Here is a 444,744-nt window from a genome sequence, read left to right as displayed (position 1 = left end):
CGACGGTGATCCTCGCGACCGGAACTGACCAGTTCACGATGCCGGTCGCGATCGAACGGTTCATCGGGCGGCGGCTCGGACCCGCAACCGCAATGGGCGTCGTTCTGCTCGCCGTCACGAGCGTCAGTTTCGTCGTGATCGACCGCCTCGGAGGTGAGAGCGTTGGCATCTGAGAGCGCGAGCGATCGCGAACGCGAGCGGCGGGAAGGCGACCTTGAGCCGGACGCGCCGATCGCCCTCGAACTCGAGGGCGTCACCAAACGCTACGCCGAGACGACGGCCGTCGACGACGTCTCCCTGGCAGTCCGCGAGGGTGAGTTTTTCACCCTCGTCGGCCCTTCCGGCTGCGGGAAGACGACGACGCTGCGACTGATCGCCGGCTTCGAGTCCCCCACGACAGGCACCGTCCGGTTCGGCGGCGAGGACGTCACCGGCGTCCCCCCGGAGGACCGCGACGTCGGCGTCGTCTTCCAGAACTACGCGCTGTTTCCGCACATGACCGTCGGCGAGAACGTCGCCTACGGGCTCAACTTCGCCGACGCGCCCGGCGGCGTCCCCGACGAACGGCGGGTGCAGGAACTGCTCGAGCTGGTCGACCTCGGTGGCATGGCGGACCGCGAGCCGGATCAGCTCTCGGGCGGCCAGCAACAGCGGGTCGCGATCGCTCGTGCGCTCGCGCCCGGCCCGGACGTCCTCCTGCTCGACGAGCCGATGAGCGCGCTGGACGCCCAACTGCGCGAACGGCTGCGCCTCCAGGTCAGGGAGATCCAGCGGGAACTGGGGATCACGACGATCTACGTCACCCACGACCAGGAGGAGGCGCTTGCCATCTCCGATCGCCTCGCAGTGATGCGCGCGGGTACGCCGGAGCAGGTCGCCCGTCCTCGGGAGATCTACCGCCGACCCAACACCCGGTTCGTCGCGGAGTTCGTCGGCGACAACAACGTCTTCTCGGGCACTGTTACGGCCATCGACGAAACGGGAGCACGACTCGAGGTCGGTCCCGAGACGCTGACGGTCGCTCACGAGGGCGACCTCGCGGTCGGCGACGAAGTCGTCTTCTGCGTCCGCCCGGAGGAGTTACGGATCGACGGTGACGCGAACGCGATCACCGCGACCGTCGTCAGCGCGGAGTTCCTCGGCGAGACGACCCGCGTCCATCTCGAGTGGCACGGCTGCGAACGGGAACGGGAACGGGAACGAGAACGGAAACGCGAACTCCTGGTCCGGACACGGGATCCGCTCTCGGGCCACGTCGTCGTCGGATTCGATCCCGAGGATGCCCACGTGGTCGACGTCCTCGAGCGATAGCGACCGTTCATCGCCGGACTCTCCACGGACAACCCGAGCAGCCGGATCGACGCAACGACGAGCCACAGGTGACTGTCGCCAACCGCCGAACGTAATGGACGGCCACGTTCGGGAGAGACGCGCAGCCGATGTTGGGTTCATATACTACTCGAGCGTAGTACTACTGTGAGCCGGACTACACTGTTGGTACCGATTCGGTACCCGCCGCAAGAAGCGAGCGTGGAAACGATCTCCCACGCCATCGACGTTGCCGACGAACTCGACGACAGCCACCTGTACATCCTGCACGTGAACGTGTTGCACAAAGGGGACGACATCGATCGAACGGAGTTCCGGCGTACCGTCGAGGAGCGGATCGAGACACCGCCGTACGCGAGTTGCCACGTCCGGGATGCGTACCTGCTCGAGAAAGCGATCCTCGAAGAGGCAGCCGAACAGGACGCCGACTACGTCGTGATCGGCCAGTCGATGCGGGCTCGATGGCGGCAGTTACTGACCGATCACCTCGGCGTCGGCGTCGATCTGGAGGGGTTCCTCGACCAACAACTGAACGCCGAACTCGTGGTCAACTAGCCCCTCGGGAGCACGCTGTCCGTATCGGCCCGCTTCGCCGGCGGACCGGCCACGACGAGCATCGAGTACTGCAGCACACATCGTTCGCGCTATCGCGCTGGCAAGCGGGAACACCCTCCCGCGGCCGACCTACTCCTCGGCGATCCGGCTCCCGCCCGGCGGCATGAAGTGCTGAATGCGGTCCGGGCTCGCGATCTTGCGGACGAACGACTCGTCCTCGAACCGCTCGCGGAACCGGCGATACATCCGCTTTGCGGCGTCGGCCTGTGCGTACCGGCCCGGCTCGAGTTCGATGGTCGTCTCGGCCTGTCCCTCGATGGCCGACGGCGGACCGCCGATCACCCGCGTGTAGGGCTCACACTGGATGCCGACGGCGACGCCGACCGGCGTGTCGCGGTAGTAAGTGCGATCGCCCCGGATCGCGAACCCGCCTTTCTCGAGGTATTCGCCGCTCTCGGGGGTCTTGGTCACCTGATCGGAGTCGACGGCGTAGACGTCGCCAGCGTAGCGGCCGTCCTTCCAGACCGAGGAGTAGGAGACGGCGAACTGGGCGGCCTCCTCGATGCTCGACTCCGGGAGTTCGATGTCGTGGGAGGACGCCTCGCTCGGGTCCGTGGCCTTCAGGACCGTGACCGGACCGCCGTGGGCCTGGGTGTGAAGTACCTCGTCGCCCGGCTCGAGGTACTTTTTCACTAACTCCTCGTTCTGGTCGGCATTGCGGCCGCCGATCACGAGGTAGCCGTCGCTCGTGTGGAACCAGCGGAACCGGTCGTACCAGGGTTCGTTCTCGCGGATCGGAACCGACGGCATCGAGAGCCAGTTCCGTTCTTCCTCGTCCTCGTCGTCGTCATCTTCGTCGTCTTCTGCGGCGTCTTCGGCCTCCCACTGGTCGCGGCGGCGCTTGGCGTCCTCGAGATCCTCGCGGGTGTCCTCGATGGCCGCGAGCGCGCCCTCCTTCTTCTCCTCGACGCGTTTCGCTTCGGTGTAGAGGCGGTCGGCATTCTGTTCGACGCCGTCGTCGACGACCAGGTCGATCCGCTCGCCGTCGACCTCGACCGTCACGGTGCCCTCGCTGCCGTCGAGGTCGACGACGGTCTCGGCGGCCTCGATGCCGCGTTCCTTCCCCTCCTCGAAGCGCTGTTCGATCTCGTCCCACGGACGGTCTTGCTTGCGGGCCTGCCGAATCGTCGAGAGCACCTCGTCGACGAGGCCGTACTCGGCGTACAGCGACTCGGCCTGTTCGCGCAGTTCGTCGGCCTGCTGCTCGAACCCCTCGATCGCCCCCTCCTGCTGTTCGATGATCCGCTGGTGTTTGGCGATCTCCTCCTCGAAGTCGGGCCGTTGCTCGGTCGGGTCGGGTTCCTCCTCCTCGTCGAGTTCCAGCCGGAAGAAGTAGTCGTCGAGCGCCGTCAGGAAGGAGTCGTACGCCTCCGCGGAGAGCCCCTCGGCTTCGTGTTCCTCGAGCGGGAAGGGGGTGACGTCGACGACGCGTGCGGGGCTCGCGTCCTCGTCTTCGCTGTCGTCCTCATCGTCACCGTCCTCGAGGTACAGTCGCGGATCGAAGTTCCGGTTCCGGACGTCGATCGCCAGCCGCTCGATCGCCTCGTAGAGGCGGTCGTAGACCGCCTCGTCGGCCTCGGTGATGTCCATAGCCTTCTCGACGCCGGCGCGGGTACAGATCTCCTCGGCGTAGAGGCCGCCGAAGTTGAGTTGTGTCGCGAGGGTGCGGACGACGTCCGTGTCGGAGTCGTCCATCTCCCGGTAGAAGGCCTCCCGCGAGACGGTGAGCGGGTTCGTCCGCGTGTCGGGGAACTCGTAGCGCGAGCCCGGGACCACGGTACGGGATTTCAGCCGGACCGTCTCGAGGCAGTCGATCACTTCGTACTCGCCGTCGGTGACGGCGACGTTGCCCTGGCCGAACAGTTCGACGATGATCCGGGTGGTGCCGTCGTCGCGCTCGAAGACGAACTCGAGGATACGGTCGAACTCGTACTGTTCGACGCCGGCGAAGTCCGCGCCCGAGAGCCGGTTGCGCAGCATCATCGCGAACTGCGGCGGTCGGCCCGGCGCGTCGGGGACGCGTTCGGGGGCGACGGTGTGGGCGCGTTTGACCTCGCCGACCTCGAGCAGGAGTTCGACGCGGCCGCGGTCGAAGTCCCGCATCTTCAGGCGGACGAGGTCGTCGCCGTAGAGGTAGGCTTTGTCGACCTTCGCTCCCTCGTAGGTCCCGAGTTCCCCGACGAGGGCGGCGAGGTCGACGCTTGTGAATTCCCGCTTTGGATCCATACCACAACCTGCCCGGCGCTGTCAAAAAGGCGTGTCGCTCCGTGTCGGCGGCGTTCGCCGCGCGACCCGGGACGACGTCGGGGCCGCCGCGAGGCCGCCCGCTTCGGAAAGCTAATCCGAATCGGGCCGTTTCGAACGCATATGCACACCGTCGTCACGGGTCCCGGATCCGCTTTCGTCACCGGAACGGAGACCGGCACCAGCACCGCACGTCGCGGGACGTCCACACCGACATCGACTCGCCGCCTCGAGCCGCGGCCCCGAACCCACTCGACCCGTCGAAACGGAGGGCGACGCGACCCATGAGCGCACCCGGACCCGGTCCCGGCCCCGGCCCCGACGACGGCGAACGGCCCCGCCCCTGGTCGGAGGTCCACCACGTCTCCTCGTTCTTCGAACGCCTCGAGGACACCGGCGGCATCCCGATCCTGGACTTCGTCGAGGGGCTGACCGCCCGGAGCGATATCGAGACGCCGTCGAACGGCGTCGTCTACCACGACCGGGGCATCCGCGTGCCCGCGTACGACGCCACGTTCGTCCACGAGCCAACGGGCTCGCGCGGCCGGCCCGCGTTCAGCGTCCAGCTCGACGCGGTCGGCCCGCGCAACGCCTGGGCGATCTTCGACGCGACGCTGTCCTGGGACCTCTACTTCCTGCGTACGCAGGGGCTGTCGGCGCTGGCCTGGATGACCGACGAGGAGTACCGCGTCGACGAGGCCGACGCGTTCGACACCAAGGAGGACGCGCTGGCCGGCGGACGGTTCTCGTTCGGGATCTTCCTCTACGACGACGAGGCCTGGCAGGAACGCGCCGACCGGCTCGAGGCGACGGATTCGCCCGCGTACCTGCGCGGGGAAGACGGCACGATGATGGTTCCCTCGACCCAGCCGGAGTTCTACCAGTACGTCGACTCGACGCCGACGGAGTTCCGGACCAGTGGCGGCAACGCCCCCTCGTATCTCGGGCTGCTCGAACTCGAGTTGACGCTCGATTGAGACGGGTTACTGTTCGTCAGTTCCCGCGCAACCCCGACCCGGGCGGCGGGTGCGCCGGTCCGTCGGGACAGCAATCCGTATGAGGTGCCCGCGACGGCCTCGTTTTCGATCCGTGTATCGCGTTCTACCGCAGTCGCTATAGTAACAACTGAAACGATTTACACACCGATCGTACAGCTGTCGTGCGATCGGGTTGCATTGACTTTCAGTGGCTACTATACGTCTCACAACGTCGACCCGTGGGGAAGTGGGGAGAGGGGGAACAGGGGGGTGACGGCGCGTGCGCCGTCGGTGGGGATAGGGTGGGGGAGCCCACCGACTAGTACTGTGTTGCCATAGGTTATAGCTTTTGGGGTGGGTCGGTTGTCGACTCTCACCGGTCTGAAACTGCCACCGCGCTTATCAATCAGGTGTTCGAACTGGTCAGTATGAGTAGGGGGACGCCGCCGAGCCAGCTCGTCGTGACGAAGATCGCCGAGGCGGACGACGTCGAGCCGGCGACGCTCGACCCGCCGCTGTACAGCACGATCGATCCCGACGCCCTCGACACGCTCGTCGAGTCGTCGGACGCGGACACGACGGTCTCGTTCGCCTATCACGGGTACGAGGTTCGCGTCGACGGAACTGGTGAGGTGACGCTGACCGAGACGGACACGGAAACGGGAACAGGAACGGGAACCGGAACCGGCTCCCCGGACGAGCGAGCCAACGAGCCGAACGACGACTCCCGGCAGGGCGCGTACAACGACGATTGAAGATCGCCCCGAGGAGCCGACGTTCGAACGCAGCCCGGACGCCAGGCCTTTCCTCGAGCACCGCGAACCGGCACGCATGAGCGACGATCCGACGTATCGAGCCGAGACGTCGACCGGCAGCGCCCGTCCGACCCGGAGGTGGCCTCGAGGATGACGGTCCCCCTCGAGCGGGCACTGCTGGACGCGCACGCGTCCGCCACCGAGTCGCCGACCGTCCTCGCCGTCGTCGGCGCCGGCGGGAAGAAATCGACGCTGTACGCGCTCGCGGAGCGACTCGAGCGAGCGATCGTGACGACGACGGTCCGTATCCCCCCGTTCGACGACCGAGTAGCGACGCTGACGGTGGCCGACGATCCGATCGCGGCGGCGCGTGAAACCGACTCGCGGCCGCTGGGCCTCGCCGCGGCCCGCGAGGGCGACCGGTATCTCGGCTACGACCCGGCCGACGTCGACGCGCTTGCGAACGCCCTCGAGGGGCCGGAAACCGTGCTGGTGAAAGCCGACGGCGCGCGCACCCGCTGGCTCAAAGCGCCCGACGAGGACGAACCGCAGTTGCCCGCGGGGACGGACGTGGTCGTCCCGATCGCGAGCGCCCGCGTCGTCGGCAAACGACTCGACGAGGAGCACGTCCACCGGCCCGAACGGGTCGCCAACGTCGCCGACCTCGAGCCGGGCGACCGGATCTCCGCAGTCGACGTCGCGACCGTTCTCGCGAGCGACGCGGGCGGCTGGAAGGACGTTCCCGAGGGCGCGACGGTCGTTCCCCTGGTCAACATGGCCGATACCCCCGAACTCGAGGCGACGGCCCGCGAGATCGCGGCCGAACTGCGCGAGCACCGGGACGTGCCGCGGGTGGTCGTGACGCGACTGCTCGAGGAGGAGCCGGTGGTCGACGTCCTGTGAGCGTTTGCGGCGATTTTCAGTTTCGCGAGCGCTGCGGAACGCGCGCCACTGCTGTTGGCCGCGAGTTATAGCAACGCGCCCACAGCCAGCACGACCGCGACCGCGAACGCGGGCGCGTCCAACCGCGTAAACGACAGCCTCGGCAGCGTCGGGTTCCAGGCGAAACAGCGAGCGCGCAGGGCGAGCGAGAGTCGATCGGCCCGCTCGAACGCACGCGTCAGCCCGAGGAGTCCGATACGACTCGCGCGGTCGATCGCGCCGCGTTCGGTCCCGAGCCGGGCGGCCGACGCCTGGCGGATCCGCCGGACGTCCGCCTGCAGCACCGGGAAGAACCGGAAGACGAGCGCGATGCCGACGCCAAGCAACTGGCCGGGTTTGCCTGGAATCGTCCGCTGGACGGCCGCCCGCGAGTCCCGAATCCGCGTCGAGCGGACGTAAGCGGCGCTGACGAGCAACACGAGTACCACCCGGTAGCCGGCCCGGGCGGACTCGAGCCCGTCGGCCACGTCGATCCACGGCGGGCCGAGCGTCGCGGCCGAGACCAGCGGCGCGATGGCGACGATCACCAGCGCGAACCGGTAGGCGGACAGCGTCCGGAGGATCGAGACGCCCGCGACGGCCAGAAAGAGCGCCGTGACGCCCGTCAGCGCGATCAGTGCCCGAACGCTCGTGTGTGAGAGGGCGGTCGCCGCGAACGCGATCTGGACCGCCAGCTTCGAGCGCGGATCGAGCCGGTGGGCGATCGTGTCGTCGTGTTCGTAGCTCAACATCGCGGCACCCGAACGGCGAGTCCATCCCCCTCGAGTTCCCGGACAGCCCGCTCGGGCGACGCGTCGACGACCACCTCGCCGTCGTGCATGGCGATCACCCGGTCCGCCAGCCCGAGCACGTCCCGGAGATCGTGGGTTGCCAGCAACACGCCCGTCCCGTCGGCCGACAGCGCCTCGAGTCGCTTGAGCACGGATCGCCGGGCCGGATCGTCCAGCCCGGTAAACGGCTCGTCGAGGACGAGGTGGGTCGGCTCCATCGCCAGCGCGCCCGCGATGGCTACGCGGGCCTGTTCCCCGCCGGAGAGTTCCGCGATCCGCTCGTCGGCCCGACCGGAGAGGTTGACCGCCTCGAGGGCGTCCTCGACGCGCTCGTCGATCACAGCGCGCTCGAGACCGAGATTCTCGGGGCCGAAGGCGACGTCGTCGCCGATCGTCGCCGCGACGAACTGGTCCCGCGGGTTCTGGAAGACCATGCCGACCCGCGAGCGTGCCCGGATCGGGTTCTCGGCGACGGGCGTGCCGTCGACGAGCACCTCCCCGGAGTCGGGAGTCAGGAGCCCGTTACAGTGACGCAACAGGGTCGTCTTCCCACTGCCGTTCGCACCGGCGAAGAGGACGAACTCGCCGTCGTCGATCTCGAGGGAGCACTCCTCGAGGACGGGAACTGCGTCGAACGCGTAGGTGACGGAGCGAAACTCGATCATCGGTATCGGTTGCCGACGGTGTGCGTCCTCGATCGATCGGTCGCCGTTCGTCTCACGTTCCGACCGGTTGGAGTCGGCCGCTCTTGACGATCGCGATCGCCGCGACCATCTTGAGCAGTTCGACGGGGACGAACGGGACCGCGCCGACCAGCAGCGCCTCCACGATAGTCATGTCGAGAAGCCAGGCCATGTAGCCGGACCCCATCCCGTAGATGACGGCGGTCCCCGCCACGAGCGCGCCGACGAGTACGGGGAGCGAGACGTCGGCGGGATCGCGGAGATCCGTGCCCCGGTGGGCGAGCAGGCCGATCAGGCCTGCGGCGACCGGGTACGCCCAGAGGTAGCCGCCGCTCCGGCCGAACAGGACGCCGGGGCCGGCGCTGAATCCGGCGAAGACGGGAATCCCGACTGCCCCCGCAGCCAGGTACAGCGTCAGCGAGACGGTCCCCCAGACCGGCCCGAGGACGAGCCCGGCCAGGAAGACGAACAACACCTGGAGCGTGATCGGTGCCGGCGAAAACGGGATCGGAATCGAGACCGGGGCGACGGCTCCGATCAGCGCCGCGAGCAGCGCAGCCCGCGCGAACTGTCGTACGACCACGTCTCCGACCGGCTCTACCGAGCCATGTTCGGTTGCCATGCTCGCCTCTCTCTCGTAAACCCAATTCAAAACTTCGGTTTCCGAGATCTCGCTTTTCGTCGTCGGCCCGATCATGGCCCACCTCACGGACCGAGCGAATCCCACCGAAACCCGGTACTTCCTGTCGGACGCGACGAACGTCGCCCCGTTCGCGTTCTGCCAGAGTGATCGCGGTCGCCTGCGGACTCGAGTGTCGCTCCGAGCCGACCGTTCCGCGGCGGTAATCGGCTCTTGTGTCACGTGGCGTGACGGAACGACCGGCGTGCTTATGCCCCGATTCGGTCCGCTCGAAGGAGAGACGAATGGGTTTCGATCGGTCTCACGCCAGGTTCGAACTGCGGGGGTATCGACGGGTCACAACGGGATCGAAACGGCACGCTCGAGCGCGCGGCCGCGATCGGTGCACGCGGCCGTTCGGAGTACTCGCCGGTCGGGGAGGTAGCCGACGATGACCGGAAAAACAGCGGCGGCGATCGCGGTATTCCTCGCCGTCGTCGCGACGACGAGCGTCCTCGCACTGCCGTTCGTCGGGGTCGGCTTCGGGCCGATCGGCGACGGAGAGGCAGACGAGGGTGGTGTCGACGGCGCGTCGGACCTCGAGGCGACGCCCGAGGGATCGACAGCCGATACGGGCGACGAACCCCTCTCGATGCCGTCGCCCGCGACCGACGGCGATGGAGACGGCGACGACGCGAACTCGGCGAGTCAGCCCCAGTTGCAGGATGACCGTGAGGACGTCGTCGAGGCCGGCGTCGACGCGGGGATCGAACTCGCCGAGGAGCAAGGCGTCGAGGTGACCCAGGAACAGCGCGAGGCGGCCCTCGAGGGCGCGGCCGAGTTCGCGGCCCGGCACGGGGACGCCGACGACGAGCAGGTCCGGGAGGCGACGAAGGGCGCGGTCCACGGCTCGCTGGTGGCGAGCCAGGAGGTCAACGTCACGGCGATCCAGTACGCCGTCGGCGGGGCGGTCGACGGCGCACTCGCCCAGTACACGCGAGTCGAGGCGAACCAGATGCAGAGCGCGGCCTGGGGCGCGACCCACGGCGCGATCGCCCAGGAGCAGCGCGTGACCGTCGAACAGATCCAGGTCGCGACCCGCGGGGCGGCGGCCGGGGCGGCGAGCGGAGCTGCCACGTCCGGCGTCGAGCACGGGCCGACGATCCGGGAGGCCGGCCAGGGCGCGGCCTACGGCGTCCTCTCGCAGTATCAGAAGCTCACGGTCGAACAGCGCCAGCAGGTCTCCCTCGAGCACGTCCAGCACGCGGCTGCGGGCGCGAGCGCCGGCGTCCTCGAGGGGGCGACCGAGACGCTCGCCGTCGAAGCCGAGCAGTACCAGCGAATCGACGTCAAACAGGTCCAGAAGGCGGCGATAGGCGCGTCGAAGGGAGCGCTCGTCCAGCGCCAGCGGGTGACCGTCGAGCAGACACAGTCCGCGGCCCGGGGTGCGAGCAAAGGGGCCGCCAAGGCTGCCCGATCGGTGACCGTCCAGCAGGTCCAGCGGATCACGATCACCGCGATCCAGGAGGCGTCGTTCGGGGCGGCGAAGGGCGCGATCCAGCGCCAGGAGGCGACGGTCGAGCAGATCCAGGCCGCCGCGGACGGGGGCGCCCGCGGGACGCTCGTCCAGCGTCAGGAGGTGTCGATCACGCAGATCCAATCCGCCGCGACGGGGGCCGCGAAAGGGGCCGTCGAGTCGGCGGTCCAGTATCAGGTCGTCGAGGTCGAGGCGATCCAGGCCGCCGCGGCCGGCGCCGGCGAGGGCGCGGTGCTCCAGAAACAGGTCGTCGACGTCGTGCAGGTGCAGCGACTCGCCAGCGGAAGCGCGACCGGCGCGCTCTCTCAGTACCAGGAGGCGACCGTCGAACAGATCCAGGTCGCCGCGACGAGCGCGAGCCAGGAGACCGCCCGCGCGGTGCAGTCCCAGCGCATCAGCGTCTCGCAACTCCAGCGGGTGACGGCCGAGACCGCGGCCGACGCGACCGCCTACGCGGTCGACGAGGGAACCGCCGATCCGACCGTGCTCGTCCAGTACGTCGAAGTGGAGGTCGTCCAGCGCATCGAGCGAATCGACGAACGCGAGGGCGAGGCGACGATCTCGTTCGACGACCAGGAGTCCGACGGCGACAGCGTCGTGATCGACTCGGTCGAACTCTCCGAGGGCGGCTTCGTCGCGGTCTACGACGGGGTCACGGTCGACGCCGATCCCGACGCCGTGCTTGGCGCGTCGGCGTACCTCGAGCCCGGAGGTCACGAGAACGTGACCGTGGAGTTCGACGAACCGCTCGAGGAGAGCCGTCCGCTCGTCGCCGTCGTCCACCACGACACGACCGACGACGAGACGTTCCGCTACGTCGAGAGCGACGGCGAGGACGACGAACCGTACGTCTCCGACGGTGGCGGACCGGTCCTCGATGGGGCGTTCGTGACGGTCGAAGCGGACGAACCGGAACCCGAACCCGAGCCGGAAGCCACCCTTTCCGTCACCGACCAGGCCGGCGACGGCGAGACGCTGACCGTCGACGAGGCCAACGCCACCGTCGACTACCTCGTCAGCGCCCAGTACAACGGCGAGCGCGTCGACAGCGACGTCTTCGCGGCCGGCGAACCGGTCGAGGACCTCTCGCTCGCGCTCGAGCCGCCGCTCGAGGAGAACGCGACGGTGGACGTCTCTGTCCGGGACGCCGCGGACGACGAGGCGCTGGCGACCGAGTCGATCGAGTACACCGTCGAAGACGACACCGAGCCCGAACCCGAACCCGAACCCGAACCGCCGGAACCCGCGCCGGACGCGAACCTCACGGTCACCGATCAGCGCGGTGACGGCGAGACCGTGACGATAGAGGCCGCGAACGCCACCGTCGACTACGCGCTCACGGTCGCCGAGGCGGACGCTGCCGGTGACGACCCACTCGTCGAAACCGACCCCTTCCCGGCCGACGAATCCCTCGAGAACGAGACGATCGACCTCGACGACCCCCTCGAGGCGGACGCGACGCTCGAGGCGGCGGTGATCGACGCGACCGACGGTGACGTCCTCGCCAACGAGACGTTCGAGTACACCCTCGACGAGGGGTTCGAGGTCGAATTCGTCGACTGTCGCCGCGCCGAGGTCAGCGACTCTTTCGAGGAGGGCGACTCCATCGCGGCCAGCACCGGGTTCTACACGCTCGGCGGGTTCGGCAACACGATCGCCGAGGACTTCGTGACGGTCGGTGAGGACGTCGAGGCGCCGTTCACGGGAACGATCGTCTTCGAGGTCGACGGGGAAGCCGACGACCGGATCACACGTACCGCCGACGACGAGGTGATGGTGGCCGTCGGCGACTACGGCAGTTACGGGACCGCCATCACGGGCATCACCTCGCCCGAAGCGTTCCCGGTCGCGGGGATCGACCACCCCAACCCGGAGGGCGAGGAGTGTATCGAGGAGACCCGCCCGGAGCTCCCGTCGACGTTCGTGGCGGAGACGACCGTCGTCGACGACGGCGAGGGCGACGAGCCGCCGACGATCGACGTGACCTTCGGCTACGAGAACCCCAACGACGCGCCCGTGCTCGTCCGGAGCGAACTCGAGGGCGCGACCGAGGACGAGCCGCTCGAGGAACTCGCGCCCGGCGAGGGGACGTTCACGGTCGAGTGGACGCCCGAGACGGAGGACGAGCGACTCGTCTGGACCGCCGATATGAGCATCTACGACTACGACGAGGTGTTCGTCGCCGAGACCGACCCCGCAGGGGAGATCGCCGACTTCGACGAGGAACCCGAGCAGTTCGTTTTCGAAATGCTCGCGACGAACGCGCCGGTCGAACAGGGGGAAGACCTCCTGTTCGAGGCGACGGTCGCCAACGTCGGCGAGCGAGCCGGCGCGCAGACGGTCGAACTGGCCCTCGACGGAACCGTCGTCGACGCGACGGAGCCGCCGCTCGAACTCGAGGCCGGCAACGCGGCGACGGTGTCGCTGACAGCCGAGACGGCGGACCTGGAACCGGGTGCGTACACGGCGACGATCTCGACGGACAACGAGACCGTCGAGACGACGGTAACGCTCGAGGCGCCGACCGATACGGGCGATGCGGGGATCGGAACGGACGACGGCGGCGGAACCGACGGGAACGGTATCGGTGCGGGAGTCGGCGGTGACGGCGGTAACGACGGCGACGAGTTCGTCGGCGACGAAAACGGAATACAGATCGGAGACGACCCCGGCGCGGGGATCGAATCGACCGGCACGGCACCGTAGCTCTCCCCCTCGGTCAGTCGAAAAGGATCAGGTCGAACCGCAACTCCGTTAGCGGGGTTCAGTCCGGCAGTTCAGTTCGGCAGTTCAGTGCTGGTGCCCGGTCGCTTCGCCGAACGTCACGCCGAAGCGCTCCTCGAACAGCTCCATGACGCGTTCTTCCTGGGCCTCGAGTTCCTCGTCGCTGCCCTCGCCGTGGTGGACGACGTGGTGGGCGCGGCTGGCGAACGACAGCAGGGCGACGTCGCCGATCGTCTCGGCGGTGGTCTGGTCGCCCTCCGCGACGAGGTCGAGGAGTCCGGCGGGGATGGTGACTTCGTCAGTGGAGTCGTCGGCTTCGATCGAAACGGTAACCGTGTTTACGTCGGTCATACACTGACGGTCGGGAACCGTGCCTAAAGGTGCTGTGACTTGCAGTCGTAAGGGTGAGCGGTCAGACACGGACGGCGTCGCGTTCATCCCCGATCGTCGCCCGTCGGGACGGCCCCTGAAATCCCCGTGGCGCTTTTGCCCATCGCCGTCGAACTCTCACGTATGCCGACCGTCGAACTCGAGGAGGAGACCATCGAGCGGCTGGACGCACTGCGCGTCGAGGACGAGTCCTACGACGAGCTGGTCAACGAACTGATCAACATCTACGAGACCAGCGAGTACACCCTGTTTCGGGCCGGCGACTGACGTCGGTTCCCGTCGCCCGTCGTTCACACGGAGTCGGAACCTGGCCCGACCTAACCTGACCTGGAGCCGGCAGCGGCCGCTATTCGCTCTCGGCCGCGGCCTCCCGAACCGACTCCCAGCGGCCGTTGTCCTCGAGGTGTGACTGGAGTTCGTCTGCGTACTCCTGGGTGAGCCGTTCTGCCGCCGCCAGTTTCTCGTCGTGATCGCCGCCGGAGCCGGGTCCGGAACCGCGACCGCCGAGTCCGAGCGCGCCCTTGATCGAGTCGACGAGGCCGCCGGAGGAATCGCCACCGCCCGCTCCCGGGCCGGCGCCTCCGCCTCCCCCGGGACCACCCATCGCACCCATCCCGGACTGGACGTTCTCGAGTTCGGGGATGATCTGTTCGACCTGCTCGGTGTCCGCGACGAGTCGCGCGTTTTCGGGGTCGTCTGCGCGCTCGATCTCGAACTCCGTGGCCGTCATGATCAGGCTCCACTGCTGGTTCGAGAACTGCGAGTCCCGAACCCGGGAGGAGAACTCCTGATCGACGGTCATCCGCTCGCCGACGATCCGGTCGGTCCACGGCTTGTCGCTCATGACCGTCGATTCGGCCGGCCGCTGTATCAGCGTTTCCCATCCTCGACTCGTCTCCGACCGATCCCCGACTCCGCGGGGACCGCCAAGCCACGAGCCCGCCAGTCCGACCGGAGCGGCTATCCGTCCAGCCGTTCGGACCCCTCCTCGTGGCGCGTCGCCAGTTCGACGTACCGATCGGCCGTCGCCTCGAGCCGCGGGTCGTCGACTTCGCCTTTCGGTTCCGCGGGCGAGCCCGCGACCAGCGTCGACGGCGGCACCTCGGTCCCCTCGGTGACGACGCTTCCAGCCGCGACGACCGCCCCCTCACCGACGCGGGCACCGTCGAGGACGACCGCGTTCATGCCGACGAGCGCGCGCTCTCCGACCGTGGCGTCGTGGGCGATCGCGCTGTGTCCGACCGTCGCCGAGGACTCGAGTTCGGCGTCCTCGTGGAGCACGGCGTTGTCCTGGACGTTCGCACCCTCGCCGACCACGATCCGGCCGTGATCGCCGCGCAGCGTCGCGTTGGGCCAGACGCTCGCGTCCGCCTCGAGGACGACGTCGCCGATGACGACGGCCGTCTCGTCGACGTGGGCGGTGTCGGCGACGTCCGGCTCGGAACCTTCGAAGGATCGTAACATGTCAGGTCCTGTCTCGAGCAGTTCCTTGAACCTGCCTCTCGGTCCCGCGCCGCGCGCTCGAACCCACCAACGTATTTTGGCATCACCGATATTATGGGAGCCGTTGGATACACGAATGCAGCGGGCGTTTCGGTTCATCCCCAGCCGAACGTTCCGCTGAACCACCTTCCGCTGAGTTCACCCCACTCCACCCCACCCCAGACCGACGGGACCGACGGGACCGACGGGACCGACGGCCGGACCGTCGCCACCGGTCGGCGTCGGCTGGCTTCCGCGGCCCCGTGGTTCCCTCCCCGGGCTTTCGACTGTGCGAGCCAGGATCGAGCGATACGGTCGACCCGATCGAGTTCCGACAGCCGAGAGCCGCCGCTTACGGAGTCGGACAGTCGAAAACTGGGCGAACTCGAGCACGCGACGATAGAACCAAACCGAAACGACGAGTCGAACCGAACCCCGGGACCCGTAAACAACCTCGGGCGCGGTGGCCCGAGGCTTTTGTAATTCCCTCAGCCGTACGCTAGTACTCCCTGCTCGGCAAGCGAGCGGGATGAGGTTGGGCGGTTTACACGCCCCGACCCGGACAGACGCACCAACCGCACTTGCGGCTGGGTTTTGTGAGTCCGGTAATTCGTCGTGTTACCGTCGAGTTTCACCTTCTCGCGCCACGCGATGTTCACCGATGCATTCCGGTCGGCGTGGTCTTGCACCACGTCACACCCATCATTCGTACAGCGGAACCGCCGTCCCTGTCGATACCCACGCTCGCCACAGCACGAACACGTCTTCGAGTTGTAATAGGCATCAACCGTGTCCGTGGGAATCTCCCGCCACGTTGCCTTGTACGACACGAACGTCTCGAACTTGTGGAACGGGAGTTTGTGCAATCGGCGGTTCATATACGTCCCGTACTTGATTTCATCGCGGATACCGCTCATATCCTCGAACACGATAACCGGGTTCGAGAACTGTTCCGCGAACTCCACGACAGCACGGGAGAGACGGTGCAACACCCACTCGGTGAAGCGTTCTTCCTTGTCACCGAGTTTCTGGTGGATGCTTGTCTTGCCATGTTCCTGACAGCGAGTGGTGATGGTATGGTAGCGTTGGCGTTCCTGCTTAACCCGTCCGTAGTCGAGAACGAGTGTTCCCTTCGTCCGCATCGTCTCGCGGTCGAGGGCGGTGAGAGCGACGTTTCGCTCGTTGATGTCCACGCCGACCACAGTATCAGCGGTGCCGGGTTCGGGCACGTCGAACTCGCGTGTGACCGTGACGTGTAGGTAGTACACGCCATCGCGGTACAGGAGTTCAGCCTGCCCCACATCCACCCCATCCGACGTGATGGCGTCTCGAAGTTCGTCCATCGCATCCGGTTCACCGCGCAGGTGACCAGTGACCTTCTTGTATGGTTTCGGGCTGATTCGGACTTGGACGCGGTTCGTATCGTCGTCCACGGTGAGGCGGTAGCCTTCCGTGTGCGCCATCACGAGCGGGTACGCACCAGATTTGTCCGTACTCGGTGGTGTCGGCTTGCCTCCATCTGAATCGTCGTGGTTCTCCCACCAGTCAAGGAGTGACTGGTAGGAGTCCCACGTTTGGAGGGCTTTGCCGACGACCGCGCACTTGTTGTTTCGCAAGAAGTCGTCGCGGTCAACTTCCTGCTGTATCTCGGTGCGCGTGTGCCCTTGTTGTGTGAGGCGGATGGTTTGGTTGAATATCTCGCGTGATGCGAGGCGGGCGTCGTGAAGCCACGACCGTTCACCAGACGCTATGTGAAGGCGCATCTGAATCGTCTTCGTGGCTTCTTCACCCATATTTTGACAATCGTTCTAACACATCATAAATACAGGGATTAGGGATAGAAGAGTATCGGAGTCACGCACATTCGGTTAGTTCCTGCAAGTATCACTTCGTGTGGTGTCCGAAGTCAAGCAAAGCGAAGCTTTGCGTACCTCGCGGGATCTCCGATCCCGCTCAGTATCGACACTCGGTTCTCGATGTAGTGGAAGACGACGTTCAAGAGTTGTTTGGTGAGACTGCTGATCACTTCGGTCACGAGATTCTGGCGTTGGAGATTGCGGATGACCACGTTCACCTGTTCGTGAAAACAGACCCGAAGTACAGCCCTGCGAACATCGCTCGGCAATTCAAGTCGTACTCTGGAAAGCACTTGCTGGAGCGGTATCCCGAGATTCGGGAGTCGTATTTCTGGGGAGGCGGGTTCTGGAAGGTCGGATACTACGTTGGGACGACGGGAGCAGTGTCGGAAGAAGTGGTTGAACGGTATATCGAAGAGACGGAACACGCGCCGGAGTGACGCGCTTCACCCCCGCCCACGGTGGGGCGGGGAACTCGCGCTGCTTTTCATTTAGAACGCGTCGCCCTCGAAGGTCGTCTCCGCGTGGAGGCTCTCTTTCAGCGCGTCGTGGACCTTGCAGAGTTCGAACGCGCGCTCGATGATCTCCTCGCCGGTCTCGTCGTCGACGTCGGCCTCGACACGGATGTCGAAGTGGACCGACTCGAGTTTGTCGTCGTCGTTGAGTTCGCCCGTCGACTCGATCTCGATCTTCCCGAGGTCCTCCTCGCCGCGCTGTTGCCCGCCGACCCGGAGCGCGGGGACGTAACAGGAACCGTAGGCCGCGAGCAGCGCCTCGAGTGTGTCGGGCGCGTCCTCGCCGTTGGCGTCGATGGTCGTCTCGAAGTCGCGGATCTCGTTCGTCGCGCTGTAGCCTTCCTCGGAGACGGTGGTGACGTCTTTCGACATGGCAGTCGTGACGTCTACGGCCGCCCGTGTAAACGTTGTTCTCCCGGAGGATACCGTCCAGCTAGCTGAGAAACACCGACCGGACGTTACGTCGAGGGGGCTCGATCGTCGATGCGTTTCCTCGGATCACCCTCGAGGGGTTCGACGCCGATCAAGATCGGATCGCATCGGATCGCATCGGATCGCATTGGATCGCATTGGATCGGCTCCACCCCCGAAACGAACTCGTCTCGAAAACGCTCAGAAACGATTCGCGGACTATCCGTTCCGGCCCGGGCCGCGTCGACGTCGCCTCAACTCTCGAGTTCGATCGACTCGTCGCCCTCGAGGATGTGGACCTCGGCGTCGTCGACGTACTCGGCGAACTCCTCGGGGTCGGTCTCGATCGGCGGGAACGTGTCGTAGTGCTGCGGGAGCGCGTGGTCGACGTCGAGCCAGTCGACCGCGACCGCGGCCTGCTGAGTTCCCATGGTGAAGTGATCGCCGATCGGAACGATCGCCGCGTCGGGTTCGAGGTAGTCGCCGATCACGTCGCGCATCTCGCTCATCAGCGCCGTGTCGCCGGCGTTGTACAGGGTCGTGGCGTCGGGGCCGGCGTCGTGGGGATGTTCGTCCGAGATGACGAACCCGGCTGGCATCCCGGCGTCGACGTCGTACTCGGTCATGATCCCGTTGGTGTGGTCCGCCCGGACCATGGTGACGTAGGCGTCGCCGCACTCGACGGTGCCGCCGAGGTTCATCCCCATGCCGCCGACGGCATCCTCGAAACCGAACTCGTCCTCGCAGTACGAGACCAGTTCCGGCGTCGCGACCAGCGTCGCGTCGGAGAACTCGCCGGCGTGGGCGATGTGGTCCGCGTGCCCGTGGGTCAACAGGACGCAGTCGGGCGTCTCGACGTCCGACGGCTCGAGATCGGTCTTCGGGTTGTCGAAGAACGGGTCGATCAGCAAATCCGTGTCGCCGACCGTAACGTGCCACGTCGAGTGACCGTGCCAGGTGAGTTCCATAGCGTCCGAACTGTTGGTTCGAAGATACCTTAAATGTATACGGGCGCGACTCGCTCGCCCTCACGCAACCGTCCCGGGTCGGCACGAAAACCGCCGTCGCGTCGCCGTCACTGGAATGTACGGTCACCAACACTTATGGGTTCGCCGCTCACATCGATAGCCGGCCGCAGGCGCCCTGACACACCACGCGTGCGGTCCGGTCGCGAACGCGATCGAACTCGAGCCGAGCGAGGGCGAGAAGTCGGCGCACGTCCCCCGAAGGGCTCGTCGCGCCGCTTCGCTCGGTGAGCGGTACGACGGCAGCGATCGCCGGCTCCGGGCGTAGTATCGTACTCCCGTCCCATCGGACCAGCACTCCGGCGACCATCGTCGTCGATGCCGTGCCGTTTTTTACCCCGGGTCCGTACTCCGACTATGCTCGCACTGACCCTCGAGGACTTCATGGTCGAGCTCAACGACGGATCGATCAAGAACGTCGGCCCCAAGAACAAGTCGGCAACCGCGAAGCTGTTCGACGTCGACGACGTCGAGGCACGGGAGTTCGGCGACAAGCGGGTCAAACTCGTTTTCGAGGACGACGACGGCAACGAGATCCAGGTCTCGCTGTTCCCCGAGGACGTCCGGAAACTCACCGACGACATCGACGAACTCGAGGAGGACTCGTCGGTGTTCGACTGAATCCGGTGTCGGTCCGCCGGGCCGAGAGGACGAACGCATTTCGACAACCGTTTTAGGGCGAACCTGCTTCAATCGAGTAGATGGGTAACTGTATCATCTGTGGCACAGCTGTCGACGGAGAAATCTGCGAGAGTCACGAGGAGGACGCCGTTTTCGAATTTCGCGGAACGTCCGCCTCGGAACTCACCCCCGGCCGCTACTACCGGGGTACCGTCGACGGCTACGCCGACTTCGGCGTCTTCGTCGACGTCGGCGACCACGTCACTGGCCTGTTGCACAGAAGCGAACTCGACCAACGACTCGAAAGCCTCGACTGGGAGCCCGGCGACGAGGTCTTCGTCCAGGTGCTCGACGTCCGCGACAACGGCAACGTCGACCTCGGCTGGTCGATCCGCCAGCGCGAACGCGAGTTCCGCGGGAAGCTGATCGACACGGGCGACGACGAGGTACGTCCGGAAGCGGTCGAGGACGAGAGCGATGCCTCGGACGCCTCCGACGCCTCCGACACCTCCGATGCCGAAGACGGAGCTGACGCGAGCGAATCCGAACCCACCGAAGCGGCGGAACCGGACGAACCCACCGCCGGCGACCTCCAGACTGCGGCCGACGACACCGGCCCGAGCGACGAGGAGGTCCCGTCCGGCGCGAGCACGACCGACGCGGTCGCCGCCGGATCGGGCGGCACCGTCACGGCCGAAGCGAGCGCGAGCGGGTCGACCGCGGCGACCGACGACGCGGCCGACGCCGAGCCGACCGCCGACACCGACGCCGCGCTCAAGCGGACCACCGTCGACACGATCGACGGCCAGGTCGGTACCGTCGTCCGACTCGAGGGCGAGATCACCGGGGTCCGACAGACCAGCGGCCCGACGGTCTTCGAACTGAGCGACGAGGCCGGGAGCGTCGAGTGTGCCGCCTTCGAGGAGGCCGGCGTCCGCGCCTACCCGAGCGTCGAGGTCGGCGACGTCGTGGCCCTCGAGGGCGAGGTCGAACGCCATCACGGCGAACTCCAGATCGAGACCGAGGCGCTCGAGGTGCTCACCGACGAGGAACGCGAAACCGTCGTCGACCGCCTCGAGACCGCGATCGAGCGCGAGGCTCGACCCGCCGAGATCGACCTGCTTGCCGATCACGACGCCGTCGCCGCCGTCTCCGACGAAGTCGGCGACGCCGCGACCGCGATCCGGCGTGCGGTCATGGAGGCCCGACCGATCGTCGTCCGCCACAGCGCGACCGCGGACGGCTACGTCGCCGGCGCCGCCATCGAGCGCGCGGTCCTCCCGCTGATCCGCGAGAAGCACACCCGCGAGGACGCCGAGTACCACTACTTCGAGCGCCGGCCGCTCGACGGTCGCGTCTACGACATGGACGCCGCGACCGACGACGTCACCTCGATGCTCGAGGCCCGCGAGCGCCACGGCGAGCAGTTCCCCCTGATCGTGCTCGTCGACGCCGGCTCCACCGAGGAGTCGGTCGACGGCTACGAACTGCTCTCGCTGTACGACGCCAACGCGGTCGTCGTCGACGACAGCCGTGCGGACGACGCCGTCGCCGAGGCCGTCTCGGTCGCCGTCGCGCCGTCGCTCACCGGCGTGGACGTGACCGACCTCACCTCGACGGCGCTCGCCGCCAACGTCGGCGCCCACGTCAACGACGAGGTCCGGGCCGACCTCGAGCACCTCCCGGCGGTCAGCTACTGGGAGGACGCCCCCGAGGCCTACCTCGACCTCGCCGCCGACGCCGGCTTCGACGAGACCGGCCTCTCCGAGCGCCGCGAGGCCGTCGCGCTCGAGGCCTACTACCAGTCGTACAAGGACAAGCGCGAACTGGTCGCCGACCTGCTGTTCGGCGACGGCGCCGCGGGCGACGACGGCCGGGACGCCGACGGCGAACTCGCCGCCCACGTCTCCGAGCAGTTCCGCGCGAAACTCGAGACGGAACTCGAGACCGCACGGGAGAACCTGACGACCGAACGGGTCGGTGACGTCACCGTCGCCGTACTCGACACGACGGCGTTTACTCACCGCTTCGACTTCCCGACGACGACGCTGCTGCTGGACGCGCTGTACCGCCGTCGCGACGCGGCGGAGCCGTTCGCCGTCTTCGGTCTGGCCGACGACGAACTGCACGTCCGCCCCATCGACTCGATCGACGTCCGCGAGTTCGGCGACGCCATCGCCGACGCGGCGACCGACGCCGGCGTCCGCGTCGTCGGCGGTCAGGACGGTCACATCGAGTTCCTCCCCGGCGAACGGGAGGCCGTCCGCGAGGCTGCGCTCGAGGCACTCGAGTCGACGCTCGCGTAAGACGCGCACTTCTCCGCCACCTGCTCACCTGCCCACCTGCTCCCCCACCGCCCACACAGCACCCGCCGTAGCGATCCGTCGACGCTCGGCGGCGACAAGCTATATTCATCTACGTTCCGACACGATCGGTATGGGACTCGGCGAGGAAACCGACAGACGCGACCGCGAACACGACCGCGGCCGAACGGCCGATCTCCGCGAAAACGCGACGGGAATCGCATCGATGCTCGTGACAGGCCTGTGGCTCGGCGCCATGTTTACGGGACAGAGCTGGTGGCTCGCCGCCTTGCTCGTCGGCTACATCGTCGTCGTGCCGACGGTTGCGATCCTCTTTGGCGACGAAGCCGATCGCGAGGAGTGGGTCGACGACTGGACGAGCGGTGAACGCCAGGGCGAGTCCGAGCGCCAGCGCGACCGACGTCGATCGGGGGACGCCCCCTCCGGATTCGAAGCCGATTCTCGAGAGGCGCTCGAAACCCTCCGGGAGCGCTACGCGGCCGGCGAGTTGACCGACGAGGGGTTCGAGCGCAAACTCGAGCGACTGCTGGAGACGGAGACGCTCGAGGACGCGGAGGCGTGGGCACGCGACCGGGATCACAATCGCGACCACGACCACGACCACGACCGCGACGGCGAACGGGAGCGAACCGACCGGGAACTCGAGACGGAGTAACCACGAGTCGGTATCGAAGCGTCGAAGGACCTCGTTCTCGAGAGGGGCGTCAGCCCTCGTCGGCGGCCGGATCGGGGCCGGGACCCGCTTCGGGCTGCCGTTCGGCATCCGTCTCGGCACCGCGTTCCGCGTCCGCTCGCAGTTCTTCCTCGCGAGCCAACTGCGAGGCGTCGGGCCAGGTGACGCTTCCCAGGAACGGCACCCCGATGCGCTCGGCCGCGCGGGCGATCATGTGTGCGCCGGTGGGGACGGTCAGAAACAGGAAGACGGCACCGACAAGCGCCGTCAGTCCCTCGCCGCCGGGGCCGAACTGGACGAATCCCGCGAGGAAAATCGCGGCAGTTCCCAGAGTCGTGGGCTTGCTCGTGGCGTGCATCCGGTTGTAGACGTTCGGCAGTCGGAGCAGGCCGATCGTGCCGACCGTCAGGAAGAAGACCCCGACGAGGACGAGCGCGATCACGAGGCTAGCTCGGATCATTGGATCACCTCCCCTTCCGTGACGAACTTGGCGACAGCCACGGTCGCGATGAAGGCGATGATCGCGAGCACCAGGCTAACGGTGAGGAAGAGTCCGCGGTCGGTCTGGATCGCGAACAGCACCGCGATCGCAACCACGTTCGTCGCGATGGCATCGAGCGCGACCACCCGGTCCGGATCCGTCGGGCCGCGGATCACCCGGTAGCTGCAAAAGACACAGAGCGCGCTGACGACGACGATCGCGGCCCGGATCGTCGTCTCGAGGACGGCCGGATCGGTGGCCTCACTCATCGTACCCACCTGCGCGTTCGTCGGCCTCCGGTTTGTCCCTTTCCCCGCCCGAGACGACGAACTCCCGGGCCGGATCTTCGGGCGTGGCGTCCTCGTCGAAGATCTCGAGGGCGTAGTCCTCCCACCGTCGGATCGGGGCGACGATCGCCGCGGGGTCGCGGCCGTCGACCGCGTGGACGTACAGGGCGTTTACGTCTTCGTCGTAGTCCAGCGCGACGGTTCCGGGCGTGAGGGTGACGCTGTTTGCAAGCAGCGTGATCGCGAGGTCGGTCTCGGCCCGCAGCGGGACGAGGACGACCTCGGGCTCGATCGGCATACTGGGTGCGACCACTCGATAGACCATGTCGACGTTCGCCCGGAGGACCTCCCACCCGAACGCCAGCAGATAGAGCACGGCGGGTTTCACGCGTCGTCCGCGCGAGACGGTGATCCGCTTCGCGTAGAGCCGGCGGAAGACGAACGCGATCGGTAAGCCGACGACGAGCCCCTCGAGGAACTGACCGAGCAGCGTCATCGACTCGAGTTCGATCCCACGGACGAAGATCCACAGGACGGCGAAGACGACCCCGGCGACGGGCCAGGTTCGGACCTTCATTCGTGCTCACCTCCGGTCTCGCCGCCTTCGCCCCCTGCCTCGAGGTCGACGTCGCTCGCGTCGGCCGGATCGACGGCGTCGACGTAGGCGTCGGCATCCAGCGCGGCCTCCGCTGCAGCGTCGGCGAACTCGTAGACCGGCTCGAAGCCGACCCCGACCGCGATGATGGCGGCCGCGAGGACGCCCAGAACTGCCAACTGGACACTGTCGGTCGTCGCCTCCTCGACGGCGGCCGTGCGAGCGCCCCAGAAGCTCCGGTTCCAGGTCCGGGTCGCGTACGCGATCGTCAACAGCGAGCCGGCAAGCAGGAGCGCGAGGACGGACGGCGCCTCGGCGCGGGCGGCCGCGTCGAAAACGAGGAACTTGCCGAAAAAGCCCGATAGCGGCGGGATACCGACGAGCGCGAGCGCGCCGACGAAAAACGAGATCGCCAGCGGGGGCGACCGCCCCGCAAGGCCGCCGAGGTCGGACAGACTGCTCGTCCCGGTCGCGGACCTGACCGCGCCGACCGCCAGGAAGAGCAGCCCCTTCGCGAGCGTGTGGTTGAGCGCGTACACGAGCGCGGCGACGATCGCGAACTGGCGCAACTCGGCGCTCGTCGTCGTCGCGGCGATAGCGACCGGGACGGCGATGAAGCCGACCTGGCCGATGCTCGAGTACGCGAGCACGCCCTCGATCGACTCCCGGCCGACCGCCCCGAGGCCGCCGACGAGGATGCTCGCGGCGGCCATGACGAACAGGACGGCCCCGACGAAGGGAAGCGGGGAGTCGCCGGCGATGGCGAGGCCCGTCCCCGGCACCGTGAGGTCGACGGCGACCGGTGCGTCCGCGAAGACGGTAAAGGAGAGCCGGATGATCGCGTAGATCCCGACCTTCTTCGTCGCGCCGGCCAGCAGCGCGGTGATCTGGGGCGGCGCGGCCCGGTAGGCCGTCGGGATCCAGAACTGGAAGGGAACGAGTCCGGCCTTGATCGCGAACACCGACAGGAGCAGCCCGTAGAGGCCGAGCACCGAGCGGGGATCGATCCCGTAGGCCGCGGGGTCGGCCAGCCGCCTCGAGAGGTCGGCCATGTTGAGCGTGCCCGTCGTCGCGTAGATCCCGCCGACGGCGAGCAGGAAGACCGCACTGGCGAGCAGGTTGAGCGCGACGTACCAGAACGCGGCGCGGGTGTGCTGGGGGCCGCCGTAGTAGGCCACGAAGATGTAACTCGCCATCAACATCACCTCGAACCAGACGAACAGGTTGAACAGGTCGCCGGTGAGAAAGGCCCCGGTGACGCCGAGCGCCAGGAAGTGAAAGAGCGGGAAATAGTAGCTACGCCGGTCGATTTCGGGCAGTACACGCGTCGAGAAGACGAGCGACGCGACTCCCAGGATGGCGACCATCGTCAGCATGAACGCCGACAGGCCGTCCGCGACGAGCGTGATGCCGAACGGAGCGGGCCAGTCGCCGACCTGGTAGGTCGCGGCCCCCGGCGCGTCCGGCGCGAGGACGATGTACCAGTCGATCGCGGCGACCGCGGCCGCGTAGGCCGCGCCGCCGAGGAGGCTGACGCCGATCCGTGCGCGCGTCCAGCGCCCGAACAGCAGGCTCCCGACGGCCGCCACGAGGACGATCAAAAGCGGTGCGATCACGAGTTGCGATTCGGCGACGGGCGGCGACGCCGCAAGCGCCGTCGCGGACACCGATCCGATCATTCCCGATCACCCAGTTTCGAGACGTCGAGCGTGCCGTGTTCCTCGTACACCCGGTAGGAGAGCACGAGCGCGAACGCGGTCATCCCGAACCCGATGACGATGGCGGTCAACACGAGCGCCTGGACGAGCGGGTCGGCCACGGCCATCGGCACGTGGACCTCGTGGCCGTGGCCCTCGAGCACGGGGACCGTCTCGGCGGTCCCCTCGGCGACCCCGCCCATTGCGAGTAGGTAGACGTTTGCCGCCTGGCTGATGATCGCCAGCCCCCAGACGACCCGGATCAGATCCCGGCGCAGGAGCAGGAACGTCCCGAGGGCAAACAGCGCGCCGATCACCCCGGCGAGGATGACGCCCGTCATTCGGCACCCACCACCGAGAGGATCGTCAGGAGGCCGCCGACGACGACGCAGTAGACCCCCAGATCGAACGCGACCGCGCTCGCCAGTTCGACGTGGTCGTAGATCGGCACGCCCTCGAACTCGACGAACGTCTGTGTGAGGAAGGGCCGATCGAACAGCAGCGGCACGAGGCCGCTGAGGACGGCGATCGCGAGGCCGTACTCGAACAGCCGGCGGTAGGCAACGACGACGCGGTCCCGCGAGGGTTCCTTGCCGGGTTCGACGTCGCGTCCGAGGACGCCCCGCTCGAGGAAGTCCAGCCCGAAGGCGAGATAGATGACGGCGAAGGCCGTCGTCGTGAGCACGCCGCCGATGAACCCGCCGCCGGGGAGGTTGTGTCCCTCCACGAACAGCGTGACGGCGACCACGAGGATGATCGGAACGATCACGCGCGCGGTCGTGCGCATGATGACGGTGGTCATCGGCGATCACCTCGGGTTCTCGTTCCCTCGAGTATGGTCGGGGCGCGGACTCGAGCGAGCAGCGTCGGGATTCGTCCCTTTCGCGTCGATACGAGCGTGGCGTGTGCGTGGCGTCGGTAGCGGCTCATTCGTCGTCACCTCCGTCGGTGGCTTCGGTTTCGGGTCCGGATTCGGTCCCCGGTTCGATACCGCGACTGGATCGCATGACGATCAGCGTCAGGATCGAGATGGCAGCAAGCGCGACGACCGCCAGTTCGCCGAGCGTGTCGAACCCCCGGAAGTCCACGAGCGTGACGTTGACGATGTTGGTCCCGCCGCCCTCGGGGACGGCCCGGGTGGCGTAGTAGCGGGCGACGTCAGTGGTGCCGCCGGGCCTCGAGTCGGTCGCGACCAGCACCGTGACGAAGACGGTCGCGCCGACGGCGACCGAGAGGACGGCGTCGCGGGCGGTCCTGCCGAGACTCTCGTCGAACTCGGGGATCTCCTCGATGACGAGCAGGAAGATCAGCAGGACGAGCGTCTCGACGACCAGTTGTGTCAGCGCGAGGTCTGGCGCGCTCGCGAGGATGTAAAAGATGGCGACCATAAAGCCCAGGATCGAGAGGGTGAGCACGCCGGCGACGTGGGTTTCCGAGGTCGCGACCGCAAGGCCCGCGGCGACCGCGACGACCAGTACGAGCGCGACCGCGATGGGGATCTCGAACCCCAGTCCGGTCGCCGAGATCATTCCCGTCGCGGCGAACCCGGCAAGTGCGAACGCGGCGGTGGCGGCGAGCGTCCACGTCGCGTAGGTCCGCAACAGCCCGTTGTGGACGCGAGCGGCGAGCCCCGCGCCGGCCCGCGGCAGGACGTCGACGAGCGACCCGTACCACCAGGACGGGCTCGCGGGCGGGACCGCACGCGGGATCGTTTGGATCCCCGTGTGAAGCCGGTCGTAGAAGGGGTACGCGACCAGGCCGCCGACGATAGCGACGGCGCTCATCCCGACGGGCGTCGAGTACTCGGTCGGGAGGCCGACGTGCATCTCGTGGGGATCGACCGCGGTCGCGTCGACGCCGGACTGGACGGCGGCGCGAACCGCGAGTTCGGGGTCGACGCTGACGACGGCCGCGAGCACCGTCAGGACGGCCGGCGCCGCCACCAGCGGGATCGCGGGCCGGTGGATCTCGCCGAGTTCCTCGGGCCGCTCGCCGAAGAACAGCGAGAGGAATCGCAACGAATACAGCACAGTGAAGATGCTCCCGAAGACCGCGACGGCCGGGTAGATCCAGCCGAGCGCGCCGATGTCGTGGTAGTGGCTCGCCTCGAGGGCGGCCTCGAACAGGAGTTCCTTCGAGTAGAAGCCGTTGAACGGCGGAATCCCGCCCATCGAGAGCGCGACGACGACGGTCATCGCCGCGGTGATCGGCAGGTCTCGCCGGAGCCCGCCCAGTTCCGAGAGTTTCCGGGAGCCGGCCTCGTGGGCGACGATCCCGGCGATCAGGAAGAGGGCGGCCTTGAACAGCGCGTGGTTCAGCAGGTGGAAGACGCCCGTCTCGGCCCCGTAAATCGAGGTGAAGCCGAAGCCGGCGACCATCAGGCCGAGGTGGCTCGCCGTCGAGTACGCGAGCAGTTCCTTGATGTCGGTCGCGGCGACCGCGAGCAGCGCACAGACGGTCATCGTCGCTAGCCCGACCGTCGCGAACAGGAGGAGCCACTCGACGCCGACCAGCAGCGGCCGGACGCGACCGAGGAAGTAGACGCCGACTTTCACCATCGTCGCCGAGTGGAGGAACGCGGAGACGGGCGTCGGCGCGGCCATCGCGTTCGGCAGCCAGAAGTGGACCGGCACCTGCGCGGACTTGGTGCCCGCGCCGATAGCCAGCAGGCCCAGCACCGGCAGGAAGAACCCCCGATCGCGCAGCCCTGACTCCATCGCGTCGGGGTTCTCGAGCATCGCGGTCAGGTCGAACGCGGCCGCCGGGCCCAGGACGTCCCCGGCGACGATCGACAGCAGGAGGAAGCCGACAAGCAAGAAGAGGCCGCCGCCGACGGTGACGAACATGGCCATCCGGGCGGCGTACTGAGAGTCTTCGTCCCCGGTGTGGTGGCCGATCAGCACGAACGAACAGAGGCTAGTGAGTTCCCAGAAGACGAAAATCGCGATCAGGTTCGCCGCCAGGGCGACGCCGACGATCGATCCCATGAAAGCGAGCAACGCGGTGTAGAACCTGGCCAGGCCCGTCTCGCCGTGCATATACGACGGGGAGTAGAGGAAGATCAGCGTCCCGATGCCGGACGCAAGCGAGGCGAACAGAAGTCCCCAGCCGTCGACGTAGAACTGTAATGCGATCTCGAGCGACGGGATCCAGGCGACTTCGACGATCCCCTCGGTTCCGTACTGCGTGGCCAGCAGACCGAAACAGAGGGCCGCGACCGCGGCGCCCGCGTACCCGACGCGTTCGCCGAGAGCTCGGTACAACAGGGGCGTCAGCCCCGCGACTAGGAACGGCAACACGACGGCCGCGAGGACGATCGACGACTCCGGTGTCACGTCTTTTTTCCTACACACGGGCGTGATTTAACTCTTGTAGGAGAGCTTTCAAGCCGCGCGTCGCTGGCCCGCCGCCATCCCCCGATCGGCGTCGCTCGAGCGAGCGGTCCGGGAACGGTTATGTGTCGCCGGTCGCTACGTCCGTCCATGGACGGCTCACTGACGCGTCGTCGGCTGTGCTCGCTCGGCGCGGCGGCCGCGTTCGTCGGGGCGAGCGGCTGTATCGGCGGCGGAAACGGTGACGGCGACAGTGACGGCGACAGTGACGGCGACGAACCCGGAACCGTCTCGGCCGCTCCGGTCGGCGACGACTGGTCGTGGGATGGATCGGTCCCGGTCGACGAGGTCGTCCAGCATCACGACCCGTCCTGTGGCTGCTGTTCCGAGTACGTCGCCTACCTCGAGGACAACGGGTTCGACGTCCGCGTCGAGACGACCGACGAACTCGGAGCCGTCAAGACCGATCTCTCGGTCCCCGCGGAGGCCCGGAGCTGTCACACCGTCGAGTTCGGCGACTACCTCGTGGAGGGACACGTCCCGCTCCAGGCGGTCGAGGCGCTGTTCGCGGCGGAGCCGGCGGTCGCCGGGATCACGATTCCCGGCATGCCACGGCACGCGCCGGGTATGGGGCTGCCGGGTGACGATCCCCTGACGGTCTACACGTTCGAGGACGCGGAGTCCGGAAGCGACGACCTCTCCGAGTTCGTCGCCGTCTGAGGTCGACCCGAGTCTCGCTGTCACCGCAGTCCGTACGATCGTCGGACGATCGGCGCACGCAGCGTACGCGTCCGACACGCTTATTCGCCGCGGGCGACCAGAATCCTGTAGTGAGCACCGAGACGCCCGAATCCGACACCGACCCGACGGAAACCGAAGCGTTTCAGCAGGTCTGTGAGACGCTAGTCGACCGGATCCTCGCGGGCGAGATCGAGCGCGACGAGGTCGAGAAAGCCAAGCTCGAGGCTTGCTCGGAACACTCGGCACCCAAGGTGCCGAAAAACTCCGAACTGCTCGACTACGCGCCCAAAGAGCACCGCGAGGACCTCGAGGCGGTGCTCCAGCGCAAACCCGTCCGTACCGCCTCGGGCGTCTCCCCGGTCGCGATCATGACCTCCCCCGAACGGTGTCCCCACGGGAAGTGTCTGTACTGTCCCGGCGGACCCGACTCCGAATTCTCCTCCTCGCAGAGCTACACCGGCGAGGAGCCGGCGGCCGCCCGCGGGGTCCAGAACGATTACGACCCCTACGGGCAGGTCACGCTCCGGCTGGAGCAACTGCGCGAGATCGGCCACCCCGTCGACAAGGTCGAACTGATCCTGATGGGCGGGACGATGACCGCCCGGAGCCACGACTACCAGGAGTGGTTCGTCAAGCGCGCCCTCGAGGCGATGAACGACTACGACGTCGACAAGGAACCCGAACCAGCCGAGGGCGAGAGCTTCGCGCAGGATCCCGAGGAGTACGAGTTCCGGTATCTGGAAGACGTGATCGCGGAAAACGAGACCGCGGACGTCCGCAACATCGGAACCACGTTCGAGACCAAGCCCGACTGGTGTGACCCCGAACAGATCGACCGGATGCTCGATCTGGGCGGGACGAAAGTCGAGGTCGGCGTCCAGACCACCTACGAGCGTATCAACCGCGAGATGCACCGCGGACACGGCGTCCAGGCCTCGATAGACGCCAACCAGCGGCTGCGCGACGCCGCGTTCAAGGTCGGCTTCCACATGATGCCTGGTCAGCCCGGGATGTCCAAGGAGATGTGTCTCGAGGACTTCCGCCGGCTGTTCGAGGAGGAACAGTGGAAGCCCGACTACCTGAAGATCTACCCGACGCTGATCGTCCGGGGAACGGCGACCTACGACTGGTGGCACAAAGGCGAGTTCGAACCGCTTGGCAACGAGGAGGCCGCGGAGCTGATCGCCGAGATCAAGGACATGATCCCCCGGTACACCCGGCTCCAGCGCGTCCAGCGGGACATCCCCGCGGACTTCATCGACGCGGGCGTCTGGAAGTCGAACCTCCGGCAACTCGCCCGCCAGCGGATGGAAGACCACGGCTGGTCCTGTGACTGCATCCGCTGTCGCGAGGCCGGGATGAACGACGAGGAGCCCGAGGACGTGGAACTCGACGTGATGACCTACGACTCCTGTGGCGGCACGGAACACTTCATCTCCTTCGAGGACTTCGATCGGGACCTCCTGATCGGCTTCTGTCGGCTGCGGTTCCCGTCGGACCCCGTGCGTCCGGAACTCGAGAACGCCGCCCTGGTGCGCGAACTCCACGTGTACGGGAGCGAGGTCGCGGTGGACGACGGCGAACCCGGCTCCGGCCAGCACCAGCACAAGGGGTACGGCCGGCGCCTGATGGAGCGAGCGGAGGCGCTCGCCGCCGACGCCGGCTACGACAAGTTGAGCGTCATCTCGGGCATCGGCGCCCGCGAGTACTACCGCGAGAAGCTGGGCTACCACCAGGACGGCCCGTACGTGAGCAAGCGGCTCTGAGGCAGTCCCCGATCCGGGCGTACTTTTCTACCGATTCGATCGCCGAGCACCGCCAGCGTCCAGTCGGGCGATTTCTTTACTCGAGCCGCTACCGTTAGACTCGCGAGACTGTTCCAAAATAATTAAATAATGGATTGTTGGGTTATCAGTATTGCGTGATGGTATACCATCACGCGGTACGTCACATATGATGGAACGAAGAACGTTCATCCGACAGGCCGCTGCGGGAACGCTAGCACTGGGGGCGATCAGTACGGTTTCGGCGACGGACGACGGGTTGCACCTCGTCGCAAGCGAGAGCGACGTTCGGAGCCGACTGGAGGGATCGGGGTACGAAATCAAAACCGAAATCGTCGACGGACGACTCTACTCGGTACTCGGGGCGACAGACGCCGCCGACCTCGAGGAGATCGACGGCGTCACACACGCGGTTCCGAACGCCAGGATCGAACTCGAGGAACCCGAACTCGTCGAATCCGAAGTCGATGCGGATGGGCCGGAGTTCTACGAGCTCCAGTGGGACAAGCAGGTCACGGACGTCCTGCCTGCACACAAGCACGCGACGGGAGAGGATCGGACCATCGCGATCATCGACACGGGGGTCGCCGAGCATCCGGACCTCGAGAACCTCGACACGGAGAAGAGTAAGAAATTCAAGTTCGGGGAGATCGAGGGGTACGACGGTGATCCCTACGGCCACGGGACTCACGTCGCCGGCATCGCAGCCGGGACGGGTGAGAACGGCATCGTCGGCACGGCACCGGACGCCGAACTCGTCTCCTTGCAGGTGTTCTACTACGTCGAGCCCGAGGACCCGGACGAGGACCCGGTGCTGACGACGACGACTGAAGACATCCTGAACGCGGTCACCTACGCGGCCGAGATGGGTGCGGACGTCGCGAACCTGAGCCTCGGGACGCCGCCGCTCCCGCCCCAGTACAACGCGGGCGGCTACCGCGGCGTGCTGACGCCGGTCTACCAGAACGCCGTCGCCCAGGGGACAGTCGTCACCGCCAGCGCCGGTAACGACGCGTACGACCTCCAGGGCGGTCACTTCTCGACGCCCAACGGGGTTCCGGGGACGATGAGCATCAGCGCGACCGGACCGAACGACGAACTGGTCTTCTACTCGAACTACGGCACTGGACAAGTCGACGTCGGCGCACCCGGCGGCGGGTATGAGACGCTCGAGAAGACCCTGTCCGACGACACCGAGTGGCCGTACCCGACGAACCTCGTGCTCTCGTCGGTTCCCGAGGACGTGTACGGGACCCAGTACGCCTACTTCGCCGGCACGTCGATGGCCGCACCGCAGGTCGCCGGGCTGGCCGCCCTCGTGCGCGAACTCGAGCCCGAAACGACCGCCCAACAGGTCGAAACCGCGATCAAAGCCGGTGCGGAGTACGCCGACGGCCAGAGCGACGCGGAACTCGGTGCTGGTCGCATCAACGCGGAATACACGGTCGAAAACCTCGAGTAGCTACCGCGTTTCGACCGCTTCCTCGAACGCGTTCTTCGCGTCTCGACCGCCGGAGAGCACGTAGTCGACGTCGACGCCGGCCACCACGGCGTCGAACCCCTGCTCGAGCCACCGCCCCACGTCTGCGGGCTCGAGGGCGATCGTCGCCACGGGTTTGTCGACCGCGTGGCCGGCCTCGAGGACGCGGTCGACGGCCTCCTGGAACGCCTCGTCCTCGAACTCCCCGAAGTTCCCGAGCGCGGCCGACAGATCCGCGGGACCGACGAACAGCGCGTCGAGGCCGTCGACCGCCGCGATCTCCTCGACGTTTGTGAGGCCGTCGCGGGTCTCGATCTGGGCGATGGTGACGATTTCGTCGTTCGCGTCCGCGACGGCCTCGGAAACCGCGTCGCCGTAGCCCGTCCCCCGGGCGATGCCGACGCCGCGGACGCCCTCGGGCGGGTAGCGCGTCGCGGCGACGAGTTCACGGGCTTGCTCGGGGGTGTCGATCATCGGTGCCATGACGCCGGCGACTCCCGCGTCGAGGACGCGCTTGATTTCGGTCGGATCGTTCTCGGAGACCCGGACGAACGCCTCGGTGTCGGTTCCGGCGGCGTCTATCGCGCGGGCCATCTCGGTCACCGTCTCGAGCGAGAGCGCGGTGTGTTCGCGGTCGATCACGGCGACGTCGAACTCGAGGCGGGCGCTGGCCTCGGCGACGGCGGGAGCAGCCAGCGTGAGCCAGGTGCCGACGATCGGCTCGCGGTCCCGGAGGTCAGTGACGACGGTCATGCTCGAGCGTTGCCCGATCTCCGGGAAAAAGCCACCGTGACGGCCCCGGCTGCGAGCCGTTCGTCCGCCACCGAACACTCAGACCGCGAGCACCGTATCCACCACGAGCATGACCGCGAAGCCGGCGACGAACGTCGCCGTCGCCGTGTCGGCGTAGCCGTGCCCGTGGCTCGAGGGGATCAACTCGCGGAAGACGACGGCGATCATCGCGCCCGCGGCGAACCCGGCCGCGACGGGGAAGAGCCCGGTGACGACCGCGACCAGCGAGAATCCGACGGCGGCAGCGATCGGTTCCGGGACGCCGCCCGAGAGGGTCGTATAGAGGAGCGTCTTCGCGTCGGAGATGCCCGCACGGGAGGCCGGAACGGCCATCGCGAACCCGTCGGGGACGTTCTGGACCGCGATCGCGGTCGCGATGGCGAACCCCAGTCCGGCCTCACCGCTCCCGAAGGCGATGCCGACGGCCAGCCCCTCGGGGACGTTGTGGATCGTGACCGCGCTCCCCACGAGCAGTGCACGACGCATGTCGTCCTCCACCGCGAGCCGTTGCCCGTTCACGCCGTCGGTCCGGAGCAGCCCCGTCCCCTCGAGCGGCTGGTTCGGCTCGTCGGGATCGTCGAGATGCAGGTGCGGAAGCCACGCGTTGACGACGAGCAGGAAAAGCGTTCCCAGCGCGAGTCCGACGACGATCTCTATCGGCGACCCGTACTCGAGGCCAGGGACGATCAGGGCGAAGACCGCCGCGCCGATCATGATCCCGGCGGCGAAGCCGACCGCGCTGTCGTAGACGCGGTGACTCACGCGGTCCGCGTACAGCGTGGGGATCGCGCCGATTCCCGTGGCACACCCTGCAAGCAGCGCGACGCCGACGACGACTGCGATCTCGGAAGTCGACACGGTGAACTGTTATCGCGAGCGAACAAAAGCGCCACTTTCGACGCCCCACCAGCTCGCTCCTAAAATAAGCTTATACCATCCAGTTATAATACGGAGCGGGCCGTCCGTGCGAGTACAGATGGCGTTTAGTGACCGCCTCCTCGAAGAGGGCGAACACGTCTGGAAGGCACAGAAGGATCACCCGTTCGTCCGAGAACTCGCCGCCGGCACCCTCGACGAGGCGGCGTTCGAACACTGGGTGAAACAGGACTACCGGTACTTGCTCGACTACGCGCGGCTGTTCTCGATTGCGGGGACGAAAGCCCGCGACGAGGAGACGATGACCCACCTGCTGGGCGTCGCCCACGAGGTGCTGGATCACGAGATGGATCTGCACCGCGAGTTCGCCGCCGACTACGGGATCAGCCGCGAGGAACTCGAGGCAGTCGAGAAAGCTCCGACCTGCGTCGCCTACACGAACTTCCTCGTGCGGACGGCCCACGAGGGATCGCTCGCGGAGATCGCCGGCGCGCTCTATCCGTGTATGCAGGGGTATCTCGACGTCGCCGAACACATGACCGATCTCGCCGACGACCTCGAGGAAAACCCGTACGCCCCCTTCATCGAGATGTACACGAGCGAGGAGTTCCGTGAGGCGACGGCGTGGTGTCGCGAGTTCGTCGACGACTGTGGAGCGCGGTTCCCCGGCGAGCACGACGCGATGCGGGAGGCGTTCCTCACGAGCGCCAAACTCGAGTACCGATTCTGGGAGATGGCGTACACGCTCGAGGGGTGGGACCTGTGACGACGGACGAAACGGACGAAGAGAGGGACGTCCCCGACGCGTACGAGGCGTACGCCACCGACGCCGATACCGACGATCCGCGGTTCACCGACTGGCTGCGCGACCGTGCGGAACCGACCTGGTCCGCCGCCGTCGAGCATCCGTTCACCGACGAACTCGGCGCGGGGACCCTCTCCGAGGACGCCTACGCTGCCTACCTCGTCCAGGACTACGCGTTCGTCGACGAACTCGTCGGGACGTTCGGCCACGCCGTCGGGCAAGCCCCCGATATGGGATCGAAACGGCCGCTGATCGAGTTCCTCGACACGATCACCGACGACGAGGACGACTACTTCCGGCGGTCGTTCGACGCGCTCGAGGTTCCCGACTCGGAGTGGACCGATCCAGAACGCACCGAGACGACGGCCGCCTTCGTCGACCTGCTCGGCCGTGCGGCCCACGAGGGCGGCTACGCGGAGACGCTCGCGGTGCTCGTCCCCGCCGAGTGGATCTACGAGGAGTGGGCGACGACCGTCGCCACGACCGACGGCGACCCCGAAAGTGAGCCGCCGAGCGCGGGAGCCGATCTGCCGTTCTACTACGCCGAGTGGATCGACCTCCACGCCGTCGCGGGGTTCCGGGAGTTCGTCGACTGGCTCCGGGGCGAACTCGACGCTGTCGGTCCCGCCCTCTCGCCGCGTCGACAGCGTCGCGTCGAGCGACTGTTCCGGCGAACCGTCGCCCTTGAGGTCGCGTTCTTCGACGAAGCGTACGAACACGGTACCGCGGAAAACGCGGACGCATCGTCGAGCGGATAACGCCTCCGAGATCCGATCGGCGACTCGAGGGAAGTCGCCATTCGACTCCGATCCCCGCCACCTCGACTCGAGACCCTCGTGTGCGTACGGTCGTCCATGTCCGGCCGCGACACCGTTACCGAACTCCACGTCGACGGAACACTGTGCGTCGACGTCCCCGTCGACCGCGGCGACGAACTGGCCGTCGGCGCGGCGGACGCGCTCGAGTCGATCGACGTCGTCCGCTTCGCCGACGTGCTCGAACTCGGCGAGGTCGACGCCGGCGACGAAGGGTTGGCGGTCGCCGTCGACTGTCGGCTGACGCTCCACCTCGACGAACCGCTTGGGGAGGAGAAAGAGGAAGGATTCGGGAGTCGCGTTCGAGAACGCCTCACCAGTGCTCGCGGGACCGACAGCTGCTGCACCTTCGACGTCGATCGATTCGAGGTGGTCGACGGGCCGTACGTCGTCGGGACGTGGTAATCGGCTTCTCGAGAAAGGGACCGACTCCCCCCGCTCTCGAGGTGCATATATTATATCGCCCCGGTCGGGGAGAAACCGGACACGCAGTTTCGTCGGAAACGTGTAAGACGTCGTGCTCGAGCACTGTCGCCAAGCGACTGTTCGGTACGAAACGGTTGGAAAACGAGTCCGCCCTCCCCGATTTGAACGGAGTGAGACGTTCCGGGCATGCGGCGCAAAGCGCCGTTCCGGGGCTGCGACTCACAAGCTCAAATCGTGTCGGTCGGATTTTCGGAGAAAATCCGCCCTCCCCGATTTGAACGGGGGGCAAGTCGATCTACAGTCGACTGCTCTACCAGTCTGAGCTAAGGGCGGTCGCACTCACACGTAACCGCCGAGGACAATATAAGGGTTATCATTCGAATCGGCCGCCTGCCCGCCATCCGGCCGACTAGCAGCATGATTGATATAGGGGGAGTGTCAACACGGTACCATACGGGAATGAGTAAGATCACGTTCCGCGCCGAGGACGAGCTCGTCGACGAGCTCGAGGACCTCGAACTCTCCAAGAGCGAAGCGATGCGGGAGGCGCTCCGGTCGTATCTCGACTCGAGCGACTCGGCCGCTTCGGACACCCCAGACAGCTCGGAGAACGCGGAACGCGACGGCGCGGCGATCGACGACCTCGTGCGCGAGCGCGTAGACGAGGTACTGGCCGAGCGGTTCGAGCGTCTTACACCGTCCGGGGAACGGGACCGCGAGCCGGCTCCACGCGGTCGGGGCCCGCGGTTCGGCTTCCATCCCAGCGGTTGGGGCGGAGGACACGCCACGCCGCACCGCTCGAGGGCTCCAGCGCCGGAGTCGGACGCTCGCGACGTCAACATCACCATCTCGCTCGAGGGGGATGGGGTTCGGACGGCGTCCGGTTCGTCGGAGGGAGACGGCGATCGGGTCGCAGAACCGAATTCGGAGCCGAGCCGGGAAACGGACGGGCGAACGCGGGCGCCCGGCCGCGATCCGGACCGCAGCCGGGACGACGCCGGCACGACCTGTGGACAGTGTGGGGAATCCGTCGACGACGACCACGTTTACTGTCCCAATTGCGGGGAGAAGGCTTCCCGGCGGCTGTTCTGCGACTGTGGCGACGAACTCCGATCGGACTGGGCGTTCTGCCCGAGCTGCGGCCGTCGGACGCCGTCCGCGGACGTCCTCGAGTCCGGCTAGTCATACATCCGAACAGTCGTAAGACACTGACCGTTCGGATCGCCGGAACTTTTATTACGTTGGGCAGTTATCGCTTTATTCGCGTAAGACGGTCGTCTTACAGCGGACACGAAACGGAGAAATTCGCCCGCTCGCGGGCGTTTCCGGTGTAAGACACGCGCGTCAGACAGGGTCGCGCCGCCGTCTTACCTCAACGGGGAATACAACCATGGAGCGTGTGACACTGCGAATTCCGAAACAGCAGATCGAAGAGGTCGAGCAACTGGTCGACTCGGGAGAGTTCCCGAACCGGAGCGAGGCGATCCGGTCGGCCGTGCGCGAAATGATTAACGAGGAGTACGACGGGCAGACCGATCAAGCCCGCAAACGCAACTGGGCGAAGGTGTAACGATGCAGGATATCGTTCAGGACGCCCTCGACAACGCCGAGCAGGAGGCCCGCGAGATGGACGTCGATCTCGACGACGACGAGTTCGGCGATCCGCGCATCGTCATCGTCGGCTGCGGCGGTGCGGGCAACAACACCATCAACCGGCTGTACAACATCGGCGTCGACGGTGCGGACACGGTCGCGATCAACACGGACAAACAGCACCTGAAGATGATCGAGGCCGACACGAAGATCCTCGTCGGCAAATCCCTGACCAACGGGCTCGGCGCCGGGGGCGACCCGTCGATGGGCGAGCGCGCCACCGAGATGGCCCAGGGAACGATCAAGGAAGTGCTGGGGGATGCGGACCTCGTGTTCGTCACTGCCGGCATGGGTGGCGGTACCGGGACGGGTGCCGCTCCCGTCGTGTCGGAGATCGCCAAGGAACAGGGAGCGATCGTCGTGGGGATGGTCTCGACGCCGTTCAACGTCGAGCGTGCCCGCACCGTAAAGGCAGAGGAGGGCCTGGAGAAGCTTCGCGAACAGGCCGACTCGATCATCGTACTGGACAACAACCGGCTGCTCGACTACGTCCCGAACCTGCCGATCGGGAAGGCGTTCTCGGTGATGGACCAGATCATCGCCGAGACCGTCAAGGGCATCTCGGAGACGATCACCCAGCCGTCCCTGATCAACCTGGACTACGCCGACATGTCCACGATCATGAACCAGGGCGGCGTCGCCGTCATGCTGGTCGGCGAGACCCAGGACAAGAACAAGACCGACGAGGTCGTCAAGGACGCGATGAACCACCCGCTGCTGGACGTCGACTACCGCGGCGCGTCCGGCGGGCTGGTCCACATCACGGGCGGCCCCGACCTCACGCTGAAGGAGGCCGAGGGTATCGCCGACAACATCACCGAGCGCCTCGAGGCCTCGGCGAACGTCATCTGGGGCGCGCGTATCCAGGAGGACTACAAGGGTAAGGTCCGCGTGATGGCGATCATGACCGGCGTCCAGTCGGCACAGGTCCTGGGTCCCACGACCCAGAAGCAGGCCGATAAGTCGCGTGCGAGCATCGAAGGGCTCGACGAGGCCGACTTCGACGCGAGCAACAACGTCGAGGAGGTCGGTGCGACCGGCGGTTCCGGAGGCTCGAGTTCGCGTTCCGGCTCCCGATCCGGATCCGGATCCGGATCCCGATCCCGATCCCGCTCGAGTTCGAAGACCGGCTTCGGTGCCCAGAGCGACGGTGGTCGCGAGGAGATCGAACAGCAAAACGGCGTCGACGTGATCCGGTAACCGGACCGCGGTCGGCGCTTTCTGCGTTCGATCCGTGTTCCGATTCTCGAAGCGAATTCGATCCGAACGTTCGTAACCGCGGAGACCGGTCTTTCACTCGGACTCGAGAATGCACGCGTTCGTCTTCGCAGCCGGTCGCGGAACTCGTTTACGGCCGTATACGGACGAGACGCCGAAGCCGCTGCTCGAGGTCGGCGGCGAGCCGATGCTCGAGCGGTCGCTTCGGCGACTCGTCGACGCTGGCGTCGACCGGTTCGTCGTCGTGGTCGGATACCGTCGCGAGGCGATCGTCAACCGCGTCGGCGAGTCGATCGCGGGCGTGCCGATCACGTACGCGGTGCAACGCGAACGGCAGGGGCTCGCCCACGCGGTTCGCCGGGCGGTCGTCGACGGGTACGACGCGACGTTGCCCCCGATGGGGGCCGGGTGGGGGAGCGACCCCGGTGCGATCTCGCTTCCGCCGTCCGTTCCCGAAGACGTCGTCCTCGTCAACGGCGACAACGTCTTCGCCGACGACTGCGACCTCTCGCGGCTGGTCGACCGTCACCGCGAGTCGGGCGTCGACGGCGTTCTTCTGCTCGATCGCGTCTCGAGGAACGAAGCCGAGGCGACGGCTTACTGCGACCTCGCGAGCGATGGTACCGTCCGGGCGATCGACGCGTCGGTCGGCGAGTCGACTGGGGGAGAAGACGACGCCGCTTACGTCGCCGCGGGCGTCCAGATCCACGACACTGCAGCGTTGCTCGAGGCCTTTCTCGGCGTCTCCCGGGCCGACAGCGACGGCGACGAGTACGAACTCGCCGACGCCCTCGAGTCGCTGGTCGACCGACGGCGGTACGTCGGCGTCGAACTCGAGGGGTGGCACCTGAACGTCAACACGCCGGCGGACCTCGAGGTGGCGCGACGGCGGTTGGGGAGCGAGTAGGACGTCGGACGGAGCCGACGCTCCCGACGCTTGCTGCGTACGACGCGTTCTACGTACGGCGGAGAAGCGAGCGAAACGGATACCGTCTCAGGCGAGCGACTCGAGCAGCGAGCACTTCCGACAGACCTCGCGGGTCGTCGTCGACCCGCACTCGGAACACTCCCGCAGGTCGGCGCCGTCGTCCCCGCCGTAGCGCTCGGCGGCGATGCCTGCCAGTTCCTCGTACCCCGAGAGGATCGAGTGTCGCGTTCCGGGATGGTTCTCCTCGAGATCGTACAACAACTGCTGGATTTCCGCCCGATAGGCCTCACTCGAGTGGGGACACTCGGTGATGTGTGCAGGGAGATCCTCGAGGTGGGCATAGAGGGCGACCTCCTTCTCGGGGACGTCCCGCAGCGGCTTCGCCCGCGGGACGAACTCCTCCTGGTCCTCGCGCTCGGAGAGGGGACCGAGGCTCGCATCGAAGTGTTTGGCGATCTGTTCGACGTCGCCCTCGAGGAAGTTCATCAGGGCAGTCTGGGCCTCGTCGTCGAGGTTGTGGCCCGTCAACAGGAGGTCGGCCTCGAGGTCGTCGGCGTACCGCGAGAGGACGTCCCGCCGGAAGACGCCGCAGTAGGCGCAGGCGGCCATGTTCTCGGGGTCGTCCTCGACGACGTCGTCCATCTCGATGCCGAACTCCTCGGCGTAGGAGACGAGTTCGTGCCGGATGCCCAGGTCCCGGGAGAGATCGACGCAGGCGTCGACCGACTTGTCGCGGTAGCCCTCGATCCCCTCGTGGATGGTCAGCCCGACGAGTTCGATTCGGGGGTCCTCGGCGAACGTGTCGTGGAGAATTTTTGTGAGAACGACGCTGTCCTTGCCGCCGGAGAGCCCGATCACCCACGTCTCCGGGTCCTCGGGGGTCGCGTCCTGCGGGACGAGGTCGTCGCGGCGGACCCGACGGCGTACCCGCTTCTCGACCGACTCGCGGAAGTGGTCCGCACAGAGGTGCTGACCCGAGTAGGCGGCGTGCATGACCGCCTCCTCGTCACACCGGTTACAATCCATCACCGGGTCGTTGTCGACGGGCACCCATGACGGTTTCGTCTGGATTCCAGCGGCGGGATCAGGCGGGCACGCGCGGCCGGTCCTCGACGGCCGGTGCGCCCTCCTCGAGCGCCTCGAGCAGGAGGTCGACGTACCGCTCGCGGGTCGCCGAGGAGAACAGTTCGTGCCCGCCATCGTAGAGGACGACGTGCTCGGCGGGAACGCGCTCGCCGATCGGCGCCAGGTCGATGACCGGGTCCCGGAGCGAACAGAAGACGACCGCATCGTGGTCGATCGTCAGCAGGTCCTCCTGTGCGTGGCGAGTTTCGCGGACGAACGCGGGAGAGACCCACCGCGGGAGCGTCGAGAGCTGGTGGTCGGTCGCCCGCTCCCCCAGTTCCTCCCGCCCCATTTCGGCGACCGGGAGGAACGGGAACGCCGTCGGGAGTTGCGAGACGGCCTCGAGGAAGAGGTCGGGATAGGCGTCGCCGTACCCCCACCAGGGGCTCAGGTAGACGTGGTTGTCCGCGCCGTCGAGCGCCTGGGCGACGAGCGCGCCCGCGCTGTGGGCGAGCAACTGATACTCGTCCAGGTCGAGGACGTACTCGGCGATCGGCTCGAGCCAATCGGTCTTGAAGTCCTCGACGTTCGTCGGGAGTTCGAAGGCGTGGACCCGGTAGCCGGCGTCGGTGAGTTCGCCGATGAGCCAGCCGACGTTCTCGTGGGTCCAGCGGTTTCCCCAGCCCATGACGAAGACGAGCTCCTCGTCGCCGTCCTCGTTGAAGACGCGGTGTCTCATACGCCGATGTTCGACGGGGACCGACAAAAACCTGCTCTCTTGACAGGAAGTGACACACCGGACCGAGTACGGCCAACGATCGACCACGGACCCGGCGTTTGGCAACCGTTTTCACCCGTCGAGCGCGACTCGAGGCATGTTCGATGCGCTGCGCGCGCGGCTCTACCGGCTCGGGTTCAACCTCTTTCCCGCCTACCGGGGGACCGGAGGCCGCGTCACGTACATCGCGCCCGACTGGCAGGAGATTCGGGTCAAACTCCCTCACACCTGGCGGACGCGGAACTACGTCGGGACGACCTTCGGCGGCAGCATGTACGCCGCGGTCGACCCCTTCTACATGATGATGTTGCTGAAGACGCTCGGCGACGGCTACGTCGTCTGGGACAAGGAAGCCGAGATCCGGTTCAAGAAGCCCGGGAGGGACACGCTGTACGCGACTTTCCGGCTCACCGACGAGGAGATCGACGCGATCCGGGCGGAACTGGCGGCCGACGGGACCGACGCGATCGACCGCCACTTCACCGTCGACCTCGTCGACGACGAGGGTACGGTCCACGCGACGGTGCGAAAGACCGTTTACGTGACGACGGATCGGGAGAAAGCGGTCTGAGCCACTGCCCCGCTCGCCGAGCCACGTCGCGCACGAGTCGGCGAGTTCCGGACGAAGAAACCGTTTTGCGCCTCGAGACCCCACACCCGGCAATGAATGGATTCGACCGCGCGGAAGCGGTCGACCGGCTCGAGGAGCTGGTCGACACCGTCGAACGCGACCGTATGCCGGTCCCGGTCCGGGAGGTGTGGGCCTTCGGGGACGTCGCGCTGGGGCTCGATCCGGTGGAGCGACTGGACGTCTACCTGACCAAGGACATCCTGATGCGGGACGACAGCCCCGGACCGGCGGGAACCGCGGGGGCAGACGGCGACGAAGAAGACCCCGAAACACGCTTCCGGAACTCCCACGGTATCGAGGGCGTCGGCAAATCCGTCCGGGCCGACTGGGCCGAGGAGTACCCCGAATATCTCCGGGCCAACGCCGCCGGCCACGCCGCCCCCGAGAAGTGCCTGGCCGCCCACCTGCTCCAGGACGACGAGTCCGACCCGATCCACCTCGAGGTCTGCAACGCCTCCTTCGAGGACAACGTCACCCAGCGCCTGCGCGGTGCACAACTGCGGGACGACTACACCCAACTGCTGGATCCCCGGGGCGTCTGTCTGTGGGCCGACGGCGTCCGCAGCGACGAGGCGTTCCGCAAACTCCGGGAGAGCGAACTCGCGCTCCCGACGCTGTCGGCGGCCCTCGAGATGCTCGGCATGGAGGAAGCCGAGGCGACCGAAGCGGCCCGGGAACTCCACGCCTGGCGCGAAAAGCAGGAGGGCGTGACGGTTCGGGGCGACGTGGTGTAGGCGCTTTACTCGGCCGCGGCGCCGGTGTCGGGGTCGGCGGCCCCGTCGTCGACGCCTTCGGTCACGGTCTCGAGGACGTCGAACAGCGCCCCGACCCGGCGGTCGTTCGCGACGAGTCGTCCCGCCGTCGGATCGTATTCGATGACGCCGGCGTCGTCCAGTTTCGGGAGGTGAACGTGTCGCAGGTTCCGCTCGAGGGTCGCGACGCCGGCCGATCGGGGCTTCCCCTCACTCCCCTCACTCCCCTCACTCCCCTCACTCCCCTCGCTCCCCGAGAGTTGCTCGGCCAGCTCCGAAGCGGTAAACTCCGATCGGTCGGTCGTGTACAGGTACTGGCAGAGCTCCCGTCGGCGGCGATCCGCGAGCAAGTCCAGTCGTCGACCGATCGTGTCCGCCCCACCCGTATCGTTTGGATACCCCATATTCAATAGTTAGGTGTCGGACAAATAGCAGGACGGCCTCGATATTCACGCCTTTATAATCCCCGGCGACCGCGGCCACAAGATGCGTAGGCCGACCGGCCCTACTGCCGGCAGGGAGTTACCGTGTTGCTCGCCACGTTCGTGATCGACTATCCGATCCTGGAGGAGACGCTGTCACAGTCGCCGGCCGAACTCGAGTGGGTCCAGTCCGACCTCACGGAAGAGGGCATCCACCAGATGCTCGTCTGGTTCGAGACAGACGATTTCGAACCCCTCGAGACACGACTCGAGAACGATCGGACCGTCACGGAGGCGTCCCGAATGACGTCGCTCGACCGGCGCCGTCTCTACCGGATCGAACTGACGGAGGCCGGACACCGCTCGAGCGTCTACCCGATCATCGTCGATCGGGCGATCGTGCTGGAGGACGTAACGGCGGATCGTGACGGCTGGAAGTTCCGCGTTTCATTTCCGGATTACGATGCGCTCGAGGAGTTCCGAGCCTTCTGTACGCGACGGGACATCGAGGTCGAACTCGAGCGACTGTACGAGCGACGCGAGGGGGCCGCTCGCTCACAGTACGGCACGACGGAGCGCCAGCGCGAACTTCTCGAGGCGGCCGTCGAAACCGGCTATCTCGACGTTCCGCGGTCGTGTACGCTCGCGGAACTCGGCGAACGGGTGGGTATCTCGTCGAACGCGGCTTCGGAACGGTTTCGCCGCGGCGTGTCGACGTTGATCGAGAACACGTTGCTCGCGGAGTCCAGGGACTAGATGTCGGCCCGTTTGAACCAGAGGTAACTCGCGAGGACGAGGACGAGCCCCATCGCGAACAGGACCGCCACGTTTCCGAGATCGTAGGTCCCCTCGAGCAGGATCTCTCCGGGGTCGTAGTACCGGGTCGGCGAGATCGCGCCGAATCGCTCGTAGTCGGTGTCGACGACCATCGACTCGATCAGGAACAGCCCGAACGTGGCACCGATGGCGATCCGCTGTGCGATCCCGACCCGGTCGGCGGCCACCGACGCCGCCAGCCCGATCGCGCCACAGACGAACAGGTAGGGGATCGACAGCAGGTGAACCGCGAGCACGTCCACCGCGGGGATCGGTTCGTCGATCAACTGACCGCCGACGTAGACGACGATCGGGGTGAGGACGTTGACCGCGACGATCGGGACCGCGAGCACCGTGTATCGCTCGAGGAGGACCCGGGCTCGCGAGAGTGGCATCGAGAGGACGATGTCCATACGACCCCGCTCGACGTCGTCGGCGATCGTCCCCGCGCCGAGGTACGCGAGATAGAGGCCGAGCAGGATGATCCAGCCGAAGACGTAGAGTTCGAACACCAGGAACCCCTCGAGGCTGGTGAACGTCTGGATGTCGAACATCCGGATCATCACCTCCGGCATGGCCTCGAGGATCTGCTCGTCGCCGCCGAACGCGTCGCTGTAGGACGGGAACACCCAGACCATCAGCGCCGCGAGCGCCGCCATGGCGATCGAGAGGTAGATGCTTCCCCGCAAGCGGTTTCGGCCGTCGAACCGGGCCAGTTCAAGCATCCGTCCCACCCCCGTCACCGTCGCCGTCGCCGTCGCTGTCTCCGTCACCGTCACCATCGCCCTCGCCGTAGAACCGCAGGAACACGTCCTCGAGGGGCGCCTCCTCGATCGTGAGGTCGAGCAACCGGTACTCGCGCACGCGCTCGAGCAGGGCGTTGACGTCACCGGTGAAGGTGAACGTACACTCGGTGAACGCGGCCGCTGACTCGGCCGTCGTCTCCGACCCGGACCGGCGCTCTCCCTCGACGGTCGCTTCGGTGGTGACCCCTGAATCGCTGGGGCCGTCGCCCGCTCGACCCGGTTCCGCCCCCGACCGTGGCCCACTGGAGGCGTCTCCGCCCCCCGACAGGCTCGTCTCGAGGTCGTAGACCCCCTCGAGGTCCAGGGCCGACCGCGGGATCGGCTCCGCGGCCCGCAGCCGTACCACCTTGCCGCTCCTGTCGAGCAGGGCCTCGACCGGCTCGACGGTGACGAGTCGGCCGTTCCGGATGATCCCCACCCGGTCGCAGAGCCGTCGTACCTCCCCCAGGATGTGCGAGGAGAGAAACACCGTCACACCCCGCGCTTTCTCGTCCCGAAGGAATTCGGCGAAGCGCTGTTTCATCAGCGGGTCGAGCCCGCCCGTCGGTTCGTCCAGAATCACCAGGTCGGGATCGTGCATGAACGCCGTCACCAGCCCGAGCTTCTTGACGTTCCCGTGGGAGTAGTCCCGGATCTTCCGGGAGAGCGGCGGCTCGAACAACTCGAGGAGTTCCTCGCTGCGTTCGTCGCCTTTGATCCGGGCGTGGAGGTCGACGATTTCCCTTCCCGTCACCGATTCGTCGAACGCCGGACTGTCCGGCAGGTAGCCGATCCGTCGCTTGGCTTCGATCAGGGCGCGCTCGTCGGTTACCTCGCGCCCGAGCACCCGGGCCGTCCCCGCGGTCGGTGAGATGAGGCCCAGCAGCGCGCGGATCGTCGTCGTCTTGCCGGCACCGTTCGGCCCGAGGTAGCCGAAGATTTCCCCCTCCTCGACGTCGAAGCTGACATCGTCGACGGCGAGGACCTCCCCGTAGTCCTTCGAAACCCCTTCGAGTTCGATCGCAGCCATATCGAACTGTTCGTTCGGAGTACATATAGAACGCGCGGCCGGTTCGATCCAGGTTGCCCCGCCGTCCCTCGGGACTGGAGACGACCCGTTCCGCTGTTGGACATAGCGAGGGATACGAAGAACTTTGATCCCGCCGTCGGTGGGTATCCGTATGCCACTGCTGACGGTTTCCACCGCGGCCATCCTCGAGCGACTCCGTTCGCCCCGGCTCGCGCTGCTCGCGAACGTCGCGCTGGTGATGACCGGATCGGCGCTCGCGCTCGCCGGGTCCCTGGATCTCGTGACGGGCCTGATCGTCGTCACCGCCGGCCTGATCGGCATCTACGTCTCCCTGCTCGGGAAGGACGCGGAGGATGGTGACGGCGACGATACCGATAACGGCGACGGCGGTGGACCCGACCGAAGCGACTCGGCGGATTAGACGCGTCCGACGGTGACGAAGAACGGAACGGTCTCCTCGCGTTCGTACTCGCGGGCCTCCATCTGGGCGACGACGTTTCGGCCCATCCGGCGCCACTCGCTCCGGAGTTGGTCGTACTCGCGTTCGGTCAGTCCCCCGGAGAGCATCGTCTTCCGGTCGTCGGCCAACCCGGCTCCCGTCGCCTTCCGGCGCGCAGCGACGACCGCCCCCTCGTCGTATGGCGGTTCAACCCGGCGAACGTGGTCGTAGCGACGGGTCTCGAGGACCTCGAGCCCGGCGGCCTCGAAGGCCTCGCGGGCGTCGGCCCCGAGCGTGACGTCGGTCTCGACGCCGTCCAGGTAGGCCCGACGGGCCCGCCGTTCGAGGGCGCCCTCGGCGTCGACGCTCGAGTCGATCGAGACGGCGGCGTTGTCGGGTTCGACGGCCGCGACCAGGTCCGAGGAGACCCGCGAAAACTCCGTGATCGCCGCCGCGGGCTCGGGCAGGTTGATCAACAGCGCCTGGCAGACCACCAGGTCGAAGGCGTCGTCGGGGAACGGCAACTGATAGGCGTCGCCGGCCACGACGGCCACCCGCTCGCCGGCGACCTCGAGCAGGGCCGGATCGGCGTCGCAGCCGATCACCTCGGCGTCGGCTGGCGATTCGGCCGCGAGCACGCGGCTCAACTCGCCGGTGCCACAGCCGACGTCGAGGATCCGGTCGCGGGACTCGAGGTCGAGCGACTCGAGGGCCTCGCGGGAGTCGTCCCACATCCCCCGACGGGTCCGCCGGAGGTAGTCTTCCGAGAACTCGCGCACGCGCTGTCGTTGGACGGTCTCGAGTAAAAACGGGTCGGTTCTTCGCCTTCGTGCCGGTCGTCGCGCCCCTCGAGCACGACCACGACCACGAGTGCGAGTGCGAGAACGAGCACGAGCACGAACGCGACGTGTCGCCGCGAACAGCCGGAACTCCGGCCCTACGCAGAAACTATATCAGTCGATCCGTCCTTGCGACGATGTAGTTCGCTCGGAATGACCGACGACGCGGACGGCAGGATCACGGAGGCGGGATACGAACAACTCGCGGCCGACGCCGACGGCCTCGAGCGGTGGGAGAGTCCGTGGGCGGACAGCCACTACCAGCGACACTACGTCTGGCCCGCCGTCCGACCCCTGCTGCCGGAGGTCGACGGTCGAACGGTCCTCGACGCGGGCTGTGGCGTCGGCCACTACGCGGCGTGGTTCGCCGAACGCGGCGCGTCCGTCGTCGGGGTCGACGCGAGCACCGAGGCCCTCGAGGCCGCCCGGGAACGCTGTGGAGACGAGGTGACGTTCCATCGGGGCGACCTGACGGAGCGACTCGAGTTCGCGGCCGACGGGAGCGTCGACCTCGTCTTCAGCAATCTCGTCCTCGATCACGTCGAGGAGTGGCGGCCGGTCTTCTCGGAATTTGAACGGGTGCTGCGGCCCGACGGAATACTGGTGTTCAGCACCGTCCATCCGCTCCGGCGCTACCTGAATCACCGGGAGGACCTCGAGAGTTACTACGAAACGGAGGGGTACGTCGTCGAGTGGGGGTCGACCGACGCCCGCATCGAATCCTACTACCGTCCCGTGGGGGAGGTCGTCAACGCACTCGCCGAAAGCGGGTTCGCCGTCTCCGAGTTCCGGGAGGCTCGACCGCAGGAGGAGTACGAAGCCCACCAGCCGGACCGGTACGAGCAGGCGATGAGCCGGCCCGATACCCTCTGTGTTCGCGCTCGACCGGTCTAGTGTCCGCCGAGCCGATCAGACGTCGTCGCGCAGTTCTTTGACCTTCTCGATGTTCCAGGCGAAGCCGCGGCCGTCCTCGGTCGGCGTCTCGAGCGCGAACGGCAGGTCCCGCAGATCGGGATGGTTGACGATCGCCTGCATGCCGTCTTCGCCGATGTAGCCCTCGCCGATGTGGGCGTGTTCGTCCTTGTGCGTGCCGACGTCGTGTTTCGAGTCGTTGAGGTGGATGTACTCGAGGTACTCCAGCCCGACCTCGTCGTCGAACCGCCCGACCGTCTCGTCGACGGCTTCGGGCGTCGTCAGGTCGTTGCCCGCGACGAGCGTGTGAGCCGTGTCGATGCAGATGCCGATATCGGTCTCGGTGCGGTCGATGATCCCCGCGAGGTGTTCGAACTCGCCGCCGAGTTTCGTGCCGCTGCCGGCGTCGGACTCGATGAGGATCTGGACGCCCTCCGGCACGTCGAGGTCGTCGATGACGCCCGCGGCGTTGTCCAGGCCGCCCTCGACGCCAGCCCCGGTGTGGGCACCGAGGTGGACGTTGACGTAGGGAATCCCCAGTTTGTCCGCGGCGTCGAGTTCAGCCTGCATGCTCTCTTTCGATTTCCGGCGTAGATCCTCCTTCGGCGTACAGAGATTGACCAGATACGAGGAGTGGATTACCCACGGCCCCTCGAGCAGTTCGTCGCTCTCCTCGCGGAACCCGTCGGCGGCCTCGGCGCTGATCTCGGGCTGGGCCCAGACCTGCGGCGAGGTGGTGAAGATCTGTCCGCAGTTGCCGCCGAAGGCCCGCTGGCGGTGGACCGCGTTGCGGATATCGTCGTACGGCGGCGTTTCGTCGTCCGAAGAGACGCGCGACCCGGAGATCGAGACGTGTGCTCCGACGTTCATGGCCCGGTATCAGTACCGAGCGATGAAAGGTACTTCGAAGGCGGCGGACGGGGCCCCGATCCCCGTACAGGACCGAGATCTGCCGTAGAGCCGTGCCTGCCGACTCGCCCGAGTATGTCCAGGGTGGCGGGAGCGGATGACAAACACACCAGCGAGTACGGTCACCGGACGGACCGCTCTCGAGCGCATTGGCGTTCGCGAGTCGACGCTCTAACGCTGGCTTCGGGGGCGCTACCGTTCCCTGCCGGCCGCCTCGAGAACCTCGCGGTCACGAACCCACGCGTCGGTTCCATACTTGCGCTCCGCGAGGTCGTCGGCCCGCTCGAGTTCGTCCGCGCGCCACTCGCCCTCGTGGGCGTCACACCAGTCGGCCAGCGCGTCCCCGAGGGTCTCGACCGCCTCCTCCCGGTCGATCCCGGCCTGCTCGCTGATGCTCGTGACGCGGTCGACGAACGTCTCCGGTTCGAGGTCGTCTTCGGGGTCGAAGACGCCGACGTGGCGTTCGGGCTCGAGGTCGTAGCTCAACGATCCGTGCTGGATGACGACGTCGCGCTGGCGGTACTGGGCGTTGCCGCTGATCTTGCCCGCTTCGCCTTCTACGCTCGCCGGGGCGACGACGTCGTGGGCCGGGTTGATGTCCCGCAGGTAGCACGAGGGGTAGTAGATCGACGCCTGCTCGGCCCCCGCGAAGTCCGCGTCGACGCCCATTCGGTCGAACGCCTCGAGGATCGGTTCGCAAAACAGGGCGTAACAGTCCATCAGGTCGCCGGGCACCTCGTCCGCGGGCGCGACGATCGTATAGGAGATGTCGGCGTACCGATCGTGGTAGATGCCGCCGCCGCCGGTCTGTCGCCGGGTGACGTCGATCCCCTCGCGATCGCAGTACTCCCAGTCGACCGAGGCGGCATCCTGGCGGTAGCCGAGCGAGAGCGTACTCGGCTCCCACGAGTAGACCCGGACCGTCCGGACGTCGTCCTCGAGGGCGCGCTCGGCGGCGATCTCCTCGAGCGCCATCTGGGTGGCCCCATCACGGGGGTCGTCCCGGATCAATCGCCACTCGCGGTCGGCGAGTTCCGTCATGGTCGACCTCATGCGAGCAACGTGGAAATCGATTCCGATGGGATCCCGACCTCGTAACTCCCGACCGCAGGCGGTCGAAGGTGGCTGGACTCCCACCCTCGGGAATTCTCCGTGTTCACTCGTCGTGTGACCGGTCGATCCGACGACCCGGTCCTCGAGGGGTTTCACTCCCTTTCGCACAGTTTATCAGCTCATAACGATAACGGTTCTTAATTGAGGACTAGGGGTTCGGATACGTTCACGATCGGTCAGTACGGGAGGTGTAGTTCGCAACCGGTTGGAGCGGCTCCTTACTCCGTTACACGTGATGTCAGCGTTGAGAACAATGGCGGGGAATAAGTCCGATCAGTCTGAACCTCGAGGAGTACGATGAAGCGTCGTTCCCTGCTTGCCGGACTCGGTATCGCTGCCGGCGCTGGACTGGCTGGCTGCACCACCCTTTCCAGCGATGGTCCTCGCCATTACACCGTCGGATTCCATTGGTCGTCTATCACAGACCGCCTGCATGTCCAGGGAACATCTCCGCCCGATGTGGATCCCATATTCTCTACACGTGAACCCGAAGCGTACTTGTTGGTCGATGGAGAGCGCAGAAACGGGAAAGACGTCTCGCGTGGTCAAACGGTCGAATACATCTACGATACGGATAACTGGCTCGAATCGCCGATATCCGTAGGTGAATATACTGTCCCAGAAGACAAGCGTGTAAAAGAGGAGATAGCCACCGAGAAAGCCCACGTTCGCCGGTACGAGGATACCCACTGGGTGATCGACCCGTTTCCAAGCGGGGATCGTGAAGACGTTCTTTCTACGGATGAAGACGAAGCGTTGGTGGTGGTCCGAAATCCGCCGGAATCCGATCACCGGTGGTGGTGGGCGTGGACGGAAACGGAGTCGATGACGAGGGACCTACGATGGGTAGCTGAGGAACGTGGCAATACAACGCTGGTAGCGGTTTCTGGCGACGAAACTGCATCGTTTACGACTGAAACCGTTGATTTCGGGTTACTCTCATTTCTGCACGTCACGTCGGTACCGGATCGTCCGGGTCGGCGACAAGCGATTTTCAGTGAGAATTCGCACACGACGTTCGGGCAGAGCCATCGTATCCCAATTCCGTTCGAGACGGGGTTAGAGGTCACTGCGACGTGGAAGCCCGAGCATCCGAACGATCCGTGGTTACATCTCCGGCTCGACGCAGACGTGACGTACAGAAATTACGCACTGACGAGCGACGAGTTCGAGGAGATTCGTGTGCTCGTGAACGGCGAAGAGAAGTTGATTTGGGCGACCGGCAACGGGAACGGCGAGGTTGAATTCCCGATCACGGACGATGGGAATGCGAATAGTGTCAGCGTTCGATCTGCGTACCCGGGGGATGAGGTCGCAGTGGTCGTGGAAGCTTCCGATGGACGATCGCGGACGGTGTTCGAGTCGACGATGCCCGTCGAAGAGTGTCGGTGGGACGAATGCATGCCGTAATGAACGGCCTCGTGGCTTCCCGGTCGTCCGCACGCCGAACACGCCAACGGTTGCATATGCGGTGCTCGGTCCCCGCACGCGGTCGGTTGATACGGGACCGGAGTGATTCTGCCCCGGAAGTACTCTCCGGGTAGTTTCCTCGTCAAACTAGTCTTCGACGGGGGCACGAAAAGATATAGCTCTAATTAGTTTATTCGTCTCCTGGCTGTCGAGGCGAGTTCCCGACGGCCGCTCGAAACACAGCACTCGAGAGAGCAAGAGAGAGAGAGAGAGCGACAGCCACAGCGGGGGCCGAGAAGGACCGTCGAAAGCCGGCGCCGGACCCGTCACGAAGCAAACGGAGCCCCCAACCCCGGGACCCGTTTCCCGGCTCATCCACCAGACGTGTACCACGGTACTTCCCGGGAGGGGACGCTCTCGTATCGGGACGAACATCGGTCCGGACCTCGAGCGGCACCGTAACGGCGACCAAGGGTGAGATCTCTCCCCGTCCTCGACTCCAGGAACGGAAATCGCCCTATACGGAGTCGGGCAACGGTGCGAACGGAACTCGGGACGAAACGAACTCCGTCTTTGTGTCCGACGAGTTACTGGTGGGCGGTCGAACCTCATCCGGCCGAGGAGGCTCCTGTGATCCACGAACGGGCACCGAAAGCCCCTGGGCCGCTCCGACGACGTCGTGATCGTCAACGATGGACGGAATTTCGAGCTGTCCATCTCGACCGCGTTTCCGTTCGGCCGTACCGATGGAACGGCCCCACCGGTTCGAGTAGTCGCTCGAGACGAAATCGTGCTTTGATTACTCCGACGACGCGGGCGGACGTCCGACGGAAAGCGACAATTCCCAGCCTTCCACCGTCGACCGGCCGGTCTTGACGGCCTCTCCGTAGACCGACCGACGCACGCTTTCGCAACGAGCCGTTGCCGATCCGCCAGTGGCCTCGACGTCTCCGAACCCCCCCGAGGTATCGGTCCGCAACGATCTCGAGCCGTTTCTCGAAGCCCACCGGCCGATACCACGCGTTAGCACAGTTCGCACCAGCACGTCCGACCTCTGCCGTTCGAGGGGGCGACTGTAGTCACCCTTTCCGTCGGTACCTCATCGATTGTCCCCGCGTACCCGGGCATCGCGGACACCGCGCTTGCTCGAGGCGATTCCCGACCGACCTCGGGTGACCCGCGTGCCGGTGCCGACGTCGGTGGTGGCGACCGTTCCGTCCCCCAGCAAATTGGATATCTGCTGGAGTGCTCCTGCCGCTCACGCTCTCGACCGCCTGTGACGACCGGCACCACTGACTGCAAGTGGCGAAGGAAATCCCGACGACCCGTCACTCGACCCAGGATCACCAACCACCAATATTCCAGAAATCGGGCCCTACAGACCCCAATAGAGGTATTTTGCCTTTTTCTCAGAACTGCTGCTTGAGTCGTTTGTCCACTACACGACAACCGATTAAGCAGTAGTTTTACGTGACTGTCATAGCTACGAGAGGGTAGGAGATGACGAGCAACGAATCAGTCCGGGTCGAAGAACCGGCGTCAGAAGTCGTCGAATACGGACACGACCCCTGGGGTCGAACCGGTGAAAACGGCCATCCAATTTCGGTCCGGCGACCCGGATCCATGGGGGATCGGGCCACGCTGCCGAGAGAGCGAGCACCGATCAGCAAACTCCTCGAGACGGCCGTCGGTGAGAGGTACCGATGAGCGGCGGCCAAACGATCCGCTGGTCACGGATGTCCCTAGAAGAACTCCAGTCGTTCTGGGCCGAGAAGATCGAACCCGACCTCGAGCGTTCCGGGGTCGACCTCACGGAACGGCCCTCCTACCGGCAGGTCGCCGACGCCGGTTACTCCGGGATTGCCTACGCCCTGCGGGAACACCACGACATGACGCTGACCGATTTCCTGGCAACGGTCGGCTACGAGGAACCCGAGTCGTCGGCGTCCTACCAGTGGGGGATCGAAGACGAGTCCACCATCGACGAGCTCGAGTCGTACCTGGAAACGCTCGAGCGACGGCGGCAACTCGCTACCTCGACCGTCCAGACCAAACAGTCCCGGCTCGCGACCTACGCCCGGATCTACCGGGAGGTCCACGAGGAGGCGAATCTCGTCGACCGTGCCGCCGATCCGGCCAACGAGAGCGACGAGATCCGGCGTGCACTGGTCGTCTTCGACGAACTCAACTACGAACTCGGGACCGACGCCTCGAAGCTCCGGTATCTCAGCGACGTGGGCCAGTTCTACGAACACCTCGAGCGGCGGGCCAAAGCCGCGTTCAACCCCGTCGAACGAATCGACGAGGAGTACAACTGGTCCCGCGAGGAGCCGGACAACGCCGCGCTCACGGGCCGACAGGTAAGTCGACTGGACGACGCCGCCGACTCCCAGAGCGAGGAACTGGTCGTCCTCGCGCTCTGTGCCTGGGGGTTGCGTCGAAACGAGGTCGCCGCGTTACACACCTCGCAACTGGTCCTCGAGGGCGACGACCCCCATATCGCGTTCGGGGACGAACGAAAGAACGGGCCGGGAACGGTCGCGTTGATCTACGGCACGTCGAAGCTAGCCGCCCGGATCGAGCAACTCGACGAAGACTCCGGGTGGTCGGGATACCTGTTCCCCTCGAGTCGCTCCGCGAGCGGCCACATTACGGGCGAGACGGTCCAGGCGCGGTTCCAGCGACTCGCCGAGGACGCCGGCGTCCGCGTGCAGGGCGACCTTCCGACCTCGAAGATGGGGCGGCGGTTCTGGTACACTACCTACAACCAGGCGATGAAGAACCTCCGGGAAAACCTGGACGTGATCGCCGCCGAACAGGGCAGTTCCGACTCCTCGGTCGTCATGAAGAACTACCTCTCGGAGGAGGAACGGCGCCAGTACCGCCGGGAGTTCATGCGAGAGCAACTGGCGGAGGTTTTCGAGGGCTGATCGCCGTCTCGAGAGCGAATTCGGAGGGCCGCTCGAGGTCCCCCGCGGGTCACGACGTTTTTACGTACCGGACGGCTACTCCGCGTCATGGTGCGGAACGTCGCCGAGCTTCTCCCCGAACTCGAGGAAGCCGACTTCTATCTCCTTTCGGGGGTCGAACAGGGGATGCGGTTCTCCGAGTGGGTGCAGCGGGAGAAGCTCCCGAAATTCGCCGACATGACGGACGAAGAGGTCGAGTACCGGCTCGAGCGCTGTCTCAAGCGCGGGCTCGTCGAGAAGAAAACGATCCAGTACGAGGGCTATACCCTCCAGTTCGAGGGGTACGACGCCCTGGCGCTGCGAGCGCTGGTCCAGCGTGATACGATCGGCGAGTTCGGCTCGCCGCTGGGCGTTGGCAAAGAGAGCGACGTCTACGAGGTTCGCTCCTACAAACCGCTGGCGCTGAAGTATCACCGCGAGGGCTATACGAACTTCCGAGAGGTCCACAAGGAACGCGATTACGCATCGGACAAGGAACACGTCTCCTGGATGTACACCGCCCGGAAGGCCGCCGAGCGCGAGTACGAGATCCTAGAGGAGCTATACCCAGACGTCTCGGTCCCGCAGCCGATCGACCAGAACCGCCACGCCATCGTCATGGAGAAGATGGACGGCGTCGAGCTCTCGCGGACGAAACTCGAGTCAGAGCAGGTGGTAGACGTCCTCGATCTGCTCCTTTCCGAGATCGCACGTGCCTACGAGGGTGGCTACGTTCACGCGGACATGAGCGAGTACAACGTCTTCGTCGACGAATCAGGCGTGACGGTCTTCGACTGGCCTCAGGCCGTCCCGACAGACCACGAGAACGCCGACGAATTCCTCGCCCGGGACGTCGGCAACGCGATCGGCTACTTCCGCAGGAAATACCCCAGGGAAGTGCCGGCTTCTGAGGATCTCTCGAGCGACGAGGTCGCCGACGCGATCGCCTCGGGGACGTTCGAGACCGTCGCGGAGTTCGCGTAACGACCGCCGTTCAGATCGTCGCGATCGAGCCAGGACGCCGACTCGAGAGGGAGGCCCCGACGCCCGCACGTTTTTGCATCCCCGGAGCGGACGATACCTCATGAGCGACGCGACGGATTCCGGGGCGAATCGTCTGCCTGCACCGACCGCGGAGGAGGCCTTACACACCACGCTGGAGATGGACTTCGAGGACGCGGTGCCGTTCGTCCAGTTGGAACACGAACTGGCCGATTTCGAGACGGTCCAGGTGACCCATCTCGACCGGATGATCGAGGGAATGCTCGGCGAGGAGGTCGAACGGACGGCCCTGCTCGTGATGTGTCATCCGGAGATCGCCCGCGACGCGATCGCGATCGATCAGTCGCTGGCCGGCATGCTCCCCTGTACGACCGCGGTTTACGAGACCGACGCCGACGACGGGGTACACGTCTATCACGTCTCGGCGACGAAGGCGATCCGTGACCTCGGATGTGCGCCCGCAGACGCCGATGGCGAGGTCGACGAACTCGTCGCCAAGACGGGCGAACTCATGGAGGAGGTCTGGGCCAATATCGAGGCCCACGCGGACCAGGCAGCCGACTGTTAACCGGTTTTTCGGACCTGATCTCTCGCTCGGCGGGATTTCGGTGGAGAGACGTCCAACCCATGCGATACTCTCCAGCAGTGTTCCGTATTCGGGGAGCGCCATTCGAAACGATAAATCATATATAGCTATACGAAATTTGCGGTCAGGGTCTGCTCCGATGGGGGACCGAAACGGCGGCTTCCGGCTTCGTATCCGGGCTGAACCGCCGGATCGAGAACGAACGTCATGTGCTCGAACCGAGACTCGAGTATCGGGCCAGTGGAGGGAACCGAAACAGGTCGAGCCGGGAGGGTGCTCACCCGGCCGTTCGAGAGGGCGAGACAGGGTCAGGGCGGTTCGAAGCGCTTATACACCGCCGCTGAGTACGTTTCGACGACTCGCTGGGTCGCGGGCGCCAGCGGGCACCTGTTCGGCACCGACGCCGCCACAGGTCGGGATGTGATCCCCTTCGGGATTGAACCAGGAAACGCCCGCGGGTGATAACCATGGCAAAAAGCTTCTACTCTCACATCAAGGACGCCTGGAAGGACCCCGACGAGGGCAAACTCGGGGAACTGCAGTGGCAGCGAAAACAGGAATGGCGCGAACAGGGCGCGATCGAGCGGATCGAACGCCCGACGCGACTCGACAAGGCCCGCGAACTCGGCTACAAGGCCAAGCAGGGCATCGTCGTGACCCGGGTCTCGGTCCGCAAGGGGACCGCCCGGAAGGAACGGTTCACCGCCGGCCGCCGATCGAAGCGCCAGGGTGTCAACCGCATCGGGCGGCGCAAGAACATCCAGCGCATCGGCGAGGAGCGCGTCTCCCGGAAGTACCCCAACCTGCGGGTGCTCAACAGCTACTGGGTCGGCGAAGACGGCTCCCAGAAGTGGTTCGAAGTGATCCTCGTGGATCCGAACCACCCGGCGATCGAGAACGACGACGACCTCAACTGGATCTGCGACGACGCCCACCGGAACCGTGCCTTCCGCGGGCTGACCAACGCGGGCAAGGACAACCGCGGTCTGAACAACCGCGGCAAAGGTGCCGAGAAGGTCCGACCGTCCAACACGGGCGGTCAGGGTCGAGCGAAGTAACGTCGGCTCACCGGCGTCGCTATACATCGCGTTTTTTATCGGAGTTCCCGGCAAGCAGTAGTTACACCCGATACTTAAGCGGCAACGTGGAGTACAGTCGAGTATGACCGATCACGTCCTCGTTCCTGTCGACGAATCGGAACGGTCGACTCAGGCCCTCGAGTTCGCTTGCACGGAGTATCCGGACGCCGAGATCACTGCGATTCACGTCCTCGATCCCGGCGACTTCTACGCAGCGACGGGGATCGAAGGCGGTGCGATGGCCAACTACGACGAGATCCGCAAACATCACGAGACCCAGGCCGACAACATCCTCGAGCAGGCCCGCCGGGAGGCCGCTGAGTACGACCGGGAGATCGAGACGGACCAAGTCGTGGGCGGCGTCTCCCAGTCGATCGTCGATTACGCGGGCGAACACGACGTCGGCCACATCGTCATCGGGAGTCACGGTCGGACGGGTGCGAGTCGGATTCTGCTCGGCAGCGTCGCGGAGACGGTCGCCCGACGGTCGCCGGTGCCGGTAACGATCGTCCGGTAACTCCGTCTCCGGGTCCTCGAACCGGATCGAGTCGCCACTCGCTCCGACAGTGAGAAACCCGTGCGTACGTATCCCACAGTATCACACATACGAACCGTTAGGTAAGCGACGGCCGTCCTCTCGCATATGGACACCGAATCGGACTCCGGTCGACGAATCGCCTTCGTCTGTGTCCGGAACGCGGGACGAAGCCAGATGGCAACTGCCTACGCCGAGCGCGAGAAAGCGGATCGCGGCCTCGAGGACCTCGAGATCGTCACCGGCGGAACCCACCCGGCCGACGACGTACACGAGGTAGTCGCGGAGGCGATGGCCGAAGAGGGATTCGATCTCTCGGACCGCACGCCCCAGGAAGTCTCGACCGAGACGCTCGAGACCTGCGATCGCGTCGCGACGATGGGGTGTTCGACGCTGGAACTCGACGCCGGGGTGGACGTTCGGGACTGGGACCTCCCGGACCCGGGTGAAGAGAACCTCGAGCGCGTCCGGGAGATCCGCGAGGAGGTACGCGAGCGGGTGTCGGCGCTGTTCGACGAACTCGAGTCGGAGGGGACGGTCGAAGCCGAACACGAGGGGTGACTGTCCCTGGAAACGTCGAAACGGGGTCGCTCGCTCGTGGAGAAGACGGGTATCGAGGCGGCGGCGTGGTTTCAGACGGTCGTCAGCGAGCCGACCGGCGCGTCGGTACGTTCACGGGCGCGTTCGATTCCGTCGTTACCGGCGGCGATGAGAGCGAACACGCCGGCGACCTCGGCGTCGGCGGCGTCGACGATATCGAGCAGGAGTTCCTGCGTCTCGCCCGAGCGAATGAGGTCGTCGACGACGAGGACGGATTCACCGGCGTCGATGGCTCCCGCTGGAAGATAGTAGGTGAGTTCGATCCCCGACTGGAGCCGTTCGCGGGCCTCGATGAACTCCTCGACGGCGGTCTCCTTGCTCTTTTTCGCGTAAGCACAGCGAGTCCCGTAGTAACTGGCCAGCGAAGCGGCGAGGGTGATTCCGTCGGTCGCCGCGGTGAGCACGACGTCCGGGCGGCCGAAGTCGAAGCCGTTGGCGACGACGGGCGCGACGAGATCAAGGAAGGACTGGTCGAAGACGGTCTCGGAGTTATCGACGTACCCCTCGTCGTCGACCCGGATGCGGGCGTCGAGTTCGCCGGCCAGCGCCTCGCGGCCGAGTTCCTCGACGACCTCGCGGGCACGATCCGTGCCCGGGAGGACGTGGCCGTTGACATAGCGGTTGAGGTCGCCCGCAGGGAGCCCCGTCGTCTCGGCGAGTTCCTCGTACGTCCGGGTCTCCTTGAGCATTCGCAACACGTCGACCGCCCGCAACTGGAGGGCGGCCTTCTCGGCGCGGTTCATATAGGTATGCACGATTCCGCAAGTATGGGTATTTCGATCACCGGGCGTGGTTTGGTATCCACAAACGTGGTTCGAAACGGAGCCGGTGAGCTCCCGCCGTCAGTCCTGCAGGAAGTCGGGCTGGGACCGTTGCTCGTCGCGTTCGGCCTCGAGATGCTCCTTGAACGCCTCGATCTCGACGTCGTACTCCTGGTCCTCGAAGCGGTCACGCACCGAGATGTTGCCGGCCTCCTCCTCGTTGTCGCCGACGATGATCTGGTAGGGGACCCGATCGTCGTGGGCCGCGCGGATCTTGCGCTCTAAGGTGGAGTCGCGGTCGTCGACCTCGACGCGGAAGTCGTCGAACTCCACCGCGACCTCGCGGGCGTACTCGAGGTTCTCGTCGGAAATCGGCAGCACGCGGACCTGTTCGGGCGCGAGCCAGAGCGGGAACTTCCCTTCGAAGTGCTCGATAAGCATCATGAAGAACCGCTCGTAGCTGCCGTACAGCGCGCGGTGGATCATCACGGGGCGGTGTTCCTCGTTGTCCTCGCCCACGTAGGAGAGGTCGAACCGCTCGGGCATGTTGAAGTCGAGTTGGACCGTGGGGCCGTCCCACGAGCGGCCGATCGCGTCCTCGAACGCGAAGTCGATCTTCGGCCCGTAGAAGGCGCCGTCACCCTCCTCGATCTCGTACTCGTGGCCGTGGTCCTCGAGAACGCTCCGGAGCTGGTCCTCCGCTTTCTCCCAGATCTCGTCGCTCCCGACGGACTTCTCGGGGCGGGTGGCAAGCGCCATCTCGTACTCGAGGTCGAACGTCTCGAGGACGTCCGTGATCATCCCCATGATTTGCTCGACCTCCTGTTCGATCTGGTCGGGGCGGACGAACAGGTGGCCGTCGTCGATGGTGAAGGCCCAGACGCGGGAGAGGCCGGACAGTTCGCCGCGCTGTTCCTTCCGATACACCTTGCCGTTCTCGGCGTACCGAATGGGGAGATCGCGGTAGCTCCAGGACTGGTCCTGGAAGATGGCGGCGTGGCCCGGACAGTTCATCGGCTTCAGGCCGAACTCGTCGTCGCCGACGTCGAAGATGAACATGTCGTCGGCGTAGTTCTCGTAGTGGCCCGAGCGGTGCCAGAGGTCGGTCTTGAAGACGTGGGGCGTCTCGACGTAGTCGTAGCCCGCCTCTTTGTTCAGATCTTCGACGAAGTCCTCGAGTTCCTTGAGGACGGTCTTGCCCGGCGGGTGATACAGCGGGAGGCCGGGGCCGGTGACGTCCTGGATCGAGAAGAGGTTCATTTCGTTGCCGATCCGCCGGTGGTCGCGCTTCTCGGCCTCCCGTTTCCGCTCGAGGAACTCCTCGAGATCGCTCTCGTCCTCGAACGCGGTGCCGTAGATACGGGTCTGCATCTCGTTTTCCTCGTCGCCGCGCCAGTAGGCGCCGGCGATCTCGAGCAGTTCGACTGCGCCGATCTCGCCCGTCGAGTCGACGTGCGGGCCGGCACAGAGGTCCTCCCACTCGCCCTGCTTGTAGAACGAGACCTGATCGTTCTCGTCGGCGAACTCGGAGAGTAGTTCGAGTTTGTAGGGTTCGTCCGAGAGCCGTTCTTCGGCCTCCTCGATCGAGACGTCCTCGCGTTCGATCTCGTAGTCGGCCTCGACGATCTCCTCCATCTCGGCCTCGATCTCCTCGAGGTCGTCCTCGTCGACGTCCAGGTTGTCGAAGTCGTAGTAGAAGCCCTCGTCCGTCGGCGGACCGATCGCGAGTTTGACCTCCTCGGCGTCGTACAGCCGCTCGACGGCCTGGGCGAGACAGTGCGAGGCGGAGTGGCGCATCACGCGGAGGTACTCCTCGCCGCCGTCGTCGGTGATGATCTCGAGTTCCGCGCCGTCGTAGACGGGTTCCTCCTTGGCGACGAGGTCGCCGTCGAGTTTGCCGGCGACGGTGTCGCTGCCGAGACCGGGCCCGATCTCGTAGGCGCAGTCCTCGACGGTCGCGTCGGCGTCGACCTCGAGTTCGGAGCCGTCGGGCAGTACTACTGCGATCCGTTCCTGTGAGTCTGCTTCTGGTTCTGCTTCTGGTTCTGGTTCTGGTTCTGACATAGCTGTAGCTAGGTTGGGAACTTCGGTGAGAAGTTCGGTCGGGCGTCCGCGCTCGCCGCCGCGCTGTGTGCGGTCGCGATCGCAAACACAGCGAGCGGTAGGTGTGAGTGGTTAGAAGCGGGCGAAAGCCCCTGTAAAGCGGACACCTACCATCGTGGCTACGCGTAGTCTCGAGCGGAATAAAAGCGTTGTGATGGAACGCGGTCCCGACGGCCCGGGCCTGTTGGCCCAACGGGTTTCTCCACGGGCCGAGAAACTCCACCGTGCTCCTGGACCCATCGGACGACGATCCGTTCGAAGACCCGTTCGAGGATCCCTTCGCCGGCGACCCGCTCGAGGATCCGTTCGACGGGTCCGGAAACGAAGGCCCGGGCGGCGACGACGACCTCGAGGCGGCAATGTCGTCGATCGATCGGGCGACCCTGCTCGCGTTCGTCACCGTCGGTGTCCTCGTCCATGCCGGGGTGTTCGCCGCGGCCCTCGGCCCGATGCTGATCGGCTTTCGGGGCCAGTGGGTCGTCGGCGGAGCGCTGACCGCCGGCGGGGTTCTGGTGCTCGTACTCTCGGTAGCCGTCTACCGCCGGTACAGGGCCCGGCAGTGACCGCTGGCGGCGATCAGTCCCGATCGGCCAGCAACTCGCTCGCGGTCACCAGCGACTCCATCTCGACGTCGGCGTCCTCGACGTTCTCGCGGCCGCCCTCCTCCCGGTCGACGACGACGAGCGCGCGGTCTACCGTCGCGCCGGCCTCGCGCAGCGCCTCGATGGCCTCGACCAGGCTCGTCCCCGTCGTCACGATGTCCTCTAAGACGACGACCTCCTCGCCCTCCTCGAGTCGACCCTCGATCAGGTTTCCGGTGCCGTACTCCTTGCGCTGCTTGCGCGCGATGACGTAAGGAACGTCGGCCGCGACGCTCGTCGCCGCCGCGAGCGGAACCGCACCCAGCGCGACGCCGGCGAGTTTGTCGTCGTCGCCCACGCGGTCGGCGAAGGCCTCGGCGACGGCCTCGAGACAGGTCGGGTCCGTCTCGAAGAGGTACTTGTCGACGTAGTACTCGCTCGTGCCGCCGTGGGAGAGTTCGAACTCGCCGAACTGGACGGCGTCGGCGTTCCGGAGCGCGTCGATGAGGTCCTGGGTGTCCTGGGTCGTCATCGCTCGAAGGGGCGCGCGCCACCGAAATAAGCGGTGTGGAACGGCCCGACCGTCGCTGCCGGCAACCCTACCTTTTTGCGCCGGCGACGAAACCATTCGTTCGATGACACTCCCGCGCGCCGACGAACCCCACCCCGACGTGCAGTCGTTTCTCCGCATGTACGAGTCGGTCGACGTCCCCGACTTCGAGGAGGTCTCGCCCGCGGAGGCCCGAGAGCTGTTCGAACAGCTCCAGGTCGGGGCCGGGGCGGAGATCGGCCTCGAGAGCGTCGAGGACCGGACGATCGACGGCCCGGACGGCGACCTGCCGATCCGGTACTACGAGCCGCGAGCAGAGCCCGCGGACGAACCGCTCGTCCTCTACTTCCACGGCGGGGGCTGGGTGATCGGAGGCCTCGAGACCCACGACGTGACCTGCCGGAAACTCGCCGACGAGTCGGGCTACCCCGTCGTCAGCGTTGACTACCGGCTCGCACCCGAACACCCCTTCCCCGCGGCGCTACGGGACTGCTACGCCGCCCTCGAGTGGGCGGCCGAGGCCGCGCCCGACCTCGAGGCCGATCCGGATCGGATCGCCCTCGCGGGCGACAGCGCGGGCGGGAACCTCGCGGCCGCGACGGCGCTTTTCGCGCGCGATCACGGCGATCCCGAGCCGGCATACCAGTTGCTGATCTACCCGAGCACGGGCGACGTCACCGCAACCGCGGCCTACGAGGAAAACGCCGAGGGGTACTTCCTGACCGCCGACGAGGTCGACTGGTTCGGCGAGCAGTACTTCGCCGACGAGGTCGACCGGGGGAACGTCTACGCGCTCCCTCGTCGCGCCTACGACCTGTCGGACCTGCCGCCCGCGACGGTCGTCACCGCGGGGTTCGACCCCCTGCGTGACGACGGCGGGGCCTACGCCGACCGCCTCGAGGACGCGGGCGTTCCGGTCGCGCATCACCACTACGACGACGTCGTCCACGGGTTCTTCTCGATGGTCGGCGGCCCGATCGACCTGGAGCGCGCCCACGAGGCCTACGACGACGCCGTGACGGATCTCCGGGACGCGCTCGAGTAGCAAAAACGGAGAGGCGACGGCCGGACTACCAGGGTTCGTCCTTCAGCCCGAGATTGTACGCGACCACGTTCGTCGTCACGTGCAACACGGGCGTGAGCACGACGACGACGAGGATCACGTCCCAGGTGAACCACTCGAGGAACCACTCGGTCGCCAGCAGCGCCGTGAGCGGCAGCGAGACGACCACGAAGTCAAGCTGGTCGAGGCCGGGGAACATTGCCCCGCGCTGGCGACCCGTGCGGCGCTTGAGGAACGACGCGAGGATGTCGCCGAGCATCGCCCCGGCGGCCAGTCCCAGCGCGGCCAGCGGTTCGAACGCCGGGACCGCGAACCCGAGCGCCGCGCCGACGTCGTCGGCCAGCAGCGTCAACACGCCCGCAAGCGCCAGTCCGGCGGCGATCCCCGCCGCGGTGCCGCGCCAGGTCTTCCCGTCGCCGAGGACGCGCTCGTCACCCCACGTTCGTCCGCCGTCGATGGGCTGGCCGCCCCCCGCGAGAACCGCGGCGTTGTTCGGCACGTAGGCGGGCAACATCGCCCAGAACGCGATCACGACCGTCTCGAGTAGTGTCATATCCGCGGGGACGAACCCGCGGGTCTTAATCGCCGGTGGTTCGGAATCCGACGCCGGCCCCGACTCGCGTTAGCTCGAGTCGGGCGCGACGACGACGTTCCGGAACGCCTCGGTCCCGTCGCCCGCCTCGAGCGCGTCGACATTGTGCGCGACGATGTCGGCCATTCGATCCCAGTGTTTCGGCGTGTGACCGCCCGTGTGGGGCGTGATGAGACAGTTCTCGAGGTCCCACAGCGGGTGATCGTTGGGCAGCGGCTCGGGATCGGTGACGTCGAGCGCGGCCCCACGGATCTTGTTCTTCTGTAAGGCCGCGACCAGGGCGTCGGTGTCGACGATTCCCCCGCGGGCGACGTTGACGAGGACGGCTTCCGGCGGCAGCGTCGCGAGTTCGGCCTCGCCGATCAGCCCGCGGGTCGTGTCGGTCAGCGGGCAGGCGACGACGACGTACTCGCTGCGGGCGAGGGCGTCGTGGATCGCCGCCTCGTCGAAGCCGACGACCTCGTCGGTCGGGCCGCCCTTCTCGGGGGTGTAGCGGACGCCGATCGTCTCGACGTCGAACCCCTCGAGCCGCTGGACGAGCGCCTGCCCGATCGAGCCCAACCCCAGGACGGTGACGGTGCTGCCGGTAAACTCGCCCGACTGGAAGTGGCGCCACTCGCCGTTTCGTTTGCGTCGCCAGCCCTCGTGGAGTCGGCGGGCGAAGACCAGCATGTTGCCGAGCGCCTGTTCGGCGAGCCCCGGCGCGTGGATCCCGCCCGCGTTGGTGACGGTGACACCGCGGGCCGCGAGCGCGTCCTTGGGGAGGTGCTCGGTCCCCGCCGAGGTGGCGGCGAACAACTCGAGTTCGTCGGCGGCCTCGAGCAGGTCCTCGTCGATCCCGATGCCGGTGACGACCGGGGCCTCGGCGACGAGTTCGCGCTCTTCGCGGGGCGTCCGGGCGAGCGCGACGTCGCTGCCGGGCAGTCGTTCGCGTAGCCGTTCGGCGTAGGCGTCCATCGACAGTCCCTCGGTCCCCTCGCGGAGGACGACGACGTCCGGATCGCTGTCCATGGTCATGTCCATGCAGTGGCCGTGTCGCCCGACGGGGCTTTGGCTTACCGGTCGCGTCCGTCCGGTTCCGTTCCTGCCCTCGAGCCCGAAACCGCCCCACCTGTCCCCGGCAGCGACAGTCAGGACCGCCGTCACTCGAGCGCGGAGCCGCCCGTGAACGCGCGGGTCCGTCCGTCGACGCACGACGCCGCTATACCAAATTCCATATAACTGGCGACCGACGTATCGAGTATGATCCCGCCGATCGCAAGCCGGTTCGTCGCCGGGGAATCCGCCGCGGAGGCGCTCGACCACGTCCGGTCGATCAACGGGCGAGACGTCGGAGCGATCGTCAACCTGCTGGGCGAACACTACGACGAACGCCCGCCGGTCCGGTCGGACGCGGCGGAGTATCGCTCGCTCGTCGCCGACATCGCCCGTTCGGACCTCGATGCTTGCATCTCGGTCAAACCCTCCCAACTGGGTCTCGACATCGGGGAGGACGTCTTCCGCGAGGAACTCGAGTCGATCGTCGACGCCGCCCGGGACCACGGCGTCTTCGTCTGGATCGACATGGAGGATCACACGACGACCGACGCAACGTTGGACGCTTACGAGGAACTCGCCCGCGAACACGACGGCGGCGTCGGCGTCTGCGTCCAGGCCAACCTCGAGCGCACCCGCGAGGACGTCGAACGGCTCGCCGACGTCCCCGGCAAGGTCCGGTTCGTGAAGGGGGCCTACGACGAACCCGCGGACGTCGCCTACACCGACACCGAGCGCGTCGACCGCGAACTGAAGGCCCTGCTCGAGTACGCGTTCGAACACTTCGACGGCGGCATCGGGGTCGGCAGCCACGATCCGGCGATCATCGAGCACGCGATCGACCTCCACGAGGAACACGGCACGGACTTCGAGATTCAGATGCTCATGGGGGTCAGGACCGACGCCCAGTTCGACCTCGCCGCGGAGTACGACGTCTACCAGTACGTCCCCTACGGCGGCCGGTGGCTGTCGTACTTCTACAGGCGCATGATGGAACGGAAGGGGAACATCCGGTTCGCGCTCCGGGCCGTCTTCGGGAGTTGAAAGCAAAGGAAAGGGCTCTTTATCCCCTGGTGAGAGGACTCCTACATGGCTTCGTGGAAGCGGGACTTCGCGAGCGGGTTGATCGTTCTCGGCCCGATCCTCGTGACCCTCTACGTCATCTACTGGCTCTACGGACTCGTGGCCGGGGTTACGCCCGGCCTCATTCTCGAGGCCGATTCGCTCTATCCGCTCATCGAGAGCCAGCAGACCCGCGAGGAACTCGCCCAGTTGCTCCGGGTGCTCGTCGTACTGACCGTCGTGACGATCCTCACCTTCTCGGTCGGCTATCTCATGCGGACGACCATCGGCGGCCTCGTCGAACGCCTCGTCGACAACGTCGTCAACCGGGTCCCCGTGATGCGGGTGATCTACAACGCGTCCAAGATGGCCGCCGAAACGGCACTGGGGGAACAGGAATCGCTCCAGAAACCGGTCAAACTCGAGGTGTGGGACGGCCTCCGAATGACCGCGTTCAAGACCGGGAAGACGACGGACGACGGCCGACACATCCTGTTCCTGCCGACCTCGCCGAACATCACGACGGGCTTTGTCATCGAAGTCCACCCCGACCGGTTCACCGAACTCGACGAGGACGTCGAGGACGCGCTGACGCGCGTGCTGAGCGCAGGGTTCGGCGACGCGGACCGGCGCGGCATGGACGCCGGCGTCCCGATCGACGTCGTCGACGAGCGAACGGCGAAGGGAACTGACGACGACGATTAGCTCCCGACGTCCTCGATCGGTTCGGTAACCTATATGTTCGTCCTCCAACGACTGTGGTTGTCAGAGCGACATGTCTGCCGCCGATCCTCCCACCACGAACTCGAGGACCGCCCCGCCGGAAACCGATGACGAGGAGCGAACCGGGGACCGCGGACCGACCGACCCCGACGACCGCATCCTGAGTCTCGACGTCCTCAGGGGGTTCGCCCTGCTGGGCATCCTCGCGGTCAACATCTGGCTCTTTGCCCTGCCGGTTATCGGAACGGTCAACCCGACGCTGTACGGCGACCTCTCCGGCGGGAACTACGCGGCCTGGTTCGTCAGTCACGTCTTCTTCGAGCGGAAGTTCGTCACGCTGTTTACCTTCCTCTTCGGGGCCGGCGTCGTCCTCTTTACCGAGTCGAAGGAGCGAAAGGGTCAGCCGGCGCGTCGGCTGCACTTCCGTCGGATTTTCTGGCTGCTCGCGATCGGGCTCGGCCACGCCTACTTGCTGTGGTACGGCGACGTCCTCGTCGCGTACGCGGTGTGTGGCCTGCTGGTCGTGTTCGTGCGCAACTGGCGGCCGACGCGGCTGCTCCTCCTCGGACTGATCCTGTTCTCGATCCCGTCGCTGCTGTACCTGGCGAGCGGCGCCGCGTACGTGACGGCGGATCCGGCGACACAGGCCGAAATCGAACAGGGGATGATCGCCGGGTACGGGGCAGAGGGCACTGTCGACGAGGAGATCACCGCCTACCGCGGTGGCTGGCTCGAGCAGATGGACCACCGGGTTCCGACCGCCGTCTCGTTGCAGACGGCCGGGTTCCTCTTCGAGTCACTGTGGATCTACAGCGGCCTGATGATCGCCGGGATGGCCCTCTACAAATGGGGCATCCTCTCGAACGAGCGGAGTACGCGGTTCTACCGGCGGCTGTTCGTCGGCGGCGGCACCCTCGGACTAGCGCTGATCCTCGCCGGCGTCGGCTACCGTGGGCTGATCGGCTGGGAGACGGTCCGAGTGCTCCTGTTCGCCCACCAGTTCAACTACTGGGGGTCGGTGCTGCTGGCACTGGCGTACGTGTCGGGGATCATGCTGCTCTGTCGAGCCGCGGCGGACGGGGTCGCAACCACGGCGCTGTCTGCCGTCGGCCGCACTGCGTTCTCGAACTACTTGCTCCAGACCGTCCTCGCGACGACGATCTTCTACGGCCACGGTCTGGGGCTGTTCGCTCAGTTGAGCAGGCTCGAGTTGCTGGGCGTCGTCGTGGCGATCTGGGCGATCCAGGTGCCGCTGTCGGTCGCCTGGCTGAACCGATTCCGGTTCGGACCCGTCGAGTGGGTCTGGCGGACGCTCACCTACGGGGAGCGACAGCCGCTGCGACTCGAATGAGCGGGAGCGAGAGCGGGACCGGAACCGTTTACTCCGAGACGCCGTCCCGGTCACCGACCGGGAGCGTAATGGTCCGGTCGCTGGCGAACAGCGCGTAGAGCGCGGGCTCGTTCGTCCAGACTCCGACGACGCCGAGGATACCGAGGACGCCGAGACGGTCGACCGGAATCTCCATACTATATTGTCACACAGTTGACAGAATAAACGTATCGCTCGAGCCGACGGAAACGCTCAACTCAGACGTACTGGAACCACTCGTCGTAGGCGTCGGTCTCGCGCTCGACGACCTCGAAGAACCGCGACTGGATCTCCTCGGTCACCGGACCGCGCGAGCCGTCGCCGACGACGACGTTGTCGACCTTCCGGATGGGGGTGACCTCGGCCGCGGAGCCGGTGAAGAACAGCTCGTCGGCCGTGTTGAGTTCGCCACGCGAAATGGACGCGTCGTCGTGGACGGTATACCCCAGGTCCTCCGCGATCTCGATGACGGTGTCGCGAGTGATGCCGTCGAGGATCGACTCCGAGAGCCCGGGCGTGTAGATCTCGCCGTCACGAACCAGGAAGATGTTCTCGCCGGGACCTTCGGCGACGTCGCCTTCCTTGTTGAGGACGATCGCCTCCGCGTAGCCGTTCCGGCGGGCCTCCTCGCCCGCGAGCATGCTGTTGACGTACAGCCCCGTCGTCTTGGCGTTGGTCGGGATCTGGCTCGAGGCGTGTTTCCGCCACGAGGAGACCATCACGTCGATCCCGTTCTCGAGGGCGTCCTCGCCGAGGTAGGTGCCCCAGGGCCAGACGGCGATGGCGGTCTTCGTCGGACAGTCGCCCGGGCTGACGCCAAGCGACTCGTAGCCGTAGAAGGCGATCGGTCGGATGTAACAGGAGGCCAGATCCTGGCGGCGAATGAGTTCGAGAGTTGCCTCGGTGAGTTCCGCTTTGGTGAAGCCGATATCCATCTCGTATGGCTTGGCCGACTGGAAGAACCGCTCGAGGTGTTCCTCCCAGCGGAAGATGGCCGGCCCCTCGGCGGTGTCGTAACAGCGTGCACCCTCGAAGATGCCGCTGCCGTAGTGAAGTCCGTGGGTGAGCACGTGGACCTGCGCGTCGTCCCAGTCGACGAACTCCCCGTCCATCCAGATCGTGTCGACGTCCATCTCGTCGAATCCCATGGTGGTGTGTGTTGAAAGCCACCGTACTAAGTGTTCGCGATTTTCCCAAGACGAGTGGGGGTGGGGATTCCGGCCGACCCCTCGAGGACTCGAACGGGTCGGGACGAAAGGCGAAAACGGGAGAACGAGAAACGGGAGAACGGGTACCGGATGCGATTCGAGCCCTGATACCTCGCCTACTCGACCGTCGACGGACCCTCGAGCAACTCGTCGACGAGCCGGGTAAACCGGTCGATCAGCCGGTCCGGCACCGTCGGCTCCACCTCGGTCAGCAACCGGCCCGTCCGTTCGGGGTTCGCCAGCGCCAGCGTGACACGGTTGCTGTCGTCGTAGCGTTTCGTGACGATCTCGTGATCGACGAGTCGGTCGAGGTGGTACTCGAGCGTGCTTCGGGCGATCCCGACGTCCGCAGCGACCGCACTCGGGGCTGCGGGTTCGTTTTCGATCAGGTAGACGACGATCTCGCGAGTCGTCTCGCGGCGAAACAGCGCCAGCGCGGCGCGTTCCCACTCGTCGTACTCCGGGGGGTAGTAGTGAGTGCGCCCGTAGAACTGCTCGCGGACGAGGTCGCCCCGGTCGATCAGCCGTCGGACGTGGTACTGGATCTGTCCCGGCGCGAACTCGGATTCCCTGACGAGTTCGTTGAAGTGGATGCCGGCGTTTGCGTGCACTTGCGTTCTGATCTGTCGTCGCGTGTTGGTCATTGGAATCGCACCCGTGAGTTACGTCCTGCTAGCCGGGGTACACTGATAACGGGTTTTGCTCGTTCCCGATGGCTGGGAACGGGTCATATGACCCGAATACAAGATCCCGTGGGCGGAGTCCGTTCCCCGGCCGATGAGGGGCTGATCGCCGCGGCTGGTCCCCGGTCGTCGACGACGACAGTGCTCTCACTCCGCCGGTCCGACAACCACATCAGGGTTCAAACACGGCACGCAGCACACATAATGTAACCACCAGTGGTTTACAGGTCGGCGTAGGAACACATACTGTTATAGGGCATCCTCCTGTTGGCAGCGGTACAGCGTGGCCGCCCGATGAGGGCCCTCGATGCGTGTCCGCTGTTGAGAACCCATGGCAATAGACGAACGCTATCACCTGTTTATCGGCGGTGAATCCGTCGAGGCCTCGACCGACGAATCGATCACAACGACCGACCCCGCGACGGGCGAGTCGCTGGCGCGGGTCCCGGCAGGGACCGCCGCGGACATCGACCGCGCGGTATCGGCCGCACGGGACGCCGCTCCCTCATGGCGATCGAAAGCCCCCGCCGAGCGGGCACGGATCGGTCGCCGGATCGCGAAACAGATTCGGGAGCACGCAGACGAACTCGCACGCCTCGAGAGCCGAGACCAGGGGAAACCGTTGACACAGGCCCACCACGATGTCGACGGTGCAGCACGGTTCTTCGAGTACTATGCTGGAGCGGCCGACAAGATCGAAGGAAAAAGCATTCCGCTCGAGGACGAGCAGTTCACGTTCACGGTTCGGGAACCGTACGGTGTCAGCGGGCAGATCGTTCCCTGGAACTTTCCGCTCAACCTGACTGCTCGCGGACTCGCGCCGGCGCTGGTGGCGGGGAACACGGCTGTTATCAAGCCGGCACCGACGACACCGCTTTCCGCGTTACACCTCGCGGAGCTCTGCCGGGACGCCGGTGTCCCCGACGGCGTCGTAAACGTGGTTACCGGTGGCACGGAACCCGGTGCTGCACTGTCATCACACGAGGAGGTCGACGTGCTCACCTTCACGGGCAGCGTCCCGACCGGGCAGGCCGTCATGGAGTCCGCGGCGGAACACATCACGCCGGTGACGCTCGAGTTGGGTGGCAAGAACCCGGCGATCGTGCTCCCGGACGCCGATCTCGACGACGCCGTGTTCTGGATCGCAGTCGGTATTTTCACGAACGCCGGGCAGGTGTGTTCCGCCGCGGACCGCGCGATCGTTCACGAGTCGATCTACGACGAATTCGTCGAGCGAATCGTCGATCGGGCGGAATCTTACCCCCTCGGACACGGGCCGGAAGATCCCGGAATGGGGCCGATCAACAACGCTGACCAGTACGAAACCGTCCTCGAGTACATCGACATCGGCATAAGCGAGGGAGCGACGCTCAAGACCGGCGGAGAGCCGGGAGACGACGACGGGTATTTCGTTCGGCCGACGGTGTTCTCCGACGTCGATCCGGAGATGCGAATCGCCCAGGAGGAGATCTTCGGCCCGGTTTTGACGGTGATCCCGTTTTCGGACCGGGACGAGGCGATCGAGATCGCAAACGACGTCGAGTTCGGCCTCACTGGCGGCGTCTTTTCCCGAGACATCAAACGGGCTCTCGGGGTCGCCCGCGATATCGACGCAGGAAGCATCTACGTGAACGAGTGGTTCGGCGGTTCCGAGGAGACGCCGTTCGGCGGAATGAAAAAGAGTGGCATCGGTCGAGAGAAGGGGTTAGAAGCGCTCGATTCGTATCTACAGACCAAAGCGCTCTCGATAAACCTCTCGGAGTGACGGCCCCAGCACGATGCCGTTCTCGTAGCGGCTGTCGTCGGTTGCGACACAATCCCTTCTCGTTGCGAATCGACTCGTTTCGGTACCCCAGGCAGTCAATGACGAGCTACCCGGCCGATTTCTCCATCCCGAACGGGCCCCAGCAGTGGCATCTCCACCTCGAGACAGTGGCACGACCGAAGCACATACGTAACTCTCCGCCCGATGTACGGTAGCGGCAATGGCCCACACGAACCCGCTCGAGATCGGATGGCTGGACCCTCAGCTCGCACCCGTGTTACTCGGGGTCATCGTGCTGGCAGCCGTCGGGACGACGGTCCTCTTCTGTTGTGGCGTCGTCGCCTACTCCCGCCGGCGATCGACCCGGTACCTGCTCATTACAGTCGTCCTCGGGCTGCTCGTAGTCCGATCGCTCGTCGGTCTCGGAACGGTATTCGGGCTCGTACCGATGACGATCCACCATCTCGTCGAGCACGGCTTCGACTTCTCGATCGCGGTGTTGGTGCTGTATGCGGTGTATCGAAGCGGATCCGGCTCCGAAACGGAAGAAAACACCGACAGGCAGTCGGCCGATCGAATCGAAGCCGACGACTGACGGCTACCGACCGCCGATCTCAGCCCAACCGCTCGAGGATGTTCCGACCCTCGAGATAGGTGAAGCCGTGGCGCTCGGCGTAGGCTCGGGCGTCGGCGGAGGAGAGGGCCTCCCCGGTTTCGTCGTCCAGCATCTCACAGACCACGACGGCCGGCGGGAGGGCCGCTGCCTCGGCGAGCGCGACCCCGAGTTCGGTGTGGCCCTCGCGTTGCTCGAGCAGGTCCGGCGCGGCCTTCAGCAGGTGGACGTGTCCGGGGACACGGAACTCGTCGGCGAAGGCCGTCTCCTCCGGCGTTGCGGCGGCCGACCCCAGCGCACGGATCGTCCGCGAGCGGTCGTTGTCCGTGATCCCGGTGTAGGTGTCGCGGTGGTTGACCGTCAGCGAGAACGACGACCGCTCGTCGTAGCCGAGGTCGTGGCTCCCGGTCGCGGGGTGGTCGACCTCCTCGGTGTAGAACGGCAACTCGAAGGATTCCGCGACCTCGTGGCCGAGCGCGACACAGACCAGGCCGCCGGCATCGTTTCGCAGGCGCGCGACCGCCTCGGGGGAGACGGCGTCGGCGTGGTAAATCAGGTCCGTCTCGCCCTCGCGGTCGGCCGCGTCGTGGACGAGCACGGGATCACCGGCATCGAGCGACTCGAATGCGCGATCGACGGTGTCGGTCGTCGATGTCTGCGGGTTCGACCCGCTGGACCCCGCGTGGCGGTCGGTGCCGGTCATCGGCGATCACCCACCGAGACCGTGACGTGATCCCCGTCCTCGAGGCCGAGTTCGTCCCGGAGCCTGTCGGGTGCGATGACCTCGAGCTGGTCCTCGTCGTGGTGGGTGCGTTCGGGCGCGATGGTGTGTGCCCCCTCGTAGCTCTCGCCGTCGGCAGTTTCGATCGTCGCCGGATAGCAGACCGCAGGGCCGTAGGTCCGGTCCTCGTCCTCCCAGCCGTCGATGGGGACCGGCTCGAGCGAGGAGACGGCGCTGCGACGCCGGACGCTGTCGTCGCGTAGCTCGACGTTCAGCGTTCCGGGAAACGGCTCGTACCCCAGCCGGTCCTCGAACTGGCGCTGGTAGCCCGACAGCGAGATGTAATGGCGACCTTCGCCCATGCCGCTCGTGATCGTTCCCTCGAGGTCGACCTCCGAGTCTGCCTCGAACACCCGGCGGTAGTCCTCGTACTCGGCGCGAAGCGCACGCTCACCGTCGTCGGTGATCGCGACCCACTGGCCATCGCTGACGGTGTCGCGCTCGAGGAGGTCGCCCGACTCGAGGCGCTGGAGCCGACGGGAGGCAGTCTGGTTCGACGCATCCAGGCGATCCGCAAGCTGGGAACAGGAAATCTTGACGTCGCCTGCGAGTCCGCCTTCGAGCGCGAGGAGTTTCAGCACGGCGATTTCGTCGGGGCCGACGGCGGACTCCGTTATCGTTGACATACCCGAGATTTTGGGCCACCCACCCAAAAGCGTATCGGATGTGGTATGCATCACAAAACCGTGATGCTGTTCACGGGAGTTTACTTCCTCCTGAATGGTTCGTCGAGCGAAGCAAAAACCCACCGGTGTCGGCAGGGATAGCTCAGAGCTCCGTCGCGACGTAGTCGTCGATCGCAGCCACCCGTTCGCGGTCGAAGGTCCAGAACCCGTCCCAGATCCGTGGTTCTGCCTCGTAACAGACGAGCGCGGCCGGTGTCGCGTCGGGCGCGGTCGGATCCGCCGGCCGGTGAACGACGAACCAGCCCTTCCGATACTCCGGGTCCTCTCCCGTGTGGACCGCCACGTCGAGGTCCGGCCGCTTGCCGTCCGCGACCCCGTAGACGTGGACCTCGACCGGCGCGTCCTCGAGTCGTTCGTACACCTTGCGCGTCCCGACCTCGTCGTTGAGTCGGGTGAGCGTCTGAAACGACGACCGCAGCGTACCGCTATCGGCCGCCCAGGCCTGTCGCTCGACGTACCGCGAGATGACGATCAACAGGAGCTTCTCCTTGTGCGCCAGCGGATACCCCCGAAGCCGGAGCCGCGTCTCGTCGAGGTTCGCGAGCAGGTCGGGGAGGTCGACCTCCTCGAGGCCGCGCGCGCCGGTGACGAACAGGTCGGAGTTGATCGCGAGGATCGACTCGTACAGCTCCGGCATCGGCGAGGCCGCGACCGGCGACCCGTCCTCGAGGAGGACGGCGACGTCGGCGTCCGTGTCGTCGATCGTCTCGGGATCGAGGAGGTCCGACCTGCTCTCCGGTTCGACGGCGATAGAGCTCTCGTCGAACGTCTCGGCGAGCATGCCCGTAAGTGGATCAGCCGACCCGTCGCCGACGATGGCGATGGCGTGATCCGGGGAGCCCGCCGATTCGATGAACGATCGAAGACTCACTCGGTTGGGACTAGGAACGATCCCGTCTTAAAAATACTCGCCGAGTGACTGGTTCGGGTCGATTTCGGGGACGGCGGACCGACGGTCGGACGACTCGAGCGGAGTCCGAAGGGGCTCATACGGTTTCCTGTCCGCCAGTCCCGACGCAACCGTCGCCCGGGTCGCGGTTGCGCCGGAACATGGGGAGAGCAATCCGTATCAGTCGCCGGCAGTTCCGGTCACCGGGTCTCGCTCCCAGAACTCGCTGTCCTTCTTCAGTTTGGGGACCCAGGTGTCGCTGGTCTTCGAGAGCAAGGCGACTCGAGAGGCCGGCACCTCCTTGCACTCCGTGAACTCGGGCATGTACTCGCCGACCTCGCGGGCGAACTCGGCGACTTCCTCGTGGTCGGGCATCGAGGAGCGGTCGAGTCGCCCCTGCGAGTGGCCGACGTGCATGTACGCCTTGAGTTCGATGAAGTCGGGGTCGGCCTGCCCGTAGAAGCCCGCGTACCAGTCTGGGTGGTGCATGTTCTCGCCCTTGACGAGCGTCGTCCGCAGCACCGTTCGAGTGTCGTCTTTCTCGGCGAGGACGTCCATCGTCTCGAGCAGCCGTTCCCAGGCGTCGTCCTCGACGGCCTTGACCACCTGGTCGAACGTGTGGCGCTCGGGGGCGTCGACGCTGACGTACAGTTGCGTCGGCTCACAGTCCCGCAGGACGTCGGGGTTCGTCCCGTTCGAGACGAGGAAGGTGGTGATGTCGCGGTCGTGAAACGCCTCGAGGAGTTCCGGCAGGTAGGGGTAGAGCGTCGGTTCGCCGTCCAGCGAAATCGCGACGTGGCGGGGTTCCATCGCCTCCTCGAAGACCTCTCGAGGGACCTCGTCGTTGCCGCCGAAGCCGGACAGCAGCTTCTTCTGCAGTTCGATCGAGGCGTCGACGACGGCTTCGGGGTCGTCCCACTCGACATCGTCCAGTTCGTAGGCGTGACCCCGGTGGTCGCGCCAGCAGAAGACGCAGCGTTCGTTGCACTTGACAACGGGCGTCATCTGGATACAGCGGTGGGACTCGATGCCGTACCAGATGTTCTTGTAACACTTCCCCTCGCCGCGCAGGGCGTTCGCCGTCCAGCCGCAGGTCTGGGCCGCCGTGTGGTTCTCGCTGTGGTAGTCCGGACTCGAGACCTGTGCCGGACCGCCGTCGTCACCGTCGGTTGCGTCGGTCCCCGGGCCGACGCCGGAATCGGCGGAGTCGCTCATGTTGCTCGCGCTTGGACGGGCGCGGACAAAAGACGTGTGGTCCGCGACAGGCCCTTACTCCCGCTCCGGAAGGGCCCCCGGTTCGGCCGGTTCGTCGTCCTCGGTCGTCACCTCGCGTTCGAATCCGTAGAGGACGAGCCCCGTATTCGACGTCATGATGACTCCCGGAATCGGCGCGTCGGTAAAGAGGTACAGACAGACGCCGACCGCGACCGCTCCCGCCACGGCCGCGGCCCACAGCAACGGCCTCGAGACGCCGACGCGAGTGGCGTCCCGGTAGGTCCAGGCGAACAACCCGACCGACGTCGGGAATCCGAAGACCGTGACGAGCGTGTAGACTACCATACCTCGACGTTCGTCGGACGAACAAAAAGCGTTCTGAGGAAGACGTTCCGAAGCCGTTCGAATCTCACTCGACCGACCCACTCGTCGCACCGACGCCCACGACGGACGGCGGCGATCGGTTCAGGGGTAGACGCTGAGATCGAACTCGTACCACTGACCTCCGTACTCCGCGACGGCGTTGTAGAAGTGCATCGAATCGTCGATCGCGTCGTGGGGCTCGAGGTACTCGGCGATGGTGAGATGCTCCAGCACCTCCTCCAGTTCTGACGAGAGCGGCGGTTTCTCCTTGTAGACACTCTCGTCGGGAGGAGTGAGGTTGACACGGGTCGCCTCGTCCAGTACCTCAGCCGCCCCTTCGGAGAGGTCGACGTTCGAGAACCGCACGTCTGGATACGTGTCCTCGGCGTACTGGCGGTACTCCGTGTACGATTCGGCGACGGGTTCGACGGTGAACGTCTGTTCCGTCTTTTCGACGGATCCTCGCTCGCTCACCGCCCGGAAGTACTCACCGTCGTGCTCGAGGTAATCGAACGGCGGGTCCGGCACTAGATTGCTCGAGTCTGCGTCGAGTTCTTCGTGGAAAACGACGGTAAACCGGTTCGGACGATCGGGATCGAAGTCCCGTCGGTCCCGGTAGGGGATCATCCCCTGCGCTGCCTCGAGGATCATTCGATCCTGCTTCGAGAGCGAGTTATCGGACAGCGAGATAATCGTCGCGTCCTCGCCCGGATTCTGATCGTCCCAGTCGAGGTAGAACACCCATCGTTCGCGTTCGACCGCCGCTTGCGATTCGATCCGGACGCGATAGTACGTGCCGTCGTACGCGAAGGCTGTCCGCTGGTCGCGCCAGGTCGGCCCCCACTTCGATCGAGAGGACAGTTCCCACCCTCTCGTCGAGACGGTCCCGGTGTCGACGAGTTCGTCGATTTTGGTCCGCTTGTACTCGTCCGACAGTTCGACGCTGTACGCCGAGTCGACGTCGAATGGATCGATCAGGTACTGTCGGATCGATTTCGACGGACCTGTAGCGATGTTGTCGATGTGGAGCCCCTTCAATCGAAATTGAGAATCAGGACTAGGAACAGAATCGGAGACCGAGACAGAGATACACCCTGCCGTGAGCGCTCCCGTTGCTGCGGCCGCCGTGGTGAGGAATCTTCTTCTGGAATGTCTTTGATTCATAATCTTAATTGGTTGAGAATTGAGTACATTTAGTACTCATGTTTGATTGGTTCTCTTACATAAATACAATGCCGAGTCAAAATGTGGTGCTCACGACCCTTGGGGGCACCGTGGCGGACAAGGAGTAGGTTCCGGCTCCTCTCCAAAACCTTGGTCAAGCAAGAGCTGCCGACAGTACCTGCCACAGCGGCTGAAGCAGTTTGCGAGATACATGGTTACTTCAGATATTGTTTCATCAGTCCATTCGTTTAGTGGATCCTCAGGTTGAACTGCCGGTTCATTCTCGAGGATAGTGTGGAATACACTGTCCGAGTAATCACTGCTTAATTCTGCTATCTCCTTTACAGCCGACTCTGGACTATCAATTGAGAGAGTCGTATGCCCTGTAAAATACTGCTGGAACTCGTCCTCGTACGAGTCTCTTATCAGCTGTTCGTATCCGTAGTGTAACCAGTTCTTTGGCGAGGAAATTGAGATGTCAAAAGTCACGTACGTGTTCGGAACGCCACTGGAATCTACTCCCACCTCAATATCCCATACAATACCAGCCTGTTCAATACCACATCCGGTGTGTAGCGGTTGCGCCATGTCGTGGAGGTAATGTGAAGCCCACGCAGTGTACTTCCGTGTATAATAATCGCTACTAGCCGACAAAGCTTCATCATAGAAATGGGCAAAGACTTGCGGTGCCGCCCCAATACTTCCTATCTCAATGTCGGAAGTTAGAGGGACTGGAATTGTGATGGCAGTGGGCTCATAGTATTGAGAATAGTTATCGAACCACACTTCGTTTGCCTTTTCAGTGAGAAGATATCTAACTTTGTCTGCGATCCAGTCCGCAGACGTAATCCCCGGATGCTGAATGACGTCTATTACATCAACATCTGGATCAACACGATCGTTAGCCCATTCACTGAAATCGTCGGGGTCTCTCGCCCAATTAGAGAAATCGGCAGAGGAACTGACATCATCTTTGGTATCCTCAAGTAATTCGGGATGATGTACTGGCTCCCATTGCGGAGTAATATTGGAATCGGAGTAGCCGGAACGCTCAGATCCGAAAGCACTGATTGAAGATTTGAGCGCTATGAAATCCTGATCGGTCTGCACAGCCGGGATACCACCCTCTGATGGTGCCGGCCGACTCCGCCCTTCATCGTCGGATTCAAGAATTGGTCTAGCACTCCGCCGTTCACTGTTCAAATTCTTTTGGGCTTGATCGCTGAGCTGAAATCGTTTCTCGTTGCCGTCCTGAACGACCTCCACTGGATATCGTGCACGCAAGTTCTCGACATAACGTCGAGCGGACTCGTATTCACGACCCTCAAGCGACGACGCAGTAAAGTGGCGATCAATTGCGTCATCCGACAATGCGAGTAGATACGGATGAGAGGTTATCTCGTATAGGGAGTCGCTATACTTTATAACTTCCACATTTGGGAAGGGAAGCCTTTCCACTTCTGGTTCCACATCAGGATTCGAAGAAGCGCTTGTCACGCCACTACTGAAAGTCAGTCCGATACCTGCTGATGACAGGAGTTTCAGCGTCGATCGTCGATCAATGCTTCTTCCGCCATCTCTTTGTCTTTGCATTGCAGCTATAGCTATAACTAATTACTTAATAAAACTACTGTTCTAGATTAATTATAGAAATTTCCATAATAGAGGTTATTATAAACAATGTATGTGTTTAGCCCGGGCTGATTTCGGTACTCTCTCGTAGGAAGCGTTCAACGGACGCGATATGAACAGGCAGCAGACCTCGGATACGATTCTCAGGGATGGGCTCCGCACCGGAGCCCATCCCGTTACTTCTGCTGTCACTACTGGTTGGTGGAGTCTGTGAACGCAGACGATTTCACCAAAGAAGAGCTCCTTTCTCGGCTTCTCCAACTTGAGCAACGAGTCGAAGAACTCGAACGGGAGAACAAGCGAAAGGACAAGAAAATCGATCAGAAGGACGAGCGGATAGAAGAACTCGAAACACGCCTTCGCAAATACGAAAATCCGCATACACCGCCCAGTAAGCGACGGTCGGGGACTGACGAGTCCCCGACCTCGCAGGACGACGAAGACGAGAATGTTCGAACCGATGGCGGTACTCCCGGACGGAAGGACGGTCACGACCCTGAGTGGCGTGCAACAGCAGATCCCGACAAAGAGATCGATGTCACCTGTGACTGTTGTCCCGAGTGTGGCGAACACTTCGACGAGTCGGTGGGCGTCAGCCCCCGACTCGTCGAGGAGGTTCCCGATCCACAGCCACCAGAAATCACCCGGTACAACCGTCACTACTACCAGTGCAGCTCTTGTGGAACAGAAACCGTTGCTACACACCCCGACTGCCCCGATGAGGGGCAGTTCGGGGTGAACGTCATCTCTCAAGCAGCACTTTCTCGGTACGATCACCGCCTCCCCTACCGGAAAATCGCTGACCGGTTCGAGCAACTGCATGGATTAGAACTCTCGGGCGCGTCCGCGTGGCACGCGACCGAGCGCGCTGCGCGCGCCGGTCGCTGCGAATACGAACAGATTCGAAGACAGATTCAGCAAGCAGAGATCGTTCACGTTGACGAAACCGGTATCAAACGCGAGGGTGAGCAGGCGTGGATTTGGACGTTTCGGACGAGCGAGCACACGCTATACGCCGTAAGGGAGAGTCGTGGAAGTGATGTTCCCGCGGAAGTCCTCGGCGAGGACTTCCCGGGAACGGTCATCTGCGATGGGTGGACGGCGTATCCAGCGTTCAGCAGTAACCTTCAGCGGTGCTGGGCACATCTTCTCCGAGAAGCTGAAGACGCTGCTAGTGACCACGAGGAGGCAGAACCCGTTTACCGGTATCTCAAGCAGATGTTCGTCGGTCTCCAGTCGTGGCTGGAGACCGACCCGAGTCTTCGTGAGAGAGCACAGATGCACCGCTCATGCCAGAACGGGCTTAGATCGCTCGTGGGGCGGTCAGTAACCGACGAACCAGTGGCAACACTACTCGGGAAAATCGAAGGAGGGATCGACCACTGGCTCACCTTCGTCGGTGAGCCAGCGGTCTCCCCGACGAACAACGCAGCTGAGAACGCACTTCGTGAACCAGTCGTTCTCCGGAAAATCATCGGGACACTCCGTAACGATCGAGGTATGTTCGTTCACGAGACGATCTTGTCCCTGCTGGCGACATGGCGCCAGCAGGGACGCAATCCCTACGAAGAACTTCGCCGAGTCGTCAACAACAATGAGATGATATCACGGGCTCACACTGAACCGGCTGTTGAGACTTCGGGGTAAACACGTACTAAACAATTTTCGGAATCCACCGGAGAGAGGATATATGGATGACTCACAGCAGCGCGTGTCCATGGTATGAGCGGGAGTGAGAAGCACCGACTGTACTCCCGATCGGTGGCAGACAACATCCAAACACGACCGCCACATCCTGCGAGAACGAGTACGACCTAGCGCATCCCGCGAACCCGCTCGAGCACTGCCAGCGTCCCGTCGGCGTGGACCGCCTCGAGCACCTCGTCGGCGGCCCCCTTCGCCGCCTCGTCGGCGTTCGCTACCGCGAACCCCCGACCGACCGCCTCGAACGTCGAGACGTCGTTGATCGAGTCCCCGACCGCGACCGCCGCCTCGAGATCGAACCCGACCGCGTCGGCGATCCGTTCGATCCCGTCGCCCTTGTTCGGCTCGGCGTCTTTCACGTGGTAGGCGTAGCCGGTGTCGATCACCTCGAGGCCGTAGTCGGCCGCGATCTCCCGCAGGGGGTCGACGGGCTGCTCGAGGTTGACGGCGATCTCCGTCTCGCGCCAGCGGTTGACCGTATCCTCTTCGCCCCACCCGGGGTCGTAGCCGGCCGCACGGTACTCCTCGACGACGGCCCGCGCGGCCGCCCGGTCGGCAGTGAAGAAGACGTCGTCGCCGGTGTAGACGACGCCGCCGTTCTCGGCGACGACGAGTTCCGGAATCCCAACGAAGTGACAGAGGGCGACGGGGTAGGGGAACGCTTTCCCGGTCGCGAGGACGACGGGGGCGTCCCATTCCCGGAGCGGATCGAAGACGCGGGGGTCGATGCCCCAACCCTCCGGTCGGGTGAGCGTCCCGTCGATGTCGAGCACCAGCGGCGGATCAGCGGTCATACCCCCACGTGAGGGACCTGTCGCCTAAACGGTTACTCGCGGAAGCAGGTCGACCGCATTGCAGTCCCCGGTCAACTGAGTATGTCTCTGGTCCTCACAGTACGACTGAGTATCGCTCACAGCGACATGTTCCACTCGGCAGCGATACGGTTAGTTCCTAGTAATGTTCATTACCGCGCTGTCGAACCGAACACGCGTGACCCGAAACTCACGACGATCGGTGCTTCGGCGCGGTGCCGTGGCACTTACCGCCGGCGCTGCAACGGCCGGCTGCCTAGACGGCGTCCTCGGCACGGAAGAGACGGACGCCGAACTCGAGTCCGAGCCGGACGAAGATGCGATCACGGTCTGGCACGCGATGGGCGGCAGCAACGGCGAGACGATGGCGGAACTGGGGGATCAGTTCCGCGAAGAGACCGGTATCGACGTCGAGATGGTCTATCAGGGGAGCTACGAGGACACCCTGAACCAGTCGTTCGCGGCGATTGAGGCCGACACGATGCCGGAGGTCGTCCAGATCGACAGCCTCCACGCCAGGCAGATCCTCGACACCGACGCCTTCCAGTCGGTCGAGGGAATTCTGCCCGACGACTATCCAGTCAACGACTTCCTCGATCCCATCACGGACTTCTTTACGATCGACGGCGAGCTCTACTCGCTCCCGTTCAACAACTCGAACGCGATCCTCTACTACAACAAAGACGTCTTCGCGGAGGCCGGCCTCGATCCCGAGTCGCCGCCCGAAACGTTAGAGGAGGTGACGGAGTACTCCCGCGAGATCGTCGAGTCGGGGGCGGCGGAGTACGGCATCACCTGGCCGAACCACGTCTGGTTCGTCGAGCACTGGTACTCGCTGGCCGGCCAGACGCTCGTCGACAACGAGAACGGCTGGGCGGACGATCCGACCACCGTCCACACTGAAACCGACGTCGGCGAACGGCTCTGGTCGTGGTGGCGCGACATGGCCCAGGAGGACCTCTACACGAACCCCGGCATGGAAGCCTGGGGCGAGGCGACCGACCTCTTCTACGGCCAGAACGTCGGCATGCTGCTCACCTCGACGGCCTCCGTCGCCGGAGCTATCGTCCAAAGCGAGGAGCAGGGCTTCGAACTCGGCACCGGTTTCTACCCAGCCATCGACGGCCGCGAGGGAGTCGTCATCGGCGGCGCGTCGCTGTGGGTGCCCGAGGACATGTCCGACCAGCGTGCCGAGGAGGTCGGCCAGTTCCTCGAGTTCATGAGCCAACCCGAGAACCAGATCACCTGGCACAAGGAGACCGGCTACTACCCCGTTCGCGGTGAGGCCGTCGACCAACTCGAGGAGGACGGCTGGTTCGAGGAGAGCCCCCACCACGGGACGGCCTTCGACCAGTTGCTGGCCAGCGAGCAAACGACCGCCACCAAGCGCATGCTCGTCGGGCCCGCACGGCAGGTGGCCGTCCAACTGCAGGAGGGCTCCGTCGAGATATTCGAGGAGCGGACCGACCTCGAGGACGGGCTCGCGAGCATGAAAGAGGGAATCGAGGCCGAGATGGAGCGCTACGTCGAGGCCCGCGGTTCGTAACGATGGGGACGCGAGACACGAGAGAAATCTACGGCGGCTCCCTCGGCGTCGGTCGGTTCCTGCGCGAGCGAGGGCTTCGCGGAACGATCGCGTACCTGCGCGAGCACGGCGTCCGCGGCGCCGTCGAGACCGCCCGCGAGGACGGCCGGTCGCTGTTGGGCGAGCTTCGGGGAATCTCCGTCGCGTACCTCCTGCTGGCCCCGACGCTGCTCGTCTCGGCGGTGTTCCTCTACTACCCGGCGCTCGAGGCGCTGGAACTGAGCTTCCACCAGACGCTGTTTTTCGGCGGCGAGCGGACGTGGGTCGGCCTCGGAAATTACGAGACCCTGCTGTCCTCGTCGTCGTACCACCGGAGCGTCGCGATCACGGTCGCGTTCGCGGCGGCAGTCGTCGGCGGCGTGATGACGATTTCGCTGATCGTCTCGTTCCTGCTGTACGAGGTCGACTGGGGCCAGTCGGGCTACCTGATCGCCGCGATCTGGCCCTACGCGTTGCCGCCCGCGGTGGCCGGCATCGTCTTCCTGTTCCTGATTCACCCCTCGATCGGGACGCTGACGGCGGTGCTCGAGGGCTATACCGGACTCGAGGTCGACTGGTTCAGCAACGGCCGGCAGGCGTTCGTCGTGGTCGCGATCGCGGCGATCTGGAAGCAACTCGGCTACAACGTCATCTTCACCGTCGCGGCGCTGAACAACGTGCCAGCAACGCTCAAGGAGGCCGCCGAACTCGACGGGATCGGGCGCTGGAGCCGGCTGGTCAGGATATACGTGCCGCTGATTTCGCCGACTCTGCTCTTTCTGGTCGTGATGAACACGATCTATGCGTTTTTCGGGACGTTCGCGTTCATCGACCTGATGACCCAGGGCGGCCCCGGCGGTGCGACCAACATCATGATCTTCGACCTCTACCGCAACGCCTTCGAGTTCAACAACCACGGCCTCGCGTCGGCCCAGTCGGTCGTCCTGTTCGTCGTCGTGAGCGTCCTGATGTACGTACAGCTTCGCTTCTCGGACGAACGCGTCCACTACGGAGCCTGAGACCATGTCACGACACTCGAACACCGACACGAACGCGTCCACCGTTGGCGAGTCCCGACGGCTTCCGCTCGCCCTCGAGCGTGGGTTGCCCGCCCTCGACGGCGCGACGTTGCGAGCCCACGTTGGCCTGCTACTGGTGGTCTGTCTGATGGCACTGCCGCTGGTGATCGCAGCGCTCATCAGCTTCGGCACGCGGGCGACGTTCACCAGCGTCTCGGAGCTATCGCTCGAGACGGCAGCCCGGAACTACCACGAGGTGCTGTTCCGATACGATATGGGCCAGTACATGCTCAACTCGCTGCTCATGTCGGTCATCGTCGTGGTCGGCAAACTGGCCGTCTCGCTGCTGGCGGCGCTGGCGATCGTCTACTACCGGTTCCCGTTCAAGAACGCCGTCTTCGCGGTCGTCCTGCTGACGCTAATGCTGCCGGTTCCGGTCCGGATCGTCCCGCTGTTCCAGCTTGCGGCCGATCTCGGCTGGGCGAACTCGTTCGCGGCGTTGACGATTCCCTACCTCGCGAGCGCGACGACCGTCTTCTTGTTGCGCCAGCACTTCCTGTCGATTCCGGTTTCGCTCGTCGAGTCGGCGAAACTCGACGGCGTCGGTCCCCTCCGGTTCCTCGCGTTCGTCCTGATTCCGATGTCGAAGGGCATGATCGCAGGCGTTTCCGTGATCATGTTTATCTACTCGTGGAATCAGTACCTCTGGCCGCTGCTGATCGTCGACGACCAGTCGATGCAGGTCGCGCAGGTCGGTATCCGCCTCCTGCAAGGGGTCGTCGAGTCCGGCGACATCGCCTGGCCGCTGCTGATGGCCGGCTCGATCGTCACGCTGCTGCCGCCGCTTGCCGTCCTGATCATCTTCCGGAAACCGCTGCTCGAGACCTTCGGGGTGGAATAATCATGGCATCGATCGAACTCACGGATCTGACGAAACGCTTCGACGACGTCACCGCCGTCGACGGGATCGACCTCGAGGTACGCGACGGGGAGTTCCTCGTCGTCGTCGGTCCCTCGGGCTGTGGCAAGTCGACGACGCTGCGGTGTATCGCCGGCCTCGAGTCGCCGACCGACGGACGGATCCACATCGGCGACGAGGACGTAACCGCGCAGGAACCCCACGAGCGAGACATCGCGATGGTGTTCCAGAACTACGCGCTGTACCCGCACATGACCGCCGAGCGGAACATGACCTTCGGGATGCAGTCGGCGACCGACTTCTCGAGCGCAGAGATCGACCAGCGAGTGGCGGAAGCGGCCGCAACGCTCGGCATCGACGACCTGCTCGATCGGACGCCCTCGGCGCTGTCCGGCGGGGAACAACAGCGGGTCGCGCTCGGCCGCGCCATCGTCCGCGATCCGGCCGTGTTCCTGATGGACGAACCGCTCAGCAATCTCGACGCGAAGCTGCGCGTCCAGATGCGGACCGAACTGTCCCGACTCCACGAGGAACTGGGGACGACGACGGTCTACGTCACCCACGATCAGACCGAGGCAATGACGCTTGGCGATCGGGTCGTCGTCATGAACGACGGGCACGTTCAGCAGGTCGATACGCCCCAGGAACTCTACGACTACCCGTCGAACCGGTTCGTCGCCGAGTTCATCGGCGACCCCGCGATGAACATGCTCGAGGTGACCGTCGACGAGGCCCCGTCCGGTCCGATCGTCCGCCACGAGGCGTTTACGATCGAACTGCCGGGCACGCCGGAACTCGAGGAGTTGGACGGCGACAGGGCGGTCCTCGGCTTCCGGCCGGAGGACGCCTCGATCGCGGATCGCGGTGCGTCGCCGGCCGGTAGTGCTCCGGATCGGCGGCAGACGGGACGCGGCGACTCCGAGCGAACCACTGGACCGATCGAAGCGACGGTACAGGTAACCGAACCGCTCGGAGATACGCTGCTGTGTTACTGTCGCGCGGGCGACGACGAGTTCAAAGTCCAGACCGCGCCCCGAACCGGTCGCGCCGCGGGCGACGCCGTCACGCTCACCCTCGACGCCGACCGGCTCCACCTGTTCGATCTCGAGACCGGAAAGGCGATCTACCACTCCGACTCCGACTCCGACTCCGACACCGACCGCGAGCGTCGCGCGGCGACCCCCGAGCCGTAATGGCGCTCCGCTCGCACCTGTCGCGGCGGCGGATAATGGCCGGCGGTGTCGTCGGCAGCGCCTCGCTGCTGTTCGCCACCGCTGCCCGCGTCCGCTCGGTCGACGTCATCGCACACCGGGGGTTCGCCGCCGAGCGACCCGAGAACACCCTCGAGGCCGTCCGCTACGCCGTCTCGCTCGCCGACGGGATCGAGGTCGACGTGCGTCGCTGCGGTTCGGGCGAACTCGTCTGTGTCCACGACGAGACGCTCGAGCGGCTCACCGGCGGCGCGGTGGCCGACAGGGTCGGACGGCTCGACTGGGAGGAGCTACGGCACGTGTCGATCGGTTCGTCGGACGCTCGCGTTCCTCGACTCGCGGAGGTTCTCGAAGCGGTCCCGCCCGACGTACGGTTGAATATCGAACTGAAAGAACGTGGACTCGCCCCGGACCTGCTGGGGCTCCTCGAGGACTTCGACGGCGCGGTGGTCGTCTCGTCGTTCGATCCGACCGCGCTGTGGCAGGTGGGGTCGCTGACCGACAACGTGCCCCTCGCGTACATCTTCAGTGAGGCCCCCGGTCGTGGGCTCGAGACGGCTGCAGACCTCGAGTGTGTCGCCGTCCACCCGTCGACGGGACTGTGCTACGAGACGGATATCGTCGACCGCGCACACGAGCGGGGGTTCGCCGTGAACGCGTGGACAGTCGATTCGGGTCTCGAGGCTGCGCGGCTGGCGCTTACCGACGTCGACGGCGTCTTTTCGGACGTGTCGTTGCCGGGGCTGTAACGCCGTCACCGTCGCAACAGCGCGATCGATTCCGAGCCCTCGGCTCTCGTCACCGGAGCGTCCGACTTCCGTCAATCGCGACGCCGCCACCGACGGCCCCGAACACCCCGGCGCTCGGGGACCGATCCGTCGGACCGTTCGAGGACAACGATTTCGAACCCTCGAGCGGCACGTAGACCTCTTCCTCGGTCATCGCCAGCGGACGGAACTCGACGATGGGAGTGTGGGGTCCGTATCACCGTCGGTTCCCGCTCATCGCATCGAGCACGGCGACGGACGACCTGCCTCCCGATCCGACCCATAGACGGGCGAGAGTCGGTACTAGTACTCCGGCTTGAAGACGTTGATGACCGCTGTCACGATCAGGAAGACGACGCCGCTCACTGCGCCGACGATCAGCCCGGCGACGACTCGCACGAGGATCGTCCCCTCGACTTGCACGGCGACGAGCAGCGCCACGATCGCCACGACGATCGCGAGGTTGCGGCGATCCCGCCGTTCGATTCCGAACCGCTCGAGCATAGCTACGCCGACTCGGCGGAGTCATATCGGTGTATCGGTGGGACCGTCACGAGGGGAGGAGAGAGCGAAGCGCGAAAAAGGAGACCACCCCGACGCCGGCGCCCGCGACGAGCGACCGCGTGGAATCCGGCTCGAGCGTCATGGCGACGAGCGCGGCGATCGCGGCGACCGTAACGGCGGCCCCCACCGCGCCCTGGTGGTAGTTGCCGGTTCCCTCGTACGCCTGGATCGGCTCGTGATCGGGGTCGCCGGTCGTGATACTGGCGTGGTAAGGGACGTAGATGCGGACGCCGATCCCGACGAACGCTGCGACGATCATGTTGAACTGGACGTCGCCCGTCATCCGCGCGGCGACCAGAAACGTCCCGATGGCGGCGAACAGGGCGATCACCTTGCTCAACCGGTCGGCCCTGATCACCGACTCGTCGACCTGCCGATCGGACATATCGGGGGAGAGTGGCCGAACTCGAATAAAGCCACCCCTCTGGCGGGTCTGGCAGGGTCGAACGGACCGCTCGTAGCCCCGAGCGACACCGGCCTGTCCGTGTTCGGCGACGGACCCGCTCAGCCCGCGCTCCCGTCCGGCACCGCCAGGACTGGGACATCGGCCATCCGGATCATTTTCTCGGCCACGCTCCCGATCAGATAGCGCTCGAGGCCGGTCCGTCCGTGGGTTCCCATCACCACGAGGTCCGCGTCGTGCTCGTCGGCGTACTGGAGGATCGTCTCGACCGGTTCGCCGCTGTCGACTGCAGCCTCCGTGTCGACGCCCCGCAGTCGATCCGTGGCATCGTCGATGGCCTCCGTGCCGTACTCTCGCGCCTCCTGTCGGATCTCCCGGGACAGGTCGCGCTCGCCGCTCATCGGGGTATCGGCCCCCTGGGGATCGCCCACCATGCCGGGACTGCTCTCGGTGTTCGGATCGCCGCCGATCCCGAGTGCGGGATGGGACGTATCGACCACGTACAGGACGTGGACGGTCGCCTCGTGTGTCTCCGCCAGGTCACGGGCGGCCTCGAGCGCGGCCCCCGCCCCGTCGCTGCCGTCGGTCGGAACGAGTATAGTTTCGTATTCTGACATTTAGTGATCTACCCGGAGCTACCACCAGGATCGACTTAGCTGTTGGCCCGAACGGGGTTCGTCGGCGGTTCGACGGCTCGTTACGGGCGTAAACGCAGCGCCGTCGCGCTCGAGGGGGGTCGATCGCGGGACCTGTCGACGTCCATCTACTTCGACCGACCGACGCCCAGCGGTCGCTTGCACGACTTACAGAGGAAGAGGTCGCGGTTCTCGAAGAGGGAGAACGAGCCGTCCTCCTCGACCTCGACTTCGGGGACGTCGGAACTCGTCTCGAGGTTGTCGGCCGATTCGATCTCCGTCTCACAGTCCGGACAGTGAAGCGTGTCTGTCATGCTATCGCACACGGCGAGCGGGCACATAACGCTGTTTCGAGCGTGCGCCGGACACTCACGCGCGTCGATAAAAAACGAACCGCGGGTCGGTTTGCTGGCGGAACCCCGGCCGATCAGCCGGCGAAGCCGGGCACCCAGACCGCGGTCTGGAAGATTCCCAGGGCCACCAGCAGGCAGATCAGCGAGTGTGTGATGAAGATCGACGCCGCCGGCGGGTCCACGTGCGTGTCGCCGTGGGCGTAGAAGATCCGCTGGAAGGCCTCGCCGATGAGTGCCCCCAACAGCCCGAAAACGCCGGCGATGGCGACCGCCGCGCCGGGACTCATGCCGGCAAGGACCGCCCCGCCGGGAGCGACCGCCGCGAGGTATACCGTCCCCGCGGGCAGGGTCATGTGGTGAGTCACCGGGATCTTCTCGACGCCGAGGTTCAGGAACAGCAGCGTCGCGGCGCTGAACCCGAAGCCGATGAACGGACTTCCCGTCTGGAGCGTCGCGTACGCGGACGCGAGCCCGGCGAAGAGTCCGATCGTGGCCACGTGGGACCACTGGTACATGTTCGGCAGCCACGGCTCGACTGCCAGCCGCTCCTCGACGGCCATGCCGCCGTCGGCGATGGCCTGTCCGGGTTCCCGGCGGTCCTCGCGCTCGAACGGGCTCATGTCGAAGTAGCCGTCGGCCTTGCTGCTGACCACGCCGATCACGCTGTAGCCGAACACCAGCCGGTGGAGGAGGGCGCTGGCGACGACCGTGAACGCGATCGGGTCCGTCGGCACCGCGAGGTGCCGCAACGTCTGCTCGAGGGCGATCCCGAACAGCCCGAACGCCGCGCCGACGGCCAGGATATCGGGCCGGCTGCCGAGCGCGTACGTGATGTCCTTCCCGTTGTGGTAGTCGAATCCGGACTGCAGGATCCCCTTCTTCGCGGCATAGGCGGCGGCAGCCGCGCCCGCGGCGAAAGAGATGTGCGGGCCGAAGACGGGTCCGAACCCGAGGCCGACGCCGACGCCGGCGGCCGCGTCCCCGCCGAAGACGCCGGCGAGGACGAGGAAGCCGGTGAAGATGAACGCCGGCAGCGCGCCTAGCGCCGCCCCGAAGGCACCGCCCGCGGCGGCGCCGAGCCAGATTTCCGGCGCGCTGAGGGCGTCGATAACGTCACCGATCGAGCCCGGTTCGTAGCCGACCTGGAGCGGCACGTCCGCGAGCAGGACCGCGTCGGAAGCGAGTTCGACGGCCATCCTCAGTCACCGCCTTCCCGTGCCCAGTCGAGGGAGCGCTCGATCGCGTCGTTCCACCGGTCGTAACGGCTGTCCGCCACTTCGGGGTCCATCTCCGGTTCGAACTCGCGGTCGACCTGCCAGTTGTCCCGGAGTTCGTCCACGTCGGACCAGTAGCCGACTGCCAGCCCCGCCGCGTATGCCGAGCCCAGCGCCGTCGTCTCGTCGACGACCGGCCGGACGATCTCCGATGCGATGATGTCCGACTGGAGCTGACAGAGGTAGTTGTTCTTGACCGCGCCGCCGTCGACCTTCAGCGAGGTCATCTCGATGCCGGAGTCGGCCTCCATCGCCTCGGCGACGTCGCGGGTCTGGTAGGCGATCGACTCGAGCGTCGCTCGCACGATGTGCTCCTTTCGCGTCCCGCGGGTCATCCCGACGATGGTGCCGCGGGCGCGCTGATCCCAGTGGGGCGCGCCAAGCCCCGTGAACGCGGGGACGACGTAGACCCCGTCGGTCGAGTCGACGCTGCGGGCCAGTTCGGCGGTCTCGGCGGGGTCGTCGATCAGGTCGACGTCCTCGAGCCACTCGACCGCGGCGCCGGTGACGAAGATCGCTCCCTCGAGGGCGTACTGGACGTCCTCTCCCGAACGCTGGAAGGCGATCGTCGTCAGCAGGCCGTGATCGCTCCCGACGGCCTCGTTGCCGGTGTTCATCAGGAAGAACGAGCCCGTACCGTAGGTGTTCTTCGCGTTTCCGGCGTCGAAACAGGTCTGGCCGAACAGGGCCGCCTGCTGGTCACCCAGCGCCCCCGCGACGGGGACCTCGGCCTCGAGGAACCCCTCGGGGTCGGTCGACCCGTAAGTGGCGTCGTCGCTCGAGGGCCGGACCTCGGGGAGCATCTCCCGCGGGACCGAAAACTCCGCGAGGAGGTCGTCGTCCCACTCGAGGTCGTGGATGTTGTACAGCATCGTCCGCGATGCGTTCGTAACCTCGGTGATGTGTTGACCCGTGAGGTTATAGATCAGCCAGGTGTCGATCGTGCCGAACAGGACCTCGCCGCGTTCGGCCCGATCGCGTACGTCGGCCGGCCGCGAGCGTTCCATCTTGATCGGGTCGCCCTCCTCGAGGAGCCACTCGGCCTTCGTCGCCGAGAAGTACGCGTCGGGCTCGAGGCCCGTCTTCGCGCGGATCTCCTCGGTCTTGCCGTCCTCCTCGAGTTCCTCGACCCGTTCGGTGGTACGTCGATCCTGCCAGACGATCGCGTTGTGGACCGGCCGGCCGGAGTCGGCGTCCCAGAGGACCGTCGTCTCCCGCTGGTTCGTGACGCCGATCGCCTCGAGTTGGTCGGGCGAGATTCCGGCCTGCCCCAGTGCTTGCGTAATTACGGATTTGGTGTTCTCCCAGATCTCCATCGGGTCGTGCTCGACCCAGCCGGGTTCCGGGTATATCTGTTCGTGGGTCTCGTACGCGTTCGAGACGACTTGCCCCTCGTGATCGAACACGATGAACCGAGTCCCAGTCGTTCCCTGGTCGACCGCGCCGACGTATGTGCGTGCTGCCATTGGTGGTCACCTTGCCATGTCGCGCCCCATGTTTATCGATGGTCGCGGGCTGATAGTAAACATCTACAACGATCATCATAAACCTTACTACTACCACGAGGAGTTGTAGACGGATCGGAACAGACGGTCGAACAGACGCAATATCCAGCCGTTCTGAAGGTCCGAATTCCTGATATCGACGTCTAACCGAACGTCCGTCGTATCGACTGATTTTATGATATCGATGGCCCACCGTCGATAAAGTAAAGGTCCAGGCGGTCTAGCTTCCATCGAAGGAATGGCACGGGACACCGAGGTCCTCGTTCTCGGGGGCGGCTCGACGGGTTGTGGCATCGCTCGGGACCTGGCGATGCGCGGCCTCGAGGTCACCCTCGTCGAACGGGGCAATCTGACGGAGGGGACGACGGGCCGGATGCACGGTCTGCTCCACAGCGGGGGCCGGTACGCAGTCTCCGACCGGGCGAGCGCGCGGGAGTGTATCGAGGAGAACCGCGTCCTGCGCGAGATCGCCGGCCACTGCGTCGAGGAGACCGGCGGACTGTTCGTCAAACGGCCCGAGGACTCGGACGACTACTTCCGGAAGAAACTCGAGGGCTGTCGCGACTGCGACATCCCGGCGCGGGTCCTCTCCGGACGGGAGGCCCGCGAGGTCGAACCCTACCTCGCGAAGGACATCGAGCGCGCGATCGAGGTGCCCGACGGCGCGGTCGACCCCTTCCGGCTCTGCGTGGCCAACGCCGTCGATGCCGAGCGCCACGGCGCGCGCATCGAGACCCACGCGGAGGTGATCGACCTGTTGCGCGAGGGCGACGACGTCTACGGGGTCGAGGTGCGCCACGACTCCGGCCCCGGAAAGCGGAGCCACCGTACGCCCGGCACGACTGAGGAGATCACCGCCGACTACGTCGTCAACGCGACCGGCGCGTGGGCCGGCCAGATCGGTGCGATGGCCGACCTCGAGATCGAGGTCCGGCCCTCGAAGGGCGTGATGACCATCATGAACGTCCGGCAGGTCGACACCGTCGTCAACCGCTGCCGGCCCAAGGGTGACGCGGACATCGTCGTCCCCCACGAGACGACGGCGATCCTCGGCACGACGGACGAGGAAGTCGAGGACCCGGACGATTACCCGGAGGAACAGTGGGAAGTCGACCAGATGATCGACACGCTCGCGGAACTCGTCCCGATCCTCGAGGAGGCGCGGACGATTCGCTCCTTCTGGGGCGTCCGGCCCCTCTACGAGCCCCCGGGGACCGGTACCCAGGACCCGACGGACATCACGCGGGACTTCTTCCTGCTCGATCACGACGAGCGCGACGGCGTCGCCGGCATCGCGAGCATCGTCGGCGGCAAGTTCACGACCTATCGCGCGATGGCCGAGGAGATCGCAGACCACGTCTGTGCCGAGTTGGGCGTCGACGCCCGCTGTCGGACCGCCGACGAGGCGCTGCCCGGCAGCGAAAATCTCGCCGACCTCGAGAACGCGATGGACGACTTCGGCCTGCGGTCGCCGATCGCCCGGCGCAGCAAGCAACGGCTGGGCAGCCGTGCCCGGGAGGTTCTCGAGACCGACGAGCCGAACCCGGTGATCTGTGGCTGTGAAGGGGTCACACGGGCAGAGATGCAAGACGCCATCGAGCAGTCCGGCTCGGACTTGAACGCCGTCCGCATCCGCACGCGGGCGTCGATGGGCAACTGCCAGGGCGGGTTCTGCACGCAGGAGATGGCCCACGAACTCCACCCCGAGTACGACGAGCCGACGGTCAGGGACGCGCTGGACGAACTCTACCAGGAGCGCTGGAAAGGCCAGCGCCACGCGCTGTGGGGCGAACAGCTCTCGCAGGCGATGCTCTCCTACGCGTTGCACGCGACGACGCTGAACCGCGATTCGGATCCGGCGGGTCGGGACGAGGACCTCGAGTACGGGGCCTTCGACGCGGGCCCTGACGTGGGACCTGACGCGACCGACCGAACCCCCGTCGACCGCCGCGCCGACGGCGGGGAGGATCGGTAAGATGGCGATCGAAGACGACGTGCTCGTGATCGGCGGCGGCATCGCCGGGGCGACGGCGGCGCTGTCTGCCGCCGACGAGGGCGCGGACGTCCGGCTGGTGACCCACAAGGAGAGCACGCTCCGGAACGCCAGCGGGTTGATCGACGTGCTGGGGTACCTGCCGAGCGACGACGCGGACGGCGCGTCCGAAGGCCCGCTCGTCGACCCCTTCGCCGCGATCCCCGACCTCCCGGAGACTCACCCCTACCGCACCGTCGGCGTCGAGGCCGTCCGCGAGGCGCTGTCCTTCTTCGACGGAATCCTCGGCGACGCCTATCACGGGGCCCACACCGACGACAACGCCCTGGTACCGACCCAGGGGGGCTCGGTCAAACCGACCGCCCGCTACCCGAGATCGTCCGCGGCGGGACTGGCCAGCGATCCGCGGGACGCCCTGCTCGTCGGCTTCGAGACCCTGCCGACGTTCGAGGGCCCCCTCGCGGCCGCCCACCTCGAGGCCGCGGGCGTTCCCTTCCAGGCCCGCGGCGTGACGCTGTCGTTCCCCGGGATCGTCCGGGACGACGCGAAGGTGACACGCTACGCACACCTGCTGGATCAGGACGAGGCGGTATCACGGGACGGAACGGGCGCTCGCGAGGCCCTCGCCGCGGCGGTCCAGCCCCACCTCGAGGGCGAAGAGCGGGTCGGCTTCCCCGCCGTCCTGGGCGACGAACACCCGGACGAGGTGCGGGCCGCTCTCGAGGCCCATCTGGGCGTCGACGTCTTCGAGGTGCCGATGGGGCCGCCGAGCCTTCCGGGACTGCGCCTCGAGGACCGGCTGTACGCCGCGCTCGAGGCCGCGGGCGTCGAGGTGCGCTCGGGCGTCCCGGTGGTCGATTACGAGAGCGACGGCGACGACGGGCGGATCGACCGCGTCGTCGTCGACCGCAACGGGGCCGAGATCCCTCACCGGGCCGACCAGTACGTCCTCGCGACGGGCGGGCTGGTGGGCAAGGGCGTCGAGTCGAACCGCGAGCGAGTGATCGAACCGATCTTCGACTGTCACGTCCCGCACGCGACGGACCGGTACGACTGGTTCAGCGAGGACGCCTTCGGCGAACACCCGTTCGCGCGGTTCGGGGTCGTCCCCGACGGGGAGTTGCGGCCCCGCGACGGCAGCGGGAACGTGGAGTTCGAGAACCTGCGGGCGGCCGGCGCGGTACTGGGCGGCTACGACTACGCGGCCGAGAAATCCGGTGCCGGCGTGTCGATCGCGACGGGGTACGTCGCGGGCCGACACGCGGCCGCGCGGTCGACGGACGCACGAGCACGAGTGGCGACCAACGACGAGGTGACACCCCAATGAGCGACGCGGACCGATCGATCGACGACCGTGGTACAGACGCGGGAGATAAAACCGAACTCGAGCGCGCGGGCGACGTCGAGACCGCCGGCCCGGGCAACGACTTCGACCCCGTGCAGGTCTTCCCCGAGAGCGAGGAGATGGACCTCCGACCGGGCGCCGACGACTGTTACAAGTGCTCGACCTGCGACACGAGCTGTCCCGTCGCCGAAGTCGACGACGAGTTCCCCGGTCCGAAGTTCCAGGGGCCCGAGCAGTGGCGGCTCAAGCGCCAGGAGGACCACGACATCGACGAGACGGTGATGAAGTGCTCGAACTGCATGCGCTGTGACGGGGCCTGTCCCTCCGACGTTCCCCTCTCCCAGATGCACAACACCGCTCGCGGGGAGTACGTCCAGAAGGAGATGAGCAAGCTCTCCGTGGAGTACTGGCGCAACCGAACCCTCGCGAACTACCGGCGGCTCGCGCCGCTTGCGGCCACCTTCCCCCGTACGTCGAACTTCGTGATGGGACTCGGTCCCGTCCGCTGGCTCGGCGAGAAACTGTTCGGGGTCACGAGCGAGCGCGAGTTCCCCGAGTTCGCCACTGAGACGTTCCGCGCGTGGTGGGCCAAGCGCGGCGGTACGGAGACCTCGAGACGGCGCGCGAAAGCGGCCCGAGCGGAACGTGGCGAGGAAGGGAGCGAAAAGCGGATCGCCTACTTCCACGGCTGCTACGCCAACTACAACACCCCCGAGGTCGCGAAGGCGCTCGTCCGGGTGTACGAACACTTCGGCTACGAAGTCATGGTCCCCGAACAGCGCTGTTCGGGGACGCCGATGTTCGCCAACGGTATGCTCGAGGACGCGCGTCGGGCCGCCGAGACCAACGTCGACGAACTCGCGACCGCCATCGAGGAGGGGGCCGACGTCGTCGCCTCCTGTAGCTCGTGTTCGATGTCGCTGCGCCAGGAGTACCCCGAACTGTTCGACCTCGAGGGCGTCGACGACGTGGCCGCGAACACCTGGGACGCCGTCGAGTACCTGCAGGTCCACGAGGACCTGACGGGCGAACTCGAGGAGACGAGCGTCGAGGGCGTAGCGGGCATGGAGGACTTCGCCTACCACGCCCCCTGTCACGCGCGCAACCAGGGCCTGGCCGGCCAGACCCGCGAGGTGCTCGAACCGATCGACGGTGTCGAGGTCCACGACGTCGGCGACTCCTGTTCGGGCATCTCCGGTACCTACGGCTGGAAGGAGGAACATTACGATACTTCCATGAAGATCGGCGAGGAGATGTTCGAACACATGGAAGCCGCGGACGCGGAGGCCGGACTCACGGAGTGTCCGACCTGCTCGATGCAGATGGGGCACGGAACGGGCTACGAGATCACCCACACGCTCGAGGTGCTCGAGGCAGCGCTGGTGGGTGACGGGAGCGACGGCGGAGGTGCACGACCTGACAGATGAACCTCCGGAACCGGATCGATCGCCGGCGCAGCGCCCGCGGCGATCGGCAACTGGTCGTCGATCGAGAACATCTCAGCCCGACCGTCCACCGCAGCGAGCCCGTCGGACGCGGACCCGCATTAGAGCAGTTGCTCGACGTCCTCGAGCCGGTGTTCGACGGCCAACTGCCGCCGCCGGTGGCGGTCGTCGGCCCGCAGGGATCGGGCACCTCGGCGCTGGTGTTTGCCCTGTTCGGAGCATTGAACGACCGCCTCGGCGACGTCGACCGCTCGTTCGGGACGACGACGCGGGCGAGTCCGTCCGAGCACGTCACCTGGTTCGCCCACGTCGACGGCCGGCGCGTCGACAGTGAGTTCGCCTTCTATCGGGCCGTTCTCTCGGTGCTCTCTCGGGAGCCGGTCCCCGAGAGCGGGATCGGGACCGACGACCTCCGGGAGCGCGTCGAGCGCCGGCTTCGAGGCGGACGACGCGCGGTGGTCGCGATCGACCACCACGACGAACCCGAGACACTCACGTACGGACGCGTTCGCGACCTCCTGGAGTCGGCCGGGGTCGCCGACCGCGTCACGGCAGTTCCCGTCGGGCGGCAGGTCCCCGACGACTGGGACGGTGCGACCGTCTCGTTGCCGGCCTACCGGAGCCACGAACTCGTCGACGTCATTACCGACCGCGCGTCGACGGGGATGGCCGCCGGCGGCATCGATCACGAATCCGTCCGCGACCTCGCCGAGTGGGCCGATGGCAACGCACACGACGCGCTCGCCGCGCTGTTCGTCGCCGCGGTCGCCGCGGAGGCCGACGGAGCCGACCGGATCGCCGACCGCCACGTCGATCGAGGCCGGGCGGACGTCCCCCCCGACGGCGTCCACCTCGATCGGGCGCTGGCCCTCTCGGAGAACCGCCAGCGGGTGCTCGCCCACCTCGTCGCACTCGACGAGAAGCGCTCGACGGCAGGAACCCCGATCGGCGACCTCGCGGCCGAAATCGCCGCCCGATCGTCGCTGACGACGGGGACCGTCAAGCGGTTCCTCTACGAACTCGCCGAACGCGGCGTCCTCGAACGGATCCGCATCGAGTCCAACGGCAGCGGCCGAAACCCGAGCGCGGTCGCCCCCCTGGTGCCCGCGACGGCGTTCCGGCAACTCACTGACGCGTCGCTCGAGGAGTCGCCGAGATCGAACGATACGGACGGATCGACTGAACCCCGCGGCTCGACCGACACGGCCGGATCGTGACGGCCGACCGACGGCGAATCGACCGGGTGAACGGCCCGGTCCAGGACGGCGATCCGGTGAAGAACCCTTTTTGGTAGTGCAACCGAATGATCCCTCCAGCGACGACGGGGCAATCGTATGATCGAGTTCGACGCAACGGCGGACCCGCCGGGAATCGAGGTGTACGATTCGATCGAACAGCGACGGCTCCGGCTCCGGACGGACGCGACGGCGCCGTCCGCAGAGCCGCCGACTGGATTCCCGTTTCCCGTCGACACGAAGTGTACGATCGAGACGGACGAGATCGTCTTCGAACAGCCCTACGCTGTGAAAATCCACGACGAGCAGGGCGTGACGAGCGATAGTCCCGAAATCGGCGAGACGGTGACCCTCGAGGAGCGGACCCAGTTCGTCGGTATGAGCGGCCCGATAAAGCTGTACTTCCGGGTCGACGCCGGCGGGGTCATCGAGCGACGGGTGACGTCGCTTCGGATCGGACTCGAAGCGGAGACGACGGTCGCCATCGGCGCGCGGTCGCTGCACGACCGGCCCGCCGGGACCATCACGACGCCGCCGGACCTCGAGTCGATGTTGACGGCCGTCTCGGCCACCTCCTCCGCCCTGAAGACCCCCTCGCCCGAGCGGACGTGGCCCACGCTGCGCGGGCATCCGCCGTTGATCGAACTCGGCGACGAACTCGATATCCCGGCCGAGATCGACGATGAACGCCCCGACACCGAGGTGACGCTGACGCTGCCGCCGACCCGCTCGGCGCTGTTTGCGGCGGCACCGCTTGCCTTCTTCCTCGGTACGGATCTCCGGACCGGCGACGCGCCTGCGCTCGCGACCGACGGCGTCGAGCACCCGCTGCAGACCGGGAGAGCATTCGAGGACGGGGTCGCGCGCCTCCTCAAGCAGTTTTTCTTCCTCGATTGTCTCACCCGGACCGAGGGACTCTTCCAGTACGACCTGCACGAACGAACCGTCCTCGAGAACGACCTGCCGTTCGACTTCGGGACGATCTACGACGCTTCCCTGGCCGAGCGGATCGAACGGTACCTCGAGGTGCCCTACGACCGGATCGAACCCCACGTCCCGCGGTGGCCGCTGACGGCCCACGTGCCGGCGGAGGCCGACACCGTCGAACTGGTCCCGTTTCTCGTCAACGAACTCGGCGTGATCCGGACCGCTCGCGTGATCGATCGGTCGGAGCCCGAGGTCGACGCCCCGTCGACGGCAACGGTGGGAGGGCCGGATTCGCAACTCGTCCGCGCCGCGAGCAGGGGCGAAACCGAACTCGGCCGCGCGCCGTCACCCGACCCGGACGGCCCCACGCTCGTCGAACCCGACGTCACGACCGAATCCGTCGAGCATGCCTGGTTCGGCGACGCCATCCCGCGGGGTGCCTCGAAGGCGACCGTCGAAGCCTACCGTAACCAGTTGAACCGGGACGCGCGTAAGGAGTCGATCGACATCCTGCTGGTCTGTAACGACGCCCGGATGCTCGAGGAACACGACCTGCTCGACGACACCTACGGCAGTCACGAACGGGTGCCGTTCGACGTCGACTCCGAGTTCGGCGTCAGCACCGATCGACTGGCCGCGTTGCTGACGGAGGGCGGGTACGACTTCTTCCACTACGTCGGCCACGCGACCCCGGACGGCCTGCGGTGTTCCGACGGCGAACTCGACGTCCGCGACCTCGAGTCCGTCGACGTCAGCGTCTTCTTCCTGAACGCCTGTCGCTCTTACGAACAGGGGCTGGCGCTGACCCGTCGCGGCGCCTACGGCGGCGTTAGCACCTACAGCGACGTTGCGAACGAACTGGCCGTCGAGGCCGGCGAAACGATGGCCCGCCTGCTCAACCAGGGGTTCCCGCTCCGGGGGGCGGTCGACATCGCCCGCGAGAACGCCTCGCTGGGCGACCAGTACCTCATCATCGGCGACGGGTCGACTGACATCGCCCAGTCCGACGGCGGTGCACCGGTGCTGATCGAACTCGAGCACCGCGACGAGAGCTTCGGATTCGCGCTCCAGTCCTACTCGACCAAGGAGTACAAGCTCGGAACGACGACGGAATCGACGCTGCCGACGGTCGCGGACCGTCATCTCGGCCCGTCACACACCGTCTTTACCGAGGTCGAACCTGACGTCCTTCGAGAGTACTTCACCTGGAACGAACCGCCCGTGCGACTCGACGGAGAACTGCGCTGGTACCACGGGATCGGATCGACGCCGCTGGACTAAAATAGCGCTCGTTTCTACGGCCCGACCTCGGACGCGCTCGAGGCAGCCGCGGCTCCAACCTGACTCAGGAGAACGAACAGCGTGAACAGGACGCCGATCATTCGGGGGTGCTGTGCGAGGTAGTCGGACATGCCGTCTGCGTCGGACATTGCATTCCATTGGTTGTTGCCATAGGAAATCAAATTATCTTATAGTTCCGGATATCATGGAGTAAAAACCATTAGTTATGTCCGAGTATTTAATTACTTCAGGTCTGCTATCCGGAAGAATAGAGGGATAACCCATGCTAACGCCCCACGTATATCAGGATCGGAGAGTGTACGGGCAGGCGAGTGTTCGACGAGGGCGCGCTATAGTAGCCGCTGAAGGTCAATACATGCCACTCGCAGGACTGCCGTCCGGTTCGAAACGAACGAAGTGATGGGAACCACGGCTACTGCGATCGGTGCGGTAATCGATTCGGGCGTTCCCATAACTCAGCAGTGCCTATAGCTCGGCAGAAAACACGATAGGGGTGCTATTCCAGCCGATTCCGACCCCCTGTGTGATCGCTACCGGGTACGTCGACTACGCTAGCAAATACAGCGGGAAAATCATCCGAAATCGCCGAGCGAGTCGTGACCGCGCAGTTCGGTCCCCTATCGAGGCCTACGAGTCGGTATCGGTTTCCTCGTCAGCGGACTCGCCGTCTTCGCCGTCGGCATCGGTATCGCTACCCTCCTCGTCTTCACTGCCTTCCTCGTCTTCACCCGCTTCTTCCGGCGGCGATTCGAGTTCGACTTCCTCGAGATCGACGTCGATCGTGTCACCGTTTACGACCGCGGTCTCCGGGACGGACGTCTGTCCCTGGTAGAACTCGAGTTCGTTACCGTCGGATGCGTCGACGGTGACGTTGTACTCGCCGAGCGCTTCGACGCTGCTGTTCGTGTAGCCGTCCTCGACGCCGAGTTCGTCGTTCGTCGCGTACGGGACGGTGAGTTCGAAGCTCCCGTCCGACGCGAGCTCTCCGTCCTGGACGTACGTGAAGGAGTCGCGCTGACCGGGTGACTCGAGTTCGACCGACGCGGCGACCGTCGCGTTCTCGGTGTCGACGCCGTCGGCGTCGATGCTACCGGTAATCGTCGCACCCTCGACACGCTCGTAGGTCTTCACTGCCGATCCCTGGCGCTGGTCGAAGATCTCATAGTCGAGTTGCGGGTGCAGGTCGATCTGCTGGAGTCGCTGCTGGGTGTCCGAGTCGACCCGCTGGTTGAGGAATACCTGCGGGTCCCCGTCGTCGCCCATGACGACCTCGTCGGTCTGTTGATCGATCAGGGCATAGCTGACGAACTGCGACGTGTAGATGTCGTTCTCGTGGACCAGCCGGTAGTTCTCCATTCCGCTCGCGTCGTCGAAGTACAACTGCGAGACCGTCGTGTTATCGTACGGAACGTCGTCGAAACGATCCTCGAGTTCGTCCCGTTCGATGCGTTCGCCCGGCTCGAGGTCGGTCGGCGTCGTGTAGTACCGGTAGTCCGGTCCGCTCCACGTGGAGATGGCCGCGAACTTGCCGCCCGCCATCTGGTCGTCGATCATCACATAGCGGATCTCCTCGTCGAGTGCTTCGCCCTCGGTCATCGACTCGAGTTCCGCGATGCTCTCGTTCTCCGGCGACTCGCCGGCAGCGATCGCATCGAGGATCAGTTCCGACCGCTCCTCCGACTCGGCAGTCAGGAACGCCGAGGACGAGGTCGCTCCGGACTGGAACGGGTTCGAGTGGGGGATCCGTTCGCCCTGTACGGTTATCAGGTGGCCGTAGTCCCACCACGAAATGACGCCGTAGGTGCCGTCCGGATAGTCGAAGTCACCGTCTTCGGGCTGTTCGTACGTCCCGTAGAGCTCGAGTTCGTCGGCGCGTTCGTGCTCGCCCCAGTTTCCGGGCTCCGGCGTGTTCTCGTTCAGCCACTGGTTCGAGTCCTCCCAGATGATCGAATCGGGATGGGGGCCGGTGTTGTCCGACCGGTTCCAGGCCGTGTCAGTATCGGCGGCAACGGGAGGCAACAGGGGCGCAAAGAGCAGCATGACGACGAGCAGGACGGCGATGATCTGATACGTCTCGATTTCCCTGAGGGAGTCGACCCCCGACTGGAGATCCAGGTCGAACAGCCGGACGATGTCCGCGATGAACACCGCGTTGACGACCGCGACAGCCAGCGCGAGGTAGTACGCGAACCTGATCTGGGTCGCGGACATGCTGATCAGGAACAGCGACCAGACGACGACGAGCGTGTACTCGGACCGCCACTCTCGACCGAGGTACGGACGAAGGGTCAGGAGAGCGAGCCCGGCGAGCATCGTGTAGAAGGCCGTTCCGAACTCACCGAAGACGTGGTCGGTGTAGTCGGCCGGCGGCTGGGCCTCCTGAATCGTGAGGTCCGTGGCGGCCTCGCCGAACGGGAGGACACGCCGTGTCGCGTTGTCGACGATCGTTCCGAAGAGATCGGGAAGCACGAGCCACAGCACGAGCGAGGAAGCTCCGATCAGACCGGCGATCGCAGCGGGGTAGTACCGCCGGTCGACGTCGTAGCCGTTCCACTGGCGCGCGAACCAAGCCATAAACACACAGCCGGCCGCGACGAGCACGGCACTGAACGGCTGGATGTAACTGAAGCTCGTCACGCTCGTTCCCGGGTCTTCGATCAGCAGGGCCGTGAGCAGCGCAGTCACGCCGAGACTCACCGCACCGACGAACGCGACGTGGTCCGGGGAGATCCCGCGGACGTAGTCGAGACAGAGCTGCACCGTGAAGAAGATCGCGAAGATACCGACCAGAACGACCGCCGGCGGCCACACCCAGACGTACAGCGAAAGTGCGACGCCTGCCAGAGCGCTGTAGATCGTCGGCTTGCGAAGCGTCTCCCAGTCTTGGTCGACGACGAGTTCGTAGATCGGCTGTTCGCGCTCGGCAACCCGCAGCGCGACCATCATCGCCAATACGGCGATCGCCATGAACAGTACCTCGGCGACGTGGTGCTGGAGTTGGCCCGCCGTCGTTCTCGAGAGGAACTGACCGCGCGCAAGCGCGAGCACGATAACTGCCACGATACCACCCATCGTGCCGCCGAGGCGGCGACCCATGTAGAAGACGGGAATCGCAACGAGGGCGGCCATCACGGGGACTGCAAGGAGGGACACTGTGTACAGCGTCTCCGGGGACGGATCCCCGAGACCGACGATCATCGCCGCGGTGACGATCAGTTGGTCGAACAGCGTGCCGAACTGCCCGACGTACCGTCCGGACGGGAAACTCGTCCAGACCTCGTAGGGCATCGTGTTGGGGTAGTTCTCCGCCGTCCACCGGACAGTACGCCAGTGATACCAGGAGTCGATCCCACCGAGTGCGGGGAGACCGTCTTCCATGGTAAACGCGTCCAGTGGCCGGGTCCGAACCCAGATCATGAACGCCATCAGGGCGCCGATAACGGGGACGTGGTACCAGTCTTCCCACCTGTCGAGGACGGAGGTTTCCGTTCCCTCCTCGAGGTGTTCGGTGTCGGTACTCATTAGGTTGCACCAGACCCAAGTCAAGAATAAGCCTTGTCATCTCCCTGCGGTATTCCGTTCGAGCGCCGTCACCGATATCTCGAGCGGGACGACAGAGCTGCTACGCGAACGAAAAAGCTTATTCTCCGCTCACGGAAATGACGCGTCAATGACTGGCATCGGTACCGGATCCGGCTCCGACTCTGACTCGGACTCCGACCCCGACTCCGGCTCTACTCCCCTCTCGGTCTCCGTCGTCGTCTGCACCTACGCGATGGAACGCTACGACGTCTTCTCGGAGTGCGTCGACAGCGTGCTCGATCAGACCTACGACCCCCTCGAGATCGTCCTCGTCGTCGACGGTAACGAGGAAGTGTTTGAGCGGGTCCAAGAAGATTACGGCGGACACGAAGACGTCGTGGTACACTGCAACGACGAAAATCAGGGGATCTCCTACAGCCGTACTCGAGGAGCCGAACTCGCAACCGGCGACGTCGTCGCTTTCATCGACGACGACGCCGTCGCCGAGACCGATTGGGTAGCCGAACTCGCTCGCGTGTACGAGGAAACGGACGCGCTCGCCGTCGGGGGACACGTCGCCCCCGACTGGATCACCGAGAAACCGGATTTCTTCCCGGAGGAATTCTACTGGTTGGTCGGCTGTGACGAACGAGGGATGGGCGAGCACATGGAAGAGCTTCGCAACACCTACGGATCGAACATTTCCTATCGACGAGATGTCTTCCTCGAAGTTGGCGGATACGACGAGAATACGGGACGGAAAGGTGATCGTCACATCCAGGCCCACGAAGCGCCGGTCTGTATCCGGATGGCCAACAAGTACGGCAAGGGCGTAATATACAACACGGATGCGGTGGTCCACCACAAATTGTTCGATTATCGTGGAGACTTCCGCTGGCTTGTTGGTCGGTCGTTCTGGCAAGGGTACTCGAAACGGATTATGGACCTGCTGTTGCCCGAGGCGAAAGGTGATAAGAACGAATATTTGGGGCAGTTGCTCCTCGAATTCGTCCCCGATCGATTACGAGGACTCGCCCAGGAGCCGTCGTCCGCGAAGGCGAAACAGCTCGTCGCGATTTTCGTCTTTACGGCTGCGGTCGGGTTCGGGTATCTGTACGGGTTGGTCCAATCGAACGATTCCCTCGTAAGTGATCCAGCGAAAGCGTGACTGGGACCCAATTGCGCTTCACTCTCACCCCCGATCGATGACTGCCACTTCCAACATCCAGGTGTTACATCTCGTCACATCCGAAGAGATCTTTTTCACCCAGCAGATCGACACTCTCGAGCGGAAAGGCGTCGATACGACCGTCCTCGTCGTCCCTGGTGCCGATCAGATCGACGGCGATATGGGAAGCGGCCGAGGCGTCGCGGAGTATCTCCAGTTCCTTCCAAAAGTTCGCCAGGAGCTCCGGTCCGGCGACTACGATCTGATCCACGCGAACTACGGACTCACCGCTCCCTACGCGATCACCCAGTTTCGTCTTCCCGTCGTTCTCACGCTGTGGGGATCGGATGTCGTCGGGTTCGACGGCGCGGTCACGAAAGCCTGTGCCTGGCGTTGCGACGCAATAACTGTCCGAAGCGAGGAAATGCGAGACCTGCTCGGACGAGACGCCCACATCCTCCCCAGCGGGATCGACCTCGAGCGGTTCGAACCGATGGATCGTCGCGAGGCCTGTGAACGGGTCGGTTGGGACCCGGACCGGAAACACGTCCTCTTCCCGTATTCACCGGACTACGAGCGGAAAAACTACCCGCTGGCGAAACGCGTTACCGAGCGGACTCGGGATCGGTTGGAAGCCACTGATGACGAAATCGAACTACAGACCATCTCCGGAGTCCCTCACGAACGCGTTCCCATCTTCATGAACGCTGCTGACGCCCTTCTACTGACTTCGAGACACGAAGGGTCGCCGAACACGGTCAAAGAGGCGATGGCGTGCAACCTGCCAGTGGTTTCGACCGACGTCGGCGATGTCCGGACACGGCTTCGAGACGTCTCTCCTTCAGGCGTCGGAACAACTGAAGACGAACTGGTCGACGAACTCGTAGCCGTTCTCGAGTCGGAATCACGATCGAACGGTCGTGACGCAGTCCGAGAGGTCAGCTGGGATCGTATCGGGGATCGAATCCTCGATATTTACGAGTCAGTACTGTCCGCTGACGAATCCGAGGTCGCCGGTTGAACTACGGTTCGACAAGCACTGGGAGGTCGATCGGGACGTTATTCCGGACGACGTTGCGAAACCGCGGTGACATCGCCAGCAAACTCATTACGTAGATTGTAGCTCCTATCCCGACGATCCCGACGGTAACGATTGCGGCGCGGGCACTCTCCGAGGTCGGCCCGGCCAATTGAGTGAGTGGATATACGGCGACAGCCATTACGATAGCAGCAGCCACTTGCCGGGAGATTTCGCCGAGCGGTGGCTCGAAGTCGATCTGTGTTCGAACCATAACGTAAGCGGCGGTAAGACTCACACCCGCCGAAAGTGCGGTTCCGAACGCAGCACCGACCCATCCGAATACAGAGACCAGCGCAACGTTCGCGATGATATTAGCCCCAACGAATAGTCCGTTGACACGAAACGTGATGTCGGGTCTATCGATCCCGCTGAGCGTATTCAAGAATTGTTCAAGATACGAATACAGCAGAGCGCCCACGAGGAGAATTGGCAAGACCGTCTCTCCCCGTACGAACTCCCCGCCGTAGATGGCGAGGACTCTATCACCGACGAGTACTCCACCAACTATTCCGGGAATCAACACGAAACCTGCGAAAGCGACTGCATCGTTGGTCAGTGACGCAACGCTGTCTCGTTTCCCTTTCGCATCCAGTTTGCTGATCTCGGGAAACATCGCCGAACTAATTGCCTGCGTAAAGATAAGGAAGAATGAACAGAGTGCCCACGCGATCGAATAGACACCGACTAATCCGCTCGAGACAAGTGCCCCAAGGATGAGAATATCGGCTTCACTGAACGTCTTCCCTTGCACGCGACCAAGCCAGGAGTATTTCGCGAACTCGATAAGCCGACGGAAATGTCGCCGTGATGGTCGCCTAAAATGGGGAGTCAGAACCACGAAGGCGATACCGGCGGCCAGCACCCATCCGCTCGTGTAGCCGATTAAGAGGCCGGTGAGTCCAAAACCGACGAACACGAGCGTGGTCTGAACAACCGCCCGACCAGCGATCTTGAGGGGCTTGAGGACTGCATAGATGTGGACGAGATAACGGCCCTGTAATGCGGCGTTTCCGAGACTGTTACACAACAATCCAAAGACCATCACTACGATGAGCAGGTGGACCTCCGCCCCGACATAGGCGTCAATCTGTTCGCCGAAGACGAATACCCCGGTCGCGATGACGAGAAAAATCGAACCGACAAGCATGACGCCCGCCCAGAAGTATGCGAACGGTTCGTCTCCTTCACTCATCCGCTTGATGACCGCGTTGCTGATTCCGATTCGACCGGCGACGGCAAGCCACGTCACGACCGCAAGCGCAACCGAATAGTAACCGAGAACTTCCGCGCCGAGGACGCGAGCGAAATAAATCGTCGCGAAAAAACCGATCGCTGAGGCAGAAATCTCGGCGATGAACTGGAGGAATGAAGTCTGTCCGATCCTCATGAAAGACGTTGTATACTCCGTAATCGTCCGGTGATAAACTTCCTTCGCTGTCTGTTTCGAACCGCCCCATTCGAGGTGTGATACGGTGAAGCGAGGTTTATTCCCGTCAGGCTACGTTTCCATGGCTAAGTGACACGAAGAGCAAGTCGTATTTACGGCACTCGTTCGTACCCCCGCATAATGTCACTCGTCGCGAGAGCACGGTCAGTGTTCGACGCTGGAGGACTATACGGACTGATATCGTCGACGCGGGCATATCTGACGCATCATCCTGCGCTCGTTCGCTCGCTCATTTTTGCTCGCCATACCTATTATCGGTGTCTTAAAGGATACAACGCTCTCGCGGACCCGTTCGAGTTAATCGAGATCGATCCGAATAACATCACGATGGCAAATCGTGAAATTGACAAATACCTCGCATCGGGAGCCATCAGGGGGGGCAACTGGGACCGACAAACCCAGCCGTACGAACGCTCGCTCAAGTATCGGTCCGTCGAACAACGGTTTTGCCATGAGAAAGAATGGGAGGAAACCGACATCCACGACGAGTTGTGCCGTCGGATCGAAACGGAGGGTGAAGCAGATGGTTGCTATTCGATCTCAGACCTCGAGCGTCGATACGAGCGTATCGATCAACTCTACAAGAGTATCAAAGAACACGGTTACGATCCATCCCAAAACTACGACGGAGCCGATACCCGGATCGAAACGTCGCTCGATCAAATCTGTGTGAGTATCGGACGAGATGGTGAGCTAATCTTTTGTGGGGGAGGAAACCATCGGTTCTCCATTGCAAAAATACTTGACCTCGACGCGATTCCCGTTCGGGTCGTCGTACGCCACCGAAAATGGCAGCGAAAGCGTGAGAAGATCGCTAATGGGGCTCATGAAATCGATGCGACTGTCCATCCCGATTTTCAGGATATCATTTCGCAATCTTATCCATGAAGTGATCGGAAATGACAAAGAAGTCAGTGTTCTCCCAGTTGGTGCTCAACACATCGGCGAACGGATGTCGGATCGGCTCGGAGATCAGATCTCATTGGATCGCAGCGAAGGAACTCGTAGTCGAGATCGAGCGCCGCCGAGAGCATTCGATACGTCGGCTTTATTTTCTCCCCAAACAGTTCAAGTACGGAACAATCGTCCGCAAAAACGAGGTTCGCTAACCCGGCACCATGGGGAGCAACGACAGCCTCCGCTTCGAAGAAGAGTCGAACCTGCTCAGCAAAGGAGAGATCCGTCAAGGAGTACGACTCGAAGCCGAGCTCGGATAGCGACTCCACGAGTTTCGTTTCATTGGTCACTCTTCGGCGATCGGCGTCGCTTCTGGAGATATAGATCCGCCGTCTCCTGCTCGTCGATAACTGTTCGTCCGTCACTGCTTGTACGTCTCGGGCCACAGAACGGAGCCAACGACAGGCAGATGGGGCTGGTATTTTGTACCCGAGATCGTAGGTGAACCGGTGTACGTACGCTGACCGCGGTTGTTCTGGAGAGCGAATGGATGGAACGATCAGGCCATCGACCGTCGCCCGATTGCCCTGCCACATTGCGACTTGCTTGCCATATCCAAAATACTCGAGAGATTCGAGAACCCAACTGGGCGGATTCCCCGAGAGAAGAATCGTTGCACGGCGTCCTGTCTGACGTTCCCACTTGGCAACGCCTTCGAGGCGCGGTAATCCTTTCAAGATCCAGTGCGAATAGCCCCCGAGACAGCCGTCGACGAACGAGCAGACGTTTGCTAACCGGTCGTCATCCGCGCGAGCGACTCCCGGGGCCGTCGGATCACGTATTGTTCGCGCCAGGAGCTCGGGTTCGGCAAGCAACGATCGCTCGAGTTGGTCACGTCGACCCAGAGATGTTTCGAGTAGTAGCGCGCCGTTTGGCGCGGCGACGAGAGCATCGGCTCCAAGGAGCCGCGCGGTCGATAGTTGACAGACGAATGGTCGATCGAACCGGTAGGTGCCGCTCATTCGGTTGAGATCCTCCGGCGCGTCCGGAAGTGATGGAACAGTGACCGACTCAGCACGTCCAAAGGATAGACGATCAGCACCAGCCGAACGACGGAGCGCCACTCGATCGAGGTATCGGACTCGCGTATCCAGTGCCAGTTTTGCAAGGAGGAGTCTGGGTGCGACGGCAGTATCGAATCCGCGGCGAACCAGATCGAGAGGACCGAGATCCCGAATTTTCTGCTGTACTCGAGTGAGGACCATACGGAGAGTTTTCGATGGATATTGAAGCCAGTAATGAAAGTAGCTGACGGCCAGACAACAAGGACCCGCAGAACGCACGATCGTGATACCGGTACGAGACGTGGTATTTTAATCCGTTGCTCGAGTAAGGTCGAACAATGAATATCCTCGTCGTCGTCGTTGATGCGCTTCGCGTCGACCGCGTCGGGAGTTACGGCGGGCGATCGGTCACACCGACTATTGACGAACTCGCTGCTGACGGAACAATCTTCGAGAATGCTTACAGTACGACGAATGCGACCGACCCGGCCTTAACATCACTTCAGACGGGTCAGTATCCGCGAACACATGGCGTACTCAACCACGGATCCCATGTGAGCGAGATGGAAAAAAAGCGTGTTGAAGACACATCGACGCTACCGTCAGTCCTTAATAAACGTGGATTCGCGACCGGTGCGTTCGGGCGACCACTCGGACGGTGGCACCGTCGCGGTTTCGATCGCTATCCGGAGTTGACTTCTGCTCACTGGCGGCTCAAGTCCTTGGAAAAGGCGGTTAGTGACATCCTTTATTCGGTCCATCCATCGATCGGAGACGTTATTTCCGGCGTATATAACAGTCTCACTGATCGAACTGGAAGCGACGACGAAAACGAAATCGTCGAAGCGTTCGATTCGTTTCTCGAAGACGCAGACCGGTTTTATTCACTGGTCCACCTGATGGATACGCATACACCGTATGACGTCGACGAAAACCTCGTCGAGCGATACTTGGAACGATTCGAATACGAGAATACGCCGCTAACTGAGATTGCCGAACGGTTTCCGACGGGATCGATCACCTATAACAGTCTGCAACCCGGTGGCGTAGTCAATCAGAACAACGACCAGTGGCGAGGCCACGAGGTTGGTATCGGTACAGCGCTCGCGCGAGCCCAGTATGACGCGGCGGCCACCGAAGCCGACCGGAAAATCGACTCACTTCTCTCCGTTCTCCGCGATCGGGGGATGCTTGAGGAAACGCTGGTCCTCATAGTAGCCGACCACGGCGAGTCGCTGGGCGAGCACGACATTTATTTCGAGCACCACGGCCTCTACGAGGCGACGGTTCGCGTCCCGCTGATCGTTCGTCCACCGTTCGATGCGGTCGATCGCGTCTCCGAACTTGTCAATATTACGGATATCGCACCGACCGTACTCGATGTATTAGACGACAGTAAGGGATCTCCAACTGAATTCGACGCAGATGGTCGATCGCTTCTCCCTCTCCTTGAGGGATCAGATAGTGACGATACGTGGGACTCCCGGGAAGCAATTTTGCTTGAAGAGGCGAACACACAGCGATTCCGCGGTATCAGAACCCAGAATTGGAAGTATCTGCGCGCAGTCGGTGATCCAGCGTGTCGATACTGTGAGCGTCCTCATGGTGCAGCCGAGCAATTGTACGATTTGACCACGGATCCAAACGAGACGGAGAATCTCGTCGAGGACCGGTCCGAACAGGCGGCCAAACTCCGGGCACAACTGGAAGAACTGCTCTCGCGGTACACTCACTCCGAAAACGACCCCAACGCCTCAGATAATAGACGTGTCGAATACGACGACGAAGAAGAGGTGCTCGACCGTCTCGAGTCTCTTGGTTATCGATAATTGGATTGATTAGCCGTTAAGTGCCTATTATTAACGAGAATTACGATTCAAGAGTATATTTTCGGAAATAACACCGCTCTAACAAGAAGCAAACGTAAAGAACGGAATCGAGAACTTGCTCCACATATAGCAAGAGATTTTCGACATCGATTATCGAATATACCCCAAATCCTTCAAGTGATCTTCTAGTTCGTCGGTGAGTCCAACTGAATCATTGTCCTCACCTATTCCCGCAGGGTGCAAGGCATCATATATTTCGTTGACTGGTCTTGGCGTATGTTCTTCAACGACTTCCTGTTCAAATGGAGACTCAATAGATACCGTGACCGATTGGCCTTTGTGCTGAGCATACTTTTTTACACCATTTTTATTATTTTCATAAACTGCTCGCCAGGGACCAGTGAAATTATTTATATTATCAATTGTTGGGAACTTATTCGTATTTCTATCTAACATTCTATATGTTGATGACAGAACAAGGTCGTCCTTTGTGAATTGATCTTTCTCACTCGAAGAAGACAGTACGGCCCGAATCACGTCCGGAATATTCGTGAGTGATGCCGTTTCAGAGACGGATTTTCCGTCCTTCTGACCAGGATATTTAACAATAAGCGGAACATGAGTAAGGACCTCATGGATCCCCCAATTATGGCCCGGGATCTTGATTTCGGGAGTAAGTCTGCTTCTTTCACCAAAACCCTCACCGTGGTCGCTCGTTACAATCACGAGCGTGTTCTCCAGTTCACCATCTTCTGATAATTGGTTGAAAAGTGTTTTTAATTGTTGGTCAACCTGAAAGATAGATCCATCGTACAACGCTTCCAATGCCCGCAATTCATCCCAACTACGAACCCCTGTTAACAGATCACCACTCGGGATCGTCTTTCCGTTCTGCATCTTGAGCGTTGACTTGTCCCCCCAGCGATTATATTGCGGGTCGGGAAGGTATGGACTGTGAGTGTCCATAAGATTCAAACAGGCAGCCCATTGTCCGGACTGGTCCTTTTCCCACTCCAAGAAACGCTCGATAAACCGGTCACCAGAAATCGTTTTGTTGTCGTCTATCCGTTTTACTTTTGTTTCCAGTTTGCGAAATCCTTCCCACCCGCAGTTACAAAGAGATCGAAGTGGTTGGTCATTTTTTAAACTCCGCTGAAAATTACCAAAAACCGAAAGATGGGCTTTGGTGTCCCGTGGTCCGTACGCGTCCTGGAAGAGTTTTTTACGACGCTTATGCGAAGTCTGAACGTCAGCTATCTCGGTGAACTCGAACGCCTCCGCTAAGTTAGACGCATGCGAGATTATGCGATTCGGTGTGAACAGTCCGGTACTGTAATCGTGGTCGCCGCTTAATTCTCTCCAGATGGTCTCCTCTAAATCAATTTGCGAATCGTGGTGTATCGCCCGATGTTCCTCTACGTGATATCCAGTAAACATACTCACGTGGCTCGCGATGCTGTGAATGCTCGGGGAACGTGCTTGCTGATAGAGAGTCGCCGCTTCCGCAAATCCGTCCAAAAACGGAGTCGTCTCACGGTCATAACCGTACACCCCCATGTTCTTGGCTCGAGCGCTATCTAAAATCACCAAGAGAACGTTCGGCAAATCACTCATATCATGCTTTTTTCGCTGAGGAACAAAAACCTTGAGAAACGACTGATGGAGGCGTTGCTATAGTCGTTAGTCCGAATCCAGGTTGATCACATAGACCCAAGATGGCCTTCCAAACATCACATGATAAGGATGTGCTATCTGTATCCAAGGGCTTCCAATTTTTCATCCAGCTCTTCCTGCCGCATCGAATCATATCGTTCAGGGGGTTCTGGATTGACATATTTTCTTTCGTCCCCCTCTATCACTAACCAAGGAACAATACATAGTTCCGGAACGTGGAGATAAGTCGGGTGTTCATATCGTTTCCGATACAGGGGAAACACACGTTCTCCTAGTAACTCTCCATGGTCCGCACTAATCACTGTCTTTCCAGTTAGTTGGGGTAATAATTCTTTCACGTGGGACAGAACCACATTTAGGTTTTCTGTGTATGCCTCTCTTATTTCAGTATCAGAAACATCCAACCCGTCGACTGTAGGGGCTTCTATCGTTTGGACAGTCCGGGGCGAGTTCTCTGTCTCTGTACGGGAGTCTTTTTGAGCCCGCTCTAGTGTCATCCCTGTTATGTTTATTTGACGGCTCAATCGTTCCCGCAATTCTCGCCCCTTTTCACCGATGTACGGAGCGTGTGGCTGCATGAAGTGTATGATCAAACGCTTTTGGGGATATTGCTCGTGAGCCTTGAGCGCTGTTTCCACGACACCACCGGGAGGGACAGTCATCAATTCCTCATCCCAGTGATCAAAGCAGGTTATTACGGCGTGGAAAACATCATCATCAAGGACATCGTAATACGTATTAGCAGTTACATACACCGTGTCGTGGAGATCCTCATTCGCGAAGTTCCCCTCAATAAATTCAAGGCTTGAGGAGCCATGAGAAATAACCGACTGAAGATCTCCGTCAATATTATTTTCATCGGAAAATATATCATATCGACATGCGTCCAACAGTAATAGATTGTCCCAGTCTTTTGCCATAACATCCGTTCCTTCGCCGTACCGCAACCGAAACGCCAAGTTTGTGATGGCGTGGTGTAAGTAGTGGGGATGTGATCGAACAAATGATGTCGATTTTTCTACCGTATTTAGAAGGCCGTTTTCTCGATAGGTATGTATTCCTTTTTTAACTAGTCCCATACGGCACCAATACGATTTGAACGGGATAAAGTATTGGCATTATTACGAGATACTAGCTGGCGGCTACCTCCCGTATTTGATATGTATTGGTAGGATTATATCTCGAAAGCATGTGATTTCCCAGTTTCGCCGTATTTACCATGATACCCACTCTGCCCCCACCGAAACAAACCCAAAGTACTCCTCGAGGTCGACGGCCACCCGTCATCGGGAACGTCTCCAGCAACATGCTCGAGATCGGTGCCTCTGCTTCCACCGTCGCGTATCGGAAGGAACGGATCATCGAGTGATACGACGACGAGGGCGAGGACGTACCGATCACGTATGTTCGCCAGTGCGAACAACTCGAGCTCGCCCAGGTGGTTCTGCAGGCCGAACCCGACGTGGACGACTGCATGCTGATTCGAGGGATAAGTCGTCCGGGCGATTTGCGTGACGTGACAAACCCCACCGAAAAGAGCGTGCTGACGCCGCGTTCCTCGTCGAAGAAGTCCCGCACGAGGAAGCGTTACGGTACGGCGTCCTCACCAACGAATACGGCAAAATCCTCGCAGTAAGGCAGAAACCGGACAGCCCGACTTTCGCCCTCGAGATGACTGGCTGCTACACATTCGCGCCAGCGAGATTCCACGCCAGTCGCCTGGTCAAACCCAGCAGCTGCGGCGAGTACGAACTCTCGGATGCAATTGACCTGCTGATCCAGTCCAGCCGGACAATCGACGCGATCCGGAGGTGGCTAACGGCTCGACATCTCGGCTACCCCGAAGATCGAGATCGAAGAAAACGACTCGAGAAGCAAACAGAAAGGGAAGAGCGAGGAGAACTCGAGACCGCCATCCGACAGGTTTGACCTGCGGCGAAACGGTGGGTACCAACCAAAAACGACTAACGCCGACCGCTCCTCGCATCCCGTATGAACGTCTCCATCGTCGGCAGCGGGTACGTCGGAACCACCGTCGCCGCCTGTCTCGCCGACCTCGACCACGACGTCGTCAACGTCGAGATCGACGAAGAAATCGTCGAAACGATCAACGCGGGGGAGGCCCCGATCCACGAGTCGGGCCTCGAGCCCCGCATCGCCGAGCACGCGAGCGACTCGCTGCGCGCGACGACGGACTACGCCGAAGTCCGGGAGACGGACGTCACGCTCCTCTGTCTCCCGACGCCCCAGAGCGAGGACGGCAGTCTCGATCTCGCGCCGATGCGGGCCGGTGCGGAGATGCTCGGCGAGGCCCTCACCGAAAAAGACGACGACCACCTCGTCGTGGTCAAGAGTACGGTCCTCCCCGGCACCACGGAGGAGGTCGTCGCACCGATCCTCGCCGACGAATCGGGCACCCCGATCGGCGAGGGGATCGAGGTCGCGATGAACCCCGAGTTCCTCCGGATGGGGACCGCGGTGGGCGACTTCCTCGAGCCGGACAAGGTCGTGCTCGGAACCCGAACGGACGAGGCGGCCGAAACCCTCCGGGAGCTTTACGCGCCCATTCTCGCAAACGACGACACCCACCTCGTCGAGACAGCCGTCCGCGAGGCGGAGCTCATCAAGTACGCGAACAACGCGTTCCTCGCGTCGAAGGTCTCGCTGGTCAACGAACTCGGGAACATCGCGAAGGAGTACGGCGCCGACGCCTACGAGGTGCTCGAGGCGGTCGGCCTCGACGACCGGATCTCCGAGCGGTTCATGCGCTCGGGGCTGGGCTGGGGCGGGTCCTGCTTCCCGAAGGACGTCGCGGCGCTGCGGGCGGGCGCTCGCGAGCAGGGGTACGAGCCCGAACTGCTGGACGCCGCCGTCGCGGTCAACGACGAGCAGCCGACTCGGCTCGTCTCCCTGCTGGCCGACCACGTCGACCTCGAGGGTGCCCGCATCGCCGTCCTCGGCCTCTCGTTCAAGCCGGGGACGGACGACGTCCGGAAGTCCCGCGCACTCGACGTCCTCGAGCACCTCGAGAACCGAGGCGCGTCGGTCGTCGCTTACGATCCCGTCGCCACGGACAACGTCCGCGAGAAGTATCCCGACGCCGACCTCGAGTTCGCCGGGTCCCCCGAAGCCGCCCTCGAGGGGGCCGACGGGGCCGTCGTCGCGACCGACTGGCCGGAGTTCGACGACCTCGATCGCGAGTTCGAGGGGATGGCCCAGCGGGTCCTGGTCGACGGGCGCCGGATCGACGTCGATCGGGACGCCCTCGAGGTGTACGAGGGGCTGACCTGGTAGCCCTCGTCCTCGTCTCGAGCGGCGTCCGGACGCCGACTTTCAGTAACCTTTTGCGGTCCGACGAGAGAGTGATTGCCGATGGAGAATGACGGGACGCTCGCGCACGCGGATCGCGACGGCGGTGGGGAGGTCATCGCCATGAGCGATACCGGGACGACGCGCGAGATCGCGTCCGACGAGGTGTGCGTCCTCATTCCGACCCTCGACGAGGCGGCGACGATCGGCGACGTGATCGACGGCTTCCACGAGGAGGGCTACGGGAACGTCGTCGTCGTCGACGGCGGCTCCGAGGACGACACCCAGGAGATCGCCCGCGACCGCGGCGCACAGGTACTCGTCCAGTCAGGCGACGGGAAGGGACAGGCCGTCCGCGAGGCCGTCGAGTACATCGACGTCCCCTACGTCCTGATGCTCGACGGCGACGGTACCTACGACCCGGCGGACGCCGAGCGGATGCTCGAGCCGCTGTCCCGCGGCTACGAGCACGTGATCGGCAACCGGTTCGCAGATATGGACGACGACGCGATGAAGGCGCTGAACGGCGTCGGGAACCGGCTGATCAATCGCTCGTTCCGGTTCATCCACGGGGCCGACTACGAGGACATCCTCTCGGGCTACCGGGCGTTTACGGTCGACTCTTTCGAACGTCTCTCGCTCGATTCTGACGGCTTTACGATCGAGACCGAACTTGCCGTCGAGTGTGTGAAACACGGCATCGACACGACGGTCGTCCCGATCAGCTACAGTGCCCGACCGGAGGACTCCGAGACGAACCTTCACCCCGTGAAAGACGGCGGAACGATTATCCTGGCGCTGTACTCGCTGGCCAAGACCAACAACCCGCTCTTTTATTTCGGCAGCCTCGGGGTCACGGGCATCGTTACTGGCGCGCTCATCGCGACCTACGTCGTCTGGGAGTGGGTGCAGTACGGGATCGGCCACGAGATCCTGGCGCTCGTCTCCGCGGCCGGCATCCTGCTCGGCGTCCAGTTGCTAATGTTCGGCGTGCTCTCGGACCTGCTCGTCACCTTACACCGCGAACAGCGCCGTCGCCTCGAGCGGATCACGAGAAAGTCGACGGCAAGCGATAGCGATGGTCGGCAGGACCGCGAGGCGGAAGAAGGTCGAACCGACCCCGAAATCGAGACGGAGACCGAAGCCGACGGCGGCCGCGGGACCGACCGATAGTTCATACTGCCGGGCAGAACTATGTAACGCCGGTCGCATACGTGCGGCCGTTCCAGGCCGGACGGCCGCGAATTCGCGACCGACTTCGAGTTGACTTCTGTCCGGTAGTATCAGAACGGAAGCATCGAGCGCATCTGCTGAAAGACGCCGCCGGAGTGTTGCCGACGGTATTCCTCGAACGGCTCGTGGAGTTCGTTCAGCAATTGCTGGCGCGAGCGGAACTCTTCGGAGTCGACTTCCGAAAGCATTTCGCCCAGCGAGACGTCGTTGCCGTGGACATCGTAGGGGATGCGCGCGGTGCCGAGTTCGGCGGCGACGTCGTCCCTGGTGGCTGGAAAAGAGAGATCAGCGTCCTTGAGCCGGGCGTCGACTGCGGCGATGCCGAACTCGACGCTCTCGGGTTCGTCGTCGTCTCCGTTCGATGGTGGCCGGACTCCCATAGACACCATTTGACAGGCCGCTATAAAAACCGCTACGAAGCCGGCCGAACGGTCGCGCGACTGTCACCGGTTTCAGTTCGTGCGTCGTCGCCGACACGTCTTTGAGGGCTGGGACGGACCATCCACTATGACCGAGTACACCACGGTTTCGATCCCGAAGGAACTCGCCGACCGCGTCGAGGACACGATCGAGGGGACCAGCTTCCAGAGCACGAGCGACCTCGTCCGGTTTCTGCTGCGAAGTATCGTCATCCAGCACCAGAAGGAGGGTGAACTTACGGAAGCGGAGTTCGAGGAGATCGCGGAACAGCTCCGGGGGTTGGGCTATCTCGAGTGAGCCGTATCGGTAATACGTTCCGGGCGGCAAGTCTCCCGCTCCTGCGGAGGGGCCGGCGTGACTCCCCGCGGCTTCCCGTCGCTGTTCGGCGGCGTAGCCCCAAGAACGGCCGACGGTGGTGACCGCACTCAGGGTCCAACCCGGATTTTATTCTCCTCGAGGGCGTATTTTCGACTGGAGGTCGAAGGCACGTGCCACACATCCCGGACTTCCCGTCTCCGTCGGGTGACGACGAGAAGGACAGCGAAGACCGGCATCGTGGCGGCATCATCGACCGAATCATCGACGACGGGTTCCCGACCGCGGTACCGACGCCGGTTCCGGTTCCGGTACCGGCCCCGGCCCCGGCCCCGGCACCGGAGCCGGAACGGGAACCGCGGTGACCCGTCGTCGCCTCCTGACGAACTTCTTCGTCCCGGAATCGACGCGAAGTCGGTAGTTTCAGTTGCGTTCCGTATCGGCGTCTTCGTCCGTCGAGAGTCGCCAGAGTCCCCGGTACAACCACCACATATCACAATCGAACCGGTCAGCCAGCGACCGACAGCGGTCGAGATACGTCCGGTAGTCCGCGAGCGACGGCGACTCCGGATAGGGACGCTCGAGGTGGCCGTGGGTCCGCAACGTTTCCCACTCGCGGTCGCCGACGACGATGCAGCACTCCGGCGCCCCGAAAAACAGGAACGCGGAGGCGACCGGAACGTCGACGCCCTCGAGCGCGGTCAGTCGTTCGACCGGTTCTGCGACGGGGGGTGAGCGATCGCCCCGATCGATCGCGGTCGCGGCGGCCACGATCGCGTCGTGAACGTCGTCGAACGGATTCCGTTCGAAAGCGTCCTCGTGCCGGCGCCGCTCGGCGTTCGGGATCGCGCCGAGCAACCGCCGGTAGTACCAGCGAACGACCCACGTGGCGTCTCGCCGTCCGAACTCGCCGGACCGGAACGCGCTGGGGAGTGTCTCGATCCCCTCGCGCTCGACCGGATAGAAGGGTTCCTCCTCGCGGTAGTCGGCGACGGCAGCCTCGAGGGCGGACCGGGTAAGCGCCATCGATCGGCCGTTAGTCCACTATCGTGGTATACGTTTCCCCGTGTCACCTGAGGTTCGGCGATGCGCTCGAGGGAGCGGCCGCCGGCGACCGGACGGGATCGAAGTCGTGTGTCAGCAAGACTCATTCCGGTGGACGGTGATAGACAACGTGTCGATCGCCCGCGACGCGCGGCGACCGAGGAGATCACACTATGTCAAGCGATCAATCAGACCCGGTCAAGACGATCTGTCCGTACTGTGGCGTCGGCTGTGGCATCCAGCTTTCGGGGGCTGAGGAGCCGGCGGACGTGCAGTTCATGCCGTGGGGCGACGCGCCCGTCAACGAGGGCCGCGTCTGCATCAAGGGCGGCGCGGCGACGGAGGTCGTCGACCACGAAGATCGGCTCACCGACCCGCAGATCAAGGAGGACGGCGAGTTCCGCGAGGCCACCTGGGAGGAGGCCTACGCGTACGTCGTCGACGAACTCGAGCGCATCCGCGAGGAGTACGGCCCCGACGCCGTGGGCTTTTTCGGCTCCTCGAAGACGATGAACGAGGAGAACTACCTCCTCCAGAAGCTCGCACGCCGGTACGGGACGAACAACGTCGACAACTGTACGCGGATGTGTCACGCTTCGACCGTCTGGGCGCTGCGGACGAGCCTCGGCGCGGGGGCGATGACCAACAGCATGCGGGACCTCCGCGAGGAGTGTGACCTGTTCTGGATCCAGGGGGCGAACCCGGGCGAACAACACCCGATCGCGAACAGCCAGTACTTCCGACAGGCCGTCCTCGACGGCGCGACCGTCATCCAGGTCGATCCCCACGCGAACAAGACGACGCGGTCGTTCAAGATCGACGAGACCGACCGCCACCAGCACCTCCAGCTGAACCCCGGCACCGACATCCCGCTGCTGAACATCGTTCTCAAGACGATCCTCGAGCACCACGAGGACCAGCCCGAGGACGGCTGGATCGACGAGGAGTTCGTCGCCGAGCGCACCGAGGGGTTCGACCACCTGAAAGAGACGCTCGCGGACTTCGACGAGGAGGCAGCGGCCGAGGAGTGTGGCGTCCCGCTCGAGGAGATCGAACTGGCCGCCGAGAAGTACGCAACGGTGGATAACGCGGCCATCTTCACGGGGATGGGGATGAGCCAGCACGCCTGCGGCGTCGACAACGTGCAAAACGAGATCAACCTGGCGCTGATCACGGGCAACGTTGGCCGGCCCGGAACCGGCGTCAACCCGCTGCGCGGGCAGAACAACGTCCAGGGGACCTGCGACGTCGGCGCGATGCCGAACGTCCTGCCGGGCTACCAGCTCGTCGACGACGACGCGGCCCGCGAGGCGGTCGAGGACGAGTGGGGGTTCGAGATCCCGGCCGAGCCGGGCCTCACGAACGTCGAGATCTCCCACGAGTTCGGCGAGTCGGTCAAGGGCCTGTACGTCATGGGTGAGAACCCCGTAATGAGCGAGCCCGACGCCAACCGGGTCGCCGAACGCATCCAGGACCTCGAGTTCGTCGTCGTCCAGGACATTTTCCCGACCGAGACCGCCCAGTACGCCGACGTGCTCCTGCCGGCGACGACGTGGGCCGAACGCGGCGGGACCGTCACGAACACCGACCGGCGCGTCCAGCGGATGCGCGGCGTCGGGAAAGTCCACGAGAACACGAAACACGACCTCGAGATCCTCTCGGCGGTCGGGTCTCGACTCTTCGACGCCGACGAGTTCGAGTTCGACGGCCCCGAGGAGGTCTTCGAGGAACTCCGCCGGGTGTGTCCCATCTACCACGGGATGAGCTACGATCGGCTGGGCGAGGAGGGGCTGCACTGGCCCTGTTACCAGCCCGGTGACGAGGGCGACCCCTACCTCTACGAGGAGGAGTTCGACACCGAGAGCGGACGCGGGCGGATCGAAGGGGTCAGCCACCAGCCACCGGCCGAAACGCCGGACGACGAGTACCCGCTGATCCTCACGACCGCACGCCTCGAGGAACACTACAACACCGGAACGATGAGCACCCGCTCGCCGACGCTGAACCGCCAGACCCCCGAGAACTTCGTCGACGTCCACCCCGCGGACGCGGAGCGGTACGGGATCGAGGACGGCGACGAGGTCGTCCTCGAGTCCCGGCGGGGCGAGATCACGGTCGAGGCGCGGGTCACCGAGGACATCAAGGAGGGCGTCGTCTGGACGACGCCACACTTCGCAGCCGCTTCGGCCAATCGGCTCACGAACGACGTGCTCGACGAGCGAGCGAAGATTCCTGAGTACAAGGCTGCGGCCGCGGAAATCGCGGTGACGCTCGAGCCGTCAGCCGACGACTGACCCCCCTCTCGAACCCCTGTCAGGAACGCATCGCCGACGGCTCAGGCCGGAAACGACTGCTCCGGTGGCTGCGCGTCGATGATCTCGAGGGGCTGTCGGTTCCCCGCCCGGTCGAACGCCGCGAACGAGTCCTCGGCGTCGGTCCAGGGCGGGACGGCCACGAAGATCACTTCCGCGAGGTCGTCGCGTCGGGTTACCTCGAGTTCCCGCAGCGGGTGCGAGACGAACTGTCCCTGCGCCTGGCGGGCGGGCGTCGAGAGGTCGACGCCGAAGACGGCGTTGACGGCGTTGCCCGGATCGGGGAGGAAGAAGTCCGTGAACACGGGCGTCTCCGGGGCGACGGCGTCGGCTTCCGGCCCCTGGAGTTCGCGGGCGGGAGTGACCGACGTCCCGGTCGTCACGCGGTCGGGATCGGCATCGCTGGCCAGATCGAGGAGGACGTCGACGAGCGCCCGCGTGATGTAGACCACGCCCGCCCCTATGTCGGGCGAGTAGTTAGATGTATTCCCCGCGAATGCACCCGTTATCCGTTATCCACTATTCGCCATTCGCTATCCCCTAGAACGGGAGCAACGACCGCGCCGTCTTCGCGTACAGCAGCGGCGCCCGGCGACGCGCCCCCTCGAGCGCGTCGGCGAGGGTGCCGGTCGCTCCGGAGAGCACGCCCGGGCCGTGGGCGACGAGGACCCGGTCCGGGCGGAGTCCGCCGAGGGTCTCGCGGGGCGGCACCGCCCGCCGCATCGGGTGGACGCCGAGCCGTTCGCCCCGGACCCGGAAGTAGTCGGCAGTCCCGACGGACTCGGGAACCACGAGCGTACCCGCCTCGCGGTCGTAGAGTGCGGCCTCTTGCCAGAACCGGTTGTTGACCACCGTGAGCGCCTCGATACCGGTGTCAGCGAGTTCGTCGCCGAAGCGGGCAATTGGCGTCTCGGACGGGAGTTCCTCGGCGACTCCTTCGAAGAACTCCGGGAGGTAGACCGGGACGTCGTGGCGGTCCGCGATCGCCGCGGCGTCGCGCTTGTGGCGATCCAGCAGGACGACGACGCCGGCGACCTCGCCGAACTCCGCGAGCAGGTCGTCGAGACCGTCGGCGTCGAGGGGATCGATCAGCCAGACCTCGCCGTCGACCTCGAGGGCGTGGCTGGCGCGTTGCATGCGTTCCTCGGGGTGGGCGATCCAGCCGACACCGTGGTCGAAGCGGTCGATCTCGCGGAAGTCCGTGGCGCGTTCGTCGATGCGGAAACTCATTATCGTGCGTTTCTCTAGGGCCGTCGACACCATAAACGGGGGAGAAGCGGCGAACGGGACGGTCCGACCGCGGTCCGGATGCGCTCCGGGCGTCGGCGACGGTTCTTTCACCGGTCCTCAAGTAGGTGGACACATGCTCACTCGGTTGGCCTGGCTCGCGCTCGAGGCCAAGTACCTCGAGCCCGCACGGGCGTTCTACGCGGAGACGCTCGAGATGTCGGTTCGCGCGGACCGCGATGAGCCGTCCGAACTCGCCCTCGCCGCCGGCGACACCGACCTCGTGCTCCGCCGGCCGAGCGGCGTCCCCCGCGGTGGCCTCCACACCCACTTCGCGCTCTCGATCCCCGCCGACGAGTACGACGACTGGTGGGACCGCCTCGAGGAACAGGGCTACGACCTCGAGGAGGCCCAGTTCGGCCCCGCGAAGTCGCTGTACCTGTACGACCCGGACGGCAACTGCGTCGAACTCGGCCAGCGGGACGTCGCGGGGCCGGGGATCGACGGCCTCTTCGAGGTCGTCCTCGAGGTCGAGGACCTCGAGCGCGCGGAGGCGTTCTACACCCAACTGGGGTTCGAGACCGTCGACGCGGGCGACGACCGCACGCGGGTCCGGATGGACGGCCCGATGGCCCTGGAGCTGTGGGAACCCCACCTCGGGCTCGCCGATGCCCGCGGGGGCGTCCACGTCGACCTGGGGTTCGAGACGAGCGAACCGACCGCAGCGCTCGAGGCAGTCGCCGACCGGGTGGGCCGAGTCGACGAGGTCGACGACGAACGGGTCGTCCTCCGGGATCCGGACGGGCACGTGTTGACGTTCGCGACGGATCCGTAGCGGCGGCCGCGCCGGTCTCCCCGCGACGGTTCGGGTCCGCTCACCTGCAGGCCGACGACGTATCGATCACAACGGCGCACGCTCAGACGATCACCCATGACGATCGATACCACGGAAAACCTCTTCGTATCCGGACTGAAACACGCCTCCCACACCGAACAGCGCCTCATCGAGGCTCTCGAGGAACTCGAGGAGACCACCTCGAACGAGGAGGTCAAATCGGGCTTTGCGGAACACCGCGAGGAGACCGAGATCCACGTCGACAGGATCGAACAGGTGTTCGAGCAACTCGACGCGGAGGCCGAGCCGGAGGAGGACCCGGTCGTCGAGGGGATGATCGAGGCCCACGAGGAGTTCATGAGCACGGATCCGAGCGACGAGGCGATCGACCGGTTCAACATCGCTGCCGGCCAGAAAGCCGAACACTACGAAGTCGCCACCTACGGGAATCTGATCCCGATGGCAGATAACTGGGCATGGACGACGCGGCCGACACCTTAGAGGAGACGCTCCGGGAGGAACAGGACGAACTCGACACGCTCTCGGAGATGGGCGAGGCGTTCGACTACGGCGAGTTGTCGGTATCGCAGTGAGATCGCGTCCTATAGCCGGTCGGTGTTCACGTCCACACCCGGCGGCGTCACGATCAGGAATCCGCGGAAGTGCACCAGGTTTCCGCCGGCCTCTTTTACGTCGCGGGCGAATCCTGAGGCGAGTTCGTTGACCTCTCCCTCGACGTTGAGGACCAGCACGTTGCCGTTCGAGACGGCTTCGATCCACTGCTCCGCCGGCGTCGACCCGTCCAGGACGCCGAGCACGATGCTTCCCTCGAGATCGAGCTCTTCGTCGATGTGTTCCTCGACCGCCCGCAGATCGAGGTCGAAGTCGCTCATGTGACCCCCCTCGAAGCCCGACGAGAAAAACGTTCCTCTCGAGGAACTCCCCGGTCAGCAGTCGGTCCTTAGTCCATCGGGAACTCCTTCTGGAACCCGCGGAACTCCGTCCGATGGGCCTCCTCGTCCGCCAGCAGCGTCACCGCCACGTCCTCCGTCACGGGGTCGTTGGCGTCGTCGGCAGCGGCCGCCAGCGACCGGTAGGTCTCGATGGCGTCCTCCTCGGCCTCGAGCACGCCGTCGATGACCGATTGCACGTCGGTGGTGTCCGCGGGCGGCTGGAGGTTCGACTGCTGGGCGTCGAACGACTCCGACCCCGGGGGCGACTCGTCGAGTTGCTTTAGCCGTTCGCCGATCATCCGGGCGTGGTCGAGTTCCTCCTGGATGTCCGCTTCGAGGCTCGCCTTGACCTCCTCGGCGTGGATACCGTCGAGGACGATGGCGTTCGAGAGGTAGTTCATCACGGTCTCGAGTTCGTCGAGGTACGCTTCGGTCAGCAGGTCGGTGATTTCGTCGGTCGTCATCGCGGGGGCACGTACCACGACCGGGGGTAAAGTACCCATACGCGCGACGGCCGCCCGCTCCCCTCGCGCCGAGCCTCGAGACGCGCGTCGGACCGGCGGCGACGGCACACTCTTTTCGCTCCCGGTCGAACGTCGCCGCATGCGCGACCTCGACGAGACCGACATCGAGATCCTCGAACTCCTCAGCGAAAACGCCCGCCGGCCGTACAAGGAGATCGCCGACCACGTCGGGCTGACCCCGCCGGCGGTCTCCGACCGCATCTCCCGGCTCGAGGAACAGGGGATCATCGAGGGCTTTACGATCGACGTCGACCGCGAGAAGCTCCGCGGCGAGACGGCCGCCCTGATCGAACTCGAGCCCGCGCCGGCGGCCGTCGCCGACGTCTACGCCGCGGCGGCCGACCTCGAGGGCGTCGAGGGGATCTACGAGGGGATGGACGGCCGCGTGCTCGTCCACGCGACCCTGCCCTCCGAGGGAGTTCGCTCGTGGCTCGAGACCGAACTCGACCTTTCGGAGCTCGGCGGCTACGACGTGACGCTGCTCTCGCGGTCCGATCGCCTGGTCGGCGTCTCGGCCGCCGGATTCGCCCTCGAGTGCGTCGTCTGCGGGAAGGAGGTCACCGGCGACGGCGTGACGGCGACGGTCGGGGGCGAGGTCAAGACGTTCTGCTGTCCCTCCTGTGAGGATCGGTACGTCAGCCGCTACGAATCCCATCAGGACGCCCTCGAGTGACGGATCGGTGGACGATCGGAATCGATATCCGAAACTAGTGGATGAATAGTCAGATATCTCGACTCAACATCCTCAGCGGTGACCGTCCGTCAACCGGCGGGCGCGCGCCAGCGAGAGCGCCCCCGGAACGCCACCGATTACGGGGTAATAGTTGCCGGTGTTGGCGAACCTCGGCCGACGGCGACCATATGATACCATTCAGTATTAAGAATATTAGGCCATTGGTTGCTTGCGATTTTTAGCCACTCGCGTATCGTGTTCCGTGGTAACACGTCAGGTGATTTCGATCTCGGCACCAGATTTATATAGGTCCTCCCGCCTGGGATTCGACTACAATGTCTTCACAAGACGAGCCGTCCTCTGACACCAGTCAGGGGGGTCGAGTTCTTCCAGGGCACGTTAGATTCCACTGACGAAATAGAGTCAGCACGTGTCTTCGACACCACCCTGCGGGATGGTGAACAGTCGCCCGGCACTTCCTTCTCGTACGAGGACAAGCGAGGGATCGCCTCGATCCTGGACGAGATGGGGACCCACGTCATCGAAGCTGGATTCCCCGTCAACTCCGACGCCGAGTTCGAGGCCGTCCGTGACATCGCATCGTCGACGTCGACGACGACCTGCGGGTTAGCCCGCGTCGTCGACAAGGACGTCGAAGCGGCGCTCGATTCGGGCGTCGAGATGGTGCACACGTTCGTGTCCACCAGCGACGTCCAGATCGAGGATTCGATGCACGCCACGCGAGCGGAGGTCCGGGAACGCGCAGTCGAATCGGTCGAACGCGTCAAAGAGGCGGGGGCTACCTGCATGTTCTCGCCGATGGACGCGACGCGAACTGACGAGGATTTCCTGATCGACGTCGTCGAAGCGGTCTCCGAGGTCGGCGTCGACTGGATCAACGTTCCCGACACCTGTGGCGTCGCCACGCCGGGTCGGTTCCGCGAGCTGATCGCGAAGGTCGGCGAGCACACCGACGCCCGGATCGACGTCCACACCCACGACGACTTCGGCCTGGCCACCGCGAACGCGCTGGCGGGGATCGAAGCGGGGGCCGACCAGGCCCAGGTGTCGGTCAACTCCATCGGCGAGCGGGCCGGCAACGCCGCCTACGAGGAGTTCGTGATGTCCGTCGAGTCCCTCTACCAGACCGACACGGGGATCGACACGACCCGCATCACGGAGCTCTCGGAGGTCGTCGCCGAGAAGAGCGGCATGGACACGCCCGGCAACAAGCCGATCGTCGGCGACAACGCCTTCTCTCACGAGAGCGGCATCCACGCCGCCGGCGTCATCGAGAACTCCGACACCTTCGAGCCCGGCGTGATGACCCCCGAGATGGTCGGCGCGGAACGCCGGCTGGTCATGGGCAAACACACCGGCACCCACTCGGTACGCGAGCGTCTCGAGGACCGCGGGTTCGCCCCCTCCGACGAGGAGGTACGGGCGGTCACCCGTCGCGTCAAGGACTACGGCGCGGAGAAGCGCCGGGTCACCGTCGGCGACCTGGAGCGGTTCGCCGAGGAGGCCGACGTCCCGCGGCGTACCGACGACGAGAGCGAACGCGAGCAGGAGGAGGTGCGCGCCTGAGCGATGACGGCGTCCACCCCGGTTTCCACGGATCGCGAGCGGCTGCTGTCGCGAACGCGAACGGGACCGCGTACACACCCAACCCGCCGCCGCGAACGTTGCCCCGCTCGCAACAGTTATGTCCCTCGAGGTGCCTATCGGATCAGTAATGACGGGACGCGCATCCCTGTCGGCTCGCACTCGGGGCGACAGCAGCGCGTTCGCCGCGATCCGTATTCGTATTGTAGGGGCGTACTAGCCCCTCTATTACTCCGCACCCACGATTCCGGTTTCGCCGTCGCATCGATTTTCGAGCGAGCAGTTTCCACGCAGATGAACCAGCCACACACAGCACGGACCGCGCGACGCGCGTCATCGTCGTCGCCGTCGTCCGCGGAGTACGATACGGATCGCCAGCCCACGGCGGGTGAGTTCCGATGAGCGAACGCGCTGCAACGGTTTCGCCACCGGAAGAACACACTGAGGAAGACGCACAGGACGAGCAAGAACCCGACGCGCCGTCGGGATCGGAGGACCCGACGCCGGAGCCGGTTACGTCCGGCGCACAGGCAGTCGTCCGGGCCCTCGAGAACGCGGGCGTCAAGTACGCCTTCGGCGTCCAGGGCGGGGCGATCATGCCCGTCTACGACGCCCTGTACGACTCCGACATCAGGCACGTGACGATGGCCCACGAGCAGGGCGCGGCCCACGCGGCCGACGCCTACGGCATCGTCTCGGGCGAGCCGGGCGTCTGCCTGGCCACGTCGGGCCCGGGCGCGACGAACCTGGTCACGGGCATCGCGGACGCCGACATGGACTCGGATCCGCTGATCGCGCTGACCGGCCAGGTGCCGACGGAGTTCGTCGGCAACGATGCGTTCCAGGAGACCGACACCACCGGCGTCACGACGCCGATCACGAAGGAGAACACCTTCGCGGCCGACCCCGACCGGGTCGGCGACGACGTCGGCGAGGCCTTCGCCCTCGCGAACGAGGGACGGCCCGGCCCGACGCTGGTCGACCTGCCGAAGGACGTCACGAACGCCGACACCGAGACCGAGCCCGGCGAACCCGAAACGCCGGACACCTACGAGGTCCAGGAGCGAGCCGACCCGGAGATCGTCGCAGAGGCGGCCGAGCGCCTCGAGAACGCCGACCGGCCCGCGATGCTGCTGGGCGGCGGCGTCATCAAGGGCGAGGCCAGCGAGACCTGCCGGGAGTTCGCGATCGAGCACGAGATCCCGGTCATCACGACGATGCCCGGCCTGGGCTCGTTCCCCGAGGATCACGAGCTATCGATGGAGATGGCGGGCATGCACGGCACCGGCTACGCCAACATGGCGATCACCCACTGTGACACGCTGCTTGCCGTCGGCACTCGGTTCGACGACCGCCTGACCGGCGGCATCGAGACCTTCGCGCCCGACGCGGAGGTCATCCACGTCGACATCGATCCCGCCGAAATCTCGAAGAACATCCACGCGGACTACCCGCTGATCGGGGACGCCGACACCGTCGTCTCGCAGCTGGCCGAGGCCGTCGAGTCCTCGCCCGAGGCGACGAAGTGGCGCGCCCAGTGCCAGCAGTGGAAGTCCGACTACTCGATGGCCTACGACGCCCCCAAGGACGAGCCGGTCCGGCCGGAGTTCGTCGTCGAGGCCTTAGACGAGGCCACGAGCGACAGCGCGATCGTCACCACCGGCGTCGGCCAACACCAGATGTGGGCCTGCCAGTACTGGACGTTCACCGAGCCCCGGACGTGGGTCTCGAGTCACGGCCTGGGGACGATGGGGTACGGCCTGCCGGCGGCGATCGGCGCGCGCCTGGCGGCCGACGACGACCAGGAGGTCGTCTGCGTCGACGGCGACGGCTCCTTCCTGATGACGATGCAGGGACTATCCGTCGCGGTCCGCGAGGACCTGGACATCACGGTTGCCGTTCTCAACAACGAGTACATCGGCATGGTCCGGCAGTGGCAGGACGCCTTCTTCGAGGGCCGTCACGCCGCCTCGGACTACAACTGGATGCCGGAGTTCGACAAGCTCGCCGAGGCCTTCGGCGCACGCGGGTTCCGGATCGACGACTACGACGAGGTCGCCGACACCATCGCCGAGGCCGTCGCCTACGACGGTCCCTCGGTGATCGACGTCCACATCGACCCCGAGGCGAACGTCTACCCGATGGTGCCAAGCGGCGGCGACAACGGCCAGTTCGCCCTGGCGGAGGACCAACTATGAGCGGCGGACTGGACGGCCCGGCCCCGGAGGAACGGCCGACGCCGGACGGCCGGCGCAACGAGCAGGGGATCCGTATCGATCCCGAGGTCGAGGTGACCCACGATCCCCGCCGGACCGTCATCTCCGCGCTGGTCAAACACGAGCCCGGCGTCCTGGCGGAGGTCTCGGGCCTGTTCTCGAGACGGCAGTTCAACATCGAGAGCCTGACCGTCGGGCCGACGACCGACGAGGACCGCGCGCGGATCACCCTCGTCGTCGAGGAGTCCGACCCGGGGATCGACCAGATCAAGAAACAGTTGCGGAAGCTGGTCCCGGTCGCCTCGGTGCGGGAACTCGAGCCCGACGCCATGCAGCGGGAACTGGCGCTGGTGAAAGTCGACGCCGAGGATCCGGCGCAGGTGGCGGCCGTCGCCGACATGTACGACGCCACGGCCGTCGACTCGAGCCCCGAGACGGCGACCTACGAGGTCACGGGCTCGCGCCAGAAGATCGAGGCCGCGATCGAGACGTTCGGCCAGTTCGGCATCCGGGAGGTCGATCGCACCGGAACGACCGCGCTGGCCCGGGGCACGGACGAAACGACCGGGCCGACGCCCGCGGAAGCGAGCGTCTCGGCCGCCGAAGAAGCGAAGCAGACGAAATACACTGCGGACGACGATTAACATGACTGACGAGTTCACTACCGAGATCTACTACGACGACGACGCGGACGTATCGACGCTCGAGGACGACACCGTTGCCGTGCTGGGCTACGGCAGCCAGGGCCACGCCCACGCGCTGAACCTGGACGACAGCGGCGTGGACGTGGTCGTCGGCCTGCGCGAGGACTCCTCGTCGCGGTCGGCGGCCGAGGCCGACGGCCTCGAGGTGACGACCCCAGCGGAGGCCGTCGCGCAAGCGACCTACGTCTCCGTGCTCGTGCCCGACACGGTCCAGCCGGCGGTCTACGAGAACGCCATCGCGCCGAACCTCGAGGCGGGCGACACGCTGCAATTCGCCCACGGGCTGAACATCCACTACAACCAGATCACCCCGCCCGAGGACGTCGACGTGACGATGATCGCGCCCAAGAGCCCGGGCCACCTCGTCCGGCGCAACTACGAGAACGACGAGGGGACCCCCGGCCTGCTGGCGGTCTACCAGGACACGACGGGCGACGCCCACGAGCGCGCACTCGCTTACGGGAAGGCGATCGGCTGTACCCGCGCCGGCGTCGTCGAGACGACGTTCCGCGAGGAGACCGAGACCGACCTGTTCGGCGAGCAGGCCGTCCTCTGTGGCGGCATCGCCTCGCTGATCAAGACCGGCTACGAGACGCTGGTCGACGCCGGCTACAGCCCGGAGATGGCCTACTTCGAGTGCATGAACGAGATGAAACTCATCGTCGATCTCATGTACGAAGGCGGGCTCGGCGCGATGTGGGACTCCGTCTCCGACACGGCCGAGTACGGCGGGCTGACCCGCGGCGACGACGTCGTCGACGAGGCCGTCCGCGAGAACATGGAGGAGGTCCTCGAGGAGGTCCAGAACGGCGAGTTCACCCGCGAGTGGGTGCTCGAGAACCAGGCGGGCCGGCCGAGCTACAACCAGCTCCGCGAGGCCGAGAAGAGCCACGAGATCGAGGAGGTCGGCGAGCGCCTGCGCGAGCTGTTCGCGTGGGAGGAAGCCGAGGCCGAAACGGAAGACTCCGAAGAGGAGGACGAGGACGAGGACGAGCAGAAAGTCCGGGCCGACGACTGAGCACGGTATCGACGCGCAACCACCACATCACACCACCATCCAACGATGAGCGAACACGACTCCGACCGATCGAACGCGACGCGGAACCGAGAACGGAACACGAACGACACCATGGCGGGCGTGAGCCACACCAACCCCTACACGGGCGAGACCGCCGGCCACCTGTTCAGCCGCGGCCCGATCGTCGCGACCGACGGCGGCGAACCGGCTGCCACGGACCCGAACGGGAACGGTGAGCGGACGAGCGCCGACGCCGAACCGACGTCGAAGACGATGAAAGACGTCGAGCACACACCGCCACACGACGCCGACGACGCCAACGACGTCTTCGAGCGGGGCGGCGAGCACGAGTATGGGTCCGAGTATCCCGACGTAGAGGCCGAGGAATGAGCGAGGGGACGCTGTACGACAAGGTCTGGGATCGACACACGGTCACGACGCTGCCGACCGGCCAGGACCAGCTGTTCGTCGGGCTCCACCTCATTCACGAGGTGACCAGCCCCCAGGCATTCGGCATGCTGCGCGAGCGGGACCTCGAGGTCGCCTACCCCGAACTCACTCACGCGACGGTCGACCACATCGTCCCGACGGCCGACCAGTCCCGCCCCTACGAGGAGGACGCCGCCGAGGAGATGATGGCCGAACTCGAGGAGAACGTCCGCGAGGCGGGCATCGAGTTCTCGGACCCCGATTCGGGCGATCAGGGCATCGTCCACGTCATCGGGCCGGAGCAGGGGCTGACGCAGCCCGGGAAGACGATCGTCTGTGGCGACTCCCACACCTCGACCCACGGCGCGTTCGGCGCGCTCGCGTTCGGGATCGGCACCAGCCAGATCCGGGACGTGCTCGCGACGGGCACCGTCGCCATGGAGAAACAGAAAGTGCGGAAGATCCAGGTCGACGGCGAACTCGGCGAGGGCGTCGAGGCGAAAGACGTCATCCTCGAGATCATCCGTCGCCTGGGTACCGAGGGCGGCGTCGGCTACGTCTACGAGTACGCCGGTTCCGCGATCGAGTCGCTGGGCATGGAAGGACGGATGTCGATCTGCAACATGTCCATCGAGGGCGGGGCCCGCGCGGGCTACGTCAACCCCGACGAGACCACCTACGAGTGGCTCGAGGAGACCGACTACTTCCAGGAGAACCCGGAGAAGTTCGACGAACTCAAACCCTACTGGGAGTCAATTAAGTCGGACGAGGGCGCTGACTACGACGATACTGTTCACATCGACGCGGACGACCTCGAGCCGGTCGTCACCTGGGGGACCACGCCGGGCCAGGGCGTCGGCATCACCGAGGAGATTCCCTCCCCGGAGGACCTGCCCGCGGACAAACAGGACACCGCCCGACGCGCGCAGGAGCACATGCGCGTCGAACCCGGCGAGACGATGGCGGGCTATCCCATAGACGTCGCCTTCCTGGGATCGTGTACGAACGCCCGGCTGCCGGACCTGCGCCGCGCGGCGCGGATCGTCGAGGGCCGCGAGGTCCACGACGACGTCCGCGCGATGGTCGTCCCCGGCAGCCAGCGCGTCCAGCGGGCCGCCGAGGAGGAAGGGCTCAAGGACGTCTTCGAGGCGGCCGGCTTCGAGTGGCGAAACGCCGGCTGTTCGATGTGTCTCGGCATGAACGAGGACCAACTCGAGGGCGACGAGGCCTGTGCCTCCTCCTCGAACCGGAACTTCGTCGGCCGCCAGGGGTCGAAGGACGGTCGGACCGTCCTGATGAACCCGCGGATGGTCGCCGCGGCGGCGCTCGAGGGCGAAGTGACGGACGTTCGCGAACTGCCGGAGACGGAGGTGACGGCATGAGCCGCGAGGACGAACGAAGTGAGTCCTCGAAAAAGGCGAGCGGGGAGGACGGACCCGCGAGCGCCGCCGAGGTTCGGGAGGTTCGAACCGACGGTGGCGACGAGGTCGAGATTCCCGCAGTCGACTACGTCTCGGGATCGGGCGTCCCGATCCGGGGCAACGACATCGACACGGACCAGATCATCCCCGCCCGGTTCATGAAGGTCGTCACCTTCGACGGCCTCGGGGAGTTCGCCTTTTTCGACCAGCGGTTCACCGAGGACGACGACCTCAAGGACCACCCGATGAACGAGGACCGGTTCCAGGACTCCTCGGTGATGGTGGTCAACTCCAACTTCGGCTGTGGCTCCTCGCGCGAGCACGCGCCCCAGGCGCTGATGCGCTGGGGGATCGACGCCCTGATCGGCGAGAGCTTCGCCGAGATCTTCGCGGGCAACTGCCTCGCACTCGGCATCCCGACCGTGACGGCCGACGCCGAGACGATCGAGGAACTCCAGGCGTGGGTCGACGAGAACCCGGATGGCGAGATCGAAATCGACGTCGAAGCCGAGACGGTCACCTACGGGGACCGGACCGTCGACGTCACCGTCGACGACGCCCAGCGCAAGGCCCTCGTCGAGGGCGTCTGGGACACCACGGCGCTGATGAAATCCAACGCGAACGCGGTTCGCGAAACGGCCGCTGAACTGCCCTACGTCGAAGACGCCGCGATCCCCGAAGCCGAGTAGGGCCCGAGTAGGGCCGCTTTCCCGATTCTGTTCTCGAGTTCGACGCGACTCGATGCGACTCCAGCCCCGATGACGAGTTCGCGATTTCGGTGACGACTGAGCGCCGGGAGACAGCGACGATGCACGGACACCGTCCGTTCGGGATACGCGACAGTCTTAACCAGCCTGACTGTCTCGAGTCGCATAATGTCTCGCCTGCCGATCAATTTCCGTCCGATCGGTCTCCGTACGGTCGGACGACGGACGGCCCCAGCGACGATTGCGTTCGTCCTCGTCCTCGTTCTTGCGGTCGCAGTCACGCTCGCGCTCGGCGGCGCACACGCCGCTGCTGCGGCCGGGCCGGCGTCCCCCTCACCCTCCCCCGCCGACGGATCGACGCTCGAGAACGCCGCCGAACCGACCGTCGAGGCGGCGTCCGGCGATGCGACCGCACCGATCGATCCCGCCCTTGCAGAGGCCGACGGGACGGTGCGGGTCGTCGTCGGGTTCGAGCCGTTCGATCCCGAAACCGTTCCCGACGACGTTGTCGCGGCACGACAGGCCCACGCGACGACGGCGCAGGAACCGCTCGAGAGCTACGTAACCGAGACCGATGGCGTCGACCTCGAGCGCGGGTTCTGGATTACGAACGTCGCGGTCGTGACCGTCGACACGGACCGGGCTTCCCTCGAGGACGTGGCGGCGCTCGAGAACGTGACCGCCGTCCGGACCGATGACGCGGTTGCCACGGTCGTGCGTCCGAACGCCGACTCGAGCGGCGACGGCGCGGCGACCGTAACGACCGACGAGGACGAGGACGAGGACGAGGACGCCGCCGGCCTCGATGACATGCGGGTCCCGCGGCTCTGGGACGAGTTCGACACCCGTGGCGACGGAACGACGGTCGCCGTCCTCGACTCCGGGGTCGACGCCGATCACCCGGACCTCGAGATCGACGGCTGGAAGGACTTCGCCGACGATCCATCCCCGAAACCGGTCGACTACGACGGTCACGGGACTCACGTCACGGGTATCGTCGGCGCGGGTGACGGGAGCGGGACCCACCTGGGGGTCGCTCCGGACGTCGAACTCCTCCACGGCGCGGTCATCACGGACTGCGAGGAACGCTGTGTCGGCAAAGAGTCGCGAATTCTCGCCGGGATCGAGTGGGCGATCGAGGAGGACGCCGACGTCGTGACGATGAGCTTCGGCTGGTCGGAGTACCGCCCGAGCGTGATCCGGGCGGTCGAGAACGCCAACGGCGCGGGAACGGTCGTCGTCGCAGGTGCCGGAAACGGCGGCGAAGGGACGTCGATCTCGCCCGCGAACGTCTACGATTCGATCGCCGTCGGCGCGAGCGCGACCCCCGACCGGATCGCCGGCTTTTCGGCGGGCGAGGAGATCGACACCGACGACGCCTGGGGATATCACGCGCCACCGCGGTGGCCCGACTCCTACGTCGTCCCGGACGTCGTCGCGCCCGGCATCGGGATCGAGAGCACGGCTCCCGGCGGCAAGTACGACTCCCGCAGCGGGACCAGCAAGGCCGCGCCCCACGTCGCGGGCACGGTCGCGCTGATACAGTCCGCGACGGACGACGACCTCGCGCCCGCGGAACTCGAGGCCGCGCTCGAGGGGACGGCCCGGAAGCCGGACGGCGAACCGGACGAACCCGACACCCGGTTCGGATCGGGGTTCGTCGACGCGCTCGCGGCGGTCGACGCGGCCGGCGACCACGCCCGCGTTTCCGGGACCGTCGCGGACGCGACCACGGGCGACGCCCTCGAGGGCGCGACCGTCGAACTCGTCGCCGCGGATGGAACGACCGTCGAGACGACTACGGACGCCGAGGGGCGCTTCGAACGGTACGGCCTCGAGCCAGGCGAGTACGAGATCGCGGTCGAGAAGCCCGGATACGAGACTGCGCGGCGGTCGCTCACCCTCGAGGCCGACGAGCGGGCCGACCTCGAGATCGTTCCGACGGGCGCGGGGGAGATCGACGTGCGCATCGCGGACGCCCACTTCGAGACCGGGGTCGGGAACGCGACGGTTCGCGCGAACGGGAGTCGCGGGGAGTATCCGGGCACCCACCTCGAGAACGGCAACGGCACCTACCGGATCGCGGACGTGCCGGCGGGCGAGTCCTACGCGGTCGACCTCCGCGCGGAGGGGTACGAGGACGCGACGCTGACGGTCCCGGTTCCCGAGAGCACGGCCGGGAAGGTGACGACGGTCGAGGAATCCGTGACCCTGCAGGGCGACGCGACCCTCGAGGTGACCGTCGAACGGGAAGACGGTGAACCGATCCCGAACGCCACGGTCGTCCTCGAGCGCGACGGCGCGACGTTCGAACTCGACGAGCGGACCGACGGGGACGGCACGGTGGCGACGCCGGTCCCGGGCACGGGCGACGCCTACACCGTCGAGGCCGCCGCGGACGGGTTCACGACGAACGCCGTCGAGACCGCTCCCCTCGAGGGCGGCGCGAGTGCGTCCGCCACCGTGACGCTCTCCGAGTCATTGCTCGCGGTTCCCGGGTTCGGTTGGGCTACAGCGACGGTCGCGCTCGCGGTCGCGACGGTCGCCCTTCTGGCGAGGGGCCACCTCGGGCGGGAATAGCGCCGCGCGTGCACGCAAAGATGACGCGACCGATACCCTCTTTTCAGCGCCGCGTCGATGGGTGGGTATGACTCACGACATCGCCGTCATCCCGGGTGACGGGATCGGCAAAGAGGTGACGCCCGCGGCCGTCGAGGTACTCGAGGCCCTCGAGATCGACTTCGAGTTCCACGAGGCCGAGGCTGGCGACGCGGTGCAGGCGGAGACCGGCGAGGCGCTGCCGGAGGAAACCTACGACCTCGCGGCGTCGGCCGACGCGACGCTGTTCGGCGCGGCCGGGGACACCGCCGCGGACGTGATCCTCCCGCTGCGGGAGGCCGTCGACTCGTTCGTCAACGTGCGCCCGGCGACGGCGTACCCCGGCGTCGACGCGGTGCGACCCGAGACCGACCTGGTTTTCCTCCGGGAGAACACGGAGGGCGTCTACGCTGGCCACGAGGATCGGTTGAGCGACGACGTGTCGACGCTGACCCGCGTCGTCACGGAGTCGGCCTCGCGACGGCTCGCCGAGTTCGCCTGCGACTTCGTCACGGATCGTGACGCCGACGGGTTCACCGTCGTCCACAAGGCCAACGTCATGCGGGAGACGGACGGCCGTTTCCGGGACGCCGTCGCGGACGTCGCCGACGAATACGGCGTCGAAACCGACGAGGTGCTGATGGACGCCTTCGCGACGCGGGTCTGTCTGGACCCCGATCAGTTCGATGTCGTCGTCTGTCCCAACCTCGCGGGCGACGTGCTCTCGGACCTCGCAGCCGGTCTGGTCGGCGGTCTCGGGCTGTTGCCCTCGGCCAATATCGGGCCCGAGCGTGCACTGTTCGAACCCGTCCACGGTACCGCACCCGACATCGCCGGCGAGGGGGTCGCCAACCCGGCCGCAACCATCCTCTCCGCGGCGATGCTCGTCGAGTACCTCGGCTACGACGAAGAGGGTGCGGCCATCCGCGAGGCCGTCGAGACGACGCTTGAGGACGGTCCCAGAACCCCCGACCTGGGTGGCGACGCCTCGACCGAAGACGTGACGGCGGCGATCGTCGACCGGCTATAGGAGCGGCAGTCGACGAGCGAGGGTGGCGTCTCACCCGGTTCGACGCCGGTCTCACTGGCAGGGGTCGCGCCCGAACGTTATCACCGGTGACGTCGTATCGGCGGCCACGCCATGACTCGAGACGACACCCTCGCCGGCGTCCAGTCGCGGACGATCGAGACCGACCGACTCGAGACGCACGTCCTCGAGTCGGGAGGGGCGAGCGCGGACGGTGACGGAAACGGAAGCGAACCCCGAGACGCCGGCGACGAACCGGTCGTCTTCCTGCACGGCAACGTCTCTTCCTCCCGCTTTTTCGAGGACGTGCTGGCCGACCTGCCGAACCGCTACTACGCCGTCGCACCAGACCTGCGCGGCTACGGCGACACCGAGACGAAACCGGTCGACGCGACGAACGGGCTAGGAGACTTCGAGGCCGACCTGCGGGCGCTGTTGCCGGAACTCGACCTCGAACCCCCGGTGACGCTCGTCGGCTGGTCGAACGGCGGCGGGGTCGCGATGCGGTACGCGATCGACAACCCCGAGGCGGTCCGACGGCTCGTCCTCGTCAACCCGCTGTCGCCGTACGGGTTCGGCGGCACGAAGGATCTCGAGGGGACGCCCTGTTTCGACGACTACGCGGGCTCGGGTGGGGGGATCGGCAACGACGAGTTCGTGGCCGGCCTCGCGGACCGCGACCGCGGGGAGGAAGGCGAGGCCAGCCCGCGGAAGATCCTCCGGACGTACTACGTCGACCCGACCCACGAGTTCGACGAGGAACGCGAGGAGTCGTACCTGACGGGGATGCTCGACACGGCCACCGGTGAGGCGAACTACCCGGGATCGGCCGTTCAGAGCGACAACTGGCCGGGGGTTGCCCCCGGCGAGACGGGCGTGAACAACGCGATCTCGCCGAAGTACTGCGACCTCTCGACGATCACGGAGATCGATCCCGAGGAGAAACCGCCCGTGCTGTGGATCCGCGGCGACTCGGACCAGATCGTCTCCAACGAGTCGCTGTTCGACCTCGGAACGCTCGGTCGGATGGGACAGATCCCCGACTGGCCCGGCGAGGACGTCTTCCCGCCACAGCCGATGGTCGACCAGACCCGCGCGGTCCTCGAGGAGTACGCGGACGCCGGCGGTGAGTTCGAGGAGGTCGTCTTCGACAACACCGGCCACGCTCCGCACGTCGAGGTCCCCACCGAGTTCATGAGCGAACTCGAGGGAAAACTCGAGTGAGGTCGGGCGTCCCCTAGCGTGCAACTCCCTCGACCTGGGGACCTGCTGTGGCTGTTCGAACGTCTTCTTTGTTGAACCTCGTACTACTATATACGCGAATAATATATATTTACATATATTATAAATTTACTAATATAATGTCGGGGACGGTAAACTCGATGCGCGACAGACTCGACGAACGGACGCGCCGAGCATTTCTCGCTGGAGTAGCCGGTACCACAGCCATTGCGCTACCCGGGTGTCTCGGGGGTGAAAACGACGGTGGCGACACCGAGAATGGAGGACATACGGGGTCCACAAACGGTGGAAACGGGTCCGAAACCGTCGAAGTCGGATACGGGGAGTCCCAGACTACCGTCAGCAGCGAAGATTTCCCCGAGGAATTATTCATCTACGCCGTCCAGACCGGCTGGTCGAACTGGGACGCCGTGATGGACGCCTTCGAGAGTGAATACGGGATACCCCTCCACGACGATCAGCGGACTTCCGGCGAGGCTCTCGCGGACATCCGGGCGAACGCAGGCAACCAGGAATACTCGGCGTACAACGGGTTCTATCCCGTCGGCCTCCAGGCGTGGGAGGACGGCTTCACCACGGGATACAAACCCGCCGGATGGGATCGGGTGCCGGACGATTTCAAGACCGATGACGGCCACGTGACGGCGACCCGACAAATGACCGTCGCGATCAACTACCGGAAAGACGTCTACGAGGAACGCGGCCTCGACGAGCCCGAGACCTGGGACGATCTCAAACATCCGGACATCGCGAAGGACCTCGCGATCAACGTTCCCGGTGCAGGAGCAGGGATGAACGCAATGCTGTCGATCAACCACGCCTACGGCGGCGACCTCGACGACCTCGATCCGCTCATCGAGTACCTCGAGGAGCTCGAAGAACACGGTGCGCGCCACCAGCGGAACCTCGACCGACAGTTCACCGCCGGCGAGATATCGACGTACGTCGAGTTCGACTTCGGGGGCCTCTCGACGAAGTACAACGACGACGATATCGACGAAGAAGACGTCGGTGTCGTCATCCCACAGGCCCCCGGTGGCGGCGAGGGGGCGGTCGCCGCACCCTACGGCTACGCGATGCTCGAGGATGCGCCGAACCCCGCTGCCGCGAAGCTATTCATGGACTTCGTCCTCTCGCTCGAGGTTCAGGAGCTGTTCTTCGAGGGATTCGTTCGCCCGATCCGTGCGGACGAACTCGACGCGCCGGACGAATTCCCGCCGGACGAGCAATACGAAGCGGCGACGTTCGAGATCGATCAGGTCGAACTCCTGGAAAAACAGGACGCTATCGTCGAGGAAATCCTCGACCGGAGTCCGCTACCGGGTGTCGAAGCGTAACCCGATGACTCACGCTCTCAATCGTCATTGAAAACTATGCCGCAGGGTACTGTCGATTCACACGCTCCAAACAGAGTGGCCCGTCTTCGGGCGAGCCTTCGACGGTCGGCAGCCGGCGGGCGAGCAGTGCTGTTCCCACGGACTGAAGCCGACCGGGAGCGGCGACGCATCGTCGTTATGTGTCTGCCGTACTTCGTGTTGGCGACGTTCGGCGCGTTCGCTCCGCTCGCGATGCTCGCCAGGATGAGCGTCTCGGAGAGCCAGTTCCGAAACGAGGGATTCAGTCTGGCTGCCTGGAAGGTGCTCGTGACCGACCCGGTCTACCGGGAGATTGCCTGGAACACCCTCTGGTTCGCTGCCGCCGCGACGATTTTCAGTGTCGCTATCGGGGTGGCGATCTCACACGCACTCGAGAAGTATTCCCTGCCGTTCGAGCGCCTGCTCGTCGCACTGATCTCGTTCCCGATCGCGCTGCCGGGGATCGTCGTCGGATTCATGATCGTCGTCCTGCTCGGCCGAACGGGGCTGCTCACGAACGCCGTTGCCTTCTTTACCGGCGGTGACCCGATCGACCTCGCGACGGCGATGAGCGTCGGGGGACTCTTCCTGGGCTACGCATTCTCGCTGATTCCGCGGTCGACGATGGTGCTTCGAGGCACCTTCGCCGAAATCAACGAGGACGCCGAGGAAGCCGCTCGAGCGCTCGGTGCGAGTTCTCTCGTGACGTTTTACCACGTAACGCTGCCGCAGGTGTGGCCGGGAATCGTCGCTGCACTGATTCTGACGTTCCGGACGGCGCTTGCCGTTTTCGGGACGGTACTCGTCCTGCCGGCACTGAACGTCGCCACGCTACGGATCAATCTCGAGATTCACGACCTCGGGTTCAACCTGGCGACCGCGTCAGCGATAGGATTGCTCTACTTCGCGTTCATTTTCGCGTTCACGCTGGTCGGGGTCAAACTGATCGATAACGAGAACCTGAAAATATGACCCGGAAGACCGATACGACCGATCGCCGGACGGATTCGACCTCGAGCGGGGAACAGTTCACCGCAAGAGAACGGAACTGGATCCGCCGGCTCGACGTTAGCTCACATATCGGAACACGAGTCGTCACGCTGGTGCTCGCCGCGACACTCGCGTTCCTGCTGGTCCCGATCGTGCTGACGGTGGTCGCGTCGTTCGCGACGTCGTGGACCGGTGTCCTGCCGCGGGGGTTCGTTACCGTCGACAACTGGCTGACCGTCCTCGGACTCGCAGACGGGGCCGGCGTTCGGCAGGGAGTCATCGGCGGCCTGGTTTTCAGTGCTGGGCTCGCCACTGCTGGAATGGCAATCAACGTCGTTGTCGGCGTGCCGATCGCGTATGCCCTCGTTCGCTACGACTTCTACGCGAAGGACTGGATCAACACCCTTGCGATTCTGCCGATCGTTCCCGGGATCGTCCTCGCCGTCGCCTTCCTTCGGACGTATCCGGAGTACGGCGGTTCGGCGTTTGGACTCATCGTCGGCTACGCGCTATTGAAATCGCCGTACATGGTGCTGACCGTTCAGAGTTCGTTCCAGTCGATGAACCTCCAGCGGATCGAGGAAAGCGCCCGCTCGCTGGGTGCGTCCTGGCCGCGAACGTTCTCGACGGTGGTCGTCCCGAACGCGAAAGACGGCATCGTCGCCGGCTCGATTATCACCTGGACGCTCGCTGCGGCGGAGTTCAACTTCACCTACATGGTACACGCCCGGGGCCCACAGCCGTTCTCACTGTTCCTGTTCGAAAACATCACCCGATCGCCGGTGCTTCAGGGTGCCGCGGCAGTTTCGGTCTACTTCCTGATCGTCTCGGCAGTGATCGTCCTCCTCCAGGTGCTCGGCAAGGCCGGCTTTACGACGGTCGAACGATGACTCGGTTTGACTCGTCACACTTTCGACCCTCGAACGGTCCCCGTATGGTTCACTTTGACAACCACCAACAGTACAGTCTCCCCTCGTCAGGTCACAACCCTGGTGAGGACGAGCGAACGCCGTTCCCGACTACTGGCGACTAACTGACAACCCATGGCAGACGTCACACTCGAGTCGATCACGAAACGCTACGGTGAGGAACTGGCAGTCGACGGCATCGACCTGAGCGTCGAAGATGGCGAAATCCTCGGGATCATCGGCCCCTCGGGCTGTGGAAAGACGACCACGCTCCGTACCGTCGCGGGCTTCGAAACGCCGACCGACGGCCGTATCCTGTTCGATGGAGAGAACGTCACGCACGTCCCGCCCGAGAATCGGAACGTCGGGCTGGTCTTCCAGTCTTACGCGCTGTTCGACACCAAGACTGTCCTCGAGAACGTCACCTTCGGGCTCAAGATGCAAGGCGTCGGACGGAAACGCAGGCGAGAACGTGCTCACGAATTGCTCGATCTCGTCGGTATCGCGGATCACGCGGACAAAAACCCACGGCACCTCTCGGGGGGACAGCAACAACGGGTCGGTCTTGCACGCGCTCTCGCCATCGAACCCCGCATTCTGCTGCTGGACGAACCGATGACGGGGCTCGACGCAAAACTCAAGGAACGGCTCCAGCAGGAGATCGGCTCGCTGCTCGAGGAAGTAGGCGTCACTGCCCTGTACGTGACCCACGACCAGGAAGAGGCGATGGTCATGTGCGATCGGCTCGCCGTGTTAAACGACGGAACGGTCGAACAGATCGGCACACCGACCGAGATCTACGAACAGCCGGCCAACCGGTTCGTCGCCGACTTCGTCGGTACCTCGAACGCGCTATCCGTGTCCGTTGAAGGAGGTCGCATCGATTTCGGGTTCGCGACGGTCGACTGTAACGGCCAGTCCGACGTAAGCGAGGGAACGGCGATAATCCGCCCGGAAGATTTCACCCTCACGGCCGACGGCTCGATCGAGGCGACCGTCCGTGATCGCTTCTACCTCGGCGAAGACGTCCGGGTCAGGGCGGAACTTCCGAACGGCGAACTCGTTACGGTCGGTCTCGACCGCGGCATCGACGGCGTCGGGGTCGGCGATTCGATCCGACTGGACCTCGAGGGCGAACGCGTTCACGTCCTCTAGACCACACGGAATCTCGATACCGTCGTCCTCAGACGATCTCGAGGTCCTCGCGGTCCGCGCCGGCGAGTTCGACCAGCGCGTCGGCCTCGAGCGGGTGGCAGTCGCCGGGAACGACGAGCAGATGCAGCGGGTCGCCGAACTCCCGATCGGCGAGTTCGGTCATCGTGCCGGCCTCGACGAGCGGATCGGGGCTGCCCGCGCGGGCGACGACGACGCCGACCATGTCGGGGTACTCCTCGGCGAGCAGGTCCGCGCCGACGTCGGCAGTCATGTACTCGTCGTCCTCGGTGAGTTCGTGGCCGACCTTGATATCGAGGTAGACCACCGTATGGAGGCCGTCCTCGCGGTTCGCCTCGAGCGTGTCCGTGACGCTCCCGGGGAGGCCGTCGGCCCCGTGGGCGTACGGGAAGGGGAGCGTCGTCGCCTTGCCGAACCGGTAGTTCTGTAACCCCGTGAGCGAACTGGCGGCCGTCTGGGCGGTGATCCCGTGAATGACGCGGGTCTCGATCCCGCGGTCGCGGGCCCGCAGGCGAAGATCGACGTGCGTCGTCGAGATCATCGTATCGCCCGCCGTGAGGAAGGCGACGTCCTCGCTCGCGGCCGCCTCGAGCATGTCGTCGGGCTCCTGCTCGACGCCCGCGCGGTCCCGGACCTCGATTTCGACGCCGTGGTGGGCCTCGAGGTCCTCGATCGTCGTGCCGATCAGCTCGCTGGTGTAGAACTCGGCGTAGACGCGGTCTGCGTTTCGCAGCGCCTCCCGGCCCTCGACGGTGATCGATCGCTCGTCGTAGAGGCCGAGGCCGATGAACGTGAGCATACCGGTGACTGGGGGCCGCGGTACTTCAGGTGACGGATTCGGTCCGTCGCCGGCCGGTCAAAACGAGATGTGGGAGGTCGAGTCCGGCCCGTCGTTCCCGTCTTCGCCGTCCTCGTCGGTCCCGCCCCCGCCCTCGCGGAGGTAATCGAAGTCGTCGTCGGTCAGGTAGACCGTCCCGTCCTCGACCTCGACGTCGACGGAGGGCAGCGTCGTGTCCGCTGCAGGGCCGTTGTCGCAGTCGCCCGAACAGGTATCGAACATCGAGCCGTGGCGGGGACAGATGAGTTCGCCGTTCCGGATCGGCGCGCCCCGCCCGATGTCGAACGGCTGTGCCTCGTGGGTACAGCGGTTAATCCAGGCCGCCACGCCGTCCTCGCAGGGGACCAGAATGACCTCCTCGTCTTCGCCGTTCCGATCGCGCGCCGTGAACAGCCACGACCCCTCCTCGTGGACCGTCTCCACCGACGTGAGTCGCATCCGAGCGCCCATAGCGGTAGCTTCCGCTCGAGGCAAGAAAACGTTCCGCCGAGGGGTTCTCTCGGGTCGGGACCGCGGTGTGTAGCGAACCCGACGAAGGGAATCGGCCGAAACGTCACCGTTACGGCGTCCCGCCGGCGACTACGGGTATGGAAGTCCCGTGCGTCCGCGTGCCCCGCAAGGAGGGCGAGGAGACGCGTCACCGGCTCGCCGAGGAGGACCTGATCGACGACGACTACGAGATCGATGTCGAGGACGTCTCGCTGTACATTCCGGTCACCGATCCGGAAGCGGTCGACGACGACCTCGAGATCGTTGCCCGTCCGGTCGAGGAACGTGACGATCAGGTCATGCCCGCCGACCTCCTCGAGTTCGATCCATCCTACGAGCGTCTGGGGAAAGCCGTCCTGCTGGACGAGGACGACCCCGACCGCGCCGAGGTGATCGCGGACGCCGTCCTCGAGTCCGACCTGCCGGTCGAGACGGTGGTGAACAAGGCCTCGAAGGTCAAAGGCGAGACCCGCGTCCGGGACTGGGAGCTGCTGGCCGGCGAGGACACCGAAGTCGTCCACCGCGAGTACGGTTGCGAGTTCGTCCTCGACCTCGCGGAGGTCTACTTCTCGCCGCGGCTGGCGACGGAACGGCACCGCGTCGTCGAGCAAGTCGTCGCGGGCGAGCACGCGTTCGACATGTTCGCCGGCGTCGGCCCCTTCGTCGTGCCGTTCGCGAAACGCGGCGCGGAGGTCGTCGGCGTCGACGTCAACCCCGACGCGATCGAGTACTTAGAGGAGAACGCGCGGCGCAACGGGGTCGCGGACCGCGTGACCGCGATCAACGGCGACGTCCGCGAGGTGGCCGCCGACGGGGAGTACGAGTACGCGGACTGGGCCGACCGGATCGTCATGAACCTCCCCCACAGCGCCGACGAGTTCCTTGAGTCGGCAGTCCGGCTCGCGGGCGACGAGTGCGTCCTCCACTACTACGACATCCAGCACGAGGACGACCCCTTCGGCCCGGGCGAGCGAGCGATCCGCGAGGCCGCCGGGCCGGAGTACGACGTGACCGTCGAAACCCGGCATACGGTCCGTTCGTACGCGCCACACGAACTGAACGTCTGTCTGGACGTGCGACTCGAGCGGTAGTCGCCGCCCACGTAACGACGTCCCACGACGGATTCGATTCGCAACCCTTATTGCCCGTATCGGTCCTACGAATGAGTGCACGCGCCGGTGTAGCTCAGACTGGCAGAGCGAATCCTTCGTAAGGATTAGGTCGAGGGTTCAAATCCCTCCACCGGCTTCGATCACATTCCTTTCAATCCCACAGCTCAAGAGCAGGGACCCCGTCGCTTGCTGTGGGTTTCCACAATCCTCGAATACTGCTAAGAGTCATCACGAACCTATTTCGCAATGGACGACGGGTGTCGCGGCTGGATGTGGGACGCCCTGGTCGGCGGCGATGGCTACAGGTCTCACTCGAGTCAGGTTTTCGGGATACGACGTTTTGCGAGCGGACGTTTCATTCGAACGACATCGCGCGCATAGAGTACAACAGGCACCCGACTCCGAACAGCCACACGCGCAGCTGTGTTTCGACTGCACGACCGCCAGTGCTGGCGGTGAGATCACCTCGCGTCGTCGCAATCTTCCATTCGCAGGGGATGGTCGGCGTGATGGGGCGTCGAACACAAACAGTTCGGGGAACGGAACACTGCTCACTGCTGGAGTGACGCGGACGGTGGACAATGGTCAGGCCATCGGGAGTGAGTCTGCGAAAGAGATGTTGCCAATGGTAGCAAGGAACTTCTGAACCTGAATACGCTGATAGTGTTTTACGTTCGCTGCGACGGATAGTCCACCCAAGAGAGGGTAGAGGATGGAAGAAGCGACCCACGAAGACGTCAAGCAAGCGATCCAGCAACTCGAGCGGGAGAAAGAAAGCGAAGAGACGGGCTTCGATTACGCTGACGATATCATCGTTGCGGACGGGTAGTGACTCCGACCGCGAATAGCCGATCGAACCCATAGCCGAGGGAGATAACCACAGGGCCCGCTTGGTGGCCTTCCGATGACCGGGGCAACGTAGTCCTGCTCGAGGAGCAAGCCGAGAGAGTCACCGTTCGTCACTCGTCCCCGCGACGGTTGGCCTCTCTTGACTATTCGGAGTTGCAAGGGGTGTTTAAGCTACTTCCGTTCCACTCTCCAGTTGTCATGTCGACATCCAACCACCGCCGAATCGACATCGACCTCGAGAGCGACCTCGAGATGGACGTTCCCCCGGGGGAGCCAGCCCGAGCGAGTCTGGAACTCGCGTACGAGAAGGACGGCGGCCGAACGGTCACGCTCGAGCACGGCGAAGACGAGTGGATCCTCGAGTTCGACGAGAACGGTCGGTGTGTCGATCGTGACCCGCCTGCCCGTCAGATGCCCGGCTGGGTGTCGGAAGCCGTCGAACTGGTCAAAGGCGAGCTTCGGTGACCACGATCTCATTCCTCGACGTTCGCGATAGCCTCGAGTTCACCCGCGTCGAGTGTTTCGTCGAGGAGTGCTCTCCGCTGTCGGTGATCTCGAGTCGCTCGTACACGCTCGAGGACCCGGTATTCGCCGTTGCTCGAGTCGACTCAGGAAAGGGGTGCCCGTAATGGAGTGGGTGATCGGGAAGTGTGGTGGTGGACGGGCACGTGATGGCAGGGAGTCACGTAGCGGACGGCATCAATCGCGAAACGAGTGATACCCCCAATCCCTGCCTGTTCGGCAATTGCTCTGCCGTTGTAGTAAGTTTATTGGCCATCTGAGGCCGTTCGCGACGACTGTCGACGGTGAATCGCGGCTGAACCGTACGCTCGAGTACCGTCGCGTGTTCGGAAGGAAAGCCGCCGGCCGAATCCGGCGGCCGGTTGAACGATCTCGAACGTCGTCACAGGGTGACGAGGAACCCGTGGTGGGCGTGTGACGGGTGTGGGCAGGGGTGGTCACGTCACGTGTCGGACGGATCGGTCGCGCTGACTGAACCCCCAATCTCCCTGCCGGTTGTTGGTTGGAACCATCCGGTGGTAAAGCTACTGGCCAACGTCTACGAACGCGTCCGGGGAATCACCGTGCGTGGCGTTTGTGGCTCGAAAAATCGGACCGACACAGTGGTCGACCGCGAACCGACGGTTTACTCGTCGTCCATGAGGGTGACCACGGGGCAGTCGGCGTTCAACAGCACCTGCTGTGTCGTGTTTCCGAACAGCGCTTTGCCCGTCGGCGAGAGTCGGCGACCGCCGATGACCAGATACCGGGGCTCGAGCGAGTCCGCCCGGGAGAGGATACTTTCGGTAACGTCCCCGACGCGTCCCTCCGGCTGGATCCTGTCGAGGTCGACGTCGTCGACGCTCTCGAGGACGATCTTCCTCGCGAACTCCTTGGCGCTGTCTTCCTCCTGGCTGATAGAGAGATCCTGCATACCGGGAATTCCCTCCAGTGACGCTTTGTGTGCGCTATATTCCTCGTTCGGGATCGCGTGGAACGGGACGAGCGTGTCGTCGTAGGCCGCAGCGAGGTCGTAGGCGGTTTCGGCGACGTCTTTCGCGCGTTCGCTTTCGTCTACAGCAGCAAGTATTACCATATCGAGATACTGTCTTGCCTCCTACAAGTAGCTGTACCCTGTTCTCGTCGCCCTGGAAGCGACCGGAAGCGTGATCGGACGAGTACGGGCGGTCGCAGGGCTGAGACATGGCAGCGCCGCTCTCGAACGACCGGAGCGACCCTGGAAAAGAGGTAGCCGTCGGGCAACGCGCCACCTACCAGGGTCGGTGTTCAGTTGGTACTCCGGACACATAAACTGTCGCTGGACAGTGTGCAAGCCAGTCAAAGGTGTGGGGACGGATCACGGGCTGACGCGGCGCGATCGGCCCTCGAGTCCGGCTGTCGACTCCCGTAGCCGCGCTGGACGTACCTGCGTTCCCGCTCGAGAACGCGGGAGAAACGATGCCAGCGGTAGCTGGTAGGGGGGTGGTGATGGTGATGGTGATGGTGTGGTGGTTACGCTACCGCCAGCAGCCGTATATCCCCGTCCGTCAGGATAAGTCGGTGGACGGGGGCAAACGACGGATCCGACGCTTCGAGGTCGAAGGCCGACAGGCGACCGATGTCGGCGACTCCCGGCAAGCGCCAGCCAGTTCCTTTTCCGCCGGGTCAGGGAACTCACCCCCATGAGCGGTAACGATTCAGGTCGCGAGCGGGACCGGGACCGAGACCGAGCACAGGACAGTGCCGAGCAGCGGAAATCGGCCCGTGCCGAACAGACCGAATCGATCCTCGAGGAGGTCGAGTCCCACCTCGGCGAACTCGAGTATCCGATCACCAGCGAGGAGATCGCCGCCGAGTACGGCAACGAGCCGATCGACATGCCGAACGAGACGGAGTCGCTGGGCAGCGTCTTCGACCGGCTCGTCGGCGAACAGTACGACTCGCCCGAAGAGGTGCGAGAGGCAGTCTACGGCGAGATCACGGGCGAGGCCGGCGACCGCCACGAGGCGAACCCCGAACGCGATCTCGGAGAACTCGACGAGGAAAAGCAGGGGTCGCTGGGCGAGAGCGGCAGCAGTACGTACTGACCGTTCGAACGAAGGGCGGTTTCCGCCCTCGAGTCCGTATTCCCCCCTCGAGCGGACGGGCCACAACCGCTCGCGGGCGGGCGGACAGTGATAGCAGAACCGATTTACGTTCCCATCGTCTTCGTTCGCGTATGGATTACGAATCGAGTCTCGACCGAGCGATGGAAGACGTCCCCGACATCGGGGGCGACGAACAGCGGTTACAGATCCCGGACGCCGAGGTCCAGAAGGACGGTGCGTTTACCCGGTTCAAGAACGTCGACGATATCGCCGACGTCCTTTCGCGTGAGACGGAGCACGTCCACCGGTTCATCCAGCGCGAACTCGGGACCAGCGGCAAACTCGACGACGGCCGTGCCCGGTACAACGGGACCTTCTCCCAGCAGGACTTCGATGCCGCCGTCGACGCCTACGTCGACGAGTACGTCCTGTGTTCGGAGTGTGGCCTCCCGGACACCCGCCTCGTCCGCGAGGACCGTACTCCGATGCTGCGCTGTGATGCCTGTGGGGCCTTCCGCCCGGTCACGAAACGCTCGACGAGCAGCGGGCAGGAACAGCAGGCAGAAGCCGTCGAAGAGGGCGAAACGTACACCGTCGAGATCACCGGCACCGGCCGCAAGGGCGACGGCGTCGCCGAGAAAGGCGAGTACACGATCTTCGTCCCCGGCGCGGAGGAGGGGGACGTGGTCGACATCTACATCAAGAACATCTCGGGCAACCTGGCGTTCGCGCGCCTGGACTGATCGGCCGAAGACGGACGGCGCCCCGCGCCGTCGATCGGATCGCGGGTCCGGAATCGCGATCACGGCTCGGTTCCTTTTTTCTCCACGGGTCGACCGCCGATCCGCGACCGGCGACTCCCGGGACCGCCGCCGACTCACTGACCCCGCTCGTACGACGGCAGTTCGACCGCCGGGAGACAGACGATCTTTCGTCGGACACGTTCGTACCGAGAGATTACGCCCTCCTCTTCCAGATCCGAGAGGAGTCGACCGATCGTCGACGGCGACCAGCCGTAGGTCTCGACGAACCGCCGCTGAGGTACCCAGCCGTCGTTCGCCTCGAGGACGAGGCGAACGTACTCGGCCGGCGAGAGGCCGTACTCGAGGATTTCGCCGCGGCTGGTGGGAGCGCTCTCGGGGTCGAGCACGGCAGCGGTCCTGGCCGGGGCTTCGGCGTCGTCGGTAGAATCGTCGGAGTTCGGGTCAGGGTCGAGGTCCGTATTGGTCTCATCCGAGGATTCGGCCGTGTCGGTCCGAGTGTCGTCGGTCCACCCACCAGCATCGAGATAGTCCCCGAGACCGAGCCGTTTCACTAGCCGCTCGAGGACGGACGCGACTCCCACGGAACGGGGCAACCTCGGTCGCAGTACGGTCGAGCGGGCGGGGAGCGGTAGTCGATCGAACATACGGGGTTCCTCCGGTGGAGTCCGGAAAGGGCTATGCACAACTCCGTCCAAAGGGGGCGAAGATCCGGCGGTCGCGAACGGATCGAGAACCGGCAGCGCCCGGCACCCTCCTGAACGCTTTTGGTGCCCGTCCGTCCTCGTTACTCGTATGTCTACACAGCTTCCGGCCGAGGAGTTCCGAACGCGCCTCGCCGCAGTCCGCGACCGACTCGTCGAGACCGATGCCGCCGCCGACGCGGGCGTCTGGTTCGGCGCGACGAGCATCGAGTATCTCACCGGCTTCGACCACATCCAGACCGAACGGCCCGTCGTCCTTGCGGTCACCGACGGGCGAGTCGAGATCACGGTCCCGCGGCTCGAGGTCGAGCGGGTCGAGCCGAACCCGCGGATCGACGCCGTCCACCACTACCGGGACTACCCCGGCGGCGAGCCGATCCGGACTGCAGTCGGGATGCTCGAGGACCTCGGCGCGGAAAGCGTCGCGGCCGACGCCGACGGCGCACCGGGGACGATGGGCTACCAGGGGCCGGCGCTGTCGGAGTTCTTCGAGGTCGAGACTCAGAACTGGGTGAGCCGGATGCGCTGGGAGAAGTCCGACGCCGAACTCGACCTGATCCGCGAGTCCGCCAAGTGGGCGAACCTCGGACACCGCTATCTCGCGGACCACACCGAACCCGGGGCTCACCCGGCGACGGTGAGCCAGCGTGCGTCGATGGAGGCCTCGCGGGCGATGCTCGACACCCTGGGAGACCAGTACGTCGCGCGCACCCGTGGCGACGGGCCGGTCCACGCGGGCTACATCACGGGCGAGCAAACCCGACTCCCGCACGGCCACACCGCGAACCGGCGACTCGAGGAGGGCGACGTCCTCGTGACGGGCGCGAGCGCGAACGTCGACGGCTACTACTCCGAACTCGAGCGCACGATGTTCGTCGGCGAGCCGAGCGACGAGCAGGTCCACTACTTCGAACTCATGAAGGAAGCCCAGGAGATCGCGATCGACGAACTCGGGCCGGGCGTGCCGATCGCGGCCGTCGACCGGGCAGTCGAGGCGTACTTCGAGGAACAGGGCGTCGCCGACCTCGCCCAGCACCACGTCGGACACAACATCGGCATGGGCGGCCACGAGCCGCCGTACATCGACGAGGGCTGGGGCGACCACTGCGAGAGCGAACACACGGAGTACGACGAGGAGGACGCCCTGATGCAACCCGGTCACGTCTGGACGATCGAACCGGGCATCTACACGGAGACCTACGGCTACCGCCACTCCGATACGATCGCCGTCACCGAGGACGGGATCGAGTGGCTCACCTACTATCCGCGCGACCTCGAGTCGAACGTCGTTCGCCTCGAGTAACGCGAATCGACCCTCGCAGTTCGCCGGCGGCGGACCGGGGCGAACCGCGAACCTAAAGTTCAGTTGCGCTAGTCACACGTACGTGGCAGTTTCGTTCGATCTCTTCGGCACGCTCGTGTCCGCCGACACTCCCGACGATCCCGCCGCGACCGTCGCCGACGCCCTGGCGGACCGCGGCGTCGACGTCCCGGACGACTGGAGCGACGCCTACCGCGAACCCCACGTCGACGCGCCCGAGGGTGCCGAGGTGCCGCTGCACGCCCACGTCGCCCGCGCGCTCGCGAGCCGCGGTGTTCACCCTTCCGGCAACGTCCCGCGGCGGGCGGTCGTCTCGGCGTTCGACCCCGCCGTCGAAACCCGGGACGGCGCGCGGGAGGCTCTCGAGGCCGCCCGGGAGCACGGCCCCGTCGCCCTCTGTTCGAACTGCAGCGTGCCAGAACTCGTCGGCCGGACGCTCGTGAGGTCCGACTTCTCGCGCGACGACTTCGACGCCGTCGTCTCGAGCGTCGCCTGTGGCTGGCGCAAACCGTCTCCGGAGATCTTCGAGCAGACGGCGGACGAACTCGGCGTCGCCCCCGAGGAATTGATCCACGTCGGCGACGACCCGCGAACCGACGGCGGGATCGAGGGAGTCGGCGGCCGGGCGATCGTCCTGGAGGAGACGCCGCTCGCGGCGGTTCCCGACCGACTCGCGGAGCTGCTCGAGGATGACTCGAGCGGGGGGGCGGGGTGACGCGGCCGTGACGGTGACGACGGTCGTGGTCGCGTTCGCGCTCGCGTTCGTCCTCGATCCGCTGGTCGGGGAGCCGCCGACCGCCGCCCATCCGGTCGCCTGGTTCGGGAAGCTCGTGGGTGCGCTCGACCGGGAGTGGACCGACTCGCCGACCGGCCAGCGACTGGTCGGCGTCGGGATCGCGCTATTCGCGCCGCTGGTTCCCGCGGCCGTCGCCGCCGGTGTCGTCCTGGGGGCGAGCTACCTCCACCCGCTCGCCGGCGCGGCCGTCGCCGGCCTCGTCCTCTTTACCGCGACCAGCCTGCGCTCGCTGCTCGAGTTGACCGGGGAAGTCCTCGCGGCCACGGAGGGCGGGGCCGAGGCCGAGGGTGACCTCGATACCGCGCGGGAACGCGTTCGCGGACTGGTCGGCCGGGACACGTCGGCGCTCTCGCCGGCGGAACTCCGGAGCGCCGCGGTCGAGAGCGCCGCGGAGAACCTCTCCGACGGCCTGATCGCGACCCTGCTCCCCTTCGCCGTCCTCGCGCCGCTGTCGCTGCCCGCGGCGGCCGCGGCAGCCGCGTGGGTCAAGGGCGTCAACACGCTCGACTCGATGCTCGGCTACCCGTCGAAGCCGATCGGCACGGCGAGCGCCCGCCTCGACGACCTCGTCATGTGGGTCCCGGCCCGGGTTACCGCGGCCGCGATCGCCGTCGCCGGGGCCGACCCGCTCGCCGTCGCTCGCGCTCGAGCGGACGCCCGCCGGCCGGCCTCGCCCAACTCCGGGTGGCCGATGGCAACCCTCGCTCACGTCCTCGAGGTTCGGCTGCGAAAACGCGACGCGTACGACCTGCACGCCGAGGCCGATCTGCCGACGCTCGAGGACGGCCGGCGGGCCGTCGCGCTCGTCCGGCGGGCAGCGCTCGTCGCGGTGGTGGTCGCCGTCGCCCTCGCCATCGCCCTCGCCGTCGCGGTCGGTGTGGCGCTCGTGGCCGGCCTGGAGCCGGGAGCGTCGCTGCCGGAGGTGGGTCGCCCATGATCCGGCGCTGGACCGGCGCGATCCGGGGCGCGATAGGCTTTCTGACGCGCCTGCCGGTCTCCCACCGGGACGGGGACTGGGAGGCCTTCCGGACGACGCCCGCAGCCTTCCCCGTCGTCGGCCTCGCGGCCGGCGTGCTCGCGGCAGTCCCCCTGCTCGCCGCCGGATGGCTCGCCGGACCGACCGTCGCGCTTGGTTACCTGCTTGCCGTCTACGCCGTAACGGGGGTCCACCACCTCGACGGCGTTGCGGACCTGGGCGACGCCGCGGTCGTCCACGGCGGCCTCGAGCGCCGCTGCGAGGTGCTGAAAGACACGACGACCGGCGTCGGGGCCGCTCTCGCCGTTGCGCTGGTCGTCGTCGCGCTCGGCCTCGGCGCGCTCGGCCTCGCGGACCTCCCGACGACGGCCGCCGTCGGCGTCGCGATCGGCGCCGAGGTCGGCACGAAACTCGGGATGGCCGCGATGGCCTGTTTCGGCGCGGCGAGCTACGAGGGGATGGGCCGGCAGTTCACGGACGGCTCGAGTCCCAGTGCGTTCGTCCTTCCGGCGGGCGTCGTCCTCGCGGCCGCGGCGCTTAGCTGGCCGCGGCCCGGCGCGATCGCCGTCCCCGCCGCGGTCGCCGGCATCGCTCTCCCCTGGTACTGGGCGAACCGGAACCTGGGGGGTATCAACGGCGACATCTTCGGCGCGGCCAACGAAATCGGACGCGTCGCCGGCGTCCACGCGGGGGTGATCGCGTGGACGCTCTTGTGATGTGTGGTGGGAAGGGGAGCCGCCTCGAGAGCCGCCACGAGAAGCCTCTGCACCCGATCGCGGGGGACCCGATGATCGACCGCGTCGTCGCCGCGCTGGCCGAAAGCGAGATCGAGACGATCCACGCCGCGGTCTCGCCGAACGCCCCCGGGACGCGGGCCCACCTCGAGGACGACGATTGCGTCCGGACGGTAGAGACGCCCGGCGACGGCTACGTCGCGGACCTCCTCGCGGCCCTCGAGGCGCCAGTCATCTCGCCACCGATACTGTCGGTCGCGGCCGACCTGCCGCTGCTCGCGCCCGAGGTCGTCGATCGCGTCCTCGCGGTCCACGAGGGTGACGGCTCGCTGACGGTCTCCGTGCCCGTAGCGCTCAAGCGCCGGCTCGGCGTCGGCGTCGATTCGCGACTCGAGGCGGCTCCCCACCTCGCGCCGACCGGAGCCAACGTGGTCGGCGATGCCGATTCGGACTCGAACTCGACTTCGAACCCGAACACGAACACGAATTCGAACACGAATTCCAACCAGAACGATACCATGCACGTCAGCTACGACCCCCGACTCGCGGTCAACGTGAACCGGCTCGAAGACGCCCGCGTCGCCGAATCCCTCCTCGAGGAGGGGTTCGACCGGGAGGTGTGCTGAGATGCGCGTCCTCCTCGTCGCCGGGACGACCGAGACGGCCCTGATCGACGGCATCAGCGCCGCCGGCGCGTCGCCGGAGCTGATGGCCCACACGCCGCCCGCCGACGCCGAGATCCTCGAGTACGGCCGGCCGACGGCCGCGCCCGTGACGCCCGTGAGCCCGAGCGGCTGTCCGACGCCGGCCGCGATCACACGGGCCGTCCGCGAGGTCGTCGGCTTCGACGCGACCGTGATCGACGCCGGCCTCGCCGAACCGACCGGCGCGGCGACCGTCGACCTCGGCGTCGATCCGGGAGCCGACATCCGCGAACCGTCGGCCGTACCGGACGCTGCGGCGATCTACGACCGCGCACACGGCTTCGGATCGAGCCTGCCGGACGACGAACTCGTGATCGGCGAGACCGTTCCCGGCGGGACGACGACCGCCCTCGGCGTCCTCACGGCCCTCGGCGAGCCCGCGACCGTCTCCTCCTCGCTCCCCGAGAACCCGATCGACCGGAAACGGCGGGTCGTCGACGAGGCGCTGTCCGCCAGCGACCTGACGCCCGGCGATTGCGAGGGCGATCCGCTCGCGGCGATCCGAGCCGTCGGCGACCCCGTCCAGCCGACGGTCGCCGGGATCGCCGCCGGTGCCGCCGAATCCGGTGCCGACGTGACGCTTGCCGGCGGCACGCAGATGGTCGCCGTCGCGGCGCTGCTCCGGCACGCGGGCGTCGGTGCGACGCTTACGATCGCGACGACCTCGTTCGTCTCCGAGTCGGCCGACGGCCTCGAGGAGACCTGCAAGCGCCTCGACTGTGACCTGACGGTGACCGATCCCGGCTTCGACCGGCGCGAGCACACGGCGATGGAACGGTACTGCGCCGGCGAGGCCAAGGAGGGCGTGGCGATGGGTGGCGCGCTCTCGCTGGTCCCGGAAGGGCGGATGCCGGCGGTTCGAGACCAGGTCGAGACGGTGTGCTCGCGGCTAGGGATCGGTGACGACGAAGGCAAAAACGGAGACGAGGAGAGTGATGGAAACGAGGTGAACGGCCGTACCGGCCATGGCGACCGACTCGAGCGAGATGACCGGTTCGAACGTGATGACCGACTCGAGCGAGATGACCGGTTCGAGCGTGACGGCCGATTCGAACGTGACGGCCGATTCGAACGTGATGACCGGTTCGAACGCGACAGTCCCACCCGGAACGATCCGGAGGAACGATCGTGAACCCCGACGCAATGCGCCGTGTCGAGCGGGCCCCCCACGGCGGCGAACCCGACCGTGACCTGCTCGACTTCTCGGCCAACACCAATCCCCGAACGCCGGACGGCGTCCGGGACGTCTACACGGACGCCTTCGAGGACGCGCGTCGCTACCCCGACGACGACTACCCGGACTTCCGCGCGGCCGCGGCGGCGTTCGTCGGCTGCGAGCCCGAGCACGTGATCCCGACGGCGGGCGGGCTGGCGGCGATCCGGCTGGCCCTCGAGTGCGAACTCGAGGCCGGCGACGCGGCGCTGGTCCCCTACCCCAGTTTCGGCGAGTACGCCCGCGAGGTCCAGTTGCAGGGAGCCAGCCCGCAGTTCGTCCGCTCCGACGACCTGCTCGAGGTCCGCACTCCCCTGCTCGAGGAGGTCGACCTCGCGGTCGTCTGTACGCCGAACAACCCGACCGGGGAAGCGGCCGACCCGGACGCGCTGGCGGCGCTTTCCGATCGCTGTGCGGATGCCGGAACGACGCTGCTGGTCGACGAGGCCTTTCTCGGGTTCACCGAGTTGCCGTCGGCCGCGACGGTCACCGGCGAGCACGTCATCGTCGCTCGCTCGCTCACCAAACTGTTCGGGCTGCCCGGGCTGCGGGCCGGCTTCGCCGTCGCCTGCGGCGAGCGCCGCGATGCCCTCGAGACGGCCAGGCGTGCGTGGTCGCTGGGGACGCCCTCGGCCCGGGTCGGCGCACACTGCCTGCGTCAGGCGGATTTCGTCGCCGAGACGCGCGAGCGGGTCGCCCGCGAGCGCGACCGACTGGCCCGCGCCCTGGGGGGGCGGTTCGACGTCACCCCCTCAGACGCGCCGTATCTGCTGTGTGACGTCGGGGACGAGTCGGTCGACGACGTGCTCGCGTCGGCTCGCGAGGACGGAGTCGCCGTCCGGGACGCGCGGACGTTCCGCGGCCTGGACTCGCATATCCGGGTCGCGGTCAAGGATCGAGAAGCGAACGATCGGCTGCTCGAGGCGCTCGGCGTCGGCGACGGCGCAGATGAGGGGGAGAACCGATGACCGGGGAACCGGACCCCGACGCGCTCGAGGCCGACTACGAGGCGATCCGGCGCGACGGCGTGTTGCGGGTTACCCGGTCCGGAACGGACGCGCCGACCGAGTGGCTCTCGACCGGGTGGCACGGCGGCCGGAAACGCGCCGACTGCGCGTACAACGTCTCCGTTCCCGAGGGATGGGAGCGGACCGACCTCGAGCGCTACGTCGGCGAACGGCTGGACCGTGCGGGGATCCACCCGCCCGAGTCCGCGGATCGCGGTCCCGTCTTGCTCACCGGCGTCGACATGGCGGACGCCCGCGGGGCCCGCTGTGGACCGGTCACCGCCTACGCGACCGCCGGCATCTCGAACCCGGCGGCGCTGCCCATCGGCGAGGCCCTCGAGGCGAGCGAGCCGGATCCCGACGGGGAGTCGCTGCCCGACCCGCTCCAGTCCCGCACCGAGTCGCCGGAGCCGGGAACGGTCAACGTCCTCGTCGGGACCACGCGAACGCTCGCCCCCGGCGCGCTGGCGAACCTGGTCGCGGTCGCCGCGGAGGCGAAGGCCGCGACGTTGCTCGCCGAAGCCGGGTTCCCGGGGACGACGACCGACGCGGTCGTCGTCGGTCACGACCCGACCGGCGACCCACGGTCGTTCTCCGGCAGCGCCACCGAGGTCGGCGCGGCGACGCGGGCCTGCGTCCGGGACGCCGTCAGCGCCTCGCTCGAGGCCCACTACGCGGACCGGGACGAGACGCTTCCGGACTCGAGCGAGGACGCGACCTACGGCGTCTCGACGGACGCCCGGGCGGCCGTGTTCCGACCGCCCGCGGAAGAGCAGCCGGGAGCGGAGCCCGGCCCCTCGAGCGATCGAGCGTGAGCGTAGCTCCGCCGTTCCGGCACCGGCCGTGCGCGCCAATTATACCGATCCAACCACAACCCTCGAGCGATGGCCGACGACGACCCGTCCGTGATCCAGTCGATCGCTATCTCCCCCGACGACGCCGTCGACGCCTACGTCTACACGCGCGAGAACCCCGGCGAAGCCGTCCTCCGGATCACCCCGCCGTTCCACGGCCGGATGCGGGCCCGGATCCACGTTTACCGGGTCGACGACGCACACGTCACCGGCGCGGTCCACGTGTCGGCGGCCGAGGTGATCGAGGACGACGTCCTCGAGGAGTACCCCGAACTCGAGGGGGAACTTGAGGCGGTCGACGACGCGGAGGCCGAGCGGATCCGCAAGCGCCACGCGGAGGCCGTCGAGGAGTGGCAGGAGCGGGCGGCCGACGCGATCGTCGACGCCGTCGCGCTCGAGGTCGACGGCGAGCGCCGCGAGGTCGAGGTCAAGCCGCTCGGCTGACTCGTTACACTCCTGGCGACCCGTCCACGGGGTCGCCAGTCGAGACCCGACGCGTTCGCGCACTTTCACTTTCACTCCGGACGGATCGGTTTGACGTACTGTCCGCCGAATCGAACGGTATGGCACTCATCGTAGACGCGACCGGCGATCCGAACGCGGCCGACGACCGACCCGCGGACGTCGACGGGAACGTCGACCCGGACCGGCGACGGATCGACGTCACCGATCTCCGCGCCGACGGCATCGAGGAGTTCGTCGCGGAGAGCGTCGACACCGACCGCGTCTCGCTCGAGCACCGCGGCCACCGGACGTACCTGGTTCTCGAGGAGACGGGCCGATAGCGGTCAGCGCCACCCGCGAACCCGCTCGAGGAGTCGCTCCGGCAGCGCGTCGCGGGTCCCGGGCTCGACCGCGAACGTCTCGACGTCCGGGCGGGACTTGACCTCGCCGAGCGGTCCCGCGGTCCCGTCCGCGACCGCGGCGACGGTCGGGACCGACGCGTCGAGCGCCCGTTCCGTCGCCGTTCGAAAGCGGTCGCTCTCGAGTTGCATCGGCGCGATCTCGTCGATCACGATGCAGTCGGCACCCCCGCTCTCGATCGCCGCCTCGAGCGTTCCCGCAAGTCGATCGATCGCCGCGACGTCGACCCCGTACTTGCCGACCCGGGGCTCGTCGTACTCGACGTGGGCCATCACCGCCCGCGGGTCCCCGCCGATCGCGACGACCTCAAACCCGACTCGGTCGCCCTCCTCGCGGATCTCGGGGGCAGCCAGGCCGCGGACGCGGAGGCCGCGGTCGCGGAGTCGTTCGACCGTTCGCTCGAGCGCGGTCGTCTTGCCGCTGCGAGGCGGACCCGTCACGAGCGCGTTGTTGGGCACGGCCGGCGCTACGGTCGACGCGGTCCTCAGTACTTCGGCCCGCCGATCGGTCGGAACGGCGACCGGTCCCCCCGTCGACTTTCACCCGGCGCGTGGGACGGATCGGTATGGTTCGTCCGCCGGACGGAGATCGTTCGCCCTCGGTCGATCGCTCGAGTCCGACCCGACGGCGGTTTCTCGCCGGAACCGCAGCCGGGACTGCAGGAAGCTTCGGACCCGTCGGGTGGATCGGTACGGCCGGTTTCGGGGCGTCCTCCGGTCGAGAACCGGCAGCGTCGCCCGGAGAGTCAGAGGCCGGGACCGACGACGGCGAAGACCTGCCGCTCATCGACGCCCACACCCACCTGACCCCGGTAGAGACGCTTGACAGGTCCCCCCTCTCGGCCGACGACCTCGTCGAGTGGCTGGACGAGAACGGGGTCGACCGCGCGGTCGTCCTCGCGCTGGACTCGCCCGAGAGCTACCCCGTCCAGGCCCCGAGCTGGTGGGTACTCGAGGAGGTCACGGCCCACCCTGATCGCCTGATTCCGTTCTGTACGGTCGATCCGCGTACGCTCGTCTACGAGGACAATTTCGGGGCCGTTACGAGCCTGCTCGACCGATACATCGACCGCGGAGCCCGCGGCTTCGGCGAACTCAAGGCCGGCTTGCCGATCGACGACGACCGCCTGGCGGCCATCTACGAGCGCTGTGCCGACCGGGGGCTGCCGATCCTCTTTCACACCGACGAGAAGGCGATGACCGACGAGGTCGGACTACCTCGCCTCGAGGACGTGCTGGCCTCGTACCCGGGGCTGGACTTCCTCGCCCACGCTCACGGCTGGTGGGCCCACATCTCGGCGGACGTCGGGGCGGACGACCTGAGCGAGTACCCGACGGGAGCGATCGAGCCCGGGGGCCGCGTGCCGGAACTGCTCGCCGAGTACGACAACCTCTACGGCGATCTGTCGGGGTTCTCGGGCTGGAACGCGCTCACGCGCGACGAAGAGTACGCCCAGTCGTTCCTCGAGGACCACCACGAGCAACTGGTCTTCGGGACCGACTACCTCGCGCCCGGACAGGAGGTGCCGCAGGTCGACCTCTTCGAGCGGTTCGACCTCGGCCGCGAGGCCTGGGCGAACCTCCGCTACCGTAACCTCGAGAGCGTGTTGCGGTGAGACGGGCCGCTGTCGGTCGGTTCCGGTACCATGTAACGCGAACTCGACGGCGATCAGCGGAGCCGTCGGGAGAGCCGAATCAGGACCGAGACCGCGGTCCCCAGGCCGGGAATCCGCGAGGAGAGCGCGGCCGCTCCGAGCAGCGCCGCGCCGCTCTTGCGCCGTCCCTTCGACAACTCCATCGACGCGTCCAGTACCGTCGTGGCGAGGCTCAGGTGTTCCAGCAGATCTGCCCAGCCGTCGGGGTTCGTCACCATACTCGAGGGAAGGGGAACGGACGGAAAACGCCCGTGGCTTGCGCTGGCCGGCGGACGCGGATCAGTCGAGTCGGCCCGTTCCCCTTCTCGTATGGCGTTTTTCGGGAGACGCGATCGTTTCACTCGGTCGGCCCCGCCTCGCTCACGGCTTCCCCCGTTCGCCGTTCGCCTCCGGGTTTCGCTTCCTCTCGCACGGCTTCATCCAGCGATGGCTGCGAGACCCGACTGTCGCACCGCTCACTCCCCCTTCTCGATCGGCGCGCGGATCAGATTCCCCCACTCCGTCCACGAGCCGTCGTAGTTGTGTACGTCCTCGTAGCCGAGCAGCTCGTGGAGCGTGAACCAGGCGATCGCCGACCGCTCGCCGACCCGACAGTAGGTGACGACGGATTCGTCGCCGTCGATCCCCGCGTCGGCGTACAGCTCCTCGAGTTCGTCGGGATCCTTGAACCGGCCGTCGTCGCGCAGGTTCGTCTTGACCGGCACGTTCGACGCGCCGGGGATGTGCCCGCCCCGCTGGGCGGTCTCCTGCAGTCCCTCGGGGGCGATGATCTCGCCGGAGAACTCCTCTGGCGAGCGGACGTCGACCATCGGGATGCCGGCCTCGCGGGCCTGATCGACGTCGTCCTTGTACGCACGGATGCTCTCGAAGGGACCCCTCGCGGTGTACTCATGGGAGGGGAAATCAGGCGCCTCGTCGGTCAGCGGATACTCCTCGTTCACCCAGTAGTCTTTCCCGCCGTCGAGGACGCGGGCGTCGTCGTGGCCGTAGTACTTGAACTCCCAGTAGGCGAACAGCGCGAACCAGTTGGGGATCCAGCCGTCGCCGTAGAAGACGACCGTCGAGTCCTCGCTGATGCCGTGCTCGCCGACGACTTCCTCGAAGTCGTCCTTCCTGAGGATGTCGCGTTGCTCCTGATCCGAGAGGTCCTCGTCCCACTGGAGTCCGATCGCGCCCGGGGCATGACCTTCCTCGTACCGCGACGGGAAATCGCCCTCCTCGGGCGATTCGGGGCTGTTGACCTCGACGATCCGATAGTCGGGGTCGTCCGACTGGAACTCCTCGAGGTGGTCTTCGACCCAGTCCGCCGAAACCAGGACGTCGCTGTCGTGGTCCGTCATGCGTTCGGTCGGGCCACGAGAGGGCACAAATAGCTAACAGTCCACATGGGTTGGCGTCGCCGGCCGGGACCGGCACCGATAACAGCCTCGAGCGACGACCGACTCGCCAATGCGACTCGCGCGACTCCTGACCCCCGACGGACCGGTTTCGGGACGCTACGAGGACGGCGTCGTCCACGCCGACGACGGTACCTACGAGGTCGGCGCCGACGGCCGACTCCTCCCGCCCTGCGAGCCATCGGCGCTGTACTGCGTCGGCCGCAACTTCGCCGAGACCCTAGAGCAGATGGAGTACGAACGGCCCGAGGAACCGGACTTCTTCATCAAGCCGCCGGCGTCGTTGCTGGGCCACGAGCAGCCGATCCCCTACCCCGCGTTCACCGACGAACTGACGTACGCAGGCGAACTCGCCGCGGTGATCGACGAACGCTGTCGCGACGTCGCCGAGGACGAAGTCCCCGAGGTCGTTCGGGGCTACACCATCATGAACGACGTCGACGCGCTCGACCAGCAGGGCCGGACCGCGCGCAAGGCCTTCGACGGCTCCGGCCCGCTCGGCCCCTGGCTCGAGACCGACCTCGATCCACGGGAGATCGATATGCACACCGACGTCGCGGGCGAGCGCCGCCAGGAGGCCAACACCGAACTGATGCTGTTCGATCCCTACGAGATCGTCTCCTACCTTTCGCGGCGATTCATCCTCCGACCGGGCGACGTCGTCGCTTTCGGCAGCCCTGCCAACCCGGGGCTGGTCGAACCCGGCGACACCGTCGAGATCACCTACGAGGGCGTGGGAACGCTCCGGAATACTGTGGTCGACGGGAACGGGAGCGACTGACGGCGAGGGGTCGGATGGCTGGATCGAACTCGGCCCGACGGTCGGGGAAACGTATCGGGGCCGGCTACTCGAGCCAGTCGATGAACGGGCCCTTCGCGTCGGCCCGGCGGAAATATTCCCGCTGCGTCTCTTCGATCGCGGTTGCGATATCGGCACCCTCGTCGATTCGGGCCCGGGTCCGGCGACGCTTCCACGTACTGGGTACCGCACCCGTTTCCCAGCGTGCTTCGATCGGTTCGAGCAGGTCGTCGATCCGGGCGTTCCCGAACCCCCGGTCGCGAAGCCCTCGGCGTGCGAGGGAAAACACCTCGTCGTAGACCACGGCGGGATCGGAAACCCGGGTTCCGTCGGAATCGACCCAGGCCGGGTCAGCGTCGAAACCGTCGCGCGCCGCGGCGTATAGCGACTCCCTGGCGGCAGTCCAGGGCAGTTCCTCGAGCGGGTGATCCGTTACGACGATCCCGTGAACGAGACCGACGACCAGTGCATGCAAGCCGATCACGTCGGCGACGGCGGGTTGTGCGGGCAGAGGACGGTATTCGATCCGCGGTCCCTCGGACCCCAGGATCGGGCGGACCCACCGCCAGCAGGTCCCCTGCTTGTGCAACAGTTCCCAGTGTTCCTCGACGAACCCGTCACGGGGTCCGGTTTCCGTCCACTCGCGGAGGTACGGTGCACACCGCCGGTCGGCGACCAACCGGTCGATCACGTCGACCGGCCGTTCGATATCTCGGGGGAGTCGAACTTTCCCAGGTTCGGTGACGTTCATCGCCTCGAAGACCGGAATCCGTAATTCCTCGAGGCCCTCGAGAACGGTCTCGGCATCGACGTCGTCGTAGAGTCCGGGCGGAAGGAACGGTGCGTTCGTCGAGAGCGCAAGGACCGGGCCGGCCGTTCGCAGTGCGGCGTTGAAATACTGTGGGAACGCATCGGTCGGGACCTGGAGGTGAACCTGCATCGAGGTGCCGAGCGACTCGACGAGGATCGTCGGAAACTCCCGCCGACAGCCGGGAACGTCGAGTTCGACCGGTCCGTGTTCGGTGATGTCGGCGTCGAGCGCGTAGTACCGTGCCCTGGGGGCCATGTTCGCCGGACGCACCACGCCGCCGTCTTCGATACGTGCCGTCAGGTACGAAACCGCACCATCGGGCGGCGGAATCGTCCACATACCGTCGGTAACGAACCGTTGTTCGGCTTCCGCGAAGGCTCGCTGTACCTCGGTTAACTGCGTCCTGAGTGCCCCCCGCTGTTCGTCGAGTCCACCGGGGTCGAATTTCGTCGCTGGCGTGTTCAGTTCGGCGTTGTGTCGTCCGAGTTCGCGCTCACAGACGCCATCGAATGCCGACTCTGGAGCCTCGGCGAGTCGGCCCTCCTCGTCGACGGCGTATCCCTCCAACTCGAGTCCGACGCGGAACTCCCCCTCGAACCGACCGTTCGCGAACGCCGTGCGAAGCGACGCCGCCTGGACCGCGACCCGCCGCTCGAACGTTTCGTGAGTTTTCGTCCGTCGTGTCGCCTGGACGATGTCTGCGGCGTCCATCGTGTTGTCATGCTGTTTACTAACACATACCTCTTCCTTACGTTACGGTACCGGACTGTTCAGTCGAGACGAACCGACGGATGCGGCGGTGGAATCGCTACTTCGAGAGAGGTGAGTGGAGACCAGGGCCTTCGACGTCCGGTTTTCGTCCGGTACAGTCCACTCGAGAAGGGTATCGGCCAGCGGTCGTCTCCCACCTTCGCGTCGATGACCTCGTGGCCGAACGTCGTCGAGCACGTACTCGTCACGTCGTCGGAGGACGCACCCGGGATGAGGAACGCCGGAAGATCCGACGTTTCGAAGCGTTTGGGCCCCGGTTCGTTCGTCGTATTCGTCGCTACGGCGAGCGTACCGCTCACGACGCCGAACGGACATCGACCGTTCCTTATATGTTAAGAGGTACCTAGGACTAGTTCCGGAAAGGCATATATGAGTGTAGTTGCCAAGGTTGGCTATGACACGGACGATGAAAGACGTTTCGCACACACCGCCGTACGGAAAAGCACCGACTGACGTTTGGAAACGAGGGATAGAGGAGGAAGAATAGGAACCGCTGGAGGGTACTGGCCCGCAGGCAGTGAAATCGGGCAGCAGTGCTGACAGCTTCTCGAGACGAGTCGGGATACTAATCGAGGGCCCCGGAACTCCTCGGAGACGATCGGTGGTCGGTCTTTTAGTGTGCGGACGTGGTTCGGGAAACCGGTCGTCCCGCATGGATCGACGACGGTTCGCGGACGCGGCGTGCGGAGAGACCGAGGGCGACGACGATACCGGCCCCGAGATGCCGACCCGCCGGAACCCGTTCGAGGACGGCCTGAACCGCCGTCGCTTCGTGCGTTCGTCGGCCGCCGTCGGTTCGACTACCGTGCTTGCCGGCTGTTTCGGCGCCGAGGAGGGCAGCGGCGGCGACGGCGAACCGACGGTCTACGTCTTCAACAACGGGGATCGGACGGTCACCGTGATCGACGCCGAGCGAGACGAGGCAGTCGCCACGCACCACATCGATACGACCGCCTCGTTTCCGGCCAACCAGTACGGCACCAGCGCGGAGTCGGGGTACGACGTGCTCTGGCTCAACGTCACCGGCGGCGTGCGGGCGCTCGAGGCCCGCTCGCTCGAGGACGTCGCCGCGGTCGGGACCGGGGCCGGACCGAACTACCCCAACCTGACCCCTGACGAGCAGCACCTGATCGTCGCCGCCGGCGGGTCGACGTCGATCGATCCGGAGCCCGACCCCGACGAGCCCGAAACCCACGGGGTCTTCCGGATCGACGCCGACCGCGAGAGCGAGACCTTCGGCGAGGTGACCGGCCGGATCGAGACCGGGTACACCGGCCCCTGCGACGTCTCCCTCGAGCCGTCGGGCGAGTACGCCTACGTTCCCGAGATCGCCGACGAGACCCTCCGGGTGGTCCGGACGGAGCCGTTCGAGACCGTCGCGGAAATCGACGTCGGCGATCCGGTCGGCGACGGACAGGTACTGCCGTTCATGTGTACGGCGTCGTTCGCCGGCGACGTATTGCTGGTCGAAAACGGCGAGGGCACCCTGGGTTCCGACCCGGAGGTCCCCCGGGAGGGGTCCGAGAGTATCTGGGACGTTTCGACGCCTGACGAACCGAAGGAGGTCGCGCGGATCACCCGTGCCGACGGTCTGCCGGCGATGCCGATCACGAGCGAGATCGCTCCTGACGGCGAGGCCGGCTACCTGTTCACGCCCGACGCCGGGAGCGTGACGGTGATCGACCTCGAGGAGCGGGCGGTCGACCGGGAACTCGACGTCGGCGGCGAGGCGATATCGGGTGCGTGGGGTCCCTTCCGGGAGAAACTGTACGTGCCGGTCCAGACGGCGAATCAGGTCGCCGTCGTCGATCACGAGCGCCGCGAGGTCGTGGCCACGATCGAGGCCGGCGAAGCGCCAACCGGGGCCGTGGGCGGAACGGTTCGCCCCGAGGTGACGCCCCAATCGCGACTCCGGGCCTCGCTCGCCGCGCTCGGCCTCGAGTTCGGGCGACGGGAGGCGACGTACTGTCCCGAATCGAACTGTTACTGCGGGTGACGGCGGCCCGCTGGAGGCCCGGACTCGGCTGCGACCGTCCCGGTGAGAAAGGCACTTCCGGACGCGGCGCGTTCCGGTGGACGTGAGCACCGAGGTCCCCCACCGCGTCGAAGTCTACCCCGACCGCGAGGTCGTCGTCGAGTTCGATCCGGACCTCACCTTCGAGTGCGTCGACGACTGTACCTGGTGCTGTCACCACGGCGTCCTCCTGTACGACCGGGACCTCCTCGAACTCGCCCAGCGGGCCAACCTCGCCGAGAACACGACCGACTTCCGCGGCGAGAAGTTCGTCACCCGCGAGGCGAAGGACCGCGAGGACCACGTCGCCGAGGACGGCTGTGCCTGCGCCTTCCTGCGGGAGGACGGGCTCTGTTCGCTGCACCTCGAGGAGGACTGGAAACCCACGCGGTGTTCGGTCTTCCCGCTCGCCGTCTGGCGCGAGGACGGCGACCTCCACGTCGACATTCGGGACTCGGCCCACGATCACTGCGACGGGCTGAACGTCAGCGAGCGGAAAGTGGTGGACAACCTCGAGGCGTTCCTCCCGGAACTCCTCTGGGACCTGGAAAACCCGGATTCGGACCGCGAGCTGTGACCGGCGGCCCTCGGCCGTCGTCCAATGGGTCGTGCTACCACGGCTCTCCAACCATTTAAACGTCCTCCGCTCGTAGGTAGACTGTGACAGAAGACTCCGGGCGACGGAACCTCCGTATGCCCAACAGCGACGAAGTATTCGCCGTCGTAACCGAACACCTCGGCGGGAACCACGTGCAACTGCGCTGCGAAGACGGCGAGGAACGACTCGGCCGCATTCCGGGGCGCATGAAATACCGGACCTGGATCGAGCAGGACGACATCGTCGTCGCCGAACCCTGGGACTGGCAGGACGAGAAAGCCACCATCGAGTGGCGCTACACCAGCCAGGACGCCGATCAGCTCCGCCGCGAAGGCCACATCGACTGATATTCTCGAGCCCGCGGTAGATTGATGCGGGAGTTCTTTCCTCGACTGGAGACGCCAGTCCGTGCGCAAGCAGTCGCGGGCGTCGCCGACGAGTCGTTACCGAGCGAGCAACTGCACCCCCTGATTTATGTTACGAGCGTGAGACGACTCACGCAGCATGGCCGACGACGAGGACCTCCGTCGCGAGGTCCGCCGACTCCGCGAGGACGTCGACTCGCTGCGTCGCCGCCTCGAGTCCCTCGAGCGGGCGGTCGAGCGGGACGCGACCGACCCGTCGGGCGAGAGTGAACCGATCGGCTCGATCGAACGGGACGAAACGGTCGAGTCCGACGCGATCACGCCCTCCGACGCCGAGTCGGCGGCCGTAAGCGAAGGCGGGCGCGAGGAACCCGCCGATCCGTCGGGACGGGAGTCGACGACCGATTCCGCCGACTCGACGTCGACTCGAGACTGGGAACTCGCCGTCGGCGTTCGCTGGCTCGGGCTCGCGGGCGCCGCGGCGCTCGTGATCGGCGTCGCCTTCTTCGTCCAGTTGGCGATCGAGATCGGACTGCTCGGCCCGCTCGGCCGCGTCGCCGTCGGCGCGGCCGGCGGGCTCGCGCTGTTCGCGGGCGGCCGCTACGCCGCGACCCGGAAGGGATACGTCCGGTGGGGCCGGATCGCCGCCGGCGCTGGCCTCGCGGTCGCATACTTCAGCATCTACGCGTCGTACGGCTTCGAGAGCTACCGCGAGGCGATCGGGACGCCGCTGTGGGTCGTCCTCGCCGCGCTGACGGCGCTGGTCGGTGCGACCGCCGTCGTGTCGGTCCGGGACCGCGCGCCGCTGGTCGTCGGCGAGGCGTTCCTGCTGGGGTACGTCACCGCGGCGATAAGCACCGACGCCGCGACGCTCGTTGCGACGCCCGCGTACGTCCTGTTGCTCGCCGGCGGCCTGGTCGCCGTCGCGAGCGTCACCCGCTGGAGTCGTCCCGTCCTCTCGAGTACGTTCGCCTCCTACGGCGTCCTCCTGCTGTGGCTCGCCGACGTCGATCCGCCGGCCGCTGCCATCGCGGTCGTCTCCGTCGCGACCCTCGTCGTCTACCTCGCCGGGAGCTACGTCCTCCGGGGCGCGAGCGCCGACCGCCTCGAGACGCGACGATACCGCGCCCAACTGGTCGCGATCACGGCCGTCGCCGCGGGCTTCGGCGTCGTGTTGCTCGAGATCGCCGTCCGCGACTGGAACGCCGACGCCGCCGGACTTGGCCCTGCCGTCGTCGCCGTCCTGCTCGCGGGGACCTACGCCGTCACCGACCGGCGACCGGTGCGACCCGACGGCACCGCAGCGGCCGGAACGGTCGTCTTCCTCGCGCTCGGCGTCGCAATGGCGGTGGGGACGTTCGCGACGACGGTCGGCGCGCTTGCGCTCGTCTGCCTCGGGGTCGCAGCAGCGAAGACGCTCGAGGAGCCCGGATTCCGGTTCGGGAGCCACGTCGTGGCCGGGGCGACGACTCTCAAACTGCTCGCCGTCGACGCGAGCGAGTTGCCGGCCTTCGACGCGGCCGAGCCGGTCGCGACGCTGACCGGCCGCCCGGTCGCGTTCGCGCTCGCCGTCGCGGTCTTCTACGGGCTGGCGTGGTGGGTCGCGTCCCGGCCGACTGTCGGAGACGACAGCCGGTACGTCCCGCCGCTCGAGGGGGTGTACGCGACCGTCGCCACCGGACTGGCCGTCGTCGTTCTTGCCCTCGAGTTCTCCGGCGTGGGAGTGTCGATCGCCTGGATCCTGCTGGGACTGGCCCTCCTCGCGGTCGGCTTCGTCCTCGAGGTTCGCGGCCTCCGGGCGCTGGCTATCGGCGTCTTCGGCCTCGCTACGACGAAGGTGTTCCTGCTGGACACGCGAGACCTGGATACCGTCGCCAGGACGCTGTCGTTTCTCGTCCTCGGAGTCGTCCTGCTGATCGCCTCCTACGCCTACGCGCGGTCCCGGTCGGACGTGAGCGTAACGCCGAACGCGGTGAGCGACGCCCTCGGGATCGGGAGCGACGGGCCGACCCCAGAGGGCGATCCCGGCGGAAGCGACGACGAGAACTGATCGACTTGCGACCCCGTCACCGCGTCGCGCGTTTCCACTCGGCGAGGCCGAGCACGTTCCCGTCCAGGACGTCCCGGTCCGCGTCGGTCGCCCCCCAGACGAACATCCCGGCGACGTCCTCGGGGTCGCGGCCGCCACCGCCCGAGAGGGCCGTCGCGACCTGTCCCGGGTCCAGACAGCCGACCGTGTACTGGGTGTCGGCGGCGAACCCCCGGGCGACCGCCTCCGCGGTCGCCTTCGAGATCGCGTAGGAACCGTATCCGGGCTTGGGGTCGCGGGCGATCGCTCCCGTCGGGACGAGCACCCGTGCTCCGTCGTTCAAGTGCGGCAGAGACTCGCGGATCGTCGCGAACACGCCGCGCCCGTTGATCTGCCAGTGGTCGTCGAGCGCGGTGTAGGACTCCTCGTCGGTCGGCGTTTCGCCCGCATCGCCGTGGTAGACGCCCGCCGCGGCGACCACGACGTCGATCCCGCTCGAGTCACCCGTCCGCGAGGCGGTCTCGACGAGTCGCTCGACGTCGTACTCGTCGCGGACGTCCGTCCGGAGCCCCGCGGCGGCCGCGCCGGATCGGTCGGCCGATTCCAGTCGATCCTCGAGCGCCGCAACCGTCTCTGAGACGTCGGCTCCGTCCCGAGCGCCGATCACGACCGTCGCGCCCGCCTCGGCGAATGCGAGGGCGACGGCGCGGCCGATTCCGCGGGTGCCGCCGGTGACGACGGCCGTCGTTTCTTGGAGTTCCATACAGCCCCTACGCGGGCGAGCGACAGGAAGGCATCGGCTCGAGCGTCGAGCCGAGACCACCTCGAGAGTCAGAGCGAACCATCGATCGCGACGAATCGGGAGAAAACCGAGAGAGCGGCGCCGTCGAAAACCGGAAACGCCGTTATCGGCCGAACAATCGCCTGATGATGCTGCGGCCCGTCGGTCGCTCCGCGAGCATCACCGAGCAGTCGACGTCGTTGATGACGTCGAAGTGCAGCGAACTGGTGACGAGTCGCGAGAGCAGTCCCCGCTCGGTCGCGCCGATCAGGATCAGGGTCTCGTCGTCGGCCTCGCGACAGATCGCCTCTTCGACGTTGCCGGAGTCGTCGACGATCAGGTTCGCCCCGTGCAGATCGTGCTCGGCGGCCCACTCCTCGATGAACTTTTCGCCCATCTCGCGGGACGCGGGATCGCCGACGACGTGCAACAGCGAGACCTCGGTGCCGACGGTCTCGGTGAGCGTCCGCGCGACTTCGGCGCTGAGATCGGAGTCCGGGCCGCCCGCGGTCGGCAGGAGAACCCGCGAGATGTCGGTCCCACGGTCCTTGAACACGAGCAGGTCGCTTGGGAACTCCTTGGTCAGTTCGCTGAGCGGCCGGTCGAGACGTGCGCTGTCCCACGGCGTCTCGGACCCCCAGCCCATCAGGACGAGGTCCGCGTGTTGTCGCTGTGCCGTGTCGAAGATCTCCTCGACCGAGCGGTGGGTAACGATCGTCGACGTATCGTACTCGATGTCGGTGTAGGCGAACGAGTCCGTGAGGTCCTCGAGTCGGCGCTCCGATTCGGAGACGATCCGGGCACGCTGTCTGTCGGTACCGGTCGCCGACGGTTTGTCCGGCGTCTGGACGACGTGAACCAGATGGACCGTCGCGGAGTCGCGGGACGCCGCGAACATGGAGGCGAGTTCGACGAGTTTCCCTTCGGTCCGTGGGTTCGCGATGGGGACCATGATCCGGTAGGTCTCCTCGTCCTCTGCCCGCTCTTCGGCGGTATCGATCACCGGGACGTACGACCGTCCGGCCCACCCGCCGAAGGCCCACTCGCGGACCGAGAGCCGGCGCTCGATCCCCTCGAAACGGGCGGACTCGAGGCGCTGCTCGCTGGTCTGGTAGTAGTTGACGATCGTGACGAGCACGATACCGCCGAGGGTGTTCCCCAGCAGAACCGGGAGGACGAAGTCAGTCATCCCGGCGAGGAAGGCGAGTTCGCCCGCGAAGACGAGATAGAGCATCTCGGTGAAGGAGACGACGACGTGGAACAGGTTTCCGAGCGGGATCGCGAGGAACGCGAGATAGACCACGACGAGCCGGGAGATCGTGTCCCGGGAGGCGAAGGTGACCCAGACGACGCCGGCGACGATCAGGCCGGCGAAGGCGGCCTTGAAGAACAGGTCCCACCAGGGTGTCTCGATGCCGTGCTGGGCGATGCTCATCGCCGCGGCAGCGGCGTCGTCGTCGAACACGCCGCCCCAGGTCAGCGCGGCCGCGCCGAAGGCACCACCGGCGAAGTTACCGGCCAGGACGATGACCCAATGACGAAGCAGCGCCGGCAGACTGGCCAGTCGCTCGATCGTCAGCGCGACGGGCGGAAGCGTATTCTCCGTGTAGAGCTGGTAGCCGCCGATGATGATGTAGATGAACCCGAGCGGGTAAAGCAACGAACTGACGATCGGATCGCCGCCGGTCGCGCCGTACATCGAGGCGTACAGCAGGAACGTGATCGTGATCGCGAACCCGGCGGCGAGGCCGCTGAAGAACAGTTCGCGGTTGCCGGAGGTGATCTCCTCGTCGGCCGCCGCGACGATCCGCTGGAAGACCTCGTCCGAGGAGAAGCGATCGCGAACGACCGACCCGACTGCGGGCGCACCACTCCGGGCCCGCTCGACCGCATCACGGACCTCTTCCGGTTCGTCGCTCGGCTCCGGCTTCCCGGGGCGTTCCGCGGGCGGCCCCGAGTCGCGTCCCCGTTCTCGCTCTTCGGATTCGGGATTGGCCATTAGTGGGGTACAGTCAGTAGACGAACTAATGGTTTGGTATCTTCGTCGGTCGATTCCTCGGCGTACTCCCTCGAGTAGATGCGTACGAGCGTGGTCTTCTGTCTTGGCCCTGCCCTTGCTACCGTCTCCCGAGACCGCCGGCTGCCCATCCCTACGCAAATATGCCGTACGTTTATCCCTACGCCGACAGTCACGACGAGACATGCAAGCGCTGGCCGGTGAATCAGTCGTCGTGATCGGCGGCGGGATCGGGGGACTCTCGACCGCCTGTTACCTCGCCGACGCGGGTGCCGACGTGCACGTCATCGAAAAGAACGAGCAACTCGGCGGGCGGGCGAGCCGACTCGAGATCGACGGATTCGAGTTCGACATGGGTCCCTCCTGGTACCTGATGCCCGACGTATTCGAGCGGTTCTTCGGGGACTTCGATCGAACGCCGTCGGACTACTACCGGCTCACGCAACTGGATCCCCACTACCGGATCTTCTTCAAGGATAGCGCGGAACGGAGTTCCGCGGACGATACGAGCGAGCGAAGCTCGCGAGCACACGGGGATCGGGTCGACGTGACGCCGGACCTCGAGCGGACGAAGGAGGTCTTCGAGGAGTACGAGGACGGAGCGGGTGAGACGTTAGAGCGGTACCTCGAGAAGTCCAGGGAGAACTACGAGGTGGGGATGAAACACTTCGTCTACGAGGACCGGTCCCGGCTTCGGGACTACCTCGACCTCGACGTGGCCCGGCAAGCCCGCGGGCTCACGCTGCTGGGGTCGATGCAGGACCACGTCGAGAACTACTTCGAGCACCCGAAGCTCCAGCAGATCATGCAGTACACGCTGGTGTTCCTCGGTGGGTCGCCGAAGAACACGCCGGCGCTGTACAACCTGATGAGCCACGTCGACTTCAACCTCGGCGTCTGGTACCCCGAGGGCGGGATGAAAAGCGTCGTCGACGGCATCGCCGAACTGGGCCGAGAACTGGGCGTCGAGTACGACACCGGGCGGCCGGCGACGGCGATCAAGGGCCGCGAGGGGGCGTTCCTCGTCGAGACGCCCGAGGGACAGCTCCGTCCGGACCTGGTCGTCAGCAACACCGACTACGCCCACACCGAACAGGACCTGCTCAAACCCGAACAGCGCGGCTACGACGCCGACTACTGGGAGTCCCGGACGTACGCGCCCTCCGCGTTCCTGCTGTATCTCGGCGTCGAGGGCGACGTCGACGAGTTGGCCCACCACACGCTCGTCCTGCCGACCGACTGGGAGGACCACTTCGACAGCATCTTCGAGGAGCCCGCCTGGCCCGACGATCCGGCTTACTACCTCTGTGTCCCCTCGGAAACCGACGACGACGTCGCCCCGGACGGCCACAGCAACCTGTTCGTCCTCGTCCCGATCGCGCCGGGCCTCGAGGACACCCCCGAGATCCGCGACCAGTATCGAGACGAGATCCTGGCCGACATCGCGGAACACACCGGGACGGACGTCCGCGACCGGATCGTCGTCGAAGAACAGTTCTGTATCGACGACTTCGCCAGCCGGTACAACAGCTACGATGGGACGGCGCTCGGGCTGGCTCACACGCTCCGCCAGACAGCGCTGTTCCGGCCGCCACACCGCTCGAAGGAGGTCGACGGACTCTACTTCGTCGGCGGTGACACGACGCCGGGGATCGGCGTTCCGATGTGTCTCATCAGCGGCGAACTGACGGCGGAAAAGATTCTCGAGGATCGGGGGTGACAACGACACTAGCGATGGGCGAGAACGCGTCGACGCGAGGGGGCGATGGAGACGGAACCGGAGCTGGAGCCGAAGCCGAGGGCAAGTCCGACCAGCGGGGCGGGCTCGCCCACCGACTCCGTTACCTGCTGGTCCTCTCGCGGCCGCGATTCTGGCTCTACCTCGCCGGTCCCGTGCTGGTCGGGGTCGCCTACGCGGCCGAGGCACGCGGCGACCTGTTCGCGCCGGCGGCGGTCGTCCTGTTCGCGTACTTCCTGCTCCCGGCGAACGTCTTCCTCTACGGGATCAACGACGTCTACGACCGCGAGATAGACGCTGAGAACCCGAAAAAGGAGGACAAGGAGGCCCGGTACCGGGGACAGGGGTACGTCCCCGCCGCGGTCGGCCTCTGTGCCGCCCTGCCGTTGCTGTTCGTTCTCGTCGTTCCGGCGCCGGCCTGGCCCTGGATCGTCGTCTTCCTCGTACTGGGTGCGGCCTACAGCGCGCCGCCGGTCCGGTTCAAGACGACGCCGCTGCTCGACTCGGTCTCGAACGGACTCTACGTCGCGCCCGGCGCGGCAGCCTACGCGGCCGTCGCCGGCACCCAGCCGCCCGCACTCGCCGTCGCCGGCGGCTGGCTGTGGGCCATGGGGATGCACACCTTCTCGGCGATCCCCGACATCGAGCCCGACCGTGCGGCCGGGATCCGGACCACCGCGACGACCCTCGGCGAACGTCGCACGTACGCCTACTGCGGCGCGTGCTGGCTGGCCAGCGCCCTCGCGTTCGGCGCGATCGACTACCGACTGGGGGCCGTCATGGCCGTCTACCCCGCGCTCGTCGCCGTGGTGGCCGGCTCGAGCGTCGCCGTCGACCGGGCCTACTGGTGGTTTCCGGCGATCAACACCGTCGTCGGCACCGCCCTGACGATGGGTGCCCTCTGGAGGCTCGTCAATGGATAGGTCGAACGCCCGGACTCGAGAGTACGAGGGGAGCCGGGACCGTGAACGCGAACGGGAGCGGGAACGGGAGCGGGAACGGGAGCGGAAGCGGGAACAGGACCGGGCGGACCGACGAGCAACCGTCCAGCGACGCCTCGAGGCGCTCATCCGCGAGAACCGGTTCACGATCGCGGTCGTCTTCCCCGTCGTCGGCGCGCTGTCGCTCGTCGCGAGCGCCGAGGGCCTTCTGCCCGAGCCGCTGGCGTACAACCCGCTGTTGTTACTCTTTGGAACCGCCGTCATGCGCTCGCCGCTGCTGGTCGGCATTCTGCCGCGGATCGATCGTCGCGCGCTGGCCGCACTCGGCCTCCTGACGGCGTACACGTACGCGATCGAGATCGTCGGCGTGGCGACCGACTGGCCGTACGGCGCCTTCGAGTACGCGATACAGCTGGGACCGATGCTGTTCGATACGGTCCCGGTCGCACTCCCGCTGTTTTTCATCCCGCTCGTTTTGAACGGCTACCTGCTGGCGCTGCTGGTGCTCGGCGACCGGAGCGGAAACCCCCTCGTACGGGTTCCGGCCGCGATCCTCGCCGTCGTCGCCATCGACGTCGTCCTCGATCCGGCCGCCGTCGCGATCGGATTCTGGAGCTTCGAGTCCGGCGGCTTCTACGGCGTCCCGCTCTCGAACTACGGGGGCTGGGTGCTCTCGGGCACCGTCGCCGTCGCGCTCGTCGACCTCGCGTTCGACCGGACGGCGCTGCTCGCCCGGGTTCGCGAGTGCGAGTTCATGCTGGACGACCTGGTGAGCTTCGTGTTGCTCTGGGGGTCGATCAATCTCCTCTATGGCAACTGGATCGCTGCGGGGGTCGCCGGCCTGTTCTGTCTCGGCCTGTTCAAGACGGATCGATACGACCGGGAGATGGTGCTGGCGGCGCTTCCGTCCCGGTACGGCACCTGAAAACGACGGTCAATGTCGACGACGGACTCGAGTACGGCGATCGGAAGCGACGCTACCGCGTCGGGACCCCGTCCCCGGGCTCCGGTCCGCGGTGATCGGGTCCGGGATCGGCCGTCGGCACCGCAGACACCCGCTGAAACACTGCTTCGGGGTCGCGGTTCCAGTGCCAGTGCCAGCGGGTCTTCGCGAGACACCACAGCTTCCGGGCCGTCGACAGCGACGGTTCTTCGGTAAGGACGTCGTAGTCGCGTGCCCGGATGAGCGAGTGGTGTTCGGCGTACAACACGGCCGCCAGCAACACCGGGAGCTGGCAGTCCTGGGGGAGATACCGGATCCCGGCGACGCCCTCGCGGTACAGTTCCTCAGTCCGCTCGAGTTCGTCCTCCATCGCCGCGGCGAACGCCGGGGAGTACTCGAAGTTCTCGATTTCCTCGGGAGACACCCCGTGCTCGCGAAGCGTCTCGAGGGGGAGATAGATGCGGTCGCGCTCGACGATGTCCTCCCGGACGTCCCGGAGGAAATTGGTCAGCTGGAAGGCCTCGCCGAGCTTGATCGCGTGCGGGAGCGCAGCCTCCTCCATCTCGGGGTCGAGGTCCATGATCGCGGTCATCATCACGCCAACCGCCGCGGCCGACCCCCGCATGTACGCTTCGAGGTCGTCGTAGGTCTCGTATCGGCTCCGGGTGATGTCGGTAACCATCGCGTCGACGAACTCCTCGACCTCCTCGTCGGCGATGTCGTGGCGCTCCCGGAGTTCACAGAAGGCTTCCAGAACCGGATCGTCCGCTGGCTCGTCGCCCAGCGACTGGGCGCGCAACTTCTCGAGTTCGGCTCGTTGCTCTTCCTGAGGGGTATCCGCAGCGTCGTCGACGACCTCGTCCGCGATCCGGAAAAACGCGTAGAGAACGTGAGTCGAGTGACGAACGCGCTCGGGGAGGAACCGCGTCGCGAGGTAGAACGTTTTTCCGGTCCGTCTCTGTATCGCCTTCCCTCTCTCGATGTGTTCCTGTCTCATTTATAATGGGTAGCGTCCGGTGACTGCGTGGTGTTTTCTGTACGACAGGAACGTATAAAATACCTAGCCCTCACTAGTGGGGTCCACGGCGAACAGTTCCTCGAGCAATTTTCGCTGTGCGGCGCGGAGGTGCTGGTGATACGTCGACCGGGACACACCCATGGATTCCGCCAGTTCTTCGCCCGAGACCCCCCGTGGCCACTCGAAGTAGTCGGCGTAGAAGGCCTTTCTGAGGGCCATCTCCTGGCGATCGGTGAGTTTCGAGTCGAGTTCCGCCGCGACGTCCCGCAGCGTTCGCGTCGGGCGGTCGGACTCGTGGTAGCTGATCAGTTCCGTCCGGTCGTACCGCTCCTCGAGGAGGTCGTAGACGGACCGGGCCGACTGGCCGTTAGGCAGTTGTAGCGCCAGGTCGGCGACCCTGTCGTCGGGTACGGCATCGAACCGCTGGATGACGCCCCCGTGGTCGGCGAGCGCGGTGACGATGCCGTCGGACAGCGCCAGTTCCAGCAGGGTGCCGTCCTCGTACTCCGAGAGGACCGTCGCGTCCTCGACCCCGTCCAGGTCGGCAGCGACCGCTTCGACCCCTCCGGTACAGTCGACGTAGAAGACCGCGAGCGCGGTCCCCTCCTTGTCGTAGGTCAATCCGCGGTAGGTCACCGACGCCCCGAGTTCGGTCGCAAGCGCCGTCACGAACAGCGACGGATCCTCGATTGTCGCCTCGAGTTCGACGATCGTCTCGGTAGTGAGCATCCGCCGGGCCTCGATCGCGTTCATCGCCGTCGAGACGGTCCCGGCAAGCGACTCGAGGACGAGCAGTTCCCGCTCGTCGAAGGCGTCGGCGTCCTCGGCGAACACTACGAGCACGCCGTAGGTGACGTCGCCGTACTCGAGCGGGATCGCGGCGACCGATCGGAACAGATCGCCCGCGCCGGTCGGCCACCAGTGATCGGCGTGATCGAACTCGGCGACGTCCTGGATGGCCCGCGGTTCGCCCTCCCTGAGCGCCTGCACCGCGGGATGGCTCTCGTCGGAGGAGAGGACGAGTTCGTCGTTCTCCAGTGGCACCTCCCTGTGGCCGGCCCACTCGCGGGGCGAGACGCGCCTGGTGGTGACGTCGACGCGGCCGATCCAGGCGAGCACGTACGGATCGGTGTCCGCGAGTTCCCGACAGACGCCGTGTTCGATCTCACTGCGACTCCCCGCGCCCACGGCGGCGTCGGTGACGTCGCGGACGAGGCCGTCGATTCGCTCGAGGACGTGCTCGAGGTTGCGCTGTTGCTCGCGCAGGCGCTCGAGGGCCGCCTCGGCGTCGAGTTCCGCGAGTTTTCGGTCGGTGATGTCGAGGTGGACGACCGAGACCCGCACGTCGCCGTCGACGGTGAACCGGCTGGCTCGCATCAGGAACCACTGTTTCTCCTCGGGCGTGTGGCAGGGGTACTCCATGGAGAACGTCTCCCGTTCGCCCTCCAGAACCGCTTCGAGCCCCTCGACTGCCCGGCGGGCGTGTTCGTCGTCCCCCTCCTCGTCGCCCATCTCGGCGGTCGCGACGTAATTGACGCCGACGTGGTCGTCGTCGTCGGGGTTGAACTCCCGCCACGACCGGTTCGTCAACAGGATCCGGCCCGTCGAGTCGAGGACGGCCACCGTGAGCGGGAGCGTCTCGAGCGTAGCTTCGGCGAGGTCGTCCCGGGTTCCCATCATTCGACTCGTAGAACGTAGACGACAATAACAGGTAGGGACGTTCGGGTGCCGACCATCCGCCGTCGGCCGCCGACCGACGAGCGCTGCCGTCCTCTGTTGCTGAAAATCGATGCGTGTTTCTTGGTGTCACGACCCGTGTTCCGAGACGGCCGCCCGTATCGCATCGCTCGCGTCGGGAGGTCACTCGCGAGCGGACCGCTCGCGGAGGATGAGGATTACCGCCATGAACGGACTCAACGACGGAGTCGCCATCGTCACCGGCGGCGGCTCCGGTATCGGACGGGCAACGGCAGCACGATTCGCAACCGAGGGAGCGAGCGTCGTCGTCGCCGACGTCGACGCGGAGGGAGGCGAGGAGACCGTCTCCCACATCGACGCCGACGGCGGCGAGGCGACGTTCGTCGAGTGCGACGTGACGGACGGCGACGAGGTCGCCGCCGCGGTCGAGACGGCCGTCGACAGCTACGGCGGCCTCGACTTCGCGTTCAACAACGCCGGCATCGAAGGCGAGAGCGCCCCCTCGAGCGAACAGTCGCTGTCGAACTGGAATCGTGTGATAGAGATCAACCTCTCCGGCGTCTTTCACGGGCTCCGTGAGGAGATCCCGGCGATGCTCGAGGACGGGGGCGGCGCGATCGTCAACACGGCGTCGATCGCCGGCATCCTCGGGTTCCCGAACCTCACTCCGTACGTCGCGAGCAAGCACGGGGTCGTCGGGCTGACGAAGACGGCAGCGATCGAGTTCGGCGCCGAGGACCTTCGGGTGAACGCGGTGTGTCCGGGCGTCATCGAGACGCCGATGGTCGAGCGTTCACAGGAGGAGGACCCGGAGAGCATGGAGCAAACGATCGCCGCGACGCCGATGGATCGGCTCGGACAACCCGAGGAGATCGCCGGCGCGGTCGCGTGGCTGTGTTCCGACGACGCCTCGTTCGTCACCGGCGAATCACTGGTCGTCGACGGCGGCTTCTCCGTCCAGTGACCGCCCAGGGGGCTCGAGCCCCCGTCAGGTCGATCGCTTCTCCGACTATTCGGACTCGAGCAGTTCGTCGCGCAGCATCGGGATAAACGCGCCGATGTCGGTGACCATCCCGATCGCCTGCGCGCTGCCCCGGTCGATCAACTGGGTGACGGTCGCGGGGTTGATGTCGACGCAGACGGTCTTGGTCGTCGACGGGAGGCAGTTCCCGACCGCCACGGAGTGCAACAGCGTCGAGAGCATCAAGACGAGGTCGGCCTCGTGGGCCTGCTCGCGGATCGCGTTCTGGGCCTCGATCGCGTCGGTGATCGTGTCGGGCAGCGGGCCGTCGTCGCGGATCGACCCCGCCAGCACGAACGGGACGTCGTTGTCGACACACTCGTACATCACGCCCTCGTCGACGATCCCCTCCGCGACGGCCTCCTCGATGCCGCCGGCGCGGACGATCTCGCTGATCGTGTAGATGTGGTGTTTGTGTCCCTCGCGGGGGTGTTCCAGGCTCTCGGTGTCGACACCCAGCGAGGTGCCGTAGAGGTCCCGCTCCAGGTCGTGGACGGCGAAGCCGTTCCCCGCGCTGATGCCGTCGACGTACCCTTCCCGGACCAGTTCCGCGAGCGCATCACGGCCGCCCGAATGAACGATCGCCGGGCCACAGACCGCGAGCACGTTGCCGCCGTCCTCGCGGACCGAGCGCATCTCGTCGGCGATCTCCTCGATGAGCGACTCGGAGGGACGCTCGCTCGAGATGCCGCCCTGCATGAACCCGAACGAGCCGCCGCCGTCGCGGGGGCGCTCTGGCGGTTCGACCCTGATCCCGGTGTCACCGGTGACGACGAGGTCGCCCTCCTCGACGGCGTTGAGGACGACGGTCCGGACGCGGGGGTCGTCGGCCGGTCCCTCGACGACCAGTGCACAGTCCATCTCCGGGTCCTCGACCGCGAGCCACTCGCCGTCGACCCGGACGTAGGTCGGGTGGTTCGTCGTCGAGTAGAATCCCGGCGGGACGACCCCGTCGGCCGGCGCGGCCTCGAGCGTCGCGTCCCGCGGGTCCGCGACGGTCGCGCCGTTCTGATTGAGTTCGTGGAGGATCGCCTTCAGGTCGGCCTCGTTCTCGGCCATCACCCGCATCCGGCAGTAGCTCTCGTCGTGTTTGCGGCGGCCGACCTCGAACTCCTCGACCTCGAACTCGCCGCCCATGTCCATTACGATCCCGAAACTGGTCCCCATCGTTCCCGAGTCGATGATGTGTCCCTCGAGTTCGACGGTACGCGCAACTGTCATTGATCGTCGTTGGCGACGGGGGACCGTCAATGTGTGCGTCTCGATCCCGGCCCGTCACCCGCGCCGGGAGCCTCGCGGGTTCGGCCGGCGGTATCGGCATTCCTTACCGGATTCCTCCCGCCACCGGAACGGCGGAACCGCAAGCGGGCACAGGGACACGTTTCACCTCCGTGGACTGATACGCTGGACAATACTTTTGTGCGGGGTCGTTGACTCCCTCCACGGAGATCAGCCGTGGCACCACCCAGATCCGGTCCGACGACCGTCGAGTTGTGGATCCGTTCGTTCGCGCCGGTTTCGACCGGTCCCACGCAGGAACGTGCGATCGAGCGCGTCGACGCGATCGAACGGGATTCCGACCGTGAGATCGAGACGGCCGTTCGCGTCTGGGGGAAAGAGATCGAGCGCGGTCCCGAGACCAGTGCCGGCCCCGGAACCGATGGCGTCCGCATCCCGCAACTCGAGCGTATCGATCGACGGCTCGATGCGTTCGAGGAGTGGGCAAACCGGACCGATCGGCGGCTAAAGCCGTTCTTCCGGCCTCGAACCGTCGAATCGACGATCACCGGAGAGTCCCGGGAAGTCTGGCGACTGCCGACGATCGCGCTCGCCGAGTTCGTGGACGGCGATCTGATCCACGTCGCCCCCTGTACGGACGGCCGGCGAACGATCGACGTATTCGATCGTCTCGAGGCGCTCGAGGCCACCGGCGAGACGGACGCGGATCCGGACGACTCGGTGCTACGGTACGACGATGCGGCGACGAACGCGGCGGCCGAGACCGACGGATCGATCTCCGAGCGACCGCCGGACGGCGACGGATCGGTCGATCGGCAACTCGAGCCGTCCTCGTCCGGCCGACGATAAGACCCTGTCACACGCTCGTCGTTGTCGGACGGCCGCGACTCGCGGCCGCCCGTACCCGCTCCCCGGGAGACGGGAACCGGGACCAACCTATATGATAGTCAATGACATAACGTCACGTATGGCCAACGAACCAGCTCACGTCAAGCGGACGCGATCGCGCTGTCGCAACTGCGGGTTCGAGGCGCCCAGCGGGGACGACGAGTGGCTCCGCCTCGAGGTCCCGAAACTGGGACGGATGACCCAGTGTCCCAAGTGCGAGAGTACCGACGTCATCACGGGACGCTGAGGCGTCGGTCCGACCGCCGATCGCGGACGAGCGCCGCGCCGCCGAGGTTCGGATGCTTCGTTTTCGAGCGACAGTAACCGCCCTCCAGATCGATCCTCCGTCGACTCGAGCGCGGACAGACTCTTTAGCGTGTCGCCCGTAGCCGGTATCATGGATCGAGACACGTCCGAGACCGGCCGCACCGGCGGCCGGGACGACGACCTCCCCGAAAGCGACGCCGAGTGGCGCGAGGAACTCAGCGAGGAGGAGTACCGCGTTCTCCGGGAGGCCGGCACCGAACAGCCCTTCAGCGGCGAGTACGTCGATCACAAGGACGACGGGAGCTACGCCTGCGCCGGCTGTGGCGCGGAACTGTTCGACTCGGAGACGAAGTTCGACTCCGGCTGTGGGTGGCCCAGTTTCTACGACGCCGACGACGACCGCATCGAGACCCGCCTCGACACCAGCCACGGCATGCGCCGGACCGAGGTCCTCTGTGCCGAGTGCGGCGGCCACCTCGGCCACGTCTTCGAGGACGGCCCCGAACCGACGGGCAAGCGCTACTGCATCAACTCGGTCGCCCTCGAGTTCGAAGACGAGTAGGCCCGCCGGAGCCGGGACGCGACTGCAGGCACCACGCTTTTCGACGCTACCGGCGGACCGCCGGACATGTCCAACGAACGACCGACCGCCGAGGAGCTACGCCAGGGGATCACCGTCGAGGTCGTCCAGGGCGACCAGGACGTCGAGTCCGAGGACCGCGAACCCGTCGTCGGCGAGGTCGGGACGGTCTACGAGGACACGCCCGAGGGGCCCGAGGTCGAACTGAAAAACGGCGTCGTCGGCCACGTCCAGTCGATCGTTCACGAGGAGTAGGACCTCCTTTTCGCGCCGAGTCGGACCGCCGCTGCCGGCCAAAGCTACTTCCTTCGCGTTGTCGAGGACGTCATACGCGATGTCCGCGCCGGACTCGAGCCCGCGTCTCCGGACCCTCCTGCGTGACGTCACCGCCGTCGCCCGCGAGCGGGGGATCAGCGTCAAATCCGCCGGCCTCGCCTACCACGCGTTCAACACCCTCGTCCCGCTTGTCATCCTGGTACTCGTCGGGGTCAGCCTCGTCGACGCCCTCGAGCCGCTGGTCGACCTGCTCGAGAGGGCGACGGGGCTCGAGGGTGCGGTGACCGACGGCGAGGTCGGCGAGGTGGCGGGAGCCGACGTCGCCCGGTTACGGGCGGGGCTGCTCGCGTTCGTGGTCCTGGTCTGGAGCGCCGCGCGGCTGTTCCAGGCGGTCAACAGCGCCTTCACCGACGTCTACGGCTCGCGGAAAAAGGCGTCCTACGTGGACAACGCGGCGAGGGTGACGCTCGTAACGGCGCTGAACGCCGTCCTCCTCGCGGCGACGGTCGCCGTCGGGGTCACGCTCGTGGGCGTCCTCGGCGTAAGCGTCTCCGTGATCGTCGGCGGGTTCGCGGCGACGGCCCTCACCAGCGTTACCCTGTTCGGACTGCTCGTTGCGCTTTTCCTCCCGATGTACTACCTCTTTCCCGTGCCGGACGTCTCGATCGGCGAGGTGTTGCCGGGGACGGTCTTCGCCGCGGGCTCGTGGACCGCGCTCGCGCTCGGGTTTCGACTCTACGTCACAGCCTCCGAGACCGTGGCCCTGTTCGGTATCGCCGGGGCCATCCTGCTGATCCTGACCTGGGTCTACCTGGGCGGACTCTGTCTCCTGCTAGGGGCCGTTCTCAACGCCGTACTGGCCGGTCACGTCGATCCCGAGGACGAGTGGGTGCCGATGCGGGAGACGTGGTCGAAGTACGCGTGACGCCGACCTGACGTGACTCAGAGATCGGCGTTGCCGAAGCGGTAGTAGCCGACGAGAAACGGGACGACCAGCCAGAGCGCCAGGACGACGATCCCGATTTCGGGCGACGCGTAGAGCGGTTCGGCCGCCGCGGGGTCCGCCTCGACGCCGACGCCGGCACCCCCGGGATCCGCGTTCGCGGCGTCGGCCAGATCCGGCAACAGGGCGACGACCGTCGTGAAGTACGCCGACGACGGCGACACCTGCATGAGCGGGAAGACCCAGTCGGGAATCGTCTCCGGGATCGAGAACCCCTCGATGACGTAGAGGATCGCCATCGGGATGGCGTCCCACAGCAGTTCGAAGATCACGAAGAAGCCGAGCGCGTACGTCGTCGCCCGGGACGTCGACCCCGTCGTCCCCGAGATGCCGACCACGATACTCGCGTAGATCGCGGCGAACGCCAGCGTCGCGACCACGAACGTCGACAGCGCCGGGACGTCGACCTCACCGAGCAGGGCCGCCCCGACGCCGAGTCCGACCACGAGTCCGATCGCCAGCCCGAACGCGAGGACGGCCGCGCGGCCGACGACTTGGTCGTGTCCCAAACTCGTCTAGAGTCGTAACTGACTCCTGTGGAAACGGGGTCACCTCTGGTACCTACCCCGAAGTGACCCATGCACGCCACAATCGACGCGCAATTCACAGTTAGTCTCGACCCAGACAAAACGCTACCGCTTGCCACGCTCGCTGAATCTCTTACCGAGATTCAGCTTGAGGCCACTATCCTCGAGGAGATCGTCAGAAGCCTCGACGAGCGTCTCGTCGAGGCGTATTGCGGGGAGAAACACGCGCGCGGAAACGGCGACCGCCGTTTCCAGCGCGCTGGCACCACGACACGTACAGCCGTTACAACTGCTGGAGAACACGAATTCACGCTCCACCACGTCAAAGATACCGCTGCCACTGAGGACGATCCAACCTACTTCCGGCCACTCGAGGACCTCGTCGAATTCGACGGACAACGCATCTATCAAGAGGATGTTTCGCTCCAGAGTACCGACCTCGCTACGTCGCTCAGCTTTCGTGATGCCGTCGCCCACGGCGACGGCTTCACTCCGATGCCTTCGAAAACGACGATCAACCGGCGAGTCCGCGAGTACGGCAGCAAACTCGGTGACTTCGTTCGTGGTCGGCTTCCTGGGACGAACGCAGACACTGTCGTTCCTGACGGAACGAAGTGTCATAGCCAGGACGATCACTGCACGTACCACGACGTCAACGTCACCCTCGGACAGACCACCGAGGAAGACACGGAAACGACGCTTCTAGACGTCAATCTCAACGATTCTTGGGATGAGACAGCAGCGACTCTCGAGGAGACCGAGGCGATCACTGACGACGCGACGGTCGTCAGTGACGCCGAGAATGCGCTCGTCGATGCGTTCGAGAATGGTGACCGATCTCACCAGCTCGATCTCGTTCACGTCGGTCGAACGCTCGGGTACAAGCTCTGGAAAGACGATGCGTTTTCGCTCTCCGAGCGGAAAGCGATCGTCTCTGGCGTTACGAATGATCTGTTCCATCTGAAGAACTCTGTCGCACTTCATGCACCGAGGAATGAGCGTTTGGCGATCCGCGAGCGGATCGACCAAACGCTCGAGAACCTTCGGAAAGAATCCTGGAGGTTAGAGCGTCAAGACTCCCCGAAAGCAGCGGCGTACCTCCGGGAATGGGCGGACGCAACCGTGACGTTCGCGAAACTCGCGCTTGACCAACAGCAGGTTCCGTGGACGTCAAACGTGGTTGAACGAGCCATGGGTGAAATCTCGAAGCGGTGTAAGAATCAATGGATGCGGTGGTCAGAAGCGGGGCTAGAGTCGCTTCTCTGGCTGAATCTAGTGCAGTATGCCGATCCCGAGCAGTTCGCGGCGTTCGCCGACGAACTGCTCGAGCGCTCAGCCAAAACAGCCATCACAATGGAGGTGTCAACTGAAGCTACCAGAGGCAAACTCTAGACGGCTTTGGGACCGGACCGACGACTTTCCCGACGAAGACGTCCAGGCGCGTCGTCGGCAGCGATAGCAGGAGCTTGATGCTGCCGAGTTCCCGCTCGCCGGCGAGCGATTTGTAGCACACGACGATCGCCGCCAGCGGGACGAACAGGCCGACCAGCCCGATCGTGAAGAAGATCAGCCCGCCGAGGGTCGCTCCGCCGGGGGAACCGAGCAGTTCGGGTGCCTCGACGTAGGCGTACGTCGAGAGCACCGAGGCCAGTACGAACACCGCGACCAGCGCCCACAGCGCCCGCGACTGGACGGCGTCCCGGAAATCCTTCTTCGCGATGGTCGACCAGGTCATGTCTCCACCTCCTGCTCCCGTCCCCGGCGTTCGTTCGTGTACCGGACGAACAGGTCCTCGAGCGAGGACTCGACCACCGAGAAGTCCTGGACCGGGACCACGTCGGCGTCGATCGCATGGAGGACGGCGAACTTGGAGACTCCGTCGACGGTCACCCGGAGCCGATCCTCGTCGATCGAGGCCGTTCCGACGCCCTCGAGTCCGGCGACCTCCTCGACGATCCCCTCGTCGAGCGACTGGGTGTAGACGTACAGCGTCTCGCCCGTCTCGGAGGCGTCCCGAAGCCCGTCGATCGTATCGACGGCGACGAGTCGGCCGTCGTCGATGATGGCAACGCGGTCGCAGACGGCCTCGACCTGTTCCATGACGTGGCTCGAGAAGAAGACGGTCGTCCCGCGGGCGTTCTCCTCGCGGATGATCTCGCGCATCTCGCGGGCGCCGTTCGGGTCCAGGCCCGTCGAAGGTTCGTCGAGGATCAACAGGTCGGGTTCGCCCACGAGCGCCATCGCGAGGACGAGTCGCTGGGTCATCCCCTTCGAGTAGCCGCCGGCCTTCCGGTCGGCGGCGTCGGCGATGCGAACCCGCTCGAGCAGCGCCGCCGGATCGTCGTCGGCGCCTTTCATCTCGATGGCGAACTCGAGGTGTTGCCGGCCGGTGAGCCGGTCGTAGACGTGGAACGCGTCCGGGAGGACGCCAGTCCGGCGGCGGACGGCCTCGCCCTCCCGCTGGGCGTCGTGGCCCAGCACGGTCACGGTCCCGTCGGTCGGCCGGATGAAATCGAGCAGGACGTCGATCGTCGTCGACTTGCCGGCGCCGTTCGGGCCGAGAAAGCCGAAGATCTCCTCCTCCTCGACGACCAGGTCGAGGTCGTCGACGGCGAGTACGTCGCCGAACCGCTTGGTCAGCCCGTCGATCTCAATCGCTGGCACGGTCGTTCACCCGGTACGTCGGTCGCTCGAGTACGCTCGCCTCGGAGTATCGCATACCCCTCGTACGTCGAGATCGGCGATAAGTATTGTCACCAACCTCACATTCCGGGATCGAACTCAGGGCGATCCCGGTTCGGAGTCGATCCCCCGAACCGCCGCATAGATCGTCCGCGCCCGCGTCTCGCCGATTCCATCGATCTCCGTGAGGTCGGCGAGGTCGGCCTCGAGCAGCGCCTCGACGGTCGGATACCGCTCGTACAGCGTCGCCGCGAGCTGCGGCCCGATCCCCTCGATGCAGCCGTACATTCGTTTCGGCGTCGGCTCGCGGCTGCTCGAGACGGCACCCGTCGGAAGCGGCCGGCTCGAGGGGTCCTCCACGTGCTTGCGACCGAGCCGAACCGCGAAATCGACGAGCCCGTCCAGGTCGCCACAGGGGACGACCGGTACCCCGTGGCGGGCCGTGATCGAAGCCATCGACCCCCGGATCGAAGCGGGCGAGACGCCCGTTCGCAGCGTCTCGAAGTCGCGGAACTCACCCTCGACCAGGACGTAGGCGTGATCGTAGGCGGCCGCGAGCCGTTCGACCTGGTCCTCGAGGGCGGGCCCGGAGCGGCCCATCGCGGTCGAGACGTAGTCCCGGGGAGTCTTGCGCTCGACGCCGACGGAGCCGATCGCGAGGTCGCCGGCCGAGAGCCGATCGACGGCGACCTCGGTGACGTCGGGGTGGTCGCGGACCGCGGCGGCGACCCCCGCGGGTTCGCGGTCGTCGACGGTGGTGGCGACGCGCATGCGCTCGACGGGGGTACGGTCTCGAGCGGGGTACGGATGTCGGTCGTCGGGGGGCGAACCGATGGGTTCTATCACCGCGAGATAGTATTGGGGACGAATGGCTACCGAACGGTCGGACGGCGTCGTGGTGGTCGTCGACCCCGGCGACTCGAGCGCGTTCCCCACGGAGTTCGGTGCCGGGGACGAAATTCCGGGCGAACCGATCGTCGTTCGAACGGCCGACGAGGCGCTCGCGGCCGTCGCCGAGCGACGCGTCGACTGCGCCCTGACGCCACAGGCGTTGCCGGACGGGAGCGGCCTCGCGTTGCTCGACCGGATCCGCGACGCGGACCCGAACTGCCCCGTGGTCCTCGCGCCCGAGGACGGCGACGAGGCGCTCGCGAGCGCGGCGATCGCCGCCGGTGTCGAGGAGTACGTCCCCCGAAGCGGCGGCGAAGGCGGGAACCGCCAGGCGCTCCTCGCGGCCCTCGAGCGCGCGATCGATACCGCCCGCGAGCGGCGGCGACGAACCGAGGACGCCCGCGGGTTCCGGGCAGTGTTCGACGACCCCGACACCGCCGCCTGGCTCCTCGAGCCCGACGGACGGGTTCGACGTGCCAACGAGGCCGCGCTCGCGTCGACGGAGAGTGCTGACGGCGTATGCGGGCGACGCTTCCGCGACCTCGAACGGTGGCAACCCGTCGAGGACGGCTCGGTCGCGGTCGAAAACGCCGTCGAGCGGGCCGCCGCTGGCGAGATCGTAACGCGCGAACTGACGCTTGAAGCGGCCGACGACGGTCCGCAGCGGCTCGAGATCACGATCCGGCCCGTCCGGGACGGCTCCGGGGTCGTTACTTCACTGCTCGCGCGAGCGACCGACGTCACCGAACGCGCCCGCCTCGAGGCGGAGTTGCGCGAGTCCGAGGAGCTCCACCGGGTGACGCTGAACAACATGACCGACACCGTCCTCATCACGGACGACGACGGGGCGTTCACCTACGTCTGCCCCAACGTCAACTTCATCTTCGGCTACACCGACGAGGAGATCTACGAGATGGGGACGATCGAGGAACTGCTCGGCCCCGACCTCTTCGACCGCGAGGAACTCGTCGAGGAGGGGGTGCTCACGAACCTCGAGTGTACCGCGACCGACAGGGCCGGTCGCGAGCACACGCTGCTGGTCAACGTCCGCGAGGTCTCGATCCAGGGCGGGACGACCCTCTACAGCTGTCGCGACGTCACCGAGCGCAAGCGCCGCGAGGAGGCGCTCACGGCACTGCACCGGACCGCCCGGGAACTGCTGTACGCGGAGACCGAACGAGAGATCGCGAACGTCGTCGTCGAGGACGCGACGGACGTCCTCGACTGCGAGGCGACGGGAGCCTACCTCTTCGACACCGACGAGAACCGCCTGCAGCCGGTCGCCGGTTCGCCGGCCCTCGAGTCGCTGCACGGGCCGTTGCCGACCCGGCGGGCGACCGACGACAGCGTCGCGGGCGCGGTCTTCCTCGACGGCGAGAGCCGGTTCTACGACGACCTCCACGACGCGCCCGAACTCTCGGACCCGACGACGGGCCTCCGTAGCGCCGCCTTCGTCCCGCTGGGCGATCACGGCCTCTTCCTCGCGGGCTCGTCGGCCGTCGGCGCGTTCGACGCCGTCTCGCGGGAGCTGACCGACCTGCTGGCCGCGACGGCCGAGGCCGCGCTCGACCGCGTCGAACGCGAGCGGACCCTGCGGGAGCGCGACCGGGAGCTCAAGCGGCGGAACCGCCAGCTCAGCCGGCTCAACCGGATCAACGAGATCATCCGCGAGATCGACGCCGCGCTGGTCGAGGCCGAGACCCGCGAGGAGATCGAACGCGCAGTCTGCGAGCGGCTCACGGCCGCTGACCGCTTCTCGTTCGCCTGGATCGCAGCCACGGACGGCGACTCGCTCGAGGCCCGCGCTCACGGGGGCACCGACCGGGGCCGGGATTACCTGGACAGCGTCTCGCTGTCGCCGTCCGAGGGGACGACCGAGCCGGCCGTGCGGACGGCCCGAACCGGCGAGGTGACCGTCGTCCCCAACGTCGCCGACGACCTGCGGGACCATCCCTGGCGCTCCGAGGCGCTGACCCGGGACTACCAGTCGGCCGTCGGCGTTCCGATCGCCTACGACGAGTTCGCCTACGGCGTGTTGACCGTCTACGCCGACCGGCCCGACGCGTTCGACGACGTCACCCGGACCGTCCTCGAGGAGCTCGGCGAGACGATCGCCTCCGCCATCGCGGCCGTCGAACGCAAGCGGGCGCTGCTGTCGAACGCGAGCACCCGCCTCGAGTTCGACGTCCGCGACGAGAGCTTCGTCCTCCTGCGGCTCGCCCGGCAAGCGGACTGTACGCTGTCGTTCGACGGTGGACTCCGACAGCGGGAGAACGGGGTCGCGGTCTTTGCGACCGTCGAGGACGCGGCCGCCGAAGCGGTGGCGACTGTCGCTGCGGACCTCGTCGCCGTCGACCGGGTGCAGGTGATCGGCGATGGAGCCGACGAGGCGGGTGACGGCGGAACGGTGCTCCTCGAACTCTCCCCGCCGTTCCTCGCCCTGCAACTGGCCGATCACGGAGCCGTGTTGCGCCGCGTCGAGGCGACCCCCGACAGCGCCCACGTCGTTGTCGACGTCCCCGACAGTGTCGACGCGAAGGGGAGCGCAGACGTCGTCTCGTCGGCGTTCGACGACGTCGAGTTGCGATCGAAGCGGACCGTCGACCGGTCGACGCCACGGGACCTGCGGTCGGAACTGCTCGAGCGGCTGACCGACCGACAACTCGAGGTCGTCCAGCTCGCGTACTACGGCGGCTACTTCGAGTCGCCGCGCGAGCGGTCCGGCGAGGAAATCGCGGACGCGCTCGACATCTCCCCGGCGGCGTTCTACCGCCACAACCGGACCGTCCAGCGGAAGCTCTTCTCGATGCTGTTCGAGGAACTCGGCGTTCCCGCGACGGCGCAAGGGGTTGAATAGTGAACCCCTCTCCCTCCGTGGGGGCTAGTTATGTGACGAACACGCTATTCTTAATATCCCTATTATTCCTAAATCGTCCGTCGCCGGCCCCCCCGATCCACTATGAAAGACGTGCAACTCGATCCGACCGAGGAATCGACCTACGAGTGTTTCAACTGCGGCACAGTCGTCACTGCGGTCGCGCCGGGAGAGTGCCCGGACTGCGGAACGGAAATGCGGAACCGCGGTACCCCGATCGAATAATCGCCGTCTCGAGCGGGTCCGTTCGCGTCCGACGCCTGCCTCGGCGACCATCGCGTCTCCTCTTCCTCCTCGACCGCTCGAGCGACGCCGCTAGCCGTCGCCCTCGAGGTACCCGATCGCCTCCTGGTCGGTCACCTGGCCGAAGTCCCGGTAGAACTGACCGACGGCCCGGAAGTTCTCCGGGGTCCTGAGCGCGATCACCTCGTCCGCTTCGTCCTCGAGTTCGGCGATCGAGCGCGGCGATCCGACGGGGACGGCCAGTGCGACGAACGCGGCACCTGCTTCACGGACCTGCCGGAGGCAGGCGTTCGCCGTCGCTCCGGTCGCGACCCCGTCGTCGACGACCACCACGCGCTCGTCCTCGAGGTCCGGCAGCTCCTCGCTGTCGCGGTACCGGTCGGCTTTCTTGCGTGCGTTCTCGGCCTCCTCCTCGCGGATCTCCTCGAGGTACGTCTCGGAGACGTCCAGCCGATCGACGAGGTCGTCGTTGTACCAGACGCTGCCGTCGCTGGCGACGGCCCCGAGGGCGAGTTCGGGGTTGTTCGGCGCGCCCATCTTCCGGGCGACCACGACGTCCAGGTCGGCCTCGAGCGCGTCCGCGACGGGGCGCGCTACGGGTAACGCGCCACGGGGGATGCCGAGGACGACCTCCACCTCGAGTCCGCGACGCTCGAGTTCCGCTGCGAGTCGTTCGCCGGCGTCGGTTCTGTCGTCGAAGGCGGTCATGGACGTTCCTACGACGGCCATGTACTATGTTTTGTCGTGGCATGCGACGGTACGGTCGCCGGAACACGCCTGCCGAACCCCTACACGGCCCGCCTCTGGACGGGACGTATGGGACGCCTCCAGCGAACGCTGTCGAACGTGTCCGACGACTCGGGGGCCGACAGCGGCCGCGTCGCCGTCGTCGGCGGCAGCATCGACTACCCGAACCAGCCCGCGCTCGTCGGGCGGGCCGCGCTTCGTACCGGCTCGGATCACGTCCGGGCGCTCGTCGCGGAACCGATCTACGACGTCGTCGCGGGCCACTCGCCGAACCTGCTCGCGAGTTACTACCCCGGCGAACGGTTCGGATCGGAGGCCCACGAACGCAGCCGCGAGGTCGCCGCGTGGGCCGACGCGCTGGTCATCGGGCCGGGGCTGGTCGACGCGGAGCCCGGGGCCGTCTGCGAGACGATCGACGCGGTCGACCTCCCCGTCGTCGTCGACGCGCTCGCGATCGAACCCGCCCTCGAGGCCGACCTCTCGAACGCCGTCCTCACGCCCAGCGGTTCGGAGGACGATCCGCTCGAAGAAACCTACGGCTCGCTCGAGGCCGTCACTGAGGAGACGGGCGCAGTTGTGACGCTGACCGGTGACGTCGACGAGATCGTCGCGAACGGCGAGCGCCAGCACAACGAGACGGGAACGTCGGCGCTGACCGTGGCGGGGACGGGCGACACGCTCGCCGGCATCATCGCCTCCCTGCTGGGCCAGGGGATGGACCGTGAGGAGGCGGCGGAGCTGGGAGCCTGGATCCTCGGCAAGAGCGGCGAACTCGCGACGGCCGAGTACGGGCCGGGCGTCGTCGCGACGGACGTCATCGACCGGATCCCGGACACCATCCGGTAGGGGAAGTACGGACGACGGGGCCACCGGTGTCGTGGATTTATGCCGCCACGGAACCCGGATACCGCTATGAGCGACTACCGCGACCGATTCCGGATGACCCCCGGTCCGACCGAGGTCCCCGACGCCGTCCGCGAGCGGATGGCGGAACCCATGCCGAACCCCGACGTCGAACCGGAGTTCGTCGACTTCTACCGCGAGTTGACCGAGAAACTCGAGACCGTCTACGGCGCGGGCCGGGACGGTGCCGACGGCCGAGTCGAGTCGGACGCGGCCGTCCTGGCCGGCGAGGGTATCCTCGGGCTCGAGGCCGCGGTCGCCTCGCTCGTCGAGGAGGGCGATGGGGTCCTCTGTCTCTCGAACGGCCTCTACGGCGACGGGTTCGCCGACTTCGTCGACGCCCACGGCGGCGAGCCGGTCACCTGCGAGGGGCCGTGGCGGGAGACGCTCGACCGGGACGCGGTCGCGGCCGCAATCGAGCGCGCGGCCGATGCTGGCGTCGAGTTCGACGTCGCGACGATGGTCCACTGCGAGACGCCGACGGGAACGCTCAACGACCTCGAGCCGATCCTGGACCTGCTGGCGGAACACGACATCGTCTCCGTCGTCGACGCCGTCTCTTCGCTCGGCGGGACGCCCGTGCCGACCGACCGGATCGACGTCTGCCTCGGCGCGAGCCAGAAGTGTTTCAGCGCGCCGCCGGGGCTGACGACCTGTGCGATCAGCGACCGGGCCTGGGAGCGCATCGAGGCCGTCGAAACCGCGGAGTACTACCTGGATCTCGAGCCCTGGCGGACCGCCGTCGACGACGGGCGATTTCCGTACTCGCACGCCACCGCGAACCTCTACGGGCTCGATGCCGCCCTCGACCTGCTGCTCGAGGAAGGCCTCGATTCGGTCTTCGACCGCCACGAGGAGGCCGCACGGGTCTGTCGAGAGCGCGCCGCCGAACTGGGCCTCGAGACCTACCCCGAGAGCACCGCGGACTGCTCGCCGACGGTCACCGCCCTCGAGGTCGACGGGAACGCCGTCGAGTTGCAGGAAGCGCTGCGGGAGGATCACGACGTCGTGCTCGCAACGAGTCTGGCCGACCTCGAGGACGACGTTCTCCGGATCGGGCACATGGGCCACAACGCACGTGTCGATCGCGTCGAACGGACGATGGACGCGCTCGCCGACGTCCGCGCGTAACCGGGAGGACGTGACCGCCGAGGCCGTGCCCGGCCGCGGCCGGAACCTGCAGGTGGAACCGTTTCCCCCGCGACGGCGATACGTGTGGGTATGTCCAGTCCCGACGAGGAACCGACGCAGAAGCCGACGACCGACAGAACGGAGGCCGAACGGGGGAACAAATGGATGGGACGCAACTGGCTCGGCATCGCCGCCGTCTCCATCCTCGGGCTGGTGTTGCTCGTCGTCGGGATGTTACAGGCCACCGGCCTCGTCGGCGTGTTCGCACCGGTCGCCGAGAGCGAAACCCAGCAGTGGGTGGCCTTCGGCGTGCTGGTGCTGATCTGGGTCGCGCTCGCGGGCTGGAGTTGGACCGGAATCTCCAAGTCGAATCAGTAACCGTTCCGTCGTCCCGTCGTCGGACCCGTCCCGGCGATTCGAACGGCCGGGGACCGTTTCTTCGAGCCGTGGATCGTACTGCGTACCGCAGGCGAACTTCCGCCACCCCCGACCCTCACTTCGTCGGATCACCGGTCGCAGGCAATCCGGACGAGATCAGGCGACGGAGGAGGACGACGACCCCGTTCTCGAGCCCGGTGGCGTAGACCGCCTGCTCGCTCTTCGTGCTGTCGGCACTGTCCGGATAGTACGAGCCGATCAGCAGCGTCTCCCGGTCGACGAGCAGGATCCGGCTGATCGCCACTTCGTGGTCGGCCCACGGTCCAGTGAGCCAGTCCAGTCCGGTCTCGAACGTCGTGACGTTCGGGAGTTCCGCCCCGAGTCGCGACGTGATCTCCTCCGTCTGCCCGCCGAGTACGATCGAGATCTCCTCTTCGACCGCGTCGTGGAGTCGGTCGAACAGCGCGTCCGACAGGAGCGCTTCGTCCACGACGAGCAGCGCGACCTCAGACTCCGCGTCGTCGATGAGATCGAGCGTTCGAGAATCGATCGCCTCGTTGCCCGCCAGCGACCACACTTCCTGGACCTGGTCGTTGTCCGACTCGGATTCGCGGTGCTCGATCGTCTCGAGATACGTCTCGAGCGTTTCGATCCGGTCGGAGTACTTCTGGCGAAGGGTCCGGGTAGCCTCGGTGATACTGACCGCACGGTACTGCTGGGGGCTCGAGTGCTGGACTTCGACGAGCCCCTGCGATTCCAGGACCCGAATGGCGTCGTACACTCGCGTCCGCGGCACTTCGGAGATTTCGTGAACCTCCTTGGCCGTCCCGCTCGAAAGCTGCGTTAACGCCAGAAAGCATCGTGCTTCGTACTCCTGTAGTCCGAGTTCTTGCAACAGACTCACCGCCTCGCTGGTAGTCGTATCCTGTGTCATGGCCCAACCACGTGTCCGGCGATCCGAACGTACCAGCTATCACCCGTGAAGGGGAAAAGGTTCCTGTTTTCCGGTTTCGATGGATTGAATTCACCGGGTTCAGCCCGGAGAGAGTTTTCACTCGGATTATCACACAAACTACTTGAGTCTGGGACGGGTCCGTCAGAGTGGTGTGCCCCATTACGGCCCAACCACGGTGGGGCATGCCCTTCTCTATGACGACGAAGCGATGTCACTACTGTGGAACCATATTTATTCCGTAGTATCCGGGTAAGAAGGGAACTCCTATCCGCCGGACCCGACCGCCGTCATTCGGCGCGTTCGTTCAAAAACTCGAGCAGCGGCCGGATCTCGTCGAACTGCGGCCCCTTCGTGATGACCCCGGCCTCCTGCTTCCACTCGATGTAGCCGTAATCGACCAGTTTGGGGAGATGAACGTGGCGTTTTTCGATCATTTCCTCGTCCCCTTCGGGGATGTCCCACGGGACGTTGGACAGATTCGATGGATCCTGTGGGTTGTGATCTAGCAGGGAAATCAATATCTCGCGTCTCTGTCGGTGTGCCAACGCGTCAAAAACGGTTTCATTCATCTGTCATTCTCTGTAGAATTGTTTGGGCGGCAACACAGTTAAAAAGGTGATATTTTCACGCACCGCTGTTGTAGTGATTAACCGAGTGAATCCTCTGGAGGCAGAGATCTGCCGTTACAATCGCCCGAGAAGGACGACCGCCATCGCTACGGGCCCGGCTCACCGCGCGACGGCCCAGAAGCGAACGCTCTGTGGAACCTTCCACAGGACCTCCGGGAGGTCGAGATCTTCCGGATCGTTCGCCTCGAACTTTCCATGCCGATGTTCGACGAGCCGTCGAACGTCGAACCCGGCGTCGACGAGGGCGTTGTGGAGGTCGGCGACGGTGCGGTCGAAGACGACCAGGTCCGATTCGTACTCCTCGTCGATCGTGATCTCCCGGCGGCCGGTATCGAAGTAGCTCCGCTCGAGGGTGCCCGCCTCGGAATCGAGGATTTCGTGGAGCGGATGGGGGACGCTGAGCACGAGGACGCCGCCCTCGCACAGGACGCGACGCGCCTCGTGGAGCGCCTCCTCGAGGTCTTCCATCATCTGGAACACCGCTTCGGAGGAGGCGACGTCGAAGCGGTCGTCCGGCAGCGGCAGGTTCGTGACGTCGCCCTGGACGAACCGGGCGTCGACGCCGTAGAACTCCCGTAGGTGCCTCGCGTGTCGCAGTTGTTCGCCGGAGAAATCGACCCCGACGACGGTCTCGGCCCCGAGTTCGGCGGTTCCGACGCTCCCCTGACCGCCGCCACATCCCAGTTCGACGTAGTCTTTCCCCTCGACGGTCTCGAGAATTTCGGGCTGTGGACCGCCCGGGGCGTCCGGCGCGAACGGGGACGGGGCCGGCGGTAGCTCCCCGTCGGCCGTGTCGGCGTTCCACCGGGCCTGAAAATCGTCGCTCCACTCGTTCCACAGCCGTCGGTTCTCCCGCCGGTTGTCGGACATGATAGGGAATCAGTTAGTGCCCCTCGTTGATATGTATCGGTGTGACAGTCTTTCCCTCGCCGCGAGGGTACGGGGTCGACGGGAGCCGCTAGTCTCGAGCGAGTCGGCCCCGTGACCGTCGCCGTCGGATCCGACCGCTCTCCGTTCAGGTTTTCGACTCCAAGATACGGTTTCTCATGGCACTCCCGCGCGGGAAGGAAACCGGTTTAATCGAATCGCTCCTGCAACGACCAATGAGTACGAGTTACCGGATCGGACTCGTCGGCAAACCTTCCGTCGGCAAGTCCTCCTTCTTCAATGCAGCGACGATGAACGACGTGCCCGAAGGGGCCTACCCGTTCACGACCATCGACCCCAGCGTGGGCGAAGCCTACGTCCGCGTCGACTGTGCGGCCCCCGAGTTCGACGAAGAGTGTACCCCATCGGTCGGCTACTGCGACCACGGCACGCGGTTCGTCCCGACCAAACTCGTCGACGTGGCCGGCCTCATCCCGGGCGCACACGAGGGCGCAGGCCTGGGCAACCAGTTCCTGACCGACCTGAACGAGACCGACGTGCTCGTCCACGTCGTCGACTTCTCGGGCAAGACGGACCTCGAGGGCGAACCGACCGAGGGCCACGACCCCCGCAAGGATATCGACTTCCTCGAGGAGGAACTCGACCAGTGGTACCTCGACGTCTTAGAGAAGGGGATCGAGCGCTACGAGTCGGGCTATACGACCGCGGACGACGATATCGAGGAGGAACTCGCCGAACAGATGAGCGCGTTCCGGACGAACGAAGACGAGATCAAGCGCCTGATCCGCCGGGTCGACGTCGGGTTCGACCCCGGCGAGTGGGACGACGAGGACGAACTCGAACTCGCCCGCGAGATCCGCACGGAGACCAAGCCGATCGTCATCGCGGCGAACAAGATGGATCTCCCCGAGGCCCAGGACAACTACGAGGAGATCACGGCCGATCCCGACTACGATCACCTCACGTTCGTCCCCTGCAGCGCCCACGCCGAGAAGGCGCTCAAATCCGCCGACAAGGCCGGCGTCGTCGACTACCGTCCCGGCGACGCCGACTTCGAGATCGTCGGCGACGTCTCGGACGACCAGGAACAGGGCCTCGAGCAGATCCGCGAGTTTCTGGGCGAGTACGGCGCGACCGGCGTCCAGGCGGCGCTCGAGACCGCGCTGTTCGACGTGCTTGGCGTGACACCCGTCTTCCCGGGCGGCGCAAACGGGCTCGGGAACGAACGCGGCGAGGTGCTGCCAGACTGCTACCTGATTCCGCCGGAATCGACCGCGGAGGACTTCGCGTACAGCCTCCACTCCGATATCGGCGACGGCTTCCTTCACGCGATCGACTGTCGGACGAACCGCCAGCTCGGGAAAGACTACACGGTCGAACCCCGGGACGTGATCGAAGTCGTCACGACGAACTGACGCCGGGCGCGGCTCCGGGGACGCGATTCCGGGCTCGAGGCCGGTTACCGAGGACTCGCTCCTCGAGTGCCGATCGCTATCGGCCCCACGTGAACCGATCGATGGCGTCGTTGAGCCGACTCGAGACCCCTGACAGCCACGTGCCGGGCGAGAGCGTCCGGAGTTCGTCGGCGTCGACCTCGATCCGGGCCTCGCCGAACGGGTCCCGCTCGGCGTCGTCCGCCTCGCGGCCGGAACGTGCCACGTCGACCGCCGTCGACATGGAACAGCGGCCGCAGGCCTCCCGTTCCTCTTCCATGGTGGTGTCTCGCACGGAGCTACGGGGCCGAGTCCCTTAACGGTCCCGCCGACCGGGCCGATGGTCGGAGTAGCCGGTTCCTCGAGTCCCGGTTCGCCGGGCCGTGTGGCCGCGGCTGACCGGTTCGAGGTTCAGGAACCCACCCGAAAGCGGCTCGAGAGAGCGGTGGCGGCGACTCCCCGCTACTCCGTCGACCGATCGGACTCGAGTTCCAGCCCGAAGTCGCTGGGCGTGGCCGCGTCGACCGGGGGAAGCCGTCGAAGTCGTGGCCGCGAGAGGACGTAGACGGCTGTAAAGCCGAAGCCGCTCGCGGCCAGGGCCATGGTCGTCGTCGTGCCCAACGACTCGGCGATGAGGCCGCCGACGAGCGAGCCCAGCGGGAGCGTCGCCCCGGACGCGGTCCCCTTCGTCGCGGAGACCCGCCCGAGCAGGTCGGACGGGAACACGCGCTGGTTCAGCGTCGCCGTGAGCACGCCCGAGGCGCCGGCGGGCACCCACGCGAGACCGAACAGGACGACCGTAGCCGCTGGGGAGGGCGCGAACACCGCTGCGAGCCAGCACCCCGCACCTACCCCCTGGGAGACGAGCACCGTTCCGTAGGGGACGCCTTCGACGTAGGGAGCGACGATCGAACCCACCAGGCGGCCGATACCGAGCGCCCCGAGTAGCAGACCGTAGACAGCGGGCCCGCCGAGACCGTCGCCGAACGCCGGGAGGATCGCCAGCGCGACGCCGGTCGTGAAGTTCGCGACGGCGGTCGTCAGTATCAGTTCGACGAAGAGGGTCCCCCGGAGGACGTCGACACCCGCCCGCAAATCCGACCGGTACGACCGGAGGACGGATCCGACGGACGGTGCGGAGTCGTCGGCGTCTTCCGTCCCCTCCCGGTCGGCGGGGGTCCCGATCGTGATGCCGGCGAACAGCAGTGCAGCGACGGCGAACGTGATCGAGTCGGTCAGGAACAGCGTCGTCGCCCCGAACAGAGCGATGAAGCCGCCCCCGAGGGCATCGAACACCATGTCCAGTCCGAGCGTCACCGTCGCCAGGGCCGAATTGGCGTCGGAGAGCCGTTCCTCGGTGACGATCCGCGGGAGGAGGGCGGACTCCATCGGGGCCATCAGCAGCGTCGCGAGCATGAGGATCGGTGCGACGGCGAACAACACGCCGACGCTTAGATGACCGGTTACCGCCGTAACCGGCAGGGCGAGCACGACGAGCCCCTGAACTACCTGCGATCCGACGAGGACGGACCTGAGCGGCAGCCGATCGACGAGCGGCCCGGCGAGTATCTGCAACAGCCACGGAAGCAGCAGTATGGCGTTCAGCGCGCCGGTGACGAGACTCGAGCCGCTCAGTTCGAACGCGAGCCAGAGGACGGCTACCGTGTAGAGGCTGTCCCCGGCGTTCGTGACGAACTGCCCGGCGAAGAACCGCCGGAAGTCACGATTGTGCCACAGCGAGCGCTCGCCGGCGATCATCGCGGCTCACCCCCGTCGAGCGCCGAATTCTCGAGCGGTGCGTGCGAGTGGTTCGATTCCGGTTCCGATTCGAGTGCGAGTACGTGGATGTGGTCGTGGTCGTACGAGCCCCGGCGAGACACCGGAGACTCGGCGAATGTCGGCATGTGCGTGTGCGTATGCGTTGTCGAGAGGAACTGCAGCTACCGAGGAGGTAGCGAAACGGACCCGAATGCTGCTGCTATCGGGTCCGCTCGGCCGCCGGCGGCGAACGGGGATCGAACACCGGACGAACCGTAATCCGGCAAATCATAGAACCACTCGTCAGTACGAACTGATGGATGGATTATATATGTGTTGATTCGTGAGATCGCCTCACTGCTCGGTCCGAGACACAGAGACAGGGCTGGGAGACGCCGTCCAAAGAGCGATTTTACCTTGCACCGCGCTTTATGGCGGTCCGAATACTCGATTCAGGCGATGAAACGGAGAAGGTTACTCGGTGCCCTCGGAACGGTCCCTGTCGCGGCTGCAGGCTGTGTGGCCTCCCCCGCCAACAGCTCGGAGCAGGACGATACCAGTTCGAAGACGAACGGCACGGACGAAAAGACGGTTGTGGAGCCCGTTGCCACTGGAGTCACCGGACCGGGCTGTGCGAAAAAATCGAAAACTGTCGAAATCGAGAGAAGCGGTGACGCCGAAGTGTTCGAGACCGCAGAAACCGTCCCGTACCCCGATCGACCTACCACGTTCGCTCGCGACGAAATCCTCGCCTACGTCCGGACGTTCGAAGAGGCGTACGTACGAAAGGACGTGTTGTGCGGCCGCGACGGGCCCGGACACGTTTTCGGTATCTCCTACAGCGTGCTGGAACGCGAGACGTTCGATCGGGACGACGACATCGTCGTCGTGTTTCTCCTCAGGATCGGAGCAGCGACCTCGGGAAGCGACGGGACCGGGACCGGGACCCTCTGGCAATCGGACGTTGCGCCCGGCGGTGTCGTGTACGCAGTCGACGAGAGCGGGGTCGCTCGAGCCTCCTTCCCCGAAGCGGACCGGCGGAACCGGGACGAGTTCGAATCGAACGCCCCCGATCCGCTCGAGAGCGGAACGCTCGTCGCTGCTTTTGACTGAGAGGCCGGTCCGAGAGGAGCAAAGTGTGTCGGCGATCGGGGTCAGGGATGTCCCGCCCGACCCCGAACGGGCCGTCCGACGGACTTTTGATCTGGCCGTGGTATTCATCCACACGAGCGACCGCGAGGACGGGGAGACGGGACGACCGCTCCCATCGGAACGGACGAAAACTCGAGACTATGGCACACGGGAACGACGAGATCGACACCGGGGAGGCGACAGGGACCAGGAACGACGCGGCCGGGACGGCAACCCGGCCGGACGGCGATCGAACCGGTGATAGCGGGGACGGCGGGGACGATCTCCCCGACCTCCCGCCCGAGGTTCGGGAAGCCGTCCCCGACTGGGACGACGAGTACTTCGACCGGGTCGCCGACCGACTCATGCACGCGTACGACCTCGAGAAGGACGTCCACGTGGATCCCACCGCGGGCGGAGGCGGACCCCGTGGGCACGAGGACCGGTTCGCCATGCGCGGCGAACTCCGCGTCGAGAGCAGCAAACACATGTTCCACCCGTCGGTCCAGTACGCGAACCACCACATGCGGGAGTTCCTCTACGCCGACCGTCGGGCGAGCGTCTCGGTCGCCGACCTCGAGGAACTGGTCGAACTGGGCCACGAACTGGCGGACCAGCGGGTCGAACCGAACGACGAGCACCGGGCGACCGAGTTTACCTTCGTGCTCGTCGTTCCCGAGATACCCGCGGACGTCCGCTCCTTTGTCGACGGCTTCAAAGAACGGACCCTACTCCGCTTTGGCTTCCACGGCCACTACGAGATCCACTGTTGTGTCGTCGCGCCGGACCGCGAGGAGATCGTCGCGAGCGACCGGACCGAGATCGACGGGGCGTTCGCCCTGTGGGAGGACCTCGAGGACGGTGACGATGGGCTGCTCGCCCGCGTTCGCGGGCTCGTCTCCTTGTAGCTGTAACGCGGCGAAAAAACCGAATCGGGTCGGCGCTGTCAGTCGTCGTCCGTTCCGACCGCCGGTTCGTCGGTCGTCAGCAGGTTATCACGCGCCGACTGGACGTTGTCGTAGCCCATCTTGATGATCGACAGCGCGAGCCAGACCAGCACTAGCGCGAGCACCAGTCGCATCGCGCTCGAGCCCATCTCGAGGGCCGAAGCCTCGGCCATCCACTCGCTGCTGAGGAACGTCCGCTGGAGGTTCTCGACGAACGCCAGCCACAGCAGGCCACAGATCGTGATGAACGTCATCACGATGACCGGTACGCCCGTGGTCAGCAGCTGTTTCGTGTCCTTCCAGTTGGCCAGCCAGACCGTCGCAGCCAGCAGGGCGAGTGCGGCCAGCAGCTGGTTCGCACCGCCGAACAGGGGCCACAGCTGTTCCCACTGTCCGCTCGAGACCAGCAGGAACGCCGCGAACGTCGCGATCCCGGTGTTGACGTACTTGTTCGCCGCGGTCTCCTCGACCGGGGTTTCGGGCGTTCCGACCAGTTCCTCGACCATGTACCGGCCCAGCCGCAGGGCAGTGTCGAGACTCGTCAGCAGGAAACTGACGAACACCAGCGCCATGAACACCTCGCCGGTGAGCAGCGGGATTCCGAAGCTCGTGAGGATGAGGCCGCCGCCCTCCGCGAAGTTCGGCAGCGCCGCGCCGATGCCGCTGACGCCGCCTTCGGTGACCGCGATCACCGAGACGGCAGAGAGCGCGGTCGCCGCGAGCAGGCCCTCGGCGAGCATCCCGCCGTAGCCGATCGTTCGTGCGTCGCTTTCCTTGTTGAGCTGTTTCGCGGTCGTCCCGGAGGAGACCAGCGAGTGGAACCCGCTGATCGTCCCGCAGGCGATCGTGATGAAAAGCAGCGGGAAAAGCGGCATCGCGACGTCGACCAGTGGGCCGCCCATGAAGCTCGTGTAGGCGGGCACCTCGATCTGGAGCGCGCTCGCGCCACCCTCGGTCGTCCCCAGGATCGTGCCGACGACGATCGCGAGTAGGGTCCCGCCGACCCCCGTATAGAGGAGGAACGACGAGAGATAGTCCCGGGGCTGGAGCAACACCCACACCGGGAGGACGCTCGCGAGCGCGGCGTAGACGAGCGATACGAGGATCCACATTGCCGTGTTCGCGCCGAACAGGCCCGCTCCGGGCACCCACTCGCCGCTGCCCGACAGCAACACGAACGCCTCGTCGGCGAAGCCGCTCGGCTCGTACAGCGCCACGGGGAACTGCAGGCCCGCCCAGACGCTACCGAAGATCCCGGCGACGAAGAGGAGGGTCCCGACCGACAGCGGCAGGTCCAGTTGGTAGAGCCAGACCCCGAAGACCACCGCCAGCCCGATGTAGATCAGGCTCGCGGTCGCCGCCTGGGGGTAGGCGTCCAGAATGATCGCCACCAGCAGGGCGAACACCGCCACCACGAGGATGATCACGAGGAAGGCAAACAGGAGGAACATGTTCTTCCCCCGCCTGCCGATGTACTCCCCGATGATGAACCCGATCGACTTGCCCTCGTGGCGAATACTCGAGGACAGCGCCATGAAGTCGTGAACGGCACCCATCAGCGGGTTGCCGATGGCGACCCACAGCACCGCCGGGACCCAGCCCCAGATGAACGCCGCCGTGATCGGGCCGGCGATCGGCGCGCCGCCCGCGATACTCGAGAAGTGATGCCCCAACAACACCGGTTTCTTCGCCGGTACGTACTCCTGTCCGTCTTGATACTTGTGAGCCGGCGTGTCCCGCGAGTCGTCGAGTTCGACGAACCGTGAGAGGTATCGTCCGTACCCGACGTACCCGGCGGAGAACAACCCGACCACCAGAACCACGATCCATATTACCCCTGTCATGGATTTCCACTCGAGGGATCAGCATATAGGTACATAAATCATGTGGGATGTGTCCGACCAACACGGTTGAGAGAGAATAACGTAGTGGACGGGAACGACGGGACGACCGAATCCCGAGCGGGTTACGCCTCGGTCGAAACCTCGATTGCGAGGTCCTCGGCGACCTCGTCCAGCCGATCTATGCGGATTTCCTCAACGCGGCTCTCGATTTCCGCGACGACGGGCGGCTCGAGTTCCGTTCGCGCGGTCTCGAGGCGCTCGCGTTCGGTCTCGACGCGCGCACGGAGGTATCGGGCGCCCCGCCCCTCCTCGTCGGGGTCGGGGGACGGCGTGAGCCTGTTGGCGACCAGTCCCCGCACCTGGAGGTCCTGTTCGGCCAGTCGATCGATGGCGCGGCCGGTCTCCCGGATCGACAGCGAATCCGGGTTGAACACTAGGAAGAACGACGCCTCCTCGCGCAGCGTCTCGCCGGCGTACTCGAAGAACTCCTTGCGCTCCTGGAGGTGGGCGAGGACGGGGTCGCCCTCGAGGACCCGTCGGGGTTCCCGATCGCCGAGGGCGGCGCGCTCGTAGAGGTCGATGCTCTGGCGGCGCTTGGCCATCAGCCGGTCGATCCACCCCTCGAGGTAGTCCGGCAGCGAGAGCAGTCGCAGGGTGCCGCCCGTCGGCGAGGTGTCGAAGACGATCCGGTCGTACCCGTCGTTCTCGCGCATCACCTCGACGAACCGGTCGAACAGCGCGGCCTCGTACGCGCCGGGCGTGCCGTGGGCCATCTCGATCTGTCTGTCGACCTCGTTGACCATCGCCGCAGACACCTGGTCCGAGAGTTTCCGCTTGACGTCGGTGAGGTGGCGCGAGACCTCCTCCTCGGGATCGATCTCCATCGCCGACAGGCCCTCGACGTCGGCCACCGATCGCGGTTCGTCGGCGAACGACTGGTCGAAGAGGTCGCTCAGGGAGTGGGCCGGATCGGTCGACACAACGAGCGTCTCGAGGCCGGACTCCGCACACTTGTAGGCGTAGGTCGCCGAGACGGTCGTCTTGCCGACGCCGCCTTTCCCCCCGAAGAAGACGTGTCGGTCCATCAGAAGTGGTACTGGCGACCCTTGCTCTCGACGATCGTGCTCCGGTCCCACAGCCGCCGCTCCCAGGCCTCGAACTCGTCCTCGAGGTACGGCAGCAGTTCCGACGTGTAGTAGGAGACGGGCGACGGAACCCCGAAGGCGTCGGGGAAACACGCGAGCATGAACGCGTCCTCGAGGTCTTCGGCTTCCGACTCGATCTTCTCGTAGGCCGGGTGGGTGATCATCCCGTGGTAGAGCCCCCGGAGCCACTCCTCGAGCGCGGTGCGGAACGCGTCGATCCGCTCGGCAAGTGTCATCAGTCATCATGCTCGTCGGCGGGGACAAAAAGATGTCGCGTCCCGCGGCCATCTCCGAACGCGGGCGGCGACGAGCCGCCGGGCCGCACTCCCGGAATGTCGGCAATAATAGTTTTGTACGGCCGTTCGGGTGCTAGAGATACGAAGGGGGCAGTGCGGCTGCCGCGGAGCCGGGTCGACAGGACGACTCGGCGACCGAACGGCCGCGCCGCATCGCTTTCGGGAGACAGGAGGACACGATGATCGACGACCCGCGACACGAACGGCTGCATCGGACGGGCGATCGAACGACGCGGAGACGGGGGCCGCGATCGACGGCCAACGCGAGCGCCGAACTCCCCGACCGGGGTGATGGACAGTGATCTCACACGCGACGATCTACCTCGTCTCGAGTGCACTGCTCGGCCTCGGCGCGGTCGGCCTGCTGGTTGCGACGCGACGCCTCGAGCCGTCGATCCGCCGGTACGGCTACGCGACCGTGCTCGCCTGCGGAGCCATGAGCGTGACCTACCTGCTCATGCGGGCGGAGATCGGTACCGTCACCACGAACGAAGAATCGGTCGTCAGGTTCGTCGGCTACACGGTTGCCTGGGCGGGGATCAGCTACGTACTCGGGGCCGTCGCCGACGCGGGGCCGAAACGAACGGTCGCCGTCTTCGCGTGTAGCATGGGCACCCTCTGGGCCACGTTCGCGAGCTGGATCCTGAGCGGGACGGCGGGGTCGATCGCCTCGCTGGTGATCGTCGCCTCGTTCGTCGGCCTCGTTTCCCTGCTCGTCGGCCCAGTCGCGCAGTCGGCCGCGGGCGTCGACGAGCGCCGGACGCTGCTCTACCGGAAACTCGAGTACCTCGTGTTGCTCGCCTGGGCGGGGCTGATCGTCCTCGGCATCGTCTCGGAGCAGAACCTCGCGCTGACCGACAGTTTCGTCGGGCAAATCGGCGCGACGTACGTCGACCTGGTGCTGTTGCTCGGGTTCGGCGGACTCGTGCTCCGGAACGTCGCCGCGCTCGAGAAGACCGCGGCTTCGACGACGGTGTTCCCGTTCTTCGGTGGCGGAAGCGGCGGGGATGGTGACGAATCCGAGACCGCCAACAGGAACCCGGGCGAAGCGGCCGACTGACCTCGCCGCGACGCAACGCTTCTTACCCCTCGAGCGACAACCCGTTCGGTATGTCACCGACGAGCACGACTCCCGTCACCGTCCTCTCGGGCGGGCTCGGAGCCGGCAAGACGACGCTGCTCAACCACCTGCTGTCGAACGCCGGGGACCGGGACATCGCCGTCCTCGTCAACGACATGGGCGCGGTCAACGTCGACGCGGAACTCGTCGCCGAGGGCTCGGACCTCGAGGTCGAAGGGGGCGTGGCCGAACTCTCGAACGGCTGTATCTGCTGTGAACTCCAGGACGACCTCGAGACCGCGGTCGTCCGACTGGCCCGCGACCGCGAGTTCGACCACCTGATCGTCGAGTCCTCCGGCATCTCGGAGCCGGAGCCCGTGGCCCGGCTGTTCACGACGACCTCGCGCGTGGCCGCGCTCTACGAGGTCGACGCCCTCGTGACAGTCCTCGATACCCGGCGGTTCCTGGACGCGTTTGCGGGCGAGGGGACGCCCGAACGCCGCGGGGAGGGGGAAGGAGCGGCCGACCGTCCCCTCTCGGACCTGTGGATCGAACAGGTCGAGGTCGCGAACGTCGTCCTGCTGAACAAGGCCGATCTCTGCGACGAGGCGGAACTCGAGGAGGCCGAGGCGCTGGTCGAGGCGCTCCAGCCGTCCGCGGAGATCCGTCGAACGGAGTTTTCGGCGGTCGATCCCGACGACCTCCTCGGCGTGGACCTGTTCGACCCGGACCGACTGGGCGAGTTGGCGGGCTGGCATCGGGAACTCGAGGCCGACGACGGCGGTCACTACGATCACGGTGACGGTGGACACGACCACGACCACGATCACGATCACGATCACGATCACGAGCACCGCCATCCCGACGCGGTCTACGGCGTCGACTCCTTCGTCTTCCGGCAGCGCCGTCCCTTCCACCCCGGGCGGTTCGCCGCCTTCCTCCGGGACCTGCCCGCGGGTGTCGTCCGATCGAAGGGGCTCGTCTGGCTCGCCGGCAGCGACGTGCGGGTCGACGTCTCACAGGCCGGCCCCTCCGTACGGGCGACGGTCCGTGGCCCGTGGATCGCGGCCCTCCCGGAACTCGACCGGGAACTGTACCGGTCGAACCGACCCGACCTCGAGTGGCACGACGAGCACGGTGACCGGCGGACCGAATTCGTCGTCATCGGCAGCGAGTACGACGAGGAACGGCTCCGGGAACGCATGGAGGAGTGTCTGGTGACCGACGAGGAGTGGTCCCGCGCGACCGACCTCGAGGCCGAACCGTTCCCGACCGAGGAGGGCGAGGAGGCGACGATCAGGGCACCGTAGCGCCGTCCCGTCCGGTCGCGTGTTCTTCCTACCGCCGGCAGCTACGAGAACGCCTCTTCTGCCGCCTCGAGCGCACGGTTCAGCTCCCCTTTCCGCTTCCAGGCTGCGATGCGGTCACCGAACGGCAGCGGTGCGGCGAGCGAGACCGACGAGCGGATCCGCAGTTCCGTTCGTCTCCCGTCCGTCGTCGGCTCGAGTTCGATCCACGTCTCCATGTGGTCGAACGGGCCGCGCTCGCCCTCCTGGGTGTAGTAGATCGTCCCGCCCCGGTCTTCGAAGCGCAACGGAAGTTGCATTCCGGGGCCGCTGGCGACGACGATCGTCGAGTCCGTGTCTGCCTCTCCGGTCACGTTCACGTCACCATCCACGTCCCGCTCGTCTGCCGGCTCCACCGCCGCGACGTCGAAACTCCCCTCGGCCTCGACGATCCTGGCCGGTTCGAGCCACGCCCGGAGTTCCCGCTCGGTCGCGTCGATCGTCCGTGCTACCGAAACCTCCCGCATACCGTCACGTTCGCGCGGTTCGACGTAAAGATCGGGGCCATCCGGGACTACGGGCACGGAACTGCAGGCACGGAAATCCCTAAGTGCTCACCGCACGCGTATCGACGCATGGCCGGCTCCGACCGTGGAAGAGATCGACGCCAGGATCGGGAGGGGTTCCGGGAGGGGCTCGAGTCCTCGAGCGGCGATCCACGCGTCGTGCTCGTGCTCAACGCAGTACTATCGGCGACGTTCGCCTGGTTGCTCGTCTGGGCAGGCGATCTGATCGGTGCGGTTGCACTGACGACGAGGAACGTGGCCGTCGTCGCCATCGGACTGTTCGTGCTCGCGCTCGTGATCGCCGAGAGCTGATTCGCCGGCTCGCCGACCCGACCCGATCCCGTGACCCGGTGACGGAAGCGAGGCGACAGGTACTCACGGACGGACGCCGTCGATTCCGCTGATGGACGGGCGAACGATCCGATCGTATCGGCCGAGCAAACCCGAACTGGCGGTCTTCGTCTCCGGCGTCGCCAGCATGGGACTGGAGATTCTGGCCGTCCGGATCGTCGCACCCCAGTTCGGCAGCCACATCTACACCGTCGGGGGAATTCTGACGGTCTTCCTCGTCGCGTTGAGCCTGGGGTACTGGCAGGGTGGCAAGCGGGCGGCGACGGCGACCAATCGCGAGATGGCCTGGATCCTGCTCGGGACCGCGGTCTACGTCGCCGTCGTGGTCTACGCCAGCGACCTCCTGTTGACCTACACGTCGACGCTCGCGCTCCCGCCGCGGTACGCCTCGTTACCTGCAGTGATCCTCCTCTTCGGCCCGCCGACCTACCTGCTCGGGTTCATCAGCCCCTACGCCGCCGAACTCTCGGCGAAGGTCGGCACCGGCGAGGCGTCGGGCCACGTCTACGCGCTCGGCACTATCGGGAGCATCGTCGGCTCGGCCGCAACCACGTTCGTCCTCATTCCCGCCCTGACCGTCGACCGGATCGGGATCCTGTTCGGGCTGGCCCTCGTCGCCACCGCGCTCGCGATCTCGCTCCCGCGTCCTTCGCGCCGGACCCTGGCCGCGATCGGCGTCGTCTCCTTGTTGCTCGTCGCCGCCGTCGGCGGCCCAGCCGTCTACGACTACCGTGGCGACGTCGTCCACGAAACGGAGACGCCCTACCAGCACCTCGAGATCGTCGACGACGGCGACGTCCGGACGATGTACCTCGACGGCGCGCGACACAGCGCGACGGACCTGAACGACCCCGACCGGCACGTCTTCACCTACACGCGGTACTTCCATCTCCCGATGTTGCTTGCCGACGATCCCGACGACGTGGACAAGGTGTTGTTCATCGGCGGCGGCGGCTACACCGGCCCACAGGACTTCGAGCGGCGGTACGACGTCACCGTCGACGTCGTCGAGATCGATCCCGACGTGACCGACGCCGCGAGCGAGTACTTCGGCCTCGAGCACGAGACGAACGACGACCTCGAGGTCCACACGGGGGACGGCCGGCAGTACCTCCAGCGGACAGACGAGACCTACGACGTGATCGTACTGGACGCCTACAAGCAGGAGCAGGTCCCGTTCCACCTGACGACGGTCGAGTTCATGGAACTCGTCTCGGATCGGCTTGCCGACGACGGAATCCTCCACGCGAACGTCATCGCCTCGCCCAGCGGCGCGGGCTCTACGTTCTACCACGCCCAGCACAAGACCATCGCGGAGGTCTTCCCGGAGACGTACGCGTTCCGCACTTCCGACACGGACGCCATCCAGAACGTCCAGCTGGTGGCAACGAACGGGGAGGGGGTCGTCTCGACGGCGGAACTCGAGCAGCGTGAGCAGCGGCGTGATCTCGGCGTCGACCTCGAGGACGCGGTCGCCAACCGCCTGTCGGAGCCGGAGACGGACGATGCGCCGGTGTTGCGCGACGACCGTGGCGGCGTCGAGGGCCTGCTGGACCCGATGCTGGGCCAGCGGTACGTCATCGAGGAGTCGAGCGAGTCCGGCGGGCCGGGCGAGCAACGGGAGCGCGTCGAGCACGTCGATCCGGGGCCGGGTGAACCCGCCGTGGCCGCCGGACCGGTCGAAGCCGCGCGATCGAGCGCGGCCGCCGAACGAGCGAGTCCCTAGCGGTAGACGTCCCGGCACTCTTCGGCGGACTCCCGGAGTGCGATTCTGGCTGCGCGCCTCGAGCGGAAGCCGAACCCGAGCGTCTCGCAATCCTCGCGGTCGCACTCCCAGCGGAACGTCTCCGAAGACGGGTCCCGCGTGACGGTCGTCTCGGCGTTACAGCGCGGACAGGTCCACCCCCACCGGACGTCGCCGGCGTAGCGTCGAGCCATGCTGGTCGCGTCGTTCGGCCTCACTGCGGAAGTGAACCGGACTTCACGCGTGATCGCTTTAAGACCCGGCGCGAACCCGCCACCTCACTCCGACTCGCTCCCGGTGACGACCACTGGTCGGTCGGTGTTGAGCACGACCGACTGCGTGACGCTCCCGAACAGCGCCTTCCCGACCGGCGACCGTTTCCGACCGCCGAGGACGATCGAATCGACGTCGTGGGCCTCGGCCGCGTCCAGGATGTCCGAGGCGGCGTCGCCGCTGTCCTCGAACAGCGTCGTCTCGACGTCGGCCTCCTCGAGGCGGTCGCGGGCGGTCCGGATCGAAGCGATCCGGGAGACCGACTTGGCCCCGTCGAACTCCGCGGGGACGTCGCCGGTCTCCTCGTCGAAGACGAAAAGCAGGTATGCCTCGACGCGCTCGGCGGCGCCGGGAAGCGACGCGACGTAGTCGGCCTGGGCGAGGGCCCGTTCTTCGCTGGTGTCGATCGGCATCAGTACGCGATACATGTCCGATAGTTCGCGTAGCGTGACAATAAAATCGACTCCCGGTTTCGCCGGTATTGTGCGTTTGTTCCCGCTACCACCGGTATCAGACCCGGGTCGAGTGGTCGGGACCCGCCGTCCTCGAGCGAGCCGAATCGAACGGCCTCGAATCGGAATCTCGATCTCGAGTGAAGGTTGCGACGAGCGTATAAAGCGTCCAATCGGACAGGCCAACCGCTATCCCTCCGTCGTAGCGAGTGACCGTCGAGATGCAACTCGAGGAGTCAGCCGAACGGGCACGCGACTGGAGCGGGACGGTTCCGACGGCGTTCGACGCCAGGGTAATCGGACTCGTCCTCGCGACGGCTGCGCTCGCCGCGTCGGTGAACGTACCCTACGGCGGGGTTTCGATGGCCGCGGTCGCGTTCGCGGTGCTGACCGCCGGTGGGATCGGTGTCCACCTGCTTGGCGAACGCAAGCTACGGCGACTCACGCACGGACTCGTCGAGCGCTGGACTGCGGCCGGCGGAACGGTGGAGGGCGTCACCCGCACGGGTGACGGGATGCGAACGGAGTGGATCGTCCACACCCCCAACGGCGACGTGACCGTCGGTGGGATTCCGCTCGTCCCGATGGCGCGTCTCTCCGTAGAGTGGCAGGGCGTCGGCGACACGATGGACGCCGACGAGGCCGCGGAGAACGTGGATCGACTCGCGGCGACGCTGTACGAGGAGATCTTCGAGATCGGCGCGTCGGCGGAGCAGACCCGCTGAGACCCGCTCCTCAGTCGTGTCGACCGCCGGTCTCCCGGCCACTCCCGTCGCCGCTTCTCCCGCCTTCGCCGTCGAACAGTTCGCCGTGTCGCTGCGCCAGGTTCGTGTACTCGCCCGAGGAGTACTCCTCGAACACCGTCTCGGGGTCGATGCCGGTTTCCTCGAGCGGCGTGACTTCCGCCGGGACGCCCCGGACGAACGACTCCGGCGGGACCTCGTACCCGTCCGGAACGACGGTACCCGAGGCGACGATGCTACCGGCCCCGATCGTCGCGTCGGCGTTTACCGTCGCGTTGAATCCCACGAGCGCCCCCTCCTCGACGGTCGCCTCGTTGAGTACCGCGCCGTGGCCGATCATCACCCGATCCGCGACGGCGCTCGCGTGCAGGGTCGCGTTGTCGCCGACGTGGGTTCCCCGACCGATCCGGACGGGTTCGACGTCGCCCCTGAGCACGACGCCGGGCCAGACGCTCGCGTCCGCCGCGACCTCGACGTCGCCGACGACGACCGCGTCGCGACTGACCGACGCATCCGCGTGGATTTCGGGCCTCGATTCCTCGAACGCGTAGGTTCTGCTGTCGACCATGTCAGAACGAACCACGATCAGCCTAATAAGTCTCGCTCGCCGTTCGCCGCCGTCGGGATCCACCGATCGCTACAACTCCGGAAGCACCGACTCACCGAAGTCCTCGATGAACCGCCGTTGCTCCCGGTTGACGTCGTGCAACAGGAGCCGATCGACCCCGAGTTCGAGGTCCCGCTCGAGCCACCGGCGGTGCTCCTCGAGGTCCGCGGAGACGCGGACGTTGTCCGCCACCTGCTCTCGGCTTATCTCCTCGCCGAGTTCGTCGAACGCCGCGGGCGTCCGCAGTTCCTGGGTGACCGGCCCCGGCACGCAGTTCGTCCGCCACTGGTCGTAGGCACCCTCGAGCGCGGCCTCCTCGTCGGCGTCGTAGGAGAGTTGCACCTTCAGGTAGACGTCGCCGTCCGGCGACCCCTCCCGGAACGCCTCGATGCGGTCCTCGAGAGCGTCCCGATCCGGCGTCCCGATGGTGATCATACCGTCGGTCCAGTCGCGGCGGCCGAGCCAGCGGGCGGTCTCCTCGGACAGCGCCGCGCCGATCAGCGGCGGGGGCGTCTCGGGCCGCGTGTGGAGGCGTGCGCGTTCGACGGTGATCCGGCCGTGGTGGGTAACCTCCTCGCCATCCCAGAGCCGGCGCATGACCTCGGCCGACTCCTCGAGACGGGCGTTGCGCTCGTCCTTGACGGGCCAGTCGGTGCCCGTGATCCCCTCGTTGAGCAACTGGCCGCTGCCGATCGTCAGCCAGAAGCGACCGGGGTAGCTCTCCCGCAGCGTCGCGGCCGCCTGGGCGACGATCGCCGGGTGGTACCGGTAGCCCGGCGCGTTGACCGTGCCGAAAGACAGCGAGGTCCGTTCCATCGCCGATCCGAGCCACGACCAGACGAAGCCGGACTCGCCCTGTCGCTCGCTCCAGGGATGGAAGTGGTCCGACGCCAGTGCGTGGTCGAAGCCGTTCTCCTCGGCGAGTTCGACCAGATCCAGCAGTTCGGAGGGCGCGAACTGTTCGTGGGATGCGTGGTAGCCGATTGCCGTCATTGTGATCTCCGGGAGCGTCCTCGCTGCTCTCGAGTCCTGTTCTCTCTCCCCGCACTTCGGCGCTCGCCCGGAATGCGTAAGCAGCGATCAGTCGACTGCGGTCCGGTCGAAGGGACGGCCCGCGCTACCGGTCCCGAGTGTCCCTGTCTTCCACCTATATGACAACATATCTATAGTGTATCTTGGATATCGTGTTTTCTCGGGACGAATCGACACTCGAGTCGAGTCCCTCCGTATGAGACTATTTCTCCCGTAATTCCCAATTATACTCGATAGCCCCGACAGCAGTCACTTATCAGTTGTTGGTAATACGATTTCTTTATTCAGCCGCACCGCTGTATTTTTCTCGCCCGATTCATCCTGATTCTGGTGTTGCATTGGTGGCCAGTTAGTCGTTACTTCTCTGATTCTTGATACTGTTCGCCGAGGGGCTTCAGCCGCAGTTCTCCGAAGCCGTATCGGGAGTGAGACCCGACCCGCTGGAGGCCGTTCTTCGCGGTCTCCACCGGGCGGTCACCGAGGTACTTCACGACCTGTCCGTGATCAACCGTCTCCAGCCGGAACACCTCGCGTTGTTCGAGGATCTTCTCCTGGCGGAGCCGGAGATCGTCGCGGTTCTCCGCCCACCACCACGGGATAGTACGGTCGTTCGCCTCTGGATACTCCGACGCCAGGACGAACGGCGTCACGAGTTCGATGAGGTACGTCTCCGCGCCTTCGAGCCGCGAGTAGTCCAGTTCATCGAGGTCCACCATCTGCGTGTCCTTCAGCTGAACCTCGCCGTAGCCGTAGTTGCGCTTGCCGCCGAACTGGAGGCCCTCCAGCACATCCTCGCCGAGCGGGAGCACCGCCGGGTCATCAGCATGGAGGTAGGCGTGGACGTACCACTTCGTGGTCTGCTGCTGTTTTCGCTGGTCTTCCCGGCGGCCCATGATGGTCTCGTGAGCGAGCGCCGGGTGGCCGCCCTGGACGCGGAGATCGTGCGTGTTCAGTGCGTCCCGGGCGCGAGTATCCAGCAGCCACGGATGCATCGCCTCCCTCTGAAGGAAGAGGTCGTCGTACGCCTCCACGTCGGGGAGACCGCTCCCGAGGTACGGGCGGATGCCCGACTGCGTGTGCTCCTCCGGGAAAGTCCCGAACTGGCCGGGGACGAAGACGCCGTGACTGGCCGACACCGCCGCGTGCGTCTCGGGATCGAGGTGCTGGCCGAGGGCGTGCAGGATGGCGTTCCCCGAGACGTAGTACGGGTGGCCGATGTAGTCCATCCGCAGCTCCCACAGGACTTGCTGAATCGCCGTCATCGGTCGGGCCTCCATTCAGCGTAGTCCTCGATGTACTGGAGCGCCGCGCTCCACGACTGCATCCGCCGAAGGTTGGCATCGAGCGTCATGTCGTACTTGTCGTGGTCGGTATCGAGCGGGTGCGCCGTCAGGCGATTCCACGCCGACGCCCACGACCGCCACGGGCGACTCCCGAGCCTGGCCGACGGATTCCCGTCCGCGCTCTCGTCGATTCGGAGCGCGAAGCGGTCGCCGTCGAAGACGGTGCGGAACGGGACGATGTCGCCCGCCGAATCGACGATGAGCCGGAGACCGGCGAACTCGTGACCGGCACGGTAGTTGTCCAGCAGCGCCGCCACGAGGAGCGTGTGGTACTTCAGCGAGGTGTAGGGGTGATACACCGACTCGTTGAACGCGGCGGCCACGTCGCTTGTGAGCCAGCGCTCGTGGGCCGTCTGTGCGTCCTCGATGCCGATGAGGTCTGACACCTTGCTCTCGGTGGTCGCCCGGGAGAACTCACCCGGGTCGTAGGCGGTCTCACCGGTCAGCAGCGAGAGCCGGTAGTGATCATCGTGGGTCGGGACGGTCTGCTCTTGCTTCTGCTGAGGCCGCGAGAGCGCCGCCGCATCGCCGTCCGCGCCCTCGGGCACCGACTGGTTCACGGGAACACCAGAGAACTCCTCACGGGCGTCCTCGTGGCTCTCGCCGGTGAACTTGTGGACGTCGTGCCGGAAGGCAGTGAGCATCTCGCCGCTCATACTTCCTCCACGCGCTCTGCGAGCGCCGTCTGGAACTCCGGCAGGTACTCGTCCTCCCACTTCTCGTCTTTGTCGTCCATCTTGTTCGTGTTGCCCTTCCCGCGGTCGAAGACGCGGCGGAGTTCGGTCTCGTTGTAGAGCGGGTTCACGAGTTCGCAGTCCACGATCCCGCCGCCGAAGTTCCGAGCGCCGCCGAGCTGGTGCATGAAGTCGGTCTTGTGCGCGTCCAGGTAGTCGATGGCCTCAGCGAGCAGCGCGACGAACTCGGGCTTGGTCTCCCGGAAGGAGAGGTGCCAGCAGCCGTCAAGGTTCCCGACGGCGTCCAGTTCGGCGTTCCGCAGCGGCTCACGGTTGTCTTCCTCGTTCCGCGAGACGACGTTCCGGTTGAGTCGGCGATAGTGGCCTTCGGCCTGTCCGCGCGTGTAGTCCACGCTGGAGCGGACGGGCGAGAACTTGATGGGCCGCCGCATCACCTTGCCGGGGCGATTCCCGAAGCCTCCGAAGAGGTCGAGAATCACGCACCCGTTGCCGTCTTCGTCTTCGAGGCAGTCGCCTTTCGGGTGGTACCCGGCGTCGAGGTCGCGGTTGTAGACGCCGTCTTTCCGGAAGTTCGCGTTGGCCTCGCCGGGGTGACAGGCGGTGCCGCCGCGCTCTTGGATGGCCTTCTCCATCCCGTGGCGGAGCCAGCCCGAGAGGCTGAACGCCGGGATGATGCCGCCGATCTGGTTCTGCGGATCGTTGTCCTCGTAGTTGCCGTTCGACGCGTGGTGTCTGTCGGTCATGATGCTATCGCCGACCACCAGCAGGTCGGTCTGGATTCGCACGAACACGTCGCGGTCGATGTCTTCAATCATCTGCATAGTAGGTCAGTTCAGTTGGTTCAGCGAGATTCGCGCGCTGTGCGATACTGAGGGCGGCGCTCTCGTCCCGGGAGACCGTGCCGACGGGACAGTCCTCGGTAGTGCACTCCACGGCGTCCTGGCTGACGGAACCGAGTTCGCCGCAGACGTGGCACTGCTGCGTCGTGTACTTCGGATCGACGTGCTTCACCGGGATACCCGCGTCGCGGGCCTTCACCGCGATGGCGTGCTGGAGTGCCGGGAGCAACCACGTCCCGACGTCGTCGGCTGTCCGCCGCTCCCACAACGACGCCCCACAGAACGACAGGTCTTCGAGCACCAGCATCGGCCCGGCGAACTCCTGAGCGTACCGAACAACGCGGACAGCCGCGTCGTAGACCTGCGGGCGGATCTGGTGCCAGAGCGCCGCGAACAGTTGGATCTGTCCCTCGGTGCTGTCGAACTTCGCACCCTGGAGCGCCCGCATCGCTTCCACGAGCGCCTCGTGGCGCGTCCGGATGTGGCCGCCCTCGATGGTGAACGCCGACTCCACGTCGCCGTCCGCCGGGGCCGCCGCGATGAGGTTCTTCACGCCGACGTCCACGCCGACCGGCGTGACGCCGACCGAGTGGCGCTGGCCGACCGTCGTCGGGAGTGGGGTGCTGCTCATCGGCTACTCACCCACTCGTCGCGGTCGGTCGGGTCGTAGGCCACTATCTCGTCAAGGAACTGTTCGACCTCGGTGATCGTCCGGAAGGCGTTGAGGTTGACCGTTTCGACGTAGTTCTCGTCTGCGGTGTAGACGTCGTAGACGCGGACGCCGTTCTCGTACTGGCACCGGCTGTACAGCTTCAGGCCGTGGTAGTCCAGGACGACGCCGTCCGGGTACGCGCCCTCCATCATCTCCTGGAGGAAGTCGGAGGTCTCGTAGGGGAGATCGTCGCCACGCGGCGCGATCACGTCGGTCGGGTCGGGGAGCGTCATTCCGACTCCTCCAGTTCGTTCATCCGCCGCGTCTCTTCGTCGATGATGGTGGTCAGCTGGTCGCTGGCGTCTTCGTCGGCATCGATGCCGTTGTAGTTGATGTCAGTCGCCAGCCAACCAGCACAGTCACCACACAACTGCCCCGCGAGCATGCCGGGGAGGCCGGCGGCCCCGAGCGGAAACTCTACCTCGAAGTAGAAGCCAGGCGACACCTCGTCACCGCACTGCATGCACTGCCCGTCGCCGTTGTCGTGGTTCTGGACGTGCTGGCACGCCCGGCAGATGTCAGCTTCGAGCGGGGCGATGGTTTCGACGGTCGTCCGTTCGACCATCTCGGCGGGCTTTTCGGCGTCACAGATGTCACACACCTGCGTGTCCAGGGCTTCGTCGTCGGTGCTGGCCGCTTCGACCGTCGGGAGCGTCGTGAGCGCCGCCGCAGCGCCGAGGAACGTTCGTCGGTGCATCACTCCCACCCGCCGTTGCACTTGCACCCGCCGTCGCGGAGGTCGCGGCGGCGCATCGCTTCGATGCCGCAGCCGGTACACCGGAAGTAGTCGTAGCCGGTGTAGTCGCCGTACTTGTCGAACTCCGGGATCGGGCCTTCGATGGTCGGTTCGTCATTCGATTCGTCCGTCGTGCCGGAAGTCTGAAGTCCGGCGGATGTCTTCATTGACATGCTTCCTTCCGGAAGCGCGGTCGGGCGTGGTCCAAACACGCCCCGGCCAGTTTCTGACCGGCGTCCCGCGCTTCTTACTACCCTCTACGAAGGGGTACTACTTAGTCTTTATGCTAAGCAAAATGCTTAGCGTTATGTTGGGAAAAGCATTAGGCGTATGGCTGAGAATTATGCCCTGTGACGTAGAATGCAAGAACAACAGATGGTCAACGAGAACTACGAACCGAACGAGCGGGAAGAAACCGTTCTGGAGCTGTTCAAAGAAGGGAAGGAATCCGGAGAGCCGTGGGGGCGTGTGAACCCGCTGTATCTCCGCGAGAACTCCGATTTGGACAAGGGGCAGGTGGAGTACGCGCTTCGGAATCTGAAAAATGCAGGGTGGGTCAAACAACTGAATCGCGGCGGTCTCTACGAACTGGTTGACGATCCGCGGGACGACTGAGCGACAGTTCTTTGAGTACCACCCGCGTACCACGGCGTATGAGCACGGACGCGGGCGACAACGGTGACGGGGACATGGTGAAGTTGAACGTGAAGGTCCCGAAGCGGCTTCTGGAGGAGATCGACGAACTGGCGGAGGAACTGGAGTACACCAACCGGTCGGAGTTCATCCGTGAGGTGCTGCGCGACACCACGGAACCGATTCTGACGCCCGGCGCGCAGGAGGGTGTCTCGGAGGGCTACGCGGACGTTGCAGCGGGGCGAACGATGTCCACGGACGAGGCCCGCGAACGCCTCGGTATCGACGACTGAGGGCTGAACGGTGGCTCACGAGGTCGTTCTGACGGAGACGTTGGTCGAAACGCTGGAACAGTTCGAGACCGATGATGCCGAGCGGATCATCAACAAGCTGGAGGACATCGGCGACTTCCCGGACCACTTTCTCGACCGGTTGAAGAACCATCCCGGCTACAAGCTTCGCGTCGGCGACTTTCGCGTACTGATCGATTGGGACAAGGACAACGAGGTGATCTACGCCATCGACGCCTTCGAGCGGAAGAAGGAGTACCGCGAACTCGGCAAGTACCGAGAAGTGTGGGGGAGCTGGAGAGACGACGAGTAGGAGGTGACACGACGTGGCAAAGGAGAAAGACGAAGACGCTGACCGTGATCCCGAGTCGAAGGGCGAGATCCACGAGCGGTGGGAGAGGAAGGGAGAGATTTCAAGCCGGTACACCGAGGCCAAGAGCAAACTGCCGGACGACCCGCGGACTGATCCTTGGGCGTACACGGGTCTCCTGAGCCGGAATCCGGCCAAGAACATCACGCCGCCGCTGTGGGAAGCCATCAAATCAGAGGCCTACCGCGTCTACCGTTGGTCGGTGGAACGTGATCGGTACGACGGCCTGGAGTCTCCCGAGCATCGACTCGCAAAGGCACTCGGGAAGGTCCAGCTTCGGCACTACTACTGGTCGAAAGGGACGAACGAGAACCTCACGGAGAATCTGGACGGAGAGGACGCGACGCGGCTGTATCTGTTCTTCGACCTCTCGGCACTCAACCAGTCGGGCGTCGCTCGTGCGATCAAGAATCCTGACATCCGGGAGGCGTTGGGCATCGAGAACTCGGTGAGTCAGCCGACACTGAACCGAATGCCGGGGCGGATGGACGAAGAAACGCGGCACTACTACGCGAGCGAGACTGAAACGCTGGTTCGGCAGTTGCAGGACACGAAGCTCGAACACTGGTTCCGTGACCCGACGCCGGACACGATAGTCACAGACGGTGAGGGATTCCCGCCAGTCCAGGTCATCGCCCGAGAACTGCGCTCGAAGACGTTCAAGTACCTCCGACTGAAGCGCGACAGCAGTACCGAAGTGACGAAGGACGCGGCGCTTCGGGTGCTCATCGCTGCCGCGAACGGCAACGGCTTCGTCAACGACGCCGCAAAGAATCTCAAGTACAAGGGGTTCTACGACGATGGAGATATTCCGACTGGCCAGAACCTCACTCACCACCTTCGGAAGTCCTCGCGGGAGAATGTCGTACAGATGTTCCGTGAGGCGAACGAGCGACTGTTCGAGATCGCCGCCAGACACGGCTACTTTCCCGACAATGCGGAGGTCGCTATTGACATCACGGACTGGCCGTTCTACGGTGATTCAGAGAGCAGCGAGTTCATTCGCGGGACGAAGCCGGGGCGGAACTACTCGTGGGCATGGAAGTACATCACGCTCGCTCTTGTCGGGACTGACACACCACTCATCTTGGTGATCCTACCGGTCCATGACAAGACGAAGACGCCGAAGTACATCCGTCGGATGCTCCGTCTGAGCCGACAACACCTGAATATCGGCCGCGTCTACCTTGACGCAGGGACGGAGTTCTACAACTCGGACACGATTTCGACCATCACCGAGCAGGGGCTGGAACTGGTGATGCAGGGCCGCAAGTCGGTGAAGACGATCAAGCACTTCCTGAACGGGATGGCGCGCGCCGATCTGCGGTCGTCGTACTACCCCTACGGCGTCGGCTCCCTCGACGAAGACAGCTACTACGCGGTCGGGCTGAAGTCGGACAAGACGGTGAAACTGCGGAAGTCAGACGCTGATGAGCCGATGGACGACTACACGTACTTCTACACGAACCTGCATCCCGAAGAGGTCCCGCCGGAAGAGTTGGGTGAGGCGTACCGCCGTCGGTGGGGCATCGAAACGGACTTCCGCGTGATCAAGGAGGAGTTCCTCGCCAAGTGTGGGTCTCGAAACCCGGCGCTTCGGGCGTTCTATTTCAACTTCGCGGCGCACCTCTTCAACATCTGGACGGTGGCGAACATCCTCCGTGCTGAGGAGACGGGTGAATCCTTGAGCGAGGGGAAGCAACTGACTGCTGGTGAGCTGATGCAGGCCATCGAACTGCTGGTGAGCTGATGCAGGCCATCGAGGACGACCCGCGCGACCTCCGAATCCCAACCGAACCACCAGAAACCCGACAGGTCTTTGGCGACGTTCTTGGGGCCGGTTGGAGCACCTCAGACGCCGACTGATTCTCGGGGGCCGTTGCTGAATAGAATCGCCGTGTTTTCAACTACTGTTATTATTCCCGAGCGCCTCCATCATGCTTCTCCATCCCTTTGAACGGGAAACAGTCGTTCTCCCGGGGTGCTTCCTCTGTTGTATCGGCTCGACTATGGTTCGTCAGTAACGTCACCTTGATAATATATTCAGGCTCGGCTATCCGGCGACGAACCTCGAGGGGACCGAGAACGGCAGCAGTCGACGAACCCGTCTGCAGCGACGGTCGCCGGTTAGTCGGTGATCGCCGCGAGTTCGTCCTCGAGGTCCTCGAGAGCGATCGTCCGTGCGCGAGAGTCGACGTCGACGTCGTACCGTTCCTTGTATCCGGAACCGGTCAGCACGGTGACCACGTCGTCGTCGGGGGCCAACTCGCCCGATTCCGAGAGCTGACGGACGCCGGCCACCGCGACCGCGCTCGAGGGTTCGACGGAGACGCCCGCGGTCTCGGCCAGCCGCGCCATCGCCTCGCGGGTCGCGTCGTCGGGAACCGAGACGACCCCGCCGCCGGTCTCGCGGGCCGCCCGCAGTGCGCGGGTGCCGCTCGGCGGATCGCTGTTGGCGATCGAGACGGCGATCGTCTCCCCGGAGTCGACCGCGGTCACCTCGTCGCGGTCCGCCCGGTAGGCCGTCGCGACCGGATCGCAGGGGCCAGCCTGGACGAAGTAGAGCTGGGGCACGGTCTCGAGTAGCCCCGCCGCCTCGAGTTCGCGGACGGCTTTCCAGACGCCGCTGGCGTGCCCGCCGCTGCTGAGCGGAAGGACGATCGCGTCCGGCCCGTCGGGTCCGTACTGTTCGACGATTTCGTACGCCACCGTCTTCTGGCCGGCCACCCGAAGCGGGGTATCGGAGTTGACGAACGTCACGTCGAGGTCGCTCTCGCGCTCTATGGCGAGCGTATCGTGGTAGAGCGCGCCGTAGTCCCCCTCGACACGGAAGACGTGTGGGTCGTGGCGCGCGATCAACGCGAGGCGTTCGGGCGGGGTGTCCGCGGGTACGAAGACGGCACACTCGAGGCCGGCCGCCGCGGCGTAGGCGCTCGTGCTCAGGGCCATGTTCCCGTGGGAGACGGTCCCGATCCAGTCGTGGCCGGCCGCCGCGGCGTAACCGACGCCGACGGCCGTCCCGCGATCCTTGAAGCTCCCGGTGGGATTCTGCCCTTCGGGTTTCAGCGAGAGGCGACAGCCGGCGAACTCGTCGAGGCCCTCGGCGCGGAACAGGGGCGTCGTCCCCGGGATCGGGCCCGGGCCGCTCGAGGGCGGGTCGGACACCGGGAGGGCGTCCGCGTATCGCCACATGCCGGCGGTCCAGTCCTCGTCGGGCCAGTCGAATTCGAAGCCGTTCGTATCTTCACCGTCGTCCGCGCCGGTTTCGCCGAGCGTGTCGAACCACAGCGGTTCCCCACACTCACAACGCTTCCGTTCCACGATCGAGTACGTCCGCCCACAGCCGTAACAACGCAGCCGTCGGGTCATTGGCATGCTCGTCTCGCCGGAGCGGCAAAACCTTTGGCGATACGAGCGGTCCGCTCATCCCCGCGAACGGACGGACGTATTAAGTAGTGTGGCGAGCGATAGGGAAACGAGAATGTCCCGGATACTGCTTCCAGTCGGGCTGGACGAACAGCGAACGGAACGGGCGGCCGAGGTCCTCTCGTCGCTTCCCGGCGATCCGGCCGACCTCGAGGTCGTCGCCCTGGACGTCGTCAGGGAGTTCGACGTAACCGGCGAGGGCGAATTCAGTTCCGACGAGGTCTTCGAGAAACGCGAGTTCCCGGAAAGCGCCGAGGCGATCATCGCCGACCTCGAGGCCGAGGGGACGACCGTGGAGAAGCGACGCGAACACGGCGACCCCGCCGAGACGATCCTCGAGGTGGCCGACGAGATCGACGCCGATTTCATCGTCATGAGCGGCCGCGAGCGGAGTCCGACCGGGAAGGCGCTGTTCGGGAGCGTGATGCAGTCGGTACTGCTTTCGGCGGACTGTCCGGTCGTGTCCGCGATCGACTGACGGCCTCGGAACCCCTTCTCGCACGGTCGGCGGTGTCGCGCGTCAGGTGAAATAGAACACGTAGATCATGATGGCGAGGCCGAAGGCGATACCGCCGACGACGGCGGCGACGAGCCCGAACGTCTGATCGAGACTGAGCAGATAGACGATCGCGAGCGTGAAGGTGGCGTACAGGAACGCGAGGTAGATCCCGAACCGGAACCAGTTTTCGTTCCCCCGGCCAGCGAACCCGAGCCCGGTTCGGTCCCCGCCGTTTGCGGTCATACGGGGACATTACCGTTTCCAGGTAGTTTAGTGTATCTGCAACCGAAGACCGGCCACCTCGAGCCGGTCAGCGGACGACCGGCGCGTCGACCGACCCGATCCCCTCGACCTCGGCCCGGACGTGGTCGCCCGGATCGATCGGCTCCGCGCCGGGCGTCCCCGTGCTGAACAGGTCACCCGGTTCGAGTGTCTTCACGCGGGAGTGAAACGAGACGATCTCGCGGGGTGGGAACAGCATGTTCCGGATCTCGTTTTCGGCCGCGACCTCGTCGTCGACGATCGTCCGGACCGTCAACTCCTCGAGGTCGAGCGGCTCCTCGGGGACGGCGATCGCCGGCCCGACGACGAGGAACGAATCGAAGCTCTTGGCCCGCGTCAGGAACCGCGGGTTGCGCTGGAGGATGTCCTCCGCGGTCATGTCGATGACCGGCAGGTACCCCGCGATGACGTCGTCGACCGCCTCGGAGCCGTCCTCGAGATCGGTGCATTCGCGGCCGACGACCACCGCGAGTTCGGCCTCGGCCGTGACGCCGTCGGTCCGGTCGGCCGGCGGGAGCCGGATCGGCCCGCCGGGGCCGGTCACCGCGGTCGAGGGTTTCATGAAACTGGCCGGCTCCTCCGGGCGGTCCTCGCCCAGGTCGCCGGCGTGGTCCTCGTAGTTCAGCCCGATCCCCCAGAGCGTTCCGAACTCGGCCAGCGGCGGGCCGAACTGGACGTGGTCGGGGTCGATCCGGTCGGCCGGCGCGTCCCCGACGTCGGGGAGGTCGCCGGCCGCGGCGAGCGGGAGCGCGTCCGCGACCGTCTCGAGGTCCGGTGCGGCCGCCGAGAGCGGGACGTATCCCTCGTCGTCGCCCAGCAGCGCCCGGCCGTCGGCGGTGCGTGCGAGGTACTGCATATCAGTCTCAGTCCTCCCGATCGGTCCAGAAGTCGAACGAGCGGCCGGGGGCGAACACGTCGAGGCCGACCGCGCGCTCGTCGCCGGTGTTCTCGACCTTGTGCGGTTCGTCGGACTCGAGCCACACCGAGTCGTACTGCTCGAGGGTGACGGCGTCGCCGTCCTCGGTGGTGACGGTCAACTCGCCCTCGAGGCAGAGACAGACCTGCTCGTTCTCGTGGTGGTGCATCGGCGAACTGTGGCCCGGCGGCTTCTCGAACCACTCGAAGCTGAACTCGTCGCTGCCGGCCAGCGCGCGGCGCTGCCAGCCCTCGTCGGGCTCGTAGGTCTCGGCGTCGTCGAACTCGACCGGCTTCATAGGTTCGCACCCGTGGATCCGCCGTCGATGAGGATGCTCTCGCCGTTGATGTACCCCGACAGCGGCGAGGAGAGGAACGCGACCGTGTTGCCAAGCTCCATCGGGTCGCCGACGCGCTCGAGGGGGTTGTTCGCCCAGTCGGCGAGGCCCTCCTCGTAGGAGTCGTAGTCGCCGCGGTCGATGGCCTGGTTCACCAGGTTCTCGATGCGCTCGGTCTCGTGGGGGCCGGGCAGGACGGCGTTCGCGCGCACGTCGGGCGCGAACTCCTTCGAGAGCGTCTTCTCGAGGCCGATGACGCTCATCCGGACGGAGTTCGACAGGACGAGCGAGTCGATGGCCTCCTTGACGCTGCGGGAGGTGATGTTGACGATCGTCCCGTGGTCGCTCTCGGTGAGGTACGGTTCCGCTTCGCGGGCGAGCCGGACGACGCTCATGACGAGCAGATCGTAGGCCTCGTACCAGTCCTCGTCGTCGGTCTCGAGGAACGGGCCGGACGGCGGGCCGCCCGCGCTGGTCACGAGGTGGTCGATGCCGCCGAACTCGTCGACGGTCGCCTCGATCAGCGCCTCGATGTCGTCTTTCTCCGTGAGGTCCCCCTGCTGGGCGAGGACGCTCCCGGAACCGACCTCCTCGAGTTCCTCGCGTGTCTCCTCGAGTCGGTCCTCGTCCCGGCCGTTGATGACGACGTTCGCGCCCTCTCGAGCGAGCGCCTTCGCCGAGGCCTTGCCGAGGCCGCTCGAGGAAGCCGTTACCACCGCGGTGTTGCCTTCGATCTGGAGATCCATATCGTTCGTATGCCCAGAGGTAAGGACGAAAAAGGTTGCCGTACCGGTAAGGTTGTGTGACACTCGACACCGGACTCGGCCCGCGGTCGATAGATCGGTTTCGTTCCGCTGTACGGAACCAGGCCCGCGCTCGTCCCAGGATCGATTTCTCCCTACGTACAGCCCATTACGGGCCGTTCTCCGCGTGCGAAGCGAACAACGGGGGCCATCAAATTACAGAAGTACTTCTGTAATACGACACGAACAGCTATGCGATTCGACTCCCCATCGACGAGTCGAGTTCCAGCGAGTGGAATGGAATCGGTTACCAAACCGGGTTCGAAATTCGACGGAATCACGAGTGAGCCACCCGTCGACGGCCATAGGAGGTTCTACCGGGCGGAGAAACGGAAAGAACTGCGCGAGCAGTTGTTCCGCAGAACGGAATCCATAAGTAGGGTGCGTTCGAGAAGGCGCGTATGGGGGAACCGAACGACGAGACGATCCAGACCACGAAAACGAGCCTCGAAGTGGTCCATACGCTCCAGGAGATCGGTCCCGCCCGACTCTCGGAGATCGCGGACCGACTCGACATGGCCGAGAGCACCACTCACCGCCACCTCCAGACGCTGCGGGACCTCCGGTACGTCTCGCGGGACGGGGACCGGTACCAGCTCGGACTCCGGTTTACCCGACTTGGCCGGGCCGCCCGAACCAGGGATCCCGCCTACGAGATGACCCAGTCCCACGTCCAGGAGTTGGCCGAGGAAACGGGCGAACGGTCCCAGTTCGTCGTCGAGGACCACGGACTCGGCATCTACGTCCACGTCGAGACCGGGAGCCGGGCCGTCCGGGCCGGCTTCGGCGTCGGGCGACAGATCCACCTGCACAGTTCCTCCGCGGGGAAAGCCATCCTCGCGAACTATCCGCGGGAGCGCGTCGACGGGATCATCGACCGATGGGGGCTGCCGGCCCTGACCGACCACACGATCACCGACCGCGAGGAACTCTACGACGAACTCGAGGCGGTCCGGGAACGCGGCGTCGCGTTCAACCGCAAGGAACACGTCGACGGGATCAACGGTACCGCCGTCCCCGTCAGACGCGACGGCGAGGTGCTGGGTGCGCTCGCAGTCGCCGGGCCATCTCACCGGCTGACCGGCGACGAGTTCGAACAGGAGGTACCGGACATGATGCTCGCGGCCGCCAACGAACTCGAGTTGAACGTGACCTACGCCACCCCGGAGAGCGCCGACGACCACATCGTGGAGTAACCGGCTACTCCGAGACCGGTTCGAACCGCGCGGTGCCGTCCTCGTAGACGAGTTCTTCCCGCTCGAGGACCGTGACGACGTCGTCCAGTTCCTCGAGCAACGCCTCGGAAATCCGGAACTCCTCGAGTTGCTCTGTGTTCTCGATCCAGGCGATCCGGACGGTCTCGGGGTCGTAGCCACCGAGGCCGTTCAGCGCGACCCGCATGGCGAGTTCGTCGTCGGGCGCGACCGGCGGGAGTTTCGCCTTGGCGAGCGAGCCGCTCGTGAGGGCGTTGGCGTACACCTTCTGCAGGTCGAGTTGCTCGACTGCCGCCCGGCGAGTGACGTCGGCCAGCCCGATCCCGTTGCCGTTGCCCTTCGTCTTCTTCGTGAGTCCACGGACGTAGATGAGTTTGACCTCGGGAGTCTCCGGATCCGGCGCGTTGACGACCCGGTACCGGCCGATGACGTTGGTGTCCATCCCCGCACCGGAGATCTCCTTGCCGATCTCGTCGACGACCAACAGGTCGAGTTCGTCGGTCGGCAGCGTCGCCATCTCGTCGTAGGCCCGCTCGAGCAGCGGGGGTTCCCGTTCCTCGAGGTCGTCCGCGGGGATCGCCTCGAGGTGACCGATCTCCTCGTGGAAGTTCTCGACGAGGGCGATCCCGCCGAGCAACGGGACCGAATCGCGGATGGCCGCGGTCAGCGACTCGATGGTGGGGACGTATCCCTCCTTGAGCGCCGTCGAGTGGAACGCCTGCGCGCCACGCTGTTTGCCCAGGCCGACGGTGAGCATCTTGCAGAGGCCGCTCTCGAGCCGTCCCGAGAAGTTCGTGTGGGGCTTGACCCGGTTGATCACCAGCACGGCGTCGGCCTCGAGCGCGGCCGCCGAGAAGTAGACCGGCGTCTCCGTCCCGCCGATCTCGACCTCGTCCAGTCGCTCGACGTCCATCGTCGCCTCGATCGGCGCGCCCATCCGCTCCTCGGTGATGCCGAGCGCTTCGAGGATCTCGAGTTGGCCCTCGGGGGTCGCCCCGCCGTGGCTCCCCATCGCCGGGACCAGCACCGGTTCGAACCCACGGTCCTCGAGCGCGGTGACTGCCTCGGCCGTGATCTCGTCGATCATGTGGATGCCGCGGCTGCCGACGCCGACGGCGACGGTGGCCCCGTCGTCGAGTTCCTCGAGCGGGAGAACGTCCAGTTCGGATCGGGTCTCCGCCAGGGGATCGGCCAGCGTTTCGGTCGGCGGGTCGTACTCGACGCGCGCGAACGTCGGGGCCGGCTGGGGCCCGATGAGATCCTCGACCTCGGTTCGGTCGGGAAAGTGCATGGACGTGTGTACCGAGCCCTATCATATATAGGGTCGCGTTCCAGGGATCGTCTCGACTCACCGGCCACCGGATAGCGGTCCCCCGGCGGGGACTCGTCCGGGGGATATTGCCCCGTAGTGAACCCTTTTTACTGTCGTTCGTCGTGGTAGCGCTGTGGAGATCACAGACGTCGAGAGCGTGCCGATAGCGATTCCCCTGGAGGAACCGGTCTCGTTCTCGAACCGAACCCTGACGTACCGCGATCACGCGATCACCTACGTCCGAACGTCGGACGGGCACGAGGGTGTCGGCTACTCGCTGGGCTACGAGGGCGCGGAGTTGATCTCCGAGGCCGTCGAGTCGCTGCTCGAGCCGACCCTCGTCGGCGAAGACCCCCGCGACACCGAACGGCTGTGGCGCGAGATGTTCGACGGAACGGTCCAGATCGGCCGCTCCGGACTACTCCTGCGGGCGATTTCGTCCGTCGATATCGCGCTGTGGGACCTCAAGGCGAAAGCCGCCGACCAGCCGCTGTACAAGTTGCTCGGCGGCTACGCCGAGGACGTTCCGGCCTACGCGAGCGGGGGCTACTACCGCGACGACAAGGGCCACGACGCCCTGCGGGGCGAGATGAGTCGCTACCTCGAGGAAGGCCACGACGTGGTCAAGATGAAGGTCGGCCGACTGCCGGTCGAGGAAGAGGTCGAGCGCGTCGCCGCCGTCCGCGACGAGATCGGGGACGAGCGTACCCTGCTGCTCGACGCCAACGGCGCGTGGGACAGCGGGACCGAGGCGATCAGAGCCTGTCGCGCGTTCGAACCCTACGACCCGTACTTCATCGAGGAACCCGTCATGATCGACAGCGTCGGGGCGATGCGCGAGGTGAACGAGGCCATCTCGTACCCGGTCGCGACGGGCGAACTCGAGGGGCCGCGCTACGACTTCGAGCGGCTCTACAGCGACGGGGCGGCGACGGTTTTGCAGCCGGACGCGACCGTCTGTGGCGGAATTACGGAGTGGCTCAAGATCGCCCACCACGCGGCCGCGCTGGACGTTCGGATCGCACCGCACTACAACTGGAACCTCCACGCGTCGCTGGTGGGCTCGATCGAGAACGCCCTCTGGGTCGAGTACTTCTACCGCGACATGGACGTCAAGGTCTTCGACGACGTCGTCGCGGATCCGCTCGAGCCGGACGACGACGGCCGGATTCCGCTGCCCGATGATCCGGGCCACGGCGTCGAACTGGACGAGGACGCGGTACAGGAGTTCGCGATCGAGAACTAACGGGCACGAAACTACCAACCACACAATCATGAAGGACTTTTCCAACCAAATCACGAACCGCGACGAGCATCGAGACGTCGAAATAACCGACATCGAGACCTGCGTGGTCGACGGGAACTTCGAGTGGAACCTGATCAAGATCGAGACGGACGCCGGCGTCACCGGGATCGGCGAGTCCTACCGGGGCGGCGGTGTCCCCGAACTCGTCGAGTACACCAAACGTTTCCTGATCGGCGAGAACCCGCTAGACGTCGAGCGCCTGTTCCGCCGGATCATCCAGGAGATGTCCGGCCACGGCGGGACGACCGGCAAGGTCGTTACCGCCGCCTCCGGCATCGAGATCGCGCTCTGGGACGCCGCCGGGAAGATCCTCGACGTCCCCGTCTACCAGTTGCTGAGCGGCAAGTTCCGCGACGAGGTCCGCATCTACTGCGACTGCCACGCCGGCGAGGCCTACGCCGTCGACGACGGTTATACCGAGTACGCCGACGCCGAGGCCTACTCGCCCGAGGCCTACGCCAACGAAGCCCGCCGCGTCGTCGACATGGGCTTTACCGCGCTCAAGTTCGACCTCGATCTCGAGATGGACAACGACCCCGATCCGTTCAACGGTCGGCTGAGCAACGAGGCCGTCCGGTACAAGCGGGAGATCGTCGAAGCGGTTCGCGACGAAATCGGCTACGACATCGACCTCGCGTTCGACTGCCACTGGGACTACAGCGTCGAGAGCGCGAAGCGCCTGGCCGACGAACTCCGGGAGTACGACCTGATGTGGCTCGAGGATCTGATCCCGCCCGAGAATATGGACGCCCAGAAGGAAGTCACCTCGGCGACGAAGACGCCCGTCGCCACCGGCGAGAACCGGTTCCGCGTCCACGAACTCTCCGACCTGATCTACGACCACGGCGTCGACATCGTCACTCCCGATCCGACGACCGTCGGCGGCCTCAAGGAGACGATGCGCATCGCCGACCGCGCCGAGGAGAACTACATGCCGATCTCGCCGCACAACGTCTGTAGCCCGATCGGGACGATGGCCTGTGTCCATCTGGGGGCCGCGATCCCGAACTTCGACGTCCTCGAGTACCACGCTCTCGAGGTCGACTGGTGGGACGACCTCCTCGAGCGCGACGAACCGCTCATCCAGGACGGCTACATCGAGGTCCCCGAGAAGCCGGGCATCGGCGTCGAACTCGACGAGAGCGTCGCCGAAGAGCACCGACTCGAGGGAACGTCCGGGTTCTGATATCCGTTCCGTCGTCTCCGGCACCGCCAGTCCCGGTAGCGCCGTGCTCCGGCCGAACACCGGCGCTACGTAGTGCTCGAGGTCGTCGACCGAGGGATGCGATCGGACTCGAGAAGACGAAGCTATTTAACGACCTTGGCACGATATGTCACGTATGTCCTCGGAACAACGAACGTTCGGACGGCGAGTCCTCGATGCGATCGAGCGCGTTCACCAGCGATACAATCGAGCAGCGGGAACCGTCGGGGCGTACACGCCACGGGTCGTCAAGGCGGCCGAAGCGATACTCGCCGTGGCCCTTTTCGCGATGACGGCGTACTGGTTCGTCCTGTACCTGTAATCGGCCGGACGGTTCTCGAGTGCGGTTTGTGACCACCCCCGACTAGCGGTTTTAGGTTCCCGCAGCCGAGAGTGCCCGTACGATGACACCGACCGGATCGACGACCACCGCTTCGTCCTCAACGCCGCTCTCGGGCGTCCGGGTGATCGACTGCACGCAGATGCTGTCCGGCCCGTTCGCGACGCAGTTGCTCGCCGACCTCGGCGCCGAGATCGTCAAGATCGAACGACCTGACCGGGGCGACATCACCCGGAGCGTCGGTCCCGAGATCGGCGACTCGGGGCTTACCGCCTACTTCGCGTCGCTGAACCGCGGCAAACGAAGCGTGGAACTCGACATGTCCATCGAGGACGGGGCCGCCGCGCTCGAGGCGCTGGTCGAAACCGCGGACGTACTCGTCGAGAACTACCGCCCCGGAACGATGGAGAAGTGGGGGCTGGGGTACGAGGACCTCCGGCGGGTCAACGAAGACCTCGTCTACTGTTCGATCTCTGGGTTCCTCGAGGGACCCTACCGCGACCTGCCGGCGTTCGACATGGTCGTCCAGGCCCTGGGCGGCAGCATGAGTATCACCGGGCAGGCCGACGGCCCGCCGGCCCGGCCGGGGATCCCCATCGGCGACATCTGCGCCGGGATGTACGCCGTCATCGGGATCACGACGGCGCTGTACGCCGACGAAGGGCAGTACATCGACGTGCCGATGTTCGAGGGCCTGGTCTCCTGGCTCACCGAACGCGCCGGGCGGACGTTCGTCACCGAGGAACCCTACCCCCGGCAGGGGACCGTCCACCCCTCGCTCGCCCCGTACCGGGCGTTCGAGACCGCCGACGGCTGGTTCGCCGTCGCCATCGGGAGCGAGGACACCTGGCAGGGCTTCTGCGAGGCCATCGATCGACCCGATCTCGCCGACGACAAACGCTTCGCCCGGAACGACGACCGGGTCGCCAACCGGGACGCGCTGGCGGCCGAACTCGTGCCGATCCTCGAGCGACGGACGAACGAGGAGTGGTTCGACCTGTTCCGCGAACACGGGATCCCGGGCGCACCCGTCCAGGACACGGTCGAGGTCTTCGAGGACGAGCACCTCCGGGAGAGCGGCACACTCGAGGACCTCACGATCGACGGCGTCGAGTTGCCGTTCCCGGTCTGCCCGATCGACTTCTCCGCCGCCGGGACGCGGTCGGGTCACGAACCGCCCCAGCTCGGAGAACACTCCGAGGACGTCCTCGGGGAAGTGCTGCCCGAGGATGCTCTCTTGCGGGTTCTCGAGGGCGAGTGAGCGCGCGGTTTCGGGACGGTGAATTCGCTGGTGGGGGAACCCGATACCGCGGGGAGAGCGAACGTATAACTCAGGACTCACGAACTGGATGTCGGGTGTCGAACGGAAATCACCGATACCACCGAATACCCGTCCGAAACCACCGCTCGAGTGAGTTCATTCACTTGATATTCATCATCTCCAAAGAGTATATATAGTAAAAGTTCATTGGTGAGTCTACCATGGCTGCTGATAACATCAGCCGACGCCGTGTGCTCCAGAGCGGTGCAGCCCTCGGGGCGCTCGGGTTGGCGGGATGTACTGGCAACGAAGGGGGTCCGTTCCGTATGGGCACCTCAACGGGCGGAACGATGGACGTCGGCCTCGCGTTCGAACAGGCCGTCTCCGAACACAGCGACGACGTCGAGTACTCCACGATCGAGAGTCCGGGCTACGTCGGGACTGCTCGTCGCCTGGATGCGGGCGAGATGGACGGCGGGATCGTCGATACCAACACGATGGCCAAGGCGATGAACGGCGAAGACATGTTCGCCGACGACCCGATCGATACGGTCCCGTGGCAGGGCTTCCTCGGGTTCCCGTACAGTATCTACCTCGTCGCCCGCGAGGACACGGACATCGAGACGTTCGACGACCTCGCCGGTGCGAGCGTCTACCCGGCCGAACCCGGCTTCTCCACCCGCGCGACGACGCTCGACGTCTGGTCGATGCCCCAGGTCGAAGACGTCTACGAGGAGATGGACATCGTCGACGCGGAGGTCGACGACGCCCCCGGCCTGATGGAGGAAGGAGAGATCGACGCCGCGATCGCCTACGGGACGCCCGGCGTGGGACACACCGGCTTCGTCGTCGAGTACGACGCACGAACCGACGTCCGCTACGTCGAGCACACCGACGACCTCGTCGAGGCGATCCAGGAGTACAACGGGGCCGGCTACACCGAGTACGACGACGTCGGCGACGACTTCGGCTGGCAACAGGACATCGGCACCGACGAGGTCGTGGCCTGGGACCTCGAGGTCACGTTCACGTTCCACCACGACGCCCCCAAGGACGAAGTCTACGAACTCACCAGAATCGCCCACGAACACGGCGACACCGTTCGCGACGCCGAACCGCGGTTCACACCCGACACGCTCGAGGATCTCACGTCCTCGGCGATCGCGGATTACCCGTTCCACCCCGGCGCGGCCGAGTACTACCAGGACCAGGGTGCCTGGAACGACGACTGGGTCATCGGTGACCCCGACGAAGCAGGCGACTACAACTAACGAACCGAACCCTCACGGGTTTTTAGAGACATCTACGGAGTTAAAAAATGAGTACACGATCGGCAACCGATTTGCAAGGATTTAGAACGCGGTTACTCGACAACGCCGTGACCGTGGGAGCGCTGTTGCTGTGGGCCCTCGTCCTCGCCTGGTCTTCCACGCGCTGGGTCGGACGAACGCAGTACGCGATCCTGTTTCTCGGCGGCATCCTCATCGTCTATCTGCTCAACGAGGCTGTCGAGTCGATGGCAGCGGAGGATTACGTCGACCTCCTCCTGTTGGTCGCCTGTGGGGTGGTGATGGTCCTCGCGACGGTCTACATATTCACGAACTTCGAGGATATGTACATCCAGCGCCAGGGCTGGGCCCTCGAGCACGAGTACCACCTGGCGTGGATGGTCGTCGCGGTGATCCTCTATCTCACCTGGCGCTCCTACGGCAAGGTGTTCCTCGCGCTCGTCGGCGGCGCGATGCTGTACGCGCTGTACGGCTTCATGGTTCCCGGGATCTTCAGCCACGCGGGGATCGGGACGAACTACATGCTGCAGATGCTGATCACGGACCTGGCCGGTTTCTATGGCTCGTTGACCGGGCTGACTGCGGCGTGGATCGCGCCGTTCTTGCTGTATGCAGGGCTCCTGTTCGCCTACGGCGCGTTCGATCTCATCCTCCGACTGGCCATCGTCAGTGCGAAGTACATCGAGTCCGGCGTCGCCCAGACCGCGGTGCTGTCGAGTGCGATCATCGGCTCGATCAACGGAAGCTACGCCGCCAACGCCGGGATGACCGGCTCGTTCACCATCCCGACGATGATAGACAGCGGCCTCCGACCGCGGACCGCGGCCGCGATCGAGGGGACTGCCTCGACGTCCGGCCAGGTGCTTCCGCCGGTTATGGGTGCCTCGGCGTTCGTCATGGCCTCGTTCCTCCAGACGGAGTACATCAACATCATTATCGCGGGGCTGTTGCCCGCTGCAATCCTCGTCCTGAGCATCATCGTAGCCGTCCACTACACCTCGATCAAGGAGGTCAGCAGCCAGGAGATGCACTTCGAGGACTTCTTCGACGAGGAACTGACTCGAGCGGACAAGATCGTCGAAGGGACCCGCTTCGGGGTGCCGTTCGTCGTGTTGATCGTCACTCTGGGGGTCTACCAGTGGACAGTTCCGACGGCTGCTCTCTGGACCGTCGCCGTGATGGTCACGCTCGGTATCACGACGCCCGTACTCCAGTCGGTCTACGCGACTGCCACCGGCAAGCGCCCGAGCCACGTCGAGCTCGGCGAGTCGTGGGAAAGCGGCGTCCGGTCGACGTTCAGACCGGTACGTCGTCACGCGGTCGTCGACACGCTGATCGGGGAAATCGGTAACACGATCGGCGGGTTCCGGCGCGGTGCGGTGATCCTCGCGCCGATCGCGATCATCCTCGCAGCGGTCAACGGCGTCGTCGACCTCCTGATGACGACCGGCGTTCCCTCGAAAATCGCCCTGATGCTGATGGACATCTCGGGCGGCGTGCTGTTGATCGCCGCGATCCTGGGGATGGGCGTCTGCATCGTCATGGGCATCGGGATGCCGACGGTCGCGGCGTACGTCATCACCTCGACGCTCGTGGCACAGGCGTTCGTCACGGACTTCGGCGTTCCCGAGGTCGCTGCCCACTACATGGTGTTCTACGCGGCGGTGATGGCCGGCGTCACGCCGCCGGTCGCCATCGCCGTGGTGGTCGCCTCGGGCATCGCGGAGTCCAACTTCTGGGAGACCTGCGCGACCGCAATCACGATCGCCGCGCCGCTTTTCGTCCTCCCGCTGTCGTTCATCTACCACCCCGAGATCGTCTCGACCTCCATCGGGACCGATTCACTGATCTCGGCCGGAATTATCCTGCTGGGCGCGTTCACGATCATCTACGGCCTCAACTACCCGTTCGAGTTCAAGCGTAAGTACCGGATTCCGGTACGATTCGTGCTGTTCTGGCTCGGTGCCTTCGTGATGGTCTACCCCGGCTGGACCGCACAACTCGCCGGCGCGGCGATCTTCGCCCTCGTCTTCTTCACCGAGAAGGTCGTGACGAAAGGCTGGCGTAGCCCCGTGAGAACCGGCACGAACTAACGGCCGTTCGCCCTTTCTTCGTCCCTTCTCGCCGACTTCCGCTCATCGGCTACGGTAGTGTTCGACGGTACCACTATCCAAGATACTATAACCGAGACGCCGTCTGTTTAGGATATGTCCGATACCACGTGGGAGCTTCTCCTCCCCGCAGAGATCGATCCGGCCGGACCGGAACGGGTCTCGGAGTTCACTGCGACCACGAGCATCGACGAATACGAGGACCGTGACGCGCTCCTCGAGGACGTCGACCGTTTCGACGCGATCATTACGCGTACCGAACGGATCGACCGGGAACTGATCGAGCGGGCCTCGAGCCTCGAGATCGTTTCCAAACACGGCGTCGGCGTCGACAACATCGACGTCGAGGCGGCGACCGAACGCGGCGTGATCGTCAGCAACACGCCCGGCGTCAACTCGCGCGCGGTCGCCGAGCACGCGATCACGCTGTTGCTCGCGGTCAGGCGACGGCTCCGGGAAGCCGACGCGGCCGTTCGCGGGGGCGGATGGGACGATCACGACGTCGCGACCGACCAACTGCTCGGCGACGTACTCGGGCTGTTCGGCTGCGGTGACATCGGCCTCGAGGTCGCCGACCTGGCGACGGGACTGGGGATGGACCCTCTGACGTACGATCCGTACGTCGACGAAGGTACCCTTCCCGCGGGCGTCTCGACCGTCCAGGATCCCGGGGAACTGTTCGAACGGGCCGACGCCGTCTCCGTCCACACGCCGCTGACGCCCGAAACCCGCGGCGCGGTCGGCGAGAACGAACTCGCGGCGCTCGGTCCCGACGGTCTCCTGATCAACACGGCCCGGGCCGAGATCGTTGATCGGGACGCACTCGGCGCGGCCCTCGAGGACGGGACGCTCGCGGGGGCCGGCCTCGACGTATTCTCGCCCGAACCTCCCGGGCGGGACCACCCGCTGCTGCCCTTCGACAATGTCGTCGCCACCCCGCACGTGGGGGCACAGACGACCGAGGCGCTGCGTGACGCCAGTCTCGAGGCGGCGGCGAACGTCCGGACCGTCTACGAGGGCGGCGTGCCCGAGTCGGCGATCAACGGGGACGCGTTCTGACGGCGCGACCGCGTCGACCCTCGTGTCTCGTTTTCGACGGGAACGACCGAACGCGCAAAGAACGCATCGCGTCTCGCTTTCCGACCGGATTCAGCAGATCACGTTAGTTTCAAAATATAGTATCGAATTTGATAGTAGATGATTATTTCTCCAAGCCATAACTTCGGCTGGCCTGAACTCCCAGCGGACCGAACGGCTATACAGCACGGATGTAGGTCGAATCGTATCGGAAGGGATCGTCTGACCACCTACTAACGGTATTAATCGACGAATAAACTCCACGGAAGTAATAGTGTTAGAATATTAGTATCAGAAACCGATGCGAGTCTAAGTCCGCTGCAAACACAGAATACCAATCAAATTTATTATGATACAGGTGAATTATACGGTTTCGTGAACAGTTACCGCTCGAATAGGCGACGCGAACTCGAGGGAGGACACCGCATCTGCACGGATCCGGTCGAGTACTGGAACGGGATCCCGCATTACGGATGGGACGGCAATCGGCGACTCGAAGGAGACGACGAAAGGGCGGACGAACCCTGCGTCACCGTTCGATCGCCGAGGGCAGCGGGAGCGCGTGCCCGTTGGCGACGTACTTCTCACCGACGAAGACGACGGCGAAGACGGCGATACCGGCCAGTTGGAGCATCCATCCCGGGTAGACCATGATGAAGGCCCCGAGCCAGAACAGGCCGAACCGAAGCGGGAACGCGAACCGACGCCGGATCCCGAAGGCGTAGTTGAGGCCGTAGATGATCGCGAACGCGCCGAAGAGGATCCGTACACCGCTGAACATGGACTGCGGATCGATCGCCGTCGAGACGATCTCGGGGTGGTAGATGAACGAGATCGGCAACACGAAGAGGGGTGCGGCGATCGTGATCGCCGTCCCACAGGAGCGCCAGAAGTTCGAGCCCGCGATCCCCGAGGCGACGACGACGGCGATCGCGACCGGCGGCGTCACGCCGGCCATCACCGCGGCGTAGAACACCATGAAGTGCGCCGCCAGTTCGGGCACCTCGAAGACGTTGACGAACGTCGGTGCGACCAGCGTCGAGACGATGACGTACGCCGCGACCGTCGGCATCCCGACCCCCATGATGATACAGACGCCCATTCCGAACAGCACTGCGATGAGCAGAATCCCCCCCGACAGCTGCATCAACATGATCGCGATCCGCGAAGGGACCCCGGTCGTCATCAGGAGGTCGACGACGCCGTTGACCGCCGCGAGGATGATCGCGATCGGCGCGAGGATCACCGCGCCGCGACGGAAGCCGTGGACCGCGTTCCGGACCTCGTCGAGGAAGGTATCGACGGGACGGAACCGCCGGATCGATCGTCCGACCCCGACAACCGCGCCGATCGGCCCGCGACCTCCAACGGATCGGAGGACCGGTCGGACGCGTCCTCGAGTCCACCACTGGGAGGACCAGAGGCCGCCGACATCGTCGACGTAGGTCGGTCGGTCCGATCGAGCGACGACCTCGTACCCCGATCGAACCACCGGCATTCCGATCCCGAGCGTGACCATCATAACGATCGTATACAGGGCCGACGTCATGACCGTGTACTGAAGGTATCCCAGGGTGAAGAGGAGAACGGCGAAGGGAACGCCGAACCGGACCCCCTGTACGAGTTTGTCGTTTCGGGTCATCTCCTCGTCGAAGTAGTCCTGGAAGTCCATCTCCTGTTCGCCGATCTCGTTGATCGACGTGTAGTGGACCGCCACGAGGATGCTCGCGACGAGGATGCCGGCCGGAATGAGTCCGGCCACGATGATGTTCCAGTACGGAATTCCGAGCATCGACGCCATGACGAACGCCGACGCGCCCATGACCGGCGGAAGCACCTGGCCGGACGTCGAGGCGGTGCCTTCGATCCCCGCGGCGGTGCGGCCGGAGAGTCCAGCGTCCATCATGGTCGGGATGGTGAACGACCCGGTCATCCCGGCGTTCGCGGCATAACTCCCGTTGATCGAGCCGATGATCGCGCTCGATAGCACCGCGGTCTGGGCGACGCCGGACTCGATGTACCTCGCACTGACGATGGCCAACCGCAGTATCAGGTCGAACGCTCCGAACGCGAACAGGAGTCCCGCATACAGCAGGAACGGTGCGATCCACGCTGCCGTAAGTTGTGTCAAGGAGCCGTAGAAGCCGGCAAGATCCGTGATCAGCATCTGCAGCATGTGGATCGTGTCCAGCCCACTGTGGCCGAACAGACCAGGGACGTAGTAGCCGTACATCGCGTACAGCATCGCGCCGCCGATGAGCGCGAGGAAGACGTTACCGTAGGAGCGCCAGGTGAGATAGAGGATCACCGCGATCACGAGCCAGGCGAGACGGTACTCGTGATCGGGTGCCCACCCCTGGCGGCGGATGTAGAACGCGTCGAAGTCCGTGTAGATGTAGACGGTCGCGACGACCATCACGGCCCCGCAGGCGACGAGTATCAACAGGTCGACGTAGTCTTCCTTCTCGACCGACTCTTTGATTTCCTCGATGACGTATACCGACAGGACGGCGCCGAGGAACAACACTCCGTACTGGGCGCGACTGATCCCCTGGGTCCAGGCCCACCAGAGAACGATCGCCCAGAGCACGAGTGCACCCGCCGTGACGGCGTAGTCGAGTGCGGTAACGCTCAATCGATCCCGCCCGGTGCTCGGTTCGTGGCTCGCCGTTTCGGTGCTCATCGTTGCATGATCTCGTTTCGTTCTCGTAAGACGGCGGTCGCCGGGGCCGTCTAGCCGAAGTACTCCCCGACCTGGTCCCGGTCGCCGACGACCCAGTTCTCGTCGTCCCAGACGCCCTCATCCTGGTAGTACTGGGCCGCACCGGGATGGAACGGATACTCCTCGAGCGCTCCCTGAACGAGGTCCTCGGGGCCCTCGGGAGTGAACCGTTCCTCTGCACCACGGATAGTGTCGCCGTGTTCGCCGCCGACGCGACACAGTTCGTAGGCTGCCTCGTCCGGGGTTTCCGGATGGAACGCGACGGTAACCGTGAGGTCCCAGGCGGCGATCTCGTCGGTATCGATATCCTGGTCCCAGGCGAACGTCTCTGCCGGATCGTCGTCGTAGATCGACAGGCCGGCCCCGGGGAACCCCTCGATCGCCTCGATCAGTGCATCCGTATGCTGGACGTAGTGGACGTCGACCCGGGCGTCGTACTCGACGACCCAGCCGGTGTTCCCGACGCCGGGCGTCCCGTAGGCGATCGCCGCGTCGATCTGCTCTTCCTCCATCAGGCCCGGCGCGTCGGCGACGTCGGCGTCCACGATCTCCATCTCGTCGTAGACGTCGGCGATCGGATCCTGTTCGAAGACGTCGAGCGTCGTCGCACGGGTCGAGTACCCCGGTTCCGCCGGGTAAACGCTCGCACCGGCGAGGTCGTCGAACGTCTCGATCCCCGTTCCGTCGCGGGCCATCATGTAGATACTGTAGGGGAACGCCGTCATCCCCTGCCAGGGGAGCTGGTCGACCGGGTCCTCGGCGAACATGTCCACCTCCTGCTGGGCCTTGTTCATCGTGTTGGTGTCGATGTACGCGGCGTCGAAGGCGTCCTCGTTCATCCGGTACGTCGAGCCGACGTACCCAGGGCTCTCGACCGTCGAGTAGCTGAGCATGTCGCTCTCTTCGGCGACGCCCTGTTCGACCGCGAGGCCGACGTCCATCGTCCCACCGGCCGACGTCCCGACGTCGATGTGATGCTCGCGATCCTCGTCCGTATCGCCGCCGCCGGCACCGTCGTCGTCGTCCTCGTCGAGCGGATCCTCCTCTTCCGGGTCGACTTCTTCGTCGCCAATACACCCTGCTACCCCCATGGTCCCCGTAACGGCCACGACCGTCAGGAACCGTCGTCGGTCCGAACTACCATATGACATGGTAACAATATCCACTCCAATGGTACACCATATATATTCTTTGAAGGTGAGGTGTCATATCGGAATCGGTGTACGTAGAGACCTTTTTTGATATATGATATTCAATAATTCGTGAACGACGGGCCGCTCGAGGCGATCGATCGACGACTCCCCGTGTCGGGAAGACGCGGCCGATCCGGGCTCAGGGACCCGCGATGTACACCCAGTAGAGCCAGTGTGCCAGGCCCGCGAGCAGTCCGATCGCCACCACGACCTCGATCACCCGAACGACGTACGGCGTATACCGGCGTACCGTCGCCTCGGCACTGTTGTACCTGCCGTGCAGCCCCGACAACAGGTCGACGACCCGATCCCCCAGCGAGCGGTCCGGAGCGTTCTCCGAGGACATACCGCGAGTTCATCACGAATAATATTAAACTTCGTGCTCGATCCGTATCGTTCCCCGTGAATGTATTTTTTCTTAGTATTAACACTATATTTGTAATTAAATTGAGCCAAGAACGATTACGTATCGGCCGACTGTACTACTCGTCGAGACTGGCTTCGAGTACGAATGGTGGATCGAATCCGTCCCTGGCAGTCGAGACACCGTGATCGTCGTTTCGTCTGTTCGATACGTCTCCCGTCTTCCGCCACGACTAGAATTTAATCGTGAATCGATCGTCAGGCGAAGTTGACAGTCCGCGTCGGGAGAACGCCACCGTCGAATCCGCTGAGCTACGGTACTGGTCCGGGAACGACCGCTCGGCCGAAATCTCGAGAATGCGAAACGTGACTGGACGACAGGAGTCAGACCGGGCTCAGTTCCTCCCGGTACGCGCCGTGGTAGTCCTCGAAGACCTGCATGATCTCACCCATCGTCGCGTAGGCTTTCACGGCGTCGACCACGTACGGCATTACGTTCTCGTCCGCTTCGATCGCGTCCGACAGCGCCTCGAGCGTCGCGTCGACCTCCTCGTCGTCGCGTTCCTCCTTGACCTCCTCGAGGCGCTCGAGCTGGCGGTCGCGAGTGGTCTCATCGATGTGGAGGATCTCGGGCGAGGTGTCCTCCTCGATCGTGTACTCGTTGACGCCGACGACGACTTCCTCGCCGCGTTCGACGCGTTGCTGGTACTCGTAGCTCGATTCCTGGATCTCGCGCTGGAAGTACCCCTGGTCGATCCCGTCGAGGACGCCGTCGCGGACGGAGCCGTCGCCGTTCTCCTTGATCTCCTCGATGTAGGCCATGATCTCGGCCTCCATCTCGTTGGTGAGTTTCTCGATGGCGAAGCTCCCGCCCATCGGGTCGACGATGTCGGCCGCGCCGGACTCCTCGGCGATGATCTGCTGCGTGCGAAGCGCGACGCGGACCGCCTTCTCGCTGGGGAGCGCGAGCGCCTCGTCGAAGCTGTTGGTGTGAAGCGACTGGGTGCCGCCGAGGACGCCGGCAAGCGCCTGGATGGTCACGCGGACGATGTTGTTCAGCGGCTGCTGGGCCGTCAGCGACTGGCCCGCGGTCTGGGTGTGGAACTTCATCCGCTTTGACTCGGCCTTCTCGGCGCCGTACCAGTCCTCCATGACGCGGGCGTAGATGCGACGGGCGGCGCGGAACTTCGCGATCTCCTCGAAGATGGAGTTGTGGGAGTTGAAGAAGAACGAAAGCAGCGGCGCGAACTCGTCGACGTCGAGGCCGCGCTCGAGACAGTCTTCGACGTAGGCGAACCCGTCAGCGAGGGTGAACGCGGCCTCCTGTGCGGCCGTCGACCCGGCCTCGCGGATGTGGTAGCCCGAGATCGAGACGGGGTGGAACTTCGGCGTCTCCTCGACGGCGAACTCGATCGTGTCGGTGACGATGTCCAGCGAGGGCCGGGGCGGAATCACCCACTCCTTCTGAGCGATGAACTCCTTGAGCATGTCGTTCTGGAGGGTTCCCCGGACCTCCTCGCGGGGGACGCCCTGCTGGTCGGCCAGCGCGATGTACATCGCGTAGATGACCGGCGCGGAGGGGTTGATGGTGAAGGAGGTCGACACCTCGCCGATGTCGATCCCGTCGAACAGGATCTCCATGTCGCGCAGGGTGTCGACGGCAACCCCTTCCTTGCCGACCTCGCCCTCGCTCATCGGGTGGTCGGAGTCGATCCCCATCAGCGACGGCATGTCGAACGCCGTCGAGAGCCCGGTCTGGCCCTCGTCGATCAGGTAGTGGAACCGCTCGTTGGTTTCCTCGGCGGTCCCGAACCCGGCGAACTGCCGCATCGTCCACGTTCGACCGCGGTACATCGTCGGGTACGGTCCCCGCGTGTACGGCGGTTCGCCCGGGAATCCCAGATCCTCCTCGAAGTCCAGGTCCGCGATGTCCGCCGGCGTGTAGAGGCGGTCTACCTCGTGATTCGATACGGTCGCGAACCGATCCTGGCGCTCCCCGTGGGCCTCGAGGACGGGCTCCAGCGTCTCCGCTTCCCACCGTTCCCGTTCCTCGCGGATTCCTTCGAGGTCTCCTTGATCGAACATTGGTAAATACGTGTACGCCGGGTTTCTAAAGTCTTGTGTGGTTACGGGAGAATCCGGGGAAAGACCGACCGACCGTCGAACCTGGCTTTCGAGACAGCCCAGTCTAGCGACTTCCGCCCGATTCGCGGACGTGTCGCGCGATAATCTCTTTCTGGATCTCGGTGGTCCCCTCGTATATCGTCGTGATCTTGGCGTCCCGGTAGTAGCGTTCGACATCGAAGTCGGTCGTGTAGCCGTAGCCGCCGTGGATCTGGACGGCCTCGTTGGCGACTTCGACGGCGGCCTCGCTCGCGAAGTACTTCGCCATGCTGGCGGCCATCGGATCGACCCCGTCCTCGTTCTTCCGGGCGGCGTCGCGGGCAAGCAGCCGCGAGGCCTGGACCTTCGTCTGCATGTCCGCAAGCTTGTGACCGATCGTCTGGTGGTCCGCGATCGGCTGCCCGAACTGCTCGCGCTGTTCGCTGTAGGCGACGGCGTCGTCAAGCGCCGCCTGGGCCAGCCCGACGGCCTGGCTCGCGATGGCGATCCGACCGACCGTCAGGATGGAGAAGGCAGCCTTGAGTCCCCTACCGACCTCTGTCAGGCGGTTCTCCTCCGGAATCCGCACGTCGTCGAAAATCAGCGTCGTCGTGTCGCTGGCTCGCAGGCCGAGTTTGTCCTCCTTCTTGCCGACCTCGAGGCCCTCGGCGTCCTTCGGGACGAGGAACTGGGTGACGGTGTCGGGGTCGTCGCGGTCCGTCTTGGCGAACAGGATCACGACGCCGGCCCGTTTCCCGTTCGTGATCCACTGCTTCTTGCCGTTGATGACGTACTCGCCGTTTTCCTCGTCGAGTCGGGCCTGGGTGCTCATCTCCGCCGGGTTCGACCCGGCCTCGGGCTCCGAGAGGGCGAACGCCCCGACGGGGCGGCCGTCCACCATCTGGGGCAGCCACTCCTCGCGGTGTTGCTCGGAGCCGAACTCGCGGATGCACGACGCCGCCATGCAATGGACCGACAGCGCGGTGGCCAGCGAAAGATCGCCGTACGCCACTTCCTCGTTGGCGATGCTGTAGGTCAGCCGATCGGCATCGAAACCGCCGTACTCCTCGGGGACCGTGAGTCCGGTGAGACCGAGTTCAGCGAGGCCGTCCCAGACCTCCTCGGGGAACTCCTGGTTTTCGTCGGCCTCGTCGACCACGGGGGTGACCTCCTCCGCGACGAACTCCCGGATGCTCTCCCGGACGAGTTCCTGTTCGTCTGAAAGTTCCATACCGGGGTTTCCGGGAGGAGGATAGTAAAGTTGCCGACGGCGTCCGACGCCCTACACGTAGTCGAGGTTGACTTGCGTCACGTTCGCTGCCCGTTCGACGACCTCGCCGATCTCGGCCCGCCGCGACTCGTCGAGTCGACTCTCCGGTCCGCAGAGGCAGATCGCCCCGCGCAGTCGGTCGTCCTTGTCCAGCACCGGCGCGGCGACACAGACCATTCCCGCGATGCGCTCGCCCTCGTCGACCGCGTACCCGCGCTCGCGGACGGCCTCGAGTTGTTCGCGCAGCCGGTCGGGGTCGGTAACGGTCTGGGAGGTCACCGACACGAGGTCACCCTCGAGGAGCGACTCGACCCGCTCCTCGGGCATGTGTGCGAGCATCGCTTTTCCCGGTGCGGTAACGTGTAAGGGCATCCGTGCCCCGGGATACGCGAACAGATTGATGGCGTCGGGTCCCTCTTCGACGGCGAGGATGACGGCCTGGTCGTCCTCCTCGATCAGCAGCGTCGCGTGCTCGCCGGTTTCGGCGGCGACCGTCTCGAGTTGGTCCCGGACGGCCTTGTAGATCTCCAGCCGGTGGCGGTGACGGTGCCCGACCTCGAGAAACCGGGTCGTCGTCCGATACTCCTTGCCCTCCCTGGTCACGTAGCCAGTCGCGACCAGCGTCCGCAGGTAGTCGTGGACGGTACTGACCGGCATCTCGAGGCGTTCGGCCAGTTCGGAAACCCGCCCGCCACCGTTTTCGGCGAGCTCGTCGACGATGGCGAACCCGCGCTCGACCGACCGGTTCGGTGCGTCCGTCATGAAAACGACACGCGTCCACGGGCTAAGAAGTGTTTCGGCTTTGCCGGAAATTTTTCCGATAAAGTCGACTACTCGCGCTTCGAATTCAGGCGGGTGAGAATCGAACCGATCGTCGTTACGGTACAAAGACGCCGAAATCAGCGGTTGGATCGGGACCGAGTCGATTCCGAGCTCGAGCAGTACCGCGTCGCTCGAGTCGGTTCCACGTAATGTTTCCGGACAGGTCGGAGACGCCGATATCGGATATCTCAGTGTATTTGCTGCTCGAAACACTATCGAAGCGCTGGTTATGACTCGAAATCGTATCCGGCATACTCGGATTTCGCTGATCGCACGCGGATTACAACCGTACCTACGTAAGAAAATCACGGTTCATTACCGGTGTAACGAACGAGATCGAGGATCCAGAACGTTTCACTGTTCGTAGCCGATCCAGAACTAACACGAATTAGTTATGTAGTTCTCTTCCGCTTTGTCGGTCGAATACTCCTTTGGAAGCCATTCCCCGTTTCTGATATAGTATATCCCACAATATCAGATAGAGAGTAGATCGTCGGTGTTTTCAGGACGCCAACTATCCCCCTCGAGCGAGTCCATCCAGCCGTGGGCCCAGTAGATACATGATCGTCGTCGCCGCACCCCCAGACATGCTCGAGATCGACCGCCCGGAACGAATCCCGACGGACGACCCCGACGCCTACGACACTGCCCTCGAGTGTCTGCGGCGAGGCATCGAAGCCGCTCGACCCGAAACCCTCGTGAAACGCCGACTCTCGGTCTCGGCGGGGACCCTCTCGGTCACGGACGTCGAGGGCCGTTGCACCGAACACGACCTCGAGGCGTACGACGACGTCGTCCTCGTGGGTGCCGGGAACGCCGCTGGCCACTTCGCCGCGGCGCTCGAGGAGGCGTTCGGCGATCGACTGACGGGCGGTGCGGTGGTCACCGACGACCCGGTCGAGACTTCCGTCGTCGACGTGCTCGAGGGGGACCACCCGGTTCCGAGCCCGACAGGCGTCGAGAGTGCCCGGACGGTCCTCGAGCACGCCCGAAACGCGGGAGCGAACGACCTGGTCGTCGCCGCCATCACCGGCGGCGGCAGCGCGCTGCTTGCGGCTCCGGCCGAGCCGCTGTCGATCGACGACCTCCGTATGGTGACAGAGGAACTGCTCGCCTGCGGTGCCTCGATCGACGAGATCAACGCCGTCCGCAAACACTGCTCGGCGATCAAGGGCGGCCGCCTCGCACGCGTCGCCGCACCGGCGACCGTCCTCACCCTGCCGATCAGCGACGTCGTCGGTGACGATCCGAGCGTGATCGCCAGCGGCCCGACCGTCCCCGATCCTTCGACCTACGCCGACGCGCTCGCGGTCCTCGATCGCTACGACCTCGAGGTCCCCGATTCGGTACGTAAATACCTCGATGGGGGATCGGACGGCGACCACCCCGAGACGCCGACCGCGGACGACTCAGCCTTCGATCGGACGGACGTCAGGATCCTCGGCAACGGTCGGACTGCACTCGAGGCGGCCGCCGACGTCGCGGCCGAACGAGGTTACGAGCCGTTGGTGCTCGCCTCGGGCGTCCGCGGCGAGGCCCGAGAGGCCGCGCTCACCCACGTCGCGATCGCCGAGGAGTGTCGGGAACACGGCTCGCCGGTCGAACCGCCCGCGGTACTTCTCTCGGGAGGCGAAACGACGGTGACCCTCGCCGACGACCACGGCCGGGGCGGCCCCAATCAGGAGTTCGTCCTCGCCGGCGCGCTCGCACTCGATCGTGACGACGGGGGGGTCGTAGTCTCGGCGGTCGACACGGACGGGATCGACGGCGCCACCGACGTCGCGGGGGCGATCGCCGACGCGACGGCGGTCCCCGAGCGGACGGGGAGATCCGCTCTCGAGGGCAACGACGCGCTTTCCGTGCTCGAGGAGGCCGAGGCCGTCGTCCGAACTGGACCGACGGGAACGAACGTCAACGATCTGCGGGCGATCGTGGTCGCCTCCCCGGCCGACTCCGGTCGCAATCGAAAGGGGTGAAAGCGCCTGATTCGACCGCAGCCCCACACATAACCGTTCAAATCTTTCTGCGAAACTATCCGATAGTGTATGAATCTGTCGTCCACACCACCGTCCTGGACGACCGCCGGCCCGTTACGAACGTATCACTGTAAACCCCGAACCTTTTTACTGGCGAGCGACGACCCTCGAGGGTGAGCCAATCCGACGAGGGGTCGAGCGAGACGTGCGGATGCAAGGTCGGGCGCGTCGCAGACCGGTACGGGCTCGCCGACCTCGACGCCGACCTCGTTCGCCGCTGGACCGACGAGACCGACGAGCGATACAGCACCCGCGACCTCGCGGAACACGTGAACAAGCGGGTGCTCGCCGCCGCGCTCGACGATGCCGGACTGGGCTACAAGGACGGCGAAGTGGAGAACACGTACCGGCTGCTGACGGACGACGAGGTCAGCAGCGGGACTCGAGTCCAGACCCGCAAGGAACTCGAGCGCGATGCCGTCCCCGTGGAGGACGTCGAGAGCGACTTCGTCTCCCACCAGACGGTCTACAACCACCTGACGGACTGCCTCGAGGCGTCGCTCGAGAGTCCGAGCGACGAGGAACGGCTCGAGCGAAGCAGGGACAAACTCGGGGCACTGCGGAACCGAACCGCCGCGGTCACCGAGGACACGGTCGAACAGCTCGAGCGCAGCGGCGTGCTCGAGGTCGGCGAGTTCAACGTCCTCGTCAACGTCACGATCACCTGTGAAGATTGCAAGACCCAGTACACGATCAGGGACCTGCTCGACCAGGGCGGGTGCGACTGTCAGTCGACCGGCGAGTGATTCGACGACCGACGTTCGAGTCGTAGCCCTCGAGCCGATCGTCCGTTCCGGATGGATCTGTTCTATTCCAATTATACTAACGAAAGTGGTACTACTGGTAGATCGAGTGAGTACCCGGTCGCGAAACACGACAGCGAACCGATCCCGTCCAAGGACTCGACGACCCGGGTCCCCCGGGACGTCGTCCGAAGGGACGGCCGCCGAGTCATCTCGATCGATGGTCCAGTCACGAACTGCTGGATACGATCGCGATCGCGATCGCCCTCGAGGACAACACCGTCTCACCGCGTTGTACTCGAGGGCGACGACGGGCGACTCGAGGAGGGTGCGTATCGAGTCGAGTCCCTTCGGCGGAGTCGGTCCCGACTGGTCGGCGAGGGAATCCGATCGGGCCGTTCGTGGCGGACGTGGCTACGGGACAGGTCTCGAGCGCAGCCATCGCTCGAGTCGGCGGCGCGTCGTCGGGTACGAAGAGGACGGGATCGCGCGGTCGGGGGCGTATTCGGACGAAGGCGGGCTCCGACGACCGCACGCGCTGGGACCCGCGAGCGGCCGGTCAGGACGGCGATCCGGCGCGATCCTCGAGCCCCTCGCCGGAAGCGGTTCCGTCCCTCATAAACGGGTTCAGGTCGCCGGACGCGGCGGTCGCTGCGAGGGCGCGGCCGCTCCGGACGACGATGCCGCCGAAGCCGACGAGCAGTACAGCCTCGATGTACGTCGAAGCGACTATGGCGACGAAATCCGTCGTGAGTCCGAACGCCTCGCCGAGGAGGCCAGTCACGACGAGCGCCAGCCAGCCCAGCACGACCAAGTTTCGGAGTTTCGCGTACAGCAACTGTCGCTCCCCGCTGGTCGATGAGACCGCTCGCATGAACGGGCCGAACAGCAGGTAGATAGCGACGAGGAGGAGCGCGAACGGGACGATCGCTAGCGCCGAACCGACCGTCCCCTCGACCTGCCAGCTTCCGTAAGTGATCCAGAGGCGCACGACGACGACCGCCAGCAGCGCGGCTGCGAGACGCCGACCGACGCCAGCGACACCCGCCACGACGGTACAGATCACCGACCAGATGACCGTGTAGCCGACGAACCTGGCGAAGTCGGTCCCGGCGCCGGCTGCCATCGATTCGGTGGCCGTCATCGCGACGTACGTGGCCGCCATCGCTCCGGCTGCGACGGCGGCAGCATAGCCATACGAACGACCGGCGGCGGGCAGCCGCCGCGCGGCGAACAAAAAGGCGACCGCTGCGAGCGCGAGGACCGACGTTCCGACGACCAGCGTCTGGATTGCTTCGAACACGCTCAATCACCCCCCGACGGGGCGGCCGTTCGCGCGCCGGATCGGCTGCCGCCGATGGTGAACGAACCGATCAGTTCACGGAGTTCCCGGGCATCGTCCTCGAGGTCCGTCGCGGTCGTCGACACTTCGTCGATCGTCGCGGTCGTCTCCTCGGCTGCGGCGGCGGCCCCTTCGGCCTCGTCGCTCGTCTCCATCGAGACGTCGGCAACGGTGTCGACGATCGTCGCCAGTTCTTCGGCGGCGGTCGCCTGATCGTCGGCTGTCGAGGCGATCTCCTGGATACTGCCGTCGACCTGACCGATCCCGTCGGCGATCGTCTCCTGTTTGGACTCGAGGTCGTCGACCAGCGTCGCCGTGGTTTTCATCTCTTCGTCGACGGTCGCGATCTCGTCGGCCGTCGTCGCTGTCCGCTCGCGGATCGACTCGAGGGTCGCCTCGATGTCGTCGACGGCGTCCATCGTCTCCTCCGCGAGGGACTTGATCTCGTTGGCGACGACGCTGAACCCGTCACCGTCGGCGTTCGCCGTCGCAGCCTCGATCGAGGCGTTCAGTGCCAGCAAGTTCGTCTGGTCCGCGATATCGTCGATCAGGGCGATGATCTCGCCGATCTGTTCGGTCTCGCGCTCGAGTTGCTCGGCCGTCTGCGCGACGGTCTCGGTAGTATCGACCAGCGAGCCGATGTTGTGCGCTGCCTCGGAGGCCATCGCCTGCCCCTCGTCGGCCAGGGTGGCGACCTCCTCGGACTGCTCGGCGATCTCGGAGGTCGTCGCCGCAACCTCCTCGGTCGCCGCCGAGAGGTCACTGACCTCGCTTGCCGCCGCGTCGAGGTCGTCGGTCTGTTCGGCCGCGCCGTCGGCGATCCCCTGGACCGACTCCGCGACGTCCTGGCTCGCGGTCCGGATCTGCTCGCTCGAGGTCTGGAGGTCGGTCGCGACGTCCTCGACGGTCTCGGCCGAGGTCTGGACTTCGGCGACGAGGTCGCCGATCCGGTCGAGCATCTCGTTGAACGAGTCCGCGATCGCCTCGAGCGCTTCGTCCTCGATCTCCGGCTCGAGTCGGCGGTCGAGTTCGCCGTCGGCACAGGCGTCCATCACCTCGGAGAACCGTTCGGCCTCCGCGACGAGCCGTTCGTTCTTGTGCTCGACCTCGCGGCGGGCCTCCTGGACGCGCTGTCGTTCCTCCTCGAGTTCGTCGGCACGGCGTTCGGCCTCCCGCTGGGCCTCCTGGGCGCGTTCCTGTTCGACCTCGAGTTCCTCGAGCGACTCCTCGAGGGAATCCCGCATGTCCGCGACGGAGTCGTAGAGTTGCCCCACTTCGTCGATCCGGCCGGTCTCGAGGTCGACGTCGAACTCGCCGTCCCCGATCCGCTCGGCCCGACCGCCGAGTCGATCGAGGGCGAGTGCGGTGTTGCCCCCGATGACGATCCCGAACAGGCCGAGGTTCATGAAGAAGACGACCAGAAGCCCGGTCACCGCGGCAGTCGCCCGATCGGCAGCCTCGGCCTCCGGCCCCGCGTGAATGTACGTTCCAAAGAGCAGACCAAAGGCAAGCGTCACGACGACGACACAGCCGAGTGCCGCGGCGATTTTCGCGCTGTACCGTCGTCGGACCCTGTTCGGGACGACACTAGCTATGTTCATGCACCTGCACCCCGACCGTTCCCCTATCGGTTACACACATACGATCTGATAATAAGATCGTCATTCCGCCTAAATAACCCTTATTGCCGCTCGAGGGCCGATTCTCTCCCCCGTAATATAGACCCGTCACAGGGGAGCGATAAACTATTGTTTCTGACAACATCGTTCAACGATCCCGGCTCGAGACCACCATGCTCGATCCGGGCCGAACGTCGATCCGGTCGAGTCCCGCCGAGTACGATCGGCTGGGTCCGGTTACAGTCCCGTCGGGACCTCGAAGTACGTCGTCTCGAGGTCGGCGTCCCACCCCTCGACCAGATCCTGCAGCGCCCGGACGCCGAACGTCTCCGTCGCGTAGTGGCCCGCCAGGAAGACGTGGATGCCGGCCTCCCGGGCCTCGTGGTAGACCTTCCCCTTGCCTTCGCCCGTCACCAGCGCGTCGACGCCCGCGTCGACGGCGTCGTCGAGCCAGTCGGTGCCGCTCCCGGTGACGATCGCCACGTCCTCGATCCGTTCGGGGCCGAAGTCGAGCACCTGAACCGACTCGCCGCCGGTCTCGAGTTCGGACTCGAGGCGATCCTGGAGTTTCCCGGGCGAGTAGGCCTCGACTGCGGTTCCGCGCTGGCCGACGTACTCGGGGCCGAGTTCGCCGAACGGGGCACGGTTCTCGAGGCCGAGGACGTCGGCGACCCCCGCGGCGTTGCCCAGGTCCTGGTGGCCGTCCAGCGGGAGGTGAGAGACGTACAGCGCGACGTCGTTCTCGATCAGCGGCGCGAGCCGGTCGTAGGTGCGGCCGGTGACGCGGTCGAAGCCGCCCCACGAGAGCCCGTGATGGACGACGAGGACGTCAGCGTCGGCCTCGATCGCCCGTTCGAACGTCGCCTCGACGCCGTCGACGGCGAAGGCGACGCGGTCGACCTCGAGGTCGTCGGGGCCGACCTGGAGCCCGTTCGCGCTGGCGTCGAGGTCGGCGTAGTCGTCGGTTCGCAGTTCCTCGTCGAGCCGGTCGACGAGTTCGGTGAGTCGGACGGTCATGGGTAGGGAGCACTTGCGGGGCCGGCGGCTTGTAAGCTTGCGATCCGCACCGACACGCAGGCCCTACGAATCGGCCGGCGGCCGAAAACGGAAGTACCACCCGCGACACATCGATTTACTTCCCATCGCGACGAACCCTCGCGCATGCCACGCCGAACGGTCTCCCACGAGGACGGAGCGATCTACGAGTTCACCCCCGATCTCGAGCCGATCGAAACGGTCGAGTCGGGCGCCGAGTTGACGATCGACACCCGCGACAGCCTGGACGGCGCGGTCCAGTCCGAGTCGGACGTCATCGACGCCGTCCCGGACGAGGTCAACGCCGCGACCGGCCCGATCGCCGTCGAAGGGGCCGAACCCGGCGACGTCCTGCGCGTCGAGATCGAAGACGTCCGGGTCACGGAGGACCGCGGCCGCGCGGTCACCATCGACGGCTTCGGCCTGCTCGACGAGTACGACGAGATCGAAGCCCCGCGAACGCGGATCACGCCGGTCGAGGACGGCTCGATCACCTTCGATACTCCCGAGGGGGAACTCGAGGTCCCGATCGAACCCGTCGTCGGGACCATCGGCGTCGCACCCGCCGAGGAGTCGTACACGACGCTGTTCCCACACGACCACGGGGGCAACCTCGACACGACGGAGGTCACCGGCGGAAACACGATCTACTTCCCGGTGTTCCAGGAGGGTGCGATGCTCGCGATGGGCGACTCCAAGGCCGCCATGGCCGACGGCGAGATGTGCGGGACGGGAGCCGAAATCGCGACCGATATCGACGTCACCGTCGAGGTGATCGACGACCCCGCCGTCGAGCTCGAGCGCCCGCTGCTGGAGACCGACGACGCCTGGAAGCCGGTCGCCAGCGCCGACACCCTCGAGGAGGCCTGCCAGCTGGCGAACCGCGACGCGATCGACCTCCTGGCGGCCGAGCACGGCGTCGACGAAACCGACGCCTACATTTTCTCGAGCCTGGTCGGCGGCCTCGAGATCAGCCAGGTGGTCGATCCGCTCGTAACTGTCAAGAACGCGGTTCCCAAGGCGTACCTCTCCGACCCGTTCTGACAGTCGTCAGGTGTTCACGTAGTATGGTAGGAAATCAAACAGCAACGCGTCAATAGCTACTCCAAGGTCGAAGAGGGATTTGAGCTACCCAGTTCGATGACGACCCCTGTCGAACGACCACCCCACGCGTCGCTCCGGACCGCGTTGCGCCGTTAGAGGTCCCGAGCGACCATCTCGCCCCAGCCCTCGAACCCGTGGCGGTCGTAGAACGCCTGTGCGCGGTCGTTCTCCCGGTCGACGTCGAGGACGAGGCGCTCGAGCGGGAGGTTCTGGTCCCGGGCCGCGGCGACGGCGGCGTCCATCAGGTCGTCGGCGACGCCCGTTCCCCTGACCCTCTCGCGGACGTAGATCTCGTTCAGGACGGCCGCGTCCCAGATGTAGGCGTGGGAGTCCGGCAAGAGAAAGACGTAGCCGACCAGGTCGCCCGACCCGTGGTCGTCCGAGTCGTCGACTGCCACCTGGACGCTGCGCTCGTCGCGGTCGACGCAGCGATCGACCCACTCGAGGTAGCCCTCGCGGTAGTCGTCGGTGAGTTTCGCGGTGTACTTTTCGGCCTTCTCCTCGCCGCCGGTTCCGGTTCCGAGCCCGGTCTCGAAGGCCCGCTTCAGGTCCCAGAGGGCGTCGGCATCCGACTCGCGATCGTACGGTCTGACGATCATCAGTATCAGTTAGGTGTGGGTCGCCCGGTAGTGAATAACACTGTCGTTTCGGTCCGTGAGGACGTCCCCCTCGTCCGTCACACGGTGTTTATGTTCGTCGACCGTCGATTTCGGCCTCGATTTCGGCCTCGAGAAAGTGAATTACCGGCGCGTCCGTACAGAGATTACCACCGTGAGAGGAGCGTATCGCGTACCGTTCGACCCGATCGGCAACTGCGATCATCGTCGCCGATCGTTCACTCCGACCGCCACCTCCCGGTCGAATTGCAGATCGTACTCGAGCAGGCAGGGTTGGGGTGTGACGCGTTTCGCCTGCGGATCGTAGTCGACGGCACCGGCGTTCGCCATCGCGGGAAGGTGGACGTGGTGAAGCGAAATCGCGATGGTCTCTACCGTCTCCTCGTCCCTCCCCTCGAGCCCGCACTCGCGGGCCGCGATCGCCGAGGCGAGGGGCTCGAGGTCGACTGCCTCCCGGCGGCCGGCCAGCAGGTCGAGCGTCATTCTGCGGCGTCGCGGGGCGAGCAAGTAGTGATACTCCCGTTCGGAGAGGGCTTCCGATTCGGCGTCGGCGTCCGTCGGCGGGCGGTGGTGCGTGGACTCGGACATGAGTGGATGTCGCGAACGCGGTCGCGTGTCGCTGCCAGTACAGAGACTCCGTGGAAGCGTAAGCAGAAGGTGACACAAATTAGGTCCAGCCACCGCTCCGGTGGGGACTGACCGTGAGAATGCCCCACGGTATCCCGGTCTAAAGGCCGATTCAGGCACTCTCCGCCGATATTTCCGCCGGCGGAGTCTTCATGCGTCTGGAGCACGTTCGACGGGTATGACCGGCGGAACAGAATCGCTGACCGCCCCCCTGAGCGAGACGCTCGCCGTGTTCGATGGCAGCGGCGTGCCCCACACGACGACGGAAGTGGCCGACCGACTGGACCTCGGCCGGCGTAGCACTTACAGTCGGCTCGAGCGCCTGGTCGATCGCGGCGAACTCGAGACGAAGAAAGTCGGCGCGAGCGCGCGGGTGTGGTGGCGACCGCGGGCGACGGCGGACGAGGCGAACCGTGGAGGTGAGCGCGGACGGGAGCGGGAAGGGGACCGAGAGCGACGCCTCGAACGCCACCGCGAGCAACTGGTCGCGCTCAACAACCTCAACGGCATCGTGCAAGACGTCACGGAAGCGGTCATCGAGCGACCGACCCGGGAGGAGATCGAGCGGATCCTCTGTGAACGGCTCGCCGCGGCGGAGTCCTACGAATTCGCCTGGGTCGGCGACGTCGACGTCGGCACGCAGACCGTGAATATGCGAGCCGAGGCCGACACGGACGGCTACCTCGAGGAGGTCTCCATTTCGGTCGATCCGGACGACGAACACGGCGAAGGTCCGACGGGACGGGCGCTCCGAACCGAAGAACCCCAGACGACACAGGACATCCAGAACGACCCCCGCTACGAACCCTGGCGCGACGTCGCCGAAGCGTACGGCTTCCGCTCGTCGGCGGCGATCCCCATCGTCCACGAGGACACGGTCTACGGGGTGTTGAACGTCTATGCCGATCGCCCACGTGCCTTCGAGGGCGACGAAGGCGCGGTGATCAGCCAGCTAGGCGAGATCGTCGGCCACGCGATCGTCGCCGCCGAACGCAAGCAAGCGCTGATGGCCGACGAGGTCGTCGAACTCGAGTTCCGCATCCACGACGTGTACGAAACACTCGCGGTCGGCGCCGCCGATGAAGCGGACCGATCGGACGGGTTCGTCGCACTCGAGCATACGCTTCCCATCGAGGACGAGGAGTACCTCGTCTACGGGACCGCTGCCACGGAGTCGACCGAGCGGCTACGAGGGCTCGTCGCGGAGCTGCCCCACTGGACGGACGTGACGTTCCGGGCCGAGGACGACGGACCGGTCCCGTTCGAACTCCGGCTCTCCGAGCCGCCGGTGCTGTCGGCGGTCGCCTCGGTCGGGGGATCCGTCGAACGCGCGGTCTTCGAAAACGGGGACTTCCGGATGACGCTTCACCTCTCGCCCAGCGTCGAGGTCAGGACCGTCATCGACGCCGTTCAGTCGACGTATCCCACCGCGGAGATGGTCGCACGCCGACAGATCACGCGGAACGAGGACGAACCCGAGCAGGTCCGACAGACGGTGACGACGGAACTTACCGAGCGCCAGCGGACGGTCCTCGAGGCCGCGTATCATGCGGGCCTGTTCGAGTGGCCCCGGAACGCGACCGGCGAGGAGGTCGCCGACTCGCTCGAGATCGCCGCGCCGACGTTCCACCAGCACCTCCGGAAAGCCCAGGGGAAGGTGTTCGACGCGCTGCTGTAGCTCGGGTCGAGAAAGTCGCGAAAGGGTCGAGAACGTACTGCGCTGGATCGGACCCGCCTTACTCGTCGTCCGAAGCCCCAGCAGCGGCCGCGTTCGCGTAGACGTACTCCCGGAGGAGCTTGCCCGCGAGCGATGCGGCCTGTCCCTCGTCGCGGTCGTTGACCTCCACGACGTCGAACCCGGTCGCCCGGGGTGCGACCTCGCGAACCACGTCGCGCATCTCGCGGGGTTCGAGCCCGAACGGCTCCATCGTCCCGGTGCCGGGCGCGTAGGCCGGGTCCGCGCCGTCGATATCGACGCTCAGGTAGACCTCGCGGTCCTCGAGTCGGTCGCCGAACGTGAAGTCAGCGACGTCTTCGGGCGGGACCACGGTAACGTCGTCGGCGTCGGCCCGGTCCCACTCGGCTTCGCTGCCCGTCCGTGCGCCCAGCACGATCGCTTCCTCGACGGACTCCTCCTCGAGGATCCGGCGGGTCACGCAGGCATGCGAGAGGTCGTTCCCGTCGTAGTCGTCGCGCAGGTCGAGGTGGGCGTCGAGACAGACGAACACCTCGGGTTCGACCGCGCGAACGCCCGCCAGCGAGACGGTGTGTTCGCCGCCCAAAAGCAGGGGGACGGCGTCGTCCCAGACGATATCGCGCAGGGTTCCCTCGAGCCACTCGAGGTAGTCGGAAACGTCGTCCCACGCACGGACGTCGCCGTGATCGGCGACGCCGAGGTCGGAAAAGTACTGGTCCGTTCGCCGGTCGTAATCGTCGAACGTCTCCGCGAACGTGCGGATGCGTCGGGGACCGAAGCGGGTCCCCGGCTGAAAGGTCGTCGTGGCGTCCAGGGGCGCACCGACGACCACGAAGTTCACGTCTCCACGGTCGGCAGCGTCGCCTGCCGTGTCGCTCCCCCCGCGTTCGTCAGTCGCCCCGGGAAACATTAGACGATCTTTCGCTGGTCTTCCATCTCGAGGTACTCGATGTTCTCGTCCGGCGAGGGGTCGGCGTCCTCGGGAACGCGCATCGTGATCGTCTCGTAGGTCTCGAGGTCCATGATCTGCATGTCGTCGCCGTCGACGGAGACGACCTGGCCCTGTTTGCGCTCGATGATCGGGACCCAGATCTTCGCGTCGACGGGCTGGGAGAGCGAGCGCTTCTTCCCGTCGAAGACGCCTTCGGCCTCGATACGGGCCTTGGCACTGCCGTGTTTGCCGGGCTTTGCCGTGGAGTAGGAGTTGATCTTACATGGCGCGTCGTCGATCATCACGTAGCTGCCTTCCTGGAGATCGCGAACTTCGGTTTGCTGTTTCGCCATGTCCCGGGGTAATCAACCGACGGTCATAAACCGTTTGGAATACGCTCCCGCCGGATTCAGCCCGTTAACAGGTCACTCGGCCGGACGGAGGCTCGGGGGCGAGGAGCGGAAACGAAATCGTCACGCCCGTTCGTGACGAACGCTCACGGGAGATGGTCGACGGCGGAATAGAGGCTGGTACGCTCGTACTCACCGGAATCGCGGCGGTCGTCCTGCTCGGAACGGCCGCCTGGTACTGGGGACGGTCGGCCCCGTTCGGCGAACTCGAGGCTGTCCTCGAGTCCCGGCTCACGGAGACCCTTCCGGCGGGCCGGGGAACCCACCTCGAGCGCCCGCCGCGAGTTCGGCGGATCGATGTGCTCGACCGGGACGAACACGGCGAACGATCGGTCGCAGTCGCACCCGTCGTCCAGGTCGACCTCGAAACGACCGACACGCCGGGGATGGAACTGGTCTTCGACTACGTCGCGGCCGTCCTCGAGGCGATCCACCCGGAACTCGAGGACCACGAGGCCCCCGTCGCCCGCTACGACGTCGAGTTCTCCGTCGGCCCCGACGGCCTGCTCGTCGATGGCGAGCGTCGCCGGGTGACCGTCCCGCCCGCATTCGCGGACCGCCTGCTCGAAGAGGAGACGTATCGCGCGTTCGACTTGCGGCGGGAGCTGGAGCGAAACGACGAGGCCAACGGTACCGCGACGGTCTGGGGAGAGCCCCGACAGTAGCCTCCACGGTTCGCCGTACCCACGGGCGAATTCGACGGGGACACCGGACATGTCCCTCGAGAAGACTTATCCTGCGACCGTCCGAACGCACCCGACGATGCCCTCCAGACGTGCCCTGCTGGCGACCTGCGCGAGCACCGGTGCGAGCGCGGTCCTCGCCGGCTGTAGCGACCTCCGCGGCGGATCGGAGCCGGACGTCGACGCCGCGTGGCCCCAGCGTGGCCGGGACGGCACACGAACCGGCACTCGGTCGAGCGGTCCCGCACCGCCGCTTACCGACGCGTGGACCTACGACGGCGACGCGGGCTTCGGCGGTATCGACTGTTCGCCGGTCCTCGCCGACGGGCGCGTGTACCTCGCTTACACGGCGGATAGAAGCGACGAGCGCGCCGCCGTCGTCGACGCGATCGACGCGGCGACCGGCGAGCGCCGGTGGTCGACGACCGCCGCCACGACCGCCGAACCGATCCAGCGAACCCACGCCTACGCGGACTCGCTTGCGGTCGCCGGCGACGCCGTCTTGCTCCAGACCGCGACCGGGCTCGTCGCCCTCGAGGTCGAGGACGGAAGCGAGCGCTGGCACGTCGACAACGTCGGCGACGGACAGCTCGGCTCGACGCCCGTCCACCCCGGCGTCGGCGACGGGGTCGTCTTCGCCGGCTACTACCGCCACGGGCGATCCGAGAGCCGGCCCCTGATCTACGCGATCGACCTCGAGGAGGGGGCCGAACGCTTCCGCTTCGAAATCGACTGGGACGAACGGCTCGTCTACGCGCCTGCCGTCCGGGACGGAGTCGTCTACGCGGCAGTCGCCGGCGGCGGAGTGAAAGCGATCGACGCCGCCGACGGGACCGAACGCTGGAGCGAGCGTCTTCCCGTCTACGGCGTCCCCGCGGTCACCGGGGAGTCCGTATTCGTCGGCGTGGACGGCGATCCGAGCGGCGTCGTCGCCCTGTCGACCGACACGGGCGAGCGCCGGTGGTCGCGGACGGACGGCTCGGAATCGACCGTCCCGTTCGGGGTCGCCGTCGCCGACGGGACGGTCTACTACGCGGCGATGGATCGGCTCGTCGCTCGAGACGCGGCAACCGGCGAGCGACGCTGGACGACCGGCGGCCAGGGGTCGGAACGAATCTTCTACGGGGCACCGGTCGTCGGCGGCGATTACCTGTACGGGACCGGCAGTTCCCTGTTCGCCGCCGACAGGGCGACGGGCGAACTCCAGTGGCAGGGACCGGACGGCTGGACGGTCGGTTCGCCGGCGCTCGCGGACGACCTGCTCTACGTCTCGCTCGAGCACGGCACGCTCGCGGCGCTTTCCGAGTGCCGGACCGAACTGTTCGGCCGCTGTCTCCGCTGATCGCCGCGAGAGGAGCTACCCGTCCGAGAGCACGCGCTCGACTCGCTCGAGTCCCTCCTCGAGTTCGTCGGTGGGAAGACCGAACCCGATCCGGAACCGATCGGGGTGGCCGAAGAACTCGCCGGGCGCGAGGACGACGCTCTCCTCCTCGAGGACGGTCCGACAGAACGCCTTGCCGTTCTCGAAGCCGTCCGGCACCGTCACGAACCCGTTGACGCCGACGGGGTCGTACCACTCGAGACCGTGACGCTCGAGGAACTCGGCCGTGATCTCGTGGTTCCGCGCGACGAGTTCGCGGTTCTCCGCGAGGATCGCGTCGCTCTCCGCTATGGCCTGTCTCGCGACGTGCTGGCCGAAGAGCCCGGGCGAGATGGTCGTGTAGTCCTTCCACCGACAGGCGGCGTCGACGACCGCCCGATCACCGGCGAGCCAGCCGAAGCGCAGCCCCGCCAGACCGTACGATTTCGAGAGACTGGCCGTCGAGAGCCCGTGAGGACCCATGCTCGCGACCGGCGGCAGGGGATCCTCGGCGAGGAGACGATACACCTCGTCACAGAGCAGGTACGCGTCGTTGTCCGCGGCGAGGTCGTACAGCGCCTCGACCGTCTCGAGCGGGTGGTACCGTCCCGTCGGGTTGTTCGGGTTGTTCAGGACGATCAGCCGCGTTTCGGGCCGGATAGCGTCGGCGACCGCATCGGGGTCGAGCTCCCAGGTCGGCGGCTCGAGCGGGACCCGCGTCACGTCCCCGAGGGAGTCGGGAACGGCGTGTAGTGCCTGGTAGGTCGGGGTGACGACGACCGCGTGGGCGTCGCTCCCGGGCGCACTCGAGGTCTCGAGGCCGGGCGGCGACTCGCCGCCGAGCACGGAGAAGAAGGCGAGGAAGTTCGCCTCCTGGGCGCCGCTGGTACAGACGACCTCCTCGGTCCCGCGGTCGTACCGCCGGCCGATTTCGGCCCGGAGATCCGGGTCGCCGTCCGTCGGGATCACGTACCCCAGTTTGCCGGGATCGGTGTCGAACCGATCCGCGGGGAGGCTACGAACGCCGCTCTCGGCCAGCATGATGTCGGCCTCGTGTTCGTACTCCGCGAACCACCGCTCGAGGTCGAACTCGTCGATCTGCATGCCTCACGGTTCGGGTGCAAGTACCTAAACCTCGTCCGATGGGAGCCCCGGGTGGAGCCGTGTGTGCTTCGGTGGTCACGGACGTCACGGACGTTGCTCGTGAGTCGATCCGACGGCCGGGTAGGGAGTGGGTTCGAGGTCGCGTCGGGCGGGGAACCCGACGACGTCCCGATCAAGCCGTGGTTTTCGATGCCGGTAAAAGCGGAGCGGGCGCCCGGGCCGACGGCAGTTCTCGGGGGCGACCGGTCGACCGACCGACGGCGAGCGCGCCGCCGCCGGCGTTGGGGCACAGGTTCTTATCGGCGTCCGTTGACACGGGATACCATGACGCGAATTCCGGTGACGGTGGTCAGCGGTACCCTGGGGGCGGGGAAGACGACGCTCGTCAACCACCTGCTGTCGAACGAACGGGGACTCGAGGTCGCGGTGATCGTCAACGACATGGGCGAGGTGAACGTCGACGCGGATCTCATCGCCCGCGAGAACGAGGCGGAGGGGATCGTCGACCTCTCGAACGGCTGTATCTGCTGTCGGCTGCAGGGGGACCTCCTCTCCGAGGCCGACCGCCTCGCGCGGGTACGTGACTTCGACTACCTGCTGGTCGAGGCCTCGGGGATCAGCGAACCGATCCCGATCGCGCGGGTGTTCACGGAGGGGACCGAGGAGTCGTCGATCGACCCGACGGAGCGGTTCCGACTGGACACGATGGTGACCGTCCTCGACACCTACGGCTTCTGGAAGGAGTTCGACGCGGGGGAGTCGCTTCCGGGGGACGCCGACTCCGATCCCGAACGTCCGCTCGGCGAGGTGCTCGTCGAGGGAATCGAGTTCTGCGACGTGTTGCTGCTGAACAAGTGCGACATGGTGCCCGACGACGTCCTCGAGGAGATCGAGGCGGTCGTGGCCGAACTCCAGCCGACCGCCGAGCGGATCCGCACGACGTACTCGGCCGTCGACCCCGAGCGCGTGCTGGATACGGGGCGGTTCGACTTCGAGGCGGCGAAGCGTTCGCCGGGCTGGAAGCGCCGCCTCGCGGGGCATGCTCACGGTGAGGGACGTGATCACGACCACGACCACGACCACGAACCGTCCCCCGCGGAACGCCACGGCGTGACCTCGTTCGTCTACACCGCCGACCGGCCCTTCCACCCCGAGCGAGTCGGTGCCTGGCTCGAGGAGTGGAACGGCTCGATCGTCCGCGCGAAGGGGGTCTGCGACGTCGCCGGGCGGGACGAGGTGATCGGGCTCAGCCAGGCCGGCCCGTCGGTGCAGGCCGGCCCGATCGGCGAGTGGGCGCCGGAGGACGACCGCCGGACGCGGCTGGTCTTCATCGGTCGCGGCATGGATGAGGACGGGATCCGCGAGGAACTGGACACGTGCCTGACCGAGCCCGACGGGGTACCGGCGGACGCGGCCGACCCGTTCCCAATCTGAGACGGCGACGCCAGCCGGCACGGCCCGCCGGTTTTCCCTCGAGTCGGGCGCTGACGAGGGTACCCGGCCTGCCCCTCACAGCGCCAGTTCGTCCTTGAGATCGTCCCACGAGTCGTGGAAACCGTGGGTCGACTCGGTGGTCGCGTCGGCGGCCATCGCCTCCTGGTAGACGTCGTCGTACTCGAGGAGGGTGGCCCAGCCGTCGCGCTCTCGGTAGGTACAGTAGATGCACATCAGCGCACGGTTACTTCGACGGCCCGGCGCTAAGCGTTTGCGATCGTTCTACGGGGGCAAGCCGTCCATTCAAGTCCGCTACCCGCCTAGGGCGGCCATGGATCGACCCCTGAACGGTGGGTACGTCCGCAGTCCGAACGATTCCGTCGCCCGCGGCTGCACGCACTGCGACTGGTACGCCGTCGATGATTCCTACCCTGCACTGATCCGACGTTACCAGGACCACCTCCGCGCCGAACACCCCCGGGCGTGGCTCCGAACCTGACTCCCGGTCGCGTCGACCGAAAAAACGAGGGATCGCCGCTTACGGCTCGAGCAGGACTTTCGTCACGCCCTCCTCGCGCTCGTCGAACTTCTCGTACATCTCCGGGGCCTCCTCGAGACTGACCCGGTGGGAGACGACCCAGCTCGGGTCCGCACGGCCCTCGATGATCATGTCGCGGAGGTACCGATTGTACGACTTGACGTTACACTGGCCGGTGCCGAGCTTCTGGCCCTTCTCGAAGAGTTTCCCGAAGTCGATGCCCAGTCGACCCTGGGCGGCCATCTCGTCCGGCGCGCCGGGGTCCTCGGGGACGTACAGCCCAGGGATCCCGAGTTCGCCGGTCGGCCGGACCACGCGGATGAGGTTGTTGATGACCACCGCCGGATTCTCCTTGGCGGGGTCGTACGCGTAGTCTTCGGTGTCCTCGTCGACGTCCTTCGGGTCGGTCGCCTGGTAGCCGACCGCGTCGACCCCCTTGTCGACCTCGCCGCCGTGTTCGTCGATGATCTGCTCGACGGGGTCGCCCTCCCGGAAGTCGATCGTTCGCGCGTCGCAGTGTTTCTGGGCCAGCTCGAGTCGCGACGGTACCTGGTCGACGACGTAGATCTCCGAGGCGCCCTGGAGCTTCGCGCTGTAGGCCGCCATCAGCCCTACTGGACCGCCGCCGAAGACGGCGATCGATTCGCCGGGCTGGAGGTTCGCCAGCCGGGTCCCGTGCCAGCCCGTCGGGAAGATGTCCGCCAGCAGCGAGAATGCGTCCTCGTGGGTCCGTCCCTCCGGGAGTTTCAGTGCGTTGTGGTCGGCGTACGGGACGCGCAGTTTCTCGGCCTGTCCACCCGGGTACGGTCCCATCGCAACGTAGCCGTAGGCGCCGCCGGCGAACCCCGGGTTGACGTTGGTACAGAAGCCGGTGTATCCCTCTTCACAGTTCTGACAGAACCCGCAGGAGACGTTGAACGGCATGACGACGCGGTCGCCCTCCTCGAGCGTCGAGACCGCGTCGCCGGTCTCTGAGACGACCCCCATGTTCTCGTGGCCGAAGACGATCCCCGGCTCGGCGGCCGTCCGCCCCTCGTACATGTGCAGGTCCGACCCACAGATACACGACGTCGTGATGTCGACGATCACGTCGTTCGGGTGTTCGATCTCCGGTTCGTCTACTTCCTCGACGGCGACGTCGTACTCGCCTTGGTATACCACTGCTTTCATTGACATATGTGGTCACCACCCAGGGCATTGCATACCAAGGCGAAATATAAACCTATTTCACGGCGAACTACCAGTCAAAACCGAGAAACGGGGTGACCCCGGGTCCATCGCGGGACCCCCGTGAACCGGTGGGAGTCCCCGCAGTCGCCGCGGCCGCTCGACTCTCACTCCCAGCGGAACCCAGTTGGGTCGGCCGGCGTCGCGAGCGGGCTCGTCGGCAGGTCGTCCGCGACCGCGGGGTCGTTGTAGACGCCGGGTGCGACGTCGTTGGGTCCGTCGGGGTAGAACAGCGCGGCCAGTGTCTGGATCTGGCCGCGACCGACGCCGAGTTCGAACTGGCCGCCGCCGTACAGGGAGACGTCCCGATCCCGGCAGTATTCGATCGTCTCGAGCAACGACTCGAGCGAGCCGAACCGCGAGGGTTTGACGTTTAGCCACTCGGGCTCCCACGGCAGGTTCCGGACGTCCTCGAGGCCGTGGATCGGCGCGTCCCAGGAGACCCGCTCGCGGACGCCGGGGTCTTCGAACAGCGGTTCCGTCTCCCCGGTCAGCGCCGGGTCCTCGACGACGGCGTTCGGGAACGCCTCGAGGACGAGTTCGTACAGATCGGGGTCGGCCGGTACGTCGACGTCGGTCCCCTCGTACTGTCCCTTCAGATCGAGGATACGGACGTTCTCGGCCCCGACGGCGTCGTCGATCGCCGCGACGAGGTCTCGATCCCACTCCGGCGTCGGGTCGAGTTTGAACTGGAGGTCCGGTACCCGCTCGCGCAACCGCTCGAGCCGGTCGGTCGTCGGCGGGTCGCCGAGCCTGGTGCTCGCGACGAACGACACCGGCTCGAGCGATCGGTCCAGCACGGTCGCGACGTCGGTTCCGGCCTGCCGACAGGCCAGGTCCAGGGCCGCGCTCTCGACGGCCCACCGCCGGTAGTTCCGGAACACCTCGCGGTCGGGCGCCTTCCCGGGAAAGAGATCGAGGTCGGCGACGGTTTCGGAAAAGGACGCGAGAGTGTACTCCCCGCACAGTTCGCTCTCCGGGAGTCCGGTCTCGGCGAGTCGGTCGTGATCCGCCGTCTCGTAGGTAACGTCCTCGCCGATTCCCGTCGCCTGCACCCCGTCAGACGGTCCTTCGAGATGTACTTCCGTCGTTGCCCGCGTGAAGTCACTCGAGGTGTCGCGCTCGAGTCGCTCCGTCGAGACGGCGTCGATCTCGACCGGGAGTTCCGCGAGTCGATCGTCGGTCATAGGTGAACGTCTATTGCCAGTGATAAGAGGGTTCTCACGGGCCGGACTTCAGTGGGGACCACGGTCGGGCTCCGGGAATCACTCCTCACGGCGTCGCTGCCGGAGGTTCTGGCGCGTGAACTGCGGACGGGCGGCGAGCGCGCGCTGGGTCCGGAACGACCGGTAGAGCTGGATCAACACGACGGCCGAGAACGCGGCCGCCACGATCGAGCCCTCCGGGGCCTCGAGGGCGTACAGCACGCCGGTCGAGAACAGCCCCATGGTGAGCAACATCCCGTAGATGAGCCGTTTCGCCAGGTTCTCGAAGACGTTTTTCGAGTCCTCGACGCCGATTCGGACGTAGAGGTCGTCCCGATCGAGTCGGTCGAGCGCGCGTTCGGTCTTCGGGGCGATCCGGGTCAGCGATTCGGCCGACCGCCGGACCTGCTGGCCGGACTCCGAGAGGTACTGCCGGATCGACTCCTCGCGGTACCCCTGCTCGACCAGGTAGTCGGTCGCCGTCGAGATGAAGTCGAACTCGGGATCGAGCGTCACGCAGACGCCCTCGACGACCGTCGCGACCCGCAACACGAGCGCGAGGTTCTTCGGCAGTCGCAGGGGGAACTCGTAGATCGAGTCCTCAACCTGCCCGATGATCTGCTGGACGCGGTACTGCTCGATGTCCTCGCCGCGGGCGTCCTGAATCGCCAGTTCCATCACTTCGGCCATCACCGCCCGGTCGGCCTCCGGCGAGAGCGTCCCGATCTCGATGAGGGCGTCGAGGATGGCGTCGATGTCCTGGTTCGCGACCGCGATGTAGAACTCGACGATCTTGTCCTGGACGAACTCGTCGACCCGGCCCGACATCCCGAAGTCGTAGAAGACGATCTGCCCCTCGTCGGTCACGGCCAGGTTCCCGGGGTGGGGATCGGCGTGGAAGACGCCATCGTCGATGATCATCCGCATGTAGGCCCACTGGAGGTCCTCCGCGATTCGGCTGCGGTCGATCCCTTTGCGGTCGAGTTCCTCGACGTCGTTGATCTTGGTGCCCCCGACGTACTCCATCGTGAGCACGCGCGGCCCGGAATGGCCCTCGACCACGTCCGGAATGACGTAGCGGTCGTCGGTCCCGATGCTGGCCTGGATCTCCCGGAGCATCTCCGCCTCGCGCTCGTAGTCCATCTCCTCACGGATCGTCTTCGAGAACTCGTCCGCGAGGTTCTCGAGCGAGAACGAACGGGCGTCGTCGACGAAGTACAGCAGGACCGGCAGCGACCAGTGGATCACCCGCAGGTCCGCCTGCACCAGTTCCTCGACGCCGGGACGGCGGATCTTGACGGCGACGTCACGGGTTCCGTCATCGTCGTCGATCCGGGCCCGGTAGACCTGTCCGAGACTCGCGCCGCTGATCGGGTCCGTATCGAAGGCGGCGAACCGTTCGTCGACCGGCCCGATTTCGGCCTCGAGGACGCGTTTCGCACCGTCCCAGCCGGCCGGCGGGACGTCGTCCTGCAGCGACGAGAGGACGTCGATGTACTCGGGCGGCAGGACGTCGGGCCGGGTCGACAGGAGCTGGCCGAGTTTGATGAACGTCGGCCCGAGCGTGAGCAGGGACTCGAGCAACACCTCCGCCCGGTGACGATGCGTCTCGGAACTGACCCGCCTGGGCCGTCCGAACAGGAGGAACCGACGACGGTCGCGGGCGTAGGCGAGCAACAGGGGCAGGAACTGCCAGGCGACGAGGACGAAGCGTTTGTACGCTCGGAGGGAGGCCAGTCTCGGTCACCTCGGTTCGGCGTCGTCGGTCGTCTCGTCGGAGTTGTCCGTCTCCGTCCCCCCGTCGGCGTCCATATCCGCGTCCTGCGTCGCGCCTCCGTTCCCCTCGTCGCCCCCCTCGTCACGGGCACCTGTCGCCGACGAATCGACGTCGGCATCGTCGACCACTTCGATCTTCGTCTCTCCGCCGCCGCGTTTCGGCAGCGTCAACTCGAGGACGCCCCGCTCGACTGCCGTCTCCGCGTTCCCCGGAATCGCGTCCTTGGGGATCGGAAGGGTGACGTCGAAAAACAGCGACCGGTTCTCCTCGATGTACTGGTACTCGTCGGGGACGTCCCGGTCTTTCACGCGCCTGGCGTCGATCGACAGGGTCCCATCCTCGATGGTGAGGTCGATCGATTCGGCGGTCACTCCCGGCACGTCCACGACGAGCAGATAGGCGTCGTCGCTCTCGAGCAGATCGAAGAAAACGTCCTCGGAGAGGTCCCGCAACGCGTCGCGGAGCGCTGACATAGCTACTGGTTCGAACGCCGATACGAAAAAGGCCGCGGTAGCGGTCGATTCGTCCCCTCGCCGGGCGGATGCCCCGACGCTTTTTCCCTTCGGACGACCCGAGTGAGAGTATGAAAGGTGCCGATAGCGAACGAACCGACGCCGGGTTCAAGGTACGGACGCCGGTCGACGAGGCCCGGCGAGAACTCCGGGAGACGCTCGAGGAACGCCTGGACGCGGACGAATCCCCGCCGACGGGCTTCGAGACGGTCGACGTGGCGAGTGCGGACGGACGCGTGCTCACCGCACCCGTCGAGTCGACCCGGAACGTTCCTCACTACCGGCGGGCGGCGATGGACGGCTACGCCGTCCGGGCGGAGGACACCTTCGGGGCGAGCGACCGATCGCCGGAACGACTCCGGGTTACCGGCAGCGCCGAGGACGACGTCGACGTCCCGCCCGGCGCGGCCGCGCGGGTCCACACGGGCAGCGCGCTCCCGGAGGGAACGAACGCCGTCGTGATGATCGAACGGGTCGAGGAACTCGGGGACGGCGACGGCGACGCCGTCGAGGTCGAGGACGCCGTCGCCGAGGGCGAGAACGTCGCCCCGATCGGCGAGGACGTCGCGGAGGGTCAGCAGCTCTACGACGCCGGCCACCGGCTCCGGCCGTCGGACCTGGGGCTGTTGCGCTCCGCCGGCTACGGACGGGTCGACGTCGCGAAGCGTCCGACGGTCGGCGTAATCCCGACCGGCGAAGAACTGGTCGACGCCGATCCGGAGCCGGGCGAAGTGGTCGAGACCAACGGGCTCACCGTCTCACGGCTGGCCGAGCGATGGGGCGCGCGGGCGACCTACCGCGACGTCGTCACCGACGACCCCGAGTCGCTCCGGGTCGCCATCCAGCGCGATTTGACGAAAGACGTCGTCGTCACCACCGGCGGCTCCTCGGTCGGCGAGCGCGACCTCCTCCCCGAGGTGATCGACGACCTCGGCGAGGTGCTCGTCCACGGCGTCGGCCTCAAACCCGGCCACCCGGTCTGTCTCGGGATCGTCGAGGAGACGCCGGTGCTCGCCCTGCCCGGCTACCCCGTCGCCTGTATCGTCAACGCGGTCCAGTTCCTCCGGCCGACGCTGCGCTGGCTCGAGGGAACGACTCCGGACCCCCATCCGACGACGCCGGCGGTCCTCGATCGCAAGATCCCGAGCGAGCCCGGAACGCGAACGTTCGCGCGGGTGCGACTCGAGGAGCGAGACGGCGAAGAAGGGCCCGATTACCGTGCGATCCCGACCAGAGCGAGCGGTTCGGGTGTGCTCTCGAGCGTCGCCCTGGCCGACGGCTGGGTGGTCGTCGACGACGACCGTGAGGGGATTCCCGAAGGAGAGACGGTCGCGGTACAGGACTGGGAGGTCAATCCCTGATACGGACTACTGTAAGTCGTTGCCGGCGCAACCGCGACCGTCCTGCGGTTGCACCGGTAAACAGTTGCAGCAATCCGTATGAGTCGGGATCGGACTGGCGTTAGCCTTCCAGATCGCGTTCACGCTCCCGTTCTGGGCCCCGCTCCCGCTCCCCCTCCCCGCTCCGGTCGCGCGTCCCCTTCCGTCGCTCCCGCTCGCCGTCCCCCTCTCCTCGACGGTCGGGGAACACCGTCTCGAGCGCTTCCTCGACTCCGACGAGGCGCTCGAGGCGCCGTTCGAACTCCGCATCGTCGATCTCGCCCTCGGCGTATCGGCGTTTGAGTTCGGCGATCGCGTCGTCCTCGTCCGTCCCGTGGTCGGTGTTCCGGGATCGCGTCTCCCGTTGTCGGCCCCCACTGCGGTCCGCGTCGAACAGCAGGGCGGCGATCTCGTCGCCCCAGAACAGGAAAACCGGTGTCAGGAGGAACCAGCCCACGACCGCGACGAATCCCGTAACCGAATCGAGGCCGAGCATTCCCAGCAGCGAGATCGCCGCGAACGTGACGATCCCGATCAGGAGCCAGAGGTCGTCGGCCACGAACTCCCGAAGATCGGTGGCCATACGGACTCTTCGGACGGCGGGTACAAAGTGTCATCGGACGGTCGAGTCTCCCCGCCGGCGAACCGCCCTCGCGTAGCGATACAGGGTCGCGGCCGTCAGCGCGTTCGTCGAGAGACTCGAGAGCAACAGGAAGCGGTTGCGCCGCTCGGTCCACTCGATACGTTCACGCTGTGTGTTCGCTCGCAGGACGACGAGTTGCGAGAGCGCCGTCCCCGTCCAGCCGACGAGCGCGAGGACCACGAGGGTCCGACGGAGTCGAGCCATGTCGGTGCTACGGCGCGGACGACCGTGACTGTTTCCGCCGACTCGGTATCTCGAGGTCTCGAGGATTAGCGATCTCGATGACTCGAGGTCTCGATGACTCGGGGTCTCGAAGGCGACGACGTCGGTCACCGCAGCGCGAGCCGGACAGCGTCCGCCAGTTCCCGCACGCGGGTGACGTGTTCGAACGACCCCTCGCGGACGCCGTTGGTCACGTAGGCGAAGGCGACGTTCGTCTCGGGGTCGGCCCAGCCGACGCTCGAGCCCAGCCCCGCGTGGCCGAACACCCGCGGGGGCGTCAGCGAGCCGAACGGGTCGGCCGGCGTATCGCCCTTCCAGACCCCCAGCGCGAACCGGGACGGCCGCGAGAGGGTCCCGTCCTCGTCCGTCTCGGCCTCGAGGGTCGTCAGCGCGTCGACGGTCTCCGCCGAGAGGATACGGGTCCCCTCGAGTTCGCCGCCGTTCGCGAGGCAGGCGTAGAACCGGGCCATGTCGCGTGCGGTGCCGATCCCGTTCGCGGCCGGGACGACCGACCGGTGCACGGATTCCTCGTTGAACGGCTCCGCGACCAGTCGGTGGTCGCCCAGCCCCTCGCCGGGGTCGCGATAGCGGTCGAAGGCCTCGAACCCGACCAGCGTTGCGACGTCGTCGGGTTCGTCCTCGCGGAGCCCGATCCCCGTCTCGGTCATCCCGAGCGGCTCGAACACTCGCTTCGCAGCGGCCTCCTCGATAGGCTCGCCCGAGACCCGGCGGACGAGTTCGCCGACCAGCCAGCCGAACGTCAGCGAGTGGTACGCCGCCCGCTCGCCCGGCGGGAACGTCGGCTCCATGTCCTCGATCGCCTCGATACAGTCCTCCCAGTCGGGCCACCGGTCCGGGCGGGCGTCGAGGGGACTCCGCGGGAGGCCGGCGGTGTGGCTGAGCACCTGTCGAACGGTGATCTCGGCTTTCTCCGTCCCCTCGTCGGCGAACGCCGGCCAGTGGTCGACCACGCGGTCGTCGTAGGCCAGTTTCCCCTCGTCGACAAGCGTGTGCAGCGTGACGGCGGTGTACGGTTTCGTACAGGAAAAGAGGACGTGGCGCTGGCTCGAGGTGGTCGGCTCCGGATCCCCGTCGGCGTCGCCATCGCCGTCGGACGGCCCCGTCACCCCGCCGGCGAGGTCGATCGCGAGTTCCCCGTCCACGAACACCGCGAGTTGTGCCCCGTGGTGGAGTCCGACCTCGAGGTGGCGATCGAACCGCGCCGCGATCCGTTCCCGATCGGTCTCGGAGAGGCGAGACATACGACAATCGACTGGCGTTCGGTTGGTAAGCGTTCCCGTTTCCGTCGCGGTCTCGGCGCGGTTCCGCTCGAGGGTTACGCCCGTTCGGATTCGTCGCCCCCGGCATCGATCCGCGTCGCCCGCGCGGCCGTCGCCTTGAACGAGGCGACCACCTCCCGGCCGGGCTCGAGCGCGAGCCTGTCCGTGCTGGCCCGGGTGATCAGGGCCTGGAGTTCCACGGGGTCAGAGTCGGGGTCGGGGTCGGGGTCGGGGTCGGGATCGTCGCTGGCGTCGTCCCCCTCGAGTGCGAGCGCGAGCGTCACTCGGACGATCGCGTCCCCGGACTCGATCCGCTCGACGGTTCCGCGAAACCGGTTCCGGAGACTGGTCCGATCGGGGTCCGGCGCTTCCGAGGGGTCGGTGAGGACGACCGCATCGGAGCGGATCCCGACCTGAACCCGTTCGGCCCCCTCGGGGACGAGGGCCATCACCGGGCCGACTGACGTGTCGACCGTGGCGAGTTCACCCGTCCGGTCCCCGACGGTGCCGGTGACGACCGATTCCGTGGCCCGCGCGACGCCGTCCAGTTCCGCGTCGTGGCGTTCGAACCGCCGGCGGAGCTCCCGCCCGGTGTCGGTCAACACCGTTCCGCCGCCGCCGCTCCCGCCGCGTTTGCGCTCGGTGATCGTCCCGACGGCGTCCTCGATCTCGACGACGCGGTTCTGGAGGCGGGCGTAGGAGCGCCCGAGGGCGTCCGCCGCGGCGTGCATCGAGCCGTGTTCGTCGATCGCCTCGAGCATCTCGATGTCCCGCCGGTCGACGGTTACGCCGTCGACCGAGAGCTTCGGACTGTAGGTTTTCTCGACTCTCACGCGTGTCCTCTCCGGGCGGATCGTCACGCCCGTCGCTTTCCTCAGTATATCAGTTCTCCATCGATAAACTTCCGGGTCCGTTCGTCCTCGGGATCGTCGAACACGCGGTCGGCGTCGCCGACCTCGATGACGCCGTTACCGAGCAAAACGGCTACCCGGTCGGCGACACGTTCGGCCTGGTGCATGTCGTGGGTCGCGACCGCCACGCCGATGCCCCGGTCGCGAGCCTCGAGGACGGCGTCCTCGATGACGGCCGTGTTCCGGGGATCGAGGTCGGACGTGGGTTCGTCGAGCAGGAGGACGTCGGGGTCGTACGCGAGCGCCCGGGCGAACGCGACCCGCTGGGCCTCGCCGCCAGACAGCGAGCCGACGTTCCGATCGGCCTCTTCCCGGAGCCCGACCGTCTCGAGGGCGTCCATCGCTTTCGCCGATCGACTCGCGGTCCCGATCCCGACGAGTCGCCCGACAGCGCCGCGGATCCGATCGCGCCAGGAGCGCCGGACTCGCAGCCCGTACGCCGCGTTGCGACGAACGCTCGCGTCGAAGAGGCTCGGCTCCTGGAACACCATCCCGATCCGCCGGCGGTAGGCGAGTCGTCGTCGCTTGGACGCGGCCCAGACGTCGTCGCCGTCGTAGGCGACCGTGCCGCCATCGGGGGCGTCGAACAGCGCCAGCAGCCGCAGGAGCGTCGACTTCCCGACGCCCGAGGGACCGATGATCGCGAGTACCTCGCCCCGGCCGACCGACAGTGAGACGTCCTCGAAGACCGTCTCGTCGCCGTAGCCGTGGTGGACGTCGACGGCCTCGAGCACCGGCGTCGTCGATCCCTGGTCCGGCGTCCACTCGAGGGTCGTCCCGGCGTGTCCGTCGATCATCGGTACCGTCCTCCGTCGTTTCCGTTTCCGTTCCCGTTCCCGCTCCCGTAGCGGAGCACGATAGCGTTGACGAGCAACACCAGGGCGAGCAGGACCGCACCCAGGAACAGCGCCGTCTCGAACCGCCCCTGGCGCGCCTCGAGCTGGATCGCAGTCGTGAGCGTCCGCGTCTTCGAGTGGCCCTCGGGACCGACGATGTTGCCGCCCACGATGAGGACGGAGCCGACCTCGCTGATCGCGCGGCCGAACCCCGCGAGCACGGCCGTCGCGATACCGTAGCGCGCCTCCTTGATCGTCACGAGCGCCACGTCGACCCTGGTTCCGCCCATCGCGAACGCAGCGTCCCGGACGTTCTCCTCGACGGCGTCGACCGCGGCGAGGCTGACGCCGGTGATGACCGGCGTCGCGAGCACGAACTGGGACATGATCATCGCCTCGCGGGTGAACACGAGGTTCAGTTCCCCGAGTGGCCCCTGGTTGGAGACCGCAAACAGCACGAGGAGGCCGACGACGACGCTCGGGAACCCCATGCTGGTGTTGATCAACGAAGTGAGTACCCCCTTGCCCGGGAACTCCTTGACGCCGACCAGCAACGCGACGGGGAGGCTACACAGCGTGCTCAGCGCGACCGCGACGAGGCTCACGTACAGCGAGACCTCAATGATACTGCGGACGTAGATCCACTCGAAAGGGGCGTCGGCGATCGGGAGGAGCGCGGGCTCGAGCGGCATATCCGGTTACTCGTTGGCCGACTCGTTCCAGTCCCATTCTTCCGGAACGTACTGTCGGAAATTCGGGTTCTCCGACAGGGCTTCCGGGAAGAACAGCTGTTCGCCGTTGGACGTGTAGCTCTCGATGATCGCCTGGCCCTCGGGGCTCGTCACGTAGCCGATGTATGCCATCGCGAGGTCGTAGTTGACGTGGTCGTGGACCGCCGGGTTGACCGCGACGATCCCGTAGGGGTTCATCAGGAGTGCCGGCCCGCCCTCGATCGGTCCCTCGAGGAGGATCTCGAGGCCGAGTTCGTCCCGCATCGAGAGGTAGGTCCCCCGGTCGGCGAGCGTGTACGCGCCCTGCTGGTCGGCCTGGACCAGGACTTCGCCCATCCCCTGGCCGGCTTCCGTGTACCACTCGCCGAAGTCCTCGGGGCCCAGTCCCGCTGCGTCCCAGATCGCGAGTTCTTTCGTGTGCGTCCCGGAGTTGTCGCCGCGGGAGACGAACGCCGCCTCCGACTCCGCAATAGCGCTGACTGCGGTGGTCGCCTCGTCGCTGCCGTCGATCCCGGCGGGGTCGTCCGGACTCCCCACGAGGACGAAGTCGTTGAACATGAGGTCGCGCCGGTTGACCCCGTAGCCGTTCTCCATGAACTCGTCCTCGAGCGAACGGGCGTGAACCATCACGACGTCCGAATCGCCGTTCCGTGCGGTCTCGAGGGCGGCTCCAGTCCCCTGTGCGACGGCGTCGACGGTGACGCCGTACCGGTCCTGGAAGGGCGCGTTGAGTTCGTCGAGAAGTCCGGTGTCGTAGGTGCTCGTCGTCGTGGTCAGCGTCAGCGTCTCGCCTTCGATTTCCGGACCCGCTTCCTCGTCGTCGTCACTGCTGAGTGCCGTACACCCGGCGAGCGCGGCGGTCGCCCCACCCCCGATGGCGGCGAGGAACCCGCGGCGTTGTATCGTCATAGATACTACGACGAACGGTGGAGAGAAATAGCTTTGGATAGCACGTAACCGGATCACGTTTCTCGATCCGGACAGTTGGACGTTCAACAGCCGAGGGTAACCGAAACGAGTTATTAGCGGTGCGGGAAAGAGCAGCCGATCGTGGGTCGAACCGCCGTCAATCCGTCGGATCGAGCAGTTTCGACTCCGCCTTGCGGAGGTGCTCGAGCAGTGTCGTCTTCGAGATGTCCGCCTCGTCGGCGAGTTCACGCGTCGTCACCTCGCGCGGCCACGAGTAGTACCCCTGTTCGCAGGCGAGATCGAAGATCTCGCGCTGGCGCTGCGAGAGCGAGTCGGTCCGATGGGAGACGTTGATCGCGCTCCTGTTGTCGGAGTGAACCCGACGGACGGTGATCTCCGCGTCGTACTCGTCCCGGAGGGCGTCGAGGCGGTCGGCCAGCAACTCTCGGTCGTCCGTTTCGAAGAACAGCGGCCAGTACTCCCGTCCGCCCTGGATCCGGACGGGCGCCTCCTGATAGAACCCGCCCGCGAGGAGGGCGTCGCTGATGGTGTTGCGCGAGTCGTACTCGACGAACAGTTCGGTAGTCGGCTTGCCTCGCACTGGCCCGCGGCGGTCACCCCCGTGCCGGCGCTCCATCACCGAGACGGAGTCGGTGAGGGCGGAGGCCCGCGTGGCCGCCACGAGGTCGTCGATCGACGCCTCGGTCTCCCCGTAGGCGGTGAAGTGCCCTTTGACCACGTGTCCATTCTCGTTGTACACCGTGTGTGCGATCAGGCTGGCATCGGTCGCTTCGGTTACCTCGAGCGTCCAGCAGTCGGGATGCCAGACCTCGAGGGTAAACCTGATCCCCGAACCCCGGCCGTGGTCGTCGTCCGATTCTGGGGGCGCATTCTGGGTCATCGTCGTCCCATAATTGAAGGGGCGTGACGGGCTTAAGCATATGGTATATAGTCACACCCCAGGCACTCGCCCATGTGAGGGACGTGGTATATGTGTACTGGGAGCAAGGCCCCGGATAGACGGATGAACGACGAGCCACGATTCGGACGGAATCGCCGCCAGACGGCCACAGAAATCGAGAAGTACGGACCGACTGCCAAGCGAACGGAGGAGCGCCCATGAGCGACGAAGACGCCGCCACGCTGCCGGACAGCACGGACGTTGCCGTCGTCGGCGGTGGGGTCATGGGGACGAGCATCGCGTACTTCCTCGCCCGGGAGTCGGACCGATCGGTGACACTCCTGGAGCGGGACGGGCTCGCGGCGGGCTCGACGGGTGACTCCTCGGCGATTCTCAGACACCACTACGGCGACGAGGAGATTTACACTGACATGGCGTGGTGGAGCCACGAGTTCTTCCGCTCGTTCGACGACGAGGTCGGCGCGCGAATCGCCTACGAAGGGAGCCCGCTCGTCAGGTTCGCCGACGAGGGAACGCCCGGCGGCGAGTACGCCCGCGACGGGTACGAGGCGCTCTCGAACCGGGACATCCCCGTGTCGGTCCACCGGGGCGAGGCCATCGTCGAGGAGTACCCGATGTACCGTGGGGCAAGCGAGTTCGACATTGCCGTCAGCGACGACTCGGCCGCTTACTCCGACGGGTCGGACGTCGCCCTCGGATTCGCCCGCGGGGCGAGCGAGCACGGTGTCGACGTCGTCACCGGGGTCGCAGTCACCGAGTTCCGAACCGAAGACGGCGAGGTCACCGGTCTCCGAACGGAAGCGGGGACCGTCGACTGCGACGACGTCGTGGTCGCGGCCGGCCCGTGGACGCCGCGACTCGCCGAGACCGTCGGCGTCGACGTTCCGATCAGGCCCGTTCGCGAACAGATCGTGTTGCTCGATCCGCCGACCGACTACGCGGAGACGTACCCCTCGCTAACCCCGACGACCAGCCTCCCCGACGGCGAGTGGTACATCCGCCCAGACTTCGGCGACGGCGTGCTGGTCGCGACCCATCGATACGCGGAGGAAGTCGACCCGGACGACTACGACGACGAGCCCGACGAGGAGACGATGCTCGAGCTCGTCGAGAACCTCGAGGAGGTGATCCCGGAACTCGCCGACGCCGGGATCAAGGGGACCTACTGCGGCGTCTACTCGACGACGCCGGACCACGACTTCGTAATCGACGAGGCTGGACCCGAGGGCTGTTACTGGGCTTGCGGGTTCTCCGGCCACGGATTCAAGCACGCGCCAGCGGTGGGCTCGCTCGTCTCGGGGCTCGTCCGCGGGGAGGAGCCGACCCTCGGCGACGTCGAAATAGATCTCGAGTACTTCTCGCTCGACCGGTTTGCGGACGATCCGGCGGGGAACGGGCTGCCGGACGACTACATCTGACCGGGGCTACGCGTCCGACAGCGTGAACCCGTTCAGTTCGTCCCGGCCGTCGGCGAGGAACGTGTGCCGCCCGGTGATGTAGGCCGACCCGGTCACCTCGGGGGTCGTCACCGCCACGCCGTCCCGGTGCTCGACCTCGAGCAGGCGGCCGGTAAACTCGCTCCCGATCACGCTCTCGTAGCGGTACCGCTCGCCGACCTCGAGGTCGCCCCGCGCGTGCAACAGCGTCATCTTCGCACAGGTTCCGGTCCCGCAGGGCGAGCGATCGACCTGGCCGTCGCCGAAGACGACCACGTTCCGGTCGGCGGTCTCCCCGGACTCGTAGAACTCGACGATCGACACGCGCCGCCGCGTTCCCGCGAGCGGGTCGACGATCTCGCCGTTCTCGTTCAGCCGCCGCCGGATCTCGAGCCCGAGGTCGACGAACGTATCGGCATCCTCGGGCGATACCTCGAGGTCGAGATCGAGGTCCGCGACGTCGACGAGTGCGAAGGCGTTACCGGCGGAGACGACGTCGACGGAGAGCGACCGGGGCTCGTCCGCGTCACCCGTCGTCACCGTGTGTTCGCACTGGTCCGCGACGTACGACCGAACGTTCCTGACAGTGACGTCCTCGACGCGCCCGTCCGTCACCGTCGGCGACGTCGCGACGAGTCCGGCCGGGGTTTCGACGACGATGCGGTCGGCGGGCTCGAGCCGTCCGGTCTCGATCAGCGCCGTGACGGCACCCATCGTCCCGTGGCCGCACATGTCCAGGTACCCCTGCCCGTCCATGAAAAAGAGGCCGAGGTCGGCCTCCGGTGCGTCAGGGAGGGTCGGCACCGCGCCGAACATGTCGGCGTGACCGCGCGGTTCGCACATCAGCAGTTCGCGCAACCAGTCGTAGTGGGTCGCGAACCGATCCCGTTGCTCGCCGACGTCGCCGCCCCGGATCCGTGTCCTGTCGATGCCGTCCGTGAGGATCCGGGTCGGTTCGCCGGCCGTGTGCGTGTCGATCGTCTCGACCGCGATGTCGCTTTGCATGGCTCGTCCGGGGAGTTACAGGCGTTCCAGCGACCGGATCTCCTCCTCGCTCCAGTCGTAGAACTGCCTGTCGGTCTCCTCGAGGGCATCGACACACTCGTTGTACTGCTCGCGGGCCCGATCGACGAGCGGATCGTTCGGGTTCGACCGGATCCACTCGCGGAGTTGTTCGAGCGCCCGCGGCGAGTAGGTGTCCATCCGGTCCTGGTGCTCGAGGATCTCGACTTTTCGGCTCTCCTGGCGCAGGGTTCTGACGAGCGCCCAGGAGGCGACCCCCCAGAACGCCAGCAGGGTGAACGCGAGCATGCCGACGACCTCTGCCGTCAGCGCCATCAGTCGTCACCCCCCGTGACGTCGGCGGGTTCGGACTGGCCGCCACCACCCCGCTCTCGCTGCTCGGTCACCGACATGACGACGTAGCCGATGATCGGCAGGGCGACGACAACCGCGACGCCGCCGTACATCTCGGCGGTGCCGAACGAGTCGTAGGCCGAGTAGCCCATGATGAACAGCATCACCGCGGGCACGACGAACTTGATAACTGGGTTCCACCAGCGACCCACGAAGATCCCGGCGTTGCGGTTCACCGCCAGGAGTCGTAGCCGTTCCGGCCCCATCACCCAGCCGATGACGCCGATGATCGCGAGCGTCGCCAGCGGCAGTCCCCAGTTGCCGAAGACGAAGTCGAGGTAGTCGAGGGTGTCGACGGAGTAGGCGCTCGGCAGCCCGATCAACCAGATCGTACCACAGAGCCCGAGAACGGTCTGGTTCCGGGAGAGTCTGGTTTCCTCGGCCAGCGTCGTGACGCCCACCTCGGTGATGATTACCCCCGACGTGAAGGTGGCGAGGAAGAACCCGACGAAAAAGAGGATTGCGACGATCCCGCCGAGCGGAATCTCCGGGAAGACCTGCACCAGTGACACGAACGCGAGCCCCGCGCCCGCGTCCGGCTCGAGACCGACGGCGAAGACGACGGGGAAGATCGCCAGCGCGGCGAGGATGCCGATACTGGACTCGCCGATAGCGGTGAAGACGCCCCCGCCAAGCGGCACGTCGTCGTACTCCCGCAGGTAGCTCCCGACCGTCAGTGCGATCCCCCAGCCGAGGCCCGTCGAGAACAGCGCCTGGCCGAGCGCGGCGATCCACGTGTCGCTGTAGGTGAGGTACTCCCACTGGATGCCGAAGGTGAAGGCGATACCCTCCGCCGCGCCGTCGAGGGTCAGCCCGCGGATCGTCATGATGACCAGCGAGATCACCAGCGCCGGCACCGCGTAGACGACGAGTCGTTCGACGCCACGCCGGATGCCCAGCAGGAGGACGGCCGCGATCGACCCCATCACGACGGTGTGGAGGCCGATCATCAGCGCCGAGTTCGCGAAGAAGTCGTTCATGAACGTCGCGGGTTCGAAGCCCGACGCGGTGAACGAGAACAGCATCGAGTGAACCGCGTAGTACAGCGTCCACCCGATCAGCGGCGAGTAATACGACATCAACGCGACGTTGACCAGTAACACGACGACCCCGAACCCGACCAGCCCGCCGGGCCCGAGCACCTCTCGGAACGCACCGATGACGCCTTTCTGGGAGTACCGTCCGAGCGCCACTTCGGCCATCAGGCCAGGCACCGCGAGGACGAACAGGAGGGAGAGAAACGCCAGCACGAACGCGCCGCCGCCGTTCTCCCCCATCACGTACGGGAACCGCCAGATGTTTCCAGCGCCGACCATGGCGCCGATCATCGCCATCAGGAAGCCGAACCGAGTGCCCCACTCGGCTCGAGCGGTCTTTGCATCATTGGACGTCATGTGTGACCATACCGTACTGAACTAACAGAGGCTGATAGCTGGGGTGTCTCCCATGGTCGGGGCCGGGCCCGGCTCCGGCCCGGAAACGAACTTCGCGGCCAGAGAGCGAGCGGGAAGTGACGTCCCCTCGAGGGTGCCGACGGCGGCGTCGAACGACGTTTTTAGCCCCCCGTCCCGAAGGGGACGGTATGGACCGCAAGGAGTTTCGCGACCTCGCCTCCCCCGCACAAGCGCGGGAGGCAATCGACTCGCTGTCGCTCGAGGGCGGCGTCGAACGGGTGTCGCTCGCCGACGCCCGCGGGCGGGTGCTCACCGCCCGCCTCGACGCAGAACTGGACGTTCCGGGGTTCGATCGGGCGAGCCTCGACGGCTACGCGCTGCGAGCGCGGGACACGTTCGGGGCCGACGAGGCCGACCCCGCGCGCCTCGAGGTGGTCGGCGAGGTACACGCCGGCGAAGAACCCGACGCCGACCTCGAGGAGGGACAGGCCGTCGAAATCTCGACGGGAGCGGTAATGCCCGCGGGTGCGGATGCGATGGTGCCCGTCGAGCGGACCGACACGGAGGGGTCGGACGTACTGGTGCGGACGTCGGTCGCCCCCGGGGACAACGTCATGTTCGCCGGTGCGGACGTGGCCGCAGGCGAGCGCGCGCTGGGGCCCGGAACGAGGATTACGCCCCGCGACATCGGCCTGCTGTCGGCGCTCGGGATTGACGAGGTTCCCGTCCGGGCACGGCCGCGGGTCGGAATCGTCTCCACGGGTGACGAACTCGTCCGCCCCGGCGACGACGTGAACAGCGCCCGCGGCGAGATCTACGACGTCAACAGCTACACGATCGCCGCGGGCGTCGAGGACGCCGGCGGCGAGGCCGTCCTCTACCCCCACGCCGGCGACGACCGCGAGGAGATGGAGCGCGTCCTCCGGGAGGCCGCCCGGGAGTGTGACCTCGTGCTCTCCTCCGGGTCGACCAGCGCCAGCGCGGTCGACGTCATCTACGACGTGATCGAGGAGGGCGGCGAACTCCTGCTTCACGGGGTCGCCGTCAAACCCGGCAAGCCGATGCTGGTCGGTCGCCTCGAGGACTCCGCCTACGTCGGCCTCCCGGGCTACCCCGTCTCCGCGATGATGGTGTTCCGGACCTTCGTCGCGCCGGCGATCCGCGCGGCCGCGGGGCTTCCGGAGCCCGAGGCGGCCACCCTCGAGGGCCGGATGGCCGTCGAGGAGCGGTACGGCGAGGGCCGACTCCGGCTGATGCCGGTCGGTGTCGTGTCCGATGGCGACGGCGAGACGCTCGTCTACCCCGTCGACAAGGGAAGCGGCGCGACGACCAGCCTCGCAGAGGCCGATGGCGTCGTCGAAGTCGACCCCGCGACCGACTACCTCGAGGCCGGCGAGTCCGTAACGATCCGGCTGTTCTCGCCGGACGTCCGGCCGCCGACCCTGCTCGGCGTCGGCGAAGACGATCCGACGCTGAACCGGCTGCTCGACCGCCTCGAGAACCCCCGGTATCTCTCGGTCGGCTCCCGGCCGGCGCTCCGGCGGCTCCGCGAGGGCGTTCCGGACGTGGCCGTCGTCGCCGGTCCGATCGAGCGCGAGAGCGAGGTCGACGCCGACGCGCTCGGCGGCTGGAAGCGCGAGTGGGGGCTGCTCGTGCCGCCCGGCAACCCCGACGACGTCTCGGGGATCGCGGACCTGGTCGACCGCGACCTCCGCTTCGTCAATCGGACGACCGACTCCGGGCTACGCGCGAGCCTCGGGGCGGCCGTCGCCGATCTCGCCGAGGAACGCGACGTCGACAGACACGAGGTCGTCGAAGCGATCGACGGGTTCCAGGTCGCGCTGCGGGCCCACGAGAGCCCGGCCCGGAAAGTCATCGCCGGCGAGGCGGACGCCGGCCTCGGGCTCGCCGAAACCGCGGACAGACTCGACCTCGAGTTCGTCCCCCTCGGCGACCAGCGGGTGCGCGTCCTCGCGAACCCCGACCGCGTCGAGAAAGCGGGCGTACGCGAACTTGAGCGGGCGCTGGAATCGACTCTCGAGTAGGTCCCTCGTCGGACCCGTCGGAATCCCTGACGGTTAACAGGCCGTGAAAAGCGATTTTTGGTCCTCGGCGGTGTACGTGTCGTGATGTCGACGATAGCGGAACTCCGCCTATCGGCCGCGGACACGACGCTCGAGGAGACGTTCGAGCGCGCCCCCGAGGTGACGGTCGAACTCGAGTCGTCGGTCTCGAAGAACCGGCCGTCCCTCTGGGTCACCGACGTCGGTCGCGAGCGGATCGAACGGGCGTTCGACGTCGATCCGTCGGTCCGGTCGTCCGAACTGCTGGTCGAGACCGACCAGCGACTGCTGTTCGACGTCCGGTTCGCCGAGAACGAGGGGCTGAACAGGCTCTACGACGAGTTGCTCGTCGACGGGAGTTCGCTGCTCGAGGCCTGGGGATCGAACGGCTGGTGGCAGATGAAAGTCCGGTTTCCCGACCGGGACGGGCTCTGTGAAGGGTACGACCGCCTCGTCGACCGAGGGATCGACGCCGACCTCCGGCGGGTTAGCGACGTCCCGGAGCAATCGGAGGTCGACAGCCGGCTGACCCCAGAACAGCGGGAAGCCCTCGAGGCTGCGCTCGAGTACGGCTACTTCGAGATTCCGCGCCAGGTGTCGATGGAGGAGCTGGCGAACGAACTCGGCATTTCACACCAGGCACTGTCGGAGCGGTTCCGACGCGCCTACGAAACGCTGGTCAACGACGAACTCGAGTCGGCGAGTCGACCGCCGTAGCTCACGCGAAGTAGGGGTGGTCGAGTTCGTCGAACGAGCGGACGCGGTAGTCTCCGAGCACGCACTGGCCGCGCCGTTCGTGGCCGATCCGCTCGACGTGGATGGCATCCAGTCCGGCGTTCCAGGCCGCGCCGACGTCGCAGGCACCGTCACCCGCCAGCACGCCGCGGTGGCCATTGTGGCCCACGCCGAGGTCGTTCATGACCCGCTGGACGGGCGTCGGGTCCGGCTTCCAGCCCGTCTCCTCGGTACAGCAAAGCCGGGCGTCGAACCAGTCGCGGATGCCGAGTTCGTCCAGGACGGGTTCACAGAGGAACTCCTGGCAGTGCGTGACCAGGCCGACGGGTTCCTCGAGGTCGCCGACGAACTCGGCGTCCTCGTGCAGGAAGGTCTGTTCGGCCCGGACGTAGGGGTCCTCCTCGGCGTGGAACGCCTCCCAGAACTCCCCGGGATCGAGCCCCCACTCGCGGAGCTGGTGGTCCCGGGAGCCGGTGAGCCCGTTCCAGATGATCTCGGCCTCGCGGTCGCTGAAGCGGTATCCGAGCCGGTCACCGACCCGGTCGAACACGTCGCGGGTGTACGACCACTCGACGTCGACCAGCGTGCCGTCGAGGTCGAGCAGCCAGAAATCGTACTCGGAGACCATCGGGACACACAGCTACGGGTTTGCGAAGTTTATGTGTACCGATCGAGGGCACTGCCGTCGATCACGAGCCGTCGGTCACCCGGATGCTCGAGCCGAGATACTTCGAGAGCACTTCCGAGACGTGCTCGGCGTTGAACGTCTCGAGATCGGCCGCGATCTCGCGTTTGAACGCCTCGTAGTAGGCCTCGTCGGTCCGGAGTTCGCTGAAGGCGACGGATTCGACCTCGAAGGGGAGCCCGCCTGCGGCGTCGGTCCCCGCCGGGTCGGCGTCGTCGCCGCCGAGCCACTCGGCCGCGAGCCGTCGCGCGTACTCCTCGTCGGCGACGTCGCCCCGCCAGAGCGTGGTCCGGAAGAACAGCCAGCCGTCGGCCCCCGGTTCGGGCGCATCCCGGTGGACGGTGAGTTCGGTCCGGGCCGACGCCGGATCGATCGAGACCGACGGCGCTTCGCTCTCGAGGCGGACGGTGACGCGGAAGACGTAGCTGGCGTGCATGGGTACAGTGTACTAGATCGGTGCGGGTGTGCGTTTCGCCGGCATCGCCCGGTCGCGACGGGGACTTCCCTCGAGCCCCCTCGAACGGTTCCCGTCGCCGCTCAGGCCTCGCGCTCGGACTCGATCAGTTCGGCCATCTCGACGTCCTGATCGGTAATGCCACCCTCCTCGTGGGAGGTCAGCCGGATCTCGACCTCCTTGTACCGGATGACGATCTCCGGGTGGTGGAACTGCGATTCCGCGATCTCGCCGACCATCTGCGCGAAATTGACCCCGTGAAGGTAGTCGTCGAACTCGTAGGTACGGACGATTTCGTCGCCGTCTCGAGTCCACTCGTCGGGTAGTTGTGCGTCGATCTCGTCGTCTGAGAGTAGGTCGGCCATATCCGTGTCAACGCAAGCCAACCAGATAACGATTATGCCAAGGTCGTCCCGGCCGACAATTAAGTCGAACCGGCAGGAAACAGCCGTCAGAACCGACAACGCGTCGGGGTCGTTCGTATCAATCGTCGTCGGTCACGTGGATGAGGTCCGTGCCCGCGGTCTCGGCCTCGCCCTCCGACTCCATCGCGTTCGCACCCGCGTCGAGCAGGGCCGCGACCTCGACGTCGTCGCCGAAGTGCGGATCGAACAGCTGTAGGGCGGTGTGGATCGTCTCCCAGTCGTCCTCGGCCGCCGCCTCCCGCAGGCTCGTCGTCGGCGGGGCGAGCAGTTGGGACACCAGCGTATCCGCCATCGACTCGACGACTTCGCGCTGGGAGGGAGAGAGGTCGTCGTCGAGCCTGGACAGCGCCTTCTCGAGTTCGCGTTGCTTGATCCGTTCGGCGGACTCGTACATCGCGGCGATGGCCTCGTCGGCCCGCGCCCGCTTGTACTGTTCGAGGAGGAGGTCGAACTCCCGTTCGACGATCCCCTCGACCTCGCGGGCCGCCTCGGCCCGCTGCCGTCTGGTCCGTTCGGTGACCGACTCGAGGTCGTCGAGGTCGTAGACGGCCACCGTCGGGAGGTCGGCCGCGGCGGGCGCGACATCGCGGGGTTGGCCGAGGTCGACGACGACGCGTTCGACGTCGGCCTCCGTCTCCGCCTCCGCCTCCGCCGTCGGTTCCGAATCCGAGAGATGTCCGGGTTCGATCACCGGTTCGTCGCTTCCCGTCGCCGCGACGACGATGTCGGCTTCGGGTGCGGCCGACGGCACCGATTCGAGGGAAAGTGCGCTGGTTTCGGTGTCCTCGTCCCCGTACCCGTCGTCGTCGGCGTCGCCCGCCAGTTTCTCCGCGAGCGCTTCGGCTCGCGCCAGCGTCCGGTTCGCGACCGACAACTGCGCGACGCCGGCGTCGGCGAGGCTCCGCGCGGCGAGCCGTCCCATCTCGCCCGCGCCGACGACCAGCGCGTCCGCACCCTCAAGGTCGCGTTCCTTGGCGGCGAGTCGCGTCGCCGCCGAACCCAGGGAGACGACGCCTTCGTTGATCTCGGTCTCGGTGCGGGCACGCTCCCCGACGTGGATCGCCTTCGTGACGGCGGGGTCGAGCATCGGGCCGATCCCGCCGGCGTCACGAGCGTCCTCGTAGGCGTCACGGACCTGGCCCATAATCTGGTCTTCCCCGAGCACGACCGACTCGAGGCCGGCCGCGACCCGCAGGAGGTGTCGAAGGCTCTCGTCGTGGCCGGTCCTGACGATCGCGGCGTCGTCGACGGGGGCGAAGAACTCCTCGAGTGCGGCCCGTCCGACCGCTGCGTCGGGACCGACGACGTAGGCCTCGACCCGGTTACACGTCGAGAGGACGTACGCTTCGTCGATCTCCGGCAGCGAGCAGAGGTCGGCAACCGCGTCGCGTTGCGCGTCGGGGCTGGCGTCCGCGAGGTCGTCGACGCTACCGCTGTCGTGGGTGACCCGCGCTGCGCTGACGACGCCGGTACCCGTCACTCCCGGTCACCTCCCGTCCCCGTTCCGGTGTCGTCGAGTTGCTCGCCGAGCACGTCCTCGATCACTTGCTGGCGGTTGGAGTCTCCCCTACGTAAAGTTGTCCAAACTTCCGGCGATCTGGTGACGTCGGTAACCACCTCCCGTCGCCGCTCCGGCCCCACCCCCCGCGATCGCAGTTCCGTCCGCAATTCTCCACAGAGCGTCGCCATCTCACCGGCGCCCGCCAGGGTCTCCTCGCGGCGGGGGCGGTCCCGCCGGTGGCGACCGCGACGACGACGGGATCCTCCCTGACCGTCGCCGGAACGACGACGCGCCCGGGATCGCCGTCGCCCGTTCCGGATCGATCGGCTCTGTTCACGAGCGCGCCACGCTCGCGCGCGGCCTCCCCGATCGCGTCGTTGAGCGGCTCGTCGTCGGTCGCCGCGACGACGAGGGCCGGAGTCGTCCGCTCGAGCCAGTCGCCGACGTCGTCGGGATCGGGTGCGGCCCGGATACGGCGGACGGTACCTGAGCGATCGGTACCGCCGTCCCCCCTCTCCAACACCTCGAACGCGTCCGTAAACGCCGGGCTGACGACGATCACCTCCGCTTCGCGAGCGAACCGGCGGGCCTTCCGCGCGCCGACCTGGCCGCCGCCGAAGACGAGCACCGTCGCGTCAGTGAAGTCGTGGCCGAGGGGGATCATGTCGTGTCGGGTCGCGTGTTCGCTTCGACGCGTTCGGTCAGTCGAATCCCCGTCTTCTTCAAGATTCGCGTTGAAAAGAGCGTCTCCCAGTCGTCCTCGCGTACGTCGTCGTACTCGGCGACGGTCTCGCGGACACGCTCGATCCGCCGTCGACACTCCCCTTCGGAGCGACCGTGGACCATCGCGAAGAGGTTGTACGACCAGACGCCCTCGTGGCGCGGCCGCTCGTAGCAGTGGGTGACGAACGGAAGCGACGCGACGGCCGACCCGACCTCGGAGACGAGGTCGTCGGGGACGTCCCAGACCGTCATCCCGTTTACCGTGTACCCGAGCGCGTAGTGATTCGGCACGACGCCCACCCGGCGGATCTTCCCCTCGCGGTCGAACCGTCGGATCGTCTCGCGAACCCAGTCCGGGTCGCGGTCGACGGCGGCGGCGACGTCCGCGTAGGGTGTTTCCGAGAGCGGCAGTCCGTCCTGTACCTCGAGAACGAGGTCGCGTTCCGCAGGCGAGAGGGGGCTCGAGGCGTCCGCGGGCGACGCGCCCGGACTGGGCTCGTCCGCCCCCGGACCGATCTCGAGCGACTCGTCCGACAGCGGCCCGTCGACCGGAAACCGCGCCTCGAGTTCGAACTCCCGTCGCTTGGGCATCGCGTACGTCTCGCGGCCGGTCTCGGCCTCGATCCCGGCCAGCACCTCCGGAACGCGGTCCGCGTCCGCGACCGAGACGACGAACCAGAGGTTGAGTTCCGGGTGATCGCGTTCGTAGTTGTGGGCCACCTCGCGGCGGGCGTTGATCGTCTCCGCGATCTCGTCGACCCTGTCGTCGGGTGCCGACGTCGCGGCCAGGACTGCGGTCCCGCCGATCGCCTCCGCGTCGATCAGCGGCCCGAACCGGGAGAGGACGTCCCGCTCCTCTAAGTAGCGGATCGTCTCGAGTAACTCCCCCGCGGAGACGTCGACACCCCGGTCCCGGAGGGCGGCTGCAGCGGGTTCGAACGGCCGTGGCGCGACCGGGAACCCGCCCTGGAAGGCGTTGACGACCGCCCGCTCGCGCTCGCCGAGGGCGACGTCCGTGTCCATACGCGCCCCTCGGGAGGCGGTACCTAAAAACGGCCCGGCGACTCCAGCGGCGTGGGAGACGGCTGTCCGTCCTCAGTCGCCCTCGACGCCAGTCACGTCGAAGCCCATCTCGCGAACGTCCTCGAGGATCGCCTCGTGGTCCGCGCTGGCCCGGTAGTAGACGACGATGTCGAAGCTCCCCTCGCGCAGCAGCTGCTGACACTCCCAGACGAACTCCTCGTCGTCGAGGGTGAGCCCCTGGTGCTGGTTGGAGGAGAAATCGGGGTCGTCGTTGCCCGAGTAGACGAAACAGTCGGTCGGATCGTAGCCGGAGTGTTCGGCGATGACGTCCCCGACGTCGATCGTCGCCTGCATCATCTTGACGTCGTCCTGCCCGTCATAGTCGGTGTGGACGATCGCGCCGTTGAGATCGATCTCGCCGGGCTCGAGCAGTGCCTTCGTCCGCTGATAGAGGTCGTCGTCGATCGTGTCTGGCATTGTCGATACGAGAACCGCCGCACGGATAGCCGTCACGATTCGATCCAGGGGGTTGTGGGCCGTATGACGGGTGTATTACCGGCCCCGGGAGGCTGCCAGCGATCGTCGACCACGACACGGACACCGCGTACGTACCGCAATGACCCTGTCGACCCGTCTCATTGGCGGAAAGTAACACGCAAAACACATAGTCGTCGGTCCCTTCCTTTCGGCCGATGAAGCGGTGGCTCCGTCAGCGCGCCGACGCGATTTACGAGCGGGTCCTTTCGAGAGAGATCTCCGGTGCACCGACCCACGTCGCGGTGATCCAGGACGGAAACCGCCGGTACGCCCGTCGGCGGGGCGGCGACGCCCCCGAGGGCCACCGTGCGGGGGCACAGACGACCGAGCGCGTCCTCGAGTGGTGCCAGGACGTCGGCGTCGAAGAACTGACGCTGTATGCCTTCTCCACGGAAAACTTCGAACGGCCCGACGAGGAGAACGAAGAGCTGTTCGACCTCCTCTGTGAGAAACTCCGCGAGTTCGCCGACGCCGACCGGGTCCACGAGAACGAGGTCGGGATCCGCGCGATCGGCGAGATCGAGATGCTCCCCGAGCGCGTCCAGGAGGCCGTCGACTACGCCGAACGGCGCACCAGCGACTACGACCGATTCGTGCTCAACATCGCCCTCGCCTACGGCGGCCGCTCCCGGCTGCTCGAGGCCGCCCGCGACGTCGCGACCGAAGTCGATGCGGGCGAGCTCGAGCCCGAAGAGATCGACGTCGAGACGATCGAACGGCGGCTGTACGACCAGCCGGTCCGAGACGTCGACCTGATCATCCGGACCGGCGGCGACGAGCGAACCTCGAACTTCCTGCCGTGGCACGCGAACGGCAACGAGGCGGCCGTCTTCTTCTGTACCCCCTACTGGCCCGAGTTCTCGAAGGCTGACTTCCTCCGGGGGATCCGCACCTACGAGCACCGGGAAGAGTCCTGGCGGCGCACGCGGGCGCGTCGGGCGCTCGCCCTGCTGGGCGCGCTGAGCGACACGGAACTCCCCGAGGCCCGCTCGGTCGTCGACCGGTTCCGGGACTCGCTGCCGACCGGCGAACGGCCCGCCGAGGACGAGTTCCCGGTCGGCGAGGACGGCGACCTCGAGGGCGAACCGATCGCCGACTGACGGATTGACGGCGCAGTGGCCGGCCGCGCTCGAGAAGCCCGGACTATTATATCAGCAGGGAGGAATTATCGACCATGCGTAACCCCGCCCTCCAGGCCGCGGTCGTCCTCCTGCTCGGTCTCGCCGCCGTCGTAATTCTCGGACCGGTTCCTGCCGTTGCCAGTCCTGCCGGGACTGCAACCGCCGATACGACCGAGGCAAACGCGTCGGCGTCCGTCACGTTCTATCGCGCAGCGGACGTCGACGGCGAGGACCTGCAAAGCGCCGACGACATCGAACGTGAAATAGCGGACGGATCGATCGAAAACGCGACCGTGATGCTCGAGCGCGAGACGCTGGTCGTGGCGATCGACGACGAGCGGTTGGCGTCCCACCACGAACCGGCCAACGACTCCGACGGTTCGGACGCGGGGACGTCGTCTACCGAGCGGTTTTTCGACTCGCTCGAGGAGGAGAGCGAGGGCGGCCTTCGCCTCTTCCAGACGAACTTCACTCCGGAAACGCTCCCGACCGAGAGACGGCTCGGACCCGAAAACACCACAGCGTATCGAAACGCGAGCGTGACCTACCTCGTCGTCGATCCCGCGATCCCGGCTGCCGCCGATGGGTCCGTCTCGTACCGAGACAGGTACGGGATCGCGCTCGGGTCGACGCACAGGCCGTACCCGATGGACGAGGCCGTGGAATTTTACGGGTCGAAAGCCGACGTGCTCCATCTCTCGAGCGGCGACCCGCTCCCGACCGAAGAACTGCGACGGGAGGTCGAAATCAACGTCCCCGGCGACGGGGACGACGAACCCGAGATCCGCCTCGAGCTCGACGGCGAGAACGGAACGGAGACCCGCACCGTTCCCGTGACGTCGGTCCCTTGGTCCGACCACCACGGGTTCTCGGCGGACCTCGACGACGTCGAACCCGGATCCGAGTACGAACTCGAGTTACACTACGATGGTGACGTCGTCGACTCTTATGCCGGGGTCGTACGGGAGCCGTGGGCGTCCGTCGAGGTAGACGAGGTAACCGAAACGACCGTCGACGGCGAACCGGCCCGCGAGTTGACCCTCGAGGTCGGGACCTCCCACGGCGGAGCGATCCTGGTGACCGGTCCGGATCGGGAGCAACTGTACTACAGCGCGGGCCTCGAGCCGAAACCAGACCGTTCGACCGAAACGTTGCGGATTCCCGGTGAAAACGGCCGACCGGCCCTGCCGGTCGACGAGGAGATCCACGTCCACCTCGAGCGCGAACACGCTGCGGTCGAGTCGACCTACCCGATCGGATCGCCGGCCGCCGTAGTTCCCGCAGCCGAGAATAGCGACGGGAAAGCGGACGGGACGAACGACGGTACCGAGAATCGGTCGCCGACGGAACCAGGGGCCGGCGAAACGGCGGAGGAACCGGCCGACGACGTTCCGGGATTCGGCATCGTCGCAGTCGCCGCGGCGACAGCAACCGTCGTGCTGTCGTTGGTCGGTCGTCGGCTCCTGGAGTGAAAAACGGGCTGTCGGCCGCGAGGAGATCGGACGGTTCGCCCGACCGATCATTAGGCCCCGAGCGACTCGAGCGCGGCGAACGGAGGCCGCTCCCCCGTACTGCTCGCGAGCGTATTGGTGGCCGTGGGCTCGCGCGGGCGACGGCGGGAACCGTCACGAGCGCCGGGTGCGGGCGAACGACCCCCGTCGAAGCCGCACGAATCCGGACGAAATCTAGAACGAATGTGGGCCGAGACCGGTGGGAGTTGGACCGGTTCTTGAAAAATCTACTTTCCCGGTGTTCCCGTCCGCTCAGTCGGTATGTTCGAGACCGATACGACGCGGCGACGGCTCCGACAGAGCGTCAGTGGTACGACGGATATCACACTGGCAGGCTGTCTGGGACGCGACGGTAACGGCTCCGACGGCGTTCCGACTTCGCCGATCTACGTCTCGTTCGACGTGAACCCAGACGAGGACGGCGGCGGGCCACAGCCCGGGTTCATGACCGAGGAGATGAGCGAACAGACCCACAACGTCGCCGCCTCGCTCCCGGAGGACGAGGGGTACTCGCCGCTGTGGACGGTCAGCGTCTACGATAACGAGGAGTTCGGGGACGTTTCTGACCTCGAGTCGGCGACCGATGTGACCGTCCTCGAGACCGACACCGCGACCGTCAACTGCCCCGTGGTCTCCGGGGGAATGAGGTGACCCGATGACGACCGCTCCATCCCGCGAGGAGGTCGTCTTCGCGGCCCTCGCCGGCCTGACCGGCGTCGCCGGCTCCTACGCGGTGACGGGCTACTCCCGCGAGTTCCTGGTCGCCCCGATCGACGACGCCGTCGTCAGGGCCACGCCGGGCCCGATCGTCGCCTGGATGATACAGAACGTCGGCGAACGGGCGCATCTCCTCCACATCGCGCTTTCGTTCGCCATCGCGGTCGGGCTGCTGGCCGGCGTCGCAGTCCTGGGACTCCGCGTCGCTCGGCGACTGGACCGACCGGCGGTCGGCGTCGGCCTGGCCGGCGTCGCCGCGTGGGGGCTGACGGCCTCGATCACGGCCGAGCCGCTGCTCGCGCTCGGTGTCGGGGTGCCCGTGCTGGCGTTTACCGCCCTCGGTGCGACGCCCGTCGCCGCTCCCGAACACGACCCGTCGCGGCGGCGCGCACTCGTTTCGGGCGTGAGCGCGCTGGCCTTCCTCGCCACGGCTTTCGGTTTCCGTCGACTGACTGCCGACGACGACACCGCCGGCGGCGAACCCCTCGAGGAGATCGAGGGGGGAAGCGTGAGCGAAACGACGGACGACGGGGACGAGGACACCACGATGATGGAGCAAGCCGAGGCGAACGCCCTCGACATCGAGGGCGACGTCCCGGGGCTCGTGAGTACGTTCGACGAGTTCTACAACGTCGACATCGCGGAGTTCGATCCGGAACTCTCGCCCGACGACTGGTCGATGACCGTCACCGGGGAGGTCGGCGACGACACCACGATCACGTTCGACGAGTTGACGCAGATGCCGACCGAGCGCCGGTTCGTGACCCTCCGGTGCGTCGGCGAGGACCTGAACGGCGAAAAGCTAGACACCGCCGTCTGGACCGGAACGCCGATCGAGCCGCTCCTCGAGGAGGCCGACCCCGAAGGCGAGTGCGGGTGTGCGATGCTCCACGCGGCGGACGATTACTTCGTCCAGTTCCCGATCGAAGCCCTCGAGGACGGCTTCCTCGCGTGGGGAATGAACGGGCGGTCGCTCCCCCAGTCCCACGGCTACCCGGTTCGCGTGCTGATCCCGGGTCACTGGGGAGAGACGAACGTCAAGTGGCTCCAGGAGATCGAACTGCTGAACGAGGAGATGGACGGCTACTGGGAGCAGCGTGGCTGGCACGGCACCGGCCCGGTGAACACGGTCGCCAAACTCTGGAGCGACACCGTGCTGGACGACGGGACGATCGAGGTGGCTGGCCACGCCTACGCGGGGACCCGCGGCATCGAACGCGTCGAGGTGTCGACGGACGGCGGCGACAGCTGGGAGGACGCCGAGCTCTCGGAACCGCTTCCGGGCGACGACGTGTGGCGGCAGTGGCGCTACGTGTTCGACCCGGACGGGAGCCACGAGGTCGTGGTACGGGCGACCGACGGCGAGGGGGAGCTCCAACCCGAGGAGCGATCGGAGGCGTTCCCCAGCGGCGCAACGGGGTGGGTCAGCAGGACGGTAAACGGATGACCGCCGGACTCATAGTGCCTCGTTACGAGGGCACGCACGGATGGAGAAGGCACTCTGGTACCTCCTCGTCGGAACCCGCGGCGGTGAGAACCGTGCACGCATCATCGCCGCCCTCGACGAGCGACCCCGGAACGCCAATCAACTCGCGGAGTGCCTCGACGTCGATTACAACACGATAAGACACCACCTCGATATGCTACAGGAACACGACGTGATCGAGTCCGGCGGCGACGAGTACGGGAAACTGTACTTCCTCACCGACCGGTTCGAGCGACACCGCGAGGAGTTCGAAACCGTCCTGGAGGCGATGTGAATGGAGACCGCGATGGGTCCCTGGTTGATGGTCGCGACCCTCCTCTCGGGAGCGAACGTACTCCTCCTTGCGGTGCTGACGGTCATCTGGATCCGAAACTACCGGACCTTCGGTTCCGAGATGACCGCAGGGCTGGCCGTGTTCGGGGTCGCGATGCTGCTCGAGAACATCGTCGCGATCTATTTCTTCTTCAGCAGCGGGATGCTCTACGCCGACTCGCCGGGCGTCCAGCAGTCGGTCGCAACCCTTCGGGCCTTCCAGACCGTCGCGCTGGCGTTCCTGACGTACGTCACCGCGAAGTGACGTCGGGGCACGACGTCGGGGCACGACGCCGGGTCGAGGATCGACTAGCGCCCGAACCGCCGCGACCGGTTACAGTACTCCCGAACCGCCCGCAGGAAGTCCCGCTTGCGGAAGTCCCGCCAGTTGACGTCGGTGAAGTACAGTTCCGAGTAAACCGACTGCCAGATCATGAAATCGGAGAGTCGCTCCGCGCCGGTCTTGATGACGAGATCGGGCTCGGAGGGGAAGACGAGGTGCTGTTCGACCGCCTCGTCGTCGATCTCCTCGGGCTCGAGGGTGCCCTCGTCGACGCTTTCCGCCAGCGTCCGCACTGCACTGGTAAACTCGTGTTTGCCACCCAGCCCGATCCCGACCCGGATCGGCGCGTCCGCGGGCGCCCGGTCGTCGGGGCCACGAACGGCCACCTCCCGCGGGGCGTCGATCGTCTCGAGTTCGCGCCGCAGGGCGGGGACCGCCTCGGAGTCGAGGACGCTCACGTAGACGGTCACCAGCGAGGCGTACTCGGTCGCCCACTCGAAGAAGTCCGCCAGCGTCCCGTAGGCCCCGTCCTCGAGCAGGTCGCGTTCGGTGATGACCAGAGCGACGTGGTCGGGGGGATCGGCCTCGTGGCGGCGAATCCGGAGGGCGAGGTAGCGTTCGTACAGACCCACACCGCCGGATATCCTGCCCGGTATCATACGCGTTACGTTCTTTGCCACTCGACTCCGGCCTCGACGCTCTCGGCGCACTCGGCGCACTCGAGCGTGTGAATCTGCCCTCGTAGTCAGGACAGAAAGCCCCGACAGGACGGCGCTGTCGCCCGAAAACCCGGTCGATACGAGTTCGGGAACCTTCAAGTAAAGCCGACAGAAAGAGACCGATATCGTGACAGCACCCGTTCGGCGAGCCGGCGTCTTCGCGGCACTCTGTACGCTGTCGCTTGCCGTTCCGCTCTTCGGACCCGAGGTGGCGGGGGCACTCGCCGCTGCGTTGTTGCTCGGCGCGTTCGTCGTCACCGACGGGCCCCTCTTCGATCTCCTCGCCTACCCGGGGGACTACGAGGACGGGCGCCTCTACGGCCTGCTCACGTTCGTCCTCGCGGGCGTCGCCCTGGGGCTGCTCGCAGTCGGGACCGCGATGTCGACGGCCATCTTCGTCGGGACCGTTTTCCTCGTCGGCTACGGAAACCTCGGCGAGCAGGCCGTCCGCCTGCGAACGGACGACGACGTGGCCCACGTGATCGGCTTCTCGGTCGCGGCGACGGCCGCAGGCGTCGTCGGTCAGTCCGGAACCCTCGCGGTCGACGCGTCCGTCGCAGCCGTCGAATCGGCGCTCCCACGGGTCGTCTTCCTCGCGGCCAGCGGCGCGCTCCTCGCCGCCCTGCTGCGCACCGTGTTGTTGCTCTACGACGACCCCGTGGTCATGCTCTCGGTCGGCCTCCTCCTGTGGCTGCTCGCGGAACTCGAGCCGGCACTCGGGGCCGTCGAGATCGTCGCCGCCCTCGCGGTCACCGTCGCGCTCGGGTACGTCTCCTACGCGCTCGAGACCGCCTCCGTGGCGGGGATGCTCACCGGCGTCCTCCTGGGGCTGTTGACGATCGTTCTCGGGGGGTACGGCTGGTTCGTCGTCCTCATCTCGTTCTTCGGGATCGGCGGCCTCGCGACGAAATTCCGCTACGAGCGGAAACGGGACCTCGGCGTCGCCGAGGACAACGACGGCGCACGCGGCAGCGGCAACGTGTTGGGGAACGCTGCCGTCGCGCTCGCCGCCGTGCTCGGATACGCCGCCAGTTCGGCGACGCTGCTGCCCGCGGATCCCGACCCACACCTGTTCCTGTTCGCCTTCACCGGCTCGGTAGCGACCGCGATGAGCGACACGCTCTCGAGCGAAATCGGGAGCGTCTTCGAGACGCCTCGGCTGATCACGACCTTAGAGCCCGTGGAACCGGGGACCGACGGCGGCGTCACCTGGCAGGGGGAACTGGCCGGTCTCGCGGGCGCGACTGTCGTGGCCGGGATCTCCTTCTGGCTGTTCCCCGAGGTCGATACCGTCGGCGCGGCTATCGTGGTCGCGGCCGGCTTCGTCGGAATGACCGTCGACAGCCTCCTCGGGGCGACGCTCGAGGGACGGCTGCTCGGCAACCAGAGCGTGAACTTCCTGGCGACGCTGTCGGGCGCGGTGGTCGCCGCGCTGCTCGTCGTCTCGTTCGCGGCGTTCGGGTGACGAGCAGTCGTGCGCGTTGCTTCCGCTCAGTTGTCAGTCGCCAGTCGCCGATCCCCAGTCGCCGATCCCCAGTCGCCAGTCGCCGATCCCCAGTCGTCAGTCGTCCGCCGGCCTCCCGACACCCTCCCCGGAGCGTCGTTGGCCCGTGCACTCGCTCGAGTTCGAGTTCGAGTTCGAGTTCGGGGACGTCGCCGGGTCTCGGTCCTCGCTGGAGGGCGTCCGAACCGGCCGCTCCTCGAGCGACCGTCGCTGCGTCCCGCCAGCGGCGTTCGTCACCGCGAACGTCATGAGAATCCATGCGCCGAGAAACAGCCATGCCGCCGCCGGTGGTGGTGACATAGTCGGCGGTCGATCCCGACGAGCTATCAACCTCTCGAACCGGAATCGGTAGGCGAACGGTTCTCGAGTCACGAGCGAACAGGTGACACAGCGGTAGCGGTTCGCGTCAGCCGTCGTCGGAGTCGCCGCCCGTGGCCGGCGCCTCCGCAGCGATGTCGTCGACCGCGTGGATCCGCACGCTCGTCGGCCGCTTCGTGAACTGTCCCAGCGAACGGGCGACGATGCGATCGACCCCGCGGTCCGCCGCCAGATCGAGCAGCCGCTGGCTCAGGATACCATCGAGGAGCACCGTCGTCGGAACCGTCTCGAGGTCGTCCAGGGCGTCATACGCGTCGTTCGCGTCCGCCTCCTCGAGGGCGTCACCGTCGGCGTCCAGGAACCGGACCCGATCGGTGCCGTCCCGAACGACCTCGTTCGCGTGTCCGTAGACGGTTTCGGGTGTCGTCTCGACCGTGTCATCCGCCTTTCCTTCGTCCTCGGTACCAGCCGGCGACTCCGTCGTTTCCGTCGTTTCCGTCGTCTCCGTCGTCTCCATCGACGATCGGTCCTCGTGGACGCCGCTCTCGGAGCCGACCGATGCGTCGCCGCCGTGGCGAGCACCGACCGTCGACGGCTGGCGGGAGGTCGGGGTGGCGAACTCCGTGTTGGCCTCCGTCTCGCCGTCGGCGGTCCCCTCCGCCGAACGCGTCGATTCGGCCCTCGACGGCTCCGCATCCGCTTCACCTGTGGTCGGAGCCGGCGTCGTGCTCCCGTCGGTGGCCGCGATGGCTTCCCGGGGCTCGTTCAGTCCCGAAACGGTGTCGTATGGCACCTTGTTCCGGAGCGCGGTGAACAGCTGGTGGTGGTCGAGGTCCTCGACGGATTCGCCCGACGGCGCGAACGCGACGTAGTCGACGTCGCCGACTTGGGCCAGTTCCTCGAGAATGAGGTCTCCGCCGCGGTCGCCGTCGAGGAAGGCGGTCACGGTCCGGTGACGGGTGAGTTCCGCGACGGCGTCCGGGACGTTCGTCCCCTCGACCGCGATGGCGTTTTTGATGCCGTACTTCAACAGCGTGACCACGTCGGAGCGGCCCTCGACGACGATGATCGCGTCGCTGTCGCTCACCCGCGGGCCGGCAGGGAGCCCCTCGTACTCGGTGATGTCCTCGACGCGGACGTGCTGGCGGACCTCCGCAAGGATCTCCTCGGAACTCATCACGCTGTCGTCGAATCCGGTCTCGAGCAGTTCCTTCGCACGCTCGACGACCTCCTTGCGCTTTGCGGCCCGGACATCCTCGATTTCGGTGACCTCGAGGTCGGCCCGACAGGGCCCGACCCGGGTGATCGTCTCGAGGGCAGCAGCCAGCGTCGCGGTCTCGACCTTGTCGAGGCTGGTCGCGATGGTGAGGTGGCCGTGGGACTGGCCCGCGGTACTCGCTATTTCGACGTCGATACGACCGACTTTCTGGGACTGGCGGAGGTCCCGGAGATCGAGTTCGTCGCCGAGCAGGCCTTCCGTCTGGCCGAAGATAGCGCCGACGACGTCGCTCCGCTCGACGACCCCGTCAGCCGTGACGTCCGCGTGAATGAGGTATTTCGAGGTGTCTTCCATTGGAGATCCGTCCCCGAGAGGGGCAGCGACGCGAGAGGCGCGGTCGCGCGCGAGATCGGTTTATGTAAGATAGAATCGTGACGGGCAAATAGCTGTTGACATCCGGGGAAATTCGCGCTCGAGGCGTCGGGTCGTCCGACGGGGTCGATCTGTCAGTGCATCGGCCGGTACCGGTACCAGTACCAGTAGCAGGTCACCGCGAGCAACACGACGAGTCCGCCGAGGAAGAACAGCGCGCCCGGCGGGATCGTGTTGAAGATGGCGTCCGCACCGCCGTCGGCGACGGCGTCGACGTCGTACACGCCGGGATCGTCGACGTTGTAGGCTCCGGGGTCGTCCGCGTAGACGTCCGGATCGCCGCCGGCGTCCGCGTCCGCATCGGGTGCATCCGCCGCATCCATGTCGCCACTGTCCCCGGTGGCTTCGGCGTCCTCGGTTTCGTCCGCGCCGTCCTCCTGGGACGTGATGCCGACGTCGTCGCCGGCGTCGTCAGTTCCGGCCTCACCGTCGGCGTCGGCTTCAGCATCGGCATCCGCTTCGCCGTTCCATCTGTCCGCCGACTCGTCGCCCGATGCCTGGTCGTCGACGGCCGCTGCGTCGCCGCCGGCACCGCCTTCGGGTCGCGCCCGCTGGCCGGGCATCAGCCAGTTCGAGAGCCCGTACTGGACGAGGAGACTACCGCCGGCTAGCGCTCCGATACCGCCGATCAGCCGCGAGATCGCCGATTTCAACTGACTCGCTTTGGACTCGTCGCTGGTGACGATCAGCGGGCCGTCGGTCGTCGCGTAAACGCTCATTTCGTTCCCCCGCGAGGAGTACCAGGTGTCGACGACCTCGACGAGGCCGGCCTCCTCTAAGTTCTCGAGGTGGTACCGAACGTTCTGGATCGAGGAGTCGATCGCGTCGGCGACGTCGCTGGGCGTTCCGGGCTGGTCGTCGAGTTGCGAGTAGATCTCCCGGGCGGTCGTCGAGGAGAGGGCGCTAAAGACCGCGTCGGCGTCCTCCCCCTCGAGGTCGACGACGCGAGGTGCCCCTTCCTGCGGGGACGTCTCCGAGCGGAAGGGAAACAGACGGGCCATATGGGATTCGCTACTCGTTTTCTCTCCAACACTTATACTCCTTTTCCTACCTGAAAGAGCGGTTTTAGCTTGCCGAGAAACGGCCCGAGAAGCCTCGAGGCTGCGTCTCACCGGCACTGTGACGAAAGGGACTGTTTCTCGGCGTCTTCGGCGGGCGTTTCGTGATCGATCTCGAGAGCGACCGATCGATGGGAGATAGTCTTCGATAGTCTGGGTTGAAGGGAAACAGTTACCAACGTCGGCTCGAACCTCCGAACATGCGTCGCCTGGAACTCGTCGGCTGGACCGCCGTCGCGATCGTCCTCTCGGGGCTCGCGATCCCGTGGTTCCTCTGGGGAACCGCGACGACGGTCGTCGGCGTCCCGCTGTGGCTCTGGTGGCACGTCGGATGGATGCTGCTCGCGGCGGTCGTGTTCCACTACTTCGCCAGACGTGCGTGGGGTATCGGCATCGAAACCGACGGTGGAACGGTCGGGGGTGAGTCGCCGTGAGCGCGACGCTCCAGTTGGGGATCATCGTCGGCTACCTCCTGCTCGCGCTCGCGGTCGGCCTGGTAGCCTACCGGCTGACCGACCGGACGGCCGAGGACTTCTATCTGGCGAGTCGGACCCTGGGTACCGTCGTCCTTCTCTTTACGACGTTCGCGACACTGTTGTCAGCGTTTACGTTCTTCGCCGGGCCGAACGTCGCCTACCGCCAGGGTCCCGAGTGGGTGCTCGTCATGGGGCTGATGGACGGGATCATCTTCGCGATCCTCTGGTACGTCGTCGGCTACAAGCAGTGGCTCCTCGGACGGGAGCACGGCTACGTCACCCTCGGGGAGATGCTCGGCGACCGGTTCGCCTCGACGCGGCTGCGCGGCCTGGTCGCCGGCATCAGCCTGCTGTGGCTGTTCCCCTACGTCATGCTCCAGCAGGCCGGCGCGGGCACCGCGCTCGAGGCGCTGACGGACGGAACGGTCCCGTACGCCGCCGGCGCGGGACTGATCACGGCGTTCATGATCCTCTACGTCGTCGTCGCCGGGATGCGGGGGATCGCCTGGACCGACACGCTGCAGGGGCTGTTCATGCTCGTCACCACCTGGATCGCGATGGTCTGGGTGCTCGCCGCGGTCGGCGGGCCGCGGGCGGCGCCCGCCGCGCTGGAGGCCGAGGCGGCCCAGTACCTCGCGCTCGGCAGCGACCACTACACGCCACAGTGGATGCTCTCGACGGCGATCGTGATCGCCTTCGGGGTGGCGATGTTTCCGCAGGTCAACCAGCGGTTCTTCGCGGCCGGTTCGCGGACGGTGCTCAAGCGGTCGTTCGCGCTGTGGCCGATCCTCTGCGTGGCGCTGTTCGTGCCCGCGTTCATGCTCGGCGCGTGGGCCCGGGGGCTCGACGTGACGGTTCCCGAAGGCGGGAACGTCCTCCCGGCGGTACTCGCCGAGTACACGCCGATCTGGTTCGCCGCGCTGGTCATCGCGGGCGCGATGGCCGCGATGATGTCCTCCTCGGACTCGATGCTGCTCTCGGGGTCGTCGTACTTCACCCGTGACATCTACCGCCCGTACCTCGAGCGCGACGCCTCGGCCCGGCGCGAGGACCTGATCGCCCGCGCCGGCGTCGTCGTCTTCGCGACGGCGGCGTTCCTCGGCAGTCTGCTCGAGCCCGCGACGCTGTTCGAACTCGGCGACGCGGCCTTTAGCGGCTTCGCGCAGCTCGCCCTGCCGGTGCTCGTCGCGCTCTACTGGCGGAGGACGACCCGGGCGGGGATCACCGCCGGGATCGCCGCCAGCCAGGGGTTCTACCTCGCGAACCTCTTCGTCGGAACGATCGTCGGCGGCCTCGAGGTCGTCGGGCTCGTCCCGGTCGTCGGCGAGGTCGCGCCGGCCCTGATCGCGGTCGTCACGGCTGTCTTCCAGGGGTCCTACCTCGGGTGGTCCGCCGGCATCGTCGGGATGGGCGTCGGCCTCGTCGTCACCGTCGGTGTCTCGCTGGTGACCACGCCCGCAGCCGACGAGCGGCGGGCGATCTACTTCGAGGGGCTCGGCGCGGACTGAGACGGGCCGCTGTACCGATTTCCCGGCTCCCGCGAGGAGATCGTGTCCGCTCGAGCCCGGTGACCGGGATCGGCGGGGAGCAACACACCGAAAAGCACGCCTCGCGTAGGGGGAGCCGAGAACCGATGGCCCTCGATCTTCCGGAGTCGCTTTCCGACGCGTGGCAGCGGGTCGGCACTCGAACCGCCGAGACGACCGTGATGATGGCCACGATCACCGCGGAGACGACGCTGTACGAACCCACCGACGGGGCAGGCCCCACGAGGATCGATGCGGGCCCGAGCGACGTTCCGCTTCGCTCGCTGTTTACGGTGGAGATGACCTTCTCGCCGCCGCTGCCGTCGGTCGGCGTCTCGCCCGCGTCGGTGTTCTCGATGGCCGCGCCCACCGCGAAATCGCAGTTCGTCGATACCATCGAGAACGAAGGCCTGGTCGTCGAGCGGACGCGGGACACCCTCGAGTTCGAGGCGCCCAACGGGGCTGCCGGGAAGTGGTACGTGCTCGACGCCTCGTACCCGCTCGAGTCCGGGGACGACGGGGAAGCCGCGACCGCACTCCCCGCGGAGGCCCACGTCGCGGTCTGGCCCACCGAGCGCAGTTACGGAATGGCCGGCGGGACGGTCCCGCTCTCTCCCGACGGCGATGGGAGCGACCTCGAGTCCGGGCCGCCCGAGTCGCTCGCGGACGGGGACGGAAGCGAGAACCCGGAGGACGAGTCCAGTTCCGACCGCCGGGGTCCGGACCGCGACCTCGAGTTCGATCTCGACCCCGACCGCGACCGCGAAACGGTCGCCGCGCTGATCCGGAACCTCGAGGCGTAACGACCCTCCGTCACCGACTCGAGCGAAACAGTCACCTCGATCAATACTGTTAGGAGTCGGACGCTCCAATCCGGGCGTATGCAAACGCACATCGTTCCGGTCGGGTTCGACTACGACCGGCTGATCGCTCCCCTCGTGCGCGATCAGATCGACGTCGACCGGGTCATCCTGCTCGAGGGAGCCATCGGGAGCGAGGCCAACGTCGAGTACTCCCAGCACCTCTCGGAGAAACTCGAGACCGACTTCCGGAACCTCCTGGGCGCGAGCACCGAGCGGTTCGTCCTCGAGGACGTCTACGACTACGACGAGGCGTTCGAACAGGCCTACGACCTCATCACCGCCGAACTCGATCGCGGCAACGACGTCTGGGTCAACGTCGCCGCGATGCCCCGGACCGTGAGCTTCGCGTTCGCGACCGCGGCCAACTCCCTGATGGTCGAACGCGAAGACGACCGCGAGGCGATCCACACCTACTACACCGCCCCCGAGAAGTACCTCGAGACGGAACTGGCCGAGGAACTGCGCGAGCAGATCGGTCTGCTCGAGGACCTCGCAGCGCTCGAAGGCGACACCCTCGAGGACGACCGCGTCGAGACCCGTCTCGAGAGCGCGCGGGACCTGCTGGCCGAGTTCGACGAGCGGGGGACCACGATCGGCGCGAAGGAGATCGACGGCAGCCACATCGTCGAACTGCCGGTCGCCTCCTTCTCGAACGTCAAACCCTTCGAGGAACTCATCCTCTACAAACTGGGCGAGGACGGCGAGTTCGCTTCCGTCTCCGAGCTGGCGGAGTCGCTCGCCCGCGAACTCAACGAGGAGTACACCGACAGCTTCCGCTCGAAGGTGATCTACAACGTCGACCGCCTGGGCCCAGGCGGGAAGGGCTACATCGAGCGCGAGGAACGCGGGAAGTCCTACCGGACCAGGCTCTCCCGGATCGGCGAACTGTGGGTGCGGGCCCACTCGGACTCGGAGGAGTCGCTCGACCTCGAGAGCGGCGACGAGACGGGATCGTAGCCGGGGCCGCTACAGCGACCGGCGGACCACGGCGAACGGATCGTATCCGTCCTCGAGCATCACGCGGGCGAACCAGCCGGAGACGCGGGCAAACGCGTTCAGGACGTGCAGCGTCACGAGCAGGAGCAACAGGCCGACCCCCGCGGCGGCGACCGCCCGGGGCAGCGTCGTGATTTTCCAGTGCCCGAACGTAAACACTGCATCGAAGCCGACGAGCAGGTAGTTCCACCCGAGATACAGCGTCTGGCTGATTTCGGGCGCCCGATCGGGAACGAGCCCGACGTACAGCCCCGGCCGGTCGTAGTACAGCGGGAGCACGAGCATGCTCAGACCCGTCGACAGGCCCGTCGTCGCGACGACGAACCCCGCCAGCCCGACGACGAACTTCGCGGGGAGGTACAGCAGCGAGGACCAGGTCTTGCGGTCCGTTACCAGGGAGACGAACTGGTCCCGTCGTCGCTCGCCGGAGAGGTCCGTCCGGGGTTCGATTTCCACGTCGAGCATGGCTGCGGTCAGCCAGCGCTCGAACCCCGCGAGCGCGAGTCCAACTGCGAGCGTGAACGCGAGGATCGGGATCCCGACCAGGACGATCGTGAGTCCGAGCCCGAGGGAGACGCCGATCGTCACGAACACGAAGTACGCAAGCCCTAGCGGGAACGCGAGCAGCAGGTACGCCAGGTTAAGGTACGTTCGCCGCTCGAACGGGACCGAGACGAACCACCCGAGACGCCCCCCGAACCGTTCGACTCGGTCGTCGGACGCGGTAGCTGCCGACCGTGCCATCTCGAGCGTGACTGCCTGCCGTGGAACCATAAAATTCCCGGGAACCACGACGCCCGCCGAACCAAGGGGACGCCTCGGATAATCGACCTATTTAATCATTTCGGACAGTTGTCGGACTGGAAGACTACTCTTCCCCTATATTCACCTCTGCTTCGTTGCCGTCAGTACCGACAGATGAGCGTACGACTGAATCTGGAAGACGTCGGCAAGCGATATACCGACGAGATCTGGGGGGTGCGGGGAATTGATCTCGAACTCGAGGAAGGGATCCACGGCCTGCTCGGTCCGAACGGGGCCGGGAAGTCGACGTTGATGCGGATCATCACCACCGTCTCGAAGCCGACGACTGGCACCGCCTACTGGAACGGCACCGACATCGTCGAGCTGCCGTCGGCGGTCCGCGACCATCTGGGCTATCTGCCCCAGAGTTTCGGCGTCTATCCCGACCTCACCGCCGAGGAGTTCCTCGAGTACATCGCCGCCCTACGGGGGCTCGACCGGGAAACCTCCGACGCCCGGATCGACGAGTTACTCTCGCTGACGAACCTCGAGCACGTCCGGAACGACAGGCTCCGGACGTTCTCCGGCGGAATGCGTCAGCGGGTCGGCATCGCACAGGCGCTCGTGAACGATCCGGAGTTGCTGGTGGTCGACGAACCGACGGTCGGCCTCGATCCGGAAGAGCGAGTCCGGTTCCGGAACGTCATCTCGGCGACCGCGAGCGATCGCGTCGTAGTACTCTCGACGCATATCGTGCCGGACATCGAAGCGACGGCGAACACGGTGGCGGTCCTCGACGACGGCGAACTGGTGACACACACGGACCCGGAGACGCTCGTCGAAGCCACCGACGGCAAGGTCTACGAGTACCTCGTCCCCCGCGACGATCTCGAGGGCGTTCGGGAGCAGTACCAGGTGTCGAGTACGGTCCAGCGATCCGACGGCGTTAGGGTCAGGGTGATCGCCGACAAACGGCCAACCGCCGACGCGACGTCAGTCACCCCGACGCTCGAGGACGCCTATCTCAATCGGATCGGGAGAGGGGTGTAGGATGGACGCCCGAAAACAGCCCTGGCGCCGGATCAGTCACGTCGGACGGGCGGATTTCCGGCAACGAATTCGGTCCCGAAAGGTACTCGCCGTCCTCGCCGTAATCGCGTACCTCGGGTATCTGGTCAACGTCGGCAGCGTCGAGATTTTCTACCAAGACTCGAGCGGCGACCAGTTGGTCCAGTACACCGGCGAACCGACGTCGGCGTACGTCGGCCTCACCGCCGGCGTGACCGGCGCAACGGTCCTCTTTCTGACCGGTTACTACCTCCTCGGCGGGTCGCTCGAGCGCGATCAACGGACCGACGTCGATCGACTCGTCGCGAGTACGGGGATCTCCACGCGGGAGTTACTCCTCGGGAAGTGGCTCAGCCACGTCGGATACGTCGGCGTCGTACTCGGAACGCTCGGGACCGCAGCAGTCATCAACCACCTCATCCACGGAACGGGAACGACGGATCCGATCTGGATCCTCGGCCCGATATTCCTGCTCGGCGTGCCGGTCGGCTGTTTGGTCGCCGGGGTCACGCTGCTGTTCCAGTCGACCGATCGGTTCAGTGGAACGGTCGGAAACGTGACGTACTTCCTCGCAGCGACGATCACAACGGTGGCCGTCTTGGCTACGACCGATGGGTACGCCCGAACCGAAATACCGCTCTGGCTCAGACTCAGCGACACGATCGGAATGCTCGTCACCGCCGACCTGACCTACGATGCGTTGCGCTCGGTGTGGCCGGGCTACGACGGTACGGGGATAGCGAGTTTCGGCGCCGGGGCGTCCAGCGCGGAGATCGTTCGGTTCCACTGGGACGGCAGCGCGTGGCCACTCTGGTTCTACGCGAACCGTACCGGGTTGGCCGTGCTGGGACTCGTCCTGACGGCCGTTGCAGCCGTGCCGTACGATCGGTTCGACTCCGAGAGCTCGTCTGACGGCAAGGGACTCGTCGCCCGAGTCCGCCACAGCGTTCCCTCGATCCGGTCCGACTCGAGCGGGGAAGCCGCCGTCGCGAACGTCGGTGATACGACTCTGACGCCTGTCACGGACCGAACCGCTGGGGGGCTCGGGCGGCTCGTCCTGCAGGAACTACGGCTGCTGGTCCGCGGTCAGCCGTGGTGGTGGTACGCCGGCGCAGCCGTGATCGGTATCGTCGGGATCACCGGCTCGGCCGCCACGGAAGCGACCGTCACGGTCGCGGCAATGTGGCCGATCTTCCTGTGGTCATCGATGGGGAGTCGACCGAGTCGCCATCGGATGATGCCGTTTATCGTCTCGTCGAAGCAACCCTACGGCCAGCTCGTCGCGGAGTGGATCGCCGGTGTGATCGTAGCCGTGGCGTTTTTCGGCGTTTCCCTCTGGCCAGCGGTGGCCGACACGGGAGCCGGCGGCGCCGTCGTTCTTATCGGTGCCGTCCTCTTTGCTCCGTCTCTCGCACAGGCCCTGGGGTACTGGTCCGGAACGCGACGGCTGTTCGAACTCGCGTACTTGCTGCTCTGGTATATCGGTCCACTCAACCAGGTACCCAGACTGGACTTCGCCGGTGCCACGTCGAAGACGATCGGGACGACGACGCCGTTGGTGTTCGGCGGAATCGGTCTGGCGGCGCTCGTAGCCGCGTTCACGCATCGATATCGAAAAACCTAGCCTGGACTTGATCGATGACGTGCTCCTGGACGCGTACCGACGATGAGCGCGAACGTGAGACGGGCACTGAACCGCTCGAGTCAACCAGTGGAACTTTTGGGTTGTCAGCGAAATCGGACGACGATGAGCGACGACGGTGAGGCCGACGTCGTCGACGTGCTCAGCGACGACTACGCACGGACGATCCTCGAGCAGACCCGCGAGGAGCCCAAGTCCGTCGACGCGCTGAGCGACGCCTGCGGGGCCGATCCGTCCACCATCTACCGCCGCGTCGAGCAACTACAGGAGCGTGACCTCCTCGAGGACCAGCAGAAGCTCGACCCCGGCGGCCACCACTACAAGGTCTACAGCGCCCGCCTCCGCGAGGTGCGGATCCAGCTCGGGGAGGATGGGTTCCGGGTCGACGTCGATCGAGGGCCGGAAGAGTCGGCGGCCGACCGCTTCACCAGACTCTACGAGGGATTCAAATGACTCGCCAGCCACGGGAGACGACTGTCGAGAGTGCCGGGGCGTGGCCAGGGCCCAGCCCCGATTCGATCGGCGTGATCGACGTCCCGGCCGTCCTCGAGGGCGGGCCGCCGCTGGCACCGGAGCCGGTCGCGGTCCCCCTGCAGGGGACGACCGGCGGAGCGCCGGAACTGGTCGCGCTGGTGTTTCTCTCCCTGCTCGTCGCCACGCTGCTGTCGATCTATCTGGCAATCCGGCTCTACCGGGGCTACCGCCGCGGCGGCGGCGTCGGCATGCTGGTCCTCGGTACCGGGCTGGTGTTGCTCACCACCGTTCCCATGTTGCTCAGACTCGCCCTTTCGAACGCGCCGAGCGTCTCGCCGGTCTGGCGGGAAACCGTCGCGACGGCGGTACAGCTACTCGGATTGCTCCTGATCCTGGGGGTGGTCTATGGTCGTCGCTGACCTCGAGCCCGCGGCCGTCCTCTTCGCGACGGCGCTCGCGACAGCCCTCGTGGGGACCGTCGTCGCCGGCCTCGCCTATCGGGGGTACCAGCGCAACGACAGCGAGCCGATGCGGTTCCTGGCCGTCGGGGTGGTCTGCATCACCGTCGGCCCGTTCCTCGTCAGCTACGGGCTCGCGCCCGCGCTGGCGCTGTCACAGGCCGTGACGCTGCTCGGCGTCTTGCTTTCGAACATCGCCGGCCTGCTCGCGATCCTCTACTCGCTCGAGGGTGTCCAATAAACGTTTCGTCGAGTGGGCGACTCGCCAGGTCGTGATCCCGGTTTAGGGGAATCACGCCCGTCGATCGGGACGAGAACGCATGGCTACGACATCCTCCGATACGACACGATCGCAGTCGACCGATGCCGCATCCGGCGGTCGCGGGATCGCCGCCGCGCCGGTCGACCCCTGGACGTACCGTTCGCTCGCGTACTTGCTGCTCGCGTTCCCGCTTGCGGTCCTCTACTTCACCGTCGTCGTCGCGGGTGCGTCGATAACCCTCGGACTGAGCGTCACGCTGCTTGGCCCGCTCGCGTTCGTCGCGACGCTGCTTTTGATCGTCGGGCTCACGTGGCTCGACGGCGCGGTGACCGAAGGGCTGCTCGAGGCGGACGTTTCGCCCGGCTTTCCGGAGACGGAGGCTGGCATCATCGAGTTCCTGCGAGAACTCGTGCTCGGTCGGGCGACCTGGCTCGGCGCGGTCTACCTGCTGTGGAAGACGCTGCTCGGGTTCGTCGCGTTCGTCGGAATCGTCGTCGGCCTCTCGCTGGCCGCGAGCCTCCTGGTCACGCCGCTGTACTACGGCGACCACGTCGTCGTCGCCGGCTGGTACGAGATCGACACGTTCCCGCGTGCGCTGGCTGCGGCCGCGGGCGGCGTCGTCGTCGGCTACGCCACGCTCCTGGGCGTAAACCTCGCCGGCCGGCTCGCGGCGGTCGTCGCCGAGCGGCTGTTGACCATCGACCACGACGAAGAGTGACGGGACGGGAGAGCCCTCCCGCCTCCGCACCTCGATCGCCTCCCGCCGCAGTCAGTCGAAGTGGATAAGCGGCTTGATGATCCCGTCCGCCTTCTCGTCCATCATCTCGAACGCCTCCTCGATCTCGTCGAACGCGAACTCGTGGGTCGTCATCGGCGTCGGATCGACCCGGTCGTTCTCGAGGAGTCGAAGGAGGCGCTCCATCCGGAGTCGGCCGCCGGGACAGAGGTCGGTGACGATGTCGATCTCGGCCATGCCGACGCCCCACTCCTCGCGGGGGACGTGCCGGAACTCGCCCTCACCGTGGTAGCCGACGTTCGAGACGGTCCCACCGGGTTTCGTGACTCGGATACAGTCCTGAAAGGTCGCATCCGCGCCGAGCGCCTCGATTGCGGCGTCGACCCCCTCGCCGTCTGTGAGGTCCATAATCTGCTCGGCCGGATCCCCCTCCTCGAAGTCGACGATCCGGTCCGCCCCGTACTCCCTGGCGAGTTCCTGGCGCTTCTCGACGGTTTCGACCGCGATGATCTCGCCGGCCCCCTGGAGCGCCGCGCCCCTGGTCGCCATCAGTCCGACCGGGCCCTGGGCGAAGACGGCGACGGTACCGCCGACGGGTACGTCGGCGTTCTCCGCGGCGGCGAACCCCGTCGACATCATGTCCGTCGTGTACGCGGCCTCGTGATCGCTCACCCCGTCGGGGATGTGCGCGAGGTTTCCGTCGGCGTCGTTAACGTGGACGTACTCCGCGAACGTGCCGTCCTTGACGTTCGCGAACTTCCAGCCCCCGAGCGCACCGTTCGACTGTGAGGGGTGGCCGTCCTGTGCCGCCCTCGAGTTCCAGTCGGGCGTGATCGCGCCGACGACGACCCGGTCGCCGGGTTCGAAGTCCTCGACGGCGTCGCCGACCGCGTCGACGGTGCCGACGATTTCGTGGCCAAGCGTGAGGTCCGCCCGCTCGCCGATGGCGCCGTGGACCGTGTGACAGTCGGACGTACAGATCAACCCCTTCGTGGGTTCCAGTATCGCGTCGGCCGGTCCCGGCTCGGGACGGTCCTTCTCGGTCATCCCCGTTTCGCCGATCTCCTCCATGACGAACGCCTTCATGGCGCTCTCTCGCCACCCCGTCCGTCGGCAAAAAGGTTTCACGTGTCCTGCGGGACCGTCAGGGATGCGAACGCGTCGGCGATCGACGCCGACGGGCTACTCGAGCGCCCGGAGCGTGATCTCTCCGGTCGACGTCTCGAACCGGAGCGTCGGTCCGCCGTCGCCCAGGGTGCCCGTGACCACGTCGTCCCCCCGGGTCTCGTCCTGTAACTCGAGGCCCTCGATCTCGATGCGGCCGGTGCTCGTCTCCGCGCGGAGTTCGGCGTCGAGATCCGGATCGATCGCCGCGTCGATGCGGCCGGTACTGGCCGTGACCGACGTGTCGCCGTCGATCGCCGGGACGTCGATATCGATCTCGCCCGTGCTCGTGGAAACGTCGTCGAGGCGTTCGACGTCGCGGATCTCGACGCGACCCGTGCTCGCGCTCGCGCCGACACCGCCGTCGACGTTCGCGACGTCGATCCGTCCGGTACTGGTGTCGACCCGGAGGTCGCCGGCGACGTCCCTGACCGTCACGCGGCCGACGCTCGTCGAGACCTCTTCGAGTGCCATCTCCCGGGGGACGTCGATCTCGAGGTTCATCGAGGGCCGACTCCGGAACCAGCCCTCGGTGCCGTCCCACTCCGAGCGGAGTTCGAGGGTGCCGTCAGCCCGTTCCCGTCGAAGTTCGAGGTTCTCGAGGTCGGTCCGGACCGAACTGGATTGCTTCTCGATGTCGACCGCGACGTCGTCGCGGTCACCGCCGGTCACCGTGATTTCGCCGGTCTTCCCGTAGACGCGCAGCACGTCGACGTCCGTTGCGGGGACGGTATCCGAGGTCGCGAGTTGCTGCCCGACGAACGGCGTCGTGCCGGTACAGCCGGCGAGCGCGGCGCTTGCGGTTGCGGCGATCCCGCCGAGCAGACGTCGTCTGCTCACGGTAGGGTTCGTATTCGTACTCACATTCGCATTCGCGTTCTCGTTCGAATCCGTCGTCATGGATACGCGTACGAACACCACCTACGTCAATCCGGAGTCGCGACTGGCGACCGGCCAAGCGACCCCCGACAGTTATATAGGAGTTTCACTCCCGGCCCAGCACCCGCTCGCGGAGCACGAGCAGGCTCGGCAACACCGTCAGACAGGCGACGAAGGCGAAGACGATGCTCAGTCCGGTGACGAGGCCGAACCGGCGGAGCGGCGGCGCGAGCGCCAGGGCGAGCACGCCGAACCCGGCGGCCGTCGTCAGTGCGCTGCCGAGCAATGCGCCGCCGGTGCCGGTGACCGTCGCCTCGAGGGCTGCCTCGATCGAGTCCGCCCGTTCCCGTTCGGCGACGAACCGCTCGCCGAGGTGGATGCTGTAGTCGACGCCCAGTCCGATCGCGAGGCTCGTGATGACGGCCGTCTCGCTGTTGAACGGGACGCCGAGGACCGCCATCGTCCCGAGCAGCCACGCCAGCGCGGCCACGACGGGTGCAAGCGTCACGACCCCGAGCGAGAGCGTCCGGTGGCGCACCCAGTACAGCGCCGTCAGGAAGACGAGGATGACGGCCAGCGTCACCACGAACGCCTGGATCAGCGTCTCGAGCAGGGCGTCCTGGATGACGGCGGTCGCGACCGGCGGTCCGGTGACGACCGCCGTCACCGGCGCGCCGCCTTCGATCTCGCTCGCGAAGGCGCGGGTGTCGTCGGCGACGCTCTGGGCCGCCGCGTCGCCGCGCACGCTGACGACGAGGCGGGCCGACTCGTAGGTTCCGTCGTCGGTTCGCTCGAGGACCGTCGCCGCCCGGTCGGCGTCGGTCCCGTAGAGCAGGTCGTACAGGCCCTCGAGGTCCTCGTCCGGAATGCCGTCGTCGTTCGTATCCCGCTCGTCGATCCCCGCCGCCACGGTCTCGTTGTCCGCGGCGACGTCCTCGAGGACGGACAGCGGCCCGTCCACGGCGGCACTGCCGTCGGGACGGACGTCGACCGTCCCGCCACCGGCGACCCCTGACCGCGCGTCCTCGATCGCCGCCAGCGTCGCGGGATCGGTCACGTCCCCGCGTATCAGCACTTCGGCCTGCGAGCCGCGGTCCTGGAAGTTCTCGCCCAGGTACTCGGCGTCCTCGCTGATCGTGTAGGTGTCGGGCGCGAACGGCTCCGGGAAGGATTTCGCCCACTCGGGAGCGTCCTCCGGCAGGAAGTCGGCCTCGTTGAACTCCGTGTCGATACCGGTCGCGCCGTAGGCCCCGCCGGCGGCCAGCAGGAGCGCGACGAGGACGACGACGACCGGCGCGCGCCGCGCGGGGACGACGCTGCCCGAGAGCGCGCGGTTGATCCGGCCGGGCGTGACGCCGAAGGCGGGTTTGGCCCGGTCGCGACCGAACCGGTTCTCGAGCAGGCCGTCGACTTCGACCTTCAGAGCGGGAACGAAGATCCCGAACGCGACGAACGTCGCAAAGATCCCCCCGGCGCTGAGGATCGCGAAGTCCTGGATGGCGGGCAGCGGGCTGACGACGTTCGAGAGGAAGCCGACCCCGGTCGAGAACGTCGCGGCGGCGAGCGCGAGCACGACGCCGCCGACCCCGACGGCCATCCCGGTGCGGACGCCGCGGGCCGCGGGAGCGGTCGCACTCGAGACGGCCTCCGCTTCGTATTCGCCGTCCGGACGTCCTCCGTCCTCCGCTACGTCCACCTCGAGCGTGCCGGCCCGGGCCTCCCGGTACCGCATCACGACGTGCAACGCGTAGTCGATCGAGAGCCCGATCAGGAGGAAGGGGACGGCGATCAGCAACTGGCTCGAGGGGATCCCCAGCCAGCCCATCAGCCCCGCGAGCCAGGCCATTACGACGGCGATGCCCGCCAGGCCGAGCAGGACGTCGACGACGTCCCGGTACGTGATCGCGAGGATGCCGAGGACGAGTATCAGGGCGACGGGCGTGATGACGACGAAACTGTCGCCGACCGCGCTCGCGGAGGCCGCGTCGGTGATCCCCTGGCCGAAGACGAACCCGTCGTCGAACCGCTGTTCGAACAGCGACTCGACCTCGAGTTGGGCCGCGTAGGCGGCCTCGGGCTCCTCGTTCTCGCCGGCGTCCTCCTGGAAGAGGAACGTGATCCGTGCGTCGGCCTCCGTCTCGCCGGGTTCGTAGTCGCTCGGGAGGAACTCGGTCGGGTCCTCGCCGGCCTGGGAGTCGACTTCGGAGTCGGGATCGAGCACCGCCGCGAGCAACGCCTCGACCTCCTCGTCGGAGCGGGACTCGAGCGCCTCGATCCCCTCCTCGAGGGTCGGCTCGCTCGTGTCCGGCGGCCCGTTGGCCGCGGCGGCGCGGTCCTCGTAGACGGCCGCGGCGGCGACGACGTTCTCGAGGCCGACGAAGCCCTCGTCGGTCAGCGTCTCGTTCACCGACTCGTTCGCGCGGGCGTCACGCTGGAGGGACAGCCCCTCGAGCAACGATTCCCTGGTGAGGACGTCGCCGCCCTCGCCCTCGTCGCGGACCACGATCTGCGTGACGACCGCGTCGTCGGTCCTGTAGTTCTCCCCGACGTACTCGAGGGCAGCCTCCTCCTCGGAGCCGGTCTCGAACTCGCCGATGCCAGCGTCCTCGGTTTCGTTGACGACGGCCCCGGCCGCGACGACCGCGGTCAGCAGCAGGAGGACGACGACGACGAGTTTGCTCCGGGCGACCAGCGCCGCTGCGTACCGCTCGGCGAGGTCACGCGCCATCGCACCACCCGTTCTCCCCGCGTCCGGACTCCGGTGGGTTCATCGAACGGGAGTTGCAACCCGACCGCTGATAACCCTTCGCCCTCAAAGGACTACGCATAATCCGAATCCGATTATGAACACCGACCCGGACCGCGACCGTGGCGTCCTCTCGTCGGCCGACCGGTCGTACCTGCTCGGCGAAACGACGATGAGCCACGAACAGAGCCGCCGGAACGCCGAAGCGCGCATCCGGCGCCGCGTCGAGAACGCAATCCTCGACTTCGATCTCCTCTTGCATACCCTTGCGGAGAAGGATCGACGACAGGTCTTCGACGACGTCCACACCGACCAGGCAATGCTGGACGGGCTCCGCGCGATGGTCGCGTTCGCCTACGTCGGCACGAAGGAGCAGGGCCTCGAGTTCGACGAGGTGCTCGTTCCGGCCGTCAGGGCCTCCGAGGAGGCCGCCGCGGCCAGACGGGCGGACGCGAACGTCTCCGTCGACGTCACGTTCGACGTCGAGATGACGAGCGAGACGCCCTTGGAGGGCGTCGTCGAGCGCCTCGAAGCGGGCGACCCCGTGACACCCCGCGAACTGTTCTCGCTGATCATGCGCGGCGATGACGATCCTGCACGCCACGAATCGATCTCGCTGGTCGGGACGGACGCCGAGGGCGTCGACGACCAGTTCCTCGAGCGACTGGCGACGTACCTCGAGGGGGAGGTCAGACGGGAGACCGACTCGCGGGCGGTCATCGAGTTGGAAGTGGAGGTGGAGGGCGAGGAGAACAGTGACGGGGGCGACGACGGCGGGGACTAACCGGCGACGTACCCCGGGAGGTCGATCAGCGCCCGTCGAGGTCGCGAACGAACCGCCGCACGACGTCGGTGAACGCCTCCGGGCGATGGAGGTTGCAGATGTGGCCGGCGTCCCGGAGGACGACCACGTCCCCGCCCGAGGCCGCCGCGTGCTCCCGTTCGCCGCGGCGCATGAGCGCGTCGCGCTCCCCGTTGACCACGAGCACCGGCCCCGGATACGACTCCAGTTTCGCCCGGGCGTTCCGCCCGGCGATGTCCGGGCCTGGCGTGCCGAACTCCCGCGGGAAGATGCCCGACTCGAGGATTTCCCGTTCGTGCTCCGGCGAGAGGTCCCGGTTTCGAACCCACCGCTTGCCGAGTCGCTGGGCCGCCCGCTCGACGAGGTCGCTGCGCGTCGCCAGCCGCACGACGGCGCCGGTGAGCCGCGTCGCGAGGTTCAGCCCCCGGACCGGGTTGGCGCTGCTCCCGACGACGACGAGGCCGTCGACCTTCGCGGGGTAGCGGCTCGCGTACTCGGTCACCAGGTAGCCGCCGAGCGACAGCCCCACGAGGACGGCGCTCCCGCCGGCGTACGACTCGATCGCGTCGTCGAGCACCGCGATCCCGCGCTCGAGGTCGAACGACTCGCCGGACCGGTCCCCGTGCCCGGGGAGGTCGGGCGCGACGACGCGGAACTCCTCGGCCAGCGCGTCCCGCTGTGGCCCCCACATCTTCCGCGTGAACATCGCCCCGTGGGCGAGCACGATCGACTGCGCTTCGGGCGGGCCGGCGACGTCGACGCCCCGGCCGGATTCGGTCGCCATCGAAGTCCATCGGTTCATACCGACGTCAGTACGGGAACGCCCTCCTTAGTGGTGCTGCCGGCAGGACGAACTCGAGAGACGGGGCCAGCGAACGCGAAACACCTAACACGGAGCCCGCCGTCATTTCCCGGTATGATCCGCTCCGTCGCGGTCCGGACGGGCCGCTTCGACGGTCCGCGTGGCGTGTTCGTAGGGGCCCCGTAGCCCCGCATTCCCTACCCCGTTTCGACGGATGTATTGTCCCCGACCGAATTTCACCGAGCAACGGCCAGTACCAGCTATGGATCATCGACACGGACGACCGACGCTCCCGCGACCGACGCACCGACGACGCCCGCTACGGGCGGTGAGAGCATGAGCACGGACGCACCCGACGGAGAAGGGGAACGGCAGCCGGCCTCCGAGGACGAGCCGACCCTCGAGGGCGGGTACGACCCCGAAGCCGTCGAGGAGCGCTGGCAGCGGCGCTGGGTCGACGAGGAGGTCTACGCCTACGAGAGTGACCCCGAGAAGGACCCAAACACCGTCTACGCCATCGATACGCCGCCGCCGACGGTGTCGGGCAGCCTCCACATGGGCCACCTCTACGGCCACACGCTACAGGACTTCGCCGCGCGCTTCCAGCGGATGCACGACGGCGACGTCCTCTTTCCGTTCGGCTACGACGACAACGGGATCGCCTCCGAGCGACTGACCGAGAAGGAACTCGACATCCGCCACCAAGACTACGAACGCCGCGAGTTCCAGCAACTCTGTCGCGAGGTCTGCCAGGAGTACGAGGCCGAGTTCACGGAGAAGATGCAGGGACTCGGCTGTTCGATCGACTGGGGGAACACCTACAAGACGATCGAACCCCGCGTCCAGCGGGTCTCCCAGCTCTCGTTCATCGACCTCTACGAGCAGGGCCGGGAGTACCGCCAGAAGGCGCCCGCGATCTGGTGTCCCGAGTGCGAGACGGCGATCTCGCAGGTCGAGATGGAGGACATGGAGAAGGGCGCCCACTTCAACGACATCGCGTTCGAACTCACCGGGGACGCCCCCCGCGACGAGTTCGTCATCTCGACGACCCGCCCGGAACTGATCCCGGCCTGTGTCTCCGTCTTCGTCCATCCCGACGACGACGAGAACCAGGACCTGGTCGGCGAGACCGCACGCATCCCGATCTTCGGCCACGAGGTGCCGATCATCGCCGACGACCGCGTCGACATGGAGAAAGGCAGCGGCGTCGTGATGTGCTGTACCTTCGGCGACCAGAAGGACATCGAGTGGTACCAGGCCCACGACCTCCCGCTCCGCGTGGCGATCGACGAGTCGGGGACGATGACCGACCTCGCCGGCGACTACGAGGGCATGTCCACCGACGAGGCCCGCGAGGCCATCGTCGAGGATCTGGACGACGCGGGCTACCTGCGGGACCGCGAATCGATCACCCACACCGTGCAGGTCCACGAACGGTGTGACACGCCCGTCGAGTTCCGCGTCTCCAAGCAGTGGTACGTCGAGATCCTCGATCACAAGGAGGAGTACCTCGAGGCCGGCCGGGAGATGGACTGGTACCCGGAGAAGATGTTCACCCGGTACAAACACTGGATCGAGGGGCTGGAGTGGGACTGGCTGATCTCGCGCCAGCGCGACTCGGGGATCCCGTTCCCGGTCTGGTACTGCGAGGACTGCGATCACGAGATCATCGCAGAGAAGGAGGACCTGCCCGTCGATCCCCTCTCGGACGAGCCGCCGGTCGAGACCTGTCCCGAGTGTGGCGGCGACGAGTTCGTCGCCGAGGAGGACGTCTTCGACACGTGGGCCACGTCGTCGCTGACCCCGCTGATCAACGCCGGCTGGGACTGGGACGAAGACGCCGAGGAGTTCACCATGTCGAAGCCGGAACTCTACCCGTTCGATCTGCGCCCGCAGGGCCACGACATCATCTCGTTCTGGCTGTTCCACACCGTCGTCAAGTGCTACGAGCACACCGGCGAGGTGCCGTTCGACGCGACGATGATCAACGGCCACGTGTTGGACGAGAACCGCGAGAAGATGTCCAAATCCCGGGGCAACATCGTCGCGCCCGACGAGGTGCTCGCGGAGTACCCCGTCGACGCCGTCCGCTTCTGGGCGGCAAGCGCCGCGGTCGGCGACGACTTCCCGTACCAGGAGAAGGACCTCACCGCGGGCGAGAAGCTCCTGCGGAAGCTCTGGAACGCCTCCAAGCTCGTCAACACCCTCGCGCCGCGCGAGCCCGACGAACCCGAGGAACTCGAGCCGATCGACCGCTGGCTGCTCGCGGAACTCGACGACGCCACCGAGGAGCTGACGGCCCAACTCGAGGCCTACGAGTTCGCGAAGGCCCGCGACCGGCTGCGGACGTTCTTCTGGAACACCTTCTGTGACGACTACCTCGAGATCGCCAAGGAACGCGAGGACAACCCGTCGACCCAGTACGCGCTGCGGACGGCCCACCGAACCTTCCTCGAACTGTGGGCACCGTTCCTCCCCCACGTCACGGAGGAAATCTGGCAGGCCGTTTATACCGGAGACGGCAGCCTCGAGGAGACCAGCATCCACCTCCGCGACTGGCCCGAACCGCAGGGGTACGACGCCGACCTCGAGGCCGGCGAGACGGCGATGGAGGTCATCTCGGCACTGCGTCGCTACAAGAGCGAGAACCAGTTGCCGCTGAACGCCGACCTCGAGGCCGTCGCCGTCTACGGCGAGGTCGACGGCTTCGCGGACGCGATCGCGAACGTGATGCACGTCGCGGACCTCGAGGTGCTCTCGGATCAGCCGGAGATCACCACCCAGGTCGCCTCGATCGACCTCGACTACTCGCAGGTCGGCCCGCAGTACGGCGAGAAGGTCGGCGAGATCGACGCCGGCATCGAGAGCGGCGACTACGAACTCGACCGTGAGGACGGCGTCCTCCGCGTCGCCGGCGAAGAACTCGCCGAGGACCTGTTCGAGGTCGAACGTGAGCGGACCTACTCCGGCGAGGGCGAGATGCTCGAGACGGAGTCGGCGGTCGTCATCGTCGAGTAACGTCCCCTGGCCCCTCAGTTCGTTCCGATTCCCTTCCCGACGGAAACGAGTACGGAAGCCGATCAGTTGATCACCAGTTCCTCCCGCCAGGTCGCCGTCGCGGTCACGCGGTCGCCGTCGACCTCGAGCGATCGGTCCTCCCCCGAAGCGCCGAGTATCGCCTCGAGCGCGGCCTCGTCAGGATCGTCGAGCACGGCCGCGAAATCGCCGGTAGCCGTCCCCTCGTCTTCCACTTCGAACGAGGAGACGATCCCCGCCGCGCCCTCGAGTTCGTCGTACTCGAACTCGACGTCGGCGAGTCCGTCGCCCGAATCGTCGAGCGGATCGCCGTACCGCCCGACGGCTACGTCGCCGTCCCCCGCGGCCTCGAGCAGCCACGCGACCGTCTCGGAGTCGTCCGTCGCCCGATCGATCTCGCCGGCGGCAGCCCCGATTGCGGTCTCGAGCGCGCCCGAGGGATCGTCGACGGCCGGGCGCGCCTCACTGGCGAGGATCGCGTCCGCTCCGACGGCGATCGCCGCGTCGTTCCCCGGATCGACCGGCGTGTAAACGCCGTACTCGCCGATCTCGTCCGTGCGCTCGAGTTGCCGGAGGAAGTCGGCCTCCGCCTCGGCGGTGACGCGCGCGTCGACCTCGTCGGGGTCGATGTCACCGGTCGCGACGAACGCCCGATCGGTCAACAGTAGCTCCTCGACGGTCGAGTCGAACGCCTCCTCCTCGAGGATCCGGCCGATCCTGTACCGGGCGAGATCCAGCCCGACGTAGAAGTACGCCGAGAGCAGGGCCTCCGAGACGGGTGCGACCATCGGATCCGCCTCGAACTCCGGCGGCACTTCCTCGTCCGGTTGGCCCGCCTGGAGTTCCGCCCGGAGGTCGTCGCCGACGCTCGTCCAGTCGACGGAGACGAACTCGAGAGCGTCGTCCTCGAGGGTGAGCCACCGGCTGTACTCGGGGACGTCGTCGGTGTCGTCGGTACTGTCTTCCTGAGCCGTCACGCCGGAGGCCAGTACCCCGGCGGTTCCGACGGCGGAGACCGTCGCGACTCCCATCGCTCCGGCGAACTCGAGGAGATCCCGTCGGCTCGGTGTCATAGCCGTGTGCCACACCGCCGACCCCGATATAGGCGGGGCCTTCCTTCGGTTTCGACTGACGGTCAGCACCGCGTCGAAGTGGGGGTGACCGTCAAATGTCCCGGCGGGTAAAGATCACGACCGAGACCGCGACCAGCACGAGAAACGCGGCGAGGAGGATTCCGGCGTCGCCGACGGCGTACTCCTCGTGGACGAGGATCGCCGTCTCGTCGTAGTACCGGCTCGGCGTGAGGTCGCCGATCCACTCGTAGTCGGGATCCAGCCTCGAGACGCCGTCGACGAGCCACAGCAGGAAGACGAGCACCAGGGCCGTCCCCCTGGCGATCCGGACGTGATCGACGAACACCGAGAGCACGAGCCCGATCCCGGCACAGACCAACAGGTAGGGTATCGACAGCAGGTGGACCATCGCGAGGGCGACCGGATCGAACGACTCGCCGATGGCGAGTGCGGCAACGTAGACGACGATCGGCACGCCGACGTTCAGCGCGACCACCGGGACCCACAGCGCGGCGACCTTCTGGAGGACGACCGACTCCCGCGAGACCGGATTCGAGAGCGTGAGGTCCATCCGCCGGTCCTGCACGTCGCCCGCGATCAGGCCGGCCCCGACGTACGCGAAGTAGATCGCGAGCAGCAGCGACCAGAAGAAGGCGTAGAGTTCGGCGGCGACGAACCCTTCGATCGTGTGGAGCGCTTCGATCCCGAAGAGGTCGAACATGTACTCGGGGAACGCCTCCTCGAACGCATCCATCTCCTCCTGAATGCCGGGGAACATCGAGAAGTACAGCGCCGACAGCAGAACGAAGACGACGAGCAGGATCGCCGAGCCACGGACGCGCTTTCTGGACTCGAGTCGGAGCACGGCCGTCATCTCAGATATCCCTCCGCGTGAAGATCAGGACGGCGACGGCCAGCAGGACGAGGAAGGCCGCGAGGAGGATGCCCGCGTCTCCGAATGCGTACTCCTCGTGGACGAGGATCGCCGACGGATCGTAGTACCGGCTCGGCGTGAGGTCCCCGACCCACTCGAAATCGGGGCTCATGTGCGAGAGATCGTCGACCAGCCAGAGGGAAAACACGAGTACCAGTGCCGCGGCCTGTGCGGTTTCGACGCGGTCGAGGGTGACCGACAGGACGGTCCCGATAGCGGCACAGACCAGGAGGTAGGGCACGCCGAGCAGGTGGACCATCGCGAGCGGGACGGGATCGAACGGCTCCCCCAGAAGCGTCGCGCCGGCGAACAACACGACCGCCAATCCGATCGTCAGTCCTGCCAGGGGGACCCACAGCGCGGCGACCTTCTGGAGGACGACCGACTCACGGGAGACCGGGTTCGAGAGCGTGAGATCCATCCGCCGCGTCCGGACGTCCCGGGAGATCGTGCCTGCACTGACGTACGCGAAGTAGATCCCGCCGAGGAGCACCCAGGCGAACGGGAAGATGTAGCCGCCGGCGAACCCCTCGATCGTGTGGAGTTCCTCGATGCCGAGTAACTCGAGCATGTACGCCGGGTACACCTGCTCGACGAGTTCCGCCTCCTCCTGGATGCTCGGGAAGACGAGGAGGAAAAACGCCGAGAGCAGGGCGAGCAGCCCGGTCAGTACAAGCGTGCTGCGAAACAGTTTTCGAGATTCGACGCGCAGGACGGCGGTCATCCGTCCCCCGGGAGCGGGTCCCGTTCGTCCCCGTAGTAGTGTTTGAAGATGTCGTCGAGTTGTGGGTCCCCGATCTCGACGTCGACGACGTCGAACCGGACGAGGTGCTCCAGGAGCGCGCCGGCCTCGCCGGTGTAGGTGAAACGGACCGTTCCCTCGACGGACTCGACGTCGATCATCTCCGACGTGACGAACGCGTCCTCGTCGACTGACTCCGCCAGTTCCACTCGAACGTCCTTCCCGCCGCGTTCGAGCAAGTCGTCGATGTCCTCGAGGGCGACCAGTTCCCCGTCCCGGATGATCCCGACGCGATCACAGACGCGCTGGACCTCGCTCAGGACGTGCGACGAGAAGAAGATCGTCTTCCCCGCGTCGCGTTCCGCCTCGAGAAATGCGTGCATTCGGTCCTGTTTGAGCGGGTCCAGCCCGGACGTGGGTTCGTCCAGGATCGCGAGTTGCGGATCGTGCATGAACGCCTGAACGATCCCGAGCATCCGCCGGTTCCCCGAGGAGTAGGTTTCGATCCGCTTGTCGAGTGGCGGACGAAACAGTTCCAGCAACTCCTCGCGTCGCTCGTCGCCCCGCATCCGCGCGAAGTAATCGAGCGCCTGGCGCCCGGTCAGTCGGTCCTCGAACCCGAGCGTGTCCGGGAGGTAGCCGACGTCGGATTTCACCTCGGTGAGCGCCCGTCGATCCCGGACGTCCGCGCCGAGAACGGTCGCCGTTCCGGCGGTCGGTTTGATGAGTCCGAGGAGTAACCGAATCGTCGTCGTCTTTCCCGCCCCGTTCGGGCCGAGGTAGCCGAATATCTCGCCCGCTCCGACGTCGAAGGTGACGCCGTCGTTGGCGGTGACGTCGCCGTACCGCTTCGTGAGATCGTCGATGCTGATGACGGGGGCCTCTCGAGCGCTCTCCGGGTCGGATTCGGTCGCGGAGCCGGTCTCGGCCGCAGGATCGTCGGCGTCGGTCTGGGGACGCATGGATCGGGTGCCTCCGGGTTTCCGGTCGGACTGTGAACTCGAGTCGGATCGATGGCCGGGAACGGTGACTCACACTCACAGCCGCCCGCAGCGATCAGTGACTCTACGGACGCCGCGACGGATCATAAAATGATGGCTGGATTAGCAGACTGTCCCGGGTCGACCGCAAAATCACCCGCAACGGGGTAGCCGGAGTAGCGGGCGGACACGAACTCGATCCACCGGGCTCGAGCCACCGACCGTCGTTCTCGGAGAGAGGCACGGTGAACGAGAACGTCGACCCCGGCGGGAGCCACACCTGGACCGTCACCGCCGACAACGCCGGAATCGACGACGGCGACCGCGTCGACGGCTCCTCGAGGAATGTGACGCGACGCACCAAATTCTCGGCCACGAAAGCGATTGGGTCTACGCCTACGAAGGACCACTACAGGGTCCGGACGTCCGAACTCGAGGACCGAACGGTCCGATTCGGTCCGCTATTCATCGGACTCGACGTAGCGACCGGCGGTCGACGGCCGCCGCATCGAAACCGACGGGCAGCACGGACTCGAGTCGTCCCGAGCGCGGCCGCCGGCGCTGGCTTGTGATCCCGCTCTGTCGGCCGGTTCGCGTCGAGGGGAAGACTGCTCGTTCCGCGGGCGGGGCGTAAGTGACGGTCGGACCCACAGCCCGACGCCTGAACCAGTTCGGTGGCCGATGCCGATGCGGCGGTCCCGCGCCCGACTCCGATCCCCAGGTCCGTCGCCCACCGGGGCTGACCGCCCGTCCCGCCGCCTCTCACCCTCGACACCCGGCGTCCGATCGGCGAACACCTCCTGGCGCTCCGCCTCGAGGCGCTGGCAGCCGATCACCAGCGAGTCGGGGACGGACGTCGCCGAGGCCTGTAGCGACTCGATGACGGCGGCGACCTGGTCGAAGTTCGGGCCGCGGGCGGCGACCAGCGGGTCCGCGTCCCACTCGACGAACCCGCCGTCGGCGAGCATCGGGAGGTGCTGGTGGTGCAACTCCCGCCGAAGGACCTCGGGGTCGGTGGGTACGTTCGGATTGACCGCGCTTTCCGGCAGCGGAACCGTCGCGTCCGGCGACGCGTCGAGCAGCGAAACGACGAGTTGGCGCCGCGGTTCGGCGGCGAGCGCCTCGAAGACGCGGTTCCAGCCCTCGATCACCCGTTGTCCGTTTTCGCGCCGTGCATCGAGTCGCATCTTGCGTGCTCGTGAGCGGCGAGTCATATAAACCATATCCCAACCCGCAAGATCGGTAACTACCACTGCGAGTGAGATGTCCACTCGAGGGAGGTCACTGCGTGGCCGTGCCGTCCGACCGAACCCGTCCGAGTTCGCACTTCTTGATCCGGGTCGCGAGCGCGAGAAAGAGCGCGAGCATCGCGAACGTCACCTCGCCGGCGGCGACGACCCCGAGCGCGTCGGCACCGAGGAACATCGGCGCGTCGCGGGGAACGGGGATGAACGTGTGGTGTGGCTCGCCGACGACCGGGACGAAGTAGTCGACGATCAGGTTGCTGCCGTACCAGACGAGTGCGACCGCGATCCCCCAGACGGGGAAGTCGGAGATCCGATGGAGGACGTAGGCCTGGACGACCATCGCGAGGTGGCTCCAGAAGAGAAACTGGAACATCAGCGGATGGAGGTAGCCGTAAGCGTCGGAGAAGGCGAGCAACGTGTACGGCGTCCACAGCCCCAGGATGACGTTCCCGAAGAAGGCAAGCGACGTGAGCCAGGGCTGTTCGTGGCCGAGTTTCCAGGCGGCGATCGCAAGGGCGATAAACAGCGTCGCCAGCGGGCTATCGGGCACCCACGGCCACATGACGAGGGCGGTGTCGGCCAGCTGCCCGGAGTAGTACCAGAAGCCGAAGGCCGTCCCCCCGAGGTTGATCGCGACGACGAGCCAGGCAAAGCGGAGTCCGAGATCCTCGAGGACCTTCGGTACCGGTGCCAGATACGTCGGCAGGGGGTCACGATCGGGAAGCGACGTGGTCAACACCATCTACCCGTCGGAACGGACGACAGTCGCAAAACAGTAGCGGTTGGCGGCTCCTGTTCCCGTTCCAGATGTCGCTTGCGCACGCACTTTCGTTCCCGTTGTCGTTCTCGTTCTCGTTCGCTGTCACCGTTCCCGCCGTCCGCGACCCACTCAAGCGACGGCCGTCGACGAGACAGTGAGACGACCCGCCGGGATCGATAGACCAGTAGACACAGCGGTTCTCGAGGTCGGAGTGTGGTCCAACTGGATCACTCGCTTTCGAGGCTGTAGGCACTGATTCCGTCACACGTTGCGACGTAGACTGTGCCGTCTTCGATGACGTGTGAGAACTCCGTCGACGAACCGTCAGCAATCGCCTGAACAGTCCCGTCGGTCGAGACGGTGACCACCGCGTAGCCGGTCGAACCAGCAACGAGCAGATCGTCGACCAGTGTGAGGTTCGTGTAACTCCGCCCGCCGAGTCCAGGATCGGTATACCGCCACTGCTCGTCACCGCTGTCGGCGTCGAGCGCGACGAGATCGAACCGGGCCGGTGTGTAGACCACGCCGTCGTCGACGACGGGCGTCGTCCAACACTCGAACGTCTCAGTCGTCCATTCGATGGTACCGGTGTCGGCGTCCATTGCGACGACCCCGTCCCCTATCGTCGGAGCGTAGACCTTCCCGTCAGCAACGGCTGGCGTCGTCGCGACCGGGTCCGTTCGCTCGTGCCAGATCTCGTCGCCGGTCGCTCGCTCGAGACACTGCAGTCCGTCTTTGCGGGGAACATAGACGTGATCCTCGGTTACGGCAGGTGACAGATCGGCCCAGCGACCACCGCTAGTGGCTGGATACCGCGGTGTGTCGACCGACCATTCGACGGTTTGCTGCTGATACGATAGTGCTGTTACTGCCGATCTCGATTTGATGAATAGGTCGTCATCGGAGAGTACCGGAGCGAACGGTCGACCACCCGGGAGATCGCATTGCCAATCGATGTCTCCATCCGAACCAACCGCGTACAGCATCCCATTGCCTTCGAACGTGGGAAGGACGATCGTGTCGCCAGCTATTGCCGGAGTTGCCGTTATCCCCGTCTCGAACACCGTTTCCGGGTAGCTGTCCGATCCTATCGGTATGGATTTCAGACGCCCTCTGGTAGAAACGTAAATACGGTCATTCGATACGCACGGCGAAGTCGTGATGCCGAGCTCTTGGTCGGCCGACCATTTTTCGGCTAGTTCTGTGTACGACGACCCTGAATCGGTCCGATAGTCTAATACGCTACACCCACTGAACAAAATAGCGCCACTGGACGAAAGAAACGCACGTCGCGTATCGTTTCCCGCAGACATATTATTTCATCAACTTATTATTCAACCGCAAATTTAAATTATGGTCTTCTGCTATTACCTTCTGCAATTAGTTTCCGTCCCTAACTATCGTTAGATTCCCCCACTGTATTATAGACAAGATCGAAGAGAATACTAACAGCCGACCATATGGCCTATTATCCGTAAAGGACACGCGTAAGTGCGATGGCTCCTAACCGCGCAGTATGGCAGATACCACCGATCTCGAGGAGCTACGACGCGGGACCGACCTCGTCAAGCGGGGGTTCGCCCGGATGCAGAAAGGCGGCGTCATCATGGACGTCGTCAACCCCGAACAGGCTCGCATCGCCGAGGAGGCCGGCGCGGTCGCAGTGATGGCCCTCGAGGCAGTCCCGGCGGACATCCGCAAGCGTGGCGGCGTCGCACGGATGGCCGACCCCGCGGACGTCGCGGAGATCGTCAACTCCGTCTCGATCCCGGTAATGGGGAAGGCCCGTATCGGCCACACGAAGGAGGCCCAGATCCTCGAGGCGGTCGGCGTCGATATGATCGACGAGTCCGAGGTGCTCACCCCGGCGGACGACGCCTACCACATCGACAAGCGCGACTTTACCGCGCCGTTCGTCTGTGGCGCTCGCAACCTCGGCGAAGCGCTGCGCCGGATCGACGAGGGCGCGGCGATGATCCGCACCAAGGGCGAGGCCGGCACCGGTGACGTCAACCAGGCCGTCCACCACCAGCGTTCGATCAAGAGCGCGATCCGCAAGATCGAGGGGATGACCCACGAGGAGCGCGAGGCCTACGCCCGCGAGATCGAGGCCCCCGCGGAACTGGTCCACGAAACCGCCGAGATGGGACGACTCCCCGTTGTGAACTTCGCCGCCGGCGGCATCGCGACGCCCGCCGACGCCGCGCTCATGATGCACCACGAGTGCGACGGCATCTTCGTCGGCAGCGGCATCTTCGGCGCGGAGAACCCGCCCGCGATGGGCGAAGCGATCGTCGAGGCCGTCAACAACTGGGACGACCCCGAGGCGCTCGCCGAAATCTCGAAGAACCTCGGCAAGGGGATGAAAGGCGACGCGAACGTCGACCTGCCCGAAGAAGAGCAGATGCAGGATCGCGGCGTCTGAACGAGATCTCTCCCGTTCCAACCGAAATCGATAGCCGAGCCGAAAGCGGACATCGACCGGTCCGCCGCTCGCTCCTAAAAGCGGCTGAATAATACACCGTCCCCGTTTCCCTGCCGTGCTGACAACCGGTCGGTATGACTGATCACGCCACTAGCGGTCACGCCACCAGCGGTCCCGGACGGCAGTACGATCGGACCCCGCTCGTGGTCACCTGGGAACTCACACAGGCCTGCGAACTCGCCTGCGACCACTGCCGGGCCGACGCGACGCCGGATCGCGATCCGAACGAACTCGACACCGAGGAAGGGATCGCACTGTTCGAAGGGATCGCCGACTTCGGCGAGCGAACCCCGATAGTGGTCCTCTCGGGGGGCGACCCGCTCGAGCGACCCGACCTGTACGACCTCATCGAGGGTGCGCGAGAGGCAGGCATCACGCCGGCCGTAACGCCCGCGACCACGCCGAATCTCGAGGACGGGACGCTCGAGCGACTCGCAGATGCGGGTGTGAGCCGGATCGCGGTGAGCCTCGACGGCGCTTCGGCCGAGAGCCACGACGCCTTCCGCGGCGAGTCGGGAACCTTCGAGACGGCGATCCGGGCGGCAAAGCGGGCTCGAGAACTGGGACTCTCGATTCAGGTCAACACGACCGTCACGGCCGATACGGTGGCCGAACTACCCGAGATCGCCGACCTCGTGGCGGACCTGGGTGCGGTGATGTGGGAGGTGTTCTTCCTCGTGCCGGTCGGCCGCGGCATCGAACTGGCCCAACTCGAGCCCGAGCGGGCCGGGGCGGTCGCGGGCTGGTTGTACCGACAGAACGAGATGCGTCCCTATCGGATCATCACCGTCGAAGCACCGTTCTACAGACGCGTCGCGAACGAATTACGCGGTGAAGACGCCGCCGTCGGCACGACGGGTGCGGGCAACGGATTCGTCTTCGTCAGCGCGACGGGGGAGGTCTACCCGTCGGGGTTCATGCCGCTATCCGCGGGCAACGTCCGCGAGGAGCCCCTGGTGTCGATCTACCGCGAGTCAGACCTCATGCAACGGTTACGGGACCGATCGTCGTTCACCGGGCCCTGCGGCGAGTGCCCGGCGGTCGAAACCTGTGGCGGCTCCCGCTCCCGTGCCTACGCGGCGACCGGCGACCCGACCGAAAGCGACCCGCTCTGTCCGTGGGCGGCGACGGAACACGAGTACGAGTACGAGTACGAGTTCGAGTTCGAGGTCGCGGGGGAATCCAAACCCGGAGCACTCGAGTCGCTGTAGCCGTCCGAACCGGCCCGAAGCGGGGAGGGTAGGGTAGCGTCAGAACCACTCGGCGACCGGCTGAACGACGCCAGCCGCGATCAGTCCGAGCAGAAGGAGATACGCGGCCGTCGCGCCGATCCCGGCCGAAAGGAACGGGGTCGGCGAGACGAGCGCCCCGCCGATCACGAGCACTATCGCGACGGCGAGCGAGACGAGCCTGACTGCGGGCCGAGCCCACCACCGGCGAACCGTATCCGCGTGCGGAGCCATCGCGGCCTCGAGCACGAGCACGACGAGACAACCGGCGACGAACGCCGGGATCGAGACCTGCGCGTCGCTGGCGACGAACGCACTCGAAAGCACGAGGAGTACGACCGCAGCGAGGAGTCCGTCGGTACGCCGTCCCATCGCAGTAATACGACCAGGAACAGTAACAGTAACGGGTTACTCCGTGTAGAGCCGCGCGCCGTCCCCGACGACGGTCTGGTATGCCCGGCTGTCGACGCCGACCGCGTCGAAGGCCTCGACCATCGCCGCGGCGACCGCCCGTCGATCCGACCGGTAACAGGTCGCGAGCACGCCCGGCCCCGCGCCGCTTACCGTGACGCCGGTCGCGCCGGCCTCGAAGGCGGCCTCGCGGACGCGGTCGTAGCCGTCGATGAGTGCGCTGCGTTCGGGCGTAACGATCTCGTCTTCCATCCCGCGCCCGACGAGTTCGGGATCGTTCCGGGCCATCCCGATCGTCAGGGTCGCCGCGCTGCCGACGGTGTCGACGACGTCGCTCATATGGGCGCGTTCGGGGACGACTTCGCGGGCGTCACGCGTAGAGACGGCCATGTCGGGGAGACAGGCGACGACCGGGATCGAGGCGTCGATCTGGGTAACGCCATCGTCGGTGACGACCGTGAAGCCGCCCAGCAGCGACGGCGCCACGTTGTCCGCGTGGGCCTCGCCGGAGACCAGCGCCTCGCCCTCGGCGGCGATCGGAACCAGTTCCCTCCGGGAGAGGCCGCGATCGTAGAGTTCGTTGAGGGCCACGGCCGCGGCGGCGGCGCTCGAGGCGGAGGAGCCGAGCCCCGACGAGGGTCTGACCCCCTTGTCGATCCGAATGCGCGCCGGAGCGTCGAGCGCGTCGGCGACCGCACCGACGGTGTTCTTCGCCGGGTCTTCCGGGATGTACTGACTGCCGGCTCCGGTAACGGTGATCGCCGTCTCCGGGGCGCGTTCGACCCGAACCACGTCGGCGGGCCTCCCGAGCGCGACGCCGAAGACGTCGAAACCGCTCCCGAGGTTCGCGCTCGTCGCCGGGGCCCGCACGGTGAGCATGCGGATTCCTTTCCAGACGGCAGGGAAAAAGGTAGCGAACGAGTGGCACTCGAGTCGACCGCGTCGACACGATGTCGACTGTGACGCCGGTAGCACGGCTCATCGGGAAAACCGCAGAGGGGAACGAGAAATCGGCTGGCGTTACTCGGAGTCGTCGGTTGGGTCCTCGTCCTTACTTTCGCCCTCGCTTTCGTCCTCGCCTTCACCGAACGTGAATACGTCGTCGTGTTCGGTTTCGCTCTCGTCGTCGGCCTCGCCGTCGGAACCGGTCGGCGCGAGTGGGTCCGCGCCGCCGGCGTCCGTCACGGCCGCGGAGTCGCTCGCCTCCTCGTCGACCGGGGAGAGCGGATCTGCGGCGTCGGACGGCGCCTCGTCGTCGAACGCGATCGGCTCCGTCCCGTCGTCGGTTTCGACGTCTGCTTCCGCGTCACCCTCCGTCTCGAGGCCGAGGATCTCGTCGGCGCTGATCTCGGCCGGCGTGTCGTCGACCTCGGTCTCTGCCGCGTCCTCACCTTCGGCCTCGACGACCACGTTCGTCGCGAACTCGCCGACGTCGACGGCGACGTCCGAGGCGAGGTCCTCCGGTTCGGCCTCGGTGTCGAACCGGTCGAGCGCCTCGGAAAGCTGGACCGCCTGCTCCGAGAGGCTCGAGGCCGACTGGGTAACCTCGGTCAGCGCGGAGGTCTGTTCCTCGGCCGCCGCCGCGACGTTCTCCGCTTCGGCAGTCGTCTCCTCGGAGATCGTCGCCGCGTCGTCGACCATCGCGACGACCTCCTGAGTCGACGCGGCCTGCTGCTGGGTCGCCGCCGAGATTTCCTGGACGCCGACGTTCGTGTCGCCGGCCAGATCCGTGATTTCCTCGAGCGCGTCGACCGCTTCCTGGACCTTCCGACCGGCGTCTTCGATTTCGGCCGTGGTCTCTTCGACCTCCGCCGCGGAGCGTTCGGTCCGGTCGCGGATCGCCTCGAGGCGTTCCTCGGCCTCGTCGGCCGCCTCGGCGACGTCCTCGGAGAGGGTCTTGACCTCCTGGGCGACCGCCGTGAACCCTTCGTCGTCCTCGCCGGATGCCGACCGCGAAGCCTCGATGTTCGCGTTCAGCGCCAGCATGTTCGTCTGGCGAGCGATCTCGGAGATCGTCGCGATCAGTTCGTCGATCTGTTGGACCTCCTCCTCGAGGCGGCGCATCTCCGCGACCGCGTCGCCCGCCTCGACCTCGATCTCGTCCATCGCCGCGATCGCTTCGCGGGCCGGTTCTTGTCCGTCCTCGCCGGTGTTGGCCGTACGCTCCGCGAGATCGGCGACCTCGTTCGAGGAGGCGGCGATCTCCTCGGTCGTCGTCGAGAGGGCGCTCATCTCTTGGTTGGCCGACTGCAAGGACTCGTTCTGGCGCTCGGCGCCGTCGGAAATCTCCTGGATCGACTCGGAGACCTGCCGGGAGGCCGAGCGGACCTCCTCGCTGGAACTGGTCACCTGCTCGGATGCGGTCGCGACCTCCGTCGCGAACCGGTTCAGCCCCGCGACCGTGGCTTCGATCTCGGCGAGCATCTCGTTGAACTCGGCCGCGATCTCGGCCATCGCCTCGTTGGTGCTGTCGGTATCCATCCGTGCAGTCAGGTCACCGGCGGCGGCCGCTCCCATCACGTCGCTGTACTCGTCGGCTTTTTCCTCGAGATGAACGTTGATCTGCTCGACGCGTTCACGCTCGCGTTCGGCCTCCTCGCGGGCGGCCTCGGCCTCCTCGATCTGGTCGCGCAGAGCGACCCGCATCGAGTCGAAGCCCTCGTAGAGCCGGCCGATGTTGTCGATCCGTTTCGTCTCGAGATCGACGTCGAGGTCGCCTTCCTCCATCCGTTCTGCTTTCCGGGTCAGTTTGTCGATCGAGCGGGAGGTGTTCCGTCCCAGCACGGCCCCGATCAGGCCGATCGTGAGGACGCTGACCGCGGTCGCGATCATCCCCCATTCGTTGACGTCGTTGACGAACCCATAGGCGTGCTCGGTCGGTTCGTGGTAGACGATAGTCCAGTCGGTGCCCTCGACCGACGCGGCGCTGACGACGTACTCGTCGGCGTCGAACCCGTACGTGCCGTCCGCGAGCGCACCCGAGGCGGTTCCCTCGACGACGTCCGCGCCGCCGCCCTCGCCGTCGGCTAGCGAGAGCACCGACCGGTCGCCGTACTCGAGGCCGAACGTGGCGTAGTTCTCGCCGAGGTTCTCGCTGTCGGCCATCACCGCGCCGTCGCCGGAGAGCGCCATCATGGTGACGTGGTCGTCGACGTGGACGCTGTGCATGTACGACACCAGGTCCGCGGAATAGACGATCGCACGGTCGTCGTCCGAGGCCACGACGTAGGAGACGACCGGCGTCACCTCGTCGTTGTGGTCGGTGACGAGCGCCGGCTCGGAGACCCACGTACCGTCCTCACCGACCGAGTCGTAGGCCCCGTCGTCGACGCTCTCGATGGCGTCGGTCGACTCGCCGCGGAACCGATCCGCCGTACTCGCGAGGACCTCGCGCTCCTCGGTGTCGACGTACGAGATTTCGAATACCTCGCTCCGGTGTTCCAGCCGCCAGTCGCCGAGGCTGCTCTCGATCGCCGCGGCGTCGTCGGACGCGACCACGTCGGAGGTCGCGATCAGCGACGCCGTTCGCTCGTTCTGTTCGTGCCACATCTGTAGACTCTGTGCTTCCTGCTGGACGGCCGTTCGATGGTCGTCCTGGACGCTCTCTTCGACTTCGTCGGTGATCGTCGCCGTGGCGACGAACCCGATCATCCCGACAGTGACGCCGAGAACGAGCAACGCGATCGCGAACTTGACCGCGTACCGTCGGCGGATAACTGCGGGTACTAGCCGTCGGACGAGACTCATAATAGCCACGGACAGTCTCGTCACTACATAACTTATGGTACGCAGTTATCGAAGCTGATAGCTACCCGGTGGCGGAAACCGGACCGTCGCCGACGATCCGAGGGTCCGACGCCGTGTTACTCCTCGGGGTCGCCCTCGAACGTGAACACGTCCCCGTCAGTTTCTCCGTCGGCGTCAGCGTCCTCGAGTCCGTTTCCGGCCCGGCCTTCGCTTCGGGATCCGGTTTCGGCCTCGTCGTCACCGTCGGTGCGTCGATCTGCGGACTCGCCGACGGGATCGAGCGGATCGGCGTCGCCGTCGTCCGCCGGACTCGACTCCCGGTCCGACTCCGGCTCCGACTCCTCGATAGCTCCGAGGACTGCCGCGCCATCGTCCCCGGACCCTGCCGTCGCGGACGACGTCTCGTCGTCCCCGGAAGCGGTGTCGGCGCTCGCCTCGACTCCGGCCGCCGTCTCGAGGTCGGCGGGTTCGGCCTCGGTGTCGAACCGGTCGAGCGCCTCGGAAAGCTGGACCGCCTGCTCCGAGAGGCTCGAGGCCGATTCGGTAACCTCGGTCAGCGCGGAGGTCTGCTCCTCGGCCGCCGCCGCGACGTTCTCCGCTTCGGCAGTCGTCTCCTCGGAGATCGTCGCCGCGTCGTCGACCATCGCGACGACTTCCTCGGTCGACGCGGCCTGTTCTTCCGTGGCCGCCGAAATCTCTTGCACGCCGACGTTCGTCTCACCGGCCAGGTCCGCGATCTCCTCGAGCGCGTCGACCGCTTCCTGAACCTTCCGACCGGCGTCTTCGATTTCGGCCGTGGTCTCTTCGACCTCCGCCGCGGAGCGTTCGGTCCGGTCGCGGATCGCCTCGAGGCGTTCCTCGGCCTCGTCGGCCGCCTCGGCGACGTCCTCGGAGAGGGTCTTGACCTCCTGGGCGACCGCCGTGAACCCTTCGTCGTCCTCGCCGGATGCCGACCGCGAAGCCTCGATGTTCGCGTTCAGCGCCAGCATGTTCGTCTGGCGAGCGATCTCGGAGATCGTCGCGATCAGTTCGTCGATCTGTTGGACCTCCTCCTCGAGGCGGCGCATCTCCGCGACCGCGTCGCCCGCCTCGACCTCGATCTCGTCCATCGCCGCGATCGCTTCGCGGGCCGGTTCTTGTCCGTCCTCGCCGGTGTTGGCCGTACGCTCCGCGAGATCGGCGACCTCGTTCGAGGAGGCGGCGATCTCCTCGGTCGTCGTCGAGAGGGCGCTCATCTCTTGGTTGGCCGACTGCAAGGACTCGTTCTGGCGCTCGGCGCCGTCGGAAATCTCCTGGATCGACTCGGAGACCTGCCGGGAGGCCGAGCGGACCTCCTCGCTGGAACTGGTCACCTGCTCGGATGCGGTCGCGACCTCCGTCGCGAACCGGTTCAGCCCCGCGACCGTGGCTTCGATCTCGGCGAGCATCTCGTTGAACTCGGCCGCGATCTCGGCCATCGCCTCGTTGGTGCTGTCGGTATCCATCCGTGCAGTCAGGTCACCGGCGGCGGCCGCTCCCATCACGTCGCTGTACTCGTCGGCTTTTTCCTCGAGATGAACGTTGATCTGCTCGACGCGTTCACGCTCGCGTTCGGCCTCCTCGCGGGCGGCCTCGGCCTCCTCGATCTGGTCGCGCAGGGCGACCCGCATCGAATCGAAGCCGTCGAACAACTGGCCGATCTCGTCGATCCGAGTCGTCTCGAGGTCGACCTCGAGATCACCGGATTCCATCTTCGCAGCCCGGTCCTGCAGCGTCCGTAGCGGTCCGACCGTCTGTCGACCGAGGACGACCCCGACCAGGCTCAGTCCGCCCAGGCTCACCAGCAGCATCGTCAACACGTTGTTCCGGACGCTTGCGGCCACGCCGTAGGCCTCGTCGGTCGGGACGCTCGAGACCGCCACCCACCGCGTGTCGCTGACCGGGACGTACGCCTGGACCGTCTCCTCGTCGGTTACCAGGCCCACTCGGCCTCCAAGCGCCGCCTCGAGGGCGTCGTCGTCGACGTCGGACGATGCCTCGTCGGCCCGGAAGACGTCGTTGCCGTCCGCATCGAGGATGGACGTCGATTCGGACGTGTTCTCCAGATGGAGCTGTTCGATCTGGTACTCGAGGGTACCGATGACGACGACGACCCGGTCGTCGCGGTCCGGCACCGGGCTGGCGAACGCCATCACCTGGTCGTTCAACGTCGGCGACTCGTAGGCCGACTCCGTGTACCAGACCTCCTCGTCTAACTCGAACTCGGCGTCGAAGTCGTGGTCACGCCACGGCTCCTCGAGGTCCGCGAGCGATCGGTCGCGGTAGGAGGCGGTCGTGCTGGTGACGATTTCGTCTGCGTCGGTGTCGACGTAGTGGATCGCACGAACGTTGACGCCCATGCGGGCCTGTTCTTCGACGAGGTGGCCCTGAACCTCCTGGGGATTACCCTCCTGAAGAACGGGTGAGGCCGAAGCGGTGCGTGTCTGGACGGACATCGATTCCATCCAGGTGCTGATTTCGTCTGCTTGCATCTCCGCCGTCGTCTCGAGTTGGGCGTTGGCGTCGGCCCGGACGGTATCGTCGATGGCGACGTAGCTGCCAGCGCCGACGACGCCGATGACGAGGACGATAGTCAGGATGGCGAGCACGAACTTGGCGAGGTAACTGCGCCGGATGAACGACGGGACGAGTGTTGTTGCGAGTGACATTGTCTGTTAATAGGGGTCGATGCGGTCGAGTTCGGCGATGCCGCCGTCGGCGCTGTCGTCGAACTCCCAGTACTCGAAGGTGGTCTCGGTCGGGTCGCCGTTGTCGTCGAAGCCGGTATCGTTGGCCACGCCGCGGTATTCGACGGCCGACCCCTGTGCGGCGAGGGTGATGCCGTCGGCGATCGTCTCCGGCGTGATCGTTTCGCCGCCGGGGCTGGTCACCGAGTGGATCGCGCTCTGGATCGCCTGGCCGTCGTTCTGGCCGGCGTACGCGTTGGCCAGCAGCAACACCGCGGTGGCATCGTAGGCGTAGTACGCGAACAGCCCGGGCTTGGTGTCGTACTCGGCAATGTAGCGGTCGACGAACGTCTCGGTTCCGGGCCCGTCGATCAACGGTGCGGTGCCTTTGATGCCGTTCAGCGAGTGGTCGACCTGATCGGAGAGGTCGGGCTCCCGCAGGGCGTCGGTACAGAGAACGTCGAGGTCGGGAGAGGGCCCGAGGTCGGTAAACAGCGTCTGGGCCATCTCGGGGTAGATCGCCGGAATCGCCAGGTCGGCTTCGCCTGCGCGTTCGAGCGCGTCGGCGTAGGAGTCGGCGGTGACGTCGACGGGAATCTGGTCGGTGACGGTGCCTCCACGGTCGCGGAAGGCACGGCTAAACGCCTGGCTGAGTTGCCACCCGTAGTCGTTGTTGACATAGAGGGTGGCAGCGGTGTCGTGGCCGAGTTCGGCGGTAGCGATCTCGGCCATGACAGTCCCCTGGACGTTGTCCGAGAGAGCGGTACGGAAGACGAACCCGCCGTCGTTGAGCGTAGTGAGCGTGGGAGTAGTCGCTCCGGGCGAACAACAGACCGTCTGGTAGGGGATCAACACCTGCTGGGTGGCCTGCAGGACGATGTCGGAGTCCAGCGGACCGGTCACCATCGGATACCCGTCGTCCACGAGCGAGGCGGCCGCCTGAGCCGCGGCCGCCGGGTCGCTTTCCGTGTCGGCAGCCGTGTGCTCGATCTCGAGGGGAATCTCGAGGCCGTCGCGAGCCTGTTCGATCGGCAAAACGGCGGCGTCACGGATTCCCTCCCCGACGGCGCTTCGTGGGCCGCTCAGGGGGAGCATGGTGCCGAGTTTGATCGTTCGATCGGTACTGGATCGATCGGTGCCGGAGGAAGCGAGGCCATCGGAGCCATCGGAGACGACATCGTTACAACCTGCGAGGCCGGCGACGGCGGGGCCGGCAAGCCCCGCGAGCAGTCGCCGCCGGGTTGAATCCCTGTTCATGTTTGCAGATCCCACCAACAATATATTATATTAATGGAATCTCATATGACTACTCTGGAGTTGTTAAAATAGCCCTCCATGATTCGGTTGATATATTGTACCAATATACACAGCAGGTAACGTTCGACGGGAGAAGGGAAACCGATCCAAAACGACTTGCGGACGATATACGAGGCCAGCCGTTTCGAGAAACGTGTTCGACGGCAGTCCGAGCGTCGTTTTCGCCGTCGGAAGCGAAACGCTACCGACGAAGGTCGTTCGCGGATGACAGCGACGTCACGCCCCGCGAACGCATCCCCACGAACTGCGGCCGGCGACGAAAGTCAACGGGCGGCCCCGCTCGCCCAGTTCCGGTTCCGGTTCCGGTTCCGACCGGCTCGCAGGTATCATCCGTCCGATCCGTCGCCGAACGTGAACACGTCCTCGCCGTCGGTTGAATCGTCGTCCGATTGCTCGGTCGTGTCGGCGTCTCGGTCGACGGTGTCAGCGTCGGCATCACCGCCGTCGGTCGACTCCTGGGTCGCGTCTACACCCGCGCCGTCGCCTGCCGGATCGTCCTCGATGCGGCCGTCGGCCCCATCGACGACCTCGAGGGGATCGGAACCGACGCCGTCCTCCGCGTCGTTCACCTGTACCCGTTCGTCCTCACGTTCCCGCACCGACTCCGGATCTTCGATGCCCTCGAGACCGACCGATCCGTCGCCGTTGTCAGCTCCCGCTGTGGAACCGGCGACCGAACCGTCGGGTTCGGCGTCGGTCTCGAACCGGTCGAGCGCCTCCGAGAGCCGCCCCGCTTGCTCCGAGAGACTCGAGGCCGATTCGGTAACCTCGGTCAGCGCGGAGGTCTGTTCCTCGGCCGCCGCCGCGACGGTTTCGGCCTCGGCAGTCGTCTCCTCGGAGATCGTCGCCGCGTCGTCGACCATCGCGACGACCTCCTGAGTCGACGCGGCCTGCTGCTGGGTCGCCGCCGAGATCTCCTGGACGCCGACGTTCGTCTCGTCGGCCAACTTCGCGATCGCCTCGAGTGCTTCGACGGCCTCGGAGACTCGTCGGCTAGCGTCTTCGATCTCCGCGCTCGTCCCCTCGATCTCCGCGGCCGAGCGTTCGGTCCGGTCACGAATCGCCTCGAGGCGTTTCTCGGCCTCGTCGGCCGCCTCGGCGACGTTTTCGGACAGCGCTTTGACCTCCTGGGCGACCGCCGCGAACCCTTCGTCGTCCTCGCCGGACGCCGACCTGGAGGCTTCGATGTTCGCGTTCAGCGCCAGCATGTTCGTCTGCCGGGCGATCTCGGAGATGGTTGCGATCAGTTCGTCGATCTGCTGGACCTCCTCCTCGAGGCGACGGATCTCCGTCACGGCTCCCTTGGCGTCGTCCTCGATCTCGTCCATCGCCGTGACCGCGTCTCGGGCCGCCTCGCGTCCGCTTTCCCCCGTTTCGGCGGTCCGTTCGGCGAGATCCGCGACCTCGTTCGAGGAGGCGGCGATCTCCTCGGTCGTCGTCGAGAGGGCGCTCATTTCCTGGTTGACCGACTGGAGCGCCTCGTTCTGGCGTTCCGCACCGTCGGAGATCTCCTGGATCGACTCGGTCACCTGCCGGGAGGCCGAGCGGACCTCCTCGCTCGAGGCCGTGACCTGCTCGGAGGCGGTCGCGACGGCGGTGGCGAACCGCTCGGCCTCGGCCACCGTGGTCTCGATCTCGGCGAGCATCTCGTTGAACTCGGCCGCGATCTCGGCCATGGCCTCGTCGTCCGCGTTGCCGTCGTCGACGTCCATCCGCGCGGTCAGGTCACCGGCGGCGGCGGCCTCCATCACGTCGCTGTACTCGTCGGCCTTCTCCTCGAGCCGTGCGTTGATCTGCTCGACGCGTTCGCGTTCGCGTTCTGCCTCCTCGCGGGCAGCCTCGGCCTCCTCGATCTGGTCGCGCAGAGCGACCCGCATCGAATCGAACCCGTCGTAGAGCCGACCGATGTTGTCGATCCGTTTCGTCTCGAGATCGACGTCGAGGTCGCCTTCCTCCATCCGTTCTGCTTTCCGGGTCAGTTTGTCGATCGACGAGGCCGTGTTCCGTCCGACGACGGCCCCGACCGCGCCGATCAGGAGGACCCCGACGGCGGTCGCGATCAGTCCCCACTCGTTGACTGCTGCGACGAAGCCGTAGGTCTCCTCGATCGGCTCGTGGGTGACGACGACCCAGTCCGTGCCCGAGACGCGGGCCGCGCTGGCGACGTACTCGTCGGCCTCGAATCCGTAGCTCTCGAGGACGCTCGGAGCGGTTTCGAGCTCCTGCGTGCTCGCCCCCTCCGTCCGTGCAGCCTCGAGGAGGCCGGCGTCGCCGTCGTAGGCGCTGTTGAGGGTCTCGTACTCGTCGCCATAGCCGGCGTCGTCGAGGATGATCCGATCCGCGCCGTCGACGACGACCGTCGTCGTCCGTTCGTCGTCCTGGAACTGGCTCCCGTAGGCCTCGAGGTCGGCGGTGTAGACGATCGCCCTGTCGTCCTGTCCCGGTACCGAGAGGACGTACGTGATGACCGCAGTCTCTTCGCCGAGTTCGCCCTCGAGCACGTACGGACTCGAGACCCAGGGCACCTGTTCGGTGGCGCTCTCGTAGGCCACCTCCGGTACGTTCTCGATCTCGTCGGCGGACGCCTCGCGGAGGTCGTCGTCGGTGCTCGCGAGAACGGTTCCCTCGTCGGTGTCGACGTAACTGATCGCGAAGGTATCGGCGTCCAGGTGTTCCTCCCAGTCGAGGAACCGTTCCTGGATCGCCGCCGGATCGTCGGCGGCGACGACGCCGGACCAGGCGATCACCCCGATCGTGTGCTCGTTCTGCTCGTTCCACATCTGCAGCCCCTGTGCCTCCTGGCCGGCGAACTCAGCGTGGTCGTCCTGCACCCGCTCTTCGACCTCGTGCGTGATTCCGGCCGTCGCCACGAACCCGATCAATCCCACCGACAGCCCGAGTACGAGTAACGCGATCCCGAACTTGACCGCGTACCTGCGTCGGATGGCTGCCGGTACCAATCCTCGAGGGAAGTCCATGCCACCGGACACATGAGTACAACGACATATAAATTATGATGTATTATTATCAGATCCGATAACCGGTGGCATCGCGATCGGCCTTCGATCGGAAACTGGACGCAGTCAATGGACAAATATCGTTGTTTGAATCGGCGATATATCGTTACTATCTTTCACAATTTCCTGGCCGACTCCACGAAAGTGAATCCACATCATCACGTCACTCCCGCAACTATTAAGAATTATAAACAGAAATACTGGTCGAGATGACCGGATCGGAGCACGGGTTCGAAGAGGGGGCAACCGGAAAGCACGGGGAGCGAAACGACACGGCGACCGGCCGGCGTCGGCGTCGGTTCCTCGAGGGCGCAGCGGGAGCGCTCGCGGTCGCGTCCGCAGGGTGTCTGGACGACGCGGGTACGGAAGCGTACAGCGCCGTGGTCGGCAGCGAGACGGCAGACGACGGGGTGACGATCGGACTGCTCGCGCCGGACCCGGACGGCGACTTCGTCGGCCGGTCGATGGCCCGCTCGGCGCGGATCGCGGTCGACGAACTCAACGACGCCGGCGGGATCGCCGGCCACAAGGTCGAACTCGCCGTTCGCGACACGAACGCGAGTCCGCTCGAGGCCCGCCGCCAGTACCAGCGACTCGTCCTCGAGGACGACGCGGACGTGACGGTCGGAATCTTCGACAGCCCCGCGCTGTTGAACGTCCTCGACGACGTCGCCGAACAGGAAACGCTTCACCTCACGACCGGTGCGGCGACCTCCGCCGCGAGCAGGCTGGTCAGTCGGCAGTACGAGGACTACAGGTACCACTTCCGCGTCGGACCAACCAACGACCGCGACCTCGGGCGCGGCGTCGTCGACTTCCTGGCGGACATGGCCCCGGAGATCGGCTGGGAGTCGGTCGCCGTCCTCGCCGAGGACTACGACTGGACCGAAGGGCCGTGGGACGTCTACAAGGAGCGCCTCGAGGACACCGGGGTCGAGGTTCCGCTAGAGCGGCGATACCCGCCCGCGACCGACGACTTCTCGGGACTGTACGACGAGGTCCAGGAGTCGGGTGCGGACGTCGCATTGATCACGACCGCCCACACGGGAACCGACGCGCTGCTCGACTGGACGGTGCCCGAACCGCGACCGTTCGACTTCGGCGGCATCCACGTCCCGATGCAGTTGCCCAGTTACTACCGACAGACCAACGGCGCCTGTCGGTACGGGATCGGCCACACCAGCGCGACGGCCCGCAGCCGGAACACCGAGAAGACCCAGCCGTTCGTCGATAGCTATCAGGAGGAGTACGAGTCGAACCCGGTCTACACCGGCTATCACACCTACGACGCGGTGATGCTATACGCCGAGGCCGTCGAAAACGCCGGGACCTTCGACGACGGGGAACTGGTCGACGAACTCGAGTCCATCTCGTTTACCGGCACCGTCGGGACCCTCGAGTTCTACGGCCCCGACGACGAGTTCACCCACGACCTCGAGTACGGCTCCGAACAGTTCCCGTTCTTCCAGTGGCAGGAGAACGCCGCCGGGGTTGGCGTCCAGGAGGTCATCTGGCCGGAGGAGTTGGCGACGGCGGAGTACGAGGCGCCGCCGTGGTTGCGGGAGGCGCGGTCCTAGTTTTCGGCAGCGTTCTCCGACGAGTCCTCGACGCCGACCGCTTTCGAGACGTCCACCTCGTCGGGTTCGTCGCGGCCGCCGACCACGAGCTCGCCGTCCTCGGTCTCGACGTAGGCGTCGTCCGCGAACCCGCCCTCCGCGTGGGGGTGTTCGGGATCCTCGAGTTTCTCCGGCGTCGACGGGGCCGGCGGCAGCCCGTCCCGCGGCGCGAACTGGCCAAGCGGGTCGTCGATCGTGACGTCCCACGTCTCGAAGAAGTCCCGGTACCGGTCGTAGTGGGCCTCGAGTTCGTCGACCGGGAACTCCATCATCTCGGTCCAGCCGTGGTTGTAGAAGTCGAAATTGGCCTGAATGTGGGTAATCTCGCGGGCCTCGGCCTCGGAGTAGCCGTCCTGGAGCGCCCGGAGGTAGGTGTCGACCGTCGCGTCGAACAGGCCGTCGAGGTGGTCCTTCCGCTCGTCGGCACGCTCCGGATCGGCCTTCCCCAGGAAGACTCGCGTGTGGAGTCGAACGAGCCCTGACTTGGCTGCCGAGCGAACGACCGGCGTCTCGAGGGCCTTGCGGGACGCGAAGTGACGGACGTTCTGCTGGAGTTTCATACACCGTCCTATGGATGGGGCGCTAAAGAGCGGTTCGGACCCGGACCCCGTAAACGGGGGATGATGGTGGGAATATATTCGGGTATTACGCGACAAACGTCCGGACGGTTCAGCTGAACGAGCAAAATGAACGAGATAGCAACCCACTTTAACCCGCATTACGAACGGTCCGGATATGACAGAGTACGTCATCATCGGTGACGGGATCTCGGGCAGTTCGGCTGCCGAGACCCTCCGGGAGGAAGACCCGGATTCGGAGATTACCGTCATCACCGATGAGGGGGAGGCACTGTACAATCGGATTCTGATCAAAGAACACGCGAAAGGGAAACTCCCCGAAGCCCCCATCTCGATTCACGAGGAAGACTGGTACGCAGAGCGGGACATCGACCTCTCGCTGAACACCTACGTCACTTCGGTCGACACCGACGAGAAGGTCGTCCACACCCACGAGGGCGAGGAGTTCGACTACGACAAGCTGCTGGTCGCGACCGGCGGCACCCCGACCCAGCTCCCCGTCGACAACAGCGACGCCGAGGGCATCCACCACTTCTGGACCTTCCAGGACGCTCGAGCGATCAAGGAAAGCGCCGAGAAAGCCGACAAGGGCGTCGTCGTCGGTGCCGGCCTGCTGGGCATCGACTTCGCGGCGGTCTGTGGCGCACAGGGCGTCGAGGGCAAGTACCTGATGCGTGGCGACCGCTGGTGGCGCTACGCGCTCACGAGCGACGGCGCGGACATCATCCACGACGGGCTGCGCGAGAAGGGGGTCGAGCCGGTGTTCGACAGCGGCGTCGACCACTTCGAAACGGACGACGATGGCCACGTAACTGCGGCCGTCGACCCGAACGGCGACCGCTACGAGTGTGACTTCGCCGGCGTCGCGATCGGTCTGACCTTCAACACCGAGTTCCTCCGCGGGACCGGCATCGAGCGCGACGGCGGGATCATCGTCGACGAGTACATGCAGACCAACCTCGAGGACGTCTACGCGGCCGGCGACATCACCCGGTTCCACGACGTGCTGCTCGGCGAGCGCGCCCAGAACGGCTCCTGGGGCTCGGCCAAGGAGCAGGGTCGCGTCGCCGCAGTCAACATGGCCGCAGACGACGAGGAAGAGGTCTTCGAGTGGGTCTCCTCGTACTCGATCACCCACTTCGACTTCCCGTTCCTCTCGTTCGGCCACCCGACGCTGGGCGAGGAACACGCCGAGCGCAAGTACAGCGACACCGAGTGGCGTCGCATCGCGTTCAAGGACGGCAAGATCGTCGGCGGCGTCCTCATCGGCGACCTCTCGCCCCAGAGCAAGTTCAAACAGCTGATGCGCGAACAGCGCGAGGTCGCCGACCAGGCCGAAGTGCTGCTCGAGCAGTCCGTCGATCTGGACGAACTGGCACCCGCCCAGCAGTAAGCCGTCCTGGCCCGGGATCGTCCGTCACCGTCCGTTTCCCGTCGATTCTCCTGTTTCGATCCGAGGCATTGGCCTTCTTCTCGGCACTCGTTACCGTCGGCCGTCTCCCTCGAGCGCATCGTTTTTCGGATCCTCGGACGGAGGAAACGGAGGACTATCGGCGATCTCGATTACCCGGAGGGCGACTCGCTAGAACCAACCGATTCTCGGATCCAGCGGAGATACTCGTCATCCGCGTCGATTTCGGTGCGGGTGATCCCGGGCAGGTCGTCGTCGTGGCGATTTTCGACGAACTCGTACAGCGCGGAGAGTTGTGCCGAGTGGGTGAACGCGGTCACCGTCCAGTACGTTCGTTCGGTGACTTCTCCGTCCCACCGGTAGTGACTCGTGCCCGACGTGATCCGGGTTCCCGCGGCGAGCCGGTTTTCGACGAGTAACCGCGACAGTTCGTTAGCGTCCGACTCGTCCGGAACGCCGATACTGACTGCGAGGTGTGACATAGCCCCACCGAGGCGTGTCGTTCCGAAAAAACCCCATCCGACCGGCTTCCGTCAGCTCCCTGCCTCTCACGAGTCTTCCTGGCCTCCGATACCGCTCTCAACGGACGATCGTCACCGGCACCGGCGCACGCCGCGCGATCCGCTCGGCCACGCTCCCGAGCAGGATCCGGGAGACGCCCGTCCGACCGTGGCTCCCCACGAAGACGCGGTCGACCCCGCGCTCCGCGGCCACCTCGATGATCTCCGTCGCCGGCGGCCCCTCGAGCAGTTCCGTTTCGATCTCGGCCGGTGGCTCCCGCTCGGTCGCCCGCTCTCGGGCCTCCTCGAACAGCTCTTCGGCCCGCTCGCGACGTCTCTCCGCCATGGCGTCCGACCCGAGGTGTGCGAACTCGCCGTAGCCGCTCTCCGAGAGGTCGACGACGTGGGTTACCGTGATGTCGGCCTCCGGGTGTTCCTCGAGCGCGTACTCGAGTGCGGCCCAGCCGGGTTCGGAGTCGTCGAGCGCGACGAGCAGGTCCATACGCGACTGTACGGCGAGCCAACACTTGAGTGTGAGCACGATCGCAGCCGACGGTTTCCGGACGAAACGGGGACCCGATCGGGCCGGACGGACGCCGAAGGGAATACGCCTTGCAAAGCCAACCTCCGGAACGATGGGGGTCGGATACGTATGTTTGCGAACGCGTCTCATGAGCACCAAAGAGCCGCGAGAAGCGGACATCCTACGGCCGATCCAGACCACGTCGACGAAATACTACGCGGCGGTCGCGATCGCCGGACTCGCCTTGCTCGTCTTCCTCGTCGGATGGGCCTATCAGCTCTGGGAGGGGCTGGTCGTGACCGGACTGGCCGACTGGGGGACCGGCGGCGGCGTCACCTGGGGGATCTACATCGGCGCGTTCATCTGGTGGGTCGGCATCGCCCACGGGGGGATCATCCTTTCAGCGGCGGTGCGCCTGCTCGGAATGGAGCGGTACATGCCCGTCGCTCGGCTGGCCGAGATGCTGACGCTCGCCGGCCTGTCCGCGGCTGGCTTCTACATTATCGTCCACATGGGCCGGCCCGACCGGATGGTCACCAGCGTCCTCGGACACTACCACATCACGGTCCACAACTCGCCGCTGGTGTGGGACGTGACGGTCATCACCGCCTACTTCGTGCTTACCGCGACGTACCTCGGGTTGACGCTGCGGTACGACGTCACACGGTTGCGCGACGAGTTGCCGGATCACTTCGGCCCGATCTACAGCATCATGACGATCGGCTACACCGAGAAGGAAGACGAGATCGTTCAGCGGATGGTCTGGTGGCTCGCACTCGCGATCATCATCATGGCTCCCCTGTTGCTCCACGGCGGCGTCATTCCGTGGCTGTTCGCCGTGCTGCCGACCTATCCGCGCTGGTTCGGCGGCGTCCAGGGGCCGCAGTTCCTCACTATCGCGCTCACCTCCGCGATCAGCGGCGTGATCATCCTCTCGTACGGCTTCCGGCGTGCGTACGACTGGGAGCACATCATCACCGACGACATCTTCCGTGGGCTGACGCTGTGGCTCGGCTTCTTCTCCCTGCTGTTCCTCTGGCTGCAACTCCAGCAGGTCACCACGGGCACGTTCTTCCCGCCCGTCGAACTCGAGGCCGCCTGGCACGCGACCCTCGAGGAAATCGGCTATCTCATTTCGATGAGTCTGGTACTGGTCGTCCTGGGGTACATCTTCGCGCAAACGATCCGTCCGACGCTATTCACCAAGGGTCGCGCCCTCCTCTGTGCAGTCGCGATCCTGTCCGCGACGCTCACCGAGAAGGTACTGTTCGTCGTCGAGGGCTTCCTCCACCCGGCCTTCGAGATCTACGGCGCGACCCCGGGGACGTACGTGCCGAGCCTGATCGAACTCTCGTCGATCACGGGAACGATCGGGATGGTCGCGCTGTTTTTCCTCTCGATCGCGAAGGTCGTGCCGGTGGTCGAACTCCACGCGATCGAGCACCTGCGGGCCGAACGGAGCGAGGAAGGAAGCCACGACTGAGGTCTTTCCACCGCTTTTTGCGCGCTCACTCGAGCCGAGCAGGGACGGCCTCCGCGATCGACCGCAGCCACGGCCCCAGGTCGCCGGACTCGAGCGCCTCGACTGCGGCCGAAGCCGCACCGGTTGCGTCGACGCCACAGTCGAACGCCCGAGCCACGTCGTCGGCCGTCCTGACCCCGCCGCCGACGAACACTGCCGTCTCCGGGGCGATCCCGTCGACCGCTTCGACGAACGCCGCGATTCGCTCGGGACGGCTCCGGACCGTTCCCTCCTCGGCGGCGATGTCGTCGGGCTGCTCGAAGAGCAGACAGTCGGGCCCCGGCTCGAGCGCGAGCGCAGCGCGGGCCGCCTCGAGACTCTCGACCCAGACGATCGACTCGAGGTTCAGTTCCGCACAGCGCTCGAGGGTCGGACCCACGGCGGAGAAGGGAAGCCGGTTGCCGGGGTGGGTGACGAAGACGCCGTCGGCCCCCGCTGCGGCGACGGCCTCACAGGTGACCTCGCCGATCCCCGCTTCCTCCCGCCGGACGGCGCGCTGGGCGACGACCGGCAGGTCGGTCCGCTCGGCGACCCGCGCGAGGTCGGGGAGCTGGGGTGCGAGGGCGAACCGGCGACCGGTCTCGGACGCGACCCGGTCTATGGTTTCGGCGACCGCGAGGCCGTCGTCGCCGGCGGTCCCCTCGGCGGTCTTGAGGTTGACGAGAAAGAGCGGATACGACAGCCCCATGCGGCGCTACTCGGAGTAGCCCTCCTGGAGGAAGGTTCCTTCCGTCTCGTACATCGCGACCAGTTCGGCGACGAACTCCTCGGGGGACTGGCCCTCGTCGCGGTGGCTTTCGATACGGTCCATGAGGTCGTCGTCGATCTCGAGCGTGTTTATCATGGGCGTTCTCCTCGGGCGTACCGTCGCTCCGGGAGGGCATATAGCTCGGGGGCGCAATTGCGTCGACTCCGCGACCCAAACGAACACTACGGTCTCGAGCGTACCCCGTGGTATGGATCCGATCGAGATCCGTGAGACGATTCCCGCGCTCGAGTTCCACCTGGACGACCGCAACGACCGGATTCGGGCCGTCATCGAGGATGTCTCCGGCGTCGGGCCGGCGACCTCGAAGGCGATCGCCCGCGAGTACGACTCGCTCGCCGACTTGCGCGGGACCGGTTGGGACCGCCTCGAGTCCGTCCCCCTACCCGTGCTAAAGGTTACATTCCTAATCCACAGCATCTATAACACATAACCAATAATAATAGTCATTAGAAACTACTAGAAATTATAAGAAAAATATATTTTTATCGGTGTGACATTCGGACTATGGGAACTAACCTTTCCCGACGGAGGACGATGAAGCTGCTTGCAGCTGCAGGATTACTCACTCCATTTGCGAGTACTCCAGTTACTGCTAGTGATGAGCGAAACGAAATGGACTACAGTGTCGATCACCACAGTGATGAATTCGATGAGAAAACAATAACAAATAGTGGTGCCATTGACTATGTAGAGCAGAGAGACTTAGAGAATCCTGCTACGTCACCCTCAACCTGGCAAGCTGGGTCATGGGTTAATGCATCTGATGATAGTAGTGATAGCAATACGTGGACGGGTGATGTCTGGTTTTCAGGGTGTGACAATAGTCGAGTAACCATTGAGCAAACGGGTAGTGCGCCGTCAGAGCTCGTTCTTGAAACAGTGCATCTGTACAAAGGTGATGAAGATGACGACGACTTCCCCTCCGAATATGCAGAATGGGCATTTGATGCAGTCTGGGCTATTGCTACCGATAGTGCTCCATTCCCAATTCCATCCCCAACAGGTCTTATGGGGGTTGAGGATGAGGACGACAAAAAGACTAAGATTGACCGAACAACAGTCGATATCTCATTTGACGATCCGACACCAGCAATTGATGACGAATCTAGTACGACGCGATCTGTTGACTGGAAATGGGATGTAATGGGTACTCCAGAGTCAGGATGGCACCATGTGGGTGCTAATCATCTGTTCTAGTTTAGCGACGGGGTGAAGCAGGATCTCAGCAGAGACTATACCAAATTGGAGTGGACTGGCTCAGGAGAGTGGGTCGCTGGAACAGGCAGTCACGGATTCGTCGTGTGATACCTTTGAGGCGGCGCACTCACGGCTGTGAGTGCGTCGCCGTTCCAGAGCTGCCGCTATTGAGACAGGGGGTTCCCCGGTCGTCAGGCGAGTTCGTTACCAGAACTCGCCTGACTTAACCTGATCACGTAATCTCGGACGATGCGGATTTGGATCACGTGACGCCCATAACAACAACTCATCTAAATCCGGGAGTTCGTACCCTAAATCGAGCATCACATACAACTGGATCAGGTGTGCGTGGCGTTCGACAGCGTGAGAACATCGCCGACGAGGGAGTTGCGGCGACGACGCTGCGGCGTCGTCGGCGCTTTCCTGTTGTTTCTGTCTAGTTTCTGGAGTTCATCGACGATAACACGGCTCATCAGCAGTGAGATCGCGGCCATGATGACCAGCGCCTCGATGATGTACGGATCGGTCGTGTTGATCTCGTCAAGTCCGAAGCGCGATTTCAGTTCCTTGAATAGCAATTCGATCTCCCAGCGCGCCCGATAGAGCTGTGCGATATCGGGCGCGCTATAGTCGTCTTTCGAGAGATTCGTCAGATAGAGGTGGTACTCCTCAGTGTCCTCGTTCCAAACACCAACCAACCGGAACGTTCGGGGCGGGCTGGTGGACGACCCTCGCTTTCGCTCGAACGAGAGGGTAATGCGAACATCGATTTCCTGTCGCTGCAGGTCGTCAAGGACGTCCTGCAGCGACTCTCCTTCGAGCGGGATACTGTTGCCCCGCCACGTCCGGAGCTCTTCGACGATCTCGAAGTTTGCGTCGTCCTTCACACGGGAGACGAACCAGCCGTTATTCTGGTCAATGCGGTCGAACAACCAGAAGTCGTAGAAGCCGAGATCAAGCAGGATAAGTGCGCCAGCTACCCACTCGCCGGTGGGTAGCTGGCTCCGTTCTTGGGTTTTAGCGTCAGTTGTCTGGTACCGTGCCGGAAGGCCAGTTGAGAGTGATTCTGTTAGGTGAAGTTTCAGACCAGCCTGATCGTCACCGGTTGCAGCGTACACATCTGCAGCATCTTGATAGAGAGACACAATGCTCCCATCGACGATGAGGACGTCTCGAAACCGTTCGAGACGTCCGCTAAGGTCGGCACTTCTGGTATCGAGATTCTCGATGGCGTCATCGAGAATCTCTCGAAGGAGTGCAACGAACGGTGGAGAGAACCACCCGTGGAAGGTTGCATAGGAGAGTTCGTCACAGTCAGCCATCTCGACGAATCGTTCGAGAAAGGCCTGAATAGATCGGTCTGATCCAGCAGCGAAGCCGAGTGAAAGCGTGTAGAACAGCGCAACAGCGTCGAATTTCCGTTCACGCTCTACGAGATTCGTTGCGCGAGCGCGCTCGCGCAACTCATCGGAGGGAAACGCTCTTTGAATCCGATCAACAATCACTGAATCCGGTGGGGAGTAGGTCACACTATCCACCGGATTTCTCTGACTGGTAGTCACAACGATATCTAGTCAGACGGCGCTACACTCTGCTAAACTAGAACGAATGGCTAAACTAGAACGAATGGGGTGCTAATAGAGAAGTCGAACGCGGGTACTACTACTTATCAAGCGGTCAAACGACGTTCGAAAATGAGTCAGAACACCAACTCCGAATGATATCTGCTTTTTGTTACTACCGCTCAGATTCCAGCGATTGTGAGTTTGATGAACCACCGGGAGGAATTACACCTGAAGAGAGCCAATGCTGTGAAGTTGATGCACTAGATCTTGCAATCGATATTACAGATTCTCACATCGAACATGCCCAATCTCAAGCAGCAGAAATATCTACAGTTGAATCGAGTGAGTTTGGTGAGCAAGCCAAAGCAAATGTTGATATTGCTGAAAAGTTAGATGATCCATTTAGGCGCCTAGTTGCATATCGTTCGGCTGCAGCGCTTGCTGCAGGAAGTATCGCACAGCAGAGAGCTCGCGCCGATGAACTAGACAGAGAACGACTCCCCCAACATACAGAATCACTAAAAGATAAGATTGATTCACATCAATCCCGACTCGCTTATACTGGAGAATCGCTTCCTGAAGCGCTTGCAAAAGCTTCAGAGATTGAGCGGAGTTTAATTTCTTCCCAGACGTGGTCCAACCAAGTCCCAAAAATATTAGAAAATAATAATTTGGATAACGAAACACGAGCGATGTATGCTGAATCGGGACTTGAATTCGCCCGTGGCAACCTGCATGACGCGAAAATCTTCCAGGAAGCGGTTGACTCTGCTGACCACAATGGATCTGACTATGAGTCCAACATTCGAGATCAGTATGAACGCTTCTCTAAGGCCATCTCGACGAGGCTGAGTGGTGTCTCTCATGACGGTGATCACGCCAGCTATGTGCTTGAAAACGCTGAAGTATATTTCGAGCGAGCAAGGGAGAGATACGAGCAGGAATACATCGGTTTAGCATTGCTGGACTTGCTTTATGCACGGACCTATATTGACGCCTCGGCGCTAGTGGCTTCAGACGATCTGAACGCAAAAGATCGAGATACACTAACTGTAGAGCAGGAACTCACTACGGATGAATTCAATCAAATGGCAAGTAGTGCAGAGTCACTGATTGCTCTACCAATTCTGAATGTTGCGAAGATGGAATTGGGCGAAGGGAACCAATGCCTTCGTGATTTTGATATTTACGGGACAGATCACTATCGTAAGAGGTCATACGTGCACTACCGAACTGCCCAAGCCCTTATGGAACTTGCCCAGGATGCTCATGAACTGTTGTCTGGTAACTAATTGAGTATCCAAGGGTATTTCACTCCAGGAATTTAATAAATTGATGTGGAGTAACACATAGATTTAGATGAGTAATCCATATATGCCCTTCAGGCGTCAGGTGATATCCGTTGCAGTAGTTTTGATAGGAGGACTTGCTGGTTGTACTGAATTTTCAAACCAAGACACCCTTGGTATAGTGGATCAGGTCGATATTGATAATAATACTAACGAGGAGTACACTGCAACTGTACGGATCCACAACGATGAAACAGTATATAATGAAGAGACACACATTCCTCCAAATATTAGAGAAGGCGTAGAGATTCCGCCTCACGAACCAGGAACGTACACTGTGGAGGTTACTATTGAAGAGTTAACCACTACACGGGAAATGAATATTTCCGAGCATATTTCAGAAGAAGAACCCTGTATCAGTCCGATATTTCGGATTGAACCAGAGAGTACAATGTTTTCTGATTCACATACCTATTCTGAGTGTTAAATTCGATCAGTCCATGCGAACACCTCTACAAGCCGTTTCCGCATGAACTCGCGTCGATACTCTCGGCGTTCGTACTCCGAGAGGTAGTTTTTCAGGACCACAGACGGATCGCTACTCCCCCGTTCAGCAGCGATCACGTCGAGATTCTTGAGCAGGTCGTTCATCGCCTGGTTGTACATCGTGTACCAGAACCGCCGGCCCATCTTCGAGGTCGGTTCCTCCCCGTATACCCGGACGTTTACCTGTTCGGCCAGTCGTTTGAACCGCGCCTGGACGGTGCCACCCGTGATATGGCCGGTTGTGGACTGCCGCGAGGGGAACAGATAGCCCGACCACTCCTCGCGACGCTCGAGTTGATCGATCCGCTCCGACAACGCCTCTCCCCTATAAATCAGCGCGACCGTGCCCGGCCCGTTCTTGCGCTCGTCGAACGTGATATGTGGATCGTCGCCGTCGCGTTCGAACGGTGAGTCGTGCAACGACGCGACCTCGTTGCGCCGCAGGTCCCATGCACACACCGCGAGGACGAGTACGCGTTCGGCTGGCGTCTCGGCGGGCGCGTACAGCTCGCTGACTTGCTCGCTGGTGAGTATCGGGTTGTCCGGTTCGTCGGGTCCCAGATTTCCGCATGGTCGACGTTCTCGGCCGGGTTGAACGCCGCGCCGTGGCGGGTGACGAGATGGTCGTAGAACTGGCGGACGTCGCTGAGGTACCGCAGCATCGACTGGTAGCTCTCGAGGTCGTGCTCGAGTTCGTCACAGACGGCTTCGACCCGCCGGAGTACGTCGTACTGGTTGGCCTCGGCCATCACGCGGTCGACGATCGTGCCGGTCGCGTGGACGTCGTCGTACAGCCGGACGTAGGTGCCGAGCCGATAGCGTTTCGAGTCGACAACCTACTGCAACTGGGGTGCGGGCGGACCGAGTCCCCGTCCTGTCGTCAACGCCGCACGGGAGGCGCTCGAGGACCACGAGTTCCGAGCGCCGGCCGAGAACCTGGCGAGTCCGCGGGAGTTCGAGTCGGGACTGGTCACCGTCGCGGTCGACGAACCCGAGCGGACCGTCGATCGGGTCGCCGAGTCGGACGTGGTCGTCCGGTCGCTCCCGACCCCCGAGGCGATCCGGGTCTCGCTGCACGCGTTCAACACCCGCGAGGAGGTCGACCGGGTCCTCGAGGCGCTGTCGCCGGCGTGGTAGCGGCGGTTACTCGGTTCCGTCGTCGGTCGAGGCGTCGCCGTCCGTATCGTCCGCCTCGGCCGCCATCTCGAGCAGCGTCGTCCGGTCCTGCTCCTCGAAGTACGCGGGCGCGTCGTTGTCGGCCTCGAACTCGACGACGCGCCGGATCGCATCCCGGCCCGACTCGACGTCTGTCGCCAGATCGGCCGCGAGTTCGGTGTAGTCGGCCGCCAGTTCCTGGAACGCCTGCATCCGCGTGTGCTTGGCCTCGGCGAGCAGCTGTTTTTCCTCGAGTTCGTCCTGGAGTGCCTCGATGGCCTCGAGGTCGACGTCGCTCTCGCCGCTGGCTGGCGCGGTCGTCGACGGCGGGCGCTCGGTCGCCTCGACGTCGTCCGGCAGGTCCTCGAGGCGGGATCGGATCTCCGCGGTCCGTTCGTCGATCTCGTCGAGCAGGGCGTCGGCTTCGGTGGCCATCGTATCGACCCGTCCGGAGAGGAGGCCGGCCTGGGTGTGACAGTAGTCGACGAGTTCGTCGACCGAGAGCGAGGGGTTCGAGTCGGTCTCGTCGCTCGTAGCGTCGGAGGCATCGGCGTCGACGTCGGCGTCCGAATCGGGATCGTGATCGGGAGCTGCGTCCCCGTCGTCGTCCATACGTCCCGTTGGTGCTTCCGTCCGAAGACACTTTGGTCCGGTCGATCCCTCGAGCGGTTAGCTATCCGCCATTAAATTGCTAGCACACAGCATGGTGTTGGGCTTTCAGACCCGTTAAGTCCCTCCGACCACTGACTGCAGACGATGAATCGAGCACCGCGTCGGACGATCGAGCCATCCCCACTCGTCGCCGAAACATGAGCAAGGAGTACATCGAAGTACGAGGTGCGGAGGAGCACAACCTCAAGGACCTCGACGTCGAGATCCCCCGGGAGGAACTGACCGTCGTCACCGGTCTCTCGGGATCGGGCAAGTCCTCGCTGGCGTTCGAGACCGTCTACGCCGAGGGCCAGCGAAGGTACATCGAGAGCCTCTCGGCGTACGCCCGGAACTTCCTGGGCCAGATGGACAAGCCCCAGGTCGAGACCGTCGAGGGTCTCTCTCCGGCGATCTCGATCGACCAGAAGAACGCCGCGAACAACCCCCGCTCGACCGTCGGGACGGTGACGGAACTGCACGACTATCTCCGTCTCCTCTACGCCCGCGTCGGTACCCCTCACTGTCCCGAGTGCGGTCGCGAAGTTGGCGAGCAGTCGGCCCAGAACATGGTCGAGCGCATCCTCGAGTTGCCCGAGGGGACGAAGGCGAAACTCGCCGCGCCCGTCGTTCGCGACCAGAAGGGGGCGTTCGAGGACCTGTTCGAGGAACTGGTGTCGGAGGGGTACTCCCGCGTCGAGATCGACGGCGAGGAGTACGATCTGACTCTCGACGACCCCGACCTGGACGAGAACTTCGACCACACCGTCGACGTCATCGTCGACCGCGTCAAGGTCTCGACCGAGGCGCGGCCCCGAATCGTCGACAGCGTCGAGACGGCGCTTGACGAGGCCGAGGGCGTCCTGAAGCTCATCCTCCCGGACCCGCCGGAAGACGCCGCCGAGGACCTCGGCGAGGAGGCCCGACGGACGGGCGCGCTGGGCGACGAGAGCGAGGAGGACGACCGCTTCGTCGTCGAGTTCTCGAAGGACCTCGCCTGCACGCACTGTGGCATCGACGTCCCCGAGATCGAGACCCGCTCGTTCTCCTTCAACTCGCCCCACGGTGCCTGTCCGGAGTGTGAGGGGCTGGGCGAGACCAAGGAGATCGACGAGGACCTCGTCATCCAGGACGAGTCCAAGCCGCTGAAGGAGGTCTTCGAGCCCTGGAGTTACAACCGCTCGTACTACCAGACGCGGCTCGACGCCGTCGCCGAGCACTTCGACGTCCCGCTGTCGACGCCGTTCGAGGAACTCGAGGAGGAGGTTCAGGACGCGTTCCTCTACGGCACCAGCGACCAGGTGCTGTTCATGCGAAACACCAAGAACGGGACCCGTCGCAAGAAGAAGCGCTTCGAGGGCGTCATCCCGAACCTCGAGCGCCGGTACGTCGAGACCGACTCGGACTCGACCCGCGAGCACATCGAGGATTACATGTCCGTGACGGAGTGTCCGGCCTGTGACGGCACCCGTCTCAAGCCCGCCTCCCGCGCCGTGCTGGTCGATGACACCGCCATCACGGAGATCAACTCGATGAGCATCGGCGACGCCCTGGACCACTTCGAGTCGATGGAGGCAGACCTCACCGAACGCGAGAAGGTCATCGCCGAGGAGATCCTCAAAGAGATCCGGGCGCGACTCGGCTTCATGGTCGAGGTCGGCCTCGAGTACCTCACCCTCGATCGGGAGGCCTCGACGCTGTCGGGCGGGGAGAGCCAGCGCATCCGTCTGGCGACCCAGATCGGCTCCGGACTCGTGGGGGTGCTGTACGTGCTCGACGAGCCCTCCATCGGGCTCCACCAGCGGGACAACGACCGTCTGCTTGACACGCTCGAGGAGCTTCGTGACCTGGGCAACACCCTGCTCGTCGTCGAGCACGACGAGGAGACGATGCGCCGGGCGGACAACGTCATCGACATGGGTCCCGGCCCCGGGAAACGCGGCGGCGAAGTCGTCGTCAACGGCCCGGTCGAAGAAGTCAAGCAGTGCGAGGAGTCGATCACCGGTGACTACCTCTCCGGGCGCAAGCAGATCCCGGTTCCCGAGGAGCGTCGCGACCCGGAGGGTGCGCTGACGATCCTCGGCGCCCGCCAGCACAACCTCGACGACCTGGACGTGGACATCCCCCTGGGCTGTTTCACGGCGATCACCGGCGTCTCCGGCTCCGGGAAGTCCACCCTGATGCACGAGGTGCTGTACAAGGGTCTCGCCCGGGAGATGAACGACAACACGTCGGTCATCCCGGGCGACCACGACGCCCTCGAGGGACTCGACGAGGTCGAGACGGTCCGCCTGATCGACCAGTCGCCGATCGGCCGCACGCCCCGCTCGAACCCGGCGACGTACACCGGCGTCTTCGACTACATCCGCGAACTGTTCGCCGAGACCAAACTCGCCAAACAGCGCGGCTACGAGAAGGGCCGGTTCTCGTTCAACGTCAAGGGCGGCCGCTGCGAGGAGTGTGGCGGGCAGGGCACGGTGAAAATCGAGATGAACTTCCTGAGCGACGTGTACGTCCCCTGTGAGGAGTGTGACGGGGCCCGCTACAACGACGCCACGCTCGACGTCACCTACAAGGGCAAGACCATCGCGGACGTCCTCGAGATGTCCGTCGAGGAGGCCTACGAGTTCTTCGAGTCCTCGAGCCAGATCCGCCGCCGCCTCAAACTGCTGAAAGACGTCGGCCTCGATTACATGAAGCTCGGCCAGCCCTCCACCACCCTCTCGGGCGGGGAGGCCCAGCGGATCAAACTCGCCGAGGAACTCGGCAAGCGGGACACCGGCGACACGCTGTACCTGCTCGACGAGCCGACTACCGGGCTGCACAGCGAGGACGAGCGCAAGTTGATCGACGTGCTCCACCGGCTGACCGACAACGGGAACACCGTCGTCGTCATCGAGCACGAACTCGACCTCGTAAAAAACGCCGACCACATCATCGACCTCGGCCCCGAAGGCGGCGAGAACGGCGGCCAGGTCGTCGCGACCGGCACGCCCGAGGAAGTGGCCCGCCTCGAGGACTCCTACACGGGCCAGTACCTCCGGGACCTGTTGCCCGACGTCGACCTCGAGGGGCCACGCGGCGAGCGCGTCGAGCCGGTGACGGCGTCGCCCCCGACCGACGACGACTGAGACGGACGGCAGTCCGTCTGATACTCCGGCGAGCCGATCGTCTATTTTCGCGCGGAAACCCGAACCGTTACCCACCGGGCCGCGAAACGGAGCCACCGTGACTCGCAAGGAGAGCGTCCGTCGCCGACTCGCCGGCGGCGGTGCGGTGTCGATAGCGATAGCGGGCCTGCTGGTCCTCGCGGTCGGCACGCCGACGGCCCCGACGGAGGTGATCCCGTTCGCGTGGCTCGTCGTCAGCGGGGCGGCGCTGCTCGCGGCCGGTCGTCTCGAGCAGCTTCCGCTGGGCGTCGTGACGGTCGGCTGGCCGCGCGTCGCGGCGGTCGGGCTAGCGATGCTCTCGATCGGCTCGAGCACGCTCGGGTTCGGGCGACTGTTCACCGCCTCCAGCATCTTCGGGCTGGCTCAGGCGGCGCTCGCGTTGTTCGCCGCGCTGTTGCTCGCGCTGGCCGCGCTCGAGTGTCTACTGGGTGGCGTCGGGTTGGACGAAGAAGCGTTCGTCGTGGAGTGAGCGGACGGGACCCTCGCAGTCGGCGGGCCGCAACGGGCTTACTTCGCCGGTTCGGCCATCAGCGGCCGCGCCTCGCGCCTGGCGGCCCCGTAGACAGACTCAGCCCACTCGCGGGCCGCCGGATCGTCGGTATCGAGCAACACTCGAACCGTGCCGCTGGTCCGCTCGTAGCAGCCGACGGCGATCCGATCGTCGAAGATCCCGATGCCATAGGGCGGCAACTCGTCGTGGACCAGCAGCGTGAGGTTGCCGCTCTCGAACAGCGCCGAACAGTAGTCGGGGTAGGTCTCGAGGATGTACCTGGCCACGTCCGGCGGATCGACGACCTCCGTCTCCATCCCGCCGACGATCCGGCGGCGAAAGACGTCCTTGCACGGCTCGAACAGGGCGAGGTCGGAGCCGACGAACCGGAACGCCGACGTCTCCTGGAGCAGCGACTCGAACCGGTTCACCGGTGCGTAGGGATCGGTCGGCTCGGCGACGGTTACCGTCGCGTCGGCACACATCTCGATCGTGAACCCCCGTTCCTCGTCCGGGAGCAGATGCCAGACGTCGCGGAGCGCCCGTTCCGTCTCGAGGCGGTCGATCAGTTCCTCCATCGCAGTCGCGACGAGCGTCCCCAGTTGCGTCGCCTCGTAGCGGTTCCCGGTTCTCCGAATCCAGGTACGATCCTCGAACGCGCGGAGCGTGCGCCGGACCGTCGACGACGAGGCGCCGGTCAGTTCGCGCAGGTCCGCCCGACTCCGCGGCCGGGCCGCGAGTGCGACGAGAATCGGGACCCGATGCTCCGAACGGACGAGGTACGCGACGTCGTCGATAGCCGACCCTGTAGAGACACGGCTCTTGATAGCAGGGCACATAGGGGGACTACTCCCAGCGCGGATATAACTATTCAGTCGCTCGAGCCGGACGGTCCCGTCGCGAAGAACGAATTGGGGTCGGTTCCCGCCGATCAGACGGTCTCCATGTGCTCGTGTCGGAGGTCGTCGTCGGTGAGCTCCTGGCCGTGCACCTCCTTCATGTGGTTTCTCGCCAGTTCGATGGCCTCGGATTCGTCCTCCGATTGGACGATGAATCGACAGTCGGCGGCTTCCGTCTCGCAGTCGAGTCGGTGTGCTTGTGGCATGGCTGGTCCCCCAGAGGGGAGCAGGCGCTCGGAGATAAGAGAGCTCCCTCCTGCCGGAACGGCAGAGGGTGACAGGGCTAGCACGCACTGCACGCCGGCTGTCGAGTCGGCGGGTTGCCGAGAGCCACGGGGGGTCGCCGCCAGCACACCTCGTTTGTACGAGGGCCACGTACGTCGACCATGGCGACAGCGTACGCAGCACTTCGGGACCGCCTGCTCGTCTGTCGTGCCGTCGGGGATCACGACCCCGTTCCGAGCGACTGGACGACCGTGACGCGCCTCGAGGGCCACACGCTCGAGTGTGTCGCCGCGTCGGCGGACGCACCGGAGCGGGTCTTCGTCGGTACCTTCAGCGACGGCCTCCACCGGAGCACGGACGGCGGCGACACCTTCGAACGCCTCGAGACTGGGGCCGATTTCGTCAGCGACGCCGTGATGTCGCTGGCCGTGAGCCCGCACGACCCCGACGTCGTCTACGCCGGGACCGAACCCAGCCGCGTCTACCGCAGCGCGGACGGCGGCGACTCCTGGACCCACCTCGAGGGGATCGTCGACCTTCCCTCCGCCGAGGAGTGGTACTTCCCGCCGCGGCCCCACACCCACCACGTCCGCTGGCTCGAGGTGGACCCGTTCGATCCCGACCGGCTCTACGCGGGGATTGAGGCCGGCGCGTTCGTCTACACCGAGGACGGCGGAGAGACGTGGCACGAACGGCCCGAGGGATCGCGCCGGGACAATCACTCGCTCGCGACCCACCCCGACCGCGAGGGACGGATCTACGCGGCCGCCGGTGATGGTTACGCCGAGAGCGACGACGGCGGCGAACGCTGGAGACAGCCCGAGCGAGGACTCGAGCACACCTATTGCTGGAGCGTCGTCCCCGACCCCGGCGACCCGGATCGCGTCCTCGTCTCGAGCGCGAGCGGCGCTTCACGCGCGCACACTGCCGAGTCGGCGGAGTCGTACGTCTACCGCAAAGCAGACGGCGGGCCGTGGGAGCGACTCGAGGATCGGGGCCTGCCGACCGGCGAGGGCGTCGTCCGGGCGGTGTTCGATACCCTCGGTCGGCCCGGCGTCGTCTACGCCGTGACCAACCGAGGCCTGTTCGTCACCGACGACTTCGGCGACGGATGGGATCGCGTGGGGATCGAGTGGAACGAGGAATTCGCGGCACAGACGCCGCGCGGGATCGTGACTCTCCGGTCGTAACGTGATCGAACGGAGACGGGTCACTCGAGCAATGCGATCGCGTCAGTCGACGACGGTCGAGTGCTCGAGCAGGACGACGACCGCGACGGCGTGGACGGGCGCCAGGACGGCCGTCGTCGCGAACGTCCCACCGGGAAGACTCCCGAGCGCCCATCCGGTGAGGCCGACGACGAGGATCACGCCGAAGACCGTCCAGCCGTGGCCACGCGTTCGGCGGACACTCTCTAGCAACGCTCGCTTCGGACCGCGGCCCGCAACGAGCAGGCCCGGAACGACGAAGAGCCGGACGGCGACGGCGAGATACAACACCAGTAGCGGCAGTCCCCACAGGCCCATTCCCTGGAGCGCGTCGATCGATCCGAGCCCCCGCTGGAGGAAGTCGACGGCGAGGACGTACCCGAAGACGGAACCCACAGTCGCGAGTCCTACGTCGCGATCCATCGCACGGGCCATCGTGACGACGCCCGCGAGGACGACCACCAGCAGGGAAAGCAGATACAGCGCGAGCCCCCAGGTGAGATACTCCGGGTGGAGGCCAACCAGCGACTCGAGCGGCGTCTTCGTCCCTGCTACGCCGGTCGGATAGCCAGCGTACGCGAGGTCGATCGAGAGGCCGTTCTCCCGGGCAACGTCCCGCTCGAGAGTAGGGACGGGATCGTATCGTCGGAGCGCGTCGACGACGGTGAGAACGATTCCCGCGACGACGAACGGAACGAACACTTCGGGAATCGTCCGGAGCCGACCGACGGCCATCGAGAGGACGACGTCGACGGACAACTCTCGCCGGTCGCCTCCGTCGATTCGGTCGTGTGAGTGTGACACGGTCAGGTCGCCTCCTCGAGCGCCAACAGTCCGTCGTCGGTGAGAACGTACAGCGTGCCGTCGCCGACGATCGGCTGCGTGAAGTACGTGGCTCCCTTGTAGGTCCACCGTCGGTCGCCCGTCTCGGCGTCGATCGCGACCAGTTCGGAGACCTGGTAGCCGAGGTAGACGACGCCGTCGGCCACGACCGGGTCCGTGTCGGGACCGTAGTCGGCGGTCCACTCCCGTTCGCCGCTCTCGAGGTCGATCGCGTGCAGCGACCCCGCGCCGTCGGTGACGAACACCGTTCCGTCGGCGACGGCGGCGCTGCCGTCGGTGGCGTTCCCTCCGTGGACGTACTCCCAGCGGAGACGGCCGTCGCTCGGATCGAGCAGGACGACGCCCTTCTGTTCGGGAACGACGATCCCTACGTCTGTCACCGTCGGTGGGCGGAAGTTGCGGTATTGCAACGCGCTGTCCGCGTGGGGTTCGGGCCTGACGCTCCAGCGCGTTTCGCCCGTCTCGGCGTCGACGGCGACCACGTCACCGGGGCGACTCGAGACGTAGACTGTGCCGTCGCGGACCGCCGGTCGGTTCGTGCCGATCGACCGCGGGTCGCCGATCGTTCGCTCCCACCGGACGCGGCCGCTGCTCGCGTCCACGGCGACGACGCGATCAGTGTCCGGGACGACCGCATACGCCGTCTCATCGACAGTGACGGGCGACGGTTCACGGGGCGTCGAACTGGACCAGCGCTGGGTCTCTCGGCCGTGACTGTGCCAGCGCTCGGTGCCGATCGACCGATCCCCGACCTCGTAGCCGCCGCCCGCGCTCAATCCGAGCAGTCCGGCCCGGCCGCTGACGACGAGCGTGTCGCTTCGGTAGGCCCTCGCGGCGGCTCGAGCCGGCGTCGACCAGTACTGGCCGTCCCGCGTGAACCGGATCTCGCCGGTGTCGCGATCGAAGGCAACGAGGGACTGGCGGTCGATCACGTACAGCGTCCCTCCGACGAGAATCGGCGGCGTCTGTCCGTACATGGGCGTCTCCGTATCTTGCTGCCATACGATCTCGACGTCGTCTCTCGGACCCGAAGCGGCTGGATTGTAGCCGGTCCCCGCGGGATCGTATCGGGCCATCGGCCAGTCGAAGGCGGAGTTGGCTCCGGAGTCGAGCGGTACTGGCCGCTCGAGGAATCGAACGCCGCCGACGACCCCCGCGAGTCCGAGGGTACCGCCGGCGAGCACGCGGCGTCTGGAGGGCATCGGTTCGATCCTCTCGGAACGGTCGTGTAAATGCTTTCATCATTTGCCGGCCTGCCGACCGAATGCGACTCGAGACGGGGACGCCTCGAGCGCTCGTCGTACTGGGGTCGACCGCGACCGGGAGGCGACGAAATCAGAACAGCGCCCAGACCGCGCCCTGGGCCAGGGAGACGGCGAGCCAGAGCACGATCGCGACGATCGCCAGCACGAACAGGACCCCGGTCTGTTTCACGCTCGAGAGGTCCGCCCACCCTCGTGCGCCGAGCGCGTTCGTGAGCGGGGGTTCGAACGCCGCACCCAGGAAGCCGATCCCAAAGAGGGTGGCAAACGCGCTGATCCGAGTCTCGAGCCCCAGGTTCGGCTGGCCGAGCACCGAACCGACGACGACGAGAGCGATTCCGATACCGAGTCGTTGTGCAGGTGAAACGTCTTCGACGTTGACGTCCATACGATTCCGTCCCACACGTGGTTGATAAATATTGCGCCAGGTTCGAAACGTACTCGAGTGACCGTGCCGAGGCGAAACCGGGTTGCGAGACGGCGATAGTTCGTCCGGAGAACGGTTCGTCCGGCCGAAGATTCGATTGAAAGGGGAACGCGAGCGCCCTCTGTGGATTCCGGGGAACGGTGGCGGGTTCGAAATCCTTTTAGGCGCTACACGGGGATAGTAGGGTAACTGAGTGATATCATGGACGTCGACATCATCTCCGAAGAGGAGAACCCCATGTTGCATCGCACGGACGTCACCTTCGAACTGACCCACGAGGACGCCACGCCCGAACGGCTGCAGGTGCGTGACAGCCTCGCCGCGAAGCTCAACAAGGACGCCGACGAGGTCGTCGTCCGCGAGCTCAACACCAAGTTCGGCATGCGAAAGACCGTCGGCGAAGCCAAGGTCTACGAGAGCGCCGACGCCGCCCGCGACGTCGAACAGGACCATATGCTCGAGCGGAACAAGATCGGCGTCGACACCGACGACGAAGCGGAAGCCGAAGCGGAGGAAGCATAAATGGCACGCTACGACCACTACGGCGACGACGGGAGCACCGAGGGCGAACAGTGTCCCCGCTGTGGCGACGTCTTCCTCGCCGACCACGGCGACCGCAAGCACTGCGGGAAGTGCAGCTACACCGAGTGGGAGTAGCTGACGCCGAGACGCGAGCGTGAGCGTGAGCACCGCTACTCGAGTACTCGGGATCGAAGGCACCGCGTGGGCGGCCAGCGCGGCCGTGTTCGATTCCGGAACGGACGACGTTTTTATCGAAACCGACGCCTATCAGCCAGAAAGCGGCGGCATTCACCCCCGCGAGGCCGCCGAGCACATGCACGACGCGATCCCGAAGGTCGTCGAGCGGGCACTCGAGCACGCCCGCGAGACCCAGGGCGACGAGAGGCCGGCTGGCGAACCGCCCGTCGACGCCGTCGCGTTCTCCCGCGGCCCCGGGCTGGGGCCCTGCCTGCGGACCGTCGGGACCGCGGCCCGCGCGCTGAGCCAGTCGCTCGGCGTGCCGCTGGTCGGCGTCAACCACATGGTCGCCCACCTCGAGATCGGTCGGCACACCTCGGGGTTCGACTCGCCGGTCTGTCTCAACGCAAGCGGCGCGAACGCCCACCTGCTGGCCTACCGGAACGGCCGCTACCGCGTGCTCGGCGAGACGATGGACACGGGCGTCGGCAACGCGATCGACAAGTTCACCCGCCACGTCGGCTGGTCCCACCCCGGCGGCCCGAAGGTCGAGGAGGCGGCGAAGGAGGGCGAGTACGTCGACCTCCCCTACGTCGTCAAGGGGATGGACTTCTCCTTCTCGGGGATCATGTCGGCGGCGAAGGCGGCATACGACGACGGCGTCTCCGCGAACGACGCGAGTGGAGGCTCGTCGGACGGGTCCGACGGCGTCCCCGTCGAGGACGTCTGTTACTCGCTGCAGGAGAATATCTTCGGTATGCTGACCGAGGTCACGGAGCGTGCGCTGTCGCTGACCGGCAGCGACGAACTCGTACTCGGCGGCGGCGTCGGACAGAACGCCCGTCTACGGGAGATGCTCGCGGAGATGTGCGACCAACGCGGGGCCGACTTTCACGCGCCCGAGCCGCGATTCCTGCGGGACAACGCGGGGATGATCGCCGTCCTGGGTGCAAAAATGTACGACGCCGGCGACACGCTGCCCCTCGAGGAGTCACGGGTGGATCCGGACTTTCGGCCGGACCAGGTTCCCGTAACGTGGCGCACCGACGAGCCCGACCTCGAACTCGGCCGCGACCGCGGCACCGTCCAGGGCGCCGAAGCGACCGTCGACCTCGAGCCCGACGCGGGACGTGCGACGAAACGCCGCGAGAAAAAGAGCTACCGCCATCCCGAACTCGACGAGCGGCTCCGGACCGAGCGCACGCGGCTCGAGGCCCGTCTGACCAGCCTCGCCCGGCGGAAGGGCGTTCCGACGCCGGTGCTGTCGGACGTCGATCCGCACGAGGCGCGACTCGAACTCGAGTACGTCGGCGAAGACGACCTCCGCGAGGCGCTGACCCCCGAACGGGTGCGGGACGTCGGGCGACACCTCGCGCGGCTCCACGAGGCCGGGTTCGTCCACGGCGATCCGACGACGCGAAACGTGCGCGTGAACGCGGATCGGACCTATCTCATCGACTTCGGCCTCGGCTATCACACCGACCACGTCGAGGACTACGCGATGGACCTGCACGTCTTCGACCAGAGCCTCGTCGGCACCGCCGACGACCCCGACCCGCTGCGGGCGGCCGTTCGCGAAGGCTACCGCGAGGTCGGCGACGAGCGCGTCCTCGAGCGCCTGCGGGACGTCGAAGGGCGCGGACGGTACGTCGGCGAGTAGCCCGCTTTTGACCCCAACCCCGAACCCGCACCCGAACCCGCACCCGAACCTGACCTCGACCCCGACCCTGACACCGAGGCCTGCCGAATCGCGAACGTTCTTCCGGCCCCGGTTCGATCAGCCGTCATGACCGAGACGACCGTTCTCGTCACCGGCTACGAACCGTTCGGGGAGTTCGAGACCAATCCCGCCCGCCGGATCGCGTGGGAACTCGACGGGGAGACCGTCGGCGACGCGGCCACCGTCGTCGGCCGGGAACTCCCCGTCGTCTTCGACCGTATGGAGTCCGAACTCGAGGGATACCTCGAGGAACACGATCCCGATATCGTCTGCGGGCTCGGCCTCGCCGCCGGTCGCGTGACCCTCTCGCTCGAGCGCGTGGGGATCAACCTCCGGGACACGGCGGGCGTGCCCGACAACGACGACCGCGAGGTGACGGACGATCCCGTGGACGGAGAGGGGCCGAACGCCTACTTCGCGACCCTGCCCCTGCGGGAGATGAAATCCGCGATGCGGGCCGCCGACGTGCCGACGACGCTGTCGACCGACGCCGGCACGCATCTCTGTAACGACTTCCTCTATGCGGCCCGCCACCGTGCGGCGACGGGTGACCGCGAGTTCCGTGCCGGGTTCGTCCACGTCCCCTTCGCCCACGCCGACGCGGCCGAGCGCGACGAGGGCGAGCCGAGTATGGCGCTCGAGGCGATGATCCGCGGCGCCCGCGAGGGGCTGGCAGTCGCGGTAGCGGGTCTCGAGTGATCGAACGAGTCGAGAACGCCCGCTCTCGGCCGCTCTCGGCCGACGAAACCAGCACACAATACTCTTGTTAGGGGAGGACGTATCGCCTCGCATGGCAGAGAAACCGACCTCCGGTGAGATCCTCGGAGTACCGTACAACTTCGAGCGGCCGAGTATCAGCCGCATGCTCTCCTCGTACTGGCAACCCGGCGAGGGGATGCTGGTCGAGAAGCCGTTCGGGATCGGCTACACGCTGAACCTCGCGAACTGGCGCTCGTGGATCGTCGTCGCCGTCGCCGGCGTCCTGCTCTGGCAGCAGGAACAGAGCGGCTCGAGCGGCGACGGGACCACCGAGGACGAACCCGTCGAGGTCATCGTCGACGAAGAATCGGACGACTGATCGGCCAGTCGCTGTTTTGCGACCGTCGCGGGGTCCGTTACTCGAGCGGGACCGAAACTGACCGGCCCTGCTCGGCGGACCGGTAGACCGCGTCGATCACCCGCTGGACCGTCAGCGCCCGCTGGACGGTGTTCCCGTCGGGCGGGCGGCCCTCGCCCGCGGCGACCGCCTCGAGGAAGCGCTCGTCGCTCCCTTCCCAGCCGGTGCGGTCGATCGACCCCTCCGTGAGCGTTGCGTCGAGGTTGTGATCCGTCCCCTGCCTGCCGCTCCGGTGTAGCGTCAGTTTCTCGCCGCCGAGCTCGAGGGTCGCGCCGGCCTCCGTGCCGCGAACGACGAACTCCTGGGATTCGGACTGGTTCGCCGCCCAGGCCACCTCGAGCGAGATCGTTCGATCGTCCGCACAGCGGATCATCGCCGTCGCCGAGTCCTCGACGTCGAAGACGGCCGCTTCGGTCTCGTCGTACCAGTCGCCGGGATCGACGTAGTCGTCGCGGTCGCCGAACTCCGTCCGGGTGACGGCGAAGACCTCCTCCACGTCGGGGAAGTCCATCAGGTAGAGCGCGAAGTCGATCGCGTGGACGCCGATGTCGACGACCGCGCCGCCGCCGGAGAGATCGGCCTCGGTGAACCAGGAGCCGACGCCCGGGATGCCCCGACGGCGGACGTAGTTGGCCTCGACGTGCGTGATCTCGCCGAAGTACCCCTCGCGCCGGTAGTCCGTGAACACCTCGGCCGCGGTCGAGATCCGGTTGTGGAAGTTGACTGCACAGAAGGCGTCGGCCTCCGCGGCGGCCGCGGCGATCCGCTCCGCGCCCTCGAGGTCGTCCGCCAGCGGTTTCTCACAGAGCACGTCGTAGCCGCGCTCGAGGGCGGCTACGACCGCGGGTTCGTGGACGGCGTTGGGCGTGGCGACGGCGACCGCGTCGAGGGCCGCGGCGTCGTACATCGCCTCGAACCCCTCGTAGGTCTCCGCGTCGAAGGTTTCGGCGAACGCCGCTCGCGCCTCCTCGGAAAGGTCGGCGCCGGCGACGACCTCGTGGCCGAGTTCCGCCGCGTTCGTCGCGTGGGTCCGTCCCATGAATCCGAGCCCGACCACCCCGAGCCGGACGGGCGTCTCGAAATCACTCATAATCGAGTAAATTACCTGGAGACGGAAATGGCTGCCCGTCGCGGCAGCGACTGCTTATCGATCGACCTCGCCCATGATGCAGTCGAGGCTGCCGATCGACGCGATCAGGTCGGGGACGTACTCGCCGCGAGCGATCTCCGGCAGCACGGAGAGGTTCGAGAACGAGGGACTCCGGATCTTGAACCGGGCGGGCGTCTCGGACCCGTCCGAGCGGATGTAGATGCCGAGTTCACCCTTCGCCCCCTCGACCGCACGGTAGATCTCGGCTCCGGCGTCGGGTTTCAGGGTCCGGGGGACGTTGGCCTGTACCTCGCGGTCGTCTTCGGGCCACTCCTCGAGCAGGTCGAGACACTGATCGACGATCTTCGCGGACTCCTCGATCTCGCCCATCCGGACGAGCGCCCGCGAGTAGTTGTCCCCGTCGGGTTGGGTGACGACGTCCCACTCGAGGTGCGGGTAGTAGCCGTAAGGGTCGTCCCGCCGGAGGTCGTAGTCGATCCCCGACCCGCGGGCGACCGGGCCTGTGCAACCGTACTCTTTGGCGACCTCCGGTTCGAGGACGCCGGTGTCGACACAGCGGGCCCGGAACAGTTCGTTCGTGACCAGCAGGTCGTGGTACTCGTCGATCTTGGCGGGCAGGGAGTCGAGGACGTCGCGGGTCTCCTCGATGAACTCCTGGCGGGGTTCGGGCAGGTCCCAGGCGACGCCGCCGAGTCGGAGGTAGTTGAACATCATCCGCTGGCCCGTCAGGTCCTCGAGGACGTCGAGGACGAGTTCCCGGTCCCGCATCGCGTACTGGAAGGTCGCGGTGAACTCGCCGTAGACGTCAAGCGCGTAGGTGCCGAGCGCGATCAGGTGGGCGGCCATCCGCGAGAGTTCGGCACCCATCGTCCGGATCACCTGTGCGTACTCGGGGACCTCGAGGTCGGCCAGTTCCTCGGCGGTGCGAGCGTAGGCCCACTCGTTGAGCAGCCCGGAGGAGACCCAGTCCCACCTGTCGGGGTAGGGCATGATCTGGTGGCGGTAGGTTCCCTGCTGGCACATTTGCTCCTCGCAGCGGTGCATGTAGCCGATGTCGGGGTCGGCTTCGACGACCGTCTCCCCGTCGAGCACGGCCTCGACGTGCATGACGCCGTGGGTGGCCGGGTGGTGCGGGCCGAGGTTCAGGAAGAGCGTGTCCGACTCGGCGTCGCGTTCGTCGCCGGCGACCGGGTTCGCGTGTTCGGAGAGCGTGACGATCTGGGGTTGCTCCTGATCGTACTCGAGGCCGAGCGGGTGCCCCTGCCACGTCTCGGGCAGGAGAATGCGCCGGAGATCGGGATGCTCCTCGTACTCGATTCCGACGAGGTCGTAGGCCTCGCGTTCGTGCCAGTTCGCCGTTTCGTAGACCGGCGTCGCGGACTGGCTCGTCGGCCGATCCGTCGCAGTCGGGACGACGACGCTGGCCTCGTTCGTGGGGTCGTCGTAGGACCGTAGATGATAGATCGTCTCGAACCGGTCCTCGTACTGCTGGGCGGTGACGCAGGCGCAGTGGTCGAGTCCCGCGTCTTCGCGGGCGGCGGCGAGTGCGTCCTGTACGTCGTCGGGGCGGATCACGAACGCCGGCGCGTTCAGGTGATCGTCCCGGTCGATGGCGTACGGCTCGAACGCGCGCTCGAGGGCGGTCTCGAACTCGACCGCATCGGGGGCGGACTCCTCCGTTTCCAGTGCCGACTGTGCGGGCATCGGTGTCGGATCTTCGGGGCGCAGACGAGGAGTCGATTCTGCACCACTCGCTAGGGTCTTTATATCGGGCGTCCGAACGGCGACCGATGAAGTCCGTCCGGTTGACGCTCCAGCACGGACCCGACACCGTCCACCCGATGCACCGATTCGTCGCCGACCACGACGCGTTCCACCGGTATCGGCTGGTCAACTGGAACCACGCGAACGACCACAACACGTTGATCTTCCACGTGATCGGCGACCGGAAAGCCTACGAACGGCGGATCGCCGACCTCGAGACGCCGATCGCGGTCGACGTGACCGACGGGACGGACACGGCTCGAGCGGGGGAGGGGAACGAGGACACGGAGCCGTTCTACGTCTACGTCCGCGAGGAACCCGGCAACCTCGGCGAACGGCTCGTCGAGGCCTTCTCGCGCGGGAGTCTGGTCCCGATCCCGCCCCTCGAGTACCGAATGGACTGGTCCGTGCGGTTCGGCCTCGTCGGCGAAGGGGAGGACATCCGGGCCGCGCTCGAGGTCGTGCCGGAGGGGATCGATACGACCGTCGAACGCGTCGGCGAGTACCGCGGCGGGAGCCCCGGCCTCGAGCGATTGACCGAGCGCCAGCGGGAAGCGCTGCGGACGGCGCGGAACCTCGGCTACTTCGCGGTGCCCCGCGAGGCGAGTATCGAGGCGGTTGCCGACGAACTTGGGTGTGCACCGGGAACGGCGAGCGAGCACCTGCGAAAGGCCCAGGAGCGGGTGATGGGACGGCTCGAGTTCTGAGGACGGGAGCGAGACGAGCAGAACGCGGACGCCAGAACGATCGATCGAGCGCACCGCGACCGACGGCTATATTCGCCCGGAGCACCCACCCTCGCACACGCACATGCTCGTTCGGTTCGTCACCGGAAACGAAGGCAAAGCCCGCGAGGCCCAGGCGTACCTGGACGGCATCACCGCCGTCAATCGGGTCGAGTACGACTACACCGAGATCCAGAGCGATTCGCTGGCCGAAATCGCGACACGCGGCGCGCGGGAGTCGTTCGAGGAACTCCCGGGGACCGAACCGGTCCTCGTGGGCGACACCGGCCTGTTCGTCGACGCGCTGGGCGGCTTCCCCGGCCCGTACTCGGCGTACGTCGAGGACACGGTCGGCGTCGAACGGCTCTGGCGGCTGGTCAGCGAGGAGGAGAACCGGCGGGCCCGCTTCCGGACCGTCCTCGGCTACGCCGACGGCGACCGAACCGAGACGTTCACGGGCGAACTCGCGGGGACGATCGTCTCGCCGCGTGGCGAGGGCGGGTTCGGCTACGATCCGATCTTCGAGTACAACGGCCAGACGCTCGCCGAGATGAGCCTCGAGGAGAAGAACGCGATCTCACACCGCGGCCGGGCGCTGGCGACGTTCGCGGACTGGTACGCGGACCACCACTAGACGTTCCAGGGTGCAGGGAGAACGCCGAGAGCGGTCAACACGACGGCCGGAAACCTGTACGCGACCACGAAGCGGATCGAAAGGTCGTCTCGAGCCCAGAGAGACACCGCGACCGGAACGAACGGGACGACCAGAACCGCCCAGACGGCGATCGGGCGTTGTCCACCCTCGTTCATACGCCCGATATCGCAGCCGGAACTGGTTACTTTTCCGGGATATCGGCGTGGTTCGAGCCGCCTCCTCTCGAGAACGGGACGTGGCTCACTCGAGTTCGTCCGGCGTTCCGCGACTCCGGGGATCCAGATCCGGCCCGGGATACGCCCCGCCCTCGACTTCCTCGTAGAGGCTTTCGGGATCGAACAGTCGCGCGAACGCGTCCGGCGGGCGGACGCTGACGGAGACGTGTGGCTGCATCGAGAGGCCCGCCTTCGCCGACCCGAGTCGCTCGTCGTAGGACAGCAGGTGTGCCGCCGACCCGCGGTAGGCCGAGGCCAGCGCAGGGTGGTCCTCGGGCGGGTGGTCGACCGCGACCCGTTCGGCCTCGAGTCGCTCGCGGTGGGCAGCGGCGAGGTCGGCGTCGGCCACGGCCGTAACGAGGCGTTCGGTCCGCTCGAGCAGGTGATCGCTTGCGACGAGGTCGACCCAGGAGTGACGACGGACGTGATCGAGCGCCGCGCGGGCGTCGCCGCCGACGAGGAGGTCGGCGGCGAGGACGTCGGCGTCCGCGACGACGCGTGCGGGGTTGGGTCGGTCGGCGTCAGTCACCGTCCTCACCCTCCGTTTCGGCTTTTATCGTCTCGAGATCGTCTGCCGTCTCCCGGATTCGTTCGAGGGACACGTCGTACTCGGCTCCGCGCTCGAAGAGTTCCGCCCAGGTGGTCATCGGTGGCTGTTGGAAACGCGCTCTCAAAAGGAACGGGGTCAGTCGACCCGCTCGAGGAGCCAGAACGCGGCCGCGCCGACCGCGAAGGCGACGCCGACGTTGATCGCCAGTCCGAGGACGCCGACGCCGACCACGAGCGCGAGCGACCGTCGGTCCGAGACGGGTGCGAACGCCGCCCGGCCGAGTTCGAACGCGACGACGACGAGCAACACCCCAAGCAGGGCCATCGGGAAGGCCGAAAGCATCGCGCCGGCGGCGACGAGCGCGAGCGCGAGGTAGCCAAGCCCAAGCAGGACGTTCGCGCCGCCGGTCCGCGCGCCGAAGGCGTACTTGCCCGCCAGCCCGCCGCTGCCGTGACACATCGGGATCCCGCCGAACGGCACCGCCACGAGGCAGGTCACGCCCATGCTCTTCGACAACGCGTCGGCCGAGACGTCCCGGTCGTAGAGATCGCCACAGAGCAGCGCCGTCGCGATGGCGGCGTTCCCGATCGTCATTCCCAGTTGGGCGACGGTGCCCTCGACGGCGGCACCGGAGAGGGCGGGCGTGCCCGCGGGAAACACCGCGAGTTCGGGGACCTGGAGTGTCGGAACGCCGACCGTCGCAACCGCCGCGCCTGCGCCGATCCCGAGGACGACGAGGACGCTCGTCTGCCGGTAGCCGGCCACCACGACGGCGCCGACGACGGCGAACCCACCGACGGCGACGACCGGCGCGTCGGCCACGAGCCCGACCGCGGCCTCGAGCAACAGCAGGGCGACGGCGAACTGGATCCCGCGGACGACCGGCTCGCCGACGACCCGCTGGAGCCGGCCCACGAGTCCGAACTGGCCCACCGTGAGCAGGACCGCGCCCGCGAGCAGTCCGGCGGCGGCCAACTCGGGGTAGGACAGCGAGCCGACGATCGCCAGCCCGACCAGCGCCTTCATCGGCTCGACCGAGAGCGGCATCCCGTAGTACAGCCCCCAGACGATCTGGAAGACGCCGAACCCGACGAGGACGTGCGGGAGGGAGACGGACGTCGTCGCGGCCAGTGCGACCAGGAGTGGAAGTACCGTAACCGAATCACCTAGCGCACCCGTCAGCTCGGACGTCGAGAACTCGAGCCCGTCGGCAGCGTCCGAGCGGAACGAGTAGGACATCTATCGGCCATATGCCGGACTGACTCTTCACTGTTTCGCGTAACTCTCCGGGTTTGCATTCGTCTCTTCAGTAACCACTATAGTTTACGCCGACTGTCATTCCGCCGTAGCGTGCCGACGGACCACCACCCCTAAGACCGATCGCTCGGTGAGTTCGGACGTGAGCGAACTCGGCAAGATCGATCGATCCTTCTTCGACCGCCACGTCGCGCCCAACCTCGGCGCGCAACGCGACGACGTCGCCATCGGTCCCCAGCACGGCGTCGATTTCGGAGTCCTCGACGTCGACGGCCGCGCGCTCGTGACTGCGACGGACCCCATCTCGATCCTCCCGCCGCTGGGCCTCGAGCGGGCCGCGCGGTTCGCGCTGGACCTGATCCTCGCGGACGTCGCGGTCAGCGGCGTCGCGCCCACCCACCTCTCGGTGTGTTTCACCCTCCCGGAAACGATGACCGACGAGGCGTTCGCGACCGTCTGGGAGACCTTCGACGAGGAGTGTACGGACCTCGGGATCTCCGTCGTCACCGGCCACACCGCGCGCTACTCCGATCCGACCTACCCCTGGATCGGCGCGGCGACCGCGATGGGCGTTGGCGACCACGACGAGATCGTCCGCCCCGACGGGGCGACCCCCGGGGACCGGCTCCTGCTGACGACCGGGCCGGCCGTCGAGTCCGTCGGCCTCCTGAGCACGCTCTACGGCGACCAGCTGGAGCTCCCCGAGAACGTCCTCGCGGACGCACGGGAGCGCCTCGAGGAGGTCTACGCCGTCCGGGACGCCCTCGCGGCGGCCGAGGCCGGCCCCGTGACCGCGATGCACGACGTGACCGAAGGCGGCCTCGCCGGCGCGTTGAACGAGATGGCCGCCGGCGCGGGGGCGCGCTTCGCGATCGACCGGGAGGCCGTCCCGCTGCGGCCCGGCGTCGCCGAGGTCTGCGAGGCGCTCGAGATGGACCCCTGGGCGGCGACCAGTTGCGGCGCGCTGGTGATCGCGGTCGACCCCGACGGCGTCGACGACGTCCGCCGGGCGCTCGAGGACCGGGGGACGGTCGTCGCAGAGATCGGCCGGGTGGAGTCGGCGGACGGCGACGGCGAGGTACGCGTCGACGGCGAGCGACTCGAGCACCCGACCGTCGATCCGTCGTGGGCGGCGTACGCGGAACTGGCCGAATCGGCGGCTGATCCGCCCGAGAAGTAAGTTCGCGCTCCGGGTCCGACGGTGACGTATCACTCGGGCGAAGTTTTTTGGCGGTGGCCGAGGGACGTAGCGACGGCGCCCGGTCCCGGCGTTCCGCGGACCCTTTGCGACCGACGAACACGGCCACCGACGGGAACGCGCCGCGGAAGGATCGGCGTCCACCGCGAGTTCACATGGCAGACTCAGACTACTCCGGGGAGGATCCCCGCTCGACTGCATTCGAACCGATTACCGACTACGAATCGCTTCGCGACCGCGACGGGGTTCCATACCACGAGGACAGCGACGTCGTCGACGAAGCGGTCGTCGATCAGGTAGCCGACCTCGCCGATCTCGCCGCCGTCGGAATCACGAACCCCGACGGTGACCTGCTGTGTCGGCGACTCACCGACACCTGCTCGTGGAAGCTTCCCGTGGCGACGGTCGGCCCCGACGAGGACTTCGCGGCGGCGATCGTCGATCACGTCCGGGAGACCATCGGCTTCGACGTCGAACTCGAGTCGATCGAGACCGTTTTAGACGTCGATCTCCGGACAGAGGACGGGAAGAAAACGGCCTCGCGCGGGTTCGTCACCTTCGCCGGCACACCGGTCTCGGGGAACTACGACCTCGAGGCGGTCACCCCGAACGGCGACCCGGTCGAGGAGGCGGGCTGGTTCGACGAACTTCCCGACGACGCCGACGAGATCCCCGGGACGGAACGGTTTCTCGAGTGATCGGCCGCGGCTGACGGCTTCGTCAGTTTGCGCCCGTGCCGGCGTGTGCTGCCGTCTAGCCGCAGGCCCGGTCCGGTTCGTCCCACTCCCAGTCGGCGCGCGCGAGTAACTCGGGGTTCGCCGGTTCACACAGCGGGTCCGGGTCGACGATCCGCTCCGATCGCATGCCCGAGACCGAGCCCTCGAGCGTCGACAGGGCGTCGGTGGCGGGCGCACGGGCGAGCGTGGGCGCTCCGTCGACGCGGTGGAGGCGGCGATCGGCGGGGTGGGTCGGCGAGTGTGACCGCTCGAGGACGGGTCGATCGGCAGCGGGCGCGCCGACGGCACCGTGCCAGAAGTTCCCCGTCCCGCCCTCGCTCCAGACGCGAAGCGTCCCGAGCCGCGCGGTCGCGTGCTCGTGGTTCCCGACGAAGTCGTTGCCGGTTACCTCGTTTGTCGGCAGGAGGTGATTCGCACGCATCCCCTCGAGGTTGGCCACGAGGGCGTTGCCCTCGTAGATCGAGTGGCCCGCGCCGGTGGTCAGCCCGACGTCGGTCCCGGTGACGAGGTTCCCGGCGACGTAGGACCGCGACCCGGACGTGACGATCCCCTGGGACGCATCACGGATCTCGTTGCCGACGACGGCGTTGTGCTCGGGGTCGGTCATGAGGTCGATCCCCGTCGAGGACGCGTCTTCGATCCGGTTGTCCGCGATCAGCGCGCTCGAGGTGTACATCAGGTGGACGCCGATCCGGTTGCCCACGAGGTGGTTGTTCCGGTACACGATACCGTCCGAGCGGTGGAGGTAGATCCCGTCGCGACCGTCGACGAACCGCGAGTCCTCGACGACTGCGTCGGGCGAGCGGACCGCCGTGACGCCCATGTACCCCTCGTCCCAGCGGTCGCTGCCGTGGACGGAGACGTTCCGGACGACGCTCTCCGGGGCGTCACGGAGCAAGACGCCGGTAGCCGGCGTCTCGATCGTCACGTTCTCGACGAGGACGCCGCCGGCGTCGGCGACCGCTATTCCGGCATCGCTCCGCCCGTAGGCCATCTCGAGGGCGTCGCTGGCCCCGGCTTCGCCATCGTCGGCCTCGGGTTCCGTCGCATCCCCCACGCCGTCGATCCGGAGGTCGACGACCGCGGCGTGGTCCGACTCGATGACGACGACGGAACCGTTGCCGTCGCCCCGGAGGACTGGCTGGCTCTCCGTACCGTCGCCGTCGCTCCGGCCGGCAAGCGTGATCGGCCGATCGATCTCGAGGGCGTCCCCGTCCTCCTCTCTATCCCCGTTCGACACCTCGTGGACGCCGCCGGGAACGACCACCGTCGAATTCGGCGGGGCCGCCTCCACGGCCGCCTCGAGCGTCGGAGCGTCCTCGCCGACGACGACCTCGACGGGGCGCTCACGCAGGCGGTTCGCGTCCTCGATGCGGTCGTCGGCCCGCGCGTGTCGACGGTCGACCCGGTCGCGGACGACCCCCGCGTCGTCGACGTCGAACTCGCGCTCGAGGAGGGATTCCCACCCGACCACGGTACCGCCGTGAGCCGCCGCGAACGCCGCTGCGTCGTCGCGATTCCCGAAGGGAACGACCGTCTCACCGGCCGGCGTTCGCGCGTCGCTGTCGACGACGTAGGCGGCCGACTCGGCATCGGTCCACGACGGGGGCCCGGCCGCGACGGGATATCCCTCCTCGGTGAGGCTGACGTCGACCGTCGAGTAGTCCGTGACGTACGCCGCGATCGGGTGGCCGAACCGCTCCTCGTGGCGGGGGCCGGCCCGGTCGTCGACGAAACGCTCGACGCCACGGTAGCCGACGACGTACTCGTACTGGGAGTAAAAGACCTGAACCTTGGGCACCTCGATCCCGCGGTCGTCCGGCGAAGGCTCGTTCTCGAGGACGACGCCCGTGGTGACGGTATCGTGGAACGGGACCGGTTCCGGCTCCGGCTCCGCCGAGCCCGCATCGACGACGAACAGGCCTGCAGCGCAGACGACGAGGAGGAGGAGCCCGATCGAGACGAGACGGCGACGCGAAACGGCCATTCGTATCCTCGACTGGGCGCGCAGCGACAATAGGTCGTCTGGTACGACCATCGAAGGACGGGTTTCTCGAGGGGTCGAGCCGCCCGATTCGTGTCGGGAGACCGTTGCGGTTTTAGCCCGCGGTTCCCTTGGTCCGGCAATGACAGACCGTTCGCCGTTGCGACCCTGGTCCCGACGTCGACTGCTGGCCGCGGCCGGCGTCGGCTCGGTCACCGGGCTCGCCGGCTGTACCGGCGGCGGGGACGCCGACGACGTCGTCGATCCCGACGACGACGACGGGGACGAGGACGCCCGCTCTCCACACCTCGTCGACCACCCCGTCGACGAACCGCTCTCCTTCGAGAGCGACCACCTCTGTGGCGTCTGTACGATGGGTGTGGTCAACTACCCCGAGCGAAACGCCCAACTCGCCCACGAGAACGGCGAGGGAATCCCCTTCTGTAGCCCCGGCTGTCTGTTTGCCTACTACGTCGCCCCGGACCACTTCGACGGACCGGACAGCCCGGTCGCCAACGTCTGGGTGACCGACTTCGACACCGGCGAGTTGATCGACGGCTTCGAGGCCTACTACGCGCTGGAACGGGACGAACTGCGGGCCGACGACCCGATGAAGATCGATCCGCGCGTCTACGCCGACGAGGAGACCGCCCTCGAGTACGTCCGGCAGTACGACGACCTGAGCGAGGACGACGTGATCGGTCTCGAGGAAGTCGACGAGGACGTAGCACGGATCTACCGGAGCACGCGGTTGCCGTGACCCCGGTTCGCGCCGGGCCGACGGCTCACAGCGGCTGGTAGTAGGGCAGCGGCACCGCCGGCAGCCCGACCCCGAACGTCGCGAGCCCGTGTTGCAGCGGGACGTAGCCGAGCGCGACGAACGCGACGCCCAGGACGCGGTGCAGCCTCATCCGGGTCTCGAGGCTGAGCGACTGGAACAGCGTGCCATAGAGGAACAGCGACGGCACGGTCCCGAGCCCGAGCGCAGCGAGCGCGAGGACGCCCTCGACGGGCGATCCCCGGACGAACGCGTACAGGAACGCCGGGTAGAGCAGCGGACACGGGAGCAGGCCGTGGGCCGCCCCGAGACCGGCGATCCGGACGTCGCCGACCCAGGCGTCGACGTTCGCGAGCAGCCGCGCGTGGACGCGCTCGAGGAGCGGCGTGACGAACGGGAGCCGGACGGACCCGCCGACGAGTCCCCGACCGGCCAGGTAGTGGAGGCCCATCGCGACGATCAGCGTGCCGACGACGATGCCGGCGACGGCGTGAACGTCGGTCGCGACCGCGGTCACGGTCCGCGGGGAGACGAAGACGGCCGCGCCGGCGAGGCCGAACAGCCCGCCCAGAAGCGCGTAGCTCGCCGCGCGCCCGAGGTTGAACAGCGCGTGCTGGCGGACCATGCCGAGGGTGAGTTCGGTCCGTGCCGCCGGGCCGTCGTTGCCGGCACGAAGCCGGTCGGAGTAGGTCGTCACGAGCGGGCCACACATCCCGAGACAGTGGGCCCCGCCCAGGAGCCCGATCAACGCGAAGACGACGACGCCGGCCGGTTCGACGGCGGTCGGGTCCAGCGCCGGATCGTAACACTGCTCGAGGACGATCCGCGGACCCAGCGCCGGAACGATAGCGGACGCCATCCCGAGTTACTGCCAGCCGTCGACGACCCGCTCGAGGTCGTCGGTGATTCGACCGGCGTCGGGGTTCTCGCCGCGGTAGGTTCGCTCGACGTACCCGTCCGGATTGACGAGGAACGTCACCGTGATGTGGATGAAGTCGTAGTCGTCGCCCATCTCCTCGCGCTGGAAGGGGATCCCCAACCCCTCGTGGACGATCTCCTTCGCCCGCTCACGGCCGTCAGGACGGAGATAGTGCCAGTTGCCCGCCTCGAGATCGACGTCGAACATGTCGGCGTGTTCCCGGAGGCTCTCGGCAGTGTCGCGCTCGGGATCGAACGTGATCGCGAGAAACCGGCTCTCGTCGCCTAAACCACGGTCGGCCGCGTTGTCCTGGACACGTGTAAGCGAGTCGATCAGCGGGATGCACTCGGCGGGACAACTCGCGAAGAACGCCGTCGCGACGAACGCGTCGTCCCCGAGGTCGTCGACGGCGACGGTCGTTTCGGCGAGCGGGTCCTCGGCCTCGAACGTCGGGAACGGATCCCCGTAGGTCGGGTACGAGGGGTCGCCCTCGATCCCCTCTTCTGGCTGCTCGAGGACGACGTCGTCGGACGATTCCTCGGCCACCAGTCCGGTCAGACAGCCCGCGACGGCGGTCAGTCCAGCGGTCGCTCCGGCACCGAGCACGCGGCGTCGGTTCATTGTCGGCAGTAGCCACCGAACGACCAAGTACGATCTGGTGTATTTGTCGAAACACTCCCGGAGAGCGGCGATACGGCCCGTCTACGGGCGAGGCGTTCGGGAACCGAACCAGACGGGACTTAGTCGTCGAGCACGTCTCGGACGGTATGGACGAGCAAACGAGAGACGAAGGTCGGCCCCGCGACGGCGTTCCCCGCCGCGCGGTGCTGGTCGGCGCGGCCGGCGTCGGGATCGCGTCGCTCGCCGGCTGTCTCGGCGGCGACGGCGACGCCCCCGATCCCATCACGATCGAGGGCGAGCAGACCTGCGACCAGTGTACGATGGTGATCGGCCAGCACCCCGGCCCCGTCGGACAGGCCCACTACGCCGACGCCGAGGCCGTCGTCGGCGAGGACCGGCCCGCACAGTTCTGTAGCTCGCTGTGTACGTACACCTACACCTTCGAGCGTTCCGAGGCGGGCGACGACCCCGAAGCCACCTACCTGACCGACTACTCGAGCGTCGAGTACAGCATCGACACGGCCGACGACATCGAGGAGATCAGCAACCACCTCGAGGCCGAGGCGTTCGCGGCGGTCGAGGACCTCTCGCTGGTCGTCGACAGCGAAGTCCAGGGAGCGATGGGACCGTCGATGATCGGCTTCACCGACGGGGACGAGGCCGAGGAGTTCCGGGCCGACCACGGCGGCGAACTGTACGATCACGAGGACGTGACCAGCGAACTGGTCATGTCGCTGATGGGCGGCGGATAACCGAGGACGAACCGACTTTTTTCGCGACGGATCAGCGAGTCGATGAAGCGACACAGCGACGGCTCCCGCTCGAGCCACGAGTTACGTTACCGGCGGACGCCCCAGATCGCGACCGCGAGCGAGCCGACGGTCCAGGCGGCAAGCCCGATCAGACTGGCCAGCGGCGAGGCCACGCGCGGTCCCGTTCCCGAGGCGACGACGACCGTCGTCTCGAGGACGAGCCCGCGGTACGCGCTCAGCGGACTGATCGCCAGCGAGTACAGCAGGTCGGCCTCGCCGATCACGCCCTCCGCGAGCCCGTAGACCAGCGCCAGGTCGAAGCCGATCAGCAGGGCGACGAGCGCGACGACCGCCAGCGCGAGGGCGCTGCGGGTCCCGCCGACCAGCGCGGAGATGGCGATCGCGACCGCCAGGAGGACGAGGCCGAACAGGACCGTCAGGACGAGGAACCGGGCGAACAGGATCGGCGAGTCCGCACCCGTGTGGGTCGCGTAGATAGCGACGGGATCTTCGCCCCCCAATGCGATCCCGACCGCGGCCAGCACGAGCGGCACCGCGATCGCGACGGCGACGCCGACGGCCCGGCCCGCGTAGACCCCAAGGACGATCTCGCGGGACGAGACGGGATAGGTCTCGAGGACGTCGAGTTCGCCCCGCAGTTCGTCGCCCAGGATCGCCCGGTAGCCGAACGCGACGGCGACGATCGGGACGAGCAACTCGAGCGGCGTCAGGAGGTCGACGGTCGTGGGGAGATACCCCGCAGTGAACCCGTCGCCGATCCAGGTGATCCCGAGGACGACGGCCGCGAGCGCGGCGGCGAGGAGGTAGAAGGTCCGGGTTCGGGCCACGGTGTGGAGTTCGCGGTCGACGATCGTCCACAGGCGGTGACCGGTGCTCGGGATCGACGGCTCGCGCTGGGATTCGGCCGCGGTTGCCGCTCGCGTCTCGCCGGATTCGCCGCTCATTCGTCGGTCACCCCCTGCACCCGCACGGTGCCGGCCTCGGCTGCGACCGACTCCTCGTAGACCCCGCGCAACGAGTCGACGCCGAGGTCCGCCCGCAGCGCCGCGGGCGGTCCCCGGCGGACGATCCGCCCCTCGTCGAGTATCGCGACCTCGTCGGCGACGCGGTCGACCAGTCCGAGGTCGTGGGAACTCAGCAGGACCGCCGTCCCCTCCGCGGCGAACTCCGAAGCGATCTCGAAGACGTGTCTGCTCATGCCGGGATCGAGGCCGCTCGCCGGCTCGTCCAGTACGACGACCGGCGGATCGCCGATCGTCGCCTGTGCGATCCCGGCGAGTCGTGTCATGCCGCCCGAGAGCGCCTCGACGGGCCGATCGGCCGCATCCGCCAGTCCGACCGTCTCGAGGCGGCCCATCGCGTCGTCCGCGTCGGCGCCGACGAGCGACGAGTAGAACTCCAGCGTCTCGAGGACGGTGAACCCCGGGCGGAAGGCGGGCTGCTGTGGAAGATACCCGATCCGGCGGACGGCCTCCCGGCCCTCGTAGGCGACCGAGCCCGACGTCGGCTCGAGCAGGCCGGCGAGCACCCGCAGCAGGGTCGTCTTGCCGGAGCCGTTCGGCCCGACCAGGGCGGTGACGGCCCCGGCGTCGACGGCCATCGAGAGGTCCTCCAGAACGGAGACGTCCCCGTAGGCGTGGTCGACGTCCGTCGCCTCGAGAACGGGCGCTCGGTCCGTCTCCGGCGTCGAGTCCCGCTCGGACCGGGTTCCGGACCGCGGTTCGGGGTCAACGCTCGCGTCGGCCGGGGGTGCGTTTGCCCGTCCCCTGCGATTGCTCTCGGAGTCGTTGTCGTCGTTCGATTCCCGCGCTCGGGACGCGGCGCTCGAGTCGCCGGTCGGCGCCGCGTTCGGGCTGGCCGTCTCGTCGGTCATATCATGTCTCACCGTAACTCGTCGGTTGCGTTCGATCGCAGGACCACGCTCGATCGGCCCACTCGGTCCGCTCGAGGAGGTCCGGGTTGTTCGGTTCACAGGTCGGTGCCAGATCGACGACGCTGCCGGTCCGCATCCCGGGGACGGTCCCCTGTAGACCCTCGAGTGCATCGAGAGCGGGCGCACGCGACAGCGTCTCCGCGCCGTCGACCCGGTGGAGCCGCCGGTCGACGGGGTCGGTCGGCGAGTAGGACCGCTCCATGACGGAGCCGTCCCGGCCGGCCGTGTCGAGAGCCGTCGCGCCCTGCCAGTAGTTGCCGACGCCGTCGTCGGTCCAGATCCGCAGCGGGCCGGTTCCCGCGTCCGCGTGGACGTCGTTCTCGACGAAGTCGTTTCGCGTCACCCGATTCGTCGGGAGCATCGAGCGCGTCTGGGCCCCGATCTCGTTGCCGGCGACGACGTTTCGCTCGTAGATCGTCCCGGTCGCGTCGACCCGCAGACCGACGCGACTGTCCGTGAGGACGTTGTCGGCGATGTAGGAGTCGCTCCCGCTGGGGAACAGCGCGTAGTCGGCGTTGCTGATGTCGTTGCCGACGACGGCGTTGCGCTCCGGCCCGGTCATGACGTAGATCCCCGTGTTGGACTGGTTCCGAAGCCGGTTGTCCGCGACCAGCGAGTCCGAGGTGTGCATCAGGTGGACGCCGAGGCGGTTCCCCTCGAAGTAGTTGTCCCGGACGACCAGCCCCGGCGACCGGTGGGAGTAGACGGCGTCGCGGCCGTCGTACACCGTCGAGTTCTCGACGACGATCGGCGAACGAAACGCCAGGATCGCCGCGTGGCCGTCCTCCCACATCTCGGGGCTGTGGACGGTCACGTTACGGACGACGGACTCGCCGCTGCGCCGGAGGACGATCCCGGTGATCTCGGAGTCGATCGTGACGTTCTCGATCAGCGAGTCGGTCGCGGAGTGGGCCGCGATTCCGGCGTCGCCGCCGGCGTAGTTACGCTCGAACGTCGCGTCCCACTCCTCGTCGTCGCCGTCCTCCTGGGGATCGAATCCCGGCAACTCGCCGGAGCCCTGTTGCACGGTCCCGGAATCGGTGATCTCGAGGTCGATCAGCGCGGTCCGGTTCGCCGTCGTCGTGATCACCGACCCGTTACCGCCGCCGTCGATGGTGACGTTCCCGTCGCCGACGAGCGTGAGCGGGCGATCGATCTCGAGACGTTCCTCGTACTCCCCGGCCGGGATCCGGACGGTCGTGTTCGCTGGCGCGTCGTCGATCGCCCCCTGGATGGTGTCGGCGTCCTCGCCGACGACGGTCGAGACGGGCCGGTCCCGGAGGTCGGCCCCCGCCGCGACGCGGCGGTCGCCGTCCGCGCGGTGGTCGTCGACCCGGTCGCGGACGACGGTCGCCTCCGCCCGGTCGAACTCGGCCTCGAGCAGATCCGTCCACGCGAGGACGGTCCCGCCGCGGGCGTCGGCGAACGCCTCGGCGTCGACCCGGTCGGAGAAGGGAAGGATCGCGTTCCCCCGCGGCGTCGCCGCCTCGCTGTCGTGGACGTACCACGCGCGTTCGGCGTCGACCCAGCCGGGTTCCCCGCGCTCGGCGACCGCGGGATACCCCTCCTCGGTGAGCTCGACGTCGACCGTCGAGTAATCCGTCACGTACACCGCGAGCGGGTAGCCGAACTGCTGTGAATGACCGGCTTCCCGGCTCGTATCGACGTAGGTGTCGATCCCGTAGTAGCCGACGACGTACTCGTACTGGGAATAGAAGACCTGCGCCTTCGGCAGTGCGACCCGCTCCTCGAGGCCGTACTCCTCGGACAGGGGCAGCCCCATGGAGACGGTGTCGTCGAAGGGGGCCGGTTCCGGCGTCGTCGACTCGACCTCGACCACGAACGGGCCGATTGCGGCGACCGAGCCGACCAGGAGGAGGACGACCGCGCCGACGACGCGCCACGAACGATTGGGCACGGTCGAGATTGGCGTGACGCGTACGTATAGCGTTTGGTGCGGTCGTCGAACGCGACTGTCACTCGCGCGGACCATCACGGATTAGTATAACCCGAGAATAGGGTCGGGTATGCGAACGCCAGCACCGGACACCCGTCCCGTCGCGCTGACCATCGCGGGCAGCGACTCCGGCGGCGGTGCCGGGATCCAGGCCGACCTCGCGACGATGACCGCCCACGGCGTCTTCGGCACGTCGGCGATCACGGCCGTCACCGCCCAGCACACCCGCGGCGTCGAGTCCTCGTACGCGCTCCCGCGAGAGGAGGTCGCGGCCCAGATCGACGCCGTCACCGACGACTTCGCCGTCGGGGCCGCGAAGACAGGCATGCTCGCGACGACGGAGATCGTCGAAACCGTCGCCGAGCGGGCCGCCGACTTCGCGTTCCCGCTGGTGGTCGACCCCGTCATGGTCGCCACCTCCGGGGACCGCCTGCTCGAGCCCGAGGCAGAACGCGCCTACGAGGACCTGCTCGCGGAGGCGGCCGTCGCCACGCCCAACGCCGACGAGGCCGAAGTGCTGACCGGCGTCGCCGTCACGGACCAGGAGAGCGCCTGCGAGGCCGGCGAGGAACTGCTCGACCTGGGCGTCGACGCGGCGCTCATCAAGGGCGGCCACGTCCCCGGCGAGACCGTCCGGGACGTCCTCGTCACCGGCGATGAGACGACGACGTACGAACACCCGCGGATCGGCACCGAGGCGACCCACGGCTCCGGCTGTGCGCTCGCGGCCGCGATCGCCGCCCGCCTGGCCCAGGGCGACGATCTCGAGGCCGCAGTTGACGGCGCGACCGACTTTCTGGCCCGCGCAGTCCGGTACCACTACGACGTCGGCGAGGGGCCGGGTGCGGTCAACCACGCCGTCGAACTGCGCAACCGGGCTGCACGCGAGCCGACCGCCGAGGAGGTCGAAGCCGTCGTCGAGCATCTCGTGGAAGCCGACGCGGCGGCGCTCGTCCCCGAGGTCGGAATGAACGTCGTCGGCGCGACCCCCTACGCCGAGACCGTCGCGGAGACGGCGGCCGTCGAGGGACGAATCACCCGGACGCTCTCCGGGATCGAGCCGAACCGGGGCGTCCGGTTCGGCGCCTCGAGCCACGTCGCACGCTTCCTGCTGTCGGCCCGGGAGTTCACCCCCGAGTTGCGGTTCGCGGCCAACTGCCGGTTCGCCCCGGACGTCGAGGACGCGCTCGAGGACCTGGGCTGGACGGTCGCCGAGTACGACCGCACGGACGAGCCCGCAGACGTCTCGGAGACGGAAGGCGAGACGATGGGCTGGGGAGCACGGCAGGCGTTCGCCGACCGCGAGGAGCCGCCCGTCGCCGTCGTCGACCGGGGCGACGTCGGCAAGGAGCCGATGACGAAACTGATCGCCCGCGATGCCGAGACGCTCGCCGAGCGGCTCCGTTCGCTGGCCGGCGCGCTCGAGGCATAGCGACGAACCGGGGTCCTCCCCTACGGCTCCGATCCGTTCCCGTCGAGTTCCGGCTCGAACAGGTCCTCGATCCGACAGTCGAAGTGGTCGGCCAGCTCGAACGCCAACTCGAGCGAGGGATCGTATCGCTCCCGTTCGATGGCGTTGATCGTCTGGCGGGTGACGCCGACTTCCTCTGCGAGTTCGCCCTGGCTGAGGCCCGCTGCCTCGCGACGGTTCGGCACGTCGTTTTTCATGCGATCACCGCCGCCGACTGACGACCGTATAGCACGCGCCGTAGAGAAGCCCGAGGGCCGACACCGCATAGATGACCCCCCACAGCGTCGCCCCGATCGTGACGTAGCCGCCGGCATCGAGCACGTACAGCGCCGGAACGACCGACAGCGTCGCCACGCAGACGACGGTGATCGTCAGCCCGCTGGCGCGGTCGTGGATCTCGGCGTCGCGCTCGTCCAGCAGCGTGACGTCGGAGACGTGGGGATAGCCAAAGGCCACCGCCATCGCCACCCAGACCGTCACGAGATAGCTCGCGGTCCCGGCGAGTCGTGCGTCGACGACGATGCCGGCGACGAGGGCAAGACAGCCGACGAGGACCAGACCCCAGACCAGCCGTTCGTACGTTCGTTTCCCGGCCGCGAACGGATCGCGGATCGATCGTATGCTGTCAAACATGCTTTACAGTAAAGCATACTTTACACCCTCATAAATCTATTCCAGGAGATCCGGGCGGTCACCGATCCTGACTCGAGCACGGTCGCGAGCGGTGCCGGAAACCGAACTCTCATTCCCGGCGGCGTGATACCACGAGTCATGGTCGAGAACCCGTTTGACGTCGAAATTCGCGTCGGCGAAGTGCTCGAGGCCGAGTCGTTCACCGAGGCGAGAAAGCCGAAAATGACGAAACTGTGGATCGACCTCGGCGAGGCGGGCGGCGAGATCCAGTCGGCGGCGCAACTCGATCACCACTACGATCCCGAAGACCTCGAGGGACGACAGGTGCTGTGTGCGACGAACCTCGGCGAGGTGCGGATCGCCGGGTTCAAATCCGAGGCGCTGACCGTCGGCGTCCCCGGCGAGGACGAGTATCCCGTGCTGGTCGAACCCGAGGCGGAGGTCCCGCTGGGCGGCCTGCTCTTCTGAGACGGATTGCTATAACGATTTACCGGCGCAACCGCTGCCCCGGGCCACGGTTGCGCCGGAAATGACTTACAGTAAACCGTATGAGACGCCGTCGTCGCGACTAGACCCAACAGTAGAGCTATATGTCCGGCCGGAACAGGGGCCAGTATGGGCGACACGTCGCCCCCGACAGGCGGAACCAACGTGGAAGGGGAAACGCCCCGGATCGAGCCGACCGTCGAGACCGAGGAGGCGACGATCACCGACGAGGCCGAACTCGAGCGGACCCTGGGACTGGCCGGCGGGCTCGCGATCGGGATCGGGACGATGATCGGTGCAGGGATCTTCGTCTTCCCCGGGCTGGCGGCCGGCAACGCGGGACCCGCGGCCGCGGCCTCGTTCGCCATCGGGGCCGTCGTGGCGCTGCTGGTCGCGCTCCCGGCCTCGGAACTCGCGACCGCGATGCCGAAATCCGGCGGCGGCTACTACTTCATCTCCCGCGGGCTGGGGACCCTCGCCGGGACCGTCGTCGGGCTCTCGCTGTGGTTCGGGCTGGTGTTCGCGACCGCGTTCTACCTCGTCGGGTTCGGCTACTACGCGGTCGATACGCTGGCCGAACTCGGAATCACGGTCGGCGAGGGGTTGGTCATCCCGACGGCGTTGCTGTTCGGCGCGGGGTTTACCGCCCTGAACGTCACGGGGACCGAAAACGCGGCGAAGCTCCAGAACGGCGTCGTCGCGCTGTTGCTCTCGATCCTCGTGGCCTTCCTGGCGTACGGCGGGCTGGACGCGGCCGGCCTCATCGGCGATCCGGCTGCCCGCGAGCAGTTCGCGCCCTTCGGCGCGGTCCCCGTGTTTTCGACCGCGGCGCTGGTCTTCACCTCGTATCTGGGCTTCGCACAGGTTGCGACCGTCGCCGGCGAGATGAAATCCCCCGGCCGGAACCTGCCCCTGGCGATGGTGGGATCGGTGCTGGTCGTCGGCGTCCTCTACGTCGTGACCGTCTTCGTCGCGACGAGTGCGTTCGGCAGCGATCGCCTCGCGGACCTCGGCGAAACGGCGATGGTCGAGGTCGGCCGCCACTACCTCGGCACCGCCGGTGCCGTCGCCATCGTCTTCGGCGGGCTGCTCGCAACGATGTCCAGCGCCAACGCCTCGGTACTGAGCACCTCCCGTGCGATCTACGCCGTCTCGAGGGACGCACTTCTCCCGGCGGGAGCGAGCCGAATCAACCTGCGATACGGGACGCCCCACGTCGCGCTCGGACTTGCGGGCGGCCCCATCCTCGTGTTGACCGCGACCGGCCGCGTCGAACTGCTCGCGGAGGTCGCCTCCTTCCTCCATCTCATCATGTACGGGCTGATCTGCGTGGCGCTGATCGCCCTGCGGCGCGACGAACCCGACTGGTACGACCCCGAGTTCCGGGTGCCCGGCTACCCGGTCGTTCCCGTTCTGGGGGCCATCAGTAGCTTCGCGTTGATCGGATTCATGCAGCGAGCCTCACAGATCGTCGGCCTCGGAGTCATGCTGCTGACCGCCGGCTGGTACGTCTACTACGCCCGCGACGTGGACCTCAAAGGCAAACTGTGATCCCATGAGTTCACACCCACCGTGATAGATCTACCATGACAGATTCACCAACCGACGATTCGAACCGACGGACGCGCACGCTCGTCCCGCTGGAAATCCTCGAGGGGGAATCGGTACCGGCCGGCCTGGTCGACTTGCTCGAGCCGACTGACGTGACCGTCCTCGGCTACCACGTCCTGCCGGAGCAGACGCCGCCCGACCAGGCGCGGCTGCAGTACGAGGACCGGGCAACCGACGCGCTCGAGGACCTCGCCCGGGAGTTCGGGGCCGAGGAGGGCACCGCCGACTACCGGCTCGTGTTCACCCACGACGCCGAACAGACGATCGAGCGCGTCGCTGCGGACACGGGAGCGGGCGTCTACGCGATCACGGGCGCGACCGGGCCGATCGATCGACTGCTCGTGACGCTGACCAGCGACGTCGCGGTCGAGCGGATCGTCTCGTTCGTCGCGGAACTGATCGGCGACCGGGAGATCGGCGTCACGCTCTTTCTGGCGACCGACGACGAGTCCGCTGGCCGGGAGTTGCTCGAGACGGCGGCCGGCCCGCTGTCCGAGCGGGGGATCGACGTACGGACGCAACTCTCGCTCGAGGAACCGCCGCTCGAGGCTTTAATCGACGCGGCAGCGGACCACGATGCCGTCGTGATGGGCGAACAGGCCCCCTCGCTGCGAACGCTGGTCTTCGGCGAGGCTGCCGAACGGGTCGCCGCGGAGTCGTTCGGGCCGGTGCTCGTGGTTCGGCGTCTCGAGGGCGAAGGCGAGGGAGAGGGCGAAGCCGCCGACACCCCGTTGCTGTCGGACGGCTCCGAGGAGTGAGTTCTCACCCGCCGTTCTCGTCACTTTCGTCCGCTTCGGCGCCTTCATTCCCGTGTTCCTCGCCGTCCTCGCCGTCCTCGAGATACTCCCCGCGGATGACCAACACCGGATCGACCGTTCCCCTGGCCAGGGTCTTCGCCCGGTCGCGGAAGATGAACCGGCGGATCGACGGTCGACTCTCGCCGAGGACGAGCATGTCGTGCTCCGCCGCGGCCGCGAGGATGGCCTGGGTTGGCGAGCCCTCGAGCGTCACCTGCGCGTGTATCCGATCGCGGTCGACGTCGGCGGCTTCCAGTTCGTCAGCCGCGGTCTCGACCAACTCGTCGGCCGCGTCGCGGTCGCTCTCGTCGCCGATGACGCGGAAGAACGTCACCTCGAGGTCGGTGCCGGTCAGCAGCGTTCCGAGAAGGTCGGCGATGTACTCGAGGTTGACGTCGCCACGGATCGCGACCAGCACCGACTCGAGTTTCGGCGCGGGGTTGAGCATCAGGACGGCGTGGCAGTCCTCGTCGACCGCGACCCGCTCGAAGGTTTTCAGCCGATCGTGCGTGAAGACGAGGCGGGTCGAGACGTCGACGCAGCCGGCGTCCTCGAAGACGGACCGGAGTTCCTCGAGTTCCGCACGGGCGCGGTCGCCGTACTGGTCGCGGGCGTGACTGGTGGCGATCTGGTCGGGAATCTCGCGGTAGGCGAGCAGCGTGACCGGAACGGACGCGAACGCGTCGACGACCGTCCGGGGGACGCTTTGCCCGCCGAGGACGTCGACCGGGACGAGCACGCGGTGATCTCGAGAGCGAGGGGCAGCCATCGGTTGACTCGTGACGACGTACCACGCGAGCCGTAATAGTACCCCGACAGGAGTCACACGAATCGATCCTCTCGTTTCCCTCGCCCGTCGATCACTTTCGCCCCGGATCCCGCAGGGTTTTTGGGGTGGAACGCCACGGCTCGCGTATGACAGAGGCGACGGGGATCGTCGGCGAGTTTCTCTCGCTGAAAGAAGAGACCGACGCGGAGTTGCTGGCGATGCAGTGTGGCGACTTCTACGAGTTCTTCGACGAAGACGCCGAGATCGTCGCCGACGAACTCGATCTGAAGGTATCCCAGAAGTCCTCACACGGATCGTCGTACCCGATGGCCGGCGTCCCGGTCGACGACCTGACGCCCTATCTCAAGGCGCTGGTCGAGCGCGGCTACCGGGTCGCCGTCGCCGACCAGTACGAGACCGACTCCGGCCACGCCCGCGAGATCGTCCGCGTGGTGACGCCGGGAACCCTACTCGAGACGACCGACGCCGACGCACAGTACCTGGCGGCGGTGGTCGCCGGCGGGACGACCGACGACTACGGCCTCGCGTTCGCCGACGTGACCACCGGCCGCTTCCTCGTCGCGGAGGCGACAGACGCCGACGAGGCGCTGACCGAGTTGTACCGGTTCGACCCCGTCGAGGTGCTGCCGGGCCCCGACGCGCGGGCGGACGACGACCTGCTCAAGACCGTCCGCGAGCGGATCGACGCCACGCTCACCCTCCACGAGACCGAGGCGTTCGCACCCAAGCGGGCCGACCACGCGGTCGGCGAGCAGTTCGGCCGGGAGACGGTCGACCGGCTGTCGGTCGGCGACCCCGCGATCGCCGCCGCCGGGGCGGCGCTCGATTACGTCGAGGAGACCGGCGCGGGCGTGCTGGCCTCGATGACCCGCATCCAGGCCCACCACGGCGACGACCACGTCACGCTGGACGCGACCACACAGCGCAACCTCGAGTTGACGGAGACGATGCAGGGCGACAGCGAGGGGTCGCTGTTCGAGACGATCGACCACACCGAAACCAGCGCGGGCGGCCGCCTGCTCAAGGAGTGGCTCCAGCGGCCGCGCCGATCGCTCGAGACGCTGCGCCGGCGACAGGAGTCGGTCGCCGCGCTCTCGACGGCCGCGCTGGCCCGCGACGAGTTGCAAGATGCGCTGGGCGAGGCCTACGACCTGGCGCGGTTGGCCTCGAAGGCGACCCACGGCAGTGCGGACGCCCGCGATCTGCTGTCGGTCCGGGACACGCTCGGGGTCCTGCCGACGCTCCTCGAGACGATCGAGTCGAACCCCGACCTTGCCGACTCGCCGCTTGTCGAGATCGTCGATCGACCGGACCGCGAGGCAGCCGCGGACCTCCGGGGGACCCTCGAGGAGGCGCTGGCCGAGGAGCCGCCGTCGACGGTCACCCAGGGCGGACTCTTCCGGCGGGGCTACGACGACGAACTCGACGAGGTGATCGAGCGCCACGAGGAGATCAAGGAATGGCTCGACACCCTCGCCGAGCGCGAGAAATCCCGGCATGGCCTCTCGCACGTCACCGTCGACCGCAACAAGACCGACGGCTACTACATCCAGGTCGGCAAGTCCGCGGCCGACGGCGTTCCCGAGAGCTACGAACAGATCAAGACGCTCAAGAACTCGAAACGGTTCACGACCGAGGAACTCGAGGAGAAAGAGCGGGAGGTGCTCCGACTCGAGGAACGTCGGGGCGACCTCGAGTACGAACTCTTCGAGGAACTCCGCGCGGAGGTCGCCGACCGCGCGGAACTCCTGCAGGACGTCGGCCGGGCGCTCGCGACCGTCGACGCGCTGGCGAGCCTGGCGACCCACGCGGCCGAGAACCGCTGGGTTCGGCCCGACCTCCACCGCGGGGATCGGCTCGAGATCGATCAGGGCCGCCACCCGGTCGTCGAGCAGACGACCGAGTTCGTCCCCAACGACGTGCGGATGGACGAGGACCGGGGCTTCCTGGTCGTAACGGGGCCCAACATGTCCGGGAAGTCGACGTACATGCGCCAGGTAGCCTGTATCGTGTTGCTGGCGCAGGTCGGCAGTTTCGTCCCGGCGCGGGACGCCGAGATCGGACTCGTCGACGGCATCTTCACCCGCGTCGGCGCGCTGGACGAACTCGCGCAGGGCCGGTCGACGTTCATGGTCGAGATGAGCGAACTCTCGAACATCCTCCACACGGCGACCGAGGACTCGCTGGTGATCCTGGACGAGGTCGGCCGCGGGACCGCCACGTACGACGGCATCTCGATCGCCTGGGCCGCCACGGAGTACCTGCACAACGAGGTCCGGGCGAAGACGCTCTTCGCGACCCACTACCACGAGTTGACGGGGCTCGCGGAGGAACTCCCTCGCGTCGCGAACGTCCACGTCGCCGCCGACGAACAGGACGGCGACGTCACCTTCCTGCGGACCGTCCGTGACGGCCCGACCGACCGTTCCTACGGCATCCACGTCGCCGACCTCGCCGGCGTGCCGAACCCCGTCGTCGACCGGGCCAGGGACGTCCTCGAGCGCCTGCGCGAGGAGAAGGCCATCGAGGCGAAAGGCGGAGGCTCGAGCGAGCCCGTCCAGACGGTGTTCGACCTCTCGAGCGGCCAGTTCCGCGGGGAGGCGAGCGCCGACGGCGGGGAGCGCGAACGTGAACGCGAACGGGAGCCCGAAACCACAGACGCCGCGATCGATCCCGAGGCGAAAGACGTCCTCGAGGACCTCGAGGAGATCGACGTCAACACGACGCCGCCGATCGAACTGGTCTCGAAGGTTCAGGACCTGCAGCGACGGCTCGAGGGCGACGGCGGCGAGTAGCTCCCACGCCGACGACCGTCGCAGTTTTCTCCGCGGAGGTATCGAACTCGGTATGGGCTACGACGCACTCGTCGAGCGGCTGGCGGGAGGCGGCGACGACGCGACCGCGACCGACGGACCGCGGATCGTCGCCTTCCCCGACGGCAGCGTCGACGAGTACTACGCCGCGTACGACGGCGAGGGAAACCGGATCGCCGAGCGCGAGACGTTCGGCGAGCGGATCGCCCGCAGCGAATACGACTCGTTCCCGATCGAACGCCGGTCCAGGGAACCCGCCGGCCAGGCGGTCAACATGGCCCGACAGACCCACGCGCTGGGGGCGGAGACGACGCTGTACGGTCACCTCGAGGATCCCGTCTTCGCGGACTTGCCGTTCGAAACGGTCTCGATGGGCCCGCCCGCACGGATCGACGTCTTTCCGTTCACCGACGACGACCTGTTACTCGCCGAACGGGCACGCCCGATCGAGGACTGGACGCTCGAGGACCTCGCGGCCGCCGCTGGCGAGGAGCCGGGTGACGCGCTGGAAGCCGACGCGCTCTGTTGTGGCAACTGGGCGTCCGCGAGGGGACTGACCGACGCGATGGCGACGCTCGCGGACGGGGCGGTCCCGGCCGACGTCGGGACGGTCGTCGTCGACCCGGGGCCGGTAAGCACGCGGTCGGACGACGCCGTCGAGGCCTTTCTCGAGGCGCTGGGCGACCTCGACGCGCGGACGGACGTCGTCTACAGCGTCAACCGGGCGGAACTCGAGGCCACGGTCGCGGCGCTCGACGGCGATCTCGGTGCGGAGGACCGCGAGCACGTCCGAGCGGTCCGGTCGGCGGCCGAAATCGAGGCCGCCGTCCTCCACGAAACCGAGGCGGCGGTCGCGGCCACGCGGGACGGCACGGTTGCCCTCGAGAACCTCGCGGTCGAGGAGCCGCGACGGCGGACCGGGGCCGGGGATCGGTTCAGCGCGGGGCTGACCGTCGGCCGAGCCCGTGGCTGGGAGTGGGAGACGGCGCTCGCGCTCGCCAACTGCTGTGCGGCCCACTACGTCGAGACGGCGACGACGGGCGACCCGGCAGCCCTCCGCTCGTTCGCAGAGACGACGCCCCGGCGCGAGTGAGCCGAACTGCTCCCCGCCAAAATATCGCTTCAGTACTCGAGGTCGATCGTCGCCGGCGTCTCGTTCTGGATGTTGTCGCCGACGGGGCAGCGCTCCTCGACCTCCGCGAACCACGCCTCGATGGTATCCTCGTCGGCGTCGGCCTCGACGTCGATCGTCACGTCGATCCCTCGATAGCCAGCCCGGCCGTCCTCGGTCTTCCCCAGGAACTTCGCGGGGTCGATCTCGCCCTCGAGGTCGATCTCGACGGACTCGAGGTCGAAGCCGTACTCGTCGGCGACGGTGTGGGCGACGACGTTGAGACAGCCCGCCCACGAGCCCAGCAAATACTCGACCGGCGTCGGGCCGTCGTCGGTCCCGCCGCTCTCTGGCGGTTCGTCGACCACGAACTCGAAGTCGCGGGTCGATACCGTCGTCTTCGTATGACTGTCGCTCGTCGCCGAGACGCCGAATCGCTGGGTCCGTGCTGAGTCGCTCATCACCCCGACCTTGCGAACGCCGGGTATTCAAGCGTGGGACGGGGGAAAATGGCGGGGCTACCGATGACGGCCGACGTATCGGAAGCCGTCGCCTGGGCCGTCAGGACGGCCGTCCAGGGGCGACCGCGGGCCCGGGGGTGCCTCGGAGGTTTCGGCAAGTCTTCCGCTCCGGTGTCCTAGTGTCTCGGTAAAGGAGGGCCGGTGGTCCCCTCGAGCGGCCGCGAGGCCTCGGCGGTCGAGTGTCCGGAGTGGATACGCTTTTGCGACTCCCGCGAAAGCATCACGTATGAACCTCCGGCTTCGACGGGCGCTCGAGGGGATTACGTGTCCGCTCGTGACGCCCCTGGACGCGGACGGGGACCTCGATGAGGGTGCACTCGCCGATCTGGTCGATCACCTGCTCGCGGGTGGAATCGACGGGCTGTTTCCCTGCGGGACGACCGGCGAGTTCGCGAGCCTCACGCCCGCGGAACGGCGACGGGTCGTCGAGATCGTCGTCGATCGCACGGACGGCGAGGTGCCGGTACTGGCCGGCGCGGCCGCAACGAGCGTCGCGGAGACGGTCGACTACGTCGAGGAGGCGGCCGACATCGGTGCCGACGCCGCAGTGGTCGTGTCGCCGTACTTCCACCCCTCGAACGACCCCGACGGCGTCCGGCAGTTCTTCGACCGGGTCGCCGATGAGACGTCGCTACCCTTGCTGCTGTACAACATTCCGGCCTGTACCGGCGAGTCGATCCCGCTCGAGGTCGTCGAAGCCCTCGCCGAACGCGAGTCGTTCGTCGGCCTGAAGGACTCGAGCGGCGACCTCGAGTACTTCCTGTCGGCGCGAGAGTGCACCCCCGAGGAGTTCCTCCTGTTACAGGGGTACGACGCCCTGCTCGTTCCTGCGCTCCGAACCGGTGGCGACGGCGGCATCAACGCGCTGTCGAACGTCGCCCCCGAGGCCTACGCCGAACTGTCCGAAACCGCCGAGACGGAGCGGGGCCGAATGCTCCAGTCGGCGGTCTCGAGGCTGTTCGAAGCCTGCGGCGAGTACGGGTTCGCGCCGGTGACCAAGACCGCGCTCGCCTATCGGGGCGTGATCCCGAACGACGCCGTACGGCCGCCGCTGGTGTCGGTGCCCGACGATGACCGCTCGCGAATCGAAACCGCCGTCGACGCACTGCTCGAAGTATGACCGGAGAACCCGACGACTCGAGAGCCGAACCCGACGGAGCGCCGACGAATGCGGACGGGACCGAGATCCACCAGTTGGACGAGGATACCGTCGCCAGGATCGCCGCCGGCGAGGTCGTCGAGCGACCCGCCAGCGCGGTGAAGGAACTGGTCGAGAACAGCCTCGACGCCGACGCCTCCCGCGTCGAGGTCACCGTCGAGGAGGGCGGCACCGAACTGATCCGGGTCGCCGACGACGGCCGCGGGATGACCGAAGCCGATCTTCGGGCCGCGGTCCGCCAGCACACGACGAGCAAGATCGCGGACCTCGAGGACCTCGAGTCGGGCGTCTCCACGCTGGGCTTCCGGGGCGAGGCCCTGCACACGATCGGCTCGGTCTCGCGGCTGACGATCCGGTCGCGGCCCCGCGACGGGAGCGGGGCGGGGACGGAACTCGTCTACGAGGGCGGCGACGTGACGAGCGTCGAACCCGCGGGCTGTCCCGTGGGAACCGTCGTCGAGGTCGAGGACCTCTTTTATAACACGCCCGCACGCCGGAAGTTCCTGAAGACGACCGCGACGGAATTCGCCCACGTCAACCGCGTCGTCACGCGGTACGCGCTGGCGAACCCGGACGTCGCCGTCTCGCTGACCCACGACGGCCGGGAGGTGTTCGCCACGACGGGCCAGGGGGACCTCCAGGCCGCCGTCCTCGCTGTCTACGGTCGCGAGGTCGCCTCGTCGATGATCCCGGTCGAAGCCGACGGCGACGACCTCCCGCCGGGCCCGGTCGACTCCGTTTCCGGTCTGGTGAGCCATCCCGAAACGAACCGCTCGAGCCGGGAGTACCTCGCCACCTACGTCAACGACCGCGCCGTGACCGCGGACGCGATCCGCGAGGGGATCATGGGCGCGTACGGGACGCAACTGGGAAGCGACCGCTACCCGTTCGTGGCCCTCTTCCTCGAGGTGCCTGGCGACGCGGTCGACGTGAACGTCCACCCGCGCAAGCGCGAGGTGCGGTTCGACGACGACGATGCCGTCCGCCGGCAGGTCGACGCGGCGGTGGAGTCCGCGCTGCTCGAGCACGGGCTCCTGCGTTCTCGCGCGCCCCGTGGGCGATCCGCGCCGGGCGAGGCGCGGGTCGAACCCGACCGCAGTGAGACGGTAACGGGCCGGGGCGCAGAGTCGGTGGCGTCGGATGCGAGCGGTGACTCGGATCGCGGAGGATCGGCGCTCGACTCACGGGAAGTCGATACGGCGGACGACGGGATGGACGACACCGCTGCGGCCCCGGAGCCGGAACGCTCGAGCGCGAATCCGACCGCGAGCGCCGCCACCCCCGGAGACGAGTCCAGCCCCGAGTCCGAACCCGACGCGTCGAGTTCGCGGTCGCCGCCGGAAACGTCGCCGGACCCGACGCGAGACCGGACCGGATCGACCGACCGCTCGCCGACCGAGGGGGGCGAACCGGCTCGAGGGGCGACCGAACCCGACGAGTCGGGCGATTCCGGGCGGAACGCAACCCTCGAGTCCGCGTCGGGAACCGAGGAGGTCCGACCCGCTGGGGAACACGGGTCGGACGCGGACCGGACGGACGCCACGGGCGAGCGGGACCCCCACGACCCCGAACGCAAGTTCGACGGTCCCTCCGAGCAGCGCACCCTCGAGGGCGACCCCGCCACCGGCGACCGGACGGCGTTCGACTCCCTGCCGCCGCTGCGGGTCATGGGCCAGCTCGACGACACCTACCTCGTCTGCGAGACGCCCGACGGGCTCGCCCTGGTCGACCAGCACGCCGCCGACGAGCGGGTCAACTACGAGCGCCTGCGGGACGCCTTCGCCGACGACCCGCCGGCACAGGCCCTGGCCGAACCCGTCGAACTCGAACTCACCGCCGCCGAGGCCGAGGCGTTCTCCGGGTACGCCGACGCCCTCGAGCGGCTGGGCTTTTACGCCGACCGGGTCAGTGACCGAACGGTGGCCGTCACGACCGTCCCCGCCGTCCTCGAGGAGACGCTCGAGCCCGAACACCTGCGGGACGTCCTCACGTCGTTCGTCGAGGGCGACCGCGAGGCGGGCGCCGAGACGGTCGACGAGCTGGCCGACGAGTTCCTCGGCGATCTTGCCTGTTATCCGTCGGTGACGGGGAACACGTCGCTGACCGAGGGTTCGGTCGTCGACCTGCTCGCGAAGCTGGACGACTGCGAGAACCCTTACGCGTGTCCGCACGGCCGGCCCGTCATCGTCCGGTTCGACGGACAGGAGATCGAGGAGCGGTTCGAGCGGGATTATCCCGGCCACGGCGGCTGATACGGATTGCTGTAACTGTTTACCGGTACAACCGCAGGACAGTCGCAGTTGCGCCGGTAATGACTTACAGCAGTCCGTATGTGGCGGGTTATCCCTCCGACGGCGTCCCCGGCGGGGGGTCGACGATCGGCGAGCCGACGAGGAACCCGACGACGGCGACCCCGAGGAAGCCGCTCCCGAGCGCGGCGACGGCGACGGTCGGTGCCGTCCCGTCCGCGACGACGCCAGCGAGCGGCATCAGCGGCGCCCGGACGGCAGCATAGACCATCGAAACCGCGCTCAGCACCGTCGCCCGGCCGGCATCGCCCGTCCGATCGTTGAGGTACTGCCCCACCAGCGGCTTCGAGAGGGCCTGGCCGGCCTTCATACCGAAGAAGATCGGGACCGCGAGCGCCGACACTGCCAGCGGCAGGAGGAAGGATACGGCGACACAGACGGGGAGGTATCGAAGCACGCGCCGAAGTCCGAGCCATCGTCGCGCGGTGTCGGCGTGGTAGCTGGCGACGGCGGCGACGAGGGCGAATCCGGCGTAGACGATCCCGAGCAGTGCCTCGGACTGGACGGCGATACCGGCGACGGTCACGCCCTCGAGTGCGCCCCCGACCTGCGCCCGGAGGACGTCGACCGTGATCGGCTGGACGTACGTGTCGGCCGCGTGGACGATCCCGAAAAACAGAGCGACGTACGCGACGAACGTGCGCAGGCCGGGGGCCCCGAGCCGGGCGGCGAGGATCGACAGCGATTCCCGGACGCCGAGTCGGTCCTCGGCCGAGCCCTCCGCAGACGATTCCTCGAACCGCTGGTTTTGGGGCATAGCGACGACCACCAGCACGCCGACCGCGTTGAGCAGTGCCGAGGCGACGAACGGGTACGTGGGATGGACGACGTACAGGAAGCCGCCGCCGATCATCGTGACGGCGGACGTCCACTGGTGGACGGCCCCACCCCGTCCGCGAACGCGTGTGAACACGCCGTCTCGCTTCGTTCCACCGCCGAGCGCGTCGTAGAGCCACGCGTCGGCGGTCCCGCTCTGGAGCGCCATCGAAAGCGCCCAGAGCGCGTACAGCGCCGCGAACTCGAGGAAGGCGTCGGCGACGACGAATCCCGCCGTCGAGACGGCCATCGCGAGCATGGCCGTTCCGAGGACGAGCCGGCGACCGTACCGATCGGCGACGTACCCCGTCGGCACCTCGAGCGAGACGACGAGGACCGCAGAGAGGGCACTCAGCGTCCCGATCTGGGCATACGTGAGGTCGTTCCACAGCAGAAAGAGCGTAAACACCGGCCAGATGAACCCAACCGAGTCGGCCATCCGGTACAGGTAGTAGGCGACAGCCACCGATCCACGTCCGCGGACTCGAGACATGCGTCGTATCCATCAGGTGTGGTCCCGGCTGGAAATACGCTCCCGAACGCGAGTTTTAGTTGGGCGACCGACAGTTCTCCGGCACCGCCGGGATTTTAGCGATCCCGGACCGACTCCGGAGTCATGGACCGCGAGTGCGAGTACTCGGAGCCGAACGACCTCGACCCCGCCGACGCGTTCTCCCTCCTCGGCCACGAACTCCGCGTCGACATCCTGCAGGCCCTTCTCGAGGAGAGCCGCACGGGCGGCGAGTACCCCGCGGCGTTCTCGACACTACGGGAGCAGGTCGGTGCGGAGGTGAGTGCGCAGTTCAACTACCACCTCGGGGAGCTGACGGGCCACTTCGTCAGGCGCACCGACGATGGGTACGAACTCCGGTATGCGGGGTGGGCAGTGGCGACCTCGATCCTCGCGGGAACGTACAACCGGCGGGCCGCGTTCGGCCCGACGGAGATCGGCGGCCGCTGTCCGCACTGCGGGGAGAGGGCGCTCGTCGCGTCGTACCGCGAGGAGTGGCTCGCCGTCGAGTGCACCGCCTGCGACGACCGACTCGTCAGGTACCCGTTCCCGCCGGGCGGGCTCGAGTCCCGCTCGTTGCCGGCGGTCCTCGAGGCGTTCGACCGGCGCGTTCGGTCGCACGTGGCGCTCGCCCGCGACGGGGTCTGTCCGGCCTGTACGGGTCCGATGGACGTCGCGATCCCCACGACTGCAGACGGCGAGGGCACTGCCGGTTCCGACCCAGACGGCGACGACGCGGACGCCGGGGACGATGTGATCGCGACCTTCCGCTGTCGCCGGTGTGGCAATCGAATTCGACCGAGACCGGGCCTGGCCCTGCTCGAGCACGAACGCGTCGTCCGGTTCGCCGCCGAGCGTGGTCGGTCGCTCTCGGAGACACCGTTCTGGGAACTCGAGTGGTGTGTCTCCGGGGACGCTGCGTCAGTGACGGGAACGGAGCCGTGGCGGTGCACGGTCTCGATCCCGATCGGGGACGAGTCGCTACTGGTCACCGTCGACGACGAGTTCACGGTCCGGTCCGTAACGGTCGAGACTGTCGAGTCGGATCGGTAAGGGTTCGGTTCGCTCTACTGCCCGGCGATGCTTCGACCTCCCGATTAGATGTCCCGACGACCTCAAACAGCACTCACAAGCGCGGCGCTGGCACCGGTTCCGAGCGGACCGTAATCACACCAGGACGCGACGACGGCTCAGTCGTCTCCCACTTGTCGAGCGATCGTCTCGACGGCGTCAGGATTCCGGAGCGTGGACGTGTCGCCCAGTTCCTCGCCGTTCGCGATGTTCTCGAGGAGCCGTCGCATGATCTTGTCCGATCGCGTCTTCGGGAGTTCGGACGTGAAGACGACTTTTTCGGGCCGTGCGATCGGACCGATCCCGTCCTCGACGCTTTCAACGATTCGATCGCGCATTGCAACGGTCGGTTCTTCACCGTTCTTCAAGACGACGTACGCACAAACGGCCTCGCCTTTGACGTCGTGATCAGCGCCGACGACGGCCGCCTCGGCGACGCCCGCAACGTCGACGATCGCGGATTCGATCTCCATGGTTCCCAGCCGATGGCCGGAAACGTTGATCACGTCGTCGACGCGCCCGAGGACGGTGATATAGCCGTCATCGTCGATCTTCGCGCCGTCTTCAGGGAAATAGATCCACTCGTCTTCGTCGGGCTCGGAGTACTCGCTCCAGTACTCGGAGCGGAACCGCTCGTCGTTCCGGTAGAGCGTTCGGAGCATCCCTGGCCAGGGCTTCCGAATCACGAGATATCCCGCGTTCCCGGGCGCAACCGGGTCACCGTCGGCGTCGACTACACGAGCGTCGATCCCGGGCAGCGCCGGGCCTGCGGAGCCGGGTTTCATCGTGTCGATCCCCGGTACGGTCGTGACCATCGTGCCGCCCGTTTCGGTCTGCCACCAGGTGTCCACGATCGGACACTCTTCGTCGCCGATGTGTTTGTAGTACCACTTCCAGGCGTGTGGATCGATCGGTTCGCCGACGGATCCGAGCAGCCGCAAACTCGAGAGGTCGTGGGTTGCGGGATACTCTTCGCCCCATTTCATGAACGCTCGAATCGCCGTCGGTGCCGTGTAGAAGACGTCTACTCGGTTCTTTTCGATAAGTTTCCAGAACCGATCACGATCGGGATAATCCGGCGTTCCCTCGTACATGAAGGTGGTCGCGCCGAGCGCCAGCGGTCCGTAGACGACATAGGAGTGGCCCGTGATCCAGCCGATGTCCGCCGTACACCAGTGGGTATCCGTCGGCTCCAGGTCCAGTACTGCGTGGGCAGTCCAGGCAGCGTAGGAGAGGTAGCCGCCAGTCGCGTGCTCGACGCCTTTCGGCTGTCCAGTCGTCCCCGACGTGTACAACAGGAACAGCACGTCCTCGGCGTCTCTCGAGACCGGCGGCACCGACGCTCCCTCGTGTTCGGCGACGAGAGCGCCGTAATCGTGGGCATCGTCTCCGAACGACGAATCCGACTCGTCGCCGAGCCGATTAACGACGATCGACTCGACGTCGTGGTCGACGTTTCGAAGCCCGTTCTTGGCTTTCTGCCCGTGGTTTAGCGCTTCCCCGCGACGGTAGTACCCGTCGCACGTGACGAGATACTCGCTGTCCGACGATCGCATTCGGGTCGCCAGTGCATCCGCCGAAAATCCAGCAAAGACGACCGAGTGGGGCGCGCCGAGGCGAGCACACGCCAACATCGCGACCGGGAGTTCCGGAACCATCGGCAGATACAGCGTAACGGCGTCGCCTGTCTCGACGCCCATCTCGCGTAACGCCGCGGCGAACGCTTCTACCTCGTTCAGCAACTCGCCGTAGGTATACGTCCGGGTTTCACCCAGTTCTCCTTCCCATTTGATTGCGGCGCGGTTCTTTGCACCGTCTTCGACGTGACGGTCGAGACAGTTGTACGAGGCGTTGAGTCGGCCGCCAGTGAACCACTCGTACTGCGGTGCGTCGGCAGCATCGACGACGCTGTCGTACTCCCAGTCCCACGAGAGGAACTCAGCGGCGCGTTCCCAGCACTCGGGCCAGTTCTCTTCGAACTCCGTACGAATCGCGGGATCCGTGACGTTCGCCTGCTCGACGAACGACTTCGGCGGTTCGAAGGTCTCCTGTTCCTCGAGTCTCGATTCGAGTTTCGTATCTGTGGTATCGCTCACACGCGCCCTTCGAGAGCGATCTATCATAAATGTTCGCTTTAATTGAATCGGAATTCGAAATATAGGTTTTTGTTGAATATGAATGCTACGTATATTCTATATCTTATCTATTTACTCCACCTAAATAGAGTATAAAATACCCGCATATGAGGTATTTAGGGCTGGCTATCGGGTTTCGCCGCATCGGTATCCCCTTGGCTGTCAGTACGTCTCTCGAAGTTTCCGGAACCCAGCGTCGGTGACGAGAACGGAGTGTGGGATGTGCGGTCTCGATTCCGATGGGGGAGAGACGGTGTTGGCCACCGTCGACGACGTGTTCGGAATCCGATTCCGACGGTCGAGAGCGGCGAGTTGGATCGGGACAGGTTCGGCTCGCTCTACTTCTCGGCGACGCTTCGACCGTCGTCGTCGGCGTCCCCGTCAGTCTTCTCATCGTCCCGATTGGACGACTTCCCGACGCTCGAGGCGTCCGGATCGACGAGGCTCGTCGCCCCCCGCTTCTCGCGGTAGTAGAGCCAGACCGTACAGGCGAACGCCACCGCACCAGCAGCGGTGGCGATCCCGAACGCGAGACGATAGCCGGCCTCGGTGTAGACCCGGACGCCGCCGACGAGTTCGCCGGTCCAGTAGGCGTCCAGGGCCCAGCCCATGATCGTCGGGAGCGTCGCCGCGCCGAAGAAGCCCGCGCCGTTGACCGTCCCCGTCGAGATACCGCTCGCGCTGTCGGGGTGGCGGTCCTTGACGACCGCGTAGCCGAGCAGGAACGCGCCGAGCAACGCCCCGGAGAGGAAGAACGCAACTCCGACGACGGGCAGGGCCGGGTCGCCGACGACGGCGATGACCGCCAGCGCCGTAGTGAACGCGGCCCCGCCCGCCACCATCAGTTCGACCCGTCGCTCGAGGCGGTCCGAGAGCCAGCCGATTCCCGGCGGGCCGATCATCAGCCCGACGCCACCCAGCAGCGTGAAGACCGAGGCGTAGGTGACCGACACGTCGTAGGTCTGGACGACGTAGGGCACCCCCCACAGGCCGAACAGGGTGAGGTTGACGCCGCTCGAGCAGAACAGCATGACGCTGACGACCCAGATCAGCGGATCCCGGAGCACCCCGTCCAGGTGGGAGCGCAACTGGGCGTTCGAGGGCGTCGGCTGCTCGGGGACGCCCTCGAGCGGTTCGAACCCGGCTCGAACGGGCGTATCCCGCACGAGGGCGAACACGAGTACGGTAAAGGCCAGGCCGGCGATCCCGAGCCAGCCGACGGTGGTCCGCCAGCCGGCAGCCTCGACGGCGATCGCGAGCGGCGTCGTTGCGAGCACGCCGCCGACACCCGAGACCGCGAAAGTGAGTCCGCTCATCGTCGCGAACTCGTCGGCCCGGTACCAGTTCGCGCAAAACCGGAGGATGCAGACGAAGATCACACTCCCGCCGAGGCCGACGAGCCCGCGGGCGACGAGCGCGGCGAGGTAGCCGTCGGCGACGGAAAACCAGATCGCACCGACGTTCATCACCGCCGCGCCGACGGTCGCGGTCAGGCGGGGACCGATCCGGTCGGCGAGGACGCCCGTCGGGATCTGCATGACCGCGTACACCCAGAAGAACATGGCGTGGAGCGTCCCCAGTTGCGCGCCGGTCGTCCCGAACGCCATCATCAACTTCTCGGAGAGGACCGCCGTCGAGAGGCGGTTGACGTTGACCAGCAGGAAGACGACCCCCAGCGTCGCCCAGAGGAGCCACCGACGCCGGAGCGGGTCGGATCGGAATCGCGGGCGCATTCGGTTGGAATCCTCCGCCGACCACCGAAAACCTTCACGAAGCGGTAACCGCGACCGATTCGTCCGTTCGACGCCAGGGAACGCGGGGACGGTACTGCTACGACCCTCGAGGCCGTAGACCCTCGCGTGACCCCGACGTACGAACTCGACGGGAGCGACGCAGGCGGCCAGTTCGTCCGGACGGCACTGGCCCTCTCCGTCCTCGAGAACGAGCCGATCCGCATCGAGAACGTCCGCGGGAACCGATCGACCCCCGGACTCCGCCACCAGCACCTGGCGGTCGCCGAAACGATGGTCGAACTCTGCGACGCCGACGCGACGGGCGTCGAACTGGGGTCGGAGACGGTCGAGTTCGATCCGGCTCTCGAGACCCGGAGTAGGCACCCCCGACTCGAGGGCGGCAGGTACGCGGTCGACATCGGCACCGCCGGCAGCGTGACGCTGCTGTTCGACGCCGTCCTGCCGCTCGCCGCCGTCCTCGAGTCCCCGCTGCGGCTGACCGTGACCGGCGGGACGGACGTGAAGTGGTCGCCGCCGCTCGACTACGTCCGGCACGTCAAACTCCCCCTCCTGCGGCAGTTCGGGCTCGTCGCCGCCTGCGAACTCGAGCGGCGCGGCTTCTATCCGACGGGCGGCGGGCGGGCGACGCTGCACCTCGCTCCGTCGACGATCGAGCCGATCGACCTCCGGTCGCGCGGTGAAGCCGACGGCCTGCGGCTCTACTCGACGGAGGCTGCGGCGCTGTCCGAACAGGACGTCGCCTTCCGGCAGGCCGAGGGCGCGCTCGAGCGGCTGGACGACGGGCTCGAGGCCCGCGAACGCTGCGAGACGACCGCCGAGAGCGCCTGTCCCGGCTCGGCGATCGTCCTTCGACTCGAGTACGAGGCGGGCCCGGGCGGCGCGACCGGGCTCGCCGGCTTCACCGCGCTCGGGGAGCGGGGCACGCCCGCCGAACGCGTCGGCGAGGACGCCGCGAACGCCGCGAACCGCTTTCTCGCGGGTACCGCACCGGTCGACCGCCACATGGCCGACCAGCTGCTCGTCTTCCTTGCGCTCGCGGGCGGCCGGGTCCGCGTTCCCGAGGAAACGGACCACGTCGCGACCAGTCGGGCGCTGCTCGAGGCCGTCGACGTTCCGACGACGCTCGAGCGAGCAGCCGACGGCGAGGAGCCAGTCGTCTCCGTCGACTCGAGCGCGGCGCTCCTCGACTGAACGCGTCGGTGGAGACGACAGGACGGTTCGACGGTCAGCAACGGTCTTATACCCGGCCCGGTTGTGTACCGATATATGACAGCCATATGTACCGAACGGGAGGGGGACACCCGTGAGTGAGAGCGACCTCGTCACCTTCGGCGAGACGATGCTCCGGCTCTCGCCGCCGGACCAGGAACGGCTCGAGGACGCCCGCGAGTTCGAGGTCCGGGCCGGCGGTGCCGAGAGCAACGTCGCCATCGCGGCCCAGCGGCTCGGCACCCCCGCGACCTGGATGTCGAAGGTGCCCGAGACGCCGCTTGGCCGGCGGACGGTCGGCGAACTCCGCCAGCACGGGATCGACACCGAGGTCGTCTGGAGCCACCGCGGCCGGCAGGGGACCTACTACCTCGAGCGGGCCGGCGAACCCCGCGGGACGAACGTCATCTACGACCGGGAGAACACCGCCGTCTCGACGGCGAAGGCCCGCGAACTCGACCTGGACACGATCAAGGACGCGAGGGTCTTTTTCACCACGGGGATCACGCCCGCGCTCTCGTCGACGCTGCGGGACACGACCGCGAGCCTGCTCAAGGCCGCTCGCGAGGGCGGGACGACGACCGCGTTCGATTTCAACTACCGGCGCAAGCTTTGGTCGCCGGAGGAGGCCGAGGAGACGATGACCCACCTCTTTCCGGGGATCGACGTGCTCGTGATCGCCGCGCGGGACGCCCGGACCGTCCTCGGGTTCGAGGGCGATCCTCGGCAACTCGCGCACAAACTCGGCTCGCAGTACGAGTTCGAGACCGTCGTCGTCACCCGCGGCTCCGAGGGCGCGATCGGGTGGCACGACAGCGTCGTCCACGAACAACCCGCCTACGACACCGACACCGTCTCCCGGATCGGCACCGGCGACGCCTTCACCGGCGCGTTCATCGCCCGCCGCCTCGAGGGTGACGACGTCCCGACCGCGCTCGAGTACGCGGCGGCGACGGCGGCGCTCAAACGGACGATCCCCGGGGACGTGGCGCAGGTCACCGAGGAGGAGGTCGAGGCCGTCGTCCGCGAGGGCGGCGAGGCACTGTCCCGGTAGCCCGACGTTCGACGCCGGTCGCAACTCGGAGACACCGGTCCCGGTCGCCGCTCCTGATCCTCACGACCGGTGATGCGTCGATCGGTCACGAGCGCAAACACTGTTTTACCGCGGCGGCGGCGTATTGTCCTCATGGTCCATGTAGCCATCGTCGGCGGATACGGCAGCGCCGGCGTCGCAGTCGCCGACGAACTCCTCGAGCAGGTCGATCCGGACAGCGACCTCGAGTTGGAACTGACGCTGATCGACGACGGCGACCCCGGCGGCGGGCTCTGCATTCTGCGCGGCTGTATGCCGAGCAAGGAGGTACTCTCGGCCGGACAACACCGGTTCCAGGCCCGCCACGACGACCGCCTCGAGGGGGTCCCCGAACCCGATCCCGAGGCGATCGTCGCCCGGAAGGACGACGACGTCCTGGGGTTCGCCGAGCACCGTCGGAACCACGTGCACGACCTGGCAACCAGGGAGAACGTGGAGTTCGTCGCCGACACCGCCCGGTTCGTCGACGACCGCGTGCTCGAACTCGCCGGGTCGGGACGACGACTCGAGCCCGATTACGTCGTGATCGCGACGGGGTCGACCCTGAACGTGCCCGACCTGCCGGGGATCGACGAGGTGTCGTTCGACTCGAGCGCGGACGTCCTCGACGCGACCGCGTTCCCGGAGTCGGGCGTCGTCATGGGCTTTGGCTACATCGGCCTGGAACTCGCACCCTACCTGAGCGAGGTCGGCGGCGTCGACCTCACCGTGATCGAACACGACGACTACCCGCTCGACGAGATGGATGCGGCGTACGGCGAGACGATCCTCGAGCTCTATCGCGAGGAGTTCGGGATCGAGGTGCTGACGAACACTGACGAGAAGCACCTCGAGCGCACCGACGACGACGGCGTGCGGCTGTACGCCGAGCAGGCGGGCGACGAACGGGTCGTCGAGGCCGACCAGCTCTACTGTTTCACCGGCCGCCGGCCGGACCTCGACGGCCTGGGGCTCGAGCACACCCGACTCGAGGCCGGCGAGGGCTGGGTCGAGCCGACGATGCAGGCGGTCGACGACGAGCGCGTGTTCGTCGTCGGCGACGCGAACGCCAGGGAGCCGATCCTCCACGTCGCGAAGGAACAGGGGGTCGCGGCCGCCCGGAACGTGATCGGTCACCACCGGGGCACGGACCTCGAGCCGTACACGAACGTCCCCCATCACGTCATCTTCTCGGGGCTCGGCGTCTACCCGTTCGCCCGGATCGGCCACACGCCGGCGACGGTCGCCGAGTCGGGGATGGACGCGATCGTCGTCTCTCGGGAGGCGTCCGACGACGGCGTCTTCAAGACCAAGAACCATCCCGAGGGACTGGCGACCCTGATCGTCGACGCCGACACCGGGTCGGTGCTGGGCTACCAGGGGCTGCACCTCCACGCCGACGTGATGGCGAAGACGATGCAACTCGCCGTCGAGATGACACTGGACGTCCGCAAGATCCCCGATCGGGCGTACCACCCCACGACGCCGGAGATCATCGACGGCCTCGTTCGCGAGGCGCGGGCCGAACTCGAGAAGCGGAACGGAGCCAGGGACGACGGGTGAGAAACGTTCGATAGCGGAAAAGCGCGGTCGGGTGCAGTACGGCGATCAGTCACTGATGGACTCGAGTCCCGAATCCCCGGACCCGGCTCGGGCCTCCGGCCGCGACCGGCCAGCATCTCGCGCGAGGGCATACACCGACGCGGCGAGGATGCCGCCGGCGATCATCAGCGTGACGTGGAACCCGTACTCGAGGGCGAGCAGGGTCGAGAGGTTCTCCGACCCCAGCACCATGTGCAGGTTGTCGTGGACCCACCAGCTCCCGAGCAGCCACGCGACGCTGACGTGCGCGGGCGGGGCGAGCCGCGGGGTCGCGGCGAAGACCCGCTTCGTGTATCGCCAGCCGAACAGCAGGAACGCGACGCCGAGACCCATCGCAACGGCCTCGAACAGGCCGAGCACGACGAACAGCGGGAGTTGCATTCCGACGGGTTCGGCCGCGTGGGCCGGCTCCGGCCAGACGCTCGCCCCGAGGGGTCCGCGGGGCGCGAACAGAAGTCCGAACAGGGCGACGATGCCAACGGTTATGACAGTGATTCGTAGTGACATACCATATCTACGCCGAGCGGTAGCTTAAACATCGTCGCCGACGGACAGGAATGTCCTGAACCCCGTAGAGACGGCTCGAGGACCCGGTCCTCGAGAACGAGGGTCGTCCGACGGAGTTACCCGAGACCGTGGCGCGGCCGGAAACGGCGTTCGACGGCCGGCCCCGGATTTTTGACCGCCGCCGTGATACGGTTCTACGTGACTCGAGCAGTTCGGCAGGCGACGACCGACGACGCGTGGACGGTCCACGAAACGGCGCGTGAGAGCTGGCATGCTGCCTACGACGACGTGCTCGGCTCCGAGCGGGTCGACGAGATCGTCGACGAGTGGTACGCGCTCGGGGACCTCGAGTCGTCCATCGAGGACGCCAACGACCGGCCCGACGCCCAGTTCCTCGTCGCCGTGCCGTCCGACGAGCGACGCGAACCGGCAAACGACGGCGGGATCGGAGGCGAGGACTGCCTCGGCTTCGCCCACGTCGTCCCCTGGCCCGAGGACGAGGCCGTCGGCTACCTGGTCCGGCTCTACGTCACCCCCGACCGCTGGGGCGAGGGCATCGGGACGGCGCTGCTCGAGCGCCTCGAGAGCGAAGTACGGGAGGAGTTCGACCGGCTACGTCTGGCCGTCCTCGCGGACAACGAGGTCGGGGTGTCGTTCTACGAGTCCGCAGGGTTCCACCGGGTCGAAACCCGGGAGACGGATCTGGCGGACGGGCTCGAGGAGCACGTATACGAGAAGTCGCTGTGAGAGCGCGGGAACGCGGGACCGACTACAGCGTCTTCTCGGCCTCGCTCTCGTCGACGACCTCGATCCCGCGGTTGTTGACCGCCGTCGGATCGAGGCCGACCTCCTGGAGGAATCCCTTGTACTCGCGTTCGCACTGCTCGGCGTCTTTCTGCTTGTCGCTCGCCCGATCGCACAGTTCTACGAGGTTCTCGGGAACGTCGTTCTTGTAGACGATCCAGTGGTTGATCAGGTCCGAGAGTCGGCGGATCGGACTCGTGAAGTGGCCGTAGATCTCGAAGTTCAGCGCGTGGTGGCCCCCGAACGGGTCGTTCATGTACTTCGCGCGGGGCATCACCTTCATCACGGCCCACTGGATCTTGTCGAGTTGCCGGGCCGGTGCCTCCTCGAGCGTCGCGTTGACAGCCTTCCGGGGGTCGTCCCACGTGCTGCCGGGGATCGACACGCCGTCTAAGTCCTGAATCTCCTGGAGGGCTTCGGACCACTCGTCGGGGCTCGGCTGTGGGTGGACCCGGTACATCGCCTCGACGCCGCGGTCCCACATCAGCGTGTGCGTGACGGCCTTGTTGGCCTTCAGCATACACTCCTCGATGATCGTGTGGGCGCGGTCGCGGGCCGGATTCAGGACGAGCGAGCCGTCCTCCTTGCGTTGTTCGTGCATCCGGTCGGCGAGTTCGTGGACGAGTTTGTTCTCCTCGTGCAGCGGCGCATCGGGGTCGTCCAGTCGGTTCTCGGCCTGGGTGTAGGTGAGCCGTTCGTCGGACCTGATGACCGACTTGTAGATGTCGATGCTCTCGTAGCCCAGGTTCTCCTTGTCGAGGTGCATCTCGACGGTGTGGGCGAGTCGGTCCTCGTTGGGCACCAGCGAACAGACCGTCTCGGCCAGCACCGGCGGGAGCATGTGGATCGTGTACCCCGGCAGGTAGACCGTGTTGCTCCGCTCGACGGCCGAGTCCCACATCGCCGTGTCGGGCGTGACGTAGTGGGTCACGTCGGCGATGTGGACCCAGAGAACGTACTCGTCCTCGCGTTCTTCGATCGAGAGCGCGTCGTCGAAGTCCTGTGCGTCGATCGGGTCGGTCGTCCAGGTCGTCAGGTCACGGAGGTCCTCGCGTTCGTCGACCTCCTCCTGGATCTCTTCCTGGACGCCGTCCGTGCGTTCCTCGGCCTCCTCGAGCACCTCCGGCGGAAACCCGTCCGGAATCTCGAACTTCTCGAACAGTTCCTCGCGTTTGTTCTCGAGGTGGCGCGCGAGGTCCTCGGAAATCTCGACGGGGCCCTGGCCTTCGGCCGTACCGGCTTCGGCCTGTGCGTCTGCGTCGTCGCTCATGGGGACGGGTACGGACGTGGGCGTGAAAGTCGTGTCGGGACGAGGACCGCCTTCGGCTCGAACCGCCGAGTGGATCGAGCGTCGCCGGCAACACTCCCCGTTCCCGCGACGCAGTCCGCAGTCAATCCTGGCCTTCCTCGAGCGGCCCGTACCGGTCTTCGACCGTCGAGAGGTACTGCGAGAGGAAAACGCCCTGACTGTTCTCGCCGGCCTCGAGGTCGACGAGCAGGTCCTCGAGGCCGTCCCGCGGCTGGTGACAGAGGTCGCCGAAGCAGGACTTACAGAGGTGTTCGAACGTCTTGTCGTCGCGATCCCAGCGGTCGCCGTGCTTGTCGTACTCGCGGGCGTCGGACCGCGCGACGTCGACCCCGCAGGCGAGACAGGTGACCGTCTCGGTGCGGTTCCGAGAGGACCACAGGGCCATGGTCGTTCCGACACCGTGCTATTACTTAGCGGTTGGCACAGGTTTCGTACGGTGGGACTGTCATGGCGTTCGACTGGCCCGGTACGGACGCCGTTACTCCCGGCCCGGCGACGGCCCCCGGAGGCCGGGATGGACGTCGAGGTCCCGCACCCGCCGCATCCGGGCGCGTAGTGCGGGTGACGCGGCGGGAACCATCGGATCGGACGGCTCGATCCGCGACGAGCCGTCCCGGTTTTCGGCCTCGCCCGCCTTCCCCCCGTTTTCGTCCGCTCCGTCGGCCGCCCGGATCTCCTCGAGGGACTTCGGGAACCGCCGCAGGTCCTTGTGGACAGCGAGGCCAGCGTACGCGCCGTCGCCGATGGCGATCGTCGTCTGGTTCTGCCCGTGGGTAACGTCGCCGACGGCGTAGACCCCGTCGACGCTCGTCTCGCGGCGGTCGTCGACCGCGATCGCGCCGTCGTCGGTCAGTTCACAGCCCAGGTCCGCCGCGAGGTCGGCGTTGTACGCCGACCCGTACATCGCGAACCCGCCGAGGTAGTCGCGTTCGGTCCCGTCGCCGAAGGAGAGGCCGCCGAGCCGCGGGGGCTCATCGGACCCACCGCGCTCGGTCTCGTCCTCGTAGGCCGAAACGACCGTCGTCTCGATCCGATCGACGGGGTGGGCCCGGAGCTGTTCGTCGGTCTCCTCGTCCCACTCGGGTTCGCGGCCGTCCAGCAGGAGATCGACCTCGGCGGTGAAGTTGCACATCGTCATCGCGACGTGGGCGGCGCTCTCGGCGTGTCCCAGCACGAAGACCGGCCCGTCCCCCAGCGCGTACGCGTCGCAGTGCAGACAGTAGTGGAGGCCGCGACCGGCGAACCGTTCGATCTCGGGCACGTCGGGTCCCCGATCACGGAACCCGGTGGCGAACACGATCCGCTCGGCGTCGACGGTCGCGTGCCCCGCCTCGAGTCGAAACCGGGGTTCGTTGCCCTGGCCGCTCTCCAGCCGGGTAACGGCGTCGACGGCGTCCGGGAAGAAATCGCCGCCGTAGTGCTCGAGCTGGGCGACGGCGTGGGCCGCAAGCTCCCTCCCGGAGACGTTCTCGGAAACGCCGAGCAGGTTGTGGACGTGCTCGACCGCGGCGTGGCGGCCGCCTTCCTTCTCGAAGACGGCCGTCTCGTGGCCGAGCCTGGTGGCGTAGATCGCAGTCGTCAGTCCGGCCGGGCCGCCGCCGACGACGACCACCTCGTAGGCGGGGGCGGACCCGGCAGAGTCGTGATCGGAATCCGAATCGGAATCCGGATCGAGGTCGCGCTGGTGAGCCATGGCCCAACTGCAGGTCGGAGACGGTTGACTCCCCGGCGTGCATGTGCACTCGAGTCGCGGTCCCCGATCAAACCCCGGCGTAGATCGCGTAGTTGAGCACCGCCGCGAACGAAACCCAGGCGAGATACGGTACCAGGAGGACCGCCGCCCGGCGGTCGACCCGGTCGAAGGCGACGATCGTCGCCACGATCGCCGCCCATAGCGCGACGATCACGACCAGTCCCAGATCCGGCCGCTGCAGTCCGAAGAACGCGGGCGTCCACGCGAGGTTCAGCGCGAACTGGCCGGCGAAGGCGGCAATCGCGACCCGCACGTCGCGGCGCTCGAGGCCGCGCCGGACGACCAGAAAGAGCGCGACGCCGAGCAGCGTAAACAGCAGCGTCCAGACGATCGGGAAGGCCACCTCCGGCGGGAAGAACCACGGACGGTCGATCCACGAGGTATCGGAACTGAACAGGACCGCGGGCGACGCGCCGAGAGTGTTGACGACGACGACCAGCGCGAACGCCAGGAGAAGGTCCCTGACGGAGCCGTCCGGACGCTGCTCGGTGACGGATTCCATACTCCAAGTAGGACGGGCGGGACGGTATGCGTTCCGGCGATCGGGTCCTTCGTCCGGTCCCACAGGGTGAAATCCAACGCTTAAATGGGCACGGGCGGTAGAACGCACCGATATGGACGTCAAATCTCGACACCACCTCCGCAGTGACGCCGTGTCGGAACTCGAGACGGCGCTCGAGGACGGACTGGGCGTCACGGCGGACGGCGACACCTACGAACTCGTCGAGTTCGAGGAAACCGACTGGGAGGTCGTGCTCATCGACGGCGAACCGCGGGTCGCGTACTTCGACGACGAGCCGTTCCTGACGGTTCGGGGAGCCAACGCCTACGATCCCGACCGGCGGCTGGTGACGGTCGATGCGGGTGCGGTCTCGTTCGTCAGCGACGGGGCCGACGTGATGCGGCCAGGGATCACCGAGGCGACCGACGACATCGACCCGGACGATCTGGTCGTCATCGCCGAGGAGTCACACGGCAAAGTGCTGGCAATCGGTCGCGCCCGTGTCCCGGGCGACGAGATGGCCGGCGACGAGGGGAAGGTCGTCGACTCGCTGCACCACGTCGGCGACGAACTCTACGAGTTCTCCGGGTAAATCGCGCTCGAGCGCTGGCGGTTCCGGTTACTCCGTTCCGGCGAGCGAGTCCTCCTCGTAGGCCTCCTCGTACTTCACGAGCGTCTCCTCGTACCCCTGCATCGCGAGGTCGTAGGTCTCGCGCAGGTCCGCGATCGGCGTCTCGCTCGCGTCGACCCGCAGGTCGTTGTACGGCGGGGTCATGTCGTGGCTCTCGGTCGACTCGACGACGACCGCGGCGCTCTGGACCGCCAGTTCCTCGCGTTTGTCGCCGCCCTCGTGGTGGCCGGCGGCCAGCGCGTCGATCAGCCGTTTCGCGAGCGGGTCCGGCTCGTCATCGTCGTCGCTGTGAGCGGCGTTGGGACCCGTGACGGGATCGGTCGTCCCGTGGACCGCCGTCGCCTCGTAGGCCTCCGCGGTCGCCTCGAGGACGGACTCCCCGGTGAGCATGTTACCGGCGACGGTGTAGTGGTCGCCCTCGCGGTCGCCGAACCACTCGACGCACTCCTCGCCGGAGAAGGTGAACGTACCATCGGCGTCGACCCCATGGAGCTGGCGCTGGGGCGCGCCGTCGTCGGCGCTGATCAGCGCCTCGAGTGCGTCCTCGACGGCCAGCCCGTCGTCGACGTACTCGACGCCGCGCCGCCCGAGGTTGACGTTGACCAGGCTCTGGGTGGCGACCGCGGCGTTCTCGCTGACGAACGGACAGAGCGTGCCGACCCCCGGCAGGCGCGTCGTGACGGCGACGCCGAACCGTTCGTGGGACTCCCCGTCGGGCGTCTCGTAGGACTCGTGGACACAGATGCTGAACGTCATGTCCGACGACAGGCGACCGGCGAGTAAAAAAGTCGGTCTCCCGGAGAACGCGTCGGGGTGTCGCCGTCGCCGGAGCGGCGTGAGGGGTGTTTTCGCCGACTGCGATCGAGATCGAAGCTACCGAACGAGTCGCTCGAGACGACGGTCACGACGCGACGACGTTCCGTCTGACGTAAGAACTATACTGGCGGCGACGGTCCCTTCTGGCAATGGGACTCATGAGCAAAATTCTCGGCGGCGATCAGTCACGCACCGCCGAGGACTACGTCGAACTGGACCTCGACGACGTGTCGTCGGAGTCGGCAGCGGCGACGATGCAGGTACATATCGCCGAGGTTAGCGGCCAGGCCGACGCGATCGATATCAAGGACGCAGTCTACGATGGGGACATCGTCATCGCCGACGTCACGCGGCTGCGGACCGAGGACAGCACTGTCGAACACATCGTCGACGAGTTGCGACAGGTCGCCCAGGAGGTCGACGGCGACATCGTCCGGAAAGGCGACGACCAGATGATCATCACGCCGACGGGCGTCCGGATCAGCCGCGAGAAGCTCGGCCAGTCGCACTGATCCGGCTCGAGGGTCGACTGATACGGGTTACTGTCCGTCAGTTCCGGCGCAACCGCGATCCAAGCGGCGGTTGCGTCGGTACATCGGTACAGCAATCCGTATGAGAGAGCGAAACGAGTCACGGCCGGTCCCGAAACGCCGGGTCTGCTGGCTGGTGGTCCACAGGGGCGCCGATATCGAACCCCGTTTTTGACCCCCGAACGAATATGATCGGCTTTCGTAGCGGCTGTTTTCATACCCCGGGAATTACGGGGTTCGGTTATACTCCCGGCGTGTGTACCCCGTTATATGACAGGCTTTCGAGCAACTGTCGTCGTCCGCGATCCTGCCGAATGCCCGGTCGCGAGCGTCTCCGCGAGTACCGAGCAACCGATCGACTCGGTAAGTCGAACGCGGGTTCCCGCCGGCTCGGGAGAAGACCAGGTCGTTGTCGAGGAGTTCGAACTCCCGACGAACGCCTCGCCCGAGGACATCGCGGACGACGCACCGACCGACGTCGAGATGACGTCGGTACAGGCCAGCGAACACGAAGCCGTGTACCGGTTCGAGCGCGACAGGTCGAACGACTGTGCGTGTGAAATCGTCGAGGAGACCGGGACCCCGATCTCCTCGGTCCGGGCCCAGGACGGGTCCCTCCTCCTTTCGTTTCGCACCCTCGAGCTCGAGGAGGTCGCCGGCATCGTCGACGAGTTGCGGGATAGCTTCGACGGCGTCCTCGTCGAGGATCTGACCCAGGACCACGAGGAGTCCTCGAGTGACCCGGTCATCGTCGACAGGGAGGAGCTGACCGACCGCCAGCAGGAGATCATCGAGACGGCCTACGAGATGGGATACTTCGACTACCCGAAGGGGGCGAACGCGACGGACGTCGCGGAGGAACTGGGCGTGGCCCGCTCGACGTTCACCGAACACCTGGCGGCCGCCCAGACGAAACTGATGGACTCGATCCTCGCAAAGTAATCGTCGCAGGGACGTCCCCGCGGCACAACCCCGTCAGGAGTAGTTCCGGAGTGGACGAATCTATCACAATTATTCTACACCTTTGGCCAGCACGGACGCCCTTCGAAACGGACCTACACTCGAGAGGGCGATGACCCAACGCCTGTCCGAAAGTACGCTCCTGATATGCCGGGACATGCGTCGGAACGGGCGAAAACGGACGGCAAACGATAATGCTTTTCCATGGGCGACTGAAAGATCGGAGTATGGCAGACGACCTCAAAAAAGGGCTGGAGGGTGTCCTAGTCGCAGAGTCGGATCTTAGCTCGATCGACGGCGACGAGGGACGACTGATCTACCGCGGGTACGAGATCGAGGACCTCGCCCGCGGTGCGAGCTACGAGGAAGTGCTGTATCTCCTCTGGCACGGCCGCCTGCCCGGCGAGGACGAACTCGCGGAGTTCGCCGACGCGATGGCGACCGAACGCGAGGTCGACGACGACGTCCTCGCGACGATGGAGCGACTCGCCGAGGCCGACGAGCGGCCGATGGCGGCGCTTCGAACGGCCGTGTCGATGTTCTCGGCGTACGAACCCGAAGACGAGGCCGACCCCGACGACCTCGAGGCGACGCTCCGGAAGGGCCGGCGTATCACCGCCAAGATCCCGACCGCGCTCGCGGCCTTCGAGCGGTACCGGCTGGGCGAAGAACCCGTCGACCCCGATCCCGATCTGGGGCTTGCCGCCAATTTCCTCTACATGCTGACCGGCGAACAGCCGGACGACGTCGCGGCCGAAACGTTCGATCAGGCGCTAATCCTGCACGCCGACCATGGCCTGAACGCCTCGACGTTTACCTCGATGGTGATCGGCTCGACGATGGCCGACATCTACAGCGCGGTCACCGGCGGCGTCGCGGCGCTGTCCGGTCCGCTACACGGCGGGGCAAACCAGGACGTCATGGAGGTCCTGATGGAGATCGACGAGAGCGGCAAGGATCCGCTCGAGTGGGTCGAGGAGGCGACCGACGAGGGACGGCGCATCCCCGGGTTCGGTCACCGGGTTTACAACGTCAAAGACCCCCGCGCGAAGATCCTCCAGGAACGCAGCAAGGAACTCGCCGACAACGGCGACGACAAGTGGTACGAGATCACGACCACGATCGAAGACTACCTCACCGAGGAGAAGGGCCTCGTCGAGAAGGGGATCGCTCCGAACGTCGACTTCTACTCGGGGTCGGTCTACTACCAGCTCGGCATCCCGATCGACATGTACACGCCCATCTTCGCGATGAGCCGCGCCGGGGGCTGGATCGCCCACGTCCTCGAGTACCAGGAGGACAACCGCCTTATCCGACCACGAGCGCGCTATACGGGCTCCGAGGACGAGGAGTTCGTCCCGCTGGGAGAGCGGTAACGCGCCTCGAGAGCGGAGCGTTTTTTCTCCCGTTTCGTCGTAGTTCGCTGGTGCCCGGACGTGACCGATAGAGCCGGATTTCGATCGACACTGCGACGGTTGCTACCGGCTGGCTATCCGTTCGCCGCCAGGTACACGACTGCCAACTCGTGGAGGGCAGGGTTGGGCATCGCAAACGGTCGGGCCTCCTGAACGATGCGTAGCGCCTCGCGGAAGCGCCGTTCCTCTTCGGCCGCTATCGCCGTCGCAACGAGCGTACTGCTGCGGGAGATGCCAGCCGTACAGTGGATCAGCAAACGACCCTCTGCATCGAACAGCGTCCGAGCGGTATCGACCGCGGCCTCGAAATCAGCCCACTCGTTCCCGGAGCCATCGATCAGGGGTCGATGATGTGTCGTCCGGGGGAACGCCTCGTCGGTCGCCGAAATCACGAAGTCGAACTCCTCGGGGTGTTCCCCGGGAATCGCCGCGAATTTGTTGCCCAGGTAGAGGTCCCGATCGCCGATACGGCGGACGACTGCCTCCGTTTCGACGTATCCGAACGGTCGGACGACCGGGTCGGAAACCTCAGCTGAAGCGTTCGAGCCATTGTCCTCTCGAGGATCCATCGTCCCGCGGAACGAACGGTTTCCGGAAGAAACCTGTGCTCCTCTCGGCCGGTGGTCGGCGGCTTCCCGGATCAGTTCAGCTCCCGGAGGACCAGTGAGATGCCGGTCAGCGAGCCGAGCAACACCACGACGTTGAACGCGGCTCGCATCAGCGGCTGATAGCGCTCGGTCACCCAGAGATCGATCGCCGCCGTAACGCTCCCGTAGAGTCGAACGGTCGCGACGACCGCGAGCACCGAACACACCGCCAGCGCACCCCAGGCGAGGTAGCGCCGGATCGTCGCAGCCTCGAGGTCGATGCGGCCGCGTCGGTCGTCGACGGGCGGGCGTTCGGGCGGGTTCGGGGGGAGCTCACCGTTTCCCCTGCCCTCGCTCTCGGTCTCGCTTCCGCCCTCGAGGCCGTCGAACACTTCGCTCGTCTCGCTCTCGCCGTCGGTCGCGTCGGTCGATGCAGTCTGGTCCGTCGGAGTGGTGGATGGCGTATCGGTCATGGCAGTAGCGGGTACAGGTAGCGGTTAGCGGTCGATCGTTCGGGTCGCTGCGATGACGGCGATCGCGGCGAACACTGCGAGCGCGGTCGCGACGAACCCGAAGCCGGGCGTTCCGTCGCCGCCGTGGTCCTCGTCCTCGTCGTCGCTCGTGGCCTGGTCCGCGCCGTCGCTGCTCATTCCGTCGTCGACGTCCCCCGCAGTCGTCTCGAAGCCGTCGTCCTCCTCGAAGTCGGCCGTCTCGAACGTCGCGTCGGTCCCGTTCCCATCGGGACCGAGGTCGGCGACCGCGCGGTCGGTCGCGATGATCGTTCCGTCGTGCCAGAGCACCGCGTCGAGGTAGTAGGCGTACTCGTCGGCCACCTCGAGTTCGGTCGACGGCGTCGCGGTCTTGCCGGGATCGACGGCCGGGACCGACACGGTATCCGCGTCGGCGACGACGTTCGAGTCGATCTGGCGGGCCTTCAGCTCGAGTTCGAGGTCGTCGGCGGGGTCGTCGCCCGCGTTGGTGAGATAGCCCGTCACCTCGACGGTCGCCTCGCCGTCGTCGCTCGTGTCGACGACGGAGTACTCGATGGCGGGCACGTCCGCGAGGGGACCGTCCTCGCCGCCGAAGCGGTGGAACTCCAGACTCGAGTCGGCGTAAGCCGGCGTCAGGGCGTCGACGCCGTAGACCCGGTGGGTGGCCGATTCCGTCCGCGTGCCGTCGGCGTAGACGAAGGTCTCGAGGTCGTAGCTCCCCTCCCGGGGGACGTCGACGGTCGCGGTGGCGACGGTCTCGCTCCCATCTTCGAGCGTCCCGACCTCGCGGTAGGTCTGGTCCTCGACGAGGTCGGTGTCCGTGTCGGTGGCCCGGTGGACCACGGTGACGTTCTCGACCGGCTGACCGCGGTGTTCGAGGTAGCTGTCGATCTCGAGGGAGACCGTTTCGCCGGAGACGTCGTCGGCGGCGATCGTCACCTCCAGCAGCGACGCGTGGCCTTCGATTTTCGATTCGGCGTCGGGTTCGGCGGGGTCGGCGACCGCACCGGAGAGGGCAAGCGTCGCGAGCGCAATGGCTGCGACGGCGAGCGCGGCACCGCTCAGGGCAAGCTCGCGATTCATGAGCGTGGTTCCCTACCGATATTATAAGTGTTTTGTGTGGTGACACGACGGGTCGAGGCCACGTAAACGACGGCTCCGTGGGTCGACCCTCCGAACACAAGTGGCCCGATGTTCGATAGGGGAACGTGTACGTCTTCGTCTACGGAACGCTGACCGATCACGACCGCGTCGAAGCCGTCCTCGAGGGCGAGCCACCGGCCAGGTACGAACTCCAGGGTCGAGCAACCCTCGAGGGGGTACACCGCGTCGACGGGCGGTATCCGACGCTGGCACCGGGCGGACGCGTCGACGGCCGACTGCTGGCGGTCGACGACGTAGGGCTCGAGCGCCTGGATCGGTACGAGGGGGTCGAGGACGGGTTGTACGTCCGGGTGTCGGTCCCCTGGAAGACGGACGCGGCGAGCGCGGTGGACGGAAGCCAGGAGGTCGATGCGGACATCGCGGTCTACGTCGGCGACCCCACTCGCCTCGGCGTCGCCGACCGGGTCGACTGGCCGGGTAACGGGCCGTTTGCCGCGCGCGTTCGGCGGTATCTCGAGCGGACCGACGTCGTGATACACAGTGACGAATGACGGTCGTCTGTCGATCGTCTGTCGGCCGTCAGACGGGCAGTTCACCCCGACGCCGTCTGGCACTTTCACTTCCAGTCCGGAGGGATGGGTTTTATGGTCTCGGCGTCCCCGTCTACACTCGCACGTCACACGCCGTGTATTCCCTGTCGTGCTGCCCGCACCCGGCAGCACTTTCCTGTCCTAACATCGACAGCCGACGGACCGGGTCAACCGCTCCCGTCCGTCAACTTCCCGTTTGTGCGATTCGTGCCGTCAGCGGTGCCGTTCCGTAACACTACCGCCGAGCCGTCGGTCTAATCCCAACAATATTACGAGGGTGGCCGGATACTCGGACGTATGCTCGAACTCGACGACATTCTCGAGGCGCGAGAGCGGGTACGGGAGACGTCCCGCCATACACCGCTCGAGTACTCTCACACGTACTCGTCGATGACCGGCGCGGACGTCCACCTGAAACTGGAGAACTTCCAGCGGACGGGAGCGTTCAAGATCCGCGGGGCGACGAACCGGATCGCGACCCTCTCCGAGGACCAGCGGGAGGCGGGCGTCGTGACGGCGAGCGCGGGCAACCACGCCCAGGGCGTCGCGCTCGCGGCCACGCGCCAGGGGGTCGACGCGAAGATCGTGATGCCCGAGCACGCACCCATCTCGAAGGTCAAGGCCACGCGCAACTACGGCGCCGAGGTCGTTCTCGAGGGGTCGGACTACAACGAGGCCGCCGAGCGCGCCCACGAGATCGAGCGCGAGGAGGGTCGCACCTACCTCCACGCCTTCGACGACGAGGACGTGATGGCCGGCCAGGGGACGATCGGCCTCGAGATCCTGGACGACTGTCCGGAGGTCGAGACCGTCGTCGTCCCGATCGGCGGCGGGGGACTCATCAGCGGTATCGCGACGGCGATCAAGGGGAAGAAACCCGACGCACGCGTGATCGGGGTTCAGGCCGAGGGAGCCTCGAGCGCCGCCCCCTCGCTCGAGAAAGGCGAACGGGTCACGCTCGAGGGCGTCGACACGATCGCCGACGGGATCGCGACCCGCAGCGTCGGCGAACGGACCTTCCCGCACATCCAGGAGCGCGTCGACGAGGTGGTCACCGTCTCGGACCCCGAGATCGCGATGGCCATCGTCCACCTGCTCGAGCGATCGAAGACGGTGGTCGAGGGGGCCGGCGCGGTGGCGCTTGCTGCCGTCCTCTTCGAGAAGTTCGACTACGACGAGGGCGAGACGATCGTCCCGGCGCTGTGTGGCGGCAACATCGACCTCAACACCCTCACCAACGTCATCGTCCGCGGCCTCGTCGAGACCGGGCGCTACCTGAAGATCCGGACCGTCCTCTCGGATCAACCCGGTGCCCTCGAGGACTTGCTCGAAATCTTCACTGCCCACCAGGCGAACATCTACGCGATCCACCACGACCGAACCTCGCGGGGCGTCGAGCTCAACGACACCGAGGTCGAGATCGAACTCGAGATGCGCGGCCCCGACCACGTCGAGGAGTTCCTCGCGGATCTCCGCGAAGAGGGGTACGACGTCGACGTGCTGGTCTGAGCGCGGCTTCGATTCCGACTCCGGTTCCAGTCCGATTCCGATTCTGACTCCGACTCCGATCCGCCTGCCTTTAAGCCCACTCGCCGAAAGGTACCGGGTATGAAACGCATCACTGATACCGACGCGGCCCCCGCGGCCGTCGGCGCGTACAGCCAGGCGACCAACGACGGCGACGTTCTCTTTACCGCCGGACAGATCCCGATGACCCCCGACGGCGACCTGCTCGACGACGACCCCATCGAGGCCCAGACCGAGCAGGCACTGGAGAACCTCTCGGCGATCCTCGAGGAAGAGGGAGCCGACCTCGAGGACGTGCTCAAGGTGACGGTGTTCCTCGACGATATCGAGGACTTCGACGCGATGAACGAAACCTACGCCGACTACTTCGACGCCGAGCCGCCGGCTCGCAGCGCCGTCGAGGTAGCCGCGCTGCCGAAGGGCGTCGGCGTAGAGATCGAGGCCATCGCCTCGCTTGACTGACGGCTCCTCGAGTCCGATGGAAATGGACCCGCGTACCAAATCCGCCCTCCTGTGGGGAGCGGTCGGCTTCATGACGTTCCTGGTGCTCGTCCAGGGCTACGCCCTGCTCGTCGAGCCCCTGTTGACGCTTCCCCGCGGCGCGGCCGTGGCCGCGCTCGTCGGCGCCGCGACGACCGCCAGCGCGTACGTCCTCGAGCCGCGGCTCGCCGCCCGGTCGGCACGTGTGGGGGGCGAAACCGAGGCACACGGCGACGACAAAAGTAAGAGTTAAACGACGGACGTGGCTAGGTGCACTCGAGCCAGGATGGCCGAACGGTAAGGCGCACGCCTGGAAAGCGTGTTCCCTTTGGGATTCAGGGTTCAAATCCCTGTCCTGGCGTCTTCTCGATTGATTTCACTCCGGGTAGTAGTGTTTACAGAAGTTACTCGACCTATTATTTAAATAGGAAAACGGAGCCAGGGGTTGGTAGTGGCCGACGAATACTTGCGGAGAACAGCGATCACTCGCCTCGTACTTGCCGACGAACAGCAAGAGTTGCTTGAGGAAACGATCAGTCAGTGGAAAACCGCGTGCAACGTCGGGAGCCGCATCGGCTGGGAGGCCGACGAAACACGAGCGACGGTTCTCCAGGGGATGGTATACGACGAGATTCGGTCGCGCACTGATCTGGGGAGTCAACACGTAGTACTCGCTGTTCGTCAGGCGGCAGCGGCTCTCGAGGGTACCGCAGAGATCGAAGCAGCCGACGAGAACTACGAGGTTTCCCGGCCGACGTTCACCAGCGACACTATAACGTACGATACACGATCGATGACGCTGTTCGACGACGAAACGGTGTCGTTGGCTACGACCGACGACCGAATCCGGTGTGATATCGGATTACCGTCGGACGAAGAGGGGTATCAGTTCCAGTACCTTCGAGACGATGGATGGGAAATCACGGAATCGACAGTAAGCAAACGGGACGGTGGATACTACCTTCATATCGGGTTCCGAAAACCGAAACCGACACCACGAGCAGAGAAGATGTCTGACGACGAGGACAGGACAGTCCTTGGCGTCGACCTCGGGATCGTCAACATCGCGACGACGAGTACGGCGTATTTCGCGTCGGGTCGAGAGCTTCGGCATCGTCACCGTGAATTCGAACGTGTTCGTTCAAACCTCTACGAAACAGGAACACAGTCCGCTTACCGGACGGTACGGCGGATGAGTGGCCGAGAGTCACGGTATGTGAGGGACGTATTACACCGAGTTGCTAACGATATCGTCGAGGAAGCGCTGACGTACGACTGTGAGTACATCGCGTTCGAAAATCTGAAACACATCCGGGACCGTGCGCCGCCAGTAAAGCAGTTTCATCAGTGGGCGCATCGACAACTCGTCGATCTGGTAGAATACAAAGCGAAGGCGGAAGGGATTCGCGTCGAGTTCGTCTCCCCCGAAAACACGAGTCGTCGGTGCCCCGGATGTAACCACACGTGTCGAAGGAATAGAAAGACACAATCCGAGTTCGAGTGTGAACAGTGTGGTGAAACGGCGAATGCAGATTACGTTGCCGCAAAAAACGTCGGGTTACGGTTCGTCCGTCGGGGCCTACAGTCGTCACGGCGGACGGGCGACAGTCAACTCGCCCTGAAGTCAGGAACGGTGACGCCGAATCGGGCATTCACCCCGTACGCTACCGGGTAGCGATAGAGGTCGAGTTCACTGACAAGTCCCGAAATTCGGTCGGGACAGTTGACATCCCAGTTCTGGCGTTTTCGGATGGGGGAGAGGGTGTCGGAACCTACCGGAAAGAACGGACAACGCTTTGTTTCGGTCGGTCGATGAGTATAGTATGTGCGGCCGGTACACCCTTACCCTCGAGCGCGACGACTTCGAGGAGCGATTCGACGCGACTGCTCCCGACTCGTTCTCCCCGCGATACAACATGGCGCCGGGCCAGCGCCTTCCCGTGATCACCGACGACGATCCCGGCGTCGCACGACGGCTCGAGTGGGGACTCGTCCCGTCGTGGGCTGACGACGACAGCGGCGGACTCATCAACGCCCGCGCCGAGACGGTCGACGAGAAGCCGAGTTTCAGTGAGGCCTACGAGTCCCGTCGATGTCTCGTCCCCGCTGACGGGTTCTACGAGTGGGTCGAAACGGCAGACGGGAAGCAGCCGTACCGCGTCGCCCTCGAGGACGACCGACCGTTCGCGATGGCGGGCCTGTGGGAACGGTGGGAGCCGGACGAGGCGACGACGCAGGCGGGGCTGGATGCCTTCGGCGGCGGGAGCGACGACGCCGGACGGGAGGACGGCCCGCTCGAGACGTTCACGGTCGTCACGACCGATCCGAACGACCTGGTCGCGGACTTACACCACCGGATGGCGGTGATCCTCGACCCCGACGAACGGCGGTGGCTCGAGGGCGACGGCGACGAGGTCCGCGACCTGTTAGAGCCGTACCCGGCCGAGGGGATGCGGGCCTATCCGGTTTCGACGGCGGTCAACGATCCCTCGACGGACGAGCCGTCGCTGATCGAGCCCCTCGAGCCCGTTTAAAGGCCCTCACGGCCCCCCTGCGAGAGGAGCACGACCATCGAGAGTCCAGACACGACGAGCAGCATGAGCGCGGGGATCGCGGCGTACTGGAAGTAGGCGGCCTCCTGGGCCCGCCAGATGACGGTCACGAGGGTGTCGAAGCCGGTCGGCCGGAGGAACAGCGTTGCGGGCAACTCCTTCATCGTCGTCAGGAACACGAGCGCAGCGCCGGCGGTCATCCCCGGCGCGATCAACGGGAGCGTGATCTTGCGGAACGTCCGGGTCGGCGTCTCGCCGAGCGTGCGGGCGGCCTCGACCAGTTTGGGGTCGACCTGCAGCGTCGTGGTCCGGATCGAGCCGACGGCCTGTGGCATGAAACGGACCACGTAGGCGAAGATCAACAGCGGCAGCGTCTGGTAGAGCGTCGGGGCAAACGAGAGGTTCAGCGACTCGTAGCCGGTCGCGAAGTAGACCAGCGCCAGCCCCAGGACGATCCCGGGCACCGCGAAACCGACGTACGTCGCCCGCTCGAGCACGGTCGAGACCAGCGAGTCGTTCCGGGCGGCGAAGTACGCCACCGGCAGAGCGGCGAGGACCGCCACCAGCGCGGCCGCGCCCGCGACCAGCACGGAGTTCATCGCGTACTCGAGTTCGAACGCCAGTTCGGGCCTGGCGTTCGGATCGGCGGTAACCAGCCAGAGCCCGAGGATCCACAGCGGGACCGCGAGTGCGATCCCCGTCACGGCCGCGGGCAGCGCCATCGCCGGCCAGCGCCAGGCGCCGAGTTCGACGACCGGGCCGCCGCCCGTTCCCTCGCCGCCACCGCCGCCGCGACTCGAGTCGCCCCGACGGACCTGCCACTCTAGCGCCAGCACGACGAGAACGATCGCGAGCAGTTGGAGGGAAAGCAGCGAGGCGTAGTCCCGGTTCCAGGCGTTGAACTCGACGTAGATCTGGCGGGTAAACACCGGGAGTTGCATGATCGCGGGCGTCCCGAAGTCGGAGACGGAGTACAGTGCCGCGAGCAGGGCACCGGCGACGACTGCGGGACGGATCTGCGGGAGCGTGACGCGGCGGAACGCGGTCCATGTGTCGTGGTTGAGCGTCCGGGCGGCGTCGAGCAGCGTCGTATCGAACGAGAGGAGTGCGGCGCGGGTCGTCAGGTAGACGTAGGGATAGGTATAGAGCGTGATGACCAGCGTCGCGCCGCTCAACCCGTAGATCTCGGGGAGTTGTTCGACGCCCAGTGGCTCGAGGATCGACTGGAACTCCCCGCGCGGGCCGAAAGCCGAGACGAACGCGAACGCGCCGATGTAACTGGGGACGACCAGCGGCAGGGCGACGACGACGGACCAGAACCGGCGGAAGGGGAGGTCCGTCTGGACGGTGAGCCAGGCCAGGGGAACGCCGAGCAACACCGAAAAGAGGGTCACCGCGGTCATTAGCAGGAGGCTGTTCGTGAGGATCTCGAGGGTCTCGGCCCGGACGAGCATCTGCCACGCGCGGCCGGTGTCGACCCGGGTGGCCTCGACGAGGAGCCACGTCAGCGGAAACAGCATCGCCGCGGCGATAGCTCCCGACAGCAGCGTCAGCCCGAGCGGCAGTTCGTCGTTCGACGTGTAACGGCGGACTGAGAGGAGAGATTTCATAAGGGTAGTCGGGAGTGAGTTCGTGTTCGGAAATCCCGTTTCAACGGGTATAAGGGTTTAGGTTTGCCTAATCCGAACGTATGGAGCTGACACGACGGGATGCGGTCGCGGCGCTTGCCGCGCTGGGGGTCGGCGGGGCCGCGGTGGCCGGCCTCGACCGGTCAGACTGGGGCGCAAGCGGGGACGGAGACGCCCGGGCGGAGACCGTCGACGCCGACCGGATCCGGGAGACGCTGCTCGCTGCCGCCGAGGTCGTCTACCCACGGGAGGTGACCGGCATCGAGGAGTTCGTCGGGACCTTCCTCGAGGGGCGACTCGAGGATCCGACCCACGCGACCGCGCTGGACGAGACGGTCGCAAAAGTCGACGAGTTGGCCGAGGCGTGGTACGGCGCCCGGTTCGCGACGCTCTCGACCGGTGGCCGGGAGTCGTTCCTCCGGGAAGTCGGAGCTGATACGGCCGACGAGGACCCCGACGGGACGACCGCCGAGCGGGTCCGGTACTACGTCGTCAACGAACTGTTGCTGGCGCTGTACGCCTCGCCGACCGGCGGCGAACTCGTCGGCATCGAGAACCCGCAGGGACACCCGGGCGGGATCGACACCTACCAGCGGGGGCCGGAGCCGTGACGGGGGTGGACGCGTGAGCGGGCGACCACCGGCCGAATCCGCAAGCCCCGCCGACGGCGCGGCCGACCGTTCGCCCGTCGAGGACGCCGACGTCTGCGTGATCGGCGCGGGACCGGCCGGCGGTATCGTCGCGGAGCGACTCGCACAGGCCGGCCGCGAGGTCGTCGTCCTCGAGGCGGGGCCGCGGTTCGACTTCGACGACAGGCTCGCCCGGCAAGAGCGTGCGATCCGGCCCGCATACGATCGACCGGACGTCTGGGACGGCGATCCCGAACGGGACGCCCACTCGGCGAGCGGCGAGTGGTTCTATCCGCTGAACCACGCCCGCGTGAAAGGCGTCGGCGGGTCGACGCTGCACTGGCAGGGGATGGTAATGCGCCTGCACGAGGACGACTTCCGCTCCGGGACGGCCCGCGGCGTCGGCGTCGACTGGCCGCTCGAGTACGACGACCTTCGTCCGTACTACGCCGAGGCCGAGCGGGAACTCGGCGTCGCCGGCGGCGAGGACAACCCCTTCGCGCCGCCCCGCGAGGAGCCGTTCCCGATGGAGGCGTTCCCGCCGTCCTACAGCGACGGGCTGTTCGCCGAGGCCTGCGACGAACTCGGGATCGAGATGCACTCGGTCCCCAACGCCCGCAACTCCGAATCCTACGACGATCGGAGCGCCTGCGTCGGCTACGGTACCTGCCAGCCGGTCTGTCCCTCCGGTGCGAAGTACGACGCGACGGTCCACGTCGAACGGGCCGAACGGAAGGGTGCGACGGTCATCGACCGCGCACCCGTTCAGCGACTCGAGCACGGCCCGGATGCGATCGAGGCGGCCGTCTACGCGACGCCCGACGGCGAGTACCGCCAGGCGGCGGACGCCTTCGTGATCGCCTGCGGCGGCGTCGAGACCCCGCGGCTGCTGTTGCTCTCGAAGTCGAGCCACTACCCCGACGGACTCGCGAACTCGAGCGGCCTGGTCGGCCGCTATTTCATGGACCACCTCTTCGCGGGGATGGGCGGCGTGCTCGAGGAACCGACGCGACAGAACCACGTCGGCTTCCTCACCAGCGAGTCCCACCAGTTCTACGACGAGGCCGACGCGGAGTTCGCGCCGTTCAAACTCGAGTTCTTCAACTACGACGGCCCCTCGCCGGTCGAGATGGCGCTTTCCGGCGACGACTGGGGCGACGACCTGCTCGAGCGGCTCCGCTCGGAGTACGGGAACCACGTCGGCCTGGGCGGGCTAGTCGAGCAACTCCCCCGCGAAGACAGCTACGTCGCGCTCGACTACGACCGCACCGACGACCGCGGCAATCCCGTGCCGGACGTCCACTGGAACGTGGGCGACCGGGCGCTGCGGACCATCGAACGCGTCAACGAGATCCAGCGGGAACTCCTCGAGGAACTGGGCGCGGAGATCACCTGGCAGGTCGACGCCGAGAACACCGGCCCGGCCTACCACCACATGGGGACGACCCGGATGGGCACGGAGCCGACGGAAAGCGTCGTCGGTCCGGACCTGCGGACCCACGACCTCGAGAACTGCTGGATCGCCTCGAGTTCCGTCTTCCCGACCGGTGGGGCGATGAACCCGACGCTGACGATCGCCGCGCTGGCGCTGAAGGCGGCGGATCACGTCCTCGAATCGGTCTGACCGCCGATTTGTTTTAGGCAAACCTAAAAGCCTAAGTGCGACCGGACGAGAGTACCGTCAATGAGTAGTACGGACACATCAGGCGGGGACGGAACGCGCGACGCTATCGCACCGACAGACGACGACGCAAGCGACGGGGACGGATCAGCGCCCGAGGCGACCGACGGGGCCGGCAGCGACCGGTTCACGTTCGAGGACGTCAGCGTCGTCATGGGAACGTACAACGAGGAGGAAGCGATCGGCACGGTGCTGTCGGACGTCGAGGAGATCACGGACGGGAAAGCGGAGGTCGTCTGCATCGACGGCTCCTCGGACCGCACGCCCGAGATCGCCCGCGAGCACGGCGCGACCGTGATCGAACAGGAGCCCCAGGGGTACGGCGTCGCCGTCCGCGCGGCGATCCTCGAACCCGACCGGCCGATCGTCGTCACGGCCGACTGCGACGACACCTACCCGATGGAACAGCTTCCGGAGTTCCTCGAGCTGATCAACCGGGGGTACGACGTGGTCAGCGGCGACCGGCTCTACCACGGCGCGGAGGCGATGCCCGCGTTCAATCGGCTTGGCAACCACCTCTTCGCGGCGGCCGCGAGCGTCCTGATGGGGACCCGTGTGCACGACACCACGACGGGGATGCGCGCCTACCGCCGCGAGGTCGTCGAGTCGATCGAGTGGACCGAAAACACCGGTCTCTCGGCCGAGCTCCTGATCCGGCCGCTGATGCGCGGCTACGATATCCGCGAACACCCGATCGAGTACCGCGAGCGCGCCGGCGAAACCAAGCTCGACCCGATCCAGGGCGGCCTCGAGATCGGCCGCTCGATCGTCAAGGTCGCGCTCGAGGAGCGGCTTCGGGAGCTGCCACACCGGGCGGACTAGAAGAACCGGAGCGACTCGAGGACGACGTCGAGCACGATATCGAACCAGCCTGAACTCTCCTCCTCTTCCTCGTCGGTCGAGCGCTCGGACCCGGTATCGGTCATGCGACCGACTACGAACGCCGACACGTAAAGTATTGGTTCGGTGATCGGTTCTCGTGCGGACTACGGGGTTCCGGCCTGACCGGGAACTCCCACAGTCAGGCCGGGAAACCGGTACGGCGGACCGGGTCAGTCCACCGGCTCGAGTCGCGTCTCGAACCGCTCCCACTCGGGGTGGCCGTCCGGCCGATCGGGCAGGTACGTACCCTCGCGCCCGCACTCGGTGACCAGTCGACAGCCGGTGCGTTCGGGCGGCCAGACGACCGCGAGCCCCTCGTCGGTCGCCCGAACCGTCGCCGCCTGGCGGTAGGTGAACGTCCCCCCATCGGGCTGGACGAGCGTGATCGTCAGGACTACCTCGTCCGTCTCCTCGAGCGTCACCGACGGGTTCGCATCTTCGTCGTCCGGCACGTCGAGGGAAGCGACGGCGGGCGTAGTACCGTTGGCAGTCGTGTTGCCCGCCCCGGCCCGAAGTTCCCAGTCGACTGCGATCGAGTCGTCCGGATCGTCCACGGTCTGCCAGGCCGTCGAGCCGTTGCTCGCGAGGCGAATCGACGCCCGGGAGACGCGCTCCGGGACGCCGACGACGGTCTCGCCGGCGAGGGTCTCGCCCTCACGGACCTCGAGCGGCTCGAGTTTCGGGATCACGGGCTCGTCCGGCCCGGCCGTCCACTCGCCGCGGTAGTCGTACCGGTAATAGTCCCGGTCGGGGTAGGCCTCGAGCACCGCGAAATCGTGTTCGGGATCGGCCTCGAGCGCGTAGACGGCCTCGCCGTCGAGGCCGGGATCGTTGCGAAGCGCCTGGAAGGGGTGGCCCTGCCACTGGCCGTACGGCGTCGGCAGGAAGACGAGTGCGTTCTCGACGTCCCGCTGCTCGAACGGTTCGTAAGCCGCCTCGTACCGCTCGGTGTGGGCCGCGTTGCGCTCGACCGGCTCGGCGAGCAGGGCGGCGTTGACGCCCCCGACGACGAGGGCACTCGTGACGAGGACGGCGAGCGCCAGGCGACGGGCGGTCCGCGCGGTCGGTCCCGGGATCCGCTCTCGAAGCGCAGCGTCGCGGAGACGTCGCCAGACCGCGACGAACCCGAACGCGGCGAAGATCGACAGCGGCGCGAGCAGGTCGAAGTGGTAGAAGGGGCCGAACTGCGAGATCAGTCCGTTCGTCGGGTCGTCCATCGTCGCGAGGACGTTGAAGTTGCCCCAGAACGCGATGTTGCCGAGCGGAACGGTGACGAACAGGGCGGCCAGGAGGATGCCCGCCGTTCGGTCACCGTCGAGGGTCCGCTCGAGGCTCGGCGTCGGCGGCGTCCACCGTCTCAGCGCGAGCGCGAGACCGGCCAGTGCCGCGAGCGTCCCGATCGGCCCCGCGACGAACCACCGGGTCGCGAAGTACCACAGGACGTAGCCGTTGGCCTCGAGCGCCAGGGCCGGCGTGTACTCGATCGAGTGACCCTGGATCTCGCGGTAGCCGAAGCCGGGACCGTCCAGCGGTGCGAACGCCTCGTAGGGAAAGAGCAGCGGCGAGCCGGTCACCCGGGCGTTGTACGCGAGCGTCAGGCCGACGAAGGCCAGCCCGAACAGCCCGGTGACGGCGTGTCGCCGGACCGGGTTCGGCAGCGTCCGGACCGCGACCGTGCCGTCCCACTCCCGCCGGAGCGTGCCGATCACCCGCCACAGCGCGTGTCCGATGAACGGCGCGGCGAACAGGACGGCGGTGTAGGGCCTGGCGAAGAAGGCCAGCCCGATCGCAACGCCGGCGAGCGCCGCGTCGCGGAGCCGCCCGGTGTGGACGCCTCGCAGATACGAGACGGCGAACGCGAGATTGAGGAACGTCGTCGGCGCGTACGGGAGAAAGACCGACGACGTCAGAAGCGCCAGCGGGGAGGCCGCGAAGAGCGCGGCGGCGACGACGCCCACCCGTCGGTCGAAGACCTGTGATCCCAGGGCGTACGTGAGCGCGGCGTTGCCCGCCGCGACGAGCGCGAGCGTCACGCGGGGCTCGCCGAAAACGGCCATCGTGGCGGCGTACATCGCCGCGGGCACCGGCGAGTACTTCGGGTAGAGCCGACCGCCGTCCTCGACGAAGAACCAGGGCCGGAACGCGTCCGCGAGGTCGCCGACGTACAGCTCGAGTTGCCCCTCGAGTAGCATGGCGGCCTGCATGAGATAGACCGCCTCGTCGTCGTTGCTCGAGTGGTAGGGAAACAGCTGTGTCGCGACCACGAAGACGGCCGCGCCGGCGAGGGCGGCGACACAGAACGCGTACAGGGTGGACCGATCGACGCGGTCGCTCCGGATCGGACGCGAGAGGAGACGACGGAGTCGATCGAACATTACGGGAGAACCGGCAGTTGGGAGTCGTTCAGGTGTCGATCAGGTGTCGATACCGACCTCTCGCATGAGGTCGATCGTCGGCTCGAGTTCCGACAGCCGCGAGAGGTCGAGGTCCGGCACGTCGAGTTCGTCGATCGTCGGCAGTTCGCCCACCGGTTCGACGTCGGGGATCAGCGGGTACTCGAAGGTCTCGGTGGCGAAGTACTCCTGGGCCTGGGCCGAGAGGAGGTGGCGGACGAAGTTCTCGGCGAGTTCGGGATCGTCGGCGGCGTCGGTGACGGCCGCGCCGGCGACGTCGAAGACAGCGCCGGCGTCACCCTCGGTGAACGAAGTGGCGATGGGGGCGTCCGGCGAGCCGTCGAGAACGCGCTGGATGTAGTAGTGGTTCGTGAAGCCAGCGTCGATCTCGCCGTCGGCGATCGCCTGACAGACCGCGAACTCGTCGTTGTAGGCGGTGATACCCGACTCGGTGATGCCCTCGAGCCACTCGCGGGTGGTCTCCTCGCCCTCGAGCAGCCGCATCGCGGTGACGAACCCCTGACAGGAGCCGTAGGACGGCGCCCAGCCGAGGTCGCCGTCGAAGTCGGTGTACGCCTGGATGTCGTCGGGCATGTCGTCCTCGGAGAGGGCGTCGGTGTTGTACGGAATCGTCCGCGCACGCCCGGAGGTACCGATCCAGTAGTCGGTCCGGAACTCCTCGCGGACCATCTCGAGGACGTCGTCGGACAGTTCCCGGGACCGGCCCTCGTCGGCCAGCGCGCCGAGCGCGGCCGCGTCGACGGTGTAGAAGACGTCGGCGGGCGTCCCGTCACCCTCCTCGGCGATCTGGTTGACCAGTTCGGAGGAGTTGCCGTAGCGGGGCTCGATCGTGAAGTCCTCGTAATACTCCTCGAGGTCGTCGAGCAGCGTGCCGACGAGGAACTCGCCGCGCCCGGAGTAGACGTGGAGTTCGCCCTCGAGGTCGGGCAAGTCCTCGATCTTCGTCCCTTCGGGTTCGGGCCGGTCCGCGCGGCCGGAGCCGATCTGGCCGAAGACCGTCGACTCTTCCTCTCCGTCGTCGCCGCCGATGAGGCCGGTACACCCGGCCAACCCTGCCGCACCGAGCGCGGCCGAGCCGGCGAGGAACGTCCGCCGATCCGTCGCGTCACGATCTCTACTCATATGTTTTAGGCTCACCTAAATACACTTATAGGCGTCGATTCCCGGCAACGGCGACGGGTCGGTCGAGCGCCTCGAGGCACTCGAGCCAGTCGAGCATGTGTTCGCCGACGTAGTTGAAGAACGCACCGTTGTTGTACTCCTCCCAGTCCCCGTCGGCCAGTTCCCGGGCCATTGCCTCGAAGACATCGGCGTAGGAGTCGGCGTCTTCGCCCGCGTCGTCCTCAGTCGGCTCCGCCGGCTGAGCGGCCCGTGGAACCTCCGGTTCCACGCTGTCAATTACCCGCCAGAGGTGCTCGTTCAACTCGAGCCCCGGCACCTCGTTGTTGAGGTCGTCGAAGGTGCTACGCGGGGCTTTGTTGTGTTCACACAGCGGCGCGCCGTTGTAGATGCGCTTGCCGAGGACGTCGCAGGCTCGCTTGAGGAACACGCCCGACCAGATGTCGTCGAACCGGCCGACTTCCCACTCGTTGTCGTCCATCGGAAGCTGGTAGAACGCGGGGATCACCTCGCGGCGGAAGGCGAGGTTCATCGAACAGACGGTGAGGTAGTTGCCCCGCTCGGCGACGAAGTCCTCGCCGAAGTCGTCGGCCGTCGTGCGCGTCTGGGCCTGCCCCTCGAGGTCGCCGTCCATGAGGATGCGGACGGCGTCTAAGTCGGGGACGTTGGTCCACAGGCCCTGCGAGGCGACGACCTGCCCGCCCTCGATCTCGGTCGTGCCGGTCTCGACGGTCTCGTCCATCGCCGAGTAGGGGTAGCCCCGCGGGTAGAGGCCGTGTTCATCGGCGTTCTGGTAGAGGACGTTCACCCAGTTCTCGTCCGAGGAGACCGACTCGATCTCGCCCTCGAACGCGAGGTTCTGCATGTGCGTGCCGAAGAAGTCCTCCTCGGGATGCGGGAGGGTGTCGTCGTCGATGAAGAAGCCGTACTCGAACTCGTCGTTTGCCCACATGTAGAGCAGCCCGAAGCTCGTCTCGGCGTGGCTCGCCGCCGGGACGACGTGTTCGTACTCCTCGACGCCGTGCTCGGCGTACCACTCCTCGCGACGGGACCCGTCGAAGACCTCGCCCGAAACGTCTTCCTCCTCGAGCATCCGTTCCATCTCGTCGGTCTCACAGAAGTCCTCGGTCACGAGGACGACGTGCAGCCTCGAGAGGTCGAAACCGTGCTCGCGTGCGTTCTCGAAGTACGAGCGCATACATTCGTACTCCCGGATCGTCGGAACGACGACGCAGATGTCCTGACTCATTACCTCGTCATTTTTTAGGCTAACCTAAAAAGTTGCCGGAATCCCCCGATCCGGACGCGTCAGCGGCGGCATCGGACAGGGAGATTCCGAGCGCGGCGACCGAGACGCCGCCGCCGACCAGCGTCACCGCGTTCTTCAGCGCGTGGTCGACGATCGCGGCCGCCAGCGCGGTCCCCGCACCGATCGGCGTCAGCGCGACCACGAGCGCGGTGAACGCGGCCTCGTAGAGCCCGACGCCGCCCTGGGACAGCGGCAGGACCTTCGCGAGGTTGCCGACGCTGACCGCGAGCGTCCCGACCGCGAGCAGGGGGCCGACGGCGAGCCTGCTGTCCAGGGCGGCGAGCACGAGCACGGCCGTCACCACGTCGAGCAGCCACACGACCAGGCTGGTCGCGCCGACGGCCAGAGCGCCGCCCGCGGGTTCCGGGCGACGAGCTGGACGTCCGCGACGAACTCGAGCAGGGCATCGAGGGCCGCCTCGAGGCGCGGGGATCCCTCGACGCGGCGACGGAGCCACGGTGCGATCCCGACCTCCGATCGCGCGGAGGTGACGACCGCGAGTCCCACGCCGACGGTCGCGGTGCTGACTGCCGAGGCCGCGACGAGCGCGGTCCGGGCACCGCCGGTCGTCGCCAGGTCGAGCGGCCCGGCCTCGCCCTGCAGCGCCAGCCAGCCGGTCGCGACCCCCGCGAGGGCAGCGATCGTCGCCAGGTCGAAGAGCCGTTCGACCGTCAGCGACGCGAAGCCGGCGGTGTAGGGGACGTCCTGCCGGGCGATAACGTACGCCCGCGTCGCGTCGCCGGCCCGCGCCGGAACGGCGAGGTTAGCGGTCTGGCTCACGAAGATCGCCGCGGTGAGAAACGGCGTCCCGACCCGTCGTCCCATCGCCGCGAGGACGTCGCCGTACCGTCGACCGCGAAGCGGCCACGAGACGAGGTAGACGGCGACAGCGGCGGCGAGCAGCCGCAGGTCCGCGCCGGCGACCTCGGCGACGACCGTCTCGAGTTCGATTTCGCGAACTGCGACGGCCAGGCCGAGAAAGACGAGGATCGTGCCGGCGACCGTCAGCCGACGGCGGGTCAGGGCGGCACCGATGCCCCCGCCCGTCGGTCCGTCCTCGTCGGCCTCTGACCCGTCGCGCTCGCCGCCGTCGTTCATACTCCGCCCTCTCGAGCGCAGATATTTAAGCCCACCTAAAACTCGTGCGAACGTCACCGTCCGTCCGTCTCGGCTGACTTTTCGGCCAACCGATCGATCCCGTCATCGAAGTTCCGAAAGGATCTCGCGGGTCGCGCGCCGCACCGCCTCGTCGCTCGAGAGCGTCGGCTCCCACCCGAGCGCCGACAGCTTCTCGATCGAGAGGCGCATCTTCGGGACGTCGCCGGTCCAGCCGCGGTCGCCGCCGGTGTACTCGAAGTCCGGATCGAGGTCCATCTCGTCGGCGACGATGGCGGCGATCCGGTCGACCGACGTGGTCGTGCGCGTCCCCAGGTTGAACGTGTTCGTCGCATCGTCTGCGTGTTCGATGGCGTGGAGCATCGCGTCGAGACAGTCCTCGACGTGGAGGTAGGACTTCTCCTGGCGGCCGTCGCCGAGGATGGTCAGCGTCCCGGGATCCTCCTCGAGTTTCTCGATGAAATCGGGGATGACCGCACCCCGCAGGCGCGGGCCAACGACGTTCGCGAACCGGAAGGTCCAGACCGTCAGGTCGTGGCTGTGGGTCCGCGCGGAGAGCAGTCCCTCGTCGGCGAGTTTGCTCGCCCCGTAGGCGCTGATCGGCTCGAGGGGCGCGTAGTCCTCCGGCGTCGGCCGCGGAGCCTCGCCGTAGACCGTCGACGAGGAGGTGTAGGCGAGGTCGGTCACGCCGGCGTCGGCCATCGCCTCGAGGAGGTTGCGGGTCATCCGCGTGTTGTCGTCGAACTGGCCGTGCGGCCGGTCGGTGTCGACGTGTTTCGACGCCGCGAGGTGGAAGACGAGGTCGACGTCCTCGAGGACGCCCTCGAGTGCGTCGGGTTCGGTCAGGTCGGCCTCGACGAAGGCGGCCCCGTCGGGGACCCGGTCGGCGTCGCCGTTCGAGCAGTCGTCGACGACCGTTACGTCGCTGCCCTCAGCCAGCAGTCGCTCGACGAGGTGAGAGCCGATGAACCCGGCACCGCCCGTCACGAGTACGCATCGATCCGCGAGAGTCATGTCTTCGGATTCGTCGACGGAAGGATAACCCTGTTGTCTCCGCGATCGGGGGGCGTCCCGGATGGCGTCGCTTACGGGTCGTCCCGCCAGCCTTCGCCCGTGGGAGGATCGGGTGCCGTCTCCGATTCGTTCGTGGCTTCGACTCCCGTTTCCCCCGTTCCGTTGACCGTGACTGCCTTCCCTTCCGAGTCGACGTCGATGTAGTTCGCGTCCGCCCGGACGTCGAGTTCCTCGAGGTCGATCTTCCCGTCGGGGATCCGATAGGCCGCGATCTGTCGTTTTGCTGCGGCCTCGCTATCGACCGTTTTGTCGACCTCGTAGACGGTGTACGTGCAGTCGTCACGAGTGAACTCGACGACCGCGTACCCGTGCTTGTGCCAGTTGACGAACTCCATGTGGGGATTGCTCGACCGGACGAGACCCGCCACGGCATCGTCGTCGACGTCGCCGGGGAAATCCACGACGTCCGCCGCGTTGACGCTCGTAATCGACGGCGTCATGAGTTCGACTCCGACGGGGTCTGAGTCGACCCACCACCACTCGTTGTACGTCGTTCGCTGATAGCCGGCGATCGAACAGTGAAGATCTCCCGAGAGAGTGACGAAGTTCCGGACGTCGGCGTCCGCGATCGTGGTCATCAGTGTTTCGCGCTCGGCCTGGAAACCGTCCCACGAGTCGTGGATGAATTCGGTCTGCCAGTAGCCTTTTCCGGCCGTGATCGGCGTCGTCAGCACCTCGTTGGCCCACACAGTCCAGCGAGCGTCGTCGGTCGTCACCGTCTCGAGGAACCACTCGCGCTGTTCGTCCCCGAGCATCGTTCTGTTCGGAGCGTCCTCGTTGTCGCACGTGATCCGCTGCTCGCCACACGGTGGGCCGTCACGGTAGAGGCGTTCGTCCGTCCGAACGAGTGTCGCGAGATCGCCGAACTCGATCGATCGCCAGAGCTGCAGTTGTTCGTGGAGTTCCGTGGCGTCGGGATCGTACTCGACGCGACACGGCATATACTCGATCCAGGCCTGAATGCCGTTCGCAGCGACGTCGATCGTAAACTCGGGGTCGTCGCCGCGGTCTTTCTCCGGCAGTCGCGGCGCGTCCTGTTCGTCGTCCCACCACCAGTTGTTCCCGATTTCGTGGTCGTCCCAGCCGGCGATCAGCGTGTGCTGCTCAAGCCCGCGCTGCAGCAGGGGATCCGCTCGGTAGACGGTATAGAGGTGCCGGAAATCGTCGAGCGTTTCGGCGAGCGGGCTCCCGCTCGGTAACTCGATTTCCCGACCGTCGTACACGTCCGCCGTCGGCGACGTGTACTGGCCGTCGGCCGACTCGTAGATGAAATCGCCCATGTGAACCAGGAAGTCGACATCTGACTCCGCGAGGTGAGCGTACGCGCCGTAGTAGCCGTTCTGGTAATCCTGACAGGTGAGTACGGCGAGCGACAGCGAGTCCAGATCGGCTCCCGTTGCCGGAAGCGTCCGACAGCGCCCCGTCCGACTCGCAACCCCGTCGTAGACGAACCGGTAGTGATACCGGCCGTTAGACTCGAGTTCGCCGTCGAGATCGAGGTTGACGGTGTAATCGTGCTCGGGGGATATCGACTCGGCGCCGACGATACCGTCGGAGACGACGTTCTCGAACGCCTCGTCGGTCGCAATTTCGAACGCCAGCGGCTCTGACGGCTCGTACGCCGCGGGATCGATGCGCGTCCAGAGGATGACGCCGTTCGACGTCGGGCCACCGCTGGCGATCGACTGCGGAAACGTCTCGTCCGGATCGTTCTCCGGATCGAACTCGAACGGATCGCGGTCCGTAGCTGGTTTCGCAGTCACTCGCTGAGCGACGGACCGCTCGCCGAGGACCGCTGCGATCCCACTTGCGATACCGGCCGTCGCTACCCGTTCGAGAAAGCCGCGTCTGTTCGACGTCGCTGCGTGCTGGGCCGCACTGTTTCGTTCTGTCATCGGAGTAACAGTTAACCCAACTAATAAAATATTATTATATTACCCAGATATATGTATACTTATCACGACGTAAATTATGACGGAGTCTGATCTGGCGGCCGATTCTCCGTACAGCGGACGATCGAGTCACGAACTAACACCGGTACTGCAGACTACCGAGGAGCCACCTCCCCGCCGATCGAACTAATGGGGCCTGCCAATTCGATCTGACCAATCCGGACGGACCGATCGCTCAAATAAAAAAGCCGATTGTGACACGGCTCGTCGGCCCGACCTGTACGACAGTCAATCACACACGATAACGGTTGAACCCCCTTACGCACGGCGGTTCCGCGAGTATTACTCGGCAGCAGTTCGAGTCGGTGAACGCGGAAGACGGGAATATTTTTATAGAAGGACAAACATAGATCCACCTGACTATGAGCCAGCGAATGCAGCAGGGACAGCCGATGATCGTGATGAGCGAGGACTCCCAGCGCGTCAAGGACAAGGACGCGCAGGACTACAACATCTCGGCGGCGCGAGCGGTCGCCGAGGCCGTCCGCTCGACGCTCGGTCCGAAAGGGATGGACAAGATGCTCGTCGACTCGATGGGATCGGTGACGATCACCAACGACGGCGTCACCATCCTCGAGGAGATGGACATCGACAACCCGACGGCCGAGATGATCGTCGAGGTCGCCGAAACCCAGGAGGACGAGGCGGGTGACGGCACCACGACGGCCGTCGCGATCGCCGGCGAACTGCTGAAAAACGCCGAGGACCTCCTCGAGCAGGACATCCACCCGACGGCGATCATCAAGGGCTTCCACCTCGCTTCCGAGCAGGCCCGCGAGGAGATCGACGACATCGCCACCGACATCGACACCAGCGACGAGAACCTCCTGCGTAAGACCGCCGAGACCTCGATGACCGGCAAGGGCGCCGAGGTCAACAAAGAGCACCTCTCGCAGCTGATCGTCGACGCCGTCCGCACGGTCACCGTCGAGAACGACGAGGGCGAGAACGTCGTCGACCTCGAGTTCCTCAACATCGAGACCCAGACGGGCCGCAGCGTCGACGAATCCGACCTCCTCGAGGGCGGCATCGTCGACAAGGACCCCGTCCACGACAACATGCCCGTCGAGGCCGAGGACGCCGACGTCCTGCTGCTGAACGAGGCCATCGAGGTCGAGGAGACCGACGTAGACACCGAAGTCTCCGTTACGGACCCCGACCAGCTCCAGAAGTTCCTCGACCGCGAGGAACAGCAGCTCCGCGAGAAGGTCGATCGCATCGCCGACCTCGGGGCCGACGTCGTCTTCTGCCAGAAGGGCATCGACGACCTGGCTCAGCACTACCTCGCCAAGGAGGGCATCCTCGCCGTCCGCCGCGCCAAGAAGTCCGACCTCGAGTTCCTCTCGGAGGTCGTCGACGCGGCGATCGTCTCCGACCTCGAAAGCGCCGACGCCGACGACCTCGGCCACGGCGACGTCACCCGCGACGAGGAAGACGAGCTGTTCTACGTCGAAGGCGAGGACGCCCACGGCGTCACCCTCCTGCTGCGTGGCTCGACCGACCACGTCGTCGACGAACTCGAGCGCGGCGTCAACGACGCGCTCGACGTCGTCGCCCAGACCGTCTCCGACGGCCGCGTCCTCGCGGGCGGCGGCGCGATCGAGGTCGAACTCGCCTCGCGACTCCGTGACTTCGCCGACTCCGTCTCCGGCCGCGAACAGCTGGCCGTCGAGGCCTTCGCCGACTCGCTCGAGCTCGTCCCGCGCGTGCTCGCCGAGAACGCCGGCCTCGACTCCATCGACACGCTCGTCGACCTCCGCGCCGCCCACGAGGACGGCGACGTCAAGGCCGGCCTGAACGTCTTCTCGAGCGACATCGAGGACACCTTCGAGGCCGGCGTCGTCGAGCCGGCCCACGCCAAGGAACAGGCCGTCAGCTCCGCCTCCGAGGCCGCGAACCTCGTCCTCAAGATCGACGACATCATCTCCGCCGGCGACCTCTCGACCGACAAGGGCGACGACGAAGGCGGCGCCCCCGGTGCCGGCGGCATGGGCGGCGGCATGGGCGGCGGCATGGGCGGCATGATGTAGGACTAAATTTTGCTCTGCGGGCCGCCGAAGGCGGCCCTCGGCAAAATTTAGTATAAAAGCCTCCTCGCTCCCGATGGTCGCTCGTTGGCCCGCGAGCGCCTGACGGCGCTCGCGGTGAACGGCGTCACTCGGGTTCTTCGAACCGCTCGTTCGCCGACAGAATATCCGACGTTACGTTTGTCAGTGGCGATTCCACGCAATATACCCGTTTTGCTGTGACTTTTACTTGAATTCGTTCGAGTAGCAATCCACCGCTGCTTCTGGCAAGCCGGTGACCTTTTGTCTTCGCCGTCGTACGCCGACTATGGCCTTCCAGACAACGCTCGGCTGGTCGCTGATCTCCTCGGGGGTCGTCACGCTCGTCCTGAAAGTACTGCCCGGCGACTCGCTGTGGTGGGGACTGCTGTTCCTCGCGCTCGGCGCGACCCTCCTGTACGTTCGCCACTGAGCCGCCCCTGAACGGTCCCCTCGAGCGTACCGACTGCGGCGAACCGCCGGAGACTTACGTTTCGAAACGAAACTGGCGTGCCAGTGAGTGCCACTGACGACGAGACGCCGTTCGACGCCTACCGTGAGGACGTCGAGCGACCGCTAACGAGGTTGTTCCACGAGTACGCGCCCGGCCGGCTGGGCTACTTCACCGTCGGGATGGTCGCGAACTTCCTCGCCCGGATGGCGAGTCTCGTCCCGCCGATACTGCTGGGGGCCGCCATCGACGCGATCTTCACCGGGGAGTCGGAGACGCTCGAGTTGCCGCTCGTTCCCGCGGCCTGGCTGCCGGCCGGCGAACTCCCGCAGTTCTGGTTCGCGGTCGGGGCAGTCGCTATCGCGTTCCTCGCGACAGCCGTTTTCACGTGGATCTACGGGGTCACGGCCAACCTGTTCGCCCACAGCGTGATGCACACCGTCCGCGTCGACTCCTTCCGGAAGATGCAGCGGCTGGACATGTCCTTCTTCGACGAGAAACAGACCGGGGAGGTCATGGCCGTCCTCAACAACGACACGCAGAACCTGGAGCGATTCCTGGACAACGCCCTGATGAACTCCGCGCGACTCGTCGTGATGGTCGGCGGAATCGCGGCCGTCCTCTTCTACCTGAACTGGCAACTCGCCGTCGTCACGCTGTTTGCGGTGCCGGCGATGGTCGGCTTTACGATCTGGTTCATGCGCGCCGTCGAACCGCGGTACGTCCGTCAGCGCTCCGCCGTCGGCCGGCTCAACACCCGCCTCGAGAACGCCATCGCCGGGATGGGGTTGACGAAGACCACCTCGAGCGAGGCGTACGAGGCCGACCGGGTCAGCGACTCCTCGATGAACATGTTCGAGCGGACGATGGATGTGCTCAAACTGAGTTACTTCTACCGGCCCGGGATGGAGCTGCTCGCCGGCGTCTCCTTCGTCGCGACCTTCCTCGTCGGCGGGCTCTGGCTCACGACGGGAACCGCGCCGGGGCCGTTCACCGGCACGCTGTCGGTCGGGGACTTCGTCGTCTTCCTGACGCTGACCCAGCGCATCGTCGACCCGCTCGCGGAGGTCTCGAACATCGTCGACCAGTACGAGAACGCCAAGGCCTCGAGCGAACGGATCTTCGGCCTGATGGACATCCCGGTCCACGTCGACGACCCCGAGGACCCGGTCGACCTCGAGCCGGTCGCGGGGCGGGTCACCTACGAGGGCGTCTCGTTCGGCTACGCCGACAGGCTGCGGGCGACGGACGACAGGGCGTTCGAGGAACCCGTCATCGAGGACGTCTCCTTCGAGGCCGAGCCCGGAGAAACGGTCGCACTGGTCGGCCCGACGGGCGCGGGCAAGTCGACGCTCCTGAAACTCCTCCTGCGCCTGTACGACGTGCAGGAGGGGTCGGTACGGATCGACGGCCACGACGTCCGGGACGTCGCGCTGACCGACCTCCGCTCGGCCGTCGGCTACGTCAGCCAGGACACGTTCCTCTTCGACGGGACGATCGCCGACAACATTCGGTACGGGCAGTTCGACGCCTCCGACGAGGCCGTCCGCGAGGCCGCGAAGGCGGCACAGGCCCACGAGTTCGTCACCGACCTCGAGGACGGCTACGAGACGCGCGTCGGCGAGCGCGGCGTCAAGCTCTCGGGCGGCCAGCGCCAGCGGATCGCGCTCGCCCGAACCGTGCTGGCCGATCCGGAAGTGTTGATCCTGGACGAGGCGACGAGCGCGGTCGACACGAAGACCGAACTGCTGATCCAGCGGTCGATCGATCGGCTCACCGAGGATCGGACGACGCTCGCGATCGCTCACCGCCTGTCGACGGTCAAGGACGCCGATACGATCCTCGTGATGGCCGACGGCGAGATCGTCGAACGCGGCACGCACGAGGAGCTACTCGAGGGAGACGGCAGATACGCGACGTTGTGGCGCGCCCAGGCCGGCGACCGCGAGTCGGCGGCCGAACGACTCGTCGGCGATGATTGAGAGTGAGAGTGAGACCGAAAGCGAAAGCGAGAACGAGAGCGACCGCAAAACCGAGATCTCAGGTGTCCTCGACGTCGAGTTCGAACTGCTCGTTCTCGCTGACGGCGTTGAGGACGACGCTCGTGTTCGAGGCCTTGATGTCCGGATCAGTCAGGAGTTCCTTGATCTGGTCGTTCATCCCATCCGTATCTTTGAACTTCCCGATCGCGATCACGTCGTAGTCGCCGGTGACCTCGTACACCGAGATCATCTGGCGGTGATCGCGCAGTGTGTCCGTGATGTCCGGGAGCGCGTTCCCCTCGACCTGCAACTGGATGACGGCGGTGACGTCGTAACCGACGGCGTCGTAGTCGAGTCGCGGCGTATATCCCTCGATGACGCCCTCCTCCTCGAGATCCGAGAGGTGGTTGGAGACGGTGGTGACGGAGACGTCCAGCTCCTCGGCGAGGCTACGAAGGCTCGCACGGCCGTCGCCGAGAAGTGCATTCACTAGTTTCGCATCGAGATTTTCGTACGTCATCAACTGTAACGACTCATGCTACCCTTTAGAAGTTTACGAATATGCAATTCCTTGTTGGGAAGGGAAGATTTGCTCAGAGCAGCAGGGTTTTAGTAGGCGAGATACGAGGGTACCACGACAATACGGATGACAAGCGGAAACATCAGTGCCGCCGAACAGGCGGTACTCGACGAAATCAAGGAGAAGGAGATCGATTTCCTCCGTCTGCAGTTTACCGACATTCTCGGCACCGTCAAGAACGTCTCCGTGCCGGCCCGCCAGGCCGAGAAGGCGTTCCGCGAGGGGATCTACTTCGACGGCTCGTCTATCGAGGGGTTCGTCCGCATTCAGGAATCGGACATGCGTCTGGTTCCCGACCCGGACACGTTCGCGATCCTCCCCTGGCGGGACCGCGAGGACGGCCGCTCGGCCCGGATGATCTGTGACGTCTACGATACGTCGTCCGGCGAACCGTTCGAGGGCGACCCGCGGTACGTCCTCAGACGCGCCCTCGAGCGGGCCGAGGAACTGGGGTACACGGTCAACGCCGCGCCGGAACCCGAGTTCTTCCTCTTCGAAGAGGACGAGGACGGTCGCGCGACGACCGAGACCAACGACGCCGGCGGCTACTTCGACCTCGCGCCGAAGGACCTCGCGAGCGACGTCCGCCGGGACATCATCTACGGCCTCGAGGAGATGGGCTTCGAGGTCGAGGCCAGTCACCACGAGGTCGCCCAGGGCCAACACGAGATCAACTTCACGTACGACGACGCGCTGGCGACCGCGGACAACGTCGCCACCTTCCGCACCGTCGTCCGCGCAATCGCCGCCGAACACGACTACCACGCGACGTTCATGCCCAAGCCGATCCCGAAGATCAACGGCTCGGGGATGCACACGCACATCTCGCTGTTCACCGAGGACGGCGAGAACGCGTTCCACGACGAGGACGACGAGTTCGACCTCTCGGGGACCGCCCGCTCGTTCCTCGCGGGCGTCCTCGAGCACGCGCCGGCGATTACGGCGGTCGCGAACCCAACCGTGAACAGCTACAAGCGCCTGGTCCCCGGCTACGAGGCCCCGGTGTACGTCGCCTGGTCCGACCGCAACCGCTCGTCGCTGATCCGCAAGCCCGCCGCGCGCATCCCCGCGGCGAGCCGAATCGAACTGCGCTCGCCGGACCCATCGTGTAACCCCTATCTCGCCATCGCCGTCATGATCCACGCCGGCCTCGACGGCATCGAGAACGACCTCGAGTGTCCGGATCCCGTCCGCGAGAACATCTACGAGTTCGACGAACGGAAACGCGAGGAGTACGGCATCGACACGCTGCCCTCGAACCTCGGGGATGCCGTCGACGCCCTCGAGGACGACGAGGTAGTCTACGACGCGCTGGGCGACCACGTCGCGCCGAAGTTCGTCGAGGCCAAGCGCCAGGAGTTCGAGGAGTACCTGGTCGACGTCTCCCAGTGGGAACTCGACCGCTACCTCGAGACGTTCTGAGCGCCGTCCGATCCGGTCCGTATCCGACGTCGTCGTCTTTTTTCGCGGGCCCCGTTGCCGTCGGCGAACGGAAAGCGACGTGCAAAGCGACCGACGTGTCTCGAGTGTAAAAGGGAAAAAGTGTCGTCCCGACGGCGATTCGATCGGAACCGCGATCAGGACCGCCAGTCGCCGACGCGATCCCGCAGACGGCCGGGGACGCCAAGCAGGGACAGCCCCGCGCTGAACAACACGAACAGGACGTAGAGCCCCAGCGTGGAGGTCCAGACGACGAACATCGCCAGGATCGCCCACCCACCCTGGAGGAAGTAAAACGCCGCGATGGTCATCGCCGTGCCGTACAGCAAGACGAGGTACGGCCCCCAGTCGCGGGCGTGGCCCCGGCGAATCCGGCGGCGAACGTAGCGTTTGAGTTCGCCCTCGAGCGAGGACTTCTCGACGGTGCGGGACTCGACGTCGGACTCGAACGAGTCGACGCGGTCCCGGAGCCGTTCGATCTCCTCTCGAAGCGCCGCGGCGTCGGCCGACCGGTCCCGGGTTCGGGCGGTGGCCGTGGCCGTACCCGTAGCCGTACCCGTACCTGTGCCGGTCGTCGCGGCGCCACGATCGGCATCGACGCCGATATCCTCGCGGTCCTCACCGTCGACACCGTTCGTCCCGTTCCCGCTACCGGCGTCCTCCGCGGTCCCGTCGTCCGCACCCGTGGCGTCGTCGGTCATCGCTCCTGTTGAAACCTGTCGAGCGCCGGGACTTTGTAGCTGCCGATCCACTTCACGGTCGGCGAGCACGGCGTTGCCGATCGCCCCGAGGATCAGGAGAAGTGCGCCGACGTACAGCCAGACGAGCACGAAGAAGACGGCCCCGAGCGCGCCGTACACCGTGTACTCCCCCGCGAGGCCGGCGTACAGCGAGAACGTCCGGCTCAGTACGAACCAGCCGATCGCCGCGAACAGCGTTCCCGGCAGTGCCTCCCGGTACCCGACGTCCGCGCCCGGAAAGAGCACGTACAGCGGAAAGAACGCCGCGACAAGCCCGAGCACTACGAACGCGTGACCGAAGATGGGGATCCGGAAAACCGGCACGAGGCGGATCAACACCTCGAGGGCGCCGACCGCCGCGAGTCCGATCGAGATCGCGAGGAAGGCGATCGTCGAGTCCCAGAACGTATCCAGCAGCGACTTCGTGGCCACCGTCCCGTAGATCGCCGAGAACGCGCGGTCGAGTCCACGGAGCGCGCGGGTACCACCCCACAGCAGGCCGAGTGCGCCGACGACGGTCGCGCTGCGCCGGCCTGTCTCGTCGAGGACCGTCTCGGCCAGTAGCTCCTGGGCTGCCGGAGTGAGCACGTCGTTTGCGGCCGTCGTGAGTCGCATCGCGAGCGCCTCACCCCCGATCGAAGCGGCGATCCCGATCCCGAGCAGCGCGAGCGGTACCAGCGAAACGAACCCGTAGAACGCGACCCCCGCGGCCAGCAGGGTTAGCTGCTGGGTGCGCGCGATCCGGACGGTACGGGTCGCGAACTCGAGCCCCGAACTGTGATCGAGCACGTACGAACTGACGGTGCGGACGGACTAATAGGCAGGCTCCGTCGCGAACGTGGAAGTAGAAACCGTGGTCGGCGCCAATCAGACGAGCCGGTCCTCGGTCGCCTCGCGGATCTCGCCGACGCTCGCGTCCGTCTTGAACGTCGTCCCGCCGTAGTGGGCCCGCGAGGCCTCGTATCCCGCGTCCCGCAGGTCCGCGAGGAACTCGTCCATCGCGTTCGCCGGCAGCCCCCAGTTGCGACAGAGCTTGTGCTGGTCGTAGTGGGTCGGCTCGTCGAGTTCCGCCTCGAGCGTCCCACAGAGGTCCCGCGCTTTCTCGGCGGTTCCGAACGAGTCCGGGATCTCCTCGCGCACCGAAGCGACGAACTCGCGGTCGCGAACCGACCCGAGCCAGACCGGTCCCGCCGTCAGCAACCGCTCACCGTCGCAGTGGGGACAGCGCTCGAGGGGGTCGGCGATCATTCCGGGTTCGATCTCGCGATAGGTGCAGTCCTCGCAGTGATAGATGTATCCCAGTTCGTCGACCGCGGCGTCCGCGGCCGTCGCCCGGTGCTCGAGTTCGAGGTAGGTCCGGACGTAGTGGCTGGTAGCGTGGGTCAGCAGTGGGGTGACGCCGACGTCGAACCGCGCGGCGCTGCGGGCGAGCGCCGACAGCAGGATCCGGACGCCCATCTCGGGGTGGTAGTCGGTATTCTGGGGGACGGCGGAGTACGACCGGACCCCGCTGTTGAAGTGAGCGCCACACAGTGGCGCGGTGTCGGTCGCCGTCACGCAGACGAGATCACGGCAGTTGGCGAACGCCGCGTCGGCGAACGGCATCGGCGTCCCGTACGGATCGAGGTCGATCACGTCGAACACCTCCTCGTGCATGAGGGCGTTGACGTTGCGGTGTTCGACGGTCGCCTCGTCGAAACCGTTGCGCTCGAGGTTCTCGCGGGCCAGTTCGACGGCCTCTTCCTCGACGTCGCAACAGGTCACGTCCCAGCCGTCGGCCGCGGCGCGGACCCCGCGGATGCCGCTCGCCGCCATCGCGTCGAGATAGTACTCGGCGCGGTCCTCGCGGTCGCGGTAGGCCCGCAGCGTCGCGATCGTCAGGTCGCGGTTCAGTTCCTGTCTCGGGTTGTAGAAGACCGACTCCTCGACACCCTCGGTCTGCTCGCCGGGGACCTCGAGTTCGACCCCGCCCTCGGTGACGCGCATACCTACGCTCGTCGGGGGACGGCGAAAAACGGCGTGGTCTCGAGCGCCCGCGATCACGACCCTCGGTTGTTCATAGTTGACATTCATTCATTGGTTACAGTCATCAATAGACACTGGTCGACCGTATCTGAACGCTTATTGTGAACGCAGGGTTCCGGGAGGATGTGAGCCGACGATCACTTAGCCGCCGACGGTTCGGTGCAGGTCTCACGGCCCTTGCCGCCGTTGGACTCGCAGGTTGTACCGGCGACGAAGAGCAGGAAGAAAGCGACGACTCCGCCGACTTCGAACTCGACGATCCCGGCGACCTCACGATTCGACTCGAGAACGAGGACGGCGACCCCGTCTCCTCCGGGGTCGCGGTCACCATCGAGAACGAGGAAGAAGACTTCACCGCGAACTATCAGAACAACATCCAAGACGGCGAGATCACCGGTGCGAGCCTCATCTACGAGGGCGAGTACACCATCACCGTCGAGAGCGTCGACGACGAGTTCGAGACCGTCGAGGAGTCCGTCACGCTCGAGGAAGACGAAGACGAAACGGTGACGATCGTACTCGAGGGCGCGACGGGCGATTCGGACGCCGAGTAACGGACGAGTTTTGGGTCCGTCGGTCAGCGATCCGCGGGATTGCGCGGTCCCCGCGCGAGTTCCCGACGGAACAACCAAACCGATTTTACAGTGCGGTACACAGTTTCGGTCGTGTCGGAGGCCACGCCCGTCGAGCGGTGGCAAGCCCAACTCGAGGAGGAGGGGGAACTGACCCCGGAAATCGTCGAACAGATCTCCCGCCTGCACGGGGACCGGGGTATTCGGGCGATCGACGCCGTCAGCGAGAACCGGGTCAAGACCTATCGCGATTTCACCATCGTCGTGGGCTACGAGGACGAGTACATCGTCGAGGGCGGCGGCTGTACCTGCAAGGACAGCGAATACAACCTCGACGCGGAGGATCCGACGGACCTCTGCTGGCACGTCCTCGCAGTAGCCATCGCCCGGCGGGTGGGCCACGTCGACTACCACGACATGTGGTACTCGGAGGTTCGCGAGTTCCTCTGACCCGACCTGGGAT

General features: G+C 66.1%; 431 protein-coding genes, 3 tRNA genes and 9 pseudogenes (2 of these 443 only partly in view). 225 read left to right on the top strand and 218 right to left on the bottom strand.

All coding sequences use genetic code 11. The features are described from left to right. The 3 genes from CHINAEXTREME_RS09570 to CHINAEXTREME_RS09560 all read left to right on the top strand — a co-directional run. A protein-coding gene (locus tag CHINAEXTREME_RS09570) for an ABC transporter permease (RefSeq protein ID WP_007143316.1) crosses the window boundary here: on the top strand, positions 1-173 show its final stretch. The gene continues 1,759 nt to the left of window position 1, outside the view; 173 of the gene's 1,932 nt are visible here — the last part of the coding sequence; its start codon lies beyond the left edge, outside the window; its stop codon occupies positions 171-173. Next, entirely contained in the window at positions 163-1,311 is a 1,149-nt protein-coding gene (locus tag CHINAEXTREME_RS09565) for an ABC transporter ATP-binding protein (protein WP_007143315.1), read from the top strand. The genes CHINAEXTREME_RS09570 and CHINAEXTREME_RS09565 overlap by 11 nt, the downstream gene beginning before the upstream one ends. 165 nt (positions 1,312-1,476) lie before the next feature. Beyond that, entirely contained in the window at positions 1,477-1,884 is a 408-nt protein-coding gene (locus tag CHINAEXTREME_RS09560) for a universal stress protein (RefSeq protein WP_238593384.1), read from the top strand. Between the two features lie 129 nt (positions 1,885-2,013). Here the strand turns inward: CHINAEXTREME_RS09560 and rqcH are convergent, their stop codons facing one another. Further along, on the bottom strand, positions 2,014-4,170 hold the full coding sequence (rqcH, locus tag CHINAEXTREME_RS09555) for a ribosome rescue protein RqcH (RefSeq protein WP_007143313.1): 2,157 nt from the start codon (positions 4,168-4,170) through the stop codon (positions 2,014-2,016). A gap of 302 nt (positions 4,171-4,472) precedes the next feature. On the opposite strand from rqcH, the gene CHINAEXTREME_RS09550 reads away from it, so the two are divergent. The 3 genes from CHINAEXTREME_RS09550 (at position 4,473) to yqeC (ending at position 6,823) form a co-directional block, all read left to right on the top strand. Next, positions 4,473-5,165 carry a hypothetical protein gene (locus CHINAEXTREME_RS09550; RefSeq protein WP_007143312.1) on the top strand — a complete coding sequence of 231 codons (693 nt, stop codon included), beginning with the start codon at positions 4,473-4,475 and terminating at the stop codon, positions 5,163-5,165. Positions 5,166-5,593: 428 nt separating this feature from the next. Beyond that, positions 5,594-5,920 (top strand): HalOD1 output domain-containing protein, encoded by a 327-nt coding sequence (locus tag CHINAEXTREME_RS09545; protein WP_007143311.1) that lies wholly within the window; start codon positions 5,594-5,596, stop codon positions 5,918-5,920. Between the two features lie 150 nt (positions 5,921-6,070). Next, a complete protein-coding gene (gene yqeC / locus CHINAEXTREME_RS09540; protein ID WP_007143310.1) occupies positions 6,071-6,823 on the top strand; it encodes a selenium cofactor biosynthesis protein YqeC in 753 nt (250 codons plus the stop codon). 65 nt (positions 6,824-6,888) lie between these two features. Here the strand turns inward: yqeC and CHINAEXTREME_RS09535 are convergent, their stop codons facing one another. The 3 genes from CHINAEXTREME_RS09535 to CHINAEXTREME_RS09525 are packed head-to-tail and all read right to left on the bottom strand — an operon-like array spanning position 6,889 to position 8,937. Then, positions 6,889-7,593, bottom strand: a complete 705-nt coding sequence (locus CHINAEXTREME_RS09535; protein ID WP_007143309.1) for an energy-coupling factor transporter transmembrane component T family protein — start codon at positions 7,591-7,593, stop codon at positions 6,889-6,891. Beyond that, positions 7,587-8,297, bottom strand: coding sequence for an energy-coupling factor ABC transporter ATP-binding protein (locus CHINAEXTREME_RS09530; RefSeq protein WP_007143308.1), 711 nt, complete (start codon positions 8,295-8,297; stop codon positions 7,587-7,589). Before CHINAEXTREME_RS09530 ends, CHINAEXTREME_RS09535 begins: the two co-directional genes overlap by 7 nt. A gap of 52 nt (positions 8,298-8,349) precedes the next feature. Beyond that, positions 8,350-8,937 (bottom strand): biotin transporter BioY, encoded by a 588-nt coding sequence (locus CHINAEXTREME_RS09525; protein WP_029601549.1) that lies wholly within the window; start codon positions 8,935-8,937, stop codon positions 8,350-8,352. Between the two features lie 448 nt (positions 8,938-9,385). Here CHINAEXTREME_RS09525 and CHINAEXTREME_RS09515 point away from each other — a divergent pair, with 448 nt between their 5' ends. Then, positions 9,386-13,177, top strand: coding sequence for a DUF7282 domain-containing protein (locus CHINAEXTREME_RS09515; protein WP_007143305.1), 3,792 nt, complete (start codon positions 9,386-9,388; stop codon positions 13,175-13,177). Between the two features lie 84 nt (positions 13,178-13,261). Here the strand turns inward: CHINAEXTREME_RS09515 and CHINAEXTREME_RS09510 are convergent, their stop codons facing one another. Further along, positions 13,262-13,546 (bottom strand): DUF7545 family protein, encoded by a 285-nt coding sequence (locus tag CHINAEXTREME_RS09510; protein ID WP_007143304.1) that lies wholly within the window; start codon positions 13,544-13,546, stop codon positions 13,262-13,264. 162 nt (positions 13,547-13,708) lie between these two features. Here CHINAEXTREME_RS09510 and CHINAEXTREME_RS21840 point away from each other — a divergent pair, with 162 nt between their 5' ends. Beyond that, positions 13,709-13,852 (top strand): DUF7557 family protein, encoded by a 144-nt coding sequence (locus tag CHINAEXTREME_RS21840; RefSeq protein ID WP_007143303.1) that lies wholly within the window; start codon positions 13,709-13,711, stop codon positions 13,850-13,852. 79 nt (positions 13,853-13,931) lie between these two features. On the opposite strand, the gene CHINAEXTREME_RS09505 is transcribed toward CHINAEXTREME_RS21840, so the two are convergent. The 3 genes from CHINAEXTREME_RS09505 to CHINAEXTREME_RS09490 all read right to left on the bottom strand — a co-directional run bounded on the left by CHINAEXTREME_RS09505 (position 13,932) and on the right by CHINAEXTREME_RS09490 (position 16,860). Next, positions 13,932-14,429, bottom strand: coding sequence for a DUF5799 family protein (locus CHINAEXTREME_RS09505; RefSeq protein WP_007143302.1), 498 nt, complete (start codon positions 14,427-14,429; stop codon positions 13,932-13,934). A 116-nt stretch (positions 14,430-14,545) separates the two neighbouring features. After that, a complete protein-coding gene (locus CHINAEXTREME_RS09500; protein ID WP_007143301.1) occupies positions 14,546-15,049 on the bottom strand; it encodes a gamma carbonic anhydrase family protein in 504 nt (167 codons plus the stop codon). Between the two features lie 506 nt (positions 15,050-15,555). Then, the gene (locus CHINAEXTREME_RS09490; protein ID WP_007143300.1) at positions 15,556-16,860 is read right to left on the bottom strand and encodes an RNA-guided endonuclease TnpB family protein; all 1,305 of its coding nucleotides are present in this window, start codon (positions 16,858-16,860) and stop codon (positions 15,556-15,558) included. Positions 16,861-16,904: 44 nt separating this feature from the next. Between CHINAEXTREME_RS09490 and tnpA the strand changes: the two genes are divergently transcribed. Continuing rightward, the gene (tnpA, locus tag CHINAEXTREME_RS09485) at positions 16,905-17,363 is read left to right on the top strand and encodes an IS200/IS605 family transposase (RefSeq protein WP_076738718.1); all 459 of its coding nucleotides are present in this window, start codon (positions 16,905-16,907) and stop codon (positions 17,361-17,363) included. Positions 17,364-17,414: 51 nt separating this feature from the next. Here the strand turns inward: tnpA and CHINAEXTREME_RS09480 are convergent, their stop codons facing one another. Together CHINAEXTREME_RS09480 and CHINAEXTREME_RS09475 are read right to left on the bottom strand one after the other, a co-directional pair. After that, a complete protein-coding gene (locus CHINAEXTREME_RS09480) occupies positions 17,415-17,810 on the bottom strand; it encodes an OsmC family protein (protein WP_007143298.1) in 396 nt (131 codons plus the stop codon). A gap of 293 nt (positions 17,811-18,103) precedes the next feature. Further along, the gene (locus CHINAEXTREME_RS09475) at positions 18,104-18,817 is read right to left on the bottom strand and encodes a metal-dependent hydrolase (RefSeq protein WP_007143297.1); all 714 of its coding nucleotides are present in this window, start codon (positions 18,815-18,817) and stop codon (positions 18,104-18,106) included. 414 nt (positions 18,818-19,231) lie between these two features. Between CHINAEXTREME_RS09475 and CHINAEXTREME_RS09465 the strand changes: the two genes are divergently transcribed. The 3 genes from CHINAEXTREME_RS09465 (at position 19,232) to CHINAEXTREME_RS09455 (ending at position 22,474) form a co-directional block, all read left to right on the top strand. Next, entirely contained in the window at positions 19,232-19,495 is a 264-nt protein-coding gene (locus CHINAEXTREME_RS09465; RefSeq protein WP_007143295.1) for a hypothetical protein, read from the top strand. Between the two features lie 80 nt (positions 19,496-19,575). Beyond that, a complete protein-coding gene (locus CHINAEXTREME_RS09460; protein WP_007143294.1) occupies positions 19,576-21,801 on the top strand; it encodes a DHH family phosphoesterase in 2,226 nt (741 codons plus the stop codon). Between the two features lie 130 nt (positions 21,802-21,931). After that, complete coding sequence (locus CHINAEXTREME_RS09455; RefSeq protein WP_007143293.1) at positions 21,932-22,474, top strand: SHOCT domain-containing protein; 543 nt, start codon at positions 21,932-21,934, stop codon at positions 22,472-22,474. A gap of 49 nt (positions 22,475-22,523) precedes the next feature. Here CHINAEXTREME_RS09455 and mnhG read toward each other — a convergent pair whose 3' ends face one another. The 7 genes from mnhG to mbhE form a co-directional block, all read right to left on the bottom strand. Further along, on the bottom strand, positions 22,524-22,952 hold the full coding sequence (gene mnhG, locus CHINAEXTREME_RS09450; protein WP_007143292.1) for a monovalent cation/H(+) antiporter subunit G: 429 nt from the start codon (positions 22,950-22,952) through the stop codon (positions 22,524-22,526). Next, positions 22,949-23,242: a monovalent cation/H+ antiporter complex subunit F gene (locus tag CHINAEXTREME_RS09445; RefSeq protein ID WP_007143291.1), complete on the bottom strand. Its 294-nt coding sequence runs from the start codon at positions 23,240-23,242 to the stop codon at positions 22,949-22,951. The genes mnhG and CHINAEXTREME_RS09445 overlap by 4 nt, the downstream gene beginning before the upstream one ends. Beyond that, positions 23,235-23,837, bottom strand: a complete 603-nt coding sequence (locus CHINAEXTREME_RS09440) for a Na+/H+ antiporter subunit E (protein ID WP_007143290.1) — start codon at positions 23,835-23,837, stop codon at positions 23,235-23,237. The genes CHINAEXTREME_RS09445 and CHINAEXTREME_RS09440 overlap by 8 nt, the downstream gene beginning before the upstream one ends. Next, positions 23,834-25,534, bottom strand: a complete 1,701-nt coding sequence (locus CHINAEXTREME_RS09435; protein WP_007143289.1) for a Na+/H+ antiporter subunit D — start codon at positions 25,532-25,534, stop codon at positions 23,834-23,836. Before CHINAEXTREME_RS09435 ends, CHINAEXTREME_RS09440 begins: the two co-directional genes overlap by 4 nt. Continuing rightward, entirely contained in the window at positions 25,531-25,893 is a 363-nt protein-coding gene (locus tag CHINAEXTREME_RS09430; protein ID WP_007143288.1) for a sodium:proton antiporter, read from the bottom strand. The genes CHINAEXTREME_RS09435 and CHINAEXTREME_RS09430 overlap by 4 nt, the downstream gene beginning before the upstream one ends. After that, entirely contained in the window at positions 25,890-26,354 is a 465-nt protein-coding gene (locus CHINAEXTREME_RS09425) for an MnhB domain-containing protein (protein ID WP_007143287.1), read from the bottom strand. The genes CHINAEXTREME_RS09430 and CHINAEXTREME_RS09425 overlap by 4 nt, the downstream gene beginning before the upstream one ends. 124 nt (positions 26,355-26,478) lie before the next feature. Beyond that, entirely contained in the window at positions 26,479-28,887 is a 2,409-nt protein-coding gene (mbhE, locus tag CHINAEXTREME_RS09420; RefSeq protein WP_007143286.1) for a hydrogen gas-evolving membrane-bound hydrogenase subunit E, read from the bottom strand. 147 nt (positions 28,888-29,034) lie between these two features. Between mbhE and CHINAEXTREME_RS09415 the strand changes: the two genes are divergently transcribed. The 3 genes from CHINAEXTREME_RS09415 to CHINAEXTREME_RS09405 all read left to right on the top strand — a co-directional run bounded on the left by CHINAEXTREME_RS09415 (position 29,035) and on the right by CHINAEXTREME_RS09405 (position 32,871). Further along, positions 29,035-29,604, top strand: coding sequence for a DUF411 domain-containing protein (locus tag CHINAEXTREME_RS09415; RefSeq protein ID WP_007143285.1), 570 nt, complete (start codon positions 29,035-29,037; stop codon positions 29,602-29,604). 110 nt (positions 29,605-29,714) lie between these two features. Continuing rightward, positions 29,715-31,391 carry a tRNA uridine(34) 5-carboxymethylaminomethyl modification radical SAM/GNAT enzyme Elp3 gene (locus CHINAEXTREME_RS09410; RefSeq protein ID WP_007143284.1) on the top strand — a complete coding sequence of 559 codons (1,677 nt, stop codon included), beginning with the start codon at positions 29,715-29,717 and terminating at the stop codon, positions 31,389-31,391. 190 nt (positions 31,392-31,581) lie between these two features. Beyond that, the gene (locus tag CHINAEXTREME_RS09405) at positions 31,582-32,871 is read left to right on the top strand and encodes a S8 family peptidase (protein ID WP_007143283.1); all 1,290 of its coding nucleotides are present in this window, start codon (positions 31,582-31,584) and stop codon (positions 32,869-32,871) included. Here the strand turns inward: CHINAEXTREME_RS09405 and CHINAEXTREME_RS09400 are convergent, their stop codons facing one another. After that, a complete protein-coding gene (locus tag CHINAEXTREME_RS09400; protein ID WP_007143282.1) occupies positions 32,872-33,642 on the bottom strand; it encodes an HpcH/HpaI aldolase family protein in 771 nt (256 codons plus the stop codon). A gap of 78 nt (positions 33,643-33,720) precedes the next feature. Next, on the bottom strand, positions 33,721-34,539 hold the full coding sequence (locus CHINAEXTREME_RS09395) for a ZIP family metal transporter (RefSeq protein ID WP_007143281.1): 819 nt from the start codon (positions 34,537-34,539) through the stop codon (positions 33,721-33,723). 118 nt (positions 34,540-34,657) lie between these two features. Here CHINAEXTREME_RS09395 and tenA point away from each other — a divergent pair, with 118 nt between their 5' ends. The 3 genes from tenA (at position 34,658) to CHINAEXTREME_RS09380 (ending at position 36,582) form a co-directional block, all read left to right on the top strand. Beyond that, positions 34,658-35,323, top strand: coding sequence for a thiaminase II (gene tenA, locus CHINAEXTREME_RS09390; protein ID WP_007143280.1), 666 nt, complete (start codon positions 34,658-34,660; stop codon positions 35,321-35,323). Further along, entirely contained in the window at positions 35,320-36,120 is an 801-nt protein-coding gene (locus CHINAEXTREME_RS09385) for a TenA family protein (RefSeq protein WP_007143279.1), read from the top strand. The genes tenA and CHINAEXTREME_RS09385 overlap by 4 nt, the downstream gene beginning before the upstream one ends. 96 nt (positions 36,121-36,216) lie before the next feature. Then, the gene (locus tag CHINAEXTREME_RS09380; RefSeq protein WP_007143278.1) at positions 36,217-36,582 is read left to right on the top strand and encodes a hypothetical protein; all 366 of its coding nucleotides are present in this window, start codon (positions 36,217-36,219) and stop codon (positions 36,580-36,582) included. Positions 36,583-36,862: 280 nt separating this feature from the next. Here CHINAEXTREME_RS09380 and CHINAEXTREME_RS09375 read toward each other — a convergent pair. Beyond that, a tRNA-Tyr gene (locus CHINAEXTREME_RS09375) sits at positions 36,863-36,936 on the bottom strand. A gap of 126 nt (positions 36,937-37,062) precedes the next feature. Here CHINAEXTREME_RS09375 and CHINAEXTREME_RS09370 point away from each other — a divergent pair. The 4 genes from CHINAEXTREME_RS09370 to CHINAEXTREME_RS09355 all read left to right on the top strand — a co-directional run bounded on the left by CHINAEXTREME_RS09370 (position 37,063) and on the right by CHINAEXTREME_RS09355 (position 40,381). Then, positions 37,063-37,785, top strand: a complete 723-nt coding sequence (locus CHINAEXTREME_RS09370) for a double zinc ribbon domain-containing protein (protein ID WP_007143277.1) — start codon at positions 37,063-37,065, stop codon at positions 37,783-37,785. 208 nt (positions 37,786-37,993) lie between these two features. Beyond that, a complete protein-coding gene (locus CHINAEXTREME_RS09365; RefSeq protein WP_007143276.1) occupies positions 37,994-38,173 on the top strand; it encodes a ribbon-helix-helix domain-containing protein in 180 nt (59 codons plus the stop codon). Between the two features lie 2 nt (positions 38,174-38,175). Next, entirely contained in the window at positions 38,176-39,456 is a 1,281-nt protein-coding gene (gene ftsZ / locus CHINAEXTREME_RS09360) for a cell division protein FtsZ (RefSeq protein ID WP_007143275.1), read from the top strand. A 109-nt stretch (positions 39,457-39,565) separates the two neighbouring features. Further along, positions 39,566-40,381: a nucleotidyltransferase family protein gene (locus CHINAEXTREME_RS09355; RefSeq protein ID WP_007143274.1), complete on the top strand. Its 816-nt coding sequence runs from the start codon at positions 39,566-39,568 to the stop codon at positions 40,379-40,381. An 87-nt stretch (positions 40,382-40,468) separates the two neighbouring features. On the opposite strand, the gene ncsA is transcribed toward CHINAEXTREME_RS09355, so the two are convergent. Next, the gene (gene ncsA / locus CHINAEXTREME_RS09350) at positions 40,469-41,428 is read right to left on the bottom strand and encodes a tRNA 2-thiolation protein NcsA (protein ID WP_007143273.1); all 960 of its coding nucleotides are present in this window, start codon (positions 41,426-41,428) and stop codon (positions 40,469-40,471) included. Between the two features lie 58 nt (positions 41,429-41,486). Beyond that, on the bottom strand, positions 41,487-42,206 hold the full coding sequence (locus CHINAEXTREME_RS09345; RefSeq protein WP_007143272.1) for an alpha/beta fold hydrolase: 720 nt from the start codon (positions 42,204-42,206) through the stop codon (positions 41,487-41,489). Positions 42,207-42,342: 136 nt separating this feature from the next. On the opposite strand from CHINAEXTREME_RS09345, the gene CHINAEXTREME_RS09340 reads away from it, so the two are divergent. Beyond that, on the top strand, positions 42,343-42,816 hold the full coding sequence (locus CHINAEXTREME_RS09340; protein ID WP_007143271.1) for a DUF4442 domain-containing protein: 474 nt from the start codon (positions 42,343-42,345) through the stop codon (positions 42,814-42,816). Positions 42,817-42,908: 92 nt separating this feature from the next. Beyond that, a complete protein-coding gene (locus CHINAEXTREME_RS09335; protein WP_007143270.1) occupies positions 42,909-43,610 on the top strand; it encodes a DUF7095 family protein in 702 nt (233 codons plus the stop codon). Between the two features lie 5 nt (positions 43,611-43,615). Here CHINAEXTREME_RS09335 and CHINAEXTREME_RS09330 read toward each other — a convergent pair whose 3' ends face one another. Next, a complete protein-coding gene (locus CHINAEXTREME_RS09330) occupies positions 43,616-44,032 on the bottom strand; it encodes a DUF7344 domain-containing protein (protein WP_007143269.1) in 417 nt (138 codons plus the stop codon). Positions 44,033-44,155: 123 nt separating this feature from the next. Here CHINAEXTREME_RS09330 and CHINAEXTREME_RS09325 point away from each other — a divergent pair, with 123 nt between their 5' ends. Further along, complete coding sequence (locus CHINAEXTREME_RS09325) at positions 44,156-44,806, top strand: helix-turn-helix domain-containing protein (RefSeq protein WP_007143268.1); 651 nt, start codon at positions 44,156-44,158, stop codon at positions 44,804-44,806. On the opposite strand, the gene CHINAEXTREME_RS09320 is transcribed toward CHINAEXTREME_RS09325, so the two are convergent. After that, entirely contained in the window at positions 44,803-45,591 is a 789-nt protein-coding gene (locus tag CHINAEXTREME_RS09320) for an ABC transporter permease subunit (RefSeq protein ID WP_029601546.1), read from the bottom strand. The genes CHINAEXTREME_RS09325 and CHINAEXTREME_RS09320 overlap by 4 nt on opposite strands. Continuing rightward, positions 45,584-46,681 carry an ABC transporter ATP-binding protein gene (locus CHINAEXTREME_RS09315; protein WP_007143266.1) on the bottom strand — a complete coding sequence of 366 codons (1,098 nt, stop codon included), beginning with the start codon at positions 46,679-46,681 and terminating at the stop codon, positions 45,584-45,586. Before CHINAEXTREME_RS09315 ends, CHINAEXTREME_RS09320 begins: the two co-directional genes overlap by 8 nt. Positions 46,682-46,832: 151 nt before the next feature. Here CHINAEXTREME_RS09315 and CHINAEXTREME_RS09310 point away from each other — a divergent pair, with 151 nt between their 5' ends. Beyond that, positions 46,833-47,102, top strand: coding sequence for a hypothetical protein (locus CHINAEXTREME_RS09310; RefSeq protein WP_007143265.1), 270 nt, complete (start codon positions 46,833-46,835; stop codon positions 47,100-47,102). Here CHINAEXTREME_RS09310 and CHINAEXTREME_RS09305 read toward each other — a convergent pair. After that, positions 47,099-47,899: a class I SAM-dependent methyltransferase gene (locus CHINAEXTREME_RS09305; RefSeq protein WP_007143264.1), complete on the bottom strand. Its 801-nt coding sequence runs from the start codon at positions 47,897-47,899 to the stop codon at positions 47,099-47,101. The two genes, CHINAEXTREME_RS09310 and CHINAEXTREME_RS09305, sit on opposite strands and share 4 nt — an antisense overlap. Before the next feature lie 213 nt (positions 47,900-48,112). Here CHINAEXTREME_RS09305 and CHINAEXTREME_RS09300 point away from each other — a divergent pair, with 213 nt between their 5' ends. Next, complete coding sequence (locus CHINAEXTREME_RS09300; RefSeq protein ID WP_007143263.1) at positions 48,113-48,853, top strand: class I SAM-dependent methyltransferase; 741 nt, start codon at positions 48,113-48,115, stop codon at positions 48,851-48,853. A gap of 15 nt (positions 48,854-48,868) precedes the next feature. Here CHINAEXTREME_RS09300 and CHINAEXTREME_RS09295 read toward each other — a convergent pair whose 3' ends face one another. Together CHINAEXTREME_RS09295 and CHINAEXTREME_RS09290 are read right to left on the bottom strand one after the other, a co-directional pair. After that, on the bottom strand, positions 48,869-49,741 hold the full coding sequence (locus CHINAEXTREME_RS09295; protein ID WP_007143262.1) for a deoxyribonuclease IV: 873 nt from the start codon (positions 49,739-49,741) through the stop codon (positions 48,869-48,871). Positions 49,742-49,972: 231 nt separating this feature from the next. After that, positions 49,973-50,821: a lipoate--protein ligase family protein gene (locus tag CHINAEXTREME_RS09290; protein ID WP_029601544.1), complete on the bottom strand. Its 849-nt coding sequence runs from the start codon at positions 50,819-50,821 to the stop codon at positions 49,973-49,975. A gap of 369 nt (positions 50,822-51,190) precedes the next feature. On the opposite strand from CHINAEXTREME_RS09290, the gene CHINAEXTREME_RS22190 reads away from it, so the two are divergent. From CHINAEXTREME_RS22190 to CHINAEXTREME_RS09240, 7 genes are all read left to right on the top strand, one after another. Next, the gene (locus tag CHINAEXTREME_RS22190; protein ID WP_238593383.1) at positions 51,191-52,303 is read left to right on the top strand and encodes a hypothetical protein; all 1,113 of its coding nucleotides are present in this window, start codon (positions 51,191-51,193) and stop codon (positions 52,301-52,303) included. A gap of 1,703 nt (positions 52,304-54,006) precedes the next feature. Beyond that, complete coding sequence (locus CHINAEXTREME_RS09270; RefSeq protein ID WP_029601543.1) at positions 54,007-55,233, top strand: site-specific integrase; 1,227 nt, start codon at positions 54,007-54,009, stop codon at positions 55,231-55,233. A gap of 87 nt (positions 55,234-55,320) precedes the next feature. After that, entirely contained in the window at positions 55,321-56,235 is a 915-nt protein-coding gene (locus CHINAEXTREME_RS09265) for a serine/threonine-protein kinase RIO2 (RefSeq protein WP_007143256.1), read from the top strand. A gap of 100 nt (positions 56,236-56,335) precedes the next feature. Beyond that, positions 56,336-56,821 carry a DUF302 domain-containing protein gene (locus tag CHINAEXTREME_RS09260; protein ID WP_007143255.1) on the top strand — a complete coding sequence of 162 codons (486 nt, stop codon included), beginning with the start codon at positions 56,336-56,338 and terminating at the stop codon, positions 56,819-56,821. A gap of 485 nt (positions 56,822-57,306) precedes the next feature. Beyond that, positions 57,307-57,897, top strand: a complete 591-nt coding sequence (locus CHINAEXTREME_RS09250; RefSeq protein WP_007143253.1) for a 50S ribosomal protein L15e — start codon at positions 57,307-57,309, stop codon at positions 57,895-57,897. A gap of 103 nt (positions 57,898-58,000) precedes the next feature. Then, positions 58,001-58,435 carry a universal stress protein gene (locus CHINAEXTREME_RS09245; protein ID WP_007143252.1) on the top strand — a complete coding sequence of 145 codons (435 nt, stop codon included), beginning with the start codon at positions 58,001-58,003 and terminating at the stop codon, positions 58,433-58,435. A 126-nt stretch (positions 58,436-58,561) separates the two neighbouring features. Next, entirely contained in the window at positions 58,562-59,014 is a 453-nt protein-coding gene (locus CHINAEXTREME_RS09240; RefSeq protein ID WP_007143251.1) for an arsenate-mycothiol transferase ArsC, read from the top strand. Between the two features lie 71 nt (positions 59,015-59,085). Here the strand turns inward: CHINAEXTREME_RS09240 and CHINAEXTREME_RS09235 are convergent, their stop codons facing one another. Both CHINAEXTREME_RS09235 and thrS read right to left on the bottom strand, forming a co-directional pair. Further along, positions 59,086-59,796: a phosphoribosyltransferase family protein gene (locus tag CHINAEXTREME_RS09235; protein WP_007143250.1), complete on the bottom strand. Its 711-nt coding sequence runs from the start codon at positions 59,794-59,796 to the stop codon at positions 59,086-59,088. A gap of 99 nt (positions 59,797-59,895) precedes the next feature. Further along, positions 59,896-61,878, bottom strand: a complete 1,983-nt coding sequence (gene thrS / locus CHINAEXTREME_RS09230) for a threonine--tRNA ligase (protein WP_007143249.1) — start codon at positions 61,876-61,878, stop codon at positions 59,896-59,898. Positions 61,879-62,141: 263 nt separating this feature from the next. Here thrS and CHINAEXTREME_RS09225 point away from each other — a divergent pair, with 263 nt between their 5' ends. Next, positions 62,142-62,480: a DUF7322 domain-containing protein gene (locus CHINAEXTREME_RS09225; RefSeq protein WP_007143248.1), complete on the top strand. Its 339-nt coding sequence runs from the start codon at positions 62,142-62,144 to the stop codon at positions 62,478-62,480. A 13-nt stretch (positions 62,481-62,493) separates the two neighbouring features. Here the strand turns inward: CHINAEXTREME_RS09225 and pyrE are convergent, their stop codons facing one another. Then, a complete protein-coding gene (pyrE, locus tag CHINAEXTREME_RS09220; RefSeq protein ID WP_007143247.1) occupies positions 62,494-63,030 on the bottom strand; it encodes an orotate phosphoribosyltransferase in 537 nt (178 codons plus the stop codon). Positions 63,031-63,133: 103 nt separating this feature from the next. Here pyrE and CHINAEXTREME_RS09215 point away from each other — a divergent pair, with 103 nt between their 5' ends. Next, entirely contained in the window at positions 63,134-64,093 is a 960-nt protein-coding gene (locus tag CHINAEXTREME_RS09215) for an alpha/beta hydrolase (protein ID WP_007143246.1), read from the top strand. Positions 64,094-64,118: 25 nt separating this feature from the next. On the opposite strand, the gene CHINAEXTREME_RS09210 is transcribed toward CHINAEXTREME_RS09215, so the two are convergent. Together CHINAEXTREME_RS09210 and CHINAEXTREME_RS09205 are read right to left on the bottom strand one after the other, a co-directional pair. Next, complete coding sequence (locus CHINAEXTREME_RS09210) at positions 64,119-64,664, bottom strand: CDP-2,3-bis-(O-geranylgeranyl)-sn-glycerol synthase (RefSeq protein WP_007143245.1); 546 nt, start codon at positions 64,662-64,664, stop codon at positions 64,119-64,121. A gap of 69 nt (positions 64,665-64,733) precedes the next feature. Beyond that, positions 64,734-65,714 (bottom strand): D-2-hydroxyacid dehydrogenase, encoded by a 981-nt coding sequence (locus CHINAEXTREME_RS09205; protein ID WP_029601541.1) that lies wholly within the window; start codon positions 65,712-65,714, stop codon positions 64,734-64,736. Between the two features lie 231 nt (positions 65,715-65,945). On the opposite strand from CHINAEXTREME_RS09205, the gene CHINAEXTREME_RS09200 reads away from it, so the two are divergent. The 3 genes from CHINAEXTREME_RS09200 to CHINAEXTREME_RS09190 all read left to right on the top strand — a co-directional run bounded on the left by CHINAEXTREME_RS09200 (position 65,946) and on the right by CHINAEXTREME_RS09190 (position 68,874). Continuing rightward, positions 65,946-66,782 carry a proline dehydrogenase family protein gene (locus tag CHINAEXTREME_RS09200; RefSeq protein ID WP_007143243.1) on the top strand — a complete coding sequence of 279 codons (837 nt, stop codon included), beginning with the start codon at positions 65,946-65,948 and terminating at the stop codon, positions 66,780-66,782. Between the two features lie 45 nt (positions 66,783-66,827). Further along, positions 66,828-67,505, top strand: a complete 678-nt coding sequence (locus CHINAEXTREME_RS09195; RefSeq protein ID WP_007143242.1) for a DUF502 domain-containing protein — start codon at positions 66,828-66,830, stop codon at positions 67,503-67,505. A gap of 70 nt (positions 67,506-67,575) precedes the next feature. Then, positions 67,576-68,874, top strand: a complete 1,299-nt coding sequence (locus tag CHINAEXTREME_RS09190) for a DUF418 domain-containing protein (protein WP_007143241.1) — start codon at positions 67,576-67,578, stop codon at positions 68,872-68,874. A gap of 28 nt (positions 68,875-68,902) precedes the next feature. On the opposite strand, the gene CHINAEXTREME_RS21445 is transcribed toward CHINAEXTREME_RS09190, so the two are convergent. The 3 genes from CHINAEXTREME_RS21445 to CHINAEXTREME_RS09180 form a co-directional block, all read right to left on the bottom strand. After that, positions 68,903-69,049 (bottom strand): hypothetical protein, encoded by a 147-nt coding sequence (locus tag CHINAEXTREME_RS21445; RefSeq protein WP_156875539.1) that lies wholly within the window; start codon positions 69,047-69,049, stop codon positions 68,903-68,905. A 61-nt stretch (positions 69,050-69,110) separates the two neighbouring features. Continuing rightward, complete coding sequence (locus CHINAEXTREME_RS09185) at positions 69,111-70,040, bottom strand: branched-chain amino acid transaminase (RefSeq protein ID WP_007143240.1); 930 nt, start codon at positions 70,038-70,040, stop codon at positions 69,111-69,113. A gap of 176 nt (positions 70,041-70,216) precedes the next feature. After that, the gene (locus CHINAEXTREME_RS09180; protein ID WP_029601540.1) at positions 70,217-70,744 is read right to left on the bottom strand and encodes a winged helix-turn-helix transcriptional regulator; all 528 of its coding nucleotides are present in this window, start codon (positions 70,742-70,744) and stop codon (positions 70,217-70,219) included. A gap of 370 nt (positions 70,745-71,114) precedes the next feature. On the opposite strand from CHINAEXTREME_RS09180, the gene CHINAEXTREME_RS09175 reads away from it, so the two are divergent. Next, complete coding sequence (locus tag CHINAEXTREME_RS09175) at positions 71,115-72,548, top strand: aldehyde dehydrogenase family protein (RefSeq protein ID WP_007143238.1); 1,434 nt, start codon at positions 71,115-71,117, stop codon at positions 72,546-72,548. A gap of 220 nt (positions 72,549-72,768) precedes the next feature. Further along, the gene (locus CHINAEXTREME_RS09170; RefSeq protein ID WP_007143237.1) at positions 72,769-73,143 is read left to right on the top strand and encodes a DUF7471 family protein; all 375 of its coding nucleotides are present in this window, start codon (positions 72,769-72,771) and stop codon (positions 73,141-73,143) included. 19 nt (positions 73,144-73,162) lie between these two features. Here CHINAEXTREME_RS09170 and ribB read toward each other — a convergent pair whose 3' ends face one another. The 7 genes from ribB to CHINAEXTREME_RS21440 all read right to left on the bottom strand — a co-directional run bounded on the left by ribB (position 73,163) and on the right by CHINAEXTREME_RS21440 (position 79,852). Beyond that, positions 73,163-73,864, bottom strand: a complete 702-nt coding sequence (ribB, locus tag CHINAEXTREME_RS09165) for a 3,4-dihydroxy-2-butanone-4-phosphate synthase (RefSeq protein ID WP_007143236.1) — start codon at positions 73,862-73,864, stop codon at positions 73,163-73,165. Beyond that, a complete protein-coding gene (locus CHINAEXTREME_RS09160; RefSeq protein WP_007143235.1) occupies positions 73,861-74,568 on the bottom strand; it encodes a DUF120 domain-containing protein in 708 nt (235 codons plus the stop codon). The genes ribB and CHINAEXTREME_RS09160 overlap by 4 nt, the downstream gene beginning before the upstream one ends. 142 nt (positions 74,569-74,710) lie before the next feature. Beyond that, positions 74,711-75,499 (bottom strand): DICT sensory domain-containing protein, encoded by a 789-nt coding sequence (locus tag CHINAEXTREME_RS09155; protein ID WP_007143234.1) that lies wholly within the window; start codon positions 75,497-75,499, stop codon positions 74,711-74,713. 198 nt (positions 75,500-75,697) lie between these two features. After that, positions 75,698-76,732: a 4-demethylwyosine synthase TYW1 gene (gene twy1 / locus CHINAEXTREME_RS09150; protein WP_007143233.1), complete on the bottom strand. Its 1,035-nt coding sequence runs from the start codon at positions 76,730-76,732 to the stop codon at positions 75,698-75,700. A gap of 54 nt (positions 76,733-76,786) precedes the next feature. Beyond that, positions 76,787-77,077, bottom strand: a complete 291-nt coding sequence (locus tag CHINAEXTREME_RS09145) for a hypothetical protein (RefSeq protein ID WP_007143232.1) — start codon at positions 77,075-77,077, stop codon at positions 76,787-76,789. Between the two features lie 120 nt (positions 77,078-77,197). Then, positions 77,198-78,133: a hypothetical protein gene (locus CHINAEXTREME_RS09140; RefSeq protein ID WP_007143231.1), complete on the bottom strand. Its 936-nt coding sequence runs from the start codon at positions 78,131-78,133 to the stop codon at positions 77,198-77,200. 216 nt (positions 78,134-78,349) lie between these two features. Continuing rightward, on the bottom strand, positions 78,350-79,852 hold the full coding sequence (locus CHINAEXTREME_RS21440) for a phospholipase C/P1 nuclease family protein (protein WP_152423911.1): 1,503 nt from the start codon (positions 79,850-79,852) through the stop codon (positions 78,350-78,352). A 249-nt stretch (positions 79,853-80,101) separates the two neighbouring features. Between CHINAEXTREME_RS21440 and tnpC the strand changes: the two genes are divergently transcribed. Continuing rightward, positions 80,102-81,538 carry an IS66 family transposase gene (gene tnpC / locus CHINAEXTREME_RS09135; protein ID WP_029601814.1) on the top strand — a complete coding sequence of 479 codons (1,437 nt, stop codon included), beginning with the start codon at positions 80,102-80,104 and terminating at the stop codon, positions 81,536-81,538. Between the two features lie 167 nt (positions 81,539-81,705). Here the strand turns inward: tnpC and CHINAEXTREME_RS09130 are convergent, their stop codons facing one another. Continuing rightward, positions 81,706-82,389, bottom strand: coding sequence for an HAD-IIB family hydrolase (locus tag CHINAEXTREME_RS09130; RefSeq protein ID WP_007143230.1), 684 nt, complete (start codon positions 82,387-82,389; stop codon positions 81,706-81,708). 358 nt (positions 82,390-82,747) lie between these two features. Between CHINAEXTREME_RS09130 and CHINAEXTREME_RS09125 the strand changes: the two genes are divergently transcribed. From CHINAEXTREME_RS09125 to CHINAEXTREME_RS09105, 5 genes are read left to right on the top strand one after another with little or no spacing between them, the layout of a single operon-like run. Further along, positions 82,748-83,953, top strand: a complete 1,206-nt coding sequence (locus CHINAEXTREME_RS09125) for an ABC transporter substrate-binding protein (RefSeq protein ID WP_029601539.1) — start codon at positions 82,748-82,750, stop codon at positions 83,951-83,953. 2 nt (positions 83,954-83,955) lie between these two features. Then, the gene (locus tag CHINAEXTREME_RS09120) at positions 83,956-84,990 is read left to right on the top strand and encodes a carbohydrate ABC transporter permease (protein WP_007143228.1); all 1,035 of its coding nucleotides are present in this window, start codon (positions 83,956-83,958) and stop codon (positions 84,988-84,990) included. A 4-nt stretch (positions 84,991-84,994) separates the two neighbouring features. Then, positions 84,995-85,891 carry a carbohydrate ABC transporter permease gene (locus CHINAEXTREME_RS09115; RefSeq protein WP_007143227.1) on the top strand — a complete coding sequence of 299 codons (897 nt, stop codon included), beginning with the start codon at positions 84,995-84,997 and terminating at the stop codon, positions 85,889-85,891. Between the two features lie 2 nt (positions 85,892-85,893). Beyond that, entirely contained in the window at positions 85,894-87,102 is a 1,209-nt protein-coding gene (locus CHINAEXTREME_RS09110) for an ABC transporter ATP-binding protein (RefSeq protein WP_007143226.1), read from the top strand. Between the two features lie 35 nt (positions 87,103-87,137). After that, positions 87,138-87,869 carry a glycerophosphodiester phosphodiesterase gene (locus tag CHINAEXTREME_RS09105; RefSeq protein ID WP_007143225.1) on the top strand — a complete coding sequence of 244 codons (732 nt, stop codon included), beginning with the start codon at positions 87,138-87,140 and terminating at the stop codon, positions 87,867-87,869. Between the two features lie 321 nt (positions 87,870-88,190). On the opposite strand, the gene CHINAEXTREME_RS09100 is transcribed toward CHINAEXTREME_RS09105, so the two are convergent. The 6 genes from CHINAEXTREME_RS09100 to glpK form a co-directional block, all read right to left on the bottom strand. Further along, positions 88,191-88,391 (bottom strand): hypothetical protein, encoded by a 201-nt coding sequence (locus CHINAEXTREME_RS09100; protein WP_007143224.1) that lies wholly within the window; start codon positions 88,389-88,391, stop codon positions 88,191-88,193. A gap of 46 nt (positions 88,392-88,437) precedes the next feature. Next, positions 88,438-88,836 carry a hypothetical protein gene (locus tag CHINAEXTREME_RS09095; protein WP_007143223.1) on the bottom strand — a complete coding sequence of 133 codons (399 nt, stop codon included), beginning with the start codon at positions 88,834-88,836 and terminating at the stop codon, positions 88,438-88,440. A gap of 119 nt (positions 88,837-88,955) precedes the next feature. After that, entirely contained in the window at positions 88,956-89,471 is a 516-nt protein-coding gene (locus CHINAEXTREME_RS09090; RefSeq protein ID WP_007143222.1) for a universal stress protein, read from the bottom strand. A gap of 146 nt (positions 89,472-89,617) precedes the next feature. Further along, the gene (locus CHINAEXTREME_RS09085; RefSeq protein WP_010546577.1) at positions 89,618-89,803 is read right to left on the bottom strand and encodes a hypothetical protein; all 186 of its coding nucleotides are present in this window, start codon (positions 89,801-89,803) and stop codon (positions 89,618-89,620) included. A gap of 113 nt (positions 89,804-89,916) precedes the next feature. Further along, positions 89,917-91,038 carry a hypothetical protein gene (locus CHINAEXTREME_RS09080; RefSeq protein WP_007143220.1) on the bottom strand — a complete coding sequence of 374 codons (1,122 nt, stop codon included), beginning with the start codon at positions 91,036-91,038 and terminating at the stop codon, positions 89,917-89,919. A 2-nt stretch (positions 91,039-91,040) separates the two neighbouring features. After that, the gene (glpK, locus tag CHINAEXTREME_RS09075; protein ID WP_007143219.1) at positions 91,041-92,582 is read right to left on the bottom strand and encodes a glycerol kinase GlpK; all 1,542 of its coding nucleotides are present in this window, start codon (positions 92,580-92,582) and stop codon (positions 91,041-91,043) included. 277 nt (positions 92,583-92,859) lie between these two features. On the opposite strand from glpK, the gene glpA reads away from it, so the two are divergent. The 5 genes from glpA to CHINAEXTREME_RS09050 all read left to right on the top strand — a co-directional run bounded on the left by glpA (position 92,860) and on the right by CHINAEXTREME_RS09050 (position 100,847). Then, positions 92,860-94,596, top strand: coding sequence for an anaerobic glycerol-3-phosphate dehydrogenase subunit GlpA (glpA, locus tag CHINAEXTREME_RS09070; protein ID WP_007143218.1), 1,737 nt, complete (start codon positions 92,860-92,862; stop codon positions 94,594-94,596). A gap of 1 nt (position 94,597) precedes the next feature. Next, entirely contained in the window at positions 94,598-95,941 is a 1,344-nt protein-coding gene (glpB, locus tag CHINAEXTREME_RS09065; RefSeq protein WP_007143217.1) for a glycerol-3-phosphate dehydrogenase subunit GlpB, read from the top strand. Then, positions 95,938-97,386: an anaerobic glycerol-3-phosphate dehydrogenase subunit C gene (locus tag CHINAEXTREME_RS09060; RefSeq protein ID WP_007143216.1), complete on the top strand. Its 1,449-nt coding sequence runs from the start codon at positions 95,938-95,940 to the stop codon at positions 97,384-97,386. The genes glpB and CHINAEXTREME_RS09060 overlap by 4 nt, the downstream gene beginning before the upstream one ends. Further along, positions 97,383-98,621, top strand: coding sequence for an AAA family ATPase (locus CHINAEXTREME_RS09055; RefSeq protein WP_007143215.1), 1,239 nt, complete (start codon positions 97,383-97,385; stop codon positions 98,619-98,621). Before CHINAEXTREME_RS09060 ends, CHINAEXTREME_RS09055 begins: the two co-directional genes overlap by 4 nt. A gap of 117 nt (positions 98,622-98,738) precedes the next feature. After that, on the top strand, positions 98,739-100,847 hold the full coding sequence (locus tag CHINAEXTREME_RS09050) for a hypothetical protein (RefSeq protein WP_007143214.1): 2,109 nt from the start codon (positions 98,739-98,741) through the stop codon (positions 100,845-100,847). 14 nt (positions 100,848-100,861) lie between these two features. Here the strand turns inward: CHINAEXTREME_RS09050 and CHINAEXTREME_RS22425 are convergent, their stop codons facing one another. Continuing rightward, positions 100,862-100,996 carry a DUF7503 family protein gene (locus tag CHINAEXTREME_RS22425; RefSeq protein ID WP_007143213.1) on the bottom strand — a complete coding sequence of 45 codons (135 nt, stop codon included), beginning with the start codon at positions 100,994-100,996 and terminating at the stop codon, positions 100,862-100,864. Positions 100,997-101,495: 499 nt separating this feature from the next. Then, positions 101,496-104,390, bottom strand: a complete 2,895-nt coding sequence (locus CHINAEXTREME_RS09045) for an oligosaccharyl transferase, archaeosortase A system-associated (protein WP_007143212.1) — start codon at positions 104,388-104,390, stop codon at positions 101,496-101,498. Between the two features lie 148 nt (positions 104,391-104,538). Here CHINAEXTREME_RS09045 and aglG point away from each other — a divergent pair, with 148 nt between their 5' ends. Then, entirely contained in the window at positions 104,539-105,558 is a 1,020-nt protein-coding gene (gene aglG / locus CHINAEXTREME_RS09040; RefSeq protein WP_007143211.1) for a glucosyl-dolichyl phosphate glucuronosyltransferase, read from the top strand. 37 nt (positions 105,559-105,595) lie between these two features. Continuing rightward, positions 105,596-106,579 carry a glycosyltransferase gene (locus tag CHINAEXTREME_RS09035; RefSeq protein WP_010546574.1) on the top strand — a complete coding sequence of 328 codons (984 nt, stop codon included), beginning with the start codon at positions 105,596-105,598 and terminating at the stop codon, positions 106,577-106,579. Position 106,580: 1 nt separating this feature from the next. On the opposite strand, the gene CHINAEXTREME_RS09030 is transcribed toward CHINAEXTREME_RS09035, so the two are convergent. Further along, positions 106,581-108,026: a lipopolysaccharide biosynthesis protein gene (locus tag CHINAEXTREME_RS09030; RefSeq protein WP_007143209.1), complete on the bottom strand. Its 1,446-nt coding sequence runs from the start codon at positions 108,024-108,026 to the stop codon at positions 106,581-106,583. 180 nt (positions 108,027-108,206) lie between these two features. Between CHINAEXTREME_RS09030 and CHINAEXTREME_RS09025 the strand changes: the two genes are divergently transcribed. Continuing rightward, positions 108,207-108,974, top strand: a complete 768-nt coding sequence (locus CHINAEXTREME_RS09025; protein WP_238593381.1) for a hypothetical protein — start codon at positions 108,207-108,209, stop codon at positions 108,972-108,974. A gap of 23 nt (positions 108,975-108,997) precedes the next feature. Here the strand turns inward: CHINAEXTREME_RS09025 and CHINAEXTREME_RS09020 are convergent, their stop codons facing one another. Further along, positions 108,998-110,005, bottom strand: coding sequence for a glycosyltransferase family 61 protein (locus CHINAEXTREME_RS09020; protein ID WP_143095856.1), 1,008 nt, complete (start codon positions 110,003-110,005; stop codon positions 108,998-109,000). A 380-nt stretch (positions 110,006-110,385) separates the two neighbouring features. Here CHINAEXTREME_RS09020 and CHINAEXTREME_RS09015 point away from each other — a divergent pair, with 380 nt between their 5' ends. Further along, positions 110,386-111,876 carry a sulfatase family protein gene (locus tag CHINAEXTREME_RS09015; protein ID WP_076738716.1) on the top strand — a complete coding sequence of 497 codons (1,491 nt, stop codon included), beginning with the start codon at positions 110,386-110,388 and terminating at the stop codon, positions 111,874-111,876. A 150-nt stretch (positions 111,877-112,026) separates the two neighbouring features. On the opposite strand, the gene CHINAEXTREME_RS09010 is transcribed toward CHINAEXTREME_RS09015, so the two are convergent. Both CHINAEXTREME_RS09010 and CHINAEXTREME_RS22015 read right to left on the bottom strand, forming a co-directional pair. Beyond that, a complete protein-coding gene (locus CHINAEXTREME_RS09010) occupies positions 112,027-113,490 on the bottom strand; it encodes a sulfatase (protein WP_007143205.1) in 1,464 nt (487 codons plus the stop codon). Between the two features lie 134 nt (positions 113,491-113,624). Then, positions 113,625-114,629 carry a hypothetical protein gene (locus CHINAEXTREME_RS22015; RefSeq protein ID WP_193790388.1) on the bottom strand — a complete coding sequence of 335 codons (1,005 nt, stop codon included), beginning with the start codon at positions 114,627-114,629 and terminating at the stop codon, positions 113,625-113,627. A gap of 165 nt (positions 114,630-114,794) precedes the next feature. Between CHINAEXTREME_RS22015 and CHINAEXTREME_RS09000 the strand changes: the two are divergent. From CHINAEXTREME_RS09000 to aglJ, 3 genes and pseudogenes are all read left to right on the top strand, one after another. After that, a pseudogene (locus CHINAEXTREME_RS09000) lies at positions 114,795-115,479 on the top strand (sugar phosphate nucleotidyltransferase); the annotation flags it as partial. 63 nt (positions 115,480-115,542) lie between these two features. Then, entirely contained in the window at positions 115,543-116,844 is a 1,302-nt protein-coding gene (aglM, locus tag CHINAEXTREME_RS08995) for a UDP-glucose 6-dehydrogenase AglM (RefSeq protein ID WP_007143203.1), read from the top strand. A gap of 78 nt (positions 116,845-116,922) precedes the next feature. Beyond that, entirely contained in the window at positions 116,923-118,032 is a 1,110-nt protein-coding gene (gene aglJ, locus CHINAEXTREME_RS08990; protein WP_007143202.1) for an S-layer glycoprotein N-glycosyltransferase AglJ, read from the top strand. A 110-nt stretch (positions 118,033-118,142) separates the two neighbouring features. On the opposite strand, the gene CHINAEXTREME_RS08985 is transcribed toward aglJ, so the two are convergent. Further along, complete coding sequence (locus CHINAEXTREME_RS08985) at positions 118,143-118,472, bottom strand: DUF5789 family protein (protein ID WP_007143201.1); 330 nt, start codon at positions 118,470-118,472, stop codon at positions 118,143-118,145. A gap of 127 nt (positions 118,473-118,599) precedes the next feature. Between CHINAEXTREME_RS08985 and CHINAEXTREME_RS08980 the strand changes: the two genes are divergently transcribed. Beyond that, positions 118,600-118,809, top strand: a complete 210-nt coding sequence (locus tag CHINAEXTREME_RS08980; protein ID WP_007143200.1) for a ribbon-helix-helix domain-containing protein — start codon at positions 118,600-118,602, stop codon at positions 118,807-118,809. Between the two features lie 191 nt (positions 118,810-119,000). Further along, a complete protein-coding gene (locus tag CHINAEXTREME_RS08975) occupies positions 119,001-119,192 on the top strand; it encodes a hypothetical protein (protein ID WP_007143199.1) in 192 nt (63 codons plus the stop codon). Positions 119,193-119,250: 58 nt separating this feature from the next. Here CHINAEXTREME_RS08975 and CHINAEXTREME_RS08970 read toward each other — a convergent pair whose 3' ends face one another. Then, positions 119,251-119,853 (bottom strand): hypothetical protein, encoded by a 603-nt coding sequence (locus CHINAEXTREME_RS08970; RefSeq protein WP_007143198.1) that lies wholly within the window; start codon positions 119,851-119,853, stop codon positions 119,251-119,253. Between the two features lie 191 nt (positions 119,854-120,044). Here CHINAEXTREME_RS08970 and fdhF point away from each other — a divergent pair, with 191 nt between their 5' ends. Next, on the top strand, positions 120,045-122,165 hold the full coding sequence (gene fdhF / locus CHINAEXTREME_RS08965; protein ID WP_007143197.1) for a formate dehydrogenase subunit alpha: 2,121 nt from the start codon (positions 120,045-120,047) through the stop codon (positions 122,163-122,165). Positions 122,166-122,206: 41 nt separating this feature from the next. Here fdhF and CHINAEXTREME_RS08960 read toward each other — a convergent pair whose 3' ends face one another. Both CHINAEXTREME_RS08960 and CHINAEXTREME_RS08955 read right to left on the bottom strand, forming a co-directional pair. Continuing rightward, complete coding sequence (locus tag CHINAEXTREME_RS08960; RefSeq protein WP_007143196.1) at positions 122,207-122,635, bottom strand: hypothetical protein; 429 nt, start codon at positions 122,633-122,635, stop codon at positions 122,207-122,209. Positions 122,636-122,723: 88 nt separating this feature from the next. Then, positions 122,724-123,413, bottom strand: coding sequence for a hypothetical protein (locus tag CHINAEXTREME_RS08955; protein ID WP_007143195.1), 690 nt, complete (start codon positions 123,411-123,413; stop codon positions 122,724-122,726). A 133-nt stretch (positions 123,414-123,546) separates the two neighbouring features. Between CHINAEXTREME_RS08955 and CHINAEXTREME_RS08950 the strand changes: the two genes are divergently transcribed. Together CHINAEXTREME_RS08950 and CHINAEXTREME_RS08945 are read left to right on the top strand one after the other, a co-directional pair. Next, entirely contained in the window at positions 123,547-124,245 is a 699-nt protein-coding gene (locus tag CHINAEXTREME_RS08950) for a VOC family protein (RefSeq protein WP_007143194.1), read from the top strand. Positions 124,246-124,341: 96 nt separating this feature from the next. Next, positions 124,342-124,838: pseudogene (locus tag CHINAEXTREME_RS08945) on the top strand (YciE/YciF ferroxidase family protein). 9 nt (positions 124,839-124,847) lie between these two features. Here the strand turns inward: CHINAEXTREME_RS08945 and CHINAEXTREME_RS08940 are convergent. Next, positions 124,848-125,138 carry a DUF5779 family protein gene (locus CHINAEXTREME_RS08940; protein ID WP_007143193.1) on the bottom strand — a complete coding sequence of 97 codons (291 nt, stop codon included), beginning with the start codon at positions 125,136-125,138 and terminating at the stop codon, positions 124,848-124,850. 68 nt (positions 125,139-125,206) lie between these two features. Next, complete coding sequence (locus tag CHINAEXTREME_RS08935; RefSeq protein ID WP_007143192.1) at positions 125,207-125,662, bottom strand: ferritin-like domain-containing protein; 456 nt, start codon at positions 125,660-125,662, stop codon at positions 125,207-125,209. 139 nt (positions 125,663-125,801) lie between these two features. Between CHINAEXTREME_RS08935 and CHINAEXTREME_RS08930 the strand changes: the two genes are divergently transcribed. From CHINAEXTREME_RS08930 to CHINAEXTREME_RS08855, 15 genes are all read left to right on the top strand, one after another. Beyond that, positions 125,802-126,395 (top strand): winged helix-turn-helix transcriptional regulator, encoded by a 594-nt coding sequence (locus tag CHINAEXTREME_RS08930; RefSeq protein ID WP_007143191.1) that lies wholly within the window; start codon positions 125,802-125,804, stop codon positions 126,393-126,395. Between the two features lie 324 nt (positions 126,396-126,719). After that, on the top strand, positions 126,720-127,982 hold the full coding sequence (locus CHINAEXTREME_RS08925; protein WP_177209211.1) for a homocitrate synthase/isopropylmalate synthase family protein: 1,263 nt from the start codon (positions 126,720-126,722) through the stop codon (positions 127,980-127,982). 416 nt (positions 127,983-128,398) lie between these two features. Beyond that, positions 128,399-130,198 carry a biosynthetic-type acetolactate synthase large subunit gene (ilvB, locus tag CHINAEXTREME_RS08920; RefSeq protein ID WP_007143189.1) on the top strand — a complete coding sequence of 600 codons (1,800 nt, stop codon included), beginning with the start codon at positions 128,399-128,401 and terminating at the stop codon, positions 130,196-130,198. Continuing rightward, positions 130,195-130,860 (top strand): acetolactate synthase small subunit, encoded by a 666-nt coding sequence (gene ilvN, locus CHINAEXTREME_RS08915; RefSeq protein ID WP_007143188.1) that lies wholly within the window; start codon positions 130,195-130,197, stop codon positions 130,858-130,860. The genes ilvB and ilvN overlap by 4 nt, the downstream gene beginning before the upstream one ends. Before the next feature lies 1 nt (position 130,861). After that, the gene (ilvC, locus tag CHINAEXTREME_RS08910) at positions 130,862-131,938 is read left to right on the top strand and encodes a ketol-acid reductoisomerase (RefSeq protein ID WP_007143187.1); all 1,077 of its coding nucleotides are present in this window, start codon (positions 130,862-130,864) and stop codon (positions 131,936-131,938) included. A gap of 45 nt (positions 131,939-131,983) precedes the next feature. Beyond that, the gene (locus CHINAEXTREME_RS08905; RefSeq protein ID WP_007143186.1) at positions 131,984-132,328 is read left to right on the top strand and encodes a hypothetical protein; all 345 of its coding nucleotides are present in this window, start codon (positions 131,984-131,986) and stop codon (positions 132,326-132,328) included. Continuing rightward, positions 132,325-133,749 (top strand): 3-isopropylmalate dehydratase large subunit, encoded by a 1,425-nt coding sequence (leuC, locus tag CHINAEXTREME_RS08900; protein WP_007143185.1) that lies wholly within the window; start codon positions 132,325-132,327, stop codon positions 133,747-133,749. Before CHINAEXTREME_RS08905 ends, leuC begins: the two co-directional genes overlap by 4 nt. Then, on the top strand, positions 133,746-134,477 hold the full coding sequence (leuD, locus tag CHINAEXTREME_RS08895; RefSeq protein ID WP_007143184.1) for a 3-isopropylmalate dehydratase small subunit: 732 nt from the start codon (positions 133,746-133,748) through the stop codon (positions 134,475-134,477). The genes leuC and leuD overlap by 4 nt, the downstream gene beginning before the upstream one ends. A gap of 186 nt (positions 134,478-134,663) precedes the next feature. Further along, the gene (locus tag CHINAEXTREME_RS08885; protein WP_007143183.1) at positions 134,664-137,075 is read left to right on the top strand and encodes a S8 family serine peptidase; all 2,412 of its coding nucleotides are present in this window, start codon (positions 134,664-134,666) and stop codon (positions 137,073-137,075) included. A 67-nt stretch (positions 137,076-137,142) separates the two neighbouring features. Further along, positions 137,143-138,123, top strand: a complete 981-nt coding sequence (gene leuB, locus CHINAEXTREME_RS08880; RefSeq protein ID WP_007143182.1) for a 3-isopropylmalate dehydrogenase — start codon at positions 137,143-137,145, stop codon at positions 138,121-138,123. A gap of 111 nt (positions 138,124-138,234) precedes the next feature. Then, entirely contained in the window at positions 138,235-139,344 is a 1,110-nt protein-coding gene (locus tag CHINAEXTREME_RS08875) for an alpha/beta hydrolase (protein ID WP_007143181.1), read from the top strand. Between the two features lie 158 nt (positions 139,345-139,502). Next, the gene (locus CHINAEXTREME_RS08870; protein ID WP_010546570.1) at positions 139,503-140,699 is read left to right on the top strand and encodes an extracellular solute-binding protein; all 1,197 of its coding nucleotides are present in this window, start codon (positions 139,503-139,505) and stop codon (positions 140,697-140,699) included. A gap of 126 nt (positions 140,700-140,825) precedes the next feature. Beyond that, positions 140,826-141,689 (top strand): ABC transporter permease, encoded by an 864-nt coding sequence (locus tag CHINAEXTREME_RS08865; RefSeq protein WP_007143179.1) that lies wholly within the window; start codon positions 140,826-140,828, stop codon positions 141,687-141,689. Continuing rightward, positions 141,686-142,597 (top strand): ABC transporter permease, encoded by a 912-nt coding sequence (locus tag CHINAEXTREME_RS08860; RefSeq protein ID WP_007143178.1) that lies wholly within the window; start codon positions 141,686-141,688, stop codon positions 142,595-142,597. Before CHINAEXTREME_RS08865 ends, CHINAEXTREME_RS08860 begins: the two co-directional genes overlap by 4 nt. A 153-nt stretch (positions 142,598-142,750) precedes the next feature. Next, a complete protein-coding gene (locus CHINAEXTREME_RS08855; protein ID WP_007143177.1) occupies positions 142,751-143,770 on the top strand; it encodes an ABC transporter ATP-binding protein in 1,020 nt (339 codons plus the stop codon). A gap of 28 nt (positions 143,771-143,798) precedes the next feature. Here CHINAEXTREME_RS08855 and dph5 read toward each other — a convergent pair whose 3' ends face one another. After that, complete coding sequence (gene dph5 / locus CHINAEXTREME_RS08850; protein WP_007143176.1) at positions 143,799-144,587, bottom strand: diphthine synthase; 789 nt, start codon at positions 144,585-144,587, stop codon at positions 143,799-143,801. Positions 144,588-144,644: 57 nt separating this feature from the next. After that, positions 144,645-145,076: a Rieske (2Fe-2S) protein gene (locus CHINAEXTREME_RS08845; protein WP_007143175.1), complete on the bottom strand. Its 432-nt coding sequence runs from the start codon at positions 145,074-145,076 to the stop codon at positions 144,645-144,647. Between the two features lie 137 nt (positions 145,077-145,213). Here CHINAEXTREME_RS08845 and CHINAEXTREME_RS08840 point away from each other — a divergent pair, with 137 nt between their 5' ends. The 4 genes from CHINAEXTREME_RS08840 (at position 145,214) to CHINAEXTREME_RS21430 (ending at position 147,705) form a co-directional block, all read left to right on the top strand. Further along, positions 145,214-146,206, top strand: coding sequence for a class I SAM-dependent methyltransferase (locus CHINAEXTREME_RS08840; RefSeq protein ID WP_007143174.1), 993 nt, complete (start codon positions 145,214-145,216; stop codon positions 146,204-146,206). Between the two features lie 83 nt (positions 146,207-146,289). Further along, a tRNA-Thr gene (locus CHINAEXTREME_RS08835) sits at positions 146,290-146,363 on the top strand. A 911-nt stretch (positions 146,364-147,274) separates the two neighbouring features. Next, positions 147,275-147,541, top strand: a complete 267-nt coding sequence (locus tag CHINAEXTREME_RS08830) for a hypothetical protein (protein WP_007143173.1) — start codon at positions 147,275-147,277, stop codon at positions 147,539-147,541. Beyond that, on the top strand, positions 147,538-147,705 hold the full coding sequence (locus CHINAEXTREME_RS21430) for a hypothetical protein (RefSeq protein WP_156875538.1): 168 nt from the start codon (positions 147,538-147,540) through the stop codon (positions 147,703-147,705). The genes CHINAEXTREME_RS08830 and CHINAEXTREME_RS21430 overlap by 4 nt, the downstream gene beginning before the upstream one ends. Before the next feature lie 518 nt (positions 147,706-148,223). Here CHINAEXTREME_RS21430 and CHINAEXTREME_RS08825 read toward each other — a convergent pair. Then, entirely contained in the window at positions 148,224-148,673 is a 450-nt protein-coding gene (locus CHINAEXTREME_RS08825; RefSeq protein ID WP_007143172.1) for a universal stress protein, read from the bottom strand. 586 nt (positions 148,674-149,259) lie between these two features. On the opposite strand from CHINAEXTREME_RS08825, the gene CHINAEXTREME_RS08820 reads away from it, so the two are divergent. Together CHINAEXTREME_RS08820 and CHINAEXTREME_RS08815 are read left to right on the top strand one after the other, a co-directional pair. Then, entirely contained in the window at positions 149,260-149,664 is a 405-nt protein-coding gene (locus tag CHINAEXTREME_RS08820) for a DUF5789 family protein (RefSeq protein ID WP_007143171.1), read from the top strand. 131 nt (positions 149,665-149,795) lie between these two features. Continuing rightward, complete coding sequence (locus CHINAEXTREME_RS08815) at positions 149,796-150,407, top strand: translation initiation factor IF-2 subunit beta (RefSeq protein WP_007143170.1); 612 nt, start codon at positions 149,796-149,798, stop codon at positions 150,405-150,407. Between the two features lie 134 nt (positions 150,408-150,541). Here CHINAEXTREME_RS08815 and CHINAEXTREME_RS08810 read toward each other — a convergent pair whose 3' ends face one another. After that, positions 150,542-151,009, bottom strand: coding sequence for a helix-turn-helix transcriptional regulator (locus tag CHINAEXTREME_RS08810; RefSeq protein ID WP_238593379.1), 468 nt, complete (start codon positions 151,007-151,009; stop codon positions 150,542-150,544). A 211-nt stretch (positions 151,010-151,220) separates the two neighbouring features. On the opposite strand from CHINAEXTREME_RS08810, the gene CHINAEXTREME_RS08805 reads away from it, so the two are divergent. The 10 genes from CHINAEXTREME_RS08805 (at position 151,221) to CHINAEXTREME_RS08760 (ending at position 159,519) form a co-directional block, all read left to right on the top strand. After that, positions 151,221-152,432: a M24 family metallopeptidase gene (locus CHINAEXTREME_RS08805; RefSeq protein ID WP_007143168.1), complete on the top strand. Its 1,212-nt coding sequence runs from the start codon at positions 151,221-151,223 to the stop codon at positions 152,430-152,432. A gap of 82 nt (positions 152,433-152,514) precedes the next feature. Next, a complete protein-coding gene (locus tag CHINAEXTREME_RS08800) occupies positions 152,515-153,165 on the top strand; it encodes an HAD family hydrolase (protein WP_007143167.1) in 651 nt (216 codons plus the stop codon). Next, positions 153,140-154,183 carry an adenosylcobinamide-phosphate synthase CbiB gene (gene cbiB / locus CHINAEXTREME_RS08795; protein WP_007143166.1) on the top strand — a complete coding sequence of 348 codons (1,044 nt, stop codon included), beginning with the start codon at positions 153,140-153,142 and terminating at the stop codon, positions 154,181-154,183. Before CHINAEXTREME_RS08800 ends, cbiB begins: the two co-directional genes overlap by 26 nt. Beyond that, positions 154,180-154,938, top strand: coding sequence for an adenosylcobinamide-GDP ribazoletransferase (gene cobS, locus CHINAEXTREME_RS08790; RefSeq protein WP_007143165.1), 759 nt, complete (start codon positions 154,180-154,182; stop codon positions 154,936-154,938). The genes cbiB and cobS overlap by 4 nt, the downstream gene beginning before the upstream one ends. Next, entirely contained in the window at positions 154,938-155,582 is a 645-nt protein-coding gene (locus CHINAEXTREME_RS08785; protein ID WP_007143164.1) for a GTP--adenosylcobinamide-phosphateguanylyl transferase, read from the top strand. The genes cobS and CHINAEXTREME_RS08785 overlap by 1 nt, the downstream gene beginning before the upstream one ends. Before the next feature lies 1 nt (position 155,583). Continuing rightward, a complete protein-coding gene (gene cobT, locus CHINAEXTREME_RS08780; protein WP_007143163.1) occupies positions 155,584-156,792 on the top strand; it encodes a nicotinate mononucleotide-dependent phosphoribosyltransferase CobT in 1,209 nt (402 codons plus the stop codon). An 11-nt stretch (positions 156,793-156,803) separates the two neighbouring features. Then, positions 156,804-157,841, top strand: a complete 1,038-nt coding sequence (gene cobD / locus CHINAEXTREME_RS08775) for a threonine-phosphate decarboxylase CobD (RefSeq protein ID WP_076738714.1) — start codon at positions 156,804-156,806, stop codon at positions 157,839-157,841. Then, entirely contained in the window at positions 157,838-158,695 is an 858-nt protein-coding gene (locus CHINAEXTREME_RS08770) for an adenosylcobinamide amidohydrolase (protein ID WP_007143161.1), read from the top strand. The genes cobD and CHINAEXTREME_RS08770 overlap by 4 nt, the downstream gene beginning before the upstream one ends. A 69-nt stretch (positions 158,696-158,764) precedes the next feature. Beyond that, positions 158,765-159,178: a hypothetical protein gene (locus CHINAEXTREME_RS08765; RefSeq protein ID WP_007143160.1), complete on the top strand. Its 414-nt coding sequence runs from the start codon at positions 158,765-158,767 to the stop codon at positions 159,176-159,178. A 119-nt stretch (positions 159,179-159,297) separates the two neighbouring features. Further along, positions 159,298-159,519 (top strand): hypothetical protein, encoded by a 222-nt coding sequence (locus CHINAEXTREME_RS08760; protein ID WP_007143159.1) that lies wholly within the window; start codon positions 159,298-159,300, stop codon positions 159,517-159,519. A 3-nt stretch (positions 159,520-159,522) separates the two neighbouring features. Here CHINAEXTREME_RS08760 and CHINAEXTREME_RS08755 read toward each other — a convergent pair whose 3' ends face one another. Next, positions 159,523-160,056: a nucleoside-triphosphatase gene (locus CHINAEXTREME_RS08755; RefSeq protein ID WP_007143158.1), complete on the bottom strand. Its 534-nt coding sequence runs from the start codon at positions 160,054-160,056 to the stop codon at positions 159,523-159,525. A gap of 107 nt (positions 160,057-160,163) precedes the next feature. Between CHINAEXTREME_RS08755 and CHINAEXTREME_RS08750 the strand changes: the two genes are divergently transcribed. After that, complete coding sequence (locus CHINAEXTREME_RS08750) at positions 160,164-161,213, top strand: amidohydrolase family protein (RefSeq protein WP_010546560.1); 1,050 nt, start codon at positions 160,164-160,166, stop codon at positions 161,211-161,213. Between the two features lie 53 nt (positions 161,214-161,266). Here the strand turns inward: CHINAEXTREME_RS08750 and CHINAEXTREME_RS08745 are convergent, their stop codons facing one another. Continuing rightward, the gene (locus tag CHINAEXTREME_RS08745) at positions 161,267-161,470 is read right to left on the bottom strand and encodes a hypothetical protein (protein WP_007143156.1); all 204 of its coding nucleotides are present in this window, start codon (positions 161,468-161,470) and stop codon (positions 161,267-161,269) included. A gap of 237 nt (positions 161,471-161,707) precedes the next feature. Then, on the bottom strand, positions 161,708-162,592 hold the full coding sequence (locus CHINAEXTREME_RS08740; RefSeq protein WP_007143155.1) for a sulfurtransferase: 885 nt from the start codon (positions 162,590-162,592) through the stop codon (positions 161,708-161,710). A 109-nt stretch (positions 162,593-162,701) separates the two neighbouring features. Between CHINAEXTREME_RS08740 and CHINAEXTREME_RS08735 the strand changes: the two genes are divergently transcribed. Further along, positions 162,702-163,430, top strand: a complete 729-nt coding sequence (locus CHINAEXTREME_RS08735; RefSeq protein ID WP_007143154.1) for a fumarylacetoacetate hydrolase family protein — start codon at positions 162,702-162,704, stop codon at positions 163,428-163,430. Between the two features lie 64 nt (positions 163,431-163,494). Here the strand turns inward: CHINAEXTREME_RS08735 and CHINAEXTREME_RS08730 are convergent, their stop codons facing one another. Together CHINAEXTREME_RS08730 and CHINAEXTREME_RS08725 are read right to left on the bottom strand one after the other, a co-directional pair. Then, positions 163,495-164,970: an acetate and sugar kinases/Hsc70/actin family protein gene (locus CHINAEXTREME_RS08730; RefSeq protein ID WP_007143153.1), complete on the bottom strand. Its 1,476-nt coding sequence runs from the start codon at positions 164,968-164,970 to the stop codon at positions 163,495-163,497. Between the two features lie 59 nt (positions 164,971-165,029). Continuing rightward, positions 165,030-165,329, bottom strand: a complete 300-nt coding sequence (locus tag CHINAEXTREME_RS08725) for a hypothetical protein (protein WP_007143152.1) — start codon at positions 165,327-165,329, stop codon at positions 165,030-165,032. 353 nt (positions 165,330-165,682) lie between these two features. Between CHINAEXTREME_RS08725 and CHINAEXTREME_RS08720 the strand changes: the two genes are divergently transcribed. The 4 genes from CHINAEXTREME_RS08720 to CHINAEXTREME_RS08705 all read left to right on the top strand — a co-directional run bounded on the left by CHINAEXTREME_RS08720 (position 165,683) and on the right by CHINAEXTREME_RS08705 (position 170,057). Next, positions 165,683-167,026, top strand: a complete 1,344-nt coding sequence (locus CHINAEXTREME_RS08720) for a YncE family protein (RefSeq protein ID WP_007143151.1) — start codon at positions 165,683-165,685, stop codon at positions 167,024-167,026. An 82-nt stretch (positions 167,027-167,108) separates the two neighbouring features. Continuing rightward, positions 167,109-167,621, top strand: coding sequence for a YkgJ family cysteine cluster protein (locus CHINAEXTREME_RS08715; protein ID WP_029601533.1), 513 nt, complete (start codon positions 167,109-167,111; stop codon positions 167,619-167,621). Positions 167,622-167,704: 83 nt separating this feature from the next. Beyond that, entirely contained in the window at positions 167,705-167,989 is a 285-nt protein-coding gene (locus CHINAEXTREME_RS08710) for a translation initiation factor eIF-1A (RefSeq protein ID WP_076738713.1), read from the top strand. Between the two features lie 157 nt (positions 167,990-168,146). Further along, on the top strand, positions 168,147-170,057 hold the full coding sequence (locus tag CHINAEXTREME_RS08705) for a DUF2339 domain-containing protein (RefSeq protein WP_007143149.1): 1,911 nt from the start codon (positions 168,147-168,149) through the stop codon (positions 170,055-170,057). A 16-nt stretch (positions 170,058-170,073) separates the two neighbouring features. Here CHINAEXTREME_RS08705 and CHINAEXTREME_RS08700 read toward each other — a convergent pair whose 3' ends face one another. Both CHINAEXTREME_RS08700 and CHINAEXTREME_RS08695 read right to left on the bottom strand, forming a co-directional pair. Further along, the gene (locus CHINAEXTREME_RS08700) at positions 170,074-170,799 is read right to left on the bottom strand and encodes an SDR family oxidoreductase (protein WP_007143148.1); all 726 of its coding nucleotides are present in this window, start codon (positions 170,797-170,799) and stop codon (positions 170,074-170,076) included. 142 nt (positions 170,800-170,941) lie between these two features. Beyond that, the gene (locus tag CHINAEXTREME_RS08695) at positions 170,942-172,816 is read right to left on the bottom strand and encodes a formate/nitrite transporter family protein (protein ID WP_007143147.1); all 1,875 of its coding nucleotides are present in this window, start codon (positions 172,814-172,816) and stop codon (positions 170,942-170,944) included. A gap of 28 nt (positions 172,817-172,844) precedes the next feature. Between CHINAEXTREME_RS08695 and CHINAEXTREME_RS08690 the strand changes: the two genes are divergently transcribed. From CHINAEXTREME_RS08690 to cruF, 3 genes are read left to right on the top strand one after another with little or no spacing between them, the layout of a single operon-like run. Further along, a complete protein-coding gene (locus CHINAEXTREME_RS08690) occupies positions 172,845-174,554 on the top strand; it encodes a phytoene desaturase family protein (protein ID WP_338013394.1) in 1,710 nt (569 codons plus the stop codon). Between the two features lie 14 nt (positions 174,555-174,568). Beyond that, on the top strand, positions 174,569-175,495 hold the full coding sequence (locus CHINAEXTREME_RS08685; RefSeq protein WP_007143145.1) for a prenyltransferase: 927 nt from the start codon (positions 174,569-174,571) through the stop codon (positions 175,493-175,495). Further along, complete coding sequence (gene cruF, locus CHINAEXTREME_RS08680) at positions 175,488-176,438, top strand: bisanhydrobacterioruberin hydratase (RefSeq protein WP_007143144.1); 951 nt, start codon at positions 175,488-175,490, stop codon at positions 176,436-176,438. The genes CHINAEXTREME_RS08685 and cruF overlap by 8 nt, the downstream gene beginning before the upstream one ends. Positions 176,439-176,490: 52 nt before the next feature. On the opposite strand, the gene CHINAEXTREME_RS08675 is transcribed toward cruF, so the two are convergent. Both CHINAEXTREME_RS08675 and CHINAEXTREME_RS08670 read right to left on the bottom strand, forming a co-directional pair. Next, a complete protein-coding gene (locus CHINAEXTREME_RS08675) occupies positions 176,491-177,453 on the bottom strand; it encodes a phytoene/squalene synthase family protein (protein ID WP_007143143.1) in 963 nt (320 codons plus the stop codon). A gap of 63 nt (positions 177,454-177,516) precedes the next feature. Next, positions 177,517-179,151: a bacterio-opsin activator domain-containing protein gene (locus CHINAEXTREME_RS08670; RefSeq protein WP_007143142.1), complete on the bottom strand. Its 1,635-nt coding sequence runs from the start codon at positions 179,149-179,151 to the stop codon at positions 177,517-177,519. A 226-nt stretch (positions 179,152-179,377) separates the two neighbouring features. Between CHINAEXTREME_RS08670 and CHINAEXTREME_RS08665 the strand changes: the two genes are divergently transcribed. Then, a complete protein-coding gene (locus tag CHINAEXTREME_RS08665; protein ID WP_010546559.1) occupies positions 179,378-180,136 on the top strand; it encodes a glucose 1-dehydrogenase in 759 nt (252 codons plus the stop codon). Between the two features lie 45 nt (positions 180,137-180,181). Here the strand turns inward: CHINAEXTREME_RS08665 and CHINAEXTREME_RS08660 are convergent, their stop codons facing one another. After that, entirely contained in the window at positions 180,182-181,414 is a 1,233-nt protein-coding gene (locus CHINAEXTREME_RS08660; RefSeq protein ID WP_007143140.1) for an ornithine cyclodeaminase, read from the bottom strand. Between the two features lie 234 nt (positions 181,415-181,648). Between CHINAEXTREME_RS08660 and CHINAEXTREME_RS08655 the strand changes: the two genes are divergently transcribed. The 5 genes from CHINAEXTREME_RS08655 (at position 181,649) to CHINAEXTREME_RS08640 (ending at position 184,368) form a co-directional block, all read left to right on the top strand. Then, positions 181,649-182,281 (top strand): HTH domain-containing protein, encoded by a 633-nt coding sequence (locus CHINAEXTREME_RS08655; protein WP_029601532.1) that lies wholly within the window; start codon positions 181,649-181,651, stop codon positions 182,279-182,281. A 118-nt stretch (positions 182,282-182,399) separates the two neighbouring features. Further along, complete coding sequence (locus CHINAEXTREME_RS21835; RefSeq protein WP_007143138.1) at positions 182,400-182,567, top strand: hypothetical protein; 168 nt, start codon at positions 182,400-182,402, stop codon at positions 182,565-182,567. Positions 182,568-182,717: 150 nt separating this feature from the next. After that, positions 182,718-183,149 (top strand): peptide-methionine (R)-S-oxide reductase MsrB, encoded by a 432-nt coding sequence (gene msrB, locus CHINAEXTREME_RS08650; RefSeq protein ID WP_007143137.1) that lies wholly within the window; start codon positions 182,718-182,720, stop codon positions 183,147-183,149. A gap of 66 nt (positions 183,150-183,215) precedes the next feature. Beyond that, entirely contained in the window at positions 183,216-183,422 is a 207-nt protein-coding gene (locus tag CHINAEXTREME_RS08645) for a DUF2196 domain-containing protein (protein WP_007143136.1), read from the top strand. 79 nt (positions 183,423-183,501) lie between these two features. After that, the gene (locus CHINAEXTREME_RS08640; RefSeq protein WP_007143135.1) at positions 183,502-184,368 is read left to right on the top strand and encodes a YihY/virulence factor BrkB family protein; all 867 of its coding nucleotides are present in this window, start codon (positions 183,502-183,504) and stop codon (positions 184,366-184,368) included. A gap of 17 nt (positions 184,369-184,385) precedes the next feature. Here CHINAEXTREME_RS08640 and CHINAEXTREME_RS08635 read toward each other — a convergent pair. Further along, positions 184,386-184,943, bottom strand: a pseudogene (locus CHINAEXTREME_RS08635) (ABC transporter permease subunit); the annotation flags it as partial. 81 nt (positions 184,944-185,024) lie between these two features. On the opposite strand from CHINAEXTREME_RS08635, the gene CHINAEXTREME_RS08630 reads away from it, so the two are divergent. Continuing rightward, on the top strand, positions 185,025-186,365 hold the full coding sequence (locus CHINAEXTREME_RS08630; protein ID WP_007139946.1) for an ISH6-like element ISHala2 family transposase: 1,341 nt from the start codon (positions 185,025-185,027) through the stop codon (positions 186,363-186,365). 16 nt (positions 186,366-186,381) lie between these two features. On the opposite strand, the pseudogene CHINAEXTREME_RS08625 reads toward CHINAEXTREME_RS08630, so the two are convergent. From CHINAEXTREME_RS08625 to CHINAEXTREME_RS08615, 3 genes and pseudogenes are all read right to left on the bottom strand, one after another. Next, positions 186,382-186,708: pseudogene (locus CHINAEXTREME_RS08625) on the bottom strand (ABC transporter permease); the annotation flags it as partial. After that, positions 186,705-187,637, bottom strand: coding sequence for an ABC transporter ATP-binding protein (locus tag CHINAEXTREME_RS08620; RefSeq protein WP_007139948.1), 933 nt, complete (start codon positions 187,635-187,637; stop codon positions 186,705-186,707). The gene CHINAEXTREME_RS08620 and the pseudogene CHINAEXTREME_RS08625, both read right to left, overlap by 4 nt. A 117-nt stretch (positions 187,638-187,754) precedes the next feature. Next, a complete protein-coding gene (locus CHINAEXTREME_RS08615) occupies positions 187,755-188,426 on the bottom strand; it encodes an ERCC4 domain-containing protein (protein ID WP_007139949.1) in 672 nt (223 codons plus the stop codon). 97 nt (positions 188,427-188,523) lie between these two features. Between CHINAEXTREME_RS08615 and CHINAEXTREME_RS08610 the strand changes: the two genes are divergently transcribed. Both CHINAEXTREME_RS08610 and CHINAEXTREME_RS21425 read left to right on the top strand, forming a co-directional pair. Next, the gene (locus CHINAEXTREME_RS08610; protein WP_007139950.1) at positions 188,524-191,403 is read left to right on the top strand and encodes a bacterio-opsin activator domain-containing protein; all 2,880 of its coding nucleotides are present in this window, start codon (positions 188,524-188,526) and stop codon (positions 191,401-191,403) included. Between the two features lie 102 nt (positions 191,404-191,505). Continuing rightward, positions 191,506-191,646, top strand: a complete 141-nt coding sequence (locus CHINAEXTREME_RS21425; RefSeq protein WP_007139951.1) for a rubrerythrin-like domain-containing protein — start codon at positions 191,506-191,508, stop codon at positions 191,644-191,646. Positions 191,647-191,736: 90 nt separating this feature from the next. Here CHINAEXTREME_RS21425 and CHINAEXTREME_RS08605 read toward each other — a convergent pair whose 3' ends face one another. Then, positions 191,737-192,372: a phosphoribosyltransferase gene (locus CHINAEXTREME_RS08605; protein WP_010546557.1), complete on the bottom strand. Its 636-nt coding sequence runs from the start codon at positions 192,370-192,372 to the stop codon at positions 191,737-191,739. Positions 192,373-192,480: 108 nt separating this feature from the next. On the opposite strand from CHINAEXTREME_RS08605, the gene CHINAEXTREME_RS08600 reads away from it, so the two are divergent. The 3 genes from CHINAEXTREME_RS08600 to CHINAEXTREME_RS08590 all read left to right on the top strand — a co-directional run bounded on the left by CHINAEXTREME_RS08600 (position 192,481) and on the right by CHINAEXTREME_RS08590 (position 194,823). Beyond that, positions 192,481-193,257, top strand: a complete 777-nt coding sequence (locus CHINAEXTREME_RS08600) for an NAD(P)H-hydrate dehydratase (protein WP_007139953.1) — start codon at positions 192,481-192,483, stop codon at positions 193,255-193,257. Positions 193,258-193,323: 66 nt separating this feature from the next. Further along, positions 193,324-194,445 carry a pyridoxal-phosphate-dependent aminotransferase family protein gene (locus CHINAEXTREME_RS08595; protein ID WP_007139954.1) on the top strand — a complete coding sequence of 374 codons (1,122 nt, stop codon included), beginning with the start codon at positions 193,324-193,326 and terminating at the stop codon, positions 194,443-194,445. A 90-nt stretch (positions 194,446-194,535) separates the two neighbouring features. Next, entirely contained in the window at positions 194,536-194,823 is a 288-nt protein-coding gene (locus CHINAEXTREME_RS08590; protein WP_007139955.1) for a hypothetical protein, read from the top strand. A 115-nt stretch (positions 194,824-194,938) separates the two neighbouring features. On the opposite strand, the gene CHINAEXTREME_RS08585 is transcribed toward CHINAEXTREME_RS08590, so the two are convergent. The 3 genes from CHINAEXTREME_RS08585 to CHINAEXTREME_RS08580 form a co-directional block, all read right to left on the bottom strand. After that, a complete protein-coding gene (locus CHINAEXTREME_RS08585; protein WP_007139956.1) occupies positions 194,939-195,757 on the bottom strand; it encodes a TrmB family transcriptional regulator in 819 nt (272 codons plus the stop codon). 308 nt (positions 195,758-196,065) lie between these two features. Next, positions 196,066-196,212, bottom strand: coding sequence for a hypothetical protein (locus CHINAEXTREME_RS21830; protein WP_007139957.1), 147 nt, complete (start codon positions 196,210-196,212; stop codon positions 196,066-196,068). Between the two features lie 294 nt (positions 196,213-196,506). Beyond that, complete coding sequence (locus CHINAEXTREME_RS08580; protein WP_007139958.1) at positions 196,507-197,277, bottom strand: class I SAM-dependent methyltransferase; 771 nt, start codon at positions 197,275-197,277, stop codon at positions 196,507-196,509. A 233-nt stretch (positions 197,278-197,510) separates the two neighbouring features. Between CHINAEXTREME_RS08580 and CHINAEXTREME_RS08575 the strand changes: the two genes are divergently transcribed. Beyond that, on the top strand, positions 197,511-198,710 hold the full coding sequence (locus CHINAEXTREME_RS08575) for a redox-regulated ATPase YchF (RefSeq protein WP_007139959.1): 1,200 nt from the start codon (positions 197,511-197,513) through the stop codon (positions 198,708-198,710). Positions 198,711-198,786: 76 nt separating this feature from the next. On the opposite strand, the gene CHINAEXTREME_RS08570 is transcribed toward CHINAEXTREME_RS08575, so the two are convergent. Next, positions 198,787-199,008, bottom strand: a complete 222-nt coding sequence (locus tag CHINAEXTREME_RS08570; protein ID WP_007139960.1) for a hypothetical protein — start codon at positions 199,006-199,008, stop codon at positions 198,787-198,789. A 182-nt stretch (positions 199,009-199,190) separates the two neighbouring features. Continuing rightward, on the bottom strand, positions 199,191-200,486 hold the full coding sequence (locus CHINAEXTREME_RS08565) for an MFS transporter (protein ID WP_007139961.1): 1,296 nt from the start codon (positions 200,484-200,486) through the stop codon (positions 199,191-199,193). A gap of 336 nt (positions 200,487-200,822) precedes the next feature. Between CHINAEXTREME_RS08565 and CHINAEXTREME_RS08560 the strand changes: the two genes are divergently transcribed. Both CHINAEXTREME_RS08560 and CHINAEXTREME_RS08555 read left to right on the top strand, forming a co-directional pair. Further along, positions 200,823-201,599: a hypothetical protein gene (locus CHINAEXTREME_RS08560; RefSeq protein ID WP_238593378.1), complete on the top strand. Its 777-nt coding sequence runs from the start codon at positions 200,823-200,825 to the stop codon at positions 201,597-201,599. 179 nt (positions 201,600-201,778) lie between these two features. Beyond that, positions 201,779-202,525 carry a hypothetical protein gene (locus CHINAEXTREME_RS08555; RefSeq protein ID WP_007139963.1) on the top strand — a complete coding sequence of 249 codons (747 nt, stop codon included), beginning with the start codon at positions 201,779-201,781 and terminating at the stop codon, positions 202,523-202,525. 38 nt (positions 202,526-202,563) lie between these two features. Here the strand turns inward: CHINAEXTREME_RS08555 and CHINAEXTREME_RS08550 are convergent, their stop codons facing one another. The 3 genes from CHINAEXTREME_RS08550 to CHINAEXTREME_RS08540 form a co-directional block, all read right to left on the bottom strand. Beyond that, positions 202,564-204,408, bottom strand: coding sequence for a carbon starvation CstA family protein (locus CHINAEXTREME_RS08550; protein ID WP_044961609.1), 1,845 nt, complete (start codon positions 204,406-204,408; stop codon positions 202,564-202,566). Between the two features lie 122 nt (positions 204,409-204,530). Continuing rightward, positions 204,531-205,493 (bottom strand): ArsA family ATPase, encoded by a 963-nt coding sequence (locus CHINAEXTREME_RS08545; RefSeq protein WP_007139965.1) that lies wholly within the window; start codon positions 205,491-205,493, stop codon positions 204,531-204,533. Further along, the gene (locus tag CHINAEXTREME_RS08540) at positions 205,493-205,789 is read right to left on the bottom strand and encodes a hypothetical protein (protein ID WP_007139966.1); all 297 of its coding nucleotides are present in this window, start codon (positions 205,787-205,789) and stop codon (positions 205,493-205,495) included. Before CHINAEXTREME_RS08540 ends, CHINAEXTREME_RS08545 begins: the two co-directional genes overlap by 1 nt. A 358-nt stretch (positions 205,790-206,147) precedes the next feature. Between CHINAEXTREME_RS08540 and CHINAEXTREME_RS08535 the strand changes: the two genes are divergently transcribed. Next, complete coding sequence (locus CHINAEXTREME_RS08535) at positions 206,148-206,909, top strand: bacteriorhodopsin (protein WP_007139967.1); 762 nt, start codon at positions 206,148-206,150, stop codon at positions 206,907-206,909. 50 nt (positions 206,910-206,959) lie between these two features. Further along, a complete protein-coding gene (locus CHINAEXTREME_RS08530) occupies positions 206,960-208,219 on the top strand; it encodes a CobW family GTP-binding protein (protein WP_007139968.1) in 1,260 nt (419 codons plus the stop codon). A gap of 41 nt (positions 208,220-208,260) precedes the next feature. On the opposite strand, the gene CHINAEXTREME_RS08525 is transcribed toward CHINAEXTREME_RS08530, so the two are convergent. Continuing rightward, the gene (locus CHINAEXTREME_RS08525; RefSeq protein WP_007139969.1) at positions 208,261-208,722 is read right to left on the bottom strand and encodes a hypothetical protein; all 462 of its coding nucleotides are present in this window, start codon (positions 208,720-208,722) and stop codon (positions 208,261-208,263) included. A gap of 108 nt (positions 208,723-208,830) precedes the next feature. On the opposite strand from CHINAEXTREME_RS08525, the gene CHINAEXTREME_RS08520 reads away from it, so the two are divergent. Further along, positions 208,831-209,073, top strand: a complete 243-nt coding sequence (locus tag CHINAEXTREME_RS08520) for a hypothetical protein (RefSeq protein ID WP_007139970.1) — start codon at positions 208,831-208,833, stop codon at positions 209,071-209,073. Positions 209,074-209,164: 91 nt separating this feature from the next. Then, the gene (locus CHINAEXTREME_RS08515; protein WP_007139971.1) at positions 209,165-210,838 is read left to right on the top strand and encodes a spermidine synthase; all 1,674 of its coding nucleotides are present in this window, start codon (positions 209,165-209,167) and stop codon (positions 210,836-210,838) included. Here the strand turns inward: CHINAEXTREME_RS08515 and CHINAEXTREME_RS08510 are convergent. Both CHINAEXTREME_RS08510 and CHINAEXTREME_RS08505 read right to left on the bottom strand, forming a co-directional pair. Continuing rightward, the gene (locus tag CHINAEXTREME_RS08510; protein ID WP_007139972.1) at positions 210,835-211,050 is read right to left on the bottom strand and encodes a hypothetical protein; all 216 of its coding nucleotides are present in this window, start codon (positions 211,048-211,050) and stop codon (positions 210,835-210,837) included. The genes CHINAEXTREME_RS08515 and CHINAEXTREME_RS08510 overlap by 4 nt on opposite strands. An 84-nt stretch (positions 211,051-211,134) precedes the next feature. Continuing rightward, positions 211,135-211,557 carry a universal stress protein gene (locus tag CHINAEXTREME_RS08505; RefSeq protein ID WP_007139973.1) on the bottom strand — a complete coding sequence of 141 codons (423 nt, stop codon included), beginning with the start codon at positions 211,555-211,557 and terminating at the stop codon, positions 211,135-211,137. Positions 211,558-211,802: 245 nt separating this feature from the next. On the opposite strand from CHINAEXTREME_RS08505, the gene CHINAEXTREME_RS08500 reads away from it, so the two are divergent. Further along, positions 211,803-212,306 carry a hypothetical protein gene (locus CHINAEXTREME_RS08500; protein ID WP_029601530.1) on the top strand — a complete coding sequence of 168 codons (504 nt, stop codon included), beginning with the start codon at positions 211,803-211,805 and terminating at the stop codon, positions 212,304-212,306. A 10-nt stretch (positions 212,307-212,316) separates the two neighbouring features. On the opposite strand, the gene CHINAEXTREME_RS08495 is transcribed toward CHINAEXTREME_RS08500, so the two are convergent. From CHINAEXTREME_RS08495 to CHINAEXTREME_RS08455, 9 genes are all read right to left on the bottom strand, one after another. Further along, on the bottom strand, positions 212,317-212,892 hold the full coding sequence (locus tag CHINAEXTREME_RS08495) for a gamma carbonic anhydrase family protein (protein ID WP_007139975.1): 576 nt from the start codon (positions 212,890-212,892) through the stop codon (positions 212,317-212,319). 69 nt (positions 212,893-212,961) lie between these two features. Beyond that, a complete protein-coding gene (locus tag CHINAEXTREME_RS08490) occupies positions 212,962-213,924 on the bottom strand; it encodes a TIGR03885 family FMN-dependent LLM class oxidoreductase (protein ID WP_007139976.1) in 963 nt (320 codons plus the stop codon). A 395-nt stretch (positions 213,925-214,319) separates the two neighbouring features. After that, complete coding sequence (locus CHINAEXTREME_RS08485; protein WP_029601529.1) at positions 214,320-215,225, bottom strand: hypothetical protein; 906 nt, start codon at positions 215,223-215,225, stop codon at positions 214,320-214,322. Beyond that, complete coding sequence (locus CHINAEXTREME_RS08480; protein WP_007139978.1) at positions 215,222-215,962, bottom strand: hypothetical protein; 741 nt, start codon at positions 215,960-215,962, stop codon at positions 215,222-215,224. The genes CHINAEXTREME_RS08485 and CHINAEXTREME_RS08480 overlap by 4 nt, the downstream gene beginning before the upstream one ends. Then, positions 215,959-216,816, bottom strand: coding sequence for a hypothetical protein (locus CHINAEXTREME_RS08475; protein ID WP_029601528.1), 858 nt, complete (start codon positions 216,814-216,816; stop codon positions 215,959-215,961). Before CHINAEXTREME_RS08475 ends, CHINAEXTREME_RS08480 begins: the two co-directional genes overlap by 4 nt. After that, on the bottom strand, positions 216,809-217,471 hold the full coding sequence (locus CHINAEXTREME_RS08470; RefSeq protein ID WP_007139980.1) for a zinc ribbon domain-containing protein: 663 nt from the start codon (positions 217,469-217,471) through the stop codon (positions 216,809-216,811). Before CHINAEXTREME_RS08470 ends, CHINAEXTREME_RS08475 begins: the two co-directional genes overlap by 8 nt. After that, positions 217,468-217,785 carry a hypothetical protein gene (locus CHINAEXTREME_RS08465; RefSeq protein WP_007139981.1) on the bottom strand — a complete coding sequence of 106 codons (318 nt, stop codon included), beginning with the start codon at positions 217,783-217,785 and terminating at the stop codon, positions 217,468-217,470. The genes CHINAEXTREME_RS08470 and CHINAEXTREME_RS08465 overlap by 4 nt, the downstream gene beginning before the upstream one ends. Continuing rightward, positions 217,782-218,249 (bottom strand): hypothetical protein, encoded by a 468-nt coding sequence (locus CHINAEXTREME_RS08460; protein ID WP_007139982.1) that lies wholly within the window; start codon positions 218,247-218,249, stop codon positions 217,782-217,784. Before CHINAEXTREME_RS08460 ends, CHINAEXTREME_RS08465 begins: the two co-directional genes overlap by 4 nt. Next, complete coding sequence (locus CHINAEXTREME_RS08455; protein WP_007139983.1) at positions 218,249-218,455, bottom strand: hypothetical protein; 207 nt, start codon at positions 218,453-218,455, stop codon at positions 218,249-218,251. Before CHINAEXTREME_RS08455 ends, CHINAEXTREME_RS08460 begins: the two co-directional genes overlap by 1 nt. A 208-nt stretch (positions 218,456-218,663) precedes the next feature. Here CHINAEXTREME_RS08455 and CHINAEXTREME_RS08450 point away from each other — a divergent pair, with 208 nt between their 5' ends. From CHINAEXTREME_RS08450 to CHINAEXTREME_RS08435, 4 genes are read left to right on the top strand one after another with little or no spacing between them, the layout of a single operon-like run. After that, positions 218,664-218,903: a hypothetical protein gene (locus CHINAEXTREME_RS08450; RefSeq protein ID WP_007139984.1), complete on the top strand. Its 240-nt coding sequence runs from the start codon at positions 218,664-218,666 to the stop codon at positions 218,901-218,903. A gap of 38 nt (positions 218,904-218,941) precedes the next feature. Further along, positions 218,942-219,214, top strand: a complete 273-nt coding sequence (locus CHINAEXTREME_RS08445) for a ribbon-helix-helix domain-containing protein (protein ID WP_006180986.1) — start codon at positions 218,942-218,944, stop codon at positions 219,212-219,214. A 10-nt stretch (positions 219,215-219,224) separates the two neighbouring features. Then, positions 219,225-219,524 (top strand): type II toxin-antitoxin system RelE family toxin, encoded by a 300-nt coding sequence (locus tag CHINAEXTREME_RS08440; protein ID WP_006180987.1) that lies wholly within the window; start codon positions 219,225-219,227, stop codon positions 219,522-219,524. A gap of 13 nt (positions 219,525-219,537) precedes the next feature. Beyond that, positions 219,538-221,331: a transposase gene (locus tag CHINAEXTREME_RS08435; RefSeq protein WP_238593376.1), complete on the top strand. Its 1,794-nt coding sequence runs from the start codon at positions 219,538-219,540 to the stop codon at positions 221,329-221,331. Between the two features lie 377 nt (positions 221,332-221,708). Here CHINAEXTREME_RS08435 and thrC read toward each other — a convergent pair whose 3' ends face one another. After that, positions 221,709-222,950, bottom strand: coding sequence for a threonine synthase (thrC, locus tag CHINAEXTREME_RS08430; RefSeq protein ID WP_007139985.1), 1,242 nt, complete (start codon positions 222,948-222,950; stop codon positions 221,709-221,711). A gap of 112 nt (positions 222,951-223,062) precedes the next feature. Between thrC and CHINAEXTREME_RS08425 the strand changes: the two genes are divergently transcribed. After that, the gene (locus CHINAEXTREME_RS08425) at positions 223,063-223,485 is read left to right on the top strand and encodes a universal stress protein (RefSeq protein WP_007139986.1); all 423 of its coding nucleotides are present in this window, start codon (positions 223,063-223,065) and stop codon (positions 223,483-223,485) included. Positions 223,486-223,527: 42 nt separating this feature from the next. Here CHINAEXTREME_RS08425 and CHINAEXTREME_RS08420 read toward each other — a convergent pair whose 3' ends face one another. The 4 genes from CHINAEXTREME_RS08420 to CHINAEXTREME_RS08405 all read right to left on the bottom strand — a co-directional run bounded on the left by CHINAEXTREME_RS08420 (position 223,528) and on the right by CHINAEXTREME_RS08405 (position 225,787). Beyond that, the gene (locus CHINAEXTREME_RS08420; RefSeq protein WP_007139987.1) at positions 223,528-223,749 is read right to left on the bottom strand and encodes a hypothetical protein; all 222 of its coding nucleotides are present in this window, start codon (positions 223,747-223,749) and stop codon (positions 223,528-223,530) included. Positions 223,750-223,816: 67 nt separating this feature from the next. Then, a complete protein-coding gene (locus CHINAEXTREME_RS08415) occupies positions 223,817-224,644 on the bottom strand; it encodes a fumarylacetoacetate hydrolase family protein (protein ID WP_007139988.1) in 828 nt (275 codons plus the stop codon). Between the two features lie 7 nt (positions 224,645-224,651). Beyond that, positions 224,652-225,002 (bottom strand): cupin domain-containing protein, encoded by a 351-nt coding sequence (locus tag CHINAEXTREME_RS08410; RefSeq protein WP_007139989.1) that lies wholly within the window; start codon positions 225,000-225,002, stop codon positions 224,652-224,654. Beyond that, positions 224,999-225,787, bottom strand: a complete 789-nt coding sequence (locus tag CHINAEXTREME_RS08405; RefSeq protein WP_007139990.1) for an SDR family oxidoreductase — start codon at positions 225,785-225,787, stop codon at positions 224,999-225,001. Before CHINAEXTREME_RS08405 ends, CHINAEXTREME_RS08410 begins: the two co-directional genes overlap by 4 nt. Positions 225,788-226,245: 458 nt before the next feature. Between CHINAEXTREME_RS08405 and CHINAEXTREME_RS08400 the strand changes: the two genes are divergently transcribed. Next, a complete protein-coding gene (locus CHINAEXTREME_RS08400; protein WP_007139991.1) occupies positions 226,246-227,040 on the top strand; it encodes an IclR family transcriptional regulator in 795 nt (264 codons plus the stop codon). Between the two features lie 4 nt (positions 227,041-227,044). Here the strand turns inward: CHINAEXTREME_RS08400 and CHINAEXTREME_RS08395 are convergent, their stop codons facing one another. Then, complete coding sequence (locus CHINAEXTREME_RS08395) at positions 227,045-228,349, bottom strand: DUF362 domain-containing protein (RefSeq protein ID WP_007139992.1); 1,305 nt, start codon at positions 228,347-228,349, stop codon at positions 227,045-227,047. Between the two features lie 154 nt (positions 228,350-228,503). On the opposite strand from CHINAEXTREME_RS08395, the gene CHINAEXTREME_RS08390 reads away from it, so the two are divergent. From CHINAEXTREME_RS08390 to CHINAEXTREME_RS08360, 7 genes are all read left to right on the top strand, one after another. Next, a complete protein-coding gene (locus tag CHINAEXTREME_RS08390; protein WP_007139993.1) occupies positions 228,504-229,616 on the top strand; it encodes a mandelate racemase/muconate lactonizing enzyme family protein in 1,113 nt (370 codons plus the stop codon). A 28-nt stretch (positions 229,617-229,644) separates the two neighbouring features. After that, entirely contained in the window at positions 229,645-230,862 is a 1,218-nt protein-coding gene (locus CHINAEXTREME_RS08385; RefSeq protein WP_007139994.1) for a mandelate racemase/muconate lactonizing enzyme family protein, read from the top strand. Between the two features lie 154 nt (positions 230,863-231,016). Next, entirely contained in the window at positions 231,017-231,202 is a 186-nt protein-coding gene (locus tag CHINAEXTREME_RS08380) for a hypothetical protein (protein WP_007139995.1), read from the top strand. Positions 231,203-231,284: 82 nt separating this feature from the next. Beyond that, complete coding sequence (locus CHINAEXTREME_RS08375) at positions 231,285-232,481, top strand: CaiB/BaiF CoA transferase family protein (protein ID WP_029601527.1); 1,197 nt, start codon at positions 231,285-231,287, stop codon at positions 232,479-232,481. Between the two features lie 221 nt (positions 232,482-232,702). Next, positions 232,703-233,752 carry a TAXI family TRAP transporter solute-binding subunit gene (locus tag CHINAEXTREME_RS08370; protein WP_044961597.1) on the top strand — a complete coding sequence of 350 codons (1,050 nt, stop codon included), beginning with the start codon at positions 232,703-232,705 and terminating at the stop codon, positions 233,750-233,752. 47 nt (positions 233,753-233,799) lie between these two features. Further along, on the top strand, positions 233,800-235,863 hold the full coding sequence (locus tag CHINAEXTREME_RS08365) for a TRAP transporter permease (RefSeq protein ID WP_029601526.1): 2,064 nt from the start codon (positions 233,800-233,802) through the stop codon (positions 235,861-235,863). Between the two features lie 114 nt (positions 235,864-235,977). Continuing rightward, on the top strand, positions 235,978-236,940 hold the full coding sequence (locus tag CHINAEXTREME_RS08360; protein WP_007139999.1) for a hydroxyacid dehydrogenase: 963 nt from the start codon (positions 235,978-235,980) through the stop codon (positions 236,938-236,940). 547 nt (positions 236,941-237,487) lie between these two features. Here the strand turns inward: CHINAEXTREME_RS08360 and CHINAEXTREME_RS08355 are convergent. The 6 genes from CHINAEXTREME_RS08355 to CHINAEXTREME_RS08330 form a co-directional block, all read right to left on the bottom strand. Beyond that, positions 237,488-239,641: a TRAP transporter permease gene (locus CHINAEXTREME_RS08355; RefSeq protein ID WP_076738712.1), complete on the bottom strand. Its 2,154-nt coding sequence runs from the start codon at positions 239,639-239,641 to the stop codon at positions 237,488-237,490. 50 nt (positions 239,642-239,691) lie between these two features. Then, the gene (locus tag CHINAEXTREME_RS08350) at positions 239,692-240,831 is read right to left on the bottom strand and encodes a TAXI family TRAP transporter solute-binding subunit (protein WP_238593375.1); all 1,140 of its coding nucleotides are present in this window, start codon (positions 240,829-240,831) and stop codon (positions 239,692-239,694) included. Positions 240,832-241,012: 181 nt separating this feature from the next. Then, positions 241,013-241,219, bottom strand: coding sequence for a hypothetical protein (locus tag CHINAEXTREME_RS08345; RefSeq protein ID WP_007140002.1), 207 nt, complete (start codon positions 241,217-241,219; stop codon positions 241,013-241,015). Between the two features lie 401 nt (positions 241,220-241,620). Then, complete coding sequence (locus CHINAEXTREME_RS08340; RefSeq protein ID WP_007140003.1) at positions 241,621-243,321, bottom strand: acyl-CoA mutase large subunit family protein; 1,701 nt, start codon at positions 243,319-243,321, stop codon at positions 241,621-241,623. A 103-nt stretch (positions 243,322-243,424) separates the two neighbouring features. After that, entirely contained in the window at positions 243,425-244,570 is a 1,146-nt protein-coding gene (locus CHINAEXTREME_RS08335; protein ID WP_007140004.1) for an acyl-CoA dehydrogenase family protein, read from the bottom strand. A 51-nt stretch (positions 244,571-244,621) separates the two neighbouring features. Continuing rightward, entirely contained in the window at positions 244,622-245,371 is a 750-nt protein-coding gene (locus CHINAEXTREME_RS08330) for an IclR family transcriptional regulator (RefSeq protein ID WP_007140005.1), read from the bottom strand. Positions 245,372-245,991: 620 nt separating this feature from the next. Between CHINAEXTREME_RS08330 and CHINAEXTREME_RS08325 the strand changes: the two genes are divergently transcribed. Beyond that, a complete protein-coding gene (locus CHINAEXTREME_RS08325; RefSeq protein WP_007140006.1) occupies positions 245,992-247,407 on the top strand; it encodes a glycerate kinase type-2 family protein in 1,416 nt (471 codons plus the stop codon). A 173-nt stretch (positions 247,408-247,580) separates the two neighbouring features. Further along, positions 247,581-248,213 carry a rod-determining factor RdfA gene (rdfA, locus tag CHINAEXTREME_RS08320; protein ID WP_007140007.1) on the top strand — a complete coding sequence of 211 codons (633 nt, stop codon included), beginning with the start codon at positions 247,581-247,583 and terminating at the stop codon, positions 248,211-248,213. Between the two features lie 556 nt (positions 248,214-248,769). On the opposite strand, the gene CHINAEXTREME_RS08315 is transcribed toward rdfA, so the two are convergent. From CHINAEXTREME_RS08315 to CHINAEXTREME_RS08305, 3 genes are all read right to left on the bottom strand, one after another. Further along, positions 248,770-249,513 (bottom strand): bacteriorhodopsin, encoded by a 744-nt coding sequence (locus tag CHINAEXTREME_RS08315; protein ID WP_238593374.1) that lies wholly within the window; start codon positions 249,511-249,513, stop codon positions 248,770-248,772. Between the two features lie 2 nt (positions 249,514-249,515). After that, positions 249,516-251,153: a methyl-accepting chemotaxis protein gene (locus CHINAEXTREME_RS08310; protein ID WP_007140009.1), complete on the bottom strand. Its 1,638-nt coding sequence runs from the start codon at positions 251,151-251,153 to the stop codon at positions 249,516-249,518. Positions 251,154-251,408: 255 nt separating this feature from the next. Then, entirely contained in the window at positions 251,409-252,188 is a 780-nt protein-coding gene (locus CHINAEXTREME_RS08305; RefSeq protein ID WP_007140010.1) for a Nif3-like dinuclear metal center hexameric protein, read from the bottom strand. A gap of 144 nt (positions 252,189-252,332) precedes the next feature. Here CHINAEXTREME_RS08305 and CHINAEXTREME_RS08300 point away from each other — a divergent pair, with 144 nt between their 5' ends. Beyond that, positions 252,333-253,250, top strand: a complete 918-nt coding sequence (locus CHINAEXTREME_RS08300) for an acetamidase/formamidase family protein (RefSeq protein ID WP_007140011.1) — start codon at positions 252,333-252,335, stop codon at positions 253,248-253,250. Positions 253,251-253,402: 152 nt separating this feature from the next. On the opposite strand, the gene CHINAEXTREME_RS08295 is transcribed toward CHINAEXTREME_RS08300, so the two are convergent. Beyond that, entirely contained in the window at positions 253,403-253,909 is a 507-nt protein-coding gene (locus CHINAEXTREME_RS08295) for a GNAT family N-acetyltransferase (protein WP_007140012.1), read from the bottom strand. A gap of 219 nt (positions 253,910-254,128) precedes the next feature. Then, complete coding sequence (locus CHINAEXTREME_RS08290) at positions 254,129-254,515, bottom strand: DUF7344 domain-containing protein (protein WP_007140013.1); 387 nt, start codon at positions 254,513-254,515, stop codon at positions 254,129-254,131. 217 nt (positions 254,516-254,732) lie between these two features. Here CHINAEXTREME_RS08290 and CHINAEXTREME_RS08285 point away from each other — a divergent pair, with 217 nt between their 5' ends. Further along, the gene (locus tag CHINAEXTREME_RS08285; RefSeq protein WP_007140014.1) at positions 254,733-256,232 is read left to right on the top strand and encodes a bacterio-opsin activator domain-containing protein; all 1,500 of its coding nucleotides are present in this window, start codon (positions 254,733-254,735) and stop codon (positions 256,230-256,232) included. A 58-nt stretch (positions 256,233-256,290) separates the two neighbouring features. Here the strand turns inward: CHINAEXTREME_RS08285 and speB are convergent, their stop codons facing one another. Continuing rightward, on the bottom strand, positions 256,291-257,160 hold the full coding sequence (gene speB, locus CHINAEXTREME_RS08280; protein WP_007140015.1) for an agmatinase: 870 nt from the start codon (positions 257,158-257,160) through the stop codon (positions 256,291-256,293). Beyond that, positions 257,160-257,534 (bottom strand): translation initiation factor IF-5A, encoded by a 375-nt coding sequence (locus tag CHINAEXTREME_RS08275; RefSeq protein ID WP_007140016.1) that lies wholly within the window; start codon positions 257,532-257,534, stop codon positions 257,160-257,162. Before CHINAEXTREME_RS08275 ends, speB begins: the two co-directional genes overlap by 1 nt. A 152-nt stretch (positions 257,535-257,686) precedes the next feature. On the opposite strand from CHINAEXTREME_RS08275, the gene CHINAEXTREME_RS08270 reads away from it, so the two are divergent. Further along, on the top strand, positions 257,687-258,256 hold the full coding sequence (locus tag CHINAEXTREME_RS08270) for a hypothetical protein (RefSeq protein ID WP_007140017.1): 570 nt from the start codon (positions 257,687-257,689) through the stop codon (positions 258,254-258,256). Between the two features lie 97 nt (positions 258,257-258,353). Next, positions 258,354-259,616 carry a PQQ-binding-like beta-propeller repeat protein gene (locus tag CHINAEXTREME_RS08265; RefSeq protein WP_029601525.1) on the top strand — a complete coding sequence of 421 codons (1,263 nt, stop codon included), beginning with the start codon at positions 258,354-258,356 and terminating at the stop codon, positions 259,614-259,616. Positions 259,617-259,631: 15 nt separating this feature from the next. Here the strand turns inward: CHINAEXTREME_RS08265 and CHINAEXTREME_RS08260 are convergent, their stop codons facing one another. After that, positions 259,632-260,738 carry an aminotransferase class I/II-fold pyridoxal phosphate-dependent enzyme gene (locus CHINAEXTREME_RS08260; RefSeq protein ID WP_007140019.1) on the bottom strand — a complete coding sequence of 369 codons (1,107 nt, stop codon included), beginning with the start codon at positions 260,736-260,738 and terminating at the stop codon, positions 259,632-259,634. Between the two features lie 324 nt (positions 260,739-261,062). On the opposite strand from CHINAEXTREME_RS08260, the gene CHINAEXTREME_RS08255 reads away from it, so the two are divergent. Further along, the gene (locus tag CHINAEXTREME_RS08255; RefSeq protein WP_007140020.1) at positions 261,063-262,172 is read left to right on the top strand and encodes a CobW family GTP-binding protein; all 1,110 of its coding nucleotides are present in this window, start codon (positions 261,063-261,065) and stop codon (positions 262,170-262,172) included. A 75-nt stretch (positions 262,173-262,247) separates the two neighbouring features. Here the strand turns inward: CHINAEXTREME_RS08255 and CHINAEXTREME_RS21825 are convergent, their stop codons facing one another. From CHINAEXTREME_RS21825 to CHINAEXTREME_RS08235, 5 genes are all read right to left on the bottom strand, one after another. Next, the gene (locus CHINAEXTREME_RS21825; protein ID WP_007140021.1) at positions 262,248-262,406 is read right to left on the bottom strand and encodes a hypothetical protein; all 159 of its coding nucleotides are present in this window, start codon (positions 262,404-262,406) and stop codon (positions 262,248-262,250) included. 304 nt (positions 262,407-262,710) lie between these two features. Next, complete coding sequence (locus CHINAEXTREME_RS08250; protein ID WP_007140023.1) at positions 262,711-263,880, bottom strand: glutathione-independent formaldehyde dehydrogenase; 1,170 nt, start codon at positions 263,878-263,880, stop codon at positions 262,711-262,713. A gap of 164 nt (positions 263,881-264,044) precedes the next feature. Next, positions 264,045-265,124 carry an enolase-like domain-containing protein gene (locus CHINAEXTREME_RS08245; protein ID WP_007140024.1) on the bottom strand — a complete coding sequence of 360 codons (1,080 nt, stop codon included), beginning with the start codon at positions 265,122-265,124 and terminating at the stop codon, positions 264,045-264,047. 78 nt (positions 265,125-265,202) lie between these two features. After that, the gene (locus tag CHINAEXTREME_RS08240; protein ID WP_007140025.1) at positions 265,203-266,819 is read right to left on the bottom strand and encodes an ABC1 kinase family protein; all 1,617 of its coding nucleotides are present in this window, start codon (positions 266,817-266,819) and stop codon (positions 265,203-265,205) included. Between the two features lie 66 nt (positions 266,820-266,885). After that, positions 266,886-267,392, bottom strand: coding sequence for an Hsp20/alpha crystallin family protein (locus CHINAEXTREME_RS08235; RefSeq protein ID WP_007140026.1), 507 nt, complete (start codon positions 267,390-267,392; stop codon positions 266,886-266,888). A gap of 110 nt (positions 267,393-267,502) precedes the next feature. On the opposite strand from CHINAEXTREME_RS08235, the gene CHINAEXTREME_RS08230 reads away from it, so the two are divergent. Beyond that, on the top strand, positions 267,503-268,792 hold the full coding sequence (locus CHINAEXTREME_RS08230) for a molybdopterin molybdotransferase MoeA (protein ID WP_007140027.1): 1,290 nt from the start codon (positions 267,503-267,505) through the stop codon (positions 268,790-268,792). A 100-nt stretch (positions 268,793-268,892) separates the two neighbouring features. Here the strand turns inward: CHINAEXTREME_RS08230 and CHINAEXTREME_RS08225 are convergent, their stop codons facing one another. The 8 genes from CHINAEXTREME_RS08225 to CHINAEXTREME_RS08190 all read right to left on the bottom strand — a co-directional run bounded on the left by CHINAEXTREME_RS08225 (position 268,893) and on the right by CHINAEXTREME_RS08190 (position 275,243). Beyond that, positions 268,893-269,393, bottom strand: a complete 501-nt coding sequence (locus CHINAEXTREME_RS08225; RefSeq protein WP_007140028.1) for an SHOCT domain-containing protein — start codon at positions 269,391-269,393, stop codon at positions 268,893-268,895. A gap of 30 nt (positions 269,394-269,423) precedes the next feature. Beyond that, positions 269,424-269,657, bottom strand: coding sequence for a hypothetical protein (locus tag CHINAEXTREME_RS22185; protein WP_238593373.1), 234 nt, complete (start codon positions 269,655-269,657; stop codon positions 269,424-269,426). Between the two features lie 125 nt (positions 269,658-269,782). After that, positions 269,783-270,937, bottom strand: coding sequence for an EstA family serine hydrolase (locus CHINAEXTREME_RS08215; protein WP_007140030.1), 1,155 nt, complete (start codon positions 270,935-270,937; stop codon positions 269,783-269,785). A 74-nt stretch (positions 270,938-271,011) separates the two neighbouring features. Next, positions 271,012-271,788 carry a TOBE domain-containing protein gene (locus CHINAEXTREME_RS08210; protein ID WP_007140031.1) on the bottom strand — a complete coding sequence of 259 codons (777 nt, stop codon included), beginning with the start codon at positions 271,786-271,788 and terminating at the stop codon, positions 271,012-271,014. A gap of 41 nt (positions 271,789-271,829) precedes the next feature. Next, entirely contained in the window at positions 271,830-272,663 is an 834-nt protein-coding gene (locus CHINAEXTREME_RS08205) for an amino acid ABC transporter ATP-binding protein (RefSeq protein WP_007140032.1), read from the bottom strand. Further along, entirely contained in the window at positions 272,660-273,394 is a 735-nt protein-coding gene (locus CHINAEXTREME_RS08200; protein WP_007140033.1) for an ABC transporter permease, read from the bottom strand. The genes CHINAEXTREME_RS08205 and CHINAEXTREME_RS08200 overlap by 4 nt, the downstream gene beginning before the upstream one ends. Positions 273,395-273,400: 6 nt before the next feature. Beyond that, positions 273,401-274,342, bottom strand: a complete 942-nt coding sequence (locus CHINAEXTREME_RS08195; protein WP_007140034.1) for a substrate-binding domain-containing protein — start codon at positions 274,340-274,342, stop codon at positions 273,401-273,403. A gap of 157 nt (positions 274,343-274,499) precedes the next feature. Then, a complete protein-coding gene (locus CHINAEXTREME_RS08190; RefSeq protein WP_007140035.1) occupies positions 274,500-275,243 on the bottom strand; it encodes a helix-turn-helix domain-containing protein in 744 nt (247 codons plus the stop codon). 218 nt (positions 275,244-275,461) lie between these two features. On the opposite strand from CHINAEXTREME_RS08190, the gene CHINAEXTREME_RS08185 reads away from it, so the two are divergent. Then, complete coding sequence (locus tag CHINAEXTREME_RS08185; protein WP_007140036.1) at positions 275,462-276,682, top strand: NAD(P)/FAD-dependent oxidoreductase; 1,221 nt, start codon at positions 275,462-275,464, stop codon at positions 276,680-276,682. Positions 276,683-276,688: 6 nt separating this feature from the next. Here CHINAEXTREME_RS08185 and CHINAEXTREME_RS08180 read toward each other — a convergent pair whose 3' ends face one another. Genes CHINAEXTREME_RS08180 through CHINAEXTREME_RS08170 form a run of 3 tightly spaced genes read right to left on the bottom strand, consistent with a single transcriptional unit; the run spans position 276,689 to position 279,510 of the window. Further along, positions 276,689-277,705 carry a proline racemase family protein gene (locus CHINAEXTREME_RS08180; RefSeq protein WP_007140037.1) on the bottom strand — a complete coding sequence of 339 codons (1,017 nt, stop codon included), beginning with the start codon at positions 277,703-277,705 and terminating at the stop codon, positions 276,689-276,691. 15 nt (positions 277,706-277,720) lie between these two features. Beyond that, the gene (locus CHINAEXTREME_RS08175; RefSeq protein ID WP_007140038.1) at positions 277,721-278,038 is read right to left on the bottom strand and encodes a hypothetical protein; all 318 of its coding nucleotides are present in this window, start codon (positions 278,036-278,038) and stop codon (positions 277,721-277,723) included. Further along, positions 278,038-279,510 (bottom strand): sodium-dependent transporter, encoded by a 1,473-nt coding sequence (locus tag CHINAEXTREME_RS08170; RefSeq protein ID WP_076738711.1) that lies wholly within the window; start codon positions 279,508-279,510, stop codon positions 278,038-278,040. Before CHINAEXTREME_RS08170 ends, CHINAEXTREME_RS08175 begins: the two co-directional genes overlap by 1 nt. A 188-nt stretch (positions 279,511-279,698) precedes the next feature. On the opposite strand from CHINAEXTREME_RS08170, the gene CHINAEXTREME_RS08165 reads away from it, so the two are divergent. Together CHINAEXTREME_RS08165 and CHINAEXTREME_RS08160 are read left to right on the top strand one after the other, a co-directional pair. Next, a complete protein-coding gene (locus tag CHINAEXTREME_RS08165; RefSeq protein WP_007140040.1) occupies positions 279,699-281,555 on the top strand; it encodes a molybdopterin biosynthesis protein in 1,857 nt (618 codons plus the stop codon). Positions 281,556-281,639: 84 nt separating this feature from the next. Further along, a complete protein-coding gene (locus CHINAEXTREME_RS08160) occupies positions 281,640-282,290 on the top strand; it encodes a helix-turn-helix domain-containing protein (RefSeq protein WP_007140041.1) in 651 nt (216 codons plus the stop codon). 1 nt (position 282,291) lies between these two features. Here the strand turns inward: CHINAEXTREME_RS08160 and CHINAEXTREME_RS08155 are convergent, their stop codons facing one another. The 7 genes and pseudogenes from CHINAEXTREME_RS08155 to CHINAEXTREME_RS08125 all read right to left on the bottom strand — a co-directional run bounded on the left by CHINAEXTREME_RS08155 (position 282,292) and on the right by CHINAEXTREME_RS08125 (position 287,596). Next, positions 282,292-282,936 (bottom strand): HAD family hydrolase, encoded by a 645-nt coding sequence (locus CHINAEXTREME_RS08155; RefSeq protein WP_007140042.1) that lies wholly within the window; start codon positions 282,934-282,936, stop codon positions 282,292-282,294. 61 nt (positions 282,937-282,997) lie between these two features. Next, the gene (lwrS, locus tag CHINAEXTREME_RS08150; RefSeq protein ID WP_007140043.1) at positions 282,998-283,429 is read right to left on the bottom strand and encodes an LWR-salt protein; all 432 of its coding nucleotides are present in this window, start codon (positions 283,427-283,429) and stop codon (positions 282,998-283,000) included. Between the two features lie 101 nt (positions 283,430-283,530). Beyond that, positions 283,531-283,812, bottom strand: coding sequence for a 4a-hydroxytetrahydrobiopterin dehydratase (locus CHINAEXTREME_RS08145; RefSeq protein ID WP_007140044.1), 282 nt, complete (start codon positions 283,810-283,812; stop codon positions 283,531-283,533). Between the two features lie 118 nt (positions 283,813-283,930). Next, entirely contained in the window at positions 283,931-285,352 is a 1,422-nt protein-coding gene (gene hemA, locus CHINAEXTREME_RS08140) for a glutamyl-tRNA reductase (RefSeq protein WP_007140045.1), read from the bottom strand. After that, positions 285,349-286,037 (bottom strand): annotated as a pseudogene (locus CHINAEXTREME_RS08135) (precorrin-2 dehydrogenase/sirohydrochlorin ferrochelatase family protein). Before CHINAEXTREME_RS08135 ends, hemA begins: the two are co-directional and overlap by 4 nt. Continuing rightward, positions 286,034-287,119 (bottom strand): siroheme decarboxylase subunit beta, encoded by a 1,086-nt coding sequence (ahbB, locus tag CHINAEXTREME_RS08130; protein ID WP_007140047.1) that lies wholly within the window; start codon positions 287,117-287,119, stop codon positions 286,034-286,036. The pseudogene CHINAEXTREME_RS08135 and the gene ahbB overlap by 4 nt, the downstream one beginning before the upstream one ends. A gap of 72 nt (positions 287,120-287,191) precedes the next feature. After that, positions 287,192-287,596 (bottom strand): DUF5778 family protein, encoded by a 405-nt coding sequence (locus CHINAEXTREME_RS08125; protein ID WP_007140048.1) that lies wholly within the window; start codon positions 287,594-287,596, stop codon positions 287,192-287,194. Positions 287,597-287,811: 215 nt separating this feature from the next. Between CHINAEXTREME_RS08125 and uppS the strand changes: the two genes are divergently transcribed. The 6 genes from uppS (at position 287,812) to CHINAEXTREME_RS08095 (ending at position 293,068) form a co-directional block, all read left to right on the top strand. After that, positions 287,812-288,756 carry a polyprenyl diphosphate synthase gene (uppS, locus tag CHINAEXTREME_RS08120; RefSeq protein ID WP_007140049.1) on the top strand — a complete coding sequence of 315 codons (945 nt, stop codon included), beginning with the start codon at positions 287,812-287,814 and terminating at the stop codon, positions 288,754-288,756. 74 nt (positions 288,757-288,830) lie between these two features. Then, entirely contained in the window at positions 288,831-290,249 is a 1,419-nt protein-coding gene (locus CHINAEXTREME_RS08115; RefSeq protein ID WP_007140050.1) for a hypothetical protein, read from the top strand. A 300-nt stretch (positions 290,250-290,549) separates the two neighbouring features. Then, positions 290,550-290,939 (top strand): hypothetical protein, encoded by a 390-nt coding sequence (locus CHINAEXTREME_RS08110; protein ID WP_007140051.1) that lies wholly within the window; start codon positions 290,550-290,552, stop codon positions 290,937-290,939. A gap of 4 nt (positions 290,940-290,943) precedes the next feature. Further along, positions 290,944-292,452 carry a molybdopterin-dependent oxidoreductase gene (locus CHINAEXTREME_RS08105; RefSeq protein ID WP_007140052.1) on the top strand — a complete coding sequence of 503 codons (1,509 nt, stop codon included), beginning with the start codon at positions 290,944-290,946 and terminating at the stop codon, positions 292,450-292,452. A 40-nt stretch (positions 292,453-292,492) separates the two neighbouring features. Then, positions 292,493-292,765 carry a winged helix-turn-helix domain-containing protein gene (locus CHINAEXTREME_RS08100; protein ID WP_007140053.1) on the top strand — a complete coding sequence of 91 codons (273 nt, stop codon included), beginning with the start codon at positions 292,493-292,495 and terminating at the stop codon, positions 292,763-292,765. After that, the gene (locus CHINAEXTREME_RS08095) at positions 292,766-293,068 is read left to right on the top strand and encodes a hypothetical protein (RefSeq protein WP_007140054.1); all 303 of its coding nucleotides are present in this window, start codon (positions 292,766-292,768) and stop codon (positions 293,066-293,068) included. Between the two features lie 44 nt (positions 293,069-293,112). Here CHINAEXTREME_RS08095 and CHINAEXTREME_RS08090 read toward each other — a convergent pair whose 3' ends face one another. Beyond that, positions 293,113-293,718 carry an undecaprenyl diphosphate synthase family protein gene (locus CHINAEXTREME_RS08090; protein ID WP_007140055.1) on the bottom strand — a complete coding sequence of 202 codons (606 nt, stop codon included), beginning with the start codon at positions 293,716-293,718 and terminating at the stop codon, positions 293,113-293,115. Positions 293,719-293,932: 214 nt separating this feature from the next. Here CHINAEXTREME_RS08090 and CHINAEXTREME_RS08085 point away from each other — a divergent pair, with 214 nt between their 5' ends. Continuing rightward, positions 293,933-295,270 carry a DUF92 domain-containing protein gene (locus CHINAEXTREME_RS08085; RefSeq protein WP_007140056.1) on the top strand — a complete coding sequence of 446 codons (1,338 nt, stop codon included), beginning with the start codon at positions 293,933-293,935 and terminating at the stop codon, positions 295,268-295,270. A gap of 96 nt (positions 295,271-295,366) precedes the next feature. Here CHINAEXTREME_RS08085 and CHINAEXTREME_RS08080 read toward each other — a convergent pair whose 3' ends face one another. From CHINAEXTREME_RS08080 to CHINAEXTREME_RS08070, 3 genes are all read right to left on the bottom strand, one after another. Further along, positions 295,367-295,609, bottom strand: coding sequence for a hypothetical protein (locus CHINAEXTREME_RS08080; RefSeq protein ID WP_152423876.1), 243 nt, complete (start codon positions 295,607-295,609; stop codon positions 295,367-295,369). Between the two features lie 106 nt (positions 295,610-295,715). Further along, entirely contained in the window at positions 295,716-297,200 is a 1,485-nt protein-coding gene (gene dnaG, locus CHINAEXTREME_RS08075; protein WP_007140058.1) for a DNA primase DnaG, read from the bottom strand. Between the two features lie 152 nt (positions 297,201-297,352). Continuing rightward, on the bottom strand, positions 297,353-298,279 hold the full coding sequence (locus CHINAEXTREME_RS08070; RefSeq protein ID WP_007140059.1) for an ArsR/SmtB family transcription factor: 927 nt from the start codon (positions 298,277-298,279) through the stop codon (positions 297,353-297,355). A gap of 257 nt (positions 298,280-298,536) precedes the next feature. Between CHINAEXTREME_RS08070 and CHINAEXTREME_RS08065 the strand changes: the two genes are divergently transcribed. From CHINAEXTREME_RS08065 to CHINAEXTREME_RS08050, 4 genes are all read left to right on the top strand, one after another. Further along, positions 298,537-298,770, top strand: coding sequence for a DUF3311 domain-containing protein (locus CHINAEXTREME_RS08065; RefSeq protein WP_007140060.1), 234 nt, complete (start codon positions 298,537-298,539; stop codon positions 298,768-298,770). After that, the gene (locus CHINAEXTREME_RS08060; RefSeq protein ID WP_076738710.1) at positions 298,767-300,320 is read left to right on the top strand and encodes a sodium:solute symporter family protein; all 1,554 of its coding nucleotides are present in this window, start codon (positions 298,767-298,769) and stop codon (positions 300,318-300,320) included. The genes CHINAEXTREME_RS08065 and CHINAEXTREME_RS08060 overlap by 4 nt, the downstream gene beginning before the upstream one ends. Before the next feature lie 125 nt (positions 300,321-300,445). Continuing rightward, the gene (locus CHINAEXTREME_RS08055) at positions 300,446-301,141 is read left to right on the top strand and encodes a hypothetical protein (RefSeq protein WP_007140062.1); all 696 of its coding nucleotides are present in this window, start codon (positions 300,446-300,448) and stop codon (positions 301,139-301,141) included. A 78-nt stretch (positions 301,142-301,219) separates the two neighbouring features. Continuing rightward, complete coding sequence (locus CHINAEXTREME_RS08050; protein ID WP_007140063.1) at positions 301,220-302,158, top strand: HFX_2341 family transcriptional regulator; 939 nt, start codon at positions 301,220-301,222, stop codon at positions 302,156-302,158. A gap of 9 nt (positions 302,159-302,167) precedes the next feature. Here the strand turns inward: CHINAEXTREME_RS08050 and CHINAEXTREME_RS08045 are convergent, their stop codons facing one another. Further along, a complete protein-coding gene (locus CHINAEXTREME_RS08045; protein WP_238593372.1) occupies positions 302,168-302,941 on the bottom strand; it encodes a sensor domain-containing protein in 774 nt (257 codons plus the stop codon). Positions 302,942-303,115: 174 nt separating this feature from the next. On the opposite strand from CHINAEXTREME_RS08045, the gene CHINAEXTREME_RS08040 reads away from it, so the two are divergent. The 6 genes from CHINAEXTREME_RS08040 (at position 303,116) to CHINAEXTREME_RS08015 (ending at position 307,563) form a co-directional block, all read left to right on the top strand. After that, on the top strand, positions 303,116-303,991 hold the full coding sequence (locus CHINAEXTREME_RS08040) for an ABC transporter ATP-binding protein (RefSeq protein WP_007140065.1): 876 nt from the start codon (positions 303,116-303,118) through the stop codon (positions 303,989-303,991). 1 nt (position 303,992) lies between these two features. After that, positions 303,993-305,633, top strand: a complete 1,641-nt coding sequence (locus CHINAEXTREME_RS08035) for an ABC transporter permease (RefSeq protein WP_007140066.1) — start codon at positions 303,993-303,995, stop codon at positions 305,631-305,633. A 123-nt stretch (positions 305,634-305,756) separates the two neighbouring features. Then, positions 305,757-306,104 carry an ArsR/SmtB family transcription factor gene (locus CHINAEXTREME_RS08030; RefSeq protein WP_007140067.1) on the top strand — a complete coding sequence of 116 codons (348 nt, stop codon included), beginning with the start codon at positions 305,757-305,759 and terminating at the stop codon, positions 306,102-306,104. Then, positions 306,101-306,544: a hypothetical protein gene (locus CHINAEXTREME_RS08025; RefSeq protein ID WP_238593371.1), complete on the top strand. Its 444-nt coding sequence runs from the start codon at positions 306,101-306,103 to the stop codon at positions 306,542-306,544. The genes CHINAEXTREME_RS08030 and CHINAEXTREME_RS08025 overlap by 4 nt, the downstream gene beginning before the upstream one ends. Next, positions 306,531-306,824 (top strand): DUF7521 family protein, encoded by a 294-nt coding sequence (locus CHINAEXTREME_RS08020; protein ID WP_007140069.1) that lies wholly within the window; start codon positions 306,531-306,533, stop codon positions 306,822-306,824. Before CHINAEXTREME_RS08025 ends, CHINAEXTREME_RS08020 begins: the two co-directional genes overlap by 14 nt. Positions 306,825-306,903: 79 nt before the next feature. Further along, positions 306,904-307,563, top strand: a complete 660-nt coding sequence (locus tag CHINAEXTREME_RS08015) for a sensor domain-containing protein (protein WP_007140070.1) — start codon at positions 306,904-306,906, stop codon at positions 307,561-307,563. A 51-nt stretch (positions 307,564-307,614) separates the two neighbouring features. Here CHINAEXTREME_RS08015 and CHINAEXTREME_RS08010 read toward each other — a convergent pair whose 3' ends face one another. The 3 genes from CHINAEXTREME_RS08010 to CHINAEXTREME_RS08000 all read right to left on the bottom strand — a co-directional run bounded on the left by CHINAEXTREME_RS08010 (position 307,615) and on the right by CHINAEXTREME_RS08000 (position 312,352). Then, entirely contained in the window at positions 307,615-308,667 is a 1,053-nt protein-coding gene (locus CHINAEXTREME_RS08010) for an NAD(P)-dependent alcohol dehydrogenase (RefSeq protein WP_007140071.1), read from the bottom strand. 96 nt (positions 308,668-308,763) lie between these two features. Next, a complete protein-coding gene (locus CHINAEXTREME_RS08005; protein ID WP_238593370.1) occupies positions 308,764-309,585 on the bottom strand; it encodes a DUF4097 family beta strand repeat-containing protein in 822 nt (273 codons plus the stop codon). Between the two features lie 145 nt (positions 309,586-309,730). Next, entirely contained in the window at positions 309,731-312,352 is a 2,622-nt protein-coding gene (locus CHINAEXTREME_RS08000) for an efflux RND transporter permease subunit (protein WP_007140073.1), read from the bottom strand. A gap of 115 nt (positions 312,353-312,467) precedes the next feature. Here CHINAEXTREME_RS08000 and CHINAEXTREME_RS07995 point away from each other — a divergent pair, with 115 nt between their 5' ends. Further along, positions 312,468-313,154, top strand: coding sequence for a hypothetical protein (locus CHINAEXTREME_RS07995; RefSeq protein WP_007140074.1), 687 nt, complete (start codon positions 312,468-312,470; stop codon positions 313,152-313,154). A gap of 25 nt (positions 313,155-313,179) precedes the next feature. On the opposite strand, the gene CHINAEXTREME_RS07990 is transcribed toward CHINAEXTREME_RS07995, so the two are convergent. Next, the gene (locus tag CHINAEXTREME_RS07990) at positions 313,180-313,974 is read right to left on the bottom strand and encodes an alpha/beta fold hydrolase (protein WP_238593369.1); all 795 of its coding nucleotides are present in this window, start codon (positions 313,972-313,974) and stop codon (positions 313,180-313,182) included. A gap of 336 nt (positions 313,975-314,310) precedes the next feature. Here CHINAEXTREME_RS07990 and CHINAEXTREME_RS07985 point away from each other — a divergent pair, with 336 nt between their 5' ends. Continuing rightward, positions 314,311-316,992, top strand: coding sequence for a valine--tRNA ligase (locus tag CHINAEXTREME_RS07985; RefSeq protein WP_007140076.1), 2,682 nt, complete (start codon positions 314,311-314,313; stop codon positions 316,990-316,992). Positions 316,993-317,054: 62 nt separating this feature from the next. On the opposite strand, the gene CHINAEXTREME_RS07980 is transcribed toward CHINAEXTREME_RS07985, so the two are convergent. From CHINAEXTREME_RS07980 to CHINAEXTREME_RS07950, 7 genes and pseudogenes are all read right to left on the bottom strand, one after another. Next, positions 317,055-318,083 carry a hypothetical protein gene (locus tag CHINAEXTREME_RS07980; protein ID WP_007140077.1) on the bottom strand — a complete coding sequence of 343 codons (1,029 nt, stop codon included), beginning with the start codon at positions 318,081-318,083 and terminating at the stop codon, positions 317,055-317,057. A 91-nt stretch (positions 318,084-318,174) separates the two neighbouring features. Next, a complete protein-coding gene (locus CHINAEXTREME_RS07975) occupies positions 318,175-318,957 on the bottom strand; it encodes an ABC transporter permease (RefSeq protein WP_010546546.1) in 783 nt (260 codons plus the stop codon). A 1-nt stretch (position 318,958) separates the two neighbouring features. After that, positions 318,959-319,741, bottom strand: coding sequence for an ABC transporter permease (locus CHINAEXTREME_RS07970; RefSeq protein ID WP_007140079.1), 783 nt, complete (start codon positions 319,739-319,741; stop codon positions 318,959-318,961). Next, a complete protein-coding gene (locus CHINAEXTREME_RS07965; RefSeq protein WP_007140080.1) occupies positions 319,738-320,721 on the bottom strand; it encodes an ABC transporter ATP-binding protein in 984 nt (327 codons plus the stop codon). Before CHINAEXTREME_RS07965 ends, CHINAEXTREME_RS07970 begins: the two co-directional genes overlap by 4 nt. A gap of 803 nt (positions 320,722-321,524) precedes the next feature. After that, positions 321,525-321,926: pseudogene (locus CHINAEXTREME_RS22535) on the bottom strand (hypothetical protein); the annotation flags it as partial. A 94-nt stretch (positions 321,927-322,020) separates the two neighbouring features. Then, complete coding sequence (locus CHINAEXTREME_RS07955) at positions 322,021-322,728, bottom strand: DUF1405 domain-containing protein (RefSeq protein WP_007140082.1); 708 nt, start codon at positions 322,726-322,728, stop codon at positions 322,021-322,023. A gap of 245 nt (positions 322,729-322,973) precedes the next feature. Continuing rightward, the gene (locus CHINAEXTREME_RS07950) at positions 322,974-323,810 is read right to left on the bottom strand and encodes an outer membrane protein assembly factor BamB family protein (RefSeq protein WP_152423877.1); all 837 of its coding nucleotides are present in this window, start codon (positions 323,808-323,810) and stop codon (positions 322,974-322,976) included. Positions 323,811-324,262: 452 nt separating this feature from the next. On the opposite strand from CHINAEXTREME_RS07950, the gene pdxS reads away from it, so the two are divergent. Both pdxS and CHINAEXTREME_RS07940 read left to right on the top strand, forming a co-directional pair. Continuing rightward, complete coding sequence (gene pdxS, locus CHINAEXTREME_RS07945; RefSeq protein ID WP_007140084.1) at positions 324,263-325,171, top strand: pyridoxal 5'-phosphate synthase lyase subunit PdxS; 909 nt, start codon at positions 324,263-324,265, stop codon at positions 325,169-325,171. A gap of 134 nt (positions 325,172-325,305) precedes the next feature. Beyond that, complete coding sequence (locus tag CHINAEXTREME_RS07940; RefSeq protein WP_238593368.1) at positions 325,306-326,442, top strand: radical SAM protein; 1,137 nt, start codon at positions 325,306-325,308, stop codon at positions 326,440-326,442. A 39-nt stretch (positions 326,443-326,481) separates the two neighbouring features. On the opposite strand, the gene CHINAEXTREME_RS07935 is transcribed toward CHINAEXTREME_RS07940, so the two are convergent. From CHINAEXTREME_RS07935 to CHINAEXTREME_RS07920, 4 genes are all read right to left on the bottom strand, one after another. Then, the gene (locus CHINAEXTREME_RS07935) at positions 326,482-326,832 is read right to left on the bottom strand and encodes a hypothetical protein (protein ID WP_007140086.1); all 351 of its coding nucleotides are present in this window, start codon (positions 326,830-326,832) and stop codon (positions 326,482-326,484) included. A gap of 36 nt (positions 326,833-326,868) precedes the next feature. Further along, entirely contained in the window at positions 326,869-327,750 is an 882-nt protein-coding gene (locus CHINAEXTREME_RS07930; protein WP_007140087.1) for a homoserine kinase, read from the bottom strand. A 141-nt stretch (positions 327,751-327,891) separates the two neighbouring features. Next, positions 327,892-330,618, bottom strand: a complete 2,727-nt coding sequence (locus tag CHINAEXTREME_RS07925; RefSeq protein WP_076738708.1) for a methyl-accepting chemotaxis protein — start codon at positions 330,616-330,618, stop codon at positions 327,892-327,894. A 116-nt stretch (positions 330,619-330,734) separates the two neighbouring features. Then, on the bottom strand, positions 330,735-332,348 hold the full coding sequence (locus tag CHINAEXTREME_RS07920; RefSeq protein ID WP_449289597.1) for a methyl-accepting chemotaxis protein: 1,614 nt from the start codon (positions 332,346-332,348) through the stop codon (positions 330,735-330,737). A 42-nt stretch (positions 332,349-332,390) separates the two neighbouring features. On the opposite strand from CHINAEXTREME_RS07920, the gene CHINAEXTREME_RS22530 reads away from it, so the two are divergent. After that, positions 332,391-332,852 (top strand): PH domain-containing protein, encoded by a 462-nt coding sequence (locus CHINAEXTREME_RS22530; protein ID WP_394295297.1) that lies wholly within the window; start codon positions 332,391-332,393, stop codon positions 332,850-332,852. A 459-nt stretch (positions 332,853-333,311) separates the two neighbouring features. Here the strand turns inward: CHINAEXTREME_RS22530 and CHINAEXTREME_RS07915 are convergent, their stop codons facing one another. Both CHINAEXTREME_RS07915 and CHINAEXTREME_RS07910 read right to left on the bottom strand, forming a co-directional pair. Beyond that, complete coding sequence (locus CHINAEXTREME_RS07915) at positions 333,312-334,580, bottom strand: ABC transporter substrate-binding protein (protein ID WP_029601521.1); 1,269 nt, start codon at positions 334,578-334,580, stop codon at positions 333,312-333,314. Between the two features lie 386 nt (positions 334,581-334,966). Further along, positions 334,967-337,618, bottom strand: coding sequence for a methyl-accepting chemotaxis protein (locus CHINAEXTREME_RS07910; protein ID WP_029601520.1), 2,652 nt, complete (start codon positions 337,616-337,618; stop codon positions 334,967-334,969). Positions 337,619-337,866: 248 nt separating this feature from the next. Between CHINAEXTREME_RS07910 and CHINAEXTREME_RS07905 the strand changes: the two genes are divergently transcribed. Then, a complete protein-coding gene (locus tag CHINAEXTREME_RS07905; protein WP_007140089.1) occupies positions 337,867-339,234 on the top strand; it encodes an ABC transporter substrate-binding protein in 1,368 nt (455 codons plus the stop codon). Here the strand turns inward: CHINAEXTREME_RS07905 and CHINAEXTREME_RS07900 are convergent. Next, the gene (locus tag CHINAEXTREME_RS07900) at positions 339,231-339,833 is read right to left on the bottom strand and encodes a DUF6149 family protein (RefSeq protein ID WP_007140090.1); all 603 of its coding nucleotides are present in this window, start codon (positions 339,831-339,833) and stop codon (positions 339,231-339,233) included. The two genes, CHINAEXTREME_RS07905 and CHINAEXTREME_RS07900, sit on opposite strands and share 4 nt — an antisense overlap. A gap of 175 nt (positions 339,834-340,008) precedes the next feature. Here CHINAEXTREME_RS07900 and CHINAEXTREME_RS07895 point away from each other — a divergent pair, with 175 nt between their 5' ends. Next, a complete protein-coding gene (locus tag CHINAEXTREME_RS07895) occupies positions 340,009-341,244 on the top strand; it encodes an NAD(P)/FAD-dependent oxidoreductase (RefSeq protein ID WP_007140091.1) in 1,236 nt (411 codons plus the stop codon). Positions 341,245-341,414: 170 nt separating this feature from the next. On the opposite strand, the gene cutA is transcribed toward CHINAEXTREME_RS07895, so the two are convergent. Further along, complete coding sequence (cutA, locus tag CHINAEXTREME_RS07890) at positions 341,415-341,744, bottom strand: divalent-cation tolerance protein CutA (protein WP_007140092.1); 330 nt, start codon at positions 341,742-341,744, stop codon at positions 341,415-341,417. Positions 341,745-341,841: 97 nt separating this feature from the next. Continuing rightward, positions 341,842-342,264, bottom strand: coding sequence for a universal stress protein (locus tag CHINAEXTREME_RS07885; RefSeq protein ID WP_007140093.1), 423 nt, complete (start codon positions 342,262-342,264; stop codon positions 341,842-341,844). Between the two features lie 169 nt (positions 342,265-342,433). Between CHINAEXTREME_RS07885 and nrfD the strand changes: the two genes are divergently transcribed. Continuing rightward, entirely contained in the window at positions 342,434-343,768 is a 1,335-nt protein-coding gene (gene nrfD / locus CHINAEXTREME_RS07880; protein ID WP_007140094.1) for an NrfD/PsrC family molybdoenzyme membrane anchor subunit, read from the top strand. A gap of 25 nt (positions 343,769-343,793) precedes the next feature. On the opposite strand, the gene CHINAEXTREME_RS07875 is transcribed toward nrfD, so the two are convergent. Together CHINAEXTREME_RS07875 and CHINAEXTREME_RS21820 are read right to left on the bottom strand one after the other, a co-directional pair. Further along, positions 343,794-344,495, bottom strand: a complete 702-nt coding sequence (locus CHINAEXTREME_RS07875; protein ID WP_007140095.1) for a triose-phosphate isomerase — start codon at positions 344,493-344,495, stop codon at positions 343,794-343,796. A 6-nt stretch (positions 344,496-344,501) separates the two neighbouring features. Then, positions 344,502-344,651: a DUF7557 family protein gene (locus CHINAEXTREME_RS21820; RefSeq protein WP_007140096.1), complete on the bottom strand. Its 150-nt coding sequence runs from the start codon at positions 344,649-344,651 to the stop codon at positions 344,502-344,504. A 112-nt stretch (positions 344,652-344,763) separates the two neighbouring features. Here CHINAEXTREME_RS21820 and CHINAEXTREME_RS07870 point away from each other — a divergent pair, with 112 nt between their 5' ends. Beyond that, a complete protein-coding gene (locus tag CHINAEXTREME_RS07870) occupies positions 344,764-345,006 on the top strand; it encodes a helix-hairpin-helix domain-containing protein (protein WP_007140097.1) in 243 nt (80 codons plus the stop codon). 74 nt (positions 345,007-345,080) lie between these two features. Further along, positions 345,081-345,773 (top strand): hypothetical protein, encoded by a 693-nt coding sequence (locus CHINAEXTREME_RS21415; RefSeq protein ID WP_152423878.1) that lies wholly within the window; start codon positions 345,081-345,083, stop codon positions 345,771-345,773. Between the two features lie 204 nt (positions 345,774-345,977). Here the strand turns inward: CHINAEXTREME_RS21415 and CHINAEXTREME_RS07865 are convergent. Further along, positions 345,978-347,311 (bottom strand): annotated as a pseudogene (locus CHINAEXTREME_RS07865) (IS4 family transposase). Positions 347,312-347,490: 179 nt separating this feature from the next. Between CHINAEXTREME_RS07865 and CHINAEXTREME_RS22175 the strand changes: the two are divergent. Next, positions 347,491-348,630 (top strand): hypothetical protein, encoded by a 1,140-nt coding sequence (locus CHINAEXTREME_RS22175; protein ID WP_238593367.1) that lies wholly within the window; start codon positions 347,491-347,493, stop codon positions 348,628-348,630. 67 nt (positions 348,631-348,697) lie between these two features. Next, positions 348,698-349,114, top strand: coding sequence for a hypothetical protein (locus tag CHINAEXTREME_RS21410; RefSeq protein ID WP_143095807.1), 417 nt, complete (start codon positions 348,698-348,700; stop codon positions 349,112-349,114). Here the strand turns inward: CHINAEXTREME_RS21410 and CHINAEXTREME_RS22610 are convergent. Next, positions 349,111-350,003, bottom strand: a pseudogene (locus CHINAEXTREME_RS22610) (site-specific integrase); the annotation flags it as partial. The gene CHINAEXTREME_RS21410 and the pseudogene CHINAEXTREME_RS22610 overlap by 4 nt on opposite strands. A 196-nt stretch (positions 350,004-350,199) precedes the next feature. Here CHINAEXTREME_RS22610 and CHINAEXTREME_RS22495 point away from each other — a divergent pair. After that, positions 350,200-350,310, top strand: coding sequence for a hypothetical protein (locus CHINAEXTREME_RS22495; protein ID WP_007140099.1), 111 nt, complete (start codon positions 350,200-350,202; stop codon positions 350,308-350,310). A gap of 6 nt (positions 350,311-350,316) precedes the next feature. Here CHINAEXTREME_RS22495 and CHINAEXTREME_RS07840 read toward each other — a convergent pair whose 3' ends face one another. After that, positions 350,317-350,940: a hypothetical protein gene (locus CHINAEXTREME_RS07840; protein ID WP_007140100.1), complete on the bottom strand. Its 624-nt coding sequence runs from the start codon at positions 350,938-350,940 to the stop codon at positions 350,317-350,319. Between the two features lie 197 nt (positions 350,941-351,137). Here CHINAEXTREME_RS07840 and uvrA point away from each other — a divergent pair, with 197 nt between their 5' ends. Further along, the gene (gene uvrA / locus CHINAEXTREME_RS07835) at positions 351,138-354,107 is read left to right on the top strand and encodes an excinuclease ABC subunit UvrA (RefSeq protein ID WP_007140101.1); all 2,970 of its coding nucleotides are present in this window, start codon (positions 351,138-351,140) and stop codon (positions 354,105-354,107) included. Between the two features lie 97 nt (positions 354,108-354,204). Continuing rightward, positions 354,205-354,615: a hypothetical protein gene (locus CHINAEXTREME_RS07830; protein WP_007140102.1), complete on the top strand. Its 411-nt coding sequence runs from the start codon at positions 354,205-354,207 to the stop codon at positions 354,613-354,615. Positions 354,616-354,653: 38 nt separating this feature from the next. Here CHINAEXTREME_RS07830 and CHINAEXTREME_RS07825 read toward each other — a convergent pair whose 3' ends face one another. Further along, positions 354,654-355,475 carry a helix-turn-helix transcriptional regulator gene (locus CHINAEXTREME_RS07825; protein ID WP_007140103.1) on the bottom strand — a complete coding sequence of 274 codons (822 nt, stop codon included), beginning with the start codon at positions 355,473-355,475 and terminating at the stop codon, positions 354,654-354,656. Positions 355,476-355,567: 92 nt separating this feature from the next. Then, entirely contained in the window at positions 355,568-355,741 is a 174-nt protein-coding gene (locus CHINAEXTREME_RS07820) for a DUF1059 domain-containing protein (protein ID WP_007140104.1), read from the bottom strand. A 180-nt stretch (positions 355,742-355,921) separates the two neighbouring features. Between CHINAEXTREME_RS07820 and CHINAEXTREME_RS07815 the strand changes: the two genes are divergently transcribed. Next, the gene (locus CHINAEXTREME_RS07815) at positions 355,922-356,950 is read left to right on the top strand and encodes a WD40/YVTN/BNR-like repeat-containing protein (protein ID WP_007140105.1); all 1,029 of its coding nucleotides are present in this window, start codon (positions 355,922-355,924) and stop codon (positions 356,948-356,950) included. A 42-nt stretch (positions 356,951-356,992) separates the two neighbouring features. Here the strand turns inward: CHINAEXTREME_RS07815 and CHINAEXTREME_RS07810 are convergent, their stop codons facing one another. The 3 genes from CHINAEXTREME_RS07810 to CHINAEXTREME_RS07800 all read right to left on the bottom strand — a co-directional run bounded on the left by CHINAEXTREME_RS07810 (position 356,993) and on the right by CHINAEXTREME_RS07800 (position 359,461). Next, the gene (locus CHINAEXTREME_RS07810; RefSeq protein WP_007140106.1) at positions 356,993-357,772 is read right to left on the bottom strand and encodes a hypothetical protein; all 780 of its coding nucleotides are present in this window, start codon (positions 357,770-357,772) and stop codon (positions 356,993-356,995) included. 2 nt (positions 357,773-357,774) lie between these two features. Continuing rightward, entirely contained in the window at positions 357,775-359,013 is a 1,239-nt protein-coding gene (locus CHINAEXTREME_RS07805; RefSeq protein ID WP_029601517.1) for a PQQ-binding-like beta-propeller repeat protein, read from the bottom strand. A gap of 133 nt (positions 359,014-359,146) precedes the next feature. Further along, positions 359,147-359,461: a hypothetical protein gene (locus tag CHINAEXTREME_RS07800; RefSeq protein WP_007140108.1), complete on the bottom strand. Its 315-nt coding sequence runs from the start codon at positions 359,459-359,461 to the stop codon at positions 359,147-359,149. A gap of 240 nt (positions 359,462-359,701) precedes the next feature. On the opposite strand from CHINAEXTREME_RS07800, the gene CHINAEXTREME_RS07795 reads away from it, so the two are divergent. From CHINAEXTREME_RS07795 to CHINAEXTREME_RS07775, 5 genes are all read left to right on the top strand, one after another. Then, positions 359,702-360,022, top strand: coding sequence for a 30S ribosomal protein S24e (locus CHINAEXTREME_RS07795; protein WP_007140109.1), 321 nt, complete (start codon positions 359,702-359,704; stop codon positions 360,020-360,022). Then, a complete protein-coding gene (locus CHINAEXTREME_RS07790; protein ID WP_007140110.1) occupies positions 360,023-360,157 on the top strand; it encodes a 30S ribosomal protein S27ae in 135 nt (44 codons plus the stop codon). It begins immediately after the preceding gene. 25 nt (positions 360,158-360,182) lie between these two features. Then, a complete protein-coding gene (locus CHINAEXTREME_RS07785) occupies positions 360,183-361,859 on the top strand; it encodes a bifunctional N(6)-L-threonylcarbamoyladenine synthase/serine/threonine protein kinase (protein WP_007140111.1) in 1,677 nt (558 codons plus the stop codon). 126 nt (positions 361,860-361,985) lie between these two features. Continuing rightward, positions 361,986-362,618, top strand: coding sequence for a pyroglutamyl-peptidase I family protein (locus CHINAEXTREME_RS07780; protein WP_007140112.1), 633 nt, complete (start codon positions 361,986-361,988; stop codon positions 362,616-362,618). 91 nt (positions 362,619-362,709) lie between these two features. Next, entirely contained in the window at positions 362,710-362,997 is a 288-nt protein-coding gene (locus tag CHINAEXTREME_RS07775) for a DUF5808 domain-containing protein (RefSeq protein ID WP_007140113.1), read from the top strand. Positions 362,998-363,034: 37 nt separating this feature from the next. Here the strand turns inward: CHINAEXTREME_RS07775 and CHINAEXTREME_RS07770 are convergent, their stop codons facing one another. Next, positions 363,035-364,126 carry a Gfo/Idh/MocA family protein gene (locus CHINAEXTREME_RS07770; protein WP_007140114.1) on the bottom strand — a complete coding sequence of 364 codons (1,092 nt, stop codon included), beginning with the start codon at positions 364,124-364,126 and terminating at the stop codon, positions 363,035-363,037. 54 nt (positions 364,127-364,180) lie between these two features. Beyond that, a complete protein-coding gene (locus tag CHINAEXTREME_RS07765; RefSeq protein ID WP_007140115.1) occupies positions 364,181-365,851 on the bottom strand; it encodes an NADH-quinone oxidoreductase subunit D in 1,671 nt (556 codons plus the stop codon). 86 nt (positions 365,852-365,937) lie between these two features. Here CHINAEXTREME_RS07765 and CHINAEXTREME_RS07760 point away from each other — a divergent pair, with 86 nt between their 5' ends. Together CHINAEXTREME_RS07760 and rdgB are read left to right on the top strand one after the other, a co-directional pair. Beyond that, the gene (locus tag CHINAEXTREME_RS07760) at positions 365,938-366,618 is read left to right on the top strand and encodes a helix-turn-helix domain-containing protein (protein ID WP_007140116.1); all 681 of its coding nucleotides are present in this window, start codon (positions 365,938-365,940) and stop codon (positions 366,616-366,618) included. Positions 366,619-366,721: 103 nt separating this feature from the next. Further along, positions 366,722-367,270, top strand: a complete 549-nt coding sequence (gene rdgB, locus CHINAEXTREME_RS07755) for an RdgB/HAM1 family non-canonical purine NTP pyrophosphatase (RefSeq protein ID WP_007140117.1) — start codon at positions 366,722-366,724, stop codon at positions 367,268-367,270. On the opposite strand, the gene CHINAEXTREME_RS07750 is transcribed toward rdgB, so the two are convergent. From CHINAEXTREME_RS07750 to CHINAEXTREME_RS07740, 4 genes are all read right to left on the bottom strand, one after another. Beyond that, a complete protein-coding gene (locus tag CHINAEXTREME_RS07750) occupies positions 367,267-367,446 on the bottom strand; it encodes a hypothetical protein (RefSeq protein WP_029601516.1) in 180 nt (59 codons plus the stop codon). The two genes, rdgB and CHINAEXTREME_RS07750, sit on opposite strands and share 4 nt — an antisense overlap. Positions 367,447-367,531: 85 nt before the next feature. Next, positions 367,532-368,035 (bottom strand): DUF7384 family protein, encoded by a 504-nt coding sequence (locus CHINAEXTREME_RS07745; RefSeq protein ID WP_007140118.1) that lies wholly within the window; start codon positions 368,033-368,035, stop codon positions 367,532-367,534. Next, positions 368,028-368,153 carry a hypothetical protein gene (locus CHINAEXTREME_RS22420; RefSeq protein WP_274520352.1) on the bottom strand — a complete coding sequence of 42 codons (126 nt, stop codon included), beginning with the start codon at positions 368,151-368,153 and terminating at the stop codon, positions 368,028-368,030. The genes CHINAEXTREME_RS07745 and CHINAEXTREME_RS22420 overlap by 8 nt, the downstream gene beginning before the upstream one ends. 38 nt (positions 368,154-368,191) lie before the next feature. After that, complete coding sequence (locus tag CHINAEXTREME_RS07740) at positions 368,192-369,295, bottom strand: putative sulfate/molybdate transporter (protein ID WP_007140119.1); 1,104 nt, start codon at positions 369,293-369,295, stop codon at positions 368,192-368,194. 160 nt (positions 369,296-369,455) lie between these two features. Between CHINAEXTREME_RS07740 and CHINAEXTREME_RS07735 the strand changes: the two genes are divergently transcribed. Then, entirely contained in the window at positions 369,456-370,493 is a 1,038-nt protein-coding gene (locus CHINAEXTREME_RS07735; protein ID WP_029601515.1) for an AIR synthase family protein, read from the top strand. A 173-nt stretch (positions 370,494-370,666) separates the two neighbouring features. Next, positions 370,667-371,209 carry an NUDIX hydrolase gene (locus CHINAEXTREME_RS07730; protein ID WP_007140121.1) on the top strand — a complete coding sequence of 181 codons (543 nt, stop codon included), beginning with the start codon at positions 370,667-370,669 and terminating at the stop codon, positions 371,207-371,209. Positions 371,210-371,264: 55 nt separating this feature from the next. Here CHINAEXTREME_RS07730 and CHINAEXTREME_RS07725 read toward each other — a convergent pair whose 3' ends face one another. Continuing rightward, entirely contained in the window at positions 371,265-373,235 is a 1,971-nt protein-coding gene (locus CHINAEXTREME_RS07725) for a NosD domain-containing protein (protein ID WP_007140122.1), read from the bottom strand. A gap of 139 nt (positions 373,236-373,374) precedes the next feature. Here CHINAEXTREME_RS07725 and CHINAEXTREME_RS07720 point away from each other — a divergent pair, with 139 nt between their 5' ends. Then, entirely contained in the window at positions 373,375-373,992 is a 618-nt protein-coding gene (locus tag CHINAEXTREME_RS07720) for a nitrous oxide reductase accessory protein NosL (RefSeq protein ID WP_007140123.1), read from the top strand. A 25-nt stretch (positions 373,993-374,017) separates the two neighbouring features. On the opposite strand, the gene CHINAEXTREME_RS07715 is transcribed toward CHINAEXTREME_RS07720, so the two are convergent. Further along, complete coding sequence (locus tag CHINAEXTREME_RS07715; RefSeq protein ID WP_007140124.1) at positions 374,018-374,869, bottom strand: sulfite exporter TauE/SafE family protein; 852 nt, start codon at positions 374,867-374,869, stop codon at positions 374,018-374,020. Between the two features lie 6 nt (positions 374,870-374,875). After that, positions 374,876-375,550: an SCO family protein gene (locus tag CHINAEXTREME_RS07710; protein WP_007140125.1), complete on the bottom strand. Its 675-nt coding sequence runs from the start codon at positions 375,548-375,550 to the stop codon at positions 374,876-374,878. A gap of 146 nt (positions 375,551-375,696) precedes the next feature. Here CHINAEXTREME_RS07710 and CHINAEXTREME_RS07705 point away from each other — a divergent pair, with 146 nt between their 5' ends. Continuing rightward, positions 375,697-376,302 carry a nitrous oxide reductase accessory protein NosL gene (locus CHINAEXTREME_RS07705; RefSeq protein ID WP_007140126.1) on the top strand — a complete coding sequence of 202 codons (606 nt, stop codon included), beginning with the start codon at positions 375,697-375,699 and terminating at the stop codon, positions 376,300-376,302. An 86-nt stretch (positions 376,303-376,388) separates the two neighbouring features. Here the strand turns inward: CHINAEXTREME_RS07705 and CHINAEXTREME_RS07700 are convergent, their stop codons facing one another. Genes CHINAEXTREME_RS07700 through CHINAEXTREME_RS07690 form a run of 3 tightly spaced genes read right to left on the bottom strand, consistent with a single transcriptional unit; the run spans position 376,389 to position 380,174 of the window. Continuing rightward, positions 376,389-377,267: an ABC transporter permease gene (locus tag CHINAEXTREME_RS07700; protein ID WP_007140127.1), complete on the bottom strand. Its 879-nt coding sequence runs from the start codon at positions 377,265-377,267 to the stop codon at positions 376,389-376,391. After that, a complete protein-coding gene (locus CHINAEXTREME_RS07695) occupies positions 377,264-378,196 on the bottom strand; it encodes an ABC transporter ATP-binding protein (protein ID WP_007140128.1) in 933 nt (310 codons plus the stop codon). Before CHINAEXTREME_RS07695 ends, CHINAEXTREME_RS07700 begins: the two co-directional genes overlap by 4 nt. Position 378,197: 1 nt before the next feature. Further along, positions 378,198-380,174 carry a NosD domain-containing protein gene (locus tag CHINAEXTREME_RS07690; RefSeq protein ID WP_076738707.1) on the bottom strand — a complete coding sequence of 659 codons (1,977 nt, stop codon included), beginning with the start codon at positions 380,172-380,174 and terminating at the stop codon, positions 378,198-378,200. A 109-nt stretch (positions 380,175-380,283) separates the two neighbouring features. Here CHINAEXTREME_RS07690 and thiD point away from each other — a divergent pair, with 109 nt between their 5' ends. Next, positions 380,284-381,645: a bifunctional hydroxymethylpyrimidine kinase/phosphomethylpyrimidine kinase gene (gene thiD / locus CHINAEXTREME_RS07685; protein ID WP_007140130.1), complete on the top strand. Its 1,362-nt coding sequence runs from the start codon at positions 380,284-380,286 to the stop codon at positions 381,643-381,645. 20 nt (positions 381,646-381,665) lie between these two features. On the opposite strand, the gene CHINAEXTREME_RS07680 is transcribed toward thiD, so the two are convergent. Further along, complete coding sequence (locus CHINAEXTREME_RS07680; RefSeq protein WP_007140131.1) at positions 381,666-381,881, bottom strand: helix-turn-helix transcriptional regulator; 216 nt, start codon at positions 381,879-381,881, stop codon at positions 381,666-381,668. A 4-nt stretch (positions 381,882-381,885) separates the two neighbouring features. After that, on the bottom strand, positions 381,886-382,317 hold the full coding sequence (locus CHINAEXTREME_RS07675; RefSeq protein WP_007140132.1) for a hypothetical protein: 432 nt from the start codon (positions 382,315-382,317) through the stop codon (positions 381,886-381,888). Between the two features lie 138 nt (positions 382,318-382,455). Between CHINAEXTREME_RS07675 and CHINAEXTREME_RS07670 the strand changes: the two genes are divergently transcribed. The 3 genes from CHINAEXTREME_RS07670 (at position 382,456) to CHINAEXTREME_RS07660 (ending at position 385,172) form a co-directional block, all read left to right on the top strand. After that, entirely contained in the window at positions 382,456-382,785 is a 330-nt protein-coding gene (locus tag CHINAEXTREME_RS07670) for a tRNA-binding protein (protein WP_007140133.1), read from the top strand. A gap of 147 nt (positions 382,786-382,932) precedes the next feature. Further along, positions 382,933-384,354: an APC family permease gene (locus tag CHINAEXTREME_RS07665; RefSeq protein WP_007140134.1), complete on the top strand. Its 1,422-nt coding sequence runs from the start codon at positions 382,933-382,935 to the stop codon at positions 384,352-384,354. 35 nt (positions 384,355-384,389) lie between these two features. Then, a complete protein-coding gene (locus tag CHINAEXTREME_RS07660) occupies positions 384,390-385,172 on the top strand; it encodes a universal stress protein (protein WP_007140135.1) in 783 nt (260 codons plus the stop codon). Positions 385,173-385,176: 4 nt separating this feature from the next. On the opposite strand, the gene CHINAEXTREME_RS07655 is transcribed toward CHINAEXTREME_RS07660, so the two are convergent. Then, a complete protein-coding gene (locus CHINAEXTREME_RS07655) occupies positions 385,177-385,980 on the bottom strand; it encodes a universal stress protein (RefSeq protein WP_044961583.1) in 804 nt (267 codons plus the stop codon). A 146-nt stretch (positions 385,981-386,126) separates the two neighbouring features. Between CHINAEXTREME_RS07655 and mutS the strand changes: the two genes are divergently transcribed. Continuing rightward, positions 386,127-388,796, top strand: a complete 2,670-nt coding sequence (gene mutS, locus CHINAEXTREME_RS07650; protein ID WP_007140137.1) for a DNA mismatch repair protein MutS — start codon at positions 386,127-386,129, stop codon at positions 388,794-388,796. A gap of 52 nt (positions 388,797-388,848) precedes the next feature. Next, positions 388,849-389,907 (top strand): PfkB family carbohydrate kinase, encoded by a 1,059-nt coding sequence (locus CHINAEXTREME_RS07645; RefSeq protein WP_007140138.1) that lies wholly within the window; start codon positions 388,849-388,851, stop codon positions 389,905-389,907. A gap of 29 nt (positions 389,908-389,936) precedes the next feature. Here the strand turns inward: CHINAEXTREME_RS07645 and CHINAEXTREME_RS07640 are convergent, their stop codons facing one another. Further along, positions 389,937-390,386, bottom strand: coding sequence for an OsmC family protein (locus CHINAEXTREME_RS07640; RefSeq protein WP_007140139.1), 450 nt, complete (start codon positions 390,384-390,386; stop codon positions 389,937-389,939). A gap of 286 nt (positions 390,387-390,672) precedes the next feature. Here CHINAEXTREME_RS07640 and dapA point away from each other — a divergent pair, with 286 nt between their 5' ends. Together dapA and mutL are read left to right on the top strand one after the other, a co-directional pair. Then, positions 390,673-391,566: a 4-hydroxy-tetrahydrodipicolinate synthase gene (gene dapA / locus CHINAEXTREME_RS07635; RefSeq protein ID WP_007140140.1), complete on the top strand. Its 894-nt coding sequence runs from the start codon at positions 390,673-390,675 to the stop codon at positions 391,564-391,566. Then, complete coding sequence (gene mutL / locus CHINAEXTREME_RS07630; RefSeq protein ID WP_007140141.1) at positions 391,563-393,857, top strand: DNA mismatch repair endonuclease MutL; 2,295 nt, start codon at positions 391,563-391,565, stop codon at positions 393,855-393,857. Before dapA ends, mutL begins: the two co-directional genes overlap by 4 nt. Before the next feature lie 88 nt (positions 393,858-393,945). Here mutL and CHINAEXTREME_RS07625 read toward each other — a convergent pair whose 3' ends face one another. Beyond that, a complete protein-coding gene (locus CHINAEXTREME_RS07625) occupies positions 393,946-395,223 on the bottom strand; it encodes an MFS transporter (protein ID WP_029601511.1) in 1,278 nt (425 codons plus the stop codon). A 123-nt stretch (positions 395,224-395,346) separates the two neighbouring features. On the opposite strand from CHINAEXTREME_RS07625, the gene CHINAEXTREME_RS07620 reads away from it, so the two are divergent. Next, positions 395,347-396,294 carry a DUF7351 domain-containing protein gene (locus CHINAEXTREME_RS07620; protein WP_007140143.1) on the top strand — a complete coding sequence of 316 codons (948 nt, stop codon included), beginning with the start codon at positions 395,347-395,349 and terminating at the stop codon, positions 396,292-396,294. Between the two features lie 137 nt (positions 396,295-396,431). Here the strand turns inward: CHINAEXTREME_RS07620 and acs are convergent, their stop codons facing one another. Both acs and CHINAEXTREME_RS07610 read right to left on the bottom strand, forming a co-directional pair. Then, positions 396,432-398,435, bottom strand: a complete 2,004-nt coding sequence (gene acs / locus CHINAEXTREME_RS07615; protein ID WP_394329786.1) for an acetate--CoA ligase — start codon at positions 398,433-398,435, stop codon at positions 396,432-396,434. A gap of 350 nt (positions 398,436-398,785) precedes the next feature. Continuing rightward, entirely contained in the window at positions 398,786-400,180 is a 1,395-nt protein-coding gene (locus CHINAEXTREME_RS07610) for an MFS transporter (RefSeq protein ID WP_007140145.1), read from the bottom strand. Positions 400,181-400,306: 126 nt separating this feature from the next. Here CHINAEXTREME_RS07610 and rtcA point away from each other — a divergent pair, with 126 nt between their 5' ends. The 3 genes from rtcA (at position 400,307) to CHINAEXTREME_RS07595 (ending at position 404,045) form a co-directional block, all read left to right on the top strand. Beyond that, the gene (rtcA, locus tag CHINAEXTREME_RS07605; RefSeq protein ID WP_007140146.1) at positions 400,307-401,392 is read left to right on the top strand and encodes an RNA 3'-terminal phosphate cyclase; all 1,086 of its coding nucleotides are present in this window, start codon (positions 400,307-400,309) and stop codon (positions 401,390-401,392) included. A gap of 112 nt (positions 401,393-401,504) precedes the next feature. Next, positions 401,505-402,464 carry a bifunctional 2-dehydro-3-deoxygluconokinase/2-dehydro-3-deoxygalactonokinase gene (kdgK1, locus tag CHINAEXTREME_RS07600; protein ID WP_007140147.1) on the top strand — a complete coding sequence of 320 codons (960 nt, stop codon included), beginning with the start codon at positions 401,505-401,507 and terminating at the stop codon, positions 402,462-402,464. A 132-nt stretch (positions 402,465-402,596) separates the two neighbouring features. Next, positions 402,597-404,045: a dihydrolipoyl dehydrogenase family protein gene (locus CHINAEXTREME_RS07595; protein ID WP_007140148.1), complete on the top strand. Its 1,449-nt coding sequence runs from the start codon at positions 402,597-402,599 to the stop codon at positions 404,043-404,045. Between the two features lie 45 nt (positions 404,046-404,090). Here CHINAEXTREME_RS07595 and CHINAEXTREME_RS07590 read toward each other — a convergent pair whose 3' ends face one another. After that, positions 404,091-404,591: a hypothetical protein gene (locus CHINAEXTREME_RS07590; RefSeq protein WP_007140149.1), complete on the bottom strand. Its 501-nt coding sequence runs from the start codon at positions 404,589-404,591 to the stop codon at positions 404,091-404,093. Positions 404,592-404,789: 198 nt separating this feature from the next. Here CHINAEXTREME_RS07590 and CHINAEXTREME_RS07585 point away from each other — a divergent pair, with 198 nt between their 5' ends. After that, on the top strand, positions 404,790-405,338 hold the full coding sequence (locus CHINAEXTREME_RS07585; RefSeq protein WP_029601510.1) for a GNAT family N-acetyltransferase: 549 nt from the start codon (positions 404,790-404,792) through the stop codon (positions 405,336-405,338). Positions 405,339-405,360: 22 nt separating this feature from the next. Here CHINAEXTREME_RS07585 and CHINAEXTREME_RS07580 read toward each other — a convergent pair whose 3' ends face one another. From CHINAEXTREME_RS07580 to CHINAEXTREME_RS07565, 4 genes are all read right to left on the bottom strand, one after another. Further along, positions 405,361-406,665: an RNB domain-containing ribonuclease gene (locus tag CHINAEXTREME_RS07580; protein WP_007140151.1), complete on the bottom strand. Its 1,305-nt coding sequence runs from the start codon at positions 406,663-406,665 to the stop codon at positions 405,361-405,363. A gap of 121 nt (positions 406,666-406,786) precedes the next feature. Beyond that, positions 406,787-407,089, bottom strand: a complete 303-nt coding sequence (locus CHINAEXTREME_RS07575) for a DUF7562 family protein (protein WP_007140152.1) — start codon at positions 407,087-407,089, stop codon at positions 406,787-406,789. A gap of 93 nt (positions 407,090-407,182) precedes the next feature. Then, the gene (locus CHINAEXTREME_RS07570) at positions 407,183-408,397 is read right to left on the bottom strand and encodes an NAD(P)/FAD-dependent oxidoreductase (RefSeq protein ID WP_007140153.1); all 1,215 of its coding nucleotides are present in this window, start codon (positions 408,395-408,397) and stop codon (positions 407,183-407,185) included. A gap of 67 nt (positions 408,398-408,464) precedes the next feature. Continuing rightward, positions 408,465-408,959, bottom strand: a complete 495-nt coding sequence (locus tag CHINAEXTREME_RS07565) for a TspO/MBR family protein (RefSeq protein WP_007140154.1) — start codon at positions 408,957-408,959, stop codon at positions 408,465-408,467. Between the two features lie 112 nt (positions 408,960-409,071). Between CHINAEXTREME_RS07565 and CHINAEXTREME_RS07560 the strand changes: the two genes are divergently transcribed. After that, on the top strand, positions 409,072-409,551 hold the full coding sequence (locus CHINAEXTREME_RS07560) for an RNA-binding protein (RefSeq protein WP_007140155.1): 480 nt from the start codon (positions 409,072-409,074) through the stop codon (positions 409,549-409,551). Between the two features lie 27 nt (positions 409,552-409,578). Here CHINAEXTREME_RS07560 and CHINAEXTREME_RS07555 read toward each other — a convergent pair whose 3' ends face one another. Continuing rightward, positions 409,579-410,346, bottom strand: a complete 768-nt coding sequence (locus CHINAEXTREME_RS07555) for a DUF1028 domain-containing protein (protein WP_007140156.1) — start codon at positions 410,344-410,346, stop codon at positions 409,579-409,581. Positions 410,347-410,555: 209 nt separating this feature from the next. Between CHINAEXTREME_RS07555 and CHINAEXTREME_RS07550 the strand changes: the two genes are divergently transcribed. The 3 genes from CHINAEXTREME_RS07550 to citZ all read left to right on the top strand — a co-directional run bounded on the left by CHINAEXTREME_RS07550 (position 410,556) and on the right by citZ (position 413,272). Continuing rightward, positions 410,556-410,918: a cell division protein SepF gene (locus CHINAEXTREME_RS07550; RefSeq protein WP_007140157.1), complete on the top strand. Its 363-nt coding sequence runs from the start codon at positions 410,556-410,558 to the stop codon at positions 410,916-410,918. Positions 410,919-411,206: 288 nt separating this feature from the next. Continuing rightward, complete coding sequence (locus CHINAEXTREME_RS07545) at positions 411,207-411,878, top strand: helix-turn-helix domain-containing protein (RefSeq protein ID WP_007140158.1); 672 nt, start codon at positions 411,207-411,209, stop codon at positions 411,876-411,878. Positions 411,879-412,123: 245 nt separating this feature from the next. Beyond that, the gene (gene citZ, locus CHINAEXTREME_RS07540; protein ID WP_007140159.1) at positions 412,124-413,272 is read left to right on the top strand and encodes a citrate synthase; all 1,149 of its coding nucleotides are present in this window, start codon (positions 412,124-412,126) and stop codon (positions 413,270-413,272) included. A gap of 113 nt (positions 413,273-413,385) precedes the next feature. Here the strand turns inward: citZ and CHINAEXTREME_RS07535 are convergent, their stop codons facing one another. The 3 genes from CHINAEXTREME_RS07535 to CHINAEXTREME_RS07525 form a co-directional block, all read right to left on the bottom strand. Then, positions 413,386-413,880: a protein-tyrosine phosphatase family protein gene (locus tag CHINAEXTREME_RS07535; RefSeq protein WP_007140160.1), complete on the bottom strand. Its 495-nt coding sequence runs from the start codon at positions 413,878-413,880 to the stop codon at positions 413,386-413,388. A gap of 71 nt (positions 413,881-413,951) precedes the next feature. Continuing rightward, the gene (locus CHINAEXTREME_RS07530) at positions 413,952-414,371 is read right to left on the bottom strand and encodes a hypothetical protein (protein ID WP_007140161.1); all 420 of its coding nucleotides are present in this window, start codon (positions 414,369-414,371) and stop codon (positions 413,952-413,954) included. Between the two features lie 24 nt (positions 414,372-414,395). Further along, on the bottom strand, positions 414,396-415,472 hold the full coding sequence (locus CHINAEXTREME_RS07525) for a DUF7490 domain-containing protein (protein WP_007140162.1): 1,077 nt from the start codon (positions 415,470-415,472) through the stop codon (positions 414,396-414,398). 125 nt (positions 415,473-415,597) lie between these two features. On the opposite strand from CHINAEXTREME_RS07525, the gene CHINAEXTREME_RS07520 reads away from it, so the two are divergent. The 7 genes from CHINAEXTREME_RS07520 to CHINAEXTREME_RS07490 all read left to right on the top strand — a co-directional run bounded on the left by CHINAEXTREME_RS07520 (position 415,598) and on the right by CHINAEXTREME_RS07490 (position 420,624). Further along, positions 415,598-416,044 (top strand): gamma-glutamylcyclotransferase family protein, encoded by a 447-nt coding sequence (locus CHINAEXTREME_RS07520; protein WP_007140163.1) that lies wholly within the window; start codon positions 415,598-415,600, stop codon positions 416,042-416,044. Positions 416,045-416,380: 336 nt separating this feature from the next. After that, positions 416,381-417,592 (top strand): threonine ammonia-lyase, encoded by a 1,212-nt coding sequence (gene ilvA, locus CHINAEXTREME_RS07515; RefSeq protein WP_007140164.1) that lies wholly within the window; start codon positions 416,381-416,383, stop codon positions 417,590-417,592. A gap of 99 nt (positions 417,593-417,691) precedes the next feature. Beyond that, the gene (locus CHINAEXTREME_RS07510; RefSeq protein ID WP_007140165.1) at positions 417,692-418,072 is read left to right on the top strand and encodes a Rid family detoxifying hydrolase; all 381 of its coding nucleotides are present in this window, start codon (positions 417,692-417,694) and stop codon (positions 418,070-418,072) included. Between the two features lie 22 nt (positions 418,073-418,094). Then, positions 418,095-418,343: a hypothetical protein gene (locus CHINAEXTREME_RS07505; protein ID WP_007140166.1), complete on the top strand. Its 249-nt coding sequence runs from the start codon at positions 418,095-418,097 to the stop codon at positions 418,341-418,343. 27 nt (positions 418,344-418,370) lie between these two features. Beyond that, positions 418,371-418,451 (top strand) — tRNA-Ser (locus CHINAEXTREME_RS07500). Positions 418,452-418,541: 90 nt separating this feature from the next. Continuing rightward, on the top strand, positions 418,542-419,765 hold the full coding sequence (locus CHINAEXTREME_RS07495; RefSeq protein WP_007140167.1) for an RNA-guided endonuclease InsQ/TnpB family protein: 1,224 nt from the start codon (positions 418,542-418,544) through the stop codon (positions 419,763-419,765). A 148-nt stretch (positions 419,766-419,913) separates the two neighbouring features. After that, on the top strand, positions 419,914-420,624 hold the full coding sequence (locus CHINAEXTREME_RS07490; protein WP_007140168.1) for an SOS response-associated peptidase: 711 nt from the start codon (positions 419,914-419,916) through the stop codon (positions 420,622-420,624). On the opposite strand, the gene CHINAEXTREME_RS07485 is transcribed toward CHINAEXTREME_RS07490, so the two are convergent. After that, entirely contained in the window at positions 420,621-422,252 is a 1,632-nt protein-coding gene (locus CHINAEXTREME_RS07485; protein WP_007140169.1) for an ABC transporter permease, read from the bottom strand. The two genes, CHINAEXTREME_RS07490 and CHINAEXTREME_RS07485, sit on opposite strands and share 4 nt — an antisense overlap. An 80-nt stretch (positions 422,253-422,332) precedes the next feature. On the opposite strand from CHINAEXTREME_RS07485, the gene CHINAEXTREME_RS07480 reads away from it, so the two are divergent. The 3 genes from CHINAEXTREME_RS07480 (at position 422,333) to CHINAEXTREME_RS07470 (ending at position 425,402) form a co-directional block, all read left to right on the top strand. Continuing rightward, positions 422,333-422,881 carry a gluconate 2-dehydrogenase subunit 3 family protein gene (locus tag CHINAEXTREME_RS07480; protein WP_007140170.1) on the top strand — a complete coding sequence of 183 codons (549 nt, stop codon included), beginning with the start codon at positions 422,333-422,335 and terminating at the stop codon, positions 422,879-422,881. A gap of 13 nt (positions 422,882-422,894) precedes the next feature. Next, complete coding sequence (locus CHINAEXTREME_RS07475; protein WP_007140171.1) at positions 422,895-424,523, top strand: GMC family oxidoreductase; 1,629 nt, start codon at positions 422,895-422,897, stop codon at positions 424,521-424,523. A gap of 210 nt (positions 424,524-424,733) precedes the next feature. After that, on the top strand, positions 424,734-425,402 hold the full coding sequence (locus CHINAEXTREME_RS07470; protein WP_238593389.1) for a dolichyl-phosphate hexose transferase: 669 nt from the start codon (positions 424,734-424,736) through the stop codon (positions 425,400-425,402). Positions 425,403-425,632: 230 nt separating this feature from the next. On the opposite strand, the gene CHINAEXTREME_RS07465 is transcribed toward CHINAEXTREME_RS07470, so the two are convergent. The 6 genes and pseudogenes from CHINAEXTREME_RS07465 to CHINAEXTREME_RS07440 all read right to left on the bottom strand — a co-directional run bounded on the left by CHINAEXTREME_RS07465 (position 425,633) and on the right by CHINAEXTREME_RS07440 (position 434,389). Next, a complete protein-coding gene (locus tag CHINAEXTREME_RS07465) occupies positions 425,633-427,837 on the bottom strand; it encodes a DUF7846 domain-containing protein (protein WP_007140173.1) in 2,205 nt (734 codons plus the stop codon). A gap of 39 nt (positions 427,838-427,876) precedes the next feature. Continuing rightward, complete coding sequence (locus tag CHINAEXTREME_RS07460) at positions 427,877-428,998, bottom strand: extracellular solute-binding protein (protein WP_007140174.1); 1,122 nt, start codon at positions 428,996-428,998, stop codon at positions 427,877-427,879. A gap of 25 nt (positions 428,999-429,023) precedes the next feature. Next, the gene (locus tag CHINAEXTREME_RS07455) at positions 429,024-430,244 is read right to left on the bottom strand and encodes a hypothetical protein (protein WP_007140175.1); all 1,221 of its coding nucleotides are present in this window, start codon (positions 430,242-430,244) and stop codon (positions 429,024-429,026) included. Between the two features lie 19 nt (positions 430,245-430,263). After that, positions 430,264-431,402: pseudogene (locus CHINAEXTREME_RS07450) on the bottom strand (lysylphosphatidylglycerol synthase transmembrane domain-containing protein). 102 nt (positions 431,403-431,504) lie between these two features. Beyond that, positions 431,505-432,434: an NAD-dependent epimerase/dehydratase family protein gene (locus CHINAEXTREME_RS07445; protein ID WP_007140177.1), complete on the bottom strand. Its 930-nt coding sequence runs from the start codon at positions 432,432-432,434 to the stop codon at positions 431,505-431,507. Positions 432,435-432,505: 71 nt separating this feature from the next. Continuing rightward, positions 432,506-434,389: an alkaline phosphatase D family protein gene (locus CHINAEXTREME_RS07440; RefSeq protein ID WP_007140178.1), complete on the bottom strand. Its 1,884-nt coding sequence runs from the start codon at positions 434,387-434,389 to the stop codon at positions 432,506-432,508. Positions 434,390-434,820: 431 nt separating this feature from the next. On the opposite strand from CHINAEXTREME_RS07440, the gene thsB reads away from it, so the two are divergent. The 3 genes from thsB to CHINAEXTREME_RS07430 all read left to right on the top strand — a co-directional run bounded on the left by thsB (position 434,821) and on the right by CHINAEXTREME_RS07430 (position 438,924). Beyond that, positions 434,821-436,476: a thermosome subunit beta gene (gene thsB, locus CHINAEXTREME_RS07435; RefSeq protein ID WP_007140179.1), complete on the top strand. Its 1,656-nt coding sequence runs from the start codon at positions 434,821-434,823 to the stop codon at positions 436,474-436,476. 304 nt (positions 436,477-436,780) lie between these two features. Beyond that, positions 436,781-436,924 (top strand): hypothetical protein, encoded by a 144-nt coding sequence (locus CHINAEXTREME_RS21815; RefSeq protein ID WP_007140180.1) that lies wholly within the window; start codon positions 436,781-436,783, stop codon positions 436,922-436,924. Positions 436,925-437,007: 83 nt separating this feature from the next. Then, on the top strand, positions 437,008-438,924 hold the full coding sequence (locus CHINAEXTREME_RS07430; protein WP_007140181.1) for an ABC transporter ATP-binding protein: 1,917 nt from the start codon (positions 437,008-437,010) through the stop codon (positions 438,922-438,924). 58 nt (positions 438,925-438,982) lie between these two features. On the opposite strand, the gene lrp is transcribed toward CHINAEXTREME_RS07430, so the two are convergent. Beyond that, a complete protein-coding gene (lrp, locus tag CHINAEXTREME_RS07425) occupies positions 438,983-439,444 on the bottom strand; it encodes an HTH-type transcriptional regulator Lrp (protein ID WP_007140182.1) in 462 nt (153 codons plus the stop codon). Positions 439,445-439,570: 126 nt separating this feature from the next. On the opposite strand from lrp, the gene glnA reads away from it, so the two are divergent. Beyond that, positions 439,571-440,926: a type I glutamate--ammonia ligase gene (gene glnA / locus CHINAEXTREME_RS07420; protein ID WP_007140183.1), complete on the top strand. Its 1,356-nt coding sequence runs from the start codon at positions 439,571-439,573 to the stop codon at positions 440,924-440,926. Between the two features lie 155 nt (positions 440,927-441,081). On the opposite strand, the gene CHINAEXTREME_RS07415 is transcribed toward glnA, so the two are convergent. Together CHINAEXTREME_RS07415 and CHINAEXTREME_RS07410 are read right to left on the bottom strand one after the other, a co-directional pair. Continuing rightward, positions 441,082-442,473, bottom strand: a complete 1,392-nt coding sequence (locus CHINAEXTREME_RS07415; RefSeq protein WP_007140184.1) for a YihY/virulence factor BrkB family protein — start codon at positions 442,471-442,473, stop codon at positions 441,082-441,084. Between the two features lie 78 nt (positions 442,474-442,551). Further along, entirely contained in the window at positions 442,552-443,670 is a 1,119-nt protein-coding gene (locus CHINAEXTREME_RS07410) for a tRNA (guanine(26)-N(2))-dimethyltransferase (RefSeq protein ID WP_007140185.1), read from the bottom strand. Between the two features lie 164 nt (positions 443,671-443,834). Between CHINAEXTREME_RS07410 and CHINAEXTREME_RS07405 the strand changes: the two genes are divergently transcribed. Further along, positions 443,835-444,263 carry an S-layer protein gene (locus CHINAEXTREME_RS07405; protein WP_238593366.1) on the top strand — a complete coding sequence of 143 codons (429 nt, stop codon included), beginning with the start codon at positions 443,835-443,837 and terminating at the stop codon, positions 444,261-444,263. Positions 444,264-444,374: 111 nt separating this feature from the next. Beyond that, the gene (locus CHINAEXTREME_RS07400; protein ID WP_029601507.1) at positions 444,375-444,731 is read left to right on the top strand and encodes a hypothetical protein; all 357 of its coding nucleotides are present in this window, start codon (positions 444,375-444,377) and stop codon (positions 444,729-444,731) included. Between the two features lie 12 nt (positions 444,732-444,743). Here CHINAEXTREME_RS07400 and CHINAEXTREME_RS07395 read toward each other — a convergent pair whose 3' ends face one another. After that, position 444,744, bottom strand: a 1-nt sliver of a protein-coding gene (locus tag CHINAEXTREME_RS07395; protein WP_007140188.1) for a Cdc6/Cdc18 family protein. The gene runs 1,199 nt beyond the window's last position; just 1 of its 1,200 coding nucleotides falls inside the window; its start codon lies beyond the right edge, outside the window; the stop codon is cut by the window's right edge — 1 of its three bases falls inside, at position 444,744.

It is taken from the genome of Halobiforma lacisalsi AJ5 (assembly GCF_000226975.2).
In the GTDB taxonomy this organism is placed as follows: domain Archaea; phylum Halobacteriota; class Halobacteria; order Halobacteriales; family Natrialbaceae; genus Natronobacterium; species Natronobacterium lacisalsi.
Note: the sequence above shows the minus strand (reverse complement) of the source record. Positions and strands in the feature narration are given on the sequence as shown.

What these genes read in the sequence shown, in the direction of transcription:
- CHINAEXTREME_RS09015 (WP_076738716.1), top strand. Translation starts at nt 110,386, where the DNA reads ATGAATATCCTCGTCGTCGTCGTTGATGCGCTTCGCGTCGACCGCGTC.
- CHINAEXTREME_RS22175 (WP_238593367.1), top strand. Translation starts at nt 347,491, where the DNA reads ATGATATCTGCTTTTTGTTACTACCGCTCAGATTCCAGCGATTGTGAG.
- CHINAEXTREME_RS08105 (WP_007140052.1), top strand. Translation starts at nt 290,944, where the DNA reads ATGACGACCGCTCCATCCCGCGAGGAGGTCGTCTTCGCGGCCCTCGCC.
- CHINAEXTREME_RS09270 (WP_029601543.1), top strand. Translation starts at nt 54,007, where the DNA reads ATGAGCGGCGGCCAAACGATCCGCTGGTCACGGATGTCCCTAGAAGAA.
- CHINAEXTREME_RS08545 (WP_007139965.1), bottom strand. Translation starts at nt 205,493, where the DNA reads ATGGACCGACACGTCTTCTTCGGGGGGAAAGGCGGCGTCGGCAAGACG.
- CHINAEXTREME_RS07490 (WP_007140168.1), top strand. Translation starts at nt 419,914, where the DNA reads ATGTGCGGCCGGTACACCCTTACCCTCGAGCGCGACGACTTCGAGGAG.
- dnaG (WP_007140058.1), bottom strand. Translation starts at nt 297,200, where the DNA reads ATGGAAGACACCTCGAAATACCTCATTCACGCGGACGTCACGGCTGAC.
- CHINAEXTREME_RS08660 (WP_007143140.1), bottom strand. Translation starts at nt 181,414, where the DNA reads ATGACAGTTGCGCGTACCGTCGAACTCGAGGGACACATCATCGACTCG.
- CHINAEXTREME_RS08615 (WP_007139949.1), bottom strand. Translation starts at nt 188,426, where the DNA reads ATGCGCGTCGCCACCACCGTCGACGACCGCGAACCCGCGGGGGTCGCC.
- CHINAEXTREME_RS07720 (WP_007140123.1), top strand. Translation starts at nt 373,375, where the DNA reads ATGACAGACCGTTCGCCGTTGCGACCCTGGTCCCGACGTCGACTGCTG.
- CHINAEXTREME_RS08345 (WP_007140002.1), bottom strand. Translation starts at nt 241,219, where the DNA reads ATGTCCTCGGAGAACGCTCCGGACCGCTCGCTGGGGGATCGGGTCGTC.
- CHINAEXTREME_RS09120 (WP_007143228.1), top strand. Translation starts at nt 83,956, where the DNA reads ATGGGGACGCGAGACACGAGAGAAATCTACGGCGGCTCCCTCGGCGTC.
- CHINAEXTREME_RS08275 (WP_007140016.1), bottom strand. Translation starts at nt 257,534, where the DNA reads ATGGCGAAACAGCAAACCGAAGTTCGCGATCTCCAGGAAGGCAGCTAC.
- CHINAEXTREME_RS08010 (WP_007140071.1), bottom strand. Translation starts at nt 308,667, where the DNA reads ATGAAGGCGTTCGTCATGGAGGAGATCGGCGAAACGGGGATGACCGAG.
- CHINAEXTREME_RS21445 (WP_156875539.1), bottom strand. Translation starts at nt 69,049, where the DNA reads ATGGAGATTCCGGTCGACCGTCTCGGCGTCCTCGGTATCCTCGGCGTC.
- CHINAEXTREME_RS09535 (WP_007143309.1), bottom strand. Translation starts at nt 7,593, where the DNA reads ATGTTGAGCTACGAACACGACGACACGATCGCCCACCGGCTCGATCCG.
- CHINAEXTREME_RS08585 (WP_007139956.1), bottom strand. Translation starts at nt 195,757, where the DNA reads ATGACACAGGATACGACTACCAGCGAGGCGGTGAGTCTGTTGCAAGAA.
- CHINAEXTREME_RS08600 (WP_007139953.1), top strand. Translation starts at nt 192,481, where the DNA reads ATGGGACGCCTCCAGCGAACGCTGTCGAACGTGTCCGACGACTCGGGG.
- CHINAEXTREME_RS07590 (WP_007140149.1), bottom strand. Translation starts at nt 404,591, where the DNA reads ATGTCACTACGAATCACTGTCATAACCGTTGGCATCGTCGCCCTGTTC.
- CHINAEXTREME_RS08870 (WP_010546570.1), top strand. Translation starts at nt 139,503, where the DNA reads ATGCGCGACAGACTCGACGAACGGACGCGCCGAGCATTTCTCGCTGGA.
- CHINAEXTREME_RS07595 (WP_007140148.1), top strand. Translation starts at nt 402,597, where the DNA reads ATGGTCCATGTAGCCATCGTCGGCGGATACGGCAGCGCCGGCGTCGCA.
- CHINAEXTREME_RS08830 (WP_007143173.1), top strand. Translation starts at nt 147,275, where the DNA reads ATGTCGACATCCAACCACCGCCGAATCGACATCGACCTCGAGAGCGAC.
- CHINAEXTREME_RS08250 (WP_007140023.1), bottom strand. Translation starts at nt 263,880, where the DNA reads ATGAAAGCAGTGGTATACCAAGGCGAGTACGACGTCGCCGTCGAGGAA.
- CHINAEXTREME_RS09055 (WP_007143215.1), top strand. Translation starts at nt 97,383, where the DNA reads ATGAACCTCCGGAACCGGATCGATCGCCGGCGCAGCGCCCGCGGCGAT.
- CHINAEXTREME_RS08730 (WP_007143153.1), bottom strand. Translation starts at nt 164,970, where the DNA reads ATGGACGCCGCAGACATCGTCCAGGCGACACGACGGACGAAAACTCAC.
- CHINAEXTREME_RS09400 (WP_007143282.1), bottom strand. Translation starts at nt 33,642, where the DNA reads ATGACCGTCGTCACTGACCTCCGGGACCGCGAGCCGATCGTCGGCACC.
- CHINAEXTREME_RS08215 (WP_007140030.1), bottom strand. Translation starts at nt 270,937, where the DNA reads ATGTCTCGCCTCTCCGAGACCGATCGGGAACGGATCGCGGCGCGGTTC.
- CHINAEXTREME_RS08685 (WP_007143145.1), top strand. Translation starts at nt 174,569, where the DNA reads ATGGGCGAGAACGCGTCGACGCGAGGGGGCGATGGAGACGGAACCGGA.
- CHINAEXTREME_RS08055 (WP_007140062.1), top strand. Translation starts at nt 300,446, where the DNA reads ATGGCCCTCGATCTTCCGGAGTCGCTTTCCGACGCGTGGCAGCGGGTC.
- CHINAEXTREME_RS09215 (WP_007143246.1), top strand. Translation starts at nt 63,134, where the DNA reads ATGACACTCCCGCGCGCCGACGAACCCCACCCCGACGTGCAGTCGTTT.
- CHINAEXTREME_RS22420 (WP_274520352.1), bottom strand. Translation starts at nt 368,153, where the DNA reads ATGACCACCTGGGCGGAACTCTTCGAGCGCGGAGCCGAGTACGACGTG.
- CHINAEXTREME_RS07705 (WP_007140126.1), top strand. Translation starts at nt 375,697, where the DNA reads ATGGACGAGCAAACGAGAGACGAAGGTCGGCCCCGCGACGGCGTTCCC.
- speB (WP_007140015.1), bottom strand. Translation starts at nt 257,160, where the DNA reads ATGTTTCCCGGGGCGACTGACGAACGCGGGGGGAGCGACACGGCAGGC.
- CHINAEXTREME_RS09235 (WP_007143250.1), bottom strand. Translation starts at nt 59,796, where the DNA reads ATGAACCGCGCCGAGAAGGCCGCCCTCCAGTTGCGGGCGGTCGACGTG.
- CHINAEXTREME_RS08080 (WP_152423876.1), bottom strand. Translation starts at nt 295,609, where the DNA reads ATGTCACCACCACCGGCGGCGGCATGGCTGTTTCTCGGCGCATGGATT.
- CHINAEXTREME_RS07625 (WP_029601511.1), bottom strand. Translation starts at nt 395,223, where the DNA reads ATGTCTCGAGTCCGCGGACGTGGATCGGTGGCTGTCGCCTACTACCTG.
- CHINAEXTREME_RS21830 (WP_007139957.1), bottom strand. Translation starts at nt 196,212, where the DNA reads ATGATCGAAAAACGCCACGTTCATCTCCCCAAACTGGTCGATTACGGC.
- CHINAEXTREME_RS09310 (WP_007143265.1), top strand. Translation starts at nt 46,833, where the DNA reads ATGCCACTGCTGACGGTTTCCACCGCGGCCATCCTCGAGCGACTCCGT.
- cobT (WP_007143163.1), top strand. Translation starts at nt 155,584, where the DNA reads ATGCGCGTCCTCCTCGTCGCCGGGACGACCGAGACGGCCCTGATCGAC.
- CHINAEXTREME_RS09440 (WP_007143290.1), bottom strand. Translation starts at nt 23,837, where the DNA reads ATGAAGGTCCGAACCTGGCCCGTCGCCGGGGTCGTCTTCGCCGTCCTG.
- CHINAEXTREME_RS08045 (WP_238593372.1), bottom strand. Translation starts at nt 302,941, where the DNA reads ATGGCACGGTCGGCAGCTACCGCGTCCGACGACCGAGTCGAACGGTTC.
- glpA (WP_007143218.1), top strand. Translation starts at nt 92,860, where the DNA reads ATGGCACGGGACACCGAGGTCCTCGTTCTCGGGGGCGGCTCGACGGGT.
- CHINAEXTREME_RS08255 (WP_007140020.1), top strand. Translation starts at nt 261,063, where the DNA reads ATGACGCGAATTCCGGTGACGGTGGTCAGCGGTACCCTGGGGGCGGGG.
- aglJ (WP_007143202.1), top strand. Translation starts at nt 116,923, where the DNA reads ATGGAGAATGACGGGACGCTCGCGCACGCGGATCGCGACGGCGGTGGG.
- CHINAEXTREME_RS09205 (WP_029601541.1), bottom strand. Translation starts at nt 65,714, where the DNA reads ATGGACAGCGATCCGGACGTCGTCGTCCTCCGCGAGGGGACCGAGGGA.
- CHINAEXTREME_RS08675 (WP_007143143.1), bottom strand. Translation starts at nt 177,453, where the DNA reads ATGAGACAGGAACACATCGAGAGAGGGAAGGCGATACAGAGACGGACC.
- CHINAEXTREME_RS08300 (WP_007140011.1), top strand. Translation starts at nt 252,333, where the DNA reads ATGCCACGCCGAACGGTCTCCCACGAGGACGGAGCGATCTACGAGTTC.
- CHINAEXTREME_RS08040 (WP_007140065.1), top strand. Translation starts at nt 303,116, where the DNA reads ATGAGCGTACGACTGAATCTGGAAGACGTCGGCAAGCGATATACCGAC.
- glpB (WP_007143217.1), top strand. Translation starts at nt 94,598, where the DNA reads ATGGCGATCGAAGACGACGTGCTCGTGATCGGCGGCGGCATCGCCGGG.
- CHINAEXTREME_RS07530 (WP_007140161.1), bottom strand. Translation starts at nt 414,371, where the DNA reads ATGACCGATACGCCATCCACCACTCCGACGGACCAGACTGCATCGACC.
- CHINAEXTREME_RS08530 (WP_007139968.1), top strand. Translation starts at nt 206,960, where the DNA reads ATGTCACCGACGAGCACGACTCCCGTCACCGTCCTCTCGGGCGGGCTC.
- CHINAEXTREME_RS08205 (WP_007140032.1), bottom strand. Translation starts at nt 272,663, where the DNA reads ATGATCGACGGACACGCCGGGACGACCCTCGAGTGGACGCCGGACCAG.
- CHINAEXTREME_RS21425 (WP_007139951.1), top strand. Translation starts at nt 191,506, where the DNA reads ATGAAAGACGTGCAACTCGATCCGACCGAGGAATCGACCTACGAGTGT.
- CHINAEXTREME_RS07550 (WP_007140157.1), top strand. Translation starts at nt 410,556, where the DNA reads ATGGGACTCATGAGCAAAATTCTCGGCGGCGATCAGTCACGCACCGCC.
- CHINAEXTREME_RS09335 (WP_007143270.1), top strand. Translation starts at nt 42,909, where the DNA reads ATGAATGGATTCGACCGCGCGGAAGCGGTCGACCGGCTCGAGGAGCTG.
- CHINAEXTREME_RS09170 (WP_007143237.1), top strand. Translation starts at nt 72,769, where the DNA reads ATGGCCCACACGAACCCGCTCGAGATCGGATGGCTGGACCCTCAGCTC.
- CHINAEXTREME_RS09245 (WP_007143252.1), top strand. Translation starts at nt 58,001, where the DNA reads ATGACCGATCACGTCCTCGTTCCTGTCGACGAATCGGAACGGTCGACT.
- CHINAEXTREME_RS08640 (WP_007143135.1), top strand. Translation starts at nt 183,502, where the DNA reads ATGTCCGCGCCGGACTCGAGCCCGCGTCTCCGGACCCTCCTGCGTGAC.
- CHINAEXTREME_RS09300 (WP_007143263.1), top strand. Translation starts at nt 48,113, where the DNA reads ATGACCGACGACGCGGACGGCAGGATCACGGAGGCGGGATACGAACAA.
- CHINAEXTREME_RS07545 (WP_007140158.1), top strand. Translation starts at nt 411,207, where the DNA reads ATGACAGGCTTTCGAGCAACTGTCGTCGTCCGCGATCCTGCCGAATGC.
- CHINAEXTREME_RS08750 (WP_010546560.1), top strand. Translation starts at nt 160,164, where the DNA reads ATGGTTCGTCCGCCGGACGGAGATCGTTCGCCCTCGGTCGATCGCTCG.
- CHINAEXTREME_RS08295 (WP_007140012.1), bottom strand. Translation starts at nt 253,909, where the DNA reads ATGATCGTCAGACCGTACGATCGCGAGTCGGATGCCGACGCCCTCTGG.
- CHINAEXTREME_RS07870 (WP_007140097.1), top strand. Translation starts at nt 344,764, where the DNA reads ATGGATCCGATCGAGATCCGTGAGACGATTCCCGCGCTCGAGTTCCAC.
- CHINAEXTREME_RS07800 (WP_007140108.1), bottom strand. Translation starts at nt 359,461, where the DNA reads ATGGACGTCAACGTCGAAGACGTTTCACCTGCACAACGACTCGGTATC.
- CHINAEXTREME_RS07610 (WP_007140145.1), bottom strand. Translation starts at nt 400,180, where the DNA reads ATGCGCCCGCGATTCCGATCCGACCCGCTCCGGCGTCGGTGGCTCCTC.
- CHINAEXTREME_RS07680 (WP_007140131.1), bottom strand. Translation starts at nt 381,881, where the DNA reads ATGAAAAACGACGTGCCGAACCGTCGCGAGGCAGCGGGCCTCAGCCAG.
- CHINAEXTREME_RS08805 (WP_007143168.1), top strand. Translation starts at nt 151,221, where the DNA reads ATGTCTACACAGCTTCCGGCCGAGGAGTTCCGAACGCGCCTCGCCGCA.
- CHINAEXTREME_RS08825 (WP_007143172.1), bottom strand. Translation starts at nt 148,673, where the DNA reads ATGGTAATACTTGCTGCTGTAGACGAAAGCGAACGCGCGAAAGACGTC.
- CHINAEXTREME_RS07750 (WP_029601516.1), bottom strand. Translation starts at nt 367,446, where the DNA reads ATGAACGAGGGTGGACAACGCCCGATCGCCGTCTGGGCGGTTCTGGTC.
- CHINAEXTREME_RS09175 (WP_007143238.1), top strand. Translation starts at nt 71,115, where the DNA reads ATGGCAATAGACGAACGCTATCACCTGTTTATCGGCGGTGAATCCGTC.
- leuD (WP_007143184.1), top strand. Translation starts at nt 133,746, where the DNA reads ATGAGCCGCGAGGACGAACGAAGTGAGTCCTCGAAAAAGGCGAGCGGG.
- CHINAEXTREME_RS08495 (WP_007139975.1), bottom strand. Translation starts at nt 212,892, where the DNA reads ATGGTCGACAGCAGAACCTACGCGTTCGAGGAATCGAGGCCCGAAATC.
- CHINAEXTREME_RS09355 (WP_007143274.1), top strand. Translation starts at nt 39,566, where the DNA reads ATGCACGCGTTCGTCTTCGCAGCCGGTCGCGGAACTCGTTTACGGCCG.
- cbiB (WP_007143166.1), top strand. Translation starts at nt 153,140, where the DNA reads ATGACTCGAGCGGGGGGGCGGGGTGACGCGGCCGTGACGGTGACGACG.
- cutA (WP_007140092.1), bottom strand. Translation starts at nt 341,744, where the DNA reads ATGTCACACCTCGCAGTCAGTATCGGCGTTCCGGACGAGTCGGACGCT.
- CHINAEXTREME_RS07895 (WP_007140091.1), top strand. Translation starts at nt 340,009, where the DNA reads ATGACAGAGTACGTCATCATCGGTGACGGGATCTCGGGCAGTTCGGCT.
- CHINAEXTREME_RS07740 (WP_007140119.1), bottom strand. Translation starts at nt 369,295, where the DNA reads ATGTCCTACTCGTTCCGCTCGGACGCTGCCGACGGGCTCGAGTTCTCG.
- CHINAEXTREME_RS07915 (WP_029601521.1), bottom strand. Translation starts at nt 334,580, where the DNA reads ATGAACAGGGATTCAACCCGGCGGCGACTGCTCGCGGGGCTTGCCGGC.
- CHINAEXTREME_RS08285 (WP_007140014.1), top strand. Translation starts at nt 254,733, where the DNA reads ATGACCGGCGGAACAGAATCGCTGACCGCCCCCCTGAGCGAGACGCTC.
- CHINAEXTREME_RS07925 (WP_076738708.1), bottom strand. Translation starts at nt 330,618, where the DNA reads ATGAGTCTCGTCCGACGGCTAGTACCCGCAGTTATCCGCCGACGGTAC.
- CHINAEXTREME_RS21415 (WP_152423878.1), top strand. Translation starts at nt 345,081, where the DNA reads ATGGGAACTAACCTTTCCCGACGGAGGACGATGAAGCTGCTTGCAGCT.
- CHINAEXTREME_RS08170 (WP_076738711.1), bottom strand. Translation starts at nt 279,510, where the DNA reads ATGACGTCCAATGATGCAAAGACCGCTCGAGCCGAGTGGGGCACTCGG.
- ilvC (WP_007143187.1), top strand. Translation starts at nt 130,862, where the DNA reads ATGACTGACGAGTTCACTACCGAGATCTACTACGACGACGACGCGGAC.
- CHINAEXTREME_RS08935 (WP_007143192.1), bottom strand. Translation starts at nt 125,662, where the DNA reads ATGACGACCGACGAAATCACCGACCTGCTGACCGAAGCGTACCTCGAC.
- CHINAEXTREME_RS09475 (WP_007143297.1), bottom strand. Translation starts at nt 18,817, where the DNA reads ATGGAACTCACCTGGCACGGTCACTCGACGTGGCACGTTACGGTCGGC.
- CHINAEXTREME_RS09250 (WP_007143253.1), top strand. Translation starts at nt 57,307, where the DNA reads ATGGCAAAAAGCTTCTACTCTCACATCAAGGACGCCTGGAAGGACCCC.
- CHINAEXTREME_RS08610 (WP_007139950.1), top strand. Translation starts at nt 188,524, where the DNA reads ATGGCTACCGAACGGTCGGACGGCGTCGTGGTGGTCGTCGACCCCGGC.
- CHINAEXTREME_RS08520 (WP_007139970.1), top strand. Translation starts at nt 208,831, where the DNA reads ATGGCCGGCTCCGACCGTGGAAGAGATCGACGCCAGGATCGGGAGGGG.
- CHINAEXTREME_RS07770 (WP_007140114.1), bottom strand. Translation starts at nt 364,126, where the DNA reads ATGAGTGATTTCGAGACGCCCGTCCGGCTCGGGGTGGTCGGGCTCGGA.
- thrC (WP_007139985.1), bottom strand. Translation starts at nt 222,950, where the DNA reads ATGACCCGACGGCTGCGTTGTTACGGCTGTGGGCGGACGTACTCGATC.
- CHINAEXTREME_RS09320 (WP_029601546.1), bottom strand. Translation starts at nt 45,591, where the DNA reads ATGCTTGAACTGGCCCGGTTCGACGGCCGAAACCGCTTGCGGGGAAGC.
- CHINAEXTREME_RS22185 (WP_238593373.1), bottom strand. Translation starts at nt 269,657, where the DNA reads ATGGCTCGACTCCGTCGGACCCTCGTGGTCCTCGCGCTCGTCGGCTGG.
- CHINAEXTREME_RS08305 (WP_007140010.1), bottom strand. Translation starts at nt 252,188, where the DNA reads ATGACCGTCCGACTCACCGAACTCGTCGACCGGCTCGACGAGGAACTG.
- CHINAEXTREME_RS08785 (WP_007143164.1), top strand. Translation starts at nt 154,938, where the DNA reads ATGTGTGGTGGGAAGGGGAGCCGCCTCGAGAGCCGCCACGAGAAGCCT.
- CHINAEXTREME_RS07905 (WP_007140089.1), top strand. Translation starts at nt 337,867, where the DNA reads ATGACCGGATCGGAGCACGGGTTCGAAGAGGGGGCAACCGGAAAGCAC.
- CHINAEXTREME_RS07440 (WP_007140178.1), bottom strand. Translation starts at nt 434,389, where the DNA reads ATGACAGAACGAAACAGTGCGGCCCAGCACGCAGCGACGTCGAACAGA.
- CHINAEXTREME_RS08270 (WP_007140017.1), top strand. Translation starts at nt 257,687, where the DNA reads ATGGTCGACGGCGGAATAGAGGCTGGTACGCTCGTACTCACCGGAATC.
- CHINAEXTREME_RS08735 (WP_007143154.1), top strand. Translation starts at nt 162,702, where the DNA reads ATGCGACTCGCGCGACTCCTGACCCCCGACGGACCGGTTTCGGGACGC.
- fdhF (WP_007143197.1), top strand. Translation starts at nt 120,045, where the DNA reads ATGTCAAGCGATCAATCAGACCCGGTCAAGACGATCTGTCCGTACTGT.
- CHINAEXTREME_RS09030 (WP_007143209.1), bottom strand. Translation starts at nt 108,026, where the DNA reads ATGAGGATCGGACAGACTTCATTCCTCCAGTTCATCGCCGAGATTTCT.
- CHINAEXTREME_RS07765 (WP_007140115.1), bottom strand. Translation starts at nt 365,851, where the DNA reads ATGCCCGCACAGTCGGCACTGGAAACGGAGGAGTCCGCCCCCGATGCG.
- CHINAEXTREME_RS22190 (WP_238593383.1), top strand. Translation starts at nt 51,191, where the DNA reads ATGAAGCGTCGTTCCCTGCTTGCCGGACTCGGTATCGCTGCCGGCGCT.
- CHINAEXTREME_RS08475 (WP_029601528.1), bottom strand. Translation starts at nt 216,816, where the DNA reads ATGATTGAAGACATCGACCGCGACGTGTTCGTGCGAATCCAGACCGAC.
- ahbB (WP_007140047.1), bottom strand. Translation starts at nt 287,119, where the DNA reads ATGGACACGGACGTCGCCCTCGGCGAGCGCGAGCGGGCGGTCGTCAAC.
- CHINAEXTREME_RS09185 (WP_007143240.1), bottom strand. Translation starts at nt 70,040, where the DNA reads ATGGGATTCGACGAGATGGACGTCGACACGATCTGGATGGACGGGGAG.
- cobD (WP_076738714.1), top strand. Translation starts at nt 156,804, where the DNA reads ATGCGCCGTGTCGAGCGGGCCCCCCACGGCGGCGAACCCGACCGTGAC.
- CHINAEXTREME_RS09550 (WP_007143312.1), top strand. Translation starts at nt 4,473, where the DNA reads ATGAGCGCACCCGGACCCGGTCCCGGCCCCGGCCCCGACGACGGCGAA.
- CHINAEXTREME_RS08035 (WP_007140066.1), top strand. Translation starts at nt 303,993, where the DNA reads ATGGACGCCCGAAAACAGCCCTGGCGCCGGATCAGTCACGTCGGACGG.
- CHINAEXTREME_RS07695 (WP_007140128.1), bottom strand. Translation starts at nt 378,196, where the DNA reads ATGACCGACGAGACGGCCAGCCCGAACGCGGCGCCGACCGGCGACTCG.
- CHINAEXTREME_RS08555 (WP_007139963.1), top strand. Translation starts at nt 201,779, where the DNA reads ATGGCACACGGGAACGACGAGATCGACACCGGGGAGGCGACAGGGACC.
- CHINAEXTREME_RS08195 (WP_007140034.1), bottom strand. Translation starts at nt 274,342, where the DNA reads ATGACGATACAACGCCGCGGGTTCCTCGCCGCCATCGGGGGTGGGGCG.
- CHINAEXTREME_RS08855 (WP_007143177.1), top strand. Translation starts at nt 142,751, where the DNA reads ATGGCAGACGTCACACTCGAGTCGATCACGAAACGCTACGGTGAGGAA.
- CHINAEXTREME_RS09195 (WP_007143242.1), top strand. Translation starts at nt 66,828, where the DNA reads ATGGCTTCGTGGAAGCGGGACTTCGCGAGCGGGTTGATCGTTCTCGGC.
- dapA (WP_007140140.1), top strand. Translation starts at nt 390,673, where the DNA reads ATGAACCTCCGGCTTCGACGGGCGCTCGAGGGGATTACGTGTCCGCTC.
- CHINAEXTREME_RS08845 (WP_007143175.1), bottom strand. Translation starts at nt 145,076, where the DNA reads ATGGGCGCTCGGATGCGACTCACGTCGGTGGAGACGGTCCACGAGGAG.
- CHINAEXTREME_RS08015 (WP_007140070.1), top strand. Translation starts at nt 306,904, where the DNA reads ATGGCTACGACATCCTCCGATACGACACGATCGCAGTCGACCGATGCC.
- CHINAEXTREME_RS09080 (WP_007143220.1), bottom strand. Translation starts at nt 91,038, where the DNA reads ATGGCCGTCGAACTCGCTTCCGACGCGGTCCTGCTCGCGGACGTGCCG.
- msrB (WP_007143137.1), top strand. Translation starts at nt 182,718, where the DNA reads ATGGATCGAGACACGTCCGAGACCGGCCGCACCGGCGGCCGGGACGAC.
- dph5 (WP_007143176.1), bottom strand. Translation starts at nt 144,587, where the DNA reads ATGCTCACGTTCATCGGCCTCGGCCTCTACGACGAGCGATCGATCACC.
- CHINAEXTREME_RS08155 (WP_007140042.1), bottom strand. Translation starts at nt 282,936, where the DNA reads ATGGTCTCCGAGTACGATTTCTGGCTGCTCGACCTCGACGGCACGCTG.
- ilvA (WP_007140164.1), top strand. Translation starts at nt 416,381, where the DNA reads ATGCTCGAACTCGACGACATTCTCGAGGCGCGAGAGCGGGTACGGGAG.
- CHINAEXTREME_RS08450 (WP_007139984.1), top strand. Translation starts at nt 218,664, where the DNA reads ATGGTCAACGAGAACTACGAACCGAACGAGCGGGAAGAAACCGTTCTG.
- CHINAEXTREME_RS09490 (WP_007143300.1), bottom strand. Translation starts at nt 16,860, where the DNA reads ATGGGTGAAGAAGCCACGAAGACGATTCAGATGCGCCTTCACATAGCG.
- CHINAEXTREME_RS21440 (WP_152423911.1), bottom strand. Translation starts at nt 79,852, where the DNA reads ATGCAAAGACAAAGAGATGGCGGAAGAAGCATTGATCGACGATCGACG.
- CHINAEXTREME_RS07725 (WP_007140122.1), bottom strand. Translation starts at nt 373,235, where the DNA reads ATGGCCGTTTCGCGTCGCCGTCTCGTCTCGATCGGGCTCCTCCTCCTC.
- CHINAEXTREME_RS07940 (WP_238593368.1), top strand. Translation starts at nt 325,306, where the DNA reads ATGACTGATCACGCCACTAGCGGTCACGCCACCAGCGGTCCCGGACGG.
- CHINAEXTREME_RS08095 (WP_007140054.1), top strand. Translation starts at nt 292,766, where the DNA reads ATGGAGACCGCGATGGGTCCCTGGTTGATGGTCGCGACCCTCCTCTCG.
- CHINAEXTREME_RS08605 (WP_010546557.1), bottom strand. Translation starts at nt 192,372, where the DNA reads ATGACCGCCTTCGACGACAGAACCGACGCCGGCGAACGACTCGCAGCG.
- CHINAEXTREME_RS09500 (WP_007143301.1), bottom strand. Translation starts at nt 15,049, where the DNA reads ATGTTACGATCCTTCGAAGGTTCCGAGCCGGACGTCGCCGACACCGCC.
- CHINAEXTREME_RS07410 (WP_007140185.1), bottom strand. Translation starts at nt 443,670, where the DNA reads ATGCGCGTCACCGAGGGCGGGGTCGAACTCGAGGTCCCCGGCGAGCAG.
- CHINAEXTREME_RS08740 (WP_007143155.1), bottom strand. Translation starts at nt 162,592, where the DNA reads ATGACGGACCACGACAGCGACGTCCTGGTTTCGGCGGACTGGGTCGAA.
- CHINAEXTREME_RS09125 (WP_029601539.1), top strand. Translation starts at nt 82,748, where the DNA reads ATGGGCGGCAGCAACGGCGAGACGATGGCGGAACTGGGGGATCAGTTC.
- CHINAEXTREME_RS07995 (WP_007140074.1), top strand. Translation starts at nt 312,468, where the DNA reads ATGAACACCGACCCGGACCGCGACCGTGGCGTCCTCTCGTCGGCCGAC.
- CHINAEXTREME_RS08950 (WP_007143194.1), top strand. Translation starts at nt 123,547, where the DNA reads ATGCTCACTCGGTTGGCCTGGCTCGCGCTCGAGGCCAAGTACCTCGAG.
- CHINAEXTREME_RS08290 (WP_007140013.1), bottom strand. Translation starts at nt 254,515, where the DNA reads ATGTCCGAGTCCACGCACCACCGCCCGCCGACGGACGCCGACGCCGAA.
- CHINAEXTREME_RS21410 (WP_143095807.1), top strand. Translation starts at nt 348,698, where the DNA reads ATGAGTAATCCATATATGCCCTTCAGGCGTCAGGTGATATCCGTTGCA.
- CHINAEXTREME_RS07715 (WP_007140124.1), bottom strand. Translation starts at nt 374,869, where the DNA reads ATGGCGTCCGCTATCGTTCCGGCGCTGGGTCCGCGGATCGTCCTCGAG.
- CHINAEXTREME_RS09430 (WP_007143288.1), bottom strand. Translation starts at nt 25,893, where the DNA reads ATGACGGGCGTCATCCTCGCCGGGGTGATCGGCGCGCTGTTTGCCCTC.
- CHINAEXTREME_RS09260 (WP_007143255.1), top strand. Translation starts at nt 56,336, where the DNA reads ATGAGCGACGCGACGGATTCCGGGGCGAATCGTCTGCCTGCACCGACC.
- CHINAEXTREME_RS09510 (WP_007143304.1), bottom strand. Translation starts at nt 13,546, where the DNA reads ATGACCGACGTAAACACGGTTACCGTTTCGATCGAAGCCGACGACTCC.
- CHINAEXTREME_RS08360 (WP_007139999.1), top strand. Translation starts at nt 235,978, where the DNA reads ATGTCCGATACCACGTGGGAGCTTCTCCTCCCCGCAGAGATCGATCCG.
- CHINAEXTREME_RS08235 (WP_007140026.1), bottom strand. Translation starts at nt 267,392, where the DNA reads ATGTCAGCGCTCCGCGACGCGTTGCGGGACCTCTCCGAGGACGTTTTC.
- CHINAEXTREME_RS08200 (WP_007140033.1), bottom strand. Translation starts at nt 273,394, where the DNA reads ATGCCGCTCGAGCCCGCGCTCCTCCCGATCGCCGACGCCCCTTTCGAG.
- CHINAEXTREME_RS08000 (WP_007140073.1), bottom strand. Translation starts at nt 312,352, where the DNA reads ATGGCGCGTGACCTCGCCGAGCGGTACGCAGCGGCGCTGGTCGCCCGG.
- CHINAEXTREME_RS08190 (WP_007140035.1), bottom strand. Translation starts at nt 275,243, where the DNA reads ATGACCCAGAATGCGCCCCCAGAATCGGACGACGACCACGGCCGGGGT.
- CHINAEXTREME_RS22425 (WP_007143213.1), bottom strand. Translation starts at nt 100,996, where the DNA reads ATGTCCGACGCAGACGGCATGTCCGACTACCTCGCACAGCACCCCCGA.
- CHINAEXTREME_RS07775 (WP_007140113.1), top strand. Translation starts at nt 362,710, where the DNA reads ATGGCAGAGAAACCGACCTCCGGTGAGATCCTCGGAGTACCGTACAAC.
- ncsA (WP_007143273.1), bottom strand. Translation starts at nt 41,428, where the DNA reads ATGGATTGTAACCGGTGTGACGAGGAGGCGGTCATGCACGCCGCCTAC.
- CHINAEXTREME_RS08500 (WP_029601530.1), top strand. Translation starts at nt 211,803, where the DNA reads ATGCAACTCGAGGAGTCAGCCGAACGGGCACGCGACTGGAGCGGGACG.
- CHINAEXTREME_RS07780 (WP_007140112.1), top strand. Translation starts at nt 361,986, where the DNA reads ATGACCGAGACGACCGTTCTCGTCACCGGCTACGAACCGTTCGGGGAG.
- CHINAEXTREME_RS09010 (WP_007143205.1), bottom strand. Translation starts at nt 113,490, where the DNA reads ATGAGTGATTTGCCGAACGTTCTCTTGGTGATTTTAGATAGCGCTCGA.
- CHINAEXTREME_RS08570 (WP_007139960.1), bottom strand. Translation starts at nt 199,008, where the DNA reads ATGGAAGAGGAACGGGAGGCCTGCGGCCGCTGTTCCATGTCGACGGCG.
- CHINAEXTREME_RS07985 (WP_007140076.1), top strand. Translation starts at nt 314,311, where the DNA reads ATGAGCACGGACGCACCCGACGGAGAAGGGGAACGGCAGCCGGCCTCC.
- CHINAEXTREME_RS08410 (WP_007139989.1), bottom strand. Translation starts at nt 225,002, where the DNA reads ATGAAGCCGGTCGAGTTCGACGACGCCGAGACCTACGAGCCCGACGAG.
- CHINAEXTREME_RS08330 (WP_007140005.1), bottom strand. Translation starts at nt 245,371, where the DNA reads ATGACGGACGCACCGAACCGGTCGGTCGAGCGCGGGTTCGCCATCGTC.
- CHINAEXTREME_RS08165 (WP_007140040.1), top strand. Translation starts at nt 279,699, where the DNA reads ATGGACCGCAAGGAGTTTCGCGACCTCGCCTCCCCCGCACAAGCGCGG.
- uppS (WP_007140049.1), top strand. Translation starts at nt 287,812, where the DNA reads ATGAAGCGGTGGCTCCGTCAGCGCGCCGACGCGATTTACGAGCGGGTC.
- CHINAEXTREME_RS09210 (WP_007143245.1), bottom strand. Translation starts at nt 64,664, where the DNA reads ATGACACTACTCGAGACGGTCGTGATCGCGTTCTGGGCGATGTTGCCC.
- CHINAEXTREME_RS07640 (WP_007140139.1), bottom strand. Translation starts at nt 390,386, where the DNA reads ATGAGCGACTCAGCACGGACCCAGCGATTCGGCGTCTCGGCGACGAGC.
- mutL (WP_007140141.1), top strand. Translation starts at nt 391,563, where the DNA reads ATGACCGGAGAACCCGACGACTCGAGAGCCGAACCCGACGGAGCGCCG.
- CHINAEXTREME_RS08395 (WP_007139992.1), bottom strand. Translation starts at nt 228,349, where the DNA reads ATGCACTTTCCCGACCGAACCGAGGTCGAGGATCTCATCGGGCCCCAG.
- CHINAEXTREME_RS09425 (WP_007143287.1), bottom strand. Translation starts at nt 26,354, where the DNA reads ATGACCACCGTCATCATGCGCACGACCGCGCGCGTGATCGTTCCGATC.
- CHINAEXTREME_RS07900 (WP_007140090.1), bottom strand. Translation starts at nt 339,833, where the DNA reads ATGAAACTCCAGCAGAACGTCCGTCACTTCGCGTCCCGCAAGGCCCTC.
- CHINAEXTREME_RS09025 (WP_238593381.1), top strand. Translation starts at nt 108,207, where the DNA reads ATGTCACTCGTCGCGAGAGCACGGTCAGTGTTCGACGCTGGAGGACTA.
- CHINAEXTREME_RS07710 (WP_007140125.1), bottom strand. Translation starts at nt 375,550, where the DNA reads ATGAACCGACGCCGCGTGCTCGGTGCCGGAGCGACCGCTGGACTGACC.
- CHINAEXTREME_RS09020 (WP_143095856.1), bottom strand. Translation starts at nt 110,005, where the DNA reads ATGAGCGGCACCTACCGGTTCGATCGACCATTCGTCTGTCAACTATCG.
- CHINAEXTREME_RS07455 (WP_007140175.1), bottom strand. Translation starts at nt 430,244, where the DNA reads ATGAGTCAGGACATCTGCGTCGTCGTTCCGACGATCCGGGAGTACGAA.
- CHINAEXTREME_RS07645 (WP_007140138.1), top strand. Translation starts at nt 388,849, where the DNA reads ATGGGCTACGACGCACTCGTCGAGCGGCTGGCGGGAGGCGGCGACGAC.
- CHINAEXTREME_RS07510 (WP_007140165.1), top strand. Translation starts at nt 417,692, where the DNA reads ATGAAACGCATCACTGATACCGACGCGGCCCCCGCGGCCGTCGGCGCG.
- cruF (WP_007143144.1), top strand. Translation starts at nt 175,488, where the DNA reads ATGGATAGGTCGAACGCCCGGACTCGAGAGTACGAGGGGAGCCGGGAC.
- CHINAEXTREME_RS08025 (WP_238593371.1), top strand. Translation starts at nt 306,101, where the DNA reads ATGACTCGCCAGCCACGGGAGACGACTGTCGAGAGTGCCGGGGCGTGG.
- CHINAEXTREME_RS08020 (WP_007140069.1), top strand. Translation starts at nt 306,531, where the DNA reads ATGGTCGTCGCTGACCTCGAGCCCGCGGCCGTCCTCTTCGCGACGGCG.
- lrp (WP_007140182.1), bottom strand. Translation starts at nt 439,444, where the DNA reads ATGACGTACGAAAATCTCGATGCGAAACTAGTGAATGCACTTCTCGGC.
- CHINAEXTREME_RS08760 (WP_007143159.1), top strand. Translation starts at nt 159,298, where the DNA reads ATGGCACTCATCGTAGACGCGACCGGCGATCCGAACGCGGCCGACGAC.
- CHINAEXTREME_RS07470 (WP_238593389.1), top strand. Translation starts at nt 424,734, where the DNA reads ATGGGAACGTACAACGAGGAGGAAGCGATCGGCACGGTGCTGTCGGAC.
- CHINAEXTREME_RS08110 (WP_007140051.1), top strand. Translation starts at nt 290,550, where the DNA reads ATGTTCGAGACCGATACGACGCGGCGACGGCTCCGACAGAGCGTCAGT.
- CHINAEXTREME_RS07965 (WP_007140080.1), bottom strand. Translation starts at nt 320,721, where the DNA reads ATGCGTCCCCAGACCGACGCCGACGATCCTGCGGCCGAGACCGGCTCC.
- acs (WP_394329786.1), bottom strand. Translation starts at nt 398,435, where the DNA reads ATGATAGATCGCTCTCGAAGGGCGCGTGTGAGCGATACCACAGATACG.
- CHINAEXTREME_RS09405 (WP_007143283.1), top strand. Translation starts at nt 31,582, where the DNA reads ATGGAACGAAGAACGTTCATCCGACAGGCCGCTGCGGGAACGCTAGCA.
- CHINAEXTREME_RS21820 (WP_007140096.1), bottom strand. Translation starts at nt 344,651, where the DNA reads ATGATAAACACGCTCGAGATCGACGACGACCTCATGGACCGTATCGAA.
- CHINAEXTREME_RS07570 (WP_007140153.1), bottom strand. Translation starts at nt 408,397, where the DNA reads ATGGCTCACCAGCGCGACCTCGATCCGGATTCCGATTCGGATTCCGAT.
- CHINAEXTREME_RS08230 (WP_007140027.1), top strand. Translation starts at nt 267,503, where the DNA reads ATGAAAGGTGCCGATAGCGAACGAACCGACGCCGGGTTCAAGGTACGG.
- CHINAEXTREME_RS08145 (WP_007140044.1), bottom strand. Translation starts at nt 283,812, where the DNA reads ATGGCCGACCTACTCTCAGACGACGAGATCGACGCACAACTACCCGAC.
- CHINAEXTREME_RS08325 (WP_007140006.1), top strand. Translation starts at nt 245,992, where the DNA reads ATGATCGTCGTCGCCGCACCCCCAGACATGCTCGAGATCGACCGCCCG.
- ilvB (WP_007143189.1), top strand. Translation starts at nt 128,399, where the DNA reads ATGAGCGAACGCGCTGCAACGGTTTCGCCACCGGAAGAACACACTGAG.
- thsB (WP_007140179.1), top strand. Translation starts at nt 434,821, where the DNA reads ATGCAGCAGGGACAGCCGATGATCGTGATGAGCGAGGACTCCCAGCGC.
- CHINAEXTREME_RS07660 (WP_007140135.1), top strand. Translation starts at nt 384,390, where the DNA reads ATGACAGATTCACCAACCGACGATTCGAACCGACGGACGCGCACGCTC.
- CHINAEXTREME_RS07815 (WP_007140105.1), top strand. Translation starts at nt 355,922, where the DNA reads ATGGCGACAGCGTACGCAGCACTTCGGGACCGCCTGCTCGTCTGTCGT.
- CHINAEXTREME_RS09315 (WP_007143266.1), bottom strand. Translation starts at nt 46,681, where the DNA reads ATGGCTGCGATCGAACTCGAAGGGGTTTCGAAGGACTACGGGGAGGTC.
- CHINAEXTREME_RS08645 (WP_007143136.1), top strand. Translation starts at nt 183,216, where the DNA reads ATGTCCAACGAACGACCGACCGCCGAGGAGCTACGCCAGGGGATCACC.
- CHINAEXTREME_RS21825 (WP_007140021.1), bottom strand. Translation starts at nt 262,406, where the DNA reads ATGTGCATCTACTGTACCTACCGAGAGCGCGACGGCTGGGCCACCCTC.
- CHINAEXTREME_RS08380 (WP_007139995.1), top strand. Translation starts at nt 231,017, where the DNA reads ATGTCCTCGGAACAACGAACGTTCGGACGGCGAGTCCTCGATGCGATC.
- CHINAEXTREME_RS09465 (WP_007143295.1), top strand. Translation starts at nt 19,232, where the DNA reads ATGCTCGCACTGACCCTCGAGGACTTCATGGTCGAGCTCAACGACGGA.
- CHINAEXTREME_RS21835 (WP_007143138.1), top strand. Translation starts at nt 182,400, where the DNA reads ATGGCCAACGAACCAGCTCACGTCAAGCGGACGCGATCGCGCTGTCGC.
- CHINAEXTREME_RS08540 (WP_007139966.1), bottom strand. Translation starts at nt 205,789, where the DNA reads ATGACACTTGCCGAGCGGATCGACGCGTTCCGCACCGCGCTCGAGGAG.
- CHINAEXTREME_RS08665 (WP_010546559.1), top strand. Translation starts at nt 179,378, where the DNA reads ATGAACGGACTCAACGACGGAGTCGCCATCGTCACCGGCGGCGGCTCC.
- CHINAEXTREME_RS07460 (WP_007140174.1), bottom strand. Translation starts at nt 428,998, where the DNA reads ATGAGTAGAGATCGTGACGCGACGGATCGGCGGACGTTCCTCGCCGGC.
- CHINAEXTREME_RS08335 (WP_007140004.1), bottom strand. Translation starts at nt 244,570, where the DNA reads ATGGAACTTTCAGACGAACAGGAACTCGTCCGGGAGAGCATCCGGGAG.
- CHINAEXTREME_RS09110 (WP_007143226.1), top strand. Translation starts at nt 85,894, where the DNA reads ATGGCATCGATCGAACTCACGGATCTGACGAAACGCTTCGACGACGTC.
- CHINAEXTREME_RS22015 (WP_193790388.1), bottom strand. Translation starts at nt 114,629, where the DNA reads ATGGGACTAGTTAAAAAAGGAATACATACCTATCGAGAAAACGGCCTT.
- CHINAEXTREME_RS07580 (WP_007140151.1), bottom strand. Translation starts at nt 406,665, where the DNA reads ATGAGCGACGACGCAGACGCACAGGCCGAAGCCGGTACGGCCGAAGGC.
- CHINAEXTREME_RS09380 (WP_007143278.1), top strand. Translation starts at nt 36,217, where the DNA reads ATGTCCGGCCGCGACACCGTTACCGAACTCCACGTCGACGGAACACTG.
- CHINAEXTREME_RS07805 (WP_029601517.1), bottom strand. Translation starts at nt 359,013, where the DNA reads ATGCCCTCCAGACGCCGCGTGCTCGCCGGCGGTACCCTCGGACTCGCG.
- CHINAEXTREME_RS08905 (WP_007143186.1), top strand. Translation starts at nt 131,984, where the DNA reads ATGAGCGAACACGACTCCGACCGATCGAACGCGACGCGGAACCGAGAA.
- CHINAEXTREME_RS09480 (WP_007143298.1), bottom strand. Translation starts at nt 17,810, where the DNA reads ATGTCGAAAGACGTCACCACCGTCTCCGAGGAAGGCTACAGCGCGACG.
- CHINAEXTREME_RS07790 (WP_007140110.1), top strand. Translation starts at nt 360,023, where the DNA reads ATGGCACGCTACGACCACTACGGCGACGACGGGAGCACCGAGGGCGAA.
- CHINAEXTREME_RS08840 (WP_007143174.1), top strand. Translation starts at nt 145,214, where the DNA reads ATGGAAGTCCCGTGCGTCCGCGTGCCCCGCAAGGAGGGCGAGGAGACG.
- CHINAEXTREME_RS08065 (WP_007140060.1), top strand. Translation starts at nt 298,537, where the DNA reads ATGCGTCGCCTGGAACTCGTCGGCTGGACCGCCGTCGCGATCGTCCTC.
- CHINAEXTREME_RS07820 (WP_007140104.1), bottom strand. Translation starts at nt 355,741, where the DNA reads ATGCCACAAGCACACCGACTCGACTGCGAGACGGAAGCCGCCGACTGT.
- CHINAEXTREME_RS08720 (WP_007143151.1), top strand. Translation starts at nt 165,683, where the DNA reads ATGGATCGACGACGGTTCGCGGACGCGGCGTGCGGAGAGACCGAGGGC.
- CHINAEXTREME_RS07825 (WP_007140103.1), bottom strand. Translation starts at nt 355,475, where the DNA reads ATGTGCCCTGCTATCAAGAGCCGTGTCTCTACAGGGTCGGCTATCGAC.
- leuB (WP_007143182.1), top strand. Translation starts at nt 137,143, where the DNA reads ATGACTCACGACATCGCCGTCATCCCGGGTGACGGGATCGGCAAAGAG.
- CHINAEXTREME_RS08070 (WP_007140059.1), bottom strand. Translation starts at nt 298,279, where the DNA reads ATGGCCCGTCTGTTTCCCTTCCGCTCGGAGACGTCCCCGCAGGAAGGG.
- CHINAEXTREME_RS08100 (WP_007140053.1), top strand. Translation starts at nt 292,493, where the DNA reads ATGGAGAAGGCACTCTGGTACCTCCTCGTCGGAACCCGCGGCGGTGAG.
- CHINAEXTREME_RS08260 (WP_007140019.1), bottom strand. Translation starts at nt 260,738, where the DNA reads ATGCAGATCGACGAGTTCGACCTCGAGCGGTGGTTCGCGGAGTACGAA.
- CHINAEXTREME_RS08525 (WP_007139969.1), bottom strand. Translation starts at nt 208,722, where the DNA reads ATGCGGGAGGTTTCGGTAGCACGGACGATCGACGCGACCGAGCGGGAA.
- CHINAEXTREME_RS09130 (WP_007143230.1), bottom strand. Translation starts at nt 82,389, where the DNA reads ATGACCGCTGATCCGCCGCTGGTGCTCGACATCGACGGGACGCTCACC.
- CHINAEXTREME_RS08185 (WP_007140036.1), top strand. Translation starts at nt 275,462, where the DNA reads ATGAGCGACGAAGACGCCGCCACGCTGCCGGACAGCACGGACGTTGCC.
- CHINAEXTREME_RS08550 (WP_044961609.1), bottom strand. Translation starts at nt 204,408, where the DNA reads ATGACAGGGGTAATATGGATCGTGGTTCTGGTGGTCGGGTTGTTCTCC.
- twy1 (WP_007143233.1), bottom strand. Translation starts at nt 76,732, where the DNA reads ATGAGCGACTCCGCCGATTCCGGCGTCGGCCCGGGGACCGACGCAACC.
- cobS (WP_007143165.1), top strand. Translation starts at nt 154,180, where the DNA reads ATGATCCGGCGCTGGACCGGCGCGATCCGGGGCGCGATAGGCTTTCTG.
- CHINAEXTREME_RS08465 (WP_007139981.1), bottom strand. Translation starts at nt 217,785, where the DNA reads ATGACGCTCCCCGACCCGACCGACGTGATCGCGCCGCGTGGCGACGAT.
- CHINAEXTREME_RS09415 (WP_007143285.1), top strand. Translation starts at nt 29,035, where the DNA reads ATGGACGGCTCACTGACGCGTCGTCGGCTGTGCTCGCTCGGCGCGGCG.
- CHINAEXTREME_RS07795 (WP_007140109.1), top strand. Translation starts at nt 359,702, where the DNA reads ATGGACGTCGACATCATCTCCGAAGAGGAGAACCCCATGTTGCATCGC.
- CHINAEXTREME_RS08875 (WP_007143181.1), top strand. Translation starts at nt 138,235, where the DNA reads ATGACTCGAGACGACACCCTCGCCGGCGTCCAGTCGCGGACGATCGAG.
- ilvN (WP_007143188.1), top strand. Translation starts at nt 130,195, where the DNA reads ATGAGCGGCGGACTGGACGGCCCGGCCCCGGAGGAACGGCCGACGCCG.
- CHINAEXTREME_RS08670 (WP_007143142.1), bottom strand. Translation starts at nt 179,151, where the DNA reads ATGGGAACCCGGGACGACCTCGCCGAAGCTACGCTCGAGACGCTCCCG.
- CHINAEXTREME_RS08460 (WP_007139982.1), bottom strand. Translation starts at nt 218,249, where the DNA reads ATGCACCGACGAACGTTCCTCGGCGCTGCGGCGGCGCTCACGACGCTC.
- CHINAEXTREME_RS08265 (WP_029601525.1), top strand. Translation starts at nt 258,354, where the DNA reads ATGCCCTCCAGACGTGCCCTGCTGGCGACCTGCGCGAGCACCGGTGCG.
- CHINAEXTREME_RS07885 (WP_007140093.1), bottom strand. Translation starts at nt 342,264, where the DNA reads ATGGACCTGCTCGTCGCGCTCGACGACTCCGAACCCGGCTGGGCCGCA.
- CHINAEXTREME_RS08955 (WP_007143195.1), bottom strand. Translation starts at nt 123,413, where the DNA reads ATGAGTTTCCGCATCGACGAACGCGCCACGGACTTCCGCGAGATCGAC.
- CHINAEXTREME_RS09200 (WP_007143243.1), top strand. Translation starts at nt 65,946, where the DNA reads ATGATCCCGCCGATCGCAAGCCGGTTCGTCGCCGGGGAATCCGCCGCG.
- rqcH (WP_007143313.1), bottom strand. Translation starts at nt 4,170, where the DNA reads ATGGATCCAAAGCGGGAATTCACAAGCGTCGACCTCGCCGCCCTCGTC.
- CHINAEXTREME_RS09050 (WP_007143214.1), top strand. Translation starts at nt 98,739, where the DNA reads ATGATCGAGTTCGACGCAACGGCGGACCCGCCGGGAATCGAGGTGTAC.
- CHINAEXTREME_RS08820 (WP_007143171.1), top strand. Translation starts at nt 149,260, where the DNA reads ATGAGCGGTAACGATTCAGGTCGCGAGCGGGACCGGGACCGAGACCGA.
- CHINAEXTREME_RS08245 (WP_007140024.1), bottom strand. Translation starts at nt 265,124, where the DNA reads ATGACCGACGATCGACTCGCGGAACTCCCGGTCGAGATCGACGCCGTC.
- CHINAEXTREME_RS09190 (WP_007143241.1), top strand. Translation starts at nt 67,576, where the DNA reads ATGTCTGCCGCCGATCCTCCCACCACGAACTCGAGGACCGCCCCGCCG.
- CHINAEXTREME_RS08980 (WP_007143200.1), top strand. Translation starts at nt 118,600, where the DNA reads ATGACCGAGTACACCACGGTTTCGATCCCGAAGGAACTCGCCGACCGC.
- CHINAEXTREME_RS07465 (WP_007140173.1), bottom strand. Translation starts at nt 427,837, where the DNA reads ATGTTCGATCGACTCCGTCGTCTCCTCTCGCGTCCGATCCGGAGCGAC.
- CHINAEXTREME_RS08385 (WP_007139994.1), top strand. Translation starts at nt 229,645, where the DNA reads ATGAAGGACTTTTCCAACCAAATCACGAACCGCGACGAGCATCGAGAC.
- CHINAEXTREME_RS07975 (WP_010546546.1), bottom strand. Translation starts at nt 318,957, where the DNA reads ATGACGGCCGTGCTCCGACTCGAGTCCAGAAAGCGCGTCCGTGGCTCG.
- CHINAEXTREME_RS09115 (WP_007143227.1), top strand. Translation starts at nt 84,995, where the DNA reads ATGTCACGACACTCGAACACCGACACGAACGCGTCCACCGTTGGCGAG.
- ftsZ (WP_007143275.1), top strand. Translation starts at nt 38,176, where the DNA reads ATGCAGGATATCGTTCAGGACGCCCTCGACAACGCCGAGCAGGAGGCC.
- CHINAEXTREME_RS07565 (WP_007140154.1), bottom strand. Translation starts at nt 408,959, where the DNA reads ATGGAATCCGTCACCGAGCAGCGTCCGGACGGCTCCGTCAGGGACCTT.
- CHINAEXTREME_RS07730 (WP_007140121.1), top strand. Translation starts at nt 370,667, where the DNA reads ATGGCAGACTCAGACTACTCCGGGGAGGATCCCCGCTCGACTGCATTC.
- CHINAEXTREME_RS09265 (WP_007143256.1), top strand. Translation starts at nt 55,321, where the DNA reads ATGGTGCGGAACGTCGCCGAGCTTCTCCCCGAACTCGAGGAAGCCGAC.
- CHINAEXTREME_RS09240 (WP_007143251.1), top strand. Translation starts at nt 58,562, where the DNA reads ATGGACACCGAATCGGACTCCGGTCGACGAATCGCCTTCGTCTGTGTC.
- rdgB (WP_007140117.1), top strand. Translation starts at nt 366,722, where the DNA reads ATGCTCGTTCGGTTCGTCACCGGAAACGAAGGCAAAGCCCGCGAGGCC.
- CHINAEXTREME_RS08815 (WP_007143170.1), top strand. Translation starts at nt 149,796, where the DNA reads ATGGATTACGAATCGAGTCTCGACCGAGCGATGGAAGACGTCCCCGAC.
- CHINAEXTREME_RS08160 (WP_007140041.1), top strand. Translation starts at nt 281,640, where the DNA reads ATGTCGACGATAGCGGAACTCCGCCTATCGGCCGCGGACACGACGCTC.
- CHINAEXTREME_RS08860 (WP_007143178.1), top strand. Translation starts at nt 141,686, where the DNA reads ATGACCCGGAAGACCGATACGACCGATCGCCGGACGGATTCGACCTCG.
- CHINAEXTREME_RS07620 (WP_007140143.1), top strand. Translation starts at nt 395,347, where the DNA reads ATGGACCGCGAGTGCGAGTACTCGGAGCCGAACGACCTCGACCCCGCC.
- CHINAEXTREME_RS09515 (WP_007143305.1), top strand. Translation starts at nt 9,386, where the DNA reads ATGACCGGAAAAACAGCGGCGGCGATCGCGGTATTCCTCGCCGTCGTC.
- CHINAEXTREME_RS08365 (WP_029601526.1), top strand. Translation starts at nt 233,800, where the DNA reads ATGAGTACACGATCGGCAACCGATTTGCAAGGATTTAGAACGCGGTTA.
- CHINAEXTREME_RS09340 (WP_007143271.1), top strand. Translation starts at nt 42,343, where the DNA reads ATGTTCGATGCGCTGCGCGCGCGGCTCTACCGGCTCGGGTTCAACCTC.
- CHINAEXTREME_RS09045 (WP_007143212.1), bottom strand. Translation starts at nt 104,390, where the DNA reads ATGAGTACCGACACCGAACACCTCGAGGAGGGAACGGAAACCTCCGTC.
- CHINAEXTREME_RS08940 (WP_007143193.1), bottom strand. Translation starts at nt 125,138, where the DNA reads ATGAGCGACTTCGACCTCGATCTGCGGGCGGTCGAGGAACACATCGAC.
- CHINAEXTREME_RS09295 (WP_007143262.1), bottom strand. Translation starts at nt 49,741, where the DNA reads ATGAACGTCGGAGCACACGTCTCGATCTCCGGGTCGCGCGTCTCTTCG.
- CHINAEXTREME_RS08565 (WP_007139961.1), bottom strand. Translation starts at nt 200,486, where the DNA reads ATGATCGCCGGCGAGCGCTCGCTGTGGCACAATCGTGACTTCCGGCGG.
- CHINAEXTREME_RS09160 (WP_007143235.1), bottom strand. Translation starts at nt 74,568, where the DNA reads ATGTCAACGATAACGGAGTCCGCCGTCGGCCCCGACGAAATCGCCGTG.
- CHINAEXTREME_RS07920 (WP_449289597.1), bottom strand. Translation starts at nt 332,348, where the DNA reads ATGGAATCCGGTGATCTCGAGGTCGACCTCGAGACGACTCGGATCGAC.
- CHINAEXTREME_RS09365 (WP_007143276.1), top strand. Translation starts at nt 37,994, where the DNA reads ATGGAGCGTGTGACACTGCGAATTCCGAAACAGCAGATCGAAGAGGTC.
- CHINAEXTREME_RS08340 (WP_007140003.1), bottom strand. Translation starts at nt 243,321, where the DNA reads ATGTTCGATCAAGGAGACCTCGAAGGAATCCGCGAGGAACGGGAACGG.
- CHINAEXTREME_RS09345 (WP_007143272.1), bottom strand. Translation starts at nt 42,206, where the DNA reads ATGAGACACCGCGTCTTCAACGAGGACGGCGACGAGGAGCTCGTCTTC.
- CHINAEXTREME_RS08180 (WP_007140037.1), bottom strand. Translation starts at nt 277,705, where the DNA reads ATGCAAAGCGACATCGCGGTCGAGACGATCGACACGCACACGGCCGGC.
- CHINAEXTREME_RS08705 (WP_007143149.1), top strand. Translation starts at nt 168,147, where the DNA reads ATGGCCGACGACGAGGACCTCCGTCGCGAGGTCCGCCGACTCCGCGAG.
- CHINAEXTREME_RS08590 (WP_007139955.1), top strand. Translation starts at nt 194,536, where the DNA reads ATGTCCAGTCCCGACGAGGAACCGACGCAGAAGCCGACGACCGACAGA.
- lwrS (WP_007140043.1), bottom strand. Translation starts at nt 283,429, where the DNA reads ATGCACGCCAGCTACGTCTTCCGCGTCACCGTCCGCCTCGAGAGCGAA.
- CHINAEXTREME_RS08370 (WP_044961597.1), top strand. Translation starts at nt 232,703, where the DNA reads ATGGCTGCTGATAACATCAGCCGACGCCGTGTGCTCCAGAGCGGTGCA.
- mnhG (WP_007143292.1), bottom strand. Translation starts at nt 22,952, where the DNA reads ATGATCCGAGCTAGCCTCGTGATCGCGCTCGTCCTCGTCGGGGTCTTC.
- CHINAEXTREME_RS08125 (WP_007140048.1), bottom strand. Translation starts at nt 287,596, where the DNA reads ATGCCAGACACGATCGACGACGACCTCTATCAGCGGACGAAGGCACTG.
- glnA (WP_007140183.1), top strand. Translation starts at nt 439,571, where the DNA reads ATGACAAGCGGAAACATCAGTGCCGCCGAACAGGCGGTACTCGACGAA.
- CHINAEXTREME_RS08575 (WP_007139959.1), top strand. Translation starts at nt 197,511, where the DNA reads ATGAGTACGAGTTACCGGATCGGACTCGTCGGCAAACCTTCCGTCGGC.
- CHINAEXTREME_RS08115 (WP_007140050.1), top strand. Translation starts at nt 288,831, where the DNA reads ATGCGTAACCCCGCCCTCCAGGCCGCGGTCGTCCTCCTGCTCGGTCTC.
- CHINAEXTREME_RS08580 (WP_007139958.1), bottom strand. Translation starts at nt 197,277, where the DNA reads ATGTCCGACAACCGGCGGGAGAACCGACGGCTGTGGAACGAGTGGAGC.
- CHINAEXTREME_RS08770 (WP_007143161.1), top strand. Translation starts at nt 157,838, where the DNA reads ATGACCGGGGAACCGGACCCCGACGCGCTCGAGGCCGACTACGAGGCG.
- citZ (WP_007140159.1), top strand. Translation starts at nt 412,124, where the DNA reads ATGGCAGACGACCTCAAAAAAGGGCTGGAGGGTGTCCTAGTCGCAGAG.
- CHINAEXTREME_RS08425 (WP_007139986.1), top strand. Translation starts at nt 223,063, where the DNA reads ATGTCCCGGATACTGCTTCCAGTCGGGCTGGACGAACAGCGAACGGAA.
- CHINAEXTREME_RS07875 (WP_007140095.1), bottom strand. Translation starts at nt 344,495, where the DNA reads ATGGGGCTGTCGTATCCGCTCTTTCTCGTCAACCTCAAGACCGCCGAG.
- CHINAEXTREME_RS08420 (WP_007139987.1), bottom strand. Translation starts at nt 223,749, where the DNA reads ATGACCGCAAACGGCGGGGACCGAACCGGGCTCGGGTTCGCTGGCCGG.
- CHINAEXTREME_RS09505 (WP_007143302.1), bottom strand. Translation starts at nt 14,429, where the DNA reads ATGAGCGACAAGCCGTGGACCGACCGGATCGTCGGCGAGCGGATGACC.
- CHINAEXTREME_RS07990 (WP_238593369.1), bottom strand. Translation starts at nt 313,974, where the DNA reads ATGAACCGATGGACTTCGATGGCGACCGAATCCGGCCGGGGCGTCGAC.
- CHINAEXTREME_RS08050 (WP_007140063.1), top strand. Translation starts at nt 301,220, where the DNA reads ATGCAAACGCACATCGTTCCGGTCGGGTTCGACTACGACCGGCTGATC.
- CHINAEXTREME_RS07955 (WP_007140082.1), bottom strand. Translation starts at nt 322,728, where the DNA reads ATGGTGTTGACCACGTCGCTTCCCGATCGTGACCCCCTGCCGACGTAT.
- CHINAEXTREME_RS08695 (WP_007143147.1), bottom strand. Translation starts at nt 172,816, where the DNA reads ATGGCCAATCCCGAATCCGAAGAGCGAGAACGGGGACGCGACTCGGGG.
- CHINAEXTREME_RS07505 (WP_007140166.1), top strand. Translation starts at nt 418,095, where the DNA reads ATGGACCCGCGTACCAAATCCGCCCTCCTGTGGGGAGCGGTCGGCTTC.
- CHINAEXTREME_RS08745 (WP_007143156.1), bottom strand. Translation starts at nt 161,470, where the DNA reads ATGGTGACGAACCCCGACGGCTGGGCAGATCTGCTGGAACACCTGAGC.
- glpK (WP_007143219.1), bottom strand. Translation starts at nt 92,582, where the DNA reads ATGGCAGCACGCACATACGTCGGCGCGGTCGACCAGGGAACGACTGGG.
- CHINAEXTREME_RS08630 (WP_007139946.1), top strand. Translation starts at nt 185,025, where the DNA reads ATGCACGCCACAATCGACGCGCAATTCACAGTTAGTCTCGACCCAGAC.
- CHINAEXTREME_RS08765 (WP_007143160.1), top strand. Translation starts at nt 158,765, where the DNA reads ATGGCCGACGACGACCCGTCCGTGATCCAGTCGATCGCTATCTCCCCC.
- CHINAEXTREME_RS09445 (WP_007143291.1), bottom strand. Translation starts at nt 23,242, where the DNA reads ATGAGTGAGGCCACCGATCCGGCCGTCCTCGAGACGACGATCCGGGCC.
- CHINAEXTREME_RS09290 (WP_029601544.1), bottom strand. Translation starts at nt 50,821, where the DNA reads ATGACGGAACTCGCCGACCGCGAGTGGCGATTGATCCGGGACGACCCC.
- CHINAEXTREME_RS07485 (WP_007140169.1), bottom strand. Translation starts at nt 422,252, where the DNA reads ATGAAATCTCTCCTCTCAGTCCGCCGTTACACGTCGAACGACGAACTG.
- CHINAEXTREME_RS08515 (WP_007139971.1), top strand. Translation starts at nt 209,165, where the DNA reads ATGGACGGGCGAACGATCCGATCGTATCGGCCGAGCAAACCCGAACTG.
- CHINAEXTREME_RS07910 (WP_029601520.1), bottom strand. Translation starts at nt 337,618, where the DNA reads ATGGACTTCCCTCGAGGATTGGTACCGGCAGCCATCCGACGCAGGTAC.
- nrfD (WP_007140094.1), top strand. Translation starts at nt 342,434, where the DNA reads ATGAGCACCAAAGAGCCGCGAGAAGCGGACATCCTACGGCCGATCCAG.
- CHINAEXTREME_RS07670 (WP_007140133.1), top strand. Translation starts at nt 382,456, where the DNA reads ATGGTCGAGAACCCGTTTGACGTCGAAATTCGCGTCGGCGAAGTGCTC.
- CHINAEXTREME_RS08700 (WP_007143148.1), bottom strand. Translation starts at nt 170,799, where the DNA reads ATGGAACTCCAAGAAACGACGGCCGTCGTCACCGGCGGCACCCGCGGA.
- CHINAEXTREME_RS09525 (WP_029601549.1), bottom strand. Translation starts at nt 8,937, where the DNA reads ATGGCAACCGAACATGGCTCGGTAGAGCCGGTCGGAGACGTGGTCGTA.
- CHINAEXTREME_RS08310 (WP_007140009.1), bottom strand. Translation starts at nt 251,153, where the DNA reads ATGAACATAGCTAGTGTCGTCCCGAACAGGGTCCGACGACGGTACAGC.
- CHINAEXTREME_RS08405 (WP_007139990.1), bottom strand. Translation starts at nt 225,787, where the DNA reads ATGGATCTCCAGATCGAAGGCAACACCGCGGTGGTAACGGCTTCCTCG.
- CHINAEXTREME_RS09105 (WP_007143225.1), top strand. Translation starts at nt 87,138, where the DNA reads ATGGCCGGCGGTGTCGTCGGCAGCGCCTCGCTGCTGTTCGCCACCGCT.
- CHINAEXTREME_RS09095 (WP_007143223.1), bottom strand. Translation starts at nt 88,836, where the DNA reads ATGTCCGATCGGCAGGTCGACGAGTCGGTGATCAGGGCCGACCGGTTG.
- CHINAEXTREME_RS09035 (WP_010546574.1), top strand. Translation starts at nt 105,596, where the DNA reads ATGACTGCCACTTCCAACATCCAGGTGTTACATCTCGTCACATCCGAA.
- CHINAEXTREME_RS08375 (WP_029601527.1), top strand. Translation starts at nt 231,285, where the DNA reads ATGACACCGACCGGATCGACGACCACCGCTTCGTCCTCAACGCCGCTC.
- CHINAEXTREME_RS07445 (WP_007140177.1), bottom strand. Translation starts at nt 432,434, where the DNA reads ATGACTCTCGCGGATCGATGCGTACTCGTGACGGGCGGTGCCGGGTTC.
- CHINAEXTREME_RS08885 (WP_007143183.1), top strand. Translation starts at nt 134,664, where the DNA reads ATGTCTCGCCTGCCGATCAATTTCCGTCCGATCGGTCTCCGTACGGTC.
- CHINAEXTREME_RS07980 (WP_007140077.1), bottom strand. Translation starts at nt 318,083, where the DNA reads ATGACACCGAGCCGACGGGATCTCCTCGAGTTCGCCGGAGCGATGGGA.
- tenA (WP_007143280.1), top strand. Translation starts at nt 34,658, where the DNA reads ATGGCGTTTAGTGACCGCCTCCTCGAAGAGGGCGAACACGTCTGGAAG.
- CHINAEXTREME_RS09085 (WP_010546577.1), bottom strand. Translation starts at nt 89,803, where the DNA reads ATGACAGACACGCTTCACTGTCCGGACTGTGAGACGGAGATCGAATCG.
- CHINAEXTREME_RS07675 (WP_007140132.1), bottom strand. Translation starts at nt 382,317, where the DNA reads ATGTTTGACAGCATACGATCGATCCGCGATCCGTTCGCGGCCGGGAAA.
- CHINAEXTREME_RS08970 (WP_007143198.1), bottom strand. Translation starts at nt 119,853, where the DNA reads ATGGCGCTTACCCGGTCCGCCCTCGAGGCTGCCGTCGCCGACTACCGC.
- thrS (WP_007143249.1), bottom strand. Translation starts at nt 61,878, where the DNA reads ATGTCAGAACCAGAACCAGAACCAGAAGCAGAACCAGAAGCAGACTCA.
- CHINAEXTREME_RS07665 (WP_007140134.1), top strand. Translation starts at nt 382,933, where the DNA reads ATGGGCGACACGTCGCCCCCGACAGGCGGAACCAACGTGGAAGGGGAA.
- CHINAEXTREME_RS08415 (WP_007139988.1), bottom strand. Translation starts at nt 224,644, where the DNA reads ATGCAGTACCTCGCACGCACCGCCGACGGCCGGGCGCTGCTGGGCGAC.
- CHINAEXTREME_RS08225 (WP_007140028.1), bottom strand. Translation starts at nt 269,393, where the DNA reads ATGGCCACCGATCTTCGGGAGTTCGTGGCCGACGACCTCTGGCTCCTG.
- CHINAEXTREME_RS07525 (WP_007140162.1), bottom strand. Translation starts at nt 415,472, where the DNA reads ATGAATCGCGAGCTTGCCCTGAGCGGTGCCGCGCTCGCCGTCGCAGCC.
- CHINAEXTREME_RS07575 (WP_007140152.1), bottom strand. Translation starts at nt 407,089, where the DNA reads ATGGCCCTGTGGTCCTCTCGGAACCGCACCGAGACGGTCACCTGTCTC.
- CHINAEXTREME_RS07700 (WP_007140127.1), bottom strand. Translation starts at nt 377,267, where the DNA reads ATGAGCGGCGAATCCGGCGAGACGCGAGCGGCAACCGCGGCCGAATCC.
- CHINAEXTREME_RS08030 (WP_007140067.1), top strand. Translation starts at nt 305,757, where the DNA reads ATGAGCGACGACGGTGAGGCCGACGTCGTCGACGTGCTCAGCGACGAC.
- CHINAEXTREME_RS07555 (WP_007140156.1), bottom strand. Translation starts at nt 410,346, where the DNA reads ATGACGTTCAGCATCTGTGTCCACGAGTCCTACGAGACGCCCGACGGG.
- CHINAEXTREME_RS07480 (WP_007140170.1), top strand. Translation starts at nt 422,333, where the DNA reads ATGGAGCTGACACGACGGGATGCGGTCGCGGCGCTTGCCGCGCTGGGG.
- CHINAEXTREME_RS08505 (WP_007139973.1), bottom strand. Translation starts at nt 211,557, where the DNA reads ATGTATCGCGTACTGATGCCGATCGACACCAGCGAAGAACGGGCCCTC.
- CHINAEXTREME_RS07655 (WP_044961583.1), bottom strand. Translation starts at nt 385,980, where the DNA reads ATGGCTGCCCCTCGCTCTCGAGATCACCGCGTGCTCGTCCCGGTCGAC.
- aglG (WP_007143211.1), top strand. Translation starts at nt 104,539, where the DNA reads ATGACTGGCATCGGTACCGGATCCGGCTCCGACTCTGACTCGGACTCC.
- CHINAEXTREME_RS08480 (WP_007139978.1), bottom strand. Translation starts at nt 215,962, where the DNA reads ATGAGCGGCGAGATGCTCACTGCCTTCCGGCACGACGTCCACAAGTTC.
- CHINAEXTREME_RS09530 (WP_007143308.1), bottom strand. Translation starts at nt 8,297, where the DNA reads ATGATCGAGTTTCGCTCCGTCACCTACGCGTTCGACGCAGTTCCCGTC.
- CHINAEXTREME_RS21840 (WP_007143303.1), top strand. Translation starts at nt 13,709, where the DNA reads ATGCCGACCGTCGAACTCGAGGAGGAGACCATCGAGCGGCTGGACGCA.
- leuC (WP_007143185.1), top strand. Translation starts at nt 132,325, where the DNA reads ATGAGCGAGGGGACGCTGTACGACAAGGTCTGGGATCGACACACGGTC.
- thiD (WP_007140130.1), top strand. Translation starts at nt 380,284, where the DNA reads ATGCGAACGCCAGCACCGGACACCCGTCCCGTCGCGCTGACCATCGCG.
- CHINAEXTREME_RS08445 (WP_006180986.1), top strand. Translation starts at nt 218,942, where the DNA reads ATGAGCACGGACGCGGGCGACAACGGTGACGGGGACATGGTGAAGTTG.
- CHINAEXTREME_RS07560 (WP_007140155.1), top strand. Translation starts at nt 409,072, where the DNA reads ATGGACGTCAAATCTCGACACCACCTCCGCAGTGACGCCGTGTCGGAA.
- CHINAEXTREME_RS08175 (WP_007140038.1), bottom strand. Translation starts at nt 278,038, where the DNA reads ATGGCGCTGACGGCAGAGGTCGTCGGCATGCTCGCGTTCACCCTGCTG.
- CHINAEXTREME_RS09145 (WP_007143232.1), bottom strand. Translation starts at nt 77,077, where the DNA reads ATGGTAGTCTACACGCTCGTCACGGTCTTCGGATTCCCGACGTCGGTC.
- CHINAEXTREME_RS08470 (WP_007139980.1), bottom strand. Translation starts at nt 217,471, where the DNA reads ATGAGCAGCACCCCACTCCCGACGACGGTCGGCCAGCGCCACTCGGTC.
- CHINAEXTREME_RS08350 (WP_238593375.1), bottom strand. Translation starts at nt 240,831, where the DNA reads ATGTCATATGGTAGTTCGGACCGACGACGGTTCCTGACGGTCGTGGCC.
- CHINAEXTREME_RS09460 (WP_007143294.1), top strand. Translation starts at nt 19,576, where the DNA reads ATGGGTAACTGTATCATCTGTGGCACAGCTGTCGACGGAGAAATCTGC.
- yqeC (WP_007143310.1), top strand. Translation starts at nt 6,071, where the DNA reads ATGACGGTCCCCCTCGAGCGGGCACTGCTGGACGCGCACGCGTCCGCC.
- CHINAEXTREME_RS08355 (WP_076738712.1), bottom strand. Translation starts at nt 239,641, where the DNA reads ATGAGCACCGAAACGGCGAGCCACGAACCGAGCACCGGGCGGGATCGA.
- CHINAEXTREME_RS07760 (WP_007140116.1), top strand. Translation starts at nt 365,938, where the DNA reads ATGAAGTCCGTCCGGTTGACGCTCCAGCACGGACCCGACACCGTCCAC.
- CHINAEXTREME_RS21815 (WP_007140180.1), top strand. Translation starts at nt 436,781, where the DNA reads ATGGCCTTCCAGACAACGCTCGGCTGGTCGCTGATCTCCTCGGGGGTC.
- CHINAEXTREME_RS08455 (WP_007139983.1), bottom strand. Translation starts at nt 218,455, where the DNA reads ATGAAGACATCCGCCGGACTTCAGACTTCCGGCACGACGGACGAATCG.
- CHINAEXTREME_RS08490 (WP_007139976.1), bottom strand. Translation starts at nt 213,924, where the DNA reads ATGACGGCAATCGGCTACCACGCATCCCACGAACAGTTCGCGCCCTCC.
- CHINAEXTREME_RS09545 (WP_007143311.1), top strand. Translation starts at nt 5,594, where the DNA reads ATGAGTAGGGGGACGCCGCCGAGCCAGCTCGTCGTGACGAAGATCGCC.
- CHINAEXTREME_RS09090 (WP_007143222.1), bottom strand. Translation starts at nt 89,471, where the DNA reads ATGTCAGAATACGAAACTATACTCGTTCCGACCGACGGCAGCGACGGG.
- aglM (WP_007143203.1), top strand. Translation starts at nt 115,543, where the DNA reads ATGAACGTCTCCATCGTCGGCAGCGGGTACGTCGGAACCACCGTCGCC.
- CHINAEXTREME_RS08985 (WP_007143201.1), bottom strand. Translation starts at nt 118,472, where the DNA reads ATGGGAGTCCGGCCACCATCGAACGGAGACGACGACGAACCCGAGAGC.
- CHINAEXTREME_RS09455 (WP_007143293.1), top strand. Translation starts at nt 21,932, where the DNA reads ATGGGACTCGGCGAGGAAACCGACAGACGCGACCGCGAACACGACCGC.
- CHINAEXTREME_RS08930 (WP_007143191.1), top strand. Translation starts at nt 125,802, where the DNA reads ATGCGCGACCTCGACGAGACCGACATCGAGATCCTCGAACTCCTCAGC.
- CHINAEXTREME_RS08510 (WP_007139972.1), bottom strand. Translation starts at nt 211,050, where the DNA reads ATGGCTCGACGCTACGCCGGCGACGTCCGGTGGGGGTGGACCTGTCCG.
- uvrA (WP_007140101.1), top strand. Translation starts at nt 351,138, where the DNA reads ATGAGCAAGGAGTACATCGAAGTACGAGGTGCGGAGGAGCACAACCTC.
- CHINAEXTREME_RS08400 (WP_007139991.1), top strand. Translation starts at nt 226,246, where the DNA reads ATGGGGGAACCGAACGACGAGACGATCCAGACCACGAAAACGAGCCTC.
- CHINAEXTREME_RS09060 (WP_007143216.1), top strand. Translation starts at nt 95,938, where the DNA reads ATGAGCGACGCGGACCGATCGATCGACGACCGTGGTACAGACGCGGGA.
- CHINAEXTREME_RS07840 (WP_007140100.1), bottom strand. Translation starts at nt 350,940, where the DNA reads ATGGACGACGACGGGGACGCAGCTCCCGATCACGATCCCGATTCGGAC.
- CHINAEXTREME_RS08485 (WP_029601529.1), bottom strand. Translation starts at nt 215,225, where the DNA reads ATGACGGCGATTCAGCAAGTCCTGTGGGAGCTGCGGATGGACTACATC.
- CHINAEXTREME_RS08690 (WP_338013394.1), top strand. Translation starts at nt 172,845, where the DNA reads ATGGTTTGGTATCTTCGTCGGTCGATTCCTCGGCGTACTCCCTCGAGT.
- CHINAEXTREME_RS07930 (WP_007140087.1), bottom strand. Translation starts at nt 327,750, where the DNA reads ATGCTCACCGTGCGGGCCCCGGCGACGAGCGCGAACCTCGGGAGCGGT.
- pyrE (WP_007143247.1), bottom strand. Translation starts at nt 63,030, where the DNA reads ATGACGACCCAGGACACCCAGGACCTCATCGACGCGCTCCGGAACGCC.
- CHINAEXTREME_RS09370 (WP_007143277.1), top strand. Translation starts at nt 37,063, where the DNA reads ATGAGTAAGATCACGTTCCGCGCCGAGGACGAGCTCGTCGACGAGCTC.
- ribB (WP_007143236.1), bottom strand. Translation starts at nt 73,864, where the DNA reads ATGACCGGCACCGACCGCCACGCGGGGTCCAGCGGGTCGAACCCGCAG.
- pdxS (WP_007140084.1), top strand. Translation starts at nt 324,263, where the DNA reads ATGGCAGATACCACCGATCTCGAGGAGCTACGACGCGGGACCGACCTC.
- mutS (WP_007140137.1), top strand. Translation starts at nt 386,127, where the DNA reads ATGACAGAGGCGACGGGGATCGTCGGCGAGTTTCTCTCGCTGAAAGAA.
- CHINAEXTREME_RS09180 (WP_029601540.1), bottom strand. Translation starts at nt 70,744, where the DNA reads ATGACCAACACGCGACGACAGATCAGAACGCAAGTGCACGCAAACGCC.
- CHINAEXTREME_RS08595 (WP_007139954.1), top strand. Translation starts at nt 193,324, where the DNA reads ATGAGCGACTACCGCGACCGATTCCGGATGACCCCCGGTCCGACCGAG.
- CHINAEXTREME_RS09100 (WP_007143224.1), bottom strand. Translation starts at nt 88,391, where the DNA reads ATGCTCGAGCGGTTCGGAATCGAACGGCGGGATCGCCGCAACCTCGCG.
- CHINAEXTREME_RS09330 (WP_007143269.1), bottom strand. Translation starts at nt 44,032, where the DNA reads ATGGGGTATCCAAACGATACGGGTGGGGCGGACACGATCGGTCGACGA.
- CHINAEXTREME_RS07935 (WP_007140086.1), bottom strand. Translation starts at nt 326,832, where the DNA reads ATGGGACGGCGTACCGACGGACTCCTCGCTGCGGTCGTACTCCTCGTG.
- CHINAEXTREME_RS07970 (WP_007140079.1), bottom strand. Translation starts at nt 319,741, where the DNA reads ATGACCGCCGTCCTGCGCGTCGAATCTCGAAAACTGTTTCGCAGCACG.
- CHINAEXTREME_RS09435 (WP_007143289.1), bottom strand. Translation starts at nt 25,534, where the DNA reads ATGATCGGATCGGTGTCCGCGACGGCGCTTGCGGCGTCGCCGCCCGTC.
- CHINAEXTREME_RS07535 (WP_007140160.1), bottom strand. Translation starts at nt 413,880, where the DNA reads ATGGATCCTCGAGAGGACAATGGCTCGAACGCTTCAGCTGAGGTTTCC.